346 protein-coding genes, 5 tRNA genes, 2 pseudogenes and 1 riboswitch (2 of these 354 only partly in view) are annotated in these 461373 nt (G+C 55.2%); of the genes and pseudogenes, 203 read left to right on the top strand and 150 right to left on the bottom strand.

The window, feature by feature from the left end; all coding sequences use genetic code 11:
* A protein-coding gene (locus tag M5R41_13235) for a hypothetical protein (GenBank protein ID MCZ7557358.1) crosses the window boundary here: on the top strand, positions 1-600 show its 3' portion. 222 nt of this gene lie to the left of the window's left edge; only the last 600 of its 822 coding nucleotides appear in the window; its start codon lies off the left edge, out of view; it ends in the stop codon at positions 598-600.
* 98 nt (positions 601-698) lie between these two features.
* Positions 699-1319 carry a TetR/AcrR family transcriptional regulator gene (locus tag M5R41_13240; GenBank protein MCZ7557359.1) on the top strand — a complete coding sequence of 207 codons (621 nt, stop codon included), beginning with the start codon at positions 699-701 and terminating at the stop codon, positions 1317-1319.
* 21 nt (positions 1320-1340) lie between these two features.
* On the opposite strand, the gene M5R41_13245 is transcribed toward M5R41_13240, so the two are convergent.
* From M5R41_13245 to M5R41_13260, 4 genes are all read right to left on the bottom strand, one after another.
* Positions 1341-3725: a CotH kinase family protein gene (locus M5R41_13245; protein ID MCZ7557360.1), complete on the bottom strand. Its 2385-nt coding sequence runs from the start codon at positions 3723-3725 to the stop codon at positions 1341-1343.
* A gap of 315 nt (positions 3726-4040) precedes the next feature.
* Positions 4041-4418, bottom strand: coding sequence for a hypothetical protein (locus M5R41_13250; GenBank protein MCZ7557361.1), 378 nt, complete (start codon positions 4416-4418; stop codon positions 4041-4043).
* A 45-nt stretch (positions 4419-4463) separates the two neighbouring features.
* Positions 4464-4859 (bottom strand): nuclear transport factor 2 family protein, encoded by a 396-nt coding sequence (locus tag M5R41_13255; protein ID MCZ7557362.1) that lies wholly within the window; start codon positions 4857-4859, stop codon positions 4464-4466.
* A 58-nt stretch (positions 4860-4917) separates the two neighbouring features.
* Positions 4918-5505, bottom strand: coding sequence for a hemerythrin domain-containing protein (locus M5R41_13260; GenBank protein MCZ7557363.1), 588 nt, complete (start codon positions 5503-5505; stop codon positions 4918-4920).
* Between the two features lie 179 nt (positions 5506-5684).
* On the opposite strand from M5R41_13260, the gene M5R41_13265 reads away from it, so the two are divergent.
* Entirely contained in the window at positions 5685-8288 is a 2604-nt protein-coding gene (locus M5R41_13265) for a hypothetical protein (GenBank protein ID MCZ7557364.1), read from the top strand.
* A gap of 145 nt (positions 8289-8433) precedes the next feature.
* On the opposite strand, the gene M5R41_13270 is transcribed toward M5R41_13265, so the two are convergent.
* Positions 8434-9828, bottom strand: a complete 1395-nt coding sequence (locus tag M5R41_13270) for an aminotransferase class I/II-fold pyridoxal phosphate-dependent enzyme (GenBank protein MCZ7557365.1) — start codon at positions 9826-9828, stop codon at positions 8434-8436.
* Positions 9829-9920: 92 nt separating this feature from the next.
* Between M5R41_13270 and M5R41_13275 the strand changes: the two genes are divergently transcribed.
* Entirely contained in the window at positions 9921-10943 is a 1023-nt protein-coding gene (locus M5R41_13275; GenBank protein ID MCZ7557366.1) for a DUF4921 family protein, read from the top strand.
* A gap of 233 nt (positions 10944-11176) precedes the next feature.
* Here the strand turns inward: M5R41_13275 and M5R41_13280 are convergent, their stop codons facing one another.
* From M5R41_13280 to M5R41_13295, 4 genes are all read right to left on the bottom strand, one after another.
* Positions 11177-11782, bottom strand: coding sequence for a hypothetical protein (locus M5R41_13280; GenBank protein ID MCZ7557367.1), 606 nt, complete (start codon positions 11780-11782; stop codon positions 11177-11179).
* Between the two features lie 132 nt (positions 11783-11914).
* On the bottom strand, positions 11915-12436 hold the full coding sequence (locus M5R41_13285) for a DUF3788 domain-containing protein (GenBank protein MCZ7557368.1): 522 nt from the start codon (positions 12434-12436) through the stop codon (positions 11915-11917).
* A complete protein-coding gene (locus M5R41_13290) occupies positions 12433-13323 on the bottom strand; it encodes a phosphoribosylaminoimidazolesuccinocarboxamide synthase (protein MCZ7557369.1) in 891 nt (296 codons plus the stop codon). The genes M5R41_13285 and M5R41_13290 overlap by 4 nt, the downstream gene beginning before the upstream one ends.
* Before the next feature lie 93 nt (positions 13324-13416).
* Positions 13417-13490 (bottom strand) — tRNA-Arg (locus M5R41_13295).
* On the opposite strand from M5R41_13295, the gene M5R41_13300 reads away from it, so the two are divergent.
* Positions 13483-13650: a hypothetical protein gene (locus M5R41_13300; GenBank protein ID MCZ7557370.1), complete on the top strand. Its 168-nt coding sequence runs from the start codon at positions 13483-13485 to the stop codon at positions 13648-13650. The genes M5R41_13295 and M5R41_13300 overlap by 8 nt on opposite strands.
* A gap of 174 nt (positions 13651-13824) precedes the next feature.
* On the opposite strand, the gene M5R41_13305 is transcribed toward M5R41_13300, so the two are convergent.
* Positions 13825-14958: a saccharopine dehydrogenase NADP-binding domain-containing protein gene (locus M5R41_13305; protein MCZ7557371.1), complete on the bottom strand. Its 1134-nt coding sequence runs from the start codon at positions 14956-14958 to the stop codon at positions 13825-13827.
* Positions 14955-15941 carry a YCF48-related protein gene (locus M5R41_13310; GenBank protein MCZ7557372.1) on the bottom strand — a complete coding sequence of 329 codons (987 nt, stop codon included), beginning with the start codon at positions 15939-15941 and terminating at the stop codon, positions 14955-14957. Before M5R41_13310 ends, M5R41_13305 begins: the two co-directional genes overlap by 4 nt.
* Before the next feature lie 420 nt (positions 15942-16361).
* Between M5R41_13310 and pruA the strand changes: the two genes are divergently transcribed.
* Positions 16362-17993: an L-glutamate gamma-semialdehyde dehydrogenase gene (gene pruA / locus M5R41_13315; GenBank protein ID MCZ7557373.1), complete on the top strand. Its 1632-nt coding sequence runs from the start codon at positions 16362-16364 to the stop codon at positions 17991-17993.
* Positions 17994-18146: 153 nt separating this feature from the next.
* Here the strand turns inward: pruA and M5R41_13320 are convergent, their stop codons facing one another.
* Positions 18147-18377, bottom strand: a complete 231-nt coding sequence (locus tag M5R41_13320) for a T9SS type A sorting domain-containing protein (GenBank protein ID MCZ7557374.1) — start codon at positions 18375-18377, stop codon at positions 18147-18149.
* A 175-nt stretch (positions 18378-18552) separates the two neighbouring features.
* On the opposite strand from M5R41_13320, the gene M5R41_13325 reads away from it, so the two are divergent.
* Entirely contained in the window at positions 18553-20673 is a 2121-nt protein-coding gene (locus M5R41_13325; protein ID MCZ7557375.1) for a hypothetical protein, read from the top strand.
* 57 nt (positions 20674-20730) lie between these two features.
* Positions 20731-21525 carry an NAD-dependent deacylase gene (locus M5R41_13330; protein MCZ7557376.1) on the top strand — a complete coding sequence of 265 codons (795 nt, stop codon included), beginning with the start codon at positions 20731-20733 and terminating at the stop codon, positions 21523-21525.
* Positions 21526-21692: 167 nt separating this feature from the next.
* Here the strand turns inward: M5R41_13330 and M5R41_13335 are convergent, their stop codons facing one another.
* The 8 genes from M5R41_13335 to M5R41_13370 all read right to left on the bottom strand — a co-directional run bounded on the left by M5R41_13335 (position 21693) and on the right by M5R41_13370 (position 32095).
* Positions 21693-22766 carry a branched-chain amino acid aminotransferase gene (locus M5R41_13335; GenBank protein ID MCZ7557377.1) on the bottom strand — a complete coding sequence of 358 codons (1074 nt, stop codon included), beginning with the start codon at positions 22764-22766 and terminating at the stop codon, positions 21693-21695.
* A gap of 92 nt (positions 22767-22858) precedes the next feature.
* Positions 22859-23116 (bottom strand): GlsB/YeaQ/YmgE family stress response membrane protein, encoded by a 258-nt coding sequence (locus M5R41_13340; GenBank protein ID MCZ7557378.1) that lies wholly within the window; start codon positions 23114-23116, stop codon positions 22859-22861.
* Positions 23117-23344: 228 nt separating this feature from the next.
* Positions 23345-24280 carry a hypothetical protein gene (locus M5R41_13345; protein MCZ7557379.1) on the bottom strand — a complete coding sequence of 312 codons (936 nt, stop codon included), beginning with the start codon at positions 24278-24280 and terminating at the stop codon, positions 23345-23347.
* 118 nt (positions 24281-24398) lie between these two features.
* Entirely contained in the window at positions 24399-25151 is a 753-nt protein-coding gene (locus tag M5R41_13350) for a T9SS type A sorting domain-containing protein (protein ID MCZ7557380.1), read from the bottom strand.
* A gap of 75 nt (positions 25152-25226) precedes the next feature.
* Positions 25227-28502, bottom strand: a complete 3276-nt coding sequence (locus tag M5R41_13355; GenBank protein MCZ7557381.1) for a hypothetical protein — start codon at positions 28500-28502, stop codon at positions 25227-25229.
* A gap of 31 nt (positions 28503-28533) precedes the next feature.
* Positions 28534-30306: a T9SS type A sorting domain-containing protein gene (locus tag M5R41_13360; protein ID MCZ7557382.1), complete on the bottom strand. Its 1773-nt coding sequence runs from the start codon at positions 30304-30306 to the stop codon at positions 28534-28536.
* A gap of 606 nt (positions 30307-30912) precedes the next feature.
* A complete protein-coding gene (locus tag M5R41_13365; protein MCZ7557383.1) occupies positions 30913-31629 on the bottom strand; it encodes a peroxiredoxin in 717 nt (238 codons plus the stop codon).
* A 55-nt stretch (positions 31630-31684) separates the two neighbouring features.
* Positions 31685-32095, bottom strand: a complete 411-nt coding sequence (locus M5R41_13370; GenBank protein MCZ7557384.1) for an OsmC family protein — start codon at positions 32093-32095, stop codon at positions 31685-31687.
* Between the two features lie 151 nt (positions 32096-32246).
* Here M5R41_13370 and M5R41_13375 point away from each other — a divergent pair, with 151 nt between their 5' ends.
* Positions 32247-34277 (top strand): HAMP domain-containing protein, encoded by a 2031-nt coding sequence (locus M5R41_13375; protein MCZ7557385.1) that lies wholly within the window; start codon positions 32247-32249, stop codon positions 34275-34277.
* A gap of 12 nt (positions 34278-34289) precedes the next feature.
* Complete coding sequence (locus tag M5R41_13380; GenBank protein ID MCZ7557386.1) at positions 34290-34922, top strand: response regulator transcription factor; 633 nt, start codon at positions 34290-34292, stop codon at positions 34920-34922.
* Between the two features lie 177 nt (positions 34923-35099).
* On the opposite strand, the gene M5R41_13385 is transcribed toward M5R41_13380, so the two are convergent.
* Together M5R41_13385 and M5R41_13390 are read right to left on the bottom strand one after the other, a co-directional pair.
* Positions 35100-36812, bottom strand: coding sequence for a T9SS type A sorting domain-containing protein (locus tag M5R41_13385; protein MCZ7557387.1), 1713 nt, complete (start codon positions 36810-36812; stop codon positions 35100-35102).
* 154 nt (positions 36813-36966) lie between these two features.
* Positions 36967-41145 (bottom strand): hypothetical protein, encoded by a 4179-nt coding sequence (locus tag M5R41_13390; protein MCZ7557388.1) that lies wholly within the window; start codon positions 41143-41145, stop codon positions 36967-36969.
* Between the two features lie 509 nt (positions 41146-41654).
* Between M5R41_13390 and M5R41_13395 the strand changes: the two genes are divergently transcribed.
* The 3 genes from M5R41_13395 (at position 41655) to lgt (ending at position 49094) form a co-directional block, all read left to right on the top strand.
* Positions 41655-44642 (top strand): S8 family serine peptidase, encoded by a 2988-nt coding sequence (locus tag M5R41_13395; protein ID MCZ7557389.1) that lies wholly within the window; start codon positions 41655-41657, stop codon positions 44640-44642.
* A gap of 265 nt (positions 44643-44907) precedes the next feature.
* Entirely contained in the window at positions 44908-47913 is a 3006-nt protein-coding gene (locus tag M5R41_13400; protein MCZ7557390.1) for a S8 family serine peptidase, read from the top strand.
* A 404-nt stretch (positions 47914-48317) separates the two neighbouring features.
* Positions 48318-49094 carry a prolipoprotein diacylglyceryl transferase gene (lgt, locus tag M5R41_13405; protein ID MCZ7557391.1) on the top strand — a complete coding sequence of 259 codons (777 nt, stop codon included), beginning with the start codon at positions 48318-48320 and terminating at the stop codon, positions 49092-49094.
* Positions 49095-49179: 85 nt separating this feature from the next.
* On the opposite strand, the gene M5R41_13410 is transcribed toward lgt, so the two are convergent.
* Entirely contained in the window at positions 49180-49590 is a 411-nt protein-coding gene (locus M5R41_13410; GenBank protein ID MCZ7557392.1) for a VOC family protein, read from the bottom strand.
* Positions 49591-50217: 627 nt separating this feature from the next.
* On the opposite strand from M5R41_13410, the gene M5R41_13415 reads away from it, so the two are divergent.
* Both M5R41_13415 and M5R41_13420 read left to right on the top strand, forming a co-directional pair.
* Entirely contained in the window at positions 50218-52599 is a 2382-nt protein-coding gene (locus tag M5R41_13415) for a hypothetical protein (protein MCZ7557393.1), read from the top strand.
* Between the two features lie 139 nt (positions 52600-52738).
* Positions 52739-53065, top strand: a complete 327-nt coding sequence (locus tag M5R41_13420) for a virulence RhuM family protein (protein ID MCZ7557394.1) — start codon at positions 52739-52741, stop codon at positions 53063-53065.
* Between the two features lie 285 nt (positions 53066-53350).
* On the opposite strand, the gene hemL is transcribed toward M5R41_13420, so the two are convergent.
* The 6 genes from hemL to M5R41_13450 all read right to left on the bottom strand — a co-directional run bounded on the left by hemL (position 53351) and on the right by M5R41_13450 (position 60450).
* Positions 53351-54637 carry a glutamate-1-semialdehyde 2,1-aminomutase gene (hemL, locus tag M5R41_13425; protein MCZ7557395.1) on the bottom strand — a complete coding sequence of 429 codons (1287 nt, stop codon included), beginning with the start codon at positions 54635-54637 and terminating at the stop codon, positions 53351-53353.
* A 137-nt stretch (positions 54638-54774) separates the two neighbouring features.
* A complete protein-coding gene (locus tag M5R41_13430) occupies positions 54775-55470 on the bottom strand; it encodes a DUF480 domain-containing protein (protein ID MCZ7557396.1) in 696 nt (231 codons plus the stop codon).
* A gap of 104 nt (positions 55471-55574) precedes the next feature.
* Positions 55575-56573: a porphobilinogen synthase gene (gene hemB, locus M5R41_13435; protein MCZ7557397.1), complete on the bottom strand. Its 999-nt coding sequence runs from the start codon at positions 56571-56573 to the stop codon at positions 55575-55577.
* Between the two features lie 96 nt (positions 56574-56669).
* Complete coding sequence (gene hemG, locus M5R41_13440; protein ID MCZ7557398.1) at positions 56670-58067, bottom strand: protoporphyrinogen oxidase; 1398 nt, start codon at positions 58065-58067, stop codon at positions 56670-56672.
* Position 58068: 1 nt separating this feature from the next.
* Complete coding sequence (gene hemH, locus M5R41_13445; GenBank protein ID MCZ7557399.1) at positions 58069-59100, bottom strand: ferrochelatase; 1032 nt, start codon at positions 59098-59100, stop codon at positions 58069-58071.
* A gap of 582 nt (positions 59101-59682) precedes the next feature.
* Positions 59683-60450: a hypothetical protein gene (locus tag M5R41_13450; GenBank protein MCZ7557400.1), complete on the bottom strand. Its 768-nt coding sequence runs from the start codon at positions 60448-60450 to the stop codon at positions 59683-59685.
* A gap of 176 nt (positions 60451-60626) precedes the next feature.
* On the opposite strand from M5R41_13450, the gene dnaE reads away from it, so the two are divergent.
* From dnaE to M5R41_13510, 12 genes are all read left to right on the top strand, one after another.
* Positions 60627-64130, top strand: a complete 3504-nt coding sequence (gene dnaE / locus M5R41_13455; GenBank protein ID MCZ7557401.1) for a DNA polymerase III subunit alpha — start codon at positions 60627-60629, stop codon at positions 64128-64130.
* 37 nt (positions 64131-64167) lie between these two features.
* Entirely contained in the window at positions 64168-64488 is a 321-nt protein-coding gene (gene trxA / locus M5R41_13460) for a thioredoxin (protein ID MCZ7557402.1), read from the top strand.
* Between the two features lie 354 nt (positions 64489-64842).
* Positions 64843-66741: a M1 family metallopeptidase gene (locus tag M5R41_13465; protein MCZ7557403.1), complete on the top strand. Its 1899-nt coding sequence runs from the start codon at positions 64843-64845 to the stop codon at positions 66739-66741.
* 168 nt (positions 66742-66909) lie between these two features.
* Entirely contained in the window at positions 66910-67674 is a 765-nt protein-coding gene (locus M5R41_13470) for a DUF2807 domain-containing protein (protein MCZ7557404.1), read from the top strand.
* Between the two features lie 183 nt (positions 67675-67857).
* A tRNA-Phe gene (locus M5R41_13475) sits at positions 67858-67930 on the top strand.
* Between the two features lie 152 nt (positions 67931-68082).
* Positions 68083-68853, top strand: coding sequence for a triose-phosphate isomerase (tpiA, locus tag M5R41_13480; protein ID MCZ7557405.1), 771 nt, complete (start codon positions 68083-68085; stop codon positions 68851-68853).
* 136 nt (positions 68854-68989) lie between these two features.
* Positions 68990-69826 carry an isoprenyl transferase gene (locus tag M5R41_13485; GenBank protein MCZ7557406.1) on the top strand — a complete coding sequence of 279 codons (837 nt, stop codon included), beginning with the start codon at positions 68990-68992 and terminating at the stop codon, positions 69824-69826.
* Positions 69807-72185, top strand: a complete 2379-nt coding sequence (gene bamA / locus M5R41_13490) for an outer membrane protein assembly factor BamA (protein MCZ7557407.1) — start codon at positions 69807-69809, stop codon at positions 72183-72185. The genes M5R41_13485 and bamA overlap by 20 nt, the downstream gene beginning before the upstream one ends.
* A 56-nt stretch (positions 72186-72241) precedes the next feature.
* Positions 72242-72775: an OmpH family outer membrane protein gene (locus tag M5R41_13495; protein ID MCZ7557408.1), complete on the top strand. Its 534-nt coding sequence runs from the start codon at positions 72242-72244 to the stop codon at positions 72773-72775.
* A gap of 19 nt (positions 72776-72794) precedes the next feature.
* Entirely contained in the window at positions 72795-73487 is a 693-nt protein-coding gene (locus M5R41_13500; protein ID MCZ7557409.1) for an OmpH family outer membrane protein, read from the top strand.
* Between the two features lie 7 nt (positions 73488-73494).
* The gene (gene lpxD, locus M5R41_13505) at positions 73495-74553 is read left to right on the top strand and encodes a UDP-3-O-(3-hydroxymyristoyl)glucosamine N-acyltransferase (GenBank protein ID MCZ7557410.1); all 1059 of its coding nucleotides are present in this window, start codon (positions 73495-73497) and stop codon (positions 74551-74553) included.
* A gap of 55 nt (positions 74554-74608) precedes the next feature.
* Positions 74609-75385: an SDR family NAD(P)-dependent oxidoreductase gene (locus M5R41_13510; GenBank protein MCZ7557411.1), complete on the top strand. Its 777-nt coding sequence runs from the start codon at positions 74609-74611 to the stop codon at positions 75383-75385.
* A 96-nt stretch (positions 75386-75481) separates the two neighbouring features.
* Here M5R41_13510 and M5R41_13515 read toward each other — a convergent pair whose 3' ends face one another.
* The 3 genes from M5R41_13515 to M5R41_13525 are packed head-to-tail and all read right to left on the bottom strand — an operon-like array spanning position 75482 to position 78309.
* Positions 75482-76126, bottom strand: coding sequence for a class I SAM-dependent methyltransferase (locus tag M5R41_13515; protein ID MCZ7557412.1), 645 nt, complete (start codon positions 76124-76126; stop codon positions 75482-75484).
* A gap of 32 nt (positions 76127-76158) precedes the next feature.
* A complete protein-coding gene (locus M5R41_13520; protein MCZ7557413.1) occupies positions 76159-77016 on the bottom strand; it encodes an RNA methyltransferase in 858 nt (285 codons plus the stop codon).
* A gap of 12 nt (positions 77017-77028) precedes the next feature.
* The gene (locus tag M5R41_13525; protein ID MCZ7557414.1) at positions 77029-78309 is read right to left on the bottom strand and encodes a DUF445 domain-containing protein; all 1281 of its coding nucleotides are present in this window, start codon (positions 78307-78309) and stop codon (positions 77029-77031) included.
* Between the two features lie 778 nt (positions 78310-79087).
* Here M5R41_13525 and M5R41_13530 point away from each other — a divergent pair.
* A complete protein-coding gene (locus tag M5R41_13530) occupies positions 79088-81208 on the top strand; it encodes a thioredoxin domain-containing protein (protein ID MCZ7557415.1) in 2121 nt (706 codons plus the stop codon).
* An 80-nt stretch (positions 81209-81288) separates the two neighbouring features.
* Here the strand turns inward: M5R41_13530 and M5R41_13535 are convergent, their stop codons facing one another.
* From M5R41_13535 to M5R41_13555, 5 genes are all read right to left on the bottom strand, one after another.
* On the bottom strand, positions 81289-81834 hold the full coding sequence (locus M5R41_13535; GenBank protein MCZ7557416.1) for a hypothetical protein: 546 nt from the start codon (positions 81832-81834) through the stop codon (positions 81289-81291).
* Positions 81835-81950: 116 nt separating this feature from the next.
* Entirely contained in the window at positions 81951-84110 is a 2160-nt protein-coding gene (locus M5R41_13540) for a S46 family peptidase (protein MCZ7557417.1), read from the bottom strand.
* A 205-nt stretch (positions 84111-84315) separates the two neighbouring features.
* Positions 84316-84765 (bottom strand): DUF6265 family protein, encoded by a 450-nt coding sequence (locus tag M5R41_13545; protein MCZ7557418.1) that lies wholly within the window; start codon positions 84763-84765, stop codon positions 84316-84318.
* A gap of 208 nt (positions 84766-84973) precedes the next feature.
* Entirely contained in the window at positions 84974-85780 is an 807-nt protein-coding gene (locus M5R41_13550) for a M48 family metallopeptidase (protein ID MCZ7557419.1), read from the bottom strand.
* 118 nt (positions 85781-85898) lie between these two features.
* Complete coding sequence (locus M5R41_13555; protein MCZ7557420.1) at positions 85899-86405, bottom strand: hypothetical protein; 507 nt, start codon at positions 86403-86405, stop codon at positions 85899-85901.
* 438 nt (positions 86406-86843) lie between these two features.
* Between M5R41_13555 and M5R41_13560 the strand changes: the two genes are divergently transcribed.
* Both M5R41_13560 and M5R41_13565 read left to right on the top strand, forming a co-directional pair.
* The gene (locus M5R41_13560) at positions 86844-88283 is read left to right on the top strand and encodes a DUF1565 domain-containing protein (GenBank protein MCZ7557421.1); all 1440 of its coding nucleotides are present in this window, start codon (positions 86844-86846) and stop codon (positions 88281-88283) included.
* Positions 88284-88464: 181 nt separating this feature from the next.
* Positions 88465-89016: a DinB family protein gene (locus M5R41_13565; GenBank protein ID MCZ7557422.1), complete on the top strand. Its 552-nt coding sequence runs from the start codon at positions 88465-88467 to the stop codon at positions 89014-89016.
* Between the two features lie 122 nt (positions 89017-89138).
* On the opposite strand, the gene M5R41_13570 is transcribed toward M5R41_13565, so the two are convergent.
* Positions 89139-89852 carry a hypothetical protein gene (locus tag M5R41_13570; GenBank protein ID MCZ7557423.1) on the bottom strand — a complete coding sequence of 238 codons (714 nt, stop codon included), beginning with the start codon at positions 89850-89852 and terminating at the stop codon, positions 89139-89141.
* Between the two features lie 29 nt (positions 89853-89881).
* A complete protein-coding gene (locus M5R41_13575; GenBank protein MCZ7557424.1) occupies positions 89882-90988 on the bottom strand; it encodes an OmpA family protein in 1107 nt (368 codons plus the stop codon).
* Positions 90989-91398: 410 nt separating this feature from the next.
* On the opposite strand from M5R41_13575, the gene M5R41_13580 reads away from it, so the two are divergent.
* The 3 genes from M5R41_13580 to M5R41_13590 all read left to right on the top strand — a co-directional run bounded on the left by M5R41_13580 (position 91399) and on the right by M5R41_13590 (position 96097).
* Complete coding sequence (locus tag M5R41_13580; protein MCZ7557425.1) at positions 91399-92916, top strand: DUF92 domain-containing protein; 1518 nt, start codon at positions 91399-91401, stop codon at positions 92914-92916.
* Between the two features lie 246 nt (positions 92917-93162).
* Entirely contained in the window at positions 93163-94104 is a 942-nt protein-coding gene (locus tag M5R41_13585; GenBank protein ID MCZ7557426.1) for a hypothetical protein, read from the top strand.
* 196 nt (positions 94105-94300) lie between these two features.
* Entirely contained in the window at positions 94301-96097 is a 1797-nt protein-coding gene (locus tag M5R41_13590; protein ID MCZ7557427.1) for a hypothetical protein, read from the top strand.
* Positions 96098-96180: 83 nt separating this feature from the next.
* On the opposite strand, the gene M5R41_13595 is transcribed toward M5R41_13590, so the two are convergent.
* Positions 96181-96555, bottom strand: coding sequence for a hypothetical protein (locus M5R41_13595; GenBank protein MCZ7557428.1), 375 nt, complete (start codon positions 96553-96555; stop codon positions 96181-96183).
* Positions 96556-96623: 68 nt separating this feature from the next.
* On the opposite strand from M5R41_13595, the gene fbp reads away from it, so the two are divergent.
* From fbp to M5R41_13625, 6 genes are all read left to right on the top strand, one after another.
* On the top strand, positions 96624-97655 hold the full coding sequence (gene fbp, locus M5R41_13600) for a class 1 fructose-bisphosphatase (protein ID MCZ7557429.1): 1032 nt from the start codon (positions 96624-96626) through the stop codon (positions 97653-97655).
* Between the two features lie 12 nt (positions 97656-97667).
* On the top strand, positions 97668-98438 hold the full coding sequence (locus tag M5R41_13605; protein ID MCZ7557430.1) for a hypothetical protein: 771 nt from the start codon (positions 97668-97670) through the stop codon (positions 98436-98438).
* 194 nt (positions 98439-98632) lie between these two features.
* On the top strand, positions 98633-99586 hold the full coding sequence (locus tag M5R41_13610) for a hypothetical protein (GenBank protein MCZ7557431.1): 954 nt from the start codon (positions 98633-98635) through the stop codon (positions 99584-99586).
* Positions 99587-99654: 68 nt separating this feature from the next.
* A complete protein-coding gene (locus M5R41_13615; protein ID MCZ7557432.1) occupies positions 99655-101136 on the top strand; it encodes an outer membrane protein transport protein in 1482 nt (493 codons plus the stop codon).
* A 146-nt stretch (positions 101137-101282) separates the two neighbouring features.
* Positions 101283-103385, top strand: a complete 2103-nt coding sequence (locus M5R41_13620) for a peptidylprolyl isomerase (GenBank protein ID MCZ7557433.1) — start codon at positions 101283-101285, stop codon at positions 103383-103385.
* A 65-nt stretch (positions 103386-103450) separates the two neighbouring features.
* Positions 103451-104158: a hypothetical protein gene (locus M5R41_13625; GenBank protein ID MCZ7557434.1), complete on the top strand. Its 708-nt coding sequence runs from the start codon at positions 103451-103453 to the stop codon at positions 104156-104158.
* Between the two features lie 3 nt (positions 104159-104161).
* On the opposite strand, the gene argS is transcribed toward M5R41_13625, so the two are convergent.
* From argS to M5R41_13645, 4 genes are all read right to left on the bottom strand, one after another.
* Positions 104162-105793: an arginine--tRNA ligase gene (gene argS / locus M5R41_13630; protein ID MCZ7557435.1), complete on the bottom strand. Its 1632-nt coding sequence runs from the start codon at positions 105791-105793 to the stop codon at positions 104162-104164.
* Positions 105794-105804: 11 nt separating this feature from the next.
* Positions 105805-106170, bottom strand: a complete 366-nt coding sequence (rsfS, locus tag M5R41_13635) for a ribosome silencing factor (protein MCZ7557436.1) — start codon at positions 106168-106170, stop codon at positions 105805-105807.
* Positions 106171-106183: 13 nt separating this feature from the next.
* The gene (locus M5R41_13640; GenBank protein MCZ7557437.1) at positions 106184-106657 is read right to left on the bottom strand and encodes a LytR C-terminal domain-containing protein; all 474 of its coding nucleotides are present in this window, start codon (positions 106655-106657) and stop codon (positions 106184-106186) included.
* A gap of 61 nt (positions 106658-106718) precedes the next feature.
* Positions 106719-107219: a hypothetical protein gene (locus M5R41_13645; GenBank protein ID MCZ7557438.1), complete on the bottom strand. Its 501-nt coding sequence runs from the start codon at positions 107217-107219 to the stop codon at positions 106719-106721.
* Between the two features lie 513 nt (positions 107220-107732).
* Here M5R41_13645 and dnaA point away from each other — a divergent pair.
* The 16 genes from dnaA to smc all read left to right on the top strand — a co-directional run bounded on the left by dnaA (position 107733) and on the right by smc (position 136242).
* A complete protein-coding gene (gene dnaA, locus M5R41_13650) occupies positions 107733-109154 on the top strand; it encodes a chromosomal replication initiator protein DnaA (protein MCZ7557439.1) in 1422 nt (473 codons plus the stop codon).
* A 303-nt stretch (positions 109155-109457) separates the two neighbouring features.
* Positions 109458-111827, top strand: a complete 2370-nt coding sequence (locus M5R41_13655; protein ID MCZ7557440.1) for an HD domain-containing protein — start codon at positions 109458-109460, stop codon at positions 111825-111827.
* Between the two features lie 3 nt (positions 111828-111830).
* Positions 111831-112652: a glutamate racemase gene (gene murI, locus M5R41_13660; protein MCZ7557441.1), complete on the top strand. Its 822-nt coding sequence runs from the start codon at positions 111831-111833 to the stop codon at positions 112650-112652.
* A gap of 210 nt (positions 112653-112862) precedes the next feature.
* Positions 112863-114941 (top strand): acyl-CoA mutase large subunit family protein, encoded by a 2079-nt coding sequence (locus M5R41_13665; protein ID MCZ7557442.1) that lies wholly within the window; start codon positions 112863-112865, stop codon positions 114939-114941.
* Between the two features lie 16 nt (positions 114942-114957).
* Positions 114958-117138, top strand: coding sequence for a methylmalonyl-CoA mutase (gene scpA, locus M5R41_13670; protein MCZ7557443.1), 2181 nt, complete (start codon positions 114958-114960; stop codon positions 117136-117138).
* A 205-nt stretch (positions 117139-117343) separates the two neighbouring features.
* Positions 117344-121045: a T9SS type A sorting domain-containing protein gene (locus tag M5R41_13675; protein MCZ7557444.1), complete on the top strand. Its 3702-nt coding sequence runs from the start codon at positions 117344-117346 to the stop codon at positions 121043-121045.
* 95 nt (positions 121046-121140) lie between these two features.
* Positions 121141-121225: transfer RNA gene (locus tag M5R41_13680), tRNA-Leu, on the top strand.
* A gap of 441 nt (positions 121226-121666) precedes the next feature.
* The gene (locus M5R41_13685; protein MCZ7557445.1) at positions 121667-122491 is read left to right on the top strand and encodes an NAD+ synthase; all 825 of its coding nucleotides are present in this window, start codon (positions 121667-121669) and stop codon (positions 122489-122491) included.
* An 80-nt stretch (positions 122492-122571) separates the two neighbouring features.
* Entirely contained in the window at positions 122572-124566 is a 1995-nt protein-coding gene (locus tag M5R41_13690) for a hypothetical protein (GenBank protein MCZ7557446.1), read from the top strand.
* Positions 124567-124572: 6 nt separating this feature from the next.
* Positions 124573-125595, top strand: a complete 1023-nt coding sequence (obgE, locus tag M5R41_13695) for a GTPase ObgE (GenBank protein MCZ7557447.1) — start codon at positions 124573-124575, stop codon at positions 125593-125595.
* Positions 125592-126638 carry an iron ABC transporter permease gene (locus M5R41_13700; GenBank protein MCZ7557448.1) on the top strand — a complete coding sequence of 349 codons (1047 nt, stop codon included), beginning with the start codon at positions 125592-125594 and terminating at the stop codon, positions 126636-126638. Before obgE ends, M5R41_13700 begins: the two co-directional genes overlap by 4 nt.
* A gap of 73 nt (positions 126639-126711) precedes the next feature.
* The gene (rpmH, locus tag M5R41_13705) at positions 126712-126867 is read left to right on the top strand and encodes a 50S ribosomal protein L34 (GenBank protein ID MCZ7557449.1); all 156 of its coding nucleotides are present in this window, start codon (positions 126712-126714) and stop codon (positions 126865-126867) included.
* A 390-nt stretch (positions 126868-127257) separates the two neighbouring features.
* Positions 127258-127479, top strand: coding sequence for a membrane protein insertion efficiency factor YidD (gene yidD, locus M5R41_13710; GenBank protein MCZ7557450.1), 222 nt, complete (start codon positions 127258-127260; stop codon positions 127477-127479).
* A gap of 23 nt (positions 127480-127502) precedes the next feature.
* Positions 127503-129365: a membrane protein insertase YidC gene (gene yidC, locus M5R41_13715; GenBank protein MCZ7557451.1), complete on the top strand. Its 1863-nt coding sequence runs from the start codon at positions 127503-127505 to the stop codon at positions 129363-129365.
* Between the two features lie 646 nt (positions 129366-130011).
* Positions 130012-132657: a hypothetical protein gene (locus M5R41_13720; GenBank protein MCZ7557452.1), complete on the top strand. Its 2646-nt coding sequence runs from the start codon at positions 130012-130014 to the stop codon at positions 132655-132657.
* Positions 132658-132681: 24 nt separating this feature from the next.
* Entirely contained in the window at positions 132682-136242 is a 3561-nt protein-coding gene (gene smc, locus M5R41_13725; GenBank protein MCZ7557453.1) for a chromosome segregation protein SMC, read from the top strand.
* Between the two features lie 54 nt (positions 136243-136296).
* Here smc and M5R41_13730 read toward each other — a convergent pair whose 3' ends face one another.
* The 4 genes from M5R41_13730 to M5R41_13745 all read right to left on the bottom strand — a co-directional run bounded on the left by M5R41_13730 (position 136297) and on the right by M5R41_13745 (position 145435).
* Complete coding sequence (locus tag M5R41_13730; protein ID MCZ7557454.1) at positions 136297-137583, bottom strand: aminotransferase class I/II-fold pyridoxal phosphate-dependent enzyme; 1287 nt, start codon at positions 137581-137583, stop codon at positions 136297-136299.
* Positions 137580-138329: a PIG-L family deacetylase gene (locus tag M5R41_13735; protein ID MCZ7557455.1), complete on the bottom strand. Its 750-nt coding sequence runs from the start codon at positions 138327-138329 to the stop codon at positions 137580-137582. The genes M5R41_13730 and M5R41_13735 overlap by 4 nt, the downstream gene beginning before the upstream one ends.
* A 274-nt stretch (positions 138330-138603) precedes the next feature.
* Complete coding sequence (locus M5R41_13740; GenBank protein MCZ7557456.1) at positions 138604-141219, bottom strand: cohesin domain-containing protein; 2616 nt, start codon at positions 141217-141219, stop codon at positions 138604-138606.
* A gap of 7 nt (positions 141220-141226) precedes the next feature.
* Complete coding sequence (locus M5R41_13745) at positions 141227-145435, bottom strand: VWA domain-containing protein (protein ID MCZ7557457.1); 4209 nt, start codon at positions 145433-145435, stop codon at positions 141227-141229.
* 284 nt (positions 145436-145719) lie between these two features.
* On the opposite strand from M5R41_13745, the gene M5R41_13750 reads away from it, so the two are divergent.
* Entirely contained in the window at positions 145720-146112 is a 393-nt protein-coding gene (locus tag M5R41_13750) for a VOC family protein (protein MCZ7557458.1), read from the top strand.
* 151 nt (positions 146113-146263) lie between these two features.
* Here M5R41_13750 and msrB read toward each other — a convergent pair whose 3' ends face one another.
* Positions 146264-146659 (bottom strand): peptide-methionine (R)-S-oxide reductase MsrB, encoded by a 396-nt coding sequence (msrB, locus tag M5R41_13755; GenBank protein MCZ7557459.1) that lies wholly within the window; start codon positions 146657-146659, stop codon positions 146264-146266.
* A gap of 294 nt (positions 146660-146953) precedes the next feature.
* Between msrB and sthA the strand changes: the two genes are divergently transcribed.
* The 5 genes from sthA (at position 146954) to M5R41_13780 (ending at position 152272) form a co-directional block, all read left to right on the top strand.
* Entirely contained in the window at positions 146954-148363 is a 1410-nt protein-coding gene (gene sthA / locus M5R41_13760; GenBank protein MCZ7557460.1) for a Si-specific NAD(P)(+) transhydrogenase, read from the top strand.
* 57 nt (positions 148364-148420) lie between these two features.
* Positions 148421-149569, top strand: a complete 1149-nt coding sequence (gene meaB, locus M5R41_13765; GenBank protein ID MCZ7557461.1) for a methylmalonyl Co-A mutase-associated GTPase MeaB — start codon at positions 148421-148423, stop codon at positions 149567-149569.
* A 30-nt stretch (positions 149570-149599) separates the two neighbouring features.
* Positions 149600-150208, top strand: coding sequence for a hypothetical protein (locus tag M5R41_13770; protein ID MCZ7557462.1), 609 nt, complete (start codon positions 149600-149602; stop codon positions 150206-150208).
* A 7-nt stretch (positions 150209-150215) separates the two neighbouring features.
* Positions 150216-151574: a DNA repair protein RadA gene (radA, locus tag M5R41_13775; GenBank protein MCZ7557463.1), complete on the top strand. Its 1359-nt coding sequence runs from the start codon at positions 150216-150218 to the stop codon at positions 151572-151574.
* Between the two features lie 221 nt (positions 151575-151795).
* Positions 151796-152272, top strand: coding sequence for a TlpA family protein disulfide reductase (locus tag M5R41_13780; GenBank protein MCZ7557464.1), 477 nt, complete (start codon positions 151796-151798; stop codon positions 152270-152272).
* Between the two features lie 138 nt (positions 152273-152410).
* Here the strand turns inward: M5R41_13780 and aroC are convergent, their stop codons facing one another.
* Positions 152411-153433, bottom strand: a complete 1023-nt coding sequence (aroC, locus tag M5R41_13785) for a chorismate synthase (protein MCZ7557465.1) — start codon at positions 153431-153433, stop codon at positions 152411-152413.
* A gap of 10 nt (positions 153434-153443) precedes the next feature.
* Positions 153444-155258, bottom strand: coding sequence for a hypothetical protein (locus M5R41_13790; GenBank protein MCZ7557466.1), 1815 nt, complete (start codon positions 155256-155258; stop codon positions 153444-153446).
* Between the two features lie 357 nt (positions 155259-155615).
* On the opposite strand from M5R41_13790, the gene M5R41_13795 reads away from it, so the two are divergent.
* Positions 155616-156797 carry a methionine aminotransferase gene (locus tag M5R41_13795; protein ID MCZ7557467.1) on the top strand — a complete coding sequence of 394 codons (1182 nt, stop codon included), beginning with the start codon at positions 155616-155618 and terminating at the stop codon, positions 156795-156797.
* Here the strand turns inward: M5R41_13795 and M5R41_13800 are convergent.
* Positions 156783-157244, bottom strand: coding sequence for a hypothetical protein (locus M5R41_13800; protein ID MCZ7557468.1), 462 nt, complete (start codon positions 157242-157244; stop codon positions 156783-156785). The two genes, M5R41_13795 and M5R41_13800, sit on opposite strands and share 15 nt — an antisense overlap.
* A gap of 448 nt (positions 157245-157692) precedes the next feature.
* Here M5R41_13800 and M5R41_13805 point away from each other — a divergent pair, with 448 nt between their 5' ends.
* Positions 157693-158319 (top strand): hypothetical protein, encoded by a 627-nt coding sequence (locus M5R41_13805; protein ID MCZ7557469.1) that lies wholly within the window; start codon positions 157693-157695, stop codon positions 158317-158319.
* A gap of 160 nt (positions 158320-158479) precedes the next feature.
* On the opposite strand, the gene M5R41_13810 is transcribed toward M5R41_13805, so the two are convergent.
* The 3 genes from M5R41_13810 to M5R41_13820 form a co-directional block, all read right to left on the bottom strand.
* Complete coding sequence (locus tag M5R41_13810) at positions 158480-159355, bottom strand: C40 family peptidase (protein MCZ7557470.1); 876 nt, start codon at positions 159353-159355, stop codon at positions 158480-158482.
* A gap of 585 nt (positions 159356-159940) precedes the next feature.
* Complete coding sequence (locus M5R41_13815) at positions 159941-160480, bottom strand: hypothetical protein (protein MCZ7557471.1); 540 nt, start codon at positions 160478-160480, stop codon at positions 159941-159943.
* A 169-nt stretch (positions 160481-160649) separates the two neighbouring features.
* Positions 160650-160898, bottom strand: a complete 249-nt coding sequence (locus tag M5R41_13820) for a hypothetical protein (protein MCZ7557472.1) — start codon at positions 160896-160898, stop codon at positions 160650-160652.
* A gap of 133 nt (positions 160899-161031) precedes the next feature.
* Here M5R41_13820 and M5R41_13825 point away from each other — a divergent pair, with 133 nt between their 5' ends.
* Positions 161032-162534 carry a right-handed parallel beta-helix repeat-containing protein gene (locus M5R41_13825; GenBank protein MCZ7557473.1) on the top strand — a complete coding sequence of 501 codons (1503 nt, stop codon included), beginning with the start codon at positions 161032-161034 and terminating at the stop codon, positions 162532-162534.
* Here M5R41_13825 and M5R41_13830 read toward each other — a convergent pair.
* Positions 162531-163412 carry a CPBP family intramembrane metalloprotease gene (locus M5R41_13830; GenBank protein MCZ7557474.1) on the bottom strand — a complete coding sequence of 294 codons (882 nt, stop codon included), beginning with the start codon at positions 163410-163412 and terminating at the stop codon, positions 162531-162533. The genes M5R41_13825 and M5R41_13830 overlap by 4 nt on opposite strands.
* A 424-nt stretch (positions 163413-163836) precedes the next feature.
* On the opposite strand from M5R41_13830, the gene M5R41_13835 reads away from it, so the two are divergent.
* Positions 163837-164637 (top strand): hypothetical protein, encoded by an 801-nt coding sequence (locus M5R41_13835; GenBank protein ID MCZ7557475.1) that lies wholly within the window; start codon positions 163837-163839, stop codon positions 164635-164637.
* Between the two features lie 137 nt (positions 164638-164774).
* Positions 164775-165416: a hypothetical protein gene (locus M5R41_13840; protein MCZ7557476.1), complete on the top strand. Its 642-nt coding sequence runs from the start codon at positions 164775-164777 to the stop codon at positions 165414-165416.
* Positions 165417-165443: 27 nt separating this feature from the next.
* Here M5R41_13840 and M5R41_13845 read toward each other — a convergent pair whose 3' ends face one another.
* On the bottom strand, positions 165444-165767 hold the full coding sequence (locus M5R41_13845) for a hypothetical protein (GenBank protein ID MCZ7557477.1): 324 nt from the start codon (positions 165765-165767) through the stop codon (positions 165444-165446).
* Between the two features lie 291 nt (positions 165768-166058).
* Between M5R41_13845 and M5R41_13850 the strand changes: the two genes are divergently transcribed.
* From M5R41_13850 to M5R41_13905, 12 genes are all read left to right on the top strand, one after another.
* A complete protein-coding gene (locus tag M5R41_13850) occupies positions 166059-166559 on the top strand; it encodes a DinB family protein (GenBank protein ID MCZ7557478.1) in 501 nt (166 codons plus the stop codon).
* A 109-nt stretch (positions 166560-166668) separates the two neighbouring features.
* Entirely contained in the window at positions 166669-167082 is a 414-nt protein-coding gene (locus tag M5R41_13855) for a hypothetical protein (GenBank protein ID MCZ7557479.1), read from the top strand.
* 258 nt (positions 167083-167340) lie between these two features.
* A complete protein-coding gene (locus M5R41_13860) occupies positions 167341-167793 on the top strand; it encodes an SRPBCC family protein (GenBank protein MCZ7557480.1) in 453 nt (150 codons plus the stop codon).
* A gap of 20 nt (positions 167794-167813) precedes the next feature.
* Positions 167814-168401, top strand: coding sequence for an AraC family transcriptional regulator (locus tag M5R41_13865; GenBank protein MCZ7557481.1), 588 nt, complete (start codon positions 167814-167816; stop codon positions 168399-168401).
* Between the two features lie 142 nt (positions 168402-168543).
* Positions 168544-169854 (top strand): hypothetical protein, encoded by a 1311-nt coding sequence (locus M5R41_13870; protein ID MCZ7557482.1) that lies wholly within the window; start codon positions 168544-168546, stop codon positions 169852-169854.
* A 146-nt stretch (positions 169855-170000) separates the two neighbouring features.
* On the top strand, positions 170001-170255 hold the full coding sequence (locus tag M5R41_13875) for a heavy-metal-associated domain-containing protein (GenBank protein MCZ7557483.1): 255 nt from the start codon (positions 170001-170003) through the stop codon (positions 170253-170255).
* Positions 170252-172528, top strand: coding sequence for a heavy metal translocating P-type ATPase (locus M5R41_13880; protein MCZ7557484.1), 2277 nt, complete (start codon positions 170252-170254; stop codon positions 172526-172528). The genes M5R41_13875 and M5R41_13880 overlap by 4 nt, the downstream gene beginning before the upstream one ends.
* A gap of 414 nt (positions 172529-172942) precedes the next feature.
* Positions 172943-173722 carry a metallophosphoesterase family protein gene (locus tag M5R41_13885; GenBank protein ID MCZ7557485.1) on the top strand — a complete coding sequence of 260 codons (780 nt, stop codon included), beginning with the start codon at positions 172943-172945 and terminating at the stop codon, positions 173720-173722.
* The gene (locus tag M5R41_13890) at positions 173719-176613 is read left to right on the top strand and encodes a DUF294 nucleotidyltransferase-like domain-containing protein (GenBank protein MCZ7557486.1); all 2895 of its coding nucleotides are present in this window, start codon (positions 173719-173721) and stop codon (positions 176611-176613) included. Before M5R41_13885 ends, M5R41_13890 begins: the two co-directional genes overlap by 4 nt.
* A 543-nt stretch (positions 176614-177156) precedes the next feature.
* Positions 177157-177471: a DUF485 domain-containing protein gene (locus M5R41_13895; GenBank protein MCZ7557487.1), complete on the top strand. Its 315-nt coding sequence runs from the start codon at positions 177157-177159 to the stop codon at positions 177469-177471.
* Between the two features lie 39 nt (positions 177472-177510).
* A complete protein-coding gene (locus M5R41_13900) occupies positions 177511-179058 on the top strand; it encodes a sodium/solute symporter (protein MCZ7557488.1) in 1548 nt (515 codons plus the stop codon).
* Positions 179059-179156: 98 nt separating this feature from the next.
* Positions 179157-180401, top strand: coding sequence for a hypothetical protein (locus tag M5R41_13905; protein ID MCZ7557489.1), 1245 nt, complete (start codon positions 179157-179159; stop codon positions 180399-180401).
* Positions 180402-180457: 56 nt separating this feature from the next.
* Here M5R41_13905 and M5R41_13910 read toward each other — a convergent pair whose 3' ends face one another.
* Positions 180458-180877, bottom strand: coding sequence for a hypothetical protein (locus tag M5R41_13910; GenBank protein ID MCZ7557490.1), 420 nt, complete (start codon positions 180875-180877; stop codon positions 180458-180460).
* A 310-nt stretch (positions 180878-181187) separates the two neighbouring features.
* Positions 181188-182168 carry a hypothetical protein gene (locus M5R41_13915; protein MCZ7557491.1) on the bottom strand — a complete coding sequence of 327 codons (981 nt, stop codon included), beginning with the start codon at positions 182166-182168 and terminating at the stop codon, positions 181188-181190.
* Positions 182169-182584: 416 nt separating this feature from the next.
* Between M5R41_13915 and M5R41_13920 the strand changes: the two genes are divergently transcribed.
* The 21 genes from M5R41_13920 (at position 182585) to M5R41_14020 (ending at position 207835) form a co-directional block, all read left to right on the top strand.
* Entirely contained in the window at positions 182585-184042 is a 1458-nt protein-coding gene (locus M5R41_13920; GenBank protein MCZ7557492.1) for an FAD-binding protein, read from the top strand.
* Between the two features lie 82 nt (positions 184043-184124).
* Entirely contained in the window at positions 184125-184628 is a 504-nt protein-coding gene (locus M5R41_13925) for a hypothetical protein (GenBank protein ID MCZ7557493.1), read from the top strand.
* Positions 184628-186082, top strand: a complete 1455-nt coding sequence (locus M5R41_13930) for a GMC family oxidoreductase (GenBank protein MCZ7557494.1) — start codon at positions 184628-184630, stop codon at positions 186080-186082. Before M5R41_13925 ends, M5R41_13930 begins: the two co-directional genes overlap by 1 nt.
* 57 nt (positions 186083-186139) lie before the next feature.
* On the top strand, positions 186140-187603 hold the full coding sequence (locus tag M5R41_13935; GenBank protein ID MCZ7557495.1) for a hypothetical protein: 1464 nt from the start codon (positions 186140-186142) through the stop codon (positions 187601-187603).
* 15 nt (positions 187604-187618) lie between these two features.
* Complete coding sequence (locus tag M5R41_13940; protein MCZ7557496.1) at positions 187619-188353, top strand: hypothetical protein; 735 nt, start codon at positions 187619-187621, stop codon at positions 188351-188353.
* 481 nt (positions 188354-188834) lie between these two features.
* Positions 188835-189878, top strand: coding sequence for a methylated-DNA--[protein]-cysteine S-methyltransferase (locus M5R41_13945; protein MCZ7557497.1), 1044 nt, complete (start codon positions 188835-188837; stop codon positions 189876-189878).
* 271 nt (positions 189879-190149) lie between these two features.
* A complete protein-coding gene (locus M5R41_13950) occupies positions 190150-190734 on the top strand; it encodes a hypothetical protein (protein ID MCZ7557498.1) in 585 nt (194 codons plus the stop codon).
* Between the two features lie 743 nt (positions 190735-191477).
* A complete protein-coding gene (locus M5R41_13955) occupies positions 191478-192404 on the top strand; it encodes a ThiF family adenylyltransferase (GenBank protein MCZ7557499.1) in 927 nt (308 codons plus the stop codon).
* Positions 192394-193137, top strand: a complete 744-nt coding sequence (locus M5R41_13960) for a hypothetical protein (GenBank protein MCZ7557500.1) — start codon at positions 192394-192396, stop codon at positions 193135-193137. Before M5R41_13955 ends, M5R41_13960 begins: the two co-directional genes overlap by 11 nt.
* A 423-nt stretch (positions 193138-193560) precedes the next feature.
* Positions 193561-194577 carry a hypothetical protein gene (locus M5R41_13965; GenBank protein MCZ7557501.1) on the top strand — a complete coding sequence of 339 codons (1017 nt, stop codon included), beginning with the start codon at positions 193561-193563 and terminating at the stop codon, positions 194575-194577.
* A gap of 13 nt (positions 194578-194590) precedes the next feature.
* The gene (locus tag M5R41_13970; GenBank protein MCZ7557502.1) at positions 194591-196174 is read left to right on the top strand and encodes a hypothetical protein; all 1584 of its coding nucleotides are present in this window, start codon (positions 194591-194593) and stop codon (positions 196172-196174) included.
* A gap of 171 nt (positions 196175-196345) precedes the next feature.
* Positions 196346-196783 carry a hypothetical protein gene (locus M5R41_13975; protein MCZ7557503.1) on the top strand — a complete coding sequence of 146 codons (438 nt, stop codon included), beginning with the start codon at positions 196346-196348 and terminating at the stop codon, positions 196781-196783.
* Positions 196784-197137: 354 nt separating this feature from the next.
* Positions 197138-197971 (top strand): cytochrome c biogenesis protein, encoded by an 834-nt coding sequence (locus tag M5R41_13980; protein MCZ7557504.1) that lies wholly within the window; start codon positions 197138-197140, stop codon positions 197969-197971.
* Between the two features lie 59 nt (positions 197972-198030).
* Positions 198031-199317, top strand: coding sequence for a glutamyl-tRNA reductase (gene hemA, locus M5R41_13985; GenBank protein ID MCZ7557505.1), 1287 nt, complete (start codon positions 198031-198033; stop codon positions 199315-199317).
* Entirely contained in the window at positions 199314-200249 is a 936-nt protein-coding gene (hemC, locus tag M5R41_13990) for a hydroxymethylbilane synthase (protein ID MCZ7557506.1), read from the top strand. Before hemA ends, hemC begins: the two co-directional genes overlap by 4 nt.
* 3 nt (positions 200250-200252) lie before the next feature.
* Positions 200253-201017, top strand: a complete 765-nt coding sequence (locus M5R41_13995; protein MCZ7557507.1) for a uroporphyrinogen-III synthase — start codon at positions 200253-200255, stop codon at positions 201015-201017.
* A gap of 160 nt (positions 201018-201177) precedes the next feature.
* Entirely contained in the window at positions 201178-202245 is a 1068-nt protein-coding gene (gene hemE / locus M5R41_14000; GenBank protein ID MCZ7557508.1) for a uroporphyrinogen decarboxylase, read from the top strand.
* Between the two features lie 26 nt (positions 202246-202271).
* Positions 202272-203669, top strand: a complete 1398-nt coding sequence (gene hemN, locus M5R41_14005) for an oxygen-independent coproporphyrinogen III oxidase (GenBank protein ID MCZ7557509.1) — start codon at positions 202272-202274, stop codon at positions 203667-203669.
* A 187-nt stretch (positions 203670-203856) separates the two neighbouring features.
* A complete protein-coding gene (locus tag M5R41_14010) occupies positions 203857-204741 on the top strand; it encodes a tetratricopeptide repeat protein (protein MCZ7557510.1) in 885 nt (294 codons plus the stop codon).
* 118 nt (positions 204742-204859) lie between these two features.
* Positions 204860-206623: a diguanylate cyclase gene (locus tag M5R41_14015; protein ID MCZ7557511.1), complete on the top strand. Its 1764-nt coding sequence runs from the start codon at positions 204860-204862 to the stop codon at positions 206621-206623.
* A gap of 285 nt (positions 206624-206908) precedes the next feature.
* On the top strand, positions 206909-207835 hold the full coding sequence (locus M5R41_14020) for an RNA polymerase sigma factor RpoD/SigA (GenBank protein MCZ7557512.1): 927 nt from the start codon (positions 206909-206911) through the stop codon (positions 207833-207835).
* Positions 207836-208135: 300 nt separating this feature from the next.
* On the opposite strand, the gene M5R41_14025 is transcribed toward M5R41_14020, so the two are convergent.
* The gene (locus tag M5R41_14025) at positions 208136-208777 is read right to left on the bottom strand and encodes a hypothetical protein (protein MCZ7557513.1); all 642 of its coding nucleotides are present in this window, start codon (positions 208775-208777) and stop codon (positions 208136-208138) included.
* Positions 208778-208825: 48 nt separating this feature from the next.
* A tRNA-Ile gene (locus tag M5R41_14030) sits at positions 208826-208899 on the bottom strand.
* Between the two features lie 350 nt (positions 208900-209249).
* On the opposite strand from M5R41_14030, the gene M5R41_14035 reads away from it, so the two are divergent.
* Complete coding sequence (locus tag M5R41_14035; GenBank protein MCZ7557514.1) at positions 209250-209513, top strand: NifU family protein; 264 nt, start codon at positions 209250-209252, stop codon at positions 209511-209513.
* Positions 209514-209787: 274 nt separating this feature from the next.
* Positions 209788-210336, top strand: a complete 549-nt coding sequence (locus M5R41_14040) for an energy transducer TonB (protein ID MCZ7557515.1) — start codon at positions 209788-209790, stop codon at positions 210334-210336.
* Positions 210337-210410: 74 nt separating this feature from the next.
* Here M5R41_14040 and M5R41_14045 read toward each other — a convergent pair whose 3' ends face one another.
* Entirely contained in the window at positions 210411-211361 is a 951-nt protein-coding gene (locus M5R41_14045) for a hypothetical protein (GenBank protein ID MCZ7557516.1), read from the bottom strand.
* Positions 211362-211676: 315 nt separating this feature from the next.
* Here M5R41_14045 and M5R41_14050 point away from each other — a divergent pair, with 315 nt between their 5' ends.
* Positions 211677-213689 (top strand): VWA domain-containing protein, encoded by a 2013-nt coding sequence (locus M5R41_14050; GenBank protein ID MCZ7557517.1) that lies wholly within the window; start codon positions 211677-211679, stop codon positions 213687-213689.
* 67 nt (positions 213690-213756) lie between these two features.
* A complete protein-coding gene (locus M5R41_14055; protein ID MCZ7557518.1) occupies positions 213757-215532 on the top strand; it encodes a chloride channel protein in 1776 nt (591 codons plus the stop codon).
* An 8-nt stretch (positions 215533-215540) separates the two neighbouring features.
* Here the strand turns inward: M5R41_14055 and M5R41_14060 are convergent, their stop codons facing one another.
* Positions 215541-216275, bottom strand: coding sequence for a hypothetical protein (locus M5R41_14060; GenBank protein ID MCZ7557519.1), 735 nt, complete (start codon positions 216273-216275; stop codon positions 215541-215543).
* A 669-nt stretch (positions 216276-216944) separates the two neighbouring features.
* On the opposite strand from M5R41_14060, the pseudogene M5R41_14065 reads away from it, so the two are divergent.
* The 4 genes and pseudogenes from M5R41_14065 to M5R41_14080 all read left to right on the top strand — a co-directional run bounded on the left by M5R41_14065 (position 216945) and on the right by M5R41_14080 (position 220674).
* A pseudogene (locus M5R41_14065) lies at positions 216945-217487 on the top strand (outer membrane lipoprotein-sorting protein).
* A gap of 5 nt (positions 217488-217492) precedes the next feature.
* The gene (locus M5R41_14070; GenBank protein MCZ7557520.1) at positions 217493-218716 is read left to right on the top strand and encodes an ABC transporter permease; all 1224 of its coding nucleotides are present in this window, start codon (positions 217493-217495) and stop codon (positions 218714-218716) included.
* Positions 218716-219930 carry an FtsX-like permease family protein gene (locus tag M5R41_14075; GenBank protein MCZ7557521.1) on the top strand — a complete coding sequence of 405 codons (1215 nt, stop codon included), beginning with the start codon at positions 218716-218718 and terminating at the stop codon, positions 219928-219930. Before M5R41_14070 ends, M5R41_14075 begins: the two co-directional genes overlap by 1 nt.
* 30 nt (positions 219931-219960) lie before the next feature.
* On the top strand, positions 219961-220674 hold the full coding sequence (locus M5R41_14080; protein MCZ7557522.1) for an ABC transporter ATP-binding protein: 714 nt from the start codon (positions 219961-219963) through the stop codon (positions 220672-220674).
* 159 nt (positions 220675-220833) lie between these two features.
* Here the strand turns inward: M5R41_14080 and M5R41_14085 are convergent, their stop codons facing one another.
* On the bottom strand, positions 220834-221397 hold the full coding sequence (locus M5R41_14085; protein MCZ7557523.1) for a hypothetical protein: 564 nt from the start codon (positions 221395-221397) through the stop codon (positions 220834-220836).
* A gap of 106 nt (positions 221398-221503) precedes the next feature.
* Positions 221504-222937, bottom strand: coding sequence for a UDP-N-acetylmuramate--L-alanine ligase (locus M5R41_14090; protein MCZ7557524.1), 1434 nt, complete (start codon positions 222935-222937; stop codon positions 221504-221506).
* A gap of 258 nt (positions 222938-223195) precedes the next feature.
* On the opposite strand from M5R41_14090, the gene M5R41_14095 reads away from it, so the two are divergent.
* From M5R41_14095 to M5R41_14175, 17 genes are all read left to right on the top strand, one after another.
* The gene (locus M5R41_14095) at positions 223196-223564 is read left to right on the top strand and encodes a hypothetical protein (protein MCZ7557525.1); all 369 of its coding nucleotides are present in this window, start codon (positions 223196-223198) and stop codon (positions 223562-223564) included.
* A complete protein-coding gene (locus M5R41_14100) occupies positions 223557-224369 on the top strand; it encodes a dioxygenase (GenBank protein MCZ7557526.1) in 813 nt (270 codons plus the stop codon). Before M5R41_14095 ends, M5R41_14100 begins: the two co-directional genes overlap by 8 nt.
* A gap of 210 nt (positions 224370-224579) precedes the next feature.
* Positions 224580-226445 (top strand): T9SS type A sorting domain-containing protein, encoded by a 1866-nt coding sequence (locus M5R41_14105; GenBank protein MCZ7557527.1) that lies wholly within the window; start codon positions 224580-224582, stop codon positions 226443-226445.
* Positions 226446-226988: 543 nt separating this feature from the next.
* Positions 226989-228833 (top strand): T9SS type A sorting domain-containing protein, encoded by a 1845-nt coding sequence (locus M5R41_14110; GenBank protein ID MCZ7557528.1) that lies wholly within the window; start codon positions 226989-226991, stop codon positions 228831-228833.
* A 63-nt stretch (positions 228834-228896) separates the two neighbouring features.
* Complete coding sequence (locus M5R41_14115) at positions 228897-230825, top strand: T9SS type A sorting domain-containing protein (GenBank protein MCZ7557529.1); 1929 nt, start codon at positions 228897-228899, stop codon at positions 230823-230825.
* 140 nt (positions 230826-230965) lie between these two features.
* Positions 230966-231997: a sigma-54 dependent transcriptional regulator gene (locus M5R41_14120; GenBank protein ID MCZ7557530.1), complete on the top strand. Its 1032-nt coding sequence runs from the start codon at positions 230966-230968 to the stop codon at positions 231995-231997.
* Positions 231998-232158: 161 nt separating this feature from the next.
* Entirely contained in the window at positions 232159-232935 is a 777-nt protein-coding gene (locus M5R41_14125) for an electron transfer flavoprotein subunit beta (protein MCZ7557531.1), read from the top strand.
* Positions 232936-232938: 3 nt separating this feature from the next.
* A complete protein-coding gene (locus M5R41_14130; protein ID MCZ7557532.1) occupies positions 232939-233916 on the top strand; it encodes an electron transfer flavoprotein subunit alpha/FixB family protein in 978 nt (325 codons plus the stop codon).
* Positions 233913-236072 (top strand): heterodisulfide reductase-related iron-sulfur binding cluster, encoded by a 2160-nt coding sequence (locus M5R41_14135; GenBank protein MCZ7557533.1) that lies wholly within the window; start codon positions 233913-233915, stop codon positions 236070-236072. Before M5R41_14130 ends, M5R41_14135 begins: the two co-directional genes overlap by 4 nt.
* A 3-nt stretch (positions 236073-236075) precedes the next feature.
* Entirely contained in the window at positions 236076-237284 is a 1209-nt protein-coding gene (locus M5R41_14140) for a (Fe-S)-binding protein (protein ID MCZ7557534.1), read from the top strand.
* 1 nt (position 237285) lies between these two features.
* Positions 237286-239292 carry a CoB--CoM heterodisulfide reductase iron-sulfur subunit A family protein gene (locus M5R41_14145; GenBank protein MCZ7557535.1) on the top strand — a complete coding sequence of 669 codons (2007 nt, stop codon included), beginning with the start codon at positions 237286-237288 and terminating at the stop codon, positions 239290-239292.
* Between the two features lie 36 nt (positions 239293-239328).
* Positions 239329-239844, top strand: coding sequence for a hydrogenase iron-sulfur subunit (locus tag M5R41_14150; protein ID MCZ7557536.1), 516 nt, complete (start codon positions 239329-239331; stop codon positions 239842-239844).
* A complete protein-coding gene (locus M5R41_14155; GenBank protein ID MCZ7557537.1) occupies positions 239837-240811 on the top strand; it encodes an oxidoreductase in 975 nt (324 codons plus the stop codon). Before M5R41_14150 ends, M5R41_14155 begins: the two co-directional genes overlap by 8 nt.
* Positions 240812-240852: 41 nt before the next feature.
* A complete protein-coding gene (locus tag M5R41_14160) occupies positions 240853-242343 on the top strand; it encodes a Ni/Fe hydrogenase subunit alpha (protein ID MCZ7557538.1) in 1491 nt (496 codons plus the stop codon).
* Positions 242340-242840, top strand: a complete 501-nt coding sequence (locus tag M5R41_14165) for a hydrogenase maturation protease (GenBank protein MCZ7557539.1) — start codon at positions 242340-242342, stop codon at positions 242838-242840. The genes M5R41_14160 and M5R41_14165 overlap by 4 nt, the downstream gene beginning before the upstream one ends.
* 192 nt (positions 242841-243032) lie before the next feature.
* Positions 243033-244667 (top strand): hypothetical protein, encoded by a 1635-nt coding sequence (locus M5R41_14170; protein MCZ7557540.1) that lies wholly within the window; start codon positions 243033-243035, stop codon positions 244665-244667.
* Positions 244668-244712: 45 nt separating this feature from the next.
* On the top strand, positions 244713-245903 hold the full coding sequence (locus tag M5R41_14175; protein ID MCZ7557541.1) for a T9SS type A sorting domain-containing protein: 1191 nt from the start codon (positions 244713-244715) through the stop codon (positions 245901-245903).
* A 70-nt stretch (positions 245904-245973) separates the two neighbouring features.
* Here the strand turns inward: M5R41_14175 and M5R41_14180 are convergent, their stop codons facing one another.
* The 3 genes from M5R41_14180 to M5R41_14190 all read right to left on the bottom strand — a co-directional run bounded on the left by M5R41_14180 (position 245974) and on the right by M5R41_14190 (position 248509).
* Positions 245974-246741 (bottom strand): hypothetical protein, encoded by a 768-nt coding sequence (locus M5R41_14180; protein ID MCZ7557542.1) that lies wholly within the window; start codon positions 246739-246741, stop codon positions 245974-245976.
* Positions 246742-247071: 330 nt separating this feature from the next.
* Positions 247072-247506 carry a hypothetical protein gene (locus tag M5R41_14185; GenBank protein MCZ7557543.1) on the bottom strand — a complete coding sequence of 145 codons (435 nt, stop codon included), beginning with the start codon at positions 247504-247506 and terminating at the stop codon, positions 247072-247074.
* A gap of 361 nt (positions 247507-247867) precedes the next feature.
* Positions 247868-248509, bottom strand: a complete 642-nt coding sequence (locus tag M5R41_14190) for a hypothetical protein (GenBank protein ID MCZ7557544.1) — start codon at positions 248507-248509, stop codon at positions 247868-247870.
* Between the two features lie 395 nt (positions 248510-248904).
* On the opposite strand from M5R41_14190, the gene M5R41_14195 reads away from it, so the two are divergent.
* From M5R41_14195 to M5R41_14210, 4 genes are all read left to right on the top strand, one after another.
* Positions 248905-248991 (top strand) — tRNA-Ser (locus M5R41_14195).
* A gap of 63 nt (positions 248992-249054) precedes the next feature.
* The gene (locus M5R41_14200; protein MCZ7557545.1) at positions 249055-249318 is read left to right on the top strand and encodes a GIY-YIG nuclease family protein; all 264 of its coding nucleotides are present in this window, start codon (positions 249055-249057) and stop codon (positions 249316-249318) included.
* Between the two features lie 163 nt (positions 249319-249481).
* Complete coding sequence (locus M5R41_14205) at positions 249482-249745, top strand: GIY-YIG nuclease family protein (GenBank protein ID MCZ7557546.1); 264 nt, start codon at positions 249482-249484, stop codon at positions 249743-249745.
* A 163-nt stretch (positions 249746-249908) separates the two neighbouring features.
* A complete protein-coding gene (locus M5R41_14210) occupies positions 249909-250172 on the top strand; it encodes a GIY-YIG nuclease family protein (protein MCZ7557547.1) in 264 nt (87 codons plus the stop codon).
* Between the two features lie 771 nt (positions 250173-250943).
* Here M5R41_14210 and M5R41_14215 read toward each other — a convergent pair.
* The 3 genes from M5R41_14215 to M5R41_14225 form a co-directional block, all read right to left on the bottom strand.
* Positions 250944-251081: a hypothetical protein gene (locus M5R41_14215; GenBank protein MCZ7557548.1), complete on the bottom strand. Its 138-nt coding sequence runs from the start codon at positions 251079-251081 to the stop codon at positions 250944-250946.
* 245 nt (positions 251082-251326) lie between these two features.
* Positions 251327-252016, bottom strand: a complete 690-nt coding sequence (locus M5R41_14220) for a hypothetical protein (GenBank protein MCZ7557549.1) — start codon at positions 252014-252016, stop codon at positions 251327-251329.
* Between the two features lie 746 nt (positions 252017-252762).
* On the bottom strand, positions 252763-253659 hold the full coding sequence (locus M5R41_14225) for a T9SS type A sorting domain-containing protein (GenBank protein ID MCZ7557550.1): 897 nt from the start codon (positions 253657-253659) through the stop codon (positions 252763-252765).
* A gap of 820 nt (positions 253660-254479) precedes the next feature.
* Between M5R41_14225 and M5R41_14230 the strand changes: the two genes are divergently transcribed.
* From M5R41_14230 to M5R41_14250, 5 genes are all read left to right on the top strand, one after another.
* On the top strand, positions 254480-255877 hold the full coding sequence (locus M5R41_14230) for a hypothetical protein (GenBank protein ID MCZ7557551.1): 1398 nt from the start codon (positions 254480-254482) through the stop codon (positions 255875-255877).
* Between the two features lie 42 nt (positions 255878-255919).
* A complete protein-coding gene (locus M5R41_14235) occupies positions 255920-257344 on the top strand; it encodes a T9SS type A sorting domain-containing protein (protein ID MCZ7557552.1) in 1425 nt (474 codons plus the stop codon).
* A gap of 492 nt (positions 257345-257836) precedes the next feature.
* Entirely contained in the window at positions 257837-258676 is an 840-nt protein-coding gene (locus M5R41_14240; GenBank protein MCZ7557553.1) for a hypothetical protein, read from the top strand.
* 646 nt (positions 258677-259322) lie between these two features.
* Positions 259323-260180: a DUF3473 domain-containing protein gene (locus M5R41_14245; protein ID MCZ7557554.1), complete on the top strand. Its 858-nt coding sequence runs from the start codon at positions 259323-259325 to the stop codon at positions 260178-260180.
* The gene (locus M5R41_14250) at positions 260168-260821 is read left to right on the top strand and encodes a methyltransferase domain-containing protein (GenBank protein ID MCZ7557555.1); all 654 of its coding nucleotides are present in this window, start codon (positions 260168-260170) and stop codon (positions 260819-260821) included. The genes M5R41_14245 and M5R41_14250 overlap by 13 nt, the downstream gene beginning before the upstream one ends.
* Positions 260822-261101: 280 nt before the next feature.
* Here M5R41_14250 and M5R41_14255 read toward each other — a convergent pair whose 3' ends face one another.
* Positions 261102-261365 (bottom strand): GIY-YIG nuclease family protein, encoded by a 264-nt coding sequence (locus M5R41_14255; protein ID MCZ7557556.1) that lies wholly within the window; start codon positions 261363-261365, stop codon positions 261102-261104.
* 366 nt (positions 261366-261731) lie between these two features.
* Between M5R41_14255 and M5R41_14260 the strand changes: the two genes are divergently transcribed.
* The 5 genes from M5R41_14260 (at position 261732) to M5R41_14280 (ending at position 267359) form a co-directional block, all read left to right on the top strand.
* Positions 261732-262382, top strand: a complete 651-nt coding sequence (locus M5R41_14260) for an HAD family phosphatase (GenBank protein MCZ7557557.1) — start codon at positions 261732-261734, stop codon at positions 262380-262382.
* Between the two features lie 67 nt (positions 262383-262449).
* Positions 262450-263778 carry an insulinase family protein gene (locus tag M5R41_14265; GenBank protein ID MCZ7557558.1) on the top strand — a complete coding sequence of 443 codons (1329 nt, stop codon included), beginning with the start codon at positions 262450-262452 and terminating at the stop codon, positions 263776-263778.
* A 31-nt stretch (positions 263779-263809) separates the two neighbouring features.
* Positions 263810-265927, top strand: a complete 2118-nt coding sequence (locus M5R41_14270; protein ID MCZ7557559.1) for an insulinase family protein — start codon at positions 263810-263812, stop codon at positions 265925-265927.
* A 223-nt stretch (positions 265928-266150) separates the two neighbouring features.
* Positions 266151-266750, top strand: coding sequence for a hypothetical protein (locus tag M5R41_14275; protein MCZ7557560.1), 600 nt, complete (start codon positions 266151-266153; stop codon positions 266748-266750).
* A 72-nt stretch (positions 266751-266822) separates the two neighbouring features.
* A complete protein-coding gene (locus tag M5R41_14280) occupies positions 266823-267359 on the top strand; it encodes a hypothetical protein (protein MCZ7557561.1) in 537 nt (178 codons plus the stop codon).
* A 110-nt stretch (positions 267360-267469) separates the two neighbouring features.
* Here M5R41_14280 and M5R41_14285 read toward each other — a convergent pair whose 3' ends face one another.
* Both M5R41_14285 and M5R41_14290 read right to left on the bottom strand, forming a co-directional pair.
* The gene (locus tag M5R41_14285; protein ID MCZ7557562.1) at positions 267470-268267 is read right to left on the bottom strand and encodes an MBL fold metallo-hydrolase; all 798 of its coding nucleotides are present in this window, start codon (positions 268265-268267) and stop codon (positions 267470-267472) included.
* Positions 268268-268289: 22 nt separating this feature from the next.
* The gene (locus tag M5R41_14290; protein MCZ7557563.1) at positions 268290-270422 is read right to left on the bottom strand and encodes a S46 family peptidase; all 2133 of its coding nucleotides are present in this window, start codon (positions 270420-270422) and stop codon (positions 268290-268292) included.
* 255 nt (positions 270423-270677) lie between these two features.
* Here M5R41_14290 and M5R41_14295 point away from each other — a divergent pair, with 255 nt between their 5' ends.
* Positions 270678-272483, top strand: a complete 1806-nt coding sequence (locus tag M5R41_14295; GenBank protein ID MCZ7557564.1) for an alpha/beta fold hydrolase — start codon at positions 270678-270680, stop codon at positions 272481-272483.
* Positions 272484-272841: 358 nt separating this feature from the next.
* Here the strand turns inward: M5R41_14295 and M5R41_14300 are convergent, their stop codons facing one another.
* Complete coding sequence (locus M5R41_14300; protein ID MCZ7557565.1) at positions 272842-274533, bottom strand: M2 family metallopeptidase; 1692 nt, start codon at positions 274531-274533, stop codon at positions 272842-272844.
* Between the two features lie 350 nt (positions 274534-274883).
* Here M5R41_14300 and uvrA (M5R41_14305) point away from each other — a divergent pair, with 350 nt between their 5' ends.
* The 13 genes from uvrA (M5R41_14305) (at position 274884) to M5R41_14365 (ending at position 293461) form a co-directional block, all read left to right on the top strand.
* Complete coding sequence (uvrA, locus tag M5R41_14305; protein ID MCZ7557566.1) at positions 274884-277715, top strand: excinuclease ABC subunit UvrA; 2832 nt, start codon at positions 274884-274886, stop codon at positions 277713-277715.
* On the top strand, positions 277716-278081 hold the full coding sequence (locus tag M5R41_14310) for a VOC family protein (GenBank protein ID MCZ7557567.1): 366 nt from the start codon (positions 277716-277718) through the stop codon (positions 278079-278081). It abuts the gene before it with no gap.
* A gap of 129 nt (positions 278082-278210) precedes the next feature.
* A complete protein-coding gene (locus tag M5R41_14315; GenBank protein MCZ7557568.1) occupies positions 278211-279101 on the top strand; it encodes a DMT family transporter in 891 nt (296 codons plus the stop codon).
* 18 nt (positions 279102-279119) lie between these two features.
* A complete protein-coding gene (locus M5R41_14320) occupies positions 279120-279869 on the top strand; it encodes a TSUP family transporter (GenBank protein MCZ7557569.1) in 750 nt (249 codons plus the stop codon).
* 197 nt (positions 279870-280066) lie between these two features.
* Positions 280067-280582 (top strand): tetratricopeptide repeat protein, encoded by a 516-nt coding sequence (locus tag M5R41_14325; protein ID MCZ7557570.1) that lies wholly within the window; start codon positions 280067-280069, stop codon positions 280580-280582.
* Complete coding sequence (locus M5R41_14330; protein ID MCZ7557571.1) at positions 280582-281487, top strand: DUF58 domain-containing protein; 906 nt, start codon at positions 280582-280584, stop codon at positions 281485-281487. Before M5R41_14325 ends, M5R41_14330 begins: the two co-directional genes overlap by 1 nt.
* 35 nt (positions 281488-281522) lie before the next feature.
* Entirely contained in the window at positions 281523-282599 is a 1077-nt protein-coding gene (locus tag M5R41_14335; protein ID MCZ7557572.1) for an Omp28-related outer membrane protein, read from the top strand.
* A 302-nt stretch (positions 282600-282901) separates the two neighbouring features.
* A complete protein-coding gene (locus tag M5R41_14340) occupies positions 282902-284656 on the top strand; it encodes a dienelactone hydrolase family protein (GenBank protein ID MCZ7557573.1) in 1755 nt (584 codons plus the stop codon).
* 204 nt (positions 284657-284860) lie between these two features.
* Positions 284861-286120: a T9SS type A sorting domain-containing protein gene (locus M5R41_14345; protein ID MCZ7557574.1), complete on the top strand. Its 1260-nt coding sequence runs from the start codon at positions 284861-284863 to the stop codon at positions 286118-286120.
* Positions 286121-286359: 239 nt separating this feature from the next.
* The gene (gene uvrA / locus M5R41_14350) at positions 286360-289266 is read left to right on the top strand and encodes an excinuclease ABC subunit UvrA (GenBank protein MCZ7557575.1); all 2907 of its coding nucleotides are present in this window, start codon (positions 286360-286362) and stop codon (positions 289264-289266) included.
* Between the two features lie 234 nt (positions 289267-289500).
* A complete protein-coding gene (gene leuS, locus M5R41_14355; GenBank protein ID MCZ7557576.1) occupies positions 289501-291945 on the top strand; it encodes a leucine--tRNA ligase in 2445 nt (814 codons plus the stop codon).
* Between the two features lie 137 nt (positions 291946-292082).
* Entirely contained in the window at positions 292083-292742 is a 660-nt protein-coding gene (locus tag M5R41_14360) for a metal-dependent hydrolase (protein ID MCZ7557577.1), read from the top strand.
* A gap of 32 nt (positions 292743-292774) precedes the next feature.
* On the top strand, positions 292775-293461 hold the full coding sequence (locus M5R41_14365; protein MCZ7557578.1) for a phosphatase PAP2 family protein: 687 nt from the start codon (positions 292775-292777) through the stop codon (positions 293459-293461).
* A 47-nt stretch (positions 293462-293508) separates the two neighbouring features.
* On the opposite strand, the gene M5R41_14370 is transcribed toward M5R41_14365, so the two are convergent.
* The 3 genes from M5R41_14370 to M5R41_14380 all read right to left on the bottom strand — a co-directional run bounded on the left by M5R41_14370 (position 293509) and on the right by M5R41_14380 (position 297285).
* Positions 293509-294501 (bottom strand): GDSL-type esterase/lipase family protein, encoded by a 993-nt coding sequence (locus M5R41_14370; GenBank protein ID MCZ7557579.1) that lies wholly within the window; start codon positions 294499-294501, stop codon positions 293509-293511.
* Positions 294498-295850, bottom strand: a complete 1353-nt coding sequence (locus tag M5R41_14375; protein MCZ7557580.1) for a TlpA family protein disulfide reductase — start codon at positions 295848-295850, stop codon at positions 294498-294500. The genes M5R41_14370 and M5R41_14375 overlap by 4 nt, the downstream gene beginning before the upstream one ends.
* 187 nt (positions 295851-296037) lie before the next feature.
* Complete coding sequence (locus M5R41_14380; protein ID MCZ7557581.1) at positions 296038-297285, bottom strand: arginine deiminase family protein; 1248 nt, start codon at positions 297283-297285, stop codon at positions 296038-296040.
* Between the two features lie 82 nt (positions 297286-297367).
* Here M5R41_14380 and M5R41_14385 point away from each other — a divergent pair, with 82 nt between their 5' ends.
* Complete coding sequence (locus M5R41_14385; protein ID MCZ7557582.1) at positions 297368-298291, top strand: phenylalanine 4-monooxygenase; 924 nt, start codon at positions 297368-297370, stop codon at positions 298289-298291.
* 77 nt (positions 298292-298368) lie between these two features.
* Here M5R41_14385 and M5R41_14390 read toward each other — a convergent pair whose 3' ends face one another.
* Positions 298369-299346, bottom strand: a complete 978-nt coding sequence (locus M5R41_14390; GenBank protein ID MCZ7557583.1) for a hypothetical protein — start codon at positions 299344-299346, stop codon at positions 298369-298371.
* A gap of 140 nt (positions 299347-299486) precedes the next feature.
* Between M5R41_14390 and M5R41_14395 the strand changes: the two genes are divergently transcribed.
* Positions 299487-300167: a hypothetical protein gene (locus tag M5R41_14395; protein MCZ7557584.1), complete on the top strand. Its 681-nt coding sequence runs from the start codon at positions 299487-299489 to the stop codon at positions 300165-300167.
* A complete protein-coding gene (locus tag M5R41_14400) occupies positions 300151-300990 on the top strand; it encodes a helical backbone metal receptor (protein ID MCZ7557585.1) in 840 nt (279 codons plus the stop codon). Before M5R41_14395 ends, M5R41_14400 begins: the two co-directional genes overlap by 17 nt.
* A 231-nt stretch (positions 300991-301221) precedes the next feature.
* On the opposite strand, the gene M5R41_14405 is transcribed toward M5R41_14400, so the two are convergent.
* On the bottom strand, positions 301222-301431 hold the full coding sequence (locus M5R41_14405; GenBank protein MCZ7557586.1) for a (2Fe-2S)-binding protein: 210 nt from the start codon (positions 301429-301431) through the stop codon (positions 301222-301224).
* A 184-nt stretch (positions 301432-301615) separates the two neighbouring features.
* Here M5R41_14405 and M5R41_14410 point away from each other — a divergent pair, with 184 nt between their 5' ends.
* Together M5R41_14410 and M5R41_14415 are read left to right on the top strand one after the other, a co-directional pair.
* Complete coding sequence (locus M5R41_14410) at positions 301616-303532, top strand: cytochrome c family protein (protein ID MCZ7557587.1); 1917 nt, start codon at positions 301616-301618, stop codon at positions 303530-303532.
* A 20-nt stretch (positions 303533-303552) separates the two neighbouring features.
* Complete coding sequence (locus tag M5R41_14415; protein ID MCZ7557588.1) at positions 303553-304284, top strand: hypothetical protein; 732 nt, start codon at positions 303553-303555, stop codon at positions 304282-304284.
* Between the two features lie 519 nt (positions 304285-304803).
* On the opposite strand, the gene M5R41_14420 is transcribed toward M5R41_14415, so the two are convergent.
* Positions 304804-305238, bottom strand: a complete 435-nt coding sequence (locus M5R41_14420; GenBank protein MCZ7557589.1) for an OsmC family protein — start codon at positions 305236-305238, stop codon at positions 304804-304806.
* 220 nt (positions 305239-305458) lie between these two features.
* On the opposite strand from M5R41_14420, the gene M5R41_14425 reads away from it, so the two are divergent.
* Positions 305459-306022 (top strand): hypothetical protein, encoded by a 564-nt coding sequence (locus M5R41_14425; GenBank protein ID MCZ7557590.1) that lies wholly within the window; start codon positions 305459-305461, stop codon positions 306020-306022.
* Positions 306023-306164: 142 nt separating this feature from the next.
* On the opposite strand, the gene M5R41_14430 is transcribed toward M5R41_14425, so the two are convergent.
* The 5 genes from M5R41_14430 to M5R41_14450 all read right to left on the bottom strand — a co-directional run bounded on the left by M5R41_14430 (position 306165) and on the right by M5R41_14450 (position 315822).
* On the bottom strand, positions 306165-310304 hold the full coding sequence (locus M5R41_14430) for a hypothetical protein (protein ID MCZ7557591.1): 4140 nt from the start codon (positions 310302-310304) through the stop codon (positions 306165-306167).
* A 5-nt stretch (positions 310305-310309) separates the two neighbouring features.
* Entirely contained in the window at positions 310310-311251 is a 942-nt protein-coding gene (locus tag M5R41_14435) for a DUF362 domain-containing protein (protein MCZ7557592.1), read from the bottom strand.
* The gene (locus M5R41_14440; protein ID MCZ7557593.1) at positions 311248-311817 is read right to left on the bottom strand and encodes a hypothetical protein; all 570 of its coding nucleotides are present in this window, start codon (positions 311815-311817) and stop codon (positions 311248-311250) included. Before M5R41_14440 ends, M5R41_14435 begins: the two co-directional genes overlap by 4 nt.
* 53 nt (positions 311818-311870) lie before the next feature.
* Positions 311871-313469: a DUF362 domain-containing protein gene (locus M5R41_14445; GenBank protein ID MCZ7557594.1), complete on the bottom strand. Its 1599-nt coding sequence runs from the start codon at positions 313467-313469 to the stop codon at positions 311871-311873.
* Between the two features lie 820 nt (positions 313470-314289).
* The gene (locus M5R41_14450; protein ID MCZ7557595.1) at positions 314290-315822 is read right to left on the bottom strand and encodes a hypothetical protein; all 1533 of its coding nucleotides are present in this window, start codon (positions 315820-315822) and stop codon (positions 314290-314292) included.
* Positions 315823-317083: 1261 nt separating this feature from the next.
* On the opposite strand from M5R41_14450, the gene M5R41_14455 reads away from it, so the two are divergent.
* Entirely contained in the window at positions 317084-317506 is a 423-nt protein-coding gene (locus M5R41_14455; GenBank protein MCZ7557596.1) for a secondary thiamine-phosphate synthase enzyme YjbQ, read from the top strand.
* Between the two features lie 208 nt (positions 317507-317714).
* Positions 317715-318494 carry a carbon-nitrogen hydrolase family protein gene (locus M5R41_14460; GenBank protein ID MCZ7557597.1) on the top strand — a complete coding sequence of 260 codons (780 nt, stop codon included), beginning with the start codon at positions 317715-317717 and terminating at the stop codon, positions 318492-318494.
* Here the strand turns inward: M5R41_14460 and M5R41_14465 are convergent.
* On the bottom strand, positions 318483-321185 hold the full coding sequence (locus tag M5R41_14465; protein MCZ7557598.1) for a choice-of-anchor D domain-containing protein: 2703 nt from the start codon (positions 321183-321185) through the stop codon (positions 318483-318485). The two genes, M5R41_14460 and M5R41_14465, sit on opposite strands and share 12 nt — an antisense overlap.
* Positions 321186-321242: 57 nt before the next feature.
* Here M5R41_14465 and M5R41_14470 point away from each other — a divergent pair, with 57 nt between their 5' ends.
* Positions 321243-321392: a hypothetical protein gene (locus tag M5R41_14470; protein ID MCZ7557599.1), complete on the top strand. Its 150-nt coding sequence runs from the start codon at positions 321243-321245 to the stop codon at positions 321390-321392.
* Between the two features lie 653 nt (positions 321393-322045).
* Here the strand turns inward: M5R41_14470 and M5R41_14475 are convergent.
* Complete coding sequence (locus tag M5R41_14475) at positions 322046-324607, bottom strand: T9SS type A sorting domain-containing protein (protein MCZ7557600.1); 2562 nt, start codon at positions 324605-324607, stop codon at positions 322046-322048.
* 347 nt (positions 324608-324954) lie between these two features.
* On the opposite strand from M5R41_14475, the gene M5R41_14480 reads away from it, so the two are divergent.
* Positions 324955-327267 carry an OmpA family protein gene (locus tag M5R41_14480; GenBank protein ID MCZ7557601.1) on the top strand — a complete coding sequence of 771 codons (2313 nt, stop codon included), beginning with the start codon at positions 324955-324957 and terminating at the stop codon, positions 327265-327267.
* A gap of 125 nt (positions 327268-327392) precedes the next feature.
* On the opposite strand, the gene crtI is transcribed toward M5R41_14480, so the two are convergent.
* The 10 genes from crtI to M5R41_14530 all read right to left on the bottom strand — a co-directional run bounded on the left by crtI (position 327393) and on the right by M5R41_14530 (position 337076).
* A complete protein-coding gene (gene crtI / locus M5R41_14485; protein MCZ7557602.1) occupies positions 327393-328862 on the bottom strand; it encodes a phytoene desaturase family protein in 1470 nt (489 codons plus the stop codon).
* Positions 328863-328875: 13 nt separating this feature from the next.
* Positions 328876-329526, bottom strand: coding sequence for a carotenoid biosynthesis protein (locus M5R41_14490; protein ID MCZ7557603.1), 651 nt, complete (start codon positions 329524-329526; stop codon positions 328876-328878).
* Entirely contained in the window at positions 329523-331058 is a 1536-nt protein-coding gene (locus M5R41_14495) for an NAD(P)/FAD-dependent oxidoreductase (protein ID MCZ7557604.1), read from the bottom strand. Before M5R41_14495 ends, M5R41_14490 begins: the two co-directional genes overlap by 4 nt.
* Entirely contained in the window at positions 331055-332113 is a 1059-nt protein-coding gene (locus tag M5R41_14500; GenBank protein ID MCZ7557605.1) for a glycosyltransferase family 2 protein, read from the bottom strand. Before M5R41_14500 ends, M5R41_14495 begins: the two co-directional genes overlap by 4 nt.
* A gap of 74 nt (positions 332114-332187) precedes the next feature.
* Positions 332188-333171 (bottom strand): phytoene/squalene synthase family protein, encoded by a 984-nt coding sequence (locus tag M5R41_14505; protein ID MCZ7557606.1) that lies wholly within the window; start codon positions 333169-333171, stop codon positions 332188-332190.
* Between the two features lie 15 nt (positions 333172-333186).
* Positions 333187-333513, bottom strand: coding sequence for a lycopene cyclase domain-containing protein (locus M5R41_14510; protein MCZ7557607.1), 327 nt, complete (start codon positions 333511-333513; stop codon positions 333187-333189).
* Positions 333510-333818 carry a lycopene cyclase domain-containing protein gene (locus tag M5R41_14515; GenBank protein ID MCZ7557608.1) on the bottom strand — a complete coding sequence of 103 codons (309 nt, stop codon included), beginning with the start codon at positions 333816-333818 and terminating at the stop codon, positions 333510-333512. The genes M5R41_14510 and M5R41_14515 overlap by 4 nt, the downstream gene beginning before the upstream one ends.
* 201 nt (positions 333819-334019) lie before the next feature.
* Positions 334020-334250, bottom strand: a complete 231-nt coding sequence (locus tag M5R41_14520; protein ID MCZ7557609.1) for a 4Fe-4S binding protein — start codon at positions 334248-334250, stop codon at positions 334020-334022.
* Positions 334251-334436: 186 nt separating this feature from the next.
* On the bottom strand, positions 334437-335576 hold the full coding sequence (locus M5R41_14525; protein ID MCZ7557610.1) for a hypothetical protein: 1140 nt from the start codon (positions 335574-335576) through the stop codon (positions 334437-334439).
* Positions 335577-335906: 330 nt separating this feature from the next.
* Positions 335907-337076, bottom strand: coding sequence for a pyridoxal phosphate-dependent aminotransferase (locus M5R41_14530; protein MCZ7557611.1), 1170 nt, complete (start codon positions 337074-337076; stop codon positions 335907-335909).
* A gap of 150 nt (positions 337077-337226) precedes the next feature.
* On the opposite strand from M5R41_14530, the gene M5R41_14535 reads away from it, so the two are divergent.
* Positions 337227-337724: a ferritin-like domain-containing protein gene (locus M5R41_14535; GenBank protein MCZ7557612.1), complete on the top strand. Its 498-nt coding sequence runs from the start codon at positions 337227-337229 to the stop codon at positions 337722-337724.
* A 112-nt stretch (positions 337725-337836) separates the two neighbouring features.
* On the opposite strand, the gene M5R41_14540 is transcribed toward M5R41_14535, so the two are convergent.
* The 9 genes from M5R41_14540 to M5R41_14580 all read right to left on the bottom strand — a co-directional run bounded on the left by M5R41_14540 (position 337837) and on the right by M5R41_14580 (position 350009).
* Positions 337837-339216, bottom strand: coding sequence for a hypothetical protein (locus M5R41_14540; protein ID MCZ7557613.1), 1380 nt, complete (start codon positions 339214-339216; stop codon positions 337837-337839).
* A gap of 101 nt (positions 339217-339317) precedes the next feature.
* Positions 339318-342764: a vitamin B12-dependent ribonucleotide reductase gene (locus M5R41_14545; protein MCZ7557614.1), complete on the bottom strand. Its 3447-nt coding sequence runs from the start codon at positions 342762-342764 to the stop codon at positions 339318-339320.
* A 418-nt stretch (positions 342765-343182) separates the two neighbouring features.
* Positions 343183-344388: an anhydro-N-acetylmuramic acid kinase gene (locus M5R41_14550; protein ID MCZ7557615.1), complete on the bottom strand. Its 1206-nt coding sequence runs from the start codon at positions 344386-344388 to the stop codon at positions 343183-343185.
* Between the two features lie 116 nt (positions 344389-344504).
* Complete coding sequence (locus M5R41_14555) at positions 344505-345074, bottom strand: hypothetical protein (GenBank protein ID MCZ7557616.1); 570 nt, start codon at positions 345072-345074, stop codon at positions 344505-344507.
* A gap of 109 nt (positions 345075-345183) precedes the next feature.
* The gene (locus M5R41_14560; protein ID MCZ7557617.1) at positions 345184-345867 is read right to left on the bottom strand and encodes a PorT family protein; all 684 of its coding nucleotides are present in this window, start codon (positions 345865-345867) and stop codon (positions 345184-345186) included.
* Positions 345868-346046: 179 nt separating this feature from the next.
* Complete coding sequence (locus M5R41_14565; protein ID MCZ7557618.1) at positions 346047-346865, bottom strand: hypothetical protein; 819 nt, start codon at positions 346863-346865, stop codon at positions 346047-346049.
* A gap of 242 nt (positions 346866-347107) precedes the next feature.
* Positions 347108-347476, bottom strand: coding sequence for a hypothetical protein (locus M5R41_14570; GenBank protein MCZ7557619.1), 369 nt, complete (start codon positions 347474-347476; stop codon positions 347108-347110).
* A 248-nt stretch (positions 347477-347724) separates the two neighbouring features.
* Positions 347725-348558 carry a methyltransferase domain-containing protein gene (locus tag M5R41_14575; GenBank protein MCZ7557620.1) on the bottom strand — a complete coding sequence of 278 codons (834 nt, stop codon included), beginning with the start codon at positions 348556-348558 and terminating at the stop codon, positions 347725-347727.
* Between the two features lie 197 nt (positions 348559-348755).
* Entirely contained in the window at positions 348756-350009 is a 1254-nt protein-coding gene (locus M5R41_14580) for an aminoacetone oxidase family FAD-binding enzyme (GenBank protein ID MCZ7557621.1), read from the bottom strand.
* A gap of 324 nt (positions 350010-350333) precedes the next feature.
* Between M5R41_14580 and M5R41_14585 the strand changes: the two genes are divergently transcribed.
* From M5R41_14585 to typA, 3 genes are all read left to right on the top strand, one after another.
* Positions 350334-350486 carry a hypothetical protein gene (locus tag M5R41_14585; protein MCZ7557622.1) on the top strand — a complete coding sequence of 51 codons (153 nt, stop codon included), beginning with the start codon at positions 350334-350336 and terminating at the stop codon, positions 350484-350486.
* Between the two features lie 102 nt (positions 350487-350588).
* Positions 350589-350861, top strand: a complete 273-nt coding sequence (locus tag M5R41_14590) for an RNA-binding protein (protein MCZ7557623.1) — start codon at positions 350589-350591, stop codon at positions 350859-350861.
* A gap of 130 nt (positions 350862-350991) precedes the next feature.
* On the top strand, positions 350992-352833 hold the full coding sequence (gene typA / locus M5R41_14595) for a translational GTPase TypA (protein MCZ7557624.1): 1842 nt from the start codon (positions 350992-350994) through the stop codon (positions 352831-352833).
* A 179-nt stretch (positions 352834-353012) separates the two neighbouring features.
* Here the strand turns inward: typA and M5R41_14600 are convergent, their stop codons facing one another.
* From M5R41_14600 to M5R41_14620, 5 genes are all read right to left on the bottom strand, one after another.
* Positions 353013-354221 (bottom strand): VWA domain-containing protein, encoded by a 1209-nt coding sequence (locus tag M5R41_14600; GenBank protein MCZ7557625.1) that lies wholly within the window; start codon positions 354219-354221, stop codon positions 353013-353015.
* A 24-nt stretch (positions 354222-354245) separates the two neighbouring features.
* Positions 354246-354917 carry a hypothetical protein gene (locus tag M5R41_14605; protein MCZ7557626.1) on the bottom strand — a complete coding sequence of 224 codons (672 nt, stop codon included), beginning with the start codon at positions 354915-354917 and terminating at the stop codon, positions 354246-354248.
* A 79-nt stretch (positions 354918-354996) separates the two neighbouring features.
* Positions 354997-356277, bottom strand: a complete 1281-nt coding sequence (locus M5R41_14610; GenBank protein MCZ7557627.1) for a hypothetical protein — start codon at positions 356275-356277, stop codon at positions 354997-354999.
* Positions 356278-356285: 8 nt separating this feature from the next.
* Positions 356286-356861 (bottom strand): RNA polymerase sigma factor, encoded by a 576-nt coding sequence (locus tag M5R41_14615; GenBank protein ID MCZ7557628.1) that lies wholly within the window; start codon positions 356859-356861, stop codon positions 356286-356288.
* A gap of 234 nt (positions 356862-357095) precedes the next feature.
* Positions 357096-359873: a hypothetical protein gene (locus M5R41_14620; protein ID MCZ7557629.1), complete on the bottom strand. Its 2778-nt coding sequence runs from the start codon at positions 359871-359873 to the stop codon at positions 357096-357098.
* Positions 359874-360287: 414 nt separating this feature from the next.
* On the opposite strand from M5R41_14620, the gene M5R41_14625 reads away from it, so the two are divergent.
* Both M5R41_14625 and M5R41_14630 read left to right on the top strand, forming a co-directional pair.
* Complete coding sequence (locus M5R41_14625) at positions 360288-361667, top strand: FAD-binding oxidoreductase (GenBank protein ID MCZ7557630.1); 1380 nt, start codon at positions 360288-360290, stop codon at positions 361665-361667.
* Between the two features lie 124 nt (positions 361668-361791).
* Positions 361792-362637 (top strand): alpha/beta fold hydrolase, encoded by an 846-nt coding sequence (locus tag M5R41_14630; GenBank protein MCZ7557631.1) that lies wholly within the window; start codon positions 361792-361794, stop codon positions 362635-362637.
* Positions 362638-362922: 285 nt separating this feature from the next.
* On the opposite strand, the gene M5R41_14635 is transcribed toward M5R41_14630, so the two are convergent.
* Both M5R41_14635 and M5R41_14640 read right to left on the bottom strand, forming a co-directional pair.
* On the bottom strand, positions 362923-363282 hold the full coding sequence (locus tag M5R41_14635) for a DsrE family protein (GenBank protein MCZ7557632.1): 360 nt from the start codon (positions 363280-363282) through the stop codon (positions 362923-362925).
* 55 nt (positions 363283-363337) lie between these two features.
* Positions 363338-364012: a superoxide dismutase gene (locus M5R41_14640; protein MCZ7557633.1), complete on the bottom strand. Its 675-nt coding sequence runs from the start codon at positions 364010-364012 to the stop codon at positions 363338-363340.
* 478 nt (positions 364013-364490) lie between these two features.
* Between M5R41_14640 and M5R41_14645 the strand changes: the two genes are divergently transcribed.
* Positions 364491-364997 carry a hypothetical protein gene (locus M5R41_14645; GenBank protein MCZ7557634.1) on the top strand — a complete coding sequence of 169 codons (507 nt, stop codon included), beginning with the start codon at positions 364491-364493 and terminating at the stop codon, positions 364995-364997.
* Between the two features lie 99 nt (positions 364998-365096).
* Here M5R41_14645 and M5R41_14650 read toward each other — a convergent pair whose 3' ends face one another.
* On the bottom strand, positions 365097-367193 hold the full coding sequence (locus tag M5R41_14650; protein ID MCZ7557635.1) for a VIT domain-containing protein: 2097 nt from the start codon (positions 367191-367193) through the stop codon (positions 365097-365099).
* A 621-nt stretch (positions 367194-367814) separates the two neighbouring features.
* Between M5R41_14650 and M5R41_14655 the strand changes: the two genes are divergently transcribed.
* Entirely contained in the window at positions 367815-369680 is a 1866-nt protein-coding gene (locus M5R41_14655; protein MCZ7557636.1) for a hypothetical protein, read from the top strand.
* Between the two features lie 317 nt (positions 369681-369997).
* On the opposite strand, the gene M5R41_14660 is transcribed toward M5R41_14655, so the two are convergent.
* Positions 369998-370480 (bottom strand): DUF2721 domain-containing protein, encoded by a 483-nt coding sequence (locus tag M5R41_14660; GenBank protein MCZ7557637.1) that lies wholly within the window; start codon positions 370478-370480, stop codon positions 369998-370000.
* 3 nt (positions 370481-370483) lie between these two features.
* Entirely contained in the window at positions 370484-372973 is a 2490-nt protein-coding gene (gene priA, locus M5R41_14665; GenBank protein MCZ7557638.1) for a primosomal protein N', read from the bottom strand.
* Between the two features lie 251 nt (positions 372974-373224).
* Between priA and M5R41_14670 the strand changes: the two genes are divergently transcribed.
* Positions 373225-374043, top strand: a complete 819-nt coding sequence (locus tag M5R41_14670; GenBank protein MCZ7557639.1) for a sulfurtransferase — start codon at positions 373225-373227, stop codon at positions 374041-374043.
* A 6-nt stretch (positions 374044-374049) separates the two neighbouring features.
* Here M5R41_14670 and M5R41_14675 read toward each other — a convergent pair whose 3' ends face one another.
* Complete coding sequence (locus tag M5R41_14675; protein MCZ7557640.1) at positions 374050-376764, bottom strand: UPF0182 family protein; 2715 nt, start codon at positions 376762-376764, stop codon at positions 374050-374052.
* Between the two features lie 353 nt (positions 376765-377117).
* Between M5R41_14675 and M5R41_14680 the strand changes: the two genes are divergently transcribed.
* On the top strand, positions 377118-377348 hold the full coding sequence (locus M5R41_14680; protein ID MCZ7557641.1) for a hypothetical protein: 231 nt from the start codon (positions 377118-377120) through the stop codon (positions 377346-377348).
* 18 nt (positions 377349-377366) lie between these two features.
* Here M5R41_14680 and surE read toward each other — a convergent pair whose 3' ends face one another.
* From surE to M5R41_14700, 4 genes are all read right to left on the bottom strand, one after another.
* Positions 377367-378149 carry a 5'/3'-nucleotidase SurE gene (gene surE, locus M5R41_14685; GenBank protein ID MCZ7557642.1) on the bottom strand — a complete coding sequence of 261 codons (783 nt, stop codon included), beginning with the start codon at positions 378147-378149 and terminating at the stop codon, positions 377367-377369.
* Positions 378150-378247: 98 nt separating this feature from the next.
* Positions 378248-378571, bottom strand: a complete 324-nt coding sequence (locus tag M5R41_14690) for a YbjQ family protein (protein MCZ7557643.1) — start codon at positions 378569-378571, stop codon at positions 378248-378250.
* Positions 378568-379020 (bottom strand): hypothetical protein, encoded by a 453-nt coding sequence (locus M5R41_14695; GenBank protein ID MCZ7557644.1) that lies wholly within the window; start codon positions 379018-379020, stop codon positions 378568-378570. The genes M5R41_14690 and M5R41_14695 overlap by 4 nt, the downstream gene beginning before the upstream one ends.
* Positions 379017-379571 (bottom strand): sigma-70 family RNA polymerase sigma factor, encoded by a 555-nt coding sequence (locus M5R41_14700; protein MCZ7557645.1) that lies wholly within the window; start codon positions 379569-379571, stop codon positions 379017-379019. The genes M5R41_14695 and M5R41_14700 overlap by 4 nt, the downstream gene beginning before the upstream one ends.
* Positions 379572-379874: 303 nt before the next feature.
* Here M5R41_14700 and M5R41_14705 point away from each other — a divergent pair.
* The 4 genes and pseudogenes from M5R41_14705 to M5R41_14720 all read left to right on the top strand — a co-directional run bounded on the left by M5R41_14705 (position 379875) and on the right by M5R41_14720 (position 385557).
* Positions 379875-380579, top strand: a pseudogene (locus M5R41_14705) (peptidylprolyl isomerase).
* A 246-nt stretch (positions 380580-380825) separates the two neighbouring features.
* Positions 380826-381689 carry a polyphosphate kinase 2 family protein gene (locus tag M5R41_14710; protein ID MCZ7557646.1) on the top strand — a complete coding sequence of 288 codons (864 nt, stop codon included), beginning with the start codon at positions 380826-380828 and terminating at the stop codon, positions 381687-381689.
* A gap of 23 nt (positions 381690-381712) precedes the next feature.
* Positions 381713-383743, top strand: a complete 2031-nt coding sequence (locus M5R41_14715) for a S9 family peptidase (GenBank protein MCZ7557647.1) — start codon at positions 381713-381715, stop codon at positions 383741-383743.
* Complete coding sequence (locus tag M5R41_14720; protein ID MCZ7557648.1) at positions 383743-385557, top strand: hypothetical protein; 1815 nt, start codon at positions 383743-383745, stop codon at positions 385555-385557. The genes M5R41_14715 and M5R41_14720 overlap by 1 nt, the downstream gene beginning before the upstream one ends.
* 34 nt (positions 385558-385591) lie before the next feature.
* Here M5R41_14720 and M5R41_14725 read toward each other — a convergent pair whose 3' ends face one another.
* The 8 genes from M5R41_14725 to sprA form a co-directional block, all read right to left on the bottom strand.
* Positions 385592-388258: a RecQ family ATP-dependent DNA helicase gene (locus tag M5R41_14725; protein ID MCZ7557649.1), complete on the bottom strand. Its 2667-nt coding sequence runs from the start codon at positions 388256-388258 to the stop codon at positions 385592-385594.
* Between the two features lie 282 nt (positions 388259-388540).
* Complete coding sequence (locus M5R41_14730; GenBank protein MCZ7557650.1) at positions 388541-388927, bottom strand: YkvA family protein; 387 nt, start codon at positions 388925-388927, stop codon at positions 388541-388543.
* A 576-nt stretch (positions 388928-389503) separates the two neighbouring features.
* On the bottom strand, positions 389504-390022 hold the full coding sequence (locus M5R41_14735) for a hypothetical protein (GenBank protein ID MCZ7557651.1): 519 nt from the start codon (positions 390020-390022) through the stop codon (positions 389504-389506).
* A complete protein-coding gene (locus M5R41_14740; protein ID MCZ7557652.1) occupies positions 389998-390603 on the bottom strand; it encodes a hypothetical protein in 606 nt (201 codons plus the stop codon). Before M5R41_14740 ends, M5R41_14735 begins: the two co-directional genes overlap by 25 nt.
* Positions 390600-391334 (bottom strand): methyltransferase domain-containing protein, encoded by a 735-nt coding sequence (locus tag M5R41_14745; GenBank protein MCZ7557653.1) that lies wholly within the window; start codon positions 391332-391334, stop codon positions 390600-390602. Before M5R41_14745 ends, M5R41_14740 begins: the two co-directional genes overlap by 4 nt.
* Before the next feature lie 8 nt (positions 391335-391342).
* A complete protein-coding gene (gene recR / locus M5R41_14750) occupies positions 391343-391939 on the bottom strand; it encodes a recombination mediator RecR (protein ID MCZ7557654.1) in 597 nt (198 codons plus the stop codon).
* Positions 391940-391943: 4 nt separating this feature from the next.
* Complete coding sequence (locus M5R41_14755; protein ID MCZ7557655.1) at positions 391944-392282, bottom strand: YbaB/EbfC family nucleoid-associated protein; 339 nt, start codon at positions 392280-392282, stop codon at positions 391944-391946.
* A gap of 60 nt (positions 392283-392342) precedes the next feature.
* Positions 392343-399812 carry a cell surface protein SprA gene (sprA, locus tag M5R41_14760; GenBank protein ID MCZ7557656.1) on the bottom strand — a complete coding sequence of 2490 codons (7470 nt, stop codon included), beginning with the start codon at positions 399810-399812 and terminating at the stop codon, positions 392343-392345.
* A gap of 328 nt (positions 399813-400140) precedes the next feature.
* Between sprA and M5R41_14765 the strand changes: the two genes are divergently transcribed.
* From M5R41_14765 to M5R41_14865, 21 genes are all read left to right on the top strand, one after another.
* Positions 400141-401592, top strand: coding sequence for an LptF/LptG family permease (locus M5R41_14765; GenBank protein ID MCZ7557657.1), 1452 nt, complete (start codon positions 400141-400143; stop codon positions 401590-401592).
* A complete protein-coding gene (locus tag M5R41_14770) occupies positions 401589-402698 on the top strand; it encodes an LptF/LptG family permease (GenBank protein ID MCZ7557658.1) in 1110 nt (369 codons plus the stop codon). The genes M5R41_14765 and M5R41_14770 overlap by 4 nt, the downstream gene beginning before the upstream one ends.
* Before the next feature lie 94 nt (positions 402699-402792).
* Complete coding sequence (locus M5R41_14775; GenBank protein MCZ7557659.1) at positions 402793-403215, top strand: 6-pyruvoyl tetrahydropterin synthase family protein; 423 nt, start codon at positions 402793-402795, stop codon at positions 403213-403215.
* A gap of 118 nt (positions 403216-403333) precedes the next feature.
* A complete protein-coding gene (fsa, locus tag M5R41_14780) occupies positions 403334-403987 on the top strand; it encodes a fructose-6-phosphate aldolase (GenBank protein ID MCZ7557660.1) in 654 nt (217 codons plus the stop codon).
* 46 nt (positions 403988-404033) lie between these two features.
* Positions 404034-405119: a glycine cleavage system aminomethyltransferase GcvT gene (gene gcvT, locus M5R41_14785; GenBank protein ID MCZ7557661.1), complete on the top strand. Its 1086-nt coding sequence runs from the start codon at positions 404034-404036 to the stop codon at positions 405117-405119.
* Between the two features lie 92 nt (positions 405120-405211).
* Positions 405212-408022, top strand: a complete 2811-nt coding sequence (locus M5R41_14790; GenBank protein MCZ7557662.1) for a DNA translocase FtsK — start codon at positions 405212-405214, stop codon at positions 408020-408022.
* A 1-nt stretch (position 408023) separates the two neighbouring features.
* Complete coding sequence (gene lolA, locus M5R41_14795; GenBank protein MCZ7557663.1) at positions 408024-408665, top strand: outer membrane lipoprotein chaperone LolA; 642 nt, start codon at positions 408024-408026, stop codon at positions 408663-408665.
* A gap of 423 nt (positions 408666-409088) precedes the next feature.
* Positions 409089-418214: a T9SS type A sorting domain-containing protein gene (locus M5R41_14800; protein ID MCZ7557664.1), complete on the top strand. Its 9126-nt coding sequence runs from the start codon at positions 409089-409091 to the stop codon at positions 418212-418214.
* A gap of 81 nt (positions 418215-418295) precedes the next feature.
* Positions 418296-419297 carry a M20/M25/M40 family metallo-hydrolase gene (locus M5R41_14805; GenBank protein MCZ7557665.1) on the top strand — a complete coding sequence of 334 codons (1002 nt, stop codon included), beginning with the start codon at positions 418296-418298 and terminating at the stop codon, positions 419295-419297.
* Positions 419281-420039 carry a 4-hydroxy-tetrahydrodipicolinate reductase gene (dapB, locus tag M5R41_14810; GenBank protein MCZ7557666.1) on the top strand — a complete coding sequence of 253 codons (759 nt, stop codon included), beginning with the start codon at positions 419281-419283 and terminating at the stop codon, positions 420037-420039. Before M5R41_14805 ends, dapB begins: the two co-directional genes overlap by 17 nt.
* Complete coding sequence (dapA, locus tag M5R41_14815) at positions 420020-420913, top strand: 4-hydroxy-tetrahydrodipicolinate synthase (protein ID MCZ7557667.1); 894 nt, start codon at positions 420020-420022, stop codon at positions 420911-420913. Before dapB ends, dapA begins: the two co-directional genes overlap by 20 nt.
* Complete coding sequence (locus M5R41_14820; GenBank protein ID MCZ7557668.1) at positions 420913-421839, top strand: LD-carboxypeptidase; 927 nt, start codon at positions 420913-420915, stop codon at positions 421837-421839. Before dapA ends, M5R41_14820 begins: the two co-directional genes overlap by 1 nt.
* Before the next feature lie 116 nt (positions 421840-421955).
* Entirely contained in the window at positions 421956-422213 is a 258-nt protein-coding gene (locus M5R41_14825) for a hypothetical protein (protein ID MCZ7557669.1), read from the top strand.
* Positions 422214-422573: 360 nt separating this feature from the next.
* On the top strand, positions 422574-424811 hold the full coding sequence (locus M5R41_14830) for a TonB-dependent receptor (GenBank protein ID MCZ7557670.1): 2238 nt from the start codon (positions 422574-422576) through the stop codon (positions 424809-424811).
* A 12-nt stretch (positions 424812-424823) separates the two neighbouring features.
* Positions 424824-425717: a hypothetical protein gene (locus tag M5R41_14835; GenBank protein ID MCZ7557671.1), complete on the top strand. Its 894-nt coding sequence runs from the start codon at positions 424824-424826 to the stop codon at positions 425715-425717.
* A gap of 12 nt (positions 425718-425729) precedes the next feature.
* Positions 425730-426599 (top strand): FRG domain-containing protein, encoded by an 870-nt coding sequence (locus tag M5R41_14840; GenBank protein ID MCZ7557672.1) that lies wholly within the window; start codon positions 425730-425732, stop codon positions 426597-426599.
* 43 nt (positions 426600-426642) lie between these two features.
* Positions 426643-427053 carry a hypothetical protein gene (locus tag M5R41_14845; protein ID MCZ7557673.1) on the top strand — a complete coding sequence of 137 codons (411 nt, stop codon included), beginning with the start codon at positions 426643-426645 and terminating at the stop codon, positions 427051-427053.
* 235 nt (positions 427054-427288) lie between these two features.
* Positions 427289-428827, top strand: a complete 1539-nt coding sequence (locus M5R41_14850; GenBank protein MCZ7557674.1) for a DUF6089 family protein — start codon at positions 427289-427291, stop codon at positions 428825-428827.
* Positions 428828-429282: 455 nt separating this feature from the next.
* A complete protein-coding gene (locus M5R41_14855) occupies positions 429283-430659 on the top strand; it encodes a sigma-54 dependent transcriptional regulator (GenBank protein ID MCZ7557675.1) in 1377 nt (458 codons plus the stop codon).
* 852 nt (positions 430660-431511) lie between these two features.
* The gene (locus M5R41_14860) at positions 431512-432354 is read left to right on the top strand and encodes a hypothetical protein (GenBank protein MCZ7557676.1); all 843 of its coding nucleotides are present in this window, start codon (positions 431512-431514) and stop codon (positions 432352-432354) included.
* Between the two features lie 47 nt (positions 432355-432401).
* Positions 432402-432563: a hypothetical protein gene (locus M5R41_14865; protein MCZ7557677.1), complete on the top strand. Its 162-nt coding sequence runs from the start codon at positions 432402-432404 to the stop codon at positions 432561-432563.
* 164 nt (positions 432564-432727) lie between these two features.
* On the opposite strand, the gene M5R41_14870 is transcribed toward M5R41_14865, so the two are convergent.
* From M5R41_14870 to M5R41_14890, 5 genes are all read right to left on the bottom strand, one after another.
* The gene (locus M5R41_14870; GenBank protein ID MCZ7557678.1) at positions 432728-434164 is read right to left on the bottom strand and encodes a PQQ-dependent sugar dehydrogenase; all 1437 of its coding nucleotides are present in this window, start codon (positions 434162-434164) and stop codon (positions 432728-432730) included.
* Positions 434165-434367: 203 nt separating this feature from the next.
* Positions 434368-434736 (bottom strand): carboxymuconolactone decarboxylase family protein, encoded by a 369-nt coding sequence (locus M5R41_14875; protein ID MCZ7557679.1) that lies wholly within the window; start codon positions 434734-434736, stop codon positions 434368-434370.
* 10 nt (positions 434737-434746) lie between these two features.
* A complete protein-coding gene (gene pepT, locus M5R41_14880; GenBank protein ID MCZ7557680.1) occupies positions 434747-436000 on the bottom strand; it encodes a peptidase T in 1254 nt (417 codons plus the stop codon).
* Between the two features lie 169 nt (positions 436001-436169).
* The gene (locus M5R41_14885) at positions 436170-437405 is read right to left on the bottom strand and encodes an ABC transporter permease (GenBank protein MCZ7557681.1); all 1236 of its coding nucleotides are present in this window, start codon (positions 437403-437405) and stop codon (positions 436170-436172) included.
* Between the two features lie 117 nt (positions 437406-437522).
* Positions 437523-438419, bottom strand: coding sequence for a DMT family transporter (locus M5R41_14890; protein MCZ7557682.1), 897 nt, complete (start codon positions 438417-438419; stop codon positions 437523-437525).
* Between the two features lie 136 nt (positions 438420-438555).
* On the opposite strand from M5R41_14890, the gene hypA reads away from it, so the two are divergent.
* Both hypA and hypB read left to right on the top strand, forming a co-directional pair.
* Complete coding sequence (gene hypA, locus M5R41_14895) at positions 438556-438900, top strand: hydrogenase maturation nickel metallochaperone HypA (GenBank protein ID MCZ7557683.1); 345 nt, start codon at positions 438556-438558, stop codon at positions 438898-438900.
* Between the two features lie 16 nt (positions 438901-438916).
* Positions 438917-439891 (top strand): hydrogenase nickel incorporation protein HypB, encoded by a 975-nt coding sequence (gene hypB / locus M5R41_14900; GenBank protein ID MCZ7557684.1) that lies wholly within the window; start codon positions 438917-438919, stop codon positions 439889-439891.
* Positions 439892-439909: 18 nt separating this feature from the next.
* Here hypB and guaD read toward each other — a convergent pair whose 3' ends face one another.
* From guaD to hypF, 8 genes are all read right to left on the bottom strand, one after another.
* Positions 439910-441199 carry a guanine deaminase gene (guaD, locus tag M5R41_14905; GenBank protein ID MCZ7557685.1) on the bottom strand — a complete coding sequence of 430 codons (1290 nt, stop codon included), beginning with the start codon at positions 441197-441199 and terminating at the stop codon, positions 439910-439912.
* Positions 441196-441906 (bottom strand): sulfite exporter TauE/SafE family protein, encoded by a 711-nt coding sequence (locus M5R41_14910; GenBank protein MCZ7557686.1) that lies wholly within the window; start codon positions 441904-441906, stop codon positions 441196-441198. The genes guaD and M5R41_14910 overlap by 4 nt, the downstream gene beginning before the upstream one ends.
* A 22-nt stretch (positions 441907-441928) precedes the next feature.
* Entirely contained in the window at positions 441929-442390 is a 462-nt protein-coding gene (gene dut, locus M5R41_14915; GenBank protein ID MCZ7557687.1) for a dUTP diphosphatase, read from the bottom strand.
* 73 nt (positions 442391-442463) lie between these two features.
* A complete protein-coding gene (locus M5R41_14920; protein ID MCZ7557688.1) occupies positions 442464-443771 on the bottom strand; it encodes a T9SS type A sorting domain-containing protein in 1308 nt (435 codons plus the stop codon).
* 147 nt (positions 443772-443918) lie between these two features.
* Positions 443919-444929, bottom strand: coding sequence for a hydrogenase expression/formation protein HypE (gene hypE, locus M5R41_14925; protein ID MCZ7557689.1), 1011 nt, complete (start codon positions 444927-444929; stop codon positions 443919-443921).
* On the bottom strand, positions 444926-446044 hold the full coding sequence (hypD, locus tag M5R41_14930; protein ID MCZ7557690.1) for a hydrogenase formation protein HypD: 1119 nt from the start codon (positions 446042-446044) through the stop codon (positions 444926-444928). The genes hypE and hypD overlap by 4 nt, the downstream gene beginning before the upstream one ends.
* Positions 446041-446310, bottom strand: a complete 270-nt coding sequence (locus tag M5R41_14935) for a HypC/HybG/HupF family hydrogenase formation chaperone (GenBank protein ID MCZ7557691.1) — start codon at positions 446308-446310, stop codon at positions 446041-446043. Before M5R41_14935 ends, hypD begins: the two co-directional genes overlap by 4 nt.
* 4 nt (positions 446311-446314) lie before the next feature.
* The gene (gene hypF / locus M5R41_14940) at positions 446315-448642 is read right to left on the bottom strand and encodes a carbamoyltransferase HypF (GenBank protein MCZ7557692.1); all 2328 of its coding nucleotides are present in this window, start codon (positions 448640-448642) and stop codon (positions 446315-446317) included.
* Positions 448643-448896: 254 nt separating this feature from the next.
* On the opposite strand from hypF, the gene M5R41_14945 reads away from it, so the two are divergent.
* Positions 448897-450825 carry a PBP1A family penicillin-binding protein gene (locus M5R41_14945; GenBank protein ID MCZ7557693.1) on the top strand — a complete coding sequence of 643 codons (1929 nt, stop codon included), beginning with the start codon at positions 448897-448899 and terminating at the stop codon, positions 450823-450825.
* A gap of 57 nt (positions 450826-450882) precedes the next feature.
* Here M5R41_14945 and M5R41_14950 read toward each other — a convergent pair whose 3' ends face one another.
* Complete coding sequence (locus tag M5R41_14950) at positions 450883-451926, bottom strand: YncE family protein (GenBank protein ID MCZ7557694.1); 1044 nt, start codon at positions 451924-451926, stop codon at positions 450883-450885.
* A gap of 15 nt (positions 451927-451941) precedes the next feature.
* A complete protein-coding gene (locus M5R41_14955) occupies positions 451942-453885 on the bottom strand; it encodes a TonB-dependent receptor (GenBank protein MCZ7557695.1) in 1944 nt (647 codons plus the stop codon).
* A gap of 114 nt (positions 453886-453999) precedes the next feature.
* Positions 454000-454189: riboswitch (cobalamin riboswitch) on the bottom strand.
* Positions 454190-454222: 33 nt separating this feature from the next.
* Between M5R41_14955 and M5R41_14960 the strand changes: the two genes are divergently transcribed.
* Positions 454223-454456 carry a hypothetical protein gene (locus M5R41_14960; GenBank protein ID MCZ7557696.1) on the top strand — a complete coding sequence of 78 codons (234 nt, stop codon included), beginning with the start codon at positions 454223-454225 and terminating at the stop codon, positions 454454-454456.
* 49 nt (positions 454457-454505) lie between these two features.
* Here M5R41_14960 and tadA read toward each other — a convergent pair whose 3' ends face one another.
* The 4 genes from tadA to M5R41_14980 are packed head-to-tail and all read right to left on the bottom strand — an operon-like array spanning position 454506 to position 457257.
* A complete protein-coding gene (gene tadA, locus M5R41_14965; GenBank protein ID MCZ7557697.1) occupies positions 454506-454961 on the bottom strand; it encodes a tRNA adenosine(34) deaminase TadA in 456 nt (151 codons plus the stop codon).
* Entirely contained in the window at positions 454961-455560 is a 600-nt protein-coding gene (locus M5R41_14970) for a hypothetical protein (protein MCZ7557698.1), read from the bottom strand. Before M5R41_14970 ends, tadA begins: the two co-directional genes overlap by 1 nt.
* Complete coding sequence (locus M5R41_14975) at positions 455550-456218, bottom strand: DUF1684 domain-containing protein (GenBank protein ID MCZ7557699.1); 669 nt, start codon at positions 456216-456218, stop codon at positions 455550-455552. The genes M5R41_14970 and M5R41_14975 overlap by 11 nt, the downstream gene beginning before the upstream one ends.
* Positions 456219-456225: 7 nt before the next feature.
* The gene (locus M5R41_14980; protein ID MCZ7557700.1) at positions 456226-457257 is read right to left on the bottom strand and encodes a PorV/PorQ family protein; all 1032 of its coding nucleotides are present in this window, start codon (positions 457255-457257) and stop codon (positions 456226-456228) included.
* A 448-nt stretch (positions 457258-457705) separates the two neighbouring features.
* Between M5R41_14980 and M5R41_14985 the strand changes: the two genes are divergently transcribed.
* Both M5R41_14985 and M5R41_14990 read left to right on the top strand, forming a co-directional pair.
* Positions 457706-459034: a glycosyltransferase gene (locus M5R41_14985; GenBank protein MCZ7557701.1), complete on the top strand. Its 1329-nt coding sequence runs from the start codon at positions 457706-457708 to the stop codon at positions 459032-459034.
* A gap of 159 nt (positions 459035-459193) precedes the next feature.
* Positions 459194-460882 carry a SulP family inorganic anion transporter gene (locus tag M5R41_14990; protein MCZ7557702.1) on the top strand — a complete coding sequence of 563 codons (1689 nt, stop codon included), beginning with the start codon at positions 459194-459196 and terminating at the stop codon, positions 460880-460882.
* 75 nt (positions 460883-460957) lie between these two features.
* Here the strand turns inward: M5R41_14990 and M5R41_14995 are convergent, their stop codons facing one another.
* Positions 460958-461373 carry the 3' portion of a hypothetical protein gene (locus M5R41_14995; protein MCZ7557703.1) on the bottom strand. It continues 184 nt past the right edge of the window, so the window shows 416 of its 600 coding nt (coding positions 185-600); the start codon falls outside the window, past its right edge; its stop codon occupies positions 460958-460960.

Genomic DNA, 461373 nt, shown 5'->3' on the forward strand with positions numbered 1-461373 from the left:
GATTTGCAGGAGATAATCCAAACCTACGCTTCCGCAGGTGTCGGACGTTTTTTTCTGCAACTGCCTCCTGAAGCGGATCGCGACGGGATATCGGAGATGCTCTATGCGCAGGGTTTTCGTCCGTATAACGACTGGGCGAAACTGCGACGCGGTGTTGCGGATATTCCGGAGTTTGCAGTCTGTGCCGATATCCGTCATGCCACACCCGCGGATGGCCCGGTGTATGCGGAAATTCTCATCGAGGCCTTCGACTGGACACCGGAACTCTCCGGCCTCCTGTCCTGCACCATCGGCAAGAATGGCTGGTCGCATTACCTTGCGCTGGTCGACGGGGAGGCGGCTGCCTGTGCCGCACTGTACAGGACCGGGACGACGGCGGCGCTGGCCATGGCGGGCACACGCCCGCGCTTCCGCGGGTCGGGTTTGCAACCCGCGCTGATCCGCCGACGATTGCTGGACTGCGCGGGAGCCGGCGTGCAGACGGTTGTTACGGAAACCGGTGTTGACGGACCCGACCATCCGTCGCCGTCATTCCGCAACATGCGCAAGGCCGGATTTGAACTCGCGTATTTGCGACGGAACTGGCTCTTCGAGGGATAATCCCGCTTTGTCGCAGACAGATTGCGTCTCGTCTCCTTGTCCCGAAACTCCACCGCATGTACCTTTGAATCACGGTTCAGGAATATTCGCGGTAGCACATGCGTCGACGCAGCGGGAATAAATCACAGGATATCACAGACGCGGCGGTCAAGGTGTTTGCCCGCGACGGCTTCCACGGGGCGAAAATCACACGCATCGCTCAGGAGGCCGGCGTCGCGACGGGGAGTGTCTATCTGTATTTTCGCAATAAGGAGAGTATTCTCCATCATCTGTTCAATGAAATCTGGCAACGCATTCGCGACCAACTCGCTATCGTCATTTCGCGTCACGACACCACCCCGCGGGAAAAGGTCGAGGAAATCATTGACCGCGTCGTCATGCTGTTCTCGAAGAATCCCGACCTTGCGCTGGTCTTCGTCAACGAGCAGCATCATCTGGTCCGCAAGGGCAGTGCGGAATTCATACGGTATTACGAGGATTTTCTCAAGCTCGGTGAGGACGTCGTGCGCGAGGGCATACGCCGCGGAGAGTTCCGTCCGGAAATTGACCCGCGTGTAGCCAGTAATTTCGTGTTCGGTGGCCTGTATCAGTTGCTGCAACGCTGGGCCATCTCGCAAGGGGAGTTTCCCCTGATCACGATACGCCGCGGCATTCGCGCTATCGCTGTCAGCGGATTGATGAAGGAGAGCGCTACGACAGAGTCGCCGCGTGTAACCTGATGAGCTGTTCGGTGCTGATTCCTACTGCCGACTGATGAAAATGCGGAAGGTTTGTTGCCGCTGTCGGCCAATGAAGCGCAGCAGATAGGGCCCCGACGGAAGCCCGCCAAGATCTATCGTCAGCTTGCCGTCCCCATCGGAAAGCAGGGATTCGGCGCTGTGAACCTTCCTTCCGAGCATGTCAGACACCTCGAGGAGCACACGCTGCGGAGGAGCATCCTTCAGCTCCAGGGTAACCATTCCGTTGCCGGGATTCGGGTATACCGCAATGGCTGGGCCTGTCACGGATGCCTGCATAGCCGCATCGGACGTTCCTTCCGGACAATCAGGCAATTGCATACGGATGCCGAAATGCTCCGTCGCATGCCTGCCCACCGAACAGTGCCGATAACGCAGAAAATCGAATACACTTCCGAGGCAGTGCAGCCAGGTGCAATAGTCCTGCAGCATGGGGAAACGCTGAATCTGTCGCGGGATTTCAGAATTGATCTGCAGCGTGATATCGCGAAACAGGGGAGACATTGTCTCAAATGCAAATTCATTATTCAGTACATGCTCGAGACGACGGAAAAACCGTGCATTGAAATCGTCGTTGGTCAACAGTTTTCTGAGGAACAGTGTCGAGCGCGCGTTCGTGGGCCAGGGCTGGTCTTTGGTGCACAGCGCGTTCTCGAACGCATCGAAGTCCGCCATGGTCATGGCGGCATCACCATCGAAATACATCCAGCGCCAACGCGCACCGTCCTTTCTCTCGCGCCACATCTTCATGTTCGTTACCGGCCAATCCGTATTTGCTATCACGATCTCCAGCAACTGATAATCAATGAAATTGTCTACATCGATCCAGGAGGATACGACGTCCATGACGGAATCCTTCGTGAGATCCGCATGCTCGATGAAGGAATACAACGACTGGAAATTTTCTCCTGAACCATGGTCGGGCCAACCCGTCCAATCCACGATGATGTCAATGCTGTCCGCCGATACTCCGGTAGCTCCCTCCACGAAGTGTTCATCCATTTTCTCCTGAATAAAGTAGATGCCCCAGTAGGCACCATTGAGATAGAGTACGGCGGGACGACTTGCGGGCCAATCAACATCAACCATTGAGGCCAGCTTTCCGCCCATAATGTCCTCGATCCCGCTGCTGAACAGCGTGGAAGTCAATGTTCTCAGAACGAGACGACGAAACACGGTGGTGGGCTTCTCATGGAACAGTGGATACACCATGCTGTTGCCACCGTAATCGTTCCGTGCATACACAGCCATGCTCTTCTGCATGAAGCGCCGGGTGAATCCTCCATGGATGCGCAGACCGACATTGTGCCTGAAACCATTCGCTCCGTCTGCCTCGTACAGCTCGATGTGCGCGCCGCGCTCCCACTCGTCCCCGCGTTGAAAATAATTTCCGGTCCAGTGCGGGTCGCTCTCCTTCCAGTACACACCGGGTACCATGATGCCTGTGCTGTCGTCGAACAGTCCGTCCGGATCCGAGCAAATGGATACGACGGGCAACTTTTCATGATCAACGCCGAGCTCGCGTATGAAGTAGGAATGTGTCGCGACGTCGCTGACACGCCGTCCCGCACTGTCGAACGCCGCGGCGCGAAGCACCAGTGCTTGCTTCTGGCGGGTCAGATACGGGATGTGAAAATCCGGCGGTGACAGACGAATGGACGCAATATCCTCTTTCGACCACAAGGTACTGTCAAGCATCAGCGTCTGAGAATACTTCGGTGATTCACTCGTCGGCGTACTTCCATCGGTGGTGTAGTGAATTCGTGACGACGCTTCGCGGCAGCTCAGCGTTAACTCGAACACGCGCTCGTACCTGCCTCCGGGAGTGGAAAAAGTCACGACATCATGCAGACACTCTCCGCCGTTGGGTGCGCCGGGTGTGGGACTCAACAATACGACGAAGCTCCCGCAGCCATCCGGCACAGCTCCAAAACTGGTATTTGACTTCAGCTGTACGGGTCCCACTGAGGAGACAACGCAGCCGCCGCAGGAGAGCAGGAGATGCTCGCCATCGGCATCAATTTTGAAATTGGTGTGCAATGGTTTTCCGGGATCCGCTCTGTCCTTCCCTGAAGCGAACACTACGATAAAACTGTGGGCGTTGATCGCGGTATCGGGGAACAGCCATTTATCCGGAGTTCCCCGTTTGTCCGAAAGGCTGTACCCCGCGAGCGACAGGGGAACATCCGCCGTATTGTACAACTCTATCCAGTCCACAGCCTCACCATCCTCATCCTGAAAAAACCCGCTGTTGGACGACATGAATTCATTGATCACCAGGTTCTGACCAACCGACGGAGCAGGAAGCAGGAGCAGGAATCCGATGAAAATGCGGTCAATGTGTCTGCACAGGCGAAGCAGCTGATTTCCAGCGTTTGTGTGTGTCATTGCCCTCTCCTCCAGAGTGCTGTACGATACATCGCACATATTTTCGGTGATACGCCGCTGACGCTGTACGCATTACCGCGAGGTTCTTCTTTGCCGGGCGTTCACCGTCGTGTGCCTGTCGGAGCGAAATACTCCTGCCTGCTCCGACTGCGTCCTGCCGGCGTCCGGCATATTTAAGGATGAAAATTATACCGGATTTTACTGAATTGCAACACCAAAATCGAGGAACTACTCCTTTTCGTAAACGTCGCATTACCTGCGCCGTGGCACGTGCTTGCAGCAGTGTCGCCACCCTCCCGCGGAGGTCTCCACAGCTTACGGTACGAACCGGTTGATAAAGCGCAAATAGCCCTGGCGACCGCCCTCACCGTTCCATCGTTCCAGAGAGAGCTTCAGGCGTTTGAGACAGAGCAGAAGGGTATCAATGGATAGAACCAAAGCGATTGTATCAGCAGAACGACCCAGTCGCCATTCACACACCGGTCGCAACACGTTGTACACCAACGCCGCTTTGGGCGACATTTTGTGCTGCTTCGGGGGACGACCGCCCTGTTCCAGCCGATATTCGTGTATCAGCACGTCGAAGGCCTCGTCAACGTCGTAGTCAAGCAGATCGGCGTTCTGACGATACAGCATGACGATTGCAGCTTCCAGGTTCTGCAACACATCCATGTGTTCATTTTCAATAGTCATGGGAAGCTCGTCTCATTTGTGAAAACTTCGTGTAGAAGTGCAACACTACGTGCCCGGGGAAGCCGTCCGGAGCACGGTGCCCCAATCCGTATACACCTGCCAGACAGCGATGCGACCGTCCCTGAGCGAAACCTTCCACGCCGCGGGAAGCTCTATGCGGCGGGTGGTGTTATTTGCCACAGCGAGGTTCAATGTCCCTTCCGCTGTACCGAACAGCGCCGTCACATCCGCTTCCGTGACCATCCGTTCGATACTGATGCGATAATCCGGCATGATGAAAAAAAAGTCCCTCCATGCCGCGCAAACGGTGGCGGGGCCACGTAATTCCGTTCCGGCGGAATCGATAAAACGGTGGTCTTCCGTCATCAGCTTCCCCATGGCGGAGAGATCGCCTTTGTTGATGGCGGTAATGAAGGCCGCTATGACATCCCCGTGATTCATTGTGCATGAACGAAAAAAATCGTTGACTCGCGTGAGCCGATAATCTCAGGATGAAATTTTATCTTTGCCCGGAATCCGGAGACAGGCGATTCCTGTGACTATCGCTGTCACGGGCCGCTTTCCCTTCTTCCATGAGAGCATTCTGATCATAGCCGGCGCGAGCAATCGCTCGTCGGGCATATTCTATTGCGAGCGGGTTATTGATATAGCGCGGTGTGGCGGTTTCACGAAACGTTGCGATCTGTTCCGGTATATTGTCCGTCTCACGTCGTACACAGTCGTCGAACAGATCGTACAGCGTCCCATGTGCCTCCTCGAGTCGATCATGGCGAATGAGCAAGGCATGCAGGGAAAACAAAACCTCGATGGTCGGTGGCAGGACGCACAACGCCGCCAGCGCATCGTGCTCCATGCGAAGTTGGAGCTCCATAGGAAAGCCACCGCGTAGATGTTTTCGCAACAGCGGCAGTACAATATTTTCTTCGATGGCGATATGGCGGAGAAGCGTTTTTCGAAATTCGTCGTAGATGGGGACGTTCACAGACCCGGGATCGGCGGAAGCATCCAGAAACAATTGCTCTATGCGCCGATGCTGTGCGGCCAGAATATTGGAGGCGCCGGAATCTGAGAGTGAGGAGTTGTCCATCCGGAATTCTTTCTATTGTGAGGCGGCGGGGCATGTGCTTCGCGTGCACAATATACGGTGGATTTCCTATGTTTCCATACTGCCGCATCGAATGGCGTTCAAGCACCGCCCCTGTTCGTCCGCGCGAGCTTCGGTCCGCCCCGGTGATGTGCACCACCCGTAACATGCAAGGAAGGTTTATGCGTTCACTCCTCGCCGTACTGTTTCTGCTCTTTCCGATTCTGACCACGGCGCAAACCGTTCAGATCGGCGTGCTCGACAGCGTTCTACTTTCTGACGTGCCTCGTCTCGGTATAAACGCCGGCGGACGCTCATGGTGGGGTGCCGATCAGATTCTGAAAAACCTCATTGACAATCCCGGTTTCGAAGCGGGTGAATTCGCTTCTCTCGTCCTGGCGGACAATGGCGCGACAGGACGATCGATGCGGATGGCCTTCTGGGATCCCGCATGGAATAACGAGCAATACGGCATCGGCTGGCCGGTGGGATTCTGGAACAACGCCGAATATGAGTTTTTCTGGGGGTCGGCGAAGGGCCGCAGCGGACGCGTTGCGTCGTTTCGCCATGAAGGCGGTTCACTGGTATTCGATTTCGACACCGACGGCACTGCCCCGCAGCGCATGAGCGTCATGCGCATACAGCGCGACATAGCAGGATTCAACGGCAACGGCAGCATTGTTGATGCCACTTCGGTACGGCCCGGAAGTCCGGGCAAGCAAGCTCTGCGGCTGAGTAACGGTGGGTATTCGTTCCGATACTATATGGACAGTCTCTGGCGCGACGGCGATCCTTCCGCAGGCAAACTGCTGGTGATCAACGGGGAGTACGTCTGTCGGCTCTGGGCGAGAGGCCTCCGCGGGGGCGAGAGACTGCGCATCCGCTTTTTCCGTGAAGGGGAGTACACGTTTCTCGATGAAACGGTGGCGCTGGGTACGGACTGGCAGATGATAGAGCGCCGCTTCACGGTGCCTGCGGGAGCGGACCAGGTGCGGCCGTATTCTTCGTCGGAGTACCACCCCATCCTCGCCTTTATTCTCGAGGCGGAAAACACCGGGGCGGACGTTCTCGTTGACGATGTGGAGCTGTACTCCGCCGCGCAGAGCAATCCGACCGTATTTACGGACAACTTCGTCAACCGCCTGAAAGAGTTGCGTCCCGGTGTACTGCGCTATTGGGCCGGGCAGCTCGGCGCGAGTCTCGCATCGCAGCTCGCCGAACCCTTCGCAAGGCGATCCAATGGGTACTCGCCGCGTGATCGGCGTCCCGGCGATTTTTGTTATTCCCTGCATGAATTCCTGGAGCTCTGTGCCGAAATCGAGGCCGATCCATGGTACGTCATCCCGCCGACATTCAGTGCCGATGAACTCCGGGGCCTCGTCGAATACCTCGCCGCACCGGCCACGTCGGCGTATCCGTTTGCGATGCAGCGCGCGGAGCAGGGGCGCAACGCGCCGTGGACAGAGGCATTCGGAAGAGTGCAGCTCGAGTATGGAAACGAGATGTGGGGTTCCGGTGCGGGAGACGATCCGTTCATGGGCTCTTCGGTCAATGGCGGCGAGCGACTGGCGTCCATCGCCGGCGATCGCTTTACCATCATGCGCGCAGCTCCGTTTTTCGATGCATCGAAGCTGAGACTCGTCATCGGCGGACAAGCGGGTTTCGCCGGACGGCAGCGTGAGATAGAGCAATTCGGTACAGCGCACGACGCTGTGGCGCTCGCCCCGTATTTCGGTGTGCTCGATACCTGGAACAACGACAGTGAAATTTTTCAACCGCTGTTCGCCTCACCGTTCTGGCAAGCGAATGCGGGGCCCATGCGCGAAAGCCGTGGGTATCTCGGTCAACGCGAAATGTCCATATACGAAATCAACTTTCACACCACGCATGGATCAAGCCCCATTGCCATCCGCAATGATTTTCTGGCTGGTGCATCAGGCGCTCTCGCTCTCCCGCTGCACATGCTTTTGTATATGCGCGAATTGGGAGTGAAGACCCAATGCGCATTTTCATCCCTCGGCTACAGCTTTCGACTGGCGAATGGCGACATGGCGCGTCTCTGGGGGATGCTGCGTGACGTGGAGGCCACGGGTCGCAAACGTCCCACCTGGCTTGGTGTCGAATTGGCGAACAAAGCCATCACAGGGAGCTTGCTGAAAACCCGGCACAGCACGCCGCAACCCGCGTGGCGTCAATCGCCCATCAACGGCATCGCAAGCGAAATAACCGTAGATGCACTCCAGAGCTTCGCGTTTTCCGATGGCAGCCGACACGGGCTCATACTTTTCAATCTCAGCCTCGACCAGACGCATCGTGTGCAACTCGACCTTCAACACGCTCCGTCAGCCACGGCCATGTTGTATGGCATCCGTCCGAATTCAATACATGACACTAACGAGGATTCGACAACTGTCGTGATCGACTCCAGCCGTATCACGGATTTCTCCGAAGCGTATGAACTCGCCCTCCCGCCACATTCCGTGCATGCGCTTACCTGGACGCGCAATAGCACGGGCGTCGTACCCACTCCGGAGTCGGCGCTCTCCCTGGACGTGTCGTACACGACGCGCGGCGATGTCAGTCTGAGAGCCGGGCTGCCGGACGGCGGTTCCGGCAATCTCGAAATCCTCGACATTCTCGGACGTCCCGTCGCGCCGGTCGCCGCCGAACTGCGAGGTGCCGGACCGCATTTTCTGCGGTGGACACCACCTGTATCCGGTATTTTCGTCGCGGTGCTCCGCACTACCAACGAAACACGCACACAGCGAATCACCGTGGTGAAATAAGCTCTCCGGAAAATGAATACGCAGCACGCATCATGGAATGCACATTCATGCACAAAGCATCAATATTCCCACTCCTATCGCATATCGGGGGTGTTCGCAGTGGAGTCTCGAAGCAAGCATTGCAATGCGTCTTCACATCCTGCGTTCAGACGTTCCACATCTCCGCCAATATTTCCGCGGTGCATTCCTCGACTTTCCGGTGAATTCTGCCCACCCAGTCCGCTTGCTCCGGTTTCATCAGCACACTCCGCAGTACGGTGGTCCATTCAGTGTCGGCGATAAGCTGCGGATAGCGTGACTGGATCAAATCACTTTTCACGCGAAATGTACTGAGGTACACTGCTTCCTGTGCGTCGCGCATGCTCCTGTCGAACAGTTGCGCGGATGCCGCACTGATGGCGCTGGCACTGAACGGCGCCGTGTTCGGGAAGTACACCACGATGTCCAGCTCGGGCTCCATCAAGAGGCACAGGGAGTCGGACACACGCAGCATATCGGCCCATTGCAGGGCCGCGCTCCTGCAACGACGCAAAACCGCGCCCAGGCCGCTTTGCGCTTCCAGAGGCAGCAAGCGCAGCGTAGTCCACAGCGCGGCGGCGGCAGCGCCGGCGCGCGAACATTCCAGACTGATTTCTCCGAGATGAAGTTCCTTTGACGTGAAATACGTGTACGGAGAATCATGCACATAAAAGCGTCCCACGTCAGGATCGCGGAAAAGCACACAACCGCAGCCGTACGGCTGCAAGCCGTGTTTGTGCGGGTCCACAACGATGCTGTCGCATTCCGCCAGACTTGCGTACACCTGGGGATGCACACCATTCTCCGCTTCATCGCCGATGAGGCGAAAGAATCCGCCGTAGGCCGCGTCCGCATGAATACGGAAGCCGTGCCGGTCTCGTAAGCGCACGAGGGCGGGCAGTGGATCCAGTGCACCAAGACCCGTCGTGCCGATTGTGGCAACCACCGCGCCGATGTCCTCGGACAGACAGAGCCGATCAAGCGCGAACGTATCCATGCGTCCATACGCATCGGAAGGCACCGCTATGCCGCGTATCCCAAGTACTTCGCACATGCGGCTGTGTGTGTAGTGACTTTGATCCGAATACGCCACGGCCTTTCCCGGCTGCAACTGTCGGCACACCCATAGTGCCTCGAGATTGGCAATCGTCCCGCTGCTGGTCAGGTGACCCAGATGCCTGTCGTACCCGAACATCGCTGCCAGTTCTCCGATAAGCTCTTTCTCGATCTGACCGGTGGCCGGACCACCATCGAGCGCATGATTGTTGGGATTGATGAGCATGGCAGCCACGTACCCGAGCACCGCGGCGGGATGTGGCGGCTTGAGCATCTGTCCCGCATACATGGGATGGAAAAACGGATAGTTGTCTCGCAGGCGGTCCTGCAAAGCATCCACCGCGTCGAGCATATCATCGTGTCGCAGCGTCAGCGTAGCATCAACGCTGTAGTCCGGCCATCCCTTTTCCCAGTCCCGCTGCCTGTCGAGTATGTGCTGAAGTATGCTGCCCAGGTTTGTATCCATGTTTCCATTTCGTCTGTTGGTATTCCTTCAAAATATGGAATAATTTGCACCTGAATCCTGAAATTCTTCCATCTGCCCACGGAGCTGTCGTCATGTCGGAATTCCGCCAGAACTACGCGACCAGGGAATGGGTCATCATTGCGCCCGAACGTGCTCAGCGACCGGTGTCTCTCCCGGCTGCGGGCAATTCAACCATTGCTCCATCGCTACCGGAAACGCCCTGGAGCGCCGACTGTCCGTTCTGTCCCGGAAATGAGGAAAGAACAGATACCGAGCTCTGGCGCATGGAGGAGGACGGTGCATGGAGCATGCGATGCATTCGGAACAAGTTTTCCGCGCTCTCCATGGACAGCGAGCTGACACGTGCCGGAGTCGGACGCTTTCTGCGTGCGGGTAGTCACGGTCATGCGGAAGTCATTATCGAATCACCACTGCACAACTGCTCTCCCGCGGACTTCGATCTTCCAAGGATGGAGGCACTGCTGGGTCTGTACCTTCGCAGAATGACGGAAATCAGCAAGCTGCCCGATATCGCTCTTGTGATGCTGTTCCGCAATCATGGCACTGCTGCCGGAACCTCACTCCCGCATCCACATTCGCAGCTGATCGCCTCGCCCATCATTCCTCCGCACATCCGCGATCCCATACAAAAGGCGATGCAGCATTACGATACCTGGGGGAGTTGCGTGTATTGCGACATTCTCGATGAAGAACTATCGCAGAACGACCGCATCATATCTGAAAACGAGCATACGGTGGCCTTCTGTCCGTACGCTTCCCGCACACCGTACGAAATTCGGATCTATCCGCGGAGACATAACGCTTCGTATACCTGGGTCCATTCCGCGGAAATTGGAGGGATCGCCCGGATTCTTCTCAATGCTCTTGGCGCCCTGCACACCGTGCTCGACAATCCCTCGTACAATCTGCTTCTCCGCACCTCCCCTATTGGTGATGAGGACGTCCGTTATCTGCACTGGTATTTCGTTATCGTCCCCCGGATCTCCACACCCGCCGGGTTCGAGATGGGCAGTGGTATTTACATCAATCCTATGCCGCCCGAATTATGCGCAAAGCAACTCCGTGCTGCAAGCTTCGCCCGGTACGGTTCCTGAATGCGACTACAGGCTGAAGCGTCTGCGATCCTGATTCGTGAGACAGATATTCGCCGCTGTGCGGTCCGTCACGCACGATCCGTCCGGCAAAACGCCGGACGGTGCGTTCTATGCCACCAGCACCGTGATTGCAGGATGCGTCCTCTCTCCTCCGAAACGACGCGCTCGAAACAGCATGCCCATCGGAAACGGCACGCCCATCGGAAACGGCCGCCATTGAACTCGATGGGCGGTCAATCGCCTTTCTCGCCTCTCCACTCCCACGCATCGGGCGTCGCAACAAGACCCGCCCGCACCGGTTCCTGGCGCAGGTAGCGGAGTGTACGTTCGATATCGCTTCCTTCTTCGAGAGTATGGATATGAGTGTCTCCTTCCCATATTGGTGAGTACACCCGCAAGGATTGACGAATCCGGTATGCCACCGGCATTTTCAGCGCATCGGCCACATGCAGCATAGCGGGTGCGGGTGCGTCGTTGTGCAGGCGTTGTGCGAGCACATGAATATGCGTGGGCAGCAGAACCCACGATCGCACGGAGCACAGCACACCGTCCATGTCGCGCAGCGTCCGTTTCGCGGATGCGGCGACATCGGGGTGTTCCAGCCATCGGGGGCCCGGAGAATGGTCCAGAGTGAGGTCCCAGTATGCGAACAACTCTGCGAGGCGTTGCGCGTCAGGATTGTGGATGCTGTCCGCATCGCGCCGCAGTCGGTACTCTAGCAGCTTTTCGCGCGCGGAAAAAGGAATGGAATGTGTGAGCCGTACGGTGATGAGGGCTTGCTCACCTGCACGGGGCTTCATCAACACATGCTCAAAATAGCGTTGATCCATCGTAGCCATGATACGCTCCCTGATTCATGGTGTGAAAGGATGCGGCGCCTTATCCGGCGCCGCAGTGGTCAATACAAGGGAAATTCGGACGAAAAGCGTCCCGGCACAATCCCATTCGGGACGACCGCACACGGGAGTGACCTATCGGTCCGAAGTTTTTTTCCGAAGATCGGCGATTTTCATTTCCATCAGCGGCACAAGCGCCAGTACATCCTCGGACTTGTGCAGGTGAAAAGTGACCCATGTTGTTTTGACGGAGGGTTTGCTGTTCTCGAAGGCTTTCAGCAGCATGGGGGTCAATGTTTTCAACGAGCGATATTCTTCCAACTGTGCGTCGGGAATGCTGAGAGTGACGGTGAAATACCCCTTGTAGAAGTGCAGTACGCACACCACCCGTGCCTTGAACGAGCCGCGATAGCCCCACCCCTCGTCCGTAGCATACCACTGCATCCCCCAGTTGATGCCAGGCTCGATCAGCTCAAGTTGATGCTCGAAGCGCTTGAGTTCGATAGCCGGGAGCACACCGAGCAGAATGTCTATCTCGGGTCTCGTCGGCGGATGCTTCGCATCATTGAAAGGAAGTTTGGGACGAACGGATTCCTCCCGCCGTGGATAAACGGGATAATCCGGCTGTTCTTTGCGTCGACGTGCGTGGGCTGTCACAGGAGTGTCAATTCCTCGCCGGTGATGAGACGATACGCCTCGATGTACTTCTCCGACGTTTTTGCGATGACATCCGCAGGCAAAGATGGTGCTGGCGGCGTTTTGTCCCAATTCACGGATTCGAGGTAATCCCTCACGTACTGCTTGTCGAAACTCGGCTGGGATTTACCGGGTTCGTAGCCGTCCATGGGCCAGAAACGGGATGAATCGGGCGTCAGCGCCTCGTCGATGAGAATCAACTCTTCGCCGTCGAAGCCGAATTCGAACTTGGTATCCGCGATGATGATATCGTGTCCGAGCGCATATTCACGCGCTGAACTGTACAGCGCTATGCTCAGGTCGCGCGCCTTTTCTGCCGCTTCGCGACCGACGATGGCGGCCGCCTGCTCGAAGTCGATGTTTTCGTCGTGCCCCACCTCTGCCTTGGTGGACGGAGTGAACAGCGGCTCCGGCAAACGCGATCCGTCCACGAGTCCGTCGGGCAACGCAATGCCGCACACGCTGCCGGTCTTGCGGTATTCCTTGAGTCCTGACCCGGTGAGATAGCCGCGAACCACGCATTCAATGGCAAGCGGACGAGTCTTACGCACCAGCATGCTGCGTCCGCGAAGCTGCTCCGCATAGGGCGCACAAGCGGCGGGATATTCGTCGGTATTCATGGTGATGAGATGATTGCGCACGATATGCCCGGTTTTCTCGAACCAGAAGCGGGAAATAGTGTTCAACACCACCCCTTTCGCCGGAATAGGATCGGGGAGGACCACGTCAAAAGCTGAAAGCCGGTCCGTGGCAACGATCAACAACGCATCGCCGAGGTCATATACATCGCGGACCTTGCCGCGCCTGAACAAAGGAAGATCAAAGTTGGTCTCTGAAATGGCTTGCATGACGCGCTCCGAAAAGGAATGGTGAGTGTGTGTCAGTGTGTGTTCATCGGGGGCAAAAACAGCAAATCCCTTGAACAAGGGATTTGCCTGCTGCGCGCCCACAGGGACTCGAACCCCAAACCTCCTGATCCGTAGTCAGGTGCTCTATCCAATTAAGCTATGGGCGCTTCTATTGGAGATTTACAATGTACAAAACGTGTGGAGAAAAAACAAACCACAGGCACCATAGAAAAGACAGAAAGCACAGAAACAGAAAAGACAGAAAGCACAGAAACAGAAAAGACAGAAACTATAGAGATCGCGGAAACAACAGAAAAGACAGAATGACTGTCTACAGAGGGACAATCAGAACCTGCATGGCGAAATACGTTGATGCATTGAGAATGCGCCGCCGAAACTTCGCACGCGACGGCCATGCTCACGGTTTTGATGCCATTTTCTTTTTTTGGGCTATCGCTGCAAATCCGATCGTTCTCCGCCGAAGCCGGAGCAGGAAGCGAACTAAGAGGGATGCACCGAATGACTGAACTGTATACCGCGGTCGGTCAACCCCTGCAGAAGGGCGTCGTACACCGTCTTTTCGGCACCCAGATACTCCGGCGGTGAGATGCCGATGCGCCGATACGTCCCGTTGGCGACGAGACGCGCGGCTACGGCGCAGGTGTAGCCGGTGGTGCGGGCCATGGAGGTGGTGTGCGTTTCCGTATCATAATGATCGAGAAGATCAAACACATGGCGCTCCGTCTTTCCTCCCTTCTCTCCGAAGATTTCGACGCGCATCACGGACAGATCGCGCTCGCCCTCGCGAAGCTCCCAGGCAGGGAAGAGCAGCCTGGCTGTCACATCCAGCGGTACGACACTGACGCCGTTCACTTCCACCACCTCTTTGGAGAAAAATCCCGTGTCACGCATCGCACGCATCAGCGCCACATGTCCCGGATAGCGCAGGGTTTTCTCTTTCATATTCGGCGCGTTCATGGTAACCGCCAGAGTGCGCAGTCCGTCGGAATTGAAGGCCTCCAGCGTACCGACGCCCGGCAGATCCACTTCTTCCACTTCGCTCAGGGCGGGACGCACGACAAGCGCGCCGCGTTCGATGAAGCGTGCCGGACGTGTGTATTCTTCTATCACGTCTATCGGCGAAAACACCGCCGCGTACTCGTAGGGCTTACGCCGCACCACGGGCAAACCGCCGACAAGACAGAGAAATGTGTCGATCGAATCCAGCTCTTCGTTGAGCCGACCGTAGAGGATATTGCCGAGCCCGGGCGCGAGTCCACAATCCACCACGGCGGTTACGTGGTGTTCCCTGGCGAGAGCGTCCAGTTCAAACGGGTCCTCAGGGAAGAAGGCGATGTCAACGACATTTTTTCCCGCCAGTATTGCGCGTTTCAGCGTGTTGAAACCCATGAAGCCGGGGACGGCGCCGATGACGAGATCCGCACCGGCGAGCAGCGTATCCAAAACGCCTTCGTCGGCGAGATCCGCTTGCGTGACGGCGAGGCCATGCCGGCGACAGCGGTCCAGCGAAGCCGTGGAGCGATCGGCGACGGTTATGGAGAAGTCTTTGTCCTTCGCGAGATCACGGGCGATGGCGGAACCGACGAGTCCGCCTCCGAGCACAAGAATGTTCATGGCGCTTCCTCCTCGTTGTTGTCCTTTGCATCCGGCGAGGGAGGGAGTTCACCCGCGCCGATGGATCGTAGTCGGAAAATCGCTCCCTGGTCACCCACCGCGACAGCCGCGCCGTTGGGAAGGAAGGTGATGGCGTTGACGCTCTTTGTATCGGGCACGTCATGCAGTTTCCAGACAAGGTTGGCGTCGCGTCCGCGTACGATGGCGCCGCGCCGGCCGACGGCCCAGCCCGTACCTGTGCTGTCGAACTGTATCATGGAATAGTCGCTCTGATATGACGTATGCTGCTGCCAGGTTTTTCCCGCATCGGTCGTGTGCATGATAAGACCCTGAAAACCTGCGAGCCAACATTCCTGCGCCGATCGAGCCGCCAGCGTGGTGACAGGGAGAAAGGTATCGAGCTTCTGCTCCTGCCAGCTTTCTCCTCCGTCAACGCTGCGCCAGAGTTTGCGCTGCATTGTGGCCATCCATCCGTGTCGCTCGTCGGCGAAGCTGATGCTACCGAGCATAAAGTCGGTACCGGTCTTGATGGTTTTCCAGGTGTCGCCCATGTCCGTGGATTTCAGCACTATTCCTTCCTCGCCGCACAGCCAGACAGTGGAGCCCACGACGCTCATGCCGGGGAAATTGAGATCGAGCTGAACGGGAAGGGCATGCCAGGATTCACCGCGGTCGGTGGTGCGCACCACGCTTCCGCGAAAACCCGCCGCTATGCCGGTGCTGTCATTGAAAAAATGCACGTTGCGCAGGGCATATTGATCCGCGGTGAGCTTCTGCTTCCAGGTAAATCCCCCATCGGTGCTTTTGAGAATAGCACCGAAGTCACCGACGATGTAGCCGTGCAGACTGTCGACAAAGGTCACGTCCCAGAGAGGAAAGAGGGTTCTAACGGAAATGCGCTCCCAGGTACCGACGGTTTGCGCTGTGGCGGGTAGCGAAAGCAGCAGGAGAAGAGCAATGGCTGTGGAGACAAGACGTTTCATTTGCACACACGATTCGTTCTGAGCAAGCGTTCGTGTCCAAAATATTCGGACGGTATGTCCAAGTAATCTACGGAGGAGGTCAGGGCGGAGCAAGGCCATAGCACCGGGATCAGCAGACGGCATCAGCAGACGACGACGGGAGAGAGCAGACGCACCGCAGATGCATCTCGGAGCGACCGTCTCGTTTTCGAGCGTTTCGTTGCCTACGCGATGCGTGCCGATCAATCGATAATCGAGTTTTCAGGGATGGATGTGTGCCAGGGAATTCCGAGTATAAGACATCAATTTTTTCTTCTCCACGCACTTTGGTACTTTGAAAGACGTGCGGAATTGCGATTTCCAGCCGCACGACACGAAACAGAGACGCTGAACAGGCGAGACAGTTCACCAGTCAGATACACGCAACGCAGGAGTTATTTCATGAGCAACGCATATTTCAAGGTGCCTGCCCCGATTAACGAACCGATCAAGTCGTATGCCCCCGGGAGTCCCGAGAAAGCCGCGCTGAAGGCGCGCATGGCCGAGATGAAAGCCATGACTATCGACGTCCCTCTCATTATCGGCGGCGAGGAAATCCGTACAGGCGACACCGCGGAGATGCGCATTCCGCACGATCACGCACATGTCCTGGGTGTGTACCACCGCGCCTCGGAAAAAGAAGTGAATATGGCTGTTGAAGCCGCTATAGACGCGCAGCGTATGTGGGCCGCCATGCCCTGGGAACAGCGCGCAGCCATTTTCCTCAAGGCGGCCGACCTGCTGGCCGGTCCGTGGAGAAATACCATCAATGCCGCCACCATGCTGGGTCAGTCCAAAACCGCTTTCCAGGCCGAAATTGATTCCGCTTGCGAATTGATTGATTTCTGGCGTTTCAACGTGTATTACATGACACAGCTCATGCTGGACCAGCCGTATTCGCCGGCGGGCACGTGGAATCGGGTCGAATACCGTCCGCTCGAGGGCTTCGTGTTCGCGGTGACGCCGTTCAACTTCACCTCCATCGCCGGAAATCTGCCCACGGCGCCCGCCATGGTCGGCGGTGTCGCCCTGTGGAAGCCCGCGTCAAGCGCCGTGTACTCGGCGTATTGGCTGATGAAACTGCTCGAAGAAGCCGGATTGCCGAAAGGCGTGGTCAATTTCATTCCCGGCTCCGGCGGCAAGGTGGGTAATCCCGTGATGAAAAGTCCCTGGCTGGCCGGTATCCATTTCACCGGGTCCACCTCCGTGTTTCAGGACATGTGGAAAACCGTGGGTGAGAACATCGCCATGTACAAATCCTATCCCCGCATCGTCGGTGAAACAGGCGGAAAAGATTTCATTTTCGCGCACAACAGCGCCGACGTGGACGCGCTCGTGGTAGCCGCGCTGCGCGGTGCCTTCGAGTATCAGGGACAGAAATGCTCCGCCGCTTCGCGCATGTACATTCCGGCATCCATCTGGCCGGAATTCCGCGAGAAATATGTGGCCGAAGTGGCGAAGGTCCGCATGGGCGACCCGGAGGACTTCACCAATTTCATGTCCGCCGTCATTGACCAGGGCGCCTTCGAAACCATCACGTCGTACATCGACTACGCGAAGCAGGCCGACGACGCCGAAATCATTACCGGCGGTGGTTACGATTCGGCAAAGGGCTGGTTCATCGAACCCACCACCATCGTCACCACCAACCCGCGCTTCAAGTCCATGGAAGAGGAAATCTTCGGACCGGTGCTCACGATCTATGTGTATGAGGACGCGCAGTACGAAGAGACGCTCGATCTCTGCGACAGCACCTCTCCTTACGCTCTCACCGGCGCGGTGTGGGCGCGCGATCGCTATGCGCTGACGCACATGTCGGACAAGTTGAAAAATGCCGCGGGCAATTTCTACCTCAACGACAAGCCCACCGGCGCCGTGGTCGGTCAGCAGCCCTTCGGCGGCGGACGCGCATCGGGCACCAACGACAAGGCCGGCAGCGCCATGAATCTGCTGCGCTGGATGTCCGTGCGCACAATGAAAGAGACCTTCGATCCGCCGAAAGACTGGCGCTATCCTTTCCTCGGAGAGAAGTGATCTCTACCCGAATTGTTTGCGAAAGCCCCGCCGTGTGCGGGGCTTTTGCGTTGAAAAATGTATGACGGCGTAATGCCATGGGGCCGAAACAGGCGCGGGATCGGATCCGGGGCCCGGGCAGAAACGCAGCGCTCCCGCATTCGGCGCGTTGCTTCAACGGACAAGAAATTGCCGCTTCGCCATCGCAGACTCTCCCCGCAGCCGCAATACATACGCTCCGGGGGGAAGCGCGGGAAGCTGGATATGTGCGACCTGTTCGCCTTCGCGGTAATACCCGGCAGTGCCGTCAGCCCGGAGGCGACCCAGCACGTCGAATACGAAATAATCAATGGTGCCTGGCCGCTGTTGCAAAAATCCGATACGCTTGTGAATACCGAAAAGCACGGACGTGGGCGCTTCTCCGCAGTAGCGAGCCGCCGAGCAACGTGTTAACCTCCACCACCCCCATCGTGTAGAGACCTTGCATGCAACGTCTCTACTGGCGTGCACACTGTACGCGACTGTAACCTTTTCTCACCTCATGTGTTTATCTTTCATTGCGTCACTTAACGAGAACGCCATGCACCGTTCGTTACCTCTCCTCATACTCTTCGCTCTCCTGATCTCCCCCACCGCTACCGCCCAGGTGTGGGAGCAGCTCGAAACGCCTTCTGGTGGCAGCATCGACGCGCTAGCGCGTTCGGGCAACAGCATCATTGCGCTGCAAACCTTCGGAGGTGTGTACCGCAGCGAGGATGAGGGCGCATCCTGGAATTTCCTCACCGATGCGCTATCCACCACCGCAGTGTTCGATATGACGTCTTCGCCATCGGGCGTGCTGTACGTCATCGGATTTCAGAAACTCGCCATTTCCAGCGACCGCGGCGCGACCTGGCAAAGCAAGCGCCTGCAATTCGTACCCGCTTCCATGGACTTCGCCACGAATGGTGATCTCCTCATCGGTTCGACGGGACGCATCATGCGATCGTCGGACGAGGGTGAGAACTGGACGGAAATCATTCCCAATCCCGCGGTTACCTACGGGTACAACGTTGCCGTGTCCGCAAACGGCACGTGGTTCGCGGGTGCGTACCGCTCCGGCTTCTACCGTTCCACCGATGAGGGAGCGACCTGGACGCGTCTGGACGGAACGATGACGAACAGCGATGTGTACTCGGTGTCCGCCCTGCCTCAGTCCACCATCATCGTCGGTCTTGGCAATACGGCCTGGTGGTCGCCGGATGACGGGCAGAACTGGGAGCGTGTCGTCGATCTCGATTCGGTGAACACCTTCGGCATTGTGGCGGGAAACGACGGTGCCTGGTATGCGGCGACGACGCGCGGTCTCGCCGTTTCAACAAACAGCGGCCGTTCCTGGAGCAAGCGTACGACGTTCGGCCGCCTGTTCGGGCTGCTGCCGACGGCGTTCGGCATTCTGATCGCGGCGGATGGAACCCTTCAGACAAGCATCGACGCGGGGGCAAATTGGTGGCCTTCTTCCGATGGCATGTATCCGCCCACATGGACATCGCTGGTGGTACCCAATGGCGAATCGTCCCTCCTGGTGGGCGGTACGGAGACGGGCGGACTCTATGTGTCGGAAAATAACGGCGGGACCTGGAAAGTAGCGCAAACCGGGTTACCCTACGGGTTCACCGTGCTGGATATCTCCGCGGCGTCAACCGATCGCATCGCGGTGCTCACGGACAATTCCTATCTCATCACCAGCGACAATGGTCCCGCCAAATGGGACGTGAAAGCTCTGCCGAATACGGGTGCCCAGATACAGGCAATCAGCGCGCGTAACGACGGCGGCATACTGCTCGGTGATGGTATCGGCAGCGTGTACCGCTCGCTCGACTGGGGCGCGACGTGGCAATACTCGGGTCGCATCGAGCTGCCGGCATCCAACGTGAACATCATGGTGTTGCGTCAGGATGTGTTCGCCTCCGGACGTCCGGTGTACGCCGCGACCGACCGGGGTCTGTTCCGCAGCGACAACGACGGGACATCCTGGAGCGAGATCACGCCCGGGGGTGTGCGTCAACCGGTGATGGACATCGCGGTGACACCGGGCGCATCGCAGCCGGTGCGCAGCGTCATCGCCGCCCGAGAGTATGAAGTGTTTCGTTCCACCGACAAAGGTGCGAGCTGGACGAGCATCATCAAGACCGGATCGCAGGAGCCCATTCTGGACATTCTGCTCACGCGAGAGGGGCATGTAGTCTGCCTGACGGGGACCTCGATGTATGCCTGGCGCATGGATACCGAAAGCGTTTCGAGTAAACCCGTCCCGGAAGAAGCACTGGTGATAGCGGGCAAGGATCTCGGAGGTCGCTATTATGCCGCGACGCGTCTCAACGGAGTGTATCGCACGCTTGTCGATATTCTCGACGTCGCCCGTCTCGCTCCCGCCGCCGCGATCACGGCCTTGCAACTGACTCCGAATCCCTTCGGGCCCGCCTCGACCTCGGCAGCGACGTCTCCCGTGCTGCATTACACCGTAGCCGAAAGAACGCGGGTGACAGTGATGGTATTCGATGCCGCCGGGCGTCGCGTGTTCCTGCGCGATGCGGGAGAGCGTTTCCCGGGCGAGCATCTTGAACCGATAGATCTGCAGGGTGCTTCGGCTGGATCGTATACCATTGCGGTGGCAACCGAAGCCGGTATGCGGAGCGTGCAGGCAATTCTTCTTCGGTGAGCATGCAGTCCTTCAACGCAATGGCCGCGTTTCGGCGCGCAGTTCGGAGAAAAAGCGATGAGCGAAAATGACGCGGCAGTACAGCCCGGCCGTGAAGCCGTGCCGCTGGCCAAAGCCGCTGAGGTGTTGCGGCGCGCGCAGCATGCGACCGCGTTCACCGGTGCCGGGATATCCGTCGAGAGTGGCATTCCCTCGTTCAGGGGCGCCGATGGCTTGTGGAGCAGATACAATCCAGACTGTCTCGACATCGGATATTTCCATCGGAATACCGAAGAGGCGTGGAGGGTCATCAGGGAGATTTTCTATGATTTTTTCGGAAACGCGAAGCCGAACGATGCACACTTTGCCCTGGCCGCGATGGAACGCGCGGGGATGCTGCACGCCGTCATCACGCAGAACATCGACAATCTGCATCACGACGCGGGCAGCGGCGTGGTGTATGAGTTTCACGGGAATTCGAGATTATTGCGCTGCCTGCAATGCAATGGCACCGTCCCGGCCGCGGAGTGCGACCTGCGGATACTCCCGCCGCGCTGCGACTGCGGCGGGATACTGAAACCGGACTTTGTGTTTTTTGGCGAAGGGATACCGGAGCCCGCGCAGACATTGTCCTTCCGCGAAGCCGAACGAGCGGATGTGATGCTGCTTGTCGGCACGACCGGCGAAGTCTATCCCGCGGCGTTGATACCGCGGGAGGCGAAGCGGCGCGGCGCCATCATTATCGAAGTCAATCCCGAACACTCCGAATACACATCCACCGTCACCGACATTTTCTTACAGGGAAAAGCCGCGGGTATACTGCGTGAGCTGGCGAAGCTGCTCGGTGTGTGGCAGCGCCCGGAGCCTGCGTAGCGCGGGGTGATGTACATCCGTTTCGCTACTATTTGTCATCGGATCGCCAAATGGCAAAAATACAAACGCCATATGGCGTAAATACGCGGTTGAGTCTTTTTCTGTTGTTATAGAAAGGCGGAAGCCGCCCTTGCGAGCGGCCTCCGGAGCAGGATAGTGTTCTACTGTCAGATCGTGATATTCTCTACCCACCCGTGCGTGTCGTCGAGCTCACCGTACTGTATGCCGGTGATGGTGTCGTAGAATTTCTGCGCCACGGGACCGATTTTCGCGTCATTGATGAGATAGCTGTCGCCGCGGTACACGAGTTCGCCGACGGGCGAGATGACGGCGGCCGTACCCGTACCGAAGGCCTCCTGCAGCGTGCCCTTCTGGTGAGCGTCGATGATTTCGTCGATGCCGATGGGACGTTCGGATACTTTGATACCCCATTCACGTCCGAGTTGCAGTACGGAGTCGCGGGTGATGCCCGGCAGGATCGAGCCCTGATCCAGCGGCGGCGTGATGAGTTCGTCGTCGATAAGGAACATGATATTCATCGCGCCGATTTCATCCACGAACTGACGCGACACCGCTTCGAGGAAGAGCACCTGCGCGAAGCCCTCTTTTTTCGCTTTCATGCCGGCGAACAGGCTGGCTGCGTAGTTTGCGGCTGTTTTGGCCTGACCGAGACCCCCGCGTACGGCGCGGACATTCTCCTCATCCACCTTGATGCGCACCGGATTCAGACCTTCGGCGTAATACGAAGCGACGGGCGAGGTGATAACGAGGAAGCGGTAGCTGTCGGAGGCATGCACGCCGAGGAAATTGCCCATACCGAAGGACAGCGGGCGAATGTAGAGAGAGTGACCACGCTCTTTGGGTATCCACTCGTGATCGATAGTAATGAGTTCACGGATGCCTTCGACGAAGATGTTTTCGTCCAGCGCCGGGATGCAGACGCGGTACGCGGAGTTGTTCATGCGCTTCGCGTTCATATAGGGTCTGAAAAGATTGACGCCACCCTTCGCGGAGCGGAAGGCCTTCATACCCTCGAAAATCGTCTGCCCGTAATGCAGTGTGCAATTGGAGGGTTCGATGGCCATGGGAGCGTAGGGCTCGATGCGTGGAGCGCCCCAGGCGCCGTCGGCATAGTCCATGACAAACATATGATCGGCGAAAAATTTGCCGAAACCGAGCGCATTGAAATTGATCGAGGAAATACGTGACGTTTCTGACTTACGGATGGTGAGATTATCCATGACTTCTCCTGTATGTGCGCATTGCGGCGCGGGTCAATCCCGTCGGCCGTCAGGGTTCTCGATGTGAATAAACACGGCAGCAGCAGGTGCTGCTATTTTGAACGTCCGCCCAGCATTCGGGCAGCCCAGAGAAAAATCACCGCGCCGACGGTGGCGACGAAAAGACTCCAGAGGTTGAAACCCGTAACGGACTCCTCGCCGAGCGCGTTGAAGACCAGCCCACCGATGACGCTGCCCAACACGCCGACGGCCACATTAAACAGACAACCGCGTTCGCTGCCAACTCCGGTGGCGGATTTCGCGATCCAACCCGCGATACCTCCAAGAATAATCCAGCCAAGCAGCCCCACAAAACCTCCGTTTCTCTGGTGGACAGCACTGAAATATAGGAAATGACACCGTGCAGGCCAAGTAAATGCGGATGCGAGGGAGGGGAATTCTGTGAGGCGGAGGATAGGGTAAAGTAAAGGGTAATGACGCCTGTTGCCGGGACTACGTATACCATACCTCATTACTCTTCACCGCTGATGGGTACAGGGTAATGAGCCAATGAGCGGACCTCCAAAGCGCAAACCGCCTCACCCCCGCTTCGCGAAGGGATTCCCCGCCACGCTCTGCACGCTCACCTCGATTTCGATATAGCGGTTGTCGCCCGTGCCTTGCGCCATGCGTCCGTACGGACCGCGCTTGACCAGCATGCGGAAATAGATGTCGCCGCCGGGACGCAGGAGTTTGCCGAAGTACACGCGTCCTTTCGGATACGTGCCGTTCGGCAGCGTGATGTATGTGGCGGTGTAGGCGGCTGTGTCCGGAGGAGAGGAGGCGAGCTGCTCGTTGAGACTGTTGGCTTCGATCACATAGCCGCTGTTCGTCCAATCCGCGAAGCGTGTACGCGGACCGGGATTCAGAGCAAGCTCCGGACTGCGGATGATCAGGGCGGAGCTGCTACCGAGCGTGTGTACGTACAAGCTTGCACGCTCGCGGAAGGCGGGGTCATCCATTTCCATCAGCTCAATTTCGCCGTTCGGGTTCCAGAGATCCGCGGCGGGATACATCAGGAGGCCCGTCGAGGTGTTCGCATAGATGCGTATCGGCTTGCTGTATGTGACCTGATTGCGCCGCCGGGCCGGGGACCAGGTGATGGAGGCGTGTTCACCGCTCAGGGTGTTTCGGACTGTTTTGCAATGAAGGTCGATCCGATACATCACGCCGTTTTCCAGTTCCCCCACGCGGTAGCTGCTGTCGAGGCCTATATCCAGATATCGTGCTTTTCCATTGCGCGTATCCGTGGCGATGATGTAATAGCCCGCAAAATCGGATTTGTCCTCATCCGCTGACGGAGTCCAGGCCAGGATGATGGCCGTGCTGTCCGAGCATGCACGGAGCTGCGAGGGTGCGGCAAGCACCGGTCCTTCGATGTCAAGACCCTTCGGTTCGGGTGCCGCCGGATCGGAACAAGCGGAGGCGATGAGGAGCAGGAAGAGCGGGATTGAAAGTCTGAGCTGTGGTTTCATCGCAAGATCTCTGATGATTGACGGAATATGTACAAAAATCTGATGGGCTGGTTATCTTCGTGTACGGTCAAAGTGTTTGCCGGACCGTAGGCGATTTCCAACGGGTACTTACCTCCGATCATCTGACGAGAAGCATTTTGCCACTCAGCACGTCGGCGCCGGCACATAGACGATACATATACACCCCTGCCTTCAATTGCCCGACATGCAGCACCACCGAGTGTACCCCGCGATCGAGCATACCCTGTTTGACCACCGCCACCTCGCGGCCGAGCATGTCATGTACGGTGAGCTTTACCTCGCGGGAGTCGGGGAGTTTGAAGGTAAAGGACGTCACGGTGGAGAAGGGATTGGGATAGTTCTGTCCCATTTCTATGGTGGAGGGGATTATGTGCTCGAGAATGGAAGCTCTCGACTGTACCTTTGGTATCAGATTCTCAGACCGGGCAATGCCGAGACCGCTGTACATGATCGGATACAGTTCGAATAGTGGCCGCCAGGTCGAATCGCTGCCTACGATATTCCTGAGCGTATCGAGGTAGCGGAGTCCGCTGCGATAGCCGCCGGGAATGGCAAGCGGAGCATAGAGCGCCGCGCGGAGTAATGCGCCGCTTCGTAAATCCCGTGAGCCCGCGAAGCTCCATGCCTGGGTGATCTCATACGCTTCACGATACCGACCGACTTCCGCCAGGACTTCGGCGGCAAAGAGTTTGCTGCGGACGTCCGGTACACGCAGCAAGTGAAGAACGAGGGTGTCGCGCATATCCTCGAATCCGGATAGTTTGAGAATGTACAGACGCAGCAGGTCGAGGTCCTGTCGGTCGACTACTCTGGAGGTCGAGGCAAGTGCGCTGCCAAGCAACTGACGCAACTGCACATAGTTGCTGTCGCGAAATGCCCGTTCGATCGCACCGCGCGCAACGATTCCACCCGATGATGCAGATTTTTATAACGAGTTCTCGCGGGCGACGAATGGAACGTACGGACAGATCGCAAGTGTATCGTCGGCATTGACAAATCCGAGAAGGATGGGAGGTGACGGTTCCCAATAACTGCTCACCGCGAGTATCCCCGGGTCATTCCCCACCGCGTGGAAGCCTGTCGTGGTGTTTTGAAGAATAAAGCAATTCATGGTGCCATCGGCGGCGGCAACATCGCCGAAGTTGATGAAGCCGAAATCGGAATGCAGAACCATGTTCATCGCGTCCACGCGATTGTAACCGGGCGAGAGCGAATCACCCATCACGGTACCGCCCAGAGCTTTAATTCCCGTGTCGAAACCCGACAGACTGTTTTGCTTCATTTGCGTAATGCCCTGATCAAGCTGTGTTATTCCGATATCTAAGGTAGATGAAATAGCCGATTTCACACCCATATCGTTCCGCAAGCGCGTACGGTAACCTGCTGACCACGAGTATCCATCTCCGCAATCCTGAGCGGTGTTCATGTAGGAATACAGCTCCCCTCCCAGATTCGTCAGCACAATCCCGGGATTGTAGAAAATGTTCATGGATACCAGTCCGTATGCATCGGATCCGACCGCCACACCGCGTTCCGCATTCGATACGGTACAGTTTTCGACGTGCACGTACCCATTGGCAAGGGCATGGATGCCTGCCCACCGTTGCTCGATGTCGCAGGAGCCAAACATGGTATTCGTTGCGATGAACTCTCCGCGACAGAATATTCCTTGATCGGACTGGAATTTCAGATTGTCATTCGTCTCTGTATAGAGTCTTGCCTCTGGTTCGATAAACAAGTTCCCCGACAGACATTCGCCATCGAAATCCAGCGTCTCGTCCGCAAACGGTTCAAGACGGTACAACGCCGCCGAGCCGGGGGCGAAAAATTCGGTGAAGCCGTTCGCCGTGCTGCTGCTGTCGGGTGCATCGTTGGGCCGAACGATCCAGATATCACCTGTCTGAACGTTGGTCACTTTCCATTCATCGTAGGTCCCTTCGTGTCGTGCGAGCTTTACCGTGATATGCCGCTGTCCCTCGCGATGAGCCCGGCCGTTGATGACGAGGAGGTGCTTCGTCCCCGCATCACTGAACTCCGCCGTTTCCACAAACGTTTCGGACGACCCGTCGATGGGATCGACCGCATCCTGTCTCTGACTGATGACCTTCGAGACCAGTTGCGCCTCGCCTTCGCCGCAGTACCAGGATTTGCTCCGCTCCCACGTCATCTCCCGGAGAAGATTACCGACGGGACGCAGAAAGTCGGAGATGAATGCTTTGGTCGAATCCCATTTGTTCTCACCGTTTGTGTCGCACACGCGCGGCAGGTTGTTGGCGCCCAGAAAGCCCATTGAACCCGAGTTGGTATGTATCTGACGAGTTGAGTCCAAGACCCAGTCGCGACGCAGACGCGGCCAGCAGGCGTTTGCGGCATCAATAATCCTTGCTCCATGTGTATTGTACTGATAGAACATGATGCCATCCGCTCCGTGGGCGAGCGCGATATTGCACATCAGTCTGAGCTCGGCCGCGTTGGGTTCGCGCAGGGGATCCTTGTCCCAAGCAACTCCGAGAGAGTCCGCATCCCGCACGAACATATTGCTGTGGTTTTGCACAAACGGAATCCACGGCGCATGGATGCCTCTCAGCGCCCGGTTCACGGCATAGCTCCGGTAGCGGGTGACATTGTCACGCATGCGACCGGCCTTGGCGAAACTGTAGTGCTGATACAGAGAATCGTAGTACGCGCTTGGGTCCGGATCTTCACACATGCGGGGATACGCGTAGTCCACGGAATACGTGTAAAATCCGGAAACCATGTTCCGGTGAAATTCCAGCAATGGACCCATATCGTCGGTACTAACCTCCGCTCCGTGTGCCGAGTAGGGGAGGCAATGCGGGAGGCTATCGGCCAGGGCGGCACCCACCACGCGCGCGCTTGGCCATGAGCCGATGCTCGGGCGCTGTTCCTGGACCGTCATGAGTGGTATCCTGCTCGTTGTGAAGCTGCCCACGCCGTTGCGGTCGCTGGCGATGGCGGAGAGGCGGGTCATGAAATCCGTATGCATGCCGGAATGTATACCCGCATGACTATCGCCCGAGGCGAAAAGTCCGAAGGCGGCGGGGCTCGACAGGCACACCGCGTCGACAAGAAAATGGGCGTTCGAATTCGCAAAGACTTCAATCTCAAGAGGACCCATCAGGTCCTTGTCGATGAGGTCCTTCCAGTGCTTGAGTCGATCCGCCACCAGCACATCCGTCCGCTCCCAGTTCGTTGTCGAGTCGGGATCGTTTACCGTGAGGGCGCTGTGCATCCAGGCGTCCTCGGAGGTCCCCGGTGTGCGCACGTCGAACGAGTCGATGCGCATCTCGATCTGAGCGAGGTGATATTCGAACGGTGCGGCGCGGAGCGTGGGACCGTCGTAGAATGCGCTGCCCGGCACGACAAAATCGCGAGAAACGCGTTTGGTTATGGAATCCGGATGTGTCGAGAAAATGCGGACAGTCAGAACCGTCGTCGATGTATTGGGAGGATCGTGGACGAACTCATCCTCATCATCCGCAAGTATCACGGAAAGGTGATACAGCCCCGCGATCAGATTTTTAGGCTGGCTGTGATGGGATTCGTTATCGCCCCAGTAGTTCTTCCGGGCGGTCAGCTCCCGCTTCCTCTCGAAGCGCAGGCCCCGCACCGTGTCGCTCGGCTGTCGGAAGCGGACGCAGTTGCTCTGCCGTTTTTGTTCGAGGATGGAGCGGTCGGTTCGAAGATCGTGGAATGGGAAATTACGGAAGGCATTAAGAGCAGCAGTATCAACCGTACAATGCTCGAAATCCCACGTGGATTCCGGATTGAGGATAACACGGTTGAGTTCGCTGGCCGTGTGTATCCCCCAGTCGAAGATGCACACATCGATGTCGGTTTCAAAGGCCGTACTGTAGTTTGCGACCAGATCGTCGGTTATATCACGGAGCACGTTGCGCTGTCCGTTTTCGTCGCTACGGACGATGGAATTATAATGAAGCTCGATGCCCGCGAGATTGAGGCCAAGATCCTGTAGTTCGTCGAATCTGCCTTGCGGCAGGTCGGAGGGTAAGTTGGTAGCTTCATTGTAGGTTGCCACCGAACCGGGATTCGGTTGCCGGATGGTATCGGTGGCATTGCCGCCCACCCAGAACGCACCGATGTAGAATTTGTCGAGCGTCTGGCAGTGGAGCGTACTCGTCGCCAGCAGGGCGAGAAAAAGAACGCTAGAAATACGCATCACCTTTCTCCTGTTGATTGTGAATGACGGGTCAGAGGACAAGAAGCGATGTATGTGAAGTGTGTGTCGCGGAACGGAATACTATGCTGTACATGCCAGGCAGGAGACCATCGAGGGAGAGCGGCCAGGAGTTTGATCGCGCCTCGACGTTTACGGACATGCGCCGCAGTTCGCGGCCGAGCGTATCGAAAACAAGGACCTCTCCCGAGACAGCCGTATCGCTGTGCAGGAGCAGTTGCACGCCCTGCCCGGCATGCACAGGATTCGGGTATGCGCTCAACCGCATGCTCCCCGGGAGCCGGGGTATGTCAGCAACGGTGACAAGTTTGCTGTTCCCGCCGTAGATGCGGAAACGGATCAATCTACTGCCTGGGGTATCCCATGGTTGCCCCACAACGATGACATCGTCAAAGCCGTCACCATTGACGTCACCGACCGGCCAGGCGCCACGTTGCAGCCAGTCGATGTCTATATCCACTCCGAACGATCCATACGCAGTTTTGTTAACCGCACCGCTCCGGTTGGCATAGAGAAAATACACAGACGTGTTTTGGAACAGCTCCGGCACCCAACTGACGAGCACATCGCGCGTGCCGTCGCCGTTGACGTCGCCAACCGGACAGACAAACTGAGCGGTTATCAATGCACTCGGTAACGGATTGCGCAGCGAATCGTCGGCCTGTATGCTCGAGATGTCCGGCCGTCCCAGGCAGAATGCCGCATTGCCGTAGTGTGGCGAATGGGCGCCGATAAGCTCGTCGCAACCGTCGTTGTTCAAATCGGCCATCGCCGGATACTCCACCTTGTTCAGCCAAAAGTCGCCATAGCCGATGGGAACGGTGATGTCCGGAGAGGTGACCGTACCGTCGTGATTCCCGAACCAGATATCCCAGACTGTGTGCTTGTTTTTTGGCCAATCATCGTAATACGTGCCCAGAATCATCACGTCCGTGCAGCCGTCGCCGTTGAGATCGCCGAGCATTCTGCGCTGCTCATAATAATGCCAATTGCCGTCTCCCCGCGCCGGGGGATGAATGGCCGCACTGGGCGTCAGAGAGAGCGAATCGCCACCGAAGAACAGCATGTAGTACTTATAGCCACCGCTGGCTAATGTTGTGTCCAGATGGGTTGCGTATACGAGTAGATCGGTGCGGCCGTCCGCGTTATAATCACAACCCATTATCCCTTGATACCAGGAATCGACCGCCCACAAGCCCCAACCCGCATTTCGATGCGGCCCTCGTATTTCCGCGTCGGGTGTTATCCGGAAGGGTGGATCGCTTTTCGTGTTGTAATAGACCCGAATCAGTCCTCTCCGCTCCGGATCGGGATTACCCGTCACATTGCTGGTTCGAACCGTCGTCGCCAGATCCACGTATCCATCGCCGTTGAAGTCACCGGCGGCCACGCCACCGGAACCGCCGAGCACGAAATACCTCGGCTCGACCGGCAAGGGCACGCCGCCATAGAATATGAATGTGGTGTCGAGCGACGAGGTCACGGCATAGTCGTCGAAACCGTCGCCATTCAAATCCCCGAGCTCCGCGGTAAACCACCCCAGCCCCGTGTGGATCTTCGGTATCACGGTTGCTATCGTGTCGAACTCGTTGTACAGAACACCCATTTCGCCCGGGGATTTGCCGAGCAGGGCGGGCGCACGCGCGTCCTGGGCGCAAACCGGCGTCAGCAAGACAAACTGAAGCAGCAGCGCCACAGGCAACAGCGTGATCGCCGCACGATTCGAGCGCGGCGCCCTTGGCCGCCCCCGTGTGCGGGCCGTGAATAGAAAAACACCTTTCATCATCCAAACCTCCTTGTGTTGTTGAGAACCGTCGTTTCGGCCGTGTATCGGTCGCGCATCGTTATCCATTCACAATGGGTGACACTTGAAACCGTAAAAAATTCCCCCGCGCAAAAAAAAATATCTCCGCTTCCGGGATCGGGTGACAGGACACTAAATGGATAGGGGGCAAAGAATCGCTGGTACAAGAATAACACATGAGACACCGAAAAGTTACAGGGAGGTTAAACGTGAAACGTTAAAGGTTAAACGCATGCTGCTTCGGGAAGCTGCGGATCGGCGTTCGGCAATGCTCCGGAGACTCATAACGGTCCCGCGCCGCTCTGAGTGACATTCAAGCAACCGACCGTGTAACTCCTGTACGCCGTTCGTCCCGGCATGTACAAGCAACGCGGTCGGCGATCCGCTTCTCTTCCGTTGCCTGCTCCTCAGGAATCGGCGGCTTTCGCACATCGCTCGCGCTGCCGTGTACCATTACTCGTTGAGCATGATACGTATGTACGGAGAACAGCGCAATAACAGAACAAGCTCTCAAAAATGAGAGCTTGTCCATGTTGTACCAGAAGGAGCCGGTACGGGGTATTGCGTGTCTGCGAGCCGGGGACGGGCCTATCCTTTCAGGACAGCGTCGAGGACTTCCTTTTCGCTGATTTCTTTCGTGCAGAAGAACCAGTCGTGGCAGGTAATGCCGTTCTTGCTCTCCATGCGCTCCTGGGCAACACCGCAGGAACCGGCGGGGGGCACGATCACAGCGTCGCCCGGACGCCAGTCGGCGGGGGTCGCCACACCGAACGCATCGGCGGTTTGCAGCGCGACGACGACGCGGTACAGCTCGTCGAAATTGCGGCCGAGACTCAGCGGATAGTAAATAATGGTGCGGATCACGCCCGCGGGATCGATGAAGAACACCGCGCGCACGGCCTTGGTCGAAGATTCGCCGGGCATCATCATGCCATATTTTTTCGCTACTTCCATGGTGATGTCCTCGATGAGGGGGAATTTCACCTCGACATTCTTCATGCCCTTGAACTCGATTTTTTCCTTGATCGTCCGCAGCCAGGCGATATGACTGTAGAGACCGTCCACCGACAGGCCGACGAGCTTGGTATTGACCTTGGCGAATTTTTCTTCCATTGAGGCGAAGGTCATGAATTCCGATGTGCAGACCGGAGTGAAGTCCGCCGGATGACTGAAGAGAATCACCCACTGACCTGCATAATCCTGCGGAAAGTTGATGGGACCCTGTGTCGTTACCGCTGTGAATTCGGGCGCCTTGTCGCCGATGCGGGGCATGGGCTGGATTTGGACGTCGCTTGTGCTTTCCATGATAAGGTACTCCTGTTTATGTGTTTAAATATTGTCGTCTTTTTTCTGATCAATGTCAAGCGTCTTGCGTCTGACGCACCACGGTGCGGATATCGAAAGCGGGCGGCTCTTCGATGTGTTTCTTCACGGCGCACAGCGAGGCGGATTTTACGAGCGCGTCGTAATACTTTTCCGGAAAATCAGGAGGTACGACGATGTCGAGCTGCACTTTGCTGATCATGCGTTTGACGGGATCGAATTCCATGCGCTGCGTCAGTTCGATGCCTTCCGTGGGCAAATCCCGTTGCTGGCAGAAGCCCAGTACATAAATGCCGGCGCAGGTGCCGAGCGATGCGAGAAAGAGATCGAAGGGCGCCGGCGCGGTACCGTCGCCGCCGCCGTACGCGGGTTGATCGGTGCTGATGCGGAAGCCGTTGTGCAGTGCGTCCACTTTTTTATTGCCGGGGAAGACGATTTTCATTTCCATTGCGAAGTGCTCCTGTGAGATTTCTGTTTTCGTTCCAACCACACATAGGATGCACGGATACCGCGCATCGGTTCAGGCAGTGGGATATGGCCTGCGCTCTCGCTATGTTTGTATGACAGCCACTTGCCCACCGCGCGGACACGGACACTGCATGCTTCCCGCGATAAAACTCAAGACCAAGCTTCAGCTTTCCTTTTTGTTCATCGGCTTCATTTCCATTCTCATCACCGGATGGCAGGCCTATGAAAGCGCGAAGTCCTCGCTCGAAAGCGTGACGTTTCAGCGCCTCACCGCGCTGCGCGAATCACGGCGCAGGCAGATCGAGTATTACTTCGCACGGGTGCAAACAGACATCATCAGTTACTCCGGCGACAGAACCATTGCCGACGCGGCGCGGGATTTGACTGCGCTGTTCCCGCCGGCGCTGCGTGAAGCGGGAAGCGCCGCGGAGTTGCTCGATGCCGTGCGGCAACCCGGCACCTCGGGGGGCGGGCTTCAGACGCGCAGATACATCGAGACATTGCGCAGCTACGATGATCAGATCGAGCAATGGCGAAAAATCCAGGGATACTATGATGTGTTCATCATCGACGCGGTGAGCGGAGCGATAGTGTACAGCGCGCGGCGCGAAGGCGACTTCGCAAGCAGTCTGACGAATGGTCCCTATGCTGCCACGAATCTCGCGGAGGTGTTTCGTCTTGTTTCCCCCGAGCTGAGCGCCTCTGCGGCGCGTTTTGTGGATTTCGAACCCTATGCGCCTTCGGGGAATGCGCCCGCCTCCTTCGTCGCTTATCCGGTGCATGGAGCTGTCGGTGTGAAGGCGGTGCTCGCATTGCAACTGTCCATTGACGATATCAATTCGCTGATGACGGAGAGCAATGTCCGCAGAGATGGCATGGGGGCCAGCGGCGAGACGTACATCGTCGGTACGGACTACAGAATGCGCAACGATTCGCGGTTCTTTATCGAGCATCCGGCGGAGTATTACGCAATGTTGCGGCGCATCGGAACCGATGCGAACATCATCGGCATCATACGAAAGAACAACACCTCGGTGCTGCTGCAAGATGTGCGCACGGACGCCACCAAGGCCGCCCTGCGCGGCATCACCGACACGCGCATCGTGACGGATTACCGGGGTGTGCGCGTGCTCAGCTCCTTTACGCCGCTCAGCTTGCCCGATCTGCATTGGGTGATGCTGTCGGAAATAGATGAGACGGAGGCCTTCCGCAGCGTCTATGAGCTTCGCGAGCGCCTGATACTTGTGGGCCTGGTAATACTTCTCTTCGCCGTCAGTCTCGGAATGGTCATAGCGCAGACGGTAACGAAACCGATACTCTCCCTGGCCGAAACCGCCGCGCGTTTCGGACGCGGCGACCTCGCGCAACGCGCCGTGCCCGGATCCAACGATGAGATCGGCACGCTGGCGCGCACGTTCAATACCATGGCCGAAGAAGTGCAGACGCGCACGGATCAGCTTGAGAGCGAAATTGCAGTACGCACCCGGGCGGAGCAGGAACTGACGCGCTCGCAGGAAGAATTGCGCAATCTCTCCATGCATCTCCAGAGTGTGCGCGAGGCGGAGCGCAAGGGCTTTGCGCGGGAAATACACGACGAACTCGGTCAGCGTCTCACCACGATGAAGTTGCAGGTATCGCTGCTGCTCGAGGATGTGAGAGCGGGCGAGCGAATCGCCGCCGAAAAGCTCGACACGACCATCGGTGATATAGACGCGACCATACAGGCGGTGAAGAGGCTCATATCCGAGCTGCGTCCCGGTTTGCTGGACGACCTCGGTCTCACGGCGGCAATCGAGTGGCAGGCGGAGGAATTCGAACGCCGCAGCGGCATCCATTGCGAGCTATCTATCAGTCCGCATGACATCGCGCTCGACCAGGATCGCTCGACGGCGGTGTTTCGCATTTTTCAGGAAACACTCACCAATGTCGCGCGGCACTCCGGCGCCTCGGGTGTGACCGTATTCCTGACCGACAACGGCGATGAAATCGAGCTGGTGATTTCGGATGACGGACGCGGCATTACGCAGGATGAAATAGACGATTCCCGTTCCTTCGGTCTCATCGGCATACGCGAGCGCGCGTTGGTATTGCGCGGCACGGCGGTGTTTCTGGGTAAAGCGGGAGAGGGAACCGTCGTTTCGGTACACATTCCAAAGGATTGACAGGAGCCATCGATGATTTCCATACTCATCGCAGACGATCACGTGCTGTTTCGCGAGGGACTCAAGCAAATACTGTCGCGGCACAAAGAGATCCGCGTGCTCGAAGAAGCCGGCAGCGGCAGCGAGGCGCTGCTCAAGGTGATGCAGGGGAAATTCGATCTCGTGTTGCTGGACATTTCCATGCCCGGCCGGGGCGGTCTCGATGTGCTGGCGGAAATCAGACGCGAACAGCCGAATCTGCCGGTGCTCATGCTCTCTATGCATCCCGAAGAGCAATACGCCGTGCGCGTGCTCAAAGCGGGCGCGGCGGGGTATTTGACCAAAGAGAGCGCCGCATCGGAGCTCATTCACGCGATCAAAAAAGTCGCCTCCGGCGGCAAGTATATCAGTCCCGGCGTTGCCGAGCGCCTGGCCGACGCCATTGAGCACGACTTCAGCGGTCCCCCGCATCAGGCGCTTTCCAACCGCGAGTTCCAGGTAATGAAAATGCTGGCCTCCGGCAAGACACTCAAGGAAATCGCTGAAGACCTCATCCTCAGTGAAAAGACCATCACCACCTACCGCGCCCGCATTCTCGAAAAGATGAAGCTGCGCAACAACGTGGATCTCTCGCATTACGCCATGAAGCACGGGTTGGTGGAGTGAGCAGAGAGCCGGGAGTGGAGTGCAGTCTCTGTAAGCGGCGCACTGCGCAAACACGAGTCAAGCTCAGCAACGGCAGAGCATCGCTTCTGTCGCGGACACAGAATGCGCCGGAAGCGGCGTACGGTGTTTTTCGGACGTATGCCGCCATGGGGTACGGGACTGATCTCCCTCCGCGAGCTACTTCTTCATCAGCACCACCTTTCTTGTCACGCTGCCGGCGGCGGAGCGGAGTTCGATAAAATGTACGCCGGGACTGTAGTCGGACGCGTAGTCGCCAGCCTGCAGTACGATGACGTTGCCGCTGTTTACAAGCTGATAGTTGCGTGTGAGTATGACTTTGCCGTCGAGCGCGTACATTTTGAGTTGATACTCGCCGGGCGCTTCGTCTTTGAGCAGCAGAGTGATGTCGCCCGAGCTTGGGGAGGGATAGACCTCCAGGGAGAATGGAGCGGGTCTGGGATCGAGCGCCTCTGACTCCGCGTCGATATTGGTATTGATATATGCCGCGCCTCTAATGACACCAACCATACCCTCCTCCTTCCACCAAGGATATGCCGGCCCGATGGCTGGCTCGGGTTCGGAAACGGCATGCTCTTCAGCACCGTCACCGGTGATATCACCCAGACGTACGTAAAATCGAGCGGAAGAGGCAACACCCACGACACATACAGCTAATGGTTGGTCGGTTAATCCCGACCTGTTTCCACCGTACACGATCATAGCGGAGTACCCCCCTTCCGTCGAAAGATTGAGCACATAGTCATCAAGGCCGTCTCCATTGTAATCACCGATCTTGAAATGTTTCCGACCGAAGCCAGTCCACCGACTTTTATCGTGATTCGTGATTATGCGATCCACCTTTCCGGACAGTCCTTCAGGGGTGCCGTACATAATCAGTAGCGAGTCGGTACACGGTACCCATAGCATATCCGCCATACCGTCGTTGTTCACGTCCAGCAACGTGGTAAAGAAAGTGCCCAACCGATTTATATACGTGTCTCTTGAGTACCCCATGACGTCGTTCTCGAAAATCTGGTTCGCCCGTGAAGGATCAGGGTACTTGCCGGGTTGCCCGAAAGCGACACGAATTTTCGGTGGAAGCGATTGATTTAATCCAAGTTTCTCCTTCACTGCCAATTGAATATCAGCGCAACCATCACCGTTGATATCACCTACACCGATACTGTTGTAAGAACTCCACCAATGATCTGAAAGGTAGATGTATGAAATCGTGTCGGTATCATCGCCACGTGGATAATGCCAGACGAATATCGCACCAGTTGCTTGCGCCCGCAATGTATCGTACCACAATGATGATGCCATTATCAGTTCATCCCTGCCGTCGCAGTCAAGGTCGGCGGCAAATAAATCGCTGCCAAGAAGAGATCTCTCAGGCTGTCCACCCATACTCGACAGTGGTCCTGGGATGATAAAACGCGGTTGCGTCTCGATAGCATACAACGAGTCCTCAACACCCATATACACAAGAAAAGTATCGAACCGTGTCACATCGCGTTGAACGTCGCGAAAAAATCCGCTTCTTACCGCGAGATCAATGAGACCATCGCCATTGAAATCACCTTTGACCATTTCGGCACTGCCACGCAGTGATAGATCCGCAGTTGTGTCGAACAATACCGGGCCTCCGTAATAGCAGAAAACAGTATTCGGGCCATTTGCGCTGGCAAGCAAGTCCAGATGTCCATCCTTGTTGATATCCATACTCACAAGGGCCATTCCTAACCTATACTTCGGCATTTCCATCGTCGGATAACCAAACATATAGGCATACTTGAGGCATCCGACGCGTTGCGCCTTGAGCACGCCCGGAAAGGAAGCAAGAAGCAAGGTGATTAGGAGTACTTTGCTGTATTTTGATCTTCGTGTCATTTCGGCGTCCTTGGCTGTTAATTTCGGAACCTTCCGGCTCGGGAAGGATTGTGAGTCCTCCCCGGCCGGAACGCGTTATCATGAGAGTTCTGAGTACCACCGTGTTGACTGTAGAGCGCGTCAACTCAAGGGAGTAACACGTACTCCGCTACCGTTACTTCAATGTTAAAATTCGCGCGAAGCCTGTGTACTCGCCCGCCCGTAACGCACAGGAGTACACCCCGGACTGGAGTCCGGATAAGTCTACAGGAAGAACGAATAGCCCCTTGTCGCGGTAGCCATCGTATAGGGTGCGCAATTCACGGCCGTCAACGGTCAATAGAACGATTTTCAGATGCATCGCTTCGGGAAGCATCATGCTGACGGCTGTCGTCGGATTCGCGGGATTGGGATGTGTCGTCATCTGAATCAGCGTTCCCGGCAGAGCAACATCCGCGGTGTGGTCCCGCCGTTTTGGCATGATGCCCGATTTCCTGCAGCGGTGGTATGCCCGTCGCTCCGTGCGCGCAAGTCGCAGAGACGATGAGTCCAGCCCCGCCGCGTTCATGGCGATAATGGTCTCGTCGATGGCGGCGGAGTCGAGCTTGATGAAGCTATTGCACAAGCGGGCATGCAGACTGTTGCGGTATGCCGCAGTGTTGCCATAGGAACGCGCGAGCATATCGTAATGCATATCCGCGGAGTCCGGGTATCCGGCGAAGGTAAAGTACACCGCCTGCAACGCCACGAGATCGCCTGCGAACGGTGCGGAAATGTTCGTCTGTTGTCTGCGTACGTATTGGAGCAAACGGTTGCGGCTGGCCTGCGTACTGTCCGGGAATTCGCGCAGATGGAACAGTTCCATCTTCATCAATTCCCGCAGCAGTGTTGCGCGAGCGGCGCTTGTGGTGGTGTTCATTATCGCGGAATCAAGCAACGAGTACACTTCCGTCATGCGCCCCGCGCGCGCGTAGTCGGCGAGCGTCGCGCGTGTGGGAGCACCAGTGAGCATGGGCGCGCTACGCTTCTGCAGGATGTTGCATTCCCACTCCGTCGCCTGCGCGACGGCGGAGGTTGCGAGATACGGATTCCAGTCGATGGACCCCTGATTCACCTCCGGGAACATGCCAGGATCGGGATTGCCCGTCAGCCAATAGTTGTTCACCGCCTGGGCGATGGAGCTGCCGTGAGTGCGTACGCGCGGAACGGCGGAGGACGTGTGTCCGATGTCGTTGCCGCAGCCATGCTGCGGCGATATTTGAAGCAGTCGCGATCCTTGCGTGAGATCGATCTGTATATCGCCATTTTGCGAAATAAGATTGAGGCCATCACCATACTTGCCGAGACTGATGTCGCTGTTGTCCGCGAACACCCCTTCGAAGGCATTTCCGTACAATACGGACTGCTGCATTTCCACAACGGTTCCGTCAAGATGCGCTCCGAGTCCGCGCAAATTACCGCTTGCCTCCAGTCCGATGATGTCGATCTCGCTGCTGACCGTGGTGACGCCCGTCCACCAGTCGTCGCCCGTCGTGCTGCAGCGAATATCGACATACGATGTTCCTGCGCCGGGCTGCAGAAAAATTCCGTCGCCCTTTTTGTCGGCTTTGTTCTGTCGCAAAATATTGCAGTTGGAAATGCGGTTTTGCGAATGCGCCGCCTCGTAAAAGTGCACCCCGGACCCCTGATACACCGGGTCGCAGTACACTTTTTCTATATCCACGTAGCTCAAATCGCACAGCGCATTATCGCCGACGACGAGTATGCCTTCCCATTCGTCGGTGGCGTTCAGACCCGTGACAAGCACGAACTGCATGCGTAGCAGCGACTGCGTGTTAAACTCCATACGATCACGGAATTTGAGAACGCAACGGTCGACTTCATCTTCTCCAACAACAATGAACGATGCATTATCCGTTACATTGATGTGTGGCAGCGCGTTCAAAGTGATTGCGCCCCGTGCATCAAACACCCCGCTGCCTGCTACGAGTATGTCGTCGAGCAACTGATCAAATGAAAATGCGCAGCCCGAGCCGCGGAGCCTGAGCGCACCCTGAACGAGAATGGAGTGACTGACACCGGTTTGCAGATAGTTGAATCCGAAGGTGCCGCAGCCTTCCAGCGTAACGTCCGATCCGGAGGCAATGACCAGGTCGCCGGCAACATGGATATTGGGGGTGATTATCGTCCCGCTGCCGCGCAGTCCATCCGAACTTTCCATCAGCAGCTCACCCGTTCCCTCAAAGACAATCGTCCCGCCGTCGAGTACGAGAGCCCCTTCGTCGCGCAGGTACAGTTTCGCTCCGTTCTCGACGTACACATGCGCTCCCGCACCAATGGTCAGTGTCGAGTACACGTGAAAGCCCGCGCCAGCCCGGATGTGCATGACGTTATCAACCGTCAAATCCTCGGTGAGGAGGTTCGACGCCGCGCGAAGGAGACAAAATTCCCCGGCCGGCAAGCGCGAGGTCTTGACCCCATTGGGTGGAATCACCTCGATCTCGTGACTTTCGACATCCATGAAGAATAGCGATGTGTCACTCTCGAAGGTCAGCTCGATGATTCGGTCACCCTTCGAGTTCTCCATCGTACGTTTATTGACGACAAATACGAACTCTTCATTTGATGCATCATGGAAATTCGCGAGCTGTACATACACCGTTGTATCTGGAACTCCAGCTTCAGGTCTTGCGCTTACCGCTGCACATTTCGCATTTCGATTGTGCTGGAGGATGATTTGCTCATCGAGATCGAAATATCCTCCCTCCCAAGTGTCCTCCCAGGTAAGATTCAGGAAATGATCACCCAAGACGCCTCTGAGCCGTGGGACGATGCTTATTCTAAGTGAGTCCCTCGTCCTGTCTCGCCAGGTCCAGGGTGCATACTGATCGCCTATAAGGCCTGTGTAATCCTCATCACCAAGCACGATATGCGCGACGATGGCCTTGGCTCCGTATGATAAGGCAATACCAGTATTTGCCTTGATCTCCTCGTGTCGTGGAAATCGGGTTTGTACAGCAGCACTGGCAGGCTGCCCGTGTGTTTGAATCACCGGCCAAAATTCTTTGCCCGCTAGCCCATCGCGCACCGTTGTGGCGAGAGGCCTGTAATTCGCGGCGGCTGCTTGAATCCCAGCCTGTGCATGCCACGTTTGCGGACCATCGTCAAAAACAGGATGTAATATATCCGGATCCCAGTGGAAAGCCCATCCGGTGACCGACATTTCCTTTATCCCGGCGAGTTTGTGGTAACCCCAGCGGTATCTCCGGTCGGTAGTGAGGTCGATGTAGAATGAGAACCCGGTGGCGGCGGAAGCGAGTTCATCGGCAATGAGACCATTGACGAACCCAAGATTGTAAAACTCCGGATACGATGTTTCGTCATTGGTGAACAGTTTGCCGATGTTATTCCTCCTGTCACCCAGGCCATTATACCAGGCGATTGACGATCTGATCTGGGTTTCCATTGCGGCATCGAACAATACCTCCTTGGAACATTTGTTGGACACCTGCACCCAATCGATCGCCGCGCCGACGTCTCCTTCCCAGATGACTTCGATATCTTTGTCGTTGTTGTAGCTGGAGTTTGTCATGCTGATCGGCATTGTCACTATTTGCCAATCGGTCGTCGGCAGGAATGCGCCGGGGGAAGTACCCGGATACTCAAACGTCACACTCCCCGCATTGAACCAGAATCCATCGATTTCGTATCGAAAGCGCACGGTGTACACCGATACACTTGACGATGGCACCTGGGCAAGCTTGACTCTGATTGACACCCATGTTATATCCTGTAGCCTCAGATCCCGCAGTGGGCTCGGCAAATGATCGTTTGTTGTGGGATCAGAGGCCACCACACCTTCGGAGTGTTTGCCATATTCGCTTACTATCGCATTCAACGTTTCGTCGAATCTGGTGAAAGGGGTGACATCTCCACCGGGAATCGCAGTGACATCACCATAGTTATCATCATGAATCACAAAATCAAAATCGCTCTCTGCTTGCAGCCGCAACGCGAAAGAGCCACGGACGTATCGGCCAAGGAAGCTCGCTATCGAACTGATGGATCGGTTTGATCCCGGATAATAGGTTCTGCATTCCCGGTAGGGTGCATTCAGATGGTTCATCTGCCGTTCCACGATGTATTTGTAGCCGGCATGGTCGAGAATGGCTTCCGTGGTCTCATCCACTTCGTGTAGATTCACCTTGAGCCAGTTGAATCCCAAAGGATCAATTTCTGTCCAAGGGACAGCATTGGGAGCTTTCCCGCTGAATTCACTCCCATCGTCCCTGTTCGCCCAGTCTCCGACGACGGGGAATTCAGGGGTTTGCGATGTTGCGACAGAGCACAACATTAATGTAAGAGAGAGAGAGAGAGAGAGAGAGAACAGGTTTCATGGCAACCTCGCTTTGGATGAGTGACGGCGGCGCCGGCCCCCATGGCCGGCGCTTACGAATGTATTGCAAGGACTGAAACTGTCGATCTCTCCGTGGAATGCCTCAACGCCAATGTCGCGCACGGTGTGACGGCAACGACCCGCGCCGCGTGCTACCCCGTTCTTCCTGCCTGTTTCACCGTTCATGGCAATTCCACCGTATCCAGACGAGAATGCTCGCGGCATAATACGCAATCATTTTCGCAATATCAAGCGATAGCGGACAGAAATATCATATTCGGATGTAGCATGTCCGCTATATGGAATCCGATAGTCGATATTGGGCAACCTCGACTTCCAGAGCGGGGTCGCGGAGCGAGCGGAACAAGCGTTTTCGATGGTCAGCGCCTTCCGTACCAACAAATAGTGTTTTCCGCTGTATATTTCGGGATATCGTGCATCTACCCATTATTCACACAGGTATGCCCATGAAGTATCGAGTACTGTCCCTGCTGCTTCTCTTCCTGGCGAGCACGGCGGGCGCAAGCTTTGCCGGTCCGGTCGACCAACCCGGCGCGAGGAAGGAAATCAGGCCGGATATCGTCCCCAACATGCTGATCGTGAAATTCCGGCATGAACCGAACATTTCCTCCGGCGCGGTGGCCACGGGCGTCAGCTCCGTGGACCGCGTGCTGCAGCGCGTGCTGGCTTCGCGCGTGGAAGCGCTGGTGCCCTCCGCGTCTCTGAAAAAGAGCACTCCGGAAGCACGCAGCATCGCGCGCATCGTCACTATACACTACATGGCACCGGTGGATCCCATGACGCTGGCGAAGGAAATCGCGGCGGATCCCGCGGTGGAATACGCCGAACCCATGATCAATTTCCGGCCGCTGTACACTCCCAACGATCCCCGCCTCGCTCAGCAATGGGCCGTGACCGCCATGAAAATGGCCGAGGCGTGGGATATAACAAAAGGCGATTCGACCATCGTCATCGGGTATGTGGATTCCGGTGTGAACTACACGCATGAGGACCTCGCACAATCCATCTGGATCAATCCCGGCGAGTGGGGTACGAACGGCGAACTGAGCAACAACGGCATAGATGATGACGGCAACGGCTACACAGACGACTGGCGCGGCTGGGACTTCGTCGGCAACGGTACGATTCAGCAGCCGAATCCCGACAACAATCCCATGGACTTCAACGGTCACGGCACCAACGGCGCTTCCATCGCGGCGGCACGTACAGACAACGGTCTGGGTATCGCGGGTATCGGCTTCCATACCAAGGTACTGCCCGTCAAGGTGCAGGACGACGCCGGCGCCGGCGGTATGAACGGCTATCCCGGTATCACCTATGCGGCGGACATGGGCTGCAAAGTCATCAACTGCAGTTGGGGAGCGAACGGCTTTGCCAGCAAGGCGATACAGGATGTAGTGGACTACGCCTATTCCAAGGGTGCGCTCGTCGTTGCGGGCGCCGGCAACAGCGTGATCGACAACGACGTCAATCCCTTTCTCCCGAGCAATCTGCGCGGCGTACTGAGCGTCAGTTCACAGGAGCCCGATAACTCCGCTTCCAATTGGGCGGCGTACGGATCCAGTGTGCACGTCTTCGCCCCGGGCAAAGATGTACTGGCCGCCCGCGCGAGCTTCGGGTATCAGACGGTGACCGGCACCTCATTTGCCGGACCGATGATGTCGGGCCTTGCCGCACTGATCTTCAGTCAGCATCCAAACTGGACCCCCGATCAGGTGATGAAACAGATCCGTGTCACCACAGAATCTTTCGGCGCCACGCGCAATCCTGATTACTACGGACGTCCCAACGCCGAGAAAGCCCTGAGCATGAATCAGAGCATGAGCGATATTCCCGGTGTGTGGGCGAGCGCCTTCACCGTCACTACACCCGCCGGCGATTATTTCAGCGAACGGGGCCAGACTGGTCAAATCTCCGTGGAGCTGACCAACGCGCTCGCTCCGACCAGCGCCACTGCGACCGTGTCCTTCGCGGTGAAAGGAGGAGGCGCGACCATAGCAAATCCGACGCAGACTCTCGGCGCGCTAGCGACGAAGGGGAAAAAGACCGTCAATTTCTCGATGACGCTCAGCGCGGATTATCGTTTCTCCGAGGCGTACATCCCCGTCGTTATCACCATAACCGACGGAGAGTACGTGGATTACGAGGTCATTCGCGTTATCGTCTTCCTCGATGAGGGCTGGCACACATCGGTGGATCTGCGTTATCCGTACAATTCCGTAGACATGCCCGATCGCTGGACCACCTGGGTCAGCGGCAATCTCTCACAGAACGGCGTTGTGCAACAGGATATCGCCCTGCGCAGCACCGACGGCGGTGACAGCTGGTTGTTCGCTTTCGGGACCGGTTTCCCCAGTCCCAAAGGCGTGTACTGCATTGACGGCATTGACGGAGACCATGCTCTGGTCGGAACCGGACCTGCCGACGGCAATGCGGAAATCTATCGCACCACTGACGGTGGCGCCAACTGGACCGGGACAAGTGTCTCGTCCATGACCCCATTCGTCAACTGGATTCACATGTACGATGCGAACAACGGCATTTTCCAGGGCGATCCCAAAAATAATGTCTGGGGCATTGGAAAAACGACAAATGGCGGACAGACCTGGGCGCCGATCGCCACGCCGCTGAGCGCCCCCGCGAATGAGGCCGGCTGGAACAACAGTTACGATGTAGTGGGCGACAATGTCTGGTTCGGCACCAACAACAGCCGTATTTACAAATCCACCGACCGCGGTGAAACGTGGACGTCCTACGCCACACCGAGCAGGCATGCGCTGGATATCTCCTTCCGTGATGCGAACGTCGGTATCGCCCGCTTCGGCAGAAACAACGACACCGGCACCGATACCCTTGCGGTCACCAATGACGGCGGGGCCACCTGGACGATACTCAGCAGCATTTCCGGCGGCTTCGGTTCCGTCTTCTTCGAACGCGGCGGCAAACGCCTCTGGTATCTCAAGGACAACAATGCCTACGTCTCCACCGATGTCGGAAATACCTGGGGTGTGTTTCCCGCGCCGCCCGGAATGGATTTCGTCAGCGATGCCGACATGCACACCGACGGTTTCCTGACCGTGGCCTTCGCCGCCGGCATACAGATTTACCGCTTCGAAGCGCCGTTCGAAGCCGTTTCCTCCGCCGGCAACGCGCCCGCCGTGCCCATCGGCTTGACGATAGACAATGTGTATCCCAATCCCGCCTCGGTTGCAGCGGGTATCACCGTGCGCTTCAGCACGCCGCAGTCGCAGGCCGTGACCTTGGCATTGTACGACATGAGCGGACGGCTCCTCCGCACCGCTGTGAGCGCGACGATCGGGACCGGCACCCATTCCGCGCGCATCGCCACGGATGGATTGGCCGCGGGCAGCTATGTCGTGCGGCTTTCGACCCCAACTGCAGCAGCGACAACGCAGGTGACGTTACTACGCTGACGCCGAACGTTTCCTTTTCAACAAGCCGCATCTGCTTCAGGTGCGGCTTTTTTGCTGCCCGAACCCATTTCGCCGGAGCATCCGCTCGTGAAGTGAGAACGCGGAGAGTGCTGTCGGTGCCTGATACTCCACTCCCGAGTGGTCTGTAAAAAAATGACGGTACGCAAGAACGCAGGGAGAAATTCTTGCCGTTTGCATCGAAAAAGTTTTTTGTATTATGTAATGATCTTTTGCTCACCCTCTCTCGAATCATTCACGGTGAATTATGAAGCTTTCTACCACGGCCGGCGCCTTTCTGATGGCGTCAGTATTACTTGTATCGTCACTCCTTGCAGACAGTCCGAAAAGGCATACCTCGTCTCCCGCTCAGCAGGTGCATAGCACACTCGAGGTCAATCCCAATCTGGTCATCATCAAATTCAAGCCGCGGACTTCCTTCGTCTCGGGCGGCAACTTCGTGGGCGTATCCTCGGTGGATGCCATTCTCCAGCGTGTCGGCGCCACACAAGTGGAAAGCTTCGGGCGCATGAACGAGACGTCGCTGAAAAAGGCGGGACGTCCCGAACTGCACAGCGAACGTATGGTGAAGATCCATTACACAGCCGGCGACGATCCGCGCGACCTCGCGAAGGAGCTTTCGTTGGACGCGACCGTTGAATACGCCGAGCCATATTATATTTTTCCGCTGCACCGCACACCCAACGATCCGAGACTTGGACAGCAATGGGCGATCGGCGTGATGAAACTCGCCGAGGCATGGGACATCTCCACCGGCGACAGCACCATCGTTATCGGCAATGTCGATACCGGTGTGGACTGGCGGCACGAAGATCTCGCTCTGAACATCTGGACGAATCCGGGTGAATGGGGCGTCAACGGCGAGCTGAGCAACAACGGTATCGACGATGACGGCAACGGAAAAACCGACGACTGGCACGGCTGGGATTTCATCGGCGCCGGCAGCGGGGGAACCCGTCAACCGGACAACGATCCCATGGACGGCACGCTTGGTCACGGCACCAACACATCGGGTTGCAGTTCGGCACGCACGGACAACGCGATCGGTGTGGCCGGCAGCAGCTTCCAGTCCAAGATTCTGGCTATCAAGGCCTCGGCAGACAATTCTCAGGGTGTGGCCGCCGGATACGACGGCATATTGTACGCCGTACAAATGGGCGCGAAAATCGTCAATTGCAGTTGGGGCGGCACGGGCGCCTTTTCCCAGGCGCTTCAGGACATTATCAACGACGCGAATTCCATGGGAACGTTAGTAATAAGTTCTTCCGGCAACAACCCTCTGGATAATGACTACGTACCGCATTGGCCGTCATCGCTGGATCATGTACTGAACATCGGTTCGGTAGAGTCGTCGGGTGCCGCTTCCACCTGGTGCACCTACGGCACGACCGTACACACCTACGTTCCGGGCAACGGCATCATGACCACACGCAGAAACGGCGGGTACACAAATCCAACGGGAACGTCTTTCTCCTCTCCTCTCGCCGCAGGTGTCGCCGTGCTCGTTATGGCGCTGCATCCCGACTGGACGCCGGATCAGGTGGCGACGCAGCTCCGCGTGACCTCCGACATGTTCGGTGCGCAACCGGCCTCAAAGCGCTACGGGCGGTTGAATGCCTTTCGCGCGGTGTCCCTCAATCAGACCCTCAGTGATATTCCGGGAATACGATTGAAAAGCTCCACCGTGCAGTACGACGGCGGGGGTACGCGCTTCACCAATCCCGGTCAGAAAGCCCGCGTTTTCATCACACTGGAAAACGTTCTCGCACCGACATCGGAGAATGCCACGGCAACCGTTTCGATTGACGATCCCTCTCTCAGCGCCGCAGCCACGGTATTCCCGATCGGCAACATGAACACCTTCGATACGCGCACCATCGACTTTGAAATCGCTCTCTCCAGCACCCCGCAGACCTCGGAAGGTTACCTGCCGGTGCGTGTGCGCATTGACGACGGGTCCTATGTGGATTTTGTCGCTGCGAGAACGCAGATCTATCTCGACGACGCATGGCACACCGCGCTCGGATTCGGCGCGCCGTATTTTACCGACGTCAAGGCGACATCCGCCACCACCGCCTGGGCGGTGGCGCATGTGTCCAACCAGGACCTCGCGGTACGCACCGTCACCAGCGGCGGGAACTGGTCCAACGCGTCCGGCACCGGCTTCCCTACGGGTAAAGGCGTCTATTGCATCGCACCCGTAAACGGTCAGCTTGCTCTGGTCGGCACCGGTCCCAGCAGTGGCGCAGCCGAGATATTCCGCACCACCGGCGGCGGAACGAGCTGGAGCGGCGTATCGGTGAGCACCATCACCGGCTTCGTCAATTGGATTCACATGTTCGATGCGGACAATGGTATTTTCCAGGGCGATCCGAAAAACAACATCTGGGGTATCGCAACGACCGCTGATGGCGGACTTACCTGGACCCCGCTTTCCACACCAGTGACGGCGGCGGCCGGTGAGGCGGGCTGGAGCACAAGCTACGCGAGTGTAGGCGATACGCTGTGGTTCGGCAGCAACAACAGCAAGATCTACAGGTCCACCGATCGCGGCATGACCTGGCAGAGCTTCGCAACCCCGAGTAAGCATTCCGTCGGCATCTCCTTCGCCGATGCGTTACGCGGTGCAGCTCGCTACGCGCCGCAGGATGGGCAGGGCGGTGAGTACATGCTTACGACCACCACCGACGGCGGCGAAACCTGGAACCGCGTCACATCGATTCAGCTCAACACCACGGGTGGTGTGGAAATGGAACCCTACGGCAAGCGCATGTGGCTGCTTCAGGGAACGGCGGCGTACGTTTCCGGCGACATGGGTCAGACCTGGACAGCGCAGGCGGTACCCGGAGATTTTATCGCAAGTTCCACCACTATTTATTCCAACTCCTCCATCACCGACGTGTATGCCGGTTACTCCAACCTGTACAAGTACCGCAGCAGTTACCAGACGAACAGGCCGGCTTCCGTTGATCGGACAGCCGGGGCTTCGGATTTCCGTATCGATTACCTTTATCCGAATCCCGCCGGCGCCAATGGCAGCGTCCTGGGCTTCACTCTCGACGCAGTCGCTACCGCACGCGTGGAGCTGTACGACAATCTCGGCAGATTGGCAGCGACAGAACTGGACGCGCGGCTTGCCGCCGGCTCGCATTCCGTACGCATCGCGACGGGCAAGCACACTCCCGGCACCTATCACCTCCGCGTGGTACTCAACGGACAGACGTTCACCCGTACGCTGCATATTCTGAACTAAATTCGGTGCAATTTTAACACAACGGCACGGGCTCAACCCGTGCCGTCGTGTTTTCCGGTGGTCTCAGCCCCGGACCATCACAAAACCGGTCACTGAGCGGAGTCGAAAGGACCGGCGTACGGCGCTGCTTCGCGACTCGGGACAACGGCGCCTCGCCCGCCAGGGTATTCTCTACTGCGAAAAGCTGCGATGACTTTTTTGGAGGGCATATCGATACGTCTTCGCGTGTCTGTCCTCGCATGCATGTAGAGATGTAGCCCTGTGTCAATCATCGCGTCTAATTTTTTCTTATACTGTGAGGTTATTTCAACCTCCGCCCTAACGGGATTGACCGTGCCTGTGACGGCAAGAGCGGCAATCCGGAGGCGGAAAAATTACGCACGCAACACGATTGAGCCGACCGCATGTTCACCTGGAGTCCCGATCCCGAATTATTCTCTCTCGGTACGATACACGTCCGATGGTACGGACTGTTGTTTTCGCTGGCCTTCCTTTCCAGTTTTATGGTCATGCTCTGGATTTTTCGGAGGGAGAAAAAAGGCGAAGATATTCTGAACAGACTTTTTTTATATGTCTTCATCGGCGTCGTGGCGGGAGCACGACTGGGGCACTGCCTCTTTTACAGCCCGGAGTACTATCTCACCAATCCGCTGGAAATACTGAAAATCTGGGAGGGCGGCTTGGCCAGCCATGGCGCTGCCGCGGGGATTTTAATCGCATTGATGCTCTTCGTGCGAAAAACACCCAAAATGAGTTTTTTCTGGGTGACCGATCATGTGAGCGTTGTCATTCCCCTCGCGGCGATTTTTGTGCGTCTCGGCAATTTCGTGAATTCCGAAATTCTGGGTCTTCCCACCGAGGTACCCTGGGCTGTGGTGTTCGAGCGCATAGACAGCATACCACGCCATCCGGTGCAGCTCTATGAGGCGCTCGCATACACGTCCATTTTTTCCGTGATGCTGCTTTTGTATCGTCGCGGCGTGGGAACGAGAAGCGGCCAGTTAACCGGCGCCATGCTGACCATGCTGTTTTCCGCGCGATTTTTCCTCGAGTTTTTCAAGACGGGTCAATCCACACTCGATCCTTCCCTGCCCATCACCATGGGACAGGTGTTGAGTATTCCCCTTGTGATTTTCGGTATCTGGCTGTTGACGAAGAAAGCCCCGGAGAAAACGGCGTAGACCGTCCGCTCCCGGTTCAGAGTATGTTTGTCCGTACATCCGCCTGTGCGTACACTTGTCTGTCCGCGTTTTCTCCATGCATTTCTCATCGTGATCCAGGTCCGGATTCCACGTTTTCCACGGCGAAAGCCAGCACATGTCCGTCGGGATCGAGCACGTAACCGACGACATGTCCCCAGTCGCGTCGTTTCATGGGACTGAGCAGGCGCGCTCCGGCATCGAGTGCACGGTGCAGACAATCCCATGCATCATCGACCAGCAGGTACAGCTCGGCTCGGGGAACACCCGCCGCAGCGTCGGGATCGGGCAGCGCATCGCCGAGCAGACGCCTAATACCCGCCACCGGCATCAATCCCAGAATTACATCTTTTCCCAAACAAAATTCGGTCATGCCCGGTACCTCGAGCACCGGCTCCACCGCGAGCACAGCTCTGTAAAAATCGGAGCTGACAGTCTGATTGTCTACGTAGAGAATGAAATGCGATCGTGCGATCATTGCGGATCTCCTTTACCTGCTGCACGGGATGTTTCTCCCGGATTATTCACGGAAGAAATGCATCAACAATGTGCGATAAAATCCTATCCGTGCAATCTGACGCGTCAGTGATGGTGCGAGTCCTCGTTTGTGATAATCGCCAAGTGCGGAGGTCGCGACGAAGGATCAGACGGGAGGGAATGTAACGCAGGAACGTAACCCTTCGACGTTGCTCAGGGCCCGGTGCAGAGATGCAGAGGAATTTGAAGCGGACGATTTCCAATCACCCGGACCGGTCTGTAGATCGGTGTGTCCCGCAAAGGTCAGAACAAGTCCCAATCAAAATGAAACCGCTCCGGGAAGCATTTTACGGAGCGGTTCTCGTTTGTACCGAATTTGTTTCTGCGCTCCGCGACGGACGATGCGACCGCAGACAGATACGTCCGTAACGAGGCAGGAGCGATGTGGATACACTCCTGCGAAGACGCGAACCATCTTTCGTGTTTGCTCTTTTACCCAAATCGACGACGAATCGTGTAGCGGTAACTCTTCGCACCGTGATCTTGTCATTCCTGTTTCATACATTTCGCTGTGCGTTTGTCATAATAGCGATTCCGCATTCCGGCGCCCGATAGAAGGAGATGTTCCATGCGCTTCATTCGTTACTCCCTGATCATACTGTGTCTGTGGATTATGCAAGTCGCTGCTCAGCCGATCATCGTCGATCATACCTCCGTCGCGCTCTTCGATTCCATACCGCCGCAATACAAAGCCGCCGCCGAAAATCTCCGTATGCTGTTCATGGACCGTTCCGTGGGCGGAAACATTCACGATGCGCTGAGCTGTCTGTCCTTCCCGCACGCTTCGGCACCGAATTTCTGCAAGCGCTATCAGCATCGCGATTCTGCCTACGCTGTGGATCCATCAGAGGTGTACTGGAATGGCACCTGGAACCGCAGCCGTTGGCGATACGAATTCTGGCCATCGGGATGCAGCGAAGATGCGAACTGCTTCGTGAATTTCGTGGAACCACGCATTGATTCCTTCGACGTCGTCGGATTCCAGTTCAGCTATCTCGCCGTGATGCCGGGCACCAATCTGATTCATCCGGTCGATGGATTCTTCGGCTCGCGAACGGACAGAGGTACCGCAACCAGCTACAAGGACTTCGCCGCGAGACATCCGGAGAAGACCATCATCTGGTGGACCACGTCGCTCGCCCGCGGCATCGGTAGTCCGGAGTCGCAGACGTTCAACGACGCGATGCGGCAGTACGCGCGCACGCACGATCTGGTGCTCTTCGACGTGGCGGATATTCTCTCGCACGATCCGTCCGGCAACCCCTGCTACGACAACCGCGACGGCGTACAGTATCTCACCGAGAATAATCCGGATGACGGTCTGAACATTCCCGCAATCTGTCCGCAATACACGACGGAGACCGAGGGCGGGCATCTCGGCTCGATCTCGGCCGGAGGGATTCGCGTAGCGAAAGCCTTCTGGGTGCTGATGGCGCGCATCGCCGGCTGGCAAGGGGGCGGGAGCACCGACACCAACCGCATTCCGCCCGCGCCGGTGCTGCTCGCTCCGGCAAACAACGCCATGCTCGCGGACAGCGTGGTGCAGTTCACCTGGCGCCGATCCATTCCGACGGTGTCTCGCTACCGCATCGATGTCGCAACCGACGCCGGATTTACCGGGATGCTGCATTCCGACACGACACTGGCGGATACGACTGTCACCTTGTCCGCCCTGCCACGGGGACGAACGCTGTACTGGCGTGTCGGAGCCCGCAGCGACATGGGCTGGAGCGCTCCGAGCGTGCTGCGCTCCTTCCGTATCGAGGATGGCCAGCTCTTCTCGGCGCTTCCGCTCACGGAAATGGGCGCAAGTTTGTACAAGGGCTTCGCCGGGGGACTGTATCCTGGAGCGCTCAACCAGCGTCCCGCGGCGCACAATGCGGCGGGACTTGCGCTCGCAAATTCCATCACGCCGCTCGATACGCTTGGCCTGCCCGATCCCGCAAACGGAAAAATCGTGCTGCTGTCGGTGGGCATGTCCAACACGGGGCAGGAGTTTTCCGTGTTCGAAGCCACGGCAGATACCTTCCAGCTCCGGAATCCCAAGGTCGAAGTGGTCAACGGAGCACAGGCGGGCCAGACGGCATCCATCATCCGCGATCCCGACGCGCAGTTCTGGTCAGTGCTGGAACGTGAGCGCTTGTACTCGCATCGCGTGAAACCCGCCCAGGTACAGGTAGTCTGGCTGAAGCAGGCGAATATCGCACCCTCTGAAGCTTTTCCCATACATGCCGAAAAGCTGCAGGCCGACATTCAAGCCGTCCTTCGTTTGCTCCCGATCAAATTCCCGAACATCAAGCTCTGCTATCTCTCGAGCCGCACCTACGGAGGGTATGCAACGACGCAGCTCAATCCGGAGCCGTATGCATACGAGTCCGGTTTTACCGTCAAATGGCTGATCGAACGGCAGATCGATGGCGACACCGCGCTGAGCTTCGAGTCCACAACCCGCCGCGCGCCCTGGCTGTCGTGGGGTCCCTATCTCTGGGCCAGCGGTCCGGAACCGAGGCAGGACGGACTGGTATGGCTGCCGGTTGACGTCGCGTCGGACGGTACGCACCCATCCGATGCGGGTCGGCGCAAGGTAGCGGATTTGCTGCTCCGTTTTTTCAGCACGGACGAGACATCAGTTCCCTGGTTCCTCAAGCCTCAGTCCACCGGCATCGATGCGGCGTCCCCTCCCGAATCGCTGACAATTCTTGCTGCACCGAATCCCGCACGCGACCTCACGACAGTGCAGCTTCGCGCCGGCTCCGACGAGCATGTTCGCGTCGAGCTGTATTCACTGCTCGGAAGCAGAATAACGCTGCTGCACGACGGACGCGTTTCTGCGGGAAGCCTGTCGATGAATATTTCCGCCCGCGCACTCGGTTTGTCTGCCGGGAGCTATGTACTCAGAGCTTCGACCAGCCGCGAGGTCCGCTCGGTTGTGCTGATGATTCTTCCGTGACAACACGTAACCCCATGATTATAAGAGAGATGGTACAATGAAAAGCGCGGAAAGTATTGTTCTGTACAAGAGCAAGGACGGGGAGATCGCGTTGGACGTACAGTTAGAAAATGACACCGTTTGACTTTCCCAGAAGCAAATGGCAGATTTATTCGCAAAGGATTCCGATACAATCGGTTTACACGTACGCAACATCTATGCGGAGGGTGAATTGTTGGAGTCCGCAACTACCGAGGAATCCTCGGTAGTTCAGAAGGAAGGACAGCGAAGAGTCACACGAAAAATTCGTTTTTACAACTTGGACGTCATTATTTCGGTAGGCTATCGGGTCAAATCCCGCCGAGGTACCGAATTCCGGATTTGGGCGACGAATGTCCTTCGGCAGCTCAATGCCTTTCCGACCGATCCCGTTCCATGTAGAGACATTGCGTGCAACGTCCCTACATGGAACGGGCGGCATTGCTAAACCTAGAACTCACGTTGTACCGCGGTCGTTGCGCTGCTCATGACATGTTGAGGACGGGGTTTGTGAACACCGTGGAGGACGAGCGATGGGCCTTCGACTTCGCGCTGACCAACGTTTTTGCTTCCATCTCAGGACAGAGCGCAGCGCTCCGCTCAGGCTGACGTTACCTGTTTATTTTGCTCCAAGAATTTGTCACACTCGATATAAACCGTCGCGCAGCGATGGTTAGCTGATTCAGGGTGACGGTTATCGTCAATCCACAAATCGTCAATCGTACCTCGTAAATCAGAGCAGCTTCAAACTTTCCCTTGCCGCTTCCAGTGTGCGCTCGCGATCGTCGCTGCTGTGCATGACGGACATGAAGGCGGCTTCGAACTGCGAGGGTGCGAGATAGATTCCCCGGTCGAGCATATTGGAGAAGTACGTCCCGAATTTTGCGGTGTCGCAGCTTTTTGCGTCCTCCCAGTTGCGGACAGGTCTATCCGTAAAGAACAGCGTGAACATCGATCCCACACGGTTGGTCACGAAGGGGAGACCGAACTCGTCGAGAATATCCTGCATCCCTGTGCAGAGTGCTTCGGCGTTCTCGTCGAGTCTGGCATAGAACGCGGGATCCTCGGTCAGTACGCGAAGGGTTTCGAGCCCTGCGGTCATCGCGAGTGGATTTCCCGACAGTGTTCCGGCCTGATACATCGGTCCCGCCGGAGCGACGGTTTCCATGATATCTCGCCGGCCACCGTAGGCGCCGACCGGGAGTCCGCCGCCGATGATTTTACCGAGCGTCGTAAGGTCGGGCGTTACGTCGTAGAGCTCCTGCGCTCCTCCCGGTGCGACACGAAAGCCCGTCATCACTTCGTCGAAAATCAGCAGTATCCCCTCGCGCGTACACAGATCGCGAATACCTTCGAGAAATCCGTCCATCGGGGGAACACAGCCCATGTTGCCCACCACCGGTTCGAGAATAACGCACGCGATCTGATCCGGCCAGGCCTTGACCAGCGCTTCGACGGATTCGAGATCATTGTACCGCGCGGTGAGCGTATCCGCGGCAGTAGCCGGGGTGACGCCGGGGGAATCCGGAAGGCCCAGCGTGGCGACCCCGGAACCGGCCTTGATAAGGAAGGAATCGCCGTGACCGTGATAGCAGCCCTCGAACTTCAAAATCTTCGAGCGGCTGGTGAATGCGCGGGCGAGGCGTATGGCGGACAGCGTGGCCTCGGTACCGGAATTCACCATACGCACCATTTCGATGGACGGCACCATTTCGATGATTTTCGTGGCCAGGTTATTTTCCAGCTCCGTTGGTGCGCCGAAACTGGTGGCGATATCGAGCTGCCGGTGCAGCGCTTCGACAACCCGCGGGTGGGAGTGACCGAGAATGAACGGTCCCCAGCTTCCGACGTAATCGATGTACTCGTTGCCATCGACATCGACCAGTTTCGAGCCGGACGCGGATGCAAAAAATACCGGTTGTCCACCCACGGCGCGGAACGCGCGCACCGGCGAGTTCACTCCACCGGGGAGAAGGTTTCGGGCTTCATTGAAGAGTTCGATGGAACGGTTTCGTGTCATAGCGGCAGGAAGTTAAACGTTAAACGTTAAAAGTTAAACGAGTATGATAATCTGAGAGTTGGTCGGGAAATAGGAGCTGGAGACGTGCCAGAAAAAAGATCTCGGATCACATTCTGCGCAGGCGTTTCGTGTAACGTTTATCGTTTCACTCCGTCCGGGTACAAATCTTCGGTAATCGCCAACAACTCGCCCTGAAGAGACGTCACGAGATTGCGCAACTGATTCATCTCCTTTTGCAGGAGTCGCACCGTCTCTTTCAGAGTTTCGACTTCGACACGGAGGGACGTGCTACCATCGAGCGTCGCACCGTTTGTGATGACCGTGTCATCGTATTTCTGGAAACAGTGGCGGTAGCGCGTTTCCTTCTGTCCGGACAGACGGGGAGCTTCTTGCAGGAAGGGTTGCTCCTTATTTACAAGACTGTCAATGGTGCTCTGCGCGAGTTCGACGTCGGGAAAATTGAATTGCCTGCCCGCACGCGCTTTGATCTCTCCGGCCGTCTGCGGTCCGCGCAACATGATCAGGCTCATGACCGCAGCCTGCGCGGGTGAGAGGCCAAGACCGTTTTGTCCGGCCCGGTGCATGTATTTGAGCACTCGGCCCGTTCCGGAGGCGAAGGCGACCAGGCCTTTTCCCCGGAGTTCCGTCAGGGCGTCTTCAACGATATCGTCGTCGTATTCGACAACAGGGTCGCGGCTGGTTTTCTGATTGCATGCCGCGACCAGCGCATTGAGCGTCATAGGATAGTATTCCGGAGTTGCCTGGCTTTTTTCTATCAGGCATCCCAGAACACGTACTTCTTCCGGAGCGAGGACTGGAGAATCTTGTGACATGGCTCTGTTTCTCGTGGTGACGGTGTTCCTGTGTACTACGATTATCCCGCGCGTGTCTTCAAGCGGTGGAGTATGATTTCGCGCTGTGGATACGCCGCGCTTGTTTATTTCAGAAGGCGTGAGGCCTCGATGGCAAAATAGGTCAGGATCATGTCCGCGCCGGCACGTTTAATGCCCAGGAGAGACTCCATCATGACGCGATCATGATCGATCCAGTCGTTCGCCGCTGCGGCCTTAATCATGGAAAACTCTCCGCTCACCTGATACGCGGCTGTCGGCATGCCGAATTCATCCTTCACGCGACGAAGGATATCCAGATAGGGACCGGCCGGTTTGACCATGACGATATCCGCGCCTTCTTCGATATCGATGGCAACCTCGCGCAACGCCTCATTCGCGTTGGCCGGGTCCATTTGATGGGATCGCCGATCACCGAATTTCGGTGTGGATTCGGCCGCATCGCGGAACGGCCCGTAGTATCCGGACGCGAATTTAGCGGCATAGGACATTATCGGCAGGTTGGCATAACCATTGTCGTCGAGAATGTCGCGTATAGCGGCCACACGACCATCCATCATATCCGAAGGCGCCACCATGTCCGCGCCGGCCTCGGCGTGGGAAAGCGCTTCCTTTGCCAGAAGTTCGAGGGTGGCATCATTCACGATTTCATCTCCCCGAACGATTCCGCAATGGCCATGGGAGGTATATTCGCACATACAGACATCGGTGATCACGACCATTTCTTTGATCGCCTTTTTAATCGCCCGGACGGCTTTTTGGACGGACCCGTGGGGATCCCACGCCTCGGAACCGATTTCATCCTTATGCGCCGGGATACCAAAGAGAATGACCGCAGGCACACCGAGCTTCCAGGCGACCTTTGCTTCCTTCACTATCTCATCCACGGAAAGCTGAAAAATCCCGGGCATTGATTTGATAGGGTTACGAACACCCGTACCATGTACTACGAACATCGGATAAATAAAATCCTTGGGCGTGAGAATGGTTTCGCGCACCATGTCGCGAAGGCTTGGGGTCATCCTCGTCCTGCGTGTACGCGCAAAAGCCGAATAGGGGGTAAAATGGGATTCTCCGGGTTGCATAGTCATCGGTACCGTTTGATTGTGGAATTGCTTGTAACCATTAAAAGTACAGAGCTCCGTGCTAAGGATAAAATACGGACTCCCCTGCATCAGCAGCTACACCATGCGCGTCAGTATTTTCTCCACCACCGCGTGCGCGGATTTTACGCAGTCGCCGACGGAAATGCCGCCGCGGTAGTTGGCGCAGAACAACAAACCCGGATTCGCGGCTTCGGCATCATCAATGATTCTCATGCGGTCGAGGTGACCATCAACATACTGAGGAATCGCGTGTTTCCAGGAGGTGACATGCGAAAACACCGGCTCCATAGGTGTGCCCAGCAATGCGTGCTGCTCGCTGAGAGCGGTTTCGAGAATACCGGCATGATCGCGCTCCGCTTCCTCGGGCTGACGCATCCCGCCGATAAATGTGGTCAATAAAACATGACCTTCCGGTGCGCGATCGCTGAAAATGGTGCTGGAAAAAATGGTGCCGAGAATCCGTCGTTGCTCCACCTTGGGAATGAGAAAACCGAAGCCATCAAGCGCGTGCATACCGGGCTGACGTCGAAAGCCGGTGAGGACCTCGGCAACCGGAGGATAGGGAACGGACTGCAGAGCATCGTCGATGCCGGGAGTGATCGAGCGGGTCAGGTCCGCTGCGGGTTGTGCGGGAGTAGCGATGATAATCGTGGAGGCGGTGACGGTGTGTGTCTGTCCTTCCGTGACGAAACGCACCGTGTAGCTCCGGTCATTCGGGCTCGTGCCCGAACGAGTCAAGGAAATGACTGTCGCACCCATCACCTTTAATGGCAGTCTTTCCGCTATCGCATCGGTGAGTGTCTGCATACCATCGGTAAACGAGAACATGCGGGCGCTCTGCTTGCTCTTCTCCGTGCTTCGTTTTCTTTCCCGCGCACCCTGTAGCTGGCCCTTGATCAGACTCCCGTATTTTTGCTCGAGTTCAAACAATTTTGGGAAAGACGCACGAACACTAAGTAATGCGGGATCACCGGCGTACACGCCGGCAACGAAAGGGTTGATGGCGTAGTCGAGGAATTCTTTCCCGAGCCGTCGTCGCACGAATTCTCCGACACTCTCCTGGGCATCCGGGGACGAAGGTGCGATAAATGGCTCGCGAAACAGGCGAAGTTTGGCCTTCCAGGAGAAGAGTTTCGTCGCGATAAATTTCGGCGGGGACATGGGCAACGGAAGCAGCACACCAGCACGAAGGATATAGCGGTTGTTCGCGGCATTGTCGGCGTACAGTTTCTTGTTTTCGACGCCGGCATCCCGGATCAGTTCCGTGAGCAGAGGTGTCGTTTCAAGTGTGCTGTTTGGCCCGGCTTCAATAAGCCAACCGTCACGGCGTTCGGAACGGATGGCGCCACCAAACCTGTCGGCCTGCTCCAGGACCAGCACGGTTTTTCCGGAACGTTGCAACAAGAACGCACAGGTTAGACCCGAAATACCGCTGCCGACCACGACAACGTCTGCGGAGCTCGTTATGTTCATGTCATATATCTCCCAGCTCCGCGCGACGTTTCATGCGGTGGATTATTTGTGATGCGAGCGCTTCGATGTAAAGTTCAGAATCGTTGAGCGCCGGCATCACTTCAAAATATTCTATCCCTGCCTCCCTTGCCTCATGACGGAGTTCAATCCCCAATTCATGCAGCGTTTCGATATGATCGGTGACGAACGCAATGGGGATGACCAGCAAATCCTTCACGCCTGCCGAGGCAAGTTCTTTCGTTTTTTCCACCGTATCGGGAGTCAACCACTTCGCCGGACCTACCTTGCTTTGGAAACTGAGGTGAAACGGCAACGCAGCACTGCGACCTCGCATGACGCTTTCCATCGTATTCCTGATCTCATGGGAATAGGGATCCCCTTCCTCCACGAGCGACACCGGGGTTCCGTGTGCACTGAACAGCAAGGTCACGTTGGCGCGTCGCTCCACCGGGAAGCGTGCGAGCCCTTCATCAATTCGCTGATTGATGGCAGCCAGAAACGATTCCTGCGTCGGATAGGATTTCACACTCTGGACGCGGAAGTTCCTGTGGCGACCCGCGCGCTTCAGATCGCGCCATGTTTTAAAACAAGACCCTGTTGTCGTTTTAGAATAATGGGGATACAACGGCATGAGAAAAACTCTGTCGAATCCTTCATCCTCAAGGCGTTGCGCTGCTTCGGCGATAAACGGATGCCAGTAGCTGAACCCAACCTCCACACGCACGCGGGATGCGTCGCCGTAATGCATACGCAGGCGGTTCTCCAGCGCCGCGGCCTGCTGCTGCGAAAGTTCGCGAATAGGTGACTTGCCGCCGATCATTTCATAGTTCAACCGCACTTTTTTGGATCGTTGCTTCGCGATGAATTTCGCGAGAGGCGTGCGGGCAAATTCCACCGGACCGAAGGAAATGATTTCCTTGTCAAGAAACAGATTTTCCAGAAACGGTCTGACGCTGTCAAGCGAATCGGGTCCGCCCATGTTGAGAAGAATTACGCCAAGATTGTTCATCAGAATCTGTTGTTGGGTAGACATGGTATGGAGGACCGGCGTCTGCGCCGGTGCCGATCTGTAAGGTAGAGGAATGCGTTGCTGTTGGCAATACCTCATCCGGGCGCTCTCCAAAACACATGGTGAATAGCGGTGGTTCCGTGTTGTCCCATTAGGAGCGCTGTTTCGATTCAGGGAGTGGATTTGGAGAGACACGAATCGCAGGCGGATTTTCGGTCAGAGTACGAGGTGGGCGAATCATGAGCGGCCTGTCTCCTGAAGTGACGTCCAAACTTGGGCGATACATGAATCGCCACACGAGTGGGAACGCGACCAAAGGTGGGCGTTTCATGAGTCGCCCTTTTCCGGAATCCAGGTAAGAAATGGGCGATACATGAATCGCCCATTTCCCACCCTGGAAGCGATTACCATTCCGACAAATCCGCATCCGACACCATACATCCCCCACAAACGCCCCCCTCACTCGCCCTGCCGCAGCACTCGCTACCCTCTCCACAGACCCATTTCCACGACTCACCCAAAACGCTCTCTCTCCGCTCGGCCCGCAAGGACCCGGAGTGCCTCTGTTACCATGGACGAACGCGAAATCTGTGCGCCCGATCACGCTTACTCGGAAAGATAGATCCTGCCCGGACCCAGATTCCGTATCACCGTGCCCGATCTGTCGCTAATACCACCGGCGCCGCCGCCCCGCCGCGCGCCCGTCAGCAGCAACACGCGACCGAGAAACATCGTCTCGCCGAATGCTTCCGCCATGGCTCCCGCGGAGACCTGCTTCACCCTGCGCTTTCCCGCGCCGCCGAATTCCGAGAGCATAGCCGTCTGGAGCGTCGATGCCCGCTGCTCCTTCCTCCGCGACGCCGGGGAAACCACCACGTGACGCCACTCTTCCCGCAGCGCCGCACAGACCGCGGCGAACTCCTTTTCGTCTGCCAGAACGCATGAGGCGTAACGTCGTGCCCACACGTCACCACCGCTTGTACCCTGCAGTTCATTGATTCGATGTGCGCTGTTCATCTTCAAATACCCCATGAACACCGGAAGGGTCATGATCCGGCGGTAGTGCACCCATTCATCGCTGTCTCGCGGCGGCTCCTCCTGAATGTTGCGCCGCTTGGTGATTTCAAGCGCGAGTTCCACCTCTGAGGGACGAATGCTTAGCTCGTGAATACTGATGCACCGGAAATTCTGCAGCGCCTGACCGAGCACATCGAGAAATGCGCGTCCGATATCGCTGAGCGTGGTCACGCCGTTTTTCGTCGTTCCCAGGATCTCCGCATCGCCCTCGGTCTTGAAGACGACCAGATGCTTCGCGGGCTGCGAATAGTCATAATCCGGGTCGCGACGCGTGCTCAATTGTGTAAGTCGTTTCATGTTTATGCTCCCTATGTAGTGCAAAACATGCGATGAGTAATCTACCGGATGCGCACGTCTCTGAACAAGAGAAAAATCTTGCTCCTCAGCTGCTCGCAAAGCACAAAATCGCTTCCCTTTGTCACTCTGAAAATGCAAGGGTATATTTCAGCATCACGTACCTGACCCACGCATCCATGTCCGATTTCATACATCTCCATAACCATTCTCATTACTCGTTGCTCGACGCCGCATGCACGGTGGACGATCTCGTCGCCGCGACAGTGGAAAACGGCATGGGCGCATTCGCCCTGACCGATCATGGCGTCATGTTCGGTGCGATGGAATTTTTCCGTAAAGCAAGTAAAGCCGGAATTAAGCCCATCCTTGGTAACGAAATGTACATGGTTACACGCGGTTCCCGCTTCGACCGCAATGCAGCCGAAACTCATCCGGAAGGCAAACGACACGGCTACAACCACCTGGTTCTTCTCGCAAAAAATGAGGTCGGCTATCGCAATCTCATCAAACTGACGACCTACGGACACACGGAGGGATTCTACTACAAACCTCGAATTGACTTTGAACTCCTTCGCAGGCACCACGAAGGACTCATCGCACTGACGGCCTGCGCGGGAGGTGTCGTATCCACGTATCTTGCAACGGGTGATTACGAATCCGCCCGCTCCGTCGCTGCCGATCTCAAAGATATTTTCGGTGACGATGTGTATCTCGAAATCCAGAATCATGGCCTCGAGCGCGAGGCCATGATTCGCGAGGGAATGACCCGGCTCGCGACCGAGCTGGGTATGAAATTGGTCGCCACGAATGATATCCATTATGTTGACCGTACCCACGCTGTCGCGCACAATGTCTATCTCCATATCGCGGACGTACGTGAGGCGGACGATATCACCCGTCTGCGTTACGAGACGGCGCAGTACTATTACAAAACAGAGCGCGAAATGCTCGAGCTCTTCCGCGAGTACCCGCAGGCCATTACCTCTACTCTGGAAATAGCAGAGAAAGTCAATTTCTCTATGCAAACCGGCATCAACCATATGCCGGAGTTTCCCATCCCGGCCGAATCCGGTGTTTCCTCCCTTGACGACTACATGCGCTTCCTCACGTATACTGGGGCGGAAAAACGATACAAGACACTCTCAACGGAGATACGCGATCGCCTCGAGTTCGAGATCGGTGTCATAACGCGGATGGGGTATTCGGGATATTTCCTTGTAGTCCAGGATTTTATAAATGCCGCGAAAAATCGAAGCATTCGTGTAGGTCCCGGCCGCGGCTCGGCTGCGGGGAGCTTGGTAGCCTACGCTCTCGGCATCACGGATGTCGACCCCCTTCGCTATGAATTGCTCTTTGAACGCTTCCTCAATCCTGATCGTGTATCCATGCCTGATATCGATATCGACTTTCAGGATGAGCGCCGCGAAGAGGTTATTAATTACGTTCGCGAAAAATATGGATCCACCTCGGTATCGCAAATCGTCACCTTCGGCCGCCTCAGCGCCCGCGCGGTTTTGAAGGATGTCGGACGGGTGTTGGGCGTACCGCTCAATATCGTCGAGTCCATTACCAAGCAGATCCCTGTGAAAATGGGGAAAGTCCAGCCCCTGAAATATGCGTTCGGACTCGAAAAGGACGAGTCGGGAAAATGGACACCGATCAAGGAACTCGAGTGGGTACGAAACAGCGATGATCCGAAAATTCAGCGCCTCGTGGAATTTTCCGTCATCCTCGAAGGATTGAACCGCAACGTCGGTATGCATGCCGCGGGCGTCGTCATTGCTCCGAGCGATACCAGCGACTATGTCCCGCTGTATAAAACGCCCAATACCGAGTTGATGACCCAGTTCAATATGGGCGATCTCGAAGAGGCCGGTCTGCTGAAAATGGACTTCCTCGGTCTCATCACACTCACCGTGATTGATCGTACCGTCAAGCATGTGAAGTCCACCCGCGGTATCGATATCGACATCGATACCATTCCTCTGGACGACGAAAAGACCTACACGATGATCGGCGAGGGACACACGATCGGTGTGTTTCAGTTTGAATCCTCCGGCATGCGCGACTATCTGACAAAGCTCAAGCCGCGCTCGATCGACGATCTCGCGGCCATGAACGCGTTGTACCGTCCCGGCCCGATGGATTTCATCAGCGATTTCATTGACCGTAAATATGGTCGGAAAAGTATTGAGTACATTCATCCGGACATGGAACCCATCCTGAAATCGACCTACGGAATCATCGTATTTCAGGAGCAGGTGATGCAGCTGGCAAATCGTATCGCCGGCTTTACTCTTGCCCAATCCGACCTCATGCGCCGCGCCATGGGGAAGAAAAAAGCGGATGTCATGGCACAACAACGCGAGGCATTCGTCGCCGGCGCGAAAGAGCGTGGCATTCACGCCAAAGCGGCATCCGACATATTTGACATGATAGACAAGTTCGCCAACTACGGCTTCAACAAGTCGCATTCCGTCGCGTATTCCATTCTTGCCTATCAAACCGCCTGGCTCAAGGCCAATTATCCGGCTGAGTTCATGGCCGCACTCATGACTTCGGAAATGGCGAGTACGGATAAAATCGTCGTCCTCATGGACGAATGCCGTAAACTGGGCATCACGGTCCTCCCACCGGATATCAACGCCAGTGTCGCCGACTTTAGTGTCACGGATGAAAGTATCCGCTTCGGCCTCGCGGCTATCAAGAACGTCGGAACCGCCGCAGTCGACAGCATCGTGCAGGCGAGAACTCAACACGGGGTGTTTCGCACAATCTTTGATTTTACCGAGCGCGTCAATGCCAAGGCGGTCAATAAGAAAACGATGGAAAGTCTTGTGCTCGCCGGCGCCATGGATTCGCTCGACGGCAATCGTGCCGAAGTGTTTTCCGCCATCGAAAGCTCCATCGCCTACGGACAACAGCGCCAGCAGGAGCTTCAAGCCGGCCAATCCAGTCTCTTTGACGATTTTGCCGCATCGTCCTCCTCGATATCCACCCAACCGGCACTGCCACGGCAATCGGACTGGAGCGACGCGGAAAAGCTGTCCAAAGAGAAAAGCGTGCTGGGCTTTTATGTCTCCGGCCACCCGCTCGAACAATACCGCCTCGAGGTCGAGGCACTCGCGTCTGTCCGCCTGGGAGAATTCGATCCGGCTGTGGATGGCACCGTGATTCAGGCCTGCGGTATTCTCAGTGCGGTCCGTTCCAAAATCGATAAACGCGGAAAGAACATGGCGTTCACCGCTATTGAAGATTTTACCGGAAAAGCGGAATGTCTCGTGTTTTCCGATGCGTATGAGAAATCGCGCAACGCCATCGCGGACGATAAGGCCGTCGTGTTGACCGGAAAAGCCGAGGTCACCGGAGATAGTTTGCGTATCGTCGCGGAGGAAATTATCGATCTTGAGCAAGCCATCCGGACGCAGACGAAATCGGTGATCATCTCCATATCTTCCGTGACCGCTACCAGAAAACAGATTGAGGACGGAATTCAGGTGCTGGACCGACAACGCGGATCGGGAAATTCTCAATGCTTTTTTTATGTTACAGACGGTAATGGACAGTCGTGGAATCTCGTCAGCCGAACGGCGCGGATATCCGTGTCCACACAGTTGCTGCGCGAACTCCGAAATGTGTTCGGTGCAGCCAATGTTCGCATATCCGTGAAAGATCAGTAATAGTGTTTTGTTCATTCCAACAGGAGACAATCAAAATATGAAAGCCATCGAAATCACTGACGGCAATTTCGAACAGGAAGTCGCACAATCATCAGTACCTGTACTTATCGATTTCTGGGCAGTATGGTGTGGACCCTGCCGTATCATCGCTCCCATCGTCGAAGAAATCGCGGGCGAATACGAGGGAAAAGTGAAGGTCGGCAAGCTTGACGTGGACAACAATGCCGAAACTGCCGGAAAATACGGTATTCGCAGTATCCCGACGCTTCTCATTTTTAAAGGCGGCGAAGTAGTCGACCGCATCGTCGGAGCCGTTCCAAAGCATACCATCGTCGAAAAGCTCACCCCGCTTATCTGACACTCCGCGTTTCATGGGGTGAGCGCAGCCCTGGAGAAGGTTGAACGTCTGGCAGTCCCGGCCACATGCTGGCCTCTGGTAAACGTTCAACCTTTTCCTGTTCTGCGATATCCCACCTGCGTACGCCACGCTACGGTCATCTATTTTCGTGAGCACATACTTCGGCAAGCACAGCCGCTCACCATAACGACTGATGCTGCTTGGCTCTGTGGCTTTCCTTTCCCTTCTTTGCAACTCCCACGTGGATACCCCGTATAGAATCTGTTTACCCCACGTTGCCGTGCGACGCCTGAATGGTAACCGCTTTGCGGCAATGCATTTCGACGGATCGAATCAGTCAGCAAGGAGGTTTGTATGAAATATCTCTGTACGCTATTTCTTGCCACAACGCTGTTCATACCCTGCCAATCCACTCGGGCGGAAAACAATCCCCTTCCCATGCCCAAAGAGGTCAAGAGAGCGTACGAACGTGGCACCCGCTCTGCGGACGGAAAACCCGGTTCTCGCTACTGGCAAAACAGTGCGGATTACACGATCACCGCGCGCATCGATCCGGCAACACGACTGCTGGAAGGAAACGAGAACATCACCTACATCAATAACAGTCCCGACACGCTGCGGACGATTGTTTTCCGTCTCTATCAAAACCTGAACTTGCCTACCGCCCCGCGGGCTACCGCAATTGGCGCAAATGCCGTGACAGAGGGAATGCGCATTCGCGAATTACGCGTCAACGGAAGCAAGCTTTACCCCGACGGCCAGAAGGACGCGCTGCGAATCGATCACACGGTGATGTATCTCCGCTTGCCGGCACCACTCCCGCCCGGTTCATCCGTCGCCATCGAGATCGGCTGGACCTTTACCATCCCCGTTTCAACCGGTGAAGGTGGCGGTAACCCGCGCATGGGGGCGTACGAAAATGGCTCGATGTTTCTCGCATATTGGTTTCCGCGCATTGCTGTATACGACGACGTACGCGGCTGGGATCTTCTGCCGTACAATGGCGAACACGAATTTTATCATGATTACGGACGGATGCAGGTCTCCATTACCGTCCCGGAGCGCTATGGCGTGTGGGCGAGCGGCACGTTGAAGAATGCGGATCATGTCCTGAAACAATCCGTTCTGAATCGCTTCCGCACGGCTCTTACATCAGATAGCGTTGTCCGCATTATTGACACGGACGATCTGCGTACGTCACCCTTCAAACCGTCGGAGAAAGGAAACACCTGGTTGTTCGAAGCTGAACAGGTCCCGGACTTCGCCTTCGGTGTCGCTGCCGGTTATCTCTGGGATGCGGTTTCCGCAAACGTCGAGGGACGTCGCGTGATGGTGAACGCGGCGTATGATCCTGCCTCAACGTCATTCACCACGGTGGCGCATGAGGGCAGACTCACGGTTGAAATGATGTCGAAGGAGCGTCCCGGCATACCATTTCCCTATCCCGCGATTACCGTTTTCAACGGATATTACGGTATGGAATTTCCTATGATTGTGAACGACGGGACGTTTGGCAGCCGCGTCAATGATGTGTATGTGCACACGCACGAAATCGCACACACCTATTTTCCCTTCATGGTCGGCACCAACGAAACGCGCTATGCCTGGATGGATGAGGGGATGGCCTACTTCCTTCCGGTGGATGTTCAGAAGGCACTCTCGAACTATGACCACATGATTCGGGCGGCGCGGGGATATGAACGCTTCTCCGGGAGCGAAATGGACTATCCCATGATGCTTCCATCGGTGGCATCCTCGGGCAACGATTTGCAGATCATCGGGTATCTCAAACCGGCACTGGCCTTCGCCGTGTTGCGCGATATGCTCGGTGAAACACGCTTCGACGAGGCATTGAAGGATTTTGTCCGACATTGGGAAAGTCGCCACCCTCTTCCGTGGGATTTCTTCAATACCTTCAATCGAAGCAGCGGCGAAAACCTGGATTGGTTCTGGAAAGGATGGTTTTTCGATTTCGGAATGCCTGATCTCGGTATCGCTACAGTGCAGCTTGATGCGGCAAATACGAGGATCACTATCGCGCGCAAGGGTTCCATGCCCCTACCGGTGCTGTTGACCCTTACTCTGGATAACGGCGAAGAGCGCACCATGCAACGACCCGCGTCCATCTGGGCGGATGGTTCGTCCGAAGCGGTGTTCGAGGTGAAAACTGATCGGCCGGTACGAAGCATCGTCCTCGGGGGCGGATGGATCCCCGACGGCAAACCGTCGGACAACAGCTGGCGCGCGTATTGAGCACACAGTGCGTTCAGGAAGCCCATCCGCGGTGCCCTCGCCGGATTAGATTGGACAAGGTGTGCTCAGCCGAGATGGAAGCTTTCCACAACTCCGTTGGTGCAGTGGTATTCCGCGCCAACTGTCCAAAACCATGACATCCCAAATATTTCGCTGAGTACTGCCGACATGAAATCGTTGTTGTATGCCTCCGTGTTGCTCTTTCCGCTTCTGTTTTTTGGCTGTGTCATCTCGGAACACGGTTTGACCTGGGGAAGCCAGGACGTGATCGAATCGGGGAATCGTGTGTCGGAAACACGACCACTCCAGGCCGTCAGCGCCGTCCGCTTCGCTATGGCCGGCACCCTGCTTATCCGCTTTGGCGATACGCCGGAAATCCGGCTCGAGGCGGATGAGAGCATGTTGCCTTTGATAGAGACCACCATCCGTGACGGCGAACTGATCATCTCCATGGCTTCGGGATCGTGGATACGAACGAAGGAAAAAATGCGCGGCACGCTCACCGTACCCGCTCTCGAAGCCCTGCGCACCTCGAGCAGCGGTGATATCACGGTTGCGGCCTGGCGAGGAGACCGCCTCGCTGTCGCAAGCAGCAGCTCGGGTGATGTGGAGCTGGAGAGTATCGACGCGACCAGTATTGACTTACGGAGCAGCAGTTCGGGCGACATCAGAATCGGCAGAGTGTCAGCGAAACAGCTGCGCGCCAATCTCAGCAGCTCGGGTGATATTTCCATCAGCGACGGCGCTACCGGGACCCAGTCGGTACGCATCAGCAGCTCCGGTGACTACGATGCGCGCGGCATGCGAAGCGGTAACGCGGACGTCCGTTGCAGCAGTTCCGGTGATGCATCAATTTGGGTTACTCATCGTCTGCGCGCTTCTAAAAGCAGCAGCGGTGACATTCGTGTCAAAGGCAACCCGGTTGTTGAGTAATTCTTCCGTAATACTTCCGGGCAGCGTCACACAGAAGATACGCGCGGGCCATATGCTCGAAGCTGTCATCCAACTGTGCCGCGATAACAGACCGTCTGCATACCCGGAGCAGCATGCCCCGGAACAGATTCCAACATGTTTGACATTCAATCACCTTCTGTTTATATTTAAAATCCTGTTCACGGACAGGTAGCTCAGTTGGTAGAGCAATGGACTGAAAATCCATGTGTCGGCGGTTCAATTCCGTCCCTGTCCACGAAGGGCGGCCGAGAGGCTGCCCTTTTTCATTTGGGGGATCCACAGATCCATGAATCAAAGTTGCCCTGCGATTGCCGCGCAACATACGTATATTGATGTGTTGGTATCCACAATCACTGCACAACAGAAAATAACAACAACAATACAGCCATGAGACCCTGCGTAATCGCCGCAAATTGGAAAATGCACCTCGATTCATCCGGGGCGCAGGCCCTCGCCCGGGATGTTCGTCAACACATGGAACGCGAGCCCGCGAATGCCGCACAGGTGATTCTGTGTCCCCCATTTCCTTTTCTTGGAATAGTAAAAACGGCCATCGAGGGTTCGGGCATAGGCCTTGGAGCGCAGAACATGCATACTGCTCCCAGCGGCGCGTTTACCGGCGAGGTAGCTGCACCGATGCTTCAGGCGATGGGCTGTGGCTGGGTAATTCTGGGCCATTCAGAACGACGGCAATATTTCGGTGAAGATGATGCACATATCAATGCCAAAGTTCATACCGCCGTTCAACACGGACTCACCCCTATCGTGTGTGTGGGTGAGACGCTGGAACAGCGTGAACTGGGTGTGACCGAGCAGGTTATCGAAGCACAGGTACGTGGAGTGCTGGCAGGACTTGCGCCGGACAATGTCGCAAAACTGATCCTCGCATACGAACCTGTGTGGGCTATCGGTACCGGTAAAACCGCCACACCCGCCCAGGCACAGGAAGTCCATGCGCTGATTCGGGCGCTCGTTGGTCTCCTGCATGGATCGACAGCAGCGGACGCTCTCGTTATTCAGTATGGCGGTTCCGTGAAAGCTGATAATGCAGCGGAACTCTTCGCTCAAGCAGACGTAGACGGAGGTCTGGTCGGCGGAGCCAGTCTCGATGCGTCCGCGTTTGCGGCGATCATCCACGCCGCCGGAGCGACGCTCTGAGCTAGAACTTAGCTAAGTTGTTGAAATTCCAAAGACTTACGCCTCGATGGATACAGCGGATTACCTTGACTTTGGACCGGTAAAGTTCTAAGTTATTTGATCCTTCTTTTTGAAGCGAATACAGGAGATTTTAGAGTTGGCATTCAAAAGCACCATGACCGATGAAGCGAAGATGGAACTCGACGCACTTGCCTCGCAGGGTTCCATTCCGAAACACATCGCGATCATCATGGATGGCAATGGCCGTTGGGCTAAAAGCAAAGGAAAAACCCGTGTATTCGGTCATAGAGAAGGCGTTCGGTCGGTACGGGAAATTGTGGAAGCCTGCGCACGAATTGACGTCTCGTATTTGACGCTGTACACCTTTTCCACCGAAAATTGGAAAAGACCAAAAGACGAGGTGTCCATGCTTATGCGCCTCCTCGTCAGCTCATTGAAGCAGGAGCTCGAAAGTCTGCACGAAAACGGTGTCAGACTTATCACCATGGGCGAAGTCAACAAGCTCCCGCCGGACGCCCAGCAAGAATTGCAACGCTCCGTAGAGAAAACAAAAAACAACAAAAAACTCACTCTGAATCTGGCGCTCAGCTACAGCGGGCGGTGGGATATCGTGCGTGCCATGAAGAGATTGGCCCTTGATGTACGCAGTGGTCGAATTTCACCCGAAGATGTTGATGACAGACTCATTTCCTCCTATCTCTCAACCGCATCCCTTCCAGATCCCGACTTGCTCATTCGTACCAGCGGGGAATTGCGGCTGAGCAATTTTCTCCTCTGGGAACTCGCATATACAGAACTTTACATTAGCCAGTGTTATTGGCCCGACTTCCGAAGTCACGAGCTGGCCGAGGCCATCCGCTCCTATCAATCAAGGGAACGGCGCTTCGGACTCGTGAGCGAGCAGCTTCAGCATCCTGCCGCACATCGCAGGTCGGCCAAAGAAGAACTGATGAATGCAATCTCCAGCTTGTAAACGCTTCGTCGCATACTTCACCACACTGCTCCTTGTCGCCGCGGCGCTCGTCGCGCAACAAGCTCCAAAGCAGCAGATCTACAAGGTGCTCGGCATCAGTGTCGAAGGTGCAGTTACGTCCGATCCTTCCACTCTCATGTTCACTGCCGGTATCCGTACCGGCGACGAAATCGCTGTTCCCGGCGACGTGACGCAAAAGGCCATCAGCAAACTTTGGAATCTGCGTCTCTTTTCCGATGTCCAGATTCTCATTGATCGACAGATCGGCGATGGTATTTACCTGAAAATAAAAGTCGAGGAGTATCCGCGCCTGGAGAATATCGTCGTGCAGGGAAACGACGAATTCACGGAAGATGATATCAAGACAAAAATCGGACTTATCAAGGGCCAAATTCTTCGACCTACCGATTTCAACCGTATCAGCAGAAAGCTCCAGGCGGACTACGAAAAAGAAGGCTACATGCTCGCCGAAATCACTCTCAAAGCTGAGCTCGTGAACCCCAGGGAGAATCGTGCCGACCTCAAAGTGATGATCGACGAAGGACCGGAAGTCGAAGTCGAAAACATAACCTTCTCCGGCAACTCGGCCTTTGACGATTCTGACCTCCGAGGTGCCATGGATGAAACATCACAGAAGAGTTGGTGGAAATTCTGGGGCAGCGCACGCTTCAATCGCGAGCTGTACGAGAAAGACAAGGATCTGATCATCGCGATGTATCGTGAAGAGGGTTATCTCGACGCCGCCATCCTTCGTGACTCCATTTGGTACAGCGACGACCGCCAGGCAATGTACATCAATATCACTGTCGAGGAAGGCGATCGTGCGTACATACGGAATGTGATCTGGAAGGGCAACACCGTCTATAGCGACTCGCTGCTGTCCGCCCGCCTGGGCTTCCAGTCCGGCGACGTCTTCAACGAAACGCGGTTTCAGGAAAACCTCCGGGGCAATCGCGATCAAACCGACGTGGCTTCGTTGTACCTCGACAATGGTTTTCTCCGCTTCTTCGCTCAGGAAGATCGCATACGCGTTGCGCCGGACTCGGTAGATGTGGTCATTAACGTGATGGAGAACAACAAATCCCGTATAGGCCATGTGGTGATCCGGGGAAATTCCAAAACACACGACAACGTCATCCGCCGCGTGCTGTACACCTATCCGGGTGATTATTTCGACCGCTCCGCCATCATCCGCAGCATACGTGAACTCGCAACCCTGAACTATTTCAATCCTGAAACTATCCGGCCGGAACCTTCGATGGTGAATGATACCACGGTGGATATCATTTACAATATCGAGGAACGTTCGAGCGATACCTTCAACGCCTCCGTAGGGTACAGTGGAACGTACGGCGCGACCGGGGCGTTCGGGCTCACCTTCAACAACTTCAACATCGCGGAGCCATTTCGCGGAGGCGCCGGGCAGGTACTCAATTTCGAGTGGCAGTTCGGTGAGGCATCGCGATTCAGGATTTTCTCGCTGTCCTTCACGGAACCCTGGTTCATGAGCTCAGCGACCTCCATAGGTTTTTCTCTCTATGACGAGCGCCAGCAATATGTGTTTGACATGCGCCGTACCGGTGCCTCGGTCAATCTGGGACGCCGTTTCCGTTTTCCTGACGATTTTTCACGCGGCGATTGGTTCGTTCGCTTCCAGGAACTCGACGTCAAAGATGGCGGAAGTTTCTATTCGACAGGCAACTACACCCAAGTCAGTCTTACCCAGGTGCTGTCACGCAACTCGCTCGACAGCCCCATCTTTCCAAGCTCCGGTTCACGTGTAGCGCTGACGACGGAAATCAGCGGCGGCTTCCTGCCGGGTTCTGTGGATTATCACAAGCACCGCCTGGAGCTCATGTGGTTCACTCCGCTCCTTCAATCCGAAAATCAAAGTCGGCTCACACTGTACACCGGTACGCGCTTCGGACTGGTAAAAGGCTTCTCCGAAAGTTCCTACATTCCGCCGATCGAATACTACTATATGGGCGGTAACGGCTTGCAGTATCAAACCGAACAGCTCCGTGGTTACGAAGATCGCAGCATCGGTCCCCGCATCAATGGCGTGATTGCCGGCGGCACAATTTACTCACATTACGTCGCCGAACTGCGCTTCGCCATTACTCTGAATCCCATGCCTTTGTACATTCTCGGCTTCGCGGAAGCGGGTAATATCTGGCTCAATGAGAAATTCCTCGATCCCTTCGACCTCAAACGCAGCGCGGGACTCGGAGCCCGACTTCTCATCCAGGGTATCGGTCTCATCGGTTTCGATTACGGTTACGGCTTCGATGATGTGGAGCCGAAGGACGGTAAGGCGGATGGTTGGCATTTCCATTTCCAATTTGGCCGCGGCTTTTAGTACCTTTCCGGTAATCACATAACAATTGAAAACTTCCAACGCTTATTGAGGTACATGTGAACAAGATCTCTGTTTCGGTGGCAGCAGTGTGCCTGCTGCTGCTTTCGTCCGCTGCACTATCGCAGAACCTGAAAATCGGCTATGTCGATTCGCAGAAAATTTTTGAGGGTCTCCCCGAAGCACAGGCTGCACAGAAACAACTCGACGCACGCCTCCAATTATGGCAGGATACGCTAGAGACGATGAGCCGAGCCTTCCAGAGTGATTTCGAAGCCTATCAAGCCCAGCAGGGCACGATGTCCGCCGCCGCAAAAGAACAACGGCAGCAAGAATTACTCCGCCAACAGCAGACGGTTACGGAATATCAGAAAGCGAAATTCGGCCAGGGCGGCGAAGCAACCCGCCTGCGCCTCGAGGTTCTCAATCCCTTGCAAAAAAAGGTACTTGATGCTATCGAGTTGGTCGCAAAAGAAGAAAAAATCAACTTCATGTTCGACAAGCTCGAAGACGCGGCCCTGCTGCTCTATGCTGATTCCAAATTCGACTACACGTTCAAGGTTCTCGATCGATTGAAACGAGGCGACAAGTAAGATTACGGAGAGGTGACCGATGCGCACAATATTCTTTTCTCTGATAACAGCATTCCTGCTTCTGCCCTCCTTGCAGTCCGCAGCCCAGCAGAAAATCGCCTATGTGGACATCGCTGCGATCATGAAGGAAATCCCTGAAGCCCAGGAAGCCCAGCGTCAACTCGACGTGCTGGTGGACCGCTGGCAGAAGGAACTTCGTGAGCTCGAAGACGAATGGCAGGCGAAGTTTAATGACTATGACAAGCGCAAACTGATTCTCACAGATCAGGGACGCGCAAATGCGGAAAAAGATCTGCAGGAACTCGATGCCCGTATCATGCGCTTCCGTGATCAGAAATTCGGCCAGAGTGGTGAGCTCTTCCGTGAGGAGGACCGCATCATGCGACCGATTCAGGATCTGGTTTTTGATCAGGTGAAAAGTCTCGCGATGGAGCTTGACTACGATTACGTGTTCGATAAAAGCGGAGGTGTGATGTTCCTCTATGCGAAAGATGAGTATGATCTCACCAAGCGGGCCATCGAACGCATCAAGACGACGCTTCCGGCCCGCCAGGCACCCGGCGACGCATCCACTTCCGGGCGTCCGGATCGCAGTACCTCTCCCCCGCCTCGTCAGGATAGAATGACTCCTCCTCCTCCGAGAACGGAGGAAGGTATGATACCGCATAATCCGGACGGTACCGAGATTCCAGAGTCCGACAGACCGCGTTGAGGCAAAGTTGACCTTTACTCTTCAGCACCTGGCAGAACTGCTCCGCGCCGAGCTGCAAGGCGATCCTTCGCTCACCGTTGGAGGTATCGCTCCCATCGAGGAAGCGGTTCACGGAGAGGTGAGCTTTGTCGCAAACAAGAAGTACGAGAAACATCTGGCTGGTACGAAAGCGACAGCCGTGATCGTTTCCCGCGAAACCGTCGTTCAGCGCAACGACCTTGCGCTGCTCCGTGTCAGCGATCCCTATATCGGTTTCGTGACGGTGCTCAGGCTGTTCCATCCCCTCGGACGCTACGCGGAACCTGGAATCCACCCATCAGCGGTGATTGATCCTTCCGCAACGTTGTGCGAGGATGTCACCGTCGCCGCCTCTGCGGTTATCGGCAGGAATGTTCATATCGGAAAAGGTACCGTCGTCGCGGAAGGTGTCGTGCTCCGTGACGGTGCCTCCGTAGGCGAGGATTGCCTGTTGTATCCCAACGTCAGCGTACTTGATCGTTGTGTGATCGGTGATCGAGTAATCATTCACTCGGGGACGACCATTGGCAGTGATGGTTTTGGCTTTGCTCCCAGCGGTGAAAAATATGAGAAAATTCCGCAGGTCGGTTTCGTTTCCATCGAAAATGATGTCGAGATCGGTGCCAACTGCGCAATCGATCGCGGCACTCTGGGTCCGACCATTATCCGTTCCGGCGTGAAGCTCGACAACCTGATTCAGATTGCGCATAACGTGGAAATCGGAGAAAACACCGTCATTGCCGCCCAATCCGGAATTTCAGGAAGCACGGTGCTCGGCAAACATGTGCTGATCGCCGGCCAGGTCGGTGTTGTGGGACACATCGAGATAGGTGAAAATGTCACCGTCGGTGCTCAGTCCGGAGTCGCAAAATCATTGCAGGGACCCGGAAAGATCTTCCGCGGTTCTCCCGCCCGAGAAATCCATGACGAACTGCGCCTCGAAGCCGCTCTGCGTCACCTTCCGGATTTGATCAAAACTGTCCGCGAACAGGAACGCCGAATTCATGAACTTGAGGAGCTCCTGGCACAGCAGCAGGAGCGGGATTGACCAGAACACGGAAAAAGCGATTCATGGTCGCTTTTTCCTTTTGGAGTAGAGCATTATGATCGGGAAACACACAACCGTTTTCATTACCGGAGCCAGTTCGGGCATCGGCCTCGCATGCGCCGAAACCTTCGCCACCGCGGGCGCACGCCTCATTCTCTGCGCCCGTCGCATCGACGTCTTGCAAGAGCACGCTGAGCGCTTGAGTCAAACCACGGGTGTGAGTATTCTCCCTCTGCATCTCGACGTGCGGAATCGCGACGACGTGATATCCACCATCGGAAATCTGGCACCGGAGTGGGGCGACATAGATATTCTCGTCAATAACGCCGGGCTCGCCCGTGGATTGGGAAAGCTGCACCTCAGCGATATGGACGATTGGGAGGAAATGCTGGATACCAACGTGAAAGGTTTGCTGTACGTGACTCGTGCGATCGTTCCGGGTATGGTACATCGTCGCAAGGGACATATCATCAATATCGGATCCATAGCGGGGCTGGATCCCTATCCCGGCGGCGCAGTGTACAATGGGAGCAAATTTGCGGTCGACGGCATTACCCGTGCCCTCCGCATGGATCTCGTGGATACACCTCTGCGAGTGACCAGCGTGGATCCCGGGCTGGTCGAGACCGACTTCAGCATGGTACGCTTCCGGGGAGATTCGGAACGCGCCCGAAGTGTGTACGCCGAAATCGAGGCCCTGCAGGCGGGGGACGTGGCCGAAGCGGTGTTCTTTGCCGCCAGTCGTCCAGCCCATGTCAGTGTGAATCAAATCGTCATCATGCCGACGGCGCAGGCTTCATCACTGGTCAAGCATCTCGGACCCCTCCGTTGACCCGAAGCGACTCTGCCAACCTTCCGTCTCAACTGGCAGCGTGATCAATCGCACCCTGGGAGGTACACAACGCGCAGCTATACGACCGTCGCAAGCCTACCGCCTCTCCTCCCGTACTGCTTTGCTGAGATAAAACACCAGGAAAGTTTTTTCTCCCGGCAAGGGAACGACACAACGCCGTCGACAGACCAGACCTTCTTCAATGGCTATGGCCAGAAACTTTTCGGGAGAAACGATTTGCATGACATCCGCCAGTCGCCGGATACTGTCGTAAGGAGTCTCGCTCACTGACGGTTTCGTCCCTGCCGCCTGCAGAACGATCAGGAGTGTTCCTTCATCGTGCAGCGATTCCTGTAAACGTCGCAATCCCCGCCTCGTGTCAATGTACTCGAACAATAACGCGGCCACCACTACGCCATACGTTTTTCGCGGCGGCTCCATCGCGAGAATGTCCCCGCATATCAATTCCAGACCTGATAGCCGTTGTCCGTGATCACGACGAATTCGTTCCAGATATCCTGCGTGAATGTCAATCCCCGTAACTTCATGCGTTACCGCCGGATCGATATGCCGCCATCCCGTGCCCGGTCCGCAACCGGCAATCAACAGCGTCTGCGGTTGCAATTCAGCGAAAGCCTCCGCCAATATCCTATCCAGTGCTTGCCATTGTCTCACATGCGGCGCGGACATATGTGCTTCATACTCTTCAGGCGAAATGTCGAGCCAGGGCGAGTCATTCATACGATTTCGAGCTTCTCCTTTGCGGCAAGCCCTTATTCCTCGTTGTTCAGTGTGGAAGCCGCCGCAGTTGCAGCGTAGAGTGCGACGGCCACGGCATTCGCAACATTGATCGAGTCCACACCTTGACGCATGGGAATGGTGAACAAGACATCGCACAGCGCTGTCGCTTCCGACGTCAGCCCATACGCTTCACTCCCGAATAGCAGACAAAGGGAAGCATCACCTGCGTCACACGTCTGGATGTGCTGAAAGACCTGGCTCGATCCGCCTCGGGGTACCGCTCCAACGAGTCGAACCTTGCCGGAGCCTCGCAACAACCGGATATCTCCGAGAATGTCGTCACAGATCCGAATGTGGAGCCGGAACATATGCCCGACGGAGACACGCACACTTCGCCGAAGCCAGGGTGAGCAGCTATCCCTCCCCACCAAAACACCGTCAACCCCGAAGGCGGCGCAATTTCGAAGAATCATGCCCATGTTTTCCGCATCTGCAATTCCTTCGAGGGCAACCAGTAATGATGCTTTCTCTTTCGCTCCACGCAGCACCTCGATGGAGGGATTTTCCGGAATAGTGCCCACAGCCATCACACCATGATGGAGCGCATAGCCCACGATTCGTTGAAGCACCTCCTCGGGAGCCACAAACACTGGTGCATCTCCAATGCGGGCTGTGTCGAGTATGGATGTGTTTTCGGAAAGCCATTGCTCGGTGATCAGCATCGAGCGTATCGTGACACTACTGTCAAGAACGGCGCGAACCACTTTCGCACTCTCCGCCACAAAATGGCCGCTCCCCCAATGCCAGGTGCGCTCCCGTAAGGTTCGATACGGTTCCAATTCTGCTATGTCGATGTCCACGATATGCTGAATGTTTAAATCGCTACGCATCCTTCCTCACATTCAATGCAGCCAATACTTGAGCAGAAACAGCATCATACCCACGAGCCCTCCCACCAATGCGCCGTTCAGGCGAATGTATTGGAGGTCTCCACCAACCTTTTCTTCGATCTGTCGCACCAGTGTTTCATCGTCGAGTCGCTCCAGATTCTTTTGCACGAGACCACCGATTTCACCGTGATACCGGTGAACCAGTGCAGTGATACGCTCCTTCGTCCAGCGATCCAGCTGATCCTGCGCTTTTTCATCCGCTGTGAATGAATCCAGCATCTGATCGAGAAAATGAAACAGATGCTTCAAGATAACCGGATTGTCAGCTTCCAGATCCGCGATAGCGGCTTCACGCATGCGTCCGATGAGCGGAGCAAGCAAATCGATGAATGTACCCTCTTCCGTCAACGAGTTTCGCAGCCGGGAGAGGGATGCGCGGAGACTCTCATTCTCTCCCACTCCCTCAATCATCTGCCCCAACCAGCGGTCCACATCCGCCCGTGCAGGATGCGCGGCATCGTTTCGAATATGCTGCAATTCGTCCGACACGGTGCGTAAAATTGCGTCGGCCAAATCCTCGTAATTCAGCGCGTTCACGCTTTCCGCCATCCATTTTCCAATGCGCCGCAGCGGACCGTCCGCATAATCTTCCGCAACCGCTCTGAGATTTTTTACCACGAGTTTGCGCACCTCGGCGCTGCCAAGCCAGGGTCCGATGCGCTCCAGTACCACGTCGAGCATGGCATCGTGCCATCGCCAGGCCATGGCTTGACCTCCGGCGGCCTTGAGCCATCGAAGCATGTCATCTTCGCGCACCTGCTCGTGCACAAGGGCTGACAAGCGCTGTGCGATACGCTTCGGTTCTACGGATCGAAGCACCTCTTCAAGAATGCTTCGCAGAAAACGGTGCAGCGCATCCCGCGAACCCTCTTCCGACAGCCAGGCCGCCACGCCTCGTCCGACATGCCATCCGGAAATACGCTCGAGTATGGCTTCCTGGGTCAACCAGCGATTTTGCACCATGTCAATAATCGCCGCGCTGATTTTTGCGCGGTGCTTCGGAATGATGGCCGTGTGAGGGATGGGGATGCCGAAGGGATGTCGGAACAATGCCACCACCGCGAACCAGTCCGCAAGACCGCCAATCATGGCTGCTTCGGAGAAGGCGTGAAGCAATGCCAGGAGAAATACATCCGGAAACGGCAATGTTACCAGGAACAGCAACGTTGCGATCCCGAGAGACACCGGCGCCAGTCGCTGGGCGCTGATATTGGCTTTGCGTGTCTGCTTCATGCATCTAAACTACGTCACGGTACCATGCATGACAAGGCGGTGAACGTCACAAACTTCTCCACGGCACGGCGCGCAAAGTCTGTCGCCGATTTTTTTTAAAAGGTATCCTTTTTTGCCCGTCCGCAGTAATCGTTCTCCACATTGAGCGCATTTTTCGTTTTGCCATCAGCCCATCGCCATTAACGACGTCCGGGGACGAAAGTCTCCAACGTGAACGGCAATTCCATACCGAACGGTGCTCCATCTGTCACAGATCTTGGCAGATGCCGGATAAATATTATGCCCTGATGCACTAACCTCGACGCCGGTGCGAAGAACTTGTTTTCGCCTCCGTCGCCGGAAGGTCCCTTCTCAATCACGGCTGCCCTCCCGGGAAGCGCGCCGCCTTCCAGGCACGGAATGGTATCGACACCACCGGCATTGATCTTTCACCGGAAGCAATCAGAATTGCATCGGAGAGGGCGTTTACTCAACGAATTGAACTTTGCTCTTCCTTCATGAATGCAAGAGTATTTCACGGAAGTCGGCCTGACATTTGCAAATCTGACTACGCTGCTCTCTGTGCCATATCGATCCACCCCGCTACTTTACTACCGCTTCGCCTCGCTGCATGGAGTAGACCGTACGTTACTTCGTGTCATCCCGCCCATCCGATGGTACGCATGGATGGTGTTGTTCCATCTTTCACGATCAAGAAGAGGGTGTTGAACCCAAGGCATGTTTTTCTTGTTGTGCGAATGACTTTCCCCTACATGGAACGCACAACGACGCTTCTCTTATGCCCGACACAATAATCACACGCGAAAAAACCGCCGACATTCCGGATCTGTCCACGCTGCCTCAGGATGGGGGATCCGAATTCAATCGCCTGGTCTTTACCTCCAGTCCCTACCTGCTGCAACACGCACGAAATCCCGTTGATTGGTATCCGTGGGGAAACGAGGCCTTCGATCGCGCACTGCATGAAGATAAACCCGTATTCCTCTCTATCGGCTACTCTACCTGTCACTGGTGCCATGTGATGGAGCACGAAAGCTTCGAAGATATATCTGTCGCCACCTTGCTGAACGAACACTACATCGCGATCAAGGTTGACAGGGAAGAACGGCCCGATATCGATCATATTTACATGACGGTTTGTCAGGCCATGACAGGATCGGGCGGTTGGCCTCTCAGCGTTTTTCTCACACCGGACAAGCTTCCTTTTTTCGCGGGGACGTACTATCCGAGAGAAGACCGCCACGGACGCCCCGGTTTTATCCGCATTCTCAAGGCCTTGCATGATGCCTGGAAAAATGAACGTCATCGGGTTACCTCCATCGGGACGGAGCTCCGCGACCGACTTCGAGCCGCGTCGGCCCGGAACGCAGGCGCGTTGCCGGCAGACATGGTGCAACTCGCGGTTCGGGCGTTCACGCATTCGTATGACTCCGTGTTCGGGGGCTTCGGAAACGCCCCGAAATTTCCGATGGGCCATACTCTCAGCTTTTTACTCCGCAGAGCACACGCAGCAAACGACGACAATTTGCTCGCGATATGCGAACACACTCTCCGCCGTATGTACGACGGTGGCATCTGGGATCACCTCGGTGGCGGCTTTTGCCGGTATTCTACCGACCGGCGATGGCTCGTACCGCATTTCGAAAAAATGCTGTACAACAACGCTCTTCTGCTCATGACCTATGCGGAAGCCTGGGCCGTAACCCGCAATGTCCGCTACGAGCAGGTCTGCCGTGGCATCGCTGCCTATGTGCGTGAATATATGACCGATGCATCCGGAGTGTTTTTTTCGGCGGAGAATGCGGATAGCGAGGGTGAGGAGGGGCGGTTCTACGTCTTCACTCGTCAGGAATTCCGCTCCGTGGTTGGATCCCGCTACGCTCCGATGCTCTGCGAATATTTTGGTGTTGAGGAAGCCGGCAATTTCGAGCATGGTACCAACATTCTTCACATCGCTGTCGATCGCAACGAGTGGGAACAGCGCCATGGCCTCACACCGGAATTAGCGGACAGCATTCTTGCTGCGGCACTCTCCGCGCTCAAAGACGCAAGAGCAAAACGTGTCCATCCTTCGCTCGACGACAAAATCCTGACTTCCTGGAACGGACTCATGATTGCAGGTCTGGCGATGGCTGGACGTATTCTCCGGGATGATGAAATGCTTCAATCCGCTGTCCGTGCTGCCGACACACTACTCGGGCACATGATAACCCATGATAGACGATTGCTCCATCGTCTGAGAGGAAACGATGCGGGAATCAGCGGTTTTCTGGAGGATTATACCTTCCTGATCTGGGGTCTCATCGAGCTGCATCAGGCGACGTTGGAACTGCGCTACCTCGAGCAAGCCGTGATGCTGGCCGAGCATATGCTTCTCTCTTTCGAAGATGATGACTCGCGCGCGCTGCGTTTCTCCGCGCGTGATGGTGAGGCCTTGATCGCCGACACAATCGATCTCCACGACGGAGCCATACCATCAGGCAACGGTGCCGCCGCTTATGTGCTCGTCCGTCTGGCGCGAATTACAGGCCGCGTGGAGTTCGAACAGCGGGCCGAGGACATTCTGAAATCGGCGGCATCCTCCATCTCGGCGTATCCAACCGGTTCCGCGGTCTTTCTCATGGCCCTGGATTTGATGGAGGGAGAGAGCGTCGATCTCGTCCTCTCAGGTGGCCAGATCGGTGAGTTCCTCTCGGTTCTGGACTCTACATGGAATCCGCGTATGCACGTACTGCATCGCCCGGAGGGGGAAGAGGCAGAGCGCCTCGCACGAATTGCGCCTTTCACCGCTGCACTCGTCCCGAAAGACGGAAAAACCACCGCATACGTTTGCAGAAATTTTGCCTGCGATCAACCCGTCATGACTGCAGCGGAGTTACGGGCAAGTCTTGCTCTCTGATATTGCAAGGACAATACCGTCACCGGCCCGGTTTTATCGCCCGTCGATAGGGACCGGGTTCTCGTTAAGCGACATCACCTTCAACGAAAGCGCACTTCGGCACGCGCGTCTTCTTCGTACACGGCGGAATGCCCAGCTACCCATTCCCCATTGCGAAGGTACTGCGAAGCCGTGCGCAGCTTGCCGTCGTCACCGAGTGTCGCGGTACTCTTTACTTCGGTAATTCCATTTTCATTTCCCGTCACGAACTCATGAGCGGTAAAGGAGCGCCCCTCGGCGGTCATCGTCCCGGTCGTGAAAAATCCGGCGGTAGTGAAGTAATAAAATACCAAGGATTCCTTTTTCTTGTCCCAGAAAATGATGGACTCTCCGCCGTACGCTCCGTCGTTCACCGAATGCAGCGTCCGCACCGCTGTGCCATTTAATGCACGCTCATAGCGCGCGACGTCAATCGTGGGTGCGCTTGCCCCGGGATCCCCCAGCACACCGCGCCAGGTCTTTCCGAGAAACGGCCTGAACACCTCCAGGTGGGCATCGAGCGCGGTACCGTCCTGCGCCAGCATTGGTGCTGCAGTACAGAACATGCTGAGAAAAAGGGTAACGACAATTGTATTTCGTGGTTTCATTGGTATTCTCCGATTGTTGGAAAGAAAAAGTAACACCCGACATCCGGAAAGAAAAGAGCGGGTTGGATTCCCGCTCTTCACGCTCTGTCGACTCACGGCTGTGCAACTCTGGCGTTCTATTTACGCGCGTTTTCCAGCTCCTGGATAATGCGATCCATGCGATAGATGTGCTTCAGGGATTCGAAGATACCGGCGGAATGAACAGAGATGGTCCGGTTGCCCTTGTCTTCCGCGAAGATGAACTCACCGGGTAGACTCTCGATATTCCCGTCGAACGCGCATCCGACAATTTCCTTGCGAATGTTGATCACCGGGCTGCCGCTGTTCCCGCCGATGATGTCTGCTGTGGAAACGAAGTTGAATGGTGTGGCGAGATCAAAGCTCGGTGGAGGATTTTTCCAGCGCGGCGGCAGGTCCCATGCATTGCCGCTCATCATCGCATCGAATGCGCCGTCGCTGTCCTTGAAGGAGTGATAACGATCATACATCCCGTAAAAGGTAGTGTATGCAGGGGCTACAGTGCCGTTGTACGAGTACCCTTGAACAACCCCATCCGAAATGCGGAGGGAAAACGTCGCATCGGGTGGATAGGAGGTGCCATAGACATCGTACAGCGCCCGACCCATTCGCTCCCTCTGCGTTTCGAGTGCTTGCGCGAGCTCACGTTGCCGCGCCGCTGCGTTATCGTAACGAGGTTGCATCGCCAGGGCGAGACGAAGGAAGGGGTCCTGTGATCGCTTCAACGCCTCGCTTCCTCCCGTAAGCAGTGTCTCGAGCGCGGCTCCGTCACCGAGTATTGAAGATTCGAGCATTTCCGTGGCGAGACGTTCGCCGCTCCGCGATCCGAACTGCGATCGGATGATATCATCCTTTTCCCCGAGCATGTCCCGCATCAATGCGAGTTGTCGCTCGAGGACCAGGCGTTCGATATCGGCGTCGAACTGCACTGCTTCGGTGAGCGCCGAGCGCATTTTCTGCAGGCCCTCTCCTTTGAACGCGCTCGATCGTTCGCTTTCCTCCTTCTCGCTTTCCGTTATCCAGCGCACTATCGCTGCGGCCCTCTCCGCATGAGCGCTGACACCGAGTCCAGCTGGTCTCAGGGCATACAAATCCGGAGCGACAGCTCGTTGTGCGGTAATCAGTCCGGCAATGTTTTCCCAGAGGTCTGTATAGCGTGGTGCCAGCGTGGAATTCTTTTTCACGTCTGCTTGAAATTTCGCGTCAAAATCCCGGCGTCGCTGCATCAGCACATCGTCGCGTAATCCTGCAAGGCGGCCGCCATAAATTTCCTGGGCATTGTTGATCCCGAATATCTCGTCAAAGTATGCGGCGTCGTGCTTGTCCTTATTCTTCTGTAACCACTGCTCGAGTATATGCTTACGGTCTGTCAGAAGCCGATAGGTAAATGGGACACGCATATCCCGATCAAATTCCAGCATGGATGCTGTTACCAGACGACCCGTGCGACCCGGATTGCCAACCACGAATACTGGTTCACCAATTTGGCTACCTTTGGGACTCCAGCGGAAGTAGTGTGCTGTCTTCAGCGGCTTTCCATCGTCACCATACACCCGAAACAGGTCGCAATCGAAGGAATAGCGCGGGTAAGCCCAGAAATCGTACACACCTCCGAAAAAAGCGAATCCGCGTTCGCTGGAAAAGACCAGGCGTACATCGTTGTATCGTTTGTAGAGATACGCAGAGTACCTCCCGCCGTGATACAGCGTTACCACCTGGCAGCGTAAACCATCCTTGCTCAGCGATTGCTCCACGGAGGTGATCGTTGCATTGCGTGCACGGAGAGCGTCTGGTCCCTCCTTGCCTTCCATGGCGGCTTGAATCTGAGAGGTAACGTCGCGTATCTCAACGAGCTGATCGACGAACAAACCTTCCACCTTGCGTTCGTCCTCTAATCGCAGGGCGACAAATCCGTCACGCAGCAAATCCTCGCCTTCCCGCGTCACCCCCGTCACCGCATCGATCCCGCAATGATAATTGGTCATAACCAATCCCTGATCGCTGATAAATGAGGCCGAGCATCCGTTCCCAAAGCGAAGAGCGGAAAGCCGGACATCGTCGAGCCAATCCTGGCCGGGACGAAAATTATACAGAGCGGAAAAGTGATCCAATGGCGGATACTCGAAAGTCCACATGGTACCATTATCGAGCCGTGTGGGAGGAGCAGCGTTTTGCTGCGCCCTCGCGGGAAGCATACCGCAAATGAGAACCACAAGTGTCAGGAGAGGAACTGGATGGAAAACGCGCCTGATGTTCATTGGATGTCCTGCTGGTCCGTTACAGATGCACGCCGCTACCGTCGTGTGCGCGGTAGCGGGAGGTGAGATATGTAAATTACGGAAATACGGCAATATGGAGCGCCATACACGACGAATCACCGGCTCACGATGAGTGCTTTCCTGGGTAAGCCGGGCGTTGCGCATTTTCCATGCGCTTCGGGAGGACTGACACGGAACGTTCGATTCATTCAACAGGTCTGAACCGCCAGCTCCGGACCTTTCCACCCTCCGCGTCGGAAATGCTCGCGCGCAGCATGCCATCCGAATCCCGTGCATACTGGATACGCTGCGGGTAATCATGCGTCGGGTTGATGAATCGCACGAATCCGGGGGCCAGCGAATCGGCGATGAACACCGTTTCCACCTTTCCACCCGGACTGGCGTGAAAATGCAATGCACCATCGCGCTCCACGATGCGCAGGTACTCGAAAAACGTTTTACCATTCGCGGAGACGTCGCGATGCAATCCGAGCATCATTCCTCCCGAAGGCGCCATCCAGTACTCTTCCTGCTTCTTGGAACTTCCTTCGTACATCCAATGGCCCGCTAACCACGACAACGAATCAATGGAATTCTGCGCCTGGACCGGTATCGCGCAGACACTGATGCAAAAGACGACCAGAGACAGCTTCACGGCAAATCGAAACGATTGGTGAACAGTTGTGTTGTGAGTTTTCGCACGCGCGATACTTTCGGTTTCAGCATGCACGAATCCTGTTCCTCCTTGTTATGAAGCAACCGCATATTGGGGTGGAGCACCAAAAGCGAAAATACGGCTTTCCGGATTCGCTCTGTTGCATTTCAATCCCGTTCAGCATGCGCATCGGCATAAGCCATTGACGTCATTTCTTGTAGTAGCGCAACGCTTCCGGCATATGCTTTTGAATATCGGCAATGCGTGTCTGGTCGGAAGGATGTGTGCTCAGAAATTCCGGAGGTGATCCGCCTCCTTTCTTCGCCGCCATGCGCTGCCAGAAAGCTACTGCTTCATTCGGATCGTACCCGGCCATGGCCATGAAAATCAAACCCAGCCTGTCTGCTTCGCTTTCATGCGTGCGGCTGAACGGGAGCAGTACCCCCACCTGAGCTCCGAGACCAAAAGCTGTCATGTACAGCGCGCGTGTTTCAGCGGGCTTGTTGGCCAAGGCCTCGTTCAGCGCCATGCCTCCGAGCTGTGTCATCAAACCCTGACTCATGCGTTCATTGCCGTGCTCCGCGATGGCGTGCGCTATCTCATGCCCCATGACCACAGCCAGACCGTTCTCGCTTTGCGTGATCGGAAGGATGCCCGTGTACACAACCACCTTGCCGCCGGGCATGCACCAGGCGTTGACCTCGGGACTCTCAATGAGATTGAATTCCCATTGATACCCCTTGAGTTCACCGGACAATCCCTTTTCCGCGAAATACCGTTCCACAGCGCCCCTGATGCCGTTGCCAACCCGGCGCACCATATCCACTTGCTGGGCATTGCTGCTCAGCTTGTTGTTCTTGAGGAACGTACCATACTCCTGATAACTCATGGACTGCATGGTCCCGGCGGGGATAATGTTCAGCTGCTTTCTTCCGGTGATGGGAACAGTACTGCACGCGATAAGGATGAGCACCGCAGCCGAGACAGCGGAAAGTGGCACAATGAAGCGTTTCATAATTTCTCCGTTCTATAAAAAAAGAAAAAATCGGTTTTGTTGCACGCACAACCCAACGACGGGGTTTCCGCAGGCGCGCAGAAGCATCCTGGCATGAATCGAAGCCGCCCCCCCCGACTCACTGGCCGAGGCGGCCGGCAAGCGCGGCGAGACGTCCCCTCCAATACACCTTCATTCTCTCCGCGCTCACTCGATCGGGAAGCTTTTCGTGCTGCACGGAAACTCTGCATCTACCGTTCGCTGTGACAGCGAAATCCACAATCACGCGGCTTCCGTCATTCCAGAGAATGCGCAGAGATGCATTTTCCCGTGCAGTGGTGATTTTGAACTTCTCCGTGAGCCAGTACATTCTCTGGCGGCCATTCTTCCAATGTGCGTAGACATACGATAGATCTGCGGTGAGAGTCTTCGTCACGCTGATCGAGTATCCATCGGCCTTCTCGTGCTTGTCTCGCAACCCCCGGGCTTGCTCATAGCTGACCGTCACCATCTGCTGCCACCATGCGGAGAGACTCGTACCGTTCTTGAGCAGGGCAACAATCTTGTTGTGAGACAGCTGTGCCGCCCCTTCGGTGTCCAGGAGCTCGAACCACTCCGCCCAGCGCCTTCCTGTGCGGGCGTGCACGGCTTCGTCTGTAATAGATGGCGCAATACGCAATTCCACTCTCGCCGATGTCTCTGGTATATCGTGAAACCTCAATCTACAAAGAAGGCCCGGGCAAATCCAATGCGGCTGCAATACAAAACGAAACACCTTTTCGCGAGATCGCTGCGGTGGATTGATATCCTCAATTCACAGGGAATCTGCTACCCCTGTCAGAGCCGTTTCGGGCGCGATATCAATACGCTGCTTCTTCACTTCGATGCTGATTTGAACTCTACCGTTTTTTTTACCATTATTGCTGTCAAGATAACAGACTCTTTTGCCCTGCTGCCTCGTTGCAATACGCGGATTCAACGCCGTCAAAATGGTATACCATTGTCCGTATACCATCACGAGTCTCACAACGAGGTCACAGAGTACGAAACATCTGACGCACCTTTCACAACATATGAGCGTACCATGAAAAATCATTCGCACGTCATCTCCTTCGCTCTCGCTCTCTTCCTGCTCCTTTCCGCCGCACCCGAACACCTGTACCCTCAAATTCCCACATCTCGTGATCTCAAAAAAGCTGTCAAAGACGCCACAAACAGTGCGCGCTCGGCGGGAAAAACCATGGTGGAAACGGCGCCCCCCGTAGACGCACCGGCAAAACCCACACCGGGTGGCGGCACGCTCTACGTTTCAATTTCCTCAGGAAACAACAAGAACGACGGAAGCAAGAACAGTCCTCTGAAAAACATTGACAAAGCGATCGCTATCGCGAAACCCGGGGATGCGATCCGTATTACCGGTGGACGCTACAGCGGCACGCTCAATGCGGGCTACATCGAAAGCGATAAAGCCGTTCAACTTTTCGGCAGCTATAATCAGGATTTCTCGCGGCAGGATATTGCCGCTCATCCCACAGTGTTCCAGCCCGACAACGAAAGCGCTCGCTCGAACCGTAAAGCCCTTCTGAAATTCACGAAGGATGTGGCTGGCACCGTCATCGACCATATCGTCTTCGATATGGGGGAACGAAATGCCTACAGTCCGAAAGAAGGTTTCGTGGACGGTGTGGAAGGAGGCCGTATGCTGCAGCCGACAGAGCGTCCCCCGGTGGGCAATTCCACTGTCGGAGAACCGTGCCTCCAATTCATGAGCGCGACCACCGGCGGAGATGTCATGGTTCAGAATTGCGTCTTCGTGAACGGCGCGAGCTTCGCCCTGCAGGCGGGACATCGCAGCGGGACTTTCACCGTCAGAAACAACATATTCGTTGCCAATAAAATGGCCGCAATCGAGATTTACGGCACCTGTGCGAATACCGGCGGACCGAAATCTCTTTCTCTCTGCGGAGACGTCGAAATCGCGTACAACACAATTCTCTTCACCTGGAGCCGTCTCAAGGACTTCCAGGATATGGGCTATGGGGTGCGTGTTATGACCAAGTGTCAGTATGCCATTCATCACAACGTGATCGGTGCGAGCATCCTTGCCGCCGTGGATCATACCCGATTCAACAACAACGAGTGGGTACGTATCGATGACAATATTTTCTTCGTGAATAAGGACAAAGATCTGCACTACAGTCCCGCAAGCAATACACGCCTGCGGGTTGACGCATCCGATTTCGGAGATCTCGAAATAGCGAGTGCCAATGGAAATCGCAACGAAATTCCTGCAGCCCTTAGGGTGAATAAAGCATACCTCGAGGGATATCTTAGTGCCCGGTACAGTGAACAGGTGGATTACAACCCGGATTCACCGGCAAATCAGTGGCGTGAGGCAATGGGCTTGAACAAGCAAGGAAAGATCCAATCGTCCGTGTCAATGTTTGCGAATAAATATCCCTGGAAGGATGCGATCGAACTTTTCGGCAATCTGCAGGGACACGGTGCTCAGCTGCCCAGATAGGCGACAGGAAACGAAGCTCCAAAATAGCACATTGTGCCAGTGTCGTACGGCTGCGGGATGCTCCATCCCGCAGCCGTACGCCCACCATCAGGGATGGCAGCGTGTGCGGAAAGGTAGTGTAACGGAATATGTTGTACAACATTCGTTTGTTATATTCCCTTAGTACTTCCGGAGAACGGCAATGCACCCGCAGCTTCAGCGCATCGATCATGAGCTTCTCGATGCATCACACGCACTGCAGACGTTACGCGACACTATCCCGGCCGAACAATGGCGGGTGCGAGTCCATTCCGGTCGCTGGTCCATCGCCGAATGTGTCGCGCATCTCAACCTCACCTCCGAGGCCTTCCTCCCCCTGCTGAACGTGGCACTGGAAAGTGCCCGCAACCTTGCACAGGCACCTCCCCCGCGGTACAGAATGGACGTCATGGGTTGGCTGCTCTGGCGGATGCTGCCGCCGCCTGTTCGCATCCGGACCCGAACGACAGCGGCTTTCATCCCGCAATCGCTCGCGGAGGTATCGGAACTCGTCTCCGCCTTTGATAACCTGCAGCTGCAACTTCATGGCATAGTCCGGGACGCGGAGGGCCTCCCTTTGCAGCAAGTCCGGGTGCGATCACCGTTCAATGAAAAAACGACGTACAACCTTTTCTCTGCACTGTCTATCCTACCGCGTCACCAGCTACGTCATCTTTGGCAGGCGCAGCAGATTTTTCCCGATGCTATGGAATAACGATTTCTTCGCATGCGTACCGAAGCTACCACAACGCGAGGGGAATACAGACCGAAGCCGCGGAGTTCCTGTTGGGAAAACTGCCGCGGCTTCGGATTTCGGCCGGATGATTTGTTCAGATGCTACATCCCCGTTATCGGGGTTGCAATCTGATATTTTTTCGCTGCTTCGGCCTGCCAATAGTCGGCCGTCACGCGCCCACCCTCCGCAGTGATATGCACAACGCCGGTTGCCTTGCTCTTGACAATGTTTGATGGCTGAAGCACCAGTTTGCCATTGGCCTTTACGAGTTCCCGCGATGAGGCCAGCTCTTTTCCGCTGTCATCTCTGAAAGACAGTTTCACAATCGCGTCCTTACCGTCAGCGTTTGCGAGCACAATGTACACTTCCACACCGGGATCGGAAACGAAGTGCGGACACACAAGTTGGGCATATCCCTTCTTTTCCTGTCCGATAGTGGTCGTGTTCTTCCAGGACTCGGCCGCATTCTTGTAAAACTGCCAGTATTCCGCCACAATGTTTCCACCAGCGGATTCGATGTGTATTGTGCCGTTGGCAATCCTGTTGTCAATGTATTTCCCCGGATTCAGATTCAGTTTTCCGAACGGTTGCACGAGTTCCTTGCCCTCTCCGAGAAGCTTTCCATCGTTGTCATACAGCTTCATGGTTACGATGGGACCCTTACCTTCGACATCTGTGATGACCAGATGCGACTCGATGACCTTCGGATCAGACACGAAATGGTTGATGATGTAACGCTCCGAACCCTGTGCGTGAACACGTACCGCGGAAAAACTCACCGCGAACAGGAGCAGCAATAATGAGGTGTATTTCATGATTCCTCCGTTCTTCTTGTGTTTCCTGATCACAGTTTTTTGAATTCGACCCGACGGTTGACCGCGCGGTTCGCAGGTGTATCGTTACCTACGATCGGATTTTTCGGACCATATCCGACCGTGAGAAGCCGACCGGCATCGACTTTCCCGTTTTTCACCAGCCAATTTTTCACAGAAGCGGCGCGACGCTCAGACAGCTTGACGTTGTAGTCTTCCTTACCCACGTTGTCGGTATGACCGGCGATTTCATAACGCGCACCTTTGTTTTTCGAATCGTTCATTGCCCGCGCTACTTCCAGCAGATCCGCTTCCGAGCGTTTCTGAATCTTGTCGCTGTCGAAGTCGAAATGCACGATTAGTCGTACCAGTGGATCCTCGACAATGGCCTCCTTCTCAGGTGCGCCTCCTTGCATTGCATGGGCGATCTGATACTTCTCACGTTCGGATACCTGCCAGTACTCGCCTGTGATCTTACCGCCTTCGGTTTGTATGTAGGCGACCCCGGTCATTTTCTTGTTTCCAACCAGGGCATACGGCTGGATGGAGAATTTTCCATTCTTCGGGATGGAGACCTTCGTCTGTCCGGCGAGGTCACCCTGATCATTGTAAAACTCGACGTAAACCGTCGGGCCGGTACCTTCGGCGTCAGCCACGACGAGATAACTCTCGATGGAAGGATCTGCGACGAAATGTTGACAAATCAGCATTGTGGAACCCGGAGCAACCGCGGCCGGTACCGCAATGTTTTTCCAGCCGAGCTCAGGGTTCTTGTAAAATTGCCAATACTGTCCCACCGCGTCGCGCGACGAGGTGATGCGCATGGTACCGACCATTGTGCGTCCGCGCACATATTTTTCGGGATTGACGTTCAGCTTTCCATTGGCGGGGATTGTTTCTTCCCCGTTCCCGACGAGCGATCCGCTCTCGTCATAGACGGCGATGTTGATCGTGCCTCCGCGTCCGCCGACATCGCTCACGACCAGATGTCCCTCCACCACCGCGGGATCGGAAACAAAGTGGTTGACGATCAACGTCTTGCCGGCCTGTCCCCAAACGGCGGAGGAGGTCAGAAACAACGCCAGTAGCACCAGCGGAATGCTGACGTACCCGCCCGACACCCTCATGTGTACTGTCATAGGTTCTCCGTGTTGTTCAGAATGTGAAAATCATCTGTAATATACGTTTCTGTCTCTTCCCGTGCATGTGAGATTTCTGTTCCGCTCTCGTACGATGCTGCATGCAGAGGGCTTCCGGTCTTCGTCTTTCATTTTCGGACCGCACTGTTTCCTGGTGCTGAGCGTGACGACTGCGTTCATAGGTATTTCCTCGCTTTGACGCTGATCACGTGAATCCGCCTTTTACCTTCCCCAGTCCCGGATCAAGAACGATCCGTATCCTGCGTCCAGCGCATGGATGAACGCATGGAAACGGGATCACGTAAGAATCGATTTGGGGAATGGCGTATTTTCAACTCACGCAGCGGTCGCTTCACCCGGGTAATTGCGAGTTGTTGATGATTCTGGTCCCTCGTATTTTCTCTCGCACTATGGATTTTCCAATACTCGATACAGAACTCATCCGCATTGCCAGTCTTTCGGCAGCGATCCTGCTTTTGCTTGCCGCTGTGGAGCTCATGCGCAGACGCTTCAGGATCCCGGTCGAGATTATCAGAAAATCGGTACATATTCTCACCGGCGTACTCATCGCCTTCGCACCACCGCTGTTCCCCCGCGGAGAGCCTGTCGTTTTCATTGCAAGCATTTTCGTTCTCTTCAATGCGCTCGCGTACGCGCGTGGTTGGCTCACGGCGGTTCATCATACGCAGCGGCGCTCATACGGAACAGTATACTATCCCCTTTCCCTGCTCGTGCTCGCGGCTCTGTTCTGGGATGAGTACCCCGACCTCGTGATCGCCTCCATTATGGTGATGGCAATCGGAGATGCCGCTGCGGGGATTGTCGGGGAAAGCATGCGCCGACCCCATCAGTATGCCGTGACCTCCGACAAAAAATCGTTGGAAGGCAGCATGGCAATGTTCTCCGGCAGTTTCATCGCCTTGTTGCTCATATTGTCTGTTTATGGTGACAGTGGGCTGGATTTTTCCAGGCGATGGAACGCATCACCCGTTCTTGTTATCTCCGCATTGTTCGCCATTTCACTCTTTGCCACAGCTCTGGAAGCCGCATCCTCCAGAGGTCTGGATAATTTGTCCGTACCGTTTGCAACCGCCTTTGCCTTACACCTGTGTTTTGCATCCGGTGTGTCGAGTGATGCCATGCTCTTTCTCACCGGCACGATATTGGGATCGGGTATCGCGTATCTCGCCTGGCGTTTGCGCATGCTCTCGCTCTCGGGCGCGGTGGCGACATTCATTCTTGCCACAATCATTTTCGGAATCGGCGGGTGGAAATGGACGTTGCCGATCTTTACTTTTTTTATTCTTTCGAGCTCACTTTCCCGCTGGAGAAAAAATCAAAAGGCCGCGTATGAAAGCATTTTCGAGAAAAGTGGAACGCGCGATGCGGGCCAGGTTATCGCAAATGGCGGTCTCGCCGCTCTGGTATGTGTAGCCTGGTATACGAGCAACGATGAGCGACTCTACGTGCTTTACCTCATCGCCGTTGCGGTGGTCACAGCGGATACCTGGGGAACAGAAATCGGCCTGCTTTCCCGTTCCCACCCGCGAAGCATCCTGACGTTTAAGGAAGTCCCTCCCGGAACCTCCGGCGGTATCAGCATATTCGGAACGCTCGCTGGCGCCTTGGGAGCGCTCGTTGTCACCCTCACCGCACTGCCCTTCATCAGTCTCACAACGGAAATTCTGGCCTTTGTGCTTCTCGCTGCGCTTGCCGGCAGCGCCATTGACAGTATCCTTGGAGCGACGGTACAAGCGCAGTATCAGTGTCGGCATTGTGGCACACAGACTGAAAAACCGATTCATTGCAATGACGCGGCCACGCTTCTCCGGGGACAAGCCGTTGTCAATAATGATGCGGTGAATCTCCTGTCAACCACGGCAACACTCCTCCTGGCCGGCATCGCCCTGCTGGCGCTGGGCTTATGACTTTCCCTTCAAATAATGGAATCGTAGCTTTCAGTTTTGGAATGTGCTTCAAAGTCGGAAAAGAACACCATGATACGCTGGTACTCACACCGCTCATACCAACGGAAGGGCGCCGTTCCCAATCACCGCTGTTGTACCTTTGAAGCGATGCGGCATTTCCGCTTCGCATGGTCACCGAAGCGGAACACGGGAATACACGCGGCAACGCACTTCAGAAAATGCCTGACTATCACGTGCCTTTTTACGTTGCTCCTTGCGGCATGTGAACGCGAGCGTATCATTGATGCGGGACCCGACACCACACCGCCGCTCCCTCCCGCCGGAATGCTTGTGGAAGCTGCGCGTGACGGTTTCATTTTTTTTAGCTGGGTACGGAACAGAGAAATCGATCTTGCGGGCTACATCGTGTATCGCGCTGAAGAAGCGGATAGCACGAAGTTCGTGGTACGAGACACCATCCCGGAGTTTTACTTCCTCGATGTCCAGCGCAGCTATGACACCTTGTATTGGTATCGGGTGACGGCCTTCGATCACTCTGGAAACGAGAGCCCACCCGGCACCATTATCACAGCGCACTCACCCAACCGGAATCCGCCGGAGGCACCGGGTTTCATTACTGTAAACGGCGCACATGATGCTGTGAAAAAACAATTCAGTCTTTCCTGGCCTGATGTAGACGAAGCGGACCTCGCCGGATTCCGGGTGTATCGATCAAGCGCACCGTTTACCGTCGCTGATCCGACATTGCTGATCGCGGAAACCGAAGCACTCACACTGGACGATCAGACAGTCTCCGAGCTCTCGCGTCCGTATTACTTCGCGGTAAGCGCAATCGATAGAGGAGGTCTGGAAAGCAGTCTCTCACCCATAAATGTGGACTTCATCAGCCCTCGGCCTCAACTCATTTCGCCAGGAAATGACGAAGGGGTAAGTGCGTTGCCCTCCTTTTCCTGGTTCGCAATTCCCGAGTCTCGCGCATACCGCGTATCGCTTTCGCAAACAGAGTTTGGTGGAGATTTTTGGTCCACGACCGTGACAGCTCAGACCACGGGTATAGTGACGACAAGGTATACCGGAAGCGGACTCGCGCCGGGGAACACGTACTACTGGCGAGTGTCAAGTATTACCGCGCCTAACGGGCGGGCAAACGGTGTCTCCGAATCACGTCGCTTGATCGTCCGCTTCTGAACCAACAACAGAGTGTGCACCGGGAAGTGTATATTTCCCTACGATCCGACCAGAAATTCTTCCGGTTGCTTTTCCCATGCTGAAATCCCGGCTCGTTGCCTTCGTGCTCTTCTGCTCCCTCGCTGGCTACATACCAGCGGATTTGGGACACCTTGCTGCGCAAGAGACCCCTCGCGCAACAAGTGTGCCATCCGTTATGGCCTCACCTCTTTCACTGTCCGCCGGTTTCGAACGCAACACCAACACCTTTCTCTGGGATCTCACCGGCGCATCAACCTTACGCAGCAGCAGCTGGCGGCTCAGCGCGCAAAATCGTTTTCAGCGAAGTCTTATCAAAGCGGGAGGGGAATCTCTCAAAGATCAGAATTCCTTCAACCTGGAATCGAGTGCTGACCTGTTCAGAAATGCCGAATTACGATCCGCAGTTACCTCCTTTTCTTTTACCGACAACCGTGTCCTCGGGCTGAATAATCTCACTACGACGCGAGCCCTCGTCGGAGTTTCTTGGAAGCTCTTCGATATGGTCCAGTTTACGCCGATGGTCGGCTACAGCATCGACAATCAGCAAGGGATACGTGATGATGGTTTTTCTTACTCAATGCAGACCCAGCTCGCCGGGCTTGACCTTGGACAGGCGACGGCCAGGAGCGAATTCGTCCTGTCGGCAGAGCACATTAGCCCTCGTTACCAATACGACCACAGAGGGAGCGCGGAAATTTCCGCCCGGATCGGAGAAAACAGTGTGAACACCGCTTCTGTCAACTACCGTGAGAACCGCCGGGAGTACTATCAGAATGCTGCGGATATCGTCCTCGATCAGGCAATCCCGATTGAATCGCGAAGAGAACAAAGTATCTCTGTGCGGGATATGCTCCAGTACGCCGTGTTCAAATCCGTTTCACTTCTTGCCTCGATGGATCTTTCTCAGCGAAATATCTGGAAGAACAGAAATACCGCGGAAGCGGGCAGTAGTACTCCATATTTTTCGACATTTATCTCCGAATTCACCCTCAACACGAGCGCACAGCTCGTCTACGCCTCCGAAAGAACGCGCGGCACCATTCGACTGGATCACAATGAGCGTGATGAGTTTCATGAATTGAATCCGCAAGTGGGAACTCTCCCGGCAGATGTGATCAGACAAATGCGGCTCGAGGAGCAGAAGAACAATTCGATCCGACAAATTCAACTTGGGATTGATCTTTCCCGATCGTTCGGTCGCTCAGACACACTCTCCATGTCCGGTGCACTGCTGAAGATGCAATACGATACTCCTAGCGAGGAAAATTTTGACGATCGGGATGAAATCATTTTTCTCACGGGATTGCGATGGGCCCGGCGCTTCAGTACCGAGTTTTCCGCCTCTCTGTACGGTGATCTCGCCATGCGACACACGGTGTACATTTTTTCTCAACGCAGTGCGAACAACACATGGAACCGCGTCCTTCGCCTCGCCCCGTCGGGGGAGTTGCGCCTCTCGCAAAGCTTTGTCAGTAAGAATGCTGCGGAACTCGTGGCGAACTACACCGTGTACGATTTTGAAGATGCCGCACAGGGACAACGAAGTTTTTCACTCCGGCAATTATCACTGACCGATTCAACCGCGATGCGCCTCCACGGCTCACTCTGGATTGACGCCGCGCTGCACCTTCGGTGGTACGAGCGCGGAGAACTTCGCTGGGCAGCTTTTACCGTGCGGCCCGTACAGTTTTTTCAGGAACAAACGTTTTCTCTTGCCCTGCGGCGGCGCGAAAACAACTGGGATGTCTCTGTCGGAGTGCGTTATTTCGAGCAACGCCGGTACCGGTATGCCGGCAATCAGCGCTTCCCGGATGCGCAGCTGACCAACTACGGACCGACGGTACAGATTCAGTGTACCTTCTTTGAACGCTCCCGTATCGTCGTCGATGGCTGGTATCAGCTCACAGACGAAGCAGGTCGTCCGAAAAGATCCACACCAAACGTGCTTCTTCATACGACTTGGTATCTGTGAAGCATATTCCCTATGTTTGAACTATATCTTTGTGTACGCATAACTGCCCGCGTGTACGTTTGAGTGAATTGATCCTTAGTAAATCAATCAGCATACCAAGCATTCCTTCGAACATCAAACTGGTCGAGCGATTTCTCCTTGACTTGCACGATACCGTAGGTCTTGCTGAATCTGTACTCGACAGGGTGATGATTTCCATTACGGAGATTGTCAACAACGGCATCCTCCACGGCAATCAGTGCGATCCCGCCAAACTTGTACACGTCACGTGCCACTGCTACGCCGACGTTCTCCAATTCATAGTGCGCGATGAAGGGGATGGATTCATCCCGGAAGAGCTGCCGGATCCTCTCGATGAGAATAATCTGCTCAAGGAAGGAGGACGCGGTGTTCTCATCGTCCGATCTATGATGGACGAGGTTACCTTCAAACGCTCTGATACCGGTATGGAAGTTCACGCAAGCATTTCGAGAACAGAGCACTGACATACGCCTCCACACCCTGTTTCATCTCAGGACCCCTATTCATGCCTCACCGTCAATATTTCCCGGGCGACGAAACCCACCTCATTACCATTCAACGCTACATCGCGCAGGAAGAGCGTGCCCATCCCGGAGCCACTGGCGAGTTTTCTACACTCCTGCGCAACCTTGCCCTCGCGGCAAAAATCGTTTCGCGCGAGGTTCGGCGCGCAGGTCTGGTTGACATTCTCGGACGCGTGCAGACGACCAATACGAGCGGAGACGACGTACAGAAAATGGACGTCTTTGCAAATCAGATTTTTATCAATGCGCTGGAAACCGGCGGACAGCTGTGCGTGATGGCCTCGGAAGAGAATGAATCGATCATACCGATTCCCGACGGATTTCCATGCGGTAACTATGCGATTCTTTTCGATCCGCTCGACGGTTCCTCGAATATTTCGACCAATGTTACTATCGGAACCATTTTTTCGATCTACCGACGCGTTTCATCCGGTGCGCAGGGCACAGTAGCGGATGTCGTGCAGCCCGGATACAAGCAAGTCGCGGCAGGATACATTATGTATGGCTCCAGCACCATACTCGTGTTTACAACGGGCAACGGTGTGCAGGGCTTTACGCTTGACGTGACCATTGGATCTTTTCTCCTTTCGCATCCCAATATGACAATTCCGGCACGCGGCAATTACTATAGCGTCAATGAGGGAAATCGTCAACTCTGGAGTGAGGGATTCAGAGGCTACATCGACTATCTGCAAACTCCCGATCCCGGTAGTCGGCGCCCGTACAAATCCCGTTATGTCGGTTCTATGATCGCCGATATCCACCGAACCCTTCTCTACGGGGGCATCTTCGCGTATCCGGCCGACCAGAAAAATCCGAGCGGCAAACTTCGGCTGATGTACGAGGCCAATCCCATGGCCATGATCCTCGAGCAGGCTGGCGGAAGAGCCACGGATGGCTTTACTCGAATTCTCGACATCCAGCCGCAAAGCGTGCATCAGCACGTGCCCGTTCTGATGGGAAGCATGGAAGATGTTCTCGAGGCAGAAACATTTATTGCGGAAAAATCTTGAGTCCGTCAGGATATGTCGGGACGGATCGCTACATACATCGCTGTTCTTCTTCTTCTCCTCACCACGCCATTATGCGCTCAGCGGTCGGCCGGTGACGATGCCAATATCGATCCGTTGTTTCTGATCGATATGCCTATTGCAGGAATCCTGCCTGCTACCTCAGGTTCGATCCAGACCACGATCTATCCTGACGGAGGAGTGCTCGTCGAACTGGCCTATGGGCTGATGACGAATCTGAATGTCGGCGTGTCCTACGGTGGGACACGCCTCCTCGGGAGCGGTGGCATCACGTGGAACAACCTTCCGGGAATCATGGCCCGCTATCGCGTGATGGAAGAGAGTCCCCGCACTCCCGCCGTCGTGGTAGGTTTCGACACGCAAGGCCGTGACGGATGGATACCTTCCTGGAGGCAATACGCCATAAAGTCTCCGGGATTCTTCGCCACCGTCGGGAAAAACTATCAGCTCGCGGGTTCTATCAGCTTCCATGGAGGAGCGAACTACACCCTTGAGCGACATGATGGCGACTACGAACCCAATATCTACGTCGGCGTCGAGAAAACGGTCGGTCCGTTGCTGTCCATTCTATCCGAGTACAACTTCGCCTTCGACAATGACAAAGAAAGAAAGGGATTCTGGAACGGTTCTTTCTCCATAGGGGCACGGGTTTCAACCAATATTGGCATCAATGCCGATTTGCTTATCAAAAACCTTCTTACCTCGGAATTTCATCACGCAAAGATGGTCAGAGAAATTCGAATCCAGTACGTCCGGTACCTGTAGACTGTATCCAAAAAACTACACAGGTGTTTCCGTTTCAGGCCACCGGAGCGAGGTCAACTACGACTACCTTTCTTTCCACTCCATAAAATACTACCTTTTATTGCACCCGGATTGTCAATCCTCTGGGATTGATTTCGGCACGAGTTTTGTTGTTATTCTACTGCTGTGGTGTTTTTTTCCGACGGAGGCCAGTCATGAAACGCTTAAATACGCTCCTACTCGCAACAGTGTTACTTGTCACGCTGTTCGCCTTTTCAGGATGCTACACACAAATCGCAGTACGGGACGACAATCCTCGCTATGACGAGAGTAATTACGCCGAGTACTCAGAATCATACGAGGACTCCGAAGGGAACGTGATCGTCAACAATTACTACGATGGTCACCCAAGGTCACGGGCTTACTTCAGTTTTTACTATCCTTTGCACTGGGGCTCGTATTGGTCCTACAGCTACAATCCCTGGTATTGGGATCCTTGGAACGACTGGTACGACCCATATTGGGGCTATTCCGGTTGGTATTGGCATCGTCCGTGGTATCACAGTCCGCACTACTGGGCTGGCGGAGGTTGGGGCTATCACAGACCAGGATACTACGTTGATCGTCCTGCCATCTATACTTCACGTACCGACAGCAGGATACGAAGCACCGGCATGACCCGAACCGACACCCGAACCCGTTCTTCAGGCTTTACACGTTCCGCAGACGGTACGAATTCCGTTACGACAAGCGGCTCCAGAAGCGGCGCGACTCGATCCTCAACTTTCGATCGCTTGAACACGCGGACCCGGGATGCAAATGCCACTCGTTCTGTCGAATCGAGAAATAGCGGCACGGAACGCAGCAGACAGACTATCGATAACTCTGGTGGCAGCCGGAGCAGCGGCAGCCAGGGGAGCAGCGGCAGCAGCACACGTTCGCGGAGTACGGATAGCCGGGATGGAACCTACACCGCACCGTCCCGACCCTCCGGTGAATCCTCGCGCGGCAGATCGTCGGAACGCAGCTACTCACCTCCCGCCCGGGATAGCGGATCAAATTCTGGTGGTTACCGCTCTTCCGGCGGTTCCAGTTCAGGCGGCTCCCGTTCCAGCGGTTCGAGTTCCGGTGGTAGCAGCTCTGGTGGCGGTCGTTCCCGCAGCCGGTGACATTTCTTCTTTTTCGAATGATCGTCGAAATTTCCCGCTTCCTTGACGGGAACAAGTGGAGTTATATCATGAAACGTATCGGATTCGTGTTGATTTGTTTGTCCCTGCTCTCAATCACTTCACAAGCGCAGGTGATTGAAGATGCCCTTCGGTTGGCTCCCTCGCCGACGTTGGTGAATCCCAGAAGCGCCGGCATGGGTAACGCCTTTACCGGTCTCGCCGATGACGCATCTGCCATTTACTGGAATCCTGCAGGATTGGGCCAGCTCAGACTCAGTGAGTTTTCTTTCGGTCTTTCCAACGTCGGTATGAACAATGATGCCTCGCTGCTCGGCGTGTCCGCCTCCGGGGATAATAGTTCCACGGTGATCAGTAATTTGCAATTTGCCCTGCCTTTTCCGGTCGCGCGCGGCAGTTTTGTGCTGGGAGCCGGTTACTCCCGCATCGCCGACTATACGGGCGCACTTTCCGTAGATGCGTATAACCCGTTAAGCTCGATGCAAACCTCTCTGTACAACGCCGACAACGAGGATCTTGATTTCGCATGGAATCTTGGGCTTGAGGATACATTAGTGCTTACTTATCAGGATCAAGGACGTCCCGGTTGGCTCGCAATTCCGGTCACAAATCGCGTGCAGCAAACCATTGATCTCCTTGAGGATGGGAGCCTCAATCTCTGGTCCTTCGGTGGAAGCATAGAAGTCGCACCGAATGCGATGATTGGCCTCGCACTCAATGTGGTGTCTGGGAGTTATCGATTTGAACGAACGTTCATCGAAACCGATATCCAGAATGCGCACACCGGAGACATCATTGGTATTGACAACGTAACAAGGACGGACTTCCAGAGCCTTGAAATCGAGGAACTCATCGATCAGGATCTCTCCGGCTGGAATATGCGCCTGGGCTTCCTGTACAACTATCGAGACAAAGCACGTATCGGTATTGCAGTGCAGACAGCGGGATCCATTAATGTGAACGAAGATTACGAGAAGTTCGGCCGCAGCGTTTTCTCGAATGCGTCTCTGAGCTACGAACTTACGGCACTCGACAATAATTATGATATTTCCACGCCCGCGGTATACAGCATCGGGGCCTCCTACAATCCGGTCGAGTGGATCACCGTTGCCGCGGACTTTGACCTCGTAGACTACTCGAAACTCGAATTCGAGGACTCGAACAATTTCAACACCACGCAACTCAACAGAGACATCAGGAAATTTTTCCGTTCTACGAACAATTTCCGCGCCGGGGGCGAAGTGCGCGTCCCCAACACGGGCCTCATCTTGCGTGGCGGTTTCGGCTACAACTACTCGCCGTACAGCGAGGACGAGGGAACGACCGAGTACAACATCACCACGTTCAGCGGCGGAGTCGGCTACCTGTTTGAGGGTAATTTTGCTGTGAATGCGGCCTTTTCCATGTCCAGCTACAATACCTTTGTCTTCAACTACATTGATCCGGACACAATGGTCCCCGAATCCGCTTTCACCACCGAACAGGAAGTGACTCGCACCCGATTGATGCTGGGTGTGACATATCGCTTCTGATGTACCAGATGGTCACGAAAAGCCGCGCTCCAAGGGGCGCGGTTTCTTTATGAAGCGATTGCCGTAAGCAATTGCTTTATAAGGACTTTGCCTCTATATTAGTTAGCTTGAATGTTTGTTCTTTTGAATTCGTGGAGTAGTTCATCATGGGTATGATGACCAAAATGCGCGACAACGCGCACGTCTTTATTATCGCGTTCGCGGTTGTCTTCATCGCTTTCTGGGTCGTCAGCGACGTCGATCTTCCCTCCGTCCTTGGAGGCTCAAGAAACGAAATTGCCAACATCGGCGGAAAGTCTATCACATATCAGGAATTTCAGGCCGTCGTGGATCGCGTCGCCGAACAGCGTCGCGAGCAAAATGGCGGCAAAGAGCTTACGGATAACGATTACATCCAGATCCGGGAACAGGTATGGAATGACTTCCTCACCCAGGCGGTGCTTGATCAGGCGACTGAAGAATTCGGCGTCTCCGTAAGCGATCAAGAGATTACTGACTGGGTCTGGGGCGCAGATCCCCCGCGGGAACTCACCCAGTATTTTGTTGACTCCACTGGCCAATTCAATAGGGACGCCTATGAGAGTTTTCTGCGCAATCCGGGTCCGGAAAATCGCGAAGCTCTCATCAGCCTTGAACAGCAACTCAAGGCACAACTCACCAGGGAAAAGCTGACCAATATTCTGACTTCTTCCGTCATCGTCTCAGAAGAGCAGTTGCGATCGAATTTCGTGGATCAAAACATCGATTTCGTGGCGAGCTACTTGTTCTTCGATCCCACTGTGTTTGCCGGGTCCGACACCACCGCCCCTACGGAGGCTGAATACGAAGCGTACTACAACAAGTACAAGACTCGATTCAAAACCGATGCCATGCGCAAAATGAAATATGTCCTCTTCCAGGATGTACCTTCAAAAAGCGATACGGCGGCCATAGTCAACGAACTCAGCACCTTCCGCGATCTCGTCGACAAGGGAACGGATTTCCTGGAATTGGTCAAATCCAATTCGGAAGAGCAGTTTGATTCCGCTCGCTGGTTCACCCGTGAGCAGGTCTCCGCGCAGGCGGCTTCGAGCGTCTTCGATCAACCAGTCGGAGCTATCGCCGGCCCCGTGGCAAGTGAGACAGGTCTCTCACTCTACAAGATCATCGCCGAACGTCAGGCTGCGGATCCTTTGTCTCGTGCATCGCATATTCTTTTCCGCACCGACGGTGGTCAGAATGAAGCGGAGCAGAAAGCGAAAGCGGACGCCGCTCTTGCAAGAGCACGATCTGGACAGGATTTCGCCAAGCTTGCCGCGGAACTCTCCGAGGAACCCGGAGCCGCCGAGCGTGGAGGCGACCTCTCCTGGTTCGGTAAGGGCCGAATGGTTCCGGAATTTGAGACCGCGGTCACGAAAGCAAAGGTTGGTGATATCGTCGGTCCAGTGAAAACGCAGTTCGGCTGGCATGTTATCAAGGTCACCGGACGGAGCTCCCGGGAACTGCAACTCGCGGAAATCCGGCTCACCATCCGCGCAAGTTCACAGACGCGTGACGAACTTTTCGACAAGGCACGCGACTTCGGATATTTTGCCGGAGAGAACGGTTTTGAAAACGAGGCTGCAACAGATGGGTACCTCGTGCAGGAAACTCCCGAGTTCTCGGAAATGAGCGGTTCGTTCATCCCCGGAATCGGTACGAATCCCGCTTTGATGAAATTTGCCTTCACGAACGATATCGGTGACATCAGCGAGGTGCACCGTACTGGAACCGGTTACGTTGTGGCTGTGATCACGGAAAAACTCAAAGAAGGCTACCGTCCCCTCGAAGATCTCAAAGAACAGCTTCGTCCACAGGTTGTGTACGAGCGTCAGATGCAGAAAACCTTTGAACAAGCGAAGCGCATTGTGGCTTCGGGTGGTTCTTTCGAGCAGATCGTTGCATCCAATCCGAAGGTCACACTCACACAAACACCGCCCTTCCGCCTCCAGAACGGCGCGCCGAATATCGGTCCGGATCAAAGCTTCATCGGCAACTTGCTGAGACTCAAACAAGGCGAAAAGAGCAAACCCTTCAAAGGAATGCGCGGCGTCTTTGTCCTGCGCCTTGACTCCCGCGCCCAATTCGATGAAACTGCCTACAAGGTGAAGAAACCTGAACTGCGTCAAAGCGTTCTTCAGCAGCTGCAGAATGAATTCGTGCAAGCCTGGCTTGATCAGAAAAAGAAGGAAATCAGCGTCACCGACAATCGTGATCTCTTCTACCGCTAAACCTCAGCCCGGCCCTTCGGTCGCGAACGGAGACTCCACGAACCATGTAGTGTAACGGAGCGGATATGCGAACCCCCAGACTGATCGAAAGTATCGCTTTCCTCTGTCTGGGGGTTTCTCTTTTCTTTCCACGGGTGAGTCTGTCGCAACCAACTTCTCGCTCCATTTCCTTATACGGCACCGTCATCGAAGGGTCAAGAATCTATCTTTACCCGCAATCCTCCGACGCCACAATCCGAAACAGTACCTTCGATTTTTCAGCGGCGTCCTCTGTTTCACTGGCGTACCGTTTGCAGTTATCTTCGTCGACTCTGCTGCAGTGTCGTGGTGAGTACTTCTCGGTATCAGATCACCAGACTGATGCCGTCGGTACACCAACGCGACATGGATTCGATTCCTTTGCACTCGAGACGAGTTTGCTTTTTCAGCTTCCGTTCGGTGGCGAAATCATACGCATGTGTATCGGAGGAGGAGGAGGAGTGTACGCCGCAGTCAGGGAATACTCCATTGCGACGGTTCAGGCCGAATCTCAGCGTCTTATCCCAACGCTGGATATTCATATTCTTCTCTCCCTGGAGTGGTTCTTGTACCGAAACCTCTCTCTTCAAGGCGAAGTATTGTTCCGCGATCCGCAGATAAGCGTAGAAAACGCTTTTCCGCAGGACCGAGTGCTCAATAACGGAATTGAGTATCCCTTGCAGCAAGTCCCGTTCAGATCAGCGGTGAATCTCAATGGGAATGTGTATCTGCTCGGACTCTGTCTCTACTTCTGAAAACTACATTTTTTCCGGCGCGTGTATTCCAATAATGGAACACCCGTTTGCGAGTACCTGCTTGGTCGCCCGACACAAAAACATGCGAGCAGCGCTCAAATCGGCATCTTCCGTAACGACGCGGCAATCGTGGTAGAATTTGTGAAACGACGCCGACAGATTGTGGAGATACGTGCAAAGATGCTGTGTTTCGAGTGTCCGCGCCGAAAGAGCGATGATTTCCGGAAATTCAAGCAGCACCTTTATCAGCGCAATCTCTGAGTCGTGCTGCAGAAGGGGCAAGCGAATATCCGTCGTGGCCGGTGCACCCTCGCTCTCCGCAAATCGGACGATACTTGCAATGCGGGCATGTGCATACTGAACGTAGTACACCGGGTTGTTTTCACTCTGCTCCTGTGCAAGGGCAATGTCAAATTCCAGTTGCGACTGCGCAGCGCGCATGACGAAAAAATAGCGCACGGCATCGACCCCGACATCCGCGACAAGATCGTCCAGCGAATACGCATTTCCCGCACGTTTGCTCATCTTCACCACTTCGCCATCGCTCACAAAGCTGACCATCTGATGAATGATCACGTCAACATGATCCGTGGACATGCCAAGCGCACGTAAAGCGGACAATACATCGGGAATAGTCGCGATGTGGTCCGCGCCGAAAATGTCTATGATCCTGTCATAACCGCGAAGAATTTTTTCACGGTGATACGCGATGTCCGGAAGCCGGTAGGTTGGTTCACCGCTGCTCTTGACGATCACTCGGTCCTTATCTGCTCCGAATTCCGTCGTCTTCAGCCAGATGGCTCCGTCTTTTTCATAAGACAAGCCGGCGTCACTCAGCTCGGAGAGGAGACGTGCAATTTTTCCGTCTTTGTAGAGGCCATCTTCATTGAAATAGACATCGTGGTGGACATTCAGAGTATCCAGCGTGTTCTTGATGCTTGTGAAACACCATTCCTCACCCTGTTTTTGAAAGAAACTCAAATCGGCATCCATCATCGCCGCCCCATGACGGTTGGAAATCTCAGCGGCTATGTCCTCGATATACCCTCCGGCGTAGTGGATGTTTTCTTCCGATATCTCCGCCCCATGCATTGCCCGATAACGTTCGCGAACTGTGATCGCGAGGTTCTGCATCTGGTTTCCGGCGTTATTAAAGTAGTACTCCCTCGTTACTTCCCAGCCCGTCCATTCCAGGAGAGAACACACCGTAGCGCCGATACAAACCTGTCGTCCGTGACCGGCGTGGAGCGGACCCGTTGGATTTGCACTCACCCATTCCACATTCGCTCGTTTTCCTGCGTTTTCCTCGCTTGCACCATAGCGCGAACCGAGATGAACTATGTCGGCGAGTTCCTTGTAGAGATATGCATTCGAGAAGCGAAAATTGATGAAACCTGGTCCTGCTATTTCCACCGCTGCAATTCGCAGTGAATCTGTCTGAAGTTGCGACGCAATCTCCTGGGCGAGCTGACGAGGATTTTTCTTCGCCTCGCGGGCCAGTATCATCGCGATATTGCTCGATAGGTCGCCGTGTTCAGCGATTTTCGGGCGCTCGAACTGTATTGTCTCGGGCGGCGTCTCTATTCCAATACGTTGAAGCGCCTCCTGAACAGCGCTGCGAAGGTAGTCTTTCATGTGTTCGATTTTCAGGGAAGAGGGTGAATATCCTCGTCGCGAACGATTTCTGAAACGGCATCTCCCCAAAGACGCTCGATATCGTAGTACGCACGGACACGAGGTTGAAAAATATGAACGACGACATCAACGAAATCCAACAACACCCATTGAAGATGCGCCAGACCCTCCTTCCTCCACACCTTGACTTCCGCATCCCTGAGGCCGTCGAGAACAGCATCAGAAATCGCCTTAACCTGGGTGTCGGATTCACCGGTGCAAATCACGAAATAGTCCGTAACGTCGGAAATCCCCTGTAAATCCAAAATGGTGACATCGAGCGCTTTTTTTGTCAGTGCCTGTTCGGCGGCGAGGCGTGCGAGCTGCGTGGAATCCAACGATAATCCTGTCTTATTGAAAGGGCTTGAGCTTTTTGTAATCGTGTCCGATCACGACGGAGACGTTGAGATAATAATCTGTATTGATGAGTTGAACCACGTTTTTTTCATCCACACCAAGAGCGTACGCGACACGCCGCGCCGCCTCCAAATCCCCCAGACGATCGATGACAATGGACTCCTGAACATCGAAGGTCTTGTAGTTCGAAGACTGCACAACGTCGTAATTACGTTTCCGCAAAAAATCGGTGAATTTCTGTGCCACTCCCGCTACGCCGCAACCGTTCAGGACATCGAGTTGAATGATTTCCGCGCTTGCCTTATCCGCCTCCTGCTTTTCCGTCGTCCATTCAACGGGAGTGTTCACAAAGCTGTTCGTGATAAACGAATAGAGAGAAAAAAACACCACTATTGCAAGCAATGCAATGACGATGTTCAGAGCGAGATGTTTTGGATTGAGTGTTCTTGCGTTCTTTACCGGTGCCATAGCTGAAATATACGCAAAAAGACGCAGTCTTCAGGCGCCGGCCTCCCGCTGATTTCTCTGGTCAACGGAAAAACAGCTCATCCCCGTCAAAAAGGTCGTACCCGAACCCCAGACCGTTATTCCACCCGCCATAACGAGAGAGGTAGGGTTCGTTCCGGTATTGAAGCGTCAATCGAAAATCTTTCGATGGTACGTAGTCCACGCTCGCACGCTTGAGGAAAATTCTTGAAATGTCGTTTCGCATAAAAGACGAAGCGCTGCCGAACGTCGTCAGCATCATCCCGATATCCGCACGGACGCTCAGGGGTTCCGATATGCTGTACCGTAGACTGTTGATGTACATGCTGCTCCCCAGACCGTGGTCGCCGATCATTCCATACGACATTGTTACACTGTGATGCATTTCCAGGCGATCAAGACTGAAAATGGAAAGCTCCGTCGCGGCGGGACGCGTCACCCCTTCTGCTACTGAAGGATTTTTCGGTTCCTGACCTCTGAATTGTGCCTGCGCGCCTTGTAGCCAGAGTAACGAAAGCAGCAATAAGAAGAGTGTTTTTATCATGATCCGATTACCCAGATTTCTGAAAGTCGTTGATAATACTACATATACGGGCATTTAAAATCAAGTCATTCCGTCGTGCGCAACACGCCCTCGTGATGCATTCCTGAGGAATATGAGAAATCTGTTACGACAGAAAAAAAATCGCACGCCTCTAAGTCGTTGAGTCACAGGCACTTTGAAAAAATCAAGAGGAAAAGAAAAAAAAAGTTTCTTGAAATTCACCCCCGTTCAATCTATACTTTCCTGTCCATCCACTCGCGTTGAAGCCTGTGGATAACCTGTGAACAAGTTCGATTTTTGTCTATACAGAGAGCTCTCCAAGCGCACACGGAAGAATATTCCATGCAATCGTCTGGAGGCTACAGACGCGACAACACCATAACGTGTTTAATTACAACAAGTTAGCAAGATGCAATGCTTTTTGCTCTGTTGTAGGTTATGCTTGTTTCCAGTACTCGCTTCTTCGACGATTTGTATACCAACGAAACCATTCTGTGAATAAACTCGCAACACATGGAAGTTGAAATCATAAAAAGCGCCGAAACTGCATGGAAGGAATGTCTTGAGATCATTCGGCCGCGCGTCAAAATATTGACATTTAACACCTGGTTTGAACCCATCGTACCGAAAAGTCTGGAAGGATCCCTTCTCACCCTCGAAGTACCCAGTACCTACTTTTACGAATGGATTGAAGAGCATTTCTTCGGTCTTCTGCAGGAAGCACTCCGCGCCGTCCTCGGTGAGAATGCTGCTCTCCAATATGCCGTCAGTGTACTGAAGCAGGATATTCCGGCGACGCCCGGGAGGTCTCATCAGATTCCGCAGACAACCATATCTCAAAGCAAAGAAAACGTCCAGAATTTAGCGCAACCTGTTCATGCCGGACGCCCTGCGGAGCCGTTCGTGTCTAACCTGAATCCGAAATACCTTTTCTCGAATTTCATCCGTGGCGACGGAAATCAGTTTGCCCGTGCAGCCGCAATGAACGTTTCCAATAACCCGGGGGAGACCGCTTTCAATCCCCTCGTTCTTTACGGAGGTGTCGGCCTGGGAAAAACACATCTTATCCAGGCCATTGGTAATCACGTGCTTGAGCAGTTCCCCAATAAACGTGTGTACTACGTGAGCAGTGAGAAATTCACCATTGACTTCGTGGATGCGATAGAACGAAACAGCACCATTGATTTCTCGTCGTTTTACCGAAGCATGGATGTTTTGATCGTGGACGACATCCAATTCTTCTCCGGAAAAGAACGCACACAGGATACCTTTTTCCATACCTTCAATACGCTGCATCAACTGAAAAAACAGATAATTCTTTCATCGGACAGGCCGCCAAAAGACCTTGTGGGACTCGATGAACGTCTGATTTCCCGTTTTCAATGTGGACTGACAGTGGACATCCAGCCGCCGGATCTGGAAACACGCATCGCCATCCTTCGAAAAAAATCCGAAAGCGATTATATAGATATTCCCCAGGATGTCATTGAATACATTGCCTCTAACGTCAAATCGAACATCCGCGAACTTGAGGGCTGCTATATCGGACTCATAGCCCGGCACACGCTGGAACAACGTCCCCTGGACATTTCTCTTGCCGAAAAAGTGCTGAAAAATGTCATCGCTGTGGATAAAAAGGAGCTTTCCATCGAAAACATTCAAAAAATCGTAGCAGATTTTTTCAAAGTTTCGGAAAACTCCCTGCGAATGAAAACCCGCAAACAGGAGATTGTGCTCCCCCGGCAGGTTGCCATGTTTCTCTGCAAAAAAATGACTCGCGCCTCACTGAAAACCATTGGACTCCATTTCGGCGGTCGCGATCATACCACCATCATCCATGCGTGTCGGACTATCGAGCAGGCGATGGAAAACGACGCATCCCTCGCGGGGCATGTCGAGCAAATTGAAAAACAGCTCTCCTATGTAACGCATTGATGTTCACATCCCGTGGATAAACCCTGTGGATACTGCGCGGGGACAGCAATCCGAATGTGGATTACCGTCCCCGCTTCCGTTTCGTCGGAAGCTCTTCCTCGTGGAAGCAGACCATCCACACCACCATCACGTGTTTTCAACATGAATGATTCCTTGAGGTTGGGTGCGTGAAACACATTGAAACAAAAGGACTTACAGCCCGATGTACGGCTTTTCCACTTATCCACATCCGTAATAATAATCGTTATATTTATTCTATCACTCCCTTGTGAATATACTTGACGTGTGGGTAGGGCCGGAAAAATGACTGCTGTTCAGAATCTGAAGCGTTTCTGGAACGAACAGACAGACGTAAAATCACTTTGTCTTTGTCTGACAGGCAGTGTTGCACGAAGTGAAGCGACCGCTTGCTCCGATACCGACATTCTGCTGCTCATGGAGGAGGGGCGCGAGGATCCGGAGGAATATGCACATGTAGCCCGTGACCTGCAGAGTGTGATTGGCCGGTCGAGCATTGTCTTTCGTTCTGTTGATCAGCTCGCTGATTTGCTCATACAGGACATGCGGTCGTGGCTTGCGTTAACGGATTCGCGCTTCGTGGCTGGTTCTCGGGAATTGTATGTTCGTTTGTGGGATGCCCTTGCGAAACAATGCCAACACTCCTATCCCGTCATTTTTGAAAAACTGAAAGTTCTGACACTCGATCGTCACGCGTTGTATGGGGCTTCTACGTCCTTGCTCGAGCCGAATGTAAAAAGCAGTGCAGGGGCGTTGCGGGACGTTTTGGCTATCACCTATCTGGAGGTCATACACCTTCTCCGGAATGCTGATACTGCGGTTACGGGAATATCGGACTGGGCCGCACTTATTTCGAACGCTTCACTTCTCCCTGAGCGGAGAAAAGCGGTTTTGGAAGCACGTTCCTTTTTTCTTCTTGTACGACGCAATCTCCACGAGGTGACCGGTCATTTGAATGACACCTTGAAGTTCGAGCTTCAGCCGCATGTAGCGAACGCCACAACGAGAGACACAAGTGGAAAAGACGTCGCTATGGTGGAGCAATTCATGCGCCGCTATTATCAGCATGCGCGCAATGTGCATCTGGCACTGGAACTTTCGTTTTATGATCACGAAGCTACACCTGTCCATTTTCCCGAGACAGAAGATCACACTGTCATTCATCTCCCTGTTCATGGATTCTCTCATGGAAAGGAAATCCTGAACATGTTCCTGATGTCGGCACAGAATGGCGGGCGTCCCGGGAGTGACGTCATACGCGCGCTTACCGGAGAAAGGCGGTACGATTATTCAGGCACCGCATGCGGACAGATATTCGATGAAATTTTACGGGGAGACCTGCGCGTAGGATCAACCTTGCGGAGCATGCACGAATGGGGCGTGCTGAAGATGGTCTTTCCTGAATTTGCGACCGTTGAGTTTTTTTTCCAGCACAATATCTACCACTATTTCACGCTGGACGAGCACATCATTACAATGATAGAGAAAGCTGAAGCGCTGGGAAACGATACATCCGTCTTTGGGGATGTGTATCGATCACTTCGTGATATCTCCGTCTTGTTCTATGCCGTCCTCCTGCACGACATAGCCAAACCAGTAGACCTTGTGCGACACGAAATCGTAGGCGCAACAATGGTGCCCGAAATACTGCGACGATTCGGAAGGGAGGACGCGGCCGGGGATGTCGCTTTTCTCGTCAGATGGCATCTTGCAATGGAGCAAATGGCGTTCCGCCGGGATATCCGTGATGAGGCGGCATTGATGTCCTTTCTGGATTTGGTACAGACTCAGGAGAGACTGGATTTTCTTCTGCTTCTGACCTATGCGGATATGGCCGCATTGAATCCCGGCGTACTCACGGACTGGAAAAAAGTGATGCTGCTTGAACTGTATCATGCCGCCTCTGCGAGACTCCGCGGAGGAAGCGAAGAAGATGGAGAGGTAGAAGGGGTGAGAGTAGGTGAGCAGACAGAACCGACGGCATCGGAATCGCTTCTTCGGCGCGCTATGGAAGATGTGCGTGAAGGGGAACCAGTGCGCATTTTCGTCTTCCAGCATCAGGCCTACACGGAAATCCACGTCATCTGTCTGGATCGTCCGCTTCTTCTCACGCAGCTTTCCGCAGCGCTGCTCGGTGCGGATGTCAATGTTATTGACGCGACGATTGATACGAGAAACGATATCGCGGTGGACATATTCCGTGTTACCGATATTGTCCGCAACGGCTGTCTCGATCAAGCCGGAATAATGAGAGCGAGGGAGACACTTCGTCATGTATGCACCGCCGAAGTAACAGGGGAAGAACTCTTCCAACAATTCAGGAGAAAATGGATTCGGAGGATTCGCCGGACGGTGAGGGATAGCGTCAAAACCGATATCGCTTACCTGGACACAGGCGATGGGAAATTTGGCGACAGAACGATCATCGAGGTATACGCGCCTGATGCGTTTGGTTTGCTGTACATACTTTGCAGGGAAATTTCTTCGTTTGGATTGAACATCGTATTTGCCAAAATTGCTACTCGAGTAGATGGAGTCGTCGATTCATTCTACGTACTGGAAGCATCGGGACATCCATTCACTGATCCTCTTCGGAGAGAACAGTTGCGCCAATCGTTGTTGCGACACATCAAAGACGTATCGCATATGGAGTGATCCGTGCTTCCTCTGAACATTCCTGAGCAGCAAAAGCGAATCGGTGTTTTCGATTCCGGCATCGGAGGTCTGACGGTAGTGCGGGCTTTGATGGAACGATTGCCGTTCGAGAATATCACGTACTTCGGTGATACTGCGCGCGTACCCTATGGCAGCAAGTCGGCCGAGGTGGTGCGCGAGTACGCTTTTGAGGACACACGTTTTCTTCTCAAACATGGCGTAAAGCTCATTGTCGTCGCGTGTAACACCGTGTCCGCAGTGGCGATCGATGATCTGCGTTCGCATTTCTCCGTGCCGATCATAGGAATGATTCAACCCGGGGCTACTGCCGCTGCTGCCGCAACGACGTCGGGCCGCGTCGGTGTGATTGGAACCCTGGCAACCATCGCGAGCGAGTCCTATCAAAGAGAACTGAAAACTCTGGACCGACGGCTCGAGGTGCTGTCACGTGCGTGCCCGCTCTTTGTGCCTCTTGCCGAAGAGGGGTGGACTGATCATCCCGTTTCTCAAATGGTTGCGAACGAGTATTTGTCTGATCTGAGGCAACATCATGTTGATACCCTCATACTTGGCTGTACGCATTATCCCATTCTCAAATCCGTCATCCAGAAAGCGGTTGGGAACGACGTTACACTCATAGATTCCGGCGAAGCCGCTGCGGCGGAGGTGGAGTCGCTGCTTCGTACGCAACAGCTGCTCAACCCGTCGAATCAACAGCCGAATCACGAATTCTTTGTCTCCGACGTCCCTCAGAAATTCAAGCACCTCGGCAGTCTGTTTCTCGGAAAGCCGGACCTGCGCGTCCATCGCGTGCACCTTCCGTGACACGCGTCATGACATTGTCTCCCAAATCCTCGGTTGACTCCTACGTACGCAGGTTTGCCTTTATCCCGGCAGAATTCGTGTCTGCGGGCAAGCGATGCATTGCCCTTTTTTTGAAAAGACACAATAATTCGCTAAATTTATCACAACTATGCGGCTTTTTAATGCTGCATTTTGGTTTTCCACTCTACATTACGACGAAGAGTGCTGATTATGACAGAGCAGAACAAAGAGAAAGAGAAAAATCCACTGTTTTCGGAGTTTCCGATACCTCTGAAGGAGGATTGGTTCCGCATAGTGGCCGAGGATCTTGAAGGAGGGGACTTTGACCGAAAGCTGGTTTGGAAAACGGAAGAAGGTTTCTCCGCGCAACCACTGTATTTCCCTGACAGCATGATTGAACTCTCCCACGCGGCGTTTTATCCGGGTGAGGCGCCGTTTGTCCGAGGTGCTGCTTCGTTGCCGTCGGACGAAAAGCCGTGGTCCATCTGTCAGTCACTGTCAACACCCGATCCCGCGGAGGCAAACCGGGAGTTGCTTGATTCTCTGAAACGCGGTCAGCACGGATGCTCCATACGTTTCGATCGGGCGGCGGTTCTCGCGGAAAGAAAATCCAGTGTACAGCACTATCTGGCTGTGGATGGCGTTTGCGTTCAGTCCCTTGATGATATGGCGGTGCTTCTCAGAGATGTACCGGCAAAAGCCGAGATTGAGCTGCGGGGTGGACTCTCGTCGCTGCTCCTTCTCGGAATGGCTCTGGAAGTGGGCATCACTCCGCATCATGTAGATTTCGATCCGATCTCCCGGCTCCTAATTGACGGAAGTCTTCCCATGTCGTTCGAGGACTGTATGGCGTTGGCAGCCAACACCATACGGTCAATCGAAGCATCAACACCGACAACATCCATTGTTTCCGCGAGTGGAGAATGTTTTCATAATGCCGGAGCGACGGCGGTGCAGGAAATAGCTTTCACGCTCGCCGCAGGGGTTGAATATCTTGATGCGTTATCGTCCCACGGTATCGATACGGAATCAGCAGCGAAGCGCATGGGCTTCACGTTCGCCGCAGGCACAAATTTCTTCATGGAAATCGCGAAACTGAGGGCCGCTCGCGCGCTTTGGTCCAAAATTCTGTTTCATTTCGATGAAAACGCGGCACACTGCGCCCCCATGCGCATGCATGTACGAACATCGTGGAGACAGCAGACGAAGTACGATCCCTGGGTCAACATGCTTCGGGGAACGGTCGAGTCCATGGCTGCGGCGTTGGGCGGGGCGGACTCCATTTATACGGCACCATATGATGAGGCTGTGACAGCACCCGGGGCGTTTTCCAAACGTATAGCCAGAAACGTGCAGATCATTCTTCAGGAGGAGGCACACCTGGGCCAAACCGTTGATCCTGCCGGTGGTTCGTATTACATCGAAGAATTGACGGCGTCTCTTGCCGAACATGCCTGGACGCTGTTCCAGTCCGTCGAGAAGGAGGGCGGTCTTCTTCAGGCCGCGAAGAGCGGAAGCGTACAGACGCAGGTGCTGGAAGCGGCAGGAAGAAAGCAGCAGGATATGGCAGGCAGAAAGTCCATACTGATCGGTACGAATCAGTACCCGAATCCGACAGAAGCGGCGTTGGAGCAGAATACTACTGTTCAAGAAATGGCGGGTACGGTCAGGGAAACCGTACTCGGAAAGATCTCCCGCAAAATGGACCTTGAAGGCGCTCCGGATGCGACGCGATTTGAATCCCTCATGGATACGTTGCGCTCCGGTGCAGCTCTGTCCGAAATCTTTGAAACGATACCTGTGACCGGGAACTCACCGAACGTCACGCCGCTGCCGCAAGTACGGGCTGCATATATGTTCGAGAAGCTGAGAGATGCTGTCGAAAGCAGTCCGGCGAAACCCGTGATCTTCCTTGCCACGCTGGGACCGGTATTCTGGCGACGCGCTCGTGCGACGTTCGCGTCGGGATTTTTCGGAACCGCAGGGCTGACGGTGATAGACAATCCCGGCTTCGCTTCTCCTGAAGAGGCCTGCGACGCCGCCCGACAGGCCGGAGCGGATATTGTGGTCATCTGCAGCGACGATGAGAGCTATGGATCGGTCGTGCCCACCATGGTGCGGACGCTCAAGAGTACGCAGGCAGGGATGCAGATCGTTGTGGCCGGCTATCCGAAAGACAATATTGACGCGCTGCGCGCTGCCGGCGTGGACCAGTTTATCCATGTCAAAGCCGACGTGGCGGCGGTACTCGCTTCCATGCTCGAGAATTTTGGAATCGACCAGAAATGATGGCGAGGCAAAAGAAATGAAACCGGATTTTTCACGTATAGCCTACGACTTCAACGAGTTCACTTCACGCGGGTTGGGTGGCTGGCATGAGCGAGCGGTTCGCGATGCGGAGGGCGAGCTGCCGGACCAACGCGTGTGGATGACGCCGGAACAAATTGGAGTCCGTCCCATGTATTCCGCTGCGGATCTGACAAAGCTCGAGCATCTGGACTTTCTTTCCGGCATTCCTCCGTTTTTGCGTGGTCCTTACTCCACCATGTATGTGCAACGTCCGTGGACGGTGCGGCAGTATGCCGGATTCTCCACCGCGGAGGAATCCAACGCCTTTTATCGCAGAAACCTTGCCGCCGGCCAGAAAGGGCTTTCCATCGCCTTCGACCTCGCGACACATCGCGGCTACGATTCGGATAATCCGAGAGTTGTCGGCGACGTCGGTAAAGCAGGAGTAGCCATCGACTCCATCCTTGACATGCAGATTCTGTTCGACCAGATACCGCTCGATAAAATGTCCGTCTCCATGACCATGAACGGTGCCGTGCTTCCCATTCTGGCGCTGTACATCGTCGCAGCGGAGGAACAGGGCGTTTCGATGGAAAAACTCAGCGGCACCATTCAGAACGACATTCTGAAAGAATTCATGGTCCGCAACACCTACATCTATCCGCCGACTCCTTCGATGCGCATCGTATCGGACATCATTGCATTCACTGCCCGTCACATGCCGAAGTTCAACTCGATTTCCATTTCCGGTTACCATATGCAGGAAGCGGGTGCCACAGCGGATATCGAAATGGCATATACTCTTGCCGATGGTCTGGAGTATGTGCGCGCGGGCTTGAATGCCGGCCTGGATATCGATGCCTTCGCTCCCCGGCTGTCCTTCTTCTGGGCGGTGGGGATGAATTTCTTCATGGAAATCGCCAAAATGCGCGCAGCGCGCATGCTGTGGGCGAAACTCATTCGACAATTCAATCCCCAAAACCCGAAATCCATGTCGCTGCGCACACACAGCCAGACCTCCGGATGGAGTCTGACCGAGCAGGATCCCTTCAACAATGTCGCCCGCACCTGCGTCGAGGCCCTGGCCGCCGCGCTGGGACACACGCAATCGCTGCATACCAACGCACTCGATGAAGCCATAGCCCTGCCTACGGATTTTTCAGCCCGCATCGCCCGCAACACGCAGTTGTTCCTTCAGGAAGAGACGCAGATCTGTCGCAGCGTCGATCCCTGGGCGGGTTCCTATTACGTCGAGCGTCTGACGCATGAGCTTGCACACCGTGGCTGGGAGCTGATTCAGGAAGTGGAAACCTACGGAGGAATGACCAAGGCGATTGAAGCCGGCCTGCCGAAAATGCGCATTGAGGAAGCGGCAGCAAGAAAGCAGGCACGAATTGATTCAGGTAAGGACACCATCGTCGGCGTGAATAAGCATCGGCTGGAGAGGGAAGATCCTATTGACATCCTCGAGGTGGACAACAGCGCCGTTTTGGAAGCGCAAAAGAAAAGACTTGAAATTCTGCGGGCCAATCGTAACACCACTGATGTACGCAATGCTCTGGAGCACGTACGAGAAACCGCGGCCGGCGATGGCAACCTGTTGGATGCCTGCGTCAATGCTGCTAGATTGCGTGCAACCGTAGGAGAGATTTCAGACGCCATGGAAGAAGTGTTCGGTAGACACAAAGCTGTCATTCGCTCAATCACCGGGGTGTATTCCAGCGAAGCCGGAGACGACGCAGATTTTGTCAATGCGCGCGAGCTTACGGACCGCTTCGCCGCACAAGAGGGTCGCAGACCACGCATTATGATCGCCAAACTGGGGCAGGATGGACATGACCGCGGAGCGAAAGTGATTTCCACCGCCTTCGCCGATCTCGGCTTCGATGTGGATATCGGTCCGCTGTTCCAGACGCCGGAGGAAGCGGCGCGTCAGGCAGCGGAAAACGACGTGCACATCGTCGGCGTCTCGAGTCTCGCCGCCGGGCACAAAACTCTGGTACCCGCGTTGCTCGAAGCGCTTCGTGCCATCGGGCGGGAAGATATACTCGTCGTTGTTGGCGGAGTGATTCCCGTACAGGATTACGAGTTTCTCTACGCCGCCGGCGCTTCGGCCGTGTTCGGACCCGGTACCGTTATCGCGAAAGCCGCGCAGCAACTGATGCACATTCTTCTTCGCGAAACGACAGAAAGCTGAACATATCCGCTTCTATCAGCAAGACGCACTTTCCCAGGGGAGGTGCGTTTTTTTTACGGGAGCGACGATTCATCAGCAGGACCCTTCTGGTTTCACTTCATCTGTCCCGCCTGTCTGTATATCGCTAACGGGATTGCGATTGACAGGGGTGTTTCCTACTATACACCAGACGATTTCTCCTCTCACACCGAATCGGACCGCAGACATGAAAACGCATGCGTTCTATAAACTTACGTCGATACTTGTCGGGTTGATATGCAGCGTTTCTGCAGCACACGCGCAGACCATCGCCTACGTGGCTCCCGACATCGGGGCTCCGGGAATGAACACCATGGTGGAAATCGTGGCTCCTCATCTCTCCCTTAGGACCTTCGGTGTGGATGGCTTTTACGCCAACAACGCCGGTGACGCGGTGCGCGTGGTCTGTGTCGATCCCGATGATACCAACCGTGTCACTATTGGTCCGGTGGTAGTTTCCTGGGATGGCAGATTGATCACGACTCAGATCTTCGTGCATCCGGATCAACAGCCGACCAGCAGCTATTGGTACAGTGTCGGGCCGGATTTCGAGATACCGCTGCAGGTGTACGCGAACGGTTCCTACGGGAATAGCGAGATTTTTTATATCGTCCGTCCGCAACCGCAACTGTTCTCGACTGCAAGCGGCGAAATCGGCAGCGGAGGAGTGTGGGGGGTACGCTCCAAAAGGGGAGCGATGATCGTGGACAGTGTAGATCTCTCGGGCGCTCAGTACTCGATATCCACTCTCGATCCGGATGCTGCTACACCAGGCAATCAGGGATATCTCCCCATGGTGCTTCTTTCGAAAGGACCGGTACGCACCGGACCTTCGACTATCATTCACGTCAATGCAGGCGGCAAATTTGGTGGCCCGGGCGGCGGCGGCGGTGGCGGCAATTTCTGCGACTGGAGTGGTATCGGGAGCGATGGCGGGGATGGATTTACCGGTGGTGGTCCCGGTGGAAGAAATCGCGCCGGAAATCCCTTCGGATCCGACGAGTTTCGAAATCCCGGAACGGGATCGGGGGCGTTTCAGGGCAGGACGGGAGGCAGTCTCACCGGTGTACCGGGTGGCGATTCTCCCGCATACGAAGCGTCGGGAGGTGGCACCGGACATCCCTTCGGTAATTCGGGTACCGGATGTTCGGACGGCAGCGCCTGCAATCCTCCCGGCGGCTATGGCGGGGGAAGCGGACAGCAACAGACACAGAACGGCGGCGCGGGCGGATATGCGACGCCCGGTCAATCCTCACGCAACAATAATGGCGGCAATGCCCACGGAAACGAAATGATCGTTCCGCTTGCCGGCGGGAGCGGTGGCGCGAGCGGCAATCCGCAACTCGCCTTCTCCTGTTCCGGGGACGGCGGTGGCGGCGGCGGTGCGGTGCGACTCTATGGTCGCAGCGTGAATGCATACTTACTCACTTCGAATGGCGGAGATGGCTCCTCCGGTTCAAGTGCGCACGGCGGAGCCGGGTCCGGGGGAGCGGTCTCGGTTGAAGGCAAGCTCACGTCCGGAGTCTGGAAGCTCACGGCGCTCGGAGGCAATGGACCTGGGCCGCGCGGTGGCGCTGGAAGAGTGCGTATGGATGGACCTGTCGGTTGGTACAGCGGTGCGCTGCCGACGGAAGAGAGCATGTACTTCGGACCGTCTACCGACACCTCTATGTTTGTGCCGAAGCGCTTTCAACTGACCGGCACCGGAAACGGCGAGGACATAAGTCTGTACATCAAATCCGCGCGCAGTCCCTGGACGCGAAGCGCGGTTGTGTCGGGATATTCCGGCACGCAATGGACGCACGAACTGACTGTTCCGGATGGCGATGGAATGTATTTTGTTGTGGCTCTCCAGGCGACGGCCGCACCGTCGTCACATCGTTTCTCGGCTGTACCGTCGCATATCATGTCGCAGGCCGCGGCGAATATTCTGCTGTCCAGAGCGGCGCCACGCATCGCGGCCGCTGTCCCGGATCCGCTGCCGACGCTGCGCTGTGATGATGAGGCGTTCGATACGTTGTTCATCAGAAACGACGGCGATGCCGCACTTGAACTGTACCGAATCGAGTTTTCGTCCGGCGGCAGCGGTTTTTCCGTTGTCGAACCCACAGGACTTCCGCTTCAGCTTCAGGAAGGTGATTCCGTTCGATGCGTCATTCGCTTCACAAGGGTGCCCGGGACCTCGGGTTCCATTCGCGACACAATGAAAATCTTCAGCAACGATGAGACTGCCACACGCAATCCGTTGAGTGTTCCGCTTGAGATTCTGCTGGAAAACGCGGAGATAGCGTTCGACCAGACGGATATCCGCATGCCGGATGTCGTTCTGTGCGAGCGCTCTTTCGCGGACACGACCATTGCGCTTCGCAATACCGGAACGGTACCGATGACCATCGGAGTTCCGGATATTGTCGGTGCTTCCGTGTCGCTGATCAATCCGCAGGCCAACGTCTTTCCTCTTATCATTCCCGTCGGCGGAGCGGTGGATATTACCCTTCGCATCGCGCACACCGGCTCCGGAACGCAATCATCCACCGTGAGCTTCACAGCGGACAGCGCCGGGTGTTTTGCGCCTGCCATCGTCGTCCTGACCGGAAGCGCCGGCGAGGCGGATCCCGTACTGGACGCGGTAGTGGATACACCGCTCCTGTATTGCTTCGGAGAGCAGGCGGAGGTACGCACCACCTTGCGCAACGAAGGAGATGTGGCGATCACGGTGCGTTCCATCGGCGTGGACAATGGCAATTGGGAGATCGTGTCGCCCGTCGCGCCGCTTATACTGACGCCGTCGTCGTCTGTAAATGTTGTCGTGCGGTTTCAGCCGTTCTCCACCGGAGTGCACAGCGGGAATCTGCGCGTCGAAGCGCAGCCCTGCGATATCGTGCTGACACAGCCGCTGACCGGCAGACGGGATTCCGTCGGCGCGCGGGGGAACGACATGTCCTTCGGCGTGCGCCATACGAGCGAATTTCCGATCGAGCAACGCACTGTCATCGTAAATACCGGAGTTGTTGCTCTGTCAATACAACAACTGAATCTTCCCGTCCCTCTCGAACTGTTGACGCCGCTGCCGGTCGCCATAGCGCCGGGCGATTCGATCGAGCTTGTCGTGCGCTTCAATGATCCCGGCATCGACGGATCCTGGACCTGGTCCGTCGCCGCGGCATCCGATCCTCTTTGCGATTCACTGCGCTTTTCCATCGAGGGGGGGAGGGGAGATGCATCGGTGGAAATTGTTGTCGGAGACGCCGCCGCGGCAGCCGGGGAGGAAGTCGCTGTCCATGTGTTTCTGCGAAACCTCCGATCGCCGGGCGTTTTCGGAGCCACTTCGGTTTCCTCCACCCTCGTGGTAGACGCATCGCTGCTGGTGCCCTTGTTCCAGCCGGCGGGTACGGTTACCGCCGGGGTGCGGCGCATTCCGGTGACGATACCCCTGATGGCGGATGCGGATGGCATTGCCGCGACATTTCGTTTTGTTGCCACACTGGGTTTGTCGGAATCCGCCCCGATGACCCTGGAGCAAAGTACTCCGGTCGGTGGAAGGCTCTCGATCATCGAGCGTCCGGGGACCTTCGTGCTCGAGGATATTTGTCGTGAAGGAGGCACACGTTTATTCGACGCTTCGAACAGGGCCGGTATACGCTCCACGCACCCGAATCCATTTAATCCGGTAACGGAAATCCGCTATGCGACAATCGAAGCGGGGCATACCGAGCTGCGTATCACGGATTATCTCGGAAGAACGGTGGCTGTGCTTGCGCAAGGCATACGCACCCCCGGTGTTCACACAGCACGCTTCGATGCGCACGGTCTGCCGTCCGGTACCTATTTTGTTGTATTGCGCACTCCGACACAGTTGTACAAAAAAGCTGTTGTCCTGACGAAGTGAAATGGCAGGCAAGACGTCCCGTTCCGGCGGGTTCCGTCGAGTCATGCAGCAATGGCTTGCATCGCGATGCGGCATTGACGAAATTGTGTATTGCCGCTCGAGTGGCGGAATTGGCAGACGCGCTGGACTCAAAATCCAGTGGGCTTTAAACCCGTGCCGGTTCGACCCCGGCCTCGAGTACAGAAAGCTGTCCGTAGCAGGGCAGCTTTTTTTTTTCTCTCCGGCTACAGGTAATTCAAATGTCGCTTGAGGAAGTCATTCTCTCTCGCGTGACACATCGTTCCATCGATGTTTCACTCTGTGGTTGATAAACAGTCCGCCGTTTCCAGGGTCATCATACCGGAGAAAATGTTGAATAAGCTTTGTCCCAACTACTACTGGAGATCGTCGAGAGCCGCGCCCCCTTCTCTCCTGTGTAAACAGAAGTACTGCACTGTAACCGTAAGGTAGTTGACCAGAATTTTGCGATAGAATCCGGTAAAAGCGTAGTCCAGTCTCACATCGCATGGCTTTGCACAATCGGGTCGGTTTTTTTTTCATACTGCCCCTGCGGTGCAGAATCGTGATCATTGATTCAGGCGGGGTTGTTTCGTAAGTTATCTCTATTTCATGGAATGCCCGATGTTACCTCAACTGAAACTTGATGAATCTTCAGCCGCCGGGCTTCTTACCGCTTTCCTGAAGGAAGAAGCCGGAAAAGCCGGCTTCTCCCGCGCGGTTATCGGACTCTCGGGCGGGGTGGATTCGGCCTTGAGCGCCTCGCTTGCCGCGCGGGCTTTCGGGCCGGAGAATGTGCTTTGCGTTCTCATGCCGTATCGCAGCAGCAGCGCGGACAGCGTGGAGCACGCGAGTCTGCTCGTTCATGCCCTCGGAGTCCGTTCGGAGCTGGTGGATATTTCCGCCATGGTCGATGCCGTCATCGCCACCGATGCGGACATGGATCGCATGCGACGGGGAAACATCATGGCGAGGCAGCGTATGATCGTGCTCTACGACCGCTCCGCGCGGGAACGGGCGCTGGTCATCGGAACGGGTAACAAGACGGAAGCTCTGTTGGGGTATACCACACTGTACGGCGATTCCGCCTGCGCGCTCAATCCCCTCGGTGATCTGTACAAAACGCAGGTATGGCAGCTCGCCCGCTGTATGGACGTTCCCCGGGAGATCGTCGAAAAGGCCCCGAGTGCGGATCTCTGGTCCGGACAGACCGATGAGAGTGAGCTCGGTTTTACCTATGAGCAGGCGGATACCGTGCTCTACTATCTGGTGGACGAGCGTCGGAGTAGCGAAGAGCTTACCGCCCTGGGGTTCGACAGCACGTTGATCGAGCGCATCACGCGGCTGATCCGGCAAAATCAGTTCAAGCGGGTGCCGCCGCTCATAGGCAAGATCGGCTTCCGGACCATCAACGCCGATTACCGATATCCAAGAGATTGGGGTCTGTAATTCCAGTCACAGTTTTACCTGCGGCGCATTTTTCGTACCTTTGCTATCAGGCCGTCATAGATTCAGGAGTCACACAGCTCATGTTCGAACGGAAAATTGAAGAGATTACCGCGCTGTTTTCACGCATCACCATCGGTGAGCAGGACAGCATCATCGCCCGCCAGATCAATGCCGCTGAGATTCCGCAGAGTCTGAAGCTGTTTTTCGAGCGGGACATCGACCTATGGGTGTCGGAAGAAAAGCTGCGACTGCTCGATTCCGCCCACTTCGTGTACTCCGATGACGACGTCATACGCAAATTCGATTCCATTGTCGAAGTACTTCCGCAGTACGCGCGTTTCTCGGCTCTGGAATTCCGGCACGCGCTCGATCGTAATGTGAGTCTGCTCTTCAACTACGTCTGTCGGCCCCAATGGTCGCTCGTCAGGTACTTTTTTACCGACCGCGAACATGTACCGACCGTCGAAATAGAGCGCGGGATGAAGTATTTCTGGCACTATGAGTACTACCGTCTTATCCTGACGGAATATTTTTCGAAGAAATCCATATCGGTCATCGATGCGAGGAAATTCGAGGAACTGATAAAAAACATAGACAACGAGATTACGCGAAGCTTCGACAGCAAAAAGCTCGCGTCCCTGACCGAACCGATCTTTGAGCTTTTCAATGTCGGTAATGACAGTGAAACGCCTCTGGTGCCGATGGAAGCCCTTTCGATTTTCTTCGACGACAAGGGATTGACTTCCATCGTTGAACACATTGACCAGGAGAAAACGCGTCGTGAATACATCAACATGCACGACCTTGTTCTTCTCATTGGAGACGTGGATTTTACGATGAGCCTCGACATATCCTCTATTGTCAGCCAGCATGTACGCGCTCTTGGCGTGCATCCTCCGGAGCGCGTGGCGCACGCGGGGCGGGATTTCGAGGTCCCGAGTTTCCCCGTCATTGAACAGGAGCCCGTAGACATCGCTGACGGAGAGAGGCACCTCGATTTTGTGATCAGCGACGAGGAGCAGGGAGTTATCGAGCGTGACTTCGATTCTCTGCACGAAGCCGACGATGATGATGATGCCGAGAATGACTTTCCTTCGTATGATGCGTTCAAACCGGCGGATGAAACGGAAATGGACGATGAGCTACGGGAAATCCTCACCGATACCACGGAGGATGTGCCGGAAACCCAATCGGGCATTACCGAAATCGAAGAGGAAGACGACTACCCCGCATACTCGGTCACCGAAGAAAGTATTCTCGATCTCGAGGAACGACTCAACGTCGAGCCGGAGACCGAGTTTTCCGTGGACTCCGACGATATTGACGTTGAGCCCGATGCGGCAGCTGCACCTCTGCGTGATGATCTTGATGTCGTTGCGGAATTGGGGCTGCTTGATGATGAAGAAGTATCCTTGACCGGCGGCAACCTCATCAACGATGACATTGAGATGGATATTCTCCTCGATGACGAGGATGATATCGCCGAGGATTCCGCTGACGCGACGGAACCGGCGGAGCTGGACATCGATTGGGAGAAGGAGGCTGCAAGTATCCCGGATTTGGCTCTGGAGGAAACGTCTCTTCACACAAGCAGCCCGGTATCGACGGTTCCTGAGGAGAAAGAACTGCAGAGCAGCGAAAACCTCAAACCCGCTGAAGAATTGCTCTCTCAGTTGCAGCTCGATGACGTCGACGATATCATCGCCCCACCCAAACAACAATCCTTCGGCGACATCCCTTTGATCGAGAACGACGACTTCCCGCGTCGCAATGCGCCATCGCCGGAGCAGGATGCAGAGGAAGTTCCCATTCCCGCTGACGATGTGATTCGCCAGTTTGGTGATCTATTTCAGCAGATCAGCGTCTCGGATCAGAAAAAATATGCGAAGAAGCTCTTTCGCAAGAATGACGACACTGTCAAACATGCGCTTGCGGTCCTGAATGGTAAGCCGTCCTCGAGGGAGGCTTCGGAGTACATTGATGAGCTGTTCATCAAGTATGATGTGGACATGTACTCTCGCATTGCCGTTCAGTTTACCGATGATGTGTACAAGCGTTATTTACCAAAGAAGTAACCCAGCGTGTTTGTTGACGAAGTTGAAATCAGCGTATCGGCGGGCAATGGAGGAAAGGGACTCGTAAGTTTCCGCCGCGAAAAATACGTTCCCAAAGGCGGACCGGACGGCGGCAATGGTGGCCGGGGCGGCGATGTTGTTCTCCAGGCCAGTTCACAGCTCCACACCTTACTGGACCATCGCTATAGAAGAAGCTATACTGCGGGCGACGGCGCAGCGGGCGGCACAGCGCTGAAAACGGGCCGCTCGGGTGCGGATGAAGTGATACTCCTGCCGACAGGCACTATCGTGCGCGATGCAGTATCCGGTGAGATGATCGTGGACCTCGTACGCAACGGACAACGATTCGTCGTGGCACGCGGCGGTTTGGGTGGAAGAGGGAACGCCGAGTTTAAAAGCGCGACGCATCAAACTCCCAGAAACGCGGAACCAGGTCGTCCGGGAGAAGCCCGGCAACTACAACTGGAACTGAAACTCATCGCCGATGTCGGTCTCGTCGGCTTTCCCAATGCAGGGAAATCCACTCTCATTTCCAGACTTTCGGCCGCCCGTCCAAAAATTGCTGACTATCCCTTTACCACGCTCGAACCGAATCTGGGGATAGTGCAATATCGGGAGTACGACAGTTTCACCGTGGCGGATTTGCCTGGTTTGATAGAGGGAGCGCATGAAGGGAAGGGTCTTGGTATTCAATTCCTCCGGCATGTGGAGCGGACGCGCGTTCTGATGATTCTGATAGAGAGCTTCAGCGACGATTTTTCGAGGGATATCGGCATACTTCGCGGGGAGCTTGCGATGTACAGCAAGCATCTCGAGCAGAAACCATGGTTCCCGTGTATTTCGAAGAAAGATGTTGCTGATAACGATCTTGAGAGTAGAATTTCTTCGCTTTCACTGGAGCTCGGTAAACCGGTTCTCGCTTTCTCATCCGTGAGCGGTGAGAACCTGGACACCTTGAAAGATGCGATGTGGGAAGCCATTCGTGTGGAACGTGATCATGATAGCACAGTGGATGACGACGAGGCGTGAGGGCTTTACCAGACATGCTTCCGGGTGCCGGTAGCGGGAACATCATTCGCCCTTGGGAAACGCTCCGCCTCACATTCCTGCTTCTTCTGCTTTTTCTGTCCGTCGCCACATTTGCGCTGACGGTTGGATCGTACACTATCGATCTGGACACGCTATTTCGCATAGCAACGGGAGACCACTCGAGTGTCGTGGATGCTACTGCACGTGAAGTTCTCTTTCACATTCGCCTTCCACGCGTCATGATGGCTGCTTCGGTGGGTGCCGGCCTATCGATGGCCGGCCTAATCTTCCAGGTCCTGCTGAGAAATGTTCTTGCCGATCCCTATATCCTCGGAGTGAGTGGCGGAGCGTCGGTCGGAGCGCTTATCGCCATTGTTTCCGGTGCCTCCGCGGCCTCCCTCTTCATGCAACCACTTTTCGCTTTTCTGGGATCACTGGTGGTAATCGTCCTCGTCGCTGCCGTGGGTCTGCGATCAGGGGCAAGATCAAATACCCTGCTGCTCAGCGGCGTCATGATCGGGACCTTTTTATCTTCTGTAATTCTCGTGCTTGTGTCGACGACGGATACCTCCATCCGCAGCGCGCTGTTCTGGCTCATCGGCTATCTGGGAAATACGACAACGACACAGGTCAGCATCGCTGCTCCGTTGATCGTGTCCATTGGTCTTGTCGCTACGCTGCTTGCCGGAAAAATGAACCTCTTGTCATTGGGCGAGACCACCGCATCGCAGCTTGGCCTTGAAGCACGGCGTTTGCGTATCGTGCTGTTTTTTCTTGCGTCGATGAGTACGGCGGTCGTTGTGAGTTTTGCCGGTGCTATCGGTTTTGTGGGCCTTGTCGTTCCGCACGCGTGCAGACTTTTCACCGGACCGGATCACAGAATTCTGCTGCCGTCGGTTTTTTTCACCGGCGCGACTTTCACCATACTATCGGACATTCTCGCGAGAACCATCGTGCATCCTGTTGAACTTCCGGTGGGTGCGGTCACCGCGGCACTCGGAGCACCGGTATTTCTCGTTTTGCTGCTCCGGTCACGGCAATAAAGTATTGCTTTTTGTCATCCATTCGTTGTACATTACATGTTCTGTTGAGTATACCACTATTTTTTGTAGAGTCATGAAGAGAACATTTCAACCGAGCGTCAGGAAAAGAAAAAACAAGCACGGATTTCGCCAGCGAATGGCGACGAAGAATGGTCGCAAAGTCCTTGCCCGGCGCCGCGCAAAAGGCCGCTGGAAGCTCACGGTCAGTGACGAACCGCGCTACCGGTAAGCGCCAGCAATACGGAATCTCGAAGTCGGAGATTCTCCGCGGACACGACGCTTTCAGAACCGTTTTTTCGGGTTCTCAAAGTTTTCAGTCTCGTTTCATCCGCTGCTATTACCGAATTGAGAAACAGATCCCACCGTATGTCTGTATGGTGGGATTTGCTGTTAGAAAAGCAGGCGGTGCCGTATACAGAAATCGCGCGCGAAGGTTGATGAGAGAGTCCTGGCGATGCAAAAAGCTTGAACTGGCGCAACTTTGCGAAAACCGCCTTTTACGAATGCACATTGTTTTTGTACTCGACGTACCACGTGTAGGCGGGAAGTTGCTCTACGGTGATGCAGATGCTCACATGAAGGATTTGCTTTTCGATCTCATACGTATGGCGGAAACCTCATGAAACGGTTCTTGGCACTCATTCTTGTCGCCATAGTACGGTTGTATCAGTCCGTGATCTCACCTCTGTTTCCGCCATCCTGTCGCTTTTATCCTACCTGCTCCAGCTATATGATTGAGGCCCTTACAAAGCATGGCCCGTTTCGCGGTACCTGGCTTGGCCTCCGCAGAATTTCGCGCTGCCACCCATGGAATCCGGGTGGCTACGATCCGGTCCCTTAAGAATAATTTCAGAGACTTCCATCATGGACAGACAAGCAGTCATCGGTTTCGTGCTCATTGCAGTGATTTTCATCGTCTGGATGTTCTACATGGCGCCGGAACCCCAGCCGCAACAACCCAAAGCAGAGCAGCCATCCGCTGCCGCGCAGGAACAACAGGTTCAGAAGGATACGAACGTAAGTCTGCCTTCATCGACAGATACGGCGGTTGATACCCTTGCACCGAGCATACCCCAACAGCGCTTTGGCCGATGGTTCGCGGAAACTTCCGACGGTGAGAAGCGAAGCATCGTGGTAGAAACAGAAAAATACATTGCAGAAATATCCACCCATGGCGGGTCTATCGCGCGATGGACACTGAAAGGATTCAACACCTGGGATGGACGTCCGCTGCAGTTGATTGACTGGAAACGCAGCAGCGATTTCAACCTCGTGTTCGCATCTTCCGACGGTCGATACATAGATACAAAAGATCTGTATTTCCAGATAAGTACGGAAAAAAACCACTCTCGCGCCAAGCTCGCTGATAATGATTCCCTTGTCGTTGAAGCCCGCTTACCTGTGAAGGGCGACAGCGCCGCCATAGTCAAGAGATACGTTTTTCGAGGAAGCGGTTATGCGATCGACCTCGATGTCGAAATGCACAACATGGCTGATATCATCGCGAATTATGAATACCAGCTCACTGTCCACTCACCGGCTTTGACGGAAGCGAACAGCGTGGAGGAAGCGAGTTTCGCCGAAGCCCACGCGTTCGTCGACGGCAAGCGCGATTACCTGGATGCCACAAGCGAATCCGAAAAGGAGAAGCTCAACAAAGAGGGAGAAGCGCTCTGGATGTCGGTAAACAACAAATACTTTACCCATGCGGTGATGGCCCGGGATGGCTTCGTCGGAACGGGAGTGTATCTCGAAGGGATCATGATACCGCAGAGGAATAAAGGTCAACGGGAACTCTATGAGGCGGCGTTCAGAGTCAAGTACAGGGGAAGGGAAGTAGAACGGTCCACGTTTTCGCTGTATCTCGGACCTATGGATTACGATGAGCTCAAATCGCAATACGAGGGTCTCGAACAGACGCTCAGTCTTGGATGGGCCTTCATCGTGCGACCCTTCTCCGAATACCTGGTCATGCCGTTATTCTCTTTTCTCCACGGCTTTATTCCCAACTTTGGCTGGGTTATCATTATTTTCTCCATCCTCATCAAGATTCTCCTGCACCCGCTCACGAAAACCAGCATGAAATCCATGCAGCGTATGCAAAAGCTGCAGCCGATGATGAACGAGCTTCGCGAGAAGTACAAAGATGATCAGCAGAAGCAGAACATGGAGATCATGAAGCTCTATAAAGAGTACGGAGTTAATCCCGCGGGTGGATGTCTTCCTATGCTACTGCAGTTCCCTATTCTTTTTGCCCTCTTCAGTATTTTCCGGTCAACCATTGACCTCCGTCAGGAGCCCTTCATGCTCTGGATAACGGATCTCTCCGGTCCGGACATTATGTTCAGATTGCCGTTCGAATTACCACTTCTCGGCATGAGCTTCGTCAGCGGACTCGCACTTCTTATGTCCATCACCATGTTCATTCAACAGAAGATGAGCATAAAGGATCCACGACAGAAAGCCATGGTGTACATGATGCCTGTGATGTTCTGGATTCTATTTAATTCCTTCCCCTCCGGCTTGAACCTCTATTATTTCATGTTCAATCTTCTGTCCATCGGTCAACAGTGGTACATCAATAAAAAACATGAAAATGAACCGCTGGTAAAAGTCGCACCAAAGAATGGGAAGAATAAACTGAGCTGGACCGAACGTGCCATGGCAAATATGCAGGAAAAGGCGAAGCAACAAGGAAAGAGCTCAAAATCAGGGAAGAAGTTCTGACCACTTGTCCAAGCTACGAAAAAAGGCGGCGCAGATTGCGCCGCTTTTTGTTTCACGTGGAACAGATCAGGTGGTTTCGGCTTCGCTCAACCATCAGCCGGGCCATGAGCGGAGTCGAAAGGCCTGAGTGAGTTTCGACTTCGCTCAACCACCAGCCGGGCCATGAGCGTAGCCTAAAGGCCTGAGCGAGTTTCGGCTTCACTCAACCACCGGATGGGCCCTGAGCGTAGCCGAAGGGCTTGAGCGAGTTTCGACTTCGATCAACCACCGTACGGGACCTGAGCGGAGCAGAAGGACCCTGAGTGAGTTTCGACTTCGCTCAACCCCCAGCCAGGTCATGAGCGTAGCCGAAAGGCCTGAGCGAGTTTCGAGTTCGCTCAACCACCAGCCGGGCCATGAGCGTAGCCGAAGGGCCTGAGCGAGTTTCGGCTTCGCTCAACTAACGTGCAGGGGCCGCTGTTTCGACTCCGCTCAGTCACAGTACGAGGATCAGCAGTGTGTTTCACGTGAAACACCGTGTAGACTGACCATGTACTATACATATTATGCTGTTAGTGTCCTTAATTATTGTTTATGGTCGCCGCCTTTGTTCACTGATGCGTGTTTCGTAAATTGTTAATCTTGCATCAGAGGTAGGTACTTTTTCATGCTGCACATACGAGTCAAAGACACACTGTCGTTCGTCGGGACGGCTATAGCGGTATTGTTGTGGATATTCATCGTTCCAGAGCACATGCACGCACAGATTGAATTTCTGGAGCAGAAACGACCTGTACGAACGGACATAGGCATGGGTTTGCTCACGTCGAACGCGACGCACACTATCATCGATTTGAATGGTGAGTGGCGCTATAAGGTGGTTGATTCAGACCAATGGTACAGTGTGAATATTCCTTCATCCTGGAAAGGTACGCACCGGGCTGTTTTTCGGAAGGAACTTAACATCGCGCCAAGTCTCTATGCTTCTCGCGCATTCCAGTTGGTGGCTTTGAGCATTTCCAATTATTGCGAAATCTCCATCAATGGGCAGTTTGTGGGTAAGCACTCCGGACTCACGTCGTTCAGTTTCAATGTATCTCCCGGTGTGCTGAAGCAGGGCAGAAATACGATCGAAATCCTGGTCCATAATGAACTGAATACCAAGGAAACCTTGCCGCCGTACGAACAGCTGTGGAGCAGGATGAACTATGGCGGAATAGTTCACGATATCGCACTTGTCGCCAGAAAATCGGTGTGGGTGCAGGAAACGTACCTGAAAGCGTCAGGAGGTGGGGATGGCAAATCCGGGACGCTGATGTACCGCGCCTATCTCAGTTCGGGTCGTCTGAAGAATATCAAGGGAGATTCGGCGTCGGGATTCGGCGAATTCGGTCGCTCTGTCGTCAATCATACGATCGAGCTTCTCGATCCCGTGACCATGCAGGTTCTCGCGTCAAGCGAAACACAGCGTCTTGTCGTTGAATCGGATCGTCTCAAGGAAGTGCAAATCACACTCACGATTCCGTCGGTGAAACAGTGGTCTCCGGAATCACCGAATATGTATCTGCTCCGGCAGCGGACCATGCAGGGTCAGACGCTGCTCGATGAATCGTATGTGCACGTGGGATTTAAAAACCTGGAAGTACGTGGATCGGATGTATACCTGAACGGAGAAAAGTATTTTCTCAAAGCGCTGACATATATGGAAGATTCTCCATGGCACGGGCGTTCGCTGTCCATTGATGAAATGGAACGGGATGTTCTGATGATGAAGAATCTTGGTACCAACGCGGTGCGGCTTTTCGCGGGTGCGGTTCATCCGTATTTTCTTTCGCTGTGTGATCGCTACGGACTTCTGGTGTTCCATGATGTTCCTATGACCTACGCACCTTCCGAGGTGATACGCAAAACGGGTATTTTGACGACGGCCAAAAATACCGTGAGAGAGTTGCTGATGCGGGATAACTGGCATCCTTCTTTTGCCTCCATCGGTATTGGTCAGGGATTGGAAGGGACGAACGAAATATGGAGAGAGTATCTGTCGGAACTCTCCTCCTCCATCAAAAAACAGCACGATGTTCTGATTCACGCCTCATTCCGGGATTTACCTGCCTCGATGGAAGAAGGGCTGATACATCTCGTGGGATTGGACATACCACTCGGGCAAGAAGCACAGGTGCTTTCACGGATTGAATCCATCGATACGCGGAATCTCGGGTTGCCGATATTCATTGCGTCTCTTATGTATCCCGTACAAATTGGCAACTATAACGGATATAGCGATCCGCCATCTATAGATGCGCAGGGACAGTTTTTTCTGAATGTCTACCGGAACGTCCGGCAACAGGGCTTCGCGGGTATAACCATTCATTCCTTTAGTGACTGGGCGGTATCACGGCCGATCATGATCGTGGACAGAGTACATCAATTCACTGCCACGGCGGGAATCGTTGACAGGTACCGGCAAAAACGATTGGCCTATGATGTATTGAAGGCGAATTTCAATAATGAAAAGCCGCCGGTTTTGGTGTCCGGTACTTACACAGAAGATCATCCCGTTTCCTTTGTGGTAATCGGCATCGTCATCATTTTTCTCTTCGCGCTGGTGTACAATATTTTCCGTCGTTTCCGGGAGAATGTCGTGCGCTCCTTTCTGCGACCCTACAATTTCTATGCCGATGTACGCGACAAACGCATGCTTTCCATTTTTCAGACATCGATGGTCGGATTGCTCGGTGCGTTATCGGCAAGTCTTCTGTTTGCGAATCTGCTCTATTTCTGGCGCATGGATCCGGTGGCGGATCATCTTCTCGCTCAACTGCTGCACAGCGTCTGGTTGAAACAATGGATCAACTTCGCTGCCTGGAATCCCCTGGAGAACATCCTGATCACGACGCTCGTGCTTTTCCTGGCGATGCTCACATTTACGCTCTTTCTCCGGGCTCTGGCGTTGCTTTTTCGGGGAAAGGTGTTGATGTTCGACGCCTTCAGCGTAGCGATGTGGAGCGTGCTGCCGATGATCATGCTCTCGCCGCTCGGCATGATACTGTACCGCATCATGGATCAAGGTATCGTGGAAATTCTCGCGGCAATCCTGTACCTGAGTTTCCATATCTGGATTGTCAGCAGACTCCTGAAGGGTAGCGCCATTGTCTTTGATGTGAGGCCCGTGTTTTTCTACATCGGCGGATTCCTCATTATTACCACGGGAGCCGTGTTGTGGCTCTATTCCCTGAATGCAAATTATGACTTCCTCGCCTATCTGCGGTACTTTGCCTCGCTTTGGCTCTCCGCGGGTTCGGCTGTTTCCTGATCACACGCTTTTCCATAGAGGACCATGTATCTCAGCAAGCTCGAAATATTCGGCTTTAAATCATTTGCGAATAAAACCAATCTCGTTCTGAATGATGGCATTACCGCAATCGTGGGACCGAATGGTTGCGGTAAAACCAACATCGTTGACGCCCTTCGATGGTCGCTCGGAGAACAGCGCTACTCAACGCTGCGCAGCGACAAGATGGAAGATGTGATTTTCAACGGCACCAAGGTCAGAAAACCTATCGGTATGGCGGAAGTGTCGCTGACAATCGAAAACAATAAGGGCATTCTTCCGATCGAATATAATGAAGTGACGATAACGCGACGTGTGTATCGTTCCGGGGAGAGTGAATACCTGCTCAACAAGACCGTTTGTCGTCTCAAAGATATCGTGCATCTCTTCATGGATACCGGAATGGGCGCAAACGCGTATTCGGTGATCGAGTTGAAGATGGTCGAGACGATTTTGAGTGACAAGATGGAGGAACGTCGCCGTCTCTTCGAGGAAGCCGCCGGGGTAACTCGCTACAAGGCGCGACGGAAAGAAGCACTGCGCAAACTCGAGGATGTGGAAGCCGACCTGCTGCGGGTGGATGATATCATCGCGGAGGTGAACAAAACGGTAACATCGCTCAATCGTCAGGCCCGGAAAGCGGAACGCTACAATGAAATCCAGGAGCGCCTCCGCATGCTCGAGATAGATGTGCTTCAACGAGATTATAACAGTCTCTTTGATCGCCTCGAGCCATTGGAAGAGCGTCTGAGTACCAGCATCGCTGAGCGAGAATCAATGCGCCTCCATATGGAGGAGGAAGAAGCGCTGGTGGACGTGTATAAAAGCGAACTCGGCGAAATCGAGGGTCGCCAGCATGAGCGTCGAGAGCGGCACGCCGTTGTACTCAATCGTAGCAATGAAACACGACAGACGCTACTCCTGAGTGAGGAGCGCCAACGGTCGCTCCATCAGCGTTCCGAGCGTCTGGCCGAGGCCATCGGGAGTTACGAACAGCGCATTACCGTCATAGACAAGGCAAAAAACGAAATGACGGTGCAGCTCGAACTTCAGGCCGGTGAGTTGGAGCGACTGGAGGTGGAAAGCAACGCTCAACGCGAGGCACACCGGGATATCGAAGAGCAACTCTCTCAGAAAAAATTGCAGGCGGAAACACGGCAAGCGCGTCGACTGGACATCATGCAGGAAGTCACCGCGTTACAGGGTGAATCCGATCGATCGAGCACGCGCCAGGAGTCGATCGAGAACGCCATAATGCGGTTGAACGACGAAGACAGCGACGCCGAAGGGAACCTCGATCAACTTCGGACCGAGGTCGCTGAACAGGGTAAAGGACAGGCCGTGCTTTCGGATACCGTACTCGAAGCCGAAAAGCAATTTCACAGAATGGAAGAGCGGAAGCAGTCGCTCCGGAGCGAAATCGACCGGCTGCAAAACCGAGCGTTCGAGATTCAGGGTCAGATCGGTGAGAAAATGACTCGCATTGACTTTCTCAACGGTCTTGTGGATCGCCTTGAGGGGTACAATGAAAGTGTACAGCACTTGTTGCGCAACAGAGATTGGTCGGCTTCGCGCTATGGTACTATCGCGGACGCGATCAACACCCGTGAGGATTTGCGTATTGCCATTGAAGCGGCGCTCGGTGATGCGGCGCACTTCATTCTCGTCAATGATCTCAACGAAGCTCTCAGTGGTTTGCAGAATCTGAAGGATCATCGCAAAGGGAAAGCGACGTTCGCATGTCTTTCGCGCGTGCCGGAAATGAAAGCAGCGACGTTTCCCATTGCGGGGGATGGTATTCTGGGTTGGGCGGTTGATCTGGTGAAATACGATACGCTGTATCGGGATCTGTTCCACCTTCTCTTGCGTCGCGTGCTGATCGTCCGTGATGCTGAAACGGCTAATGCCTGTATCCGGGAGTATCCGGAACTCCGTTGTGTCACGCTGCAAGGAGATCTCTTCGACAGTCAAGGGATTGTGCGCGGTGGGAGCCACAGCCAGGACGAAGGCAGCATGATCGGAAAAAAGGATCAGATTGCGATGCTCGGCCGCGAAGTGGATGAGCTGAAACGGCATCTGCTGGAGAATCAATCCGCTCTGGAAGATCTGAACGATGAATACACCGCCATCGATCTTCGGAGCTACGCGGAGCAAATGAAGCAGACGCAGCAGGAACTATCCGCGCATGAGCGCAGGGTCGCACAAATTGTTTTTGAGATAGAAAAGCAGGAACGCATCATACAGAAAAATGCCGAGGAGCGCGCGCGCCTGGAAGAGGAACTTGCACAAATTGCTCTTCGTCTTGCACAGATCCATCCGCGCATGGAAATACTGCGAAGCGAGCAGGAAACCGTGGAAACCGAAGTGGTGCGGGAATCCGAGATTCTTACCGAGCTCGAAAAAACGTACAACCGGAGTATGGAGGTACTGACGCAAGCCAATGTCGCGGTCGTGCAGAAGCGCGGTGAAATTCAGAATATGAGAAATGAATTCGATCGCCTCAGTACCACGCTGCACGAAGCGGAGCGTTCGCTGCTGAATGCCCAGGAGGAAATCGTTCAGGCACAGGAAGCCGCAGCTTCCTTGGTTGAAGACATTACGCGTCTCAAGGCCGAGGCCATGCTTCTCGATGAGGAGGAGGCGTCATCCCGGAGTGAACTCGAAGCAATAGAAATGGAGCTTGAAGAAAAGCGTGGTGAAACCCGCCGTATCGAGAAACTGCTCCAGGAAGACCGACAGAAGCAAAACCAAACGATCGGTATCGTGCATGAGACGGAGCTGAAAGTTACCGAAATCCGTCAACGCATTCTGTCGCTCGAGGATCATGCCCGGAATGAATTCGAGATGGAACTCACCCGTTTACCGGGCCAGGAGGAAGACGTCTTTGACCTGGCGCAGGCAAAGGAGGAAATCAATGACCTCCGCCAGAAAATCCGTGCGCTCGGTCCGGTCAATCCTCTCGCCTTCGAGGAGTGGAAGGAAGAAAAGGATCGTCTTGATCTGCTCACAACGCAACGCGAAGATCTTATCGCCTCGCAGCATACGCTTCGTGATACGATCCGCGAGATCAACGAAACGGCGAAGAAGAAGTTTACCGAGACCTTTGCCCTTGTACGCGATAACTTTATCCGCATATTCAAATCTCTGTTCGACGAGGGTGACGAGGCGGATCTCCTTATCGGGGACAATGAGGATCCGCTCGAAGCACGCATTGACATTATCGCGAAACCGCGCGGGAAGCGACCGCATTCGATCGATATGCTTTCCGGCGGCGAGAAAACGCTGACCGCGATCGCGCTGCTGTTCGGGATTTATCTCGTAAAGCCCAGTCCCTTCTGCATCCTCGACGAAGTGGATGCGCCCCTGGACGATGCGAACATAGACCGGTACATTCGAATCCTGCGGGAATTTTCGGAGAACACGCAGTTCATCGTCGTGACACACAATAAGCGAACCATGGCCGCAGCGGATACGCTGTATGGCGTCACCATGGAAGAAGAAGGTGTGTCAAAACTCGTTGCCGTGAATTTCAGCCAGGAAGCGGTCGCCAAGTACACCTACAATTGAGGGCGATACGGTGCTCTTGCGTCCCGCACGGCCGATGGCTTGTGCGGGATGTTTTTATCCGACCCATTCGGCTATGCGTTTAACCGCTTCGATTGTTTCTGCGCAGTGCACGTCGAGAAAATCTGCGGGGAGTGCAGTGTCGAGGGGAATTGCCCGGCTGGCCGCGAGAGCTTCAGAACCATCGAAATTGACATAGGCCAGTCGCGAGGTGAGCTCCCCGGGAGGACGCTCAAAATCCGCGCCCGGGAGCATCGCGACGCCCGATTCCACGAGCAGGCGTTCGCATAGCTCGCGACTCTCCGTGATTCCGCGAGCAGCCAACGCCTCACGATGTTCCTCAAAATCCAAAAAGAGGTAGAACGCGCCTTCGGGCTTGTGCACGAAAATATCTGCGGTCGTCAGCGTTTCCGCGCAGGTGGTGCCAAGCAAGCGAAGGATGCGGCGGGCATGGCTCAAGTAGGTTTCGATTTCGTCGCCGCCACGGAAAGCGGTTACCGCGGCGTGCTGGATGGGCGCGCTCACTGAGGTAAAGGTCTCGCTCGCCACAACCGACATCGCATCGAGAAGCCAGAACAGCGGTTTCGGAAACGTAAAAGTGCCCAGCCGCCAACCTCCGGCGCCACACCATTTCGACAGGCCCGAACTGATGATCGTGCCTTCCGGATAAAATCGCGCGATGGAGAAATGTCCTCCACTGTGGGCGAGCTGCCCGTATATTTCATCCGAAAGGAGAATGATTTCGTATTCCCGGGCTATTTCAGCTATTTCCTGCAGCTCCTCCATCGTGTAGGTATCACCATCGGGATTCCCGGGGTAGTTGAGTATCAGTAAGCGGGGTCTGTACTGATCGTTCTCCGTGTCGAGATACGTCTTCAGTCGCGTCGGGGAAATTCGCCAGCGCTCGCTGCGGTTGGTGTGGATACGCTGCACATTGCGACCGATGATTTTGGCCTGTGGACCATACGATACCCAACACGGGGTCGGGAGAAGTATCTCTCCATAATACACCAGTTGGAGCAGGAACATCAGTTCTTTCGAACCCGGTCCGATCAATACACCATCCGGGTGGGCGTTGACGTGATCTTTTCTGCGATGGAAATCCGCGACCGCAGCACGGAGTGTGGGCAAGCCCTTGACGGGGAGGTAATCCTTCTCCGTCGCATGATTTCGCAGGGCGTTCACAATGACACCGGGAACGGGAAAGGGCGATTGACCGAGGCCGAGTTTGAAAATCCGTTTGCCCTCCGCCATGAGTGCGTTGCTCCGTTCGTTGATGGCGAGCGTGGCGGAAGCGTGTAAGCCTCGCACATTCATGTTGAGACTGATATTGCGACCGTTCATTTCTGTTCCTCAAAACGCGATGCGTCTTTGTTTCGCGGCAGGAGATCGTGAAAGAGAGAAGAAACCGGCGGTGAATAGCTCTCACCGAAGAGGGTATAATATTCTTCTTCCCAAAGCATCCAGTTGTCATGATTGTGATCGTGCACGTCTCCGAGTACGCTTTCATGTGCGTGAATCGCGGCGTGCTCGATTTCCCGCACATGCGATACCGGAAGACGCACGTGAATTCTGTGTTCGGGCACACCGAACACCTTGCGTGGCCATGAGGAGGTGCGGGATTGCGGCAAGACGCAGAACGCCAGGCGTTGCATCCAGGGGTGGCTTTCGCGCAGTTGTACGAACGCGCGTTTCACCACATGATGCATGACAATATGATCCGGATGCACGGAGCTTCCCTGAACGTCAAAGGTTATAAGCACATTCGGTTGACGCTCAAGAATCTTTTCCGAGATGTCGGATTCGAGAATTCTCGGATCGAGGTCGCGTAATCCACCGTCGGGATAATCACCTTGATACACATGGGATATGCCGAGAATTTCCGCGGCACGTTGCACTTCGTTGGAGCGCCGTTGTGCGAGATCTTCGGGAGTAATACCCAAGCGCGCGGCGTGGCGACTGCGCTCGCCTCGGGTCAAAGTGTAAAGACTGACTTCATGTCCGGCGGCAGTGAGGGCGGCTATTGTACCGCCAGTGAGGAAACTTTCATCGTCGGGATGGGGAAAAAGGCAAAAAACCCTGAGAGGCATCAGTATCGTACGCAGTTGTGAGGTGAGATGAAATCTGAAACACAGGAACAACGTCGGAGCGCACTATCGTGGTCCCTGTGAAAATACAGTGAAAGGGCATATGATGCGAATGAAGAATGCACAGTAACGATGTCCTCGCCGGCGGATCTGCGCGAGACGGTCACGCGATACTGACCGGAAAAACAGTACGAACGGATGCACTGCTCGCGCGCGATACAACGCATCGTTTGCGAATGCGCGCACCTGCTACTGTAAGGAGTACTGTGCTTAGCGATCAGCGGAGCAACTGGAGGTTTCTCCAGGTCGCGGGCTGACCGTCCAGCAACAGCACGGCGCGATAACTGCCCGATGCCAAACCGGACGCGAGGAAAACGCGCTGATATGTTCCGGCATCCTGCCGCTCGTTCACCAGCGTCTGAAGATACCGCCCGGTCTCGTCGAAGAGGAGCAGCGTCACATGTCCGGCCCTTCGCAGCTCGTATGTCAGCGTTGTGGACGGATTGAAAGGATTGGGCATGCTGGTGAGAATCACATAATTCTCATTGGCGGCCAATGGCCAGAGACAATCGCCGCTGACCGTTACGTAACCGTCATAAAAACGGGCGAGCACCGAACCGCGGTTAACGGAACTGGCGAGAGAATCGAATTCCAGAGGCGAAACGGCATAGCGAAGAATATCCGCATCATCACCGAAAAGCACGGTAAAGCGCATCCGGAACAACTCGCCGCTTCCGCTCAACGCATCCCGCAGTGTCTGAGCGTTGAAAATCAGACGTCCGTTCACATCGGTATAGGTACTGGTCCAATTACGTGCCAACAATGTGCTGTCATATTCCAATGCTTCAAGACGCAGTAGTGCCGGATCATACTGTATGTGCAACTGCAGCTCCCGAATCTCTTTGTCCCGGGCTTCGTCAATGAGCACGGGTACACGAACTTCCTTGCTGAAGCGCTCAAGTGCATCGCGAGGTATGGTGAACACTGTTACGGGAGGGATCCCGATGATGAAAATCCAATCCTCACAATACGTTTTCATGTTGCCGGATCGGAACTCCACGCGTATTGTGTCCAAAGTACCTTCGCGACGAGCGAGAGGTTGAAGCGACCAGGAAACCGTCCACACGGAATCAATCCCGAGAGGATCACTGCGCCGAATAAGAGTGCTTTCCTGGAGAGGGAGTCCGATTCCCGAGGGCAGGAGTATTGCCGCTTCAAGATTGCGTGCCGCAATGGTTCCGTTGTTTCTGATTGTTGCGCGAAACACCAGCGGATCGTACTCGAGTATGGCAATGCTGTAGTGCAGCGTATCCGCCGGAAGGGTTTCGGCGCTGCATTCGAATTCCGGCTTCAACGCAGCGGCAATGTACACCTTGCAAATCGTTGAAACCGTCGCTGCATTACGACTGGTGATGCGTACCGTGATCTCGATATCGCGCTCCACCTGTACGGGCACTGGTGCCAGGGTCCAGCGAACGCTCTCCTGCGCGTTGGCGGCGAAGGAAGGTGTGATAAGAACGCGACTTGTCACAGGTGCGATGAACTGAATATCCGGATCGGCGATGATTATCTCGGCATACACGGAATCTGCCGGATCGGTGCCGATATTCGTGAGCAGAACGTCCACGAAAAATTCGGTGGGTTGGTACAGACCAGTATTCGGATTGACGTGAATGCTGTCGGGAATAATGGTGCAATCCGCTTCGAAAAGAGGAGCACGAACCGCAGGTAAAATCAGGGTGTCGCAGCAACTCGTTCTACGGTTGAAAGTATCGAAGACGTCGACGCATATCTGGCTGGTGTCAGAACGGAAAACCGGCAAAGCGCGTAACAGCCAGGTGACGGAAATTTCCTGACCGGGATTCAAGTCTCCCACCAGTATTTCGCTCTGTGGTGAAAGCACCACGACGGCAACCGGATGCGAAAGCGTCGCTCGAACATTTTTTGCCTTGGCTGAGCCCGTATTGCGCACTTTAACAGTCCAGGTGAATGGATTCGGTGTGTAGGCCCCATTTTCAAAGCGAAGCTCGGACTGATTTTCGCAGTCAAGGGCGAAAAGCACATCACGCGCAGCGGGAATGAAGAGCTCGTAACTGCACAACGTGTCGATGATGCGGTCCCCGAGCCCGCCTTTTCCCTGGACGCGAAAACGGACGAGTACGGTCGTATCCACCGCGCGCCGGAGTACATTGAGTCTGAACACCTGGGCAAGCGAAGCGCCGGGGGTCAACACTCCGAGATCGAGGCTTTGGGGCTGACCATCCGCGAGAGTAAGACCGGGTGTTGCAACGTAAAACAGGCGAGTCTCCTTCGAAGGGGCGTCACCCTCGTTTCTGATCGTTAGTGGGAAAGCAAGCGGGTTGGGACGGTAGTCGTTCAGTGTATCAACGAACACCGCGCTTACCGATCCCGCGGGTGGACATATGAGGAGATTGACGGGTCGGTATTCCTTCTCGACCCAGATCACGATAGGACAATCCGTACGAGCGCCCTCCTTGCCCGATATCGCAATAACAATGGTATCCAGGCCGCTGATTGTCCGGGGGTTGACCCGGACGGTAAACGTCGCGCGTGCGGTATCGCCGGGAAGGAGTCGATCTGTCAGCAGAACGGAAGACGGGGAGACAACGGTAAATCGCGGATTGGATCGCGGAAACGCATAAAGGGAATCGGCATGGACCGTACCATCATTCCAGACAGCGACGGAAACGTCGAATTCTCCCGGCAGATAACGGTTAAAGGTGGTTTTGTCAAAATAAACGGAATCGGGTCCGGCAGCGGAGCACAGTAATGTGTGATTGGCGGATTGTCCGATAGCCGCAGTCGAAAAAAGAAGGAAAAAGAATCCGATGAAGGAACTGCACCGAAAACAATGGTGAAACGACCGCCGCATATTCGTCCTATCTTGAGAGTGTCATTCGGCGCACCTCGACACTTCGGGGTGTCTCCAATCGGTAAAAATACACACCGGACGGGAGATTCTCCGCAACGAAGCGAATCGCGTGTCTGCCTTCCGGCAGTACCTGATCGACGAGTACTCCCACGACACGTCCATGCACGTCGAATACCTGAAGACGAACCGCTTGCTCGGTCGACAGAGTGAATGCGATGGTTGTCAGCGGATTGAACGGATTCGGTCGGTTTTGTTCAAGCGAGGCCTCACCGGTAGCTTTGAGTGGTTCGAGGCAATCGTTCGTGACCAGAGCATTTCCATCCACGGTCTGAACACGGATGACACCGCGATTCATGACTGCGGTCAGTGAGTCGACGCGCAATGGAGTTTCACCGAAGCTGAAAACACTGGTTTTATCGTTGTAGACGCCCTCGACATTCAGGAACAGCAGTACGCCTGCATCTGTGGCGAGCGGTGTTCCCGTCGTGTAGTCGGATATTTCAACGACACCCGGGGTGAGCACAGTGGTTTTCGCGCCAACCCAACCGAGAGCGGTGAGCGACGCGGTATTCTGCGTACCGAGAAAATGCAGCACGCGGGGATCGTATTCGAAGCGGAACGTGTACTCGGAAAGATCCTTCCCGACGGTTCTGTCGATAGACACCGGTATGTTGTACTTTTGTCCGTAGCGCAGCAATACATCTTTCGGGAGTGAGACGGTGACACGCCGCGGAGAACCCTGAATGAACAGGTCGTCGACACACAGGGCGTCCGAAGCATTGTCCGCCCGGGCGATGAAGCGAAACTCCCGCAGAACATCAGCGTCCGCACGCATGGCGGTGAAGCGCCAGGAAACCGAAGCGCTCTCACCGGCACCCAGGTGAGGAGGGGAGAGTTGTTTCTGCGGACTTTCGCCTGTCAATAGCGAAACCCCCGGAGGAAGCACCAGCAATGCGTCGACATTCAGTGCGCGCACCTTTCCGATATTCCGAATGGTGTAGGTGACGGTGCAGACGGGGAATTCATACGTTCCGGTATCCCAGTTGAAAAACAGCGAATCCTCAGGAAGAGAACCACAGTCCGTCACGAGTATCGGCTCCTGACTCGCTGGAATATGTACAGACAGTGCGCAGTCTACATCCGGATGATTGTCTGACACAATGGTGATAACCATGGGAATATCGCCGGGATCGGGACGCTTGAGTGCTTTTACCTGCCAGGTAGCCCGGATGGAATTGCCGGCCGCAATGTCGCCAAGCGATTGCTCCGAAGAATTGACTATCTGCATGAACGAGCCGAGCACACTCAAGCTCACGCGTACATTTTGCGCCGTGCCGAGCCCGACATTCGTCAGATTCAGCGCAACATCGAAAGGATTGCCGAGATACTGTCCATCCAGTTCACTGATGAACAACGTATCGATAGACCAACAGGATGGCATCAGCACGGGATTTTCGGTCCTTGGAATGAACATATCAGTGCAGCACGTTCCTGTTGCGCCGATGGAATCCACGACTTGTGTACAGATGCGATAGACGCCGTCGTAGGCTCGCATTTCAGGATGAAGGCGCCATTCGAGGTCCACATGATCACCGATTCCCAGTACCGGGATATAACGACCCGGTTGCTCTCCGTCGGCCAGAGATACCATGGCGGGCAGAACGATGGTGGGTTTCAACCCGCGGCCGATGGCGGTTCCTACGTTTCTGATGCGCACCGAAAGAGTGGGATCGGGAGAATAGCGGTTGTTCTCCCAGCGGAGAGAATCCGGTGTGGTGCACTCCAGAATGTATTCCGGACGCCGGACAGCGGGTACCCAGATGGGCTGGAAACATTCGGCAAGGACAATCTGCTTTCCGAGACCGCCACGTCCGGTGATCTGAAAATGCAGTGTATCCCATCCTGCGGTGTTTCGTGGAAGCGCGCGGAGAGTCCAGGTTTCGCTGCGGGTGTCGCCGATGTACATCGTGCCTTCTTCGCGAAGATTGGCACCCACCGGAGTGAAATACTCCGGACCGACAAACATGATCTGACAATCTTCCGCGTAGGTTTCGCCGACGTTCTGCGCGACTGTTCGTACCGTGAAAGGATTGGGCACGTAGTCATAGGTTTCGTCGGAAAATTCGAGGGAGTCTTTGTCGGTGGAACAGAGAAGTGTGAATTCCGGCATGCGCACACGCTGGACCCAGACGGGGTGATAGCACCAGGCTGGGTTGGTGTCGTCTCCCTGGATGTTTACGCGCAGCGTGTCATATCCGTCAGTCATGCGGGGATTGACCCGGACTCTGAACGCACCGGAAGCCGAATGGCCCGGGAGAAGAACATCGGCTAGATTTTGTGATGCCGGAGGTATGATGGTGAAACGCGTGTCCTGCAGCAATTGCGCACGAACGTCCTTTGTCTGTCCGTTGCCGATGTTGTGCGCGGTGACCTGTATATCGAACTCCTGCGGTTCATAGTATTGCTCCCGGAAATACACGGTATCCGGGGCGGTAATGTCGCAAGCGATGGCGGAGCTGAGCGCCGGGTCGATGAGTATGCGATCCCAACACGCGAATTGCGGGAAATTATCCGCCACGACGGAGAAATAAATACCGATCGAGTCGAGGTCTTCTTGTTTTACCGCTTCGAGCGTCCAGGTAGCGGTAGCGGATCCTCCGGGTGGGATGGTGCGCGGGAAAAGGTATTGAAGATTCGATTGAGGAGCGATGAGCTTCACTGCGGATAGGTCGGTTACCAGCGTCGCACGTACGTTGAGTCCCTCGCGTGTTCCGGTGTTATACACTGTGACGCTCACATCGAAGGGATTCGGCTCATAGCGCTTTTCCGCGTCGTTCCAGTTCAGCGATCCGGGAACAGTCACAATACAATTCAGCTCCGGTTCGCGTGGACGGATCTTAATGGTACCGTTGAACAACTCCGGATACAGGCAGTAGGCCTCGAAGTCCCAGTTGATGAGTTGGACAAGCGAGTATATCATGCTCGAGACGTCTCCGGCACGGAAGTGCAGATACATCAGCACGCCCGGTTGTTGATTCATTTCGATGTGCTCGTCTATGTGCACCGCAACGCTTGAGCCAAAGGGCTGATAGGTCACCGCACGTCCTTCGAGAATGGTGCCGTCGGTGGATAGGCGGACGAACTGAAGAACGTTTCTGTCGTATCCGATAACTACGTCCGATTTGCTGAATACTCCGTTGACGGAGCTTTCGAGCATTACCGGAATGACGACTTCTTTTGTGGAACCAACATCCGCGTCGCCCAGACGCAGACGCACCGGTTGGAATTTCGAACGGTCGAGCGGCGCCTGATACGTGCGCGTGGCGCTCGCGGTGCCACCGCAATAATTCTTCAGTATCAATTCGACGGTCCGCATTGTCCCGTCGGGACAGTTCGACTCATAGTCGATATAGCATTCCTTGAAATCCTCTTTAATGGCTTCTTTGATGGAGGCGTAGATCTGCGCGATGTCCTTGCCGTCGGCGGAGTAATAGTACTGCGCGCCCGTAGATTTGGCCAGCAGTTCGAGATTTTGCTGCGCTATCAGGTCATCTTCGAGTCCATAGCCGATGGTATACACTTTCACGCCCTGGGTCTGCGCGAAGCGGATGACGGCCTGTACGGTTTTGAAGTACTGGCTCCGGTTGTCGCCTCCGTCGGACAGCAAAACGACGGCTTTACAGCGATTCTTTCCGGATGAGGCCAGCTCCTGAATTCCGACAGCGGTAGCGTCCCATACCGCCGTCCAGCCGAAGGGTACCATGGCATCAATCGCCGCTATGAGCTGCGCTTTATTTGAGGTCATTCCCACATCGAGCGTGACGAATTCTTCGAAGGACACAACCGCCGCTTCATCGCAGGGGAGTCCGTCCGGATTCATCCGTGCGATGAACTCCTTTGCGCCTCTCTTGACATTTTCCATTTTTTCACCCGCCATGCTCCCGGAGCGGTCGAGCACAAGGGCGACTGACACGCAACAATCGGGATCAGGTGGGCACCACAGCGTCGCGTTCTTGACCAGCAGACCGTTCTCGTACACTTCGAAGTTCTGCGGCTGCAAATCGTTCCGGAAAGTGCCACCGCAGGTCACTTTGTATGCGAGACGGATCTTCGGATACTGCACTTCCACGCGCTTGAACAACAATGTCGGTTGCGCTGAAGAAGGGTGTACCAACAGCAAGGCGAGGAGGATGGAACAGATGTAGCGAACCACCATGGCAACAGCTTTTAATGTGAAATCATCAGATCAGGAGCGAGTCAAGTCGAAGTATATGAAAAAATTCTTATGGAGGAAACAGAATTCGGTGTGCACTTCAGAAAATAATGAAGGAAAATGTGTTAGAGAGTTCGGTTCAGAACATACTTCAGCAAGGAACGGCAAAGAAGAGACAAATTTTTACCCTGTTTTGTTACCGCGGGATAAGAAATATCTGCAACTTTCCAGACACGCTGTCGTATCTACGCAGCTATCCCATTTCACACACACATTCCGAGGTTATCATGGCAGAACAAAACGTTCCCACGCATGGATCGTTCGCGTGGAATGAACTCGCAACGAATGATGTCGCCGCATGCAAGAGCTTCTATACCGATCTTCTTGGTTGGGAAGCCGAAGACATGCCCATGGGCGACGGTACCTATACAGTGTTCAAAAAAGGCAGTCAGCAGCTTGCGGGTATGATGGCCATCGCGCCCGAATGGGGTCCGGTACCACCTAATTGGATGGGCTACATTGCCGTGGATGATGTTGATGAAGCCGCCTCACGGGTGGAGGGACTCGGCGGCGGAGTGATCATGCCTCCGACGGATATTCCCAATATCGGTCGTTTCGCGGTCATCAAGGATCCAGGCGGCGCAGTCGTTTCCATTATGACCTTCCTCCCTATGGAATAATTTCCGAGAGGTAACAGAAAACACGGCGGGTCATTGCTCTCGAGGAATGACCCGTCGTCGCGTTTTCTATCCTGTCCGTTATTTCAATCCCCAGCGTCTCGACGTGAAAGAAAGAATGATCCGGGAGAGACCGGCAGGCCGTGGGCGCCGCTCACTCTTCGGATTTGAAGTCGAGAGCGACACTATTGATACAGTAACGCAGACCAGTCGGCCTGGGTCCGTCATCGAAAACATGCCCAAGATGGCCACCGCATTTGCCGCACACGACTTCCTCGCGAATCATGCCAAAGCTTTCATCGCGATTGGTACTCACGCTCGCGGCATCCATCGGTGCCCAGAAACTGGGCCAGCCGGAACCGGAATCGTATTTGTGTTCCGAGCTGAACAAGACGTTTCCACAACCCGCGCACACATACTGGCCTTTGCCTTTGAAGGAGTAGTACTTGCCCGTAAACGGAGCTTCCGTGCCTCCGTCACACAGGACATGCTTCTGTTTTTCGGACAGACGTGCTTGGTATTCGTCGCTCTGTTTGTCTGGTATTGACATGCTGGTTTCTCCGGAATGGATGGTTGAGTCTTGTTGCGTCTGTTTCATGACTGCGTCTTCGCGGTTCTGGGCGGTGCAGGCAGTGGAGCAGACGAGCAGAGAAAAAACACATAAATAGACGAACATCGTAGTGCCTTTCTTGACGTGGTGCGGTAACTGAATACCTTAACACGGATCGTTCGTCTGAAATTCAATTTGCGCCTTCTAGTACTGATTGTTCCGACTGACAGATTTCGGACGAAATCGCTATATTATTGCCTGACCGTACCATAGTACAGAAAAAGATCTTCACGCATGACGCGAACGACAGATACATCCTACGATCTCATTGTGATCGGCAGTGGCCCCGGAGGCGAAGGGGCATCCATTCGAGCGGCGAAAGCGGGCAAATCCGTGGCCGTGGTCGAGAAATACATCCAAATTGGCGGCGGCTGCACGCATTGGGGCACCATACCGAGCAAAGCACTGATCTGGATCGTCCAGCAGTACGCAGACATGCGGAGCAACCGCTTGTTCGACAAATACATGCGGACCATGCGCCTCGGATATACCGAGCTGATGAATGAGATAGAGAAGGTGGTGATGCAGCAGGTGCGCGAGCGGCAGGGCTTTTACCATCGCAATGGCATCGATATAGTGCACGGTATGGCCGAATTCGTCGATCCGCGTACGATACGTGTTCGTGAGGAAGACGGCAGCGAACGCATGCTTACCGCGGGGCATTTTGTGATCGCCACGGGCTCTCACCCCTACCGTCCCCCGGATGTCGATTTTTCCGGAAATCGTGTGCTGGACAGTGACACGATTCTCAAACTGACTGAAATTCCCGATACAATCACCATTTACGGTGCGGGCGTCATTGGCAGTGAATATGCATCCGCCTTCCGGGCGCTCGGATCCAAGGTGAACCTGGTGAATACCCGCGCACGTCTGCTCGAATTTCTCGACGACGAAATCAGCGACGCTTTGAGCTATCATATGCGGGATGAGGAAGGAATTCTGATCAGACAAAACGAAGAGTATGAACAGGTGGAAGTGCGGGACGACTGTGTTGTTCTGCATCTCTCGACGGGCAAAAAGATAAAATCCGATGTATTGCTGTGGGCAAACGGACGCACGGGTAATTCCGCCGGTCTTGGTCTCGAAAACCTGGGCATCGAGGCCGATTACCGGGGTAATATCGCGGTCAACGAACGGTATCAAACCAAGCATGCGCACATTTTCGCTGTCGGCGATATCGTCGGTTATCCCAGTTTATCCAGCGTCGCATATGATCAGGGGCGCTACGCGGCATCGGTTATTCTGCACGGAGAGCCGGACGGACGCATCGTCGCCGATTTCCCCACAGGCATATACACCAGACCGGAGATAGCAAGCGTCGGAAAAACGGAGCGTGAGCTCACGGCCGCAAAGGTTCCTTACGAAGTCGGCCGATCATTTTTCCGCAATCTTGCGAGAGGCCAGATCACCGGAAAAACCGCCGGTATGCTCAAGCTGCTGTTTCACCGGGAAACTCTGCAGGTGCTTGGAATTCACTGCTTCGGACAAAACGCATCCGAGATTGTCCACATCGGTCAGGCCATCATGGAGCAGCCGGGGGAGAACAACTCGCTCAAGTATTTTATTGACACGACCTTCAACTACCCGACCATGGCCGAGGCCTATCGCGTCGCCGCTCTGAACGGGTACAACCGGCTGTTCTGATATACAGCACCCTCTCGGTGAATCCATTTTTTCCATCGTTCTTTCGAACCAACGGTGATGCCGAAAGCACACGACAGTCATAGCGAGGCGCACAGCGGCGCCGAACCCGGAGGAAGCACAGCGCAGGCATCCGAAGGAAGGATGGGTATACGACCCGGACTTGCTCTTCCTCCGGACGCTTCCTCGGCCCCGTTACGCCGTCGTGCGCGCACACTCAGCGTGGATGAACATGTAGAAGGAATACGGAACGGTGATCGCGTGGTGCTTGGCAAAACCATCACGCTCATTGAAAGCCGGAAAGCGGAGCACAATCGCAAGGCCCTTGAAGTGATGCGGAGGCTGGCGCCACACACCGGAAAGGCGATCAGAGTCGGTATTACCGGTGTACCGGGCGTGGGAAAAAGCACTTTTGTGGAAGCGCTTGGAACCTGGCTGTGCGATCAGGGACATCAGGTTGCTGTGCTCGCCATTGATCCGAGCAGCAGTATCTCCAGCGGCAGCATCATGGGCGACAAGACGCGCATGGAGCGCCTTTCCGTCATGCCGAACGCGTTCATCCGTCCCTCCCCTTCCGCTGGGTCTTTGGGAGGAGTGGCGCGAAAGACGCGCGAGGCTATGCTCGTGTGCGAGGCCGCTGGCTTCGATGTCGTGCTGATTGAAACCGTGGGTGTTGGTCAATCCGAAACCATGGTACACTCCATGGTGGATTGCTTTCTCCTTCTCATGCTCGCGGGAGCCGGGGATCAGCTTCAGGGAATCAAACGCGGAATCATGGAACTGGCCGATGTCGTCGCCATCAACAAGGCTGATGGAGACAACGCGCGGGCCGCTCAAGTGGCGCGAGCTGAATATGAGATGGCGCTGCATCTCATGAAATATCCCGTACCTGGATGGCAGCCGCCCGTTCTCACCTGCTCCGCGCTTACGGGGGACGGTATCGCGGAGGTCTGGAACAGCATAGACGAATTCCGGGTTGTGATGAACGCGTCAGGATGGCTGCAACGAAAACGGCGCGAACAGGCCCTCGCCTGGATGCACGACGCAATACGTGATTCTCTGCAGGACCACTTCTTTTCGCACACGCACGTGGCCGCATTACGCGACGACCTCGAACGAGAAGTCGCTGAAGGCAGCACACCCCCCCTGCTTGCGGCACAGCGATTGTTGGAGACGTTCTTCGGCGGGGATGTTTCACCCTTGACCTGACTATGTGTTACTATTCACGGAGATAGAGCTATGAGAGTAGTACGAATCATTCTGCCTATGTTTCTCCTGGCGTTGCTTGCTGCGTGTTCGGGAAGTGAAGAACAGGTGAAGGCCGATGTACCCGTCATACGTGTTGATACCATCGCTGCCCCAGCAGTTGACACGCGCGTGTTCAAATACAATGAACGCTACTATGTGCGCGGTGCCTTGCTGGCGAAAGCCACCAATATCGACGATCCGGTACAGGCTCTCCGGGTCATTCAGCTTGTGCGTGGCGCCCATGAAGCTTTGGTCATCAGCAGTTTCGAGAATGACGGGCCAGTTCCCACCGAAACCTGGCTGGGACTGGAATTCAAAACCCTCGCTCCAGGTACCTATTCGCTCGAGCAGGTGGAAGCGTTGCAATTTTATCGCTTCTATCTCGGTGAAAAACGCAATCGTTTTGACGGTGAAAAAGTGAGCGGAACGATCACCGTTGATGAGCTGACGGACCAGGCCGTTATCGGATCGATCAACGCGGAAATCTCAGGTGTTACCAAATCCTTCGATGCCGCCCCAAAGCCGGGGAAAGTGCAGTTCAGCGGCTCATTCCGTATCGGACGCGTGAATATCGAGGATACAATGATCGGCGGTCGCTGACACGCGCGTGGCAAAACAACGAACACAGTTTGTCTGCCAGTCCTGCGGTGCCACAAGTGCGCGATGGAGCGGTAAATGTGATTCCTGTGGGAGTTGGAACACCTTTGTCGAGGAGGTGATCCGGCAGAACATCCCCGGCCGAGGCGCGCGCGCGGCACTTCCCGATGCGCGTGTGCAGCCGGTAACCGCCATAGCGGCCGCGGACGACCAACGTCTGGGAACCGGTCTGACCGAGCTGGACAGGGTTCTGGGAGGAGGTATCGTATCCGGTTCTGTCATGCTGCTGGGCGGCGATCCCGGAATAGGCAAATCGACGCTGATGATGCAACTCGGACAGCGCAGTCATATCGGGGTTCGCATTCTGTATATCAGTGGCGAGGAGTCACTCAGGCAGATCAAGTTGCGTGCGGACCGTCTCGGTGTACAGTCGGACGACTTTCTGGTCCTGGCGGAAACGAATCTCGACAGCATTTCCGCTGCAATCGATGAGCACAAACCGCACCTTGTCATCGTGGATTCAATCCAGACCGTGTTTCGCCCGGAACTCGAAAGCGCACCGGGCAGCATATCGCAGGTGCGTGAATGCACGGCCGTTCTTTTACGCCAGGCAAAGTCGAGCGGCATTCCAATGTTCATCATCGGTCATGTGACGAAGGACGGCGTGATCGCGGGACCGAGGGTTCTCGAACACATGGTGGACACTGTGTTGCAGTTCGAGGGTGATCATCATCATGCGTACCGCATTGTCAGAGGTCTGAAGAATCGATTCGGCAGCACGAATGAGATCGGCATTTTTGAAATGCGGGAAAACGGTCTTCGCGAGGTCAGCAATCCCAGCGAGGTCTTTCTTTCCGAGCGTTCGCGCGGAATTTCAGGGGCTTGCGTCAGTACGAGTCTGGAAGGAACACGTGCCCTGCTCATCGAGGTGCAGGCGCTTGTCACGCCGAGCAATTACGGCATGCCGCAGCGCACGGTCGCCGGCCTGGATGCCAGACGTGTTTCGCTTCTCCTGGCTGTACTTGAAAAGCGCTATGGTTTGCGTGTCGGTCAATACGATGTGTTCGTCAATATTGCCGGAGGGGTACGTATAGACGAGCCGGCTATTGACCTTGCGGTATGTGCCGCAGTGGTGTCAAGTGCCAGGGATCTCCCCATAGATCATGCGACGGCCATAGTCGGGGAGGTGGGGCTGGGAGGTGAGGTACGCTCCGTCAGTCAGCTGGAAAAGCGCGTTGCGGAAGCGGCCAAACTCGGGTTCAAGCGCATTGTGCTTCCCTCGGGCAACCTCGCCGAGTCGAAACGGAAAGATATCGAGGTCGTGGAGGTCGAACTCCTTCCCGAAGCGATTGAAATTCTGCTCAGATAATTGTGCGGATAGTCTGCCTTGTCTGTAGCTTCGTCTTGCCACCGTGTTGCTGTTTCCAGAAGCGCCACGCAGCACCCCGGAGTCATTTAGCCGAATGAGGGCAGAGTTTGATGTTCGCGTCTGCGGGGAGCAGGGCAAAAAATTCTCCGGGGAACTTATCCGGCGGCATTTTCTGTATATTGCTTTATGTATTGTCCCAATTCAAATTCTCAAGGAAACTCATGAAACGACTGCAGCTCACTCTCGCCGTTCTCCTGTTCGCGGCCGCTTCGCTTCACGCTCAGGTAGGAGAGCAGGCACCGGCGTTCTCGCTGAAAAATGCTGAAGGGAAGGACGTCTCCCTGGCAGACTTCAAGGGAAAAATCATCGTATTGAATTTCTGGGCCACCTGGTGTCCCCCTTGCCGCGCGGAGATTCCTGACTTTATCCGTGTGTATAAAAACTATAAAGCAAAGGGTGTCGAGATTGTCGGCATTTCCCTTGACCATAAAGGATGGGATGTGGTGCGTCCTTTTCTGAAGAGCAACAACATAAATTATCCGGTATTGCTCGGCGACCAGAAAATCGCGCAGTCGTACGGGAATATACGATCCATTCCCACCACCTTTATCATCGACCGGAAGGGAAAGATCGTGGATTCGCATGTCGGCGCCATGTCGGAGAAAGACCTCGTAAAGAGATTCGAGAAGCTGCTCTGACGCATTCACCCGGGTTCTGGTAAAAAAGAAAATGACAGCTCGGCGCTGTCATTTTTCTTTGAAGCGTTGGCATAGGCGAACGATGTCTCGATCATTGATGGAGCTTCGGGTGGGGTTGGGCACGCGTGCGGTGAGAGCTTACGTGGTATCGAGTCGCCGTGCAAGATAGAGGTCCGCCAGCACGAGGGCTGCCATGGCTTCGATGACGGGTACAATGCGCGGAGCGATGCAGGGATCATGCCTCCCCTGCTGTGCCATTCGTCCTACCGTGCTCGTCGGTTTGATGGCGACGGACAGCGTTATCCTTTCTCCCGTGGTTATTCCACCCTGAATGCCATGCGAAAGCAGTCCGGTGCCGGCATCACTCCCCTCCTTTTGTACATGGAACGCTGAGCCGGGCAGTCGGACATCCTCGAACGCGCCTCCGAGGGTAACACCGCTTACGGCGCCAATACTCATGATGGCCGCTGTGAGCAGTGCTTTCGCTTTGTTGAATACGGGTTCACCCAGGCAGGCGGGCGCACCATCGATACGGAGCTCTATTACTCCTCCCCGCGAATCCCCTTCGCTCGCGCAGCGCTTCAGTTCCTCCGCAATGCGTTTGTCTGCCGCCGGGTCGGGACAACGGCTGACATAGGAGTCAACAATTTGGCGTGTAATCGGTGTTTCTGGCAGTGTGGCGCGAATGTCTCCAACCTCGCTAACGAAAGCGGTAATTTCAACGCCCTGGGGAAGAATACGCTCAGCGATCGCTCCACCAATGACACGCGCCAGCGTCTCGCGTCCCGAGGATCGTCCACCGCCGCGATGATCACGCACACCGAATTTCCTTTCCCAGACCTTGTCCGCATGGCCCACGCGGTGAATATCAGGAGAATAATCGACGCTTCGCGCATCCATGTTTCTTACGATGACCGCGATGGGAGTACCCAAAGTGGTGTCGTTGAAAACGCCACTGAGTATTTCCGGGACATCCTCCTCTGCGCGTTGCGAGGTGACGACGGACTGACCCGGGCGGCGTCGGCGCAACGCGCTTGTGATATGTTCAGTCGTGAGTCGGATTCCGGCAGGTACTCCGTCGAGAACCGCTCCGATCGCCGGGCCATGCGACTCACCGAAACTGGTCAAAACAAGAAGGTTACCGAAGCTGTTGCCGCGCATGTGTGTGTCATTAAAACGTTGTGAGCAATGCGTCGTTCGTCCCGAGCTGCCAGATTTTTCTCTGTGCTGCAGCCTGATGTTTATAAAACGTCATGCCATTGAAAAACGCGCCGGCTTGGACGGGTGCGGGATCAATCGTGCGATAGCGCAGGTCGAACCAGGCGTCACAGGAGGGGGCGCCCTCGGAGGCATTTTGTCCGGAAGCGTTGACTATGAGATTGTAATGCTCCGTCTGTTGTCCGTCCCAGCCGCGACGCGCGCTCACGGTCTTTACGGTTTGCCAGCCGTCCTTGGCAAGCGCGCGGCAGAGAGCGTCGGACACTCCCCCCTCTCCGAAAACCACTGCTGTGCCGGGAATAATGCCCTTCTGCTTGATCTCCTCAAGAGCTGCCGTCATCCCGTCTTCATCCGTGTCGAAGAGCAGGAAGCTCCCTTTGATAAGTGCGAGGGTGTTCCCCGCTTTCAGATCGATTTCGCAGCCGACAAAGTTGGATTCATACACTGCGCGTTTGAGCGGAGCAGTAACCGAAAGTCCTTTGAAACCGATCTGCGGCAGTAAATGCAGGCAATTATCTATCTCGGCGGCAGCGAGAGGGATTTTGACATAGACGCTGTCGATTTCCGAGAAAGGAGCACAGGCTGTGTGAAAAATATCGCCGATACTTTCATCTACTTGTCCCCCGATCACTCCATAGAATGAAACGGGTGGCTTGGCGGTGCAGTGCGGGAGGAAGTAATCCACCCCCGGTGGGAGCTGTGAGCGTTCAAGACAACCGCTGCTGATGAAATTGATCGCGTTTCCCGCGAAAAGGCGTTGGATGCGCATCCAATTCCACCGTTTACCCTGCGGGAAGAAGTTGATCCTGTTTCCGGCTTTCTCATGCACTTTGTAGAGCTGATTGGCATAGCGCAATTCGACCCAGGATTTGACGCGCGGAGCATACTTCAGCATGAGCTGCGCACTCCAGGCGGGATAGGAGGTCGCTATGAAATCCGGAAGCGATATGAGATACTCGAAGAATTCCTTGTACACATCGTCCGGATGTGTGGAGAAAATCAACGGCCGCGGTTCGATGCCGCGCAAGTCGAGATGCTGTATAAAAGCGGTATCACAATCAAACATGTCCGCGCGCGTGGCACGCGCGAAGAAGCCGGAGTCCTTACTGCGCAGCGAAGCAAGGACCGGGACAGGCACTTCCGGTATTTCATTGAACATGTCTGACCGGATCTCGACGCCAGCCATACCAAATAGCTTCGCCTGAGCAACACAACGAGGAAGATCGTCTTTGTCACGGGGTCGCATCCAACTCATACGCATGACTGGTGATGCATGGGCCGAAATCAGCCAGTCAGCCAGAATTCGCAGGCGCGTGGCAGCCTGCTCAATGCCGCAACCGCGCTCGATACGGAGTTGAACATGCGCTGATCGTCGATAGTGCTCTTCACGGCTCGTTTTCATCCAGGTGATTTCCTCCTCCGCAGAAATATCCGGTTTGAGACGCGCGCGCGTGGCAAGGGCATCCTCTTCCCATCCCTCGCGGTAAATCCAGATCACGAAGATATCGGCGGGGATGTCGCGTAATCCACCGCCTGCGGATATTACTGCAGTGGAGGTGCTTGCGCGGACCGACGCGAGCGTCTCAACCTCCAGGGTACGGAAAGCGGCTTCGTCGTCTCGGACCCATGTTGCAGCGGATGTACCAGTTCGGGATTGAATTTCATCATCCAGATCGATGAATGGAAAGGTGAGATCGGCGGCGAGGAGACGGCCAAGAGTGGTTTTTCCTGAAGTTCTGTGACCGATGAGTAGTAGGGAGCGATTCATGCGGGCTGTCGCTTGTGGCGGTATCGAACACGCAATGTACAAAAAAAATCAACGTGTCCGCTTTACCTGCCCTGCTGAGATGCAGAACGCGCGGCAAAAAGCCATCATGATGATCGTCTGAACGCAGGAGGGATTCCCGGGAACGAGAGGGAGCTTTGCGGCACAACAGAGCAGCGCCCCGCGTCGTCGTACGCAGCAGTGCGGATCAAACGCGCTGCCTGCGGCATGCTGCCCGATACCAGGAAGTGCGACATTCCACATACCGCGATATTCCCGCAGTATTCCGAGCACATTTTCAGATCGAAGTTCCGTATTTTTTCATTGACCATGGTTCAGTACTCAAACCGTAAGGATACAATGAGCAGCACCTTTTCGCGACGCATCGGCGCCGGGCGCATCGAAGGCCTCGGACAGTCCATATTTTCCGTCATGACCCGTTTGGCGCAGCAATACGACGCGGTGAATCTGGGCCAGGGATTTCCGGATTTTGACGGGCCCGAATGGCTGGTGGAAGAATACGCGAGGGCTCTGCGATCCGGACGAAATCAGTACGCGCCCATGCAAGGTACAGCAGCGTTGCGTAAGGCCATTGCAGCGTATCAACGAGAATACTGGTCGCTGGAATGGGATACCGAGGAGGAAATTACTGTGACTGCGGGAGCGACGGAAGCATTGCTGTCCACAGTTCTGGCCCTGGTCAATCCGGGAGACGAGGTTATTCTCTTCGAACCGTACTACGATGCGTATATTGCCGATGTCCGGCTTGCCGGAGGGACGCCCCGCTTCGTCACCCTGCACGCTCCCGATTTCCGTATAGAGGCGCAAGCACTGGAGGCTGCTATCACTCCGCGCACACGCCTGATTCTGCTCAATACGCCGCACAATCCAACGGGGCGCGTCTTTTCCGATGAGGAGCTCCGCGTGGTCGCCGCGGCGGCAATGGAGCACAATCTCCTCGTGGTAAGCGATGAGGTGTATGAATTTCTGACGTACGGCCACGCACGGCATATACCATTCGCATCGTTACAGGGTATGCGTGAGCGTACCGTGACCGTGTCGTCAACGGGAAAGACTTTCGGCATGACGGGATGGAAAATCGGTTATGCCATGGCTGCCGGTCCACTGACCGCCGCGATTCGGGGTGTCCATCAGTTTGCGACGTTTGCGGTGAATACTCCAGCGCAACTGGCCATGGCGCAGGCGCTTCGTCGCCTGAGCGAATATTTGCCGGATTTCAGGGTGGCGTATCAGGGTAAACGAGACCTGCTGTTGCGGGAGCTCACGGACACGGGCTACCACTGCATACAGCCGGAGGGCACGTATTTCACCATGATGAGAATCCCCGCGACCGTCGGCCGCGGGGATATCGAGCTTGCGGAGCACCTGATACGGGAGTACCGCGTCGCGGTCATCCCTCCTTCGGTGTTTTACGGACGCAGCAATGAGGGTTCATTCATGCTGCGCTTATGCTTTGCGAAACGCGAGGAGACGCTGACGGAAGGATTGAGACGCCTCCGAAGCGCATTAGTCGCGATTTGAGAGCAGACCGATGAGTCCGCCGATGAGCAGACCGACACCGAAAGCGCCCAGTACAGTGCTGAACGGGTGAATCTTGATATAATCTTCGGACTTGCGCAGGGCGGGATCAATATTTTCCTCACGGAGCCTGTTCATCTGCTCCCGCGCATTGCGTTGGAACTGAGAGGCTTTCGCCTTGATGCTGTCCGCGAAATCCTGCGAACGGGTATTGAGATCGTCGAAGCCCTGCGCTATGCGTTCCTTGGTTTCGAGATAGGTGGCGTACAGATCATGCAGTTTAGATTCGACGACGGCTTTCTGTTCTCCGTAGCGCTCGGAAATCAAGTCGATCAGCCCGGAGAAATTGCCTTTGATGTTGATGAGCTCTTCGTCCTTGAGCTGATCCCATTTCACGGCAACGTGACCTTTGAAGCCGTCCCATTCGTGTTCAAAGCGTGGTAAGCTCATAATTCCTCCTTGTGCTGCTTTCGGTCAATGAAACGTCTGTGATTGTCGGACCTACAATGTACGGCAACGGAAAGTCTCTGTAAAGTCAAAAAAACGGCAACAGAGTCGTCCCGAGTGTTCCGACCATCAGCCCGGGGAGACGAACCATTGCGCGGATGATCTCATTGCTGTGATGTCACTTACGAAATGGGCCGGTGACCGCCCATGTGGACTGGCAGGCACACTCAGTAAGACGGAACTTGACTGCATCACAACGACCCGCTGTCATTGACGAAATCTAAGCTGCGCGCGATGGCGCCACCGGATTTTGGAAACTATTCTTGCCGCAGAAAGTGCCGTAAGAGACGATGCATGCGAAGGTGTACTCAGCGTGGCTCTTGGAGGCAGATTGAACTTCCGTTGACCACTCGGTATATTGAAGCTCTTTCCAAACCACTTCGGAGACTTCATGATCAGGCGCATTTCCATACCGCTTCTCCTCCTCTCAACCCTGCTGTTGGGCTCGTGCAATGTGTTAAAAGAAATGCAGAAATCCATCACCAATCTCAGTCGCTGCAAATTCAAATTGGAATCCGTCAATGGCTTTTCCCTGATGGGTGTAAATCTTTCGAACAAGTCTTCTCTGTCCGATTTCAGTGTGATGGACGGAGCGAAACTTGCCGCCGGGTTCGCGCGCGGAGAGTTTCCCGCATCGTTCACATTGAATGTCGCTGCCATCAATCCCAACGACGGCACCGGTGGTACGCCGCAGACAAGCGCGACGCTCACCAGTTTCGCCTGGACACTGATACTGGACAACACGCTGACGATCAACGGCAATATCACCGATCCCATCACCATTCCGGGAACGGGTCAACAGAGCATCATTCCCCTGCAAATGAATCTGGATCTGGCGAAGTTTTTCAAGGACAAAGGTTATGAAAGCGTGGTGAATCTCGCGCTTGCGCTGGGGGGGGTGAACAGCTCGCCGTCACGCATCACCCTGAGAGCGACTCCGCGCATTCGCACATCGCTCGGGGATATTACCTACCCGGGTGCGATCGACATCATTGACAAGGAATTCAAAGCGCAGTAACAACATCGTCAGTCGGAGTGTATCGCTCGATAGAAGCCTTTTCCTCCGCATTGCATTGCCGGATGGGGTGATGCACGGTATAAACGAACAAGGGCGCGGAAATCCGCGCCCTTTGTTATGCGGTGAAGAATCACCGCAACGTTCTCATCGGAGGTGTGATTCAGCGGCTGGCCTGTGCTTCCCCCGCATCGAGCTTGACGAGGCGACGTGCACCCACATAGGTCCGGTTGTAGTAGGGATGATCCAGACTGGAAATGATGACACCGTACTTCGTGCTCGCATGCGCGAAGAGATTTTCTCCAACGTAAATACCGACATGCGAAACAGCGGCGCGGCGACGGCGGGTTTTGAAAAAGACAAGGTCGCCGACCTTTAAATCATCGCGCTTGATCGTGTCCCCGACGCGAAATTGTTCGTTCGAGCTGCGCGGTAAACGAAGTCCGAGAGCGCGGTTGTACACGGTGCCGGTAAAGGCCGAGCAGTCCAATCCACGCGTGGCATCCATACCGCCGTAACGATAGGTCAGGCCGAGCAGGTTGATGATTTCCCGCATCATTTCCGGACGGTTGATCGAGGGATTGGCCTCGAGCGCCGATTTTTCGGCATTGGCCATAGTCTGGGAAATCACCTTTTCCATGACCAACGGACTCACGGCGGGGACATCCTCGCCATCAAAGTCGTCACCCTCGGCGAGTTCGTCCTCCACTTCCTCCACATCGAGGCCGAGTTCATCCACACGCAACGACAGCGTGCTGGCTGACTGGTTCACGATCAGTCGCTTCACTTCGTCCTGATCTGCGGGAAGATCGGCGTTGAGTTTTGCCTGTTCCTTGATATTGGAGTAGGATGCGACGGTCGCGGGATCGATGAGGTCTTTAGAGGAGCGCTGTGCCTGCGGGAGCTGGTCGGGAGCGAAAGACGTGCTTGAGGTTCTGAATCGTGGCAGGGGTTCGAGCGAGGAACAGGCTCCGAAGAGCAGGCCTGCCAGGGGAAGCAACAATATGAAAGAACGCGGAAATCGGAGCGTCAGTCTCACCTGTGGTTCCTTCTCATTAGTGAATGGGAAAGAACGCCGTTACCTGCTACTGCTTCCGTGCGACCGAGGTACCGTCAGGAAATCGGAGACATACCACCCCAGCGGGAGATATCTTTCTGATTCTCTTTGCGTGTCGGTACCGTCATTCGGCTGTGTGGAAACAATGATGCAACAGGAGCTGTGACGTTCGTAATTTGAAACAGTGATGGCACCGGTCATGTGATCCGATGCACGATGGATTCGACGGAGATGTAAAACATACTCCTAGGTATCTAAAGTTACCGGCGGTTGCGGAAAAATGCAAGAAGCGGCGCAAGCGCATAAATACGGCCTGAGATGCTGATCGCCGGGCGTACACCCCTGTGAACACGCGGCTTGCGGGTACCCGAATTATCCGAATTATTTTTTTCCGCCATTGTGTCGCTTCTTTGAACATTTTTTACAAAACGCGCCACAATGCACACCCCTGGCCCTGCCCGAGGGAGGGTGGTTTCGGCTTCGCTCAGGGACCGGGCGGCCCGTGCGCGTCCCTTCGGCTTCGCTCAGGGACCGTTGAAGGGATGCTCGGGGACCGACGAAGGGCGTCTAGTTCATATACCTGGGCTTGCCGGAATAGAAACCAAAGCGCGCGAGAGCGTCGTGCACCGACTCGGGTCGGGATGGTTGTTGATATTCTATGAGAGGTACGCCCGCACCAGAAAGATCAATCCTCACGCTGTAGTATCGTGTGCCTGCCGCGTTGTCCCGGGAATCATGCGGGGGCTCATGGAAAACGGCTCCCGCGAGTCTTGCTTCTTCGCGCATACGCTCCCTGAAGGCTTCAACCTCTTCAGGAGGAATCTCCTGTATCGTGCAGCCGAGGTGCCGAAAATACTCATTCATGTTCACCCGCTGAGGTCGAAATAGTGGAGCCGTTATACGCGCGTCAGGAGGGAGAGGGATGGCGATGGGTTTGCATCTTGCGGCACGAAGCTGTAGAAAACCCGGTTCGCATGCACCGGAGCGACCACGCGGTATCCTGAACCAGCCCTCGGCTATCGCAAGGCGTTTTTCAATAAAGAGCATCATCCGCAGCTCGATGCTGCGAACATTGACCACGAGACGTGAGGAATACGGCTTGATCATACTATCACCTCTGTGAGTAATTTGTGTTTCATTTTTTATCTGCGGGAAAATGTCCGTGCCGGCTGCCCGGAGTAATCGGGGCAGCATGCGAGTGAAGAGTGGGAGCGATCGGTGCGGATCAAGGACCAGTGCCCCTTACCCGCCCCATCGCAGGAAATTGCAGCGTCGCTCAGCAGTTACCGCGTCCGCAGTCACAGCCCTCGCGCGGTGCGAAGCTGCCGCACTGGAATTCGGCGCGCGGCTCGCAAATCATGTGATCGAGGCGCGCGAGCGTGCAGAGAATGGACTCGATGGGATGCTCGCTCGTGTCCATTTTGCAGACGACGCACAGAGATGGCTTGGGTATGGTGACGGGGTCGTAGCGGTTTCCGTCGTCGTCGAAGAAACCGTCCAGTTCGAAATCCGGGTGCTGGTTCATGGTGTACTCCCTGTACAGTGTGATGTGGCGACCGGCGGCGACTCCCGATTTGCCGGTCAATGGGAAAAGAAATATATAGGATTCAGACAATCGTGCAATGGATTTCCGCGTCCCTGATTTTGTGAGGTACAAGATGAAAGCGTTCACACTTCTTTTGCTGCTGCTTCCGTGCTCACTCGGCGCACAAGTGCTGCGCATCGGCCCGGGCGGCTACGCTTCGTTACAGGCGGCCGCCGTGGACGCCAGACCCGGCGATACGCTGCTTTTCATGGCGGGTACGCATGCGGGTGGTTCGTATATCAGCAATCTCCAGGGAAGATCGGATGCATGGATAGTGATCACCGGTCCCGCCTCCGGGGAAGCCCGCATCACAGGCGGAAGCACGGCGCTGCAATTCAGCGATCCGGCGTATCTCAAGATCAGGGGACTGGTGTTCGAGGGTCAGACCGGCAATGGCGTGAACATCGACGATGCCGGTAGTATGGATACACCGGCGCATGATATCATCATCGAGCAGTGCACCTTTCGCGATATCAACGCGACGGGAAACAACGACCTGCTGAAAATGTCCGGTGTGGATGACTTTGTCGTACGCGACTGCGTTTTTCTGAACGGCTCGCCCGGAGGCAGCATGATAGACATGGTGGGCTGTCATGACGGGTTGTTCGAGAACAACGTCTTCACCAATGGCGGATCGAACAGCATACAGGCCAAGGGCGGCACGAGCGACATTCTCATCACCCGCAACCGTTTTATCAACGGCGGTCAACGGGCCATCAATATCGGTGGATCGACGGGTCTGGCATTTTTCCGGCCGAGCGATGCCAATTTCGAAGCGGCGCGCATATTTATTTACGCCAATCTCTTCCGCGGCGGCATGACTCCCTTTGCCTATGTAGGCGCGGTGCATTGCGACGTTGCGAACAACACCGTGCTGTATCCGGACAAATGGGTGATACGCATTCTGCAGGAGACCACCGATGCCCGCTTCCTGCAATGCGGAGACAACAGCTTCCGCAACAATCTGGTCGTCGTCGACAATCGGGCGATTTCACCCTCCGTCAACATCGGAGGAAACACCCGTCCCGAAACCTTTACCTTCGCGAACAACCTCTGGTACAATAGCGAGCAACCCTCGTGGGCCGGTCCCTCGTTGCCCTCGACGGAAACGAACGGACGGTATCGGACCAATCCGATGCTGCGCGACATCGCCGCCAACGATGTGGCGCCGCTCGCGGCTTCTCCCGCCATCGGTGCCGGGCTGAGCATCCCGGAACTGCGCTTCGATCTTCCCGGCCAGCGCTACAACGCGCCTCCCTCCATCGGCGCGATAGAGGGCAATCCCGCGACCACCATTGTGCAGGCAATGCTTCCCGCGCGCGAGACGGGAATGCAGATCTATCCTCATCCCGTCGGTGACGGCGCAAGCATTCGCGTGTTCGCTGCGGGAGAGAACGAGGATGTCGCGCTGCTGTATGATATGCTCGGAAAAAAGATCGCCGGGATTCCGTTGCGTCACAGCGCTGCGGGCGTACTGAGCGGACGACTGGAAGCCGCCGCGTTGCCCAAGGGTGTGTATTTGCTGGTGCTCGCGTCGCAACCCCAGCGGCGGAGCATTATCAGTGTTGTGCGTTAGATCACGCCAAGGGCGATGAGCACGAAGGCCGGGCCGTTGAGCACGGCGTGAATGATGACGCCAATCCAGGAATTCGCGCGCCGCTGCACGATGAAGGGCAGAATGAACAGTATCGGCAGCAGCGTGAGCAGCAATTGCCAGCCGAAGGCGACGTGAAACACCGTCCAACCCAGCGCGTGGTGCAGCCAGGCGTGACTGCCGATGCCCTCCTCCATTCGGGGCAGCATGACGCCGCGCCACAGAATTTCCTCTCCCATGATATTGAGCAGCCAGAACGGCAGCCAGGCGAGGAGAATCCAGTAGCGGCCGGGCCCCAGCACCTCGAAGCGCATGAACGGCGGTTGCGTATGCACCGCGCCGGCGAAGGCCTCGATCAGCTTCATGATCACCATGCTGAGCGTTCCGATGGCAAGCACCCCGCCGAGCGTCCACATCCAGTCCTCGCGGTTCATCGCCCTGAAGCGCAGCCGCTCCCGCCAGATGGACGGACGAAGCGGGCCTTCGCGTTCGAGCAGCACCCAGGCCGCAATCAGCAATGGGAGAAACACGCCGAGCCCCGCGCACAGAAACCACGACACAATGATCTCGATACCCGCCGCCTCGCTGAGCCAGGGAATAAACAACTGCGTATGCAGCAGCAGCGCCGCGGCGGCGATGATGAAGATGACGCGGGATTGGGAAATGGACATGGGAGGGAGAGACATGCGATATCCGTGTTGATGACCGATAGGGGAAAAATACGAAGCAACGGGCAGAGTGCGGTATGCACGATGGAGATGCGGATGCGGGAGGGTAGGTGACAGCTTGAACGTCGTCGCCGGTGGAGGCGTGCTTTCGAGACAGCTCGAGGCAGAGGTAATCTCTCTGATCCGCTTCATCACGCCGTACCGAAAATTCTTTTTACCAGAAGACATCAAACGCTTGCATTTCTGTTTTTTTTTTACGTTAAAAGCAACTAGTACGTGAGGTCTTTGTTGGATCCGAAAATGCAGATGTACCCGTGAAGGGGTAGAGCAGAAGAGCGGTACGGGCAATACGTTACGTTTTATATAAGACAATCCGACCTTGTTAGTATGATTAGGAGTTGCGAGAAATGCGCCATATTCTGTCGCTTGCTGTAGGTATCCCCTTCATCCGAAGGTTGGTGAGCGCACAACATCCAGCGAAGGCCCCGTCGATGCGAGAATTTCTGAATTGGAACCAAGGTGCGCCATGTGCAGACGAAGCTTGAATATTCTTTGTGTGATCGTGCTACCTGTTGTCGCTCTGATCACCCTCGCGGATACGGCATACAGTCAGGCGGTGATCACCGCAAAGGCACGGATCATCGGCGTTGAACGATATAATCAGCATGGCAGCGGTTCAGGTCCAACCATTGTGGGACCCAACATTATACGGCATGTGCAATCAGATCTGGCGGAGTTGCCATCAAACGGATCCAGTTTCCAGTTTAACAAGACGGATCAGAGTTCGGATTTGAGCTTCAGAGACACCTGCGATTTACACACGACCCTGGAATTTGACAGCGTTTCCCAGGCAGGAAAAATCGGTATTCATTCCTGCAGCGACGTCACAGTCAGTAGCTTTTACACGAAGCAGAGTATGTATCCCGGGGTGATTCACAACACCTTTGAATTCCGTACGACGCGCATCGGAGTTGAATTGGAATCGGAACATGATCCGAATCTCACGGTGAGAGAGAGGAATCTCGTATCGGCATCGCCATCATTGGCAATCTGGAGCGCAGAACGTCTCCTTCCGCATATCGCTACATCGGAGGATGCAATGAAATCCCTATTGGAAAAACTACTGACTTTTTCCATACCAGGGATTTTTGTTCAACAGGTTGACATTAACGTAGAACGAGAAACCGCGACACTTCATGATCAGAGAATCCGCATACATGCGAAGGCGTCAAATGAATCCACTCTCCTGCCCGCAATCCATGAGATTGACGGGACAATCGTTGTAGATGGAGGCAACGTAACAATGATACAGGTACAGGTCGCTACATCGCCGGGGAAAGAACAAGGAAAAGGCCGACACGGAATTGCGCTTGATGTTTCAGGCGTGCTAACGCTTGAAGTGAATAGAGTACACTGAACCTTTAACAGGAGGAAACAATGAAGATCACAGTTTCTTGCTCAATGTTGGCGTTCGTCTTGCTGTTCTTCGTAATGTGCTAAGACGAAACGCCGCTTACAGGTAGCAACAGCCATCAAGCGCCGGCTACGATTCACATGCCATTCAACGGCAATAACCCGTATGACTCGACAGGCATAGTGCACAACAACCTGCTCGAATATCTTATCAACTACATCCCAGCTGATGACACGAGCGGAACCGGTCGAGCCAGCGCGTTGAAGGATGGAATATATTCGTTGTATGACTCACTAGGTCTCACGATGGCCGATGCAGACTCATTGATCCAGTGGATCTCCAATAACTTCCACGCCGGTGAATCTCAACAATGGTTGAACAGCTATATCGCGAACTATTCATCCCCTAGATGTACTCAGCGTGAGCTGGGCTACATTCACCAAATCGGTCAGGCCTTCGAGGTAGCAACTGACTCAGCCGGTATTATGAACGCCCTGCTTTCGATTGAATATGCGATGGTTCACGAAAATTGGGAAGAAGAGGAGACAATCGCTCTCGGGGCGATTTCCATTGCCAAAAATTCAACATATAGCGCGCTCACGAAACAAGTCGGCGGTTGCCTATCGGCTGAAATTTATGCGTGTAGTGTAGATTATACGTCGTATCTTGCATCAATGGATGCAGATTGTGACAGAAAAAAAGCGGAGAGGTCCTCAGCGGGTATGTCAGCAGTAGCCTACGCCTTGTACATCTGTTGGGAACACTGGAATCCGGAAGGATAGGGTGAGCCGAATAAGAAGTAGTAATTGTCAAATGACGGGACCGTCGACCCCAATCGGTGGTCCCGTTGTAAGTGAAACGGGAAGCAGTAAGCAAGAATCGAGTTTTGAGCGCAGCCGCTCCCGCCAGATGGACGGACGAAGCGGGCCTTCGCGTTCGAGCAGCACCCAGGCCGCAATCAGCAATGGGAGAAACACGCCGAGCCCCGCGCACAGAAACCACGACACAATGATCTCGATACCCGCCGCCTCGCTGAGCCAGGGAATAAACAACTGCGTATGCAGCAGCAGCGCCGCGGCGGCGATGATGAAGATGACGCGGGATTGGGAAATGGACATGGGAGGGAGAGACATGCGATATCCGTGTTGATGACCGATAGGGGAAAAATACGAAGCGGCGGGCAGAGTGCGGTATGCACGCCTAGGCGACGTATGAGCGCGGTGATAGTCCTTAGGGTCGCTTACACCAGAAGCCATGGGGGACGTTTTGGCACGGATGCCAGCGCAGATGCTGCTTCGAAGCCACCGCCGCCGCCCTGAACCCGAATTGTAGCCGATGGGAGATGCTGGAAAGCCACCTCCGCTTCCGGTTTATTCGGATGTGTCATATCTTCAATGAAACGACATCAATGGAAGGACAAGGTTATGGCCTCAATCCCTGAAGTATGGCTTCGCGGTTCAATCCCGGACATCATCCCAGATCTGCAACCGGTGGCGCATGCGCTGCTGCAGGCGCGGGAGGATGTGGAGCGGTTGACGGAAGGCCTTGCTCCGGATGCGCTGTGGACCGAGCCCGGCAAGGCGGCGAGCATCGGTTTCCATGTGCGTCACATGGCCGGAGCGCTCGATCGCCTCATGACCTACGCTCGAGGGGAAGCGCTGTCCGATGCGCAACGCGAGGCGCTCGACGTGGAAAAGCTGCGTACACCTGACGTACGTGTGGAGATGCTCTTGACAACGCTGTACGCCACAATAGACAGGGCGCTGTCGCAGCTCCGGAGCACCGTGCCGGAGGAGCTGGAGCACGGAAGGGCCGTCGGTCGCGCGGGGCATCCCTCCACCGTGCGGGGTCTGCTGCATCACGCCGGCGAGCATACCGCAAGACATGCAGGGCAAATCAGCACGACGATGCGGGTGCTGGGCTGAGAGTAGGCCTGGTGCAGTCCGCGACGTTCCATTGACGGCGCCAACAGTTACCATTGCGCAACGGGATACCACCATGCGAAAAAGCTAAACCCCACAATTCGGAGTGTACATGTTTGACATATTCAAAACCATTCTCGACGTCTCCAAATCGCTGCTTGGCCTCAAGGATCAGCTCAGGACAGCGGACAAGGAGCGCAGAGGCGACATGTCGCAGTTGTTCATGAACATCAGCGACTGCCTGACCGCTGTATCAACAGAAATTCGGGACGGCGGGGTGCCGCATGGCCGCTGCGGCGAATTGCAGTTGTACGCGCAGGAACTGCCGGACAAGCTGCGAAAGGAGCTGGGTGATGAAAAGGCAATGGACCTGGGTGCTATGTTGTTCCATGCGTACAACGTCGAGAGCGTTGCCATGAATCTGCATCAGCTCGAGCATGCGGGCGAGAAGGAGCCCTATCTTGCGCAAATAGAAGAGGCCTCGGGGAAATTCCGCGCACTGGCCAATCTGGTCAAAGCGGGATAGGACTGTGGTGGTGCCGGGCGGCCCAGGGCTACGGTTCACCGAGTCAGTGCGGAGGTCCCTTACCTGTATGTTTGGCGAGGCGTGGTATGCGGGTAGCATCAGGCGTTCAGGACCGCAACCGAAAGGACGATTGACCGTACAAGCTATGATACGGTCGATTTTGTAACCGACACCTGACACGTTGGAACAGGAATCCTCAAAGATCGGGTGAACGACCTTCGGAAATCTTCAAACCATCAACTGAAAGCACAGATCAACGTGATAAGCATAACAGCAAGCGAAGTCATCGCGCGTCCGATACGCGAAGTATTCGCGTATGCAGGCGATTACCGCAACGACACCGCATGGCGCAAAGGCGTCGTCGAAATGCGCTATGAAGGAAGGGATGAACCCGCAAAGGGTGTGGTCACCTTCGAAGTCATGCGCAGCATGGGGATGAAGAACACAACCGTGGCTGAAATCACTGAATACAATCCGGTTGCAAGGACGGCATTCCGTTCGATCTCCGGCCCCGTCCCCTGTCATGGTTTCCGCGAATTTCAGGAAAGTGCCGAAGGGACCACATTCACCTATGTGCTCACACTCGAGCCGCGGGGTGTGATGCGTTTGCTCAAACCAATGTTGAGGACAATGTTTCAGAAACAGGTGGGTGAGGATGTGCGCAGACTGAAGGCGAAGCTCGAGCATACAAATCTCCAAGCGTCCTCCTGATAATATTGCCGGGCTCGTGAATGAAAAATACCGTCCTTCATATCAAAAACATGGTTTGTCCCCGCTGTATTCGTGTAGTTCGCGAGGAGTTGGACAAGCTCGGGCACGATGTGCGCAGTGTGGTACTGGGGGAGGCTGTCATCAGCGGGACGGTGGAGGCCGGAGCGTTGGAAAGCATACGCGGGGTGCTCGAACAGAGCGGGTTTGAACTGATACAGGATAAGCGTGTCAGAATCATCGAGGCCATCAAACATGCGGTGCTGAAGTTGGTACATAACGACCACGAGCAGAATCCGGTGGCCATCAACGATTCAGAATTTATCGCCCGAGAAACCGGCCATGAGTACCACTATCTCACAACGCTTTTTTCATCGATTGAGAACGTAACAATCGAGCAGTATATCATCCTCCAGAAAATCGAATATGTGAAGGAACTGCTGAAGTACGGCGAATTGACTCTCAGTGAAATTTCCTATCGCATGGGTTACAGCAGTGTAGCGCATGTTTCGAATCAGTTTCGCAAAGTCACAGGTATGTCGCCGACGCAGTTCAAGTCGCTCGGGGGCGCTCACCGGCACCATATCGACAATGTGAAGCCCATGCGCTGACACCGGTGTTTATCGGTCCTCCGCCAGTCCCGCCTTTCCGACCTCAATAATTCTGCAAATCTCTTTCACAGTTCTATAACACCCGGCTGAACTCCGGGTGTCATCTTTGCATGAAACCATTCATATCCTTATGGAGGCTATCATGCAAACATTTCTGTATATACTTCTGCTCTCGTTGTTCACAACCACCCTGCTGCACGCGCAGCACGATCATCATGCGCACCAGAAACAGAAAAGCGCAATCGACTCAACATCAGGCAGCAAAGCGCAGTCTGATGAATTATCTCACAATCCTGTGTTTTCAGAAGGCTCCGGCAGCAGTTGGATGCCCGAAAGCTCTGTAGTCCCGATGAAGATGTTTCAGCTCGGCGAATGGATGGCCATGATTCACGGGTCGGTGTCGCTGCGCTTTACCCGGCAGGGAGGCCCTCGCGGCGAGTCCGCGTTCAGCGCGCCGAATTGGTTCATGGCATCTGTGCGCAGACCGACGAGCGATAACGGTACGTTGATATTCCGAAGCATGCTCAGTCTCGACCGATTCACGGAAGGCGGCGACGGCTATCCCTTGCTGCTGCAATCAGGAGAATCCTGGAAAGGCGAACATCTGGTTGATCGGCAGCACCCGCACGACTTCTTTTCGGAACTCTCCGCTCTGTACAATCATCGACTGACAAAGGGTCTGAGCGCTTTTGTGTATCTCGGCTATCCCGGAGAGCCGGCATTGGGTCCTCCGGCATTCATGCATCGCGCTTCCGCCGGATTCAATCCGGATGCACCGATCAGTCATCACTGGCAGGATGCCACGCATGTGAGTTTCGGAGTACTCACCGGTGGACTTGTCTGGGATCGCTTGAAACTGGAACTGTCGGCATTCAACGGAAGGGAGCCGAACGAAGAGCGATTCGGTTTCGATACCCCCCGATTTACTTCGCGAAGCATTCGTTTCACAGTCAATCCGGTGCGGCAGTTGTCAATGCAGGCCTCAGTCGGTGCGCTGCGCGATCCGGAGAATAACGGCGTTGACGTGACGCGGAGCTCTGCGTCGCTTATGTATGCCCAGGCTCTATCAGGTGCCGGGTATTTCGAATCCGCGGTTATATGGGGACAGAATAACGATAGCCACACCGGTGTGACCGGGAGTCTTGTGCTCGAAGCGTCGCTCTATTTCTCGAAGTATGCCGTGCATGGACGCGCGGAAATGGTGGATAAAATCCGTCACGAGCTTTCGATTAGCGAGAACCCGGAAGGAAAGGAACGCATCCGCCAATTTTCACTTGGTCTGTCAAGGAGCCTGATCGATATCGCGGGAATGAATGCCAGAATCGGCGCACAGGGCACGCTCTACACACTTTCTCCGGATATGCAGAAGTACTACGGGGCGAACCCTGTGTCATTCCAGTTGTACCTGACCATATCACCTGCAAGCTCGTTGCAGAAAGCGGCACAGGAATGATGCTCATGCGGCAATCACTGCTGTCAAGCTGCGTGAATAATTGTGCAACACATTTTCACCATTCTGTAACACCTCTGCACGATGGATCAGTTAGCTTACACACAGGAAATACAGTAACAACTCAACAAGCGACGAAAGGCAATACCATGAAATCAATCACAGTGAACATACACGGCATGACATGCAATCACTGCATCATGAGCATCCGGAAGGAATTGGCCAAGGTTCCGGGTGTGCTCGTGGATGAGGTGACAATCGGACACGCGGCGCTGCGTATCAATCCCGCTATCGCAGGAGAAGAGGAAATTCGACGAGCGGTTGAAGCGGCAGGCTACAGCGTACTTGAAATCAATGAAGAAAACCAGGACAGCCCCGGTCATGGAAAGGAAATACGGAAATGAATACCAACGAAACAACAAGCACGGTTCCCGCCACGTACACATTGCCGGTAGAAGGAATGACCTGCGCGAGTTGTGTTGTGCGCGTTGAAAAAGCCATCGGGCAGCTCCCTGGAGTCGAATCCGCAAGCGTGAATCTCGCAACGGAAAAAGTCAGCTTCTCCTTCGATCCCGACGTTACAGATCTACCCGCCATCGCTACGGCGGTAGAGGCAGCCGGGTACACCCTGATAACTCCCAGGGAGACGGAGCCGCATCATATCGTCGACATCGAGCACAAAGGAGCGGCGTCGGATTCCGATCCACAGGCTGCAGCCTATGTCAAATTGAAGCGGGATTTGAAACTCAGTGCGGTTCTTTCAGTGCCCGTCATGCTCATAAGCATGGTGAGCATGTCCCCATGGTTCATGAACGCCGTGCCCGTCGGAATGCAGGAGATCAACACTTTTCTGCTGATTGCGACCAGCGTGGTGATGTTCGGACCGGGGAAGAGATTCTTCAGCATTGCCTCGCGACTGGCGCGGCATGGATCGGCGGATATGAACAGTCTTGTGGCCATCGGAACGGGCACGGCATACGTGTTCAGCGCCATCGTCACCCTCTTTCCGCACTGGCTGCCGATCGAGAATCCGATGGAGCATATCTACTTCGACACCGCGTCGACCATTATCACCCTGATTCTGCTTGGCCGGCTGATGGAGGCACGGGCGAAGCGCAAGACGACGGACGCGATGCGCACGCTGCTCGGGCTGCAGCCGAAAATCGCGCACGTCAAACGTGGCGATGCTATTAACGATGTGCCGCTTCGCGAGGTCCGGCAGGGTGACGTGGTGCTTGTCAGGCCGGGTGAACATATCCCGGTGGACGGCCTGATCGTGGCAGGGACAAGCGCGGTGAACGAAGCGATGATCACCGGCGAAAGCATGCCTGTTGAAAAACGTGCGGGCGATACCGTGACGGGCGGCACCGTGAACTCCAATGGAAGCCTTGAAGTTCAGGCGACGGCGATTGGCGAGAGAAGCGTCATCGCTCAAATCGTCCGGCTTGTCGAAGAAGCGCAGGGCTCGAAAGCACCGATTCAGCTTTTGGCCGACAAGATAGCCGGTGTTTTCGTCCCGGTTGTGCTCGGGATATCGCTGCTCACATTTGCCGGATGGTATTTCATCGGCGGCGTTCCCGTCACAGTGGCGATGATCAATTTCATCGCCGTGCTGATCATCGCCTGCCCCTGCGCACTCGGGCTTGCAACTCCGACCGCCATTATGGTTGGAACCGGATCCGGTGCTTTGAGAGGTATTCTGATAAAAAATGCGGAGAGTCTTGAACGCGCCCACAACATTAACATTGTGGTCCTGGACAAAACCGGAACGGTGACCACGGGTTCCCCTTCGGTTACTGCGGTATCACTGTTCGGCGAGATGAATGAAGATTCGCTGCTCTCGCTCGTGGCATCGGTTGAGGCAAGGTCGGAACATCCCATTGCACAGGCAATTGTCGAGTACGCGAAACAGAAGAAAATCGATCTCCTGCCAATTGACAGCTTCCAGTCATATAGCGGGCTTGGTCTGACAGCTGTCGCGGGCGACCATACCGTGATTATCGGCAACGCAGCATTCATGAAGGACTGGGTCATATCTACCGAAGCCGCTGAGGCCGAAGCGCAAGCCATCGCAACTCGTGCCGCGACGGCCGTGCATATTGCCATAGATGGCGTAATTGCGGGACTGATTGCCGTCGCGGACACCATTAAGCCGACTTCCCGACAGGCTGTTGCGCAACTGCGTGAAATCGACATTGAGGTCATTATGATCACTGGTGATAATCAACAAACCGCCGAGGCCATCGCGCGGGAAGCCGGAATTGATCGCGTGATCGCCGGAGTTCTCCCGGGAGGGAAAGCCGATGAGATCCGCAAGCTTCAGCGCGAAGGCGCAGTGATTGCGATGGTTGGCGACGGCATCAATGATGCTCCCGCTCTGGCGCAGGCGGACGTCGGTATTGCCATGGGCAACGGCACCGCCGTCGCCATGGAAACCGCCGATATCACGCTGATGCGCAGCGATCTGATCGGAATCGGTGAGGCGATACGGCTCTCGCGTGCAACCGTGCGTACGATCAAGCAGAATCTCTTCTGGGCGTTCATCTACAACATAGTCGGTATTCCCATCGCCGCGTTTGGCTTGCTGAATCCCATGTACGCCGCCGCCGCGATGGCAATAAGTTCGGTGAGCGTGGTATCGAACTCGCTGCGTTTGCGACGGGCGGCGATAGGTTGAATCATTGAGGGAGGCATCAGTTCCGCGGACGAGTTCAATTTTCCGACACTCAATACCGCGCAGTGGATTGGCTCCGCTGCGCGGTATTTTCAATAGGAGCCGGCCCTTCGACTCCGCTCAGGGATCGGCACTCGGGTGATGAGCGGCGCATCAACTCCGCACAGGGACCGGTATACCGGTGGTTGAGCGGAGCCGAAACCACCGGTTCCCTGATATCACCCAGGAAATGAACTGGCGTGTGATCAGCCTCCAGCTGATGGTGTGTACACACAACAGGACGATCCACATGCGGGGGAGTGCAAGGGCAAAGGGATTTCCGCCGGGATTTGCGTACTTTCGAAGTGAGAACTGAAGAGTAATCCATCCGCTGAACGCGGACGGCATGCGACATACCAGTACCGAGGCGCTCGGATAATGCTTATCGGTTTTATCAGCGATATTCACGAGGACGTGGAAAGTCTGCGGGACGGACTCACCTTGCTCGAGCGACGTAACTGCGACGCCATTGTGTGTCTCGGGGATATCGTTGGTTTTACGCTGCCGTTTCAGCGCAATATTTCGGGACGCGACGCCAATCGCTGCATCGCCATGGTGCGCGAGCACTGCATTGTGGTGGTTGCGGGCAATCATGACCTGTTCGCGGTGCGACGGCTGCCGAAGCTATCCGCGGGCTTCGATTACGGGGATGACTGGTACGCGCTCGATTATGACGTACGCGCGAAGCGCTCGCGCAACCGTGTATGGCTGTACGAAGACAGCGAGCTGCCGCATTTTCTGTCCGAAGAATCCCGCGAGTACCTGCGGACGCTGCCCGAGTATCACGTCCTGGACTTGAGCGGGAACAAGATGTTTCTCTCGCATTACCACTATCCCGATTGTTCCGGATCCACCATCGACTGGCCGAAGCGGGCGCGGGATATGCGTGAGCATCTGCTGTTCGCCGCGTCTCATGGCTGTACGCTGAGCTTCTCGGGACATGGACATCCGGAGGGCTGTGTGCTTGCGGACGAAAAGAAGATTACACTACTTCCCTTCGGCGCTCATGCCACCGGAGACGCGCGGCAGTGGATTGTTTGTCCCTGCATAGCAAACACCAGCCGCGCCAACGGTGTGCTGATCCTCGATACCGGACAGCAGGAGATCGAGGCCATTCCTTTGCAATCAAGAAAAACCAATCGTGCGGGGTTCCGATGAAAGCGCAATCCTTCTGGCTCGTGAACCGGACGTATCTCCTTAAAATCGTGTTGCCCGCCCTGCTGACGATGGTGCTGTTCATGGTCTCCTTGTATCAGATCATCATCCCACGCTTTGAGACGATTATCATGGACCGCAAGCGCGAGATGACGAAGGAGCTCATCAACAGCGCCTGGCATGTCGCGGATCATTTTCACCGGGCGGCACAGCAACAGCGAATGTCGGACGATGAGGCACGTCGGCGCGCGATAGAGCAAATCCGCCACCTACGCTACGGCGATGAGTCGAAGGACTACTTCTGGATCACGGATTTTCAACCCGTGATGATCATGCATCCCTTCAGGGAAGAGCTGAACGGCAGCGATTTAAGCAATTTTCTGGATTCGCGGGGTAAAAAATTGTTTGTGGAGATGGTCGCCATTGTCAAACGTGATGGCGAGGGCTTCGTGGATTATACCTGGCAGTGGAAGGACGACTCCACGCGCATCGTGCCGAAGCTTTCGTACGTCAGACCCTACAAACCCTGGGGCTGGATTATCGGAACGGGGATATACATCGAGGATGTGAAGGCGGAAATTGCGGGTCTCGAGAGCAACATCGTCACCATTTCCCTATGGATCACCGTGGCGACAGCGCTGCTGTTGCTGTTCATGGCCGTGCAGAACCTGCGCAGCGAGCGCAGGCGTTACCTTGCGGAGAGCAATCTCCGCGAAGCGAAGGAACGCTATGAAGCTCTGGTCGAAGCCAGCACCGAGGGCTTGCTCATGGTGCTCGACGACGGGCAGGTGTTCTGCAATCGCACACTGCAAGGCATGCTGGGTTACACGGAAGAAGAAGCGCGGAAGTTGGATCTGAAAAGCATGTTTCCGTCACTGACGGATGCGCAGATCCTGGGCCTGAGCGGCAACACCTCCCCGCTCGACCTTGAGCACCTTCATATCGAGAGCACGCTCAAAACGAAAAATGGCGCGGATACCCCAGTGCTGCTCACACCGTCTCCGGTGCAACTGTTCGGCAAGCAGGGTCTGGTCGTCATCGTCAAGGATATTCGGCATCACAAGCAAATCGTCACCGAACTCGATGAGAGCCGCGAGCGTTTTTTGGCGCTGACCAACAGACTTTCTCTGGGGGTGTTCCGGACGGAAGCAGGCGGGGACATGCGCTTCGTGGAGGCAAATGCCGCTGCGTGTTCGATGTTCGGCTTCGGCAATCAGGAAGATGTACAATCCGCCGACATGCGCGGACTGCTGGACGAGAGCCATCAATTCACGGCGCTTGAAGCGGATCTTGATGTGCACGGTTTCGTGTCGAATAGGATACTGCGTTGCCGCAAAGTGGATGGCAACGCATTGACGCTCTCCCTGTCGGTGGTTGTTGTGCGGGATGAAAGCGGTGATCGGCGGTACTGCGATTGTCTGGCCGAGGACGTCTCGGAAGTACAGCGCACTGAGCGTGTCGCCGGGAAGCTGATGACGGATCTGCAGATGCCGCTCGTACAGCTCGGGCAGCCCGTCTCTTCCTTCGTCCGTGCATTGCGAAGCTGTGACATGGGTGAGCCCCTCGGCAAAGTGGTGCGGGTCATGGATCGCATGAGAGTTGATATGATGATGGTGACGAGCGGGGAAGGTACTCTAATTGGGTATGTCGATGGGGACGCGGTGCAACGGTACATACTCGCATCAGAGAATATGGATGTACCTGTCTATCAGGTGATGCAGGCGCCGATACAGACCGTGCGATCGAGCGCAACGGTGTTCGATGTACTCGACGCGTCATTGGAGAAGGACGTACCCTATTTCGGTGTTAAGGATGAGAACGGTGCACTGGTGGGGAGCGTGGCGGTGAAAGAGCTGCTCACCGCAGGCGTGCGCAATCAACTGTATTTCCTCCAGCGCGTGAAGCAGGCCGAGAGCATCCCGGAAATCAGACAATGCCGCGAGCAGCTCCAGATGTATGTGCGTATGCTCATCGAGAGCGGCGCAGGTGTTGAAACCATAGCACAAGCCACAACCTTGATTTCAGACAGCATTCGTGCACGAATCGTGCAATTGGCTATAGCTGAATTGGGAGAACCACCGCTGGCTTTTGCGCTGATAGCGCTGGGCAGCGAGGGCCGCGGTGAGCAGACACTGGCGACCGATCAGGACAATGCCATCATCTACGCCGATACGGAAGAGTCAGCCGATGCGGCGGTGAAGGACTATTTTCTGCGGCTGGGGACTTTCGTCTGCGGTGCACTTGACAATGTGGGTTACGATTTTTGCAAGGGAGAGGTGATGGCGAAGAATCCCCGATGGTGTACTTCGCTGCGCGGCTGGAAGGACCACTTCCGGGATTGGGTGAACACCGCCAATCCGCAGGATTTACTGGAGGTGAACATCTTCTTTGATTTTCGGCATGTCTACGGCGAGGAGGCGCTGACCGACGAATTGCGCGACTATCTCCGACGCGTGACCTCCGGGAACAACGCGTTCTTCGTGTATCTGACGCAGAATGCGTTAAAGATCAAACCACCAAGCTGGCAGTTCAAGGCGGTGGAGTTGCTCGACATCAAATCCGCCATGCTACCGCTCGTCGATCTCGCACGCATTTACGCGTTGCGGCACAAACTGCCGCAAAGCAATACGCTGGAACGCATGCGGGCACTGCGGCAAAAGGACGTGCTGTCCGCCGCGGGTGTTCGCGACATGACCTACGCCTACGCGTTTTTGTTGACATTGCGTTATCAGCATCAGGCGCGACGGCTCGCGGACAATGCCACCCCGGACAACAAATTGCATACGCAGGAACTTTCGGAAACAGAGAAACTGGTGCTCAAGCGTGTGCTGTCGCAAATCGACGATTTCCAGAAGAAGCTCAGTCTGGATTTCAGAGGAACCGTACAGACCTGATCCGGAGAGGGTGGAGACGGGAGTCGGAGAAGGATTGGCATTGCGGGTGTGCGCGGGAAAAGTGAAGAGTGAAAGGAAGCGAACCAGGGGCCGGTACGCTGTCCGCCGCATCCGCCTGAGGCCGGTCCATGAGCGAAGTCGGAGGGACTGTCGAGCGTCAATCGTGGTTGGTTTTGTCTTGCCGCTGCTGATAGCATCCATTGTGAAAAAGACCGACATCTCCATGATGGCCATACGGACGCGGAGTGACGCAGCCGCGGGATTTCCAGGCTTTCCTGACACAGTTGCGGGAGCGATGGTATTTGAGTATTTTTTCACAATCCATGCCAGACAGCGCGTAACGACAACATCGTTATCCCGCTGAAATAATAGGATAATAAGGCCCTCATCACTGAAGCACCTGGAACCCTCCGCATTGGTCTATCCCTCCGCGCGAGGGGCCTGCAGAAGAGCGACCGCACCTTTCGCGGCACTGTATCCATAGACGCGTCATGGATTCTTCACGCCGCATTTCCATCCATCACCACAGGATAAGGTACTCTTATGAGCATCAAGCAGGAAGATGTGCGCACCATCCTCGAGTCGGAGCGGTTCAGGGCGCTGGTGCGGAAGCGCGTCTCGGTTTCGCTGACGCTGACGATCATCATGCTGGTCGTATATTTCGGCTTCATTCTGACCATCGCGTTCAACAAGGAGTTTCTGGCGAACAAAATCGGCGAGCATGTGACGATCGGATTACCCATCGGAATCGGCGTCATCGTATTCGCCTGGCTGCTGACCGGTGTGTACACACGCTGGGCGAACAACAGCTACGACAGAAGCGTCCGCGAACTGCGGAAGCAGATTTCCGATATGTAACCGTCACGACAGTCAGAAACCAACAAAAGGAAGAGCGATTTGGAAACGTTTCAGACCACTCTCGGGCAGGCGAACATCGCCTCCATCATCATTTTCTTCTGTTTCGTGGCGATCACACTGGGGATCACCTATTGGGCCGCGAAGCGCACAAAAACCACATCCGAATTCTATGCGGCGGACAGAAGCATATCGGGTTTTCAGAACGGCCTGGCACTGTCCGGTGATTATATGAGCGCGGCCTCTTTTCTCGGCATCGCCGGCATGGTGGCGCTGAAGGGCTATGACGGACTCATATATTCCATCGGTTTTCTGGTCGGTTGGCCGCTGGTCATGTTTCTGATAGCCGAACCGCTGCGCAACCTCGGGAAGTTCACTTTTGCCGATGTCGTTGCGTTCAGACTGCGGCAGAAACCCGTACGGGTGGCTTCGTCCATCGGCTCGCTGATGACCATCATCTTTTATCTTATTGCGCAGATGGTCGGTGCGGGTGCGCTGATACAGATTCTGTTCGGATTACCGTACGAATCGGCTGTCGTCATCGTCGGGCTCGTGATGGTGATGTACGTCCTGTTCGGAGGCATGCTCGCGACGACCTGGGTACAGATCATCAAAGCGGTACTGCTTCTGGGAGGCGCGACCTTCCTCGTCATCATCACCCTGGCTCATTTCAATTTCAATCCGATCGAACTTTTCAATCAGGCATCGTTGAAGTATGGCGACGCGGTACTTGCACCCGGCGGATTCGTCACCAATCCATGGGATGCTATCTCCCTCGGTATCGCACTTATTCTGGGTACGGCAGGTTTACCGCATATTCTCATGCGTTTCTTCACCGTTCCGGATGCCAAGCAGGCGCGGAAGTCGGTGTTCGTCGCCACCGGTTTCATCGGTTACTTCTATATTCTCACCTTCGTGATCGGCTTCGGCGCCATGGTACTCGTCGGACACGACATCATCACCGGTGTTGACAAGGGTGGAAACATGGCCGCTCTGCTGCTGTCGGAATCGGTGGGTGGACAGCTGTTCCTCGGATTCATCGCGGCAGTGGCGTTCGCGACGATTCTCGCCGTTGTGGCGGGCCTGACGCTTTCCGGTGCTTCGACATTGTCGCACGATTTGTACGTCAGTGTATTCAAGAGCGGCAAGACGGACGAAGCGGGAGAGGTGCGCGTAGCGAAGATCGCAACGCTGTGCATCGGTGCTCTCGCCATTTTGCTCGGTCTGGTATTCAAAGGACAGAACGTTGCCTTCACAGTCGGTCTGGCCTTCGCCATCGCTGCCAGCGCCAACTTCCCCTCACTGGTAATGTCCATCCTCTGGAAAAAATACACAACGCAAGGTGCTGTGTGGAGTATTCTCACGGGTGCCGGCCTGGCGGTCATACTGATCTTTTTCAGTCCGACTGTGTGGGTGGATATTCTCCACTACGAAGAGGCGGTATTCCCACTAAAAAATCCCGCGTTGTTTTCCATGACCGCATCGTTTCTCGTCGGAATTGTCGTCTCACTTCTGACGAAGGAAAAGGAAGCGCAGGACAAATTCGAGGATGAGAAACTGCGCACGTATCTCGGCATCGGCGCAGAATAATTGCGCGCAGCAGCACAGTGTTTCCGACGCAACGGACCGGCGGCACAGGCCGTCGGTCCGTACGTGGAAGATCTTCAACAACGCACAAGGAGCAGTACATGAGACGGACGCTTTGTCTTGCACTCCTGACTCTCGCATTCGCAATACCGGAATTGCATGCGCAGCAGGAGACGAAAACCTTTGGCATTGAGTTTTCCGGTTTCGCAAAAACCGACCTTATATTCGACTCACGTCAGACCGTGAATCTCCGGGAAGGGCACTTTTTACTCTACCCGGCTCCAGAATTGAAAAGCCGCGACAACCGCGACATAAATGAAAGTCCGAGCTTCAACATGCTCTCGATACAGACACGCCTTCACGGAAAAATCACCGGGCCCGACGCTCTCGGAGCCAGGACATCGGGCGCGGTAGAGGGTGAATTTTTTGGTCACAGTGAAGGCGACATAAACGGATTTCGGCTGCGTCACGCCTTCGTAGAACTGGACTGGGAGAGCAGCTCGCTGCTGCTTGGTCAAACCTGGCACCCGATGTTCATAGCGGAAATGTTTCCCGGCGTTGTGTCCTTCAACACCGGCGCACCCTTCCAGCCCTTTTCGCGCAATCCGCAGGTGCGTTTTACTCAATCATTCGGCGGACTGAAACTGATGGTTGCGGCGGCATCACAGCGTGATTTCCAGAGCTACGGACCCGACGGGACGGGGAAAGCGGTGCTTTCCTCTGCCTATCTGCGAAACTCCGTGCTTCCGGATATGCATGTACAGGCGCAATTTAAAAGCGGGGAACATCTGTTCGGCGCCGGAGCGGATTATAAAATTCTGACACCCCGGCTTATCACCTCCACCAGCGACAAAGCGGACGAAAGCATCGGCACCATGGCGGCAATTGCGTACGCAAAAATTGATCTGGCGCCGGTGACAGTGAAACTCGAAGGGGTATACGGAGAAAATCTTGCAGATCTGTTGATGCTCGGCGGGTATGCCGTCAAATCAGAAGACGCCTCGACCGGAGCTATGGAGTACACCGGCATCGGCTGCTATTCCGTGTGGGGCGAACTGTCGTACGGCAAGGAAGTGGAGGTCGCGGTATTCGCGGGGTATTCGCAAAATCTTGGAGCGAAAGACAATATCACGGGAACCTACTACTCCCGCGGTATTACCATCGACCATCTCTACCGCATTGCGCCGCGCGTGCAGTACACGACGGGAAAGGTGCGCTTCGCAGCCGAAGTGGAATACACCGGTGCCGCATACGGCATAGCGGAGGATAGCAATAAGGGAATAGTCAAAGATCCCGTTTCCGTTGCCAATACGCGCGTACTCGGAGCTGTGTTCTACTTCTTTTGATAATCGGGCATCTTGTAACGCATTTTCGGAAAGACAGCATGTAGCCCCACTCGGGGCTACAGCTCGTTTTTCACCCACCAATGCCAGACAGCCAGCCATGCAGGCCGGATGCCCTTGCCGGTGCAGAGCAGCATGTTACTGCTGTCGACCAGGCGACCGTCGGGAAAGACCTTTCCGAGCAGGCGGTTGCGCGCATCGTACACTCGTCCATCTCTGTCGACGCGACCGAGCAGCATGTTGCGGAGCGACCATACCTTCCCTTCCCGGTCAATACGGAGTAATGTCTCATTCCGGCCGGTGATCAATCTGTCGGTCTCGGTGAAGCGTCCCAGCAACACATTCATCGGTGATAGAATACGCCCATCGGAGTGGATGGAAACGATATGTACGTTCTTTGCGTCGGTCACGCGTTGGGCGCTGACAAAAAAGGGGAGGCATAAAAGAAATACGAACCCGGTCGTGCAGCGAAATCGCATTGGTCGTGTCCAGAGTAGTGTAGAAGCATTGTACGAATCGTGCCGATAGACTGCAAGAGGATTGGCAAACGCTGATTGAACGTGTGCGAGGTGCTCGTTCCGATTCGGGCAGAGAGGAGTCGAATCCGTGAGTGATAGAGGATCTCGTCAACTAGTGCCGGGGGCATCGACGTTTTGTGGAGCTTATTCGAGGCGAAAATGCATCTTCTCAACTCGTCGGAGCTATCGCCCGAGTAAAGGTTGCCCGATACACAAATAGCCCATCTCCGAAAAAGAGACGGGCCATTCAGCGATGAACACTATTGCACGGCTACTCATTCGGTAGATACGGGATGCCCCAGATCGTGCTTGCGTACAACTGTGTATCGTCGTCATGAACAGAAGCATTCGAGAGAGCGCTCACGACCAGATGTCCGTACTTCTTTTTAGCCTTGATTTTCGAATACCATGTACGTTCATATACACGTGTGAACAGCCCGGCAACGTCAGACTCCGACACGAGCGTGAACATCTGCTTGCGCAATCCGCTCTCTGCAACGAGGTGATGCAGCGCGACGTCTTCCGGATCGGGACTATTGCTGATGAGGGTGACGCGGACGGTGATGGGTTTATCCTTCAGTTTTGGCATTTTCACCTTCCACGGATGCTTCGAAGCCATAAAATATTCATCCGGATTCGTGACCGTGAAGGTGTCCTTCGCAGTGATGAGCTCAACGGACTGGAATACGGAAGATGGTGGAACGGTACCGCCGTTGATAACGGAGACAGCCGCGAGTTTCCATTTGAATAAATCTCTGTCGTCATCCCGTTTGCGACCGTCATCGTCCCACACACGCACGAAGCGGAGGTTGCGATACAACGTTTCCGTGAATGGCTTACGCAGGGTGACTATTCCCGAAGGGGTTACGGCTTTCACCACAAAGTCACCGGTAATGATGATTTGTGTGTGGACGAGAGCAATGCTATCGCCCTGCATCGTCGCGGGACCGATGATGGAGCGGCTCACATTCCTGATCGAGCGACCGAATTTGATTGGTGTGATTGGGCCGAGCGCCGCGATTTCCTTCCTGAATGTGGAACCCAGGAGGTTGAAATCGGCGCTTTCGTTGAGAGCTTCGATGTCGCTTGTAAACAGATCGCGGGTTTCCTCGTCATTCCCCGACACGACGCGCTGGAAATATTGCTCATCGGCTGAGGACGGCTCGAGCGGAGAATCATTCGAACACCCGGGAGCGAAGGTCGATACAAGCAGTAGTGAAAAGACTGCGGCGAGAGCATGTATGTTTTTCATAGTCATCTCCTGGCTGTGAAGCGTTGCTGGGATGTTTCTCTCACATGAAGATCAGATCGGAAATCCTCTGCACCGATCATCGCGAGGGGTGCAGGGGCCGGTCCGGCAAAGTCAAATTGTACCGTTGCGGTTCTTGTATTGTTCCTGCCACGGCGCATCCAAAAGTGGAATAATCATACGAACTACAGTGGAGTCATACCTTCAGGCCACGGGATATTTGGCTTGAGCGTCCGATCTTCGAACAGTATTGACATTTGCTTCGATAATTTCTATTATCCACACACAATTCCCGGTTGAAGAGAAGCACATTATGGCGTCCACAAGACGCAATGAATCACGGGCACGCGAACGGTATTTTTTTGCCCGTCGCGGGACGACGCTATTTCAAACACCAGGAAGTGAAAGACATATAGAATATGCGAACGGAATCACACCGCCCCTGGAAAAACTGGGGAGAAACGCAATCATCGGTACCCGAATTGAGCTTCTGGCCTGAAAGCCGGGAGGATATTTCCGAGATTATCAGGATCGCGGAGGGCAGTGGCAAGACGGTCCGCGCCGTCGGATCGGCGCACTCGTGGTCTGACGTTGCGAGAACAGACGACTATCTGGTTTTTCCGGATAAGCTCACGCGCATTCTGGACATTGATCACTATCTCCTGAACGATCCGACGACCATTCCGAAGCGTTTTCTGGTACATGTCGAGTCCGGCATCACCATTCGCGCACTCAACGCGGCTCTGCATTCTCGTGGTCTCGCGTTGATGAATCTGGGCGGCTACGATGGACAAACGATTTGCGGCGTCACTTCCACCTCCACGCATGGTTCCGGCATTGCCTATCCGCCGCTCAGCGATTTCATCAAGTCCATGGAAATCGTATCCTGCCGCGGCAAGGTATGGCGCATCGAACCCTCGCAGACCTCGGGCATGGCGCTCACGAACCCTGCCGCCTATGCCTCGTCACATCCCGATCGCGAAACACATGAATTGGTGCAGAACGACGATTGGTTCTACGCAGCAATTGTCGGCGTGGGATGCCTCGGTATCATCTACTCGGTGGTTCTTGAAGTCCGCGAGGCCTTTTTGCTGAAGGAGACCCGTACGGTCAGCACGTGGCAGGCGGTGAAGCAACAATTGCGTGACGGAAAGATCTACGCCATGCCGGAACACTACGAATTGCTGTTCAATCCCTACAAGGTGGACGGCAGCAATCGTTGTCTGGTCACGACCCGTGTGGAGACGGACAGACCCGGTAACAGAGAGCGGAGCATTTACATCAAGTACAAAGCGGTGCTCGATGTCTCGGCCTGGTGGGTCAAGCTGCTTTCCATCTTCTGGCCTTCAAAAATCAAGAACACCCTGAACAGCGCCATCGATGCGCTCAGAGATGATGAATACACCGAGCAAAGCTTCAAAGTCTTTCACATCGGGGATGCAAACGAGATTCGGGTGTTTTCCGCCGAGTACGCGATTCCGGTCGAAAACGATACCTGGATAGCGGCTATAGACCGCCTGATGGAGGTGGCCGAGCGTATCGGGCGCGAGAAGAAGCGGTATCTCACCGTGCCTGTGGCCGTGCGCTTCGTTAAGGCCACCCGCGCATTGCTGTCTCCGATGTATGGGCGCGACACCTGCATGCTGGAGGTGATCGGGTTGCGCGGCGTCAAGGACACGCCGCTGATTCTTGAGCAGATCGAATGGGCTCTGCAGGCGCACGCGGTGCGTCCGCACTGGGGGCAGGTGAATCACATCACACCGGAGCAACTGAACGAGATGTATCCGGACAGCATCGGCCGGTGGCGTGATGTCCATAATCAGCTGAACATGTTCCGGACATTCACGAACGATTTCTCGCGTCGTGTGGGCCTTTGAATCTTCCGAGGCGAAACAACGGGAAAGCCCTGGAATCGTTGTTCGCATATTCGGGAATGCAGCACAGAAAGGATGATGCCTGATGAGCGATTATACACCGAAGTTCTTCGACAGAGAGGATTTCGCAGGTCTGGTCGCGATTATCGAGACGATGATAGACACGGGAGGTGAAGCCGCGGTACATCCCGTCAACGCGGCGAAGCAGGTGGATACCTACCTGTCGCGCGTCGAATCCCCCGCTCTCGAGCAAATCCGTCTCGCCATCGATGCCATTGACTCGTGGTACATGCCGCTCTTTCTCGCCTTTCGCTTCGGGCGCTTCAGCAAATTGCCGTTGCATGAACGGCGGAAAGTGGTGGAGCGCATCATTACCCCGAAGGGCTTGTTCAAAGTCATCGCCATCGTGCGTGCGGGCGCACGAGACGCCGCGCGCACGCTGAAGCTGCTTGCGAGTATCGGGTACTACAATGGCGAGGAAGGAACGCGCATGGCGGGCTATGTGCCGGCGGAAGAGCGTCCGCGCTTCATTCGGCTCGATCAGGCGCCGCTTGCTCATGCGGATCCTTTTCCGAAAGGAGGTGTGTGATGCGGGCGGAGTACGACGTCGTCATCATCGGATCCGGCGCCGCCGGCAGCGTGATGGCGTATCAGACCATCAGGAACAATCCTGGAATACGCGTAGCGGTGCTGGAAAAAGGCAAGCGTGTGCAGCCGCAATCCTTTACCCACGACACATTGGACATGATGGCGCGGGTGTACAAAAACGGCGGCTTGCAGACCACGAAGGACAACGATGTGGTGTTCGCGCAAGGACAGGCGGTAGGCGGATCCACCGTCATCAACAACGCGATCTGGCTGCGCGCGGATCTCGACGCGGTGCTTCCGGAGTGGGAAAAGCACAAGGCCTTCGTAGACAAGCAGGCACTGCTGTCAGCGTATGCGGAGATCGAGCGGGCGCTGCATGTTGTTCCCATCGATCCGCTGATGGCGAACGCGGGTTCGGAGTTTTTTCTCAAGGGCTGCCGCGCCCTGGGTATTCAGGCCGAATATCTCAAGCACAACCGCAAAGACTGCATCGGCTGCGGTTGGTGCAATTTCGGCTGCCGTTACAACCGCAAAACCTCCATGCTGGTTACCTATCTGCCCTGGGCCGAGCAACGCGGTGTGGACATCATAGACGGAGCACGGGATGTGCGTATTCTGCATCAGGCCGGTGAGGCGAAAACGGTGGAGTTTTCCGGAGTGGGCGACAGTTTTTCACCCAACGCGACATCCACCATCAAAGCCGGCAAAGTGATAGTGTGCGCCGGTGCCATCGGCTCGAGCGAGGTATTACTCCGCAGCAACATCAATCCCAACGGTCGAACAGGTCTGCATTTTCACGCGCTGGGCGGCGTGCTGGTCTCCGCCGAGGCACCGATGCAGCTGGATGGCTTCGACAATATCGGACTCACTTGCATGGCGCATGCAAGCCCGGATTATCTCGTCGAATCTTATTTCACACCGCCGGCGGTTTTTTCTCTCAGCATCAGCGGCTGGTTCAACGAGCATTATCGCAAAATGAAGCGCTACAATCATTACGCGCAGGCCGGCGTCATGGTGGCCACGGATCCGACGGGACGCATCAGCATCAACAAAAAGGGTCATGTGGAAATCGATCTGGTTTTTTCGCAGCGGGATGTCGCGGGACTGAAGGAAGGCATCAAAACCCTCGCGCGCATCTATTTCGCGGCGGGTGCGCTGCGCGTCATACCCGCAACCTACGAGGGTATTGATTTCCTTAGCGTCAATGATCTTACGGCTCTGGATGCGCGGATCAAGGCGCCGGACGATTTGCTGCTGGGTTCGGCGCATCCGCAGGGCGGGAATGTCATGAGCGACGATCCGCGGCAGGGCGTGGTGGACTGCGGTTTCAAGGTGCATGGCTACAGCAACGTATACGTCGTGGATGCGAGCGTCTTCCCCACGAATATCAAGGCGAATTGCCAGGCCACGGTGATGGCCATGGCGCATTATGCTTCGAAGGTGATTGTCGGATAAGCAGTCCTGCGCGCGGATAACGCTACGGACGAATGACACGCAAGGAGAACACGCGAAATGAATATTATTCTTCACCCCCGGGCAGCGCCCGCCGACAGGATACGCGTATGGATCGGTGCATTTCAGGCCACCACGGAAGCACAGCTCACCTGGTTTTTGGACAGCGTCCCGGTGACGCCCACCGTGCTCCGTCCCCTCAGCAGCGTCCGACACAACACTATGCTGCCGCCCGGCGTGAATCCATCCGGTGTGCGGCGCGTATTCAGCGGAGTCTATGAATTCAACGGACTGCAGCCGGATACGCTGTACACCATCGCCGTGCATGCAGGCGGCAGCGGCGCGAGCATCAATGTGCGCACGCTGCCGGACCGCGTGCCCGCGTTGCTCGACGGTACGTTCAACGTGCTGCTTGTCTCTTGTTTTCATCGGGACGAAGATCCGGCGGGCTTGGCGGGAAGCATCGTTTCGCAGCTTCCGGTGACAGTGAAACCGCATCTTTCAATCCTCATGGGTGATCAGGTGTATCTCGATCTGCCGACACTGCGGAATTTTCCGGACGACGAGGTCTGGCTCGCCCAGAAATTCGAAAGCGATTACGCGGCGAACTGGCAGGGGAGTCCTGGCTATGCGCAGATACTCGCCACGGCGCCCAGCGTATCGGTGCCGGACGACCACGAGTACTGGAACAACTATCCGCATCCCAGTCCCATGATCGGGAATTCCCTCACCGCTAACGGACGGAATCGCTGGAGGCGCGCGGCGCTGGCGATGTATGAAGGATTTCAGCTTCCCTATCCTGCGGAACTCCGGCAGCCGTTCACTCTGAATGTTGCACCGCTGTCGTTTTTTATTCCCGATATGCGATCGCTCCGTGGAGAGGGGCGGGAGAGCACCATGCATCCCGACGCACTGCAGCGTATGTCGGATTGGGTGGACGAGGTAATTGCGCGGCGCGATTATCCGGTGTTCGTATCCGGACAATCCCTGTATAGCGAAGCGGTTGGAGGTTTCGCGGGAGCCGTGGCAGATTACGAATTGCCCAACTACGCGGACTATGCGCCGGTGATGCGGCAACTTGCTCGACTGGCCGACGCGGGACTCCCGGCCTTCTGTCTGACCGGGGATGTACACTGGGGCCGCGTGACGCAGACGAGAGACGTCCGTACAAACCGCACCGCCGTGTTTGAAATCATCTCCTCGCCAACGTCGCTTGTGACGACCGTGGGTTTCGATCAGGTGTCGGCGGTGGGCGCGTGGTTCAGCCGGCTTTTCGGAAAACCCAAAGCCTGGCCGCGGCACTCGGACGCCGCGAAGCCGCCGGATTTCCTGGCCTCCGATGTGCTCGCAGAGCGTTTCCGCTGCGACATGCTGCACGGACAGCGCGGCAATCACGTAGCGTTACTGCAATTCGCCCGCAATGGCACCTCCATGAATTTCCGCGTAACCTACGTTCCGATCAGCAGGGACAGCACTCTCGGGAAGCCGGTCGTTGTCGGACCATTTCAACTCAGACAGAATTAACAGCAGGAGAAAACGATGATCAATATTCTGAGCTCCAATGCGTCAGCGCCCAGCAAGGGATTGCTGAAAACTCCCAGAGTGCAGGACGAGGATAATATTTCCTGGCTCGGTAGAGTGATGTCGGAGGATGACAGAAGCACTATTGTGCTGGTCGGCGGAAAAAGTCCGGCAGCGTTCCGCCTCCGTGTCGCACAGTCCCATGTGCGTCATGATCTGTATCCCAGTTCGTGGTCCCATGCCATGCTTCTCGGCAAGCGGGCAAAAAAGCTGGCCTCCTCCGAGGTGTACGAGATCAGTCTCGAAGCTCCGGGCGGCATGGGATTTCCCCCACCCACAAACGCCGTACAGAAAGGCAAGCTCTCCGCGTACGCCGATGCCGCGCAGTATCCGAACATCGCCGTATTGCATGTCCCGGTGGAAACGAAAGAGGTCCTGTCCGCGCTTGGGCGTTTTCAAATGCAGCGCGCCGTCCTGGACGCTATGGACCTGCTGGTGCGCTGGCTGGCGTTTTCCTGGGGAGTGGCGGGCACGGGAAATCCGTTGCTTGAGAATCACGGCATCCCTTCCGCGGCGATGCTGGATGTGGTGTTCGGCGCGGCGGGATTCGATCTCACGCCCGGACTCGAAAGCCGCGCGAGCTGTCCCGAAGCCATCTGGCAGGCCGCGAAATGGTGGCACGAGTATTACGAAAAGCAGGGACTTACCTCGCTGTCGGGGGCGTATGTGGTTGGGCATGAACTGTTGAAATAAACGGAATTCGAATGGCGTCCTGTTTTTGAAAGACCGCTTCTGTTGTCGGTGCAAGAGTGTCGTTTGATGGTCATCTGGAGAGTCATAGATTCATTGAGTGGAAGAGCGCGTGAATGCAGGACAGAATGGACAGCACACACCCCAAAATTGAGAACATTTTCGAGGCAAAAGCCGCTCGTTGGCGCACCCTGGCCCGTCTTCCGATTGAGGAGAAGGTGAAAATCCTCATCCAACTCCAGAAGATGGCGCTCCGTTGCTCCGTGCGCGCGGCAGGGATGTCCGTATACGGGAATTGGATGAGTCAGAAAAGGATTGGCATCGGGGTCAGGTCCGGACAGCAGCTCCGCGGGTAATGACGCCTGGCCGATACCCCAGTAGAACATGCTTGTTCATTTTTCGGTAGTGCCGGACTTGTCATGCGATGTACCTTGTCACGTAGGCATTGTACAGCACGTGAAAGCTCATGCAGGCAGGATCGATCATGAATACTCTGACTTTTGAAGAAATGTACGACGCCATCGGTACGCGGGACTCCATGTACGAAGGCGTGTTCATCACCGCCGTGAAGACCACCGGTATTTTTTGTCGTCCCTCTTGCCGCGCGCGCAAACCGAAACCGGAAAATGTCGAGTTCTTCCCCACAGCGCAGGAGGCCCTCCGCAGCGGCTACCGGCCCTGCATGCTGTGCAAACCCATGGAAAGGCGGGACGAAACACCGGACTTCATACGCGGTATCATAAACCTTGTGAGGAATAACCCGTTCGATAGGATTAAGGATGCCGATATCCGGGAAAGGGGACTCGAACCCAGTCAGTTGCGGCGCTGGTTCCTGAAGCATCACAATATGACCTTTCATGCCTACCAACGCATGCTGCGCATCAACACCGCCTATCAGCGCATCAGCGAGGGAGGGACGGTGACGGAGGCGGCATTCGACAGCGGGTATGATTCGCTCAGCGGGTTCGGGGAGCGCTATCGCGACATTTTCGGGGCGGCGCCAACGCGGACGAAAAACACGGCGGTCATTTCCATCGTGCGGTTGACGACGCCCATTGGTCCGATGTTCGCGGGTGCGAGCGCCGACGGACTATGCCTACTCGAATTCACGGACCGACGCATGCTCGAGAGGGAATTTCTGGATCTGCGTCGGTATAAAAACGCCGTGATTCTGCCGGGGACGAACCGGCATCTCGAACAGACGGAGAGAGAATTGCGCGAGTATTTCGCGGGCGAACGGAAGGATTTCACCGTCACCATAGACGCACCGGGGACGCCATTCCAAGAAGCGGTGTGGCGCGTTCTCACGCGCATTCCCTACGGGGAGACGCGCTCCTACGCGCAGCAGGCCGAGGCCCTCGGCAATACCAAGGCCGTGCGCGCCGTGGCCTACGCAAACGGTATGAACCGCATCAGCATCATCATACCCTGCCACCGCGTCATCGGAGCGGACGGAAGCCTCACCGGCTACGGCGGCGGCCTGCATCGGAAGCGCTGGTTGCTGGATTTCGAGAAGAAGCATAGTTGAAACTACTGCTCGCAGACGGTGAACGGATAGACTACCGGGAGGGGTACATCCATGCAAGTACAGATTCGTGATCATTTGATCTCAAGGGATTTTTTCTTCATATTCCACGCGGCGTAATCCAGCAAACAGGCGTCACAGCCAACTCCTCAAACGTGGTCGATATACCGGGCCCATTGTTTCAGGTGTGTGTTCCGCTGTTCATCGCAATGCGTTGTGATGCTATCAAAGAACAGAGCTCTGCCGCGTCCCCTATCTTACACAGGAGGTTAGTATGAAGTCACGTAGTGTATTCGATGGAATCATTTTCGTAGCGCTGTGCGCAGCATTGCTGTACACGGTAAGTCCCGACGCTACCGCCCAAACGGAGAAACGCTTCACCATGCGGGGTACGACGGAATTGGGCGGGAGCATCTCCTTTCAGAGTATCTCCACTGTCACCAACGGCAACACGGGCGACGCGGTGAATTATCTCACCGTCGCACCCTTTGTCGGTTTCTTCCTTGCCGACGGCTTCGAGCTGGGATTCAATCCCTTCGGTATATCGTACGCAAGCAGCGGCGGAAGCTCGGCAATGCAGCTGTCCATTTTTATTGCCCCCGCGTACAATTTCACCACGCAGGGTTCCACGTATCCTTTTATCGAGGGACTGATCGGGTATACCTCCACCGCAAACGGCAGCACACGCAGCGGTCTCAGCTTCGGCGGAAGAGCGGGTATGAAGCAGGAGGTGGCGGAACATGCGCTGCTGAATATCGCAATTCAGTATCTGCAGATTACAACGAATCCGGCAGGGGCGAGCAATCGCTACGGATCCAATCAACTGGCGCTGGTGCTGGGATTCTCCATCTGGGTGTGAGGTTCTCCGTTGCGACGTAACGGTTGCGAGCGGGGGAGAATCGCACTCAGAACAGAAGAATTCCTTGTCGGACGCACACCTCCGGCGAGCATGCTCTCTGGAGGCATGGTGTACGACCGATGGAGAAATTACCGGTCCCAAATCCGCTGCAATGTGGCATGGATTCCATGTGAATAAACGTGCTGATTTGCGAAGCGCTGGTGCCTTTCGAATATAGTCCAGCCTGGGACGGGAGACGTAGGTACCATCGAATCGTCTGCCGCACACCCGGAGGCGAGGAGAGCGTGCGCCACGACGTTCCGTAACCGGGTCAGCCATTTCTCTCTGAGGCGGTGTGTAACAATCAGGTCCGATCCGGGAGCCGCGCCACCGTCCGTGGTTCGGACCACGCAATGTTTCAGGAAATGCCCGGAGTGATGCAGATACACGCAAACTGCTCTGCAAGTGTGTGCTTTCAGAGGGATGTTGCTCTACTCTACCACAACATCCGGGTATGAGAAGAAAACATCATGCAGCAATCGGATAATGAAAGTCAGCTACCGTACCGCCGGGATGCATTGATGAACAAGTAGATCGGGAGTCATCGGAGCAACGTGTGCCGCTTCTCATTACGCATCACTGAGCGGAAGGGAATAGTCATCAGACGCCATTTAACCGATTCGTGACATTTGCATGACAGAAAGACATGCCCGCTCCGCGTTCTTTGTAGTGAACAGTTTCACAACAGAAAAGCGCGGTGCGGTATGGCGACAACAGCAGCAGCAGCAAGGAGAAGGGATCCACGATTTTCACGACAGGAAGGATTGGTCCCGGATGCCCTGTTGGACGTCCTGCCCAGTGTGTCCGTCTTCATTCCTGGAATGGGGGCGATAGGAAGCGCAACATTGCTGGCCCTGGCACGCACGGGTATCGGACGCTTCGTGATCGTCGATCCCGATACCATCAGTATTGAAAATGTCGCGGGGCAGGTCTTCGCAACGACAGACACCGTGGGCCGTCACAAAACGGAAGTCGCCGCCGAAATCATACACGCGATCAATCCCGGAGCTATCGTCGAAGTCCAGAATATGACCAACAGTATCCATACACTCAAGGACATTATGGATACGGTTGACGTCGTCGTTCTCGGTATGGATTCGCTCGTCGGCGGCATCGCGTGCTATCGTGCAGCGCGACTGGCCCGAAAGCCCGTTGTGGACTTTCTCTATTTTCCCACTCCGAATGTCATTTCGACGCTGCCGACGGAGGAGACTCCCGAAGAGCGTTTCGAGTATCCCACTCGCGACTGCTCGATTGAGCAATGTGTGGATTATCATCTGGCCGTCGAATCACTGCTGCGTGTGCTTGCGTACGGATTCGCGGTGAATCCCGGGATTCTAGAAAACACTTCCCTGGTGGATAATCCGATGCTGGGCCGCTTTTTACGACTGGAAGGACCCATCCCCAGCTTTGCGCCGCTGACCATGGAAGTAGGGGCTCTTATGGCGCGGGAGACTCTTGCAATGATCGCCCTGGAGCATGGATTGGAATGGCCACGTCTCGGAAGACCGGGATTCTACGTCGATACATATAGTGGATGTTGCAAACGCGCATCAACTGCGAGACTGAATGAGTTACCGGGCGCAACGATGATAATGGACCGGTTGAGGGAGGTGCGTGATGTCGCGTAGTTCTTGCCCGAACACCCAGCAGGAAGTACAGGTCAGGATCGCGGCCGATGCCGAGTCACGTGCCTGCGTACATCGCCTGCGTGAGGAGGTATTTATCAACGAGTTGGGATATGAAATCGTCGGATCATTTCATGAAGCAGGAGTGACCGCCCAGGCACATTCGAGGGGCGCCTTACTTCTTGCCGAGGTAGAAAACGTGCCGGTGGGGAGCATGGCAATTGATTGGTGGATCGGTTGCGATTCAACTTCTGATGAAATCAAACAGTATGGGTTAGGGAGATTTCTCGGAGTTTTCACTGAAGAGGCGATCGTGACCGTACGGAAATGGCTTGTCCGCGACGCATTTCGATCCCTGAAGGTATGCAAAGCACTGCTTCGTGCGGCGGTGCAGTTTGTGGAGGACAAACCATCCGTCCAGTTTGTTTGCATTGATTGCGTTGGAGAACTAGTGGATCATTACCGCACGCTTGGATTCCGTCAATACGCCGCAGCGTTCCGTTATGGTGCCGGTGGCGCTCTCTGCGTTCCGATGTGTCTCGTGTTGGATGATCATCATTGGCTCAACGCAATCAGATCACCGTTGTTACCGCTGTTGAAAGCGATCGGTCGCTTTGACAATCCCGTGGCCCGGGCATGCTTCGATCAAATCGTCCATGAGTGGCAGCACGAGGAAGCCACCGGGAAATGCAATACCGTCGGAGTGGCGTGCGCGAAAAGCTCGCGTGCTGCCTGATACACACGTGAGGTTTTCAAATGGCGAAGCTGGTATACCCCCACGTCCGGGTGCGCTCCGAAGGCGCGTTGCTGCGTTTCACCCATAAAAAAATCGAGCTTGGATATTCGCGCACACAGCGTCGCACCTGCCATAGAATTTCACACAGGATTTTTCAGGGAATTCTCTCAGCCCTGTCGACCACAGAGAACGGAGAGGACCATTCGCACCGGAGAATGCACCCACGGAAATTGGTATTGTCTCTCTCTGTCCATACTACTACCTTTGATTTCGGGATATTGCTGTCCCCATCCCGAGTGCCTGAATTTCCACATACGACGATACACACAGGGCCGATGCTCCGGATCTTTGCTCATTTATACGATATTCTCATGTTATAATCTCCTGTACGAAAAGGCGGCAGTCACATCAGAGGAGTCTGTCATGAAGCGACGACATTGGATTTTGCCGATACTGGTTTTCCTGCTTCACAGCGGAGTCACGCTGGAAGCGCAGCAGGAAAAGGTCGTGGTGCTCAGTCCGCGGGTGGGTATGGAAATAGACCGCGATGAACGTGATCGCTTCGCGGTGTTCCAAACGGTCCGGGATTTTTACCATGTCGAGGTCCGTCACCAGGGCGACAGCAGCTTCATACTGCTGTTCCGGCTCGGAGACGACGTCCGCGGTTATCGCGACTCCTCACGGCTGATCTCGTATCGCGCCGTCGTCAATCTCGCCGAAAAAATTCAGTACTACGATGAAATCATCGCCGGCTGGTATCGCATGGGGAGCGGCGACGTTACGCTCTCGTATGCGGACGGAAGCCCCGTTATAATGGAAGATCAGGGTGTTATCGAGGACTTGCCCCCTGTGCATGTGGATGTTCAAATGAGTAAGAAGGAAACCGCGGCACCGCAACCGTCGTCCGCCGGTATCCGAAGCGACCGGCTTCCCCTCGCGAAGGACAAACGTGATTTGCGCAGACCGATGTTCGGGACGTATACATTCTGCCTTTCGGCGGATTTCATGGGCATGAATATTGACGAGTTGAAAAATCTGCCGGGCGATAAAGGCGGCTCGGCATTCGGACTGTCACTGAAACTCGGAATCGCACTGCAGGATGATCCCTCGCTGCGCCTGTTGGGAGGGTGGACCTTTTTCCTTGATCATGAAATTACCAACTACTCCCTCGCTGCCCTGTGGCAGCCAGTGAGCTTCGGTGATCAGGGTCCGCTCGTGGGCGTGGGCGCGGGAAGGATTAATTTCGATTTCAGCGGCAACGGACTGCATATCATTGGTGATTACACCTATCCCTTGCTCATGCTCGGGTGGAGCATCTACCGACAGCATCTTGAAGTGCTTATGACACTTCCGTTTGGAGAGGTGAGCACGACATTCGAAAATAAGCGGTACGCCATCGCACCGGCCGGCCCCTCGGTAAGTATTATGTTTTCATTGTAAACGGGAGGATGCCATGCACACAACGACGCACGTTACAACGAATCGCGTAGCCGGAGTCGCGATTATTGCCGGAAGATGCTTACTGCTCGCCTGCCTGCTGTTCCTTATGGGGTGCGCGGTGTCACACGACACGACCAAACGAAGTGAACTTTATGAGATGCGGGGCGTGGGGCCCCTGCGGGCGCTGACCATAGATTCCCGCTTGTACACCTTCGAGAAATTTTCCTTCGACGATTCCACTCTTCACGGGAGCGGGACGTTGCGACGCGACGGAGTCACCCGTCCGTTCGATGGAAGTGTCCGTTTTGACAGTATCGCATTTCTCGAACGTGAGGAGAGCAGTTTTCTTCAGGGTGCCTGGGTGGTGCCGATGGCTGTGTTCGTAGCAGGGGGCTTGCTCACGCTCTCGAGTCCCCCCATTTTCTCGATTCATTACGCGAAGAGCAGTTCCTGCCCCTTTGTGTACTCCTGGGATGGCGTGGACTATACTCTCGATACCGAGGTCTTCGGCACCTCGGTCTCGAAAGCTATGGAGGCGCGAACGTACAGCATACTGCCTTCATTGGTGACGGATGGAGGCGTCGCCCGCATACGGGTGAGCAACGAGCGTCCGGAGACCCACATGATAAACGACGTCAAACTCTACGCCGCCGATATGGAGCGGTATCACGGTTGCGCTTTGGACACGGAAAACCGTCTGTGGCCGCTGCCCGCCGCCTTGGCGCCTGTCGCCGCGCGGGATCACTCCGGGAGAGATGTTCTCGCGGATGTGGCCCGGCCGGACAAGCACTACTGGGTGTCCGATCTTGCCGGGGGTACCGTGGACAAGGGATTTAGGGATATGCTGGAGATGGAGTTCGCCATCGCTCCGGAAGCGCGGGAGGCCACGTTGGTTGTTGATGCGATAAACACCGAGCTGATATTCCAGGTGTATCGCTCGATAGGCGGCATACTCGGCGACGCCACGCTGGATTTTTATCAGGCGCTGGAGACGGACGAGGACTTGCAGCGCTGCGTAAACGACTGGCTCACCGATTGCGGCCTGGCGGTTGAAGTGTTTGACGGAAGCTCGTGGACACACATCGACCGCATTCTGCCCGAAGCGAACGTTGCTCCCTTCCGACGGGCGTTACGCGTGGCGCTGCCCGAAGGCACCGATGGCATGCTGCGTGTACGGCTTTCCACGCTCACCGACGTGTGGCGCATCGACGCAGTGACGCTCGATGCATCGCCCGTGGAGACGCTGCAGATGCATGAGTTGCCCATGACAGCGGCAGACGGCTCCCGGGGCAATGACATGCGGCAGCTCCTGGCCGATGCCGACTCGCGCTACGCGGTGCTGCTCCCGCCGGAACATGTGGATATTGCGTTTGACGCCTCGCAGACAGCAAGCATGCGTGCGCCGGTGTACATTGTTTCCGCGCAGGGCTATCTGTACGAGTGGTTTCCGACACAGGAAGACGGACGCGCGGATGGTCTGACCGCTTCGCTGCACGGGAGGGAACGCATTGCGCTGCTGAAGTCGGTACTCGAGCACAAAGAGGCTTTTCTTCCGCCGATATATCGGGAGTTGACGAAAACAAGAAATAGAGAATGAATGCGGATGCATGGAGCGGACGTCGCGATTCCCGACACGTGAGAGAACTGATGCACGAGCCTGTGCCGCTTGCTTCCTGCCTTCCATCGGGCCAATTAGCACGTTAGCTTCCCGGATCTCGCGATACAACCACAGCGGGCAACGTCGCCGGTACAACAGAGGAGATCACGTATGAAAAAGTCAGCGCTTTTATTCTTTTCCCTGATCTTGGCATTCGCCATAGCCGGATGCGGAGAGACGGACGGCTCATTGTATCCGACGCAACAGGTGCTGCCTCAAGACGGCAGCGGGAATTTCGTTCTGTATGTCAGCAATCAGAGTTTCGATATCCCCACCGTTGATATCCAGGTTACCATCGATGGCAAGACGGCGGTTTCGGCGACCTTTGAGGTAAAGAACCAGCACAACTGGATCAAACATACTTTTCTGCTCGCGCCCGGGAAGCATGTCCTGAAGGCCTCCTCCGTGACAGGCGAGGCTACGGTTGAGAGTGAATTCGAAGTGAACGAGCGGTTATGGGGGGTATTGAACTACTGGTACTACGCGAGGCTTGGCGGAAACAAGTTCCTCGAGTTCCGCACGCAGGACACGCCTATGCTGTTTATATAGGATTCGTGGGAAACCGAATATAATCGCACAGCACAGCTTCCTGCTCTTCGTGACCAGTTTGTCGGCCATATCGTTTTCTCAATGAGCCCAGACCGGTATGCAGGAAGAGCATCATCGAAAAGACCCCGAAGCTCATGAGCAGGAGTCCCGGCGTATGCGTGACCAGTGCTGAACGCCTGGCTGAATGGGGTGCGATAGGAGGATTCCGAGCTTATGGACCTTGCGGACTTGAAACGAGGATTCCCGTATCCCATGGAATCTTCAGACAAACCCTCGGGAGTGATTCCTGCCTGTATTTCCGTCAAATTTTTTCGTACTTTTTTATGATTTGGAGTATCCGAATTAAAAAAATCTATGCTTCATGTAGCCAACAGCATCGCCGAGGTCATACTTCCCATACTGTATGTGGTCACCACGTACATGTATGCGGTCACGTTTTTCGGGAATGAGCCAATATCCGAGCGCTGGAAATCGCGCGCGCTGTTTCTGACGACTTTCGTGCATTTCATGTATGTGGGTCTTCATACAGCCGAGTACAGCCGCTGCATGGTGACCACGCCGTTCGAAATTATGTCGCTGATCGCTTTCACGCTCACGCTCACCTACACCATTATCGAACTGCGCACGGGGGAGAAAGGGACGGGCCTGTTCATCCTTTCGCTGGCCACGCTGTTTGAACTGACGTCCACCGTGGTGATGAAGCTGACGGAGGCGGGCGTCGCCAATCCCGTGCTGTCCAATATGGCCATCGGTTTGCATGTGACGCTGGCGATATTCGGTTATGCGGGCTTTGCGCTTAGCGCCATGCACAGCGTGATGTATCTGCTGATGTACCGCGAGCTCAAACGCGGAAACTTCGGCGCGGCCTACCGCAACCTGCCGAGTCTGGAGGGCCTGGAGCAGATGACGATTGTGCCGGCCGTGGCGGGCTTCGTCTTTCTCACGGCATCCATAGTGATTGGCGGCGTGTGGTTGCCGAAGCTGTTCGAAGATTTCTCCTGGTTCGATCCCAAACTGCTATCAACGGCTGTGGTGTGGCTGCTGTACCTTGCGCTGCTTTTCGCGCGGTATGTATTGCGAGTGGACGGAAAGCGCATCGTCATGCTGTCTCTGTACGGCTTTGCCGGTATTGTGCTCTCACTGACGATTGTAAACGTGTTTTTGAGCGATTTCCACAGGTTTTTGTAAGTCATGGCACCGACACAGGCAATGTTGCGCATATTAGGATTGAAGAAAGGGCGACAGGCATGATTTTCGCGGTCGGGGTCAATCATCACACCGCGTCGGTGCAGGTGCGGGAATGCCTGCATTTGTCGGATGAGGAAATCGTGCACTTCCTTGAACGCCATCACGGGACGCTGTTTCGTGAAGCGGCCATCGTCTCCACCTGCAACCGGACCGAACTGTATGCCGTCCCCGCCGAGGATCACATCGATGGCGATGCGCTCATTCACGCGTTGCGCGAGACACGTCCCGCAGAGCAACTGCACGATTCGAAATTTTTCCGCCTGTTCAGCTGCGGGGCGGTGACGCATCTGTTCAAAGTCGCCTCGGCCACGGATTCGCAAATCCTGGGCGACATGCAGATTCTGAATCAGGTGAAAACCTCCTACGAGCTGGCGATGAAAGCCGGTACCGTGGGCAATGTGCTGAGCCACATGTACATGGGCGCGCTGCATGCCGGCAAGCGCGTTCGCAGCGAAACGGCTATCGGTATCGGCGCAGTGTCAGTGAGCTTTGCGGCCGTGGATCTGGCGCGAAAGATTTTCTCCGATCTGCATCGCAAACAGGTACTTATCATCGGCAGCGGCGAAACCAGCGTCCTGGCCGCACGCCATTTGCTGAGCAAGGGTGTGGAGCAGCTGAGCATCACCAACCGCACCTATGAAAACGCCCGACCCTTCGCCGATGAGATCGGTGCGCGAATGATACGCTTCGAGAGCTTTCCGGACATGCTGCATGAATTCGACATGATCGTCAGCGCCACCGCGTCACCTGTGCCTGTCGTGACCTACGACTCCGTAAAGGCGGCGATGCGCAAGCGGCAGAATCGACCGCTGCTGATTCTCGATCTCGCCGTGCCGCGTGATGTGGATCCGCGCATCAACGAATTGCCCAGTGTATTTCTGCGAGATCTCGATTCCATCCAAAGTATCATCGATCAGAATCTCGAACAGCGGCGGCAGCAGATACCGAAAGCTGACGCCATCGTGACCGAGGAAGTGGTCAACTTCTTTCTCTGGTACAACACGCTGGACGCCGCGCCCACTATACAGCAGTTGCGCGAGAAATTCGAGCAGGTACGCGCCATGGAAGTAGATCGCTACCGAAACAAGATCGACGATACCTCTCTGGAGCTAGTAGAGACGCTGACGAGGCGCATCATCAACAAACTGCTGCATCCGACCATGGTGTCCATACGCAAACCCGCGTACGACAGCAATGAATTCAGTTCGCGTCTGCAACTCGTCCGCGAGCTGTTCAATCTTGAAGAACAGAACACCGATACGACACGGGAGAATATCGAACAATGAGTAAACGCATCGTCATCGGCACCCGAGGCAGCGCGCTCGCGCTGTGGCAGGCGGAATATGTGCAGCGCGAGCTCAAGCGCCATCACAAAGGTTTACGTGTCGAACTGAACATCATCAAGACAAAAGGCGATAAAATCCTCGATCAGTCGCTATCCAAAATCGGCGACAAGGGATTGTTCACCCGCGAAATCGAGAATGCCTTGCTGGACGGCAGCGCTGATATCGCCGTGCACAGTCTGAAGGATTTACCCACGGAAACACCCTCCGGTTTACGCATTGCCGCTATTACCGAGCGTGAGACGGTGAACGACGCTCTGATCTCCACGAAGTGGAATTCCATCGCCGGGCTTCCTGAAGGAGCGGTGATAGCCACGGGCAGTCTGCGTCGCACCGCGCAGCTTTTGCATCTGCGGCCGGATCTGCGCATCATCGATATTCGCGGCAATCTGAACACACGCATGCAGAAATTCGATGCCTCGGACTGGGACGGTATGCTTCTTGCCTATGCGGGCGTCAAACGTCTCGGTTGGGAGCATCGCATCGCCCAGATCATACCCACCACGCTGTTGCTGCCCGCTGTGGGGCAGGGCGCCCTGGGCCTGGAAATTCGAGAAGACGACGACAAGACCGCCAGGCTGATCTCCTGCCTCCATCACGCTGAAACCGCCGCAGCAACCACCGCCGAACGCAGTCTGCTGCGCGCACTCGAAGGCGGTTGCCAGATTCCCATAGGTGCCTTCGCTCGTCTTGAGCGCGGCCGCTTGCTGCTCGATGCCATGGTTGCTTCCATTGACGGCACGGTGCGTCTGGACACGCGCGGCAGCACAGGCGATCAGGCAAAAGCGCAAGCGCTGGGCACGCGCGTGGCAGACAAACTGCTCGCCAACGGAGCACGCGAAATACTGCATGCCATCCGGGGAGGGCAATCCTGAACCATGGGTGAGCGGATCGTCACAGTGCTCAACACGCGCCCCGAGCCGGGCGATTTTGACGATGCGCTTCAGGCGCGCGGTTTGGGCTGCATTCATCTGCCGATGATACGGATCGCCGATCCGGAATCCTGGGATGCGCTTGACGCGGCGGTTGATCGCATGGGACAGTGGGATGGTGTGCTTCTGACCAGTGCAAACGCAGTGCGGTACTTCCTGCGACGCTTGGAAGAGCGCATGTTGGACGTTACGGACCTTCCTCCGGTGCACCTGATCGGCTTGAAAACGGCAGCGGTGGCCAGGCGGGGAGGACTGCTAACCGCGTCGATTTCGGAAGCGGCATATGGCAGTGCAATGGCGGCGGATTTGCCGGATGTGGCCGGAAGACATTTTCTTCAGCCCTGCTCGGATATTGCGCGCGACGAAGTTCTCACCGGTGTGCTGGACCGCGGTGGCCAGGTGCAGCAAGTGCCCGTGTACCGGATACTGGGACCCGAAGCTGAGATCGTCAACCGTCTCCGCGCTCTCCACGCAGAAAACGGTTACGACTGGGCGGCGTTTTTTTCACCTTCGGCCGTGCGGTATTTCATCGCGGCGCTGCCGGAGTTCCTGAGCGATCCCCGGCCCGTTGCCGTCATTGGCGAAACCACCGCCGTCGCCGCGAGCGCGCTCGGTGTACATGTGGATCTCGTTGCGCATGCGCAGAGTGCGGAAGCGTTGGCGGATGCGCTGGCAGAGCGCGCAGCTCGCAGCGCAGAGCGGAGAGCATAGAGCACGAACGTGCAAGTCGAGCATGTGTGCAACAAATTGGAGTGTGTACCGGTACGCAGAAACCCGGAACAGGAGTTGTGTTTTTTTCGAGAGAAGGGCTCTCCGCTCTTCGCACTCCGCTTCCCAATCACAGAACCGATAACCACCATAACGACAGACTATGTCCCAAATCACGAACGATCTTCTTCTCCGCGCCGCGAGGCGTGAATACACGGAGCGCACTCCTGTCTGGATGATGCGGCAGGCAGGGCGTTATCTCCCGGAATACCGGGCTGTGCGCGCGAAGGCCGATTTTCTCACCCTGTGCAAAACTCCCGAGCTGGCCGCCGAGGTCACCATTCAACCCGTTGACATCGTCGGTGTGGACGCGGCCATCATTTTCTCCGACATCCTTGTTGTGCCTGAAGCCATGGGTATGGAACTTCTCGTCGAAGAAGGCAAGGGCGGGCCGCGCTTCCCATCGCCTCTGCGGAGCATGGCCGACATCGCAGCACTCAATGTTGACGGCGCCGCGGATCGGCTCCAGTACGTGTACGACGCGCTTGCGCTGACAAAGCGGGAGCTGAACAATCGTGTGCCGCTCATCGGCTTTGCCGGGGCGCCGTGGACGCTGGCCTCGTATGCGGTGGAAGGTGGCGGGTCGAAGAATTTCGAAACGATCAAGACCTTGCTCTACAATCAGCCGGATGTGATGCACGCTCTCTTGTCAAAACTCGCCGATGTCGTGTCGGAATATCTTGTGCGACAGACGCAGAACGGTGCCGACATCGTGCAGATTTTCGATACCTGGGCGGGTGCGATGAGCAAGGACGCATTCCTGGAATTTTCCCTTCCCTACATCATGCAGATTGTCGAGCATGTGAAAGCGCACAGCGACGTTCCGGTGACGGTATTCGCGAAGGGCGCGAATTCGTCACTGCCCGAACTCGCCACCTGTGGCTGCGACGTTGTCGGACTGGACTGGACGGTGGACATCGGCGAAGTACGTTCGAGCATCGGTCAGTATGCCGCGCTGCAGGGTAATCTCGATCCCGTGGCGCTCTATTCCTCGCCCGAAAGCATACGAGCGGAAGTACGACGGATTCTCGAGTGGTATGGCAACAATCCGGGCCACATTTTCAATCTCGGTCACGGCATTCTCCCGACGGTGCCGGTGGAACATGCGAAAGCGATGATAGACGCGGTAAAAGAAATTTCCGTGGAAATCCGGGACGAAGAAAACGCATAATCAGAATTCGACACGAAAGGACAGGCATGAGTACGGCAATACATCAGTTTGACGGCATCGACACCGCGTTGCTGCAAAAATACTCGCGGCCGGGTCCGCGCTACACCAGCTATCCCACGGCGCCGGTGTTCTCCGCCGAATTCACTTCGGACGATTACCTCGCCGAAATACGCCGTACCAACAGCGGAGCTACGCTCCCGCCGCTGTCGCTGTACTTCCATATCCCCTTTTGCGACACGCTGTGTTATTTCTGCGGCTGCAACATGATGATTACCCGCGACCGCGAGAAAATCAACAACTATGTGCAGTATGTGAAAAAGGAGCTGGACCTCCTGCGTCCGCTGATACGTGAAGACCGTCCCGTTTCGCAGATCGCCTGGGGGGGCGGTACGCCCACCTATCTGCATCCCGATGAAATCCATGATCTCGCACAGCACACAAGGCGCCTCTTCCCTCTGGCGGAAGATGTGGAAGCGGGGGTGGAAATCGATCCGCGGGAAATGACGCGCGATCATCTCATCGCCCTGAAAGAAGGCGGCTTCAATCGGATTTCCATGGGCGTGCAGGACTTCAATCCCGCCGTACAGAAAGCGGTGAACCGTATTCAGCCCGAGGACATGACACGCGAGGTGCTGGACTGGGCGCGTGACCTCGGCTTCGGGAGCATCAACCTCGATTTGATTTATGGGCTTCCGCATCAAACGGTGCAGACCTTCGAGGAAACCCTGGAGCGCATTATCGACATCGATCCCGATCGTATCGCCGTGTTCAACTACGCTCATGTCCCCTGGCTCAAAAAACACATGGGCCTCATCCGTCCGGAGGACCTCCCGACACCGGAGGAAAAACTCCGTATTACTGTACGCACCATCGAAATGCTGAACGCGGCGGGGTATGTGTACGTCGGCATGGATCATTTCGCGAAACCCGACAATGAGCTGGCGGTGGCGCAGCGCAACAAATCGCTGTACAGGAATTTCCAGGGGTACACCACGCATGCCGGTGCGGATCTCTACGGCTTCGGCATCACCAGCATCGGTCAGTTCGACCGCATGTACGCGCAAAACGTCAAGACGCTGCCGGAGTACTACGCGGCCATAGACGCCGGGAAACCCGCCACGCATGTGGGATATCGTCTGTCCGACGATGATCTGTTGCGCCGCGATGTGATCATGACGTTGATGTGCGACTTTGCGCTCGACAAACGCGCGGTGGAACGGCGCTACGGTATTCTGTTCGACGAGTATTTCGCGGACGTTCCCGAACGCCTGCGGGAACTGGTTGACGACGGCCTGGTGACCATCACGTCGGATGCAATCACCGTCAACGGCATGGGTATATTGGTCATTCGCAATGTGGCCATGGCTTTCGATGCATATCTCGCAGCGCAGATGGAGAAACCCATATTTTCCAAAACCGTATAGCGCCTGCGAAATACGCGCGGTCGATGGATGTTCACGCGCAGAGGCCTTTGAGCATGGTTCTGCGAGGTCTGTCGTTCCGTCTGTGCGGCGACAGAGCGCAACGAATGCAGCGGGGCGGTGGAGTTTCGCAGGGCGTCGCGTTGCTCCGGGACTGGCGCGGGGTGTATATTCAAAGCATGGAAACGAAGTGGACATACAGCGTATGAGCGACCTCTACGAAAGCGTCATGCGCGCATACGAAGAGAAGAAGTACGAAGAAACGGCCTCCCGCTACGTCGAGGCACTGGAAATGATCACCGATACCGGACGCCGGGAAGAACTGCTTTTTCGTGCTGCGGCGGCTCTCGATGCACTCGGAAGGTATGCCGAAGCCCTGGCTGCGTTGAAAGAGGTTCTGGAGAGCAATCCGGAATCCGCCCGCACCTGGAACAACGTCGGCATCATCTGTATGAAGCTGGACCGGCAAGATGACGCGCGGGAGGCGTTCGAAACCGCGTATCGTCTCGACAACGCCAAGGCGGCGCCGCTGATCTCCCTCGGTTCGCTGGCGCTCAAGCGCAGCGATCCCGGTAATGCGCTCGAGTATCTTCAGGCGGCGGTTGACATTGAACCCGGCAATCCACTCGTACACGCCAATCTTGCACTCACACTTGCGGTATTCGGCAGATTGGAAGAAGCCGAGGACGCCCTGCGGCTCGCCGTTCTGTACGGTTTCGAACAAGCCGAACCCATCACCGAACGGATAGACGCTCTGAAGCTCATTCGTGACGCCATGCGTTCACATGATGCCGCTGCAGAGGCGACGCCGGGCACGGAAGACCAAATATCGGCCTCATCGCCCCGAAACGATCCGGATACGCTCGCACGGCTCGAGCGCGATATGTACGCCTTGGCCGAACGTCGCTTCGTCCGCCGGGAAAACGATGCCGGCATCATGGCATCAATGAGCAGTCTGCGTTCCGTCATACGCAGCGTCCGGCGCGAGCTTGGCATGCCCGAAGTGCTGGAAAGCGACACCTGCGCGGGTGTCAATTATATGGAAGAAGATGCACCTGCGGGTTCTGGAGAGTAAGCTCCCATTTCCTTGCCTTTTCGCTCCGGGCGATGTACTTTGCACATTACCCTGAGTCTCAATCAATAACTAACGAATTCACGCGGTGAATAAAGCGAGTATCGGCATCGGAGCGGTCATGCTGGCAGCAGCAGCCGTATTCATTTATTTCGACGATCCCCTCTACATACGAATTATCGCCGGCGTCATCTTTGTCGCAGGGGCGTTCCTGCTCTACCAAACATTATCCGGTACGGTGGGAGCCACCGAAATTGAAGCCGATGCCGCTGATGATCCGCAGGCGGAAGCACCGCGGAGTGCCGAGGCGAGCACCGAAACTTCCGCACAGTATGCGGAAGTCCCTCCCTTGTCCGGCGTGGATTCTCCCCCTGCGATCCCGCAGGAATTGTACCGTTTCGATCTTGAGGCGCTTCCGCAGGATGATCCGCGGGCGGAATTCGATTACCTGACGAATCGTCTGCTGCGGGTTCTGAAAGAGCATATTCTCGCGCACACTGTGGGACTCTACTGGATCAACATGGACAGGGAGCAGATCATCATTGGCGAGTTCGTGACGGATAGCCGGAATTTCACCACCGCACGCCGACTTGGACTCGGAGCCGATTTGCTCAGCCGCATCGCGCGCGTGGAAAAGCCCGAAATCGTGTCCGAAGTGAGCCACAGTTCCGAATCCGACGTGGCCATCTATTATGATTCACCGGAAGGAATACGGTCCATCGTGGGCGTGCCGCTGTTTTTCAACGGCGAAATCGTGGCCGTCATTGCCGCCGACAGTCGTGCGGAAGATGCTTTCGGACTGGAGACTGTCGCAAGCATCGGAAGGGTAGGGGCATTGATCACGTTGTTGCTGGGCAGCTATACGCAGAAGCATGATCTCGCGGCCGACTCGCGCATGCTCGGCGTGCTCGACCGTATGCGCAAAGGATTCGAGGAAATTGAGGATTCGTACGGCATAGCGAATGTGGCCGCGAAAGCACTTACGGAAATCATGGACTGGGATTACGTTGCGGTGATTCTTCAGAATCCCGAGACGCAACAATGGGCTGTGGTGCGCAGTCTGTCGCGGGCGGCAAACCTTCCCTACGTCGCAGAAGGTGTCAAGGTGCAACTGGAACATTCCGTCCTCCGACCCGCACTCGACAGTCCTGAAGGAATTATCATAGATGCGCCCGCCCCACCCGTGTATCGTTTTCATGAAAAGGAAGTGATCAATTCATTCGGACAGATCTGCGCGGTTCCGCTTGTGAGCAAGCACTCCTGGTACGGATTGCTGGTCGTGGAGTATCGCGAAACGCATCAGTATGCGAAGCAGGATCTGAACATCATGCGGCGTATCGCTCTGCAGGCCACCATGGCGTTGGAAGTCGCCCGTTTACACGAACTGACACGAAAAAATTTGCTTATTGACGAGGTGACGCACACGTCCAGCCGTACATTGCTGCTGAGGCGGCTCGCCGAGGAACAGGAACGCATCAAGGCCTACGGCGGTACAGCAGTGTTTTTTCTCGTTGCGCTCGATCAACCGGACGAGCTGTTGCAGCGTCACGGCAGGCACGAAATAGACGCCATGCTCAAGCGCATCGCTGAAGGCCTGCGCGAACATCTGCGCGGCTTCGACGTCTTCGGCCGTTTCAATGGCACCTCGTTCGGGTTGTTGCTGCTGCATTCTTCACCGGAGGACGCATATCTTCGCGGTGAAAAAATACGCAAACATATTGCCGGCAGTGTGCAATCGCACGCCGGTGTCACCTATTCGGCTTCCGTGAGCATCGCCGGCTGTACCATGAGCCAGAGCACGGACATAGACAGCATGCTGCGCCTTGCCCGACAGGCGATGGACAGAGCGGTATCGGATGGCGGAAATTGTGTGAAAGTCGTGTAACGACGCGCATAGCCGCTACACGCACACCAGTCCGCGACCTTCGCTATTGCTTTGAGACTTGATTGAAATTGTCAGAGAGACGGTGCATATTACAGCTTGGTCTTTCCGGCCTGTTTCATTTCAGGCATCAGGAAGGTCCGCTCCGGATGAGGATGAGCATACCCGAGCAGACTCCCGGGAAAACAGGCTCTCCTTCGTAACCCTGCTCCGGAGGACGAAGAGAGTACAGCGTAGTGGAATTTCTTTGCACGTGCAAATGTTGCCTCCTTTGCGGGCAACTGCTGCATGTGTCCGCATTGTGCGCTCTGCAGTCACGCAATTCAGTACACTTCATATTCAGGTGACAGATTGAGGATCTCGAAACAGTACACCAACCGCGAAAGCCAATCGCTGGACAAATATCTCCAGGAAATCGGCAAGGTTGATCTGTTGACGCCGGACGAGGAGATCGAGCTGGCCAAAAAGATCAAAGCCACCGGTCCCGGCTCACAACTTGCTCTCGAAAAGTTGACGAAAGCAAACCTTCGTTTTGTGGTTTCCGTGGCGAAACAGTATCAGAATCAGGGGCTTTCGCTGGGGGATCTCATCAACGAAGGCAACCTCGGTTTGATCAAGGCGGCGAAACGCTTTGACGAAACCCGCGGTTTCAAGTTCATTTCCTATGCCGTGTGGTGGATTCGCCAGAGCATTCTCCAGGCATTGGCCGAACAGTCCCGCATCGTGCGACTGCCGCTCAACCGCGTGGGTGCGCTCAACAAAATCGGCAAGAAATTCAGCGAACTCGAACAGAGCTACGAGCGCGAACCAAGCGCGAGCGAGCTCGCCGAGGAACTGGATATGACGCTGTTCGAGGTTGCCGATACGCTGAAAATCAGCGGAAGGCACATTTCCGTGGATGCACCGTTCGCGCAGGGTGAGGATAACCGCCTCCTGGACGTGATTCAGGACGACCGCCAACCGCATCCGGACAACACGCTCATGACCGAATCGTTGCGCGTGGAAGTTCGTCGCGCCCTCGCCACACTCAGTGAACGCGAGGCCGAGGTCATCCGTCTGTACTTCGGTCTGGACCGCGACCACTCACTCACGCTCGAAGAAATCGGTGAGAAATTCAATCTCACGCGTGAACGTGTTCGTCAGATCAAGGAAAAGGCCATCAGGCGGCTGCGCCACGCCTCCAGAAGCAAACAGCTTCGCTCCTATCTCGGATAGCACGCAAGACGCAGAATTCGCAGAAAAGACAGAGCACGCAGAATTTGGAGCGCAGAATTCGTGAATTGAGCAATTACCGACTCGGTTGGCAGCTCCTCCTTCTGGTGGTTCATTGAATGCTCAGAAATAGGGCGTTAGGACGAGCCCAGGGCCTCGCAGGCTACGAGACGGAGAGTAGGGCAAAAATCCGTCCATGCACAGATGCGTGTATTGAGATTGGCGCCGGCAAAGCATATTATTGAATCCTGTGTTTGCCGTTGTTCCACCTTGGAGATCCGCATGAAGAGAGTACCGCTACCGTTATCCGAGAAATTCACTATTCACGCCGTCGCACTGCTGAACAAAGTACATCAAGAGAAGCAGCGCAGTATCAGGGACGTTCAGCTTGACACAATATTGCTGGCACGGTCCAGAAATTTCTCGGTGAAACATGCCGATGAACAATCGCTCTTGCGACGCATCGGTTTCTGACGGCTTACTCATCATCATTTTATGGCCGGTGCTCGCACCGGCTTTTTTATGCACTGCCTCCGTTGCGCAGGCAGCATCTTTGTCGCGCTGTCGCGTAATCCGTACCTTGAAGAGTAGTTTTATGAGAAAAGGAGATACCTCGTGTCTGTCGTAACATGTTCCCGCTGTGGCCAGGAAAAAGAAGCCGTGGTCAAAACAGCATTCTTTCGGGGAAGCGTACGCGATTCCCTGCGCGCCCATGCCTGTCAGGATTGCTGGAACGAGTGGATCAAGATGCAGATTATGTTGATCAACGAATATCGGCTCAATCTCATGGATCCGAAATCCGATGACTTTCTTAACAAGCAAGTCCTCGCTTTTTTCAACATAGAGGGTGGTGGCGATGTGGCGAAAGTGGAGTACGTGCCACCCTCGCAGTAGACCGAGCGGGCACGCACCCGGGTGGGTGCAAAAGGAAAGCGAGCCGGTCACGCGAAAGCGGGATCGGCTCGCTGTACAAGATTACTTGCCTTGCTTCTGTGGGCCCTGCCGGACTTGAACCAGCGACCAACGGATTATGAGTCCGCCGCTCTAACCAACTGAGCTAAGGGCCCGTGGGAACATCTAATGTAGCATGAATGCGGTGTAAATGCAATCTCGACAAAGCATCGCTGTTTGGCACATCGCTGTTTGGACCGGTGGTCGGGTCCGCCGCGTTCAGCCATCGGTTCCGGAATGTACATTGCACTCGCTGTACGCTCGGTACGGCAACGTGGACTGTCTCCATTCAAAGCGGGACGTTAGCCCATCCCCAAACCCCCTTCCCGAAGGCAAATGTGTGACTTCACGAAGTCCACGTCCGGTTGCGGTGGCATCCGGATACCGATTCCGGCATTGCGGATTGCCGGAGGTTTGAGTACTTTTATTCTTTGGAGCACGAGAGATTTTCAGTCAAGGAGCATCAATGTCAGAGCAACCGACGCTTGAAACCCAGATCGAAGAAGTTATCAACACCTATATCCGGCCGTACATCGAGGCCGACGGCGGCAGCATCACCTTTGTCGAAATGCGGGACAATACCGTGTTCGTGGAACTCGCCGGTGCCTGCGGCACTTGTCCCTCCGCGCAGATGACGCTGAAGGGCGGCGTGGAAACCATTCTCAAACGCCGCTTCCCGGAGATTCAATCAGTGGAACTCGCCCGCTCGGCGAATCCCTATCTGGCGTAAACACACGAACGTCCTCGCGGTACGCCGCGATGGAAATCCCTTGCCATGATGCGTGATCAGATCGGCCCTTCGGCATCACGCAGGGACCGCTGCTTTCAACAAGCTTCTCCGTCGCTTCGACGATAACCGAGTGGCCCCTCGACGAAGCGCAGAGACCGAAACCACCGGGCTCGGTGTCATACCCGAATTGAGCGGGTGTCCTCTTGGGAGGAATGGTTTCCGGACGCAGAGTGACATCATCCGCTGTGCAGCTGACTGTCCCAGGAGAAAAACTATGCGTCAGATATTTTTCGTCCTCATCCTGATTTTTCTCCTCGCACCGGTGCTGCCCGCGCAACCGGCGCAATTGAAGTATGGCCATAAACCAGCGGACTTCGACGGCACGCAGCGGCCAACGGAGCAGGCGGCGGAGCTGCAGCAGCCGCTGGAACTGCGCTACCCGGAGGCAGCCGCATCCCGCAACATCGAAGGCGTGGCCATCGTCGCAGCCTGGATTGACGAGAAGGGATATGTCGCGTACGCCGAAGTCACAAAAGGCAGCGGCTATGGTATGTTGGACAGCGCCGCATTGGATGCGGTTGTTGCCGGTGATTTCAAGGCAGCGAAGAGATCCGGCTTGCCTGTCGCTTCCCGTGTAAGCATTCCGGTGGAGTTTCGCCTGCGGAGAGTGAGCGACGAATACGATGCGGCGAAATCCAGCGAGGAGCTCGAAAAGGAGCGTGAGGAATTGCGGCGGGCAAAGGAAATGCTCGAAGCCGAACAGCGGCAGCTGGAAGAGGAATTGCGGCGCCTCAAGGAACAGCAGGAACAAAAAAAGAAGTGACAGACGCCGATACTCGTTATCCCACAGGCGTCTGTCACTCCTCCCTCAACGCAGCTCAACGATACAATTTCGTTTCAACGCAGCAGCACCAAACGGCGTGTCACCCGCTGATCTCCGGCATGGACATGCAGCAGATACAATCCGGGCGTCTTCGGTACGACGCGGAAGGTCATGCTCTGCGTGCCGGCCGGAAGTACACCGAGTTCCTCCGCTTGCGCTACCTCGCGGCCGAGGAGATCTGTGACGTTGTATCGCACCGATGCTGCATGACTCATGTGGATATCCACCATGGCGACCTGTCCGGCACGCAGCGGGGAAGGATGTGGCATGCCGACGGAGAACTGCATGGCAGCTGGTGCCGCTGAAACGGTAGTGGAAAGGTGTACTCGGAAGTACTGGAACACTGCGGTGGTTGGAACACGGCTTGCCGCCATGCCATCGCCGTTTGCCGCCTGAAGTCCGACCATCGCAGGACGCGAAGGAAATGCGATGCTCTGTTGTGCGAAGTGCTTCCAGTCCTTGCCGTCGAGACTCCAGGAAGCGCGAAATGCGCCGTCTTTCAGTATGCTCAGCATCAGTTTACACATCATCGGTTGCGATGACGAGGCATACACAAACTGTGTCACTCCGGCCACCTCCCACTCCAGCCAAATGTCGTCGTGCCCGTCGTAAATCCCGCGCGAGACACGGATGTAGTTGTCGTCGTCGATGTAGTACAAAATGCCGGCATTTCTGTACTCGTAATACGGATCGAAACCAAGTTCAGTCTCGAAAGACACATCGCTCGTCCGGGTGACGGGCTGCAGCAGCATGTTCCGGACGTTGTTGAAGAGCACTCCGTTCAATGCGCCGGCCTGCGTATACATGACGAGTGCATCCTGTTGCATTTTCCATCGCGACGCGTCCTCGCGCAGCCAGGTCCACGCGGAAATCGGCCGGTCACTGTCGAATTCATCCGACGTCTGAGACAGCACGGTGAGCGGCAGGAGCAGCAGAACGAGTGCCAGCATGTGTATCCGTTTCATGATTCTCCTCCTGTGAAAAGGATTTTTGTTGATGTATTCACCCATGGCAAGGCAACCATGGCGAATCGGTACGTATGGATGACACATGAAACGAAAAAGAATTCCCTCAGAAGAGCGCTTCGGAGATTTTTTTTTCCCGAAGGGGCCTGTTTACCCTCTCACACGCGGGTGGGGGCGATCCGTTACAGAAATTTCCGTCGTCGTCCCCTCCGGAATGCATTACATCAGAAGATGAATTTCCTTATACTACCACGTTTGTGATTTTCAATGTCCACAGTGCCGCCTGATCATCCGAAAAGCAAGGACGGATCGCTTATGCCTTTTGCCACAATGTCGTTCAGAAAGATTTTTCCTCTCGTACTTCCTTTTCTGCTCATCGAGCTTGCGGCGGGGCAGCCGCTGTCCGTGGATATACACAGTGTCGATTTCAGTGGGTTGCCGCGCGTATCCTTCAAACTGTGTGTCGAGCGAGACGGGGAGATACTTCGCGGCCTGACGAGCGGAAATTTCTTTCTTACGGAAAACGGTGTTCCCCGTTCCCTGTCCGTGCGCTGCCCTGATAAAGCGGACATCAATTCCGTGGTCCTGGTGCTCGACAATAGTGGGTCCATCTTCGCCGCCATGCCGAAGCTCATCGAGGCCTCCAAGCAGCTTGTGGACAGTCTCGGTCCCAACGACGAAGCGGCGATCATCACTTTCGGTCGTGACGTGCGCATGGTGCAGAACTTCACAACCGACAAGGATCTGCTCAAGACGGTACTCAATGCCATGGTGGCCAGTGGCGGCACCGCGCTGTTCGATGCGAGCTATATGGGTGTGGAGGAACTGTCCTTTCGTGCCGGGAACCGCCATGCGGTCATCATCACTGACGGCGAGGACAATCTCTCTTCCCGAACGGACGATGAAGTGATAGCATTGGCAAATCTCACGAATTCCAAGCTGCACACCATCGCTTTTGACATAGCTCCGGAATACCGTGATCTGATGGAACGCATGGCCGTGCAAACAGGGGGAGCGCACTTTTTCGTATCGCGTCCCGGCGACTTACCGACGGTGTATGCGACCATTGCGGCGTTGATCACAGAGCCCTGCTGCATAGGTGAATACACCACGGCGGATTGTGTGGACACGTTACGGAACCTGTTCGTGCGGGTTGTCGAAGGTTCCGACACCGCGGTCGCGCAGTTGCAGGTGGTCAGTCCGTCGAGGGCCGACCGCATGGCCATCTGGGTGGATGTGCCGGACGAACTGACACCGCTGGCCACCGACTATGGCTTCGTGCACATCAGTCCGGCGCCCTCGCGGGAAATTGCGCTGACGATGAGTTTCGTTCTGGATTATGACCAGAAACTCGTGGATGTACCGCTGCTGCCCTTCAGTCTCGGGACCATCACGCAGAACCAGATCGTGAAAATGGAACGTCTCGCTCCGGGTGCAACGCGATTTACTCTGAACCGCATCATTCCGGCTTTGGCAACATCGCTTGTCGTCGGATTTCCGATAAAAGCCTTGGTGGCGGACAGCAGCCGCCGCGTGGGATTCAGCATACGAGATATCCAAATCGAGGGATGTCCGGCAACCTTCAGCACGGCCACGGACTCCACGCTGATTTGCCAGTGTTTCCGGGCGTTGCAGGTGGGATTGGACTCACTGCGCTTGTACGCCGCCGACGAACCGTTCACGGTGCCGGTAGTCATTCGAGGTGGTCTGGAAAACGGTCTTACCATGACGGCGGACCTGAGTCTGCTGCTCCCGACGGGTTCGGCATTTCTTGGTGTGGTGGAAGGCGATGTCATGGAGAGCGGTGCCGTACAATGGCGGCAGCTGGGTGATACGCTGCATGTGTCCGTCCGCTCCGCACTCCCGAGAGACACGTCGGGGACGTTGCTGCTGCTGTCCTTTGGTGGCAATCCGAATAAAACTCCGCAGACACATCGCATACGCGTCTTGTTCACGGAACTCTGGCAGCGTTGCTGCCCGCTTGACGGCGAGCTTCCGGAAATCACGGTCATGCAAGACGGTCGGTGTGAATTTTTTGTCCGTCGCATCAGCAGCGGGCTTCAGGTGCGCAGCGCACCCAATCCGTTGCTTCCCGGTGCGCCCGCGAACCTGATACTGACGATTCCGGACGGCCGGGACATGGAAGATGTCCACATTCGGTTGCTCGACATGCAAGGGCGGCCGCTCAAGACACTGCTGCACGGCGCAGTGCCCGGCGGCGGTCTGCGCGTGCGTTTCGACCTGGAAGGGTTGCCGGCCGGACGCTACCTCGTGGCCGCCGAGGCGCGCGGGGTTTTGTACAGTACTCCCGTCGTGTTGTTGCGATGACGTCGTTTTTGGGATAAAGACGCTGACGTCGTAAGTTACGGAAGTCATGCCGCAAGCAAAGCACACGATGCAACGCATCCAGAACCTCTTCAGCCGACTGTACTTTGCACAGCCTGGTGAACTCGGCAGGCGGCTCAGCCGTTTTACACGAGGGGAAACAATACTCATTCTGATAGCGGCGGGTATCGGCATGGCCACTGGCGGGGTCATACTGCTCTTCAACTGGTCCGTGGAGTTCGCCGGCGACCAATTTCTGAAGTTGTTCGCATTTTCGCAGCGAGACGAGTTCTGGCAGTATTTTCTCATTCCGCTCGTTCCCGCCCTGGGAGGATTGCTCGTGGGACTATTGCAGCGCTATGTGTTCCAGGAGCCTTCCGGCCATGGGGTTCCTGAGGTGATACTCGCATCGCGCTTCGCACGCGGACGCATCAGGCGCCGAGTGATACTGCAAAAACTGATGACTGGTGCGCTTTCCATCGGATCGGGCGGTGGTGGCGGACGCGAGGGCCCCATCGTGCATGTGGGCGCGGCGGTAGGGGTGAGCATAGCGAACATGTTCCGTCTGACGCAGGACCAAAGTCGCACGTTGATCGCCTGCGGCGCCGCAGCCGGAATCAGCGGGATTTTCAACGCTCCGATGGGGGGCGTGATGTTTGTGCTGGAGGTGATCCTGGGCGACTTCCGCCTGAAGACGTTTACACCGGTGGTGGTATCGGCCGTTGCGGCCACCGCCATCACACGCAATGCCTATGGGAGTTTCACCCTGGTGAGTGCTCCGTCAGGTTTTCATATCGAGCTGCAGGAGTATCTGCTATTCGCGGCACTCGGCATCGTCATCGGTTTTGCCGCAATGTATTTCACTCGCGTGATGGTGTTTGTCGAACGGCAGCGCCACCGGTTGGAGATGTTTCCGGCCGTAATTCGCCCCGCCGTGGGCGGCCTCTTCGCCGGTATTTTCATCCTCTTCCTTCCGGAAATGATGGAACAGACCTACCGTCCGGTGAATCAGGCGCTGCACGCTTCGTTGCCTATCTGGCTCCTGCTCACGGTCGCCGTGCTTAAACCGTGGCACACCGCGGCCACGACGGCTTCAGGCGGCACGGGCGGCGTATTCGCTCCCGCGCTCAAGAGTGGAGCGGCGATAGGCGCCGCTTTCGGTCTGGCAATGATGTCGGTATTTCCGGAGCTGGTCCATACTCCGACGGCCTATGCGCTTTCGGGCATGGGTGCCATATTGGCGGGCACCATGCATGCCCCGTTGACAGGCATTCTCATCCTGATCGAGCTGTCGAACGACTACAGTATTGTCCTGCCTGCGATGTTGACGTCCATTATCGCCACGGTGATCGCCCAACGCTTTTTCCACAACTCCATCTACACCTGGTCGCTGCAGAAATCGGACACACGCATCGGATCTTTCGCCTACGTGCCGCTGCTCAGCACCATACCCATCGCGGACATTGTGGAGCGCGGAGCGGCTTTCGTTGCACCGACAAGCACACTGGAGGACGTGCTCGCCATTTTCGAGCGTACACGGCACGAAGCGGCGCTGGTACTCGATGAAGAAAAACGTTACGTCGGTCTCATTGAATTCGAAGACGTGAGGAGCTTTATCACCGAGCGCGACATGATCGGTGGGCTGGTGGCGGCGGATGTGATGGTGACGTCCATCAAACCGGTGTACGAGGAAACGACGCTGGACGTGATACTGCGATTGTTTGATGATTACGGTTGGACGGTCCTTCCCGTTCTGGCGGATGACGGCAGCAAGCGCGCCGTGGGCTTGGTCACCATCGCCGAGGCGCACACCTTTTACCGACGCTCGGTGACGAGAGAGCAGTAAACCGGGAGCTACTTCTCCTCTACCTCGTCCTGCGTGTGACGCTGCGCATCCCGGATGATGACACTCCCCAGCAGAACAGAACCGCTCACGTGCAGCTCGGGCGTATCCGGAAGCAGGGGAGGATTCCCGACATCGCGTTCGTCACGGAGTGTCCCGAGTGTGATGTTCACATCCGATGCGATGCGCCAGGTCTCAGGTATCTCCAAACAAATACTTCCGCCGAGCAGCTGCAGCGACAATGACAGCGGAAACTTCGAAGCAGTGGCGGAGGAGAAATCACACTCCACCATGGCGAGACGCGCGTGGACGCTGCCTTCGACAAAGCTCGGGGTGAGGATGGACACCCTGCTTCCCTGCAAAAACGCCCGGTAACGGAAGGTTGCGGATGTGAGGCTTGCGAGACGCACAGCGTTCTTCGGTTGTACAACGAGCAGCCACAGACCGAAAACCAGCGCAAACAGCGGCCACCACCGCTGGATATCGGCGGGAAACCATCCCAACATCATGACTTGCAGAACAGCACCCATCGCGACGAAAAAGAGCGCACGGTTGAACCGTGCGCTGGCGCCACGTAACAGCGTCACCATCCCCAGAACGATCAACAGCATCGGCCACCAGACGAGCAGTGTACTCAACAGCGATCCCAGTCCCAGCGGCGACAGGTTGCCCAGCAACAGGATGATCCCAAGCGCGACCAGAACGATCACAAGATTGCTGCGGAAACGAGAGGCTGCGGATGGCATGAATGCTGTTGCGTCGGTGAATATACTCCGGTAATATAAAAGGATTCTTCGCAACGGCGATGAAGTACTACCCGATAGCGATAAGGTGAGCGACGGATATTTTGGGTTGCATCTGTTTGCGGAGAATTCGAGAGGGCCGCTTCCCGTGCTGCACCATTCTCTTTTAAGTTGCCTTGAAGTTTCGAAACTGGTAAGTTTCATTTTCACATGCAAAAATCTTATCCAATGTCGAATTCACAAATACATCCGGGGCAGGAGCGTATCGGGGCTGTGACGACTGCCGCGTTTCAGAACCGGGATGTCTCGTTTCCGAGGGACCGGAGCCACGCGGTTTTGCCCGTGACTCGGGAGACGGAGTTGCCTTTCCCCGAAGGGTCCCGGAAAAAGTATTCGTTCATCGCCTTCATTCGCGCCGGACATGCGGAACACCTGAGCCGCCGGAGAGAAGGTGGTTATAAGGAGATACCGTTGATGCGCTACATCATTCCTCTTGTGCTTTGTGTTGCGCAATTCTCTGCGGCTCAAACTGCGGAAGAAATAGTCCGAAAATCGGAAGAGTTGTTACGCGGCACCACCAGCCGCGGTGTGTACCGAATGACGGTGGTGACACCGGAATTCACCCGGACCATGGAAATGCAGAGCTGGTGGGACGAGAAGGGCGACCGCTCCATGATACACATCACCGCGCCGAAAAAGGAAGCCGGCAACAAGTGGCTCAAAATCGGCAACGAAATGTGGAATTACCTCAAAGCAACCGAAACCACGGTGAAAATCCCGCCTTCGATGATGTTGCAATCATGGAACGGCTCCGATTTCACGAACGATGATCTGGCGCGGGAATCGAGCGTCGCCAAGGATTACACGCATACCCTGCTCGCGGAGGAAGACATCAACGGCGAGCCCTGCTGGAAAATCTCCTCCGTTCCGAAACCCGATGCCGCAGTGGTTTGGGGTAAAATATACACCTAGGTTCGGAAAAAAGACCATGTCTCGTCGGTCGCTCAATATTACGATGAGAGAGGGCAGATAGTGCGCTACATGGTTTTCGGCGAAATTAAAACCATCGGAGGACGGAGCATCCCGACACGATGGACGATGCACAACAAAGTGAAAGAAGGCCACCGGACCGAATTCGTCATTCTGGACGCGGCGTTCAATATCAAAATTCCCGACAGTATCTTTTCCTTCCGCGAACTGGAACGGGGGAACTAGGACGCATGCTTTTCCGGCTTGCATGGCGTAATCTCTGGCGCAACAAGCGCCGCACGCTGATCACCGTGAGCGCCGTGATATTCGCGACCTGGCTCTCCATTGCCATGCGCGGCCTGCAGCTCGGGACGTATGAACAGAACATCACCTTCTCCCTGAATCTCTTTTCGGGCCACGTGCAGCTGCAGCATCCCGATTTCCCCGACAATCCCACGCTGCACAATACCTTCGTATTCGATGAACGCACTTCGAGCTTGCTGCGCCGCGATGCACGGGTGCGGGCGTTTGCTCCCCGTATCATTGCGGATGGACTGCTGAGCTATCGCGATAACTCGCAGGGAGCGGCCATATTCGGCGTGGATCCGGCCGCGGAAGCCAGAGTCTCCCGGATACTACGGCGCATCCACGACGGGAGGGGACTTGCGAACGCCGAAGCGCGGGAGGTCGTCGTCGGACTGACCATGTTGCAGAACCTGCGTGCCGCCGTCGGCGATGATATCGTCATTCTCGCCCAGGGCCGCGACGGCTCGCTCGGAAACATGAAATACCGCATCGTGGGCACGGTGCAGACAGGTATGCCGGATTTCGATCGCTCGGCGGTGTTCATGGGTATCGAGGCGCTGCGGGAGCTTGTGAGCATGCCGCGCCACACATCCGTCGTTGCGGTAGCATTGCATGATCTGAACGACGTAGGCCCCGTGACCGACGCTCTTGACGCGACACTTTCGGGGGGCGGTATTCGTGCCTTCTCATGGCAGGAAGTGATGCCCGAGCTGAAACAGTCCATCGATCTTGACAACTACAGCAGCATTCTGTTTCTCGGCATTCTCATCGTCGTCGTTGCCTTCGGCATACTCAATACCGTACTGATGTCGGTGACCGAGCGTTTTCGGGAATTCGGTATTCTGCTGGCGATCGGCATGCCGCAGCGTCTGCTTGTGCGCCTTGTTCTGCTGGAGACCCTGTTCATCATCATGACGGGTGTACTCGTCGGCAATCTGTTCGCGTATGGTGTGGTCTCATGGTTCGCCGCGCATCCCATTGTCTTTACCGGAGAGTATGCGGCGATGATGGAAGAATTCGGCTGGCTTCCGCAGATGGGCAGCGTGGTGCGATTATCGAGTTTCGTAAACACATCGTTCGCGGTGGTCATTCTATCGCTTTTGGCGGCCGTGTATCCGCTGTATCGCGTGTCGCGGCTCGAAGCGCTGAAAGGAATACGGTACACCTGATGCTGTTTCTCATCGCCTGGAGAAATCTCAAGCGCAACCGACGCCGCTCCGCAGTGGTGCTGGCATCCATTGTGGTCGGGGTGGTTTCCCTGATGCTGTATGACGGGCTCTCCTATGGGATGATGGTCGAGATGCTGGACAACGCCATCGGAAACTCCATCGGTCATATTCAGATTCACGGAAAGGGTTTCCACGACAATCGCGTCATTCAGCTTCACATACCGGACAGGGCGGAGGCGGAACGCGCTCTGGAGGGTGTCGAGGGGATCAGCGGATGGAGCAGTCGCGTGGTGAGTTTCGGTTTGCTCAGCTCGGCCCTCGGCTCTTCCGGCGGCATCATGCTGGGTGTGGATTCCGCGCGGGAGCAAGGCGTGTCCTATGTCGGCGCGAAAGTGGTTGAAGGCCGCTACGTCGCCGCGGGCGGAAGGGAGATTCTCGTCGGACGGAAAATGGCGGAAAAGCTGCATGTCGGTATCGGGGACAAGGTGGTCGGTATGGCGTCGGCGCTGGACGGGGAAGTCGGGTCGGAACTCTTCCGCGTGGTGGGGATATTCGAGACCGTAAGCTCCGATTTCGACAAAACACATGTGTTCATCCCGCTGGGTACGGTGCAGGGGATGCTCTCGATGGAACAACGCATCGTCGAAATCGCCATCACCGTGCAGGACGTCGAGCGTGTGGATGAGGTCGCAAGCGAAATACGTTCCCGCCTGGGAGAGGGCTACGAAGTACTCACGTACAAGGAGCAACTGCCCATACTGGTGGCGACTCTGGAAATGTACGATCAGATGTTGTTCATCATTTATCTGATCATCGGATTGGCGATGATATTCGGCATCGTCAACACCATGCTGATGTCGGTGTTCGAGCGCATTCAGGAATTCGGCGTACTCATGGCCATCGGTATGCGCAACAGATTGGTGTTCAACATGGTGATGGCCGAGGCGCTGTGTCTCGCTGCGGTGGGGACGCTGGCGGGGCTGATTCTCGGTACGGCATCGACCCTGCTGCTGGGTCACGTGGGCATCAATCTCCGCATGTTCGCGGAGGGCTTTGCATCATTCGGCGTGGGGACGACGATTTATCCCGTACTCCGCCTCAACGGCTTTCTCGGGATACTCGTGACGATTCCCGTCACCACCATGCTGGGCGCCGTGTATCCCGCATGGCGGGCGACCCGACTGCAACCGGTGAGCGCGATACGCTATGTGTAGAATGACGGCACAAAAACGGACGGAAGACCCATGGAAGTAATACGACTCGAAGACGTGCATAAAACATATTCCGACAATGGAGTGCCGGTACACGCGCTGCGCGGAGTGCGTCTCAGCATCGCGCGGGGGGAATTCGTCGTCATCGCCGGTCCCTCGGGCTCCGGCAAGACGACGCTTCTGAACGTGATGGGCGCGCTCGATACGCCGACCGAGGGAAAGGTGTATCTGGAGGGCAAAGCCATCAGCGAACTGCATCGCGGCGCCATCTCCGCCATCCGGCTGAAGAAACTGGGCTTCGTGTTTCAGGCCTACAATCTGATTCCCGTGCTCACGGCGCTGGAGAACATCGAGTTCTCCATGATGCTTCTGGGAATCGACACCGCCGAGCGACGCAGACGCGCGCTCGCGGTCATGGCGGAACTCGACATCGATCAGCTCGCGGACAAACGGCCCAACGAGATGAGCGGCGGACAGCAACAACGCGTGGCGGTGGCGCGCGCGATAGTCAACAATCCCTCGATCATTCTCGCGGATGAACCCACGGCGAACCTGGATTCCGAGACCGGCGGAAATTTACTGGACCTGATGGAGCGCATGAACAGACAGCACAATCTCACCTTCATTTTCTCCTCGCACGATCCGGAAGTGATTCGCCGGGCCCGGAGGTTGATCGTCCTGCATGACGGCCTGGTGTACAGGGACGAGAGCGGTCGAGAGATGCAGCAGGGAGTAGACGGTCATTGAGACACTGCTACCGGAGCAGGTGGGCAGGAGCGCGAAACCGTCTCTTTGACAGCAGATCTCAGGAATACAGGAACGGGGAGGTCGCATGGCGGCGGCCTCCCCGTTTTCATTGAGCTGTGGTGATGCTATAGGATCGTGCCCGGCGTAAGCGTAATCAGCTTACGGATAAAACCGTATCCCCAGCGTGGGCATGATGTCGAAGCCGAAGCCGGGCACGAGGCCGATAATGGGATTGACTTCGAGGAAGATGTCCAGAGGTGTATTGCGGGGAATGATATTGAGACCGAAAGTGCCCTTGGCGGCCACGACAAGCTCATCGTCGCGGTCGTAATACCAGCGCTCCTCGATTTTCCCGCGCTTCCATTTGTAGAACACCCATCCATCCTTGTCGCCGAAGCCCAGCGCCGCACCCACACCGGCGTACATCACCACGATGCGGGAGTTGAAGGCGTCGTTGAAATGCCAGAGATAATCCCCGTGAATGTGCGGATTGCCGAGATAGCTGGCTCCGACCGCCAGATCCCAGGAATTCTCCCGGCTCGTCCAGAAGCGGAATGATACCGCTGTGGGTTCGCCAAGCTGAAAGCCGACACCAAAGGACTTGCCCTTGGGGCCCTGAGCATGCATTGAAGACGGAGCTCCGAACAGCAGAATGATAACGGTTGCGAAAAGGATGCTTGCGGCAGAGCGAACTGAGAGCGAAGCTGCTATATGCGCTTTCATCATATGCCTCGAAATTGGTGAACAGACCAAAACAATAACTACGTTTTCGACGCGACTATGGTTCCTGTCCGGAATGCGGATAAGAAGGTCTCGCGTCGATTCACCGCTACGAGTAGGGAGTCTGTGTGCCGTCGCGTTGTTCGATACGTTGCCTGAGCAGCGCATGCGCTCCGCCGAAGCGGCCGTTGCTGCAGAGCGCGATCACGTCGCCGGGACGTGCGATGTCGGCTACCCACTCGACCATTTCCGCCGCATCGGGAATGGAGCGGGCGAGCAAGCCGTGCGCTTCGAGGTCGCGTGCGACGCGGTCGGTGGACAGGCGCTCGTTCTCCGCATAGCGCTGGGGGCGGTCAATGGCGCCGATCACCGCGACGTCGGCCAGAGCCAGGGCGTCGGTGATCTCGTGCTGGTAAATGCTGCGCGTGGTGGTGTTGGAGCGCGGCTCGAAACAGGCAATGAGCCGGCGGCCGGGATATTTCTCCCGCAGAGCCGTGAGCGTGGCGCTCAAGGCTGTGGGATGATGCGCGAAGTCGTCTATCAGCGTAATGCCGCCATGCTCGGCGATCACTTCCATGCGCCGCTTGATGCTACGGAAGGTCGCAAAGCCGCGCTGTATTGCATCGTCGTCCGCGCCAAGATGCTTTGCGACGGCGATGGCCGCGAGGGCGTTGCGCACATTGAACTCGCCGGCCAGGGGAATCCTGAAACGGTACTCGTCCGCATGATTCTTGTCGAACATCGTGAACGCCGTCTGCCCGTCCATGAAGCGGATGTCGCGCGCGCGCAGCATGTTGCGGTAGCCGAAACCGAAGAGCAGCACGGGCGCGGGAGCGTCGTGCACCACCTCCAGCACATGATGATCGTCGCCGTTGGCGAGAATGATGCCATTGTCCGGCACGAGATTGATGAACTGCCGGAAGCTCTTCTTCACCTGCGCGAGATTGTCGAAAATGTCCGCGTGATCGAATTCTATGTTGTTGAGAACCGCCACATCGGGATGGTAGTGCACAAACTTCGAGCGCTTGTCGAAAAATGCCGTGTCGTACTCATCGCCCTCCGTCACGAACACGCCGCCGGCTTGCGCAGGACGACAGCCCATACCGAAATTTTCGGGTATGCCTCCGATGAGAAAGCCCGGTTTGCGACCGGCCGCTTCAAGCACCCACGCCGTGAGCGAGGATGTGGTGCTCTTGCCGTGCGTACCGGCAATCACCACACTGTTGCGGCCGCCTATCAGTTCCCCGCCCGCCAGCGCCGCCAGCGAGGTGTAGGGACGCCGCGAACGCAGCACCGCCTCGAGCTCCGCATTTCCGCGGCTTATCGCGTTGCCGACCACGATCACCGTATCCTCCGCCAGTGCGTCGATGCGCGCAGCATCGAAGCCCTCGCTCCACTGTATTCCTCTCTGTTCGAGAAATGTGCTCATGGGAGGATACAGGGCGTTGTCGCTCCCGCTCACCGCATCCCCGCGCTGGCGGAGCGCCGCGGCCACCGAGGCCATTGCCGTTCCGCCGATTCCGATAAAATAAAATTGCTTCATGTATCCAATGTAGAGATGAGCCGGCTATCCGGCAAGGACTTGACGCATCCCCCTCATCCGCGTCACCATCCGCGTTAATCCGCGTCACTTGACATCGTGGGTAAACTCTGCTATTTTCCGAGTGTCGAATGTTCGTACAGTTTATCTGATGCGGAAGAAAATCATCCCGGACCTGTGGAGGAGGCGGATGACGCTTTCGTACGCCTGTCTGTGCGTATCGACAGTCACACGATTCGAAATCACGCGAAAGGCGACCCCATGGCGGATGCAAGCGAGTTCGGAAACATATTCGCGGAACTGCGGCTGATCTTTCGTTCGCTGGAGAGCAAGCTCGACATCATCAAAGACGATGCAGCGGAGTTTTGCGCCAATTCCCGAAAGCCGTGGTCGAACGGGAAGGAGTTGTACTTCGGCGGCGCGGTGATAAAAAAAAACTATGTCAGCTTTTATCTGATGCCGGTGTATATGTACCCGGATCTGCTGGACGGGACGACAGAGGCGCTGCGTAAGCGCATGCAGGGCAAGTCCTGCTTCAATTTCACGAAATACGACCGCCCGCTCATTCGTGAACTGGCGACATTGACCAAGGTGTCGTTCGAGCGCCTGAGGAATGAAGGATATGCCTGATACACACAGCAGTGCAGCAAACGGCTTCGCCCCTGCGATTCGCACGCCGGTCCTGTTCATTGGTCACGGCTCGCCGATGAACGCCATTACCGACAGCGCGTATTCGGAGGCGTTGATTCGGCTCGGCACGGAACTCCCGCAACCCAAGGCGGTACTGGTCATTTCCGCGCACTGGATCACCAGCGGTACACGCGTCACCTCCACCGTGCGCAATACGCAGCTGTTCGACTTTGCCGGATTCCCGGACGAGCTTTCACGCATCAAGTACACCCCGCCGGGGGACATCGCTCTCGCGGAGCGTATCTGCGACATGCTCGCACCGCAGGCCACCTGCGACCAGTTTCGCCCCATAGATCATGGTTGTTGGACGGTACTGAGCCGAATGTATCCCGATGCGGAAATTCCCGTGCTGCAATTGAGTCTGGACGCGAAGGCGGCTGTTCACGCGCATGTCGCGCTCGGCGCCCGCTTGAGTCCGCTGCGCGAACGTGGTGTGCTGATCGTTGCCAGTGGCAATCTCTGTCACGCCCTCGGTGCGCTGCAGCCGGAGCCCGAAGCACCTCCGCCGCGCTGGGTGACCGACTTCGACGCGGCGGTGGCGGACGCCATAGAGTCGGACAAGCAGGAGGTACTCACCGCCTATGAGCGCCTCCCCTTCGCCGAGCGCGCCATCCCCGAATCTTCCCACTATCTTCCCTTGCTCTATATTCTCGGCCTCCGCCGCCCCGACGACGACCTGCGCTGGATATACAGCGAGTTCGAGCACGGGAGTGTGTCCATGAGGAGTTTTCTGCTGGCGGGGTGAACGCGAAATAGTCTCTGGTAAAGGGTGAAGAGTGAAGGGCTCTAAAGCCGCTGGAGAAGGCGGGGGGACTTTCAGACCCCTTCACCCTTTACCCTTTACCCTTCACCCTTTACCGTATCCCCTCTCTTCGCATGCCCTTCGGTGCCGTCTTGCTTGTTCCGACGATCCTGACTCACTTACGACACTCAGGATAACGGAGGAGAGTATCTTATGAACCTGTCGCATTGTCGTTTTCACGTTGTTGCCGCCATTCTGACCGTGTTTTCCCTGCACACGGGCAGCGCACAAGTGCCCGCGAATACCTTCCTCCCCATTTGTCTGGGGGACGCGTCGTCGTGGATCGTTGTACAGCAGAATCTGCAACGGAAGCAATACGACCCGGTCTGTGTGCAAACGCACACCATAGAGCGCGATACCGTCATCGGTGGATCGCGCTATTTCGCGGGCCTGTTCCCAGAGGAGTGCCTTCTCCCTGTCGGTTGGATGCGCAGCGATTCGGCTGGGCTCTTTCTCCGGACGGGAGATTCCGATTCTCTTGTTATCCCGGCTTTTGCTGCGCGTCTGACGCCCTTGCTTGGCGGGGTCGTGATTGATACTCACGCAGTGCAGACACTCTCGGGTCCCGCACGGGCGTACAGGGTAACCCGGAGGGAGGGAAATGTTGACCTGAGCTGGGTGTGGGTTTCGGGTATCGGTTTATGGGAATTCGTAAAAACCGAGGATTCGCGCAGGCGGTGGATCTACAGCTATATATCAGGTCAGCGCTGTGCTACAGGTCCCGCCACGGATCCCGTTGCTATCGAGGTCCCTCTCCGAGCGGGGGATGTGCTGGTACACCATCGCTCGATATCCTCAACGCAGCGAGAGGAGTTCCAGATTCAGGGCTCGCGAATGACCGGGATCGGGACACATTGGATCGGCAGCCCGGGGCCAACAATTCTCCAGACCAGAAACACCTTTTTTACGGCATCTGTGTCTGCTCGCGGTATGGTCGAATACACTGTCGGAGGGATTTCGAAAATCGAATACTATCCGGCGTTTATCCCCGCGACGGATACCGTTCTGATTGATCTTATTCCACGACGGGTTGTTGCCCGTTTTGATACGGTCGTGTTTTCAGAGTTAGTCAGGGCATTCACGCTGGAATGGATAGACAGAGGAAGTCTGCAGCGCATGACTATTGCGGATCGATTCGGCGTTGTGTACGAAGAACGAAGCGGGACCACCGCATCTCTGCACAGTGCTGTCGTCGATGGACGGAAATGGAACCGCTCCACCGATCGTCGACGCTACCTTCCCGTGTGCAAAGGCAGCGTGATTGAATATACCGCCAGAAATAAGAAAGTGAGCACCGTTGCGAAAGGCGTGCTGAACCGGGATACGCTCATCAATGGTCGCGAGTATATCTATCTGGACATACCCGGAATCAGGGTCGATTCTTCCGTTCTGATCAAGCATAAACTCAACGGGTGGATGCGTGAGGAAGACGACGGTCTGTATGGCGTTAATGATTCGCTTATCCTGCCATTCACTGCGGATCTCGGCGATGCCACCCCTACTGGTATTGTCACGGAGTTGCGAACCCGGTTCATCCACGGACAGGAGCGCGTTATGATGGTGGTGAACGATTACAATCACCATTTCATTCGCAATGATACGCTTGTCGAGGGGATAGGTCTTCTGGGAAGCTACGAAGATTTGTATATCCCGGGGGAATCGGGATTCACGGAAAACTGGAATTTCATCGGTGGAGTCATTTGCGGGGAAGTAATCGGTGCGACGCTTGGAAGCGACGATGCAGCGTTGATTCCATCCGGTATTGAACTTTCATTCTACCCGAATCCGCTGCGCGCCGGTCAAGGTACTGCGCTGCTGGACGTCCGCTCGCAGAGCTTCAGGCACGGAAGAATCGCTGTCGTCGATGTGCTCGGCCGTGTGTGGTTCAGCGGCGATATAGAACTGCATCCAGGACAGAACTCCATCACTCTTCCAGTTTCCTCGCTCGGACCGGGAAGCTATGTTGTCTCGCTGACGGTTGGAGATGAAAACGCAACAACCACTCTGATGGTGCGTTGAGCGACATTCGGGATCCCGGCACCCTGGCTTCCGGCAATACAGAGCCTGCAACACCGGTGATGCGCATGGCACACAGCAGCGGAGCGATGCGGCGTCATCCGCCACAAGGTGAGGTGTAGATCGGTAATGCTTCTCGGTGTCGTCCGCACGAGTCACCAATTACGAGGTACGGTTCCTTGCGTCGCAGGACGCTGAACCTGTTTTGTGATGAAAAGGTCGGGAGCAACGGTTCTCACATGCGGCAGCATCGCGATGATCGCTGGCTCGTTGTAATTTCCGGGGTAGCGACGAAAGTGATCTGCCTCAGGCAGGGGAAAGCAAGGGAGGAGAAAAAGGAGGGTGGGAGTTGTGGCATGGAAGGCGTCGCGACTGAGGCCTCTTGACTTCCAGTAAAAGTGTTTCTAAGTTACCATGAACCTGATATCGGATGAGGGCATCGTATGATCTGTTTTCCCGCATTCCCGAATTGCGATCACGCATCCCCCCGCCGATGCCGGCCCACTGTATCCCGCTTCATTATTACGTAGCGTTCACAGGTGACGTATGCGAAACAACTCACGATTTGTGCTGCTACTTTCCTGCTTCCTGATGCTGGCTGTCAAGCAGGAGCTCATGGCCCAGAAGTTCCCCTGGTCATTCATGCCCATGTGCGCGAACGATCAGCATTGGTATATCAGTGTATCGGATTCCGGCAAGGGCCAGGGCCACACGCTGCCTGTGTTTGCCTCCATGCGCATCGGACGCGATACGCTCATGAATACGCGGCGATATTACTACGTGACCTTCCCGCCCGAGATCGGTATCGACGAAGGCTGGATGCATGCGGACAGCGCCGGACTGTATGTATGGACGGGAAGCGGCGACCTTCGTCTCATTCCGTCATGGGTCAGCCTGGGCGAAACCATCAACGGCGGCAAGGTTACACAGGTGACCTTCGTGCCTACGCCCTTTGGAGACGCCCGCTCGTTTACCATAGAAAAAGGCGGAAAACGCAGCACCTGGACCGACGGTATCGGTCTCTGGAGCTTTGATCGTATCCACGGCGGATATTACAAACCGTTTACATGGATTGCCAGAAACACCTGCGGGTCGGGTGCGTCGCACGAGCCAGCGGGTTTCCTCGCACCAATGCGTGACGGCGACATCCTTGTCCACCGCCTCAGCTCGGAGCAGCAACCCGATCTCGGCTTTCAGATTTTGAGCGCCAGAAAGGGAACTGACGGCAATGAATGGATAGCAGCAGCATCCATGCCCGATGGTCGTCGGGAGAACAGAAACTTCCGGATCGGCATCACGCCTGCGGGTATGCTCCATTATGAGGGGAATGACCGAAACGGAGTGCAGCCGCGTTTCGATCACTACCCGGCGTATCTTCCGCCGCTGGACGAGTTGACCATCGGGTCGGACCTGATGCGCATTGTCTCCCGCTTTGATACCACCATATTTTCCGAGTCGGTCACCGCGTTTACCATGGTCGGCGCCAAAAGCGGTGTGGACAGAGTCATGACCATCGCGGATCGCTTCGGCCTCGTGTACGAGCGTGTACAGGGTCTCGAAACCATTTTGCACAGCGCCGTCGTGGCCGGAATAAAATATAACCGATCTCAAACACCGAGACGATTCCTCCCGCTCTGTCCCGCCAGCACCTATGCTTATAGGAGGATCGGTCCGGTAACGAATGACGTCGTGATGACCAGTATGCTGGATACCATCGCGCAAGGTCTTCCATTTGTGCATTTCGGCATCCCCGCCATGCCTGGCAAGGGCGGATTCAGCGTGGTACACGCATTCGATGGTTTACTCCGGGAGGTGATGGCCGGTGTCGTCAACGAGAACGGAGAATTGTTGCTCCCCGCCGCGGTCGATCTTGGGGACCGCATCCCGACAGGAATCGCTGTCGCCACCGGGCAGATGGAGGTGTTCGGGGCGAAACGGCATTTTCTCACTACGGTTGACATCGGCAAGAGCGGATTTCGGGTCGATACGCTCATCGACAATATCGGCCTGTATTCGACGTACGTGAGTGAGGATTTCATCGGCACGTTCTCGTGGCGTCTTCTCGGTGGAGATATTTGCGGAAACCGGGTGGGCGTCACCTCCGGCACGACAGAAGCTTACGCTCCGACCGAGTCTCTTGATTTGCGTCTGTATCCGAATCCGGCCACAGTCGGCAGCACCGTCCATATCGGCGCATGGTCCGAAGTCCATGCACATGCGCGACTGTTGATACATGACATGTTGGGCAGGGTTGTGACGGATGAAAGCGTAACGCTTGTCCCCGGTATGAACATCCATCTCCGGAACAGTGGCGGCTTTGCTCCCGGAATGTATATCGTGTCTCTGACAAACAGCGCGGCGCATGTCTCCGCTCTTTTGCAACTCCGCTGAGCGGAGAACGGCGTTCAGATCACGGAGCCACGGGAAGGACAAGCAATGATCAAGGAGCTGGATATGGAAACAACAGTACGTGACGCTATCGGACAACAGAGAGCATGTCTCATCGTACCCGGACGGATAATGAAACAGATACTATGGATACCACGAGTGTGTACGGCTCTGCTTCTCTGTGCCCTGCAGCTGCCGGTATCCGCTCAATCGTCCGACAGCGCCTTTGTGTCGTTGTGCAAAGGCGACGTATCGTCATGGATGCGCATCCCGTCGCGAAGAATTGCTGTTCACTATTCCGCCCCCTCCATCGAGAGCAGCACTGTGCAGCGCGATACCATCATTGACGGCGGACAATACATTTGGCTGGAATATCCCCCGGAAATGGGATTGCCGGCAGGATGGATGCGTTCGGACTCCGCCGGGATGTATTTCAGGACGATCGACAGCGATACTCTCGTCCTTCCCACCCATGTGGAGCTCAATGACGTCGTGCTCAACGGGAAGGTGTTCGAGATACTCACTGTTCTCACGCAGTTCGGTGAACTGCCCGCGTACAGAGTGACGCGCACCGTGTTTCCTGGAAAGCGCTATGATTGGACCTGGGTGCCCATCGTGGGACTCTGGGAGTGCTCCATCCTGCAAGGTGACGCTATCATCCACTATCATTTCCTGTCCGGTTCGCGTTGCGGACGCGGATCGCCCGATGTGCCTGCGGCGCTCGACGTACCACTTCGCAGCGGCGATATACTCGTCCATGAAGTCAGACAAAAATCCGCGAGCGAAACGGCGTATCGGGTGCAGAGTTCTTACGAAATTCTGGAAGGAACGCGATGGATACATTCGGAGCCCGGCGGCGGAGACGAGTACACCGTTCGGCATCTGAAAGTGCGCGTCAACACCGCCGGACATGTTTTCTATGACGCGGCGGATGCATTCGGGGGTGATCCGGATACGGAGCTGTATCCCGCGTACATTCCCGCGCTCGATACCGTGCTTCTCGACGGCCTTCCGTACGAAGTGCTTGCCCGCTTCGATACGCTCATGTTCTCCGACACCGTGCGCGCCTGCATATTGCGCTGCGCTGATCCGAACGCGCCGAGAACGCTGGTCTACGCGGATCGCTTCGGGCTGATTTTCGAGGAGACCGACACCTTCGCGGCCACGCTGCACAGCGCAAGGATCAGGGGCAACACGTACAACAGGCAAGCCGAAGTCAGACGCTGGCTTCCCTTGTGCGACGGCAGCGTGTACGAGTATCGCATGACGGGACCGTTTTCCGATACCTATGGACGCATGAAACTGCGGGACAGCACATTCGCAGGGAGAACCTCCGTGTTCTTCAATCCCCCGGGCATGGCTGTGATGGGGATGGGGTCGCTGCGTTATCCGCTTCGTGGATTGATGACGGAGCACGTCGAGGGTGTCAGAAGCAACCGAGGGAACATGCTGCTTCCATTCGCTTCCGATTTGGGTGACACCACGGCGACCGGTATGGTCATAGCCCTGGAGGAGCGCAACCTTTTCGGGAAATTACGCCGCGTGATGCGTACCGCGAAAGTGAGCGAAGACGTCAACCGCCGGGATGTTTTCGTGGAAGACATCGGCCTGTACGCTTCCGATATTCTGGAGAGAGGATTCGGCCGCTTCGTCTGGACGCTTTCGGGCGCGATTGTCTGCGGGATGAGTATCGGTACCCCCTTATCGGTTGAGAGCGACAGCTTCGCTCCTGTTGCGTCGGAAATGACACTGTATCCGCATCCGGCCACATCCGGAGCGCATGTCGGCGTTTCGGTAACCGTCGCAGGCAGTGGAGCATATCAGCTCGTCGTCACCGACGTGCTTGGGCGGACACAGCTCGCACGGGTTGTCTCGTTGTCCGAAGGCAGGAATACCCTGCAACTCCCATTGCATGAATTCAGCTCAGGAAGCTACATCCTTTCGTTGCGCAACGGGGAGGTCGTGATCTCGGCCGTGTTTCTTGTAACACCGTGACGCATGATTGCGGCCGCCGCTTGAAGCGCTCCCGTTGCCTGAGCGGCAATTGCTTTCTTCCATCATTTTGCGTACATTGCCGCTAAAAATATTATTCGTCCTTTTTTGATTAAATAGCGACGCGATATGCCGTCAAGGATATGAGCAGCGCAACCGTTTCATCACAGCAGCCATGGATAAAGGTACTGCAATCGCATTCGATTGTGACGCGGAGTCCGGCGATGCGATCAATCTTCGAGCGAATCGATACGATTGCGCAAACAGATGTTACGATATTGATTACGGGTGAGACGGGGGTGGGCAAGGAATTGGTCGCGGAATACATCCACCGCATCAATCCCCGGTCCCAGCATTCATTCATCAAGGTCGGTCTTGCCGCGTTGCCGCCCGAGTTATTGGAGAGCGAGCTCTTCGGCCATGAGCAAGGGGCCTTTACCCATGCGATGCGCACAAAGAAGGGACTATTTGAACTCGCGAACAAGGGAACAATTTTACTCGACGACATTGATGATTTTCCGCTCCACCTTCAGGTCAAGCTTTTACGCGTTCTTGAGGAGCGCGCATTGATGCGTGTCGGAGGGACAACCCGGATACCCATCGATACACGAGTGATCTGCGCAACAAAAGTGGATCTTCGAAATCTCGTCGAACGGCGGCTCTTCCGGTCTGATCTGTTTTATCGAATAAACGTCGTCCCTGTGGATATTCCTGCTTTGCGTGACAGGCGGGAGGATATTTCACTGCTTGTCCAGTATTTCCTGGGCCGCTATGCACCGCACGATACCCCCCTCGTTGAAGAGCCGGCTATGAGAGCATTGAACGATTACGCATGGCCCGGGAACGTACGCGAGTTAAAGAATACGGTACAGCGACTCGCCCTTTTCAATAAAAAAGCAATCTCGCTCGCAGACCTCCCCCGTGAAATTCGCAATGACAATCCCCTCGAAAATGTCCTGAAGACCTGTGGACATTGCTTTGCCAACGGAAGCGTTTCACTCGATCAACTTCTCTCCTGCCTCGAATTCAATCTGCTACGGCGTACGCTTGAGGAATGCCATGGCAATCGGAGCGAGGCGGCGCGCAAGTTGCGGCTTCGACTTTCGACCTTTCGCGATCGCTTGGCAAAATACGGTCTTGATCACATAGCCGATGACGGAAATCCGTCAAGTTAATAACGGTTTTCCGGTACTCGACACCATCACAACTCCCTCCATTTGCTATTTTTTGCACGATTTATCGTTTGGCACGCTCATTGCTGTGCATTTAATCGCACGTCCATATCAGATGCCATCGGAAAACGTCGACAGTGTAACTATGCGGTTGAGGCAGAGGCATGAACATTCTCGTATTCTTGAAACAGGTGCCGGATCTCGTGGAAGAACTTGAGGTGGATGCCAGCGGCACGAATCTGGACCGTAGCTGGATTCGCTATATCCCGAGCGAGCAAGACGAACACGCAGTGGAGCAGGCCATCCTTCTCAAAGAAGCGTATGGCGGTTCGGTTACCGTCGCGGCTCTGGAGATCGGCGATATCGATGACGCTCTCTTCACCTCCTTTGCGAAAGGAGCGGATTCTCTGATTCGTATTTCTCTTGAGAACGCGCAAGAGCTCCGTTCGCACGAGGCGGCGGAGATATACGCAAAGCTGTTTCGTGACGGCGAGTACGACCTTATTCTCACCGGGGTACAGGCGATTGATGATCTTGACGGGCCGGTGGGTGCGCGTCTGGCGACGATACTCGACATTCCGTATATCGGCGTTGTCCGAGGAATTGAATTGGAGCCTGAATCACATTCGGTGCGGGTAAAAAAAGAATTCCCGGGTGGCGTCGTAGCGGTGCTTCGTTCTCCACTCCCCATTGTCGTCGGCATACAGAGCTCTGAATCCCCGCCTCGGTATGTACCGATCGCCAGAATTCGACAGGCGGCGAAAAGCGCGTCGATCAATAATCTGTCGTTCGCGACCGGAAGTGCTAAAAATCAGTTCCTGGTGATCGAGCGTTTGTATAAACCCGAGCAGACGGGCGGTGCAGAAATGATTGAGGGAACACCTGAAGAAATCGCCGACAGGTTGATTACGCTTTTTTCGGAAAACGGTTTGGTGAGGTGAGGCATGAATACCAATATCTATGTGATCGCCGAACACATTGCAGGTTGTATTCCCGACATCGTCCACGAGATGCTGGCGCAGGCGAGTCATCTTGCAGGGATCACCGGTGGAACGGTAACGGCGTTGCTCCCGGGGTGCGAGCCGGAAATTCTTGCCTCACGGCTGGTGGGTGCCAGCCGCGTGCAATGCATTGAAGGCGAAGCTCTCCGCAATTACTCTCCGGAATCATGGCTCCTGACTCTCGCTCCGATACTCGGAGAATCCATGCCCGGTTTGATCATGGTCAGTTCCTCCAGTATGGGACTTGATCTGGCGGCAGCACTGTCTGCGACACTTGACATACCTCTGGCGAGCGCCTGTGTCGATATACGGATCGAAAACGGGGTGTACCATTTCACCAGCCAGCTCTACGGTGGAAAACTCCTCCTGGACACCAGATGCGACTCTCCCTCCGCGATTGCGCAGATACTTCCGGGAAGCTTCAAGCCGTTGGAAACCGATACCGGTTCCAACGTGCATGTCGAACAAATAGCCCATCATGAACTACCTCGCGATCTCCGTATGAAGTTCGAGAACTACATCGAACCCACAGCAGGAGATGTGGATATTACACAGTCCGATGTTCTGATATCCGTCGGACGCGGCATTCAGTCGCAGGACAATCTCTCGATCGCAGAGGACCTTGCGGCACTTCTGCATGGCACAGTGTCAGCTTCGCGACCGATCATTGATCAGAATTGGCTTCCCATTACCCGCCAGGTCGGGAAGTCCGGTATGACGGTAACACCGAAGCTGTACTTCGCACTTGGGATCAGTGGTGCGCCTGAGCATCTCGAAGGGATGAAGGGCGCGAGCATGATTGTAGCGATCAACAAGGATACCGCAGCGCCGATATTCTCCATTTCTCATTACGGTGTTGCGGCGGACCTGTTTGATATCCTCCCTGTACTCAACGAACGACTGCGGGAGAGAGGACAATGAACACGGGTGAGATCGGAAGACCGACACTTCTGGGCATGGCGGAATGGGAAATCGTGCTCTTTTATACGTTGGCGCTGTGTTCCCTCGTCGTCTGTATAGGAGGATTTGTCCTGCTCTGGCGTAAATACCGGCGTGGCCGGGACGTTATGCGCGCACATCCGCGTATCGGGGAATTTGTACGCCGTATCATGCGCGCGATGGGAAGTCTGACGATCATGCGGGATGATCCTGCCGCTGGTGTGGCCCATGCCACCGTATTCACGGGCTTCTCTCTTCTCTTTCTGGGGACGCTGATTGTGCTCGTCGATCGCGACATTTTTCACTTCGTCTTGCCCTCGCTGGTATTCTGGAATAACGATTTTTATCTCGGTTTTTCTCTTGTAATGGATATTGCGGGACTGATCCTGATTTCCGGTGTGCTCTGGCTGACGATTCGCCGTGCGTTCTTTCGGTCGGAGCAGTTCGATACCAACCATGCGTGGCGGAAGAATGATTCGCGTGTTGGGATGCGAATCGCCGATTGGGGGTTTCCCATGCTTCTGCTCGCCATTGTCATCAGCGGTATGCTGCTTGAAGGGGTGCGCCTGGTTATCGAACGTCCGGCGTTCGAAACCTGGTCCCCTGTCGGCTGGTGGGTAGCCGACCTCCTCGAAAACGCTGGTCTTGAATCGCCGGAAGCATCGGGGTGGTACTCCCCGGTCTGGTGGCTGCACAGCATCGCCTCACTCTCGTTTGTCGCTCTCCTCCCATACTCGAAGGCTGTGCATATCATCCTCGGAGCGTTCAGTATCGCCGTCTATGATCCATCATTGGTCCGAAACCTCCCTCCGTCCTGGGGGGAGGCCGGTGAAGGGTATTCCCGCATCGAAGATTTTACGCGTACGGAACTGCTCAGTCTTGATGCCTGCATCCGATGCGGGCGCTGCCATGCACTGTGTCCGGCCGCTCAGTCCGGGCTGCCTCTTTCCCCGCGGGATTTCATCCTCGATATGCGCACGCACCTGGAACGCCCCTTCACGGTGAAGTCCTCTATCCTTCGGAAACGCAATGGGACAGACGGGAATGGCAGCCAGAGCACAACCGTGACCGGCAGACAAAGCAAACACGAGGACAAAACCCGTAGCCTCGCGGGTGACGTCATACCGGAAAAAACCCTCTGGAGTTGCATCACCTGTGCTCAATGCGTGGAACACTGCCCGATGGGTCTGAATCACATTCCGTTGGTGGTGCAACTCCGCAGATCGCTGATGCTTGAGGGCAAGGTAGACGAAGAACTTCAGCAAACACTGGTGAACCTGCAGCGGACAGGAAATGCAATGGGAAAGTCGGAACGTATGCGCTCCAGATGGACCGATGGCCTGCCGTTTCCATTGAGGGATGCGAGAAAGGAAGAGGTGGAATATCTGTGGTTTCTCGGCGATAACGCTTCCTTCGATCCGCGTGTCCAGGATGCTACGCGCGCCACCGCCATTCTCTTCCATAAGGCAGGTCTCGATTTCGGAATTGTGTATGAATCCGAACGCAACGCGGGAAACGACGTTCGCCGAATCGGAGAAGAAGGGCTATTCGAGATGCTGATGGAAAAGAATCTGCGCATTATCGAGAAATGCCGTTTCAGCAAGATCGTGACAACAGATCCACACACTCTCAATACGCTGCGAAACGAATATACCCCGACCATGCCATTCACGGTATTCCACTCAACGGAAATTCTGCGGGAGCTGTTTGATAACGGCCTGCTTCCGCGCTGCTTCGATACAAACGGGCGCGTCACCTACCACGATCCGTGCTACCTCGGACGCTACAACAACATCACCGACGCGCCTCGTGCTCTCTTAGAAGCAACGGGATACTCCATCGTGGAAATGCGGCGTAGCCGCCGCGATGGGTGGTGTTGCGGAGCGGGTGGAGGACGGCTGTGGATGGAGGACATCCCCTGTGACGGTGAGCGTCCCGCGGAGCAACGCCTCCGCGAGGCTGCGGCGCTCCCGGATGTCCACACCTTGGTCACTGCCTGCCCCAAGGACTTGGTCATGTTTGCAGACGCCCTTAAGACAACCGGACTCGAAATGTCCTTCGCCGTGCGAGATATCGCATCCATGGTTTTGCAGGTGGTGGGCGAAACCGAGAATGAACTTAGTGTAAAGGAGTACTGATCCATGCTCGCTGCCGAAGAAGCTATCGAACAGTTGTGGGGGGTCACGCTGGATAAACTGTACGACTCCACCGAAGGCCAGCGCATTCTGTCCTGTATCCAGTGCGGAACCTGTGCCGGCGCATGTCCCTACGGGGAGCACATGGAGTATCCTCCGAGGAAGATAATTACTATGCTCAAAGCAGGCTTGATTGAGGATGTATTTGACTCCGATAGCCTGCTCAAATGCGTCAATTGCTATACCTGCATGAGTAAATGTCCCCGGAACATTCGGCTGACGGAGATCCTCCTCCCCCTTGTCAAGGAACAAACCGCCGTGCGCCTGTCTCACATGCCGCAGGAACTTCATAAGGCGATCGAAAACACGTATCGCTATGGAAATTCCTATGGCGAGTCGGGGCGAAAGCGCATGCTATGGACGCAAACCCTCGATTTTCCCATTCGTATTCTGGCTGATGATCCGCATCCGGTGGACATTCTATGGTTTGTCGAATGTGATCTCGCCTACCACCCGCGCGGTCAGGACATCGCGCGGGCAACAGCGCAGCTCTTCCATCTTCTCGATATGGACTTCGCCACACTCGGATACGAGGAGCACTGTGCCGGCGATTGCGGCCGACTCACCTGGGAGCCGGGACTCGCAGAAACGCTTATCGATTACAACCTTGCAATGTTTGGCAAGTACAAATTCCAGCGTATTGTAACGAACGACCCGCATGCGCTCGACGCATTCAATTTCCGCTACCCCATGTTCGAGTTCCGAGGCAAAGTGCTTTCGACGATTTCTTTGCTGCACAGCCATATCGACCGGCTCAAACCCATGCTGACGGAGCGGCGGGATATGCGCATCACCTACCACGACTCCTGCTGTCTTGGAAGACACAACGCTATCTACGAAGAACCGCGACAGCTTCTCGAGGCGATCCCGGGAGTCTCACTCGTCGAAATGGTTCATAACCGAAGCAATTCCATCTGCTGCGGTGGCGGTGGCGGGGGTATGTGGCTCGATACCTATTACAAATCCCTGGGTATGGAAAGACTGTCCGACAGGAGAATTCGTGAAGCTATCGCCACTGGAGCCGATGTTCTGGCAGTGGCATGTCCGTATGAAGTATCACGTTTCGAAGACGCTGTCAAGCTTGCGGGGTACGAGCACCGCATGATCGTGCGAGACATCACGGAGCTGCTGATTGAAGCTATCGGAGGGCACTGACATGAAGCAGAATGGAGAAATTCGCATCGGTATTTATATCTGCCATTGCGGCAGCAATATCGCGGGCGTTATAGATATTCAGAAAGTCCGCACCTACGCGGAGACGCTGCCTGGAGTATATATCGCCCGGGATTACAAGTACATGTGCTCCGATCCGGGCCAGGATTTGCTAAGGCAGGACATCGCAGACCATGGTCTTAACCGCATTATCGTGGCATCGTGCTCACCGCTCCTGCACGAGCAAACTTTCCGTCGTGCCGCAGAATCGGGGGGTATCAACCCCTACTTTGTACAGATGGTCAATATTCGTGAACACGGTACCTGGGTGCATACCGATGGCGAATACATGACTGGCAAGGCAATGGATATGATTCGTGCCGCGGCACGACGAGTATTCTACCATGAAGCGCTTGAACGCAAACGCGTTACCGTCACACCATCGGTATTGGTGCTCGGAGGAGGTATCGCCGGTATTCATGCGGCTCTCACGATGGCCAATGCTGGCAAGCAGGTCTACCTCGTGGAACGTGAACCGAGCATCGGCGGGCACATGGCGCAGTTTGATAAGACCTTCCCAACTCTCGATTGTGCCGCATGCATACTCACACCAAAAATGACAGCCGTGCGATCCCATCCCAACATCACACTGTGGACGTGGGCGGAGGTAGAAAAGGTCGAAGGCTTCATAGGCAACTACACCGTCACGATCAAACGCAAACCACGGTACATACGAGAGGATCTCTGCGTCGGCTGTATGGAATGTATCGAGGCGTGTGTGTACAAGGAAGGGCGTTTTCCCGACGAATTCAACCTCGGACTGAGTAAACGAAAACCGATCTATATTCCTTTTCCGCAAGCCGTTCCACCGGTTCCGGTTGTTGATGCGGAACATTGTATTCACCTTAAAACCGGTCGATGCAAGGATATCTGTGTGGAGGTATGCGGAGAACGAAAGGCTTTCGACTTCGATCAGAAAGCGGAATATCTCGATATCCAGGTCGGTGCGATCGTTCTCGCGACAGGATTCACGACCTTCGACCCGGCGAACATACAGTATTACGGGTATGGGAAATATCAGAACGTGTATACTGCGCTGGAGCTCGAGAGGCTGATTAATGCATCAGGACCAACGGGAGGGAAAGTCGTGCTACCGGACGGTCGCATGCCGCAACGAGTGGCCATCGTGCACTGCGTTGGATCGCGCAACGAGAACTACAACCGCTGGTGCTCCAAGGTGTGCTGCATGTACTCGTTAAAACTGGCGCACCTGATGCAGGAAAAAACCAATGCGGAGATTTTCAATTTCTACATCGATATGCGCGCGCCGGGTAAAGGAATGGAGGAATTCTACAATCGTGTTTCCTCCGAGGGCATTCACCTGGTGCGCGGACGTATCGCTGACGTCTATCCGGAAATCCTCCCGACGCCAGATGCGCCGAAGGACGTAGTCGGCCGGGTCGTTATTCAGGCGGAGGATACGCTGATCGGACGGATACGTAAGATCCCTGTCGACATGGTAATCCTGAGCACTGGTTTACAACCACAGGACGATGCAGACGATGTGCGCCGTATATTCAACATCTCCTGCTCGACTGGCGGGTTCTTTCTGGAACGTCATCCGAAACTCGCTCCGGTAAATACATTTACGGACGGCATTTTTCTTGCAGGCGCTTGTCAGGGGCCGAAAGATATTCCCGACACCGTAGCCCAGGCGGGTGCGGCTGCTTCTGAGGCACTCTCGCTCATCGATGCGGGCTTCTTCGAACTCGAACCGAACACCGCCTACATACAAGAAGACGTCTGCTCCGGATGCAAATCCTGCCTGCCGCTCTGCCCCTACACAGCCATAACTTATGACGTGGAGAAAATGAAAGCAGCGATCAACGAGGCATTATGCAAAGGCTGCGGAACCTGCGTCGCCAGCTGCCCCTCCGGCTCGATTCGTCAGCATCTGTTTGAGGATGATGAACTGCTGAGCGAAATCCGTGGCCTGCTCGAATACGCGTGATGGTGTGGAAATGAAACAGAGGTACACATGAATACCATGCAACAATCAACCCCGGCTGCACAGGAATGGCGCCCGCGCATTATCGCGTTCTTCTGTAACTGGTGCACGTACACAGCGGCGGATCTCGCCGGTGTATCCCGATTGAAGTATGCGCCGAACACCCGGATCGTGCGCGTTATGTGCTCGGGACGAATTGATCCCCAGTTTATTCTCGATGCGTTCGTTCACGGGGCGGATGGCGTGCTGATCGGCGGCTGCCATCCGGGCGACTGCCATTACACCGAAGGCAATTATAAAACCCTGCGTCGCCACCACTTGCTGCGTCGCATGCTCATGGACATGGGAATCGACGAGCGCCGTCTGCGACTTGAGTGGATCTCCGCTTCAGAGGGCGACAAAGTGCGCGACGTCATCAACGGGATGGTTACGGAACTCCAAACGATGGGCCCACTTGCACTGAATGACAACATGACGCGCTTCGATGCCGAACTCGAATCCGACCTCGACACATACCTGGTAACCCTGAGCACCAAGGAGGTGGAACATGCCTGAAAAGCCGAAAATCGCCTTGTACTGGTGCGCGTCCTGTGGTGGCTGTGAGGAATCGGTAGTGGATCTCGCCGAGGGCATTCTCGATGTTGTTGCAGCGGTCGATATTCTGTTCTGGCCTGTCGCGCTCGATTTCAAAAAGTCGGATGTAGAAGACCTTGCCGATGGGGAACTGACCGTGACGTTGATCAATGGCGCCGTCCGAACATCGGAACAGGTGGAAATGGTGCGGCTGTTGCGGAAAAAAAGCGCCGTGGTTATCGCCTATGGTTCCTGTGCGCATATGGGCGGTATTCCGGGACTGGCGAATCAATTTCACCGCACGCATATTCTCCGCTACGTCTATCAGGAGGCGCCGACTGTAGTGAACGAAAATCAGGTGTATCCGGAAATACGACATTCCTGGAACGGCTATTCGGTTACCCTGCCCGAATTCCATGCAACAGTGCGGTCGCTGGACCAGGTCATCGACGTCGATTACTATTTACCTGGATGTCCCCCGACACCTGCTTTGCTCGCAGCGGCAGTCAACGCACTGCTCACCGGAACCCTGCCGCCGAAGGGATCAGTGCTCGCACCTGATGTGGCATTGTGCGATGAGTGTGCACGAAAGGACAGTAAACCCGAAAACCTATCCTTCGAGCAGTACAAGCGTCCGCATGCCATCGCTGCGGATCCGGAGGTCTGTCTGCTTGCCCAGGGACTGCTCTGCATGGGTCCCGCGACCCGCTCTGGTTGCGGAGCTCTATGCGTCGAGGGAAATATGCCATGCACAGGTTGCTTCGGTCCCACCTCAAGGGTCCAGGATCAGGGTGCGAAAATGCTGTCGTCTCTCGCAGCGAATATGTCCGCGCAGACAGATGAGGATATCATCGAGACACTTGGGGGAATTCCCGATCCTGTGGGAACTTTCTATCGATACGGTCTTCCCGTATCGACGCTCAGGCGATACCGAGATACAGAGTCTTGAATCGGAGGAGAACAGATATGCAACATGCAGGCACGAATCAAATGAACACAACATTGTCGAATAGCCCGGAAAATGGCGTCAGGCGAATCACGATCGATCCCATTACACGGCTTGAAGGCCATGGGAAGATCGACATATTTCTTGATGCGGACGGAAATGTGGATCGCGCGTTTTTCCAGGTACCCGAACTGCGTGGTTTTGAAATCTTCAGCGTGGGGCGGCCGGCGGAAGACATGCCACAGATAACAAGCCGTATCTGCGGTGTCTGCCCAACCGCGCATCACATGGCCGCGACCAAGGCGCTTGATGATCTGTACAAGGTTACTCCGACGTCTGCTGCGATCAAGCTTCGCGAACTTCTCTACAACATCTTCATGCTCGAGGACCATGCACTGCACGTATATATCCTCGGAGGACCGGACTTCATCGTTGGTCCCGATGCGCCGGCGCCTCTGCGCAATGTGCTCGGCGTGATCCAATCCGTCGGACTTGAGACCGGGAAGCGGGTAATCTCCATGCGCCGACGATTGCGCGAGCTTATCACACACCTTGGCGGAAAGGTGATTCATCCCGTCTTCGGCCTGCCGGGTGGTGTAGCGAAATATCTCGATATTTCCGATCTGCCTCGTTTTCGGGAGGTTGCGGTGGATGGTCTTGACTTCGCCCGCTTCACCCTACAGGTCTTCCATGATCTTGTGCTTGCCAATCAGGCATACGTGGATCTCATAACATCCGATGCCTACACACATCGGACCTACTACATGGGCCTGGTTGACGAACAGAACAAGGTCAATTTCTATGATGGTTATCTCCGCGTCGTGGATTCCGAAGGGAATGTCTTCGCCCGTTTCCCTGCTGCGGACTACACTGACTATATTGCCGAACATGTCGAACCCTGGAGCTTCGTGAAATTCTGCTATCTTCGACCGGTGGGCTGGAATGGATTCACCGAAGGCAATGATAGCGGGATTTATTCTGTCGCACCGCTCGCACGGCTGAATGCAGCCCAGGGCATGGCGACGCCGGAGGCGCAGGAAGCATATGATGAGTACGTCGCCACGCTTGGTGAACCAGTACATCACACACTCGCGAACCACTGGGCACGTATCATCGAGATGCTGCAGGCGGCCGAAAGAATCAACGAACTTCTTGCCGATGACGAAATCACGAGCCGTGATATCCGGAATCTGCCCGATGCTATCCCAACACGTGGAATCGGTGTGGTCGAAGCTCCACGGGGAACGCTCATCCATCACTACGAGACGGATCCGAACGGTGTCATCACCAAGGCAAATCTGATCGTGGCAACCCAGAATAATGCAGCGCGTATGGCTATGAGTGTAGAGAAAACCGCCCGTAGTCTCATCAAGAACGGGCAGGTTTCTGACGGATTGCTTAACAAAATCGAGATGGCTTTCCGTGCCTACGATCCCTGCCACGCATGCGCGACACATAGTCTGCCCGGCAAGATGCCGCTCGTTCTGCGTATTCACGATGGCAAAGGTGTGCTTGTCAGCGAGCAGCGACGATGATGCGCAATGCCTCACGCGTCCTTCTCCTTGCTTTGGGGAACGACCTGCTCAGTGATGATGCCGTCGCGTTTCATGCCGCAAGGCGGATTCACGCGCGGGGTCTGCTTGGTGTTGATGTGATTGAATCCGGTGAGGCGGGATTCGCCTTGCTGGAATTGATCACGGGTTACTCGCGCGTCATCATCATCGATGCACTGCATTCACTGCACTACCCCGCGGGAAGCATTGTCCAGTTTTCGGATAAGGATTTCGCTGCCACCGCATCCCCCTCACCACATTATGCGGGATTACCAGACTTGCGTCGTCTTGCACAGACCATGGGAATTCCCTATCCGGAGCACATCGGTATTATCGCGATGGAAGTAGAGGATCCCTACACCATTGCGGAAAAACTCACGAATCCGGTGCAACACGCATTGCCTGCATTTGTCGACGCCATTATTGATGCGATTGTGGAAGGACCAGTACGGCAGCGGGTTTCTAAAGCCATGGCATAAGACGTTCCATCCTGTCATTACACAACGGGGAGGTCGTGCTCTTCACTGTGTTGCTCGAAACACCGTGACGCATGATTGCGGCCGCTGCTCAAAGCGCTTCAGGAGCAGGTCGTCATTTTTTTCATTGATTTTCATCCTTGAATGCAGTATGCTGCACGTATATATCCAAAATGAACCTTCAGGAGGATGAAGATGAAACAGGCGACCGCTGTACTGCTTGCTTTGCTGATTTTTCTGCCCTGTGCTTCCGTCGCGCAGACATCCATGGGGGTTGCACTCGAAGCGCATACCACCGACCCCATTCTGCTGACCGCCGGCGAGGGTGTGGAGTTCGTCTTGAGCGCACGCAACGAGAAGCAGGAACTCTTGGAGAACTGGAACGAAGTCGGCCATGATGCGATACTTGTCGTGCAAAATTCTTATGCTGAGACAGACAGTAACCGCAATTCGTGGAATGCCTGGGCGGACGGCTATACCTGGCTGCGACTGAAAGCGAACGGTACGCCTCTGACAGCGGACTCAACATCCACACTCGGGGAAGCCCTGCTCTACTTCACCATTCCGAAATCGTCCTTCGCGCTCGGCAAGGCGACACTGACTTTTATGCAGAGCCGCGCAGACAGCAATATACTTCTGACAGTGACGCCGCAGGCGGATTCTCTGCGGCAGCAGTCGCCGCCCATAGTGGTGCAACCCGCAGAGCATGCCGATTATCTCGTGGATATAACGAGTCCTTTCGCGGATTCCGATGATGTGTATTTCATGCGGAAATTCGAGGTTGTCGTCGCTCCGCGCGATCGTTACACGAATGTGATCAGCGGACGGGAGATACAGTCACAGGTCAAAGCGCGATTCCGTCTCGAGTTTGATCCGAATTACCCCGGAGTATCCTATCCCTTCGATGATCCGATACAATTACACGGCATGGAGCGTTTCTTTCTCATTTCTCGCGTGCGTCATGCAGACGAGAAGCGGGAGCCGAGGCAGTGGTTGAGGGTATCGAGTGTGTCGGACACCAATGTGACAGGAAGGACGAGCCCTTTCCAGGTTCTCGATCATGCGCCTTATCCCGCCGAACTTCGGTTGCCCGTCGATCAGTCAGTGATCCGACTCGTCCGTGGAACGGATCTGGAAACATTCACCTGGACCAAGCCGAGCCCTGCGGATCCCTACATGGATATTCAAGTCTCGCGCTTCGATCCACGCCGCGTCTCGGATGTCGTTCGATACGGGCTCCATTTCATCGATGCGCAATCCTACACCCGTAAGGTAGAATTCGAAGCCGCTAACGACGGTATGGACTCATCACTGACGCTCAATCATGCACAATTGTCCACACTTATGGACGAGATTGCCGGTCCGGCGGGAGAACAGCTCAGTCTTGGGGTTCTCTGGTACGCCGTCACGAGGGATTTCGACAACACAGACGGGATGATGTTTGGTCCTCTGTATACGACACAATCAAAGCCGATACCGATTTTCAACGGACATTTTCAGGGATTTCGTCTGAGCCTGATACGCAATCATCGAATCGTGCCGGTGACGATATGCGGTGTAGGTACACCCGAATTCCGATTGCATCAGAACTACCCCAACCCCTTCAATCCCTCGACAACGATAGCGCTGCAGTTGCCAAATCCCGGTCACTGTCGCCTGCTTGTGCATAACATTCTCGGCGAAGAGGTGGCAGTTCTGCACGACGGTTTCCTGGACGCCGGTGAGCATACGTTTTCCTTCGACGGCGGCGGGCGTTCGTCAGGCTTGTACTCGTACCGCCTCGAGTCGGGTGACATCGCTTTGACGCGCTGGATGACACTGTTGCGGTAAATAAACAGAAGCGAAGCATATACAGCATAAGCTGGATGCAATCCCATGAAACGATTCTATGTAACTCCCGCGATTCTTTTATGGCTTCTGAACAGTCTTCTATACGCGCAGACTGATACTCAGATGATAGAGGTGCAAAATCTCAGCACCGCCAATGGCTCGCAGATATTCATCCAGTGGGAAGCGCCATTGTGTGCGGACTGGACCGGAAGCAGAGTCGAGCGCTCGATGTCCGATTCTGTCTGGATCCAACTGGCAGTGCGCCCGAATCCGGTCAGATGCATGCTGGACACCTCGGTGGCGTGGAACCTCGAGTACCGCTACAGAATCAGTTGTATTTGCGGGAGTGGTGAGCCTGAAACGTGGTACAGCGAGGCGCTTCGTGCCGATGAAATCACACACCTGGATCTGCACAGTTATTTCCTGCCTCAGCGATGGAGAACCCACGAATACGAGGTTGTGGAAACACAACAGAGGGATTCAAGACGAATCGATACAACGTACCACGTTACGTATCGATTCCACAGAGCCGAACAGAATATTGACGGCGGCGAGGATGAAATTTTCGAGGTCATTTCACAGATCGAGCTGGGTTTTCCGGAAACAACGTATGTTCGATTCATTACGGAGTTCACGGACAGGATTCGCTTTTATAGCGACACCTCGCTGCTATGGTTGGGTGTCCCCACCATATGGAAAAAGCGGAATATTCTTTTACCGGATGCATCTCTTCTCGCTATTCAGGACTCAGCCAGATACATCCCCCTCCCGACGACTGGACTGACTACCTACGATACGCTTGCACTGATATTCGAGAGTGGATTCTACTGGACCAGCGATTACCGCTTTCGTCGAGATTTCGGCCTTCTCCAAGCGTACTATGATATCTCGGGGATGCTGTCGCAGACATTGCACCACGCGTATAGTATCAGCCTCTCTTCGCCGCTGTCCGTCCCGGCCGATTCTCCCTCTGCGGGGAGTATGGAAATTGTTCCTTTTCCCAATCCTTTTCGAAGCGACGTCACCATCAACATTCAGGTGAAGCGTGCAGCTCCCGTACTGCTCACCGTACACGATATGCCGGGCCGCACGGTAGCCACACTCAAGGATGGACATTGCGAAGCGGGCAGGTATTCATTCACCTTCCAGCCGGCCGACCTTCCCTCCGGGATGTACATCTGCCGTTTGCAGAGCGGGAGCACGGTCGTATCGCAAATGATGCTGCGGATACGTTGAGTGTTGCGGTGGGCTTATAATCCCGACGAAAACTTCGGAAGGAATAGAACTGCGGCTGAATTTTGCGCACTCACCAGAAGACAGGATACGACAGCGATAGCGAGATTCCCGGGTAGGACCGGGGTGCATGCTCTCTCGTGAGCACCTCACTTCCCCATCCTTCGTAGTATTGATATGTCTCCGCGAAGGTTTCCTCCAGCGGGATGTGACCTTCCAGGAGTACCCGCATGCGCAGCAGCTGAACATCGAAGCCGAAGGTCAAAGAAAAAGCGCGCGAAACATCTCCATCCACAAATCGTGCTTCCCATTTTTCCCACCAGCCCAAGCGGTAGTGAGCGTACTTCCCGAGTTCATCCCAATTCCAGATATAAATCAAACCGAGATGCATATTGACGCGACCTGTGTTCAGGACGAGGTTTATACCGGTCGCGGCATGCATCGGCCCGATCACCGCGCGGGGTAACAGGCTCAACACCGGCTGGGATGTTGCATCATACAGTACCGGGATTTCTTTTCCGATCCACACAGCAGGGAGCGTGCCGATGGGTCGTGCGCGGACATCATAGATGTTGAAAAGAAAACTGATGCCCGCATCCAGGTCCGGTACAGCTCGAAAATGCCTGGCCCCTGGCCTTGATTGATCCGCCGCCTCATCCGCGATAGTCCGAGCAGGAAGCAATTCCATTTCTGAATCAGACTCCAGATCAGAGCGCGCTTCCGGTGGAGGAATCGTATACATCCGGGCCTCCCGGAGAGTCTCGATAATGTCGTCGAGATTCTCTTCATTGACCTCCGCGTAGCGACGTTCCTCCCCGAAAATGCTCCTCACTGCCAGCATGGGAAGCAGAGCCACGATACCGGAGAAAAGGAGATTGACGGGATAGGAAAATGCGGTGAGGCCCGAGCCCCCGACCCTCCCACGGATCGCGTTGCGTTTCGCTGATCAGATAGGAGATGCCCCCCGTGGCGATCAACCAGCCCAGCCATCCGTGCTCAGGTGAATTGGTATACCACTGGCCCGATACGGAATCCACATCGCTCCATCGATATCGTTGAAGTGCTATGTTTTTGTCGCGGACATTGAAGGCGGAGGGGAGAGTCCATAGCGTTACCGATGATCGTGTCGCTTCGAGCGGAATGCCCGAAACATGTGTACCATCACGAAGCGCTAGTTCGCAGGATTTCCCCAGGGCTTCTGAAGCGCCGAGAAGGATATGACTCGCTTCTGCATGACCCGCAGGAAACAACGCACGCGGGACGTATTCCGAAGCTCTTTCTCAAGCACGGGAAAGGGATCCTCCGAGGCCCCCATGGATTCAAATACATCGAAAAAACCGGCAAGCGCTTCGTATTCACAAGCAGACAGCGAGAGAACGTGCTCTACAAACCCGGAGAGCACGATAACGGTCCAGCCGGAATCGTTTGGCAGCACCGTTGCTGCGCAGGGGCGGGTGATATCCGGAAACAGGCCAAAATAGACCACCTCAGCATTATCGATCACACTCCCGACGCGTAGTACGACAGTGTCGCGTCCGGAATTCTGTGCCAAGAGGGGCGAGGCAACGGTCACGATGAGAAGGAGAAACAGAGAGATGGATTTCATGACGGTGTCCGGTAAAATGGCCACATGAATCACTACGCAAAATAGACACGTTATGCGTCACTTTGTGACGGTTGGCTCTTCCCCATCACGTAGAGACGTTGCTCATGACATGTTTGCATCGGGATCTGTGAACACCGTAGAGGACGGACGTGGGCGCTTCGACTTCGTGCTGACCTGTATTTGTACCTTAGACCGAAAACCTACCGCAGCACTTCGCTCAGCGTGACGATATTTGATAGATTTTTCATCCCAAATCGATGTCACACTCGAAATAAACCGGCGTCCGCCTGGGCGGAATGGTTACCTGACTCAGGTCGAAGATCGCAGATTCGCCGTGGCGGATTCGCCGTGACGCGGCGATCTAGAGATGGACTTTATCGCCGAACTCCTTTTTCAACCGCTGCTTTACAGAATCCGGCAATGGATTGCCAATGAGCGACAGGTGGTTGATTTCCGGTAAGTCTGCCCGGGTAAAGTCGAATGTAGTAAGCCGGTTGGAATCCAACTGTAGAAGTCTGCAATGATCGGTAACAAACAATTCCCTCGGGAAGGACTCAAGCTTATTGTTCTGTAACGACAGCGTCGAAATATACTTGAGATCTTTAAACTCATTCGGAATCGTCTCGATTTCATTTCCATCAAGAATCAAATAGCCCAAACCATGCAAAGCACAGATCTGAGGGGGAATGTGTTGAAATTTACAATTCGGTAGCCAGAGAAATCCAATGTGGAGGTTTGTAATCTCGTCGGGCAGGTACCGAAGGTCGCTGTCATATATTCCGAGGAAAAACACCTTCGTAAGCAGTCCTATCGCAGGAGACAAACTGTCCCCCATACGCCATATTCGCAATTCCTCAGCATTTTCCCGGTGATTCAGCGCGTCCTGGAGGGAATAAAAAACTATTTCGGGAGCATCAACAGTGGTCCCATGATCGTCGTCACATCCTGTGGGGAGCAACACACAGACTGCAGCGATCAGCAATATTATCTGGATTCTTTTCATCGAAGGCATGTTACGCATTCAGGATAGCATTGTCAATACACGGCTTTGCCAAACATCAGCCCATGCATCATTCAGGAGAACCGTTATGCCTTCGGCCTGATGTATCGTTTTCGCAGAACCGTGCTTCACAGCACAGAAGTCTATAACATGACCAGTTCCCAACTTGTGTGCGTGAAGTAGAAAGCCCCGGGAGCCGCGTTGGCCGTAGTCATGGCGATTGTTTGGCGATTTCGCGGAAATCCTACCGTGTGAAAATCCATGGTGTCCCCCGTCTCGGATTATGCTTGTCATCTCTGGTCTATCGTGCTGTCAGCCCCGACCGCAGCGCGTTGTTTTTTGCAAATCCACCAGTTTCACCCTATATTTCCTATCTCTGCTTTTTTGCGGAGGCAATTGGAGAGGTGCAGGAGTGGCTGAACTGGCACGCCTGGAAAGCGTGTGTACGTGAAAGCGTACCGTGGGTTCGAATCCCACCTTCTCCGCGACACGAAAGACCCCGGATCCCGGGGTCTTTCATCTTCATTCATATCAGTTGGGAGCTGGTCATGTTTTACACGTATGTGCTATGGAGCGCGGTTCTACGCAAGCGCTACATCGGATCGACGAGCGATTTATCTCGACGTCTTGAGCAACACAATACCGGGCTCAGTACCTTTACCAAACGTGGAATCCCGTGGAGTGTAATCTACTTCGAAGACTTTCCGACGCGTCGGGAAGCAGAGGTGAGGGAACGGACGTTGAAGTCCGGACAGGGACGGGCCTGGCTTGACCAGACGTTTCCACAGTATCGTTCCGCAGGAAGTGGCTGAACTGTCAGCCGGAGGCTGACTGGAAAGCGTGTGTACGTGTCCGTCTGAGGCGGATGCAAAGCGTATCAGCCTGAGGCCGATTCGAATCCCACCTTCTCCGCGACACGAAAGACCCCGGATCCCGGGGTCTTTCATCTTCATTCATATCAGTTGGGAGCTGGTCATGTTTTACACGTATGTGCTATGGAGCGCGGTTCTACGCAAGCGCTACATCGGATCGACGAGCGATTTATCTCGACGTCTTGAGCAACACAATACCGGGCTCAGTACCTTTACCAAACGTGGAATCCCGTGGAGTGTAATCTACTTCGAAGACTTTCCGACGCGTCGGGAAGCAGAGGTGAGGGAACGGACGTTGAAGTCCGGACAGGGACGGGCCTGGCTTGACCAGACGTTTCCACAGTATCGTTCCGCAGGAAGTGGCTGAACTGTCAGCCGGAGGCTGACTGGAAAGCGTGTGTACGTGTCCGTCTGAGGCGGATGCAAAGCGTATCAGCCTGAGGCCGATTCGAATCCCACCTTCTCCGCGACACGAAAGACCCCGGATCCCGGGGTCTTTCATCTTCATTCATATCAGTTGGGAGCTGGTCATGTTTTACACGTATGTGCTATGGAGCGCGGTTCTACGCAAGCGCTACATCGGATCGACGAGCGATTTATCTCGACGTCTTGAGCAACACAATACCGGGCTCAGTACCTTTACCAAACGTGGAATCCCGTGGAGTGTAATCTACTTCGAAGACTTTCCGACGCGTCGGGAAGCAGAGGTGAGGGAACGGACGTTGAAGTCCGGACAGGGACGGGCCTGGCTTGACCAGACGTTTCCACAGTATCGTTCCGCAGGAAGTGGCTGAACTGTCAGCCGGAGGCTGACTGGAAAGCGTGTGTACGTGTCCGTCTGAGGCGGATGCAAAGCGTATCAGCCTGAGGCCGATTCGAATCCCACCTTCTCCGCGACATGCCCGGGTAATACCGGGCATTTTGTTTTTCCTTTATGACGGTGGCCGACGAATTACGGACCTTCGAAAGCGTACCGCGGGTTCTCCCGGAGGGATGCCTCCGGCAGAATCCCACCTTCTCCGCGAAATTACGAGACAGCCCGGAATCATCGATTATGGGCTGTTTTAGTTAATGTTCATGCGCTGGAATCGACCGAATCCACTGGAATCCACTGCATGTTGGACGTTTTTTGTATGTTCTTTCCGTGCGGTAGAATAAGAAAAAGCCCCGATGGTTATCGGGGCTCTTCTCGTGACTTCGTCACCGGTATCTGAACCTGTGTGCTACGATGTTGATTTACATGCAGTTGGAGTGATTCTTTCCGGCGGTTTGGGTGCTGCAATGGTGAGATCTGGGAAATGCTGCCGACTTCGCGAAACAACAGGGGCTCGTGAAGCTGGGTATCCTGGCGTCTTTGCGCCTTGGCGTCTTTGCGTTGAATTCCCCTCTGACCTCAGAAGAATGGAACGCAAAGTCGCAAAGACGCAAAGTGTCTTTAAGTGCGTTTTTCTCGTTTCAATATTCAATCAGCTGTCTGTGATGAGGAAACTGTGATTCCTTCCTGCGTCTTGGGTGCTGCAATGGCGAAGTCAGGAAAGAGCCCCGATCATTGTCGGGGCTCTTCTCTATTCGGGCGTCTTCTGGATGATTACCCGGCAGATCATGTTGACCTCCGGTAGCATGCGGTCGGGAGCGAGAAATGCATACGCCGGCTTGATCTCGCTGATTCTGCGATGTCCGAGCAGCCGGCTGTCATCCTGCATCAGCACCCCTTTCATCCACAGGTGGCTCTCAGTGTGCCTGGAGGGTGCATCGTACGACTTCACAAGCTGCGGAATAGAATCCTCCATCTGTCTGCAGCGGGAACATACCTCGTCCTGCGATGTGATGTCGATCTGAAGCTGATGAGGACACGTGGTCCGCGTCGTGGAAGTGACGGAGAATATTTCGAGAGTAGGGACTACGGGTAACGAGTGAAAATAATCTGTCACAACGACACATTGCACCGTCAGAATACCTCTGCTATCAATTGCAGGCTGAACGCATTCACCTGCTGCGGATCGTCAGTGGGATACCAGTAGTAGTATTTTTCGTCGTCGCTGTTCCATACCGTGTGCGCGTAATCGATCTGCACAGTGATCGGTAGATCCAAATCAAACAGGTGATCGAGAGGGATATCGAGTCCAGCTCCGTACCGAAGTACCGGGTATTCCGGCCAGTAATGATACCGATTGCCCAAGCGGACGATATTCTCGATACCGGCACTGAGCATCAGTACTTCCAGGATGCGCAGTTCAGCAGCGCCGCCTACTGTCCCCCAGTTCCTGAACTCGTGTTCTGTCCCCTGCAGACTGCTTTCCACCGTCAGAAGTACGGAGAGGACATTCGCGTTCAACATGCGACCCATATCAGGATTCCAGAAGTATGCCGCTCCTGCGCGGAGAACCTGGTTCAGATGATCCTTCTGCGCTTCATCGATGTACCAGACCTCGGTTCCCAGGATGTTGTCGAGGGTCAGGCCGTAGCGTACCTCGTCCGATGGACGCCCAAGAAACGTGGCTCCATGCCTGCCATGAACGGAGAGCGAGAGATCCCAAGCTGTTGCAGTCGCGGACGATTCTTCTCTCAGGGTCCCCAGTGACTGAATGTGTGATTGGTGTCGTCTGATGGCTGCTCCGACGGAAAGCCAGTCGCTCATCTGACGAGCTGCATGGATGCCAAGCCGCGTTGATCGATGACGAAAGAGGTATGAGTCGTTCGTGTTAATGGGCTCGATATCCAGCTCGTCCCAATCAATTGAAACACCAACTGCGACATTTGTACCGGGGATGCTTGCTGCTGCAGCTATGGTGTACGGATTATTGAGTTCTGTGTCTATGTCTGTATTTATCTGACTCCGCCCACTTGAGAACTGTAGACGTGCCCCCTGTTGAAATGCCAGAGCCGCACTGTTGCTATGCATGGATGCGAGTCCACGACCCACGGCAGTATATGCTCCACCAAGACGGATGGCTTCGGCTTGATATGGATGTGCATACCACCGTAGAGCACCTGGCTCTTGGGCGAGAAGGCTGAGTGAGGGTGTGAGCAAGAATACGGCGGAAAGAAGAATGGATCGCATATCCCCTCGAAGCTGTTTCAAATGTGGCCATCGGAATATAGTTCTTCCCCGCGATCCCTCGAAAGGGTATTCCTGGTCTCTTTACGGACAATCTTTACGACAAGCAAGAAGGGAAAACAAGAAAAACAGGCGACCACCTGCTTTTCTTTACCTCCCCGATCCATGATTCCCACCGATTCACGCAGCGACCCCGGAAGCATATCCTACCTTCGGCTCTTCCAGACGAAAAGTACCGTCAACCCGTTTCCGTGGCCGCTGATCCTGCGAAAAGGCGGGAGCGTCTGACGGCTCCAGATCGACAAGTATCGAGTCTGGAAGCGACTTTACTCCGAAATCACGAGTTTTGCCGTGTGGCGAACCTCCCGGCCGTTCAACGTGAGAAGGTAGACGCCGGGTGGCAGTCCGTCGGGCCTCCAGCGAAACTGGTTCGATCCTGCGGTTGCTTCAAGCGTGCGACACATGACGACGGATCCGAGAGTGTTTACAATGGAAATCACCACAGTCCCCGGATTCTTCATCACGAAGGGCACCGTTGTTGCTTCACGGAATGGATTCGGGTAGACGGGGAGGAGTACATCGGCATCCGACGGATTCGGCAGCCGCTCGACATCGACAAGCAATGCGCCGTAGGTGGTTCCCGTCAGCACACAGCCGACGAGCGTGATGTCGTCCTGGCGGGTGCCGGGCGGTTCGCCTCCGAAGTGGCTGGTGAGCGGACCAAAGCGTTCGGACAGCGTGATCCAGTCGAGCATGAGTCCGTCGCGGCGGAAGGTCAGGGTGCGCGTGGGCAGCTGAAACACTTCCGTCGAATCGATGTTCTGCAGCTCAATGGTCCGCTGCCAACCATGCGTTAACGGCCAGGACTCGTCCTGCACCGCATCGAAGCGGAAATACACTTCTTCTGTGCTGTCTTCCTCGAAATACACGTACATCCGCGTCGAGTCCACACGGATGAAGCGATCACTGCAGAAAGGGAAGGAACTACCGTGTTTCCCGCGCTGCTCCAGCTCGTAGTAGTCTTTCCCGTTTGCCTGTCTGCCGAAATCGACGATGCGTAGCATGATCGTGTCCCGCGACCCCTCATGTGTTACCCAGTCGAAATACGAAGCGGTGTAATCCCAGCGGTTGCCGACCTCGAGCGGAACGTACGGTTGGGCGGGGGCGACATGCACAACGGTCAGCAGGCAGACACAAAAGATTGATGTCAGAGCGGAGCGCATTGTGTTCCTCGGATTGAGAATCAAGACAGAAAGGTATCGAATGCGTAACCGCAAGTCAATCGGATGACACACGAGCGGACGAATCGTTCCTTTTGCACAGAAACATACGCTCGAAATTACGTGCAACAATGCAACCCTCACCGCTGGCAGATAAATGGGTGGAACGTCGAAGGAACCTGGAAACAAGGTTCTTTCTCGGAATATCGAGTCTGAAATTTGAATCATCAAACAAAGGTTTTGTATCACAATGGTCCGCGAGCTACTTTCCCACATCGTTGTATTGTTTTGTTGGACAGGACCATGAAGCACCTCGTCGTCGGCACATTAATTTTTGGCTTTGTGCTTGTAGGGATGACAGACATGCTACTGTCGCAGGGGTACAACAGTGGCTCCGATTCGGCACGTCCGTCTGACGGCTACCTCGACAGCCTGTGCGCAAAATATACCAGCTCGCGACTCGATTCCACCGCAGGATCATTGCTCATGAGAGAATGGCTGGATGGGTTGGCCTCTGAACACCTGGTTTCCAACCGCGACGACTTGACCGAGAATATGAAATGGAACCCCGAACTGCGCTTGTTCCGCCGACCGCACCACCACCATTTTCCCTCAGCGAGAAAATGGCGTCCATCACGAAGGAACATGTTGGACGTACATGTGTCCTTGACTATTAAGACGGAGGGAAGCAGATTGTCCGGGTGCTTGTAGCGTAGCGATTCTGGTAGATGTGAACGACGAAGCAAGCATCCTTGAGCATTGCCGGCGATTCTGCGCCGAAGTCCTCTGACACCACGCAGGAATATGAGAGGAGTGTATGCCCATGTCGAGAATGTTCGTCTTGCTTGCTGTGTTCTTGATCGCGTTGTCGGGATGCAAGGACACACCGACGGAACCGGATCCCGAGCCGGTATTGAAGGCGCTCTGGTTCACCACATATATGGAGGCCAGCGTCATTCGCGCGGGGGATACACTGCATGTGTGCTGGAGTACCCTCGATCTCGATCGGAGCGAAGTTTTTATCATGGAATACAGCTCCTTCTGGGACGCCAACTGGAAATTCCTTCGGAATGTCGTGATCGGAGAATACTGCACGGACATTCCTGCGGCTGAAATCCCGGTCGGTGATTTTTGCCTCCGGCTGCGAAATGCAGGGGGCGCGATCTCCGCCACCTCGGCACAGATACATGTGACTGCCGGGGATGAACGCGGGACCATTGTGTTTCTTCCCACCGCGTCGGACACGTTGATCTATCATCGTGATGTGCTGCGTTGGAATACGCTCCCGGACCATGCAGGGGAAGTGCGCGGTGTGTATGTGCAGCAGCAGATTGTCGGGCGCAACTGGGCGTCGCCAAAATGGTTCGATGTTTCGACCAGGGAATTCCGTCCAAGCGATCTGATCGGCATCTCTGATGCGGAGCATCTGGATCTCAACCCTCGGAGAAGATTTCGCATCCGTGCGCAGGATGACACGGCGTGGACGTATTCCTCCGTTTTCATCGTCATCGATTTCCGTCTCAGCGGACCACCGCCGGGATCGACAATCAAGCGTGGCACCATTGTGTACGGTGGCGCTTCGCATCCCACGGGTCCCACCGCGGAGCATTTCTGGTCGACGGACGGAGGGACGACATGGATGAACGTCGAGATGAATGCGTTCTCGACCAAGGGATATGAGACATGCACGCGGCTGTTCCCGCTTCCTCCGGGTCAGCAATGCTATTACGCGATCAAGGGATGGAGAGGCGCCCGGCTCTTCGCTGATACGCTGGGGCCATATATCGTGGTCGACAACACACGGCCTCTCGTTACCTTCAAAACGGGTGACAAGCTGACGTATGAGTTCATGACGGACAGTCAGAGAAATGTCCATCGGGATACCGTTACCGCAACGCTCGAGCGGATTGAGCAGACCGGTGACCGCATTGAATACACGTTCCGCACGGTGACCCGCACAGGCGCGGTCAATTCCGAGACGGTCGTCGAATATCCGTCGGAGATGCATCGTCTGAGCGGCTGGATCTTTGACGAGTTCACAGGGCACCTCAATCTCTACCGTTTCGCCGATACGGGATTGGATGAATATTCTCTGTACTGGGATGATGGTGCGTCACGAGCCAGCATGACCATGCGTCTCGGCATCGGGCTTGATACCTATTCGCTTCGATCGACGATGGGTGGAACCTGGTATGCACGATCAACGACGTATCTCCCTTGATCACCTGCCGTTGCATCACGAATCTGGAGAAAGGAAATGAGGATGAGAGCTGGAATCGCAGGCATCGCCATCGGCCTGCTACTCGGAAACGTCCAGACGATGCACGGACAGGGATTCGAGTGGAAACAAGGGTATCCATCCTATGGGTATGGAGTGAATGGCTATGGCGTTCGAGTATCGCCCGGCGGGATGATATACACGTATTTGCAGTATTGGGACATTCCTCCCTTCCAATGGGATACAGGATCCGTTATCGAAAAATATGATGACGCAGGGCATCGTATCTGGTACCTGTCCTGGAGAGGCAACGGGAGAGAGGTGAAGATCGAGTATCGATGTGACAACGATGAAAACCTCTATGTGCTGCAGGGAAACAAACTGAGTAAACGCTCCCCGGAGTCTGGCACGTGCTGGGAGACCAGTTTGGCGAACGGCTACGACAAGTTCGAAGTTTCGAGAGATCGAATCTTTCTTTTTACACCGCTTGTCGATACAGGCGGGACGGGAATATATCGTGGAGTCTCCATTGTGCAGATCGACACCATGCGCAGGGAGGTATGGAGAAGGGATACGATGTTTGCTCAGGACGTAGCCATCACGCGAACAGTAACGTACGTGGACAAGAGGGGGAACATGTACGTTTCAGGGGCCATCGAAGCAGATGAGAAGGACGTATTCTTCCTCAAGTTTGACATAGATGGGAATCTTATTTGCAGCAAACGGGAACGCGGCCCGGTGGGGCGAAACGAGGAAGGATTTGCGATTACCGCTGATGCTGCAGGAAATTTCTACCTTCTTTCGAAGGTGGATAGCAGTGACAACATCAATTCGGCCTGGATTACCAAATATGACCCAGTGGGTCGAAAGATTTGGTCGAAGTTTTATGAGAAGGAGTGGAACCTCGGAGTTGCGTCCATTCAGACCACACCAGATGACGAGATTCTTGTTGGAGGAGGATTCGGACAAGGACCCAACGGCATAGCACATTTCGTGTTTCGTGTCGATACATCCGGTGCGCTGCAATGGCAGCTCCCGACAGAGCCGCGATTCAAGTTTGGGAGCATGGCGGTAGGTCCCGACAACGACGTATACTTCATTGGGCTCTGGTTTGCCGGGTTGCATAGCGCTGATGGGCCATATTTCGCGAAGTACAGCCTCCATCCGGTCTCAGCCGAGATCCTGCCGGACGGGGTGGCCGATCCCGCATCTTGTGTGTTGAAGCAAAACTATCCCAATCCCTTCAACCCTTCGACGACCATCGATTTCAACATCCCAAGTCGCGGCGACGTGCGATTAACCGTCTTTGATCACCTGGGACGAGAAGTTGCGGTACTCGCAGATGGCGAATATGAGTCTGGGACACACTCCTGTCAGTTCAGCAGCGCGGAGCTACCGTCTGGTGTGTATATGTATCGCCTCCTTTGGAATGGCAATAGCGTAGCTCGAAGAATGGTCCTGCTGCGATAGCGCACAAGCTCCAAATTGTATGCAACTATGCTACTCTTCGCGGTGACTGCTGGACAATCGTGGATGCTTATTGGATGTTCGTGTGTTCGAAATGTGCTGGAAGCCCTGTAAATAAAGAGGATCGCAGCTTTCAGCAGATAATCCCACCTTCTCCGCGACATGCCCGGGTAATACCGGGCATTTCCTTTTCCCGCACAACACCAGCCGACGAGCCGCAGACCTTCGAAAGTGTACCGCGGGTTCTCCCGGAGGGACTCCGGCGGAATCTCACCTTCCCTTCGACATGCCCGGGTAATACCGGGCATTTTGTTTATGGCAGCAGTTGAAAAATCAGCCGCCCCGGAAGGCGGGCGTTGACAGATCCGTCACTCCAGAACTTCGCCGCTCCGCTCCCTGTTTTGCGAAACCCATACCACCGTCATCGTTTGTTTTGCCCGATTTCCACGCTACTTTGCCTGCATATTTTCCTGACGAATCATAGCGGAGGTTCAGTTGTCACGATTGTTCATGCGCCTGATCGTGTTGGTCGTGCTGTTCAGCGTGTTGCCGGCTCAGGTATGCGCGAAGCCGGGTGATCTGGATTCGGCCTCAATCCGAAACGCACAGGTCTACCTCGACTCCTTGTGGTCCATCTATGACAATATCCCGATTGATTCGGCACGGGCTGTGTCGCGGATGCGAATGCTGCTCGACAACTGGTCCGAGCTCACGAAACCCGACACCTCGCGTTTGCCGACAGATGCAGGAATCTGTGAGCAGGTCTTCTCCGATATTTTCAAAGCTCGCTATTACCCTGATCCTAAAACCGGACGCAAACGTCCGTTTCAGTCAAAGCTCAAGCCCTATGTTGTACTGCGTGACAGCATCAGATATGCGGTGATAACGGATACAGCGCTCTGGCAGGTGCTTTCCGGCCGCCGGGGCGACTCCCGCCTGCGTTCACGCATACGGTATTACGAACTTCAGTATCAACACATAGCTCCGCAATTGGACGTCTCGTCTACGGTGCTGCGCTTTGATCCCGCGCGCTATGAGGCGGTCAATGCCTTCATCAACGGTCGACGGAACATATCAGCGACGAACGAGAGGACCCCGGACCTCCAACGCAGATTCGACTGGTTGAATTCGTACTTCTCTGTTTGTTTTTCGCATGGAGGTGAGCATTATCCCTTATCCACGCTTCCGATCATAGGCACCATTCTCCTCAATGGTGATATGACCGAGGCCGTCGTTGTCATGAACTGGGCCTGCTACTCCGGTGAAACGATACTCTGCCGAAAATCCGACGGCATTTGGACAAGAGTCAGCTCCTATGATCATTGGGACGTTTAGCCGCAGCATACATGAGGTGAGCACAAACTCCCTGAGGCACACGGCGGACTGCATTCCGTAATAGTGGTACCATCCGCAATCGATTAATCAACGATACTGGGTCACATAACTTGGGGGCTTTTCGTAGGGAGGAAATCTGAGAGCAGATGACCACGGACCTGCATCGCGCGCCGCTGAGTGAGTGCGGTTCTGTGCCGCAACAGCACTGATCTCTGCCGCTCAGACCTTGCTGATCCGGTCGGTGATGAGTTCGTGAAGTCCTGGTTGTACGTGCTTCGCCGGATTCTGGAAGCTGATGCACACAACCGGAATCTGCTCAGAGTTCCAATGACAGGAATGCGGGTTGATACCTCGCCGGTTGATGAAAAGTATCAACCACGGGTTTTTCTACTGATGGCCATTGAAGTCCGGACAGTGCCTTTGGCCGGGGCGGGCGGTGCTTCAGCAGCTGTTCCATACCGGCAATCAAGGAAGAGGAAGGTGCCATCATTTGTCCCTCCCGTATCGGTTGAACGAGCCTGCTGACGCAGAAGCCGGTGTATCACTACCGGCAGGGGAAGGTGGAGGGTAGAACAGACGGGATTATTTATCTTCTGATGTTTATGGTATTTTCCAGATATAGCGGAAAAACATCACGGATATTACTATGGAGCGCATGGAGGAGTCGGGATCACAACGAGCGATTGACGGCACGCTGTCAGTGGACGTGGAAGAATGGTTCTGCGCCCACAATCTTTCTCCGCCGCTGTTGCGCAAGGAATGGGAGGAATATGAACGACGCGCGGAGGCCAGCACCGTGCGCCTCCTCGATATCATGGATGCGCGACAGGCGCGGGCAACCTTTTTCATGCTGGGGTGGGTGATGGAGCGCACTCCAGGACTCGCCGCGGAAATTCATCGTCGGGGTCACGAGGTCGGCACGCATGGGTATGGTCATTATGCGTTGACGGAAATGACGCCGGACGAATTCGCGCGGGATCTTGACGCGGCACTGGAGGTCCACGGGCGACAACTCGGTGTTGACGTCCTCGGCTACCGCGCACCGTCATTCACCTTGCGTAAAGACACCACGTGGGTCATTCCCATCCTTGAGAGTCGTGGGCTTCGCTACAGTTCCTCCGTATTCCCCATGCGCGGACATCCATTATACGGCATACCCGACGCGCCACTGGAGCCCTGGCGCATCGGAGAGACGCTGATGGAAATTCCACTGACGGTGGCACGACTGGCGTCTTTGCGCGTCCCATGCGCGGGTGGAGCCTACATGCGCCTGCTGCCATTCACGCTGATGCGGGGACTGCTGCACAGCGTGCGTCGGGAGGGACGACTGCTGAATCTGTACATGCATCCCTGGGAGTTCGATCCCGGTCAACCCCGCGTCGCGATTTCCTTGCAGAAACGCGTGCGTCACTATCACAATCTGCACCGGACCGAGGACCGGCTTCGGCGTCTGTTGTCGGATTTTCATTTCACCTCGATACAGGAGCTCCCATGTCTGCGATGAACAACGATGATGTCCAGAGAGATTATTGGAATCAAGAACTTCCGGCATTTGATGCGATCTATACCCATAAAAAGGGTACGGTCTCCAACATCCTCGATACCATCTTCCGCAAGGATATGTACCAGCGCTATACCGAAACGCTGAAGGCCTGCGAGCCGGTGACGGCGCGGAGCTTTCTCGACCTCGGCTGCGGCACGGGGCTGTACGCGCTCGAGCTGGCACGCCGCGGTGCGCAGCGGGTCGTCGGAGTGGACGTTGCCGACAAAATGGTGGAGACCTGCGAGGAGCGCGCCAGGCAGCTCGGATTAACCAATGTTTCGTTTGTTCACGGAGTGATTCAGGACCTTTCTCCGACGGAGAAATTTGACGTGAGTTTCGGCATTGGACTTTTCGACTATATCGAAGATGCGGTGCCGACGCTGCGCGGCATGCGCGAACATACGACAGACAGCGTTATAGCCACTTTCCCGCGCTTGATGACCTGGCGTGCGCCTTTGAGAAAGGCCCGTCTCACGATGCGCGGGTGTCCGGTGTATTTTTACACGAAGCGATCGGTCACTGCCGCTCTCACGGACGCCGGTCTCACCCCCGTCCGTGTGCAGCGTCTGGGGAAGCTGTACTTTGTGGTCGCCAAAGTCTGATACAGCACGCTTCGGAAGCACGGGTGTCGGTTGCTCTACGGTGCTCCGGCGACATAGCCCAGTGCATAATTGAATGATCTACACGTGGGGGATCCGGAGTTACACCCTGGCAACTTCGTCGTGACAAATCAACCGCGAAGTACATTTCTGCGAATCTGCTATGAACGCAGAAGAAAAACCCCGGGAACCGGGGTTTTTCAGTGTCGCGGAGAAGGTGGGATTCGAACCCACGGTACGCTTTCACGTACACACGCTTTCCAGTCAGCCTCTGGCTGACAGTTCAGCCACCACCTGCAGAACGATATTGTGGAAACGTCTGGTCAAGCCAGGCGCGTCCGTGTCCGGATTTCAATTGCCGCTCGCGTTGTTCTGCTTCCCGACGTGTAGGATACTGTTCTGAGAAAATCAGAATCCACGGAATACCGCGTTTGGTGAAGGTGCTGAACCCGTTATTGTGTTGCTCAAGCCGATGAAGAAGATCGCTCGTCGACCCGATGTAGCGCTTGCGTAGAACAGCGCTCCAAAGCACATATGTGTAGAACATGACCAGCTCCCGTCTGGTGTGAATGAAGAGGAAAAACCCCGGGAACCGGGGTTTTTCAGTGTCGCGGAGAAGGTGGGATTCGAACCCACGGTACGCTTTCACGTACACACGCTTTCCAGTCAGCCTCTGGCTGACAGTTCAGCCACTCCTGCACCTCTCCGATTATCTCCGCAAAAAAGCAGAGATGTAAAATATAGAGTGAAACTGGTGGATTTGCAAAAGACAACACCGCAACGATGGAAAATTTCGAGTCCATGCACCAGGCAAAGGTCTCTCTCCCCGTAACTTTTTCCGGTGCTTCTTCGTATCTTAAAGGATTGCGGCATTCTGTCGCATCACGCACTCCCACTCGTTCACTGCGGCTGCATGATTCAGGCGGTTTTTTTTGATCTCGACGGCGTTATTGCCGATACGTTGCATTTCCATTATCTCGCCTGGGAAAAGATGTTCAACGATCTAGGCGGCAGCATTTCCGAACATTCCGTGCTGATACATGAAGGGCGGGCGTCGCGTGAGATTTTGCCGCGATTCATCGAGGAAGCCGGCGTTTCAATTCCGGAAGAGGAGCGCGAGAGCTTCATCGACCGCAAGCGCGAGTATTACCGCTCCATCGTCAAGGTGACGTATTTTCCGCATGTGTTCGATGTTATCGCCGCGTTGCGTACGCGGGGTTTTCACACCGCCCTGGTGACGGCATCGTCGCTGAAGAACATGGAGACGGCGCTCCCGAAGCAGCATCGGGAGTTGTTCGACTTTCTCATTACGGGCGACGAAGTCCACCGAGCAAAACCCAATCCCGATCCGTACCTTGCCCCCATGCATCACCTCGGCCTCACGCCGGAGCAATGCGTGGTGGTGGAAAACGCACCTCTCGGCATCGAATCGGCCAAGAACGCGGGCATGACCTGCGTTGCGGTGGAAACCACGCTGGGGCGCGAATACCTGACGCTCGCGGATATGGTCATCCATGAGATCCGCGAACTTCTGGACCTCCCGTTCCTCCTTCCGAACCGATGAATGCAATCAAGACAAATGAACTGATTTCAAATACAGCACACATGTTACCATCACGAGAGGTTATCGTATGAAGACACGCCTCATGTATTTGCTCCTGCTTGTCGCCTTTGTTCTCCCTTTACGCGCGCAGGACTTCAAACCCATTTCGTACGAAGAGTACACACTGAAGAATGGCCTCACCGTCATTCTCCATGTCGATCGTACCGCTCCCACCGCGATGACGTACTGCCTCTACCGCGTCGGTTCCAAGGATGAGGTGACCGGTCGGACGGGATTCGCGCACTTTTTCGAACATCTCATGTTCGAGGGGACCAAAAACATCAACCGGGGTCAGATCGACAAAATGATCACCGCAGCCGGTGGCGTACTGAATGCATCAACCTCGTTCGATCAGACGGATTACTTTTTCAAGGTCCCCATCAACCAGCTCGAGCTGGCTCTGTGGATAGAATCCGAGCGCATGATGAATCTGGTTGTCAATGAAACCGGTGTGGAAACGCAGCGCGGCGTTGTGAAAGAAGAGCTGAAACAGCGCTACGAGGGCCGTCCCTACGGAACACTGTGGGACAACATCGTCAAGACCACGTTCAAGGGTACGCAGTATGAATGGACCCCGATCGGTGTTCCCGAAGACATCAACCGTGCCTCCATCGAGGAATTCCTTGCCTTCCACGACAAATACTATCTGCCGAACAACGCCTGCCTCGTTGTTGGCGGGGATCTCGATGTCGCGCAGACGAAAAAATGGATCGAACAGTATTTCGGCTCCATTCCTTCGGGCACCGAACCCCCCAGGGTCACCGTCACCTTCCCTCCGCAGACCGAGCCCCGCACCGTGCTTATCGAAGAGGAGATGACTCCCCTTCCGGCCTATATTCAGACCTATCTCTCCGTGGATTTCCAACACAAAGACGCCTACGCACTCGAGCTCATGGGTGATGTGTTGTCCAGCGGGAAAAGCTCACGCTTGTATCAGCGGCTGGTGGACAAGGATCAGCTCGCATTACAGGCCGCCAGCTTCAACGTCCCATTGGAAAAGGCCGGGCTGTTCGCGTTTTACTGCATTGCGAATTCCGGTGTAACATTCGAGCAAGTCGAGAAGGCGATCAACGAAGAAATCGCGCGGATCAAGAAAGATGGCATAACGCAGGAGGAATTCCAGAAAGTGCGCAATGCCAAAGAGGCGTCGTTTACACGCAGCTTCATGTCGCTCGACGGCAAACTGCGCAACCTCGCGTCCTACTCGCTGTTCTACGGCAATACCGCGCTCGTGAACAAGGAAATCGAAATGTACATGAACGTCACGCGTGACGACATCAAACGCGTTGCCAACACCTACCTGCGGCCCGAGCGGCGCAATGTGGTGAAATACGTCGTCCCCGAAAAACAGAGCTGATGTCCAACCACGCAGACAGAGGAAAAGTACAATGAAGCACACACGCATGTTTATCGTCGCCCTGATTCTGTTGCTTGCAGGACAGGCGTTCGCGCAGGTGGACCGCAGTAAAAAGCCCGCTCCCGGTCCTGCGCCCAAGGCCTCTTTCCCGGAATTCTATGAAACCATGCTCGACAACGGCCTCAAGGTCTTTGTCGTGACCAATAAAGCGCAACCGCTGGTGAGCTTCCGGCTGCTTATCAGATCAGGTGCGGAGTTTGATGGAGAGCACAGTGGCGTAGCGAATTTTACCACTTCGCTGCTCACTTCAGGTACGAAAAAGCGTACCGCGCTGCAATTCGCATCCGAAGCGGATTTTCTCGGCCTCAGTGTCGGTGCGGGTTCGGCTGACGACCAGATGTCGTTGAGTGGCTCCGGCCTCAAGAAGCACATGGACAAGTTGCTCGATCTGATGACCGACGCCTTGTACAATCCCACCTTCCCGCAGGAGGAGTTGGACAAGGAAAAGAAGCAGGCCCTGTCCGGACTGAAAACGGTGAAGAAAAATCCTGACGAAGTAATGCAACGACTCGCGATCACTGTAGGCTACAACGTACATCCTTATGCCCGCTTCGGCATCGAGAAGGATGTGGAAGCCATCACGCGTGAACATCTCGTTGCCTTTCACAAGCAGTATTTCATTCCCAACAACGCATCCATCGCCGTTGTGGGTGATGTTACGCCGAATGAGATACTTCCGATCCTGAAAAAGCACTTCGATGCCTGGAGCAAGGGCACTCCTCCAAGGGCAAATTTCCCGGCCCCGGAACGTATTGCCGGACGCGGTGTGCATCTTGTGGATCTCGGCAGCACGCAGACGCAAACAGCGATCAACGCCATGGTTACCGGAGTTCGCCGCAGCGACCCGGATTATCTGCCGTTGAGCATCATGAACTCCATCATCGGCGGCGGATTCAGCGGTCGTCTTTTCCAGAATCTGCGCGAGACGTACAGCTTCACTTACGGTGCCTACAGCAGCTTCGAATCGCGAAAAACGGCTGGTGTATGGTCCGCCGAGGCCAGCGTGCGGCGCAGCGCCACCGATTCGGCGTTCACGCAGATCCTGCATGAAATGAACCGCATCCGCGACGAGGTGGTGAGCAGCGAGGAATTGGAAATGCACAAGCAAAACGCCTCCGGCCGCTTCCTTCTGGGTTTGGAAAACCCCTCCTCTATCGCCAGCATGGTGCAGAACATTGATCTCTACGGATTGCCGAAGGATTACTACAAAAAGTACGTGAGCAACATCATGGCAGTGACGTCCGCCGACGTACAGCGTTTGGCACGCAAGTACCTCACGCCTGATAATATTGCCTTTCTGGCTGTCGGTGATGCCAGCCAGATCGCGAAGCCGCTCGAATCCTTCGGTGCCGTGAAGATGTACGATGCCGACATGAATCCCGTGACGGCGGCGAAGCAGCTCGCGGTGGATATCGACGGTGAAACGCTGATGCAAAAGGCCCTGGCTGCCATGGGTGGAAAGGACAAGCTGCTTGCCCTCAAGAGCCGGGTCACCGAAGGGGAACTCGATCTTTCCTTCGGTCCGATGCAGGCAGCGGGTACCATGACGCTCACGGAGAAAGCTCCGAATAAAGCGCATCAAAAGATGCACATTGCCGTTGATATGGGCGGCCAGATGCAGACTGTGGAATCCGAGCGCTGGGTCAATGGCGTGAAAGCCGTCGAGAAAGCGCCTATGGGTCCGCTGCGCGAGCTGACTGGTGATGAACTCACCGAAGCCCTCGAAGGCGCGATGTTCAACGACTTTGCGCGTTGGAAGGATTTGGGCTACAGCGTCGTCGTGAAGGAGAAAAAGGAGATGGACGGCCGCGCCGTGTACGTCGCGGAAATGAAGAAAAAACACGGCAGCGACGAGATCATCATCGATGCGACGAGCTTCCTTCTCACCGGGAAAATCGAAGTTCGCAATACGCCGCAGGGCCCCGTTAGCAGCGTGACGAAGCTCGGCGATTATCGTGAGGTGGATGGCATCATGCTTCCGCATTCCATGATTTCGGAAGCTGAAACGCAGACCATGAAAATGACTGTCCGTTCCTACAAACACAATAGCGACATCCCCGACAGCGTGTTCGAGAAGACCGTGCAGTAAGCTCGAGGTGTTGCGTCGTTTCGAGGCCCCGCTTTACGGCGGGGTCTTTTTTTTGGATATCTGTTGCAGAGGCCCGTTGCTACCGACGGGACACACGAGGCGCCCAGGAAGACGCACGGATGACACAAATCCGTTCTGTCGCCGTGAAGCATTGAATCGGGATGTCGGCTTGGGTATTTTCCATATCTGACCGTAGCATTCCTGAAGCAGAAAGGATAGACGCATGACCATTATCAATCGTACCGCAAGCTCTCCCGTTGTCCGTATGGCCGTAAAATCATTCATCCGCTGTGTCGGACTGTTCAGTCTCACGTTACTGTTCTTCGTACAAACCGTCTCCGCGCAATCCGTCGGCTTGTCCGGTGGCAATCAGAAGGTGTGGAAGCCGATGAACGGCCTCTACCTCGTCCTCGATCAGAGCATCGACATCGCCGACCTGCGCGAGGCCGGCCGCGAAGAGATCGTGCTCGTCAATGATTACAAATTTCTCGAAGAGAAACCAGACGATCCGCCTGTGTACATGATTCTCCGCCGCGAACCCGACGTGCCTCTGGTGCTCGCGTCAGATCCGGTGGCTGGCGAGGACAAAGACGGCAAGCCCCTGCTGAATATCTCGCTTTCCGAAGAGCATGTTGAAACAATGCGCCGTTTCACCGAAGAAAACATCGGGGGCACGGTGGCGATCATGATCAACGCCGAAATTGTTTCCGCGCACACCATCAAGGCGGCCATCACCGGTGGCAAGCTGCAGATCACCCGCTGCGATAAAAATTCCTGCGAGTATTTTTTAGTGGAGTTACAGAAGGACGCATCGGAGAAGTAGAGCGTCGATTCTCCTTAGGACGGGGTGTGTTTCCCAAGCACTTCGCAGAATAACAAACAAGAGAGTATCCGCATGACCACGATTTTCTGCTCACACAAATTGTCCGCGTTTCTCGGAAGCGAGCGATTCACCCCTGTTGAAACTGCCGAGCCATCACCTCTCGGTGATTGGAATGCACACACCTTTCACATCGGTCGTTCAAGAATACTCGTGTTCGTCAACAACCGCACCTTGTATTGTGTGTTCATGCATGATGTGAAGAAGGCGGATTTACGGGATATCGAGACCGCCTTTCTCCGCCGAATGATGGAGCAACTCTTCTATGAACATATCGTTCGACCGGCGGAGGCGATGAAGATCGACCGAATGATGCGACCGATTGTCCTTGCCCGTTCAAACAACGATAAGCGAACCATCGGTGTGATGAACGAATTTGTATGGCAGCTCAAGGCGCAGCTCGCGAGCGAGTATCATTATCGCACCGCCTTCGCGGAGCTCAACCGATTGGCCAATGTGTTGCCAGTGGGAAGGGGAAAATCCGGCGGCAAGAAGTATCTCATGCCGGGAGAAGAGATGATGGCGCTCATAGACGGCAGCGGGATTCGCTGAACCCCGGCTTGAAATGCCGGAGCGGTGTCCCCGGGAAATGCCGTTGAAAGACGGCGAAGTACCGCGCTAAGAGTGCATTCGGTTTCTTCAAGCGCGCCCGGGAATCTCGTCTACACGCTCAGGACCTCACTCACATCATAGCGTGATGCGATATGCACACGGGGGCGGAAATCCGGGCGCTCGTTGAGCAGCGAGGTGATTTCGCTTTCGACTAACGCCGGCGTGTTGTTGTTTTCACTGAGATGGCCCAGAAGCAGGGTGTGCAAGCGGCCGTCGCAATGCGTGCGGATGAGATCCATCGCCTGCCGATTCGAGAGATGCCCGTGGTCGGAACGAATGCGTGCCTTGAGATGCTCCGGATAGCCGCCGGTGTCGAGCATGTGTTCGTCATAATTGCTTTCGAGCAACAGGGCATCCACCGTTGGAAGCATGGATACCAGTTCCTGATTATGTATGCCGAGATCGGTGACGTACAGAAAACGCTTGCCGGAAATGCGCACATCGAAGTACACTGGGTCCCGCGCGTCGTGCTGCTTGCTGTACGCCCGTACCTCGATGTCGCCGAGTGTGACAGTGTGACCGGGATCGATGAAATGAAATCCCTTGTGCGGTTTGTGCATCCACATCCCGCGGTAGGTTTCTTCGGTGAGATACACCGGGGTGCGGTACATTTTTGTCACCACGGGAATTCCGCGTACATGATCCGCATGCTCGTGCGTCACGAAAATACCGGCGATATGCTGCGGCGTGCGTCCGTGAATCTTCAGACGAAGTTCCACCTGTCTGCGCGAGATGCCGCAGTCGAGCAGTACTCCGCGACCGCTGGCGGCGGATTCGACATAGACAGCGTTGCCGTTGCTGCCGGAATTCAGCACAATAATGTGCATGGCCGGCGATGCGCCGGCCATGTCGGACTTCCAGAGTGTGGAGTTAATTGACACCGAGTTCTTTCAGCAAAAAATCCGCACCACCGAGATACTTGGCCACAAAAAGCACATAGCGGATATCGGCACCGATGGAGCGGCTGTAATCCTCGCTCCACTGATAGTCGTTGACCGTGGCTTCGAAGGCGCGGTCGAAATTCACGCCCACCAGCTCGCCGCGCGCATTCAACACCGGACTGCCCGAATTGCCGCCGGTGGTATCCATATTGTACAGCATGGCCACGGGAACGTCTTTGAGCAGCTCGTCTTCGAGGGACCTGTCGTAGTTTTTGTTGTTGAACAGTGCGATAAGCTGCGGCGGCAGATCAAAGGGCTCCTCGCCGGTGTATTTGTCGATCAGGCCGCGCAGAGTGGTTTGCGGCGAGTGATAGGTCGCATCGGCGGGCGCGTAGCCGCGGATGTAGCCGTAGGTCAGGCGCAGCGTGCTGTTGGCGTCGGGGATGAAGTCCTTCTGCTGCCAGGCCATTTTTGCGTCGATGTATTCGGCCTCGAGGCGCTTGAGTTCGCCGTCGCGCACGCGGCGGCGCTTGACTATTTCCTCGTTGATGGCGGCGACGTCGCGGGCAAGCGCGATGAAGGGATCCTTGCTTGCGGCAATGGCGGCCTTATTCAGATCGATGAGTGCGAGTAGCTTCTGCACGTCGCCCGCTGCGCTGCCGTCGAACGCTTTACGTAGGCGCTCGATGGCTGCGTCCTCGGTCTCGACAGCAGCCGTAGCGAAGGCCGCCGCTGCGGCGGGCCGCTGGTCGGCGGGGAGGGTGTTGAGTTGAAGGATCAATGTCGCGAGAAACTGGCTTTCGGTGCCTCTGTGAATATCTCCGTAATGCTTTTGTATCGCGTCGCGCAGCCGGTCGCGTTTTTCGGCGTCGGGCTCGCTTTCGAGTAGTTTCACCACGGACGTGAGCATGGCCATGTACTCGTTGCGGCCGAGCATGGTCAGGGTCAGCTCCTGTTTGGCGAAGCGCTCGTAGTCGGTGTACACCTGGGCGATCTGCGCAAGCGTGTTTCCGTACTTGCCCTTCAGTGTCTTGTCCGCGTTCACGAAACGCTGCAATTCCGTTTCCTCTGCAATGCGCTTGTTGACAAGACCGAGGCGGCGCAAGCCCTGAATTTTTCCTTTGTAATTCTTGGTCGCGTTGGCCAGTCCCTTGATATTGTCCGCGAAACGCAGTTGCAGCGCTCGATCATTGCGTGAAGCGGATTCCATGGTCTCGATCATGTAATCGTAGCGTTTGGAGAGGAAGGGCAGGATGGTTTTTTCCCACAAGCCGATGTAATGCGAGGTCTTGTGCCGATAGGTGCGGCCGGGATAGCCGAGGATAAACACGAAATCCCCTTCACTCACACCCTTGGGTGCCACCTTGATGAAACGCTTCGGTTTGAAGGGCACGTTGTCCTTCGAGTAATCGGCGGTTTTTCCGTCCGGGGCCACGTAGGCGCGCAGGAAAGAAAAATCACCCGTATGCCGCGGCCATACCCAGTTATCAATTTCACCGCCATAGTTGCCGACGCTTTGCGGAGGCACGTAGACCAACCGCACATCCTTGATGATGCGGTAGGTGAAGAGCACATAGCTCTTGCCCGGAAACATCTCGGAAACCTCGCAGGAAATATTCTCGCGACCGGCCTCTTCCTTTTTCGCCAACGAGCGCATCTGGCTGATGATGGCGTCGCTGCGTTTGTCCGGTGCCATGTCGGCGGTTACCACGCTCAACACCTCCGCCGATACGTCGCGATACGATTCCGTGATGCGGCAGATGTAGCCTTTGGCCGGAAGCTCTTCGGCGCGGGTGCGGGCCGTGAAGCCGTCGCGCAAATAGTCGTTTTCCGGCGTGCTCGCATCCGCCACACCCGAGAAGGCGATGTGATGGTTCGTAAGAATGAGTCCATCCGCCGACACGAATTCCCCGGTACCACCGCCTACCTGGCAGATGGCGTCCACTAGGCTGACGCCGTCGGGATTGTAGATTTCCTTGATATCAATTTCGAGCCCTTTGGCTTTGAGATCGAGCCGGGAAATCTCGCTTAGCGGATACATCCCCTCGTCGGCCGTGAGTGTGACGGCGAGCAAAGCGGAAACGGAAAGAATCAGGGCAAGAGAAAAACGTCGCATCATCATGTGCTGCTCCTCGGTACATAAACGAAACCTGACGACCCGCAGGTCGTATAGGAAAAGATACGGAAAAGAGCCGTACGGATATATCGGAGTATGCTGTCGATTTACAATTTTTTTCTCTGATACCCGTTCGCTATATTTTTTTCAAAGCACAAGCATCCCGGCGTAGATACGCACAGAGCAGGAGAGGGCAGCCTCGAACAGACGTGTGATTGTGTCGCCGGAAGAGCATTACCTTTCACCTGACGTGAACCTGTTATGAGACGCTTCTCCCTGTTTTTCGCAGTCGCGCTGTTTTGCGCGTCCATCCCCTCCATTGCGCAAAGCGTTACCGAGACCACCGTGCCGATGTCCGATGCGGTGACGCTGGACGCATTCGTCTGCAGACCGGAGTCCCCCGCTCCGTCCGGCGGTTACCCCGCTGTGCTCTTCGTCCACGGTTTCGGCGGATCGAAAAACGACGTACGCTCGCTGGCGATGAACTATGCCGCCGACGGCTATGTGACCGTCGGGTACAGCGTGCGGGGACAAGGGCGCTCGGGCGGTGTGTTTGATTTTTTCAATTCGGAGAGACTGCTCGGCGACCTCCGCGCCATGATCGACTACACGGCCACGCAGTCGCAGGTCAATGCGTCCCGCGTCGCCGTGGTGGGTGGGTCGCAGGGCGGACTGCACGCCTGGTTCGCGGCGGCATACGACATGCCGGTACGCACGGTCGTGTCCATTATCGCCAACGGTCGCTTCGCCGACAACTGGTTGGAGAACAATGCGCTGAATTTCATGTTTTCCTACGCGGGACAGGCATCAGGCATCAACATGGATCCGACGCTCAAGGATCTGCTGAATCGGGCGAGGACTTCGGGAAAATATGACGATGTGCGCTCCTTCCTGACGCAGTACTCCACGGCCGCGCTCGAAACAGAAGTGAAAATTCCTGTAGCCATCATGGTGGCGGGACACGACATCTTTTTCAATCAAAATGCGGCCATTCGGCAATTCTCAAATCTGACCGAACCCTCGCGTTTCATCCTCTATCCGGGTGATCATGATTTGCCCGCGGAGAAGGGACAGAACAATTACGTCATGGATGTGACCAGACGCTGGTTGGCCTGGTGGCTCAAGGACGATGCCGCGGTTGCGAGCGTGGCCTCTCCCGACAGCGCCGTCGTACATTTTGACGGAGCGACGGGAGAGAGGCGCGTTTTCCGTCTGGCGGATGAGGGTTTATGGCTGGCGCCGGATGTGTCGCGGCCGGAGGTTGAGGAATTGCGACTGTACTTCAGCAACCGCGGACTGATGACGGACAAACCGGTCAATCAGGGGTATAGCAGTCTCAACTACGTACCCTTCATGGGATCGCAGCTCGCGGTATTCCGCAGCGAACCCAAAACGCGCGACGTAACCATCGCGCCCTTCAGCGGTCTCGTGACGATGTACGCCTCCGCCACGGGTGTGTCGTATCAGGTGAATGTGCAGCTCTTCGATCTCGATCCGGCGGGTGAGCGACAAGCGATCGGTCGCGGCCACATGCAGGTGGACGGCAATACCGGCGGGACGCAGTTGCTGCAATTCGAGCTGACACGCATGCTGCACACACTTCGGGCAGGACATGTTCTTGAAGCGCAGGTGCACGGCGGCATAGCCCTGATACCTGACCTGTCGATGAATTTCGGCAATATCGTCGTGGCTCCCACAGTGGCGTCGGACATCACGCTCTGGTGGGGAGGCGACGTAGCTTCCATGCTGCGCCTGTATACGATCGAGGCGGCGCCCGTATCGGTCGGAGCGGATGCTCCGGTCACCGGCTTCGCGCTTTCCGCGAATTATCCCAATCCCTTCAGCGCGACCACCTACCTTCCCGTGCAGCTTTCTTCCGCGCAACATGTTCGTGTTCGGGTGTACTCCGCGGCCGGCCGCGAGGTCGCTGTGCTGCACGACGGAATAATGGAGCCGGGTCGCCACGTACTGCGCTTCGACGCGGGCACTCTGCCCTCGGGGATGTATTTCTGCCGACTGGAAAGTGCTTCGGGGGTGCAGTCGCGGCAGATCATGTTGCTGCGCTGACCAATACGATACGAAGCTGGAATCTGTCGTCGGTGGCTTCGGCTACGCTAAGCTACCGCCGAAGGGACACTCAGCTACCGCCGAAGGGACACTCAGCCACCGCCGAAGGGACACTCAGACACCGCCGAAGGGAAGCTCAACTACCGTCGAGGGGGCTTGCGCAGTCTCATGTGGGGGCATCTCACATACCTCTCACATTCACCCATTCCATCAAACGAGCGAAATTTTCCCTGCACCGCGCAGTGATGAAAGAAGTTTGCACAGTTGTCATAAACGCAAAACAGGAGAGTGTTTGGCTCTCCTGTTCTGAATTTTTCTGTTCCTTCTGTCTATTCTGTGGTCTGTATATTCTGTGGTTCTAGTCCACAAACTGCTTCGCATAATACTTCGCAGTCAGCTTCTCGCCGGTCGCGGCGGTGATCATGTCGTTCCAGAGTTTCGTGCGGCCGGGTTCGAAGATGTTTTTACGCAGCCAGGCACCGACCTCGGCTTTGCCGGCGAAGGATTCGCGGACGGGATCGGTGGATTTCACGACATTCGTGCAGAGATATGAATGCAGTTGCGAGGCCAGAAGCTCGCCCATCAGATAGTTGTGGTAGTAGGCGGGATACAGCGCCACGTGAATTTTCGACGCCCAATCGGGAGCATTGCGTCCTTCTGGCTTGCGTATCATCTGATAGCGCTCCACGAGCTGCCACCACAGCGCATTCAGATCCTGATCGGGATTGTCGTACATCGCCTTCTCGAAGCGGTACATCACCTGCGCCCAGCGGCTGAAGACCAACTGTTCGAGGCGCAGGGAGTTTTTCATGTCCAGCGCGGCCTTATCCACCTCCGCTGCGGGCACGCCTGCCACGTCCATGAGCCAGCCGGGATTGCTTGCCTGGCGTCCGAAGAGCATGGCGATGGCTTCGGTGGTGAAGGTGTGCGCTGGTTCACGAAGCAGATACGGGAGTTTCTTGTCGCTGAATTTGTCGTACACCGCATGACCGAATTCATGCAGGTTGGTATTCATCCAGTTGTACGTGGGCTTGATGTTGCACACCACGCGCACGTCGCCTTCGCGGTCGATGTCCGTGCAGTACGCGTGCTGATACTTGCCTTCCTTTTCGAAGAGATCGCTGTTTTTCACGAGATCCTCGATGGGCAATTGCAAGCCGGCGAAGTAGCTGTTCGTGAGCGCAACGATGTCTTTGTCCTTATAAAATGCATCCAGGTCTACATCGTAAATGCGCGGGGCCTCCTGGAAAAAGCGATTCTGATAATGCCAGGGCATGAGCTTTTCGGGAGCGATGTTGTACCGGGCAGCCAATTCGGCGTCCATGTCGCGCTTGAGTTCTGCGAAGGTGCCGCGGGTGAGTTCGTCGAGTTCGTCGAAGAGCAGGGCGATCTCTTCGGGATCCTGTTCGTCGAGCTCGAGGCGCATGGAGTGGTAATTGTCGAAGCCCAGCTCGCGCGCGGCCTCGTTGCGCATTTTCACCAGCGCGATGACGTCGCCCGACACCACGCCGCCGATGGCCTTGCTGGCCGTCCACACTTCTTCGAGCTCTTTGCTGTCGGTGGAGGTACGCAGAACGGTTTCGATGTCGTTGTCGGAAATCGCCTTGCCTTTCACAGTTGCGCGGAACGTCGAGAACTTCTTCTCCATCTCGTTCTGCATGCGGATCATGGTTTCGAGGCGCTGCTCGTCTATCTGTTTTTCGAGGAAATCGGAATACAGCACATCGAGCTGGCGTTCGAGCAGCGGCTCGGTGATCTGGCCCGATTTCTTCCACTCCTGAAGTCGCGCGAAGGCGTCCTTGTCGGTGAACAGTTTGGTCAGTTCCACTTCCAGATCGGCCGCGCGCGTGTAGTCTTCGTCCTTGCCGGAAATGGTTGCATTGAAATATGCCAGATGCGCCTCTTTGGCGAGGGGAATGAGTTTCGACTCGAACTCGTCGAGAAAGCTTGTGAATTCCTTGTTCATGCGGTCCTTTTCAGATGAGCTACAAGCAATGAGAAGCACTGCCGCGATGGCGGTGAGAACAGTGCTGCGCAGGTACGTGAACATGATTTCTCCTGTTTGGGTTCAGGTGGTCTACACACTAAAGTACACAGGAGCGAAACAAGACCATAGACCTTGGAAGCGTTCATGGATGCGGACGCAACCAAAGGAAAATTGACGAGCGTCGGGTCCGGCCCGATGAGAGAGAGGATCATGCAACACTCGTTCATGGTCTGTGGGACGGTTGGTGCATCGCTTCATATCAAACGGGTTACCCACCCGCTTTTACGGGTAGCATGCCGGGCGCAGCCAGGCCGGCCTCCCTGGAGGTAAAGCGGATAGCATTGCTTTTCCACACAGGTGGGCGTATGTTTCATGCTTGGACCTTTCGGAAGAGAAATTCATATAGACAGCGCATGACAACCAGGACGCGCAAAACTCCGGCCAGGAAACAGAAAAAGGATACAGCGGCAGTGACGCTTGATGCGTTGACCGTGCACGGCGCACGTGTCAACAACCTCAAGAACATTTCCCTGGAGTTGCCGCACAACGCGCTGATTGTCATTACCGGCGTGAGCGGTTCGGGTAAATCGAGTCTCGCGTTCGACACCATTTATGCCGAAGGGCAACGACGCTATGTGGAGAGTCTCTCGGCATATGCGCGCCAGTTCCTGGAGCGCATGAATAAACCCGATGTGGATTTTATTCAGGGTATCGCCCCGGCCATTGCGATCGAGCAGAAAACGATAGCCCGTAATCCCAGGTCCACCGTCGGCACCACCACGGAGATTTACGATTACCTGCGCCTGCTCTATGCGCGCATAGGTAAAACGTACTGTCACAACGACGGAGAACAGGTACAGCGCGACTCCGTCAGAACAGTGCTGGAGTACTGCGACGGACTTGCGGAAGGAAGCAGATTATACGTCCTGTTCCCCATGCATGCGCATGAGGGTCACACTCTTGAAGAAGAAATTGAAAATCTCCGGAAACAGGGATTTATCCGCATTGTCGTCGGTGGCGAAGTAGTCAATCTCGATGAGGTCGCCGCGATCGGGGCGGAAAAACAGGATGTGTTCGTGCTCGTGGACCGCGTCGTATGGCATGGCAGTACGGACGTCTCGCGGCTCACGGATTCCATTGAAACTGCGTTTGTCGAGGGGGATGGCCGGATGCGGCTCTACAGACTTGATACCGCAGAGTTCCGCGATTTCACAACGCGCTACGCCTGCTCATTGTGCGACACGCCGTACATGGAGCCGGAACCGCAGCTCTTCTCGTTCAACAGTCCCGCCGGCGCCTGTCCCACTTGTCAGGGATTTGGCCGGACCACCGGCATCGATCCGAACCTCGTCATTCCCAATACGATGAAGTCGCTGCGCGATGGCGCTGTGCAGCCCTGGACCACGCCGAAACACAGCAAGCATCAGCGGGACATGCTGAAGGTCGCCACTACGGCAGGGGTACGCGTTTCCGTGCCGTACCGCGACCTTTCGGACGACGAGCGACAGTTCGTATGGAATGGAAGCAAGGGATTTCTGGGTATCCGTGGCTTTTTCGACATGGTGGAGTCCAAGAATTACAAAATGCACTATCGCATCCTGATGGCCCGCTACCGCGGCTATACCACCTGCGAAGCATGCGGAGGATCGAGATTACAAAAGGACGCACTTGCCGTGCGCGTGGCCGGCAAGACCCTCGGCGAATTGACGCATATGCCGGTAGAGCGGCTGAAGGACTTTTTTGAAGGCGCAGACTTCTCACGGTTTGAATTGGACATCGCGGATCGTCTGCTGACGGAAATCCGAAAGAGATTGAACATTCTTCACCAAATCGGTCTGGGATACCTCACGCTGGACCGCCTCTCGCATACGCTTTCTGGCGGCGAATCACAGCGCATCAATATCGCAACATCTCTCGGCTCTTCACTGACCGGGACGCTGTATGTCCTCGATGAACCAACGATAGGGCTGCATCCACGGGACAATACGAGACTCATAGCCATCCTGCAGTCGCTCCGCGACGCGGGCAATACCGTCATCGTCGTGGAGCATGATGCGGAGATGATGCAGGTCGCAGATCGCATCGTGGACATCGGTCCCGCAGCCGGCGAGAACGGAGGGAATATCATCGCGAACGGGACGCCCTCGGAAGTGAAGAAAATCCGGGAGTCGCTCACGGGTCAGTATCTTTCCGGCAAGCTTCGCATTCCAATCCCGCGGTCGCGCCGCAAGGCGAAGGCGCAAGTGCTCGTGCATGACGCGAGACAAAACAACCTGCGGGGCTTCGATGTGGCAATTCCGCTCGGCATATTTACCTGTGTCACCGGAGTGAGTGGTTCGGGGAAGAGTACGCTCGTTCACGATATTCTGTATGCCGGATTGAAAAAGGAGCTGGAAGGCGCCTTTGAGGATGAGATCGGCAGTTTCTCCGGCTTCACCGGAGCACAGCGTATCGAGCATGTGGAGATGGTGGATCAGTCGCCCATCGGCCGCACGCCCAGATCCAATCCCGTAACGTATCTCAAAGCATTCGACGGTATTCGGGATCTCTTCGCGTCCACCACGGCGGCCAAGCTTCGCGGGCATGGACCCGGAGCGTTCTCCTTCAATGTCCCGGGTGGGCGTTGTGACGTTTGCGAAGGTGACGGCGTGATCAAGGTGGAGATGCAATTCATGGCCGACCTGTACCTGGAATGCGAGGCCTGCAAAGGTGCACGATATAAGCGTGAAATACTTGACATTCGCTACAACGGTAAAAACATCGTCGATGTACTCGGGATGACGGTGACCGAGGCCCTCGCCTTTTTCTCCCACGTGCCACGCGTCGCAAACAAGTTACAGGTGCTCGACGATGTCGGCCTCGGCTATATGCGCCTGGGCCAGGCCGCGACCACACTATCCGGGGGCGAGGCGCAGCGCCTCAAACTTGCCTTGCATTTGACTCTCAAGAGCGATGGTCACACGCTGTTCATTTTCGACGAGCCCACCACGGGCCTGCATATTCATGACATCGGTAAGCTCCTGCGCTGCTTTACCGCTCTTATCGATGCGGGCCACAGCGTTCTGATTATCGAGCACAACCTCGATGTCATTAAATGCGCGGACTGGATAATCGATCTCGGTCCGGAGGGGGGCGAACACGGTGGCGCCGTTGTTGCACAGGGCACGCCGGAGCAGATCGCTAAAATACAGGACAGTCATACCGGACGATTTCTTTCTCACGTACTGCAACAGCGTGGAGGATAAATGAATACGATAAATTGGTTTGAAATTCCCGTCATGGGTTTCCGGCGCGCCAGGGAATTCTATGAAGGGGTGCTGGGCATTACGATTACAGAGCAGCGTATCGGAGGTGCCGTGATGGGCTTTCTCGGTGATCCCGCCGAGGGCGTGACCGGAGCCATCGTCAAGCACGAGTGGTATCAGCCTTCCGAAAACGGTGTGTTGATTTACCTGAACGCCGGAGACGATCTTTCGCCAGCCTTGACACGCGCGGAAGCTCTCGGCGCGACCGTTCTTGTACCAAAAACCCGAATTTCGGATACGGCCGGTTATATGGCGGTATTCCGCGATCCGGAGGGCAACCGCATTGCGCTGCGCTCACCTCATTGAAAGGCCCCACCGTGCCGTCACATCACTTCGTTCCCGAACCGCGCCATGGGCAGATTCTGAATATCCATTCTTGTGTGGCGGACGATCTGTTCCGCCTCCGGCACGGCTCAACTTTTAACGCATCGCGCCGTGCCGTTTCAGGGTGAACTCGCCGCCTTATTGACCGCGTTTCTCTGGTCGGGAACCTCGATTGTGTTCACCGAGGCGACGACGCGTGTCGGCTCCATCATGGTCAACATCACCCGCATGGTGATCGCGTTGTTGTTGCTCGGAGTTTCGATACCGTTGTTGGGGCTCGACTTTTCGTTGAGCGCCACACAGATGTCCAATCTGGTCATCAGTGGCGTGCTCGGGCTGGTGCTCGGAGACACCTTCCTTTTCAGGGCGTTCAAGGACATCGGTGCGCGCGTCAGCATGCTTCTCATGGCGCTGGTGCCGGGAATGACCGCTTTGCTCGCCTGGATATTTCTGGGGGAAGCATTATCGTTGCAAAGTATCGCCGGCATGCTCGTGACAATGGCGGGAATAGCTGTTGTCATACTCGAACGTCCGGCAGTCGGGGGGCAGGTCCGAGCGATAAATCTTCGGGGAATCGTTCTGGGGGTTCTCGCTGCGTTGGGGCAGGCGTCAGGATTGATCTTCGCAAAATTCGCGCTGAATGAAGCGCCGATTCACGGTATGGTGGCAACAGCTGTCCGCATCGGTGCTTCCGTCGCCATATTTTTACCGCTGGCTGTTCTTCTCAAGTGGTATGGCAATCCCTTCCGCGTTTATGCGCGGGACAGGAAAGCCCTGGCTTTCACCAGCATCGGCGCGGTGATAGGGCCGTATCTGGGGATCACCTTCAGTCTTGTTGCGATTGCGAATACGGAGGTCGCAGTCGCCACCACCATCATGTCCCTGCCGCCGATTCTCATGCTGCCTTTGGTGCGTACTGTCTATAAGGAACGTCTGACGGCACGCGCAATCGGTGGCGCCGTACTCGCGGTGGCCGGGGTTGCTCTACTGTTTCTGCGCTGAGCTCAGGGAGGTCCGCTTTTGAGTGATGTCCTGACGTATACGCTTCTCCTTGCAGCCGGTTTTTTTGGCGGATTGGTTGATTCAATGGCCGGTGGCGGTGGTCTGATTACTCTTCCATCGCTCATCGCGGCGGGACTGCCGCCGCATGTCGCCCTCGCATCGAACAAGGTACAGAGTGCTATCGGAACGACGGTGAGCACCTGGAGATATCTGCGAAGCGGGTGGGTGTTGCCGCTTCTCGGCGTGATAGGATTTGCCAGCGCCTTCGCCGGATCCTGGAGTGGCGCACGCGTCGTGATGCTGATTCCCGCTTCGTCGCTCGAGGCCGTCATACCATTTTTGATCGTTGTCGTGGCGGCCATTACATTTCTCAGAAAGGACTTCGGGGTACACGAGCGGGAGCCGCATATCGGAGTTCGGGAGTATGCCATTGCCGCGGTATTTGCATTCGCGTTAGGTTTTTACGACGGATTCTTCGGCCCCGGCACAGGAAGTTTCCTGGCATTCGGTTTCGTACTGGTTTTTCGATTCGGTTTCCTCCGGGCAACAGCACATGCGAAGCTGCTGAACCTTGCGAGCAACTATGCCGCCATATTGGCTTTCGTCTTTGTTGTGGATATTGAATGGGGTGTGGCGGTGCCCATGGGACTTGCGAATATTGCAGGAGCATGGACGGGAGCGGGACTCGCGATCAAGGGCGGCTCGAAAGTAATCAAGCCGGTTTTCGGACTGGTGCTTCTCGCTTTACTGGTCAGACTCCTGTGGTAAGAGTCCTTATGCCTTCGAGCAGCATGAACGCAGTGCTGTACACCGATGGTCGAGTCCGTATTCGGATCCTCGCGGATTCCAACGATGCTGCGGTTCATGGATACAGCTGACGGGGCTCAATGTCTGTGGAAAGCGATTCGCCTTGAATCTTGCTTCGTCTTCTCCTATGTTACAAGACTTGTAATCACTGGTGATTCATGAAAACGACAACAACACTTCTACTGACACTCACAATCATTATCACTGCCGCCTGCGGAGTCGGAGGCGCCAAGGGACTCTTCGAACAAGCACAGGATCTGGAGAAGCAGGGAAAACATGCCGAAGCCCTCGAACTCTACGAGCAGCTGGTGCGCGAGCATCCGAAATCGGACGAAGCTCCGGAGGCGCTGTATCAGAGCGCGGTTCTCTACTACAACATTCAGAAAGATCCGCTCAAGGCAGCAACGACCTACGAAAGGGTGTACGACAGCTATCCTGAAAGCGGCGTTGCGCATAAGGGATTGTTTGCGGCCGGATTCACGTATGCGAATGAGATCGGGAACATCGAACGCGCGCGTCAGGCGTATGAGCGCTACCTCAAGCTTTTTCCCGACAGTTCCATGGCGGAAACAGCGCGCTTCGAACTCGAGCATCTCGGACAGACGCCGGAGCAGATTTTGGAGAATCTGCAGAAAAACACACCACCCGAACCCCTCGTGGACGAAGGTCAGTAATGCCGGAATTGAATGACCGGTCCTATCTCCAGCCGGAGGTCGTGTCACGCCTTTCTTCGATGGAAATGCGCGCACGCCTTGTGGTTGAGGGTTTCATCACTGGTCTTCATAAAAGTCCCTATCACGGATTCAGTGTGGAGTTTGCCGAGCATCGGCAGTACATGCCCGGCGACGAAATACGCCGTATTGACTGGAAGGTGCTCGGACGCACAGATCGCTACTACATCAAGCAGTTCGAAGAAGAAACGAATCTCAAGGCCTATCTCGTCATCGACACCAGCAGATCGATGGCGTTCAAAGGTGAAGGTCCTATCAGCAAATTGCAATACGCTTCGTATCTTGCCGCTGCCCTTGCGTATCTCCTCACGCGGCAGCAGGACGCGGTCGGTTTGGTGACGTACGACGACGAGCTTCGAAAGTATCTGCCGCCACATGCCACGAAGGTCTATTTACAGACCATTCTGCGTGAACTGGAACAGCTCGAAGCAGTCAATTCTACCGGGACCGAACGCGCACTCAACATGGCGGCCGAGCGTATCAGCAGACGCGGTCTCGTCATGCTCTTCAGTGACCTGTTCGATGATCCGAACGACGTGATGACGGCACTGAAGCATTTTCGCTACAACCAGCACGAAGTCATTCTTTTCCACATACTCGATCCGCGTGAGCGCTACTTCGACTTTGGTCGCGATGCGATGTTCAGGGATATGGAAACAAACGAACAGATGCTGACGCAACCCTGGCAGATCCAACGCTCGTATCAGGAAGCGATGCGCGATTTCATCGCACGGTACAAGAAAGAGTGCCGCGAGCAACGCATAGACTATGTGTTGATGGATACGTCCATGTCCTTCGACACGGCGCTCTTTGAATATTTGAACAAGAGAAGAAAAATCGGGGGATAATTACTGTCACCGCCACCGGTATGGAGATACACACCATGAGAGCAACTATCTACCAGCTATTCGCCATCCTCCTCGTCACCATTCTCTTACAGGCCTGCGGCAGCAAGGCTGTGAACGAACCTGGTGTTGACATACAAGCACCGTCAATAACCATACTGTCACCTTCACAGGGTGATTCCGTGGGTACCGCCGACATCTTGGTACAGGTTCAGGCAACGGACAATGACAAAGTTGAACGTGTCGAGATCTACCTCAATTCCATCACCGTTCCGTTCAGGGTGCTGAACGCTGCTCCGTGGGAGGTCAGCATACCCGCATCGGAATTTCCCGATGGCAATCATACGCTTCTTGCCCGAGCGTTCGATCCGACAGGAAACGTCAGCAGTCCCCGGAGCGTCGGCATCCGAAAGGGGCAGGCGGTAATTGAAGAAGTGCAACGCATGACTCTGGCGGAATTAGTGACCAGCGCCAACTGTGCTCCCTGCGGTTTGCAGAATGAAACATGGCAGCATGAAACGGAATCCTCACAGTTTGCGGCACGAACTGCAACGATTCGCTACCATGTGTGGTGGCCGCGTCCAACCGACCGGTTATGGCATGAGAGTACCGAGTGGTCGCGTCCGAGAACGATGTACTTGTTCAGCCCCATGCCGGAAAATGAATTCGCGGCGCCGAAAGGTTGGATTGGTGGCCAGATGATAGGACCCCGCGCCACAGATTGGATCGCGGCGGCCAATACCGATATGGCCAAAGCAGCCGGAGCGAAAATCGAGTTGTCCGCCTCACGCGACGCAAGCGCTGTGACGCTCACGATAACGGTCAAGGGTATCACCACCTCGGCATATCAGGATCTGCGCCTGCATACCGTTATAACGGAAAGCGACATCGAGTACAATGACGGCAATTCGGAATTCGTTCACTTCAATGTGATGCGCAGGATGTATCCCGACGCAAGCGGTGAGTTGGTCAGCATTGCTAACGGTCAAACGGCGACCTTCCAGCGTGTCATGCCGATTGAATCACACTGGAATCCTGAAAAACTTGACGTGGTTGTGTTTCTCCAATCAAACGGCAGCAAGGAAATTCTGCAGGCGGCAAAGTCAAAACTTTGATTCCTTCCCGGAATCAGCATCGCATATCGGGCACGGAAAGGTGCATCGTTTCGCCGCGGCGCTCGTATAGGGCGACCGCGGCGAGGCGTTCATGGCCGTAGCTCGGATGGACAAACGCTTCCCGGGAAAGGCAGCTCAGCGACGGTCGTGCGCTTGAACGCTGACGAATACTCCGAAAGCGTTCAGTCGCCAGAGGCTTGCTGCGCGGAAAGACTTCTACCGGTGAGGAACTCTCCCGGAGGAATTTCCCGTTGATAGGCAGCATCAGTATCCGCAACGTACTCTCAAGAACGAGGCAATCCATGCTCCTCCGCGTACTCGGCTTCGCAATCATTATGGTGCTTTTCTGCACGGAGAGCCGCACGCAACCCTGTGCGCCGCCCGACCAGACGGGAAGTTCCATCGTGGGATGGAACTCCGTGACTCTGCAGCGGTCCGGCAGAACTTTGAACTGCCGGTTGTACTATCCCGCAGTGACGGCGGGACAGAACAGTGCTGTAGCGGTGTCAAGCGGACCATATCCGATGATCGCATTCGGACACGGTTTTGCCATGCAAACCAGCTATTACAACAGTTACTACGAGCATCTCGCATCCCATGGCTACATCGTCATCGCACCACAGTTCCCCGATACGCAGCACGGTGAACTCGCCCAGGATCTTCTGGCTTGTCTTGACTGGCTGAGACAACGTAACAGCGACGCACAACACGCGCTGTACGGTGCGGTGGATACATCTCGTGCGGCCGTGTCCGGTCATTCGATGGGCGGCGGGGCGAGCTTGCTCGCCGCATCGTATGACAGCCGCATCAAGGCGGCGGCGCCAATGTGTCCGGCCGAAACAACGCCATCGGTTATCGCCCGCATGGGACAGATTGCAGGAGCAGTATGCATCATTGCAGGCTCGAATGACGGTATAACACCTTTGGCCACGCATCAGCAGCCCATGTACAATGCGGCGCTGCCAGGGAAGAGTCTGGCAGTGTTGCAGGGTGGGAATCATACGCGTTGCATGGACACACCGCTGTTTGATTTTACCGATCCGGGAGGCGGCATGACGCGTCCGATACAGAAGCAACTCACCAGACGGTACATGACAGCACTGTTCAATCTCTTTCTCAAAGACGACAGTTGTGGTTGGAGTTACAGCTATGGCATCAACGCGTCACACCCATCCGTGAGCCTCAGTTCCGCCCTGCGTGCAATGACCCCCTCTGCGTTTTCTCTCCTCGCGCCTCTCTCGGGATTGGTTCCTGTTCCCGCGCCACTGCGGTGGCAGAGATCCCGGTCGTTGAATCCCTCCGACTCCATACGGTACACCGTTCAGACATCCTCCAATGCATCGTTTTCTCCTCTGCGCTATGAGACGACATTGAGTGATACAACATTTCAGCTTCCCGCTATGGGACTCGATACGGTGACGTATTGGCGGGTCATTTCATGGACTGCGGCGAATCAAAAAACCATGAGCAGCAATGTCGGTCGTATTCAGTCCACGATACCGGTCCGTCTCACGTCCTTCTCTGCACGGAGGCATGGCAGCGTAGCACGACTGCAGTGGGTAACGGAAAGTGAAGAAAACAGCTTTGGTTTCGAGGTTCAGCGATCCACCGACGGAGCCTCCTTTGCGGCACAGTCTTTTGTGCTCAGCAAAGGCAATGGTATGTGGAGACGTCAGTATTCGTTCGACGATACGTTTCGGGGAGCTGCATGGTACAGACTCAGGCAGGTCGATTTCGGTGGCCAGACAGAAATATTTGGTGCAGTCTTTGTGCCGGAAGCGGCTGCAGATCAGATGGATCTGCTGGTAACGCCGAATATAGCCCGTTCCGGTGAAGCGGTAACATTACGTACGGACAAGATGGACGACGGCGTCGTCGAGGTCTCGTTCTGGGCACGTAACGGTTCGAGAGTTGCAGTAACAACCGATTCAGCTGCGCACACTGCGGGCAATACTGGTTCATGGGTAGTACAGGTACCACCAGTGGCAGCAGGGTTCTACCTGGTCGTCGTCAAGAGTGCGAAGAATTTTCGTACCGGAATGTTCATTGTGCGCTGATCTACCGATTTCATTAGACGCGGCGAGTGTACCGTTTTGGGAGAATATCCAGAAATATAAGTTCGGATTCCGGTCAGCGTAATCTTACAATCCTGTAATACGACGCATTTTCGCCGTTTATATCTCTGAATCGCAGTTTGGGGAAGTTGTAAAAATTTGGCACGTAACTTGATTCATAGTCGGTGAATAACCAAGGAAACCGACATGAACCGTCACATACTTCTTTCCTCGCTCCTTCTCTTTTCCTTTTTTTCCCTGGCGCAGTTTTCCATGCAAGCGCAGGAGAGCTGGCCGGGCACATCCACGAACATGGGTGTAGGCTGGATCGGATACCTCTATGCCAATACAACTCCTGTGCAGGATCCGACGAATGATATTGGCAAGAATGTTGAGAAATGGGATCTGACGTTCGTCGAACCCGGCGCACGGTACACTGTACAAGCTGCCGCAAGCAGCTCGACAGCGTTCTTTCGTCTGCAGGTGACTTCTCTGACGGCGCTGGATGGCCCCGGTACGTACTACGTTTTCATAGCGAATGCATCGAATACGCAAATTGGGATGGTCTATCTGACCATAGCGGGAAATAACACCTGGGATCTCATTGTCAGGAATTCTTCCAGTGTAGAGGCCATCGTGGCTTCGAATGTAGCCGGCTATACCCGGGTCGTTCAAACCGGATATGCCGGCACGGCGTTCGTCGATTTTCAGGTGCCGCTGACGACTTTGTACAACACGCTCGGCATCAACGCTAACACGGTGATCAAATTCTATTCCGGTACATCTTCGGGGACAGGGAATATCGGAAATGTCAATCTCGATTTTATGACTCCCGGAAACACCATCGATTTTTCCACTCTCGCAACGGTCACCGTGTCTGCGCTGAATATCGGACTTCTCCCGGTGGAGCTCAGCAGCTTCACGGCACATACCAAGAGTGGGACGACGCTTCTCAAATGGAACACGACCACCGAAGTGAATAACTATGGCTTCGAAGTGCAGCGGTCGTTCAGAAAGGACGAGTGGGAAGCGATCGCCTTCGTCCATGGCCACGGTACCACCAACAGCCCGCGCAGCTATTCGTACGAGGACAGACTCCCGTCTCACGCCGCAGCGGAAATTCGCTATCGCCTTCGGCAGATCGATCGTGACGGAAGCGAAGAGTATTCACCTGTCGTTATGGTACGCGGCATAGCACAGACGACCTTCGGCATAGCGGATGCCTTCCCCAATCCGTTCAATCCCTCCACCACCCTCTCGTTGAATCTGGATGTCGAGAGCCCCGTCACAGTGAAACTGCATGACGTCACAGGCCGCGAAGTAATGACACTCCTTGAGAACACGATCCTCTCGGAGGGGTCGCATTCCGTGCTTATTCAAGCCCCTTCGCTCCCGAGTGGTCGATATCTCGCGGTGATGACCGCGGGATCGCAACACAGCATTTACCCGATTGTTTTATCGAAATAAACTTCACCGAAACAGTGAGCGCTCCCCCCGGTGTTTTCATCGGGGGGGTTTTTTTTGGAGGCGTGTGAACGCCTGCATGAGGGGCCGGACGGCGTCCCTTCCGGTACGGTGTTACGTGCACGTCGCGGGTAGAGCGACGCTGATGCCAAGGAGCTCCAGACATGTATTTGGCGGACGTTTTCATTCTTTGCAGGTAATGACGATTTTAGAAGATTGGTCCTGAAGTAACTGTCTGCGACATGAAGCACGAATACATCGTTGTCCGCGGAGCCCGCGAACATAATCTTAAAAACATTGACGTCGAAATCCCGCGCAACAAATTGGTTGTCATCACCGGTCTGTCTGGTTCAGGGAAATCGAGTCTCGCCTTCGATACGATTTATGCCGAAGGACAGCGACGGTATGTCGAGTGTCTCTCCGCCTATGCGCGACAATTTCTCGGCACAATGGAACGTCCCGACGTGGATCATATCGATGGACTCTCGCCGGCGATTTCTATTGAGCAAAAAACCATCAGCCGCAACCCACGCTCCACAGTAGGCACGGTGACGGAAATCTACGACTACCTGCGTCTGCTCTTCGCCCGTGCCGGAGTTCAACACTGCTACAAAGATGGATCGCCGGTGCAGCGGCAAAGTCTCGATCAAATGGTGGATCGGCTACTGGATCATGAGCAAGGGACACGGATTGTGATTCTCGCGCCCGTTGTTCGTGGTCGCAAAGGGCATTACAGAGAACTGTTCGATCAGATTTCCCGCGACGGTTTCACGAAAGTGCGTGTCGACGGTGTATTGCGCGAAATTCATGATGATATGCGGGTGGATCGCTACAAAATCCATAATATAGAAATTGTCGTGGACCGACTCGTCATTCATCCCGACGCCCGCGCCCGGATGACAGATTCCCTGGAGATCGCACTGAAATTCGGGGAAGGCGTGGTCATCGTTGACGTCAACGGCAGCGACTTACTGATGAGTCAGAAGAATTCGTGTCCGCTGTGCGGCAGCAGTTACGAGGAGGCTGCACCGAATTCATTTTCGTTCAACTCTCCCTATGGAGCGTGTCAGACATGTGACGGATTGGGTGAGACCCGGGAATTCGACCTGGATCTCATTATTCCTGATGTATCCAAGTCTCTCAATCACGAAGGAATTGTTCCCCTCGGGAAGCCACGCGGAACCTGGTGGTGGGCGCAGGTTCGGACTGTTGCCGACAAATTTGGGTTCACCCTGGACACTCCGTTATCCGACGTATCCGAGGAAGCAATGAAGGTGCTTCTGTACGGAAGCGGTAAGGAGAAGTACAGTATCACGTACACGAATCCCGATGGGAGAACACAAAAGTATACCCACAGCATTGCCGGCGTACTCGCCAGCTTGCGGCAATATTATCAGAACACCACTTCCGCCGGAATTCGTGAATGGGCGGAATCCTTCATGTCGACCAAGCGTTGTCCCGATTGCGGCGGCGGCCGGCTGCGTCCGGAAAGCCTGGCGGTGAAAATCGACGGCGCGTCGATTCATGATATCGCTGCGGTCTCGATTAAGGATGCCTTGCTCTTTTTCCAACAGATGCGTCTCACACCGCGACAGCGGGAGATCGCAACGCAGATTGTCAAGGAAATTTCATCCCGGCTCGAATTCCTGGTGAATGTCGGTCTGGACTACCTTACACTGGGCCGCTCGTCCCGATCGCTTTCGGGCGGCGAGGCGCAGCGTATCCGGCTTGCCACGCAAATCGGAACGCAGCTCGTCGGTGTTCTCTACATTCTAGATGAACCATCCATCGGCCTGCATCAGCGCGACAACACCCGACTGATCACATCGCTGAAACAGTTGCGCGATCTTGGCAACTCGGTCATCGTCGTGGAACACGACCGTGAGATGATAGAAAGTGCGGATCATATCATCGATCTGGGACCCGCGGCGGGAGAATTTGGCGGCGAGGTCGTTGCCCAGGGCAACCTCGAGGAATTGCTCCGCGTCAACGGCAACGGAAAAAGAAACGGGACGCTGCTGCGCAAGGCGAATTCGAGCACAGAAGAAGAAATGCTCCGGCGCATCTCTGCCAAGGGATCATTGACTGCAGCGTATCTGCAGGGGAAGCATAGCATCGGCATTCCGTCGCAACGACGCGAAGGCCACGGCACGTCGGTGATTTTACGCGGTGCGTGTGGACATAACCTGAAGAACATCGATCTCGAGCTGCCGCTTGGGACGTTCATTTGTGTCACCGGTGTGAGTGGCTCAGGCAAATCGAGTCTTGTAAATGAAACCCTGTATCCCGTACTCGCGCGGCATTTCTACAAATCAAACATCGCCACATTGCCGCATGCTGGTGTGGAGGGCCTGGAGCACATAGACAAAGTCATCGATATAGATCAGACACCGATCGGACGTACTCCGCGCTCGAATCCCGCGACGTACACCGGTCTTTTCACTTTTATCCGCGATTTGTTCACCAGCTTGTCCGAAGCCAAGATACGTGGGTACAGTGCAGGCAGGTTCAGCTTCAATGTGGATGGCGGCCGTTGTGATGCCTGCAAAGGCGACGGTGTGCGCAAGATTGAGATGAATTTCCTTCCGGATGTATACGTCCTCTGTGAAGTGTGCAAGGGAAACCGCTACAACCGTGAGACCCTTGAAGTGCGGTATCACGGCAAATCCATTGCCGATGTTCTGGGCATGTCCGTCGCGGAAGCGCTCGACTTCTTCAGCGAAATTCCGCGCGTTCAACGAAAACTGCAGACTCTCTACGACGTGGGCCTGGGGTACATTCGTCTTGGGCAGCAGGCCACAACGCTTTCCGGCGGCGAGGCGCAACGCGTAAAACTGTCGACCGAACTCTCGAAAATCGGCACGGGAAGTACCCTGTACATTCTCGACGAACCCACCACCGGACTGCACTTTGAGGATGTTCGTATGCTCCTGAATGTACTCGGGAAACTCGCCGATAAAGGCAACACAGTCGTTGTCATCGAACATAATCTCGATGTGATAAAATGCGCGGATTGGGTAATTGATCTCGGTCCCGAAGGCGGAGAAGGCGGTGGCTACATCGTCGCGCAGGGACCACCGGAGCACATCGCGGATATGGCGGATAGCTACACCGGGCGCTATCTTGAAACGGAGCTTCACCGTGTCTGACTCCCGAAGCTAAAACGCAATAGATTCTCTTCGTTGCGCGACGGCTGTTCTGCTCGGCCTGCGATTTGGATGCAGGAAATCGCCATGCGACACCAGCGGCTGTATCACCACGGCAACGTCTGTTTCCGCCCACCTTCCAATGAACCTTTCTCACTTCAAAGGAATCCTCGTATTTTACAAGATTGTGGCACACAGTACCGCGTGTCCCGTTAACAACCATATACATGAGCATCCATGCGCTATCCGTTTAGTGAAATCGAACCGAAATGGCAGAACTTCTGGGAAAACAACAAAGTATTCAAGGCGGGGATCGACAAATCCAAACCGAAGTACTATGTGCTCGACATGTTTCCGTATCCATCCGGTGCGGGTTTGCACGTCGGACATCCCGAGGGATACACCGCGACGGATATTATCGCCCGCTTTAAGCGCATGCGTGGTTTCAACGTACTGCATCCGATGGGCTGGGATGCCTTCGGTCTTCCCGCCGAACAGTACGCGGTAAAGACGGGCGTTCATCCTGCCATCACTACACGCCAGAACATCGAGACATTCCGGCGCCAGCTCAAAATGATCGGTTTTTCTTACGATTGGGATCGTGAAGTCAACACGACCGATCCGCGCTATGTAAAATGGACGCAATGGATTTTCATGCAGCTCTACAAGAAGGGCCTCGCATACATGGCGGAAGTGCCGGTGAACTGGTGTCCGGAGCTTGGCACCGTCCTCGCGAACGAGGAGGTTCCCGAGCAGATCGAGAAAGGCTTCACCGTAATTCGCAAACCGATGCGGCAGTGGATGCTTCGTATTACAGCGTACGCGGAACGACTGCTTACGGATCTCGACGAGCTGGAATGGCCGGAAAGTCTCAAGGAAATGCAGCGTAATTGGATCGGCAGATCCGAAGGTGCCGAAGTGCGCTTCGCCGTTGACGGACAAGATGAAGCGATTACCGTATTCACTACACGACCGGATACACTCTGGGGTGCAACGTACATGGTGCTCGCTCCGGAGCATCCACTGGTGCAGACTATTGTCGCGGATGTGCAACGCGATGCGGTGCAGAAATACATTGAGGCGTCATCCAGGAAAAACGACCTCGAGCGAACCGAACTCTCGAAAGAAAAGACCGGCGTCTTCACAGGTGCCTTTGCGGTCAATCCCATGAATGCAGAGCGCATTCCTATATGGATAGCGGACTATGTTCTCCTCAGCTATGGAACCGGAGCCATTATGGCGGTACCGGGACACGACGAGCGCGACTGGGAATTCGCGCGCGCATTCGGATTGCCCATACGCGAGGTGATCGCCGGCGGTAATGTCGAGGAAGCCGCGTTTACGGACACGGAACACGGTATTGCGGTACATTCGGATTTTATCAACGGACTCGGATACCGGGAGGCCTTCGAGGCTGTCGTCCGGTATCTCGAGGAGAAGAAGCTTGGCTGCCGCAAGGTGAATTACAAGCTTCGCGATTGGTTGTTTTCCCGACAGCGCTACTGGGGCGAGCCCTTCCCCATCCTGCACGTCCAGCACCCCAATGGTCAGGAGGAAATCACGCTGCTCCCGGAGGATGCGCTTCCGCTCACACTGCCCGATGTGGAATCCTACAAACCCAGCGGCACAGGTGAATCTCCGCTCGCCACGATAAGCGAATGGGTCGAGACAACGGATCCTGTAAGCGGATATCCCGCACGCAGGGAGACCAACACTATGCCGCAATGGGCTGGATCGTGCTGGTACTACCTTCGTTTCATGGATCCGGACAATGACGGAGTATTTGTCGGCAAGGAAGCGGAATCCTACTGGGGTCCGGTCGATCTTTATGTGGGCGGCACCGAACATGCCGTGCTGCACCTGCTCTATGCGCGATTCTGGCACAAAGTGCTCTTCGATCTCGGCCATGTGTCCACCAGGGAGCCTTTCATGCGTCTCGTCAATCAGGGCATGATACTCGGAGAGGACGGCCGGAAGATGTCAAAATCCTTCGGCAACGTCATCAATCCTGATGACGTCATTCGGGAGTATGGTGCCGATACCTTGCGCCTGTTCGAAATGTTCATGGGGCCGCTGGAACAGGTGAAACCATGGAATACCAAAGGTGTCGAAGGCGTACACCGCTTTCTGAACCGTGTGTGGCGACTCTTTGTTCAGGAGGACGCGCAAGAGGAAACTGCAACGCTCGATGGTTCCATCAGGGACGCCGAAGCCGACACGGACACCTTGCGCCTCCTGCATAAAACGATTCGAAAAATCACCGAAGATATCGAGGGGCTGCGTTTCAACACAGCAATATCGCAGATGATGATTTTCGTCAATGAAATGAACAAGAAGGAACTGCGTCCACGCGCGGTGATGGACCCCTTTGTGCTGCTGCTCTCCCCCTTCGCTCCCCATCTCGCCGAAGAACTCTGGCAGCTGCTCGGGCACAATACCTCGCTGGCATACGAACCCTGGCCGGAATATGATGCAGCACTTACCGCGGATGACGAGATAGAACTCGTCCTCCAGGTGAACGGGAAAGTGCGGGACAAAATTCGTGTACCAACCGGTCTCGACAAACAAGCCCTCGAAGGAGTGGCCCGAGAAAGCGAAATCATTCGCCGTCATACCGAGGGCAAGAACATTATCAAAATCATCGCCGTACCGGACAAGCTGGTGAATGTCGTTGTTCGATGAAATGAAAGCTGCGCACGCAACGGTCTGCAAGGTCGGGTCTGTGTCAGTTACTCCTTCAGCACCATCACAGCCGCTCCTCGGGTGCGTCCATACTACGGCGATGGCTTCATTTGGCAATTCGAGGTAAGCACTATCGCATGACTGGCAAGACACATCTGGCCGGTGGAACGCTCGCGGCGGCCGCTGTCGCAGTCGTCGCTCCAGGATTTCTCGACGGAGCAGCGCTGCTCGGGGGGGAGATCCTGCTTGCCGGTATTGCGGTACCCGTTGTCGCGCTCGGCACAGGGGTGTGTCTTCTGGCATCGCTGCTTCCGGATATCGATGAACCGGATTCACTGATCGTCAACTCACCCGCCGCACTGCGGAAACGCCTTCCTCGAGGCAGGAGTGTGCAGACAAAATCCGCAGCCTCTCTCTCGGGCGTTCTCTTTGGCGCGTTTCGATGGATCCTTCGCGGTGTTTCAGGAATAATCCGCCTCCTTGCGGGGGGACACAGGGGGGCGACGCACTGGTTGCTTATCGCCGCGGTTCTCTCCTATGGAATGTGGCATGTGGGATCCCTGTTGGGATATCCGGCATTGTGGCTTTGGTTCTCGGCAGGGTATATCAGCCATCTCATACTCGATATGCTGACTCCCGCAGGTCTCGAGGTGTTGCGTCCCATCACCCCTGCTCCGATACATCTTCTTCCCGGTTTCATGCGCATTCGCACCGGTGGTGGAGGGGATACCCTTGTCCGCGTTTTGTTGTTCATGGGAGCGGGTGCCCTCGCGTATCAGCCTCTCCTTGGTATATAATGCGCATGAAGCATGATGCACCGATAGCGCACATGAAACGTTTCGCTCCGGCGATCATCAGTCTTTCGCTTTTCTCTGTTATCGCGGTACTTCAGGCGGGCGGAATGCTTCAGCAAGTGGATGAGTCTGTTCTTCTGATGATTCGCGGCGCGCATCCGGATCATCCGCCAGCATCCTCGTGGTTGTTGCCCTTGCTGTATGTTGTTACGTGGTTCGGGGATTTTCCAGCATTGCTGTTTGTTGCCACGATCGCAACAGGGCTTCTTCTGTTTTCAAAGCGCAAACCCGAAGCGTCTTCGTTCGCCTGCTCCGCTATCCTCGGAGTACTTTTGATGCTCGTTCTCAAAGAGGTATTCGCACGTCCAAGACCTCAGGTCGTTCCGGCTCTCGCGGACGTGAGCACGCTCAGCTTTCCGAGCGGACACGCTCTGATGTCTGTTGCGGTGTACGTACCTCTGGCAATGATACTGCTACGGACGTTCCCGCAGAAGAACGCACAATGTTTCACGGCATTCGGTCTGTTTTTGCTGGTGATCGGTTTCAGCCGTCTCTATCTCGGCGTTCATTATCTGACAGATGTTCTGGCGGGTTGGGTGCTGGGCGTGTTCGTCGTGGTCGTTTGCCGGCGGTCAATCGCCGGTTCTGTCGGCTCAACGGTGCCGACGCACAATACTGTCGAGTTGACGGGGGGGAATCCCACGGAGACGGACGAGGAGTGACAAACCGCGGCAGGTCCAACGACCGGCTGGCGGCAGGGAGGAGATCATCAGGTTCCGACAACGATGCGGCCGCTGCTTATGCGCCCGTTATGCTGCAACACCCACGGATAGATACCGGAAGCTAAGCGGTTTGTGCGTACCTCCAACGTGACCCCGCCGTTGGAAACCATGCCGCGATGCACATCACGGATACGGCGTCCGAGTACATCGTAGATGGAGAAAATGATCGCACCAGGGGAATCGAGATCAATCCTAATCGTTACATGATCACGTGCCGGCTGTGGGTACATTTGCACCGATGGTCGGGGTCGGGAATTGCGTGACAACACCGCTGTCGTGCTTCCGAGCATTTCCGGAATGCGTGCCTCGGCTGCACGCTGCGCCAGTACCGCGTGACCCGCGTCGTTCAAATGAATTCCATCACCGAAATCAGCCCAGGGCGCGATGCTTCCATCACTGGTCGCCAGTCCGGTCCAGAAATCGAGACCGCGCTCCGCAAACCTGCCTTGGAGCCAGTCGCGCATGGTGATGAGATTCTGCCGCTGGGCCTGTGTCAGATTTCTCGGCTGCGTCGTGCTTACCCACATTCGGACACCAGCCGACGACGCCTCGGCGTCAATGCGTTCAAAATTTTCTATTTGCTCCAGCGTGCTCATGTCCCAGGCGGCATCGTTCGAAGGCAGGGTCAGAATGATGGCATCGGGAAGAAGGGACAAAGCTTTGGTGATGTTCCGTGCCGAGTCGGGAGCGGGCCTTCCTTCGGGAGGGATGAAGCCGCTGGACTGCAGATGAAAAGATGTGTATCCTCCTCGCGCCAAATTGATAACCTCGTAAGCGGGATTTTGCCGGCGCAGCACTTCAGCATAACGCCGGACCCACGCGCTGTCAGGCGTGGATGCACCGACACCCTCGGCCGTGCTCGAACCAAGCACGACGATGCGCAGGCGGTCCGGTACTTGTTGCGCGCGGAGCGACGTCTGGAAGAGAAGAAGAACGAGGAAGCAAATGGCTAGCGCAAAGCGCCCGCGAACCGATGTCATTGGGCGAGCAACTCCTGAATCTTCCTTTCGGTCTTGTCGTAATCGCTGGCGCCGACTTTCACATACTGGATTTTGCCCTGGCGATCGATAAGGACGACGTGCGGAATACCCTGCACCTCGTAATCGAGCATCGTTTGACGGCCGCCCTTTTCTACACCCACAGGCCAGGTAATACTGTGTTTCGGAATGAAATCGTCACGCAGCTTCGCAAATTCCTCTTCGGGTTTCTGACTCGCTCCATCATAGCGCCCTTGATAATTTGTCAGTCCGACGATCACCAGCCCTTTGGCTTCGTACTTTTCCTGCCACTGTTTGAGATAGGGAAAGGCCATGATGCACGGACGGCACCAGGTAGCGAAAAAGTCCACGAGGACAACCTTGCCCTTGAGAGCAGCGAGTGAGAGTGGCTTGCTTCCGATCCACTGATGCTCTTTCCATTCCGCGGCGGGTTGGTTCAGAGCGCTTTTATCCTTCTCGATACGCGTCAGTTGTTCATTCATTGCGCGCTCGAAAGCCGGCCATGCATTCTCTTCGGCAAGGGCTTTCATCAGCAATTGCCGGTATTGCTCGAGCACATGCGCGTCTCCGGCTTCCTTGAGTACATAGAGAATTTCAGCCGCCGAGCTGCCAGTTTGCTGTGCGAGGTACGCTTCGATCTGCGGATACTGATCCTTGTTGAGTCCGGTCCGGGCGGAACGGAGGGCCTCACCGCTGGACTTCATGGCGAGAAGACTGTATTCACGGGCGCGTTCAGGGTCCTTTCGTCCTGCATATGCACCACTCATGCTGTTGAAAAGCATCACGCGTTGCATGTGCTCGGCGGAATCCAGCGCGCCGTCTTTGAGCATGCCTTCTGCCAGCTCCAGTCTGTCGGCGAAAACCGCGAATTGTGCCGACTCCGCGCTCATGCTCCGTATCGAATCCGGATCCTTCACCAGTTGAACGAGCGAAAGGTTGACGTCAAGGGCCGAGGAAAAATTCTGCGCGATGGTGGTAGCATATTTCAACACCCTGAGTTCGTCAATGCCATAGTCGTCGAACTCCGTAATATCCTTGAGATCGGAAGGAAGTTTTTGCGGTATGGTCTGATACAATTCGTAAAACCTCGTCATTTTATCGCCGAGCAGCTCCTGCATTTTCATGGGGTCGTTCGCCGCTTCAGGATTCTCATCCTGCAGTTTTTGCATCGCATGCATGATCATGTCGAATTCGGCAATGCTCGCTTTGAATTCCTTCCATTCGGGTGTGGTCAGCTTTTCCGCGACCTGTGCCGAAGCCGTCCAGGTCAGAATGGCAACGAATGACACGGTCAGCGTGATGTATCGCATGAGGTTTCGAATAAAGGTCATTGCATATCCTGTAAAGAAAAATGGTCTTCAGTGTTTCGTCACTGTTTGATGATTCTGGCCGACATCGGTTGCAGAGCAGAACCCAAGACGGAAAACTAGCATTTACTGCGGCAAAAAACTATGCAAAACTGCGCACCTGCGGGTTGGTATGGACTCTCCGCGCTGTAGCGCGACGGATCGATTCGTATTACAGAGGCGATGCGTCACGGAGCACGGGGAGCGTCATGCAGCGGCATCCGCCGCCGCCTCGGGATAGTTCCGCACCTTCGATACTGACGGCACAGCGCCCGAGAGTGGAAAGATCCACCCCACCGTCGTACAGCTCACCGAAGCGGACAATCCGGAATCCCCGACTGTCCAATTCCTCGAACGTCCGCTTATTACGACCGTAGCCGATGATTTTACCCGGCGCGAACGCGAAAAAGTTTGCTCCCGAGGTCCATTGTTCGCGCTCCTGCCGAACAGGATCGCTTCCCCCGCAGGGGATGGGTTCCAGATCGAGGCCGATACTTTTCAGAGCCGTGAGCAGATTCGTTCTGTCGCGTATTGAGCGTACGCGCCCGTTGTCTATTTCCACATGAATGGTTCTGCATGCGCGATGGCCGGTGATCAGCGGCGGGAAGACGACGCAGGCATCGCTGTCCACCATGGTAAAAATCATGTCGAGGTGAATGGTGGCTCTTTCCTTCGGCAATTCCACGACAATAACGTGCCGGATAGTACCTCCCTCAGCGAAGGACTGAATCAGCGTATCAATACCTCGTATGGACGTCCGTTCGCTGTTTCCTATACAGACAACGTCTTCCCGGAGGATCAGCACGTCGCCACCTTCGATCGTGAGATCGGCACTGCTGTCCAAAGTACCGTCGACATAGAAGCTTCCCGGAGAAAATCCGGGATGCCAACGAAAAATATGCTCCATGATGATGGCCTCGGCGACGCGGACGCGATTGGCCATGGAGCCGGTAATGATTTTGTCGTTGACGCACATTGCCGCATCGCGCATGAAGAAGAAATTCGGAAGAGGCGGAAGGGCGTACAACCCGGGACTCAGATAGCGCTCCAGCGTGTCGTTGCGCTTCAACGTCCCTGTCATCAGTGCGAATACCAGATCAACGGAGGAAAGCGCGCGGAGCGACGCTATTTCATCGGGATAGCCCACCGCGGTGCAGAGGCGTGTGAGCAGACTTTCCCGCGCCTCGTCGATTTCCATGGTTTCCCGCAGCAAATCCATGACCTCGCAGGTCTCGCTCACCTGCGACAAGACGTACTCCAGCTGATTGTGCTCCTGCAGTGCTCTGGGAAGGTGCAAAATATCGTCGTACAGCACTTCGGCCGCATTGGACGGCGTCATGCGTTCGATTTCCTGTCCAGGCGCGTGCAGTATCACGCGACGAAGTTGTCCGATTTCAGAATTGATGGATATGGAGCGCATAGGGTGTCCGACCTTCATTCATGAGGCATGCAACAAGGTACGGTTTTCGTACTTTTCTCCGAAAAAGAAATTCGTATATTTCATGTCCAGAACAGAACGCACCTGTACTACCCATACCATCCCCGTGATGGAGTTTTTCCAGAAGTCAGCAAGGAACAACGCCATGGCCGACGATACTCTGAATTCTGCCGCCACCAGCGATGCCGACAGCAAATCCGCCTACGCTCGATATGCCGAACAGGAGGATATCGATCCCCGCTGCATTCCGATCAAACTGGACGGACCGGTTCCGGAGCACGATGCCATCACGTATCCGGATTACCCTCCGCACGATCATGAGACCTGGCGCGCACTGTACGAACGCCAGGCGCAGCAGCTTCCAGGCCGGGCCTGCGACGAGTATCTCGAAGGGATGCGTATACTCGATCTGCGTCCGGACAGGCTCCCAAGTCTGCGTGACATCAGTCTGACACTGGATGCGATGGTCGGCTGGCGAGTGGCGCGCATACCGGGTTTGCTGGACACGAACGATTTTTTCAGTTTCATGGCACGGGCGCACTTCCCTTCCACCGATTATATCCGTCAACCGGAGGAGCTGGAGTACACCCCCGCTCCTGACTGTTTTCACGATATTTTCGGGCACATGCCCACGCTGACGAATCCCTTTTTCTCCAAGTTTTTTCAGTTTTTCGCGCAGACCTTTCTCAACGTGAGTGAACCGCGGGAAATACGCATGCTCGAACGCTTTTACTGGTTCACAGTGGAGTTCGGCCTGATAAACACCGGTCAGGGACGTCGTATTTACGGCGCCGGTATCCTCAGTTCTCCGAAGGAAGTCCTGCACTCGCTATCCGATCAGGTGGAAGTCCTGCCTTTCGATCCTGCCCGCCTCGGGTCGCAGGAGTACGACGTTTGGCATCTTCAGCCGATTCTCTTTGCGATTGAAAGTTTTGAGCAACTGGACAGTGAATTTCGGGACTGGGCGCGGTTTATGAAATGGAATTGAATTCCGCAGAACAGCAGAGCATTTGCAACAGCCCCCGGCACGACAAACCGGGGGCTGTTGCGATTTTCTTTCCTCCGTTACTTTGATCGTTTTGACCAAAAAGCGTCCTTGCCTCCTTCGATAAAATCCAGCGGATCCGTCGAGGTCCGCACCTGTCTGCCTTGCGGTTCGATCTGTCCGTTCTTTACTTTGAACTCCCAAACGCCGTACGTTTTCCCGTCGAATTCGACGACAACTTCGTAGGTCCCGTTTTTGAGCAATTCCTCGGCCTTCAGGGAGGTGTGCCAGAGTTTGCTGTTGAACTGCGTGGTTTTGAATTGACCGAAGGTTATCTCATACCGGACCCAATCCGCCGAGAGCGAATAATTGAGGGGGAATTCCCCGAAGCGCGCCAGTTCCTTGCCACCCTGACGCAGAGCTCCGGTAACCTTGACGTCCTGACGTTTCTCCTTTCCGGTGTTTCTGAGCCAGATCTTGAACATCAGCGGCTTGCTGACGTCCGCATCGGCATAGAGTAAATACGCGTAATCGTTCCACGCGCCATTGAGGCGATAGATGGGTTGAGGATTGTACGGGTCATTGCTCCCGAGCACTTCGAGAGAAAAAGGATAGCGGTAGAAGATTTTACCATCGAGCAAAAACTCGACGACATAGTCTCCGGCAGTGGTGAGCTTGAACTGCGGATTTGCATCCCATCCGCTGCCCGGCTCTCGCACCTTGTAACTGCCCAGCAACCAGTATGGCGGCTTGAGCTTCTCGGCATACCATACAAATTCAGCCACTGTGCTGCCGTCAGCGCGCTTTAAAATGGACGTGAGCGTCCCGCCGTTTTCGGGACTGTAAATATACACGTCGTTACTTGGGATCTCTGGAAGAAAGACCGCCTGAATCTGGTAAAGTCTGAAAACCCCCTGGATCGGATGAACCTGAACACCATTCAGCAGGGTCGAAAACATGATGCTGGGAGGATAGCTTGCCGGTTGGGCGGAAACGATTGCGGGCGTACTCAATGCGAGCCCGAATACGAAGGTAAGGACAAGAGCGATGCTTCTCATGCGAGGTACTCCGGATATGGAAGGTGGTACGGCTTTGTGAAGCAATAATAGCGCATTCCGTTGTCCGAATCAAGTGGTTTGTGATGAGCCGGCATCATTCGTATACTGGCGTTGTTGTGTGTGACATGAGTGATACGCTGATGACCCTTGATGCAGTTATATGGCCAGAAGTCCTGGAGAGGGCGGACTATGCGATGATTGGTCTTCATGGCCGAAACGCGAACAAGTACGCGTTTTTTCCGTTTGTCCGGCAAATGGGATTTCTGCACACGCGATGGGTGCTTCCGAGTGCGACCTTCGCGTCCGATACTTCTCCCGAAGTGCGTTGGTGGTTCGATAATGAACGCAAAGATCCCGTCGAGATTCAGCAGAGCAGAGTGCTCATTGAACAGCTGATCGGGGAACAAATCGATCACGGGATTGCGCCGGAGAACATTTTCCTCGTCGGTTTTTCGCAGGGTGCCGTCATGTGTATCGAAACAGCGTTGCGTTATCCGCGTCGTCTCGGCGGCGTTGTGTCCCTCTCGGGATACGTGTTGCGCCCCGAGCATCTGCGGGAAGAGAAACATCCGGCCAACGCCCGCATTCCCATTTTCCTCGCACATGGTTTACGGGACGCCATCCTGCCCATCACCATCGGAAGGGAGAACAACCTCGCATTGCGCGATCTCGACTACGATGTGGAGTACCACGAATACGATACCGCACATCGCGTCAGCAGCGAGGAAACGCGCGACATCCGTGCCTTTCTTCACAGGCACATGTACGGAATCGCCATGGACGATCCCCGACGCTTGGATGAGCATGTCGTCACGTTCTGAAGTCATCTTCGATGCGCGTGGCCGCGTCTTCTCGCCTCTCCATCGTCCGGTCAGAATTGTGTCGTTGGTCCCCAGTCTCACGGAGCTGCTCTTCGATCTCGGCCTTTCGAACGATGAAATCGTGGGGCGGACCAAGTTCTGTATTCATCCGGACGAGGCGGTCCGCGCTGTACCCATTGTCGGTGGAACGAAAACGGTGCACGTGCAGCGTGTTCTGGCGCTGCGTCCGGATCTCGTCGTCGCGAATAGAGAGGAAAATGAGCGTGCCACGGTTGAAGAACTTGAGGCGGCTGATCCTTCTGTGCCGGTATTTGTTACGAATCCCGGGAACATCGAAGAGTCACTGGACCTTGTCCACAATTTCGGAGGCCTGTTTCGGGCGCGAACCGATGCAAACGCAGTGCGACTCCGCCTCGATACCATTCTTGCGCAACTGTACGGGTGCAGTCGCGGGCGGGTGGTCTATCTTATCTGGCGACAACCGTACATGACCATCACACCGGTGACCTATATTCACAGCGTGCTCGAGCACCTGGGCTACCACAATGTCGTCAGTAACGCGTGGCTGGCCGACCGATACGGATCAGGCGGTGAAATTCCGCGGTATCCCCGCATAACGATCTCCGACATCGCCGATCTTTCTCCGGACAAGGTGCTGTTTTCCAGCGAGCCCTTTCCCTTCGCAGAAAAACATGTTGACCATTTCAAACGAGAATTGGTACGAAAAGGTATCAGACTTCCGGATTGCAGTATTGTGGATGGTGAGCTCTTTTCATGGTATGGAAGCCGCTTGCTCCATCTCACACATTTCAATATCGGCTAGCGATGGTCTGTATGTCTCTACGCCCGGGACGGCTTCCGGTCCTGCCTCTGTGCAGTGCCGTGAGCGCATGTTGCAGCAGGGATTCGGCACCTCGTGGCGTGTGCTTTGCCAGGACGACAGGGTGCGACCACGCATTACGCTCGCCCCGCTGTTTGTCATGCGTAGCGGGGAGCGACTGACGCGGAAACGTATCCTGAAGGGAAGAAACTCTTGTCAGGTGGGGAAACTGTATTAATCAAAGTAATCCGGCTGGGTGCGAGCGACGGGAAACACCACGCGACCGGTTTCGAGCATGCGCTCCACGTACGGCTTGCAGAGACCACAGCGGAGACCAAAATCCACGTGTTGCTGAAGCGCATCGAGACAATGCGTATCACTTCTGTCTGCGATGGCCTTGAGCTCGGCGAAGGTAATATTGAAACAGATGCAACGGTCAACCATGCGTGTACGTCTGGGAGGTCGGTTGTTCTTTGATCGGAATGAGAATCACATACTCCACTGTAACATCGCGGAGGAAAGAAAAAGTTCTGCCAGCCGGTGCATTTTTCCGGAAAATTAATTAAGATTCATGTATCCACTGAATCTGCACGCTCTGCGACACGTGCATCCCTGTAAGGAAGCCATCATGAAACCACTCGCGCAACTGTTGATTCCCGTGATATCCGCACTTGTTTTTCTTGCCACCTCGGTATATGCCCAACGCGATCTCTCGACAGACCGGTCTGTCCTGTTCAGCGGCGCCGGAAACTGCACCCTGTGTCATGGCCCGGGGAGCAATGCCAACGTCACTGCCGCTGGAAAGGATGTATCACCACCGAATCTCTGGCGCTCAACGATGATGGCAAACGCCGCACGCGATCCTTTCTGGCAGGCGGTGGTTGAACGGGAGTCGGCAAAGTACCCTCAACTGGCCGGAATTATCGAGGATCGCTGTACCAATTGTCATGCTCCTATGGGGCATGAACAGGCGCGGCAGGATGGAGATGCGGAGTTCCGGTTGGGCGAAGCCGAAGGCAGTTCCCTCGCAATGGATGGCGTGAGTTGTACCCTCTGTCATCAGATCGAAGGACAGAATTTCGGCAACACCTCAAGTTTTTCGGGCGGGTACGAAATAGCCACGAGCCGAGTGACCTATGGTCCGTACAACAATCCTCTCATTCAACCGATGAGAAATGTCAGCGGTTATACTCCGGTGTACTCGACTCATATCGAAGAATCGGGATTGTGCGCAACATGCCATACGCTGTTCACACCCTATATTGACGATCAGGGAAACATCGCTGGAGAGTTTCCAGAACAGGTTCCGTTTCTCGAGTGGAAGGAGAGCGTCTACCCCGCGCATGGGAGAAGCTGCCAGAGCTGCCATATGCCCGCCATTGACGAAGCTATACGGATCTCCAGTCTTCCGTCGACATCACCTCCGCGCTCACCGTACTTCCAACATCATTTCGTGGGTGGAAATACGTTGCTGCAAACCATCCTTAAAACGCATGGCGAAGAGCTTGGGGTTACCGCGCTGGACGAGCACTTCGATTCGACGTATGCGAGAACAAGAAGGCAGCTGATCGAGGATGTTGTGTCTCTCGACGGAGGAGCATGGCTGCTGCAGGATACTCTTCAAGTGCTGTGTCGCGTAGAAAATCGGACCGGGCACAAATTCCCAACGGGCTTCCCGAGCCGACGCGCATGGCTGCACCTCACGGTACGGGACAATAGCGGTCGTGTCCTTTTTGAATCCGGTGCGGTGGATGCGGACAGCGAAATTGTCGGTCTTGATACGCCGTATGAGCCGCATCACTCAGTCATCACCGATCAGGGACAGGTGCAGGTGTACGAATCGGTGATGGGCGATGTCAATGCGGCCGTCACCACGGATCTTCTGCGAGCCTCACAGTATGTGAAGGACAACCGTATTCCGCCGAAAGGTTTCAGTGTAAAGGCAATGGAAAACGACACCATTGGTGTTTTTGGCGCAGCGAGGTCAGACCCGGATTTTGGCCGTCAAGGTGCGCTTGAAGGTACCGCTGCGGATGAGACGCACTATCGAATCCAGGTCGATCCTGCCGGTTATCCCTTTCGCGTCAGTGCCGAAGTGGTGTATCAAAGCATCAAACCGGAATTCGTTCGTGGACTCGGTGAAGGTGATCAACCTAAAGGCACAAGAATGCTGCGCTACTGGCAGGAGACGGCCAGCAGGCAGATCATCATCGCGCAGCAAGAGTGGAGCAGCACAATCGTCGGCGTGGATGATCTTTCCGTAGCGACAGCTGTGGACGTAGGAACGCCCTGGCCGATGCCGCTGCTCGCCGGTCAATCGGGTCTCCTGCATATACCTCTCGTTGTCCATCGTCCCGCGCATGCAACCCTTGAGCTGATGGACGTTCTTGGCCGTCGCGCGCGGATCATGGATCTTGGAATACTTACCTCAGGCACGTCCATGTTGACGCTTCCGATGTCGCCGATGCCGAGGGGAATGTATTTGTTGCGACTTCGTGTTGATAATACGGATGTTCTGCTTCGCTTACTCTGTTCGGATAGGTGACGAATAACTGGCTTGACATAATGGAACATCACAAATATTTTTCAGCATACCATTGGAGCAATTCGGCCATGAACTTCGCGTGGAAAATATTCATCCCTTTTGTGCTTCTCCTGATCGCCACACCAATCCGTGCGCAGGATGGAGGACGAATCATTTTCACCGATCCGAAGAGTTCAGATGAGAAAGTGCTCTCCGAGGAGGATCTTCAGCCGCGGACGCATGCCTGGGGCGCGGATCTCATGATCGGGACGGACGGCTTTGGTCTCGGATTCTTTTACTCCCATGCGCTTTCCAACGTAACCACGGCGTTTGCCAATCTGAGTTTTTCCGAAGCGAAAGACGACAGACAGCGGGACTTTGTCGACCCCTGGTATGGCCAGTATTCGCTGAACAAGACAAACTATGTGTTCCGCGTACCCTTGTTTCTCGGACTGCAATATCGTTTATTTGCCGAGACCATCACCGATAACTTCCGACCATTTCTCAACGCGGGGGCTGGACCGGTCATGCTCTATATCACGCCGGCGAAGGGTGATTTCCTCTCAAGCCTCGGCGGTGGTCATACGCGCTACACGTACGGAGGTTTTCTCGGAGTCGGAGCCAATTTCGGTTTTGACCGCAGCAGTGTTTTCGGAGTGAATGTTCGCTATTTCCTGATCCCGATACCAGAAGGTATTCGAAGTGTCGAGCAGGGGACCATGTCCAACGCCAACGGATTTTACATCACTCTCAATTTCGGATCAGCGTTCTAATGGGTGTGCAATCAGTTGATCACCTATTCAGTGAATTGAACAGTTTTCGTTAAAAAACACCCTCATCGAAGCCTCGCATGCAGGAATCTATTCAGTTGATTGCATAGTTGAAAAAAAGTTGGAAAAAAAATAATCCCCGTATGTTGTTGTAAATAAATAAGTTACCGGTATTTTGCCTGTGAGCGGCGTGTTAGAAAATTGTTTTTCTTTTGTGACAGATGTATGTTTGAGCATGAAGAACTTTGATTTTCCTCTCTCATCTTCTTACCCCACCTGCGTTGACACAGGGGGCTCTAAACAACTTCGCATGTCTGCTCTTGCAGACACTTACCTCGCGAACCCCTTCTATACCGCACCCCCAGTGGTATAGCTAACCAACCGCCATTTCTTTTGAGGGCTTAACACCTCGAGCCGCCGCAAGCAGACCCCCCTTGCGGCGGTCCACTTTTTGGGCAAAATGAAAGCGCCGGGACTACAAGCCCGGCGCTCATGGAAGCTCTTCCAGCCGAGGGTCGGGTGTTATTCCACCTCGACGATGCGGTAGCTGTGCGTAATATCCATTGCTTTCTCGAGCATTGCCGTCACGCCACAGTAACGTGTCTGTGACAGTTCGATCGCGCGTTCGACATCCTTCGCTTCAATTCCCTTGCCACGGAATACATACTCCACATGCATGCTCGAGAATACCTTCGGATGCTCTTCGGTTTCCTCGGCGGTGACGATCATCTCGAAACCATCGAGCGTAACACGCTTCTTCGAAAGTATGGAAGCTACGTCGCTCCCGGTACAGCCGGCTAAGGAGAGCAGAAGAAGCTCTTTCGGCCGAATTCCGGCATCATTTCCGCCGAAGGAAGTAGGGCCATCCATCATCAGCCAGTGTTTCGAATCGGTATGCCCTGCGAATGTAATAGAGTTCTTTCCTACTTGTGTGACGTGTGCCGTTTTGGTCGCCATTGTGACTCCTAGTGTGAAATTGCTTCATGGTAGGTAAGATGCGCTATCCCTGGAATTGGTGCAACCGGTGCACCTCTTTTCATAGGATATCATGGCCTGATATACGAGCGTTATTTTTGCAGGATTTGTGCTGCACGGTAATATTACTAGATTGCAGATATTGGCGAAATGGAGCATGACGCGGTGATCTTCCGCGTCTCACCCTGCGTGAGGATGCCTGATGAAAGTTGTGTCTTTGCTTGTCCTGTTTCTGGTATCGGTACTGTGCGTCCAGGCACATGCGCAATACGGTAGGCCTCGGGATTCATGGCTGCAACCGAAACTGCGATCCGTGCATCTTGAAGGTTTGCTGCTGGGCATTCCGTCACTGGGCGTCGGGGTCGACATGGATCTTTCGCGCGGCTATGAGTATGCGGATTCGAGCAGTTCGTATGGTGTTGGTGTACGTTCTTCACTGGGCGCGGGCTATGTCGAGTCTTCATTCGGTGCAAAGTATGCTCCGGATTGGTATGCCGATGCCGATGTGCTCCTTCGTGGATCGCTTGTGGTGGAGGGATTTTCCGCGGCTATACTGAGCGGCTATGGTTACCGCATCTGGCATGGCGAATCCGCGTACCCATCCGGTCACCGGCTGAAGTTTGGTGCGGAATTGAACTACGTTGTCTATCAAGGGCGTATCGCGTTACGCTTTCGCGTTATGGGAGCCGCACTGGGTACGAACGGGAATGTGGAAGTCGGTCCGCTCGCCCTGGGCGTAGCGTTCGGATGGTTCAGGAGGAAGTGAAAAAGACGTCAGGGAAAAGGAAAATCCTCTGAAAGTCGGTACCGACGCTCTACCCGCTACGCAGAAGCTGTGGTCTTGGAGCGGATGTGTTTCGGAAGTGTTGCTCACGTCCGTTCGTGTTCCGATCTCTGTAATCGAGATTTTACAATTGCATAACAATCCTCAGCTCGGCCTCGGGTTGATACCAACCATCCACGCCGAGCATGCGGTACGTGTTGAATCCACGTTGGCTGTCCCAATGCGTGTTGTAACGAAAGCGGATGAACAGAACCGGATGCGGATACATATCCAGATGGATGTTGGTCCGCAGCGTCCGTCTGCTGTTGCTGCTCGGGGGCGCAAGGTAGAAGGTCTGCCGACGCTCCTCAATCAGGTAATCCGTATCGAGTCGCAACTCCGCGCGACGAACGATCGGCGCATCGTCGAATGTGAAGGTTGTGGTAGCTGAGGGACGAAGTGTGTACCCTTCCCATACGCCATAACTGTTTTCGCTTCTGCTCGTGGTCGTGTTGAAGGCGACCCGCGCGAGCAGAAGGCGGGAAAATCTTCTCTCGACCCAAATAGCCGGCTGCGTTTCAGTGTTCGTACCGCTGTAGAGCCGTTTCATCAGCTGAAACTGAAACGCGTATTGTGTACGATTGTCCGGGCGCCATTCGGCGTAGTGTATCATGTTCCAGTTACCGCTGTTGGCCGTGGAGTTGTAGAGCTTGCTTGTGGATTCCCTGTACATACCGGCGACGGAATAAAGTAATCCCGATATCGGACGCCATTCCAAACGAGATTCATACCCGGTGACCGTGCTTCCGCTTCGAGGTTCGCCCGTGTTTCCGGAGAAGAGGGAGAGCAGAAAACCTCGTTGGTCTGCAGCATTCGCGGCGTATCCGGTCACGGCATAATTCACGGTTGCAAAGAAAACCACGGGCCGGAGCGCCGGCACCCAGGTGCCTGGTGCGACACGGACATTCGTCAGCAGGGATGTTACGGAGGAACGGTCGAACAACATCGGGGAGGCCTGCATGCTTCTCAGCTCCCGCGTGAGTCGGCCTCCGAGAATCAGTCCATCCATGTTCTCCATGAGGATGTCGAGATTCGCTCTTTCTATCTGGTATTCGCGGGTAAACAGGCCCGCGCGTACTTTCTTTTCGCGTAAATCTCCCTGATACCAGAAATTGAGGGAGAAAAGCGGCCGCGGATTGAGCACCGTACGGAGGAAGTAGTTCTGTGACCGGTAGAGTCCGTTTCGCAAAGATCCCATTGTTTCCTCACCGGTAATCCTGGCATATGCGGAAATACGGGCGGCGGAGAAACCCGTAAGAGCGAGCAACCCGGCGGAGGGTGTCCATACTGCGTCGACCCGTCCTCCACGACGCGAGCGTTTTTCCGACCAAGCGGTCACATCGAGTAATTCGCTGCGCAGCGTAAGCGAGGGATAATCCTGGCGTGACCATTGCACGCCACCGGAAAACGTCTCCTCGCTGCTTTCCGTCCCTAAAAGGGAGTCTTGGCCTGCACGTCCGTGATACCGCGCGAAGGCGCGCAGCTCAGGAGTAATATCGTACTCCGCGCTGACGAGATGGTCTGCATGCAGAGGTCCGGCAGAGTATTGGGCGGGAACGGCTTCACTATACCCGTTTGAGCGCAGCGATGAGAGTATGGAAACTCTCGCAGCTTCCGTGCTGAGGGAAGCGGATAAACCGGCCGCTGCTCCGCTGGACAAATCGCTCACGGTATGTCTGTACTCGGGGCGGACTCGAAGATCGAGACGTTGCGTTTGCCACCGGACCTCGCCGGCGGCCTGCGCAAAGTGAACAGACGATGTGCGTCCTTGTGGGGTGAAGCTGCCTCCACCGAGGGATAATTGCGCAAGATCCGATGGCGAGTACGTGAGATTGGCTTGTGTAAAGCGCTCTTCCGCGATGTTTCGCACATACTCATACGTAATCTCGACGCGGCTATCGTCAAATACCGCCCCGTCGCGAGTAAAAAGAAGGTGACCGGAGCTGTAATCAAGAACGTAGTCTTCGCCAGGACGGACGGGAATGCCATCCACCGTGATGCGCTCCGAGCCTCGTATCACGCGCCGTTTGCTGAGTGCGTAGCTGCCGGAGTTATGTGTCTCGTATCGCACTTCCATCATATAGGTCGCAACCGGAGGGCGTTGGTAGGCAGTCTGCGGAAACGGAAGGGCTTCGGGGAAGCGCAGCAATCCTTTTGCAAAATCCACGAATTCCGCGTCGACGCGTCTGTCGCCGTCGTTGTCGAGACCGAATTGCGAAAGAGGCACTTCGGTATCTCCGGGCCCGAGAATACGCAAGCGCAGCGTTGCCGGTATAATGTCGCTCCCTATGCTGTAATGGTTGCGGATTTCAAGATACTGTGTGGTGGAATCTCGCAAAAGCAATTCTTCCGTTACACCGTTTCTGTGTATCCGGACGGCGACGACCTCATCACTTACCCATCGAAGATGGATAATGCCGCTGGAGAGATCTATGGTATACTGATCTCCTTCGTTGTGCCGACGCCAGTCGCCGCTTACGCCGGCAATGGAGGTGGACAGCAGATCGTCGCGGCTGCGACGCACAGTGGAAGCTGACAGAAGGCTAAAGACTTCGACCGTCGCATCGCCAAGCTTCCCCACCTGACGGTCGGCACGAAGATGGTACAGCGATCTTTCCAGCCAGTCGGCATCCGTCAAGGACAATTGCCTACCCCGGTTTAGACCATCAAATACATCGGTGTGCGTGGATGTGGTTTTGTGTCCGCTCTGCGCCTGAACTTCGAGCATGCTGCGGCCGTATTTTTCCGTGCGGTCGCCGAGCACCGCTCGACCTCCCACACCGAATATTCCGAAATCCTGCTGCAATCGGCTCCCGCTTCCCTGTACGCGCATGTCGCCCCATTGCAGAGACTGTACCATATCGTCGCGAGCGCCGCGATACTCAGCGCCGTACACTACCGTTTCGAAATCCGCATCGTTGTACACGGCGCTGATACGCCTGCCCCCTCCGAGGTCGAGTCGCGCTTTCAGATCATTGCGATAGAAAAACTTGCCGCTTTCGTAATCCCTCTGACCCAGGGGATCACGAGAGAGCCATGAACTGCGACTGCCGCTGAGATCCAGACGGACACCCTCTCCGAAGTCGATATAGCTACCCTTTCCGGGATCGAGTGAAAAAGCGGCCGTACCTCCTTCGTCGTCCCCATGCAGGGGAAGCTCGTACCATCTGTCCTCATACTCCAGAAAATAGACCAGCGACGTTTCGGTAAATGTCGCGACACCGATGTCGAGAGGGAACAGAACACGGACATCGATATCCGGCATGCCCCCTGCCGAGGTATAGTAGGTCCAAGTACCGCTGCCGCGATCAAAACGCGACAGACCGCTTGCGGTGCTGAACCAGAGTTTGCTCCCATCCGCGGTGAGCGCCACGGCCTTGAGTTCCTTGTCGGGTAGTTGCGACAATTCTGGGAAGGCCCGCAATCCGTCCGTGGAGGGATCGTACAAGAAGAGATCTCCGGAGGTCAGCAACCAGAAAGCGCTTCCCTGAATGATGATTTCTCTGACGTCTCCGCCTCCGAAGGTGTGGAGGGCATAGGGAGAAAACACCCGCGCGATCATGTCAAAACGCAGGAGATCCGTGTCGCGCAGCAACCACAACTGTCCTCCCGCAATAAAGGCATCGTGAATGCGACTCTCGCCCGGAGGTAGAAAGTGTCGCCAACGTTCATAACGCGGATCGTACTCACTGATTCCCGTATCGGTGGCGAGGTACACACGGTCTTCATTCAGGGTGATGGCATGCACAATGCTGCCCGCAAGCGCTTTCTCCGCGCCTATCGTCTGCCATTCTTCGATCAGCCTGTCGTAGCGCGCTGCGCCATGTTGTCCTCCAGCCCAGACATAATCCGTCTCGAAGACGACGGCTCTCGTCGCACCGATGTTCAGTCCACGACCGCTGTCGTAGTGCAGCATGGTGTTGCTCCGCTGATCAAAGGCGGTGAGTCCGGCGCTTTGACCAACCCACAGCACGTCGCCGGAGAGATCGAGCGAAGTGATGCGTGAGGACAAGAGCCCGTTTTGTCTGCCGTATGCGGACCACACGTTATCTTCGCTACGATAGCGATGTAATCCGTTGGGCGTTCCGATCCACACCGAACCGCTGGTTGAGAGCAGAGACCAGGAGCGGTCGGGATACTGCACCCTGACCTGTGCCGGCGCATCACATACGGCAAAGGACAGACAGATGAGGAACGCGGCAATACAGCTGCGCGGTATACTCAAACGATTTACCCAAGCGAGGTTCGTACGATTTGTTCCATCGGCACCTGCAGAGTGCCCACACCACGTTCGGCGGCGAGTGCGATATGCCGCACATCGGCCGGGGTTAGCGTGCGGCCATTCCATTGAGTCAGTCCAAGGGTTGCGGCATCAACAGCCACAGGGTCGCTGCCGGCGAGTATGGTATTGAGCGTTTTCACAGTTCCGGGGCCTTGCGGACCGTTATCCAGCATGCAGTGTACGGCATCCATAATGGTCAGCTGCGGTCGGATGACGCCGGCGAGGTCGGCGACGGCGCTGCTGAGATTGTAGTCGCCGTGAAATACGCGGCGGTCATGAATCAGGCCCATCAGATTCTTCATACCGAAACTCACCGTAGTACCACCGTGTGCTTTCGCTGTTGGCAAATTGATGAGCACGTCAGCCTTGCGCGCGAGCTTTGCGACGGCGACTTCCTTGAACTCGATGGCTTTCGGTGTCGGTACGGATTCGAATTGCTGTTCCTCGCCAAGTTCGACAAAGGTCAGCTCGGGCATGGAGGCTGCCAGCGCGGTCATACCGCTGCGCTCAAGGCAGGCGGCAGCGCGTCGCATGGGGAAATCGACGGCGACGACACGTTTCGCCCCGGCTTCTACACACAGACGCACGACCTCTCGGATGACATCGGGGTGCGTTGTACTTCCCCACTCGGGAGGATTGGCAAAGGACATGTTGGGTTTGAGCAAGACCACATCACCGTGTTTGACGAAGTGCCCCATCCCTCCGAGCGCGTTCACCGCTGCTCGCACCGTCAACGCGATATCCGGGCCGTCTACGATCGAGAGTGTTGCCGTTCCTTCTGCCTCGCTTCCTCCCCGCGCGATAAGTGCCGGCACACGATGCAGCGGGAGCAGGCCCAACGCAGCTGCGCCGAGCATGCCCGAACGAAGAAAACTTCTGCGCTTCATCATCGGATTTTTCCCGCGACGTTGTTGGCGAACACCTCCAGCACATCCTGCCCTTTGTCCTCGCTACTCATGATGCTGATCAGGATATAATAGCGGGCCTTCGTGAATTTCATCGTCCAGGAAAACACGTCCTTGCGTATCTGTGCCTTCGCGGATGGCGGATTGGCGGGGGCGAGCGCATTCGCGAACACGTTGTTCGGATCGTCGAACACATGTGCCGCGTTCTCCTCGCTGCCCTGATCGTAGATCTGAATTTCGCAGGTCACACCGGATTGCGTGTTTACCGTACCGGAATACGCCTGCATTCCTGCTTCCACGAAGCCTTGGTTCGTGTAGATTTCCGAACCGCCGTTGATCTGATCCTGCAATTCGGAGGCACTGGTCGCTTTCCACTGGCCATCGCCGCCGCCGATTTTCGTCCAACCGCTGATTTCGTTTTCCCGCGGCATCATGTCGGCAAGAGTGATGACGGTGTTGTTTGTGCCCGAATCACTCTTATCACAGGCGGAAAGCTGAAACAGCAGCGCCAGGGCCAAAAGCGCCATTACTGGAGCAAGTTTTTTTGCCATAAGAACAGTTCCTATTTCCAATGGTACGATGCGAAAAATACTGGTGTCTGACGCTACTTTACACGAAGCAGTTGAATTTCCCTGCTCGATCCTTCGGCCATTGCGCGCGCGACATAGGTGCCGGCGGGGAGATCAGCCGCGTGAAAGGTCAGATAATGCATACCAGCGGGCATGGTTTCGCAGACCAGAGTTGCGACACGCTCGCCAGTGATACCGAAAACATCCAATTGCACATGCGCCTCGCGTGGGAGAAAAAGCGGAAGATCCGTGTCGTGGACGAAGGGATTCGGGTAGTTCTGCTCCAGATTCCACGAGGCCTCGTTGAGTTGCAGTGCGACCTCTACAGTCGGAGAATATTCCATCGCTCCGTCAGTATCAACCTGACGCAAGCGGTAAAACAACGTGCGATGGTCGCGCAAGAGCTGGGAATTCTCGTCGGCAAAGCGATAATCGCGGCGCTGTGTTGTCGTCCCCGCGCCGCGGACATACCCGATTTCTGTCCAACCAGACAGTCCGTTCGCGCTTCGCTCGATCCCGAAGCCGGCGTTGTTCGTCTCGCTTTCCGTGGTCCAGCGCAGTTCGACCACGCCGCCGCGGAGATCCGCGGTAAACGCGGCGAGGCGCACGGGCAGTGCAATATTGATTACCGTCATCTGAGCCGGGTCCGCCACACCCAGACTGTATGGCGAAGCGGCCGCCTGATCGATGTATGTAGCGTTCTTGGCCCCGAGGCCGTTGGTGGTACGGAGGTTGTTGATCATGATGCGGCCCTGCGCATCGATGGCCACGGGATCCTGCGACAGCAGAATTTTATTCGGTGTGGCTTGCGGATTACCGCCTGGTCCGCCATTGTACACCGCATACAACGCATCGAGGATAACCAGTTTTTGCTTCGCGCGCATCACGCTGCTGGCCATGATATCAAGCACCGCATTCTTGTTGCAATGGATACCCAGGGATCCGCCGGGATTGACGGTTCCCATGTGGTTCTTGAAGGCGAGTGTGAGATTGAGCGATGAGCTGCAACTGTGGTCCTTGAGCACCGGCATGTTGATGAGATAATCCGCGTTGTGCAGACTGGCGCTGTACGGACGGTCCTTGCCGTCACAATGAATGGTATAGCCGAGGTTCGGAAAACTGGCATCGTACACGAGGTTGACATTGTGTCCGAAGTACCCCGTCGTGTAGCCGACACTGGAGAAACTATGTCGTTCATACACGGTGATATTTGCCGCGGGGAAGCCACCGAGCATTTGGCGCAGACGGTTGATGACGGCCTTTGTAAGCTCCTTGCGTGTGGGGACAACGCTGTTCAGAAAGTTCGGCTTGAGCGCAACGCGCGAATTCACCGTGAGACCCGGAAAAAACGACGCCAGTGCTGCCGCAGGCGAGGTATAGATGCCCGCGAGTTGCATGATGCCCTGATCGAACATGCCCTGCACGACCTGCTCGTCGACGCTGTTGAAACCCAGAACCGCCCCCGGATGATGGACGATGGCGATGCGTCCGGGGTTGGGATAGGCATAGGTTTGAGGGAGACCGCCGGCCGGCTCGCCGGTGTTTCCGTGAAGCGATCCCGGTAGCAGAGAGGCCCCTGCCAGAAGAGAGCCGGCCTTCAGAAAGTCTCGACGGGAGCGATGGTCTTGGGGCATTCGAACTCCGGAGCGAAGTGGAGAAATCGGATAAACGGAATCTAATATTCGGGAGTTTCAGATACAAACACATACAGAATGGAGCAAGCGGATTCAGTATGAAGCGGGTTCGCATATCAAAGGATCTGTTCTCCCACAGACGTGTCCAGTGTCCTGTCGATAGCTACCACGGGAGCATGCGCCGATCAACAGCCGGGTATTGTCACTGAAAATCCAGGGCACACATGGAATCCCACAGTCTTGACAACCGGAGTGTGCGTCTTAGAGTATGTTTACCCGGTTTCGGCGGTCATGGCTCATCGTGCGAAACAGCGCTCGGTACTATCGGCCCTTGGAATTCGTCCGGCGGAGAGGATGACCGCTTTCAGGGACCGAAGTCTCCCAACACGGGATGTGTACTCGGATGGATAAGCGGGAATTACGGCGACTCACCCTGTTGAGTCTCGAGGATATACGAGGGAATCGCAACGAATGTAGTTTGGTACATGACTGCGGAATTGCACGTAGTGCTACCACTTCGATAGTTTATTGAGAAATTCGTTGCGATGCTTCCTCGTCCGATTGCAGAAAACATCTTCCTGTCCTCAATATCTCCCGGCAAGAGAGTTTGGTCTGCCCCGTCCTTTTACCGTCTCTCTTCAACGCAGCGCTGAGTGACTTCGAGTGCGGGCTCCGAATCGCATTGCGTATCACATTTGATGGGACTCAGGTCGGCAGCGAGAGAGAAGTGGATTTCACTCCGCTCGTCCCGTGGGTGCGCACGGGTAGTCTGGAAAGAATCACCATCACGTTCGAATCAATGATACCTGGACCGATTCTGCTATCGGCTCAGTATTTCGTAACGCTCCAGTTTATACACATCCCGATCTCGATACACGTGGTAAAAGGAACTGTCGTCATGCTCCACAAAATAGCCGGCTTCACACGAGATTTTGTTCAGGTAGCGCATGTCTTCCGCTGCATAGAGTTCAAGAAAATAGTTGTCATGCAGATGATCGGCGGTAGCGCTCAGCAGATAGTTATCGCCAACGGTAAACAGCGCTCGGGTCGTCACAAGAGGCGCATAATTCTTTGCGCGAACATACGGTTTCGTGTAAGCGCTACGCAATTCAAGCCCGAAGCGGAACGATTCATCATGCTGGCGCCGGAATAGCGTGTCATGCTTGGCGAATCGATCACCGGATCGCTCATCAATCAGCCACATCGACAAGGATTGCGTGGATATCGATCTGGCAGGTGTTTCGGCGGTGTAGCCGCGAAGGAGGTTCACACCGAGACCCAGACGCTCGTACACACTATCTATTCTTGCGCTGCTCCGCTCCACCCCGGTTCCCAGATCATATGTTGTAGCCGTGCAGATTCTGTCGTACGCTGTATCTGGAATCGTCCAGTTATGATACACGATGGTCAGAACAGAATCCCGCACGTACGATTCCCGGGCACTGTAGTTGTGCAGGAGTTGCTCGAGGGATGAGTCTTTTATCATGCGAATCCTGTTATCTTGCCGGGGTTGCCACAGCAGTGCAATTTCTCGAGTTGATTTGCGGAGTCGATTTTCCTGCTTGTTTAATTTCGAGAAGACCATGGCTGCGAGCACAAAAATATTCTCCTCGTCAAGAAATTCGACTGTCCGAATGCAGGGCAACTCGTTTTCCTCCAGATACAGTGTTTCATGTTCCCTGAGCTGTGTCTCGAACACACTGTCGGCGATGGTCAGGCTGTGGACCACTCTTCCATTCTGAATATCATACAGACAGAGGTAGGGTTGGTTCTGGTCACCTATCGCAATCATGCCCCTCGTGGTGCTGCTGCTCACGGTCGGGGTATATATCTTCTTCGCTGATTCATCGAGCAGCACCGGCGTGGTTATGGATGATCGTGCAATCCTTGGGCCACCCGCCAAACGGTCCATTGCCGGCAAGGCCAGCTCAAGCTCTTCCTCAACAATCAGAGAGCCTGTTTCGATGATACCTTTATTTGCGATGATCCAGGTATTTGTCACCTCCCGCAATGTTTTGCTGTCCACGCGATATTTTTCCACATAGACCTGCTCTTCGAGATACGCCTGACATGCTTTCGCGATCGTTGTATCCGCAAGTCGGTTGACCAGGAACACGGAGAAGATTCTCGTGCTCCCGTAACCTTCCGCAATTCTGCTCATGAGCTCTGAGGCGCGATATTCGCATTTCTTGCACGAGGCCTTGTCCACAATGAAATACACACAGACCTCATCCGTGCATAATCCGTCATATCCCAATGTTTTTGTCAGGAAAATCTCCGCCGCTCTTTCCTGCGAATGTGCCGCGGTGAACAACTGAATTAGCATGAATACTGTCGTGAGAGAAAGTCGCATCAAAGCACCTGAGGGGAGGTGATACTAATATACTGTCAGGGACCTGGAAGGAATCCCGCCGAAATCTCGGGAGGTTTTTCATTTTTCCGAGAATGCTCGCTCTGACAGGCAGCCACATGATACGATGCGGGGCATAAAAAAAACTGAAGGATGCACCCCTCTTTTTCATTGTCCGCGCAATCGTATCATACACCGTATCCCGTCTCAATGTGTCAATCCTACGGCTCACTTCAAAGGGAATCGATCACCCCATTCAGATTATTTCCATACCCGGAATGATACATACACGGGAACGAATAGGAGACGAATTCCTGTTTAATTTCCGCCTGAAGGATATTCGAACGTATGAAGTTCAAATCCCGTGCCCGTGACGGGGTCTATTCCTTGTTCGTCCAATGTCGTACCCTGCGGAATGATGATGGGAATAGCCTCACCGCAAGGATCCAGCACCATGTTTACGCTTCCGTCCGGATTCGGCACTGCTTCGTAGCAAATGCTGTTAGGATTTTCGTCGCAGCGAACGGAAAAACCCTTTGATCCATTATCGATCAAGAACCTATAGACACCATCCCGGGTCTGTATCGGTGCACCCATTTCCAATGAGGTGCCGAATTACTGGGTTCCTGTGTGCGTGTACGACGCCAGAGTCTCACTCGTACAGAGGCAAACGATATCCATGACAGCGATCAGGAAGAATCCTGGAGTTTTCATCTCGCTTAATCGGTTGCTGGACATGTTGTTTTGATGAGATCCGCAGGCCTGCGAGAATCTAACATCAATATTTGTACCAGAAATTTCTGCTGAGGACTCATGCATTCAACAGGGGGGGGTAACTCATTATTTATCAATCAGTTACGGTGATTTACAGAGGCAGCACTCAATTGCGAACTGCTGGTGTCGAACGTGAATGATCAGCATGGGCCGTGTCAAATAATCACCACATCGCCAAGAAAGTGATTAAAGGACACGCCGTGCACAGCAATATTTCCAACAAATACCCTGGCTTTGTGCTTCATTACATATTGCATGCAGGTACCATCATCGAACCTGTATTTGGAGGAATCTTTGATTTTGTACCTGCACAGCGGTTGCCGTGATGACGATCATTGAGTGCCTCGTGTTTGAAGAATCCCTGCCGATCAGCAACAGGCGTGATGGATCATTGGGCAACCCTGAAGGTTTTCGGCATCGCCGATAAAACTGGGAATACCGGTGTGCATTTGCTATACTTCGTCCGATGCTTCATCGAGACGGATTTTCCATGGATCAGTATATCATCACGCTCGCTGCCCGAAACAGGGGTTTTCACCTCGTGACCGAGGAATTACTTTCTCAACTTCCCGTGTTGAGCGAGTATACCGTGGGACTGGCCCATTTTCATATCCTTCACACCTCCGCGTCATTGTCGGTAAATGAAAATGCAGACCCCACGGTCCGTTCTGATATGGAGCGCTGGTATAGCACCGCCGTGCCGGACGGAGCGACAGATTTCAGACACAGGCTGGAAGGTGATGACGACATGCCCGCGCATATCAAGGCATCGCTCATCGGCAGTAGCCTTCTGCTGCCAGTACGTGCGGGCCGCCTGTTGCTGGGTACCTGGCAGGGCATCTATCTTGGTGAGCACAGGAATGCCGGTGGTCCCCGCCGCGTTGCGGTGACGCTCACGGGCGACAAGAGGTGACGCGTCTCAGTTAGCGGAATACGCACCGACGAGTGCCTTTTCCTACATTTCATGCGGTGCTGTCAGCCGCGCGCGCAATGCGGACACCGCACGATTTTCTGATATCGCACCGCCGCCGCAATTCCATTCCGCAGTGCTCGATGATGACAGAGCGCCGCCGGGAGCGGCAACTACCCACCACAGCAGCATTCAGCACCGGAGAACCCGTATGCGCCTTATTCTTACCCAACCCCAACTGAAGGCTTTCGATAATGCGTTCAATCGTGATGCTGTGTATCGTGCGCTCGATGAAGCGCATGACGGTTTTATGAAGGATGACATTATCCTCCTTCCTGAGCATATCTTCTTCACCAATGACGCCGAAGAGTACTTGCACGAGATTCGAAACATCGCCGCGCAGACCGGCAGCACGGTAGTCGGTGGATCATTTCACGAAATCAATGACTCCTTTCGCCGCAACACAGGTGCCGTGATCGCGGCGGATGGCAGCATCCTGTGCAATTACGATAAACTTCGTCCGTATGCGGACGAGCGAAACCGTGTCGAGCCAGGAGAGCGCCTCGGACAGTGCGTCATTGGCGGAAGACGCGTGCTTGTGCTTATCTGCGCGGATTTCTGGTTCAGCGATCTGTACGGGAAGGTGAAGGAACTACCGGAATTGGTCCTTGTGCCGGCACTGTCGATTACGCGTAAACCATCACCCGACTATTCCCGGGAGATGTGGCGGCACCTGGCTGTGAGCCGCGCATACGAGTTCGGCGTGTATGTCGGTATCAGCGACTGGGGTGAGGATTCGCTGCTGCCTGTGCATCGCTGCAGCGGCGTGGGTGGCTTCGCGAATGCGGCGTCAGATGATGTACAAGCGTTTTTTACTGCCGTCGGACAAGACCGCCTGCAAGCAATCACCCTCGATTTCGATCAACTGGATGCATTCCGCAGCGACCGCGAAGCCCGGGGATTTTTCCGGAAAGGCAATTCAGGGCAGTAGCAGTAGAGGACGGGCATGACGATGCAGAAGTCCTCCACGCCGATATTCAGCGATGATGGTATAGACTCCAGCCGGGAGACCAGTCCAACGGAGAGGCAGTGTAACTGCGTAACGGGATTCCCCATTCCCGGGCATTTCACCCGCGTCCCTGTGCAAGACAAGTACTTCTCGACCTAGCAGGTCTACAGCACGAAGTGTAATCTCACCCTGCGGGACAGAAGGCAAACGGAGCAACACATGCACGTCCTGCCCTGTGGTGGCCGGATTGGGATACAAGGAAGCAAACGCGAAGTCGTTCGGCATCTCGAAACCGGGCACGGACAATGGCACGGCGGGACCGTACACACGCAGAATGTCGGGCGAGCTTGGCGCATCGGATGTTATGATGACGTCCGCACGCTTTGCGCCTGCGCTTTGGGGATGAAAACGCAAAGTAAACGGCAGTGCGCCGCCGCCGGGAACGTACAGAGGCAACTGCGCCTGAAGGGAGAAATCATCGGGATTCTCTCCGCTCAGCCGTATATCGTACACTTCGAGTTCCACCCCTGTTGTGTTACGGATCTGTATTACCGCTTCGCGTGATTTCGTTGCTTCCGTCGTATCGAAATACTGTGTGATCGGATGCGTCAACAGCACGGGTGTAGCAGCAATCCCGGAAATGCGGACATTGCGCGGCAGCGTATCGGCATTGTGGTAGATCTTCAGCGTCGTTTCTTTCGGTCCGGCGGAATCCGGAGAGAAACGCAGTCGGAGCGATGCCGTGCCGTTCTCGGGCACTGCGATAGGGTAGGGAGGATTGGCGCCGAGGGAGAATAAAAGGCTGTCTCGTCCGCTGAACTCGAGACGATGGATGTACAGTGTGCCCGAACCTTTGTTCGTGAGGAAGTCTTTCAGTTCCTCCTCGCGTGATTTACCAGGTTTTGTCACCGTCATCTGATACACCGAGGGTGTTTCTAATGTCGGATTCGTTCCATAGCCGATCAGCGGGATGATCGCGGGATCCTCCGGAGCGTTGCTGCTGATGCGCAGCTCGGATATTCTGCGGCCGACACCGCCGGGTTTGAACGATACGACAAGCTGCACGGATGAGTCCGGAGGCAGGGTGTACGGTAGCGGTATGGTCGGTAACCAGACGAAATCCGCGGGGTGGGTGGTCGCGGGATCGCTTGCCCTGCGTACGTTGGTGATAACAAGAGGGAGTGCACCATTGTTGCGCAACGTTATTGTATCGTATTCAATCATCCCCGTTTTGAACATCGCGAAGTTCACGGAGTCGGGACGGTGAAGATTCGGGGCCCATGCGACGCGCTGCGCGTAAATGTCCGCCTGGCCGTCCAGGATCCTTCCGTCATACCACACGATGATGGCGGTGCCTAGTGTCGATGCGACTATCTGTGGCGTGAGCTGGTTATTATCGTGTCTGTGAAGCAGAACGCCGGAGTGCGTGTTCCACTCGTTGTAATTGGTCGTCCCCTGAGCCGAGACGCGGTTCATGTACAGATCGTAGTCGAAGGTATTCCGCTTGTCCTGCCACACGACGAGACCACCACCGTATCCGTCGTTGATCATCTGCGGACGTTCCTGAGTGCCGGCGGCGTCACAGACGGCGTTGCCGAAATCCCCGATGATGCTGCCGTCGACATTGATGCGGCGCATGTAGATATCTCCGTCGGCATTGGATTTCCGGAAATCCGCCCACACGGCCAGCGATCCGCCCTTTCCGTCATCGGAAAGGGCCATGCCACTTTGCGTCTGCTCCGACTGTGCTACCTGATAATCTTCCAGATAGGTCTTGTTTCCATCCTCATCAAAAATCTGAAGATACAAGGCAGAAGTGCTCAATCCGAGCCGGAAGTCCTGCCAGAAAACGACGACGCGATCGTTACCGAATTGACCCACCTTGGGTGCTATCTGCCTGTTTGGTTCTGTACACACCGGTAAATCTGCGGTCCATCGTAGCGTTCCATCGGCGCCGACGTGTTGCATGTAGATATCGTCTTCGTTGCGCCTGTCCATCCACGCGATGTATGCGCCGCCATGACGGTTCGAGGCGAGCTGCGGATACGATTGGTCTCCCGCAGCTGTGGAAATCACCACTCCATTTTGTTGCCAGAGAAAGTTCCCCGAAGCGCCAACACGTTGCGCATAAATATCCAGATCCTGTCCGCGTTTGTCGTGCCAGGCGATAATGATTCCGCCTTCGCCGTCGGCAGTCATCTCGACCCATTGCTGATTCCCGGGTGCGTTGCAGACGCGAAGCGGTCCACCGCTCCATAAAGCCGCACCGTTGGCTCCGATGCGCTGGGCGTAGACATCACTGTTTCCGGCGGCGTCATTCCACCACGCCAGAAACGCTCCACCGGACCCGTCGGGCAAAAGACCGGCGAGCCGTTGGCCGGCGGCAGGCGGGCTGATTACCACGCCGTCAGGATTCCATGGAAGAGAGCCGTTCGGGAGAATTTTTGCTGCGTATATCGCGGCCTGAGATCCCTGTCGCAAATCCTCCCAAGCGATAATCGCGCCTCCCTGGCCATCAGTGCCGATCCGAGGTGCACGTTGCCATCCTTCGGCCGTGCATACGGGAACGCCAGTGGAATCCCACAGTAGCGTTTGTGAATACGATGCCGCGGTGCATGCGAGCCACAGCCCCGCGAGCAGAAAATGTTTCGCAGAAAGGGAGGTTTGTGTCATGGTACACCAGAAACGATGCCAAAAGGAAGGTATCGGATTTTGTGCGGAGAAGCAAGTATGGCGTACAAAACATACGAACACAAGACGTCCGACCGCGCACCGAAGCGAGCTATAGACATCCCATTTGCTCTCGTGGCCGAAGCGCGATACGTCATCGCAACGCGGGGGGAACGTGAGCGATATGCATCGGAGCGCCATGATGCATAAACGAAGATGCGGGTCCGAGCTGCGCGGAGCGGAGAGGGAAATTGACATCACTAGGGAGGAAGGCAACCAGCGCTATCAGGATCCGTGATACTCCAGCGGTTTCGGAAAGAATGGTATTCGTACAAATGCGGCAAAAAAGCAGCGGGCGCAACAAAAAACTGAAAATCCCGGTCAGAGGAGGGGAACCGGGATTTTCAGCGTAGTGAAAGTTGAGCTGACAAGACTGTTTGAGGGGTGCCGTTACTGAGCCTGTTCACAGGAAGGTATTGAGTCTATCCATCATTAAGGAGGAAGGTGTCTTGCCATCTCTGACTTCCAGAATAATAAACACCTCACCCATACAAAAAGTTACCAAGTCATGTCCGAATTTCGGGGCAGTAATTTGTCCATGCATCATTTTATCCCCATACCAGTAGGTCCAATACTCTATACTGAACCGATGCAAATTCACAGACGGCTACGCGAAGCGGTGTGACAAGATGATGGAGATTGTGCTACTTCCTGCATGGGATTACGCGGAACCCGTGCTCATCGTCGAAAAGGATCGGATCGCATAGGGTCGTGCACGTTGTGCAAAACACCAGGAGCATGAGCTGTCGGCATCTACGTTCCGCCGGCTCTTACGGGAACAGGCAAATGGTCTGCGACGAGAGTCAACGGAGCAACAACATCGAACGCGTTTGCACAGTCGATGCCGCGCGTAGCCGGTAGAAATACGTCCCGCTTGGGAGATGGGAAGCATCAACGCGGACGGACCAGCTGCCCGCTTCGTACCTGGCGCTTCCCAGATCCATCAACTGACGTCCATGCGTGTCATACAGCGTCAGTTCCACTTCGGTCGCAACAGGGAGTTCGAAGCGGATGGTGGTTGAAGGATTAAATGGGTTCGGATAATTCTGATACAGGAATACCCGATCAGGCAGTGGGAACGAATGCCGCTCTGCGGATAGAGTCTGATCGCATTTGACTGTTACCGTATCGTGGCTGACAATCAGACCGTTACTCACCGTATTCCAGACTACCTCGAAATCCGCGTTTGCTGTCGCGTCGTTGTCGTAGCACACCACAAAGCCTTGCAGCCGCTGACCAGGAGAAATTTCGCTCGACGTACTCCTCCAGGTAACCTTTCTGTCGTTCGAAACAGGTGTCCAAAGATCCGGGGATCGTATGGTGCTCGCGTAGAGCGTGACATCGTCTGTAATAACTTCTGCCGTGAACGAAGTCAGCGGACTCCTCGGCAAATGCTGATTATCCACCAGAAATTCAAAACAGCACGGACTGGTGGTGTCTGTGCGTATGTCGACGCGGTCCGGTGCTACCGGTTGAATGGCGCAAAACGCGCTGAGAGTATCGCAGCACAATGTGCGGTCGTCAAGCAGTGTGCACCAATCCATCGCGATGCGCGTGGAAATTGCGGATGGGACGAGAGAGAGAACAAATCCTTCTGCTTTCTCACCGGTAAGGATAGTGCCGTTTACTTTGCGAAAAAGCACTGTGGCATCCGTCAGACTTTCCATGTCCCAACCTTGGGGTGCCGAAGCGTCGATCAGCACCGTGGCTGGATCGCGGAGAGAGATTCGTATCCCGTCGAAATCCGACTCCGGGACGTGGAGATTCGCCACGTCGATCCGATACGTGCAATACTCACCGGATGGTGCTATAGCGAGAGAATCACACCTAGGTTGAATTTGCTCGCAGGTAACCGCATTGAACTCGCAGCATTCGTCATTGCCGTCGAGAGAAGTGCACCATTGGTACAATACTTGATTTCCGAAGCTGCCGGGCTGGAGAGAGAGCAAAAACCCGCTCTGTTTACCGGAAGGAGCGATCATTCCTGTTGTATCTCGGAAAGTGATCTCGGTCGGGCTCTGAAGTTCGATGTTCCAACCGGAAGGAGCAGTCGCATCCAGCATGACGGCACCCGGCGTTTCCAGTTTGAGCCGGAAGGTGTTCACATTCGATGCGGGTTGATGCTTGTTGACAAAACCGAAATCGTACACGCACCCGCCCCTGGTTCTGACGGCAAATACCGAATCACAAGTGGATGGGGGAGGAGGATCGCATTGCAATTGCGCCGTGTCGCAACATACTGTCTGATTCTGAAGCATGGAGCACAGAGAGAGCCGTACCAAGCCGGTTGACGATGGATTGAAGCGCAAGAGGAAACCGATGGCGGAATCGTTGGGTGCCACGACGCCGGTATTTTTCTTGAAGGTGACTGTACCCGCTGTCTGCGACAGGATGTTCCAACCCACAGTGGGACTAGCCATTTGAATGCTGGCGCCCGGCGTCAACACGGTTACGCGCACCGCATCGAGATTGGATTGCGGACGGTGGGTATTGAAAACGGAAAGCGTCAGAGCGCAATTGCTGCCCTGGCGAACAGAGAAGCTGTCGCACCGTGATGCCACCTTGGGGGTGCAGGCGAACATGACAATGTCTTCGGTGAGCTTCCCACCATTCAGGGCGGTGGTGTAGCGCATTGCAATGCTCCCAGTGGTACCGCCCGGTGGCCGTATGAAAACCCGAAATCCGCCCAACTGTCCTCCACTGGCCACTGGTATATCATCCGACTGGAATTCCAGTGTTGTCGGATCCGTAATGCCACCGCCCCAAGGCCCCGAAGGAGTACCGACAAAGGTCGCTCCCGGCGTCAGCAGTGTGAGTTGCAGGCCGTTCAATGGTCCGGGAGGTTCATGCCTGTTGCGTATCGTCAATTCGAAAGCGCAGGACTCATCCGGCTGATTCGGTGTCGTTATACCGACGACCAGCAGACTGTCGATGTCCGGGGGTCTGCCTGTACAAATAATGTCCAGCGTATCTTTGGTCTTGACCGTATTGGCATACGCAGTCGTCCACTCAACGCGGAAAGCACCATTTGATCCCTGTGGTAAATCGATACACATGATGAATCCGTCAGCTGCTTCGCCGGGAGGGAGCTGGACGCCGCTCTCTCCGAAGATGAGGAGTGTGTCGCTTTCGATCGCAGGCCAGGGTCCGGGCGCTCCGGGTTGAAAACGGACACCCGGAGTAATGATGCGCAGCGCGAGTTGATCGAGCATGGATTGGGGTGTGTGTCTGTTCTCAAGACGAAGCTCGTAGCAACACGATGTTGGGTCCGGTTGCGTAACGATAAGCACATCCGGTCTGTTCTGTGCATGGCTGTGGACAGCACCGAAGGTGAAGAACAGAACGAGTGGGAGCAGCTTTCTCATGGCGATACCCGATGCTGGGATGAATGGCGCGTTCCGTGCACTGACAGGCGACGGGAATAAAAGCTAGTAAATTCAGACGGGAGTATCAATCATGAAACACTGTGCGAATTCATCTTCAAGCAAGATGCTCGCGATTCCCCCCGATTCGTGGTGCAAGGCTTCAAATTCAGGATTGAAGTACGGAGCTGTAAGGATGACTTCGATCCTCTCGCGGTGAGGTGGTGCCTGCGATCAGGCCGGAAGGAGAAATGGTCGCCGTGCGGTCAGGGACGCAATTGCGCCTTGCATTGGGTTCCCCATGCTCTGTACCTTTGTTTGCTGTGCATAAAACAACGGAACATCACCGAATGAAACGCTATCTTCGACGCTTCGGCGCCTCGCTGCTTCTCGCTTCCGCCTTGCTCCTGACCTCCTGCTCTCTTTCGAGCGACCTGACAAAAATGGAGGACAAGGATGATTACGTCGCGTACATAAAAAAATGGGCACCATCGGAGGACGCGTTTCTGGCGGTACAACGTCTGGCGAAACCCGCACTCGACGCTCAGGATTGGGAGGCCGCCATTGCCGTCTTCGAACAATACCGCAGCGCCTTTCCTCTTATGGCTGGCCGCTTCGATAAAATCATTTCCTTGCTTCGGGAGCCATCCTACAATGTCGAATTACGCAACCTGCGTGGGCTCAATACGGAATGGAATGAGATCAAACCCTCCGTCACGGTGGATGGTTCGCGCTTGTACTTCGCCAGCGACCGAGAAGGTGGATTCGGGAATCTGGACATATACGTGTCGGATTTCGAAAACGACGAGTGGTCGGAACCGGTCAATATCGGTGAGCGCATCAACACGAAGGAACACGAAACGATCAATGGTATTTCCTTTGACGGAACGAAAATCCTCGTGTACGGTGGTTTCGCCGGTCATCTAGGAAATGGCGACAATTATTATTTCGAAAAAACTGCCCGCGGCTGGTCCAACATCATCCATTTCCCTCCTCTTGTCAACAGCAAATTCTATGACTCCGATGCGTTCATGACTGCGGATGGCTTTGCGGTTCTGTTCACATCGGATCGCGAGGGCGTAACGGGCGACCGCGTCCCAAAGAATACACCCTTTCACGGCGGACTCAACGGTAACACCGACATTTTCGTATCGGTGCGGCGCGGTACATACTGGCAGCCACCCATCAATCTCGGACCGGCAATAAACACCCCGTATGCGGAGCGCTCCGCCTTCCTGCATCCTGACGGAAAAACGCTCTATTTTTCCTCGGACGGCCATCCCGGTCTTGGAAAGCTCGATGTGTTTAAATCCATCCGACTACGCGAAGATTCCTGGACAGAATGGAGTATACCCGTCAATCTCGGAAAGGATGTGAACACTTCCGAAGATGACTGGGGATACAAAATTACTCCCGATGGCAGGTATGCGTTTTATGCCGCATCCAATCGTCCCGGGAGTGCTGGTCAGAACGATCTGTACATGATCACTCTGCCGCGTGCAGCGCGTCCGGAAAGTCCTGTCGCCACGCTTTCCGGTAATATCCTTGACGACAATGGCAATCCCATCGGTGCCGACATCATGGTGCAGAGGTTGTCGGACGGCAAGGTGGTCGGTACCGGACAGAGCGACCCGGAAACGGGACGCTTCATGCTTTCGGTTCCCGAAGGAGACAATATCGCCCTTTTCGTTGAAAAAGAGGGCTATTATCCGGATGCGAAGAACCTTGATTTGAGTAAAGGAAGCCTTGCCGAAGCCGGTGATCGCAACGGCGACGGTCGTAACGGCGACGGTCAGAATGGTGATGGTCGGAATGGTGATGGTCGTAACGGCGACGGTCAGAATGGTGATGGCCGGAACGGCGACGGCCGGAATGGTGATGGTCGGAACGGCGACGGCCGGAATGGCGATGGTCGGAATGGCGATGGCCGTAACGGCGACGGTCAGAATGGAGATGGCCGGAACGGCGACGGTCGGAATGGCGATGGCCGTAACGGCGACGGTCAGAATGGAGATGGCCGGAATGGCGATGGTCGTAACGGCGACGGTCAGAATGGCGATGGCCGTAACGGCGACGGTCAGAATGGAGATGGTCGGAATGGAGATGGCCGGAATGGCGACGGTCGTAACGGCGACGGTCAGAATGGTGATGGTCGGAATGGCGATGGTCGGAATGGTGATGGCCGGAATGGCGATGGCCGGAATGGCGATGGCCGTAACCGAGACGGCCGAGACGGCAGCGGGCGCAGTTTTTCGTTCAATTTCGACCTGAAGTCCGTCGAGAGCATGAGGAGCAAACGTGACAAATGGGGTGATTTGCTGGCTCAAGGACTGAACAACATTTTCTTCGATTTCAACAAATGGGATCTCAGACCAGAATCCTATTTTGAGATAGATCGGCTGCTACGTTTCCTTGAGCTCCACCCTGATCTGCGCATCGTCATAGCAGCACATACCGACGACATTGGGACGGAGGATTACAACTTCGATTTGTCCAATAAACGCGCCCGCTCGGTGATGGACTATCTCATTCGCAAGAACATTGACAGGAGTCGATTGGAATTCCTCGGCTATGGCGAGTCGAGACCAGCCGTCCCGAATGATTCCGAGGAAAACAGGGCGAAGAATCGCCGGGTTGAATTTCGTCTGGCTGAAACCGACTAATCCTGTCAAAACGGCACACGCGCAACCGGTGTCGTACAAACTGCTCTGAGAATCATGACAGCAACGGGCGCGGTGAATTCCGCGCCCGCCGTTTTTTCCTTCCTGTGGCCAGCACACAAACCGCTTCACATTCTCAGGTCTTCGATCACACATTTTGCAGCATGTTTGCCGGATAAAAGCACCAACGGCACTCCGCCACCTGGATGAGCGGCACCCCCGCAGAGATACAGACCTCGTGGCTGGCGTACTCTGTTACCTGGACGCAGAAAAGCGGCATTTCTGGAATTGGAGGAGATTCCGTAAATGCTACCGCGAAAGGCGCTGTATTTTGTCTCGAGATCGGCCGGTGTGATGATGTGCTCGACCATAATGCGATCACGTATTTCAACACCGCTTGCAGTAAGCTGCCGTAGAACTGATTCGCGGATCCGATCAATGTCCGGCACAGCATTTCGCTCGGTCAATGCCGGCATATTGATGAGTACGAACCAGTTCTCTTGACCAGGCGGTGCGTGGTCCGGATCGGCTTTCGATGTTATCGAAACGTACACGGTGGGATCACTGGGAACCCGGCATTCGTCAAAAATCTGACGGAACTCTTTACGATAATTGCCGGAGAAAAAAATGTTGTGATGGGCGAGTTGTGCATGCGTAGTATCGACGCCCCAGAGAAAAACGAAACCGCTGCATGAGGGCTCGAAGGTACGTTTGCGTGACCATAGGGTCGAAGCTTCCAGCAAATGTGTCAGGGTGTAGACTGCATCAGCGTTGCTGACTATCCTCGAAAAAGGAAGGTCCTCACCGTGGATACGTAAGCCCCGGACCCGCTGACCGTCGTGCAATATCTGTTGCACATCCGATTCGTAATGGAGCGTCACTCCCATGTCCTGTGCCAGACGGGCAAGAGAGGTGACCAGCGCGTGCATTCCTCCGCGGACGTAGTATCCACCCAATCGGTACTCGACATGCGGAATGATGTTGAGAGTTGCCGGAGCTTTGAATGGATCGGAGCCATTGTATGTGGCATAGCGATCGAATATCTGTACAAGACGGTGATCTTCGAAAAATGAAGACACGGCATTGTGCACACTGCGAAAGGCATCGATACGCGGAAGTTGCAGTAAGGTCAGCAAATTCCGGGTATGGAGAAGGTTCTTTAGGTCATCGAGCCGGTTGAACAGAAATAGATCGCTCGTCAGACGGTAGATTCGTTCACTGTAATCCAGGAAACGCCGAACCGCCACTTCTTCCCCGGGGGCCAGGTTGCGTACTTCTTCGAGTAAGCGCATCTCATCAGACCACGCGTCGAATCGTGTACCATCATCAAAAAAATAGCGGCATATCGGATCGACGGGTTCGAATAGGACGTCGCGTTTTCGTCCAGCCGACGTGTAGAGATCATCCACCACGAAGGGCATGGTCAGAAGTGACGGACCGGTATCAAAACGAAAGCCTCCGGTGCGGACTTCAGCCGCTTTCCCTCCGGGAGCGGAATGTCGTTCATACAGATGCACCTCGACTCCGGCAACCGCCAGCTCGATAGCGGCGGCGAGACCTCCGAAACCAGCCCCGATTACGGCTACCTTCTGCGCCATTGTGCCTCTCGTGTCAGGGTAAAAAGATACGCGATTTCAGACCGACCACTGTAAGGGCGAAATACCAGAGCTGTGCCATATACAGATGCGCGGGTAGACGGAGATGCGACCTCCGCTTTGTCGTATCGCGCAAGAGCGCCGCCGCTGCCACGCTGATGACGAACCAGCTCATGTAATTGCTTGTCGGAGGAAAGCCACCTTCCCAATGCCAGTAATCGAGCGCATCAGCTGCGAACTCCAGAAAGAAGTCAAATATCGTTGCAAAGAGGCCAACCAAAAGGACGCTGACACGTGAGAAGAAATGTCCGGTCACAGCGTCGCTGCCGGAAATGACCGCGATCCAGGCGAAGGGGATGACCAGCGATACGCCAAGAACCTGTAGACCCAGTGTATCGGTATAGACATATTCACCGAACGGAAATCCCGTCGCCACGCCCAGAGCTTCCACGCCCCATGTCACCACGAATATGGCCAACGCGGCAAGACCGCTCTTCCAGCTTATGCGGTATGTCAACGAATAGGAGACTATTGCGGTAATCACCAGCACTGCCGGTGTAGTGTATGTCATGAAGTTCTGGAAGTATCCGAGGCTGTTCCAGATGCCACCGGCAATGAAAAAAACATACACGCCAACGATTGTCCAGGAGTTATGTCGCAGGTTCATTCGTCCATCATCCGAAATCGGTTATACAATGCCAGAGCACCGAGTGTGACACCCGGCAGTCCCTGACCAGGAAATATCGTGTCTCCACACAAATATACACCCTCGAAAGGAGTTTTCGGACTCGGGAATCGGAAGGGAAACAGCCGTCTGTCGAGTGGCAATCCGCCCACCAGCCCATCCAGCCTTCCGGTGTATTTTTCGAACGTTGTTGGGGTCCCGCACTGTATTCGTGAAAAGCGGAATTCCCGCAACTCCGGCACATGTGAGCGCAGCGCAACTTCGACTTCGGCAGCGGCATACGCTTTCCATGCTTTTCTTTGCTCACCTCTTTGCAGAAGCGCGGGATGATCCCGTCGGATATGGGTGCTGATAGTAAGCGCCCTGTATCCGTCTGGCGCTCTTCTCGCATCGGCAGGATGGGAAAAGGAACAAAACAATGTGCTGCTGCCGCAATATTCCAATGCATGCGGGAGGATCACCTGCAAATTTATCGGCACCTCCTTCACCAGTTCACTCTCCACGAGTGCATACACCGTGAATGCACCCCAGAGTGTCACCCCGGACGACTCGATGCGTCTTACTATGCGTCGGAAGTAGTTGGCAGCCTCGCCGTCGAATATGGCAGGAAGGTTGAATATCGGTACACTGCTCACGACGACAGGTGACGTATATACGGTGCCTCGCGCGGTCCGGACAGACCACCCTCCACTCTCGCGGGTCACTGCAACGACACGTTGCAGATACTCGACGTAGCCACCAGCACTGTGCAGACGCTCCTCAAGAAACCGTGCATAGGCGATCATACCTCCTGCCACAGAGAAGACGGGATAATCAGGATAGGTAAGCCCCAGTGCACCCGCCAGAAAGGGGATATGGGAGGACGATGCCTGACTGGTGATGAGCAACTGGGCATCGATGAAACGACGGAATTCCGGGTCGGAGAGCCCGTGTCGTTGTATTCGAGACGCTATGGGCGATAGCACATGGGGAAGATGCCGTAACACAGCAGGCTGCAGACTACGCAGATCTGCCAGTGCTTCCAGCGGAGTCAAAGGAGGGAGATGGCGCACCGCGGTAAGCATACCGTATGCTGCATCACTGAAATGCCGTAGTTCATCCCAAAATGCTCTCTGATCCTGTCCGAAGTGATCCCGCACCTGTTCGTACCAGCTGAAGCGATCCGGACTCCGGTGCAGCGTGCGTGCGTTCATGGACACTCCCATAGGAGGATCGGCTGGAAGCAATGCGTCGAATTCTCCAATAATGTCGAAGAGCGCGCGTAACGGTTGACCCGGCGCGATCCCGCTAAACGTCGTTGCTCCGACATCGAACACTGCTCCATCCTTTTCATAGGATGACGCGCAGCCACCGGGGTAATGAATGCCCTCCAGAACCAGCACCTTTCGACCCGTCGTGGCCAACAAAGCCGCAGAGGTCAAACCCGCAATCCCGGCACCTATGACGATCACGTCCGGATCACCAATGGTCTCAACCACCGGTAACCCGGATAGCGCACGTGGAGAACTGTTCATGTGTCCGACCCACGTACCGGAATGGTCCGTCCCTTCCACCGCACTGCGCCTCGGGCATAACGTTGCCAGACTGCATGAATACCGATACCTACCGCGGCCAAAATGCCAAACGGGTGAAGAAGCACTGTCACCATTCCGTGTCGCAATCGCAGAGCAAGGAATGAGCGCAGCAGCAGATTCAGGAGAACAAGCACCGAAGCCAATACGGACGGCTTCACCGCGAGTGCAACGTACGGTGCGACGAACAGAAGCAGTAACAACACATGCGCAGCGCCGAAGGCAACGACATTAAAATTGAACGCCGCGAAAAAATTCTTTGAAAAGCCCTCCAGCACTTCGCGACCGCTGTTGTACATTCGGCAATTCACAGCCCCGACTCCCGACATGAGAAGCATGCGCAGCCCCAACTGTTTGCTCCGCTGCGCCAGACGTATGTCTTCCACAATTTCCGAACGGACCGCTGCATGACCTCCCACACGCACGTAGGACTTTCGCGTGAAGGCTATCCATTGACCGTTCGCAGCCGAGAGCGATGAAAATCGTGTGCGATGCACCAATTGCATTGGAAGGAAGGCGTAGAGCAACACATCCATCACCGGGACGATCAGGCGTGAAGCAATGCCGCGCAGGAGCTGTCGCGGAAATGCGGAGAGTACATCAGCGCGATAGGCGTGCATTGCCCCGACCGTCCCGGACAGTGCTGAGATCTCCGGTCGTACATCCGCATCCATGAACAGAAGCACATCACCTCGCGCCTGCTCTGAAAGTTGATGACAGGCCCAGTTCTTTCCCGTCCAACCTGGCGGCAGCGAATTTCCCTTTATGAGCGAAACAGCGCTCCATCGTGAGCTCGCAGCTTCTACCAGAGCAGCGGTGTTATCGGTCGATTCGTCGTCGAGTACCAACACATCAAAGTTTTCCCAATCCTGCGCTTCAAGTGCGTCCAGAAGACCCTGGATGTTCGTGCCTTCATTGCGAGCAGGAATGCAAACGGTAATCCAGGGAGATGCTCCGCGGGATGCGCGTCTCTTCGCAAGAAACGGGCCAAACACCATGTTCACACCCGCAACTACAACTAGAGCGGAGAGTACAACCCCGATCCCTATCAGGAACACGTCCATAATACCGACTAATCAACCGACGTCATTTGCGGCAGCGTTGCTTTGTTGACTTCGGCAACGTGTTGTTGCAGTTCGGGGCTCTTATGGGTATTTCGGGCAAAATTCCCAAAAGGAAAAAGCATGAAACCCAGTGTGGTGAATTTGCGAAGCGTGGAAACGACGGGCCGTCTGGTAAAAATATCGTAGTCATTTCTCTCAATCTCAAAGAGAATCCCGCGGTAGAGTCGCGATGCCGCACGGACAGCACCGCGCCCGCTTCGATGCAACAGGGGTATACCGTGTTCGGCGCGGTCGAAATAGGTATGCGCGCGATCCACCTCGAAACGGAGGAATGACTTCATCGTGCTATCCAGGCGCTGTGCGGCTATATCCGCTTCGCTCAGACCGTACGAAGCGAGTTCGTCCATCGGCAGGTACACCTTACCGCGCAGCCGCCAGTCCTCGTCAACGTCACGAAGAATATTGGTAAGTTGCATGCCAATACCGAGATCTTCCGCATAGGGAAAAGCTGCGCGATCATGATAGCCGAACACATGCGTCATCATCAGCCCGACCACGGAAGCGACATGATAACAGAATTTACGCAGCTCGGTAAATGAATAATAGCGGTCAAACTGCAGATCCATCGCTACTCCATCGATCAGCGCGTGCGCAAGCTGCACTGGGATGCCGCGATGATGTACCGTACGGATGAAGGTCGCCATGACCGGATGCTGAGATTCTCCCGAAATGTACGCCTGCGTAAGTTCCTCGCGCCAGGCGTCGAGTTCCTGCTTCACGATTGTCTGAGGCCTGCTTCTCGGAGCGTCGACAATGTTGTCCGTATGTCTGCAAAATCCATACACGGCGTACACATCATCGCGACGCGACAACGGCATGAGCTGCGTAGCCAAATAAAAACTCTTCGAATAGGTGCGGGTGAGAAGCCGGACATACTGACGTGCCGGAAGCAGGTCCAGATTCGCGTCAGCGTTGGGCGACGTCAAGGTCATGGGAAACTCTCCTGATCAATGGGCGTGGTCATGCGATTCTGACGCGCGGTTCGGGCTGCGCGATAGCTTTTCATAGATCGAAATTGTGGAGGTGACGAGGGAAAACAGATACCCAGTATCTTCGATCGGAATCGTCACCAGTCTCAATCCGGTGATTGCATGCGATGCATATATAACAACAGGAAGTGCCGTGAGAATTCCATTGATCACAAAAAAAAGTACTGACATGATCGCCATGAACAGCCAGTAGCGTCTTGTGAGCAGTAGCCGGGTCCGTAACAGAAGCAGATCCAGCAGAACGGTGATGATCACCGCAGCAATGACAAGTGTGGTGTACGTCATTTTTTCACCAGCCAGCCGACGGTCTCCCACACAAGAATCGATGCAAGTGGGACCACAACGAAAAAGAGCACCTCCTCGATCGGAAGGTTGATTATTGTGAGCCCCAAGGTGTAACGGGGTGAGAAGCTCCAATGACCGGCGGCGGTGACGAGTACGTCCCAAATCAGAAAGGGAAGCGCGACGAGTGCCATGGCGGCCAGCGCCCTGCCCTTACGTTTGTGTAACGGCAGAGCCGGATCGTTCATTTTCCAGAGAAAGGGAACGCCCGTGAAGACGATGAGTCCGAGGTAGACGAAGTGTTCCAAATGAGTTCGGGGCTTGTGTCGGGGCAATGCAAAATAGCAGAACCATGCCGAACGGCAAAAGATTCCGTCCGGCACCCTTCAACCGTTCTGTCACGAGCCGCGTTACTCCCTGTCGCCTGATGTCGGATGGATAAAAAAACCGGAGGCGGGATGCCTCCGGTCGATCGCCGACAGATAACCGGCGTGTCACAAGTGCGGGTGTTATTGATTGATGATTGCGTCAGACGGACAGACGTCAATACAGCTGGGAGAATCGGAGTAGCCCTCGCACATGGTACAAAGTTCGGGAACGCTGAACGTGATGTCCTCGGACATCGGGGGTTTGGTCTCTCCATTCACTTCATACGATTCGCCGGCGCCGTAAATGGCGTTGCTGGGGCATTCGTCAATGCAGGCGTTGCAATTAATGCAATCATCCGTGATAACGATCATGTCAGGTACCTTTCTGAAAAGTGATGTGTTTCACATTCGCACGGTGCACGTCGTGCTCTATAAAAATAGGACACGTCGGATTGATTTGCAACGTGCTACGGTCGTCCCATGTCGCACACTGTCCCGCGTCGCAGAGCGACCCGGCAAAATACCGCTCCCGTGTCGCTTCCCCATCGGTCCGGATGATCAGAAATGCCACTGTCCCCGGAGGTACAGCGAAGTCGGATAGTACCAGTATTCATCGAACGTTTCCCCGAGCGGAAGGAACAGCCCACCGATCAAGGAGGAGTTCTCCGTCCAGGCGTACGTCGCGTTCAGGAGAAGAAATCCGCTCCCGTCGTTCGTGTTGATGGAACAACCCGCGTTTCCTATCACCAGGGGGTGCAGTTGATACACAGCGCCCAGGTAGAGATACTTTCGATTGAGTTGTAAAATCTCTCCCTGATAGAGGCGGAGGAGCTCATAGTGCCCGGGATTGTTCACACCCTCTCCGTTGAACAGATACTCGAACAGGAGATACAACTCCGGCGTGAGTTGATAGTCGGCACCGAAAATGTACCGGAGGTATTCGTCATAGCCTTTCTCCGAAGCACCGACCCAAACGAGCTCCGCCCGTACTCCGGCATCCAGAAGATTCCCCGCCACATCTCCGCCCAGAACGACGCGCCTGTCAAAGTATCCGCCCATGACGGAGAAGTCATACTCCGCATAATTCGTTCTGAAACGTGCTCCGTAATTACTGCTGTCGAGCGTGGGCCGAATATTGTAGACCAGCTGTGCGTCGGTGAACTGGCCGAAATGCAATTTCAGCGAGACTGCATCAGCGCCATCCTTCTCGATTTTGTCATAACTTGCCGGATTGATGGGATTGAACAGATCCGTCGGATTCCAGACACGGCCGGTGCCCCACTGAATACGCTGACGCCCCGCCACGATGGAACCCCATGAGAGATTCTGCCTGAAATACAAGCGGTCCACGTAATGCTCCAAGCCCACATTTCCGTCGTCAATGATCTGCCATCGAAGATCCACCGCCTGCCGGTTCCCAATGTGCGGCGGCGAGATGGGGATGCGCCGATCTCTGCTGCTCAGCAGAAGGTCTGCCTCATGCTCGAGAACAATGCCCGCGTTTTCCCACAGTTCATAGCTGGGTCGCAATCGCAGGCGGGTGAGATTGACAAAAGCATCGTCCACACCTTCCACGGATGAATGCTGGTACGCCGCAATGTCAGCAGCATACCCGCTGAAGCGTAATTCCCATTGTGCCTGTGTGCTGGTCACCATTGTCACAAGCAGAAGAACGACGAAGATTCCTTTTACGTCCATAATCCCTCCGACCGGCGGAATGCTGCCACCCGCCGCATTTCATAATTGCTGTTCGACACGTGCGGACAACTTACGAATATTTGGCATCGATGCAAATGACGATTCGTCGTCACAGCGTTCGGGGTGTTGGCAGAACGGGAGCTTCAGCAGTGCTCATGCTCGATTGAGGAAGCGTCTAACGCGGTGAATGGCCGAAGAATTACCTGATATGCCGAACAGATGCGAGGAAATGACTGCGGCCATCGGATCCGACGCTGATATGCGATTGAAGTTCTATGCTGTACGGAAGTACTTCGCAGCGGCCAGGCAGTAAATCGTTGCCGCCACTCCTCACTCCCCGACTTCCACCGCTATCCTCTTCACTCCTTCCGCGAACATCGCTGGAGGTGTGAGCAGACTGACTACCGCATGCACTCCGCGCGGGAAGTCGAAGAAATACCCGGGATGCACGTAGACGCTCTGCTTGCGCAGGAGGTTCATGGCAAAGTGCTCCTCGTCCGTATCCTTCGGAAGGTTGATCACCGCGGTCCAGCCCCCCTGCACTTCGGGTACATGCAGCGAGGAGAAGCAGGAAAGTAACTCCTTGAGAACGGCGTAATTTGTGATGCAGCGGGTGCGAATTTCCTCCTGTACGCTGACCCGCGATGTGAGCAAAGTGTCGGCGGCGAGCATCACAGGCGTGCCAACGCTGAGAAACGCGTCGGCGATCAGGTCAAGACGCGAGCGTGCCTGCGCAACAAGGCGCTCCGGGCCGCTGCTTACGATCCAGCCGAGCTTGAGCTGCGGCAGTCCGGCGAGCTTGGATAGTCCATTCAGCGTGAAAGTGAGAATGGAATTCTCCTCCACCGTACGCGAACGAAGTACATTGCGCGCGAGCGGGAAATCCCAGAATACTTCATCCACGATCAACGCGATGTTTCTTCGTTCGCAGAACACCCGGAGATGCGCAAGATCGTCCGGATCGAGATAGGCGCCCACGGGATTGGAAGGATTGACGACAACCACGGCACGGGGACGGTCGGAGCACGCATCGTCCAGCGACCCGAAGTCGATGCGCCAGAGTCCCTGAGCGGAACGGCGCAGTTTGTACGGGCGTAACCGGACACTGTCCAATGCGGCGAGATACTCGAAGAGGGGATAGGCCGGGTGTGGAATAAGAACGGAATTTTCCGGATCGCAGAGAAGCTTGAACAGGAAACTGTAGGCCTCGCTTGTTCCGGCTGTACAGTGAATGGCATCCGCGGATACGGTGCAGCCTGCGTCTGCGTAATAGCGTGAAATGGCTTCGCGCGCCGCAGCGAGTCCCTTGGGATGCGGCGAATAGCGCAACACCTCGGGCCGCGCGAATGCTTCCGGTAAATGTGGATCGAAAGTGAAGCCGGCCTCCGTCGGATTAGCGAGCGTGAGGTCCAGTATTTCTCCACCCTCGCTGCGTTTGCGTGCCAGCTCGGCTGTAAGCGGATTTTCGGTTAGGGACCAGGGAATGCGGCCTGAAAACATGTATCCCTCCTGAGCGCATTGGATTGAGGGGGATGACAGGCGTTGCGCCTGAACTGCGAATTCGGGAAATTACAAACTTTCTGATCCTCTTGCACGATTTTCGTAGAGCGGAAGATCAGATATTTTCCAAAAAGTATTGGAGTATGCGTCATGCACGAACAGAGCATCGAACTTCTCAACAAGGCGGTAGCCGATGAATTGCACGCCGTCCATCAGTACATGTATTTTCACTTTCATTGCGACGACCAGGGTTTCGAGCTGCTTTCAGCGCTATTCCGCCGTACCGCCATCGAAGAAATGATGCATGTGGAAAAACTCGCTGAGCGTATCCTCTTTCTCAAGGGTGAAGTACACATGGTCCTTGCCGAGAATGTCGAAGCACTCCACGACGTTCAGGCGATGTTGGAGAAAGCGTCGGCCATGGAAGCAGCCAGCGCCCGACAGTACAACCTCTGGGCGAACGAGAGCGCCGCGAATGCCGATTCCGTCACGAAGCAGTTGTTCGAATCGCTGGTCGTGGACGAGGAACGACATTACGATAACTACGATACGGAAATGGACAATCTCAAAAATTTCGGTCCCCAGTATCTGGCACTACAGTCCATCGAACGCAGCAAGCTGCGTGGAGTCGCCGGAGGAACCGCATAGGGCTTTCCGCCTTCGTACCTTCTCATTGAGATGGCTGCACATATACTCAAAAATGGAACGCCCGTCGTACGTCACTGCGACGGGCGCGTTCTTCTCGTTTTTCTTTGTCCTGCTACGGAATGCCGATGGTAATCGTGTAGCCGGCTGACTGCACGCCCGATTGTTGCTTCAGATACACCACGATATGATAATCCGCATGACGCGGGAGCGTTCCGGTCCAACTGCGGCGCTCCCCGCTGATATCACTGTTGTCCAGGAAAACGCGAAAGGCCGCATCTGGCTGCTCGGCGTCGAGGGTCACCTGCATGGTCTGTCCCCGGCGGGCACGCAACACATATTCGTTGTGTCTGCCTTTCTCCAACGAAGCGCTGAGCGTGATACCCGTGCTACCCTTTTGGAAACGGACGCGGCTGGAATTGAGCGGCCCCGGGATCATGCGGTGGGTATGTGCCGGAATGACAGCCTCCGCGTTCTCATCGGGTAGCGGTGGAACGGCTTTACGGACCAGGCCCGATTTCTGCGGCGTGTGGTCCACCGGCGCACCGTTCTTGGGGGCTGCGGTGTTCTGCTTCGACGAGAGGGACTTCGGCGGGAGTGGATTGGATGGTGCCGTCTTATCAGCGACCGAGGGAGGTGACTTTCTCACGGTTGAGGATGCTCCAGGTGTCCGGGCGGTTTGTTCCGCTGTTCCTGATTGCTTCTCCTTCAAAGTCGTTTTGTTGGTTTGTGACGGGGTGGTTTTCTTCGCCGTGGGAGTTCCTTGCGTGGGCTGTACGGCCTGATCACTCACGTCCGACGAAACTGTGTGTGATGATGCGGGAGCCTGGACGGAGGGCGGTGCGTCATCAGACTGCGATATTGCAGGTTCCTGTCGTGCGCTTTCACCGCTGTACAAGATGGCAATGACGGCGCTGGTGTCGAACCGTCCGGCGCTGTCCGGTGGCCCAAGCTGACGCAGGGCTTCAGCACGACGCATGAAAGCGGGCATTTCCTCCTCTTCCAGGTCGATACGGGATTCCCCCATGAGTTTTTCGTAGTGGAACATGTTGCCGTTGGCATTGAAGTACAACCGGTACAAGGTTTCAGCCCTGTCGGCAGCATCGCCCATCGGATCGAGCTGTATACTGGAGCGCGCATAGAGGTGGAAAAGATTTCCGTTGTCAAAGTAGAATCTGTTCCTTCCTGAATTGCCATTACGATCAGCCCATCGTTCATCAACCTGGGCAGGATTGCCCGCTTCTCCGTACAATGTAGCGGTGATCATGGTATCCCCGACGGTAAAGCTGAAGTCCTGCCGTGGCATTCGATCCAACTCCGTTTGTATCGTGGCGGCGCGCTTCCTGATATCCAACAATTGCGCGGCATTGAAGGGATCTTTTCTCGCTGGAGGCGCAGTCTCACTCTCCCAGAATCTCATGTCCTTGCAGGATGTAAGCAGCGATACGGCGATGACGAACGGTAAAAACAGGAACGTGGCGTGTCGAAGACGCATGCCTGGCCTCCGGATTGATGATTCTCTTACGCAATGTACAAAAAAAAGCGGCGGTCATAGAAATGGCCGCCACTTTGAGGGAGAGAGAGTAGAGTCGTAGATCAGGAACAACCGCTCGTGGTCCCGCAGTCCTCGCACACCGTGCAGGTGCCGTTGCGTTTCACGCGGGAGGAACCGCAGGAACCGCACATCTCGCCGGTGTAGCCCTTGGCACGCGCCATCATGACGGTTTCACTGCGTGCTGTCCGTTTTTCGTTGAGCACCGATTCCGTCTGGAGTTTAGGAGCACTCTCGCCATTTTCGCGCTTCCGGGTCAGCGTTGGAGGCGAATTGAAACTGGCGAGTGGCTGTTCGGGTGTTTCGTCCACGGATTTGACGTGGATAAAATCCGTACGGCCGAGATACTCATACCCGAGCACACGGAATACATAATCCAAAATGGATGTCGAATTGCGGATGGCTTCGTGCCCGATGACGACACCGGCAGGCTCGAAACGCGTGAAGGTGAAAGTGTCCACCAGTTCTTCCAGCGGTACGCCATATTGTAACGCTTTGGAGGTAAGCACGGCAAAGCAGTTCAACAAACCTTTGAAGGAGGCGCCTTCCTTGTACATGTCGATAAAGATTTCGCCGAGACTGCCGTCGTCGTATTCACCCGTGCGGAGAAACACCTTGTGACCACCAACTACCGCTTCGCGTACGAAGCCATGGCGTTTCGCCGGAAGCTTTTTCCGCTCGACACGTGTAACGATTTTCTCCTGCACTTCGCGCGGCCCGATCTGTTCGTTGAAATCATCTTCGGTACCCATCTCAGCCAGCGCCGCGGCTTCGGGATCACTGACGGTACTGAGCGGCTGTGAGAGTTTGCTACCGTCGCGATAGATCGCATTGGCCTTGAGCATGAGCTTCCACGAAGTCATATAGGCGCTCTTGACGTCGGCGATGGTTGCATCAGCAGGCATGTTGATAGTTTTGGAGATGGCGCCGGAGATAAACGGTTGTACGGCGGCCATCATATGGATATGCCCGTCCACGCTGATAAATCGCTGTCCGTGCTTCCCGCATTTGTTCGCGGTGTCGAACACCGGGAGATCAGATTTTTTGACATGCGGAGCACCCTCTATCATCATGGTACCGCAGACAAATTCATTGGCGCGTTCGATTTGCTCGGCACTGAAACCGAGCGCTTTGAGCATGTCGAATGACGGATCTGTGAGTTGTTCGTCCGAGAAGCCCAGCCGTTTGCAAAGCTGTTCGCCAAGTACCCATTTGTTGAATGCCATACGGATCTCGAACACGGTGTCGAGATGCTTCTCGATTTCCTCGACGCCATCGGATGTGAAACCCTTGGCCATAAGGCTTTCGCGGTTGATTTCGGGACAACCCGCAAGGGTTCCGTGTCCCTTGATGTATTTCTCGATTTCTTCGATCTGCTGGGGCGAATAGTGGAGCAACTCCAGAGCCTTGGGAACGGACTGGTTGACGATTTTGAAATAGCCGCCACCGGCGAGTTTTTTGTATTTCACAATGGCGAAATCGGGTTCCACTCCGGTCGTATCACAGTCCATGACCAAACCGATGGTGCCGGTGGGTGCCAACACCGTTACCTGTGCATTTCGGTATCCGTACATTTCGCCAAGTTCGAGAGCGCGGTCCCAGCTTTCTCGGGCGGCATGCAGCAGCGTCGTCGGACAGAGGTCATGTAAACCGACAGGTGGCACACTCAACCCTTCATATTCGTTCGGATTCGCATTCCACGCAGCTCTGCGGTGGTTGCGTATGACGCGCAGCATGTGATTTCTGTTGGCGTCGAATCGCGGAAAAGGAGTGATGTCGCGCGCCATCTCAGCGGAGGCGGAGTACGATTCAGCGGTCATGAGCGCGGTGATGCCGGCAGCGAGTGCGCGGCCCTGATCGCTGTCATACGGAACGCCCGATACCATCAGGAGCGAACCGAGATTGGCATAACCGAGACCCAGCGTCCGGAACTGATAGCTCTTGAGCGCGACAGCGCGACTGGGAAATTGCGCCATGAGAACGGAAATCTCGAGGGTGATCGTCCATAAGCGGACAGCATGGCGGAAATCCTCGACCTGGAACTCATGTTGCGCGTCATTCCAGAAATATTTCAGGTTGAAGGAAGCCAGATTGCACGCGGTGTCGTCCAGAAACATGTATTCCGAACACGGATTGCTGGCGTTTATCCGTCCGTCCACCGGGCAGGTATGCCACTCGTTGATAGTTGTATCGAACTGAATGCCGGGATCAGCCGATCCCCAGGCGGCATAACCGATGCGGTCCCATAATTCGGCCGCTTTCAGCGTCTTCGCCACTCCGCCGGTGGTGCGATTTATCAGATTCCAGTTGCCATCGTTCTCCACCGCTTCGAGGAAGTTGTTGGTGACTCGAACGGAATTGTTGGAATTCTGCCCGCTGACGGTCAGGTACGCTTCGCTTTCGTAGTCCGTACCGAACTCGTCCAGATCGATATGGTCTTGCCCCTGCTCGGCGAGTTGCAAGGCGCGATAAATATAGTTTTCCGGCACCGCCGCCTTGCGCGCTTGCAGAATCGCCAAGGCCAGCTCGCGATTTTTTTGATAGTCAGCGTTCCCGCCCTTGTGTACCGCCTGAATGATGCGGTTGAGGTGCAGGTTATTGATACGACTCCCGGTCACCAGTGCGGCGACTTTTTCCTCTTCGTTGACCTTCCAGTCAATAAACTCCTCGATATCCGGATGGTCAATGTTTACAACCACCATTTTTGCAGCTCGACGCGTGGTCCCACCACTTTTTATCGCTCCCGCTGCGCGGTCGTTGATTTTCAGGAAAGACATTAAACCCGAGGACACACCACCGCCCGAGAGGCGTTCCCGGCGTCCTCGAAGATTGCTGAAGTTGCTTCCCGTACCTGATCCATACTTGAAAATGCGGGCCTCGCGCGTAACGAGGTCGAAAATGCCGCCTTCGTTGACGAGGTCGTCTTCCACGGACTGAATGAAGCATGCGTGAGGTTGAGGACGACTGTATGCGTCCTCCGATGCCAGTATCTCCCCGGTCTGCGGATCGGCATAGAAATGACCTTGAGAGTTCCCTGTAATCCCGTAAGCGAAGTGCAGGCCGGTATTGAACCACTGCGGAGAATTCGGAGCGGCCATCTGACGGAGCAGCGTATAGGCGGTTTCGTCGTAATAGTTCTGGGCGTCTTCCGCGGTATCGAAGTAGCCGTGACGCTCACCCCAGTCTTTCCAGCAACCGACCATACGATGAACTACTTCACGGATGCTTTTCTCGCTGCCGAGCACGGGTTGTCCCCGTTCATCGAGCATGGGAGAACCGTCCTCGTTTTTTTGAGGGACACCAGCCTTCCTGAAGTATTTTTGTGCGAGAATGTCCGTCGCCATCTGCGACCAGTGTGCGGGAACTTCGATGTCGTGCAGTTCAAAGACGAGCTTGCCGTCGGGATTGCGCAGAACAGAGGAGCGACGGGTGTACTCGAAACAATCGTACGCGTTCTGTCCGGGCCGTGTGAACCTGCGGGTAATCTTCATGTCGTGTGGCCTGTGCTATTCGTTCGGTTCAGTGTGTAAAAAAAGAGAATGCGGCTCCGCGGTGTGAGGTTGGCCAGTCAGTCTAAAGTGTTTATTTACAACGAGTTATTTCACTGTGGAGGCGAAAAAGCCCCCGTTCCCTGTTCTAGCGGACACAGGGAAATCAACCTGGTACCTTCTGCATGTATGTAGCGGAAAGGCGGTGCCAATTCGTGGGTTTGAATATACACGATGCCCCGAAACATGTCAAGCAGATTCCTTTCTAGGGTTTCATGTTTTAATTTAACAAAACACCGCAACGCATTGCAAGTAAATGTGTTGCGGTGGGAAAAAATTTAATGTAGCACTTTAAGTAGAGAGCTGACTTACGGGGGTGTTGACCCCGCATGCGACACCGAAAAGAAAGAATATCTGAACATCATGCCGGAAAGGTGATCGAGCCGAGAAGTGCCTCCCGGGATGCACCCGTAACAGAAGGGAGATTTCCTGGATTTCCTGTGATGAATTCGTTGGCGAGCACCGCGAAACTCACCGCCTCGCGTGCCTCCGGAGGAATCCCCAGAGCCGAAGTAGTGTCGATTCGCGCAGAAGGGAAGTTCATTTTGATGCCATCCATGAAAAAGCGATTCCGGGCTCCACCACCGGCAGCGAACAAGTGAAACGGGGTAGTGGGAGGAACCACCGCGTGCAACTGCCCGCAGATACTGCGTACGGTGCATTCCGACGCTGTGGCGACGATATCTTCCGGCCGCGTAATGTCAAGATCCCGCGCGAGCTGTACGAAGGTATCAAGATAGCTTTCTCCGAATAACTCGCGCCCGGTGGATTTCGGATACGACCGGCTGAAATATTCGTTGCGCATCATATACCCGATAAGATCATTGTGAACGGTCCCGGATCGCGCGATGGCGCCGTCTTCATCGAATTCCTTTCCGTAGTACCGACGCATCAGCGAGTCCACCATCATGTTTCCGGGACCCGTGTCGAAGGCGATTACCTCATGCGACGCGCAACGCTGCGGCAGAACGGTGAGGTTCGCAATACCGCCAATATTGAGCAACACCCGATGCTCTTCTTCGGAGCGAAACAGCAGCCAGTCCACACGCGGTACCAGTGGCGCACCCTGGCCACCCAACACCATGTCACCCGCGCGGAAGTCCGATACCACAGGTACACCAAGCAGGGTTGCCAATATCGGCGCACTGCCGAGTTGCAACGTCGAGCGGAGCGGAACACCGGCGAGATCCATCGGCTCGGGCAGATGGCGCATGGTCTGTCCGTGCATGCCCACCAGCTGTACCTCGGACACATCGATGTCGGCAGCGGAGCACGCCTCCCGCACAGCATCGGCGAAGGCGTAGCCAAGGGCAGCATGCAGGAGACAAAGATCGTTGACGTTGCTGGAAGATACCTCCATGTTCGCGAATAAACGCTGCTGAAGCTCTTCGGCGAACAGCGTCTCGCTGTAATGAAGCAGGTCTATACGGAGTCGCTCATCGCTGCCATAGATGCGCACAAGTGCGACATCCACGGCGTCGACGGAGGTTCCGGTCATGATGCCGGCGACGATGCGCTCAGGCGCGGTGACCAATCGCGTGAACAGTTCGAGCGGAGTTCCCTTCATGATTCGCACCAGGAATGCTGTGAGTGTTGCTGCGTACGCTGTCAATGATGCGAAATATACTACAAAACGCATCCATAATGGAACATTCCATCTCTCGAAATTTCCGCTGTTCGGTCTTACAGCGCGATGTACAAGGCCGCGCGAAGGCGCCATACAGAAAGGGATTGCACCCCAAGGCGCTGGGAGGCGACGAGGTCCTCTGTGCCCGCCTGGTATCGTGCCGCCAAGAGGAGGGAGAGCGATGCGCCGAGATCCACATCCACACCCGCTTCGGCTATCGGATGCAAGGACGATGTGTGCGTGTCAAAACGGAATTCATAGCTGGTCCAAGCCTCGCGCTCACTGAATCCCTTGTAGGAGAGCGTAACTCGCTCGCTGCTGTTGCCGGGGATCGTGAATACCGCTCCCAAAGCAATGTAGAACGGCATCGAGAGTGTTGCGGATTTGTAGCGAAACAACACGGGGATATGGACACTTCCGCGTTCCGCCATCTCCAGCGTGATCAGCGGGTCATCGCCCCGCTTGACAGACCAGCCAAAGGAATGCCATTCTACTTCAAGCATGAGAGACCAATGCGTCGTGACGTCGTACGTGGCGGAAAGGCCATGGACGCTTCCCTCGTCAACAGTGGACTGGAATGTTCCGGAAAATGGCATGACGGAATATCGGAGGATACTGCTTTGCATGCCGGTCTGCATGCCCAATCGAAGCCGGGTATCCTGCGCCTGCATAGACTCCGCACAGAGCATGGGCAGTAAAGCGATCAGCGCGATTACTGCAGCTCGGCCAAGGTATTCAGAGCGGTAATTCATAGAGCAGGCCAAGACGAATGTTCCAGTTGTTCGGCTTTCCGTGTGTGTATAACGGATCCTCCAGCAATGGGCCGAACTCCTGCGTGTATCGCAATGCGAGGAGGACCGATAAAGGCGAAAGCGTCTGAATGTCCAAACCCGCCTCGAGCAGAGCGGCACCGAAGAGCTGCGTTAGCGCGAGCTGATGCTCCCGAATCGATTCCGTTCCGGGATCCATTCTGTACTGAACATCGGTGATATTGATACGGAGCCCGGAAAGATTCATCCCGAACTCGATGCCCGCACCCAGGTAGGGACGAATGAGGTGATGCCGGAGTGGTGAGCATGAAATCATCACCGGAACGCCAAGCCGGTCTGTCTGCCCTGTGGCATACACATAGGTGGATGCTCCTGCCTTTCCGGTCTTCAAGGAAGCGTAATTCCGTTGGGAGTATTGCGGGGCAATGATCAGCGACCAGTTTTCGTCCACAGGAAAAAGAAGCTGTATGCCTGCCATGCCGGTGGTAATGGACTCCTCCGTCGAACCGCTGATCAGTGTTCGATGCTCATGCGTTTCAATGACCGCACCGGCATGTAGCCCCGCGCGTATCCTTTCCTGTGCGCATGCCGTGTCCGGCAAGAAGCGGACGAGCAGCAGAGCGAAGGCAAGAAAGGTGAATCGGAGCATGATGCGATCTCAAACGCAAATACGGATTTGTTTCGGCCGGCAGTGGATTGCCGATCGAGCAATGCGGTGCAAACGATAAAATAGGGAAGGATATTGTGGGCAACAATGTCCAAATCCATGACCTGTGCACGGTCTTACTTTTTGATATGGCGGCGGTGTATTGTTCGTGTGTTGCGGTCTCAGGCGGACTCATCGTCGAAGCCAGGACGCACAAAAAGGCGGGCTGTCGGGAAGCTGCGCTCCGTCACGGTGCGAAGCTTACTGAGCATGAGTAACGCCCGCACCGCTGCGGTCTCCTGTTCAGGAACGAGGCGTTGCAACGTCATCCATGCCGCGCTGGAGCGATCAATGCCCATAAGAGCGACCTTTGCGGATCCATCGGCGTCGGAAGGATATTCGTCGTCAATCATTTCATCCAATTCTTTTCCATGTACCGCCCGCCGTAACTTTGCGAACACCGAAAGGTGATAGTAGGAGATGACCTCAACCATGTCACGAATCACGGTGGCCGATGGGGCGCTGCCGGCGGATTGTGTGCCGAATTCCGTGCGTCGCATGAATTGATCGTCGGTCATTGCTGCAAGATGGTGCGCATTCTGCAACCAGGCGTGTACGAGTTCGAAGTACAAGCTGCCACCGATGATGCATGGATGTTTCTCAATCTGCTGTTTCTCCATTTCCTCGATGAAATCAGGTCCTCCGAACACCCCCCCCATGCTGTCATCATCCTCGTCGTCAATGTCGAAGTCGAATCCGATGTTGAAGTCTTCAGTACTCTGATTCAGTTGCGTGCTTTCGGTACACCGTCCGAGCTCGTTCCAGAACAACTCGTTCATCACTTCATCGATTTCCTCCCCGTCGCGGTGGCGTCGCTCCACCGCGAAGGTCATGCAACGCGATGTCAACGTGCAGCGTTCGCACCACCGATCACAATAATTGAAAATTCCCGTGATGAAATTTTCGTTTCCTAATCCGGATTGAAGTCCCTTTGACTCCATGTGCACTCCCTTGTACGTAGTAGACGAACGGTGTTCAAATCGAAATGTAGCACAAATCCCGTCCCTCATCCATACCGAAATTGATGACCTTTCCTTCGTTGACGAGCCGGGACACGCCAGAAAACCGTGCTGAAGATCAGTTCGTAGATTCTGGAACATTCGGTTCGCGAAATCACCGAAATGCTGCCCACACGGCAACTCGCCGGCGCAGGAATTGATCACCCATGATCATTGAGGATGGTTCAAAAGGGAAGCTCGTCGTCGTCACGCTGTCTGCGAATCGGATGCAGCGGGTTGGCCTGATACGTGGCCGGGCAAAGGCCGTAGGGAAAGTCATCGCCGCGCAGGGATGGCCCCAGTTCGTAGACGAGATCGTAGTCGTTCGCGAACGGTTCGTGCATCATTGATTCATATTCGAAAAGATCGTCGAGAGGAAAGAGATACTCAAGCTTGTTCATCGACAAGAGCAAGTCCCGCGAGTGCAAATTCTCCAGGAGATGCCCCGCGTTGCATCGCAGATTTCTGATCCGGTGTTTTTTCCGGGGAGCAATGAGTGCGATGTCACGGACAATCGCGGCGAACTCAGCTGTTTCGGGATGCCCGGTTTTCATGACTGCTTCCAGGCGGGCGATGTTTTTTGCTGAGATATTTCTCTGTGCGAGAAATGCCGTGATCTCCTCGTGTTGTAGAGCTCTCTCGCGCTCTTCTGTCGGATTCCTCCTACAGGCTTTGCACAGTCCTCTTTTGCTCCTCTTCCCGCCGAAGTGCTCGTTGGGTCGTTCCCGACCGCAGAGAGGGCAGTATCTGGCCATGGATCAGTACTTGTCGAGGGATTCGATAGGCGTGGAATCGTTCGCGTTCACCGCTCCGCTCCCACACGAAAACCCAACGCTGCATCGTAGATATCGTCCGCCATGACCCCAGTGCATTTTGCCGTGGCGCGAACAAAGCCGATATAGCGCCCTGCGTCGCGCTCCAACGTTTCTGCATCGGAGGGAAAAAAGCTGCGCCCTGAGAGTTCCAGCGCCTGTTCGAAGTCGCGCCAGTGCTGCCAGCCGTCGGGGAGGATGTCCGTGCATATCTCCGTTACTGCGCAACTGTGTTGCCAATGCCTCTGCCACCACGCGGCGGTTTTGAAAGAGCGGCATTCTGCTTCCCAAAATACTTTGCCGTTGGACTGTGGGTGGGTCAGGTGTTCGGGCACATCGTCGAAATCCTGCATCAGCGCGGGAACGACCACCCCGATGTAACCTCCCTCACGCAACAGGCGGGTCAGTTGCGCGAGATACAGTACGTCGGTGCCGAAATATTGGTATGCGTCTATGGAAATGATGGCATCGAAGAAACGCGATGGAAAGGGAAGGGCGTGGGCTTCGAGTTTCATCGGATACACGAGATCGCTCAGACCGGCCTCTTGTACTCGTTGCCAGTTGTTGTCCTGCGACATCCAGAGATCCACTGCCCAGACATGCACCCCGAATTCCCGCGCGAGAAAAATGCTGGTCATAGCGCGGCCGCAGCCAAGATCAAGCACACGCATCCCGGGCTGGAGCTTCATTGCCTGCGTGAGCCACTCGACAAGCCACACGGCGTTTGGTCCCATCTGATTCCCCAACATCCATTCGGCATCATACGAGGCCGAGCGCGGGAATTCTGATTTTTTCAGCAAAGAGATACACTTACGGTTCAGCATAGATGCCTCGATGTCTCTGCGAGTGTAATGGTACGGAGCTGCGGGTGTATGCGCAAATGGAGCATATCGGTCAGGGAGTGCGGTGTGGCATCAGATCGGTGACTGCGCAGGTTGAAAAAAATCGTACCTGGACGAAACAGGGATATTCTGTTTGTTCGCTTTGGATTGAGGCGGCGCGACGCAATTCCAACTCATCGTTACTCCTTCGTCGCGGCCGAAATTCCAGCAGCTCTGCCTGTAGCCCAGGCCCAGAAAAAATTGTAGCCGCCGATGGGTCCGAAGACGTCGAGCGTCTCACCGCAGAAATACAAGCCCGGATGGGCTTTGCACTCCATGCTGCCATGCTGTATTTCAGAGAGCAGAACTCCGCCTCCTGTGACTTCGGCCTTACGGTATCCTTCGTCACCGGTCCAGGGGAGCGCACATCGAAGGAGGACGTCAAGAAGGCGGCGTTTTTCTTCGCGCCGTAGTTGTGCCAACGTTCGGGATGCATCCACGTTTGCAACATCCATCAAGGTAGACACGAGACGTTCGGGGAGTTCTCTTCGCAGAGCACCGGCAGCAGTTCCCCTGCTGTCGTGCCACAAAGTATCCATCCAGAATAACTCATCGTGCGATAACCATGAGACCCGAAGACGGGCGTTGGCATCACCTTCCGTTGTTGCGCGTGCCAGAACATGGGACACATCCAACACCGCGGGACCACTGTACCCGCGGTGCGTAAACAGCAGGGCTCCTCTGGCCTCGGCGGAATGTCGCGTGCTGCTGGCTGAAATGCGTACATCAATGCTGATGCCGGCGAGCGAGGTGAAGCGTGTGTCCGAACTGGTGACCGGTACCAAGGCGGGATAGCGTGGAGCGGTCGCTATGCCAAAGGACTCCGCGAAGCGAAAGCCAAACCCGTCACTGCCCGTTGTCGGAATGGAGAGTCCTCCGGTAGCGATGATAACAGCATCCGCGTGTATCGCGGGCGCATCCCGTATTTCGATGCGCCATGCATCATTGACACTCCGTATTTCGGTGACGAGGCAATCGGTACACAGCCGCACTCCTCCTCTCTCCGCGTGCTGCAGCAGTGCGTCGCGGACATCACGCGCACGTTGTGACGCCGGAAACAATTTTCCCGTACCGGCTTCCTCAACCAGTCGCACCCCCAGTTCATGCTCGAAGTAGCGTATCTGTTCGGTCAATGGCCAGGAGCGAAGAATTCGATTGAGAGTGTTACGTGATGAATCTGTCACGAAGCGGGATTCATCGAGCTCAGCCGGCAGAATATTACAGCGTCCCCCTCCACTGATGAGGATTTTTTTTCCAACATGCTTCGTGCCTTCGAGCAATAGTACTTCCGCACCGTATCGCGCCGAGAAATCCGCGGCAACGAGGCCGGCCGCTCCAGCGCCGATGACGACTACCTTGCGCGGCGATGAGGTTTGCGATAGCCTTGGGTCCATGGTGTTCTGCTGTCTCGGATACTCGATGTTTCTGCATGTAACTTACCATCTTCTCCGCTTTCGGTAAATTCTGGGTACAGAACACACCTGTACCATGTCGCCACAGATCCGGTCGCTGGTTGTGCTGAGAAAAAAGAAAAAAATCTTACCCAAAAAGTTGCTTTTCTGCTACAGAGAGTGCTATCTTACTCTTCTAGAATCAGGTCGAATATGGTAGCCGCGGAAGACGAGGCGTTCAGTTCGATACCACGCCGGGTCATCCGCTATTGTTTTTGACCAAACTCGACAGGATTCTGAAGATACTCATTAAAGAAGGTCCGGACATTGGCCAAGCCCAATTACCAGTTTGAGAAGCGGCAGCGCGACCTTGCGAAAAAGAAAAAGCAGGAAGAAAAACGACAGCGACGACTGAACAAGTCACAATCAGAGTCGAAAGACGAGCCCGAAACCGAAGCGGGCGAGTCCTCCCAGGAATAAGTATTCAATGAGCCGGTAAACGGCTTCGCTGTCGGATTCGGTGCGTGTAAGATTCTTCGATAGCGTCATTTTATAGAACACGCGAGCAAAGGAAAATTTGCAATGAAGATGTATGTCGGAAACCTCGCGTACAGTGTCACGGACGCTATGTTGCGGGAATCGTTCTCTCAGTACGGTGAAGTTTCGCAGGTCACTGTGATCAGCGATAAGTTCACGGGTCAATCCAAGGGCTTCGGCTTTGTCGAAATGCCCGACGCAGGCGAGGCCAACAACGCCATGAACGCTCTCAATGAGACCGATTTCATGGGTCGCAAAATCAAAGTCAACGAAGCGCGTCCGCAGACCGAGCGTCCGCAGCGTAACTCCCGCTGGTAATCCCGGCGATTCGTATACGAAAATCGCGGCTTTGGCCGCGATTTTTTTTGTTCCCGGAACGACCTCCAGGCGACACCACGGAAATCGTGCGCCGACAACAGGATATGTACATTACAACGGCAAGCAGAAAATGAAATCGTCCATTCGAAACAACGCCATACGCAATATTGCCATTATCGCACATGTCGATCACGGGAAGACGACATTGGTGGATCACATGTTCAGACAGAGCGGTGTGTTCCGCGAAAATCAGGACGTCGCCGATCGCGTGATGGACAGCATGGATCTCGAGCGTGAACGCGGTATTACTATCGCGGCGAAAAATTGCTCCGTGGGGTGGAGCGGAACCAAAATCAATATTCTCGATACACCCGGGCACGCCGACTTTGGCGGCGAGGTAGAACGCGCCCTGGTCATGGTGGACGGCGCCATCCTGCTTGTTGACTCATCCGAGGGCCCCCTTCCTCAAACCCGTTTCGTTCTGAAGAAGGCTCTCGAATCCCGAAAGCGCATCATCGTCGTCGTCAATAAAATCGATCGCAAGGACGCTCGCCCGGAGGAGGTGCTTCAGCATATCTACGACCTTTTCATCGAGCTGGATGCCAATGATGAACAAATAGACTTTCCCGTCCTCTATGCTGTTGGGAAGGAAGGGCGCGCCATGCGATCCCTCGGCGAAGAAGGCGCGGACCTCACCCCATTGTTCGAGACGATTATCGAAGAAATTCCCGGACCATCGTACGATCCGGCCGAGCCGTTCCAATTGCTCGTGTCCGATCTGGATTACTCGGAGTATCTGGGCCGTCTCGCGATCGGGCGCGTGTTTCATGGTTCCGTGCATCAGAACGACAGTATGGTCTGCATCGGAGAAGAAGGTACGGTGAAGCAATTGCGCGTCTCGCGCGTGCAGGTGTATGATGGCATTGGGCTCAAAGACAGTGACAGTGTTCAACCCGGAGACATCGCCATTCTCGCAGGGATTGAGGATGTACATATCGGCGACACCATCTGCACTGCGACACAGCCGAAAGCGTTGCCTCGTATCGCCGTTGACGAGCCGACGATCGCAATGTCGTTTTCCATCAATACCTCGCCGTTCGCGGGCAGAGAAGGGAAGTACGTACAATCCGCAAAATTGCGTGAGCGCTTGTACAGGGAGACGCTGAGTAATGTTGCGCTGCTTGTCGAGGATGGCGCAACGCCCGATACTTTCATCGTTAAGGGTCGTGGGGAGTTTCAGATGGCGATTCTCATCGAAACGCTCCGTCGCGAGGGTTATGAATTGAGCGTCGGCCGTCCCAGGGTCATTTATAAGGATAAGGGTGGCAAGCTGCTCGAACCCATCGAACACCTCTTCATCAATTGCGAAGAAGCGTTTACCGGGATCGTCACCGAAAAACTCTCCCAGCGAAAGGGACGCATGACGAATCTGGTCAATCACGGAACAGGACGCGTGCGTCTCGAGTTCTCCATCCCTTCGCGCGGCTTGATCGGCTACCGCAGCGAGTTTCTCACGGATACCAGGGGCACCGGTATCATGAATTCCTACCTCCAGGGGTATGAAGAATATCGTGGGGATTTTCCCACACGTCTTACCGGATCGCTCGTGTCGGATAGGCCGGGTGATGCAACGAGCTATGCTCTGTTTAATCTCGAACCACGCGGTATCATCTTCATCGAACCGGGTACTCCCGTGTACGAGGGGATGGTGGTCGGGGAGCACAACCGTGACAACGATCTCGATGTCAATCCCACCAAACCCAAAAAACTGACGAACATGCGTGCCTCAAGCAAGGATGAAACGGTGGTACTCACTCCGGTCATTCCGATGACGCTCGAACGCGCCATCGAATTCATTCGAGACGATGAACTTGTGGAAGTGACGCCCAAATCAATCCGTATCCGGAAAATAATGCTCTCGGCTCTGGATCGACACCGCGCTCGTGGTGCCGCGATTGAGCGGTCCGCATAATCCTGCCAAAGGCAAAGGTCTGCAATACCCCGTCGGGAAGGTTTTTCGCACCCGTGGTTGAGCGTTCGCCACGTGTTGTGCCTGTCGGAAGTGCAACAATTTCCTGGGTGAAAGGTCCGCTTGGAGGAAGACATAAAACCTCCCGGCCGATTCACCGCCGTACTCTGGACTGTCTGCTCTTATGGACGGATCACGAACATCGCGTGGCGCACTTCGGCTCCGCGATGGAATTGTATGATGTAGGCACCCGGACGCAGTCCTGTCGTTGTGACGTCGAGAGTCTGCTTTTCACTGGTCCGCACGACGTCGGTAATCGATGTCACCGGTCTGCCGAGCACGTCGTACACGCGCACTGTCACAATTTCCCCGACTCCGCCGGAACGCACGGTGATGGGAATATGCAGCGTCTGGCCTGTGCCGACAGGATTGGGGTAGCAGGCATCCAGCCCTATCTCGACAGGTACAGGATTGACGCTCGTGGCGCTGCCGTCGAAAAGGAAGTGTCGCTCGACCCAGACACTGTCATCACAGGCTTCGAGACGCAGACGGATGAGCATGTCGCGCATGTCGGGATTTCTGGTACGCCGCACCAGGCGATACTCGTCGTATTCCCTTTGAATAAAACCTTCAAAATCTGTGAACGCTACCGTCAAATCTTCCGCAACGGGAATGCTGAAGTAGAGTCCCCCGCTTTCTCGGCAGAGCGACATGAGGTCGGGGGGAGGAGAAGACATCCCCAGCCCGAACACAAACACTCTGAAACGATTATTTCGTGCGGTCTTCAACAATTGTTCGGTACTGGTACTGCTGCCGTTGTCGGGTCCGGTCGTGACGGCAAAGATCAGCTCCTGACCTTGCCTTCCGTTGGTAATCATCTCCACCATCCCCGCATACATCGCATCATACAACACCCGCTTTCCGCCGGGTTTCATCTCTTCGAAGGCAATCTTGCTGGCCTCACGATCATTCCCGAGAAAGGAATGCAAAATCGGTCGGTCGGCGAAGGAAATGATGCTGGCGTTCTGGCATTCAAGCTGCATGCTGTCAATGAAACTTCTTCCTGCCACTACGATACGGTTCAGGACCTCCACGGAGATCGTGGAAGAATTATCGACGAGCATTGCTATGTCGTAGCAGGAATTTCGCTCCGGTGACGCGTAACGGTCAATTTCAAAATCGTTGGAATCTACCGTTCCGTGGGGTTCCTCGAGAATGAGTTGGCGTTCTGTCAGACCATAAAGTACCGAATCTCCGCAGTAGGGTGTAAAGTACAGCTGGTAATAGTAATAATCCGGCGTGTTGGGACGCAGGAGGCGTAAATCCAACCTTGGCTGGGACGCAGCCGAAAAGGTCATCATTACCGTGAGTATGAAGAAAAATGGCCTCATGTCAGAATGCCTCCTTCCCGGTTTTCATGGTAAAGCGGGACCGGGCCAGGGTTGTGGAATATTGTAGCGATGTGCTTCACCGCGCACGGATAGAATGAAAATGGTTGCATGGTAATCGGGTGAAGAGCGGAATGCGGGCAAGATATTCCCATCATTCCGTATCAGTATGTTGTTGCCCTCGAATATCGTTTCAAACGGAGGTTTGGGGACTGTACGCATATCGCCCTGCGTAAACGCATACAGGCTTTGTTCGCATGCACCCAGAATCTCTTCACCGGGCGTGTAGTGCTCGTCGCCATCGTCATCGCGATGTAGAAGGACGGTCGCGACAGCCATCCGTGCGCAGTTGTGTTGACGGAAATACCTCGGAGGAATTTCCCCTCTCAAGGGGAGACTGACAGCGGGAATATCGAGATAATTCGCCGAGTAGGAAACCATACTGCGGAATGACAGCGTGTCCGTCGTCGCTGTCGGTGGCGGAAAGAGCACAAGCGAAATCCGTAGCCCGCTCCCTGCGAATTGCTGTATGGGAAATGCCATGGTGTCCACAAGTGCCTCGAAACGTATGGTCGTTCGTATGAACGCGGTATCGCCGCGCCACGGATCCACGCAGGGATCGGTTCCGATAATATTACTCGGATCTTTGTCGTCCGGAGGTGCGCAGCTGTTCAGGCCGGAGTACAGCACTACCACCATCGCGGCTGCGAAGCACTGTCTTGCAATCCGCCACAGCGATACTCGCGCGGCGTCGACAGAAGGTCCTATGCTGCGGCTGTCAGAACTGATAGCGTATGCCGTATGTCAATCCGAGACTGTGACTGGTAAACAATCTGTCTTTGTATCTGTATGCAAGTACGGCGCCGTCAGCGCCGAGCAAGATGCTCAGGTTACGGAGGGGAGAAAAACGCAACGCAAGGCGTGCCCCGATGACAGGGCCGAGATCCGTACCTCCGAGCTGAAACATCGCTTCAGGGGCGATATTTCCGGAGAGCGGCAGCGAAAAACGGTAGAAACCACCTCCGTACAGCAGAGCTGGTTGCCTCTGATAAATATACAGCGAGTCGTTCTCGATGCGATAATACTCCATAGCGAAAGACTTCTCTCCGACCATCAATCCGGCTGCATGCATCTGATCAAGGGCGTATGCCGCGAAAATGGAAAAATGCTGCTGCTCACGCTCCACGCCCGCCCGGTGATAATCGATGTATGGCCATGTGCTGAGATGTTCTCGCTGTACCTCGACGTCAATGCGGCCGGAGCTCGCAAACTGCGGCGGGGTCACAGGTGCTTCCTGTATCATTACTGCGCGCTTGTCAATGGGGAGCTGAGCGAGGGCGACGTACTGCGTATCGATACGGTACAGAAGAACCGTGTCCACTTTCGCCAGCGGAGGCGGGAGGAATACTGTATCCACACGCGTGAGAATGATGGTGCGGTATTCCGGAGCGGGTGGTGTTGCTTGTCCCGCGCGAGGATCGCCTGGCTGCGGAGACGTTTGCGAGCCGGATCGGGAAGTGGTTTGCACAAGATCATGTTGCCCGGTGGATGATGTCGCGGGTGCACCGTTCACCGCCGGATCCGAGTGGTGCTTCATGGTGTCGTTGAGCAGAAACCCCCCGGTAAAGAGTGCGCAACCGAGAAGTACCGTACCCAGGATGCGCGGCAACGTCCACCAGGGTACAGCTGCTCCAAGCCCCGATGTGTGACCGACTGCAGCTGCTGTCGTGCCTGCGGAACTGGTCCCCGCTGCGGAGATAGCCTTGCCCGAAGCGTCCACACCCAGGACGGAAGCCGCCCCCGCTCCTCCGACTGCTCCGCCTGCGGCTGCGAGTCCCGCTGCGGTACCCACACCGGCAGCGCCAAGCACCGCGGCGTCCAGTGATGGTGGAACAGTGATGGCGCGTGCATCGGCAGCGAGCATGGATTTCAAGGAAAGGTATTCATGAAGCAGTGCGCGCTTTTCAGGTGAGACGGAGAGGATATGGAGAAACTCCGTTTCCTCAGCAGCGTCAAGGGCACCGTCGATGAATGCCGATATGTGTTCTTCGAATTGCATGGCTCTGTCTATTTTTTGGGTCCCGGATTCAACATCTCGCGGAGGTGCGTCCTCGCGCGGAACAATCTCTTTCGTACGGTGCTGATCGGAAGCTCCGTCAGAGCGGCTATCTCGTCATATGTGTATCCATGGTAATCATGGAGTATGACGACTTCGCGTTGATCGTCCGGGAGGGTTTGTACCGCACCGCGAAGCTGTACTTTTCTGTCCTCGTCCTCAATGCCCGGTTCGACAAGCGTCTCTACCGCGCTGTTGATATCTATGGTGAACTTCGCGTCGCGAAGAATATTGAGACAGCGGTTGCGCGAGCTGCGCATGAGATAGGCACCAAGGCAATCAATCTCCTGACCGTCGCGGATTCGCTCCAGCATCGCGATGAACACATCCTGGAATACATCCTCCACACCACCGCGGTGACCCAGAAACAGCGAGCAATACGAGTATACCTTGTGTTTGTGCTCCGCGTACAACTCTGCGAAGGCGCCGTTGTCGCCCGCACGGATGCGCTGTTGCAGCTGGAAATCCTGCGAAACCGTTTGACTCACTTCTTCGTGCACGTGATTCCTGCAATACTTGTCAGACACGTTACTGCCGTGTCATAGGGATGACACATGAAACGCTGAAAAATTCCTCTGAAAGGGATAATCCGAAAAATTTTTTTTGCCAAAGTGCCGGAAAGCACCTTTGACATACGTCAGCCCGATCTGGATTCGGATTTGTCGCAGTATTGTTATCCGGATGTCTGTCTTTTCACCTGTCGCCTTGAGAAAGTCCGTAGATGAATGAAGAGTGGTACTCGTGCCACGGCAAGTCCTGAATCATCGGATGATACAGTGCACGGCGGCACGTCCGCCGGCGGCATGGAGTTCCAAAATGTAGAATCCCGGCGACAGCGTGGGTATGCCGATAGTTGTGGTCATGAGTCTTCCGGTGGATCGCTCCGGTGCATGGCTGAGGCACTTGCGCCCGAGAGCATCTCGCAGGATCACTTTTGGTGCGCTTCCGGCGGGGGCAGCCCAGTGCACGGAAAGCCGGGATCCACCCCGTACAGGATTCGGAGAAATGGAGATATGCAGAGAATGCGGTGCTACGTCAACATGCCTGAGTCCCGTTGCAATGTCGCCAAGCTCAAAGTACATCGTATCCCCAAGAGGGATGCGTGTCATCGAGCCGCGATTGTCCACCGCCGTGATATACCATTGTAACCAGCGTGCATCGGCGGGAACAGAGACGGCAATCATTTCATCCACACCGGGTGTGAGGGTCGCTTCATGCGCTGTAAAACGATGATTAGGTTGTGTTCGATGGTTGATGAAGACGTGTTCGAGCTTCCACTCCGTATCCCTGGTGTCTCCTTCGATGCGCAGATGGAAGAAATTGTCCTCACCCGAGCGCAGCGAGTACGGTGGAAAATGGTAAACGTACGGCGCATGATTCCATGCGTATTCACCGAAGGCATCGAGATAATCGTAGTTGCGCGCCCAGGTGGTGTACATCATCCCGAGTACATTCGGAACGCCGCGCATCCACTCCTTCCAGGTGCGTATCTGCTTCGCGTCCCGGTCATAAAATGGTGCTGAAATCTGACGGAATCCGCGGTCGGCGAAAAAGGCGAGACTCTGACGGACAACATTTTCCCGTCCGTTCCAGTTGACAATCCCGACATCGCTCGGGATCTGATCGGCGCTCCCGCGCAAATCACCGCGAACGAGGTAGTAAGGACCCTGCACGGCATTGTGAAATTCATCGAACATGTCGCTCCACACCCAGATATCCGCGTCGGGAGCGTGCTTCTTAATGATGCTTGTACAACGCTGTACATTATCAGCCACTATTCCGGAAGGAATCAATCCGCGTGCGTCATCCCCGGCGTCCCAGTTCATGACGCGGATTTCATCATGCTGCATGAAATACCTGCCGGCTTCGAGTACGCTGTCCAATTGCGCGAATTCGCGATCGAGAATGTCGTATACCTCTGGATCGGACATCGTTGCGATAACCTGACTCTGATGGATCAGCACGGTGTGATAATACGAAACAAGCATCGTATCGCCGTTTCTGATGATGCCGCCCGCTGTTGCTCGCAGCGTCGGAGGTGTATGCCAGCGGTCGTAATCACCCGGATAGCTGCGGTTACCCATGCGATGATCTCGCAGGGTATCGAAGTCCACTCCTTCCGTGAGCGTCGGTCCTTCGGTGGACCGACTGATGACCAGCGGGGCACCGTCGCGACGGATGAGGTTGACGAAAGCCGCTTCTTCGAGCAGAAGGTCATCCCACCAGATGCGTCCCGACCGTGCACCCCAGGTGCCCCAGTAAACACCGACGGTATCGGCCTCCAGGGAATTGAACGTAAAGTCAACGGGAATCCAGTCTGTGGACGATGGAATGGAGAACTCGTTAAATGCGAGATTGTATCCCGCGTTGCTCAGCACCGCAATATTGATGGCAGATGCAGGCTCGAGCGCTTCTGTTCGTACCCATCCCCGCACGTGATACAGCGTAAACGGCTTGACGTTCGTCCAGTACGAAATGCGTCCGTGCCCATGTTGCGGCGAGTGCTGCGCGAAATTTTCAAGTCGGATGCTGGCCGCACCAGAGTGCTTCGTCTGTGTATCGACAAAACTGATCAAACCCGGCTGATCGATGAAGCGAAAACCGGGGAAGGTATTGTTACTGTACTGTTCGAAACCACCATTTGGCAGTGTCACGCGTACTGCTGGTAAGAGCCGGGCGGTATCGGCTTCGAAAACGAAGCGCTGTTCCCTCACCGGAAGACCGGAAGCGAGATTGGGATTGTGGAAGAGCAGATCATTGGAATATCCGAAGGGCATGACACCCGGAATTATGTCAAGTCCATGTGCTTCCGCGTAATCCCGCAACGAGGCGAGTGAATCTTGATAGCGGCGCGGGAGTGTCGTCGGTCGTTGGAACTTCGAGTCGTTTAAATGAATACCGTTGATCCTGTGCTCAACAGCTCTGTCCCATAGCTGTTTCGCGGCCGTGACGTTTGCGCCGACAAGAATGTTCGTAGCCTGGTACATCCAGCGTATGGGGAATTCCGGGACGTCGATGATGCGACAGGCTTCAAGACCCCACCAACCGGCGTGAGGAAAAAGCATCTGCTTCAGCGTGTGTACGCCATAACGCAACCCCGCCTCATCACTGCCGTTGACCACGATGCGCATGGGTAGAGCGTCGAGCACGTATCCTTCCGGCCCGGGATAGGTGGCAGTGACACGCACAAATTGATCCGGCAGTGCTGCCAGCATGCTGTTGATGAACTCGGCGCGCACACCAAGATAAATTCCGGTTTCCAGAGTATCTCCCGCTGTCCAGATCCGCACGAGCATGGTGTCCGACATGTGCTGTCGAAGATGTGCGTTTATTCTCTCTGCTTGGTCGAACGCCGGATTCACCGGGTCCACGAATATCACCTGACCTGCGGAGGGATAGAATACCGCGCTGAAAAATCGCGAATACGCCTGCCGGGGCCGAGGATGGAGAGACTCAAGTCGCGTCTGGGCAGCGGCACTCGCTTGGAGAATCAGGACGAGGAACACCGTAATCGCAAAACTGGAACAATGCTTTCGCATGGTACGTCCGTGCTTATGGCTATTGTGCAACCTACAAAACGCTGCGGTCAGTGTAAATGGAAAAATTTCGACGAAAGGAAATACAGACCGATAAGTGCGATGATGGGAAACAGTAAAACAGCACCTTAGCCATGGCTTGCAGACTTGTATGGTGAAACGCTCTGTCCTGAAACCGGACGGTATATCATCATTTCTCCGTTTTACCGCAACAAAATGCGCGGGAGGCCGTTTATTCATGTACCCCCTTCATCGTCGGAATAAGCGCACAGCACAGAAATGACCGCAGTGCCGTTGGACGGGGAGATTGAGAGCATAGCCCCAGTGTCATTTTATTCTGACACTGGGGAAGGCCTGAACCTTGCGAATACGTTTTCGAAAAAAATTATACGACCATGAAACGAAAGGATGACAGCAATGCCTGATGTAATACATTCCACTGCGGTAAACGAGCTTCGCCGCGGTTTTCACGGGGAACTTATCATGCCGGATTCTCCCTCATTCGATGAGAACCGTACCGTTTTTAACGCGATGATTGACAGACGCCCTGCTCTGATCGCTCAATGTGTCAACGTCGAAGACGTCATCCGAGCCGTGAACTTCGGACGTGAACAGGGCATCGAGATCGCGGTACGAGGTGGTGGCCACAGCGTCGCTGGAAAATCCCTGAGCGAGGGAGGACTCGTCATCGATCTCCGGCGCATGAACAGCGTGTCCGTCGATCCTGATGTACGCACGGCGAAGGTTTCAGGGGGCGCCACCATGGGACATCTGGATCGCGCTACCGCCGCCTACGGACTCGCCACAACCGGCGGACGCGTATCTTCCACCGGTGTAGGGGGCTATACGCTCGGCGGTGGCGACGGCTGGCTGGCGAGATATCTGGGCCTCGCATGCGACAATCTCGTAGAAGTGGAGCTTGTGACTGCAGACGGAAGCCTCCTTCGGGTCTCGGAGAAGGAACATGGAGAGTTGTTCTGGGCCTTGCATGGAGGTGGAGGGAATTTCGGGATAGCTACATCCCTGACCTTCCGTTTGAAGGAATTGTCGCAGGTGCATGTCACGCTTCTGTTCTGGAAACCGGAGCGCGGTCCGGAGGTTATCCGTGCATATCGCGATTTTATGGAAGGCGCACCAGACGAATTCGGAGGTGGTTTGTTCTATCTCACCGGCCCCGCCGAACCATTCGTCCCGGATGCATTGCATGGCCAGCTCGCCCTTGCTGTGCTTCTCGTCTATGCCGGACCTGCGGATACAGCCGGACAGCTTGCGGCACCCATGCTCGCGCTCGATCACGACGGCGCAATGATCACGGAAATGCCCTACGTGGATTTCCAATGCATGTTGGACGATCCTCCCGGATACCGCAACTATTGGACAGCGGAGTATCTCTCCGCATTTCCCGACGCCGCCGTAAATAACTTCAGCAAGCGGGCGAGCGACATGATTGTTCCTTCTCCTTCTCAACATGTGCTGATTCCGCAAGGCGGCGCGATAGACCGTGGGCCTTCCCACTACCCTCTGCCCTGGCGGTCGGCGCCCTGGTGTGTGCATCCGTTCGGATTATGGGAAAATCCTCTCGATGATGCACGCGGAAAGAAGTGGGCGCGGAGCATACGAGAAGAGATGAAGCCGTGGGCGCTCGATTCCGTGTACCTGAATTTCATAGGCGAGGAGGGTGAAGAGCGCATCATTGCAAGCTTCGGCGAGGAGAATTACCGGCGTCTGGCCGGCGTGAAAGCCACATACGATCCGGAAAACCTTTTCCGATTGAATCAGAACATCAAACCGAGGTGATCGGAAGCGCCTTTCCTGAGAATTGCACCGAATGATTCAATCCCGTAAGCTGCGCATGCGTTCAGGATCCATTCGATATTTTCCGGTATCGCAAGAAACAGGTACTTCACACAGCTTCATCGTTATGATCGTATCCCGTCAGATTGACGTTCCTGGTGCCAGACTGTATTCCGAAGCCATCGGCAGTGTCACAGATACCCCGGTGCTTCTTCTTATGGGCGCAATGGCATCGGGACTATGGTGGCCCGAACAATTCTGTCGCGTATTGGCGGCACGGGGCCGCTTCGTTCTTCGTTATGATCACCGTGACACAGGAGGGTCCACCAAGTACCCGCTCGGGGAACCAGGCTACACCGTGGAGGATATGGCGGATGATGCCATTGCAGTACTCGGTGCGTTTGAGATCACCCGCGCACATCTCGTCGGTATGTCACTCGGGGGCTTTCTCGCACAGCTGATCGCACTAAAGCATCCTGCGCATGTATCGTCGCTCACGCTCATCGCCAGCGAGCCACTTGGCCCCGGCGACCCGGACATCCCGGGCATAGACGAGCGTGTCCTGCAACATCATCTGCTCGGCGCGGAATTGGACTGGAGTGACCGCGCCGCTGTCGTGGATTTTTCTACCGAAGGTTGGCGACTTCTCAACGGAAGTGCGCACGCCTTCGATGAAGCCCACATACGCCATCTTGCGGAAGAAGAGTACGACCGGAGCGGAGGAAGCCGGAGTTTCATGAACCACGCATTCCTCAGTGGTGGAGAGCGATGGTTCGGCAGATTGAACGAAATCCGTGTTCCAACACTTATCATCCATGGTACCGATGATATCGTATTGCGTTATGAGAATGCGCATGCACTGCAACAGCAAATCCCTTCTTCGCGTTTGCTGACGCTCCAGGGAAGCGGACATGAACTCCATCCGGCCGACTGGGAAACCGTGGTATCCGCCATCGAAGCACATACGGTGTGATTACCGGAACCGGTCAACGCTGACAGCGGTGCGATTTTGAGCGCACGATCACTGCGAGACTGTCTTGTTACGTTGTTTTTCCAGGAATATAATCAGAGACCCTTTCCCGCCGACCTTTCGATGAAACGGATCGTGATTCCGTCGTAATCTCACCTCCGTCCTTCCTTGCCTGGTACGGATCGGCGATGATGAGGGGCCGACGGTTTTTCATCCGGACCAAACATCAACGGCGCCATTGCGGCGCCGTTGTGTCAGAGTATGTTCATGTATGGATCCAGCGAGAAATCAGAACGTCAGAACCTTGTCGCACTCCACCGTCCACTGCACAAACTCCTTCATATTGCTGAGTTTCACCCCCTCGATGAACGGAAGCGTCGCAATGCCGCGCGCTTCGGAGCAGCCGCCGCAGCTTTTCACTTCGCCTCCCTTCTGAATGACGGCTTGAAGCATGCGTTCGATGTTATAATAGCCATTGGGTGTGTTCTGTCCCGGAAGCCCGCAAAACACCGCGTCCGCCAGGAGAAAGATTCGGATTTCAACAGTATCGCCATGGTCCTTCTGTAGCGTCATAGCCATACGCAATGCGTTGTATGCCTTTTCCGTCCCGTAGGGCGCATCGTTTATGATGAAAAGTATTTTCTGCATGATCGTGCCTGTTAGGATAAACGGTGGATCCATTATTCGAAATGTTGATGTGCGGTTAGCGGGTGATCGCTTTCTCGTAACGGGTGCTAACTGCATCCCAGTTGATCACGTTCCACAACGCCTGAAGATAATCACCTCGACGGTTTTGATACTTGAGGTAGTAGGCGTGCTCCCAAACATCGATGCCCAGAATCGGTGTACCCCTGACTTCCACGACATCCATCAGAGGATTATCCTGATTTGGGGTGGATGAAATGGCGAGCTTCTTGTCCGCAGTCACGAGCAGCCAGGCCCAGCCGGAACCGAAGCGCGTGGCTGCTGCTTTATTCAGCTGTTCCTTCATCTTGTCCATTCCACCGAAGGCCTCCTCGATAGACTGCGCCAGGGATGCGGAAGGCCGGGTATTTCTTTTCGGGGTCAGAATCTCCCAGAACAGGGTGTGATTGTAGTGACCGCCACCGTTGTTGCGAACAGCGGTGCTGAATTTGGAAATGTTCGCCATCATCGCTTCGAGATCGGTGATGGGTGACGGTGCTGATTCGGAAAGCGCCTTGTTGAGATTGGACACGTACGCCGCATGATGCTTGCTGTAATGAATCTCCATTGTTTGAGCGTCAACAAATGGCTCAAGCGCGTCGTAGGCATAGGGTAGGGGTTCCTGGGTGAACTGAGCGGTGGCGACGTTACTCAGAACGAGGGCCGCCGCGAATAGGAATACGAGAAATTTCATGATGCACTTTTCTCCGATAGTGACGATGGATGCGTTCGGGGATGGTTGTTCTCAGAACATTGCTGAATGTATTGGATGCCTGAACTGCTGCAGGGATGCATGCGTGGCTTCACTCTGTGTACATACGAGATGTCACTTTGTGCGACAAATCGACAGCACATCGCAAGAAGAGACAACAATCCTGCGACATGATTCGTTCGCAAGCGCTTTATTCATGCATCGCGCGCACCAAAGGATGTGCAGGATCTTCGCACGGTGAGAAACCGCGATATCTTCCACACAGATGTACCGTGACGTACAATGCTCCGAAGCGATGTGTTGGAAAAATGGGGTGTTGTCGGGAGTTTCTGCGCTCCTGTCACTGATGTTCCGGGAGAGCGCAGGAATAGTCCGGCATGAACCACTGTATTATTGACTTTCATGGAAAGAAAAAAAACGATATTGTTGCATGTTGTCCACACGATGCTTGAGGTCCATCATGTCTCGAATTATTACGCTCACCTGTACTCTGTTGATAGTGTTCGCAGGCTGCGGAACCGATGAAGACAACCCGACGCCGCAAGGTCCGAAAGCGACAGGTGCTCTTGTAAGTGTTGAGGGGTGCAAAAGCTTCATTCGTACTTCCGGCGATGAGAAGAACAAAAGCTGCCTGCATTGGAATTACTCGGCCGCATCGGGGACGCTCGATCTGAATCATGAAAATGCGGGTTTCAATTGCTGTCCCCAGGCTATCAACGCAAGTGTGGAAATCGAAGGTCAGATCATCACGGTTTATGAAAGCGAGGTCGGTCCGGACTGCCGCTGCAACTGTCTGTACGATTTGCACATACGCATCGAAAATCTCGCGGAGGACAGCTATGTGATTCGCATGGTCGAACCCTATCGGCACAAGGATGACGATGAATTGCTTGTGCCTGTGGATTTGCGTAACGCACCGAGCGGATCACTCTGCGTTCCGCGTTTCAATTATCCCTCGGGGCAATAGCTTCCGCGCTTCGGCGGGACAGCGCCAATCTTCAAAAACACGACAGGCGGCCCGGGCCGCCTGTCGTGTTCTGTGTCGCCATTCCTCCTCCTCCGGGAATCAGGCAAGTACAAGGAGCTTGAGCATGCGCGTGCTGTTTCCTGTCTGGATACGAACGAAGTACACTCCAGGCTTGACGAGATTACCGTTGCTGCTCCGGCCATCCCAGGAAACGGTATGCATTCCGGGACGCAGGAAGGAGGTAGCGAGCACCGCGACTTCCCGACCCAGCAAATCTACAAGCACCACACGCACCGTCGCACCATCGCGTAGTTCCATCGGAATGGACAGGGACATTCCAGATGAGACAGAGAACGGATGCGGATAGAGCGGACGAATCGTGACATCGCTCGGGACACTTGCCTGTAGCTGCTCGACCCCGGTGGGAGGATCTATGGTATTCGTTTCCAGCACCAAAAAGGCGGTATACGGGCTGAGCACCTGATGCTTGATGCTCAGGTTCACGACGCTTTCCACAAGCTCAGGTAATTCGCCCTGCACGCGAATCTGCTCAAGCAGCTCATCGATGCGCTTCGCAGCCCAGTATGCCGCCACTTGTTTCATGTCCGTAACCCACTCACTGAGATCCACATCACGGCTGATGGAGATTTGCCGACCGTCAGATCCGAGATAGCGGAGTGTGGCCTTTTCCTTCAGTCCGCCGGTGATACGTCCCGTCGTAAGAAGGTTCTGCATGCCGACGATGGCCGGGAAGACACGAGGATACACGAAATAGCTTCTGCCGAGCTCATACACCACCTCTGGTGCGCGAAGACCGGCGACATTGATATCCAGCATCACGCGTTCAATGACGGTCTGTAAACCGTCCCCGTTTTCGACGAGCGTTACCTTTCCGCCTCGTGCCGCCGCAAGGTCGTAGAGCAGATCTATTTTGGGACTGAAAACGATCACAGGATTCAGCGTCACTCCACTGGTGTCGTGCGTACGGATGACTTCCAGAAGTCCGTCGTAGGAGGTCTGTCCGGTGTTCGGGACTCCGTCGGTCAGGAACAGCATTCGGTGATCCGCATCCGGTCTGAATACTGCGGAGTAGCCGGAAATGAACGCCTGCTCATAGTTCGTGAGGCCACCCGTAAGGTACATGCGAAGGATGTAGTCCACAGCCGCATCGATGTTTTCCGCCGTCGCGAAGGTCATTCCGTCCGGTGTGTTTGGCCATGCCAGAGCATTGCTGCTGAAGATCACGATGCGGAAACGATCCTGTGGCGTCAGTTGCCGCAGAACGCCGATAACAGCATCCTGTACCATGACACGGCGATTTTCATCCATGCTGCCGGAAGCATCAAGTATGAAAACGAGATCGCGAGGCAGTCCGCCTCCGCTTCCATTATCCACCGGATGCCAGCACATGAAATAGGGATCCCCCATGGTCACTTCAGGATCATTCCAAAGCAAAGCAGGGAAGGTGGAGTAAATTCCACGAGGTTTGTAGCGCACCACGAAATCTTCTGTGTACATCTGCTGTTCCAGCCCGAAATCCGTTCGGAAACGATGTTCATCGAACTGCACAGTACGACACAACGTCGGTCGGTCATCAAAATTGCACGCAATCGCATCGATGGGGAGTTTCGATTCGACATCCACCCGGAGGGAGGTTTGCTCGACGGGCACAGTCTGGTAACCCGACAGATTCAAGGGGTAACGGTAATGCACCCAGCCATCGGAGGTGAGAGGGAGAGGCACGAAGTAGCGCATCTCCACGCGGCGTGAACTTCTGGGATTGATCGGAAACACTTTGAGTTGAAATCGGTTCTTCCCCAGTGATTCCAATATCGCCGGATCCCGCCTTTGACCAACGACAACACTGTCATACAAGCGCTGTGCCTCCTCCTTGGTCTTCACGATAAACGTTCGTCGCTGACCGTCCACCCAGAGCCATAATCCATCAACTTTCGCCCCTTCCGGAAGCGAGAACGCATAAAAACCTTCGAGTGTAAGGTTGTTGTCGTTGAAAAACTCCTCGTCCACATGTGTCACGGCCATCTGGCCGACAATACGCACCGTGGTGCGTATATGACTTATTCGCAGATTGTACACGGGAGCTTCAGTTCCAGCGCGGCGTGCATACAGCACCCCGGCCTGCACTTCCGACCCGAAAAGGGTAAGAAGGAGAATTCCAATCCATAACCGCATCATCTTTTCCTCCTGTTCAAGGTTATCTCGGTATAGGGATGACACATGAAACGGAAAAAAATTCCCCTCTCCGGGAAGATTTTTTTTTTCGACGATAATCAGAAAATCCGGACGCATCCGTGAACCTGCCGTGCGCAGAACGCGGGACAGTCATGTTCACCGGGAGTAGTGCGCGGGAGCATCGCGAAGCATGAACATTTTTCGCTGTTGACCAGAGGTAAATGATGGATGCCAGGGCGTTCGCGTGCAAGACGATCAGGGACACGGTTGGAGGTCTCAATCTGTCTGTATGGTGCAACAAAGGATACAGCATGTCCGTAATAGCTGAACGCGACGCAATCCTTGACATGTGGATATTTTCTTCCAAAAACTGGCCGCAAAACCAGGTCTTTGAATGGTCTTAAAAAAAAAAGACCGGAAAGCGAAAAAAAACTTGACTTCCAGATCAAACTTCCGTTTATTGCATTCGTCTCTCTCTTCAATCTTAATCGCCACATCCGAGCGACGAAAGGTCGTATTGTGATGTGTCTTTCTGTTGCCACTTGCACAAATGGTTTCACAACCGACCGCATGTCTGGTTACGTCAGGATAAAACGCGCGAAAATGCTATCAGGAGATATGAACATGTTGTCCCTTAACTATACCCACCGACTATTGATTTCAGCAGCTGTACCGTTGCTGATACTAACAATGATGACGCTCGCAGCGCCTGTACATGCGGGCACTTTCTCCGTCACCAGTACCGAAGACGCCGGGACCCACACCCTGCGCTGGGCGATTAATCAGGCAAACGCCACGCCCGGACCGGATATTATTACGTTCAGAATACCGGGAGCAGGTCCACATACCATTCAGCTACGCAGTGGGCTACCCGCTCTGACTGACGATGCCGGCCTCATTATAGATGGATTTTCCCAGGATGGAGCCGGAACAGGATCATTGCCGCCATCCAGTCTGACCGTGAAGATCTGTCTGGACGGTTCTTTGGCAGGCGATGTTCCTGGTCTTGTCATCAAATCCTCGAACAATGTCATACAGGGCTTGTCCTTCACTCGCTTTGCCCTCGAAGGGCTCCGTATTCAGGCCACGCCGTTCGGAACGGATGATAATATGATTCGCTACTGCATTATTGGCAGCTCCGAGGGTCAAATCCCGGCATCGAACGGGCTGCGCGCAAGCGACGTCCTTCCGGCGGGTATCAGTTTCTATTCCCCCGCAGAGCAGGGCGGTGACATTCGTGGGAACGCCATCATTTCATGCATCATCAGCGGAAACACCGGAGATGGAGTGCTTTTCGTCGGCCTCGGCGGGTCCATCGCCAATAATCAGCTTCGCGGCAATTTCATCGGTGTGAGCAAATCCGGCGGCGCTGCCCTCGCGAATACCGGCAATGGTGTCGCGTTTCTTGGAAACTGCGTCTCGAACGAAATCAGTGGCAACGTGATCAGCGGAAATCAATTGAATGGAGTGCGTATCGCAGGTACTGCAGAGAGCAATTTCTATGGGCAGAAGAATGTTATCACTCAGAACCGCATCGGTGTGGGTATGGAATTGAACCCTGTCGGGAACGGACGTGATGGCATCAATTTGGGCAGCGACGTGAAAACCGGATTTGCGGGTTTCACCAGGAACAACAGCATCACCGGTAACACCATTTCCGGAAATCACCGGAACGGCATCAGCGTGTGGGAACACCCATCCACTGAAGAAAATGCCGATGGAAACCGCATCAGCAATAATTCCATTTACGCGAACCGGAATATCGCTATCGATCTGGGCGATGACGGTCTTTCGCCGAGTGATCCCGACCATTCTCTTGCCGGAGCGAATCAATCGTTGAGCACTCCCGTCGTCACCAGTGCCGAGTTCACTGGTGGAGTCGCCATCGTGAAAGGCAGTGTCGCGAAGAAAGCCGGAACCCACAAGCTCTGCCTGGAAATGTACCGGTTCCGCAGCAACGATTCGCGACAGGTCGAGGGTTCAATGTTTCTTGGTTCAATACCTGTAAACAGCGACGGAAATTGGGTGTTCTCCACATCCGGAGTCGTTGCTGAAGGTGACAGCATTTTTGCGACGTTGATTGATGGCGAAGGCAACACTTCGGAATTCTCATCGCCTCAAATGCTGAGTGCCTCCCGATTCGCCGAGGCGTCCTTTACCACTTCGCGACCGGTATCCGACAGAGCGGCAGTCGTTGCGATTCAGAGCATCGAACCGAATCCGGTTATGGAATTCACGGAAGTCAATCTTATTGCAGAGCACAACACCTGGGCCGTTGTCCAGGTGTATACACCGCAGGGTGAACTTGTCGAGACCGTTTACGACAGATGGCTCACGAAGGGTGAGCACAAAATCCGGTGGAATGCGAAGAACTGGAAAGGCGTTCGTGTGAACCCGGGCTGGTATGTCTGTGTCGTCGATGCGGATGCAAGCAGAAGTGAACGCAGATTCGAAGTGGGCGACGTCAGTCTCGGTGCCATTGGCCGCTGATTTCGGCTAACCGCCATCGTCCGCTTCGACGTTTCGACCTCCGGATAGCCTTTTACGCAACAACAACGCATGTCCTCCGGACATGCGTTGTTGTTTTTCATGGTGGAATGACAGTCGAATTCTCGGAGTTTTCAATGTTTAGTGTATCCGGATATCACGATTGGGCGGTGCTCCGTATTTCCAGTCCTGCCATTTTGGAGGAACTTTCGTCCGGTTCACGGCGCGTACCCGAAAATCAGCGCAACAGTATGAAGAACCCGCCGATCAAATGGCTGTCAGTCCATTTCTTGATACGAGTCCTCAACGAAGAGGACAGATCAATAGATTTCGATTTCCCACTGCAAAACCTTATACGCCAATGCGATATCGAGCAACGCAAACACGACTCCGATGGCTGCCGATACAAGGCCGAACATAAAAATCCAGACGGCTGCTGCCGCTGCATGGAGTCCGAGGAAAATACCGGCTCCCAGGGAGAGAGAGGACAGCACGTAGGAAACGACTCCGATCCAGAGCAGAATTAACGCCCGACGAAGATAATTGGCCCGGGTAAGCAGTGATGGAATTTGCCGCATAACGCTTTCAAAGCGCAGCGCATCAACATACTCGCGGTCTATGCCATCCGGATCGGCGAGGCGCCGGCGCTTCTCATCGTTAAGCAGACGGATGCGGCTCACGACGGTCGCATAGCGATTGTTGAGGCCGAGTAGAAGCAGACCACAGGCGGAAATCATCAATGCGGGTGTGAGTATGGCCTGGATTGCCTGCTGGGCTGAAGGATTGGAGATTTCGGTGTACATGATTCAGAGGAGGTTTTGTGGATCGATGTCTATTGTGATGATCACATTGCGTGAGGAAGCGCCGCGGAGGTATTCTTCTGCAGCGGTACGTAGAGCGTTACGTAACCGGGATCCATCCGGATCGGCGGATTTTTCGACACGGAGAAGAAGCTGAAACCGGTAGCGTTTGTTGATTTTGCTCAGCAGAGCTGCCTGGGGAGGATGCATGATGAAAAACGCAGCCATGGTTTTCAATGCGCGAAAATAGCGCTCGGACGCCTCCCGGGCGGCATCCTCCTTCTCCGATGTGAAGAGCAGCGCAACCAGACGGGTAAACGGAGGATACGAAAGCGAACGACGGCTCTGAATCTCGTTTTCGAGAAAACCTTCGTAATCATGTCTGAACACATAGGAAAAAATCGGGTGTTCCGGCTGTGCGGCTTGAATGATGACGGTACCAGGTATGGTCCCGCGCCCGGCCCGCCCTGCCACCTGCAGGAGCATTTGTACCGTGCGCTCCGAGGAGCGAAAATCGGGAAACAGCAGGGATTGTTCGGCAGAAACGATGCCTACCAGCGTCACTCTCCCGAAGTCTAATCCCTTTGTGACCATTTGTGTACCGAGCAGGATGTCGTACTCCCCCTCACTGAACGCAGTCAGCATCAGATCGTGCGTTCCCTTTCGCCTGGTGGTATCCGAATCCATACGCAAAATTCGCGCCTCAGGTAATGCTTGACGCAGTTCATCCTCGATTCTCTGCGTCCCGCTGCCCACGCGGTCCAGGTCCGTTCCACCGCAGAGAGGACAAATGACAGGCGCTTTTTTCACGAAACCACAGTAGTGGCATCGCAGCGCATCTCCCTCGCGGTGGAATGTGAGACTGATGCTGCAGTTCTCACACTCTTCCACGTGTCCACAGTCGGAACATTCCACATGAGGTGAAAAACCGCGGCGGTTCTGGAACACAATCGAGGCCTCTCCTTTCTCCATCCCGGCGCGCAGCGCCTCGATCAACTGCCGCGAAAGCGAACCGTTGACGAGCCGCATTCTCCGTGCTTCAGACATATCCACCGCAATCATCTCCGGCATGCGTGCGTTGTCAACGCGATGGGCGAGACGAAGGAGACGATATTTGCCTCTGGTCGCATTGTACCAACTTTCGACGGAGGGCGTCGCAGATCCGAGTAGTACGGGGATTTCACCGAAGCGCGCCCGCATCACCGCAGCGTCTCGACCATTGTAGCGCGGATCGACATCGGATTGCTTGAAGCTCTGATCCTGCTCCTCATCTACGATAATGATGCCGATATCGCGTAGCGGGGCAAACACCGCTGATCGAACACCAACGACGACACGATATTCTCCGCGGAGTGTCAGCCGCCAGGCGTCATAACGCTCTCCGACCGACATTCTGCTGTGCATTACGGTGGCCTTGGCACCGAAGGCCTCGCGGAATCGTGCAGCCAGCTGTGGGGTGAGGGCAATCTCGGGGAGGAGTACCAATCCGCTTTTACCACGTTCGAGAGCATGCCGTACCGCTTCAATGTACACCTGCGTTTTTCCACTGGAGGTCACGCCGTACAGCAGTAACGGACGGAAAGCCCCTTCATCGATGGCGGTCAGGATAATCTCAAGTGCGGCACGCTGTTCTTCCGTAAGCGTAATGGCTTTGGGACGTTCTTCGAATCCGGAGGTGTATGTGCGTATGAGTTCCTCTTCGAAAATCTCCACGATTTCCTTTTCCTCCAACGCTCGGACCTGCGCGCTCGATGCGTGAGAACGCTTGATCAGGTCCGCCATCATGATGCTGCGTTCCCCAGATTTCCACCCTAGCCATAAAATGCCAAGGATGTTCACCTGCTTCGGTGCACGCGACTCCATGATGCTCATGAGCTCGGCGATGCGGTTCTCGTTGGTCCACTCGGGTAATAACCGTACATGTAACACGGTGCGCGCACGCGCCTTGGGGTGATCCAGTACGGTATCGATGGAGACAATTCCTTCGATGAACAATTCCCTCAGCTGTGCGCCGAGATTCTTGACCCCAACGGAGGCACAAAGCGCACTTTCGGACAAGACTTCTCCGGTACCCAACGCACGGAGTATATCTCGTTTGATGCGCGATTTCCCCACGGCGCGGGTAAGTATGATATCGTCGTTGGTTCTTAGTGAGATATGCCTTTCACTGTCAACATCCATCCCCTGTGGCAGAGCGGCTTTCAGCGCATCCCCCAGACTGCAGCAATAATATCCGCTGATCCAGGTACACAGATCCAGCACGTCCGGTGTGATGACTGGCTCGGTATCCAATACCTGCTGTACGGCCCTGATCGCGAAGTCCGGTGGGCTCTCATGAACCCGGATCACGAAACCCATCAGCAGACGACGTCCAAGGGGTACGACAACACGCATTCCTGCGCCGATACCGTCGCGCAGACCTTCCGGTACGCCATACGTCAACGTATCGCGGGGGACAGTGGGAACGGCTATATCGGCGAACAGTGGTTTTGGCATTAAGGGATCAGTTTTCAAGAACTCCAAGATACGAGATTTCTTGCTGGAGTGTTCGACTGACGGTCAAGCGGGAGGAAAGACCCTGGTGGTGGTCCGCATGAGAGTGGAGAGGCAACAGGGACGTGTACGAGCTGCAGGATGATTCATATGCCACGATAAAAGCATCCGGCTCGCCGTGACGTGCAGGTGTTTGCAAGCGAGCAAACGGTTTACGATCATTGAGCAGGCCAAATGTCATTCGAGAAGCCAACATGTCCAATCTCATTGAAGCGTCCGAACTGCGGAAACTCCTTACCATCGAATCCCCGACAGTGCTCGATTGTCGTTATGATCTGGCAGACAGAGAATCAGGTCGGCGGCGCTACCTTACCGGTCATATTCCCGGTGCTCACTACGTATCGTTGGACAAGGATTGCTGTGCTATGGTCGGGGTCCATGGCGGTCGTCATCCCCTGCCGACGATTGAAGCGCTCTCTGCTCTATTCGGAAAACTAGGTGTCGAGCGAATGGTGACGCCGGTAGTCTGTCTCGACGATGACGGTGGTTGTTTTGCCGCGCACGTGTGGTGGATCCTTCGCTATCTCGGTCACGATAACGTTAAGGTTCTCAACGGAGGGTTTTCTGCCTGGGTCGGAATAGACGGTGAAGTCACGACACAATTACCCGAGACCAGGTCGGTTCGTTTCGACCCACGCCTCCGCCCGGATATGCTTGCCCGTATGGAGCAAGTGCGAGACGGCGATGCGATGCTGCTCGTGGACTGTCGTGCGGAGGAACGCTACCGGGGAGAACATGAAACCATCGATCCGGTAGCAGGTCATATTCCTGGAGCGATCAATATACCCTGGCGTGGATTCGTGACGGATGACGGCCGTTTCCGCGAGGTCGGAGCGCTCGCCGATTCACTCACCGGTATTGATGAGCGCAGCATTGTCTATTGTGGTTCGGGCGTCACGGCGTGTGTTGCCGTTTTCGCCGCAGCTGAAGCAGACCTCGGCCTCCCACGCCTGTACGCGGGTGGTTGGAGCGACTGGATTACCTGGGAGGGAAATCCGATCGCGTCCGGGTGAATCCGCCTATCGCGAGCTTTCGCGTACGATAGATTCGAGTTCCTTCTTCAGTTTGTCCAACTCCTGACCGTATTTGGCCCAATCGCCTTTGCGCTGGGCGTCAACCGCGCGATTGTATATCTCCATGGCTGATCGTGAAAGTTCCCGGACGTTACGCGACGGTTGTTCTGTCCCTTTCGCCACGGACGCTTGCGGTAAAACCGCGGGCGCCTCGGTAGTACTTCCGCGGAACACCGCGAGCAGGGCGTCTTCGAGTGTTCCTTCCATCGCAAGACGGTTGTGATAGGCGACGATGACGCGCTTCAACTCCGGAAGCTTGCCTGTGGTTGCCTGCAAATAGATTGGCTGCACGTACATCACTTCCTCCTTTATGGGGATGACGAGCAGGTTGCCGCGGTACACACTCGAACCTTGCTGATTCCACAGTGTGAGTTGTTGCGCGATGGATGGATCCTGATCGATACGCGCTATGACCTGCATCGGTCCGAAGATCTGTTCCTTCTTGGGGAATTTATACACGAGTAACTTCCCGTAATTCTCGCCATCACTACGGCCGCACAGCCACGCAATCATATTCTGCCGCTGATTGGGCGTGTAGGGAATCATTTGTATGAACTCTTCTCTTGGTTCACCGGGGAGGCGCATGATAGCATAATAGCTTTCCATCTGCACGGTGCTCTCCTGAAGTTTCTCTGAAGCAATGTTCCAGAGATCCTCCTTGTTGTAGAAGACTTGTGGGTCGCTCATGTGATACGTCCCATACACCTCTGATTGCACATCGAACAAATCCTGCGGATAGCGCACATGGTTCATCAATTCAGACGGAAATGCGCTTTGCGGTTTGAACAATCCGGGAAACATACTGCGGTACACGCGAATCATCGGGTCATTGTCCTCGCCGAACACGTAAAAATCGGTCTCTCCGTTATAGGCATCGATCACGATTTTCACGGAATTGCGGATGTAGTTGAAGCCCTGCGCCGGTTTCGCATACGGAAAACTGCTGCTGAAGGTATACGCATCGTAAATCCACTTGAGACGGCCATTGGCGACGACAATGTAGGGATCCTTATCGAATGCGAGGAACGGTGCGATGCGACGGACGCGCTCGTCGATCAAGCGATGATACAGGATGCGGCTGTTGGGGCCAATGTAGCCCGAGATCAGCATGTTGATTTCGCCAAAATGGAAGGCGAACATCAGACGCCGGAACAGGCTTCCGACGGAAACCCCAGCCTTCTCCCGATACCGCGTCATCTGATTTTGATCACCCAAAGGATAGTCGAATTCGTCTATATTACCGTTGATCACGACATGACGCTTCGTCGCTTCTCCGAAATAAATCTCGGGCCGGTCAATCTGCAATCCGTGCTCGGCGACAGGGGGAATGTCACGGATGAACAATTCCGGGAGGCCCTCCTGCGTCACGACATTCACCGGGGCCATGGCGACGCCGTACCCATGCGTATAGACCAGATTCAAATTCACCCAGGTCTGCGCGTTCTGCGGCAACTTGGATTGATCCAACTCCCGCGCACTGAGCATCACTTGCCGGTAGCTCCCGTCGGGTAAACGGTAGCGATCCACATCCACATCAGGGAAAGTGTAGTATAATCTGATGACCTGCAGCTGATCCAGCGTACTTGCGAGCGGACGGTAATCCCAAAGCATGATGTTCCGCACTGTGGCACTGTCCTTGACGATATCGTTAAAGCCGAGGGTGTAATGCGGATCAATACTCTTTTCGGTAACACGTGTCAAATCGAAGGCGTATCGCGTGAACGCGATGTTGTTCCGTATGTACGGTAGTTCTTTGCTTTGCTCATTGGGTGTCACCACGAATTTCTGCATAAGCGATGGGAAGATCATGCCGAGGACGACGGCGGCGATAACATACCCGACGACCCACCGGACAAGCAATTTGAAATTCCGACGGAATAACGTCACGACCAGCACCACCGCCGTGATCAGCGACAAAAAGGCCATAATCCATGCGGCCGGCAATTGTGCGTGCACATCCGTGTAACCAGCTCCGAAGTAGCTTGCTGATCTGCCTGAAGTGAGCACGTCGTACCGCCCAAGCCAATACGAGATGCCGATAAGGATAAAAAGTTGCGCCCCGATGATGGCAAGATGCTTTCTGGCTGTCGCGGAAATGGCGATGCGGCCAAACGCGAAAGATACGCCCTGACGGATGACGTATACGAGCACTACTGCGATAAAAATGAGGACAGTGGACCCGATGAGCCAGGATACTATGGAATTGAGAAACGGGAGTGTGAATAAATAAAATGATACATCCTTGCCGAACACCGGATCTGTCAGATCGAAGGATTTGCTGTTCATCATTGCAAGCAAATCCATCCATGTGCCGCTGATCATACCTGCCATAATGAAAGCGAGAAACACCGATGCACCGTACGAGAGCCAGGTGATAATCCGTGCGAAGCCATCGACCACGGCCTGAAAGCGCGGATCAATGGTCAGATTCGATTCCGAATGAAGCGCAACACGTATATGCATCAGTATCAGAACCAAAAAGAGCAGAAAACCGCCTATCCAGAGTCCGTATTGCGACATATACGATTTCCAGAACACGCTTTCGTAACCGATATCCTCGAACCACCAGAGATCGGCGAAAAAAGAAGACACCATGCCGGAAAGAATCAGCAAGGCAAGAAAAATCCCGACGGTGTAGGAAACAATGCGTTTGAGCTTCATTCGTGGTACCCCGGTTTGTGATATCGTCTCGTAATCTATGATGAGGGAGCCGCAAAGACAACGAAAATCGCTCGATCGTCTGCAATCCAACATTTCGAATCCGCAAACGAGCAATACACGGGCCCGGGTTTCGGAACTCCGAATTTGCATTTTTCACGCACGGGAAGCAGATTGCGATGAATTCTCGGGCAACTGTCTGACCACCGGCAGACAACAATCGCTGGAACTCTCGACCACCGGGTTGTCTGGGTGTCGGTTCCGGTGGCGGGGTCTTCGCGATTCAAGCAGCGACCGGTTGCAGGTGTCGTCGAATACAACGAGACAGGCCACCGTTTTATGAGGATGCGACGATCATGGATGAAAACGAAAAAAGAAGATTGAGGAATCAGAGGTATTATTCCAGGCATCGGGATAAGCTCCTCCGTTCGGTCAACCGCAAATACAAGGAAAGCGAAGAGTACCGCGACAACATGCTCCAGCGGTCGAGGGACAGGTATCACGAGGATGAAAGCTATCGGAACGCAACAATTGACCGCGCGAAGGAACGGTATAAGAAATCGCGAGGCGACGGAGCGACGGACTGACAACAACCCGGTCAGGACTCAGTGGCGCTTCCTACCCCCGTTCATTCTCCAGGATTGCATGGCTTCGAACAGACCGTTATCAGTCAGATTGTAGTGCAGCGGAGTTACGGAAATGTAGTTTTCCTGCAAGGCGCGGTCGTCCACCAGCGGATCGGTGTCCCACACATACTTCCCTACTAACCAGTAATACTCCCTTCCCACAGGATCTTTGCGGGTTTCAAAGCCATCGTCCCACCAGGATCGGCCTTGCCGGGTTATGCGTGCTCCTGCGATGTCCTCCGGGGCGACATTCGGCACATTGACGTTGAGAAGAGTCCCTGCAGGCAACCCTCGCCTCAGAACTTCCGCCGCAAGCGTCCGTGCGAAAGAAGCTGCTGCGCGCACATCCGAATCCTGTGCATGGGATGCGTGCGAAACCGCGATCGAAGGGATGCCGAGAATCGCACCTTCCGTCGCCGCAGACACCGTCCCTGAATAAATGACATTGATGGATGTATTCATGCCATGGTTGATTCCGGAGACGACGAGATCCGGCTTGCGTTCCAGCAATGTCGTAACGCCGAGCTTGACGCTGTCGGCAGGCGTTCCCTCCACCGCCCAGCCGCGAAAATGCGCGCCGCGTTCGATCGGCCTCGCGCGCAACGGCTGCTGTACGGTTATGGCATGTCCGACAGCGCTCTGCTGCGTGGCCGGAGCCACGACGACGACCTCGCCCAGTCGCCGCAGGGAGGTTACAAGCGCATGTATACCCGGTGAATCGTATCCGTCGTCATTGGAAACAAGAATGAGGGGCCTGTCCATTATGCTGTCCGATGGTGAGACATCCGGGAAACCCCGGTCGGACTAATCTACGACATCCTCTGTTCTCGACAATGCGAGCCGCCTTCACCAGCGTACTATCATTCCTCTGGACGCAGAAGCACGGCGGTTCCGTAGACCAGGATTTCGGCGGCGCTCTGCATGATAAAACTCGTGGAGAAGCGTACATCCAAAATCGCATTCGCTCCGAGCGCTTCGGCATCCGCGAGCATGCGGTCAATCGCCTGATCCCTGGCCTCGGCCATCAGCTTGGTGTATTCTTCGATCTCCCCGCCGACGATGGTTTTGAATGCGGCAAGTATATCCTTGCCGATATGACGCGCTCGTACGGTGTTGCCCCGGACGGCACCGAGCGTCTTGACAATGCGCATCCCTGCGACATGTGATGAAGTTGCGATGATCATCGGATAACCCCTTTGTATTTGTCTGTTTTTGACGTGAACCAGCGCTCCCGCATGACGGATACAAGCAAAAGCAGGATGCCGGCATTGAACACAACAATGGCGACTTTGATGAGAAAAGGCACATCCGCGTCTATCCACAACGCTGACGCGGCTTCAAACAGCACCCAACTCAGCAATAACACCGAACCAACCGCAGTGAGCAGCCATGCTACTCCACGTTCAAGACGATTGTACGTCCCGCTCCAATAGCTGTCCCACTGTTCGGTGGGTGGAACCTTCATTCTCAGCGACATGGTCGCCTCCTGTATGGTGGAAAATTTCTGCCACTCTTGCATGCATGATGGATCCCGCAGAAAGGATTCGAATTCGGAATGTTCACTCCCGGCGAGCTCTCCGTCAAGAGCCTTCATCATCAGTATACGAAAACGATCACGCTCCAGGTCTGTCATGACAAGTCCTCCAGCATTTCTTTCACATGTTTCCGGGCGTAGTACAACCGGGACATGACAGTCCCGACAGGGCATTCGAGCAGTTCGCTGATCTCGGCATAATTGTACCCCTCGAATTCACGAAGCAGCAGTATTTCTCTTTCTTCAGGGCGTAAACGGCCCAGCGCATCACGCACGCGGTCACGAAGCAATGCGCGTTCGGCATCCTCGGAAGGATCGTCGGATCCGGCGAGGTTTTCGAAAAGTGCTTCGCATTGAGACAGCGGGCGTGCGTGCGCAGCGCGATCTCTGAGAAAGTTCAGGCACAGGTTTCGGAGAATACGATAATACCAGGTGAAAAACCTGCTTCCGAGCTGAAAGGACGCAATGGATGTATACGCGCGTACGAACGCCTGCTGCGACAGTTCCATTGCATCATCATGTGAGCCGACGAGCGAAAGTGCGGAGTAGTATGCCGGCTTCATGTACGTTTGCACGATTACGGCGTAGGCATTTCTGTCCCCGCGCTGTACACGCACTATCGCTTCATCGTCCTGTGGCCCCGTTTTCATGTCTGATATCCGGCTGTTTCAATAATGATACACGCAAGGGTGTGGAATATTCATCGTCTTCCGACCCTGTTCCAACGGCAATATGACGAATTGCGGAAAACGAAACGTACGGCGATGAAAACGGAACCGATACTGAAAACGCCAGGTATCAGTATATTGTCCTGATTGCAAAAACCAACGTACGTACTCATATCAAGGTTTCCAGTAATGAAAATTCTGTTTCTCGCAACGATCGCCGTACTACTGGCCAGCAACGCCATCCGTGCGCAGGAAAATGACACCGCCATGAAAAAGCCAACCATTCTCCTCAGTACCGAATCGGGTGATATCACGGTTGAACTCTGGCCCGATATAGCCCCGAAAACGGTGGAAAATTTCACCGGACTTGCCGAAGGAAGCAAAGAATGGACCGACCCGAGAACCGGGCAAAAGGTGAAGCGTCCATTTTATGACGGCCTGATATTCCATCGTGTAATAGACGATTTCATGATTCAGGGAGGCTGTCCCAAAGGCGATGGCACGAGTGGCCCTGGTTATGCATTCGAAGATGAATGTTACGAAAACGGGGAAAAGCTCAGCGGTCCTATCGTTGATGAGACGATGGCGGTGGAAGTGTTTCAGAAAATTCTCCAGCCATATTTCGGTGCCACAGAAAAAGCCGATCCTGAGCTGACGAAAATTGCCGAGGCCTGCTATACGCAGCAGAGCGGGCGCCCGTTGATGGTACACGCTGTGGAGTACTATTTGGAAAAGACGGGCTCGAAGAAGGAATACTATCGTAATGGGAAGCTCAAAGCAAAGGTCGCATACGGCACGATTTGCATGGCCAATGCCGGCCCGAACACGAATGGTTCGCAGTTCTTCATTGTAACGAAAAAAGAAGGATGCGACTGGCTGGACGGGAAGCATACCGTATTCGGGAAAGTCATCTCCGGCATGGACAAGGTGCATGCGATCGAGAAAAAGGGAAATGGTGTGAAGATCAAATCCGTCAGGCTTCAGGATTGAAGTCTCTTTTCCGTTCGCTGATATGGCCCGCGCATGGCGCGGGTTTTTTTTATGGTGCATGGTTCGGGGAATGCTGCGAGAAGGAGTGAAGTTTCGAGACAGCCAATGTGGATACGGGTGTGCACGGAGGCAAAGAGCTCAACGAACACGGTATCCGGTTGGTCCGTCCGGTTACAGTTCGTATAGCTGATTTCCGTATCTTTCCCACTGTTGACACATGTGTAACAAGGCACCTTGGAGGCTGTGATGAAGCTCGGAGATTTTAAAATTCCGCATGACAAGCACATCAGGCTTGCCGATTACGACACTGCTTTCACCGGAAATTTCAGAGACAAACGCGAGGCAAAGGAGGAGCTTGGTCGAGACATCCGGCGTTTGGCGGAACTCCAGGACGTTCTCTATGCGCAGGACACATACGCCGTGCTCCTGATTTTTCAGGCGATGGACGCTGCGGGGAAGGACGGAACAATCAAACACGTAATGTCGGGGGTCAATCCTCAAGGCTGCCAGGTGTTCAGCTTCAAGGCGCCGAGTGCCGAGGAATTGGATCATGACTATCTCTGGCGCTGCATGAAAAGACTGCCGGAGCGAGGGCGAATCGGTATTTTTAACCGCTCGTACTACGAGGAGGTACTCGTCACACGTGTTCATCCGGAAATCCTGGAACGACAGAAACATCCCGGGAAGGCGATGGGAAAGGATCTCTGGAAGCAGCGCTTTCGCGAGATTAACAATTTTGAGCACTACCTCGTTGACAATGGAATCGTCATACTGAAGTTTTTCCTGAACGTGTCCAGGGACGAACAGCGTAAACGCTTTCTGGAACGTATCGAGACACCCGAGAAAAATTGGAAGTTTTCAAAAAATGACGTAACCGAGCGCGCCTTCTGGAACGATTACATGGTCGCATTTGAAGACGCATTCAACCATACCAGTACCCATCATGCGCCCTGGTATGTCATCCCGGCCGACCATAAGTGGTTCGCGAGACTCGCAGTGGCGAAAATCATCGCAAGCACTCTGGAGGAGCTGGATCTCCATTATCCCAAGCCGACCGAGGAGCATCTTGCTGAACTGCATGAAGCGCGCATGCTTCTCGAAGCCGAGTAACCCCACCTAATACGGACACAACCATGCACAGACGATACATCTTTTTCGTACTCATCGCGTTTCTCACAGCACCCGTAAGCGCCCAACGGTTTTTCACCGCGCAGGATCTTTGGACACTTGATCGTTTCGGAGCCTTCGACATCTCCCCCGACGGTAAAACCGCCGCGATCGTGGTGACGACCTACGACCTCAAAGCGAACACTGCGAATGGTGACATCTGGCTGTATACGATTGGAGACGGTAGTGCGCGCAAATTCACGACGGGTAAGGGGAACGAGGGGAGTCCGGCGTGGAGTCCCGACGGGAAGAACCTTGTGTTCACCGCCAAACGGGATGACGACGAACGTGCACAGCTGTACATCATCTCGGTCGACGGCGGTGAAGCGCGCAGACTCACCGAAATGCCAATGGGGGCATCCTCCCCGAAGTGGTTTCCTGATGGAAAGCGCCTGGCATTTACCTCGGCGATGCTTCCCGGTGTCACGGATTTTGATTCCCTGCGCGCACATCTGAAAAAGAGGAAGGAAAATAAGGTGTCCGCCAAAACTTCCGAGAATCGTCTGTTCCGCTATTGGGACCGCTATCTCACGGATGGCTACCTCGACCATCTCTTTGTCCTGGACATCGAAACGGGTACGGTGACGAATCTCACCCCGCAGATGGATCGCTATTTCAATTATTCCGGTGGAATCGACTACGATATCAGCCCGGACGGGAAGGAGATCGTCGCGACCGCACTCAGCAAAGGTGCGCCGTATGACCAGTTGTTTACCGACGTCTACACTATCGCCGTTGACGGAAGCGGACGAATGACAAATCTGACGGCGGAGAATCCCGGCGACGACATGTCCCCCCGCTACAGCAGCACCGGAAAATATATTTTGTACGGAAAAAATCTCCGTACCGATCGCAATGCGGAGCGCGTTCGCCTCATGAGGAGGGATACGAAAACAGGCGAGGAGTTGGAGCTGTGCAGAGAATTCGATCGGAGTCCATCCGGTTGGGTGACGGACGCAACCGACAATACCGTGTATTTTACCGCTGATCATCTCGCCAAGACCAGCGTTTTTTCCGTCCCGATGAGCGGCGGGGCGGTGAGTACGCTTCTGCATCGCGGGAGCAACAGTGGATTGCGTGTTGCCGGAGATGCCCTCGTGTTCCTGCATGAGAACCTGTCGGCGCCCAATGGGCTGTGCAGTATGCGCCCTGACGGAAGCGGGTTCCGGAAGCTCGACACATTGAACGCCGCATTGCTCGCATCCGTGAGTATGGGTCGAACGGAGGATATCTGGTACCGCGGAGCCGAAGGCGACAGTGTGCAGATGTTTGCAGTGTATCCGCCGAATTTCAGTGAGAAAAAATCCTGGCCGTTGTTGGTTCTGCTTCATGGTGGTCCGCATGGCACCTTTGGCGATGATTTCCATCCCCGTTGGAACACGCAGGTGTTCGCCAACGCCGGCTACGTCGTGATAACACCCAATTTTCATGGTTCCACGGGCTTCGGTGAGTACTTCGCCGAGCGCATCAACGGAGAGCACCCTCGGCTACCGTTTATCGATGTCATGCTCGCCGTTGACGAAATGCTGAAACGGCCGTACATCGATTCCACTCGCATGGCGGCCGGAGGAGGCAGCTACGGCGGTTACCTGACCTCGTGGATCGGATCGCAGACATCCCGCTTCGCCTGTCTCGTCAATCATGCGGGCGTGTACAACCTGATGGCGCAATTCGGATCCGACATCACGCAGCAGCGCAATATCAGTTACGGTGGATTGCCCTGGGACGGAATGGAAAACATACTTCGCTGGAGCCCGTCGCAACACGCTCAAGGGTATGTGACGCCGACGCTTGTCATGCATGGTGAAAAGGACTACCGGGTCCCTTACGGTCAGGCGCTCGAGGTGTACGGCATGCTGAAGGCCAAGGGCGTTCCCGCGCGTATCGTTCTGTATCCGGATGAGAATCACTGGATTCTCTCTCCGTTGAATTCCATTCACTGGTATGGAGAGTTCACATCCTGGCTCGATCGCTGGATCGGAGCCGGCGGCCGGTGATGTCAGGGCCGACTGAGAGTACGCGCTTCGAGGCGTGGAAGGTCAATCTACGCCGCCGAAGCACGGTGTGCTTTCGCTTACGTGTGTTGTTCGTCGTGCTGTTTGCTATCGCCGCCGTAATTCCAGCCACGGATGACATTCGCGTCGCATTAGCCGCCGTTGCGCTTGTTTCATTCACCCTTGTCGCTGTTTTCCACAGAAGGATAGACAGAGCGATAGCACGAACGGATGCTCTGCTTCTGGTACGCAGACAGCAGCAGGCACGGCGAAATCTGGCATGGGATCAGCTTCCACCTGCCCTCCCGATAGAATTGCCGTCCAATCACCCGTTTGCAGGGGATTTGGATCTGTTCGGATCCAACGGATTGCATCGCTTTCTCGATATAAGCGTCTCCCGGCAAGGGAGTCGCTTGCTTGCATCGTGGCTGAGCACAGAGGAGGCAAGCATAGACGAAATTCACGAGAGGCAGCGCTTGGTTCGCGCACTGATACCGGGCATCCGGTTTCGGGAACGCTTGCTGCTCACGTTTTCGCTGGTGTCGCGTGAGCGCCTGGATGGCGAGGCCTTCCTCCGGTGGTTGACGCATTCGCGCGTCCCGGCGGCGCTAGGCAGGATACTCTCCGTTTCCGCTGCGCTAGCAGTGGTTAATGTCGCGCTGTTTCTCGCATGGGGTTATGGTTTGCTCCCGCCATGGTTTCTGATCTCCCTTTTTCTGTACGCCGTACTGTACTTCCGAAATGTGGGAATTCGTGATACGTTTATCGATGCTGCGGTTCGGTTCGATGATGAACTCAGTAAGCTGGTTACGGTTTTTCACTTTCTGGAGCGGGCGAACACAGGCAGCAGCGAAGCGCAAGCGGAACTTCTCCGACCGTTTCGCGACGCATTCATGCGCCCATCCCGCCACATCCGTCGCGTGCGTGTGGATGTGATCGCGGCGGGGCTCAGTATGAATCCCGTTATGATGGTACTGTTGAATCTCCTGTTGCCTTGGGACTTTTTCTTCGCTCAGCGGCTCGAAAAGAAGCGCGCAGAGCTTGCAACGGTGGCCCCTGTCTGGCTCACCGCCATGCATCGTCTCGAGGCGCTTCAGTCCCTCGCGAACTACGGTTGGCTGTTCCCCGATACCACATTTCCGCATCTCCAGCAGGGACAGGATACCGGTGCTGCGTTTGTCGCAAAATCACTGGGCCATCCTTTGCTTCCGCATTCGACGCGGACTCGGAACGATGTTTCGCTTGCTGGGAACAGAGACATCCTCCTCATCACGGGATCGAACATGTCCGGAAAGAGCACACTGCTGCGGACAATAGGGGTATCTGCCGTCCTGGCACTGGCCGGGGCGCCGGTCGATGCGCACAGTCTCACACTGAAATCGCTGCGGCTGTTCACCTGCATCCATATCAGTGACTCGCTCAGAGATGGTGTCTCGTACTTTTATGCGGAAGTGAAACGACTCCGTCGTCTCCTCGATCTGCTTCGTGAGGACAACGGACAACCGACTATTTTTCTTATCGACGAGATGTTTCGGGGTACGAACACGCGCGAACGTCACGAGGGCGGAGAAGCATTTATTCGTGAGCTGATCCGCCTCCAGGCGTCTGGGGTGATTTCGACGCATGATATTGCTCTCACGAACATTGCCGATGTCGTGCCGGGGGTACGGAATATGCATTTTCGCGAAGCGATTACGGACGGACGAATGACCTTTGATTACACGCTTCGCTCAGGTCCCTGCCCGACCACCAACGCGCTTGTGATCATGCGGCTTGAAGGATTGCCGGTGCCTGATGACGCGGTGGCGGATTATTGAAAATCCATGCCGTCCGTCTCTCCCGTACTCGGCACTACCCGCGATCCATGAACGCGAGCATGACGCGAATTTCCGCATAGCTGATGGAGGAATCCACCACGGCTTTGATGCGTTTGAGATTCCTGTCGCGAAGATTCATCACGGCACCCTGAATCTCTTTTTGATGCGCCGCGGGGACAAGCGTATCTATCGGAAGTGCGACGCCTTGCCTGATGAGATCGGCGAGTTGATTGGAAACAACTCCGGCGGTAATGCCACGCTCAATAGCGATGGTGTCAATGGAAAGTCCACGCACGGCACATTCCCAGATAGCGCGGAGCGATGGAGAAATATCCTTGATCGCGTTGGCATCGTTCTTCATCGCGGCGTTCACGGCGTTCTCATGAAGGTGATCGCGGATTGTCGTCAGCAATTCGCGTCCGCATTTCTGGAAGGTGATGGGCCCCATGCCGTCGATGGCGAGGCATTCCTCGCGGGATGAGGGAGGATGGTTCGCCATTGCGCGCAGTACACGCTCAGGAATCAGAACATGCGATGGAAGGTTGAGCCGGGCGGCCACGCGGCGCCGTGTAGATCGTAATGCTTCGTACAGAGCGAGATTGGCGATGTCCGCTCCCGACGCTTCCTCCGCCGTGGGAATGTCCATGAGAGGAACGGAGTAGCCGAGCACACCGCGACCAGCTTCGGTAAGATACACGGAAGGTCGCACACCCTCCGTCCTCGCCAGCCAGCCCTGCCCGATCAAGGCATCGAGAGCTTCAAGTATCACAACCTTGTCGAAATGACGAAGCTTCCCGTAGCTGCCGGCCCGAAACAAACGGTACTCTGTAATACGACGGGTTTTCGCTCCCCTCAGGATATCTGCAAGTGTCAGGCGGCCGAAGCGCCCTCCTGTTTCAGCTGCACAATGTAGTATATGCCGGCCTCCTTCCTCTACCGCAAGACGCGAAGTTCCATCCTCGAGAGTGATCACCGTGGAGGTGCAGACATCGCACTTCCCGCATACACCGGAAATATCGCTTTCCTGAAAGTATTGGAGAATCATGTTTCGTCTGCACGCCGACGAACTGATGTACATCTCCACTGCTCGCAGCTTCTCGAGTTGATGCTGCATGCGTCGTTCGATGGCGCTGTAGTCCACCGGAAGGTCGGGAGCGGAGATGCGCGGACCGAGCAGGGCGATGCCGGAACCTTTGCGCCCGGGTACGAAATCGATAATGCGCTCCGCATGGAGTTCCTGAAGTATCGGGAGAATCTCTTCGACCGGCGACTCCGCAGCATCAGTCAGCTCGTCCAGAAACAGAGGCGTGGGTTCATAGAATGCCTCAGCACCCGCACGACGCAGGAGTGACACCGCAACAGGCTGCTGCATGGCGGAGGCGGATTCGATAAGCCACTGACGCATCGTGTCGTGATCAAGCAGAAAGCGAACAGTGGATCCGACCCAGCTCTCGGTGATACGCCGTACGTGTCCATCCCGCTCGAGTACGTCCAGCGCGCCGCGCACTGCGGATTCGCTGACACTGCCGATCGAATCAGCGAGTGCCGAAGCCGTCATAGCGAGAAGCCCGTGATACGTTTGACCGAGAGGCGTGCCAGCCAGACGGTGGAGCTCGGAATACACACGTTGGATGACGGCCTTGTCAGGGAAAGTGTTCCGGATAAAAAACTCCGGCAAGCCGCGATCCTTGGGATGGAACAGCAGCACACAGCTGCTCTCCTTGCCGTCGCGTCCCGCTCGTCCGGCTTCCTGATAATACTGCTCGAGTGTGCCTGGCATATCATGATGCACTACGAAACGCACATCGGCCTTGTCGATCCCCATGCCAAAGGCGGTGGTTGCCACAATGATACGGGTCGCTCCGCACATGAAGCGTTCCTGGACTTGCGCGCGCTGCGCGGAATCCAACCCTGCATGGTATGGCTCGGCGGGTATACCATGCTGCCGAAGTACGAGGGCGAGTTCTTCAACCGTGTTTCGTGTCCCGGCATAGACAATCCCGACATCGCCCCCGGAGCAGAGCCGGAATATTTCATCTCGCTTATTGACACCCTTCATGACACGGAATGTGAGATTGGGACGGTCGAAGCCGCGAACAATAATTTCCGGATCTTCGAGCCCAAGTTGCGTCTGGATGTCGAGACGTACATCAGGTGTGGCCGTGGCCGTGAGCGCCACCACTTGTGGTCGTCCGAGTTCCTCGATGGCAGATCTCAGTTTCTTGTAGCTCGGCCTGAAATCGTGTCCCCATTCACTGATGCAATGTGCTTCATCCACCGCAAGCATACCGATCTTCACCCCCTTGATGCGTTGAAGAAACGCAGGGCTTTCGAAGCGCTCGGGAGCGACGTACATCAGCTTGTACCAACCGCCGCGCGCTTTCTCGAGACGTGCGATAAGCTCCCGGTGATCAATGACCGAGTTAATGAACGTCGATGGTATGCGCACCCGGTCGAGTGCGGAAACCTGATCCTGCATGAGCGAGATGAGCGGCGATACGACGATGGTCAGTCCATCACGTAGAATAGCGGGTATCTGGTAGCAGATGGACTTCCCACCCCCGGTCGGCATGATGGCGATGGTATCTCTCCCGGAAAGGATGGTGCGGACGATGTGATCCTGTCCCGTTCGAAAACCCGGATAGCCGAAGTGGCGGTGTAAGGCCTCTACGGCATCCTCAAAGGCAACCTGTTCAGTCATGACAAAACTCCCTAAGTATGTGATGTGTCTGCATAAGTGTACAAAGCGGTTTTTTCTGTCGGGTCTGGCCTCCGATACGATGGTTCATTGTTCGATGTGGTATCAAGGACGTACACGTATGGCAATACGGTTGCTCCCTCCGTACAAACGGTAATTGGTGTCGGTCAAAAACGTGGACAAAGCTTCATGCAGCCTCTGACACCACCTGCGAATTCACACCGGTGTTCATGGGCAGTGAGCAGGGAGAGCGCAAGAAGTACTACAAACGAAGACGGATACGCGTCACCCCTCGACCGGAAGCTCTTCGGTCGCATAGGATGGATAGTACGGCTCAAGCTCCTTGGACATGAACTTCGTCACCGCAAGAATGACACCAAGGTCATCGAGGTAACCGATCAATGGAGCGACATCAGGAACAGTATCCAGCGGTGAGATGAAATACAGGAGTGCTCCGACAACAATGGTCTTCTTCTGCCAGGCGACGCGCTCGTCGAGGAAATAGCGGAAAAGAGCCAGCAAATCCTGTGCGAATCGGAGCTTATGGCCGACCTTCTCAAGCTTTCCCTCAAAGCGCTCCACAACCGTGTGTGATTGTCTCCGATACGTCTGTTCGTCCTGCTCCCCGCTCAGGTCATACCCGTCGAAAAAATCATCCAGCTCCTTGTCCATGGCACCCTCAGAATGATACTGCGTGAGCTAACAACAGACTAAAATAGGTCTGACATTTTCAGCATACAAGGGCAAATTCCGTGGATACAATTGATGGCGCACAGTGGGTTGATGGAGTGCCCGATACCATTCGTGATTCCTGCCGTGAAATGCACAACGCAGGCAATTTCTCCAGTACCGTTAAAAAAGAAAACACCCCGTGAAGGAGTGTTCTCTTGTATAGGAGATGGATGAGCGTCAATGATTCATACGGAGACGGTCGATGAAATCTGAAAGGGGTCGGAGAATACTTAAGAAGAAAGTATGCACATGGCTGTTGTCGTGCCTGTGAATATTAGGCATTGGTATCACCGCCAATCGCTCGCGATTTCCGCGATTCATTCTTGCTTCGGTGATCATTTGCTGTCCAATCATGTCAAACTCCGTCAAAAAACTTTCGAACGTCGAAAGCACAAGATATACAGCAAAAACCGGACCAAAAGCGTAAATGCTGATTTCGGTTGTTTTTTGGTGGTTTGTAGCGGAGAAATAGTGAAAATGCGTGACATCTCGTGAAATTTATTCACGAAAATGGTTTCAATAATTTGATTCGTCCTTCCACAAAACGATGCGCCAGGGATACGTGGTGCTCTCCCGTCGTAAATCGAGGCGTACCTTCCCATCTACGCGAACGATGTCGTTGGCGTTGAAGGTGACTGTCAGGTTAAAGCTTCTCGTGACACTGCTGACGAGCGAATCCCCTGAAAATCCGGCGATATTGTTCCAGATCAGGTTCAGATTATGAGCATTCCTGAACAGCTGAGCAGTGATACGCATTTCTTCGTCACGTCCCCAACTTTCGTCGACAAGTCGCTCATAGTCCCTGTAGGTGAAAACAAAGTCGGATGCCAGCAATCCGCCGTAAATAGTGGTGTCTTTGAAGGTATACGCGTAGCGAAAATTCTGGAAGACGCCTTCGATCGTGGTCTGATCAGAAATCAGTGCGTCGCCTTCAGGCTGGGTCTCATCAAGTGCCGGTGCAAAAGGATTGCAAGCGCAGAGAAACGCCACCCCGAGGAAAATCGCGAGAATCAGTTTGCGAAACGACCTTTCCATTCGCTCCAGCTCGTCTGATCGGTGTGCGGAATGTCGGTCCAGCGTGTAATACTCCAGATGGAGCTGCGGTCTGTCCTGAGAACGAATTGTACGTTGCCTTTCACATTTTCCGTGACACCCGGGACGCCATGCCGGAAAAGCAAATCGTAGCTGCCTTCGTAGACAGCCGAGTCGGAAGCCAGGACCACAAACGCTCCGCTGAATGTGAGGCGCGAAGTCGCAGCACTGCCGGTGAAAGCAACGAGCGCGGCGAAATAGGAGCGTTCAGACTGCACAGTCCAGCCTGAAAACGTGGAAGCGTATCTTCCTGCTGCCGCAGCTGTGGGAAGGAAGAGGAAACGAACACCAGAATTGACCGTATCGGCAAGACAACGGATGTAATTCTCGGTATTTTTCTCGCTGACAGAGTACTCGAGGTTGCTGAGGACGAGATCGGGGGAGGTGGGCGGAACGAAGGTAGAACTGCCCGACGCCGGAGGTTCGGGATCACGCGTTTCGAATAATCCGCAACCAGTGACTCCGCACATGAGCAGAGCTATGAACCATATTGTGCGGCGATCTGTTGCGATGCTGGAAGTCATGGGACGCGGGCGAACATGATACAGCGTGGGGAAGAGGGTCCGTACGGATCGCCACGGTAGTCGCCGAAGACGCTTTCGAGTGAAAATCCATACTGCGGCAACATACACCGAAAATCCTCAAGTGTAAACAGGCGTACGGACTCCCTGAATTCTCTCTTCCTCCCGCCGCTCTGGACCACAATATGTTTCTCGACGCGTCCGTTCTCGATTTTTCTTTCCTGCTCTATTGTTGCCCCATCAATTTCGGTACGAGTGTACGGTTCGAGAGTATGAGACAATCCGGTCGCGTTAAGAAAATCAAGCATATACCAGCCGCCGCTCCGCAAGCAGCCACGAACCTGCCGTAACACGGAAAAATTTTCCTCATCCGTCGGGAAATAGCCGAAGGCGGTGAAAAGTTGAAGGACTGCGGCAACCGATGCCGACAAGGGGATGTGGCGCATGTCCGCGCGTACAAGTTGCAAGGTGGATGAAAAACGGCGGGTCTTGCGCTGTGCGTCTGCGATCAGAGTTGGAGAAAGGTCTGCCGCGATAACGTGATATCCCCGACGTGCAAGTTCGAATGCATGACGTCCCGTCCCGCAGGCAAGGTCGAGAAGAGGACCAACCCCTGAATGGAGCGATGTGATGTTCTGAAACAGGTCAATGGCCTGGCGAGCCTCTGCCGCATCTCTGTGTGCGTAGAGATGCATGTACAGTTCATCGGCGAACCAATGTTTGAACCAGGCCATACATCATCTCATAACGAAATGCGACCCTCGAAGGCGCGAGATATGGTAGCGGCGTCTGTAAATTCAAGATCGCTGCCCATCGGTATACCACGAGCAATGCGCGTGACAGTGACACCGAGCGGTTTAAGCAAACGGGAGAGATAGAGTGTCGTCGCTTCTCCCTCGACGTTGGGATTCATTGCGAGAATGACTTCCGTAACATCCTGACGCGCACGGTCGAGGAGTTCGCGAATACGAAGATCCTCCGGCCCTATACCCTCAAGCGGGGAAAGGCTACCCCCGAGCACATGATACATACCCCGGAATTCATTACTGCGTTCGATGGCAAACACATCGTTCGACTCCTCCACGACACAGATGCACGTGCGGTCGCGGCGCGTGCTTGAGCAAATACTACAAGGATCATTTTCGGTGATATTGCAGCAAACCGAGCACGTGCGAATACGGTCCTTCACCTCGATAAGCGACCGCGCCATTCGCTCGACATCTTCCCGCGACAATTTCAGCACATGCAGCGCAAGCCGCTGGGCGGTCTTTCTGCCGATGCCGGGCAATCGGGAGAACTCGCTGATCAGGGCATCGAGTGACGGCGACGTACTCAGCATGCCTTCAAAGCCCCAAATTACCAAGGTTGAGGCCGGGAATGTTCGGAAGCATCCCGGAAGTCGCTTTCCCCATCTCGTCCTGCGCGAGTTTTTGCGACTCAGCGATCGCTTTGTTCACGGCGGAGAGGATGAGATCCTCGAGCAGCTCCACGTCGTCCTGTGAAACAACACTCTTGTCTATCGCGATTTTCCGTACCTCCTGCTTGCCGTTGATAGTGACGCGCACCATGCCGGCGCCGACCTCCACGGTGGTTTCAAGGCTGCGCAGCTTGTCCTGCACATCGCGCATGCGTGTTTGTAGCTCCTGCACTTTCGCGAGCATGTCTTGCATATTGAGACTCATGAGAAATCGTCCTGTCGTTACATATACCTGAGTGAATCCGGATGCATCGAGTTTTTCAACTCAGGATCCGGCGATGGTGATGCGCATTTCAAGGCCGCCTTCGTGAATGGTTGTGCCCGGAATGCGTGAACCGGCCTCGGCATCCGGTTTGGTGCGTTGATAGCGGTAGAACAGTGACGCCTGAACGCGCTGACTGATGGAATACCGCACGCGCGGTTCAATGGTGATGCGCGTCGTACCTTCGCGGGGCTGTCCGCCACTCCCGAGATCGTTGATGCTGTATATGCGAGCAGCGTTTTTCGCCAGACTGAAAGCGAGACTGAAGTTGATATCGTTCTTCAAGGTCAATCCGAACATGGGCATGTCGAAACCAGTCTTTTTGAACTCGGAGGTCATGGTGATTTCGTCCATGTTGTCTTCGGTGATGTTACTGGCCGATGTATTGAGGCCGAAAGTCCCCTTCTTGCTCCAGCGGGTCTGCACGCTCAAATCGCCACCCCAAATCTGGTTGAAGCCGAGCTGAATGCCGATAAGCGGTTGGAAATTGTACCCGACCTGTTTGGTTTCGGTGATGCGCGAACCGTCGTCCTGACTCAGCCGCCAGCTGTCACCGTACGAGGAGGAGTACCGATGTTCCAACGAAATGCGGTCTGCGAGACCTGCGAGAAGGCTCCATTTTTCGACGCCGTCCCAGCGAATACCCCAGTTGACACGAGGGAGGAAATTCGCAAGAATCGCGTTGAGCCAGGGAATAGCCTCGAAGCCGTCCTCAAACGCTTGACCCAGCTTTTCGGATTCGGTGCGTCCGTCCGATGCGTCGTTGAGCAGTTCCTGGAATCGTTCGTTGACGGCATTCATGTTGGTGTTGAAATAGCTGAAGAACATGAAATCCGGAAAGGCCAGGAAGGAGCGCTCGAGTTTCCCGCTCGTCGTGACGCTCGTGATGATCTGTTCGCCCAGATCCGTGGTTCGTATCTGATAATTCTTGTTGATCGACCAGCGCAAATCCCAGGTAAGATCCAAGCGGGCGCCTTCCCAGAGCGGACGATTTGTCTTGATGGAGAAGGTATTGGATTGCGCGTAATTATCTGCAAAGGTTCCGGTCGGATTTGGCGCCCGCAAGCCCCGTCGGTAATCTTCGATGCCGATGAAAGGAAAACTGCTGCGGAAAGCAAGCCGTCCGGAGGAAGGATTCGGATCACTTATGAGGCCGAGCTGATAGAGTTGCGAAGGACCGACGTCGGCATTGGGCGGATTGCCGAAGGGGTTGCTTGTCCAGAACGTGCTGAAACCGGTTTGGCCGCGTACGCCGCCAACGGTGCTGCTGTTGTTCTGCGCAAACGTGAAGCCGAGATTATCGAAATCGAGGAAGGGAACCTTGATACCGTAGTACAAAATGTCGCCTAGTGTGCCAAAAACAGCCGAGGCTGGATTCCACCCTCCTGCGGACTCTGCACCTTCTTCGCCTTCCGGTTCCACCTCGTTGCGCAACAGCCCGATTGCACGCTTACGAACAAGCTGAATTTCTTCATTGAGTTTGACAAGCCGTTCAATGTCTTCGTCACCTTTGGCATTTGCCTTCATGTCGCGCATTTGGCTTTCCTGCTCGACGACGGGACGGAGCTTCTCAATCTCGCGCGCGAAGCGCGCCGGATCACGCTCTTCAAGACGTTGCAGCAACTCACGGAGCGGGAGATTCTCGATACGCTCGGAGTCGTCGCCGGTGTCCTCGGGTGGCGATTCGGGTTGAACCGTACGTCTTCCGGGCATTGGTTTCCTGTCGGGGACGGGAGCGGTTGTGCCGCTCTTGCCGAAGAGCGGTTCAAACATCTGGCGAAGCTTGACATTGAGCGTCGAATTGATGCTCGCGTTGTAGCTCGCTGTCCGACCCTGGTCGGCTTGCTGAATATTCTGCTGCCAGTTGTAAGACACTGTGTAGCCCGCGCTCAGGTCGATGAAGCGGTCGAGATTGAGAATGCGCGGTATTGCGGGTCGACTCTGGAGCGAGAATTGCTGCTGATAATTTGTGGGTGGACCGAGGTTAATTCCACCGTTTTTGAAAAAGATGTCACCGAAAATCGCCGAGCTTTGCCGTTGCGTGACGACAGGGATACCGAATTCATCGAGAACGGCATCGCCATTTTCATCGAATACCTGCTCCGTTTCGAGCCCGAGCAGCGAGGTGCGAATATTGGAACCGATACTGCCGCTGAGGTTGAGCAGACTCGCTTCCGAAAGGGTGAAACCCAGATTCGCGGATCGGCCGTGTGTAAACGTACGCGTGTATGGCCGGAAACGGACAGGGAAGCGTTCTACCTCTTCGATGCGCGAACGCTCGAGCGTGGCATCGGTACTCACGCGGGACGGCAGATAGTACCACTTCGCGTCGCGATATGCGTCGAGCAGAAATACGCCGTCAAAGATTTTTTTGAACGGCTGGACGTAGGAGTCGCGATTGAAATCGTACCCATAACCCACACGCGCCTGCCATTGCCAATTTCGGCGAGAACGGTAGACGGGGCTGCGAAAACGCGTTATGGAATAGTTATAACTCATCTCGAGGCGGTTGACCACATCCTGAATCAGCCAACTCTCACCCGGGGCTTTCAAGCGCACAGTGGGGATAGCCCAACTGTCGCGGATTTCCAAGGTCTGTGTTGCGATGCGGGCATTGCGAACCTCGGTGTCAATTTCGCGCTGGGATTTCCCCTCGTTGCGAAGCTTGTCGGCCAGCGCCGACACCGACGCTTCCACCTCGACGTCAGGGTTGTCCGCGAGCAACAAGGGTTTGCTGAGGTTTTCCGCATGCGAGTACGTCACGCGCACCTGCGTCCCTTTCCAGTCCTGCGGAAAGACGCGATCGATGTTCAGTGTCGTGTTCATGCTCCACGCCGTCGTCCATGCGCGGCTTGCACTGAAACGCTCGGATATGCCGTGGAAATACGGATCGGTATGGGAGACGCTCCCGCTGATATCGGCAATGTCCGCCAAACGGAGGTTCATGGAGGCATTGTAGGCGTAGCCGATTTTGGTGTTGGGCTGGATGACGCGGAGCTCGTTGATCCAGACATTGCCGCTGATGTCACGGGCGTCTTTATTACGGACACCGACGGAAATGAATTGCACGCGGACGATGTCGGGATTCCCGTACACCCAGAAACGCGCATTGGGATTGGTGCGTGTGGGGAAATCGTCATACCCGGAGTTTTCGTCAATGACCGCCTTGATGGCCGTCAGCTCGGAAAAATCAATATCTACCTCGTTCTCGGATGCCCAGCGTGCAGAGATTGGTGCGCGGTATTCGTAGTAATTTGCCGTGTCGATACCAAAGCGCATCACCAGCTCGTACGTCGTGCCCTCCAGCTGTGGATCACCGTGGACGTACATTTTCAGGCGGCGGTAGTTGAACAGGTCGATACCGGTGCCCGGGAAGAGACGGTAGGCCTCGCGCAGCGTATCGGGCTCGAGATTGTCGAAACGGAGATTCAGAGACTGTTCATTGCCGAAAATCTGTTGATCCGGTCGGGTGCGATCGCGGGGACGGATGACGCCGGGAGGGACGTCATATTCCGGATTGTCCTCGACATTGACCACCGACACGGCGAATTTGGGATCGTTGCGCAGGCGCTCGTACCACTGATTACCGACAAGATTGAACTCTGCGATGCGAACGTTGATCGGCTGATCATTCGGGCTTTCGATGTCGGTAAGAGTAACGCGGAGATACTCCACATTGTCCAGCGCCGGGGTGCCGACGCGATCGTCAGGATTGTTCAGCGGAATACGGAACTGGTACCAGCCATTGGTGCCACCACCCACAACGTACGGATTGCGGTCTATCGCGTTCAGATTGAACTTGCTCGTATCCAGGTCGATGATATAGCGGAAGTAGTCATTGGCCAGATCGAGGATACTGTTGTTGTTCAAATCTTCGGTGTCCGGGAATTGCCCGGCGGGATCGCCATTCTCCTGATCACCGTTGCCCTGCGTGCCGTTGAAGCGCGTCCAGTCGTTGGGATCGTAAGAAAAATTGTCACCACTTGGATCGTCACCCGGAATCAGTCCCGCAGCGATCTGTGCGGCGTAAACGCTGCGTTCCTGCTCGTCGGTCAGCATGTCGAGGCCGACGTCCTCGCCCGAGTTGAGAATGCCGTTGCGGATGGATCCCGGGAGCACATCGTCTTCGGAGTCCAGCTTCGCATTCGGGATGACATCCTCCGAAACTTTGCCCATGTCGATGATCATTTTACCGCCGCTGTGATTGTCCACCTTCATCCACATCTCGATGTAGTTGAAGTTGCCATCCACCAGGTTGGAGGCATTGGACGGCAGCAGGCGGATGATACCGGCCCAATTCCTCCGCTGTACACCGAGGTCGGGAGTATAATTGAAGGAGCCACGACGCGCGGGGTAATAATCCAGATCAAGGACGGTCACACGCTGGTCTTCTCGGGCCACGCTTTTCTCGGGCCAGATGTCGTCGACGCGCACTGTTTTAGGTGAGAGCGAGGTGATGGGCAGGTTGTACCAATCGAGTTTCGCCCTGTTGGTGTTCATGGTGCTGTCATTGGGAGCATTATTCGTCGGGAGGATATTCGGCACCGATCCGAGTCGCCAGACCGAGTACGCGGTCTGCAGCGGGATGAAGATACGTGAACCTTCGAAATCATCCAGATACGCAATCCCCTCTCCGTTATCCGATGGGATGGTGCTGGACTTCGTCTCACCGCCGGGCAGAACCACGGCCGCTTCACCCTGCAATGACAGTGATGATTTCTCCTTGGTGGAAATGAACGGAAGCGTATTCAACGCATCAGTGAGCACGGGAAGATCAATGATGGTCTTGGCGTCAATGCCGAACATCGTGTTGCTGATCGGCTCTTCGCCGATGCGCACCTTGTCGCTCAGGGTTTTTTGATTCAGGCTCAGTAAGGTGAATCCGAAATAGCTGTCCTTGTTCAGATCCACTTCGCCGCGGGCACCCACCAATGTCTTGGAGGCGAAGGTGAAGAGATCCTGCTTCTCAAAGTCGATTTCCAGTTTTGCTCCCGGCGCGAGTGCTTCTTCCTTGAGGATTTGGACGGAGCCGATCTGCTCGTTCACCGTGTAGTCCACACCGGGGGTGAGGGGTGAACCGTTCAACGTGACGCGAACCGAACCCGGCACAACATTGAATCCAAGCTGATACATCGCTGAACTCGATCCGCGCGTTGTTCCGACAATGAGGATTTTGTCAAGACCGCTCTGTCTGGCCTGCGACTTGGTCTGCGTGTACAATTCCTTGAAGAGATACGGCTGAATAGTCGCGACGGGTTGATTTGGTAAGAGCTGGGTGAAATTGTTCAGAAGCCCGTCTCCCCACGGTTCGAGTGTCGGGAAGATGATTTCACCGCGTACGGGATTGACGGTGAGGCCCGGGAGAAAATCGATTTTTCCGTCCGGGTAACCGCCATTGTCGTCCGTATTGTCCAGACCGAAAAGACGTATCAACTGTGCGCTGATGTCGGGGAGAACCTCCTGGTCTGGTTGTCCTCCGCTGCGATAGATGAGTTTGAAGTTGGCGAGGTCCTCGGCGCGCATGTTGCGCGTGTTGAGCGAATACACACTCTTTACCTTTTGCTTCCAGGCTTTCTCGAAGGAAGGTGTAAGGTTACGCGGTTTGACGAGCTTCAGCACCATGCGTGAAAAGACGTCCTGACCGTTCGCGTCCTTGTACACCTTCAGTCGCGGATCACCGGCGAAGGTACCGAAGACGATATCATCGTCGGGACGGAGATCCGAAGGGCCTTCGATGCGATAGGCCACAGCGATGACCTGGTCGTCCTGCAAGCTCTGATTGAGCGCCAGAATACCGGTTGCAGTGTTGATGCTGTAATCGATATCTCTCTGCAGGCGTTTGAATTTGCCGGCCTCGATTTCTCCCGATTTCGGATCCACGCGGATGTTCGGATCGAGATATTGCGCGTAGGAAGAGGGGAAGTCCGCGGCCGACGGGTTGTAGCCTTCCGGGTTGTCAATGAAGGCGATGGCTTCCCGCTCCTGCGGATCGGTAATCACGCCCGAGGTGGCGGGGCGTGAAACCCATACCTCGAGCTCTTTGATAATGAGCTGCGGATTGAGTATCACCGGAGCGGTGGCGTTCTGATCGCGGTGCGAGAAGCGGTAGTTATAATAGGATTCGTACTGGTTTCTGCCCTGGGAATCGTTCTCGCGATACGCGAGATCAACGAAGTAGTAGTTGTCGGAGTACTCGTAGGCGCGTCGCTCGAATTTCTGCTCCTGTGCGCCTCCCGAAATGGCGAGTCTCGAGGATTCACCTTTTTTCTGCGATGCGATGGTGGAGAGGCGCAGGGGACCGATTTTAAACTCGGCTTTGATGCCGAACAGCGCACCACTGCCCTGAATCAGCGTGGAAGGCGTCTGCAGCGAAACGTTACCGGCTTCTACGGACTGCACGATCTCATCTTCGTAGCCGGTGTATTTGATTTTGAGCTGATTCTCGTAATCAAAGGTACGCTCCGTACTCCAGTCTGCCCGAATACTCAGCTTGTCGCCCACCATGCCATTCACATTGATTTGCACCTGCTGCTTGAAATTGGGCGAGAACTGCGTCGGGCGCAGGAAAACGGACTGCTGATCCGACGACTCGATGCGGAAACCTGCATTGATGTCGATAGCACCGTTGATGCGCACACTGATACGGCTGCGGTCACCGAAGATGCTCATCAACGGATTGGGCGCAATAGGGATGTCAATTTCAGTGATATTTTTCAGCAAATTCTCGAGCGGATCTCCGCTTTCCGTATCAAAGCGGGTAACCTCGGCATTCGTACGGCGTTCACGCTCATAGTTATACCGCGCTCTGATATATTCATCGAGCGTCATGCGGTAGGGGATACGGACGTCGCGACCATTAACCACCTCGCGAATCAGTACTTCGTTCTTCGTGGAGTCGATGGTCACGATGCGCTGGACGGCGTTGGAACTCAGGTATATCGGAGATTCGCGCCCGGGAAACGGCGTGGCAACGGGCGAAGGCTGGCGACGTTCGGGAAGGAATTTCGCACGTGTCGTACTATCCGAAGGCGGGATATTGAGACTGTCGTCCGGCCGCGGAGCAAGAGATGCAGCGAATGCCGCGAGCTCGAGGTCCGCAGCGAACGGATCAGCAATGATCGCTTGCTCTTCCGTCGCAGCGTCGTCCTCTGAGGCGACCAGCAACGCGGAGAGGTCGAACACCGGTCCGCTGTCAGACATCTGAGCCGTAACCTGTTGCTGCTGTCCGGCGCTTGGATTCTCATACGCTGCTGCGGGTGCAAGCGGTTTTTGGAGCAGTGTTTGCGCGGCAAGCATTTCGTTCCAAGCCTGTGCCGCTTCGATAGTCACGCGGTGCCTGGAAAACGAAGGCGCGGTGCTGGCGCCGAGAAACAACAGCAGCGACAGCGCCGATGATGTCAGCAGAACGCCATAATAGCGGACAGGCGAGGACATACCTCGCCCCATGCCCGTCAGACGGGATGTTGGTCTCATACGATTCGTGTTGGCAGTCAAATGTCTCTTGCCGTGTGCGAGTGGAGATCAGTCAAATGTACCGTAGCGCTCGCCTCGATAGAAACCCTTGGGTTGTGGAAAAAGAATAGAGATAGCGTGGTATCGACAATGAGCAGAATTGCTTTAACAATAGTGAAAAACAAAAATACGCAAGATGTCTGCGAAGGTGCAACAAGTGGAGTCCGTGAAATTCGGTATATTGAGATCAGCGCCAAGACAACGTGCGGTGAGGCACAGAATGCATGTTACATCTCCGCAGCCTCTCCCGCAATGGAAAATTTCATGGGTTCATTTCCGACTGCAGTTCATGATCCTTTCCCGGCACATCCTTCGCTCGCATGTTGGTCCGTTCATATTCTCGAACGCGATCATCATTTTCCTGTTTCTTTTGCAGTTTCTAATGAAGCGGGCAGGCGATCTTGTGGGAAAGGGTTTGAGTACCTGGGTCATTCTGGAACTGATCGCGCTCAACCTCGCGTGGATTCTTGTCCTTTCCGTGCCGATGTCCACATTGGTCGCCTCACTGATGGCGTTCGGCAAACTCTCCGCCGACAACGAGACAACTATCATGCGCGCATGCGGCATGAGTCTGTACCGCATGATGACGCCTGTGCTCCTCGCCGGAGCGATGGTGACCGCGGTGCTGATCTGGTTCAACAATTCGGTACTGCCGGAGGCGAACATTCGTCTGCAAACGCTGATGACGGACATCGTTCGTATCAAGCCGACGCTCTCCATCCAGGCAGGGGTGTTCACCACCGAACAGGAACTTCCCAATTACCGCATTCTGGTTCGTACCACTTTCGAGAAGAGCAATGATCTTGAGGGAGTGACCATTTACGATCTTTCCGATCCCGACCGCAGCGTGGTACTCACCGCAGAGCGGGGCAAGGTCAGTTTCTCCGCCGACTACAACAACATCATGATGGACCTTGAATCGGGTGAAATCCATGAGGTTGATGCCGCCACGATGAAGCGCTACCGCATGTTGCGCTTCACACGACACCGGGTATCGATGCCCGCCAGCGGATTCGGCTTTCAACGGACCGATGCTTCGACCATGCGACGCGACGACCGCACGATGAGCTCCGCGATGATGCAAAGCATTGTCGACAGCGTCGCGGCGGTGCAGGAAGAGAAACGTGAACGTTTCGCCGAGAGAATGCAGGGGCACATCCGTGCGTATCTGCGAGGTGCGCCCCGCTTCTATGCCGCTGCCCCGATGCGCTTTCGTGACCTGGGTATGGGTGACAGCACGTCAACCGCGAAGCGGGAAGGTTTCGATACTGTTGCGGTGGCATTTCGTGCACTGAACGATGTGCGGCAGTTGCAAGCGGAGGCGATGGCCGACGCAAGTGGCATCGAGTTCGATGAGCGGCAAATTGATCGCTATCTCGTAGAGATCTATAAAAAATATTCCATTCCGGTCGCCTGTCTGGTTTTTCTGTTCATCGGAATCCCGTTGGGCACCATGGCGAGGCGCGGCGGATTCGGGATGGGAGCGGGGCTCAGTCTCGGTTTCTTCCTTTTCTACTGGGCCTGCCTTATTGGAGGAGAAAAGCTTGCGGATCGCGGTGCTTTCAGTCCCTTCTGGGGAATGTGGCTGGCGAATTTCATTCTTGGCGTGATGGGAGTGCTTTTGACCATTCGTACTGCAAAAGAATCCACCTTCATCGACTGGTCGTTCCTTTCCCGTTTTGTACCGAAAGGATTTCGGGGTGAAGCGTCTTCAGAGGTTGCGGGAAGGAGGATGGGATGATGGGACGCCTTGACCGTTACGTCGCCGTGCAGTTCGTGAAGACCGTATTGTTCGGACTGCTCGCATTCAGTGTGATTTTTATTCTGGTGGATATGATCGAGAATCTCGACGATTTCATCGATCAGAACGTTGCGCTGGAAAACATTATCCTGTACTATGCGTACTTCCTCCCGCGCATTTTCAGTCTCATGGTGCCTGTGGCGATGCTGCTGTCGGCGCTGTTTGTGGTGGGAAGATTGAGTAACAACAACGAGCTTACCATCATCAAATGCGCCGGCAGAAGTTTGTACCGTTTCATGCTGCCGTTACTCGCTGTAGGAGTGATCGTGAGCGGTATCATGCTTGCGTTCGACGGTTGGCTGGTCCCGCACATCAATGCCGCCCGGTTGAATCTCGAGCGCGAGCATCTGAAAAAACACCTGAGCAGTGGTGGTCGGTACAACATGTTTTTCCAGGATCGTGGTCAGCGCATTGTATCCGTGGAGTATTACGACGAGGCCAGCGCAGTCGCGCGAAGGGTGCGTTTGCAGACCTTTGATGAACGCGATCCGACGCGTATGGTGCAGCGGCTCGATGCGGAGCGAATGGAGTGGCGTGAGGATACGCGGGAATGGGTGGCGTTCGTCGGCCTGCAGCGAAGCTTTGGTACGGATACCACCCGGCCCATCCAGGAAAGGGAAACCATAGAGTCCTTCGACAGCCTGCGTTTAGGACCATTGGCTCTCACACCGGAGGTCATTATCCGGATGCAACAGAAGCCCGAGGAACTGGGCCTGGAAGAGTTCCGTGACTATATCGAGCGGCAGCGTCTGGCAGGGAGCGACATCGCGCGTTTGCGGGTGGATTATCACGGGAAGATCGCCTTTCCTTTCGCTTCACTCATCGTAGTCTTCTTCGGGGTGCCTTTCGCTTCCGTCAAGCGCCGCAGCGGTCTGGCCGTGCAGTTCGGTATCAGCATCTTCCTTTTATTCGTGTACATGGTGAGCCAGAAACTCAGCCAGATTTTTGGTTATAATGGGAATATCCACCCTCTGCTGGCTGCCTGGCTGCCGAATCTGTTGTTCCTCGCCGCCGGCGGTACCATTCTTTTCAGGGTGCAAAAATAGCCTTGAATTTCATCAACCTTCATCGTTACCTTAATAGGCTGTGGTCGATTTTCGACTTCAGCTCGATTGCCTCGTTTTACGCTGGAAAGAGAAAATGAGAATAGCACGTGATTTTCACTGGGAGATGGGGCACCGCCTGCCGTTTCACCAGAGCGGCTGCGCCAACATTCATGGACATTCCTATCGCCTCACGGTGGAGCTCACCGGCCGTCTCGATGCCAACGGCATGTTGATGGATTATGGGGAGATGAAGCGTCTTATCATGCCGTTGATCGACGAGCTCGATCACGCGTTTCTGTGTGACGACAAGGACACACTTATGCTGAATTTTCTGAGCGGCAGCGGCCTCAAGTACAAAATCGTCCCCTTCACTTCGACAGCGGAAAACCTCTCGTTGTATCTCCTCGACGAGCTCTGGAAAGTGTTCGAGTCTAAAGCGGAAGTGACAGCATTGAAACTTCGTCTACGAGAAACGGAGATTTCCTATGCCGAAGTTGAGCGTTCAAGAACCGCTTAATCGTTGAAATACAATATTTTACTGCGATTGTTGAAAAAACATTGCATATTCATCCCCGTTTTCTTATTTTCCTGTGTCGTTTTGGCGTCTTCATTTAAAGTAATACCCGAGGTCCGGAATGAAATTCTTCATTGACAGCGCAAATATTGAAGAAATCCGTGAAGCAGCCAGTCTCGGCATTCTGGATGGAGTGACCACGAATCCGTCGTTGGTTGCGAAGGAGGGTCGTAATTTCCGCCAATTGCTCGATGAAATTCTTGCCATCGTGGACGGTCCGGTCAGTGCCGAAGTCGTGTCCGTGGACAACGAAGGAATTTTAAGAGAAGCTCGCGAGCTTGCCGCCATTCATCACAACATCGTCGTCAAGGTCCCACTTATTCGTGAAGGGCTCAAGGCCGTCCGGCAGCTGACGGACGAAGGCATCAAGACGAACGTCACCCTTTGCTTTTCCCCCACGCAGGCCTTGCTTGCCGCCAAGGCCGGCGCCACCTACATCTCGCCATTTATCGGTCGTCTCGATGATATCAGCATCGACGGCATGGAATTGATACAGCAAATCGTCACAATCTACCAAAACTACGATTTCCCGACGCAAGTACTCGCGGCCAGCATCCGACATCCCTTGCATGTAGTGGATGCGGCGCTGATGGGTGCGCATGTCGCGACGATTCCATTCAAAATCATTGAGCAAATGTTTTTCCATCCGTTGACGGACAGCGGTTTGCAGCGTTTTCTCGATGACTGGAAGAAACACGAGACAAAGCTCGTTTGACAGACGATCTCAACCTTTTTTTCATATTTATTTCTGGCTGACTGTAATGAAGCGTACAGCATTTCATGACATCCATGTGCGTCTCGGCGCCAAAATGGTCGAGTTCGCAGGTTTTCACATGCCCATTCAATACTCAGGTATTATCGCGGAGCACAAACGCGTACGCAGTACTGTTGGCGTATTCGACGTCACGCACATGGGAGAGTTCGAGGTTCGCGGGGCGGATGCGTTTTCCTTTGTCCAGCGCATGACCACAAACGACGTGACGAAGCTGGCGGAGGGTCAAGTGCAGTACTCGACGATGTGCTACGATCACGGGGGCATCGTTGACGACCTCTTGGTGTACCACTGTGGCGATTTTCTCCAACTTGTGGTAAATGCATCCAATCTCGAGAAAGATTTCAACTGGCTCAAGGAGCACATCCAGGGTGATGTGCAGCTCATCGACAAAAGTGATGAGACCGCGCTGCTTGCCGTGCAGGGCCCGAAATCCCTTGATACACTGCAGAAGCTGACGAGCACCGATCTTTCATCCCTGAAATACTACACCTTCACGCGTGGTGACATCGCAGGAATTCCCTGTATGATATCCCGAACGGGATACACCGGAGAACTCGGTTTCGAACTGTACACCACGGCCGATGAGGCTGCCGCTGTACGGTTGTGGGACGCCATCTTCGAGGCAGGCAAAGAATTCGACATCGAGCCGATCGGATTGGGTGCGCGCGACACCTTACGGCTCGAAGTGGGTTTCTGCCTGTACGGAAACGACATTGACCAGACTACCCATCCGCTCGAAGCCAAGCTCGGTTGGATTACCAAGTTGCAGAAGGGCGATTTCATCGGCAGGGATGCCATGATGAAGGCAAAGGAAGAAGGCTTAAAGCGCGCGCTTGTCGGTATGACGGTTGAGGGCCGCCTGGTACCGCGTCATGGGTATCCCATTTCCGTAAGCGGGACCGAATGCGGCGTGATCACCTCCGGCACCATGTCACCCATGCTGGAAAAGGGCATCGCCATGGGGTATGTCCCGGTCGAGCATAGCCAGCCAGGAAGCCAGATCGATGTCATGATTCGTAATCAGATGGTACCGGCCACGGTGGTTAGGTTGCCGTTCATCGAGAAACAATAAAGGAGGTCGCTTCCGCCCGGTCACACCTTTTTGCACAGGATTTCGTTCACTGTTCCTGCAGCGAAGTGGCGGGGGGAGCGAAACGCTCCGCGTTGAGAAGAAAAAACAAACATAACGCACAGGAAGCCGCTCCGACGCCGAAGAGGAGTCTGGATGCAAAGCGCAAGCTCGACATCATCGGCATGATGATGATGGTACTCGCGCTGCTTCTCCTTTTAGCCTTCGTTTCGCATTCGCATGCGGATGAGACGGTTGCCGACGTCGGCATGGTGGACTTTCTGCGGTTGTTTGGCGGTGATCCTGAGATTCAGGCGCGGGCCGACACGACATCCAACTGGTTGGGACTATTCGGCGCGATCATCGCGAACTTCTTTATCAACATCACCGTCGGATATTTCTCAATCGCCTTCCCCATACTCCTCATGCTCTGGGGGTGGTCCATTTTCCGAAGGCGCGACCTGAGAACACTCGCGTATTACACGAATTACTCACTTGTGCTCGTGCTTCTGCTGTCCGCGTTTCTCGGCTTGCTGCGGCTGATCTCATGGATGCCCGATATCTCCGTATCCTGGTCGGGCAACATAGGAGATTTCGTCGCCGGTTTGATTTCGCGGCTCATCGGTACCACGGGCGGAATCATCATCATCTTCGCCACGATAGTGATTCTCGCGGTCGTAGCCGTGGACTACGATATTCAGGCATCGCTGGACAGAGTGAGGAACGGATGGCGCTGGGTGATGGACAGAATCGGCGGAAAGGCGACAACGTTACAAGCCGCGTTCCAGACCGAGCGTGAAGCGCTTGCCTCGGAATTGCGCGAGAGCCCCGCGGCAAGCAGCGTTGACGCCCCCCCCGCAGTGGTGAAGAGCAAAAAAACCGCTTCAGCGAAGGGTGATGTGCCCGAGCCGTCACCGGTGGTATTGCAGCCGCTTCAACGCCAGACACAGGTTTCGATCGCCCGGCCGTGGAGTGCCGACGCACCCTCGGACGTGCCATCCTATGCTGTCGACGATGCGGGGACCCCGCGTTCCAACGGCACCATCTCGCGCGACGCCATCGACGGGTTGCGCGAAATTTTCGGTCCTGCGCCCGATGCTGCCGCGGCAGCTGGTCCCGTTGCCGCCTCAACAGGCGCGGGGTCCACAGCTTCGGCGAAAGCCGCGGGTGAAGCAACTGAGCGCGTCCGGGAGAAAAACGGTGCTACACCGCGATTGACCGACCACGGGAGCGATACACTAAAAGCCGCGAAGCACGATCCTCCGAAGGATGATCCCGACATCGCTGCGGACATCCCTTTGTCCAGCGTGATGCTCAACGAGCACGAGCGAAAGGCGGTTCAGCAAGCTGTTGCCCGCAAGGTGATGCAGTCCGAAGCGGACGAAGACATTGATTCCATCAATCAGAAACTTGCGAAGACTCGCCTGGAATACACGATGCCGCCGCCGGATTTGCTGGATCCCCAGCGCAGCGGAAGTACCGTATCGGATGCAGAACTTCGACTGAAAGCCGACCAGGTCAAGGAGAAACTTGCTGTATTCGGTATCGGCATCACGAGCATTTCCGTTGCCCCGGGACCAGTGGTGACGCTCTTTGAGCTCGTACCCGATTCCAGTGTCAAGATCAGCAAAATTGTTTCGCTTGCGGATGATCTCGCTCTTGCTCTTGCCGCGCGCGGAATACGCATCATCGCGCCTATTCCCGGGAAGAGCGCGGTGGGCATCGAAATACCGAATAATCAGCCCGAAATTGTCGGCTTTCGTTCCGTCGTGACGTCGCCGGAGTTTCAGCGTTCCCGGCACAAGCTCACCCTCGGCATGGGTAAATCCATCAACGGCACCGTCGTCTGCGACGATCTGGCGAAGATGCCACATCTGCTCATTGCCGGCGCGACCGGTTCCGGAAAAAGCGTCGGTATCAATGTGATGATCACGAGTCTGCTGTACCGGATGCGTCCGCAGGATGTGAAGTTTGTGATGATCGATCCGAAGAAAATCGAGCTCGCACAGTACCGGGGGTTGAATCGTCACTTCCTTGCGGTGTGCGCGGATATTGATGAAGAGATCATCACCGATCCCGCCAACGCGGTGATTGTGTTGAAGAGTCTGGAGTTGGAGATGGATATGCGTTACACCAAGCTGGCCAAGGCGGGTGTACGACATGTGGATGATTACAACGAGAAGGTGAAGACCGGCCAGTTGCGTGACAGTGAAACGCTCAAGCACTATCAGCTCCCCTGCATTGTCGTCATTATAGACGAACTTGCGGATTTGATGATCACCGCCGCCCGCGAGGTGGAGGAACCGATAGCGCGTCTCGCCCAGCTCGCCCGTGCAGTCGGCATACATCTTGTTGTCGCCACGCAGCGTCCGTCCGTCGACGTCATCACCGGTGTCATCAAGGCCAACTTCCCTGCGCGCGTGGCATTTCAGGTTGCGAGCCGCATTGATTCGCGCACCGTGCTGGATACGCAGGGAGCGGAGCAATTACTCGGCAACGGCGATATGTTGTTTGTTCCCGGTGGCCATCCGAAGCCGGTACGCATTCAGAACGCCTATCTCTCCACCGCCGAAGTGGAGCGGGTAGTAGAATTCATTTCAGAGCAACAGGGTTTTCAAAGGCCCTATACTCTGCCGTCGGTGCGTGCGCTGCAGAAAACGAAATCACGCGATGAGACGGAAGGATTTGACGATCTGGTCTATGAAGCCGCCCGCCTCATTGTCCGGCATCAGCAGGGCTCGGTGTCGCTGTTGCAGCGTCGGCTCAAGATCGGGTATTCGCGGGCCGCGCGCATTGTGGATCAACTCGAGACCGTGGGTATCGTCGGACCCTACGACGGGAGCAAAGCCCGTCAGGTCATGGTAGAAGACGAATCCACTCTCGAGTCCATTTTACAGGAGCTTTGAAATGTTGAGAAACAGTACACGCCTGTTGGCGATTGCGATGCTTGTCGTTCTCCCGTTGTCCTTTGCTTTGAGCATCGATGCCCGCGAGATTATAGAGAATGTGCAAGAGCGCTACGATGATTTGAAGGATGTCACGATTTCGTTTCAGCAGTCTGTCCGTTTCCGCGTTTCCCGCTCGGAGCAGTCGGTCAAAGGCACGCTCTATTTTAAGAAGCCGAACAAATACCGCATCGAAACGGAGGAGCGTACCGTCGTAACGGACGGCAAGACGTCGTGGTCGTACAATCAGAAGAATCGGCAGGTAGTCATCGACACGTATAAGCCGGATGCGCACGGTCTTTCACCGGAGCGTCTGCTTCTTCAGTATCCCAAGGATTATTATTCGACACTGGTGGGTGAGGAGCAGGTAGGCAAGCTCAAGTGCCACGTGCTGAAACTCACACCGAAGGAGGACAATTCATTTGCGACGGCGCTCAAGATTTGGGTGAGCAAAGATTGGTACATCAGGAAGGTGGAGGTGACGGACATCAACGGCGCGGTGACGACGTACGTGATTGAAACGCTTTCTGCGGATCAGAAACTGCCGGACAGCAGGTTCGAGTTTCAGGTCCCGGACAAATCGGAGATAATTGATCTGCGGTAATTGAGTCCCGCGGTCATAGCGATACATCCATCGGACAACAAACACAAAAGGCGCCACCGTCAGCGGAGCGTCACACGGGTAAAAACGTGATGTCATTATTTTGACAACAGCTACTCTGAAGCCCGTAAGTTGTTGAAAATGAATGTCTCATTTTTTGGCAATGTTTTTGCATTGTATCCTGAGGCCATTTTCCCCCTTTTCAGGGGATGATAAGAAAGCCCGAAACATTCTTGATTGGTATCACAACGACCGCTATATTACTGAATTCCATTTTTTCGACAGATGATATTGAACGCGAATAGAATTAACAAACAATGTGGAAATTCGAAGGAGGAACGAATCACCACCAGCATTAACCACCAGGTAATGTGTGTTCAACCCGTTTACCCGACCCATTTTTCAACTAACCAGGAGATTTTCCGAATGAAGAAAACCCTAACTCTTCTGTCCGTGCTGGCTCTCGTGCTGCTCTTCGGAATGAGCGCGAATGCCCAGATCCGTACAGTGAAGGGCGACTTCTTCAACATCACCCGCACGATCGAACAGACGGCGGACTCCGTGACCTTCATCGCGGATACGTTGACTCTGTACGATAGTGGCGGCGGTGTGGGCAATTTCAACCACAACGACTCCGTTGCGGTGTTCTTTGTCCAGAACCGCTTCAAGGTGGTCAATAACATGATCTCTCAGACCATGTTTGACTACGTGCGTGTGCGTGTTGCGACCACGAGCCAGAACCCGGCTCCGACGCCCGCGATGGCGCTTGCCCGTCAGCAGTATGACGGCGTCATCACGAACACTTCGTTGCCCCCGCAGAACGATCCCGCGGCCGGTGGCCGTGATGTCGGTCTGCGTCCCGTGTATCGCACCGTTGGAGATATCGCTTCGTCGAGTCCCTTCAACAGCGATCCGAGTGCCATCCGTCAGATGCTGACGTTCCGCATCACGAACCCGACAGCGGGTCCCGACGGCATTCAGATTCGTAACATTTTCTTTAAACCGAACATCAACAACCTGCTTGGTCTGGCTGTCCCGCCCGACACGACGAAGGATACCCTTCGCGCATACCTGCTTGATGGCGTCAATCCTGGCTCCTTCGGCACGGTTATCCCGAGCGGACAGTTCTCTGGTGGTACAGATCTCGCAATCGTAAAGCTGCTGCCCGGTACAACCCGCATTCTCGTGTGGGTGAAGGACTCCGCGCAGGCAGTCGACGCTGGTGAATATATTGGTTCCTTCGGTGATTACTCTCGCGGTCGTTACTTCCTCGGTGACGACGGCTTGCCGTTCGACATGACGAACCCCGCTCACACGAGCTTCCGCCCGGGTGCGCTTCGTTCGTTCATCGGATCACCGGATCCTCCCATTGTGAATCCCGACTACGGCATGATGATCGACGGTATGCCGCCCGAGCGGAATCCGCTTCGTCTGTCGAACCTGTATCAGGCTCTCGCACCCGCCGCCTACACAGAAGCCGGCTGGTACGCTGCCCTGAACCCGAATCCCGTCAACGGTCTCATTCCGCCGTATCGCGCGGGAGAGTCCAACGTTGCAGCCAATCCGTATCAGCCGGGTCTCGTATCCTCGGCGGTTGACACTTTGCGTTTCATTGACGCTTACGGCAACCGTACCTGGGATCGTATGACACAGCCGGTTCTGAAGGCGCTGGCCTACACGATCAACAACACCGCACCGGAAGATCGCACTGCGTATCTGCGTGGCGTGTCCGCCGCTGACGACACACTTCGTCAGTTCGGCCAGATCGTGTATCGCCGTCTTGCCTACACACACGCCGATGTGGGTTCGAACCCCGGCGGTGTTGAGGACTCCGTCCGCATTTATGCGGAAGCAGCTATCAACTTCTCCGATCCCGCCGGCATCCCCAGGACGCTTCAGGCGATCGGCGACACGTCCGGTGGTTTCCCGCGCAGCGGTCTCGCCGGTCTTGCTCCTGGCGCGTATCGCGCTCAGGAATCCGGTCTTGACGGTCAGGGCCGCGTCAACGGACCCACGTGGTTCTTTGATGCCCATGACGGCAATCCCGCTGGCGAGCGCTTCCCGGTTGACCCGCTTGGCGCCAACTCACTTCCCAATACCGGTTCCAAAATTGTCGTGCGCCCGAACATTCCGCGCGCTATCGACATCATGCCTACCGACCAGTGGAAGGGCACCGCGGACAACAACTATCTGCGCCTCGACATTCTCATGACTGACGGTTTCGGCAACACTGTCGATGACAACGAAAAGTTCAAGTTCGAGCTTTCGCCGTTCGGTCAGCTTGCAAACGGATACCTGTATCGTTTGAATGGCGTCTTCGATTCGCTCGTGAATCCGATCTCCCCGATCGTGGTTACCGGCGGCAACATCGACTCCGGTCGCGTGTTTGTCGGTACGTCCAACATCGGACGCAACAACCGCGTTTTCCGCGCGGCTTCCGGTAGCAACAACATCGGTCCGTATCGCATTCGCGTGCGTTCGACATGGGCGTTCAACGATCGCGGCAGCGACCTGACAGATCCCAACAAACTGGATCTGACTCCGGGTGCTGGCTTCGGGCATGTGAACTTCATTCCCGATGGTTCGCCGAACAACAACTTCGGCATCTGGTTCGGTCCGGGCACAGGCTACAACGCCCATCTCGGAAAGAACATGGGTCAGACCACGGCTATGGACTCCACGGACGTTCTGTGGGATGGTACCAATTGGACCTATTTCGCAGGCGGCACGCCGCGCGTTGAGCTGGTTATCGGTCGTGACGAATCCTTCGTGGTCGGTCGCGTCGGTAACTATCGCAACCCCATCTTCGACAAACTGTATATCCGTATCACCGATATCTTCGGCAATCCGAAGGATATCGCTCCGTTCTTCTATCCGAACACGAACCGCGTGTTTGTCGAGCTTCCGGACAACAAGATCTACTATCCGCCCGTCACCGGCGCGAAGCGTTTCTACGCCTCCGTGTCCGCGAACGTGGCGCTCAGTGGTGCCGGCGGCGTTGACAATCCCGAGAACGTCCTCGATCCGGGTACGGGTCAGGTGCTCGACGCACAGCTCGTGAACGTAGCCGCAGGTAACACGCTGCCCGGTATCCCCGGCGACGTTCCTGCATTCATCGGTTACAACGCAGTGCGCTTCTTCCTTCGCGCGCCGCAGAACGTCACCAAGCTGAGCCTTGCCGGTACGGACGTTGTCCGTCTGATCGCTCATCTCCGCCTCGAAACCATTCCTGGCGTCGGTGACTTCTCCATTCAGTCCGCCGTTGGTGAAGTCAGTGTTATTCCTGATGTCGTGAGCACGGTTGAGATCTTCAAGTCGACCGGCAAGCCGCAGGGTACCACTGTTCCTCTCGAAGGTTGGGGCCCGGGTACGGTCAATGACCTGCTCGCACAGGGTTACCCGACTGGTACTCCGCGCAATGCGACAGAGTCCAACGAGTTCTACCGCGGTTACTTCTTCCGTTCGACCGGTGCAGAAGTGCCGCCGTCGACCTCCCCCGACTTCCCGACCGTGATGGAGCCGATGGGCTACAGCGATCAGGGTATCGGCAGCTTCCAGGCCAGCGAGCTTGACCTCGATCACGACGCCACCGCACCCATCCCGATGGATACGGTTGTTGTGTCCGAGCACAGCAAGCAGGTCCGTATTGTTGCCCGTCTGCTCGACCGCTTCCAGAATCCGGTTGGTGGACGTCTCGTCAAGTTCTTTGTCGAGAGCGAGACCGTTCCTGTCACTCCTCCGAAAACGCAGTTGCAGACCAACGCGCAGCGTGGTGGCTTCGGTGAATTCGGCCAGGTCTTCATTTCCGATGACACTCTGAAGCGTTCCACCATTGGTGATACCGCTCAGGCTGGTTGGGTGACAACCTACTTCGTTTCCGGCCGCGTTGGCTGGCAGATGGTCCGTGTCGCGATGACTCCCGATACGTTGGCATACGACATTGTTCCGAACCTCGGCCGCAACCTTGGTGAAGGTACGGCAGTGGGTCCGAGCAAGCGTGGTTTCGCTCCGCGCGTGATCATCCCGATCTACCAGAAGTCCGACACGACAGTGCGCGTGGAAATCTTCCCGTACACCGCCGCCGCGACTTCGCCGATTCCTCTTCCGGTTGACCTCGTGAAGCTCCAGGTCCTCGAGCACCATTCGGTGTATCAGGACGGTGGTTCTTCGATTGCACAGATCAACAACTACGCTCCGAAGTTCTTCGCGTACTCCGCGAATCCTCTTGCGCAGGAAGATCGTGCAACCCACTTCAACCGCGTCGCAAACACGAATATTCGTCCGTACATCCCGGATACGCTGAACATTGCGAACAGTGATCCTATGGATGTGAATTCGGTCACCGCCGGTCGTACCGTGACGCTTCTCGCTCGCGAATACGACAGGTTCGGTAACCTCGTTGACAACTTCTCCGAGTCCGAAGATACTGCACGCGTGCGCTTCCGCATGTGGGGCAACAACTGGACCGCTCCTCCTGCACCGTACGATCAGTGGGCCCCGAATCAGTTTACGATTCCCGGTACCGTTGCTCCGGTCGGTAACTGGACGCGCGATGAGTATGGACCAATGCGTAAGGCGCGTTACCGCCACACCAAGGTTGGTAACCTCGTGTACGGCGTCCATATCAACCAGACCGCATTCTTCACAGCTCTCGAGTACCCGACGCCGAAGCTTGCTGACGCCACGGTATTCTTCGAAGCTACCGCAACCGCAGTGCTTCTTGGTCAGGGTCCGGTGAACATTCATCGTGACACTGTCAAGGTCGTGTCTGTTGTCAAGAATCCGACCCGTTTCGACATCCTCCGCACCGGTCAGGACTTCAGGGCTCTCGGCCCGGGTCTCGGTACGGTTGGTGTGTTCGAACTCACCGGCGCTCCTGAGAATCGTCAGATCCTCATTCCGCCGCAAACCAACATCAGCATTCCGCCGGGTGCCGACGCAACCGTGCATGGCCTGACCGACCAGGGCGTTGACAACATCCTGATTTCGCAGGTTTACAAGCGCAACGTCAGCCCGAAACCCGTCGGTCAGTACGAAGTCGTGAACGAAGACAACGTGCCTCTCGACAAGGACGGCGATGCGCTGTTCCTCGCCGATGGTTCGGTGAATCCTGACTTCGAGCTCGATCCGTTCTCGAATCGTCCGGTCTACCTCAAGCTGGATGCCTACAACAACCTGAATCCGCAGACCTCGCCGAATGATCGTTACAACGATCTGAACAACGATGGCGGCGGCAAGTGGGTTGTGCCCTCCGGCGCACGCCGCGACGGAACGATCTTCGACATCACCATCGCTGGTGGTGGCGACGGTATCGGTACCAGCGGTGTTGGTCAGAACTGGGATCAGTCTCTTGAACCTCGCGACGACCGTCGTCCCGTGCTGATGCGTGTCACCCCGATCTGGGAGAACGATCCCCCGACCGGTGGTAACGCTTATGTCGTGACCAACCAGCCCGGACAGACCCGTCAGTACGGTCGTCTGTTCGCTGACTCTGTCTATACCTATCAGGGTACGATCTCCCCGCTGAAGTCGGCCGCCACCCGCGCCGAGTTCATGGGTACCCGTACCGATCGCGGCAACCCCGGCTTCTACAAGCTGACAGGTGAAGGCGATCGTATCACCCGCATTGGCGTCGGTAACTGGATTCCTTCGGACTTCCTCCGTGGTGGTCTCCCGCACCGTCCGCTGCCGCCTCTCAACACTTTCCGCACTCGTTTTGCGGTTGGTTTGAACGGTGGTTCCGATGCAACCGGCAACGTGTTTGGCGACTACAACCGCCGCGTCGCGTTGCTCGGTCAGGCCTTCGGTCGTGAACTGGCTCCGGGTGGCATTGCCAACCTGACCTTCGCACCGGGTGCCTTCCTGCGTATCGTCGACTCGACTGCCGAGCAGGTGATCGACATGCGCGTCATCGATCCGACCCTCACCGATATGGCCGGTAACACCGTGGATGACACCTTGTCGTACGACCAGGCGAAGTTCACCGTCGTTCGTCGCGTCAATCGTCTGAGTGACGGCAACCCGCTGTTCCACCTCGACGACACGTACTATGATGCCAATGTTACGGACATTCAGGGTCCGAACATGAGCGTCGGTCGTGTTGGCGAACTGCCGATCCAGCGCACCAACCGTGCGACCCACGGTCTCATGGCCGCTGCGACCCGTCAGTTCTGGGGTCCGTCTGGTTACAGCCGTCTGCGTCACACCTTCGTGGTTGTGCCGTATCGTATTGCCTTTACTTCTATCTTCCCGAGCAGCTTCGACATCACTGCCAACACGTTTGACAAGTCGACTCTGCCCGTCGGTATCCTCCCGGTCCAGGCCGACATCGACACGCTGCCTCGCCTCAGCCCGATGTTCTACCTCGATCCGTACGGTACCCCGATTTCGAGCTTCGAGATCTTCAGCCGTCTGTATGGTCAGATCAATCATGGTGCGACCACAGATCAGATCCCGAACAACGCTGGTACGCCGTACGCGCGTCCCGACACCATCTTCCGCGATCAGTGGTACACCTATGCCGTCACTCCGTATGACCGCTATGGCAACCTCAACACCCGCGACACGATGTATGTCAACCTCGGCACGCGTCACACCACATGGGAGTTCACGAATGTGAGCGCCATGGGTGCCTCCGGCAACCTCGAAATCACCGCCGGTGGCCGGTTCTTCCAGGCCCGTCCGGTTGGATTCCCGCAGAATACCCAGATCCGTCAGGATTCAATTATTCTGTACAACCTCTCGCTCGTCGGCGCGGGCAACCGCAACGACTTCGTCGGTATCAAGCCGGATGACAAGCGTCTCGGCGACGCCGTTGGCGAACGCGCTGGTAATGCACTCCGTCACGGATTGCTCCCGGCCAATGCCATCGCAGTGCGTCCGGTCCATGTGAAGATGCCGTTCGCTCCCGGTCCGTTTGTGCTGAGCACAGCGGCTGGTCCGAACACGTCGCTGTTCCGTATGGATCACACGGGCAATTGCTTCGATACCCTCGGAAATCCGATCAACGGTCTGACCAAAGACACACTGCGTCTGCAGTGGCAGGCAGCCCGCTGGTCCGATCCTTCCATGAACAACCCGAATGACACCATTCGCTACGAGTGGTATGCAATCATCGACAGTGTCGGTGTGCCGCCTTCCTCGAACCGCCGCGTCGTCAGCGTACTCGCCGACAACGATGGAAAGAGCCCGTCTCTGACGCTCTCCGGTGACAAGGTTCGCGATCTCATCTTCCGTCCGAACATGCTCCCGCAGCCCAACCAGGACAGCATCGTTACCCGCGTGTACTGGTTCGTGCGTGCGTTCAGCAAGATCGCCGGTCTTGAGACCTACTCCGATACCGCCGGTATCACCGTTCGCAACAACCCGCTGCCGACTGAGCCGCTGGTAATCTCGATCAACCGTATTCCGTACTCCGCTCCGAATGCTATCCAGCCCACGAACGGCGCCACGGAATTCGTTGACGGTACCCAGCCTCTGCCGGTACTGTGGTCGGATGCTCTGGATCGCAACCTCGATAAGGGTGTGCTCCTCGGTGGTCCGTTCATGATCTACAACCCGACGACCCGTACGTGGGAAGCTGATCCTTCGCGCACGATCGATACTCTGAGCTATCAGTGGTATGGTGAAGTTGTTGCTACGTTCCCGGCTGGCAAGGGCGCCCCTGTTGGTACCATTGCTGTCATCAACGCCGGAACATCGAAGGGTATCCAGATCCCGACCGCGGCTCTCGACGCACTGTTCGGTGGCTTCTCCTCTGATCCCACCAGCCCCAGCGCCGATTCCGTGAAGATCATCTGGCGTGTCTACACCAAGGACTTCAACGTCAACGACAACCGTCCGATGGAAACGGTGGAATTCCCCTTCAAGGAAGGTATCTTCACCAATCCTGACGATGCACTCAATGGCGACACGAGCCGCTGGTCCCCGACCGCCTGTCAGCCGCACTGGATTCGTTCCAACGACTTCCGTCTTGCGCTTACCAAGCTCAAAGGCGGCGGCGTCGAAATCGAGCCCATGGCTGGCGATCCCGACATCAACGCTCTCGTAGGCGAGGAGATTTGCTTCACGCTGACTGCCCGCGACGAGAATGGTAATATCATCCGTGACTGGGATAGCCCCGACAAGAACAGCCCGGCTACCGAGCTCGTTCTTCAGGGTTCCTTCGCCAACACTGACACCAGTTCAGTGAGCTGGAATTCGGATCCCGACGGTTTCACTTGGGCAGTCATCACCAAGGATGGTGTTGAGCTTACCAAGATCAACGATTCCACCTGGTCGATCCCGGCCAGTGCATTCAAGGATGGCGTTGTGGTTGTTTGCATCCGCCATACCAAGAACGACAGAGGCGTGTACATCGAAGTCAAACCGACGGTTGCTAACCTCAACCAGGAGTCTGCCAAGATGAACTTCACCGCCGATGAGGTGACCAACTACCTCGTCGACATTACCTCTGCCACCGGCACCCCGGATCAGGTCTATCTGCTCCGTCGTTATGAGATGATTGTCGCCCCGCGCGATCGCTATCTCAACATCGTGAGTGGACGCAACGTCCGCACCCGCTTTACCGCCCGCTTCCCGGGTGAGTTCGATTCCAACGGACCCGGACTCTCCGACATCTTCGCAGGCGACGTGTTCATCAACGGTTTGACCAATTACTTCTTGGCATCCCGTATCCGTCGCGTCGACTCGCAGGGTGAAGAGCGCCAGTGGGTACGTGCGTACCAGTCCAACGATCCCACGATCACTGGACAGACCAACCCGTACGAAATCCTCGATCACGCTCCCAACGCGTTCGCACTGCAGACTCCGGTCGACAACTTCGAACTGAAGTTGCAGAAGGCCGCCAATGTTGAGACGTTCACCTGGGTCAAGGCCCAGCCGCAGGATCCGTACAACAACATCCAGGTCTCCCGTTTCAATCCGGCAACGTACACTGACGTTGTTCGCTACGACATCACCTTCGTGGATGCAGCAAGCCTGACCCGCGAAGTGAATTTCGCCAGCGACAACAATGGTGACGAAGCAGTGTTCACGAGCAATCATGGACAGCTCGCCGGTATCATTGACCAGATCTCTGGCCAGCCGACCACCAAGGAACAGGAAGTTGTGTGGTACGTTACGGCTCGCGATTTCGACAATAGCTTCGGTCTCATGCTTGGACCGCTCTACGCTACGCTGTCGTCGCCGCCGAACAACGATCCGCAGAATCGTCCTGGATACCGCCTGAAACTGGTGAAGGATGGAATCCTCGCCGTTGACGGTCCGGTTCCTTCGGAATACGCACTCAGCCAGAACTACCCGAATCCGTTCAACCCGACGACCACCCTCAGCTACTCGCTGCCGAAGTCGACGCAGGTTTCCATCGTGGTCTATGACCTCCTTGGCAGCCCGATCAAGACCCTCGTCAACGAAATGCATGATGCCGGTTCGTTCTCGGTTGTCTGGAACGCCACCAATGATCTTGGCGTGCAGGTGCCCTCGGGCAACTACATTGTGAAGATGGTTGCCGGCGACTTCGTGCAGACTCGCAAGATGACCCTGCTGAAGTAATCGGTTAGTCAAACCTTACCTAGCGTCCCGCCATATGGCGGGACGCTTTTTTTATTTACCGAAGCGGTATATTGTACTTCGATGGACGCGACAGAGCTTACCAAAATACTCGTCGGCATACCTTCGATCACCGGATCGGAGGAGAAGATTCTTGTATACCTCGAGGGGATACTGCAATCCATTGGCCTCGATACGGAAAGACAGCATATTGACGAGCATCGCTGGAATCTGTACGCCGGATTGGCCGCCCATCCGAAGGTTGCGTTCTGTTCACACGTCGACACGGTGCCACCATTCATACCTCCCCGTTGCGATGAAACCCATATTTACGGACGTGGGAGCTGCGATACAAAGGGAATCATTGCATCGATGATCACTGCCGCAAAACGCCTGATCGATGAAGGTGAACATCCGGGTTTGCTGTTCGTTGTAGGTGAGGAGACAGACAGTATCGGCGCCAAAACCGTCGCGATGACTGGTCTCCGTGTCCCGTTCATAATAGTCGGCGAACCCACGGATAATTTGCTCGCTCGCGGACATAAGGGCGTCCTGAGCTATACACTGAAAACCACAGGAAAAGCTGCGCATTCCGCATATCCGGAAATGGGTCATTCGGCGATTGATAAGCTATTGGACATCATCGAGAGAATCCGTAACCATGATTGGGGGCAGGATCCGCTTTTCGGCGATGCGACCTTGAATATCGGTGTCCTGCAGGGTGGGACCGCGATGAACGTGTTCGCTCCCGAAGCAATGGCGCAAATCATTCATCGGCTCGTTGATGACGCGGAACTCAGAAAGGCTCAGGTGCATGAACTGGTGCGAGGAGAAGCGGACATTCAGTTCCATTCGACGGCACAACCACAGCGATTGCACGTGCTTCCCGGATTTGAAGCGAAAACCGTACATTTCGGTACGGATATTCCGTATCTTGCATCCGTGGGCAGGTGTTTACTTCTCGGTCCTGGATCTATTCACGATGCACATACACCTGATGAAAAGATCAGCATCGAAGAAATCGAAACGGCTGTGAATCTTTACTGCACACTGTATCATCAACTGATGCATGAATACACGAGCTAAACCGCGTATCGCGCTGGTGGGATATGGTCGCATGGGACGAGCGATTCATGCGTGCCTGACCACAAGAGAGTATCCCGAACCTATTATTGTGGATCCGTCTCTCCCCGGAGCCACTGCAACACTTGATCAGGCCGCCGATGCAGATGTCTGTATCGAGTTTACGCATCCTTCCGCAGTCGTAGGCAATTTGTTGTCGCTTGCGGACATGCACGTACCTGTCGTCTGCGGAACGACAGGATGGTCGTCAGAGATGCCTCGCATAGCCGGGATGTTTCGCTCGAAGGGGTCTGCTCTCATAGCAGCGTCGAATTTCTCCATTGGAGTGCACATGCTTAAACGGTTGACGCACCTTGCAGCAGCAATGGCTCACGTTTTTCAGGAGTATGACATTTCCATTCACGAAATTCACCATCGTGGCAAAGAGGATGCTCCCAGTGGAACCGCGCTCTCGCTCGCGGAAATTGTGATGCAGGAATGTCCGAAAAAGAGCGTTCTGCTTCATCCGGTTCCGCCGAGGAAGGTAGGCGAAAACGAATTGTGCATTTCGTCCTCAAGGATCGGCCATGTTGTAGGAACGCATGAAGTTCGGATGGACTCCGAAATCGACTCGTTGTGCGTGTCACACGAGGCAAAAAGCAGAAATGGCTTCGTTGAAGGGGCGATTCTCGCTGCTCAATGGATAATTGGTAAACAAGGTGTATTCAGCGCTGAGGAGATGTTCGATGATATCATTGCGAAATAGAGGCGTCGGTACGGCACTCGTCACCCCGTTCACTCCCGATGGAAGCGTGGACCTGCTGACGATGCGATCATTGGTGAAGAGACAGATCGAAGGTGGTGTCGATATGCTCATCCCCTGTGGTACCACCGGGGAAGGTGTCACTCTTACCGAAAGTGAGTATCAGCAGATATTGGAAGTTGTGGTATCTGAAGCTGAGGGCCGTGTCCCGGTTATCGCCGGAGCCGGATCGAACTCGACGGCGATTACGATTCGCAATGCGCGCATGGCCACCGAGTGTGGCGTAGACGCGGTGCTCATTGTCGGTCCCTATTACAATAAACCGACACAAGAAGGGTATTATCAGCATTTCAGAAGCGTCGCCGAGTCGACAGATCTGGGCGTAGTGCTGTACAACGTACCGGGGAGAACAAGTGGAAACATGACCGCACAGACACAACTTCGCCTGGCGGAAATCGACAACATCATCGGCACCAAAGAAGCCAGCGCGAATTTTTCCCAAATAATGGAGATACTTCGCGACCGTCCGGAGCATTTTTCCGTTCTCTCCGGCGACGACAATCTCGTGCTCGCACAGCTTGCCATCGGTATGGACGGCGTCATCTCCGTTGTCTCGAATGAAGTTCCGAGAGAATTCAGTGAGATGGTGCACTCATGGACGGCAGGAGATCACGCGCGTGCAAGAAGGATACACTATCGACATTTGAAGCTAATGGAGATAAATTTCATAGAGTCGAATCCCATCCCTGTCAAAACCGCGATGTCCATGATGGGGCTTCTGGCCGAGGAATTCCGGTTGCCGCTCACGCGAATGGGAGAGAATAATGCGGCGTTATTGCGCGGAGCGCTTCAGGAGTTGGATCTACTTCAACAGTGATGCAAAGCTTCATCCCACGCCAATTGCGGCAGGGCGATCTCATTGGAATCGTATCGCCGGCCAGTCCTCCTCACGACGTCGCACGTATCGCGAGGGGAATTCGGTATGTCCTGTCACGTGGGTTCAGGGTCTGTCTCGGGAGCGGTGTCGGGCTGAAGACAGGATACCTTGCCGGACCGGACTGCACAAGACGAATGGATCTCGAATCCATGTTTGCAGATGAACAAGTCCGCGCCATACTCTGTACCCGGGGTGGATATGGAGCAGCGCGTTTGTTGGACGGTCTGGATTGGGATATTCCGAGACGGTATCCGAAAATATTCGCCGGTTTCAGCGACATTACGGCGTTGAATATGGCATTATTTGCAAAAAGCGGACTGATGAGTTTCGCCGGGCCCATGGTTGCCGCCGACTTTGCGGATGAGGTGTCACCAATAGCGGAGGCCGCGTTCTGGAGCATGATGATGGAAGTTCAGTCGCAACGAAAGCTTGAACTGGGGGGAGCCGTCCGGACGATGCGGGCAGGAAAGGCGGAAGGTCCACTATTGGGTGGAAACCTCTCAGTGTTTTGTTCGCTCATCGGAACACCGTATCTGCCCAGCTGCAAAGGAGCGATACTCTTCTTCGAAGATACGGGCGAGGCAGTGTACAGAATCGACCGCATGATGCTGCAGCTTCGGCATTCGGGTGTGCTTGCAGCTGCGGCGGGAATACTGCTGGGAAGCTTCACCGCGATTCCCGAAACAGTCAACAACAGGTTGCTGGAAGATGTGCTGGAAGAGTACATTCTTCCGCTGAATATTCCGACACTGACCGGGATCCCTTTTGGTCACATTCGGGACAAGATTACACTCCCGATGGGAGCCTGGGTGGCAATGGACGCCAGCAATGGCGCCGTTGTCGTTACCCATCCCGTGGTTCGCTAGCACATCCGTTGTATACCAGCCTGTTGCAGCGTTTCCTCATCAGGCGGGAACGAAGCGAGGTGGCCTGAGGCACCACGATCCTTTGAAACAGGAACACGCACGTTCAGGAGGCTGAAATGAAAAAAAATGTTCTGCTCATACTCATCGGAAAGCGTCAGGAAGCAGCGGTACAAGTCCAGCGCATCCTCACCGCATGGGGCTGCATCATCAAGACACGACTCGGGATACATGATGGTGTGCTGGAACACTGTTCCGACTCGGGGCTGTTGATCCTCGAATTGCATGGGAAAGAAGAAGACATGGCGGAACTGGCGCGAAAAGTTGCGCTGATCGAAGGCGTGCGCTCGAAGCTTGTTACACTGGAAATTCCATAGTTCGGGTGCTTCGTCTTCGCGACACGAATTCCCTCAACCAGAAGACCCATGACCTGAGAAACCGCATGCGCTGCGCCCGATTGAATGCCGTGCGGGGAGGAATGAAGTCTGCTGTGATTCAGGAGATTAGTATGTGATGTCATCATTATTACGGGGTTCGTTCGTTTTTTCACAGCATCCCTCGCAGGTCTAGGGCAACAATTCATCCCCATTTGCGTACACAGAAACGATCGGTTCGATCCGATTGTTATGGGAATGGTGTCGATTCCAGGCTTTATCACCAAAATGGCTGTAACGAAGGGTAAAATGAATTTCTCTCGAAATGTGATCTCAATCGTATGTATCGTGGCGTTATGGTCGATGGTGGCTCGCAGTGAGCGTCCGGAGACTATTTCGGATAACGCAACGATCAGTGGATTTATTCGCGACAAGGAAACAGGAGAAACACTTGTCGGCGCGACAATCCAGATACTTCAGACAAAGCAAGGGACCGTCGCCAATAAGAGCGGGTACTATGCGCTTGCGGAAATCCCGGCAGGTTCGTACACCGTGGTCTACAGCTTCATCGGCTACAAGAAAATTGAAGTGTCGGTGGAATTGAAGCGACGTGAATCGCGACGACTCGATATCGAGATGGAAACGGAAGCCGTACGGCTCGATGAAGTCGTTGTTGAGGGCGAACGGTATGACGACAAACGACAAATTTCCATAAGCCGAGTAAACATTCCGATACGACAGATAACGCAGCTACGCATCGGGGGTGAAGCGGACATCTTTCGCTCCATCCAGTACTTGCCTGGTGTGCTTGCGTCGTCGCAAATATCAAGCGGATTGTACATCCGCGGAGGCTCACCGGATCAGACGCTTGTGCTGCTCGACGGATCCACGATTTACAACCCGACACACCTCTTTGGGTTCTTTTCGACCTTCAATCCAGATGCGATAAAGGATGTGGACCTTATCAAAGGAGGATTCCCTGCGGAATATGGCGGCCGGCTTTCCGCTGTGCTCGATCTTGTGCAGAAAGATGGCAACAGGAAAGAATTCGGAGGTACAGCATCCCTTGGGCTCATAAGCACGAGAGTATCGGCTGAAGGGCCTATCGGAGACGGATCGTGGTTTCTCGGAGGCAGACGCACATACATTGATTTGCTGACCTCGCTCATTGAAACCGATGAGGAGCCATTACCGGATTACTATTTTTACGACCTGAACGGGAAGATTTCTCAGGATTTCGGTGATGCCAATAAAGTGTTCCTGTCAGGATTTACCTCCGAAGATAAAATGGAGTTCGATAACCGGGCAGGCTTCAACGGCATTCTCGGGATAAGCAACAGGATGCTTTCCGGCCGCTGGACGCACATTCTTGGTGATAATCTCTTTACCGTCGTCAACATGAGCTGGAGTCGGTACAGGAACAGCTTCCAGACAGAGAATTCGGGCTTCGAGACCTACGTAGAAAACGTCATTCAGGATCTGACCCTGAAGGGGAATCTTGAGTGGTTCGTTTCACCGGAATGGACTCTGAAAGGCGGGGTCGAAGCCAACCGGTACCTGTTGAGCTACCTTCAGAACTTCACGGGCAACGCAGACTCAACCGCCGCGACGGGCACAACCGAAGGAGGTCTGCTCAACCTCAAAGAGACAGATCACACGGGCTCGTTCTTTCTTCAGTCCAATTATCAGTTCTCGAACCTCTTCTCCCTGCAGACCGGTCTGAGAGCGAATTACTATGATTTGAGGAATATCATCAAGCTCGATCCCCGGATTGCAGTCCGGTACCAGGTACAGGACAATGTCGCAATCAAAGCGGCATGGGGCATGTACCATCAATATTTCAGACTCGCATCACTGCCGGATTTCAGCTTCTTCGACACGTGGCTTCCGACGGATAGCACGGTGTCGCCAAGCATGGCCATACACTACGTGCTTGGCGTTGAAACGCAACCCATGCAAGGGTATGATTTTAATGTGGATGTGTATTATAAGGACCTGTATCACGTAAGCGAGTTGAATCAGTTTCAGACACAAGGTCGTACCGTCGAGGATTTTTTCTATGATGGAGAAGGCGAGGCCTTCGGTGTGGAGTTCTTTCTGCAGAAAAAAACTGGCAGACTCACTGGGTGGGCTGGTTACGCGCTCGGATGGATCAACACACGGTTCGACGCATTGAACGAAGGTCGCTACTTCAGACCGAAGTGGGACAGGAGGCATGATTTCAAGCTCGTAGCACAGTATAAGTTCAATGATCGTTGGGACGCGAGTGCGACGTTCACCTTTCAAACCGGTCAATCCTACACCGGAAGGACATCACGGCTTGAGAGCAGACTGCCGGGATCCGACCTCGGGAAAGGCATCACCATTCCCGCCGAGCGCTTCGGACTGCGTTTGCCCCCGTCTCATCAGTTGAATCTGAATGCGACCTATCACACCACATTGTTCAAGCTTCCGACAAAATTGCTGATTGATGTGTACAATGTGTATTCGCGGAGAGACATCTGGTTCAGGTACTATGATACGACCGGAGAAATTACAACCGTCGAGGATGTACGTCTCTTACCGATCCTGCCAAGTGTAGCCATCGAAATCCAATTCTAGGCATCAGAAACCATGAAGATTCAACCCGGAACATCTCTGCGTCTCAGTATGCTTCTCGTGCCGCTGGCATTTGTTCTATTGGCTTGCGAGGACCAGCCTCCCACGGACTATGATCCGAAACCGTTCCTCGAGGTCTACCTTATCGTCGATGAACCTATTCAGAATGTCATTGTCGGAATTTCCCAGCCAATCACGCAGAAGTTCGACTATGCGGCGATGATGGATAGAGCCGCCGAGGTCGTCATTCAGTCGCCTGAAGGTAGCTATGCGCTGCAGTTCATGATCGGCGATGGTGTCGCTTCCTATGCTTATCCGGATACGAGCGTGCGGATAAAGCCTGAAACCGAATACACCATTCGTGTTCGCACGAGTGACGGAAGTGTCATGACCGCCCGCACCGTCACGCCGAAACGCATGTCCTGGATCATCCCTCCTCGGGAGGTGCTTCAGTATCCACAGGATACGACGATCCTGTTCAGTCCGGATTCGTTGAGGATCTCCTGGACCTCGGCGTCAGTTCCCGAGTATCTCGTGCGAGTGAATGTCCTGGACACTCTCGGGTACGGCAAGTACCTGCAGACACCAACCGATGAAACAAACGAGCGAACAAACAATTTACCTTTCGAGGACCCCGATGATCCGCAGTTTTACACATCGACGCGTTGGGGTTTCATTCAGACCACACAAGCACCGACAGTATGGGCTGCATTCCGATGGTACGGACGTAACGAGGTTGCTATCCTGGCCCCGGACAAGGCGCTTGCCGATTGGTTCAAAGCCACACAATGGGGTGGGAGATCCGTCGAGTATCGTCCGGAATACAGTAATATCTCGGGTGGTGTCGGTGTGTTTGGTTCAGCGAGTGTTGTGGCGCGGGAGGTGTTTGTTCTTAAGCGGAAAAAATAGCATCATGGGTCTATGACCAGTGATGCGGACAAAGCGGAGGCGCATGGACAGTACGTTCAGACGTGGAACGAGCTGCTCGATGCGCTTTTTGCATACTCATGGAAGGAAGATCTATCCCGATTCCGCTCGAACTACGTGTTTCGGGGGTTGTCGAATTCGGGGTACGAGCTGAAAACGAGCCTTATGCGACTAGGAGGCGAATACTGGGAACTCGAGCGGCATCTCGTGAGAAACTTTAAGAAGTATGCGCACCGGAATGTCGTTGAAAAGGATCTCATCTGGAATTGGCTTGCCGTCGCTCAGCATCATGGACTGCCGACGCGTCTTATGGACTGGACCTACTCCCCGTTTGTGGCAATGCACTTTGCCACCTGTAATCTCGAGCGCTTCGATGTGGACGGAGTTGTCTGGTGTGTCGACTATGTCCGCACGCACGAGCTCCTTCCTCCGGTTCTGCGAGACGTCCTCGAGAATGAGGGATGTAATGCCCTTACTTTGCAAATGCTTTCCGCCGGAGCGGGAAGCATCGACGAGTTTGACGCCATGTCAATGGATCCGTTCGTGGCATTTTTTGAACCACCGTCGCTCGATGACCGCATTGTGAATCAGTACGCGCTGTTCTCGGTACTCTCGAGCCCTCGGCTATCGTTAGACGATTGGTTGCTTGCACACCCCGAGCTTTGGCGAAAAATTATCATTCCCGCCGGGCTGAAGTGGGAGATCCGTGATAAGCTCGATCAGGCGAACGTCACCGAGAGGGTGCTTTTTCCGGGTCTGGATGGCATGTGCGCCTGGTTGAAGCGCAATTACAGTCCCGGATGGCGTCCGCGAAGGGAAGAGAACGATCTGATGCACGACGGCGGGAATGGATTTTCAAAATAGTTCTTCATAACTTGTTGTTTCATAACAAACCATAGTACTTTGGATGAAATTTATCCGTTACGCTGTACGAAAAGATGAGCTCCACGTTCTCTTGCGAAGCATCGGTGTTCTGCAGGATCAGGAGCGTTTGCTCTCGGTGAATAATCTGGACCTTTCGGATCCAGCACACGATATTGTGGTCGTGACCGCGACGACATACCCGACGGTGCCGGCAAACAGCGATCCAAACACCTGGAGCGCCGATCAGGTGCGGCAAAGACTGGCGGAACTTGCCATCCTGGAGGATGCCGCGACGCGACAATTACAAGTGATTCTCGAGGAGCTGCACAGACTCCAGGAGGCAGGGATTACCGACGTAGCCGGAAGTTCAGCCGAGCAGGATACCATTCCAAGCAGTGTCGAGAAAAATATCCGTGACCAGATCCGGAGGGTCCTCTCGGGTGGCGGCGGGTAAAGAGAACACTATGCGTCAGCACATAGATCCGAGGAAAAAATTCCTTGGATTCGTTTGTATTCTATGCAGAAATGTCCGTTCTTTGTAGTATTACTAGCTAGTGTTGTCCATCCAGGATATCTGGAGACCGCAAAAGCACGTCAGAGATCGTAAGAAACGTGCTACGTCGTACCATCATTCCTAATAGGCATTTGAGGCGTCTTTGCCGAAAAACAGACCGTCTGAGGTGAATATCATGTTCAAAGTATTTCCGCTTGTGATCCTTGTAGTGTTGCTCGCTACCGTTTCCAATGCACAACAGGACAGCGAAACACAAACGCAGAACCGTGAAAGGCGGTATGACGACGACTACAGTCGTCCGCAAAAATTCGGGTTCGGGCTTGCACTGTCACTCAACCGCTTTGCGGGCGACTTGCAGGATGGGGATAATTTTCCCGGTGCCACAACAGACTGGAATCTGGGATTCGGAGTCCATGGTCTATGGAGATTTGCAGATGCAGGCGATTTCTCAACATTGCATCTGTTGGGACGGATTTCGTATTCGCCGGTTTCATCCGATTTCGATGGAACAAACTTCACGAGTCGTGAAAGGTACACCTTTAACTATAAGGATAAACTCCTTCACTTTGTGGCAGCAATTCAGATGCAATTGTTTCCAGAGTATGATTTGCGCCCGTATGCTTATGCTGGGTTCGGATTCATTCTTTTTGATCCCGAAATCGTATCAAATGACGCTTACGATGCGAAATTTCGATCCTTCATAGAAGATGAATCGTCATCGTTGACGTTACCTCTTGGCGTTGGTGTAACGTGGACAATCTCTGAGCGACTGGATTTTTATACCGAGTTCATGAAAACGCTAACCTTCACAGATGCAATGGATAAGTTTGTCTCGAGAGACAACGACAACTACAATAAAATAAATTTCGGATTGACGCTGTACCTCGGTGACAGAAGCCGTGCAATGCAACCGGAAGCACCAGTGCGTGAAGCTCCCAAAGATACAGACGGGGATGGATTACTCGACGCGGACGAAACTTCCATTTACAATACCGATCCGAACAATCCGGATACCGATGGTGATGGACTTCGCGATGGCGACGAAGTCAATATCCACAAGACAGATCCGACACTTCGGGACACGGATTACGATGGTTTGCTGGACGGTGAAGAAGTGCTGACCTACAAGACAAATCCGCTGCTTAAGGACACTGATACCGATGGCTGCAGCGATGGTGATGAGGTCCTGGTCATGAAGACCAACGCTCTGGTTGTCGATACCGATGGGGACGGTTTGACCGACTGCGACGAACGGAACGTCTATCGCACCAATCCGCTGATCAAGGACACTGATGACGACGGCGCGGAGGATGGAAAGGAAGTCCGCGATGGTACCGATCCTCTGGTGGCGGATGTTCTCCGTATGGAACAGAGCGGAAATATCGTGCTCGAAGGAATCAATTTCGAGACGAATTCAGCACAAATCACCCCGGATTCTGAACCTACTCTCACAAAGGCGCTCAACACGCTCCGGACGAATCCCCAGTTGCGCGTCGAGATTCAGGGCCATACGGATGATGTCGGTAACGACAGGGCCAATCAACGATTGAGTGAGGCACGAGCCAATTCCGTTCGGGATTACCTGGTCCAACGCGGAATAGACGGCGGTAGAATGACCACACGCGGTTACGGTGAAACAGCTCCTCTCGTTCCGAACGATTCAGACGAGAACAGAGCGAAGAACAGACGCATCCAGTTCCAGGTGCTTCAGTAAGGCAAACAGAGTTCTGCGGATCCGGGTAGGTGACTGCCCGGATCCTACGCGCTCCTGCTTTGTGCAGAATCCGTTGTCGGATTGTCCCTGTTGGATGTTTTCTCAGCCTCTCTCCGCGAGAGCGCAAAGCGATGATCACAGCGACGTACAGCGATCACTCCACCTTTTCAGATTGAGATAGCTGTATTGGCATATAATTTTCCACCTGTTTCGTGTCTCACAGTACACGCATCGGCAAAGGCATCTGCCGTTTATGCTCCTCCCTCATTGTGAGAATGATCAGGGTACTGCCGGATGCATTACGCGTTACGGTTTCATCTTCACTTAACTTCCCTCGGTTTGTTCCTGCTAGGATCAGACTTTTCATATACATCTGATGTTCTCCCACGACCCATATCTCGCGTCGCTGGGATTCTTCCCGCATCTTGATTCATTCATTGAAACCGGATGGTACCATGGCAGAAACACTCGTTTTTATTGTTGACGACGAAGATTCAGTCCGTCGTCTGATCTCCCAGAGAATCAGTAAAAGCTGGGGATTCAAAACACGTGCGTTTAGCAGCGGTGAGTCGGTGCTAGAAGCACTTGATGATGCTCCCGACGCAATCATTCTTGACATTTTCCTGCCTGAAGAGGATGGCGTGGAGGTGTTGAGAGAAATCAAGAAACAGAATCCGGACATACCGGTCATTATGCTGTCTGCAGAAGGTGCGGTTGACACTGTTGTTGAGTGTATTAAGCTTGGAGCAGCAGACTTCCTCGTCAAACCAATCGATTTTACGCATCTCGAGGTAACTCTGAAAAATGCGGTAAAACTTTCGGTACTCAGCAAGGAGTTGGCCAGATTGAGGGATGCTCTTGAGGAATCCGTGTCCACGGGCACCATGATCGCAGGCAGCAAGGAAATGCAACTCGTGGAACGCATGATTGGTCGTGTGAAGGACACCGACATGTCCGTCCTTCTTTCCGGTGAAAGTGGTACCGGAAAGGAGCTCGTCGCACGATTGATTCATTTCACCGGAAAGCGGAAGAGGGGTCCGTTCGTCGTTTTTAATTGCGCTGCGATACCTGCCGATTTGCTCGAAAGCGAACTGTTCGGTCATGAGCGTGGAGCATTTACCGGTGCGACGCAACGAAAAATCGGCAAGTTTGAGCAAGCCGACGGCGGGACCATTTTCCTGGATGAAATTGGTGATATGAGTCCGGCATTGCAGGCGAAAATTCTGCGCGTCATCGCATCGAAGGAGTTTGAACGGGTCGGTGGCAATACCACGATCAAAACCAATGCCCGGGTCATTTCCGCGAGCAACAAAAATCTCAAGGATGCCGTGAAGAAGAAACTCTTCCGTGAAGATCTCTATTACCGTCTCTCAAGCTTTCCGATTCACCTGCCTGCGCTGCGTGATCGAGGATCGGACATCATCGAATTGGCGGAGATGTTCCTGAAGCAATTCTCGAAGGAAATGAATCTGCCCGTCAGCGGATTTTCGAGAGAAGCGATCGAGGTGATTTATCGTTACCCGTGGCCGGGAAACGTTCGTGAACTGGAAAACGCAATCCGACGGGCCGTGGTTATGGCCGAGGGGGATGTTATCTCCGCCAACGAACTCCCGCTTGTGGCACAACCCTTCCAGCATTCATCCATGGAAATCGAGGTCGACGGCAAGATTTTCCACGACAACAAAATCGTGCCCTTGGAGAAGATCAAGGAACAGGTTGTCCGCCGGGCCATAGAGATCACAAGAGGTAATCTTGCGCAAACTGCACGGGCTCTCGGAGTCAGCCGTTCAACGCTCTACAAGCTCGCAGAAAAATACAAAGTCAAGTACTGATTATCTTCCGAAACGAAGTCAACTGCACGGTAGGGCGTTGTTTTGCTCTGACCGTGCAGTATTGATTTTATGAATCACCAAATCAACCTGCCCTTTTCGCACACGGAAGCCGAACTTATAGCTGCCGTTCACCGTGTGGCTGGAGCGTGCGTCGACTTCAGAATCCTGAAACGGAGTCTCGATGCCCGCCACGCACGAAATATCCGCGTACTCTATTCGATATCAACGGATGTGACGGATCCGTCCGAATCGATCCATGCAGCGGTGCAGCGGCAGAGGGCTGCGCTTGGCAAAGCGTGCACGCCGGCTTCTCTGCGGCCAGTGGTAATTGGCACCGGACCGGGAGGATTATTCAGCGCTCTTTGGCTCCACCTCCATGGGTTTCAGACCACGGTTCTGGAGCAGGGGCCACCTATGCGAGATCGCGTGCGGGATATGGCGCGGTTCATGAAGCTGGGAGAGCTTCATCCATGGTCAAACATCTGTTTCGGTGCCGGAGGAGCAGGAACGTACAGTGACGGAAAGTTGATAACCCGTATACGCTCTCCCTTCATTTCCTTTGTTATGCGGACTTTTGTGGATCATGGCGCACCCGAATCCATTCGCTATCTGTACAATCCACATCTGGGTTCCAATAAGATTCGTCAGTGTATCACACGGATGCTCGATTGGATGCAAAGTCAGGGCGTCAAGCTCTTGTACAATACGCGCTTTGTCGATTATTCCGCTGATTCCGGAAATCGCATTCTTGCTGTCGGTTCGCACGATGGACAGAGCATCTCATTGGACGCGCTTTTTCTGGCCACGGGACATTCTGCGCGGTCGGTCTACACGATGCTCAGGGAGAGAGGTGTGGAAATCAGCGGCAAGGATTTTGCGATGGGCCTACGCGTGGAGCACCCGGCCGAGCAGATAAACAGAACGCAGTACGGTGATGGGTATGAGCGGCGCTATCCCGGAATCGAAACGGCACAGTATAAACTTGCAAAAACCTGGAAGGAAGAAGCCAGGGCAGTATATTCGTTCTGCATGTGTCCCGGCGGCTATGTTCTCAATGCAAGCACAGCAAGCGATGGAGTCGTTACAAATGGAATGAGTAATTATTTGAAGAGCGGACGATTTTCAAACGCTGCAATTGTGGTCAACGTACGTTCGGAAGATCTTGAAAGAATCGGATACGGAGGATTGGACGGCGGCCTGACTCTGCAACGAGATCTGGAGGAGGTTTTTCGGAGCAGTGTGAACGCGAAAGGCAGTGCGTATGTCCTGCCTGCTCAACGCCTCCGGGACTTCATCCAGGGCACCCGTAGCAGCTCGTTGACAGACAGTTCGAGTCTGAATCCGGTCTTGTCATCACCATTGCACACACTATTGCCCTCGTTTATCAGTGATGGCTTGCGGCGGGGATTTTTGACGTTCGAACGAAAAATGCCGGGATTCTCCACCGGTCCTACTGCACAGCTTTTCGGCATCGAAAGCAGGACATCATCACCCTACCGGATTGAGCGGGATACCGAAACCCTCACATCACCCACCCATGCCAATTTGTACCCGATTGGTGAAGGTGCCGGTTACGCCGGCGGTATAACCTCTGCGGCGATTGACGGCATTCGAGCCGCACAAGCCTGGATTGCGACCTTGATAGACACCGATGCAGCACTTCAAGGCCACGGAAGCGGGTTTGATAGAGAGTGAGAAGTTTCCTACTATCGAATGAAGGAATCACTTTCATCTAGAGTACCATGTCACTCAACGAAATCACTACTCTCGCTTTCAGCGTTCTCACGCTGATCTTTGCCGTATATGGATTTGTTCTGCTCGTTCGCGTTGCCGGCAGGGTGACAAGAGCACTCGACATCTATATCGAGAATAACGGCAGTAAACGCCCGAAAGACGGCGTCTGAGTCAATCCCCAAGGCATTCCATGCAGACTGCGGATGGCGCTCTGGCTTTCTGTGGTCGTGAAGATATTCTGTGCGTTGTACAGCGCGGTTGAGGGCTGTGCTGTACGGTCGGGTTCTGACTCCGCTCGCGCGTATCCACGAAAATCGTATTCGATGGTCCGGAATCAATCAAGGACAAGAAATTTCCGCACTACACGCGTATCCGGGAGTTGAAGGCTTACGAAATACAGCCCAGCGTGCAACGTGGATCCGTCGATACGATATGTGTGTCTCCCGCCTGTATAATTTCCTTCGGCTATTGTCATAAGTCTCCTGCCCAAGGTGTCGTGCAATGTGAGTCGCAGGTCGACATTCTGTGGAATTGCCACCTGGATTGTCACCGGGCTGGAATTGGATTTCCGCAGCGGAGAGGGGTGAATGTCGAGAGCCGCGTTGTCGGGCAATCGGGAGGCCTGGATGGCGTTGACGAGCGGTTTGAATTTGAAAATTGCGCCGCTGAAGGTACAGATGTATAATTCCTTGGACTGATCTACACCGAATGAAGAGATGTTCTGACCTGTTTCCAACAGAAGAGTGTTTTTCACCTTGCCGGGTCCGTCGTACGTAAGGCCCCAGAGCCGACCGGAGACAAAATCTGCATAAAGGTACTGTCCTTGCAGAGTGGGTACATTGCTGCCGCGATACACATGTCCGCCGGTCACAGAAACGCCAAGGGTGCGCTCGTATACATGCACGGGGGGAATGAGACCGGTTGTGTCGCACCCTGAGGCGGGATTAAAGCACGAAAAGCCTTCCATGATCCGCCACCCGTAATTCCCTCCTTTGACAACAATATCGATTTCCTCGAAGCGATTCTGACCGACATCGGCGGTCCACAACCTATCGGTTGATGGGTCAAAACTGAAGCGCCATGGGTTGCGTAAACCGTAGGCCCATATTTCTTCCCGGAAACCAGCGTCATTGTTTTTATAGGGATTGTCCTCAGGTATACCGTATTGTTTTCCGCCGGACGGGGTGTCGACATCGATACGAAGAATTTTTCCTAGCAGGTTCGCGCGGTTCTGACTATTGTTCTGGGGATCACCTCCCGAGCCGCCATCACCCGTCGCGATATAGAGAAATCCATCCGGTCCGAAAGCAATTTGGCCGCCATTATGATTGCTGAACGGTTGAGCGAACTCGAGAATTACTTCTTCGCTGGACGGATCCGCGCTGTTCGGATCAGAAGCGGATCGCTGGAAACGGGAGATAACAGTTCTTCGCGGTGAGCTTGCGGTATAATTGACGTAAAAGAAGCCGTTCGTAGCAAATGAAGGATGAAATGCAAGTCCCAGCAATCCTTCTTCGTTACCGCTGCTGTTGACACGGTTCCGTATATCGAGGTAGAGAACGGTATTTGCGACTGCGGGCTGGTTCTCAAAAACGAAGATTCTCCCGGCTTGCTCGACCACGAAAAGCCGATTTGAGCCGTCACCCGGATGTTGCAGATCGACAGGTCGGTTGAAGGAGAGAGCGGGAAAGGCGTTTTGAAGCTCGATCTGTGAATATGCCGACATGGCGAATAGCACGAATGAGCAAAATGTATAGATCAGATACTTCATGGCATCCTCGGGATATGATGGTGATGCGGATACCTGAACAACAGCCTGATTACAGGAAGGGTTCAAAAAAAACTCCCCCGCGGGGAACGGGGGAGATACCAAGCGTTTATTCTAATCCCGGTAGGGAGGGCCGAGATTAGAGCTATTGGCACATGAAATCTACGACATTTTGCAGCGAAAGTAAAGAGAAAAATGAGGTGCGCTCAACTTTGGTTGTCGGTAGAAACAGAGTCAGCGTATAGCTGATCCAGCACTTCCATTGCATAGCGCAGATGCGGGATCACGATGCTTCCGCCAACGACGAGCGCGATGTTCATCGCCTCAAGAACTTGATCCTTCGTTGCGCCTTCTGTGACACAACGATCAAGATGGTAAAAGATGCAATCATTGCAGCGAAGCACCATGGAAGCAACCAACCCCATCAGTTCCTTCGTCAGAACCGGCAAAGCCCCCTCGCGATAAGCAGCGGTATCGAGCGCGAAAAAGCGGTTGAATTCCTTCAATCCCGCGGACAGGATACGCTCATTCATCTCGCTACGGTAGAGACGGGTTTCAGCGATTGATTTACTCATCGCCATAATCTCATGCCTTTTCTTCAAACAACGCGGCAATGGCGACGATGGTCTGAACCGCCTTTTCCATATCTTGCACGCTTACCCATTCGCGTTTGCTGTGGAAACTGTGCTCGCCGGCAAAAATATTCGGGCATGGGAGACCCATGTATGAGAGGCGGGCACCGTCCGTACCGCCACGGATGCTCCCGATCTCGGGGACGAGGCCGATACGCTCCATCGCCTCCTTTGCGTAGGCAAGAACCTGCGGATGTTCGTCGAGAACATAGCGCATGTTTCTGTAGGATTCATCAACAGTTACGGTCGCGTCTCCTTTCGGGAACTCAGTGAGTGTCTGTCCGACGAGGGAGCGAAGGAACGCCTCCTGATCGCGCAGCTCCTCAGTTGTAAAGGCGCGCAACAGGAATTTTATCGTGCACTGCTCGATACCGCCGGAAATCCCATGAGGGTGGACGTACCCTTGTTTCAGTTCCGTAGTCTCGGGAGAGAGCGACTCCTTCGGCAGCATTTCAATGAAACGCGACGCCATTTTTACCGCGTTGACAAGTTTCCCCTTGGCAAAACCAGGATGGATGCTGACACCTTTGAAGGTCACGGTAAGACTATCAGCGCAGAAGGTCTCATTCTCGATCGAGCCAAGCTGTTCACCGTCGACGGTGTATGCGTACGTGGCGCCAAATTTCTGCACGTCGAAGTACTTTGTTCCCTGGCCGATCTCCTCGTCGGGGGTAATGCAGATGCGTACAGTACCGTGTTTGACTTCGGGATGCGTGAGCAGAAAATATGCCGCGTCAAAAATCTCGGCGATGCCGCATTTGTTGTCCGCACCCAGTAGCGTCGTGCCATCAGCGGTGATGATGGTCTCACCGAGCTTGGTGCTGAGGTGTGGGTTGTCGGCAACGGTTATGACAATGGAGGGATCGGCCGGGAGAACGATGTCGCCACCGCCATAGCCATGGTGGAGTACAGGTTTGACGTTTGCGCCACTGACATCAGGCGAGGTATCCATGTGCGCAATGAAACCAACAACCGGAACATCAGGCTTGTCTGTATTGGCGGGGATGGTCGCCATGACGTAACCGTACGTATCCATTTCAGCGTCGTGGAGACCCATAGCCTTCAGCTCCTCCACGAGTTCGGCCGCGAGAACCTTTTGCTTTTCAGTGCTTGGAAAGGTCTCGGAGTTCTCATCGGACTGCGTATCATACGTCACATATTTGAGAAATCTGTCGACACAGGTGTAATGATAATCGGAAGGAATCATGACGGTCGCCTTACAAAGTGATAAAGGACGTTTTTCTGTTCAATAAAAGTCGGTACATCTCGCGCTTCTGTGCCCGGGGATGCAGGTTCTCCGAAATCCCTCCGGGTCTCCAGGAACATTTCATGAGCCGTACAGGAGAATGGCTGTCGGGACATCGCACGCGGGGTAATTATTCATATCGGAGCGCCTCGATGGGATCGAGATTCGACGCTTTCCACGCGGGGTACACGCCAAAAACGATACCGATAATGCTTGTGACAAGCACTCCCAGCGCGGCCCAGCCGACAGGAAGTACTGGAGGAATTTCCAGCATAAGCGCGAGGATATTGCCACCTCCAAGCCCCATGATGATTCCGATCAGACCGCCTATTTGGCAGATCACCACCGCTTCGATGAGGAACTGCGTCAGGATAGTGCGTCGGGTCGCACCTATCGCCTTTCGGATGCCAATTTCGCGGGTTCGTTCCGACACCGAAACGAGCATGATGTTCATGATACCGATTCCCGCAGCGAGAAGGGCGATTGCGGATACCGCTCCTGTACCTACCCGAATCATGAAGGTAAGATTGTTGACTTCACCGATAAGGGATTCGTTGGAGACAACTTCGAAGTCGTTCTCCTCGCCGGGAGGGACGCGGCGGACGGTACGCATCAGGCCTATCGTTTCATCCACCATCGCATCGTAGGTATCTTTATCCGCCGCCTTGACCTGCAGCGCTACCCAGCGGGCATCGCCGAAGATGTTCGTGAAGCTTGATAAGGGAAGGATGATGAAATTATCGGCGCCTCCTCCGAAGAGGCCGCCTTTCTTTGCGATGACACCGACGACAGTCAAGGGAATACCGTTTACGCGCACACGTTTGCCAACAGGGTATTCATTTGGAAAAAGGAAGCGAACAATTTCAGCGCCGAGTACCACGACATTCCGCGCATACTCGAGTTCCTGTTCAGAGAACATACGGCCCTCGGAGACCTCCCGGTTGTGCGTATAGACCATTTCCGGCGTAGCGCCGATGACCTGCACATTGGGATTAGTCTTCCGGTTGCCGAATTGAACAGTCCCGCCCATGACATTGGCCTGAATGTTGACGTGCTCTGCCAGTCTCGCATTACGTCTGAGGTACATTCCCTGGTCGATGGTTATATCTTTGCGATTGCGGTACTTCATCCGGGAATCGGGTCCCCCGTGTATGGGTGGATATTTTTGTATGTTCAGGGTATTCGATCCGAGCACATCGAAACTCGATTCGATTGAATCCTGCAACACGCTTATTCCCGTCATCACACCGATGAAGGAAAAGACACCTATCACGACGCCGAGGAGTGTCAGCATAGCGCGGAGCTTGTTCGCCTTGAGTGCTCCCATGGCCATGGCGATACTTTCAGTAATGTTTACGGTTCGCATACTCTCATAACCGGAATGAATCGTAGGGTAATATAGCGGAAATCATGTTTCCCCGCATTCACTGCGGTACGCACCGCGCAGGGCAAGGTTTCAACAGAAAAGACTGAAGAGTCCTGTTTATTTGCGGACGGGTGTCGTGCTCGTCCATACCAGTCCGAGAACAATCAAGGCGAATCCGGCCATTTCCCGAATGCCGAAGTACTCTCCGAGCAAGAGAATCGCAAGAATGGTGGCAACCACCGGCTGCAGTGTCGTATACGCCGCCACCAGTGAGGAGGAAGAGCGCTTTACCGCCCAGACATTGAGAACGTAATTTATCAGCGTGGGCAGGAGAAGGATATAGGCGATGGACAGCCACACCTCAGACGGAAGCGTCATGAACGGTGTTGTGATGAAATCCTCGAATCCCAGAGCGACAACGCCCACACCACCGAACAGAAAGGACCAGGCCGTGACAGTGAGTGGAGGGATGCGCAGCAGTACAGGACGCGCCAGAACCAGGAACAATGCATAGCTCGCGCAATTGATGAGGATGAGCAAGTTTCCGAGGGCGGCATCACCGCTGAAGGTAAGATTGCCGATATTCAGGATGATCAAGGCTCCAATCACCGCCGCTGCGATACCAGCGATGCGTGTTTTGGTGAGGCGCTCGATGCGCATCAACAGTGCAATGGCCGTCGTAAACACCGGAATAGACGGCATGAGAATGGCTGCGTTGATCGCGCTGGTGTAGTTCAGCCCGATGATGAAGAGGACTTGATTGATGAAGACACCGAAAAAGCCCAGAAGCGCGAGCTGCGGAATTTCTTTGACAGCAGGGAGTGCACGATCATGCTTCAGCGCGATGAGCAGAAGAACGGGACCAGCGAACAATACACGCATGGATGCCATCGCGAGCGGTTCGATGTGCGTGAGCGCATACTTGCCTACGACACTGAAACCGCCGAAGGTGATTTGCACAAACAGCAATGCAAGATGCGTGCGATAATCTGTGGGTGTCTTTCTCCCGTTCATAGTGCAAATGTACGAAAATTGCGTTGCCCGCGCTGCGTGCGCGCTGCACCGTATCGCAGCGTCGGGATTTTTCGTACCTTTCCTGGTCATACCGCTTATGTGCAGTATGACCAGGTGACTACGCGGAGTACGCTCAATGCACGAAGTATCCATAGCTGAAAGCATCGTCGATATCGCGAGAGATTATGCGGGTCGAGAAAACGTTCCCTTGTTTTCCGCGATAGAGCTTCAGATAGGTACACTCTCCGGTATTGAAATCGAGGCACTGATGTTCGCGATGGATGTCGTCTGCCGCGGTACGGTGCTCGAGGGTGCCGAGATCCGCATACAGAGCGTTGCAGGTCGTGCGCGTTGTGAGGGCTGCAATTTCGAGTTTCCGGTTGAGGATCAGTTCTCTCCCTGTCCCGCCTGCGGCGAGCTGCGTTCATCGATCATCAGCGGAGAGGAACTCCGCGTTTCTTCCCTACTTTTCAGCGAATGACAGGAGTCTTGCCACCATGTGTGATACTTGCGGCTGTACCCAACCCGATGATGCAGTGACAATTCGTACACCAGAGGAAATGCATGCGCACGAACATGAACATACACACGCGCACCCCCATACGCACACGCACTCCGACACGCACACACATGATCAGGGCGTAGCCCATGCACACGCACATGTCCATGTACATCCGCACACGCATGACCACGGACATACCCATGCGCACGGAGAAGCGCAAGATCATACGCATGATCACCATACCCACGATCATGGACATCCGCATGAGCACGAACATCGGCACGGGGAATCCCATACGCACACGCACAACCCCTCCGGATATCGGAGTATTGTCGTCGAGACCGACATCCTTGCAAAGAACAACATCCGCGCCGAGCGCAATCGCGGGTATTTTGAAGCAAAATTCATCCGAGCACTGAATCTGGTTTCCTCGCCCGGATCAGGAAAAACCAGTTTGCTTGAACGCACGATCCGCGAACTCGCCGGCCGTATTCCCCTGGCGGTGATCGAGGGTGATCAGCAAACGATGAATGATGCCAACCGCATCCGTGAAGCCGGTGCTCCTGTGGTGCAGGTCAATACCGGCAACGGCTGCCATCTCGATGCGGACATGGTGCATAGGGCAATGGACAAGCTCCAACCCATCGAGGGATCGCTGCTGATGATCGAAAATGTGGGGAATCTTGTCTGTCCCTCTCTGTTTGACTTGGGTGAGGAGACCCGGGTTGTGATTATGAGTGTGACCGAGGGTGAGGATAAGCCACAGAAGTATCCGAATATGTTCCGAAGCTCACAGCTCTGCGTGATCAATAAGATTGACCTTCTTCCCTATCTCGATTTTGATCTGGAGAAGGCGAAGGACTACGCATTACAGGTCAATCCCAATCTGCATTTCATTGAATTGTCGGTAAAAACGGGAGAAGGCTTCGAGGACTGGATTTCCTGGCTGACGACTGCGAAGAAGCACTGAAGGTGCGGACTTCGGGGATTATTGCCGGGTGCTTGTCGCAGCTGTGACGGGGAGTTCTCTTCCGCCCACCCAGTGACGGAGTACGCGTTCGCACGACGTCGTGTAGACGAGCGTGGAAGCGAGGTCCACTGCTGTCAGGCTGCGAAGTTCACTACTATCCAGGGAATTTCCGGGAAAGGGAATGACGATGATATCCGCGCTTTTCCCCGGCGTCAGTGAGCCGGTTTCATCCTGTAAATTCAGGGCCTGTGCGCCACCCAGCGTCGCGAGAAAGAGCGGAAGGAGGGGGTGTAAGCTGCGACCCTGCACATGACACATGGAGCGCATGACCGAAAGCATGTTCAGTGTCGTACCGGCGCCGACATCGGACGCAAGCGCGACACGGATACCATACTGCTCGTGAAGTTCCAGAGGAAAACGTCCGCTGCCGAGGAACAGGTTGGAGTCAGGACAATGCGCGACGGCTGTTCCCGATTCCGCGAGGAGCGTCATCTCGGAATCGCTGGTGTGGACGCTATGTCCGAGTACGGTTTTCGAAGCAAGAATGCCGGCTTCGTGGTAAACAGCAGCGTAATGTGCGGTCTGCGGAAATATCGCGCGTACAGACGTGATTTCCTGAAGGGATTCATTGAAATGCGTTTGAATGTGGAGATCATATTTCGCAGCCAACACTCCAGCCTGACGGAGCAATTCCGAACTGCATGCCGGGGCGAATCGGGGACTGACGGCAAAATGCAGCAGGGGAGTAGCGCGGTGCCAACGCTCGATCAGTCTCTCGGTTTCGATCATCGCCTGCATCGCGGGTACGCACAATTGCTCAGGTGCACCGCGATCCATCAATGTATTGCCCATGATGACGCGTAATCCGCTTGCTTCCGCCTCTTCGAACGCGATGTCCGTTGCGCGGCTGTGAGAAGTGCAAAATACCATCGCTGTGGAGGTACCCGCATCGGTCAGCGCCTGAAAAAAACGTCGCGCGACATCACGCGCAACCGCGTCGTCCTCGAAGAGAGATTCGGCCGGATAGATGAAATCGTGGAGCCAGTTCAGAAGCGACGTACCAAAGCGGCCACGGCAGTCCAATTGCGGGAGATGCACATGCGCGTCGATGAAACCGGGAAAAAGCACGCCCCCGACACGCTGCTGAGCGACAGGCTGCCACTGTTCGGGCAACGCGGCGGCTTTTCCGGCGTAGCGAATTATCCCCTTTTCATCAACGGCGATCGTTGCGTCGGGCCAGAAGTCCATTTCTCTGGACCCGCGCGGATTCGCCGCCGCACCTCTGAGTACAAACGGCGTGCGAATCATAACCCGAGCAATTGAATCGCCAGACCCGAGAGGGCTATGGTCCCTCCCGCGATGGCGTGTGTATAGCGTATCAGACCACGAAGGGGGATGCGTTCGATACCCGCGGATACAAGCGATACCATTATCAGCATCGTGGCAATGGTGACAACGCCAAATACCGATGCGATGAGGAGCATCGCAGGTATACTGTGTGTCGCGGCAGGATACATCAGGATGGGGATAAGTGGTTCACACGGTCCGAGTATGAACACGACGAACAACGCCCAGAACGTGGTCTCCTTGTGATGGATCACCGAATGCGCGCCGGAACCGAACAAGTGCACATGGGTGTGTGAATGAGCAACGCCGTCGTCGTGTGTGTGCTCGTGTACGTGGGCTTCCGTGTGCCACGCCTTGCGGAGGCCCCAAAGCGCATACAGAATCCCGAAGGAAATCAGCGCCCAGGCAGCGATGCTGCCTCGCACACCCTCGATGAGTTCAAGCTGCTGCAAGGCAATTCCGAAAGCGATGCCTACGACACCGAGAATAACGGATCCGAACACATGGCCAAGCCCGCAGACCAGAGTTATCATCATCGTGCGGGAGCGCGACCAGCCACGGGCCTTGGCCATCATGATGAATGGAAGGTAGTGGTCGGGACCGATGATGGTATGGATGAAACCGATGGAGGCGGCGGTTCCGGCGAGTATCCAGAGGCTCTCGTTCATTTGTGCATACTGTGTAAGCGATTCAGTGTGTGCCGCTGTGTCCGAAACCGCCGCTGCCACGATCGGTCTCGGAAAGCGTGTGTGTCTCCTTCCACTCGACGTGGAAGACCGGGGCGATGATCAGCTGCGCGATGCGTTCGCCACGTCGAATGACGTAGGGATCCGTGCCGATGTTGGACATGATGACCTTGATCTCGCCGCGATAATCGGCATCAATGGTGCCTGGACTGTTCGGGAGAATGATACCGTGCTTGAGCGCGAGTCCGCTTCGGGGGCGGACCTGGGCTTCGAGATGCGGCGGGAGTTCGATAGCGAGATTCGTCGGTACCGCGATGATACCACCCGGTGCCAGTTCGATGTCAGCATCTATGGCGGCGCGGAGATCCGCACCGGCGGCATGGGGTGTGGCATATTCCGGCAACGGGATGTCGTCATAACCCGGACGCAGGCGGGTGACTGGTATTGATATGATATTTTTTTCCATGACGAAATTGAATGACAAAGGGCCGGCACATGCCGACCCTCAAAAATACGGATTATCGGGATGGGTTCGGAAGTCAATGCACCACGGACACGTTGGTGGTGAGCACGGTGCCACCACTGCTCATTCGGATGATGTACGTCCCGCTGTTGAGCGCACCTTGCTCCGTCAACGGTGCCCATGATCCTTCGTACATGCCGGCCGGATGGATGTTGTTTGTCACGACGGCAAGTTCACGTCCGAGCATGTCATGCACACTGATGCGTACATGCTGTTCCTCCGGTACCCGGTAGCGAATGCGGGCGAGTTGCGAGGAGGACGCGAGCAGCGGATTCGGGTACACCGGCATAAGCTCGAATCCCAGAGGAGACAGATCCGTGAGAAGGACCTGTATCGGGGGAAACACAGAGACGGTTCCGTCAAAGTCATGTTGTCGGAGGCGATACCAGAACACGGGCGTATGACCCGCGAAGTCGGCTAGCGAGAAGCGGTCCCGGTGCTCATAGTCTCTCGGCTGCGTTGTTGTGCCGAAGCCCGGCACGAAGGCACGGGATTCCCACGGACCATCGGGTGTGAGCGCTCGTTCGATCTGGAAATGATAATTGTTGGTTTCCGTTTCCGTGCGCCAACGAAGAAGGACGACGTCATTCTCCACCCGGGCATTGAATGCTGAAAGCTCAACCGGGACCCATTTGTTGCAGCAGATTTGCGCTTCGTTGATCCAGTCGACGCTCTGGCCGACAGCAGTGGATGCCGGGATAAGCCCCGAAGGAGTGACTTTGAAGGTCATCGGAGGATTCGAAAAAAGAGCGGGTGTCGTAAAGCGCCACTTCACGACATGGCCACTATCGCCAACCACTTTGTAGCCGACGAGTATGTCCCGCGCCGGCGATATCACGGGACGAACGAAGGGAGGAACGAGCGGTTGCTCGACTTCGACCACGCCGCGATTCTCACCCTGACGCGCGATGAACCACGTGGAGTACAAGACCGTAAAGGGAGCGTTGGCATTCCGCACATAAAAGCGAATCGTGTCCTTGTCGAACAGTGTCGTGTTCAGCAATTCAAAATCCACCATCTGTGTCCATACTGTACAAACGGATGCCTGCGTTGACGTCGGAATGGGAATCTTCATCGCCCATTCAGAGGAAAACGGCAGAGTCTCGTTCAGGTACGCGTAGCTGGGATTGAGGCCGTTCTGATAGTAGAGAAATTTCGGGCAAATCGAGTGCGGTACGTTCGCTGTTTTCAGCAGCTGACCAGCGAGTTGTTCGAAGGGTGAATTCAGGGGGATTTGACGGGCCGCTTCAATGGCCGCTTCATCTTGCGCCGATGCGAGCATCGGAAACAGGAGAATGGAAAATATACACAGATGCCATTTCATGAGATAATCACTCCTCCGTTGCTGTTCAGACATATTCGCGTATCGAGCGCGCACAAGTATGTGGAATAGGTTCAGACAAGATCAGTGCGGAAATGTAACGAAGAAAATCCTTCCTGTCAATGCAATTCGGATGAACCTGTGTCGAGATCAACAAATTCGCGGCAGCATCTCTCCTGATGGCATAGCAATAACCCGTGTACCGCCGATTCCGGTTTTCATTCGTACCAATCCGGGCATGTCTGCGATAGTGTTGCCGATATGGCAAGCGTATTCACCTTCAGGCATGGCACGCATCGCGTGGAGCAGAGCGTCGGCGCAGGTCTCGGGTACAAAGGCCACCAGGGCGCCCTCGTTGGCGAGGTAGAGCGGATCGAGTCCCAGCAGGTCGCAGGCACCCTGTACTTCGGCAGTGATGGGTAGTGCTTCTTCATTGATCTCAATACCCACAGTAGATTGAGACGCAATCTCGTTCAGTGTTGCTCCGAGTCCACCGCGTGTTGGATCGCGCATGACGCGGATGTCGGGACAGACAGCAAGCATACGCTGCACCAGACGATGCAATGGCTTACTGTCCGTCACAACCGGAGTGGAGAAGCGCACACCGCGGCGTTCGGACATGACCGCGATTCCATGCTCGCCGATGCGCCCGGACAACAGGATGGCGTCACCCGGCCTGGCGCTACCGCCGTCGATGTGTACGCCGTCGGGGATGACGCCGATACCGGCTGTATTGATGAACAGCTTGTCGCACCCGCCACGTTCGACCACTTTGGTGTCACCGGTGACAATAGGAACCCCGGCGTCCCGTGCCGCAGTGTGCATGGCCTGTACGATACGTCTGAGAGTATCGATCTCCAGCCCTTCCTCGATGATCATACCGACGCTGAGGCCTAGAGGCATTGCCCCGCCCACAGCGAGGTCGTTGATAGTGCCATGTACGGCGAGATCCCCGATGCAGCCACCGGGAAAGAACAGCGGCTGAACGACATAGGAATCCGTGGTGAACGCAAGTCGTCCGTCCTGTTTTTCGAAGACTGCCTGATCGTTACCTTTGCGCAGTTCGGCGTTGTCGAAAGCGGGGAGAAAGAGGTCGTTGATCAGATCGTGCATCATGGCGCCGCCGCTGCCATGAGCGAGGAGAATGTGTGTGTGCTTCATTGCTCTGTCGCGTGCCGTGTCTTGGTATGCGTAGACTGGTGAAAATTGTAGTAGGCCGCGCAGCTTCCTTCGCTGGACACCATGCAGGGACCGAGGGGCTGCTCCGGAGTGCAGGCTGTCCCGAACACTTTGCAGTCCACTGGTTCGATCACGCCGCGGAGCACTTCTCCGCAGCGGCATGCAGGATGTTCAACGCTGTCGGGGATGTCGATGGGGAAACGGTGCTCAGCGTCGTATTCCGCATACTGCGGTCTGAGCGCCAGTCCACTGTCCGGGATGTTGCCGAAGCCGCGCCAGGAGGAAGCGCAGGTTTCGAAGACCTCCGTTACCGCGCCCCAAGCCTTCGTGTTTCCGCCGGGCTTGACGATGCGGCTGTAGAGATTCGCCAGATCGGCATTTCCCTTCTCCAGCATGGCGAGCAGCGCATCGATGGAGGCGAGAATATCCAGTGGCTCAAAACCGCTAATGGCCACAGGAACCCGGTAGACATCGGGCAGAAAGCGCCAGGCATCCGCGCCGATAATGGACGAAACATGTCCGGGGCCGATCACACCCTGTACTCTCACTTCTCCCATATCCAGAAGCGCACGGGCACCCGGGATGGTGAGCTTCATGACGGAACAGATTGAAAAATTCTTCAGTCCGCGTGCGCGTGCCTGCAGCACGGCGGCGGCGGCGGCGGGAGCGGTCGTCTCAAAGCCAATGGCAAAAAAAACGATCTGCTTATCGGGATGCTGCCCCGCGAGACGCAGCGCGTCCAGAGTGGAGTACACGATTTCGACAGGGTAGCCCTGCGCGCGCACCTGCGCCAGAGATTCACGGCTGCCAGGCACTTTCAACATATCACCGTAGGTGGTGAGTATCACACCGGGAAGTTTCGCCAGCGCTGCGGCTCGGTCGAGATCCATGTTCGAGGTCACGCATACGGGACATCCCGGGCCGGAGAGCATTCGGATGTGTTCCGGGAGGACGGAGCGAATCCCGCTGCGAAAAATGGCGACCGTGTGACCGCCGCAGAATTCCATCAGTGCAACGGGGCCAGTCTCGCGTGCACGGATGCGTTCAAGCAGGGGTGCGGCACGACTGCTGTCGCGAAAAGAGGCGAGCACACTCATACGTCATCCTCCGTGAGCGGAGGGGAGGCGGACCCAAAGGCCTCGTCCGTCAGCGACAAGTCCGCGAAGAGCTCGAGTGTACGCAATGCTTCCTCCTCGTCGATGCGCTCGATCGCATAACCCACGTGAATGAGTACATAGTCACCCACTGCCGCTTCGCCGTCAAGCACCATCAAACTGATTTCGCGTTGTGTGCCCTGAATATCGACAACGGCCATGTTGTCCGGACGGAGTTCGCAAATGCGGGCGGGAACAGCTAAACACATATCGTCAACCTTGCAAAAGAGTTCTGGTAATCACGGCTTGTCCGAGCGAGATTCCGCCATCGTTGGCGGGCACCTGATGGTGCGTCAGTACAGTGAGAGACGCATTGCGAAGGATCTCGACCAACCCCTCGAGAAGGAGGCCGTTTTGAAAAACACCGCCGGAAAGTACAACGGTGGAACAGTTGTTCACCTCGGCGAGCATGCGGACCATCGTGGCGCAACCGTGTATCACCGTATTGTGAAAACGACGTGACATCACGGCAATGGATTCGCCGTTGTGCACATCCTGAACAATTTCCCGAATGGCGGGGAGAAAAGAAAGCTGATTCGGCATACCCGACGTTTCGCTCTCAACGACATCGAAACCGTATGCTTCGCGCGATGAACGGCCGGCGGCGTGCTCAAGAGCGATTGCCGCTTGCGCTTCGAAGGTCACCGTATCCGCAATGCCGATAAGCGATGCCACGGCATCGAACAGGCGTCCGCAACCGGTAGTGGTCGGAGTGTTTGTCTGGGTTGCCAGAGCGTAATGAACCGCCTGGCGCTCCGATTCGCTTCGCCGTTGACTGAATGCCGCGAAATCTCTCTCCGGGTGCAGTCCTGCCTCTATCATCGCGGACCAGGCCATGCGCCATGGCTCACGCACCGCCGTATCCCCGCCCGGCATAGGCAGAGGATGAAAATGCGCCTTTCGCTGAAATTCCCGGACATCACCGAGCAGGAACTCTCCTCCCCAGCTTTCGCCATCCGTACCGTAGCCCGTGCCATCGAGAATCACGCCAATTGCCCGTCCGGAGTGACCGTTCTCCGCAAGGCAGGAAGCAAAATGCGCATGATGATGCTGTACAGCGATTCGGGGTAATCCGGCGAATTGTTCCCGTAGTTGCGGCGTGAATGGCTGCCGAGCCCATTGTGAGCCCAGATAATGCGGATGCAGGTCATGCGCTATCGCTGCGGGAGCTATGTCAAAGACGCGAAGCAGATGGACCAATGCCTCCTCGAAAAAATGGATCGCTTCCAGGTTTTCAAGATCGCCGATATGCTGGCTTACAATGGCCGCGCGGGAGGATGCGAGACAGAGCGTGTTTTTCAATTCGGCACCGACGGCCAGTACTGCGGGGCCTGCGTCCCGGAGCAGCACGGGCCTCGGTACATAGCCTCGGGCTCTGCGGACAAGCTGCGTCTCGCTGTTGATCACGCGAAGAACGGAATCATCGCATCGCTGCAGAATGTCACGATTGTGATGCAGGAAGCCGTCCGCGATATTTGCCAGGCGCGCCTCCGCTTCGGCAACGGCGATGCAGATTGGTTCCTCGCTGATATTGGCGCTGGACATTACGAGCGCGGGCAGCTCTTCCGTGAGAAGGACGTGCAGCGGGGTGTAGGGGAGCATGACCCCGATCGTAGGATTGTCCAACGATACCGCGGGAGCGATACCGTGTCCCTGGCGGCGCGACAGGATGACGATGGGATGTTGAGACGCTTTCAGGGCCCGGGCTTCGACAGGAGAAATGATGCAGTGCCGTGCTGCTTCATCGAGATCGCGAAACATGACCGCCAGCGGTTTCTCGAAGCGGCGCTTACGCTTGCGCAATTCCATGATTGCGGTGTCGTTTGCCGCATCGACCGCGAGATGATAGCCGCCGAGTCCGCGCACGGCGAGTATGCCACCGGCGCGGAGGAGGCGCACAGCGGCTGTGAAGGCCGCGTCTCCGATATGCATCCCGCTCGCGTCCTCCGCTGTCCGATACTGCAGCCAGGGCCCACATTCGGGACAGGCGTTCGGCTGCGCATGGAAACGTCGGTCCGTCGGATTCTCGTATTCTTCGAGGCAGAGTGTACACATGGGAAACACCCGCATGGACGTCTGCGGCCGGTCGTAGGGTATGGCAGCGGTGATGGTGTAGCGGGGTCCGCAATTCGTGCAATTGATGAAGGGGTAGCGATAGCGGCGGTCATGCGGGTCAAGTAACTCACGACGGCAATCATCACAGAGCGCAACATCAGCCGGAATCAGCGCGGTTTTGGCGACACCGCCGTCACTTTGCAGAATGCGGAAATCCGTCGGTGTATCGGCGTTGCACTCCTCCACAGCAATGTCGGTGATCAGTACGAGCGGTGGTGCTTCCTTCGGCAGACGGTTCAGGAATTCGCTCGCTCGCTCGCCGAAAAGCTCGAGAAGTACGCCTTGTCCTGTATTGCGTACGCTCCCCGTCAATCCGCAATCCAACGCGAGGCGGTAGACATAGGGACGAAAACCCACGCCCTGCACAATCCCGGAGACGGTTGCGCGTATACCATGGCTGCGTGTATGTGATTCAATCGAATCCATCATTGAAAAATACGAAAATCCCTGTCATCACCTTTGTCGCTGAAGACTTACGGAGCTCGTCCCGTATGGAAGGTCAGCGTCGTGTCGTTGTGACGCACGTGTCGCTGCCCCCATGACGTCGTTCCATGTGTCGACCGGACAACCTCGTGGCAGTATGATTGCTTGTTCTTTCGGAAACACCATGCTCTCCTGTGGCGACGACAGGGCAATCCGGAGGGTGTTGAAGCTTGTGCGCGCTATCACGATATTTCGTAATGGTCGTCCGAATCGCTTTCGTCTTACTGAGTTGCCTTCTCTTCACGCCGCCGTTACACGGTCAGGCACTGCCGCCGATTCAACTATCGTATGCTTCCACAGTGTTCGCAGGGGACGGTACGTTGCTCGCCTATTATGGTTCCGAGCGGCGTGTGGAATTACCAAGTACGGGCTCTGTGTCAAAATGGGTCATCCGCTGTCTGCTGGCGACCGAGGACAGGGACTTCTACAATCACGACGGAGTCTCTCTCAAAGGTCTCGGTCGCGCCGTACTTGAAACGCTTTCCGGCAACACGCAGGGCGGAAGCACCCTTACCATGCAATTGGCGAGGAATCTGTTTCTTACTCATGAGCGTAGCGTCAGCAGAAAAGTGAAAGAAATCGAGCTTGCGCGTCAGCTCGAGAAAAAATTCAGCAAGGATGAGTTGCTGCTCCTCTACCTCAATACCGTGTATTTCGGTAATGGCGCGTACGGCATCTGGGCTGCAGCCCGCGAATATTTTCAGAAAGATCCCGCCGATCTCAACATGACACAAGCCGCGACACTGGTCGGGCTTGTGCAGGCTCCCTCCCGATATAATCCCGCGAAGCATCCGGATCGAGCACTGCGACGCAGAAACGAGGTATTGCACAACCTGGTTGAAGTCAAGCGCATTTCAAAGCAGGAATTCGAACAAGCGAGAAGGGAAGGCCTCGGACTGAATCTTCGCGAGGAGACAGCCACGCACTTTGCCGAATATGTGCGTCGCGAAGCGACAGCCATCCTTTCTCAGCAAGGCAGGAGTTTGCAGAACGGGCAGTACAGAATTTTTACCACACTGGATCCGACGTTACAGAAAATTGCGGAACGTTCGGTGTCAGCGCAATGGAGTGAACTGCCTTCAGCGATGAAGGAAGCCCAGGTCGGTTTGGTGACGATCTCCGTGGGGAATGCGGCCATACTTTCCATGGTGGGCGGTAATCCCGCTTCAAACGGTCGCGATCTCAATCATGTATCACAGATCAGGAGACAGCCCGGCTCCTCGTTTAAACCATTTCTCTACGCGGGACTTTTGGAGGAAGGATACACATTGGCCACGCCGATAGATGATGTTCCCATCGTCGTGGATTCGGGAATGGGGTGGGAATGGCGACCATCCAACGATGACGGGAGTTATACCGGAGCGCCCGTACCGATGATTCATGGAATACAGCATTCGCTGAATCTCGTGGCCGCTCATGCCATGACCCGGCTCACAACGCCTACCCGAGTCGCCCAGTTCGCAGCCCGCTGTGGTATATCTTCCGAGTTACGGGAATATCCATCGCTGGCGCTCGGGACGAGCGAGGTGTCTCCTCTCGAAATGGCAGCCGGCTTTTCGGTGTTCGCCGCGGGTGGGCTTCGGGCAGCGCCGTTCGCCATCTCGCGTATCGAGGATGCGCAAAAGCGAGTTCTGTTTCGGGCGCGACCCGACACTGCCACAGTCCTGGATTCCGCAACGGCATTTCTCATGACCACCGCGTTGCAAGCGGCGGTGGACAGTGGCACCGGCAGATCGGTACGAAGATTTTACGATGGACCCGCTGCCGGGAAAACGGGCACCACACAGCAATCCACCGATGCCTGGTTTGTCGGATACACTCCCCGTTATGCGACGGCAGTGTGGGTGGGCTTCGACAATCCGGCGCGTAAGCTCACCGGCGCATTTCGTTACGGCGGCGGTGTGTGTGCGCCGATCTGGGGCAGGATGATGGCGGCTGCCGACCGTGTGCATCCTCCGGCGGATACAACGTTCAGCACGCCGGGCGAGATCACGGTGATGCCGCTCTGCCGGCAGAGCGGCATGCTTGCCGACGAGGATTGTCCGGAAACCGTTCTCTGCCCGGTGAATGCGGCTATGTTGCCCGGTGTGTGCAACGAGCACGGCGGCTGGTTATTCGGCTGGTAAAGAAATCGCCCGCCGAAAGGGACGTGGCGGGCGACACTTTCGAGTATCGTCATATCCTCATTTCGTGAACGCCATCGCGCCGGGTATGATGCCAGTCGGATGGGAAGCCCGCTTCGTTCCCATGTAGTCATAGATCTCGAGAGAGCCCGCTTGAACGTAATCGGCGGCATTCGTGAAATACAGGCGGTTGTGTACCGTATCCGCTATCGCCGAATAAAACCATCCGGAAATGAAACCGGGTTCAAAGGTCTTCGTGGGCATATGTATACGCGTGACGCCTGCTTCCAGTATGTAGGCATAGCCCTGGTCATCCATAATGAGGCGCATCGGGTGACCGGGAAGCGGTAATGAATCCACTTTAGCGCGTGTGACGGGATCGATCAATATCAGCGAAGCGGGCGTGTCGTCGTTCGGATCGTTGAAGTCGTTGTACGCACCGGCACACAGCACACCGACGCTGCCCCCCGGCATGTTCATCACGGCGGTGGGATAGTCTCCCACGTGCACGGTGGCAATCACTTCCTTGCGGGCGACGCTGATGATGCTCACGGTGTTGGCCACGCCGAAGCCGGAATTCGCTACGTACACATTGCCCAGTGCCACCGCGATGCCGTCAGGATTCGGACCAACGGGTATATTTTTTGTGATGGTGTTGCTCTCATCGTCATACACGGAAACGCTGTTCGCATAGAGGTTGGTGATGTATCCCGTACCGCTTTCGTCAAAGGCAATGGCTCTCGGGCTGGAACCGGGAGGACAGATGATGCTTTTGATACTTTTATGTGTCGAAGGATCGATCACTTCGATCCGGTGCGAATTGTTGACGACGATGTATGCGCGCCCTTTGTGCATGGTGATGCTGTTCCCGACATCTCCAAGCGGACGGCCATTGACGGACTGAAAGACATTATTGAACATGACAGCCGAGTCGGGAACGAAGAAACTCAGGGAAGCATTGCCACGCATGAAATTCCCTTCATTAACAATGTACACTCCTCGGGGTACCGTGGGCACTACGGGTGTGGGATTGGCGCCGTTGTCGTCCGAACAGGCCGCGAAGAGGATTCCGAGAAGAAAGACGGAAAGCAGTCGGTTGATCATTGGTGTTCCATTACATCAGAATTGAGTGATGAGTGTGATGCGTACGGTGCGTCCGGGCATGGGATAAAAGGCGATGACCTCATAGGCTGCATCCAGAGCGTTGAGTACGTCGGTCTTGAGCGTGCATTCGGCGAATGGCCGCGGCAGTCGCAATTGTGCGGAAACATCCAGCACCGCGTGCGCGGGTAGCGACGCATCGTTGGTTTCGGTGTAATAACGAACATCGTTCACACGCTGCGTGATGGAAAACGTGAGACGATCCGACAGGCGCGCCAGTAACGTCGCTGTTCCACTATACCGCGGTACGTATACAAGCTGTTTTCCCTGCGTCGCATCACCTGCAAAGGATGCATTTTCTTTCACTGCGGAAATCCACTGTCCTCCCAGACGCAGGGTCAGGGCGTCATCTGCCAATACAAGGTCCGTGCGTACTTCGATGCCTTCCGATACGACGTGCTGCACGTTGCGCGGGGACCACCAGAGCCCTAGTCCGGGCATCCAGACGATTTTATCGGTGATGTCGTGATGGAAGAACGTTATGTCAAAATCTCTCAGCAAGCCTGGATGCCTGAAGTGCAGACCCGCGTCCACCGTCGTCGCGTGCTCCGGACGGAGCGAGTTGTTCCCACCCATTCCCCAGTACAGCTGATTGAAGGTTGGGGCGGTGAAGTTTCCCGCAGCGCGGAGTCGCAAGGCCAGTCGCTCCGGGAGCAATGCAAAATGCAGTCCGAGGGAGGGACTGAAGGCGCTCCACTGATGGTGTCCGGGATCGTCGAAGAGACCGTCGAACCGTAACGAGGGATAGAGATGCAGCGGAAGGCCTGCCGGTGCGAGCAAGCACTCAGCGGAAACGTATGCGGCGAGCTGACGCCTGACAGGATCACCGGGAACTTCACCACTGCGCAGATGGTCGAGGCCCGCTTCCACACCTGCTGCTATGCGTATTGCGCGATGCACATTTCCGTCCCAGCCTCCCGACACCAGAACGTGTGTGTTATCATACCGTGCATCGAGACCGTGACCGTTCAGCGACACGGCGGGGTCGCGGTAATTCTGACCGGCTGCGCGACCACCGACACCGAGCGTCAGCGTTCCGCCGCCGGCGTTCATTGCGAGACGCGTGGAGAGTAACAGCTGGGTGTCGTCCTGACGTGCGCGACCCTGATCTGACGAAAACAACGGGCCCGGAACGCCGACACGTGTATCGTAAGCATCCGCCTGCACCGACAGCACTGCGGATCCCAGGAGCAGAGTACCCCCGAGGGCGATCGATCTCCGCTGCATCGAGGCATTACCCCGGAAGAGTGTGGGGCCACCCCAGGATGGATTCACTGGATAGTCGTTCTCCGCTTCTTCATAGCCGGCATCCACGGAAAGCCGGCCGCTCCGTCCCGAAATTCCCGCCGTTACGGAAGCAAGTTTCCATCCGAAAGACCCGAGCCCGAGATGCACATTCGGCGGCGGGGCATCGCGACGGGACAGGATGTTCACCACACCGCCCAGAGCGTTGCTCCCGTAGAGCGAAGCGAAACCGCCGCGGACAACCTCGATACGCTCGATGCCGCGCAACGAGAGTCGTCCCACGTCTACGGTTGCGTTCTGACTGTCGTTGATGCGAATACCATCCAGATACACCAATGTGTACTCCGCGCCCATGCCGCGCATGGATGCCAATTGCAGACTGCCTGACGGACCGTAGCTGCGCATGATCGTGCCCGGGGTGAGGGAGAGTATGTCCGAGAGCGTAGATACCGGCAGGGAAGCGATGCTGGCGGCATCAAACACATCAACGGAAGCGGGCGCGTGCGACAGGGAAACCGGCAGCCGCGCCGCAGTGACCGTCACCATCTCGTCGTACGCGAAGCTCAGCGTGTCGTCGGAAACGTACTGCGTCTGCCCACCGGCGGAAGACGCGAGCAGAAGCAGGGGAAGAAGAGATAAAAAAAACCGCAGGACCATGATATCCGATAATAGGAGCCCGCGGGGTGCGCATGAAAAATCCCCGTGTCCGATGGACAACGGGGCAAGATGCAATGGTGCGCTGGAGTACCACGAACCTCACCCACGAAGGCTCAGTGCAACGTACGTCCTGGCAGGTCTCCTGACTCGCAGCCCGGTTTTCTGAACCAGCACGCACTCCTTCCCGGGTGAACCCAGTGGTTGCTGCGCGTGCTTGCGCTGCTTACAGTTGCGGGGCAGTTGCCGATTCCCACGGCATTCCCATTTTCGTTCCAACAAGGAAACCAGAACGTCATGTCAAAGAACGCCTTGGTAACCTACGGCGGCAGGAGGTGAGATGCAACACTTGCACTGCGACCCGCATTCGTCGGGGAATACGTACACGGATGTCGCGGATGGTACGCTGATCTGCGCAGAGGTCCATTATGAGGATGGAAACGTGGATATCACGGATGAACAAGCGTACGCGCTCAACAGCTCTTCGGTGGCTGCAGCAGGCAGTTTCCTTGTGATCTCAGCAACCCGGCACTACCTCCGCATTTTTCCAAGGAATGTGTTCCGTGCGTCATGAAGGTCATACAGCGGCGAGACGGCTCCGGCACAATCCCCGAAACAGGAGCTTACCCTCTGACGGCTCCGAAGAATCCCTTGAGCAGCGCCGTGGACCTGTCGTCGAGCACGCCGGGGATGACGTGCACGCGGTGGTTGAGACGATGGTCTTCAACGATGTTCATGAGCGTGCCGCAGGCGCCGGCTTTGGGATCATAGGCGCCGAAGACGAGGACTGGGATGCGCGCGAGCACGATGGCCCCGGCACACATCGCGCAGGGTTCCAGTGTGACGTACAGCGTACAATCGGTCAGCCGCTTGTCGCCAGTGGTGTTCGCGGCTGCGGTGATGGCAAGAATTTCCGCATGGGCGGTCGGATCCTTCAGCCGTTCATTTTGATTGTATCCCTTCCCAACGATCTGCCCTTCACGAACGACCAAGGCACCGACGGGCACTTCATCCTCGTCCATCGCCCGTTCGGCTAGACGCAGGGCCTGTTCCATCCAGCGTTCATGTTCGGTCTGCATTATTTCACCACAAGTGAAGCGAGCACACTTTGCTGCACCTCGAAGAGTTTTCTGTTCCCTGCCGGTGTGATGGTGTTTGAGGCGGGGAACATAGTGCATTCCATAAAACGCGATCCGGTGTCGAAGACCACCACACGAATCAGCGCCTCGGCGGTTCCGGTGCGGTATTCATAGGCAGCGCAGATTTTTCCCGCGATACGAAACAACTCCACCGGTTGCACAACGTGAACGACATCGTCCGCCGAGCGCTGCTTGAGACCAAGACTGACCTTGGCGACTGCTTCGATGCCGTCTTTCCGGAGGGTTTCGTACAGGGCGGGATCCATCTGCATGTGCACGAAGGTGAGGGACGCGCTGTATTCCTCGTTCACCAGCCAGAGAACGATGGAAGGGGCTTCCGCTTCATCGGAGGTAAGCAGCCAACCTTCCGGACGCAGCACGCCGATGCTGCCGTCGCGCGCGGCAAGGTAGTCGCGCGACATTTCCGCGAGCGCGGCGTATCTGTACGGTGCGGGTGGCGGTGTGCTCTCACGCGTTTCCGGCGCCGATGAGCAGGCAGAGCACAACGCGAGGCATAGGAGCAGCAGTCTAGTGCGCATGTTTCAAAGGGTAGCGTTTTTCGCCGGCGCGGATGAACACCGGCAAGACATTGTCCACGGGCGGAATGGGGCAGTCGTAGCGCTCGTTATACGCGCAGTACGGGCTGTAGGCATAATTGAAATCGAGGAAGGTGCTGTCCGAACTGGTATCATCTATATCGATATAACGGCCGCCGGCGTACGTGTCCTCGTCATTTGTTTGATCGGCGAAGGGGATGAACCAGTACGTACCGTCACTCGTATCTTTCGGCGCATACACCTGCAGTGTGCAGGGCTGTCCTTCGATGTCGAAGGAGAAGTAGCCGATGCGCAGCATGCTGCGGGGCTTGTCCTTCGAGGTGGCCATGACGATTTCCTCCGGTTCGGCGAGTCGTTGCAGGACGACCGGGATCGCATACCGTTTATCCGGCGGGAAGTACGCCAGCCCCTTGAAGAGGGTGATGTCCGAGGCCTTCACGGGCGTATCCGGACTCGAAAGGAAATATTTATCCTTTTCGAGTCTGTCCTTCAGGACCTCCAGCGTGTAGACGTCCGAGGTGTCGACGGCGGCGGTTTGCTGCTCATCGCGTTTGCTGCCGCAAGCGGAAACAAGCAGCAGGGCGGAGAAAAGAAAAACCGCGAGTGCGCGCTCACGGTTTTGGAAAAATCGGTCCATCATGTGTCCGTCACTCCGTGCGTGCGAATTTCGTTTCTTCGAGCACGAGCCGCAGCGAGATGCGATGCGACGCATCCTTGAAATCGCTGAACAGGTCGTTCTGCCCGAATGCGTAGTCAAGATACAATTTCGGGAGATGAATTCCCGCGCCGAACGTCAGATCCTGTGTATCGCTGTAGCCGCCGCGAATGGCGAAAAGATCGCGGAAGCGGTATTCCAGCCCTGCACGAGGATTGACGCTGATAGTGCCGACGTTGAACGTGGACGCGTACTCCCTGCCCTCGGCCATGAGGTCAAAGTCCAGCGCGGGGGTGATAGTACCGCCAAGTACGTTCAGTTGATAGGCGGCACCGAGTTTGAGTGTAGGCGACACAAGTTCGTTGCGTCCCGTGCTCCAGGCCATGAGTGTGGTGGTGACGTCCTGCACCGTCGCGCCGAGAAAGAGCTGCTCTGTTGCCTTGTACTGTGCGCCGACATCGAAGCCCACGCCGGTGGCCGATTCGATGTGATGCGCCCGATGCACGAATTTCAGATTGACACCGAGGGCGAGGTCGCTGCTGCTTTTGAACGCGAAGCTGGCATAGGCCACCCAGTCCGCAGTGCTGAACATCGTGACCTTGCTGGGATCGAGGCGCTCGTTGTCGTCGAGGATGCCGTTGCCGTTCAGGTCGATGAGTGCGTTGCGCGTATCGGGAATATCGTCCACACCGAGGCGGGTGACGCTGAGGGCTACGGTTGAGCGGGAGCCGAAGGGCCAGGCCACACCGCCGTAGTTGTAGCTGAGCAAACCGCCGAAGCGCTGTTCGTGCATGAGTCCGATTTCCGGATAGCCCATGCGCATGAGACCGGCGGGATTCCAGTACGCCGCTGTTACGTCGGATGCGAGGGCCGTATGTGCTCCGCCCATGGCGAGTGCGCGGCCGCCGAAGCCCGTAGCCATGAATTCACCGGCATATTTCGCGATTTCCGTTTGTCCGTGCACATGCGGAACGATAATCGTCAGCATCACGAGCGTCAGACAGGTAAACAGAGCTGATTTCATCGGGAATCCTGCATACAATGATCCCAAAATATGCGGAAGTCGCCATTCTCTCGCAAATCCCGGACAGGGTGAAAATGCGTCCCCCAACACCGGGGCGCGTGAGCTGAGAGCGGAGTCCGCAGATGAACCCGAGCAACATCGTTCGAGATGCATGCCAGATCTGCGCTCTGCGTGTGGCCTCCAGCTGAAGCTGGGGGTGAGAGGAAGTGGCGTCAGCCTCAGGCTGAGCTGGTGATCCGGATCTCCTGCCCCTTTACCCTCCTCACCCTTTACCTCGCCACCTATCACCCTGCAGACTCATCCCTAAACCTCCAACGATTCTCGATTAACGATGAACGATTCCCGATTTCACATTTCACTGATGTGCCGTCTTGGTTGGATAAGAACACACCCTCAATCGCTATTCCCACCGATTCTCCGTATTTTAAAGGATGCAATCTGCTGCACCATGAAGCACGTACTGATCGTCACATATTACTTCCCTCCTTCCGGTGGTCCGGGAGTACAGCGCGTGCTGAAATTCACGCAGTATCTGTTGGAGTTCGGTTGGAATCCGGTGATTCTTACCGTGAAGGATGCGGACTACCCCGCACGGGATGAATCGCTCCTGAAAGAAGTACCGTCCGAAGCCATTGTGTATCGCACACCGATACTCGAGCCCTACGACATCTACCGACGCTTTACCGGGAAGAAGAAAGGCACACCGGTGGACGTCAACACCATTCCCAAACCGGGCGAGAAACGTTCGTTGACGGAGCGTCTTGCGGAGTTCATACGCGCGTCGCTGTTCATCCCCGATGCGCGCATCGGCTGGCTGCGTCCCGCCGTGAAGGAAGGGCTGGAGATTATCCGTGCGCACGATATCAAGGCGATATACAGCTCCTCGCCTCCGTACACATGCTCAATGATTGCGCGCCGTTTGAAACGTGAGGCGGGTTTACCCTGGATAGCGGGCTTTCGCGATCCATGGACGGGTTTTCTCTCAGCGCCAAAGCGCTGGTGGCTGCCCGCGATGATCGACAGGCATTTCGAGAAATCGGTGTTCGCGGAATGCGACCGCATGGATGTCGCCTGGGAAGGTATTCTCAAGGATTTTCACGCGAAATATCCCAACATCGCGACGGATAAAGTGCATCACTTGCCGAACGGTTTCGACAGCAGGGATTTCCCGACGGTGGAGGTGATGGACAGTGACCATTTCACCATCACGTATACCGGTTCGATGTACGGCAAGCGCAATCCCGAGACGTTTTTGAGGGCTGTGGCATCGCTGGTTGAAAGCGGCAAAGTGGACCTTGCGAAGATTCGCCTGAAGTTCATAGGCCGCTTCGGTGTCGAGGTGCGCGAGATGTTCGAGCATCCTTTGCTGCGCGGGTCCATTGTCGTCCACGAGTATATGCCGCATGCGGACAGCGTACGCCATCTCTTTCAGTCCGACGCGCTGCTGATGGTGGTAGATGATTTCCAGGGCAACGAAGAAATCGTGCCGGGCAAAGTGTACGAATACATGGGCTCAGGGCGTCCTGTGATCACGCTCGCGCCCGAGGGTGCCGTCACGAAAGTTATTGAGGAAACACGGTCCGGCCGATGCGCCCGATCCAACGATGTTCCGGGTATCGCCGACGTCGTCCTCGACATGTATCGTCAGTGGCAGGAAGGCAGGCTCGGAGGCGATCAGCGCCGCGATGAAGTGAAGCAGTACGAGCGCCGCGAAGTCACGCGGCGGCTTGCATCCCTGCTCGATGAAGTATCGGAGAGCGGAGAGCATACAGTGTAGGGTACGTTGCCCGACCGGATGTACCCGGACGACATCGTACACCAGCATAATCACCACGAAGCAAATCACAGCATTCCAATAACAATGCAGTAACGTCGGGTTGAGTTTTCGTAGAGAGTGCTCGCAGCTCTGTGCCCTCGGCTCTTCGCTTCTCCCTCCATGTCCCAGCGATTCGAACCAAAACTGATCACCGCAATCCGGGAGGGTTACGGGAAACAAACCTTTTTCGCGGATCTCACCGCCGGCGTGATTGTCGCTATCGTGGCGCTGCCGTTGGCCATCGCATTCGCCATCGCGTCGGGTGTAAAACCCGAGCAGGGATTGTACACCGCCATTATCGCCGGAGCCACCATTTCCGTACTGGGAGGCAGCCGCGTGCAGATCAGCGGTCCCACCGGGGCGTTCATCGTGGTTATTTACGGTATTGTCCAACAATACGGCTATAACGGTCTCGCAATCGCCACCGTCATTGCAGGTGTATTACTCATCGGGATGGGCCTGGCGCGCATGGGCACCTTGCTCAAGTTCATCCCCTATCCGCTGACCGTGGGCTTCACCAGTGGCATTGCACTCATCATACTTTCGTCCCAGGTAAAGGATTTGCTGGGACTGGAGACGGGTGCCGTTCCTGCGGACTTCATCGAGAAATGGGGTGTGTACGCTCAGGCGATCCATACGGCCAATCCGGCAGCCATCGGTGTGGCGATCATGTCCATACTCATCATCGTATTGTGGCCGAAGGTGACCTCGAAGGTCCCGGGTTCACTCATCGCCATACTGGCCGCGACGTCAGCGGTGCATGTATTCAACATCCCCGTCGAGACCATCGGCAGCCGCTTCGGCTCCGTCCCGACCGATTTGCCCACGCCGGAGGTCCCGACGATCACCTGGGCATTGGTACGCGAGCTGTTTTCCCCGGCGTTGACCATCGCACTGCTCGGCGCCATTGAATCGTTGCTCTCCGCCGTTGTCGCGGACGGCATGATGGGTACCCGACACCGGTCGAACATGGAGCTTGTGGCGCAGGGTGCGGGAAACATCATTTCGCCCATATTCGGCGGTATACCAGCCACGGGTGCCATCGCACGCACAGCAACGAATATTCGCAACGGAGGTAAAACTCCTGTATCGGGGCTCGTGCACTCCTCGGTGCTGCTTCTGATCATGCTGTTCCTCGGTCAGTGGGCCGCACTGATCCCGATGCCAGCTCTGGCGGCCATTCTCGTCGTCGTGGCCTACAATATGAGCGAATGGCGCACGTTCAGGAAACTCCTGAAAAGCCCGAAGAGCGATGTGCTTGTTCTGGTGGTCACGTTTGGCCTCACCGTCATCATCGATCTTACAGTGGCAATTGAAGTCGGCATTGGTCTCGCCGCACTGCTGTTCATGAAACGCATGAGCGATACCACCGAGGTGCAGATTATCACGCGAGGCCTCAGCGAAGGAGAGAAAGAGGAGGAAACGGCGGATGATTTCAGCCTGGCCTCACGCGACGTACCCGATGATGTTGCTGTATTCGAGGTCCAGGGCTCGTTGTTCTTCGGTGCCGTCGAGCAGTTCAAGGAAACGCTCAAGGATATCCGTCTCAAGCCGGTGGTCTTCATTCTTCGTATGCGTAACGTCATCGCCATCGACGCGACGGGTTTACTGGCCATCGAAGATCTCGTGACGAGCATGAACAGGCAGGGTATTTACTTCCTGCTCTCCGGAGCGCACGCGCAGCCGCTCTTCGCCATGCGCGGATCAGGACTGCTCGACCTTATCGGTGATGACCGCCTCTGCGGGAATATCGACGAGGCCCTTCGGAAAGCGCGTGAATATCTGGGAGTGGTAAAAGGCCAAGAATAAAACACGAATAGGGTCGAAGCTGTACTCCTTGTACCTGTACATCGTGTATGGAATGTACGCTTTCCGCTTCACCGGCTAGAGCACAAATCCCACGCCGAGCAGCAGCGCGAGTGAACTGACAGTGTGGTCCATCGTGTACAACGCATCACCCGTTTCATACATCTGAATCCGGTAATTCGCTTCGATGCGGATGAGTCCCCGGCCGGCGGGGCGGATTTTCAAGCCCGCACCCAGACTGATAATCCCGACGTCGAAGCCGTCTGTCAGGCGAGAGATGTTGTCGTAGACAGGTACGGCCAGCCCATTCGCTACGCCGTAGCCTCCGCGTAAAAACCATGCGACGATGCTCCGACGCCGGCTCTGTGTATAGGATAGATGCAGCACCGCCGACTGTGCGGGACGCACACCTTTGAGCGTGCGAAGGCCCAGTTCCAGTTCTGCCGAGAGACCGTTGATCAGGTAATACGCCGGTGTGGCCGCGACGTACAGGT

It is taken from the genome of Bacteroidia bacterium, from assembly GCA_027493955.1.
Lineage (GTDB): Bacteria > Bacteroidota > Ignavibacteria > SZUA-365 > SZUA-365 > JAOSJT01.

Bases quoted from the DNA above. Each gene is read 5' to 3' on its own strand.
- M5R41_13240 (MCZ7557359.1), top strand. From the start codon at position 699: ATGCGTCGACGCAGCGGGAATAAATCACAGGATATCACAGACGCGGCG.
- M5R41_13245 (MCZ7557360.1), bottom strand. From the start codon at position 3,725: ATGACACACACAAACGCTGGAAATCAGCTGCTTCGCCTGTGCAGACAC.
- M5R41_13250 (MCZ7557361.1), bottom strand. From the start codon at position 4,418: ATGACTATTGAAAATGAACACATGGATGTGTTGCAGAACCTGGAAGCT.
- M5R41_13255 (MCZ7557362.1), bottom strand. From the start codon at position 4,859: ATGAATCACGGGGATGTCATAGCGGCCTTCATTACCGCCATCAACAAA.
- M5R41_13260 (MCZ7557363.1), bottom strand. From the start codon at position 5,505: ATGGACAACTCCTCACTCTCAGATTCCGGCGCCTCCAATATTCTGGCC.
- M5R41_13265 (MCZ7557364.1), top strand. From the start codon at position 5,685: ATGCGTTCACTCCTCGCCGTACTGTTTCTGCTCTTTCCGATTCTGACC.
- M5R41_13270 (MCZ7557365.1), bottom strand. From the start codon at position 9,828: ATGGATACAAACCTGGGCAGCATACTTCAGCACATACTCGACAGGCAG.
- M5R41_13275 (MCZ7557366.1), top strand. From the start codon at position 9,921: ATGTCGGAATTCCGCCAGAACTACGCGACCAGGGAATGGGTCATCATT.
- M5R41_13280 (MCZ7557367.1), bottom strand. From the start codon at position 11,782: ATGGCTACGATGGATCAACGCTATTTTGAGCATGTGTTGATGAAGCCC.
- M5R41_13290 (MCZ7557369.1), bottom strand. From the start codon at position 13,323: ATGCAAGCCATTTCAGAGACCAACTTTGATCTTCCTTTGTTCAGGCGC.
- M5R41_13300 (MCZ7557370.1), top strand. From the start codon at position 13,483: ATGGGCGCTTCTATTGGAGATTTACAATGTACAAAACGTGTGGAGAAA.
- M5R41_13305 (MCZ7557371.1), bottom strand. From the start codon at position 14,958: ATGAACATTCTTGTGCTCGGAGGCGGACTCGTCGGTTCCGCCATCGCC.
- M5R41_13310 (MCZ7557372.1), bottom strand. From the start codon at position 15,941: ATGAAACGTCTTGTCTCCACAGCCATTGCTCTTCTCCTGCTGCTTTCG.
- pruA (MCZ7557373.1), top strand. From the start codon at position 16,362: ATGAGCAACGCATATTTCAAGGTGCCTGCCCCGATTAACGAACCGATC.
- M5R41_13325 (MCZ7557375.1), top strand. From the start codon at position 18,553: ATGCACCGTTCGTTACCTCTCCTCATACTCTTCGCTCTCCTGATCTCC.
- M5R41_13330 (MCZ7557376.1), top strand. From the start codon at position 20,731: ATGAGCGAAAATGACGCGGCAGTACAGCCCGGCCGTGAAGCCGTGCCG.
- M5R41_13335 (MCZ7557377.1), bottom strand. From the start codon at position 22,766: ATGGATAATCTCACCATCCGTAAGTCAGAAACGTCACGTATTTCCTCG.
- M5R41_13345 (MCZ7557379.1), bottom strand. From the start codon at position 24,280: ATGAAACCACAGCTCAGACTTTCAATCCCGCTCTTCCTGCTCCTCATC.
- M5R41_13355 (MCZ7557381.1), bottom strand. From the start codon at position 28,502: ATGCGTATTTCTAGCGTTCTTTTTCTCGCCCTGCTGGCGACGAGTACG.
- M5R41_13360 (MCZ7557382.1), bottom strand. From the start codon at position 30,306: ATGATGAAAGGTGTTTTTCTATTCACGGCCCGCACACGGGGGCGGCCA.
- M5R41_13365 (MCZ7557383.1), bottom strand. From the start codon at position 31,629: ATGGAAAGCACAAGCGACGTCCAAATCCAGCCCATGCCCCGCATCGGC.
- M5R41_13370 (MCZ7557384.1), bottom strand. From the start codon at position 32,095: ATGGAAATGAAAATCGTCTTCCCCGGCAATAAAAAAGTGGACGCACTG.
- M5R41_13375 (MCZ7557385.1), top strand. From the start codon at position 32,247: ATGCTTCCCGCGATAAAACTCAAGACCAAGCTTCAGCTTTCCTTTTTG.
- M5R41_13380 (MCZ7557386.1), top strand. From the start codon at position 34,290: ATGATTTCCATACTCATCGCAGACGATCACGTGCTGTTTCGCGAGGGA.
- M5R41_13385 (MCZ7557387.1), bottom strand. From the start codon at position 36,812: ATGACACGAAGATCAAAATACAGCAAAGTACTCCTAATCACCTTGCTT.
- M5R41_13390 (MCZ7557388.1), bottom strand. From the start codon at position 41,145: ATGTTGTGCTCTGTCGCAACATCGCAAACCCCTGAATTCCCCGTCGTC.
- M5R41_13395 (MCZ7557389.1), top strand. From the start codon at position 41,655: ATGAAGTATCGAGTACTGTCCCTGCTGCTTCTCTTCCTGGCGAGCACG.
- M5R41_13400 (MCZ7557390.1), top strand. From the start codon at position 44,908: ATGAAGCTTTCTACCACGGCCGGCGCCTTTCTGATGGCGTCAGTATTA.
- lgt (MCZ7557391.1), top strand. From the start codon at position 48,318: ATGTTCACCTGGAGTCCCGATCCCGAATTATTCTCTCTCGGTACGATA.
- M5R41_13410 (MCZ7557392.1), bottom strand. From the start codon at position 49,590: ATGATCGCACGATCGCATTTCATTCTCTACGTAGACAATCAGACTGTC.
- M5R41_13415 (MCZ7557393.1), top strand. From the start codon at position 50,218: ATGCGCTTCATTCGTTACTCCCTGATCATACTGTGTCTGTGGATTATG.
- M5R41_13420 (MCZ7557394.1), top strand. From the start codon at position 52,739: ATGGCAGATTTATTCGCAAAGGATTCCGATACAATCGGTTTACACGTA.
- hemL (MCZ7557395.1), bottom strand. From the start codon at position 54,637: ATGACACGAAACCGTTCCATCGAACTCTTCAATGAAGCCCGAAACCTT.
- M5R41_13430 (MCZ7557396.1), bottom strand. From the start codon at position 55,470: ATGTCACAAGATTCTCCAGTCCTCGCTCCGGAAGAAGTACGTGTTCTG.
- hemB (MCZ7557397.1), bottom strand. From the start codon at position 56,573: ATGCAACCCGGAGAATCCCATTTTACCCCCTATTCGGCTTTTGCGCGT.
- hemG (MCZ7557398.1), bottom strand. From the start codon at position 58,067: ATGAACATAACGAGCTCCGCAGACGTTGTCGTGGTCGGCAGCGGTATT.
- hemH (MCZ7557399.1), bottom strand. From the start codon at position 59,100: ATGTCTACCCAACAACAGATTCTGATGAACAATCTTGGCGTAATTCTT.
- M5R41_13450 (MCZ7557400.1), bottom strand. From the start codon at position 60,450: ATGAAACGACTTACACAATTGAGCACGCGTCGCGACCCGGATTATGAC.
- dnaE (MCZ7557401.1), top strand. From the start codon at position 60,627: ATGTCCGATTTCATACATCTCCATAACCATTCTCATTACTCGTTGCTC.
- trxA (MCZ7557402.1), top strand. From the start codon at position 64,168: ATGAAAGCCATCGAAATCACTGACGGCAATTTCGAACAGGAAGTCGCA.
- M5R41_13465 (MCZ7557403.1), top strand. From the start codon at position 64,843: ATGAAATATCTCTGTACGCTATTTCTTGCCACAACGCTGTTCATACCC.
- M5R41_13470 (MCZ7557404.1), top strand. From the start codon at position 66,910: ATGAAATCGTTGTTGTATGCCTCCGTGTTGCTCTTTCCGCTTCTGTTT.
- tpiA (MCZ7557405.1), top strand. From the start codon at position 68,083: ATGAGACCCTGCGTAATCGCCGCAAATTGGAAAATGCACCTCGATTCA.
- bamA (MCZ7557407.1), top strand. From the start codon at position 69,807: ATGCAATCTCCAGCTTGTAAACGCTTCGTCGCATACTTCACCACACTG.
- M5R41_13500 (MCZ7557409.1), top strand. From the start codon at position 72,795: ATGCGCACAATATTCTTTTCTCTGATAACAGCATTCCTGCTTCTGCCC.
- M5R41_13510 (MCZ7557411.1), top strand. From the start codon at position 74,609: ATGATCGGGAAACACACAACCGTTTTCATTACCGGAGCCAGTTCGGGC.
- M5R41_13515 (MCZ7557412.1), bottom strand. From the start codon at position 76,126: ATGAATGACTCGCCCTGGCTCGACATTTCGCCTGAAGAGTATGAAGCA.
- M5R41_13520 (MCZ7557413.1), bottom strand. From the start codon at position 77,016: ATGCGTAGCGATTTAAACATTCAGCATATCGTGGACATCGACATAGCA.
- M5R41_13525 (MCZ7557414.1), bottom strand. From the start codon at position 78,309: ATGAAGCAGACACGCAAAGCCAATATCAGCGCCCAGCGACTGGCGCCG.
- M5R41_13530 (MCZ7557415.1), top strand. From the start codon at position 79,088: ATGCCCGACACAATAATCACACGCGAAAAAACCGCCGACATTCCGGAT.
- M5R41_13535 (MCZ7557416.1), bottom strand. From the start codon at position 81,834: ATGAAACCACGAAATACAATTGTCGTTACCCTTTTTCTCAGCATGTTC.
- M5R41_13540 (MCZ7557417.1), bottom strand. From the start codon at position 84,110: ATGAACATCAGGCGCGTTTTCCATCCAGTTCCTCTCCTGACACTTGTG.
- M5R41_13550 (MCZ7557419.1), bottom strand. From the start codon at position 85,780: ATGAAACGCTTCATTGTGCCACTTTCCGCTGTCTCGGCTGCGGTGCTC.
- M5R41_13560 (MCZ7557421.1), top strand. From the start codon at position 86,844: ATGAAAAATCATTCGCACGTCATCTCCTTCGCTCTCGCTCTCTTCCTG.
- M5R41_13565 (MCZ7557422.1), top strand. From the start codon at position 88,465: ATGCACCCGCAGCTTCAGCGCATCGATCATGAGCTTCTCGATGCATCA.
- M5R41_13570 (MCZ7557423.1), bottom strand. From the start codon at position 89,852: ATGAAATACACCTCATTATTGCTGCTCCTGTTCGCGGTGAGTTTTTCC.
- M5R41_13575 (MCZ7557424.1), bottom strand. From the start codon at position 90,988: ATGACAGTACACATGAGGGTGTCGGGCGGGTACGTCAGCATTCCGCTG.
- M5R41_13580 (MCZ7557425.1), top strand. From the start codon at position 91,399: ATGGATTTTCCAATACTCGATACAGAACTCATCCGCATTGCCAGTCTT.
- M5R41_13590 (MCZ7557427.1), top strand. From the start codon at position 94,301: ATGGCCTCACCTCTTTCACTGTCCGCCGGTTTCGAACGCAACACCAAC.
- fbp (MCZ7557429.1), top strand. From the start codon at position 96,624: ATGCCTCACCGTCAATATTTCCCGGGCGACGAAACCCACCTCATTACC.
- M5R41_13605 (MCZ7557430.1), top strand. From the start codon at position 97,668: ATGTCGGGACGGATCGCTACATACATCGCTGTTCTTCTTCTTCTCCTC.
- M5R41_13610 (MCZ7557431.1), top strand. From the start codon at position 98,633: ATGAAACGCTTAAATACGCTCCTACTCGCAACAGTGTTACTTGTCACG.
- M5R41_13615 (MCZ7557432.1), top strand. From the start codon at position 99,655: ATGAAACGTATCGGATTCGTGTTGATTTGTTTGTCCCTGCTCTCAATC.
- M5R41_13620 (MCZ7557433.1), top strand. From the start codon at position 101,283: ATGGGTATGATGACCAAAATGCGCGACAACGCGCACGTCTTTATTATC.
- M5R41_13625 (MCZ7557434.1), top strand. From the start codon at position 103,451: ATGCGAACCCCCAGACTGATCGAAAGTATCGCTTTCCTCTGTCTGGGG.
- argS (MCZ7557435.1), bottom strand. From the start codon at position 105,793: ATGAAAGACTACCTTCGCAGCGCTGTTCAGGAGGCGCTTCAACGTATT.
- M5R41_13640 (MCZ7557437.1), bottom strand. From the start codon at position 106,657: ATGGCACCGGTAAAGAACGCAAGAACACTCAATCCAAAACATCTCGCT.
- M5R41_13645 (MCZ7557438.1), bottom strand. From the start codon at position 107,219: ATGATAAAAACACTCTTCTTATTGCTGCTTTCGTTACTCTGGCTACAA.
- dnaA (MCZ7557439.1), top strand. From the start codon at position 107,733: ATGGAAGTTGAAATCATAAAAAGCGCCGAAACTGCATGGAAGGAATGT.
- M5R41_13655 (MCZ7557440.1), top strand. From the start codon at position 109,458: ATGACTGCTGTTCAGAATCTGAAGCGTTTCTGGAACGAACAGACAGAC.
- M5R41_13665 (MCZ7557442.1), top strand. From the start codon at position 112,863: ATGACAGAGCAGAACAAAGAGAAAGAGAAAAATCCACTGTTTTCGGAG.
- scpA (MCZ7557443.1), top strand. From the start codon at position 114,958: ATGAAACCGGATTTTTCACGTATAGCCTACGACTTCAACGAGTTCACT.
- M5R41_13675 (MCZ7557444.1), top strand. From the start codon at position 117,344: ATGAAAACGCATGCGTTCTATAAACTTACGTCGATACTTGTCGGGTTG.
- M5R41_13685 (MCZ7557445.1), top strand. From the start codon at position 121,667: ATGTTACCTCAACTGAAACTTGATGAATCTTCAGCCGCCGGGCTTCTT.
- M5R41_13690 (MCZ7557446.1), top strand. From the start codon at position 122,572: ATGTTCGAACGGAAAATTGAAGAGATTACCGCGCTGTTTTCACGCATC.
- rpmH (MCZ7557449.1), top strand. From the start codon at position 126,712: ATGAAGAGAACATTTCAACCGAGCGTCAGGAAAAGAAAAAACAAGCAC.
- yidD (MCZ7557450.1), top strand. From the start codon at position 127,258: ATGAAACGGTTCTTGGCACTCATTCTTGTCGCCATAGTACGGTTGTAT.
- yidC (MCZ7557451.1), top strand. From the start codon at position 127,503: ATGGACAGACAAGCAGTCATCGGTTTCGTGCTCATTGCAGTGATTTTC.
- M5R41_13720 (MCZ7557452.1), top strand. From the start codon at position 130,012: ATGCTGCACATACGAGTCAAAGACACACTGTCGTTCGTCGGGACGGCT.
- smc (MCZ7557453.1), top strand. From the start codon at position 132,682: ATGTATCTCAGCAAGCTCGAAATATTCGGCTTTAAATCATTTGCGAAT.
- M5R41_13730 (MCZ7557454.1), bottom strand. From the start codon at position 137,583: ATGAACGGTCGCAATATCAGTCTCAACATGAATGTGCGAGGCTTACAC.
- M5R41_13735 (MCZ7557455.1), bottom strand. From the start codon at position 138,329: ATGCCTCTCAGGGTTTTTTGCCTTTTTCCCCATCCCGACGATGAAAGT.
- M5R41_13740 (MCZ7557456.1), bottom strand. From the start codon at position 141,219: ATGCGGCGGTCGTTTCACCATTGTTTTCGGTGCAGTTCCTTCATCGGA.
- M5R41_13745 (MCZ7557457.1), bottom strand. From the start codon at position 145,435: ATGGTGGTTCGCTACATCTGTTCCATCCTCCTCGCCTTGCTGTTGGTA.
- M5R41_13750 (MCZ7557458.1), top strand. From the start codon at position 145,720: ATGGCAGAACAAAACGTTCCCACGCATGGATCGTTCGCGTGGAATGAA.
- msrB (MCZ7557459.1), bottom strand. From the start codon at position 146,659: ATGTCAATACCAGACAAACAGAGCGACGAATACCAAGCACGTCTGTCC.
- sthA (MCZ7557460.1), top strand. From the start codon at position 146,954: ATGACGCGAACGACAGATACATCCTACGATCTCATTGTGATCGGCAGT.
- meaB (MCZ7557461.1), top strand. From the start codon at position 148,421: ATGCCGAAAGCACACGACAGTCATAGCGAGGCGCACAGCGGCGCCGAA.
- M5R41_13770 (MCZ7557462.1), top strand. From the start codon at position 149,600: ATGAGAGTAGTACGAATCATTCTGCCTATGTTTCTCCTGGCGTTGCTT.
- M5R41_13780 (MCZ7557464.1), top strand. From the start codon at position 151,796: ATGAAACGACTGCAGCTCACTCTCGCCGTTCTCCTGTTCGCGGCCGCT.
- aroC (MCZ7557465.1), bottom strand. From the start codon at position 153,433: ATGCGCGGCAACAGCTTCGGTAACCTTCTTGTTTTGACCAGTTTCGGT.
- M5R41_13790 (MCZ7557466.1), bottom strand. From the start codon at position 155,258: ATGAATCGCTCCCTACTACTCATCGGTCACAGAACTTCAGGAAAAACC.
- M5R41_13795 (MCZ7557467.1), top strand. From the start codon at position 155,616: ATGAGCAGCACCTTTTCGCGACGCATCGGCGCCGGGCGCATCGAAGGC.
- M5R41_13800 (MCZ7557468.1), bottom strand. From the start codon at position 157,244: ATGAGCTTACCACGCTTTGAACACGAATGGGACGGCTTCAAAGGTCAC.
- M5R41_13805 (MCZ7557469.1), top strand. From the start codon at position 157,693: ATGATCAGGCGCATTTCCATACCGCTTCTCCTCCTCTCAACCCTGCTG.
- M5R41_13815 (MCZ7557471.1), bottom strand. From the start codon at position 160,480: ATGATCAAGCCGTATTCCTCACGTCTCGTGGTCAATGTTCGCAGCATC.
- M5R41_13820 (MCZ7557472.1), bottom strand. From the start codon at position 160,898: ATGAACCAGCACCCGGATTTCGAACTGGACGGTTTCTTCGACGACGAC.
- M5R41_13825 (MCZ7557473.1), top strand. From the start codon at position 161,032: ATGAAAGCGTTCACACTTCTTTTGCTGCTGCTTCCGTGCTCACTCGGC.
- M5R41_13830 (MCZ7557474.1), bottom strand. From the start codon at position 163,412: ATGAAGCGGATCAGAGAGATTACCTCTGCCTCGAGCTGTCTCGAAAGC.
- M5R41_13840 (MCZ7557476.1), top strand. From the start codon at position 164,775: ATGCCATTCAACGGCAATAACCCGTATGACTCGACAGGCATAGTGCAC.
- M5R41_13845 (MCZ7557477.1), bottom strand. From the start codon at position 165,767: ATGTCTCTCCCTCCCATGTCCATTTCCCAATCCCGCGTCATCTTCATC.
- M5R41_13850 (MCZ7557478.1), top strand. From the start codon at position 166,059: ATGGCCTCAATCCCTGAAGTATGGCTTCGCGGTTCAATCCCGGACATC.
- M5R41_13855 (MCZ7557479.1), top strand. From the start codon at position 166,669: ATGTTTGACATATTCAAAACCATTCTCGACGTCTCCAAATCGCTGCTT.
- M5R41_13865 (MCZ7557481.1), top strand. From the start codon at position 167,814: ATGAAAAATACCGTCCTTCATATCAAAAACATGGTTTGTCCCCGCTGT.
- M5R41_13870 (MCZ7557482.1), top strand. From the start codon at position 168,544: ATGCAAACATTTCTGTATATACTTCTGCTCTCGTTGTTCACAACCACC.
- M5R41_13875 (MCZ7557483.1), top strand. From the start codon at position 170,001: ATGAAATCAATCACAGTGAACATACACGGCATGACATGCAATCACTGC.
- M5R41_13880 (MCZ7557484.1), top strand. From the start codon at position 170,252: ATGAATACCAACGAAACAACAAGCACGGTTCCCGCCACGTACACATTG.
- M5R41_13885 (MCZ7557485.1), top strand. From the start codon at position 172,943: ATGCTTATCGGTTTTATCAGCGATATTCACGAGGACGTGGAAAGTCTG.
- M5R41_13890 (MCZ7557486.1), top strand. From the start codon at position 173,719: ATGAAAGCGCAATCCTTCTGGCTCGTGAACCGGACGTATCTCCTTAAA.
- M5R41_13895 (MCZ7557487.1), top strand. From the start codon at position 177,157: ATGAGCATCAAGCAGGAAGATGTGCGCACCATCCTCGAGTCGGAGCGG.
- M5R41_13905 (MCZ7557489.1), top strand. From the start codon at position 179,157: ATGAGACGGACGCTTTGTCTTGCACTCCTGACTCTCGCATTCGCAATA.
- M5R41_13910 (MCZ7557490.1), bottom strand. From the start codon at position 180,877: ATGCGATTTCGCTGCACGACCGGGTTCGTATTTCTTTTATGCCTCCCC.
- M5R41_13915 (MCZ7557491.1), bottom strand. From the start codon at position 182,168: ATGAAAAACATACATGCTCTCGCCGCAGTCTTTTCACTACTGCTTGTA.
- M5R41_13920 (MCZ7557492.1), top strand. From the start codon at position 182,585: ATGCGAACGGAATCACACCGCCCCTGGAAAAACTGGGGAGAAACGCAA.
- M5R41_13925 (MCZ7557493.1), top strand. From the start codon at position 184,125: ATGAGCGATTATACACCGAAGTTCTTCGACAGAGAGGATTTCGCAGGT.
- M5R41_13930 (MCZ7557494.1), top strand. From the start codon at position 184,628: ATGCGGGCGGAGTACGACGTCGTCATCATCGGATCCGGCGCCGCCGGC.
- M5R41_13935 (MCZ7557495.1), top strand. From the start codon at position 186,140: ATGAATATTATTCTTCACCCCCGGGCAGCGCCCGCCGACAGGATACGC.
- M5R41_13940 (MCZ7557496.1), top strand. From the start codon at position 187,619: ATGATCAATATTCTGAGCTCCAATGCGTCAGCGCCCAGCAAGGGATTG.
- M5R41_13945 (MCZ7557497.1), top strand. From the start codon at position 188,835: ATGAATACTCTGACTTTTGAAGAAATGTACGACGCCATCGGTACGCGG.
- M5R41_13950 (MCZ7557498.1), top strand. From the start codon at position 190,150: ATGAAGTCACGTAGTGTATTCGATGGAATCATTTTCGTAGCGCTGTGC.
- M5R41_13955 (MCZ7557499.1), top strand. From the start codon at position 191,478: ATGGCGACAACAGCAGCAGCAGCAAGGAGAAGGGATCCACGATTTTCA.
- M5R41_13960 (MCZ7557500.1), top strand. From the start codon at position 192,394: ATGTCGCGTAGTTCTTGCCCGAACACCCAGCAGGAAGTACAGGTCAGG.
- M5R41_13965 (MCZ7557501.1), top strand. From the start codon at position 193,561: ATGAAGCGACGACATTGGATTTTGCCGATACTGGTTTTCCTGCTTCAC.
- M5R41_13970 (MCZ7557502.1), top strand. From the start codon at position 194,591: ATGCACACAACGACGCACGTTACAACGAATCGCGTAGCCGGAGTCGCG.
- M5R41_13975 (MCZ7557503.1), top strand. From the start codon at position 196,346: ATGAAAAAGTCAGCGCTTTTATTCTTTTCCCTGATCTTGGCATTCGCC.
- M5R41_13980 (MCZ7557504.1), top strand. From the start codon at position 197,138: ATGCTTCATGTAGCCAACAGCATCGCCGAGGTCATACTTCCCATACTG.
- hemA (MCZ7557505.1), top strand. From the start codon at position 198,031: ATGATTTTCGCGGTCGGGGTCAATCATCACACCGCGTCGGTGCAGGTG.
- hemC (MCZ7557506.1), top strand. From the start codon at position 199,314: ATGAGTAAACGCATCGTCATCGGCACCCGAGGCAGCGCGCTCGCGCTG.
- M5R41_13995 (MCZ7557507.1), top strand. From the start codon at position 200,253: ATGGGTGAGCGGATCGTCACAGTGCTCAACACGCGCCCCGAGCCGGGC.
- hemE (MCZ7557508.1), top strand. From the start codon at position 201,178: ATGTCCCAAATCACGAACGATCTTCTTCTCCGCGCCGCGAGGCGTGAA.
- hemN (MCZ7557509.1), top strand. From the start codon at position 202,272: ATGAGTACGGCAATACATCAGTTTGACGGCATCGACACCGCGTTGCTG.
- M5R41_14015 (MCZ7557511.1), top strand. From the start codon at position 204,860: ATGCTGGCAGCAGCAGCCGTATTCATTTATTTCGACGATCCCCTCTAC.
- M5R41_14020 (MCZ7557512.1), top strand. From the start codon at position 206,909: ATGTGTCCGCATTGTGCGCTCTGCAGTCACGCAATTCAGTACACTTCA.
- M5R41_14035 (MCZ7557514.1), top strand. From the start codon at position 209,250: ATGTCAGAGCAACCGACGCTTGAAACCCAGATCGAAGAAGTTATCAAC.
- M5R41_14040 (MCZ7557515.1), top strand. From the start codon at position 209,788: ATGCGTCAGATATTTTTCGTCCTCATCCTGATTTTTCTCCTCGCACCG.
- M5R41_14045 (MCZ7557516.1), bottom strand. From the start codon at position 211,361: ATGAAACGGATACACATGCTGGCACTCGTTCTGCTGCTCCTGCCGCTC.
- M5R41_14050 (MCZ7557517.1), top strand. From the start codon at position 211,677: ATGCCTTTTGCCACAATGTCGTTCAGAAAGATTTTTCCTCTCGTACTT.
- M5R41_14055 (MCZ7557518.1), top strand. From the start codon at position 213,757: ATGCAACGCATCCAGAACCTCTTCAGCCGACTGTACTTTGCACAGCCT.
- M5R41_14060 (MCZ7557519.1), bottom strand. From the start codon at position 216,275: ATGCCATCCGCAGCCTCTCGTTTCCGCAGCAATCTTGTGATCGTTCTG.
- M5R41_14070 (MCZ7557520.1), top strand. From the start codon at position 217,493: ATGCTTTTCCGGCTTGCATGGCGTAATCTCTGGCGCAACAAGCGCCGC.
- M5R41_14075 (MCZ7557521.1), top strand. From the start codon at position 218,716: ATGCTGTTTCTCATCGCCTGGAGAAATCTCAAGCGCAACCGACGCCGC.
- M5R41_14080 (MCZ7557522.1), top strand. From the start codon at position 219,961: ATGGAAGTAATACGACTCGAAGACGTGCATAAAACATATTCCGACAAT.
- M5R41_14085 (MCZ7557523.1), bottom strand. From the start codon at position 221,397: ATGAAAGCGCATATAGCAGCTTCGCTCTCAGTTCGCTCTGCCGCAAGC.
- M5R41_14090 (MCZ7557524.1), bottom strand. From the start codon at position 222,937: ATGAAGCAATTTTATTTTATCGGAATCGGCGGAACGGCAATGGCCTCG.
- M5R41_14095 (MCZ7557525.1), top strand. From the start codon at position 223,196: ATGGCGGATGCAAGCGAGTTCGGAAACATATTCGCGGAACTGCGGCTG.
- M5R41_14100 (MCZ7557526.1), top strand. From the start codon at position 223,557: ATGCCTGATACACACAGCAGTGCAGCAAACGGCTTCGCCCCTGCGATT.
- M5R41_14105 (MCZ7557527.1), top strand. From the start codon at position 224,580: ATGAACCTGTCGCATTGTCGTTTTCACGTTGTTGCCGCCATTCTGACC.
- M5R41_14110 (MCZ7557528.1), top strand. From the start codon at position 226,989: ATGCGAAACAACTCACGATTTGTGCTGCTACTTTCCTGCTTCCTGATG.
- M5R41_14115 (MCZ7557529.1), top strand. From the start codon at position 228,897: ATGGAAACAACAGTACGTGACGCTATCGGACAACAGAGAGCATGTCTC.
- M5R41_14120 (MCZ7557530.1), top strand. From the start codon at position 230,966: ATGAGCAGCGCAACCGTTTCATCACAGCAGCCATGGATAAAGGTACTG.
- M5R41_14125 (MCZ7557531.1), top strand. From the start codon at position 232,159: ATGAACATTCTCGTATTCTTGAAACAGGTGCCGGATCTCGTGGAAGAA.
- M5R41_14130 (MCZ7557532.1), top strand. From the start codon at position 232,939: ATGAATACCAATATCTATGTGATCGCCGAACACATTGCAGGTTGTATT.
- M5R41_14135 (MCZ7557533.1), top strand. From the start codon at position 233,913: ATGAACACGGGTGAGATCGGAAGACCGACACTTCTGGGCATGGCGGAA.
- M5R41_14140 (MCZ7557534.1), top strand. From the start codon at position 236,076: ATGCTCGCTGCCGAAGAAGCTATCGAACAGTTGTGGGGGGTCACGCTG.
- M5R41_14145 (MCZ7557535.1), top strand. From the start codon at position 237,286: ATGAAGCAGAATGGAGAAATTCGCATCGGTATTTATATCTGCCATTGC.
- M5R41_14150 (MCZ7557536.1), top strand. From the start codon at position 239,329: ATGCAACAATCAACCCCGGCTGCACAGGAATGGCGCCCGCGCATTATC.
- M5R41_14155 (MCZ7557537.1), top strand. From the start codon at position 239,837: ATGCCTGAAAAGCCGAAAATCGCCTTGTACTGGTGCGCGTCCTGTGGT.
- M5R41_14160 (MCZ7557538.1), top strand. From the start codon at position 240,853: ATGAACACAACATTGTCGAATAGCCCGGAAAATGGCGTCAGGCGAATC.
- M5R41_14165 (MCZ7557539.1), top strand. From the start codon at position 242,340: ATGATGCGCAATGCCTCACGCGTCCTTCTCCTTGCTTTGGGGAACGAC.
- M5R41_14170 (MCZ7557540.1), top strand. From the start codon at position 243,033: ATGAAACAGGCGACCGCTGTACTGCTTGCTTTGCTGATTTTTCTGCCC.
- M5R41_14175 (MCZ7557541.1), top strand. From the start codon at position 244,713: ATGAAACGATTCTATGTAACTCCCGCGATTCTTTTATGGCTTCTGAAC.
- M5R41_14180 (MCZ7557542.1), bottom strand. From the start codon at position 246,741: ATGCTGGCAGTGAGGAGCATTTTCGGGGAGGAACGTCGCTACGCGGAG.
- M5R41_14185 (MCZ7557543.1), bottom strand. From the start codon at position 247,506: ATGAAATCCATCTCTCTGTTTCTCCTTCTCATCGTGACCGTTGCCTCG.
- M5R41_14190 (MCZ7557544.1), bottom strand. From the start codon at position 248,509: ATGAAAAGAATCCAGATAATATTGCTGATCGCTGCAGTCTGTGTGTTG.
- M5R41_14200 (MCZ7557545.1), top strand. From the start codon at position 249,055: ATGTTTTACACGTATGTGCTATGGAGCGCGGTTCTACGCAAGCGCTAC.
- M5R41_14205 (MCZ7557546.1), top strand. From the start codon at position 249,482: ATGTTTTACACGTATGTGCTATGGAGCGCGGTTCTACGCAAGCGCTAC.
- M5R41_14210 (MCZ7557547.1), top strand. From the start codon at position 249,909: ATGTTTTACACGTATGTGCTATGGAGCGCGGTTCTACGCAAGCGCTAC.
- M5R41_14215 (MCZ7557548.1), bottom strand. From the start codon at position 251,081: ATGCAGGATGACAGCCGGCTGCTCGGACATCGCAGAATCAGCGAGATC.
- M5R41_14220 (MCZ7557549.1), bottom strand. From the start codon at position 252,016: ATGAGCGACTGGCTTTCCGTCGGAGCAGCCATCAGACGACACCAATCA.
- M5R41_14225 (MCZ7557550.1), bottom strand. From the start codon at position 253,659: ATGCGCTCCGCTCTGACATCAATCTTTTGTGTCTGCCTGCTGACCGTT.
- M5R41_14230 (MCZ7557551.1), top strand. From the start codon at position 254,480: ATGTCGAGAATGTTCGTCTTGCTTGCTGTGTTCTTGATCGCGTTGTCG.
- M5R41_14235 (MCZ7557552.1), top strand. From the start codon at position 255,920: ATGAGAGCTGGAATCGCAGGCATCGCCATCGGCCTGCTACTCGGAAAC.
- M5R41_14245 (MCZ7557554.1), top strand. From the start codon at position 259,323: ATGGAGCGCATGGAGGAGTCGGGATCACAACGAGCGATTGACGGCACG.
- M5R41_14250 (MCZ7557555.1), top strand. From the start codon at position 260,168: ATGTCTGCGATGAACAACGATGATGTCCAGAGAGATTATTGGAATCAA.
- M5R41_14255 (MCZ7557556.1), bottom strand. From the start codon at position 261,365: ATGTTCTACACATATGTGCTTTGGAGCGCTGTTCTACGCAAGCGCTAC.
- M5R41_14260 (MCZ7557557.1), top strand. From the start codon at position 261,732: ATGATTCAGGCGGTTTTTTTTGATCTCGACGGCGTTATTGCCGATACG.
- M5R41_14265 (MCZ7557558.1), top strand. From the start codon at position 262,450: ATGAAGACACGCCTCATGTATTTGCTCCTGCTTGTCGCCTTTGTTCTC.
- M5R41_14270 (MCZ7557559.1), top strand. From the start codon at position 263,810: ATGAAGCACACACGCATGTTTATCGTCGCCCTGATTCTGTTGCTTGCA.
- M5R41_14275 (MCZ7557560.1), top strand. From the start codon at position 266,151: ATGACCATTATCAATCGTACCGCAAGCTCTCCCGTTGTCCGTATGGCC.
- M5R41_14280 (MCZ7557561.1), top strand. From the start codon at position 266,823: ATGACCACGATTTTCTGCTCACACAAATTGTCCGCGTTTCTCGGAAGC.
- M5R41_14285 (MCZ7557562.1), bottom strand. From the start codon at position 268,267: ATGGCCGGCGCATCGCCGGCCATGCACATTATTGTGCTGAATTCCGGC.
- M5R41_14290 (MCZ7557563.1), bottom strand. From the start codon at position 270,422: ATGATGATGCGACGTTTTTCTCTTGCCCTGATTCTTTCCGTTTCCGCT.
- M5R41_14295 (MCZ7557564.1), top strand. From the start codon at position 270,678: ATGAGACGCTTCTCCCTGTTTTTCGCAGTCGCGCTGTTTTGCGCGTCC.
- M5R41_14300 (MCZ7557565.1), bottom strand. From the start codon at position 274,533: ATGTTCACGTACCTGCGCAGCACTGTTCTCACCGCCATCGCGGCAGTG.
- uvrA (MCZ7557566.1), top strand. From the start codon at position 274,884: ATGACAACCAGGACGCGCAAAACTCCGGCCAGGAAACAGAAAAAGGAT.
- M5R41_14310 (MCZ7557567.1), top strand. From the start codon at position 277,716: ATGAATACGATAAATTGGTTTGAAATTCCCGTCATGGGTTTCCGGCGC.
- M5R41_14325 (MCZ7557570.1), top strand. From the start codon at position 280,067: ATGAAAACGACAACAACACTTCTACTGACACTCACAATCATTATCACT.
- M5R41_14330 (MCZ7557571.1), top strand. From the start codon at position 280,582: ATGCCGGAATTGAATGACCGGTCCTATCTCCAGCCGGAGGTCGTGTCA.
- M5R41_14335 (MCZ7557572.1), top strand. From the start codon at position 281,523: ATGAGAGCAACTATCTACCAGCTATTCGCCATCCTCCTCGTCACCATT.
- M5R41_14340 (MCZ7557573.1), top strand. From the start codon at position 282,902: ATGCTCCTCCGCGTACTCGGCTTCGCAATCATTATGGTGCTTTTCTGC.
- M5R41_14345 (MCZ7557574.1), top strand. From the start codon at position 284,861: ATGAACCGTCACATACTTCTTTCCTCGCTCCTTCTCTTTTCCTTTTTT.
- uvrA (MCZ7557575.1), top strand. From the start codon at position 286,360: ATGAAGCACGAATACATCGTTGTCCGCGGAGCCCGCGAACATAATCTT.
- leuS (MCZ7557576.1), top strand. From the start codon at position 289,501: ATGCGCTATCCGTTTAGTGAAATCGAACCGAAATGGCAGAACTTCTGG.
- M5R41_14360 (MCZ7557577.1), top strand. From the start codon at position 292,083: ATGACTGGCAAGACACATCTGGCCGGTGGAACGCTCGCGGCGGCCGCT.
- M5R41_14365 (MCZ7557578.1), top strand. From the start codon at position 292,775: ATGAAACGTTTCGCTCCGGCGATCATCAGTCTTTCGCTTTTCTCTGTT.
- M5R41_14370 (MCZ7557579.1), bottom strand. From the start codon at position 294,501: ATGACATCGGTTCGCGGGCGCTTTGCGCTAGCCATTTGCTTCCTCGTT.
- M5R41_14375 (MCZ7557580.1), bottom strand. From the start codon at position 295,850: ATGACCTTTATTCGAAACCTCATGCGATACATCACGCTGACCGTGTCA.
- M5R41_14380 (MCZ7557581.1), bottom strand. From the start codon at position 297,285: ATGCGCTCCATATCCATCAATTCTGAAATCGGACAACTTCGTCGCGTG.
- M5R41_14385 (MCZ7557582.1), top strand. From the start codon at position 297,368: ATGTCCAGAACAGAACGCACCTGTACTACCCATACCATCCCCGTGATG.
- M5R41_14390 (MCZ7557583.1), bottom strand. From the start codon at position 299,346: ATGAGAAGCATCGCTCTTGTCCTTACCTTCGTATTCGGGCTCGCATTG.
- M5R41_14395 (MCZ7557584.1), top strand. From the start codon at position 299,487: ATGACCCTTGATGCAGTTATATGGCCAGAAGTCCTGGAGAGGGCGGAC.
- M5R41_14400 (MCZ7557585.1), top strand. From the start codon at position 300,151: ATGTCGTCACGTTCTGAAGTCATCTTCGATGCGCGTGGCCGCGTCTTC.
- M5R41_14405 (MCZ7557586.1), bottom strand. From the start codon at position 301,431: ATGGTTGACCGTTGCATCTGTTTCAATATTACCTTCGCCGAGCTCAAG.
- M5R41_14410 (MCZ7557587.1), top strand. From the start codon at position 301,616: ATGAAACCACTCGCGCAACTGTTGATTCCCGTGATATCCGCACTTGTT.
- M5R41_14415 (MCZ7557588.1), top strand. From the start codon at position 303,553: ATGGAACATCACAAATATTTTTCAGCATACCATTGGAGCAATTCGGCC.
- M5R41_14420 (MCZ7557589.1), bottom strand. From the start codon at position 305,238: ATGGCGACCAAAACGGCACACGTCACACAAGTAGGAAAGAACTCTATT.
- M5R41_14425 (MCZ7557590.1), top strand. From the start codon at position 305,459: ATGAAAGTTGTGTCTTTGCTTGTCCTGTTTCTGGTATCGGTACTGTGC.
- M5R41_14435 (MCZ7557592.1), bottom strand. From the start codon at position 311,251: ATGATGAAGCGCAGAAGTTTTCTTCGTTCGGGCATGCTCGGCGCAGCT.
- M5R41_14440 (MCZ7557593.1), bottom strand. From the start codon at position 311,817: ATGGCAAAAAAACTTGCTCCAGTAATGGCGCTTTTGGCCCTGGCGCTG.
- M5R41_14445 (MCZ7557594.1), bottom strand. From the start codon at position 313,469: ATGCCCCAAGACCATCGCTCCCGTCGAGACTTTCTGAAGGCCGGCTCT.
- M5R41_14450 (MCZ7557595.1), bottom strand. From the start codon at position 315,822: ATGCGACTTTCTCTCACGACAGTATTCATGCTAATTCAGTTGTTCACC.
- M5R41_14455 (MCZ7557596.1), top strand. From the start codon at position 317,084: ATGGATCAGTATATCATCACGCTCGCTGCCCGAAACAGGGGTTTTCAC.
- M5R41_14460 (MCZ7557597.1), top strand. From the start codon at position 317,715: ATGCGCCTTATTCTTACCCAACCCCAACTGAAGGCTTTCGATAATGCG.
- M5R41_14465 (MCZ7557598.1), bottom strand. From the start codon at position 321,185: ATGACACAAACCTCCCTTTCTGCGAAACATTTTCTGCTCGCGGGGCTG.
- M5R41_14470 (MCZ7557599.1), top strand. From the start codon at position 321,243: ATGGCGTACAAAACATACGAACACAAGACGTCCGACCGCGCACCGAAG.
- M5R41_14475 (MCZ7557600.1), bottom strand. From the start codon at position 324,607: ATGAGAAAGCTGCTCCCACTCGTTCTGTTCTTCACCTTCGGTGCTGTC.
- M5R41_14480 (MCZ7557601.1), top strand. From the start codon at position 324,955: ATGAAACGCTATCTTCGACGCTTCGGCGCCTCGCTGCTTCTCGCTTCC.
- crtI (MCZ7557602.1), bottom strand. From the start codon at position 328,862: ATGGCGCAGAAGGTAGCCGTAATCGGGGCTGGTTTCGGAGGTCTCGCC.
- M5R41_14490 (MCZ7557603.1), bottom strand. From the start codon at position 329,526: ATGAACCTGCGACATAACTCCTGGACAATCGTTGGCGTGTATGTTTTT.
- M5R41_14495 (MCZ7557604.1), bottom strand. From the start codon at position 331,058: ATGAACAGTTCTCCACGTGCGCTATCCGGGTTACCGGTGGTTGAGACC.
- M5R41_14500 (MCZ7557605.1), bottom strand. From the start codon at position 332,113: ATGGTGTTTGGCCCGTTTCTTGCGAAGAGACGCGCATCCCGCGGAGCA.
- M5R41_14505 (MCZ7557606.1), bottom strand. From the start codon at position 333,171: ATGACCTTGACGTCGCCCAACGCTGACGCGAATCTGGACCTGCTTCCG.
- M5R41_14510 (MCZ7557607.1), bottom strand. From the start codon at position 333,513: ATGACGTACACCACACTTGTCATTGCTGCGGTGATCATCACCGTTCTG.
- M5R41_14520 (MCZ7557609.1), bottom strand. From the start codon at position 334,250: ATGATCGTTATCACGGATGATTGCATTAATTGCAACGCCTGCATTGAC.
- M5R41_14525 (MCZ7557610.1), bottom strand. From the start codon at position 335,576: ATGGACGTAAAAGGAATCTTCGTCGTTCTTCTGCTTGTGACAATGGTG.
- M5R41_14530 (MCZ7557611.1), bottom strand. From the start codon at position 337,076: ATGTTTTCAGGCCGCATTCCCTGGTCCCTAACCGAAAATCCGCTTACA.
- M5R41_14535 (MCZ7557612.1), top strand. From the start codon at position 337,227: ATGCACGAACAGAGCATCGAACTTCTCAACAAGGCGGTAGCCGATGAA.
- M5R41_14540 (MCZ7557613.1), bottom strand. From the start codon at position 339,216: ATGCGTCTTCGACACGCCACGTTCCTGTTTTTACCGTTCGTCATCGCC.
- M5R41_14545 (MCZ7557614.1), bottom strand. From the start codon at position 342,764: ATGAAGATTACCCGCAGGTTCACACGGCCCGGACAGAACGCGTACGAT.
- M5R41_14550 (MCZ7557615.1), bottom strand. From the start codon at position 344,388: ATGAAGGGAACTCCGCTCGAACTGTTCACGCGATTGGTCACCGCGCCT.
- M5R41_14555 (MCZ7557616.1), bottom strand. From the start codon at position 345,074: ATGCAAAGCAGTATCCTCCGATATTCCGTCATGCCATTTTCCGGAACA.
- M5R41_14560 (MCZ7557617.1), bottom strand. From the start codon at position 345,867: ATGCTCCGATTCACCTTTCTTGCCTTCGCTCTGCTGCTCGTCCGCTTC.
- M5R41_14565 (MCZ7557618.1), bottom strand. From the start codon at position 346,865: ATGGAGTCAAAGGGACTTCAATCCGGATTAGGAAACGAAAATTTCATC.
- M5R41_14570 (MCZ7557619.1), bottom strand. From the start codon at position 347,476: ATGAAAACCGGGCATCCCGAAACAGCTGAGTTCGCCGCGATTGTCCGT.
- M5R41_14575 (MCZ7557620.1), bottom strand. From the start codon at position 348,558: ATGCTGAACCGTAAGTGTATCTCTTTGCTGAAAAAATCAGAATTCCCG.
- M5R41_14580 (MCZ7557621.1), bottom strand. From the start codon at position 350,009: ATGGACCCAAGGCTATCGCAAACCTCATCGCCGCGCAAGGTAGTCGTC.
- M5R41_14590 (MCZ7557623.1), top strand. From the start codon at position 350,589: ATGAAGATGTATGTCGGAAACCTCGCGTACAGTGTCACGGACGCTATG.
- typA (MCZ7557624.1), top strand. From the start codon at position 350,992: ATGAAATCGTCCATTCGAAACAACGCCATACGCAATATTGCCATTATC.
- M5R41_14600 (MCZ7557625.1), bottom strand. From the start codon at position 354,221: ATGAGGCCATTTTTCTTCATACTCACGGTAATGATGACCTTTTCGGCT.
- M5R41_14605 (MCZ7557626.1), bottom strand. From the start codon at position 354,917: ATGGTGGTAGTGCTGTACTCCGGCCTGAACAGCTGCGCACCTCCGGAC.
- M5R41_14610 (MCZ7557627.1), bottom strand. From the start codon at position 356,277: ATGCAATTCGAAGAACACATATCGGCATTCATCGACGGTGCCCTTGAC.
- M5R41_14620 (MCZ7557629.1), bottom strand. From the start codon at position 359,873: ATGCGAAAGCATTGTTCCAGTTTTGCGATTACGGTGTTCCTCGTCCTG.
- M5R41_14625 (MCZ7557630.1), top strand. From the start codon at position 360,288: ATGCCTGATGTAATACATTCCACTGCGGTAAACGAGCTTCGCCGCGGT.
- M5R41_14630 (MCZ7557631.1), top strand. From the start codon at position 361,792: ATGATCGTATCCCGTCAGATTGACGTTCCTGGTGCCAGACTGTATTCC.
- M5R41_14635 (MCZ7557632.1), bottom strand. From the start codon at position 363,282: ATGCAGAAAATACTTTTCATCATAAACGATGCGCCCTACGGGACGGAA.
- M5R41_14640 (MCZ7557633.1), bottom strand. From the start codon at position 364,012: ATGAAATTTCTCGTATTCCTATTCGCGGCGGCCCTCGTTCTGAGTAAC.
- M5R41_14645 (MCZ7557634.1), top strand. From the start codon at position 364,491: ATGTCTCGAATTATTACGCTCACCTGTACTCTGTTGATAGTGTTCGCA.
- M5R41_14650 (MCZ7557635.1), bottom strand. From the start codon at position 367,193: ATGATGCGGTTATGGATTGGAATTCTCCTTCTTACCCTTTTCGGGTCG.
- M5R41_14655 (MCZ7557636.1), top strand. From the start codon at position 367,815: ATGTTGTCCCTTAACTATACCCACCGACTATTGATTTCAGCAGCTGTA.
- M5R41_14660 (MCZ7557637.1), bottom strand. From the start codon at position 370,480: ATGTACACCGAAATCTCCAATCCTTCAGCCCAGCAGGCAATCCAGGCC.
- priA (MCZ7557638.1), bottom strand. From the start codon at position 372,973: ATGCCAAAACCACTGTTCGCCGATATAGCCGTTCCCACTGTCCCCCGC.
- M5R41_14670 (MCZ7557639.1), top strand. From the start codon at position 373,225: ATGTCCAATCTCATTGAAGCGTCCGAACTGCGGAAACTCCTTACCATC.
- M5R41_14675 (MCZ7557640.1), bottom strand. From the start codon at position 376,764: ATGAAGCTCAAACGCATTGTTTCCTACACCGTCGGGATTTTTCTTGCC.
- M5R41_14680 (MCZ7557641.1), top strand. From the start codon at position 377,118: ATGGATGAAAACGAAAAAAGAAGATTGAGGAATCAGAGGTATTATTCC.
- surE (MCZ7557642.1), bottom strand. From the start codon at position 378,149: ATGGACAGGCCCCTCATTCTTGTTTCCAATGACGACGGATACGATTCA.
- M5R41_14690 (MCZ7557643.1), bottom strand. From the start codon at position 378,571: ATGATCATCGCAACTTCATCACATGTCGCAGGGATGCGCATTGTCAAG.
- M5R41_14695 (MCZ7557644.1), bottom strand. From the start codon at position 379,020: ATGACAGACCTGGAGCGTGATCGTTTTCGTATACTGATGATGAAGGCT.
- M5R41_14700 (MCZ7557645.1), bottom strand. From the start codon at position 379,571: ATGAAAACGGGGCCACAGGACGATGAAGCGATAGTGCGTGTACAGCGC.
- M5R41_14710 (MCZ7557646.1), top strand. From the start codon at position 380,826: ATGAAGCTCGGAGATTTTAAAATTCCGCATGACAAGCACATCAGGCTT.
- M5R41_14715 (MCZ7557647.1), top strand. From the start codon at position 381,713: ATGCACAGACGATACATCTTTTTCGTACTCATCGCGTTTCTCACAGCA.
- M5R41_14720 (MCZ7557648.1), top strand. From the start codon at position 383,743: ATGTCAGGGCCGACTGAGAGTACGCGCTTCGAGGCGTGGAAGGTCAAT.
- M5R41_14725 (MCZ7557649.1), bottom strand. From the start codon at position 388,258: ATGACTGAACAGGTTGCCTTTGAGGATGCCGTAGAGGCCTTACACCGC.
- M5R41_14730 (MCZ7557650.1), bottom strand. From the start codon at position 388,927: ATGGACAAGGAGCTGGATGATTTTTTCGACGGGTATGACCTGAGCGGG.
- M5R41_14735 (MCZ7557651.1), bottom strand. From the start codon at position 390,022: ATGGAAAGGTCGTTTCGCAAACTGATTCTCGCGATTTTCCTCGGGGTG.
- M5R41_14740 (MCZ7557652.1), bottom strand. From the start codon at position 390,603: ATGACTTCCAGCATCGCAACAGATCGCCGCACAATATGGTTCATAGCT.
- M5R41_14745 (MCZ7557653.1), bottom strand. From the start codon at position 391,334: ATGGCCTGGTTCAAACATTGGTTCGCCGATGAACTGTACATGCATCTC.
- recR (MCZ7557654.1), bottom strand. From the start codon at position 391,939: ATGCTGAGTACGTCGCCGTCACTCGATGCCCTGATCAGCGAGTTCTCC.
- M5R41_14755 (MCZ7557655.1), bottom strand. From the start codon at position 392,282: ATGAGTCTCAATATGCAAGACATGCTCGCGAAAGTGCAGGAGCTACAA.
- sprA (MCZ7557656.1), bottom strand. From the start codon at position 399,812: ATGAGACCAACATCCCGTCTGACGGGCATGGGGCGAGGTATGTCCTCG.
- M5R41_14765 (MCZ7557657.1), top strand. From the start codon at position 400,141: ATGATCCTTTCCCGGCACATCCTTCGCTCGCATGTTGGTCCGTTCATA.
- M5R41_14770 (MCZ7557658.1), top strand. From the start codon at position 401,589: ATGATGGGACGCCTTGACCGTTACGTCGCCGTGCAGTTCGTGAAGACC.
- M5R41_14775 (MCZ7557659.1), top strand. From the start codon at position 402,793: ATGAGAATAGCACGTGATTTTCACTGGGAGATGGGGCACCGCCTGCCG.
- fsa (MCZ7557660.1), top strand. From the start codon at position 403,334: ATGAAATTCTTCATTGACAGCGCAAATATTGAAGAAATCCGTGAAGCA.
- gcvT (MCZ7557661.1), top strand. From the start codon at position 404,034: ATGAAGCGTACAGCATTTCATGACATCCATGTGCGTCTCGGCGCCAAA.
- lolA (MCZ7557663.1), top strand. From the start codon at position 408,024: ATGTTGAGAAACAGTACACGCCTGTTGGCGATTGCGATGCTTGTCGTT.
- M5R41_14800 (MCZ7557664.1), top strand. From the start codon at position 409,089: ATGAAGAAAACCCTAACTCTTCTGTCCGTGCTGGCTCTCGTGCTGCTC.
- M5R41_14805 (MCZ7557665.1), top strand. From the start codon at position 418,296: ATGGACGCGACAGAGCTTACCAAAATACTCGTCGGCATACCTTCGATC.
- dapB (MCZ7557666.1), top strand. From the start codon at position 419,281: ATGAATACACGAGCTAAACCGCGTATCGCGCTGGTGGGATATGGTCGC.
- dapA (MCZ7557667.1), top strand. From the start codon at position 420,020: ATGATATCATTGCGAAATAGAGGCGTCGGTACGGCACTCGTCACCCCG.
- M5R41_14820 (MCZ7557668.1), top strand. From the start codon at position 420,913: ATGCAAAGCTTCATCCCACGCCAATTGCGGCAGGGCGATCTCATTGGA.
- M5R41_14825 (MCZ7557669.1), top strand. From the start codon at position 421,956: ATGAAAAAAAATGTTCTGCTCATACTCATCGGAAAGCGTCAGGAAGCA.
- M5R41_14830 (MCZ7557670.1), top strand. From the start codon at position 422,574: ATGGTGGCTCGCAGTGAGCGTCCGGAGACTATTTCGGATAACGCAACG.
- M5R41_14835 (MCZ7557671.1), top strand. From the start codon at position 424,824: ATGAAGATTCAACCCGGAACATCTCTGCGTCTCAGTATGCTTCTCGTG.
- M5R41_14840 (MCZ7557672.1), top strand. From the start codon at position 425,730: ATGACCAGTGATGCGGACAAAGCGGAGGCGCATGGACAGTACGTTCAG.
- M5R41_14845 (MCZ7557673.1), top strand. From the start codon at position 426,643: ATGAAATTTATCCGTTACGCTGTACGAAAAGATGAGCTCCACGTTCTC.
- M5R41_14850 (MCZ7557674.1), top strand. From the start codon at position 427,289: ATGTTCAAAGTATTTCCGCTTGTGATCCTTGTAGTGTTGCTCGCTACC.
- M5R41_14855 (MCZ7557675.1), top strand. From the start codon at position 429,283: ATGGCAGAAACACTCGTTTTTATTGTTGACGACGAAGATTCAGTCCGT.
- M5R41_14865 (MCZ7557677.1), top strand. From the start codon at position 432,402: ATGTCACTCAACGAAATCACTACTCTCGCTTTCAGCGTTCTCACGCTG.
- M5R41_14870 (MCZ7557678.1), bottom strand. From the start codon at position 434,164: ATGAAGTATCTGATCTATACATTTTGCTCATTCGTGCTATTCGCCATG.
- M5R41_14875 (MCZ7557679.1), bottom strand. From the start codon at position 434,736: ATGAGTAAATCAATCGCTGAAACCCGTCTCTACCGTAGCGAGATGAAT.
- pepT (MCZ7557680.1), bottom strand. From the start codon at position 436,000: ATGATTCCTTCCGATTATCATTACACCTGTGTCGACAGATTTCTCAAA.
- M5R41_14885 (MCZ7557681.1), bottom strand. From the start codon at position 437,405: ATGCGAACCGTAAACATTACTGAAAGTATCGCCATGGCCATGGGAGCA.
- M5R41_14890 (MCZ7557682.1), bottom strand. From the start codon at position 438,419: ATGAACGGGAGAAAGACACCCACAGATTATCGCACGCATCTTGCATTG.
- hypA (MCZ7557683.1), top strand. From the start codon at position 438,556: ATGCACGAAGTATCCATAGCTGAAAGCATCGTCGATATCGCGAGAGAT.
- hypB (MCZ7557684.1), top strand. From the start codon at position 438,917: ATGTGTGATACTTGCGGCTGTACCCAACCCGATGATGCAGTGACAATT.
- guaD (MCZ7557685.1), bottom strand. From the start codon at position 441,199: ATGATTCGCACGCCGTTTGTACTCAGAGGTGCGGCGGCGAATCCGCGC.
- M5R41_14910 (MCZ7557686.1), bottom strand. From the start codon at position 441,906: ATGAACGAGAGCCTCTGGATACTCGCCGGAACCGCCGCCTCCATCGGT.
- dut (MCZ7557687.1), bottom strand. From the start codon at position 442,390: ATGGAAAAAAATATCATATCAATACCAGTCACCCGCCTGCGTCCGGGT.
- M5R41_14920 (MCZ7557688.1), bottom strand. From the start codon at position 443,771: ATGAAATGGCATCTGTGTATATTTTCCATTCTCCTGTTTCCGATGCTC.
- hypE (MCZ7557689.1), bottom strand. From the start codon at position 444,929: ATGAAGCACACACACATTCTCCTCGCTCATGGCAGCGGCGGCGCCATG.
- hypD (MCZ7557690.1), bottom strand. From the start codon at position 446,044: ATGAGTGTGCTCGCCTCTTTTCGCGACAGCAGTCGTGCCGCACCCCTG.
- M5R41_14935 (MCZ7557691.1), bottom strand. From the start codon at position 446,310: ATGTGTTTAGCTGTTCCCGCCCGCATTTGCGAACTCCGTCCGGACAAC.
- hypF (MCZ7557692.1), bottom strand. From the start codon at position 448,642: ATGGATTCGATTGAATCACATACACGCAGCCATGGTATACGCGCAACC.
- M5R41_14945 (MCZ7557693.1), top strand. From the start codon at position 448,897: ATGGTCGTCCGAATCGCTTTCGTCTTACTGAGTTGCCTTCTCTTCACG.
- M5R41_14950 (MCZ7557694.1), bottom strand. From the start codon at position 451,926: ATGATCAACCGACTGCTTTCCGTCTTTCTTCTCGGAATCCTCTTCGCG.
- M5R41_14955 (MCZ7557695.1), bottom strand. From the start codon at position 453,885: ATGGTCCTGCGGTTTTTTTTATCTCTTCTTCCCCTGCTTCTGCTCGCG.
- M5R41_14960 (MCZ7557696.1), top strand. From the start codon at position 454,223: ATGCAACACTTGCACTGCGACCCGCATTCGTCGGGGAATACGTACACG.
- tadA (MCZ7557697.1), bottom strand. From the start codon at position 454,961: ATGCAGACCGAACATGAACGCTGGATGGAACAGGCCCTGCGTCTAGCC.
- M5R41_14970 (MCZ7557698.1), bottom strand. From the start codon at position 455,560: ATGCGCACTAGACTGCTGCTCCTATGCCTCGCGTTGTGCTCTGCCTGC.
- M5R41_14975 (MCZ7557699.1), bottom strand. From the start codon at position 456,218: ATGATGGACCGATTTTTCCAAAACCGTGAGCGCGCACTCGCGGTTTTT.
- M5R41_14980 (MCZ7557700.1), bottom strand. From the start codon at position 457,257: ATGAAATCAGCTCTGTTTACCTGTCTGACGCTCGTGATGCTGACGATT.
- M5R41_14985 (MCZ7557701.1), top strand. From the start codon at position 457,706: ATGAAGCACGTACTGATCGTCACATATTACTTCCCTCCTTCCGGTGGT.
- M5R41_14990 (MCZ7557702.1), top strand. From the start codon at position 459,194: ATGTCCCAGCGATTCGAACCAAAACTGATCACCGCAATCCGGGAGGGT.